Here is a 461,373-nt window from a genome sequence, read left to right as displayed (position 1 = left end):
TGTTTTTTGTTTTCTACTTTAGAAACAGCCTTGATAAATCGCTGAAAAGAAAAGGGTTTTAATAAATAATCCACCACATCAAACTCATAACTCTCTAAGGCATAATCCGGAAATGCCGTCGTAAGAATAACTTGAGGCGGATTAGAGAGTGTTTTTAAAAAGTCAATTCCCGAAATCTTAGGTAAATGTATGTCTAAAAAAATAACATCTACCTTAGTAGACTTCATTAGTTGCATAGCTTCAATAGCATCTGTGAAAGTTCCTATGAGTTTTAGGGACCCCATATCTTCTATATACTTTTTTAGAATACGTTGCGCCGGTAATTGATCTTCTACAATGATACAATTCATGGTTCCTTAGACTTTTTTAGATCGATCATTAATTGAACTTCATACATATCTTTATCGCTATTAATATGTAATTCATGTGCCTTTGGGTATAATATATCTAATCGTTTTTTTACATTTTCTAAACCAATTCCACTATCTAAATTATTAGTATTAGTCTGGTTTTTATATGTATTAGAACAATTAAAATAAAGTATTCCATCATGTGTTACCCTAATATCCATATTTATTATGATCCCATCGGTCTGACTAGAACTACCGTGTTTTAGAGCATTCTCAACAAAAACGATCAATATCAATGGAGCTATCCAAAAATTTGCTCGTTCAATATCTTTAGATAGCGTAACTGTGCCTCGCCCTTCTATTTGTAATCGTCCTAAATTGATAAAGTTTTCTAATTGTTCTACTTCTTTAGAAAGAGAAACATATTTTGCTTTACATTCATAAAGCATATATCGTAGTACGCCTGATAATTCCAAGATCAATTCTGGTGTACGAGGAGATTTTTCAATTGCATATGAGTATAAATTATTCATATTATTAAAAAGGAAGTGAGGATTAATCTGTGATTTCAAAAATTGAAGTTCACTCTCTTTTACAGAATCCTTCAATTCTTTAACTTCTCGCTGCTTGATAAGTGCATCCCATCCAAATTTAAACCCTGCCAATACAGACAACGTAGGCAATGTACTCATTAGATTATATATTACGCCTAAAAACTTAGCTCCACGAGTATCCGGAAAATATATCTTTTCTAATATAGATTCTTCAACAAAAATTACTCCCGTCACAACTAAACTAAAAAACAAAATAAACTTTAAATATGCTCCAGGATATAAAAATCTTGGAAGAAGTACATAATTGATGATAAGACCAGCAGTTACAAAATTCAAAAAAAACACAAATTGATAGAATTGTATTTCTGGATTACGGCGGTCAAAAGAATAGAAAATAAATACTACAATGTGTAATATCACTTGGAACCAAACCTCTTTATGTAATAATATGTTTTTCACAATATCTAAAAACTGTACAACAAATATAGTTTATTGATTTTCTAACTATATAATATTGCACCTAATCCACTAAATCAATACCGCAAACGACAAATCTATTGCTGTTAATAACAATCATGTCGTTTATAGGATTATAATAGTTGTTTACCCAAGTAAATTTTTAAAAAACAACTCATCTTCTTTCCTTTGAAAAATCAAAATATAATAAAGCATACAATGAACAATCGGGTTTTTATAATCTTACTTTTTTTTACGGCTACAATCTGGGCCCAAAATAAGGAAATACTAATTTCTGGCACATTAGTGGAAGCAGAAACAGGCCAGCCTATACCCTATGCTACGATTGTTCTAAATGACACAAATTCTAAAGCCACTATTTCTGGTGCAATTACTAATGACAATGGAACTTTCGAGATAAACACTACAGCAGATAATTTCTATATCGAAATCAGCTTTATAGGATTCAAAACGCTTCAACTGCGAACCTTTGAAACAATAGAAAATAGAGTTAGTCTTGGCAAAGTTAAACTATATCAAGATAGCGAAACATTAGACGAAGTTATTGTTCGAGGCGAAGTATCTAAAACAGAATTTAAACTTGATAAACGTGTATTTAATGTTGGAAAAGATTTAAGTACAGCAGGTGCAAGTGCATTAGAAGTATTAAATAATGTACCCTCTGTGAATGTTAACATCGAGGGAGAGATAAGCCTTCGAGGAACTGGAGGTGTTCAGATCTTAATAAATGGAAAACCATCAGTCCTAGCAGATGAATCTAGCAATGCCTTAGGAACCATTACTGCTGATATGATTCAAAGTATTGAAGTAATAACAAATCCTTCTGCTAAGTATGAAGCCTCTGGTACTTCAGGAATATTAAATATCATACTGAAAAAAGAAGAAAAAAAGGGATGGAATGGCTCCATTTCACTTAATACAGGAATTCCCGACAATCATAATGTAGGAGTTAGTCTTAATCGTAGAACAGAAAAGTTCAATCTATTTACCCAGATCGGTGCAGGCTATCGATCATTACCAAGAGATAATGAAGCAATCAACCGTAATTTAGAAAATAATGAAGTTATTTTTAGTGAAGGTGAAAATTTTAGAAATGAGACTTTCTTCAATATAACTTTAGGAACAGACTATCATCTTAATGAATATAATGTATTAACACTTTCCGGAAATTTTGCTTATGAAATAGAAGATCAGCCTTCTGAAACCAATTTCCGCTTTTTTGATGGTGATAATACATTAGTATCACAATGGGTACGTAACGAGACTACTGATGCAACTAATCCCAAATGGCAGTATGAGTTTAATTGGAAAAAACAGTTTAAAAACAATAAAGATCATACTTTTCAATTAAGCGCTTTGGGAAGTTTCTTTGGAAAAGACCAATCTTCTTTATTTGCGGATACCACAATAGAAGGAGAAAATGTTGACAGTAACCAACGTACTGCTACCGATTATCAACAAGCAGACTTTACGTTTAAGGCGGATTACACAAATCCATTAACTAAGGAATACAGTATCGAAACAGGAGCTCAGTATGTTATAAATGATGTAGGTAATGATTTTGAAGTTGAAGATTTAATTGATGGAGAATATGTTATTAATGAAAGTCTTACCAATGATTTTGAATGGATACAAAAGGTATTAGGTGTTTATGCCACTTTATCATATGAAAATGATATTTGGGGGGTTAAAGGAGGTTTGCGAATAGAGAATACTGATTTAGAAACATTATTAGCAAATACGAATGAGGGCAGCTCACGAAATTTTACTAATTTTTTTCCAAGTTTTCATACATCTTATAAGATAAGCGATAAAATTTCACTTCAGGCTGGTTACTCAAAAAGAATTTTTAGACCTCGATTAAGAGATTTAAATCCTTTCTTTAATATCCGAAATAATTTTAATATTAGAACAGGGAACCCAGAACTACAACCAGAATTCACTAATTCTTATGAACTAACTAGCATATATAAAATAGGAAAAGCTAGTTTGAGTTCTAGCCTTTATCATCGTTATACAACAGACGTTGTAGAAAGAGTATCAACGTTTATTGATAATGTAAATTTTAGTACTCCAGAAAATATAGGAACGAATTCATCCATAGGTTTTGAAACAAATGGGAAATATAGCCCTACGAAATGGTTAACTTTTACAGGAGATTTTAATTTCAACTATTTTGATCGTAAAGGAACTTTTGAAGATCAGGTATTTGATTTTAACGGAAATCAATGGTCCACCAGATTAGGTACAAAACTAGGGTTACCTGCTGATATCGATTTAGAAATCAATGGAAATTATCGTTCAGATTTCGAAACTGTACAAGGAAAACAAAGTGGATTTGCCTTTCTAGATCTTGGAATGCGTAAAAAAATATTAAAAGGGAAAATAGTTGCTAATCTTGGTGTTCGAGATGTTTTTGCTTCTAGAATTCAGGAAAATTTTGTAAATCAACCTACTTTCGAAACCTATAATTTTGGACAACGTGGACGCTTTTTTACATTTGGATTAAGCTACGCTTTTGGTAAAGGTGAAGCAGTAACTTATTCTGGACGCAGAAGATAGAATTGACCAGTTTATAGTTAATCGTCAAAGTGTAACGGGTGTCTCTGCACAGTAAGTAATCACTTACTTGATCTAAGCTCATCTTAAAAAGGATCTGATTACTTAAACATTTCTTAGTATTTTGCTCTATCGTTTAGATCTATTGATTTATATCAATACTACAAATATTATTATAGGCAATACAGTATGAAGTACATTATAACCGAAGAAGATTTAAAAAAAAGAAGCCACGGAGTATTTTTTGATTCTGTTAATGTCGATTTCTTACTTTTCATTAAGAAAGAAAAAGAACTTAATAACCCTTTTTTGAGTGACACTAATATAAAACAACTGGAAAGTAATACACTAAAGAATATAAAATCAAGTATTTATAGTTTTGGCATTCTTGGAATAGTATCGCTTAGTTATGGATTATATGTATTTTTTACATTCGCTCCTCGTGTAGCTATCAATTTATATACACAATTTCCTTTAATAGAAAATGGTTCTATTTCTATAGTACTTGGATTGTCTTTAATAGTTGGTTGTGCGTATAGTTATTCTAAAAGGAAAGATATTTTAACCGCAAAAGTTAAATCAAAGATCATAGAACATTTAAAAAAGATACAAAGAGAAAAATCAACTGTAACTGAAAAAAAGAGAAAAAATACCAATCTACAACCTAAGAAAAAGCGAAAAAAGAGGAGGTAAAAATTATTATAAAAACACCTATTCAATTCTTCTACCAAATTTTTCACTAAACATACCCGTCATTGTCACGTCATTTGTATAATGTCGTGTTTTGGAGTATTAGATAACTATAGTTTTGTCCTTATTGATTTAAACAATAGTTATGAATACAACCAAAAGACGATATGACTTAGATTGGTGGCGTGTAATCTCCATCTTTTTAGTTTTTTTACATCATATAGGAATGCCATTTAACGGTGATGACTTTCACATTATGAATACCGAATCTAGTAAACTGTTAGATGATATTATGGTGTTTTTCGAACAATTTAGACTACCATTATTATTCATTATTTCGGGAACAGGAACGATCTTTGCATTTTCTAAACGTAACTGGATTCAATTTACTAAGGAGCGTACAACCCGACTTATAGTACCATTAATTTTTGGAGTATTAGTAATTGTCCCTCCACAAACTTATATAGAAAATATTGGATCTTATTCTTCATTTATAGATTTCTATAAAAATATTTTAGAACATTTAGAGGTCAATCATCTCTGGTTCATAGAAAATCTATTTTACTTATCTATTGGCTGCATTCCAATTATTATTTGGATGAAATCTTCTTATGCTAAATCATTCAAAACGCTGTTAGATATCTTTTGTGCTAAACCTTTAGGAATATTTCTTTTAGTGTTACCATTAATCATTATTAAAATAGTAACTAAACATTATTTTCCTGAAGATGACAAATCCATAACAAACCTCTCCTCTACACTATTTTACGGATATTTTTTCCTAGCCGGTATTATCATAGCAAGTAAACCTACATTATGGGATTCATTAAAAAAATACCGCAAATACAACGCATTTATAGCACTTATTACTACATTATTATTTTATATATATTATTTTCTTCCCAATAATATAGCTGCAACTTATTGGGATATTTCTACACGTTGGGATATTTGGTATGGTTTAACTGTACTTGTAGGTTGGACGATAATAATTACTATGTTAGGATATGGTCAAATTTGGCTACACAAACCAAGTATTTTAGTAAAGATTCTCAATCAGGGCATCTACCCTTTTTACATACTACATCAAACAGTTATTATCGTTATTGGATATTATATATTACAGGAATCATGGAGTATATCTATCAAACTATTAATTCTAGCAATCACATCCTTTATCATCATTATATCTGTATATAAGTTTCTTGTATATCCTTTTAGGATTCCTAGATTTCTTTTCGGAATGAAAAAAAACAAATAATATCTAAAATAGGTTGTGAACTATAAGTAAGATATCCTTAGTTTGTCTTATAATGATATTAGACAAACTAAGGATTATTGATAAAATTATATTGTTAGTATCCGAAATATTAATTATCCCAACGTACCATTTCTTTTAAATCAATTGAATTAAACCAATGGCCTCTTAGCATCACTCCTTCTGGTTCTTTCAAGATATCGAGATCATCAAGAGGATTTGATGGAAGTAATATCATATGAGCAGTATAACCGTCTTTTATTTTGCCTACATAATAATTGTTATCGATAAAATTATTGATATATACCCCAGCATTAGCCGTTCCGGCTTTTAAAGCTTCGTAATTTGTTAATCCAGCTTTAACCAAATTTTTCATCTCATCAATTGCAGATTCTCCTGGTGCAGCAGCTGGAAATACAGTATCTGTGCCTACAAGAATATTAACTCCAGCATTATGAAAATGTTTTACAATTGGAAAGTAAAATTTATAAACTTTCTCTATATAAGGCCTACTCTTTACATCTCTGGACCCATACCAATCAGCTTTATAAATCCTTTGAATTTTAGGATGTAAACTTTTAGTTTCGGGCAATCGTAAAATCGAATCCATTACTTGTGGTTTCCCCCAAGTAAGTTCTATTTTTTCATAAGCAATAATATTTGCAATTAACCATATGTTCTCTTCTGCAGCTTTTGTAGCAAAATCTTTTACTTCTTGCTCATCAAATTCTGTAAACTGAGTATAAATAAATTCCTCGGTATGAGCCATAGATTTTTGACCAATTCGTAATGCATCATCAGCGGTTAAGTTTCTTGGAATATGTCCCATTGCATGAATACCTTCTCTTTTAGCAATTTTCATCATATGTTCAAATTGTGGTATGGTCATTTTCCCGTATATCTTTATAAAATCATATCCTTTTGCCTTGTCTTCGATAATTCGTTCTTCTATTCTATCTAATGTTACTTCTTTATATTGTGGTCTATTCAACTCTTTTACAACTCCACCTCTACCTGCAGTATAAATATCTGGTCCTGTAATTTGCTTATCCTTAATTTGCGCTCTTAGTTTTAAAACCCTCTTTGAGCCTCCCAAATTTAAAACTGTAGTAACACCATTTACAACATATGAACGCATCCATTCTTCTGATTTTTTGCGATGTAAATGAACATGGGTGTCAGTTAAACCTGGGATGAGATATTTTTTATGTTCACCATCAATTATTTTTGCATTATCTGGTATGTTAATATCGTTACTATTACCTAATGCAATAATTTTATCATTTTCTACAATAACTGTTTGTGACATTTTGGTAATAGAATCTTGCATTGTTAATACGTTTACGTTAACAAATGCTTTAATCTGTTCTTGTTCTTTTACTTTATATGTTTGTGCATCTATTGTGAACACGCATATAAAAATCATTATCAAAATAATATATCTTGTATTCTTCATTAATTGGAATTATAGCTGTTGTTGTAATTAGTAGAGGTTATAGTTTCATGAGCTTTCATCAAGTTTAGTAAACCTGAATCCATATTTTTATTGATCAACCAAAACCCTGAACTTAACAAGGAATTTCCGGTGAAGTTTTGTTCTACTAAAGTCAAATTTTTATTTCTATTAATGATCATAAATCGTTCTCCATAACCATCTGTCCAAATTGTATTTGTATCTGAAGCTGTCCACCACTGATAACCAAACCCATCATATCTTCCATAATTAATATGGTTAGTAGTAAGATCACTATAAGAGGATGTACTTTTTGTAATCCAATCTTCTGATATAATTTGTTTACCATTCCATTTTCCATTATTCGCTACCATAGCACCGATTCTTGCAAAATCACGAGTACTGATATAGATATAATATTGTTTATGCATTGTTTTTTTCTTTGGTATAAACCAAGGGCTTCCAATAATTACATTATTCGAATCAAAATCCTGAAGACCAAGTGGCTTGGCTAAATTATCTTCCATAAATTTTCCAATACTAATACCTGTTTCTTTCATAAAAATGGTGCCTAAAACATTTGCATCAAAATTGTTATTAAAAAAATAAGTTCCTGGTTTATGACTTTCTCTTTTTGGTCGTTGAGTTATTTGATTATCATGCTCACCAGAAGCAGGTAAATAAACACCTGATTTACCCATTAATAAATCCCTTATCGTTGCACTTTTTTCTTGGGTAGTTAAAGGAATAAATTCATCTACTTCAAGTTGAGCAAGTGTTTTATCAAGATTTATTAGTTCTTGATCAACTGCTATTCCATATAACAAACTCAGCATAGCCTTTCTAGTCGAATGTCCATTCATTATTTTGTCAGTAGGCCCATACTCATAAATAACTTTTTCATTCTGCATAACCATTATAGCCCTAGTACGTTTAGGTTTTATGGTAGGAGTTAATATGTTATTTATTTTTTCTGAAACAGGAATGCCATAAGTGAGTGCAGTTTCATAATTTGGTGTGGGATTACTAACTTGTGGAATCAAAAGATATATCACAAGTATTAAAATTATAGTACATACACCTAGTATAATTCGTTTTATTTTTATATTCATTATTTTTTCTTTACTTAATTGATATATTGATTTATACTCATTTTTCTACTTCTGTTATTAGCTTCTTTTACAGATTCTAACATATTATCTAGTGTAGTTCGGTTTAGAAGTTTTCCATTAATAATTACTGACCGAATTGTTTTAGTATTAGTGATATCATCTAAAGGATTCTTTTTTAGTATCACTAAATCTGCATTATAACCAACTTCAATTTTACCAATATTATATTGCATCCATTCGCCAGCATGTACCGTTGTAGACTGTAATACACGAGAATTCGTTAAACCAACTTTATTAAGAGAATGTAATTCTTGATGCAATGAAAAACCAGGAGTAGCGCATGCTACATTAGCATCGGTCCCCGCTACAACTATTACATTATGCTTAATTAATGCTTTGGTCATGATATGATGAGCTTTTACATAGGTTTCCCAATATCCTTTAACCCTTTTTTGAAGTTCAGGGTCGTTTTTTGCATTCAAATTCTCGTAGTAATTATTTCCTGGTGTCCACCCTCTAGTAATACTCGATCCTTCAACAATACCTGGATTAGCATATTCTAACGGAATTGTTTTGATAAAACTATCTAATTCTAATTTTTGTTTAGGAAAACTTTCCACTAACCATATTGTAGAAGATACTACGATATTTTTTTCTTTAATTTTAATCGCTATAGTATCAGCTCTTTCCTTCAAAAACTGAAGATATTCTTCTGTTTTATTATAATAAACTACACCAAATTCATTCATGGTGTTTTTAACAATCTCTTCTACATGAGCAAGTTGAGACTGTCCAGAATTGTACAAGCCATCTAATCCTACTTCTGGACCTAAATGACCTATCGCCGGTATATTTTGTTTTACAGCTTCATCTACAATAGCCTCATATATTTCTGGATTTAAATTAGTAAGTTTAATTGCATCATAACCTTGTTCTTTAAATTTACGAACTGCTTTGCGCGCTTTTCTTTGACTTGTATAGGATTTTGGTGCTCCAAACCAACTTTTAATCTTTGATATCATACCTTTTTCACTACCAAGTTTTCTAGTTGCTACATAAAGGTTTGGACTCAATGTTCCACTTTTTGCCTCTTCCCTCCATTCTAAATGTGACTTGTCACCGAACATCTCTCCTACGGTAGTAACTCCGTTAGCTAGAAATAATAAAAGATCATTCTTACTTTTCTTTAAGTGTACATGTGTGTCAATAAGACCAGGTATTAAATATTGACCTGTCCCATCGATATTTGTATACTCATTAGTAACATTAGTTCGTTTATCTATTGAAACTATTTTACCTTCTTTGATTAATACTGTTAGACTATCCAACATTTTAGTACAATCTTTAGATAACACACTAATATTGGTAATTGCTAATGGAGAATTAATAGAATTAAAAATTGAGGTATTAACAAGCTCTGTTTTTGCTCCTTGGTGTTGATTGATTTTCGAATTAATTCGGATACAAGAACCAATACTAATTACTAATATAGCTAGTACTGTTCCCAAAACCCATTTTTTGATTAATGTTTTTTTCATTTGTTTTGATGAATTTTAAATTGACTATTAAAACAACAAAACAACTGTAAAATGAGTAATGATGGGTCTCTCTGCTTCTAAAGAGACAAGAAAATGAGATTAATTTTGATTTATTTTAAACTCTGATGGAGATTGGCCTGTTTCTTTCTTAAATAACCTATAAAAGCTCGCTTTAGATTTAAATCCACATTCATAAGCAATTCCTTCTATTGTATAATCTTTATATAATGGTAATGCTATTAATTGTTTAAACTCTTTAATCCTATAACTATTCACAAAATTATAGAAGGAAATTTCTAAATACTGATTTAACAAAGCTGATAATTTCTTGTCTGTAATATGAATTCCGGATGCTAACTTACTAAGTGTTAAATCTTCATCTAAATAAGGTTTTTCTTTTTCCATAAATTCTACAAGCAATTTTTCGAAAGAAGAAAACTCAGATTCTAATTTTTCATTGATCATTTTCTTTCTATCCTTGCTACCTATAGAACTATCTAATAAAAAATATGGCACCAATACTTTAGATTGCTTAACACCATAATACAATCCATAACAAACAGAAATAGAGGTTAATAACATAATCAAATTTTGAGTCCTCCATCCCAAATAGCCAAATAGCATTTGATATCCAACAAAAAACAGGTCAATAAAAATGATAATAAATGGAGCTATTAAAAGGTATCGTACCCAAATAAAATTATTATGCTCGATATGAGAATAATTACATTTTAATGCTTTTTTAAACTTATCAAAAGTTCTAAAACTGATATAGATATATATTAAATAAATAATATCTAATAACGGTCGCTTGATAAAAAGATATTGTTGAATAACATCGATATAGTCTACAAAATATTCTCCCGAAACCATTGCTATCTTGTATGGAGCAGAAATTAGAATAACAAAAACAATAAAAGGAGTTAAATGAATAATTCCATTTTTTAACACCTTTTTATCATCTAAAAATAGGGATTGAATATATAAAAGTAACAAAGGTCCAAGTGCCAATTTTACTCCATACACAATTAAAAAACTGATGTCTAGTAATATCTCGATATTATGTATCGAAGCATACGATTCTAACAAAACGAAAACCAATAATGCAAAAAATACAATCAAAATTGATTTATGAAGTCCTTTATCCTTTGATTTATAAAAAATATAGATATAAATGCACGAAAAAAGCATTCCTATGATAAAAAGAAAATCGTAAACTAATTTCACTTATAAAGTTTAGGCCAAATATAAGTAGTAAATATTTTTAAACCCATATAATTTTATCATTAGGTTTATTCGAAATATTGTATTATTAATTAAGAATTTTTCTTTCTATAAGACGACGGTGTTACACCTTCAAATTTTTTAAATGCACTATTAAAAGAAGAAAGACTGCTAAAACCTGTATCAAAAGCTATGGAAGAAATTGTGTACTTATCTCCAACATTTAACAGCTTTTTTTTAGCTTCCTGAATCCTGTAATGGTTGATGTAATCATTAAAGTTTTTATTAGAATATTGATTAATCGCAGATGATGTTTGCTGTACACTTTTTCCGAGCAACTTACTCAATTTTATCAATGAAAGATCTGGTTCTAAATATAATTTTGTGTTCATTAGTTTTGATATTTCATCAAATAATGAATAATCATCATTTACATTAAAAGCATTACCGTTTAAATCTGTAGCCTTTAGTTGAAATGCCTTGTAACTCAAGAAATATATAATTATAGAATATACTACAGGTCCAATAATATAGGGAACTGATTCATCCAATATATTTAATACATATGTTATCCAAATAATTATAAAACCAAATGCCAAAAGGTGCAACCAATCAAATATAGCTTTATGAGATTTAGTTATTTTAACCGATTGATATCGATTCTTTGTTTTTTTAATAACAATCCATCCTAAGAGGATATAAAGTGCAAAATGCAGATAAATAAATACCAAACCACTACCAAATATTAAAATAACAAAATCACTTGTTTCATACCATTCTTTAGTAACTAAGAGACTAGCAAAAAACACTAAAAGGAATGGAATAATTTCTATAAAATAATACTTAGGAAGTTTAAAGCCTGGAACAGTCATTCCCAAAATATACCATCTAAAAAAAGGTCCTATTAATAATAAAAAAGCCAATCCTATAAATATAAAAATAGGCTCCAAGTTATTACCAAAATTAAGCATTACAGATTTACCAATCCGGAAAGCCATAAATACTAAAATCAGTCCAAGTAATAAATTAGTAAGCGTTTTTTTCTTTTTAAAACCTATCAAATAAAAAGCGAACAATATTCCGTGCAAGAGTCCTGCGCTGCTAAGTATAATAAGTAAGATATCGGAAAAATTCAATGGACTTTTTTTTCAAATGTAGGGATATTTCATATTCCAATGAAGTATATCCTATATAGAATAAGTTTCTATATAGGATATATAATAACTAGCTGTTTTCTTTTGATTTCTTTTTTGCATACGAAGTAAGGCTTGTTAAACTAATAAAACGACCTATTTTTCCTTGCATAGCTGCAATAATCCCATGTTTTGCAATTAATACTCTAGACATAGGTTGCTTATCCTTAGTATACATTTGATCAATAAGACCTCTAGCCTTTTCTGAACCTTGTTCATGATACGTTTTTAAAACTTTTACGGCATTTTCTTCTCCTGTAACTTTTCTAAATTTAGGCTTATAGCCCAATTCAGTAATCATTGACTCTGCTAGAACCCAAGTAGACCAAGGATTTTGACCGGTAATCAAATTTTTATCTTTACTTATGTTTTCTAGATACATCGTCCCTTCATTAAAAACACCTCCTTGATCAACTAATTTATCTTGTAAAAGAAATGGGAATATTGTTTTTGCATCCGATATCAATAACAATTCTTCTGCATTAGTGAATCCACTAACTTTTTTATTCTCTAGTAAATGCTTCCCGGTATTAAGCGTAACATTTACTAAAGCGGCTGGACCATGACATACGGCTCCGACTACTTTGTTATTTTCATATAAGTTTCTGACTATAGCTTGTATTGACTCGTTGTCTGGAAAATCAAACATAGCTCCTTTACCTCCTGCAAAAAATACCGCCTCATATAGATCAGGGTCAATCTTATCTACAGGAATTGTATACTTAACTTTAAGTTGAGCAACACTATCATTAAGAAACGCATAATCAAATTCTCCCATATCTTCAGCATCTATGACTACAGGAGGTTCTCCTCCTAATGGACTCGCTATATCAACATCAAAACCATTTGCCTGAAAAACATAATACGCTCTAGATAATTCGGTCAATTCATAACCGGTACTTTTTTCAGTATTCCCCATTACATTCGTACTAGTAACGATTGCTAGAATCTTTCCACGCTTATCAATTTTGTTTTTTGATAAATAAGGTAAATCAGACATCTGAGTTGATGTAATGTCTTTCATATTTTCTGATGACGGTATTAACCCCATAAACCACCATCCAAAAATGAATAGAGAAACAATAATACTCCCAAAGGAGATAAGAATCCATTTAAAAATTTTATACTTTTTGAACATGCTATTTGTTTTAAAATTATAGCACGAAATAATAGTAAATACTAGACAAAATATGTCGAAATTATAATTCCGTCAGAGTATATTATACTTTTAAATGGTATTCAACTTAATCAATAAGCTCCGTAATTACTTACGAAGCTTATCTTACAAAACTAATTAATTACATAAAACTCATAAGAGCATATTTAACACAAATTAATTAGACGTAACATTAAAATTGCAAACACCTTTTTTGAGATTTACTATTGTAGAAAACATCTTTATATAATAACTACGTTTATTCATCCTTTTCTTGGTCCTTTGTCTGGAGGAAAAGGTCTTCTCGATCTTTTCTGTTCTTTAAATTCACCCATTAAACATCTGCTGATATAAGGAAAGTTTTCTGTAACTAAATAAATATAATTTCCATTATGTATAATTCCATTACATTCATCTAAATCTCCATAACCCGCTACATATTCGAAATCTGATCCATAGGTACCATCGTGATGACCACCAATAGAAATATCCATACGAGTCATAGGATTTTCATAGCTACAATCTTCTCCTTCTCTTGTTCCTTTTAAAAGTTTATAACTAGGTTTATATATTCCACTTTTAGAATAATATATTGGGTATCCATCGTGAGCAAATCCAATGTGTACCAAATCTTTTCCTGTATCAAAATCAGTAATAATAGAAGTTGGAGTACCGTGATAATGATACGCTCCAGTAGGTTGTACATGCGCGTGATTAAAATCCAAACCTAAATCAATTACATCTTGTAATGCTTCTACTCTGTAATTTTCTCCACTCTCACATTCTACTACTTCTGCAGTTCCCGGTTCGAATTTAATACCATTTAGAGCCACACCTGGTTCTCTTACCCAAACAGCCTTACCGGTATATATTGGATTTAAGGGAAAACTATATGTTTTTTCTTGCGCTTTAATCTTATTTGGATTTCCAGAGTTTGGAAAATCACCTGTTTTATGGTTCGGAAGCGCATTAGTAACCATAATTCTTTTATTCTTAGATACAGTCACTTTGGTTTTTGTTCCATATTTTTCATTAATCAATGAATATGAATCAAAATAATCTACTGCATCTTGATGAGTATGATTGAAGCCATCATGAGAATGACTTGTTTTTTTGAATTGTATATCACTACAACTAATTATAACAATGTTCATGGTAATTAACAAGGAAGGAATTTTAAACTTTTTCATATTTTGTTTATTCTTCTTTTTAATGATTATCTAAAGCTCTTATGATTATTTGGATATTGTTTTAAACCAAAAATCTATAGCAGGTACGGATTCTGTTTTTCTGCCTTTTGACCTACCTTGATCTCCTCCTCCTGGACCATTCCCAGATCTTCCTTGGGGAGCGCCACCATTAGATCTTCCTCCACCTCTTCTGCCACCTCCTCGAACAGAAGCTTGTTGCGTAGGTCTAGTTCTTTCCGAATTATCTCGAGACATCTCAACTGTTTTTACACCTATAGAAAGCTTATTAAAATTAATACCAGATTTTACGTTGATTTTATTATTAGGAATTTTTAAATAATAAATAAAACTGTTTCTTTCTTCATTAACTGCTAAATTGATCGTAATACCTTCATTGTTAAGAAGTGTATTAAACTCTTTAGTTTTATCATAATATTGATACAATGCTTTTTGTGGTGTATTGTTTTTTAGCCTATATCCTATTTGACGTATTATACTATCATTATCAGGAAATTCTCTAGTTTCATTAGGCGTATCCTTATTTCTTCTTGGAGGTCGTTGATTATTGGCTATTGGATAGGTAATAAATACATTCTTTTTCTTTTTACCTTTCGTATCAAAATATACATTTATTCCTTGACGTAGTATAGATGTTGCAACTTTAGAATCAATCGTTTCAATAGTAAGGTATACGTATGCTTCGTCGGTATATATTTGATAAGTTTCGGTATTATTAATTACTGTAGTTGTGTCTATCACAACATCCGCGTATAAAGAAATTGCGAATAATGATTTCATTATAAAGATACAAATGAGTGCCAAAATTTTATTTTTCATAGTTAATTATTTTGAAGGTGCTAGTGGTTCTATTTTTGGGTATATAGAAATTCTTATTAGTATGGTAAGTAGTGTTATACTTAGAATAATCAATAACCATATGTTTTTTATTGATCGTTTATCTTTTATAAATGATTGTGTGTCCATTTCAAAAGAATCAACAAAAGTGTTTATTGTATTTTTAATCAATTCAAAATTGGTTGATTCACTCTTAAAAGAAGAAAGATTTATAACTAACTCATATGGATTAACTGGATTAGAAAGCGTATGTATACAGATACTCCCTATAAAAGTAATAATACAGATTGTTGTTATTAATATGATTTGTTTCATAATCTGTTGATTTGAAATTACACATTAATGACTAAAAAAAACAAGAGAAGTTTAATCGCAAAATTGCATTTTCTATGAAATGCTATTCATTTTCTGCGAAATGAAGATTATATTAAGTAATTACTTAGTTAGATAAGTTACCTATCTAATGGTTGACACAGTTTTTTATAGAATCAACTTTCATTTTTTAAAGATTCATAATCTTTTTTTATTGAATAATATAATTGGGAGTTTTCTAAGTTTTTGATATAGAAAAAGTAAATGTACTGCCAGTTCCCTTAGAAGAAATAACCGAAATATCACCACCTAAATTCCTAACTATTTTCTTTACAGTAGCCAAGCCAATACCAGTACCAACATTGCCATCTCTATCTTCTACTCCTACTACCGTAAAAAGATCAAATATTTTATCTAAAAAATCTTTTGGGATTCCATCACCATTATCCTTTACAGAGAAAATGTATAAATTTTCTTCTTCCTTAAGTGTTATATCTATTACGATCTCAGATTTTGAATTATACTTAATTGCATTTGTAAGTAAATTAATCAGTACCTGCATCAAAGCTGTTTTATTAGCAAAAATTTGATTTACATCAGAATAAAGATTAAAATCAACTTTATGTTCAGAATCGGTTATTTTCTTTAATTCTTCTAATAAAAGATCAATGTCAATCTCTTCTTCATTATTTTTTACAATATCATCACTTTTATAAAACTTAAGAATACCATCTATATAATCTCTAAGCGAATAGGAAGAAGTCCTTAGGTATTCCAAATATTGTAGTGATTCAGCATTAAGGTTATCTTTATTATCATCTTCTAAAAGTTCCGTAAGAGAAATGATATTAGCCAAGGGAGACTTCAGGTCATGAGAAACTACACTTGCGAACTTTTTAAGATCTTCATTTCTTTTCTCCAATTTATCACGGAGTTGGGTTAGTTTTAGATTCTGATATCGTTGTTCAAATAAACTGACTACTTGCTTAGACATTGCAAGCAATGCATTTTTTTGTTCAAGTGTTAATTCTCGTGGCTTAACATCATAAACACACAAAGTGCCTAATTTAAAACCTTCTGAATCAATTAACGGTGCACCAGCATAAAAAACAGCCTGATGCTCAGTTACAAGAGGATTTCCATCAAAACGTTCGTCTTCTCTAGAATCTTTAATTATTGTAATAGGATCATCCGAATTGATAGCATGTCCACAAAATGAAATTTCCCGAGGTGATTCACTAAAAGGAATTCCATGATGAGACTTTAAAAAATTACGTTCTTTATCTAAAAGTGTTATTAACGAAATGGGTACATCGCAGATATACGACATTATTGAAGTAATATTATCATAGCTCTCTTCTGGTAAAGTATCTAATAAATCATACTTTTCTACAGCAGCTTGTCGAAATTTTTCATTTTTAGGTAATATAGGTGCTATCATTGGGGTAAATCTAAAAAATAATCTGATTCTAATTATTTGTAAAACCAAATAAACTATCTGGTTTAATAGTACAAAAGTCGTAATATTTTTGTTTTTCTTACCATAGATCAATTATTAACCGCATATTTATTTTGAAATTTGTAAAAATAATTTCGAAAAACAAAGTTTAATAAACATATATAACTATAAAAATCATGAGGAATTTTGAATTATACGTACCTACTAAAGTGATTTTTGGTAAAGGAGAGATTAAGAAGTTAAGTAATGAAATACCAAAAGACAAGAAGATTTTATTATTATACGGTGGAGGAAGTATTAAAAAAAACGGTGTCTATGATCAGGTAACTGCTGCTCTTAAAGAACATACAGTAATAGAGTTTTCTGGGATTGAAGCTAATCCAGAATATACAACCTTATTAAAAGCTCTAGAAGTAATTAAAACTAAAGACATCGGGTATATGCTTGCAGTTGGTGGTGGCTCAGTCATAGATGGAACTAAATTTTTATCTTCTGCAGCTCTTTATGAAGGTGATAATCCCTGGGATATATTAGCCAAAAGAATAAGAACTCTAAAAGGATTACCATTTGGAACTGTATTAACACTACCTGCAACCGGAAGTGAAATGAATAGCGGTGCCGTTGTTAGTAGATCAGAAACTAATGAAAAAATGGTTATGGGAGGACCTGGGTTATTTCCTGAATTTTCTATTTGTGACCCAACGGTAGTCCACAGTATACCTAAAAGACAATTGGCTAATGGTATAGCTGACGCATATACACATGTTTTAGAACAATATATGACGTATCCAGCAGACGCACCTCTACAAGATCGTTTCTCGGAAGGAATTTTACAAACATTAATTGAAATAGCGCCTTCTGTAATAAAAGATCCTAGTGACTACACCGCTGCATCTAATTTTATGTGGTGTTGTACAATGGCGTTGAACGGTTATATCCAAAAAGGGGTTCCTACAGATTGGAGTGTTCATATGATAGCACATGAGCTTACAGCTTTTTACGGTATTGATCACGCAAGAACATTAGCTGTCATATTACCTAGTGCATACACTAAAAAATTCGAGCATAAAAAAGAAAAGTTAGCTCAATATGCTGAACGTATTTTTAACGTTACAGAAGGTAGTACGGAAGAAAGAGCTAGAGAAGCTATAAAAAGAACTGAAGGCTTTTATCAATCATTAGGAATAGATACCAGATTAAGAGATTATACTGATGATTACGAAGGTTTTTCTAAAAAAGTGGCAAAAAACCTTACAGATCATGGTATGACTGCTTTGGGAGAACATCAAGATATTACGCCAGAAGTTGCAGCCGAAATAGTGGAAATGGCATATTAAATACATATGTATAGATAAACACAGTTAATTACTTTAAAAGATGTTAACTGTGTTTATTTAAAGTGTTACTTCAAGATTAATTTTGTTTTTCATTGAAATAATTTAATCTTATAATACTGTTCATAAAGCACAATATTGTTATAATAATCATTAAAAAAAACGGAGTCTTCGGAATATTATTGAAAAATGAACCAAACATACTGAAATTATGTTCTGGAAAATTGTGAAGAGATCCTATTGCAATAAATAGTAAAATTGAACAAGCGACAATAACAATTTTAAAAGACCAAAAAGAGGACTTTTTAGTATTTTGCTGAACATCAACTTTCTTCATTAATTTATTGATAAAATCATCCGAAGTTTCTACTGTACTTTTTTCTAATATTTTTTTTACATTTTCTTCTTTCATAATAAGTTATTTAAATCATCTCCTAATAACCTTTTTAGCTGGAAATTCATATTTTCTCTCCCTCTATATAAATCTACCTTAATTTTAGAGGTTTTAAATCCTGTAACCTTTTCAATTTCCTTTATTTTATATTCACATAAATAAAAGAGACGGAGTACTAATGCCTCATCCGGGCGCAATTGCTGTAATGCTAAATTTATAAATCTTTTTTGATCAGCTTCATCCATTGCATTTTTTTCTACCAATGGAATTATAAAACCACTCTCTAATTCATCAATATTTATACTATTCTTTCTCTTCTTTAATTCATTATAACTGGTATTAATCACTATACGATATAACCAAGTAGAAAACGACGATTTGAACCGAAATGTGTGCAACTTATTATATACTTTTAAAAACACTTCTTGTAAAACATCTTCTGCAATAACTTGATTTTTTAGTATTGAAATAGCAAGTGATAGTGATACATCTTTATAGGCATACACGAGTTGTCTAAAAGCTGATGCATCACCATCATTTATTCTACGAATTAGATCGTATTCTTGCTTGTATTGACTATTTCTCAAGTCTTTTTCTTATAAAATGAGCAACAATCAATCCAGTAGCTCCAAAAATTAAAATGGTACCCCAAATCAATAAATCCGCGGCATCTTCAGATAAATTAAATGTTGTAAATAACGAGGATACAAATAATCCAATACCTAAACCAAAAATGATACAGCCAATATCTAAATATTTCAATTTATTATTCTTTTGATCTATATATATTCCTTTTTCTATTAATGTCTTCTTTATTAAATACGTATATCTAGCAAGTATGAATACAATCAATACAATAGCTATTATCATTGTTATGAATACAAATACTTCGTTTAAATCTTTCATTTATCTTATATTAAAAATGTTCTCCTAAAAATTTCTCTATTGTTTCCAGTAAAGGAAATAAATTATCTGAATTTGCAAAAATCACAAAACCATATTTTTGGTCAGGAACAAACATCGCATATGCCTGAAAATCATGATTGTTACCTGTATGCAAATGCATCAGTCCATTGGGAGTAGGTTTTTGAGCAAAACCAAGACCCCAACCAGTTTGACCGGTTTCTTTTAACAACTTATTATCAGGTTTAAAATGATTATGTTCCCGTAGCATTTGATCACGTGTAGTCACCTTAATATTTTTCGGGTTCATCATTTCTATTAAAAACAATGCATAATCTTCTGCATCTGAGTGCAAACTAAAACCAGGACCAACTTTTTTGTATTTATTAATTTCTGGGTTTGTTTTTCCTCTTATATGGCCATTTGCAACATCTTCATTATAGATGTTGTTCCAAGTATATATACTTCTATCCATACCGATGGGATGCGCAACTTCTTTTAAAAATAAAGAATCCAATTTGCTCCCCCATCCTATCCCTAACTTAGTACCAAAAGCTGCGCCCAAATGTTGATAAGCTTCTCCAGAATATGAAAAATCTGTACCCGGTTTGAATTTAATTTCAATTGGCTTTCCTTTTACCCAATTAGGAATACCGGAACCGTGGGATAAAATAGTTCTTGGAGTTAAAATCTTATAATCCTCAAATGAGTCTTTATGAATAACTCCTTCAGGAAATATAGGTTCTAAATATGAATATATTGGTTCATCCAAATCCAGCACTCCTTTTTCTACCATTTTCATTAAAAAATATGCGAAAAGAGGTTTTGAAAGAGATGCCCCTTCAAAAATGGTTCTTTTTGTAACCGGTTTCTTAGTTTTAAGATTTGCAAAACCAAATGTATTATGATATACAATAGTGTTATCATTTATTATGGCTATAGAAAGACCAGGTAAATCAATAGAATCCATAGCTTTTTTAATATGCTTATTTAATAAAGCAACATCAATAACTCTTCCATCCGGTACTCGTATTGTTTTACTACTCTTTTGTCCAAAGGACATTGGTATAGATATTAAATAAAAAATCAATATCCATAGTTTTACTGTTCGTTTTGATAAAATCATTTTGATCAATTTAAAATGTGATTATTTTTTTGATTGTGAATTCACATGTATTGGACAAAATGATTTTAAAAAAGGTTACAAATTTATTTTTAAACTAAAAATAACATAGAAAAAGGCAATAGAATTAATTACATTATTTGGCCATTATTTTTATAGAATATTTGTATAAATTCTCATCCAACTAACTTAATAAATGGTTATTACTCAGCCTTAATATGGTCTTCCCTTTCATTTAAAAAAAACACAAAATAATTTTAAATTACTGTTGAAATTTAAGTTAAATTTAAGTCAATTAACCATTTAAATTAACACAAATGAATTTAAAACTCAAGTTATTAACAGCCTTTCTTGTGGTCTCTTTTATGACTCAAGCTCAACAAACCGGAACGAAAGCATTTTACCATGGAAAAGTATCCTCGGTAGAATACGTATCGTCAATCGCATCAAGGCCTAACGATCTTATTGCACCTGATAATTCTGTCAGGGAAGCTAAGGATAAAAGATCATTAGGAAATCAAATTACCTCGGGTAAAGACCCACAAACTGAAAATGATTATTTCTTCAGAAACAAAAACAAAATGGAGCAAAGTGTTCAACGAGCTCCTGCTAGTCTTGTTTTCGATACGTATTCATCGAATTCTCAACCAACTGACCCTTCTATTGCTGTAGGTCCAAATCATGTTTTTGTCGTTTACAACACTGGTTTTATGATTTATGATAAATCTGGTAATCAGTTAGTAGGACAAACATCTCCTAATCCTGCAATTTTTCCGTCAGGTGGTTGTTGTGACCTTACTGCTTCTTACGACAATGCAGCTGACAGATGGGTTCTTTCATTTTTGGGATCTGGTGCTCAAGTAGCAGTTTCTGATGGTCCAAATCCTGTAACTTCTGGATGGTTTGTATATAACATATCAGGAATACAAGACTATCAAAAGTTATCTGTTTGGAGTGATGGGTATTATATCACTGAAAATACAGGTGGAACTAATAAATTATGGGCACTAGAAAGAGATGCTATGTTAGCAGGAGATCCTAATGCGCAAATTCTAGGTTTTAATCTTCCTGGCATAGTGACTAGTGGTTTTTTTAGTCCACAAGCTTTGAATGTTACCAATGGCAATTTACCGGCGCCCGGAGGTGCCACAATTCTATATTTACAGGATAATGCTTGGAATGGCGTATCGGTAGATCATATAAAGGTATGGACTGCTGATGTAGATTGGAATAATCCTAATAATTCTACAGTTTCTAACCCACAAGAAATTGTTACAACTCCTTTTATTAGTGTTTTTGATGGAGGAAGCTTTGTTAATTTGTCGCAACCAGGAGGAGGTACTTCTATCGATGCTTTACAGGCAACAATAATGAATCAAGCACAATTTAGAAAATTTGCAACTCATAACTCTGCAGTATTCAATTTTGTGGTAGATGCAGATGCTAGTTCTGGAGAATTAGCAGCAATTCGTTGGTATGAATTTAGACAAAGTGGTGATAATCAACCTTGGTCATTATATCAAGAAGGTACTTATACAGCACCTGATGGAAGACATGCTTGGCATGCTAGTTTAGCAATGGATGGTCAAGGAAATATTGGTATGGGATATACTTCTATGTCTGGTCCTACTACTCCTTCGACGGTAAGAGTTAGTTCTTATTTCACAGGTAGATTAAGTTCTGATCCTTTAGGAACTATGACTACAGCAGAAGAACTTATTGCTAATGGATCAGGTAATATTCCTGGAACACGTTATGGTGATTATAGTAAAATTGATGTAGATCCATCAGACGATTCTTCATTTTGGTTTATTAATGAATATGTAAATGGTAGTAGAACTGGTGTAGTAGGAAAATTTCAGATTGAAGCTGGAGTTCCGGATACGCAAGCTCCTACCGACCCTACAAATGTAGTTGCTAGCAATATTACAGCTGGTAGTGCTATTCTTAACTGGACTGCTTCTACTGATAATGTAGGTGTAGCTAGATATACTATTTCGATTGATGGGACTGTAGTAGGAACTTCTACAACTACAGACTTTAATGTTACAGGTCTTTCTCCTCTAACTTCATACGCCGTTTCTGTATCTGCAGAAGATGCTGCTGGTAATGTTTCTGGAAATGGAACTACTACGTTTACCACTATCGATGGTAGTACAACTGTTTATTGTGATTCTGCTAGTACTAACGTAAATGATGAATTTATCAGTAATGTGCAATTGAATACAATTAATAATACTTCTGGAGCTCAGTTTTATTCAGATTTTAGTGGTATTTCTACTGATTTAAATGAAGGTCAAACCTATACGGTTTCTGTAACTCCTACTTGGACTGGAACTGTATATGCAGAGGGATATTCAGTTTGGATAGATTATAATAACAACGGAGATTTTGATGACACAGGAGAACTTGTTTGGTCTAAATCCCCATCTACAGACAGTAGTAATAGTGGGTCTTTTACTGTACCTAGTGGAACTTCTGAAACTTCTGTAAGAATGAGGGTTTCTATGAAATACAATGCGATTCCAACTTCTTGTGAGACTTTTACTTATGGAGAAGTAGAAGATTATACAATTAACCTTAGCGCCGATGGAAGCGGTGGTGGTAATATACCACCAACTGGCTATTGTGATTCTAATGGACAAATAACTAGTGATGAATACATTTCTAACGTACAAATAGGAAGTATCAATAATACAACTACAGCTGAGGCCGGTGGATATGGAGATTATACAGCTATAACAACAAATTTAAGTAATACTAACACTATTACTATTACACCAACTTGGACCGGAACAATTTACAACGAGGGATATGCTGTTTGGATAGATTATAATCGAGATGGTGATTTTGATGATTCGAATGAATTAGTTTGGTCAAAAAGCCCTTCTACAGATGCTGTTAATACTGGTAGTTTTACTGTACCATCTGGAGCATCTACTGGAGCAACCCGTATGCGAGTATCAATGAAATACAATGGGATACCTTCAACATGTGAATCATTTAGATATGGAGAGGTTGAAGATTATGTAGTAGTTATAGGAGCTTCTAGCCGTGATGAATTAGTTTCTTTTACAAGAATAGCAGATAAGAGTATCCAGCTTTATCCTATTCCTGCTACTTCGACATTGAACATTGAGATTAATGAAGGAAAGTATGATGAGATCATAATGATTTCTTCTAATGGTTCTATTGTAAAGAAAATAAATCCAGAAAAATCTTCTTTCGGAATTGATATTTCTCAATTCGCTGATGGACTATATTTTGTGAGATTTACTAATTCTAATGGATTAGCTATTACAAAAAGATTCCTTGTTAAAAAGTAATAAATAATATTTATTAGCCAATAAGTATTAGAAAAGGCCGTCGTCACTATGATCGATGGCCTTTTTGTTATTTAAATAAAATTTATCTCCATTGAAGAAGAGATAAACCTATTCCAAAAGTTGTTTGATTATGATTATAATCTATTAAGCTTTCACCATATCCATGAAAAAATTGCGCATGAACTTGTAGTTGATCTAGAACTTTAATAGCGTAATCAAACCGGATACTCCCTCTGTTTTTATTCCCTCCGCGTAAAGAATGTTTTGCTAAAAAACTAATATCGTGTCTACCTCTTGAGAAAACTGTTAGAAATTCAGTTCTACCAACATAATCCTCTATTCCAGGGTTATTATCTTCTATCCTATCTTCTGGTAATCTCCACCAAGGCCTTAGAACGAAACTCCATGAAGGTGTTTCCCAACCGAACTGCAATACAATTCTATTCCAGCTTCTAGATAAAGGATTCGATCTTCCATTACTTTGATGATTAATTCCTATTCCAGCAAATACACCATTCAAACCAAGAATTTTATACGCTGTAGGAAATACTAACATTACTTCAGGCTCATAATTTGTTTCTCTAAACGGTCTAGAAATATTTGCGCTATATAATTGCCATCTAGAAGATTGTGTATATCCCACCCAAACATCACCTCCTATTCTTTTACCAAAAAGATTTCTTACAGCTCTGGTTTTAAAACTTAATTGAAACTTTAACTCTGTATCCGAAAAATCAGATGACTCTTCTGCTAAATTAAGTGGGTTATCACTGGTCGGAAAATTATTAATATCAGTTGTATAATTAGCTACTAAAAAATAAACCGGTTTATAAGGTTCAATTTTAAAACGTTTAATGCTGTCTCCTTTAATTTGCCATCTTTTAGATAAGCTTCCTTCAGAATCTTTCTTAACTACTTGACCATAATTAAAAGAAAACATAAGAACCGATATTATTGTAGTAGTTATTACTTTCCTAAAGTCCTTATCCATCAATTCTACCACTTTTTTCAAATTTATAAAAAAGCCAATAAGCATTGAGATCTTACTGGCTTTAAATCAATCTTTTTATAAAAATCTATTTCTCTATTCCTTCTAGATCAAGCATAAAAGCATACTCTAACGCCACACTTTTATATCTTTCGAAACGCCCAGAAGCACCTCCGTGTCCAGTTTCCATATCACAATCCATAATCAAAAGATTATCATCTGTTTTAAGTTCTCTAAGCTTAGCTATCCATTTCGCTGGTTCCCAATACTGTACTTGACTATCCCAGTATCCAGTTGTTATTAATATATTAGGATAATCTTTTGCTTCTACATTATCATAAGGCGAATATGATTTCATATAATCATAATATTCTTTGTTCTTAGGATTTCCCCATTCATCAAATTCAAATGTTGTTAAAGGGATTGTTTCATCCATCATAGTAGATACTACATCTACAAATGGTACCGCTGCAACGACACCATTCCAAAGCTCTGGTTTCATATTTAAAACAGCTCCCATAAGTAGACCTCCTGCACTACCGCCTAAGGCATACATATGATCAGAACTGGTATACCCTTCTTTTACTAAATAATCTCCAACATCTATAAAATCAGTAAATGTATTTTTCTTTTTAAGAAGTTTTCCATCTTCATACCAATATCTGCCCATTTCCTGACCTCCTCTAATATGAGCCATGGCAAAAACAAAACCTCGGTCTAACAAACTTAATCTAGTAGAACTAAATCTTGGTTCTGTACTACTTCCATAAGAACCATAAGAATATAATAAAAGTGGTGTACTAGCATTTTTTTGTATTCCTTTTTTATAAACAAGAGATATAGGAACTTTTACACCATCGCTAGCTGTTGCATATAAACGTTCTGATACATAATTGTCCTTAGAAAAATTAGAATCTAATACTTCTTGTTCTTTTAAAACAGTTTGCTCCTTGGTATCCATATTATAATCAATAACGCTACTAGGAGTTGTTAACGATGTATAACTATAACGTACAATATTTGTGTCAAAATCCATATTAACACTAGTTCTGGAAAAATATGCTGGATCATTAAAAGAAATATAATGATCATCATTACCATCCCATTTTCTTACTCTGATAGTACTAAGACCATTTTTTCGTTCACTCAGCACTAGATGATTTTTAAAAGCAGTAAAACCCTGTAACAAAACATCATCTCTATGTGGTATCACATCCACCCAATTCTCTTTTGTTGTAGCATTTACTGGTGTTTTTACTAATTTAAAATTTTTCGCATTCAGGTTAGTATTTATATAAAAATGATCTCCAAAATGAGCCACATCGTACTCGAGGTCTCTTTCTCTTGGTTGGATTACCTTCCAAGTAGCATTAGGGGTATCTGCATCTAAATATCTGTATTCTGTAGACAACGTTTGATAGCTCCCACTAATAATATATTTATCCGATCTAGATTTATAAACAAATGTACTGAAGGTGTCATCTTCTTCATTAAATATTAATACATCTTGAGACTGATCGGTACCCAACACATGTTTATAAATTTTGTTTGCTCTAAGAGTGACTGAATCTTTAGAAGTATAAAAGACTGTTTTATTATCATTAGCCCAAGCTACACTTCCTGTGGTATTTACTAATTTATCAGAAAGCGTTTCGTTAGTCACTAAGTCTTTAAAATAAATAGTATATCTCCTTCTAGAAACGGTGTCAACACCATAAGAAAGCATTTTATTATTAGAACTAATAGATATTCCTCCTAATGCAAAATATGCTAATCCTTCTGCCATTTTCGGAGCATTCAACATAATCTCCTCTGTAGCATTATCCTCCAATTTTTTACGACAGTACAATGCATAATCCATTCCTTTTTCGAATCTAGTGTAATAGGAATATCCATTATCATTATAAGGTACAGAAGAATCATCTTTTTTAATACGTCCAACGATTTCATCGAATAATGTTTTCTGTAGACTATCCGTATGCTTCATAGCAGCATCCTTATAATCATTTTCTGCATTTAAATAATCCAAAACATCTTGTGTCTGAGCATCTGGAGTGTCTGCATTCTTCTGATCATCACTTAAACGCATCCAGAAATAATTATCTACGCGGGTATCACCATGCGCTATTAATTCTTCAGCTACTTTTTTAGCCACAGGAGCCTCTAATGATTGATGTCGTTTTTGTTTTACTTTCGTTTTTTCTTCTTCCGTTTTTTTACAGCCTACAAAAAGCACTGAAACGATAAGAAATAGATTGATGATGTTTGTTTTCATTATAAAAGTTTGATTAAAATGTAAAATGAGTGTTTTTAATTATATAAAAAAATTTTAGTATTTGGATTTAAAAATACTAGTATTCTACAACAATTAGTAATTAATTCAATTTTAAATTAAATAAGCCTTATTTCTATCCCACGATTTTTCCGTAAACAATAAACGAATTCTATATAATTATCTACGTATTCTAAAGGCTAAATGATCCTTTAAGAACATATGTTAAATTTATAATTAAAATTGGTTAACCAATTTATCACTTAAAACACTCATACCTTTTTATACAACTAACCAACAACTGCATTATTTATATTAAAAAAAACAATACCAGTAGATTACGAAAAGGAAACTAACTAATAATAAAACAACAACTATATACCAACAAAATGAAAATTTCAAACTATAGCTTCTCAATAATCTTTGGGATATTCCTACTATTCACGAATACTTCTAAGGCTCAAATTCTTGTATCTCATGATTTTGATAACGGCAATCTTGGCCCATTTAATGTATGTACAACTCAAAACCCTAATTATTCCAAAGTAGTTAATGGACGTCTAAAAACTTGGTGGACATCAGAAGGATATAATGGAACACGGATGGACAAAGGAGCCGAAGCTTGCGGAGACCAATGGACAACATATAAAGAAGGATGGTATGGTATGAATTTAGAGTTAGGTTCTGATTATCCTAAAAACAAAAAAGCAGGTATTGCTCAGATTTTTGGATTTATTCCTGGCTTTTGGTCTTGGGAGTCAATGCTACAGGTTGAAAATGGGGACTTAACAATTATTCATAGATCTAATGGAGGAAGCAGTAGTAATGTCGAGGAAGTAGTATATTCTAATTTCCCTTATGAAACAGAGGTCCCAATCGTGATTCATTTTATTTTATCTAATCAAAATAAAGGTGAATTTGAGATTTGGGTCAATGGAGTTAGTGAATACCGAAAAACGAATATAAATTTTGGATTCGGAAATTTTGATAGTAACGATGTGAAGATAGGAAATGTAGATCAAGATTTTGGGTCCGAAGAAGCTGGTTCATTAACAGTTTTAAAAATGGGACAGTATAATTTTCAAGATTCGGAATATGAGACCAATGAAACAAGAACCGTTTATTATGATAATGTTTCTTGGTATAATGGTCCTAACGGATATGATATTGTTAATCCCAGTGAAGATACAGTGGAGCTTTGTGAAAGTCATGATGCATTTTCGCAGATAGAAGCAGAAGATTTTTGTGAACAATCTGGTATACAAACTGGAACTACTAATTCTTTTGTAGGATGGGTAAATAATGGTGACTGGGTACAATATAAAAATATTGATTTTGGTTCTGGTGCAAATTCAATAGAAATGTCTGTATCAAGTGGGACTTCTGGAGGGACAATTGAAATAAGACAAGGAAGTATTTCCGGAACTTTATTGGGAACAGTAGAAGTTACTAATACTGGATCTTTTACATCATGGGAAACTCTAACAGCAAATATATCTGAAGTAAGTGAAAAGCAAGATATTTATTTGGTCTTTAAGGGAGGAAGTGGATATTTATTAGATGTTGATTGGTTTCAGTTTTCGGAAGATACGACAACTAACCTTTGTAATTCACCGTTAACAGATGTAACACCTCCTTCTAACCTTGCTTCTGGTATTAGTTATGTATATTATGAAGGTAATTGGAATTCGCTTCCTAATTTTAATTCACTATCACCAATATCTACTGGAATAGCATCTGCAATTGATCTTAGTAATACGCAAAGTCAAGATAATTTCGGATTAACATTTGATGGCTATATAAATGTACCAAGTAATGGTAGTTATACATTTTACACAACATCCGACGATGGTTCTACTCTTTGGATTGATGGAATTAAAGTAGTAGATAATGATGGATTACACGGTGCACGTGAAGAATCCGGAACAGTTTGTTTAGAAGCTGGATATCATGAGATAGAAGTTCAATTTTTTGAAAGAACTGGTGGAAATGTATTGTCTGTGGCATATGAAGGTCCAGGTATTTCTAAGCAAAATGTACCTACTTATTATGGAGCTACTAATAATACAATTATCATTCAAGAAGATGAAACTGGATTCTGCTCTGCTGAAGGAACTATTGATAACAATCATACAGGACATACAGGAACAGGTTTTATCAATACTGCAAATGCAAATGGCAATGGGATAGATTGGAAATTAAATGGATCAGCCGGATCTTATACCATTACTTGGAGATATGCTAGCACAAGTAACCGATCTGCAAATTTAATAGTAGATGGATCTACAGTAGCTAGTAATATTTCTTTTAACACTACGGGAAGCTGGACTACTTGGGAAACAGAATCAATAACAGTGAATCTTTCTGATGGAATAAAGGATGTACGTTTGGAAGCAACTAATAACTCAGGACTTGGTAATATTGATTATGTACAAGTTACAGGACCAAATGTCTCAGTATTGTCTTGCACAACCATTGGGGAAGATTGTTCAGATTTCTTTGGAGGACTTTCAATTACACAAACTAATCCTGGTTGTAGCAACAATAATGGTCAAATTATTGTCAATTTCGAAGATTCAAATGTGTACACACAAATTCAATTAAGTATTGATGGAGGAAACTCCTACCCTATTACGGTTAATGACAACATTGGATCTTATAGTTTTACAGGTTTGAGCAATGCAGAATATCAAGTAGCTGCTAGATATGCAGGTGGAGATTGTGAATACAATGTGGCGCATCTAATTCTAATTCAGGATTGTGGAGATATTCCTTTAAATCCTGGAGGAGTTTCTTGGCACGACAGTTATGAGGCTAACGGATTTTGTTGGTGTAGCACTAATTTTGATCACAATTTAGGAAGTAAAAAAGTAATTGTTAATGGAACACAATACAGTGTAGTTGATATTTGTGACGAATTAGAAAAACACCCATTATTTAGGTCTAGAAATAATGGAGACAATATCTATAACGATGTTCAATGTGGAAACGGACCGATCAATGATTCGAATGACGAACCATTATGTCCCGGTAGAGTTGATATGGGTGTTGAAGGATGTTTAGTAAGAGGTGTACATTGGGATATGGAATGGCTAGCAAGTAGAGATCGTTTTAAAACAGATAACAAGTTTCCTGAAGATGTAGCAAAAGAATCGCCTACAGTATACCCAAACCCTTTAAAAGAAAATAGTTTACTAAACATAACTGTTTCTGGTTTAGGTTTAGCTCGAGTAGAAGTTTATAATTTAGCTGGTTTACGAATACATTCAGAAAATATTAATGGAAAATCAGCAGCTTTAGATTTACAACATTTGAATACTGGCGTTTATATCATAAAAATACTTGATAATAAACAATCATACTTCGATAAAATAAGTGTTCAAAAATAAGTGTTTTTAAAACTTAAGATGAATTAAATAAAGATTATATTCTTATATAAAAATCTCTTAAATAAGTAAGCCTTTCATTTTTGAAAGGCTTACTTATTTAATCATTAAACATTACCTTAACAAACAAGTTATTCTACTTTTTCAAATAAATCAGTAATAATATACTGCAAATCTTCTGGTGTAACCTGTCTAAAATATGAGAGTAAATCTTTTGTTGTTGCATATCTACCAGACGCGGTTTTAAGCATCCCATTCTGACTGTGCCAATCTTTTATAAAATCCTCTAATGCTTTGTTAACAGCATTTTCACCTATTTCTTGTTGCAATGTATACATAGCTACGGCTCCTTTGTTATAATAGACATAATCTTGATTCTCTACTAATGCCAGTGAAGGTTCTCGCGCATTGGATTTTTTTCGTTTTTTGTTATATATCTCTTTTTGAAATTCTAAAAACTGTTGCACCTTTTCTTCAGAATAATTATTTTTTAAAACCATCAGAGCTGCATATTGAGACAACGTTTCTAAAATCATATGACGCCCTTGTACGTTTGCAGCTTCTACTTGCATACCAAACCATTGATGTGCAACCTCATGTGCTGTAACAAAAAAGGCCATATCCACATCTTGTTCATCATCAATATCTAATACAAATCCTATAGCTTCAGAAAAAGGAATAGTATTAGGAAAAGACTGAGCAAATACTTCGTATCTAGGAAATTCCATAATACGTAATTGTTCATATTGATAAGGACTGAAATTAGTACTATAATAGTTTAAAGAAGCTTTCATCGAAGCCATCATTCTATCTAAATTATATATATGATTATTGTGATAATATATTTCTAAGGATACAGGTTTAGTAAAATCAGTGATAGACGACTCCCAAACATCTTTTCTTGTTTCATATTCTGCAGAAACAATCGAATAGAAGTTTATCATCGGAGAATTCGTTTTATAATGAAAATAATTTCGGTTATTCTCTTCCCATTGTTTCATTAAAGTACCAGAAGTAATTGCAGTTTGTTTATTATTTGTGCCAATAATAGCTTCAAAATTAATTCCATCAGAATCGCCACCAGAAACTGCATTAACCAATTCACGTTCATCCTCTCTCCTAGCCTTATTTTGTCTAGTACCAAGTTTATATTCCTCCCGCTTATCCTCATCACGAACTTCATATTTTTTATTATAACCTATTGTTGGGAACTCCTGATTATTCAAAAAAGTACCATTATTTACTATTTGTGTACTGGAATTATCATCTTCGAATCCTATGGGGTTATAAGATTGTATAAATTTCATTTTAATAGAATCTCCCGGCAGTAATGTTTCGGATAAAGAATAAATCGAATAATCAAATTGACTATATTTAGTGCCTATAGATACATTATTTCCGACGAAAATAACAGAATCCAATTGTACGTGTGATGCTATTTTTTTTTGAATATGAATATCACGTATTGGTTGATCCAATGTATTCTTTAAAATAAAATATCCATGAACTTCATAAGACCTATTTTCAGGAAACAATTCAATATTTAAATTCACTTTGGTAATCTTAGGTTGCGGTATATACTCATATTGTTTTAGCGCCTTTTCATAATTAGCACGAAATGTTATTTCTTCTGAATTTGTCCAATAATCGTTTAGTATATTAATATTATAAAATATATAAACTCCTATACCTATGAATACAAGACTGGCAGAAATAACAAACCACTTTATTGGTTTAGAAAAACGATATCTAATAGTTTTAAAGCGTTTAACTAGTCCCGTTTCTGTTCCTCTGATAGAGAAAACAGCACTAATGACTAATAACAGACTACCAAACACCAACCAATAGCTTTTAATCCAGAGATATGGTTTTAGAAAATGGCCATAACCATTCATACTCGAATATGTCCCTAAAGTTTTACCTCCAAATTTGTACAAGCTATGTTGAAACCCAAAATATTCTGAACTTATATTGATAATGAAAAACAATAATGTGAGTAATATTCCAACAAATTTATTATTACTTATAACTTGAAACAAAAGTGCAATGACGGTATAAAGAACTAAGAATGGTAATATTTCTAAAAAGAACCCAAAGAAATAAACCTTAAGCTCAAAATTATAATACCCGTTAACAATCTGAAACAGTATCCCTGTTATAATTAAGCTTAACATTAATATGATATAAATACTAACGAGAGCAACAAATTTACTAATCAATGGAATGGTATCAGAAATGGGAGTAGCATCGAATATTAAATTTAGTTTAGCATTTCTTTCTTTCCAAATAAGCTCTCCAGAATAAAAAAGAAGAATGATTATAAAGAAATATAGAGACATTTCCTGTAGCTCTTCTACAATAAAATACGTTGCAGGATAGCTATCCACACCATAAACAGTTCCTAAACTCACGGAATTGATCAAAATAATAATCATTCCACAGATAACGATTGCCCAAAACGAAGTCTCTTTTAATAAGGAAATAATATAAAATTTAGAAAGCGCTATTAATTGAAGACAATATGTTTTGATTGTATATTGTGCGCTTATATTAGGTGTAGAATACCCAAGTACTGATAATTCTTCTTCAATATTTGATTTTTTAACCTTATTTTTTTTAGAAGTTTTTGAACTAATAGTAAAGGAAAATTTACGATAACCTATCATTAGAATAATGATACCTAACACCATCCAAAATAACTTATTATGAAGCATCACACCATTAAATAATATTTCTAGCGAATTACGTTCTGTAACAGACCAATTCTTAGAAACTTGAGTAAGTGTTGTTAATGAAAAAGGATCCAAAATAGCCTGTATATATTCGTTTTTTACAGCTTTAGTAAGTAAAAAAAATACGAATAAGAAAATCCCTTGTGTATAAACCACGAGTAATTTTTTACTTAACATCCCAGTAACAAAAAACAAGGAAGCTCCAAAAAATAATATAGGAAGTACTATAATTACAAACGATTGTAAATAATTTATTGGCATAAATGGTAATAAATCTTGATGCCAAGGCATGAGTTCACCGACAATCATACCAAACAATACTGCACTAAAAATGAATAATAATACTGTAAATGATCCTAAAAATCGTCCAATGATATAATCACTTTTTTTAATAGGATTAATGAATAATAATGACTCTACATTATATTGAAAATCACGAAGTACAGGAACTCCCATAATCATTGATGCCATAATCATAAAAATGCCTGTAATGGCTCCCATAGTTTTGCCAATTACCAATGGTGCATTTTTTTTCACCAATCCCATCTCCACTCCTTGAAAAACAAAATCTACACCAACGAGAGAAAACAAAAAAAGAAACACAAAAAACACATATGTTTCTGGACGTTTTGCTCTATATTTAAGTTCAAATTTGAATATTTCGTACCACATAATTTTTGAATTAATTATTAATTTGTGAAAAATAAACGTCCTCTAAACTGGCATTTATAGGAGCAAAACCATTTTTGGGATCTTCATCACTCAGCACATGAATAACAGGCTTGCCCAAAAACAGTTTTTCATTGATAACCTTATATTTCTTTTTATAGATATCTAATTCATTTTTAGCTATTGTTTTTTGATATACTTTACCTTCAATTTTTTGAATAAGCTCTAAGGGTTTTCCTTGTAGTACTACTTGACCTTGATTAATGATTGCCATATTAGTACATAACTCCTTTATATCATCCACTATATGCGTTGATAAAATGACAATTGTATTTTCGCCTATTTCACTTAATAGATTATAAAATCTGTTACGCTCTGCAGGGTCTAATCCTGCAGTTGGTTCATCTACTATAAGTAGCTTTGGGTTATTCAATAAAGCCTGAGCAATACCAAAACGTTGTTTCATTCCACCGGAATATCCTCCTAAGTTTTGATTTCTTACATCATACAGGTTTGTTTTATGCAATAAACTATTTACAACTTCTTTTCGTTCTTTTTTATTAGTTATACCTTTTAAAACTGCTAAATGATTGAGCAATATGTTTGCAGATATTTTAGGATAAACACCAAATTGTTGTGGTAAATAACCAAGAGTTTTTCTAAGTTCATTTTTCTCTTTCAAAACATTGATGTTTTCGAATTGAATTGAACCTGTATCAGCTTCTTGCAGTGTCGAGATAGTCCTCATTAAAGTGGATTTCCCTGCCCCATTGGGCCCTAATAACCCAAACATCCCTTTAGGAATATGCAGTGTAACATTCTGTAATGCTTTTACACCATTTGCATAGGTTTTTGATAAGTTATCTATGATTAGTTCCATACTGTTCGTTTTTTAAATGATTCTATATTTCCAACAAACCTATGATCAAGTAACAAAAGAGGTAAATAATAGTTACTAACGAATTCAAAATAGGGATACAAACACAAACTAGAAATAGCAAATAAATTCATCCCTAGTTTGATCAGGTTTATATAGAGTTAAATAGTGTTCATCAACTTCTTTGGTGGAGATACATTATTTAATTAATATTGAATATGAGACCTAGAATTCTAAAAATCATTTTCTGGCTATTTGCTATATGTACTCCTTTTGTTTTAATCGTTTTAGTGGCCACGGAAGAAGAATTAATTGCCACTCTTTTATCATTCTTTTACTTCAGTATTCTATTTGTTGTAGGGATTCGTTGGGTGTCCAGACAATTAAAGACAATTATTAAACTAAAAAATGAAAAGTCTAAAACTGAATTATTACATCTAAAAAGTCAAGTGAATCCTCATTTCTTTTTTAATACCCTTAATAACCTATATGGTTTAGTAGAAGAAGATTCAAAAAAAGCTCAAGAACTAATACTAAAACTATCTGATATGATGCGGTATAGTATTTATGAAGGACAACGAGATTTTGTTACGGTCAAAGAAGAAATAGAATATCTTAAAAATTATATTGAGCTTCATAAAATGCGTTATCATAAAAAGACAGAAGTCAATTTTAACCTACATATTCAAAATGAAGAATCTAAGGTTATGCCATTACTGTTTATCATACTCTTAGAAAATGCATTTAAACATGGAGTAGAGAATTTAAGGGATGGAGCTTATATTCATATAAATATGACATCTGGAGCCAATGAAATACATTTTGCAATAGAAAATAACTTTGATGCATCCGAGGTTACAAAAGAACCTGGCATTGGTCTCAATAATTTGAAAAGAAGACTAGAATTAGTGTATCCAAAAAAACATTCTTTATCTTTTGCGATAACAGAAGATGTGTATAAAGTACAACTAACCCTTAAGCAATTATGATTAAGTATTTAATTATAGACGATGAACATGTAGCACACGGTATTATAAAGCGTTACTGTGATTTATTACCAAACATGAAATTGCTTCAACATTGTTATGATGCTTTAGAAGCTTTTGAATATATGAACACTAATGAGGTAGATTTGATTTTCCTAGATCTTAATATGCCAAAATTAAAAGGATTCGATTTTTTGAAAACACTTTCTAATCCTCCTAAAGTTATTGTTACCACAGCTTATAGCGAATTTGCTTTAGAAGGATATGAATTGAATATTCTGGATTACTTGTTAAAACCTTTTAGTTTCGAACGTTTTCTAAAAGCAGTAAATAAGGCTACAGCATCAGAATCAAAATCTATTTCCCCTAATCATCTCCGTACAGAAGCTCCTGAAAAAAGTATTTTTCTAAAAAGTAATAAAAAGTACATACAAGTTTTAATTGAGGATATTAAATACTTGGAATCTGCTGGGAATTATGCTAAGGTTGTTACCACTCAAGAAACCATAACTGTAAGAGAAAAAATAACTGATCTATTAGCTACAATAGCCAGTGATGATTTTTTACAAGTTCATAAATCATTTGCAGTAGCCAAAAAACATATAAAAAGTATCGAAGGAAATAGAATTTTAATTGCGGATCAAGTAATACCTATTGGCACTATGTATAAAATGAACATCACCCAATTATTTAAATAAAACTTAGGTATATATCTAATTGATATCGCTAAATACCATCTATTCTATTTAGAATTAACTTTCTATAAGATTTACTTATAGGTAATTTACTATCATTTTGTAATACTATTTGATTTCCATCAATTAACTTAAGTTTATTAAAATTGACAACATATGACTTATGAATTCTAACGAAGTTATCAGATAATTTTTCTAAAAAATCGGATAATGTTACAGGTGTTAGAATCATTTGATTTGTATATATTTTGATATAGTTACCATAAGCTTCTATATAGTTAATAGTTTCTAAGTCTAATTTAATAATCTTCTTATCACTCTTAACATATACAGATTTTGTACTTTTTTCTTTTTCTACAACAACAGTATCCTGAATAGGACTTGTTTGCTGTTGCACTTTTAAAACAGCTTGTAAAAATCGTTCCAAACTAAAAGGTTTTAGTAAATAATCTGTTACCGATAATTCAAAACCTTCTACTGCATACTCAGGATATGCTGTAGTAATAATCACATGAGGTTTGTGACGAATTGTTTTTAATAAACTAATACCAGATAATTTTGGCATATTGATATCTAGAAACAATAAGTCGACCGTATTATCCTGTAAAAACTCCATTACTTCAAACGCATTTTTACAGGTATTTACTACCTCTAAATATGGGATTTCTTTAATGTAACTCTCTATAATTTGTCGAGCTATTGGTTCATCATCTGCTATTAAACACTGTAGTACTTTCATTTAAAAATTAAGATTTAATGCCACTTGATAACAATCTTTTTCTTGTTTTACTTGTAACTTGTATTTGTCTGTATACATCAAATCTAAACGTTTTTTCGCATTTTGTAAACCAATGCCACTTTTTCCTTTTTCAATATTTGTTGTACGAATGGAATCTATAGTATTCAAGCAATTAAAGTTAAGAGAATCCTTTTCTATCTCAATATTTACTGATACTTTGCTTTTTACTCCTTCTAAAACTCCCAAATGCTTAAAAGCATTTTCTACAAAAACAATAAATAGCATCGGGGCTATAATTTTATCAGAAGGATCATAACCTTTAATGTTTAATTGGATATCTGCTTTATCTTCTAATCTTATTTTCTCTAATGAAATATAGTTTTCAAGGTATTTGATTTCTTTCTCTAAAGGAACAAATGTTTCCTTCGTTTCATACAAGCTATATCTTAACAAATCAGAAAGTTTGAGCATCAAGTCTGGTAATTTTTCGGATTTAATCACAGATAAACCATATAGGTTATTCAAGGTATTAAACAAAAAATGAGGATTTAATTGTGCTTTCAAGAGCTTTAACTCAGCCTCTTTTTCTTCCTGACGTCTGTAAAAACTATCTCTAGCCAACTTCAAAGCGGTTCCAAATAGTATTACCAATAGAACAGCTCCAAATATATTTAATAACATTCTCCATTGAAAGCTTTCAAAAAAACTACTTAACAAAGCAACTCCCAAAAAAGTAAAAAATGTAATATTTAAAGAAAATAAAACAACTCCTAGTACCCTTTTATTTGTAAAAAATAGCGGTAATATTTTCAGATTACTGATATAAACAGGAGGTATTATAAAAGCAATAATGGCAGCTGATGCCAGCAATCTATTTTCGGCTTGGATAACCATCAAAAATATAATCATCAAAAACAACCAAACGAGTATGTTTTGTACAAGTTTATTATCAATCCAAGTATCTAATCTTGACATATTAATTTTTTAAATTTTACATTCAAAAATAAGTTTTGGTTTGTGAAATACCACTTTTTCATGATGTAAGAACTAATTTTTTATTCAAGTTGACCTATTTAAGGTTTAAACTGACATTTGTTATTATATCACGATACACCCACCACTCATCATTCTTTTTTCTTTCTATTGGTATAATATATCACTTTTGATCTCAATCAATTAAATATCACATATATGAAATCGCTAATAGAATTTATCATTGAATTAACCATCCTACTTATAGAAAGTATCGGAATGTATTAAAATCTAGTTATTAATAATTTAATAAATAACAAAACATGAAACTGGAAATCAAAAACGTATCAAAAAAATACAATAGAAATAAATATGGGTTGAAAGACTTTTCAATTACTATAGAAAAAGGAATATTAGGGTTATTAGGTCCTAATGGAGCAGGAAAATCAACACTTCTTAAAATGATAGCTACCATCAGTAAACCAACAGACGGTACAATAATTCTAAACAGAAATAACATTCTGAAGGATGCAAACTATATAAGAAAGCAATTAGGTTTTCTTCCACAAGATTTTGGTGTATACCAAAACCTTAATGCCTTTGAATTTTTAGAATACATAGCAGCTTTAAAAGGTATTGGTGGTCCAAATCTTAAAACAAAAATACAACAGTTACTAGAAGGGCTCAATTTACTAGAGGCAGCTAAAAAACCAATAGGAAGCTATTCTGGAGGTATGAAACAACGCGTAGGAATCGCACAGACACTTTTAAATGATCCTAAAATTATAATATTTGATGAACCTACTGTAGGGCTGGATCCAGAAGAAAGAGTTCGTTTCAGAAATCTTATTTCGGATTTGGCGCAAGATTGTATCGTTATTTTGTCATCACATATCGTATCCGATATCGATACCATAGCAGATCAAGTGGCTGTAATGAAAGACGGTACGCTATTATCCCAAGGAAACCAAGAACAACTCATAAAATTAGTTGATCAAAAAGTTTTTGAAATCATTATCAATAAAGAAGAGTTAAAAGATTTTAAGACAAACCATATTATCGTAAGCACGGCTAGAAAGGAAGGAAACTTATCCGTTAGGTATATCTCCGAAAATCCAATGATTGGATCTAAATCTAAAAAAGCAAATCTAGAAGATGCTTATTTATACTTAACAAAAACAAATTAATATCATGAAAAAATCAACAAATAAAAAAACTATAGCAACTATATCTATTACCACAATACTATTAATAATTGCAATTATAATTTTCCTAAAAAAAGCACATATAGGAGTTTATTATGCCTACTAATACCATCATTATGAAAACATTCTTATCAACTATAAAATTTGATTATCTGCAACGAGTTAGAAGTTACAGTTTTCTAATAACCTTATGTATAAGTCTAGCGGTAGCATATACATTTGTACCAGAACCTAATGCCAATTATTCTACTATTAGAATTGCTGATCATGTTGGATATTATAATGCTGCTTGGTTCGGGTATGTTACTGCTATAATGACTAGTATATTCTTATCACTAATTGGCTTCTATTTAGTTAACGGCAGTATTAATAAAGATTTAACCACTAAAATAGGGCATATAACTGCTTCCACTCCAATTACCAATTTTAAATATCTTTTATCCAAAGTACTCAGTAATTTCTTAGTGTTGATTACAATAGTATTCATTGTATTTTTAATGAGTATTTTACTTTTTTATTTATATAATGATGGTTATTCATTAGAAATATTAGACTTTTTAATTCCATATTTATTAGTTCCAATTCCGGCAATGTTTTTTATAGCTGTATTGGCAATAATTTTTGAAGTGGTATTTAGGAAATATTCAGTACTACAAAATATCGGGTTCTTCTTTTTATTTTCAGCATTAGTATTTTCAGCTAATAATGATAAATCACAATTTGCTCTAGACCCATTTGGTACTAAAATTGTAATGCATCAAATGGAAGAAACGGTTAGAAGCATTATAAAAGTAGATGAAAAAACAGACTTATCCATCGGATATGCTATTGGAAATATAAAAGAGACTAAAAAGTTTGAATTTAATGGAATATCATTTCCCACAGTATTTATTATAAGTCGTTTCATATGGGTATTACTTGGTACGATGATGATAATGGTCGTTACACCATTATTCCACAGGTTTAGTATTAAAGAGAAACTAAGAAGTATTAGTTTGACCCCTAAAATTCTGAAGACACAAAATAATCAAGAGATCATAGTATCTGAATTAAAGAAATCCACCACTAATTATGGAATCATTTCTTTAGTCAAAACAGAACTAATGTTACTCTTTAGAAAAGGAAAAAGATGGTTATGGATTATTAACATAATTGGGGTTATATCCTTGGCAATTGCACCTATCAATATAGCATATCCATTGATCCTTCCAGTCCTATGGTTTTTACAAGTTCATAGACTATCAGAAATATCTTCCAAAGAAATATATAATAATGTACATCATATTACATTTACATCATATAAACCATTAAGTAGATTATTAAGTTCACAACTAATTGCCGGAACAATACTAATGTTATCACTAGCTTCTCCATTAATTATAAGGTTATTTATAAAATTTGATTTATTATCCAACGCTCATATAATTATCGGGTCAATTTTTATTGTTTTGTTGGCATCCACTTTAGGAATACTGACTAAAGGAAAAAAGTTATTCGAAATAATATTCTTTATGATAACGTATGCAAACATGAACAAAATACCATTTATGGATTACTTCGGTGGACTAGACCATAATAACGATTATATCGTATCCTTAACAATAATAACTTTGTTTTTAGGTACGATCGGATTCTTAACAAGAAGGCATCAATTAAAAAATTGAAAACTGATATTATAATATCATAAAGTTTATTTAAAACTATTGTTTCAACTACCCACCTTAGTATTTGGTGGGTATATTTTTATATATTTATAACCATATAAACACACACTTATCATCTCATGAAATTTGCAAAATCCTCTCTTCAGTACGGTATTATTTTTACTTTAGCTTTATCTTTTATGGCAGTATCCTGTGGAAAAGAAAAGACTAAAAAGGACAAAACCCAAAACGATGTAGTTAAAAAGGATACTACTAAAACAGTATTAAAAAAAGCATTAACATTTTACACTTCTTTTGACAATGGTACTGATGCAGATTTTTCATTAGGAGATCCTAAAATATATACCGTTCCATCAAGAAAAGCTAGAGATTCTGCCAAAATGGGTTTACACAAAGAAGGAGTTAGTTTATCAGAAAATCAAGGTTTAAAAGGTGGAGCTCTTCTTTATGAGAAGGATAGTAAAGGTTATATTTATTACACTAGTAAAGATAATATCGCTTACAATCAAAAAGAATGGAATGGAGCTGTATCTTTTTGGCTCAATCTTGATCCTGCTACAGATTTAGAGCCAGGATATTGTGATCCAATCCAAATTACAGATGTAAGTTATAATGATGCATCTATTTGGGTAGATTTTACCAAAGAAAATCCTAGAGATTTTAGACTAGGAGTTATTGGAGATAAAATTTCTTGGAAAAAAGATACTACCATATCTGACAATGATGACCCTGTTTTTAAAAATCAATTAATTCCAGTCTCTCAGCCTCCTTTTGCAAAAGGAACTTGGACACATATTTTTATAAATTTTAAAAATTTAAATTCTGGAAAAGGTGAAACTTCTTTATACATCAACGGTGTATTAAAAGGACAGCGAGATAATATTACAGATCCTTTTTCATGGGAATTAGAAAAATCTAATATTTATTTAGGATTAGGATACATAGGATTGATGGATGAACTGTCTATTTTTAACAGAAATCTAACTCAAAAAGAAATATCTACATTATTTGCTCTAGAAAATGGAGTTCACACAATTTTAAAATAACGTTAGCACTACCATTTATTTATTATATGATTAATCCTATGAAAAGCTCAAAAATCACTCTTTTTTGTATTATCTCTTTCCTATTTTTCTCTTGTAAAATTGAAACAAAAATAGAAATTAGTGATGAAGAAAAACGTTGGAAAGAACATTCAATAAATACCACTATTATAAGAGATGATTTTGGTGTACCTCATATCTATGGAAAAACAGACGCAGATGCTGTTTTTGGACTGTTGTATGCACAATGTGAAGATGATTTTAATCGTGTAGAACAGAATTATATTTGGGCTACAGGTCGATTAGCAGAAGTAGAAGGAGAAAAAGCTCTTTATAGTGATCTTAGAGCTAAATTATTTATGACCAAGGAAGAAGCAATAGCTAATTATGAAAAAAGTCCTCAATGGCTTAAAGAATTGTGCATTGCTTTTGCTGATGGTATTAATTATTATCTAAAAACACATCCTGAAGTAACTCCCAGATTACTAACACATTTCGAGCCGTGGATGCCTATGTATTTTAGCGAAGGTTCCATTGGTGGGGATATAGAACGTGTTTCTACTCGTAAAATTAAAGCGATGTATGAAGGTGGTATGGAACTCCCTATGTCAGAGGAGATAGCTTTAAAAAAGGAAAAGGAAATGATAGAACCGCAAGGTTCTAATGGAATTGCTATTTCTGGATCATTAACAAAATCAGGAAATGCGATGTTATTAATTAATCCACATACTTCATTTTATTTTAGAGGAGAAGTGCATGTGGTAAGCGAAGAAGGGTTAAATGCATATGGAGCTGTTACTTGGGGGCAATTCTTCGTATATCAAGGTTTTAATGAAAAAACTGGATGGATGCATACTTCTACCTATACAGATGTTATAGATGAATTCATTGAAACAACTACTAAGAAAGATGGTAAACCCATGTATAAATATGGAGACGAACTAAAATCTATAAAAGAATACGAAGTTGTTTTAAAATATAAAGAAGATGATACTTTAAAAGAAAAAACATTTCCGGCTTATAGAACGCATCATGGTCCTATTACACATCTTAAAAATGGTAAATGGGTTGCAACCTCATTAATGTGGGAACCTGTAAAAGCATTAGAACAATCCTATATACGTACTAAACAAAATGGTTATAAAGGATTTAGAAATATGATGGATATAAAAACGAATTCATCAAACAATACCGTTTATGCAGATGCAGAAGGAAACATTGCTTATTTCCATGGTAATTTCATCCCAGTTAGGGATCAATCTTTCGATTATACCAAACCCGTTGATGGAAGTAATCCTAAAACCGATTGGAATGGGTTACATCCTGTAAATGAAGCGATAATGCTTTTGAATCCAAAAAATGGTTGGTTACAAAATTGTAATTCTACACCATATACCGCAGCGTTAGAGTTTAGCCCAAAAAAAGAAGAATATCCTGCATATATGTCTATTGACAGAGAAAACTTTAGAGGCGTTCACGCTATTGAATTATTGAAGGACAAGAAGAATTATACAATAGATAGTCTTATATCATTAGCCTATGATCCATATTTACCCGCATTCGAAAAATTAATTCCTGGACTCGTAGAAGCTTATGATAAAATTGATAAAACAAAAGAATTAGGCAGTGCTATCGAAATTTTACGTAATTGGGATTACAAAACTTCCGTAGATTCCAAAGCAATGACGCTAGCACATTTCTATGGGACTAATTATGCAAAAAAAGGGAAAAGACCAGAAGAAAGAATTAGTGATATGGCACTACTCACCTATTTTGGTGAAAAATCTCCGTTAGAAGAAAGACTGTCTATTTTTAAAGAAACTCTAGCTCAAATAGAAGAAGACTTTGGAAGTATCCTTCCATGGGGAGAGGTAAATCGTTTTCAACGTATTAATGGAGATATAAAACAACCATTCGATGATAATAAACCTAGCACTCCGGTTGGATTTGCATCTGGACGCTGGGGAGCACTTGCAGCATATGGAGTTCGCTATACTAATAATACTAAGAAAATTTATGGTACTAGAGGAAATAGTTTTGTTGCAGTTGTGGAATTTGGTGATAAAGTAAAAGCAAAAACTAGTTTAGCTGGTGGACAAAGTGGTAATCCGGATTCTACACATTTCGACGATCAAATAGAACCGTATGTAAATGTTCAATTTAAAGAAGCTGCATTCTACAAGGAAGATGTAGAAAAACGTGCTGAAAAAACATACCACCCAGGAGAAAAATAACCTAAACTAAAACAACAAGTTAAATACCATAAGCTATTTAAAATCAATCATTTAAATACTAAAAAACAATTCATTAGATTAAAAATACATTATTCAGAAAATCAATAACCTTTTGTTTTGGCATTTCGCAAGGTTTTAATAATTCGGAAGTAGAAGTGATGTAATAATTTAAACTTATAAAATCATTTCCTTGTAATTCTTTTGCATATATTTTAAAAGACTTTCCGTGATTAAAAACTTCTTTGGTTATGCTATACTTAACATTGTTATAAATCCCTTCGGAATATCCTTCTTTAATATTATTTATTACATCTAACATAAATTTCACTAATACTTATTATTAGGAACTACAAGATAGCATAGAACAACCTACCTTATCTCTTGCCCAATCAGGACGTTTAGCAAACCATTTATCGTATTCAGGTTGTTCACTATAGGGTTTTTTAAGCATTTTATACAATTCATCGATTAACATATAATCACCTTTATCAGCGTCGTCTATAGCTAACTGAGCCATATAATTACGTAACACATACTTAGGATTAATAGTATCCATTTTTTCTTTGCGTTGCTCATCACTTAAAACCTCTACATTCAACCTATTATCATACATTAAAAACCAATCATTCCAACGCTGTAGAACATCCTCTTTTACATCACTAAGTGTATAAAAAGCTTCTGAAACTATTTGCATCCATTGATTATAACTTCCTTTTTTATAAGTACTTAAATTTCTGAAAAAAATAGTCATATCAGTTTCTACAACCTGAAGTAATTCTTCTAATTGTTCTATAATATGCTGATCTTCCGATTGCTTAGTAAACAATCCTATTTTAGATGTCATCATATCGATATATTCATTCTTATAAGAATTTTGATAAGCGTCCAAAATATTTTCTAATGGATCTGCTTCTTCAATTAACGGGAACAACGCATTTGCTAATTGATAAAGATTCCACAGAACAATTTCTGGTTGTGTACCATATCTATAACGTTTAAACTGACTATCTGTGGTATTAGGAGTCCATCCATGATCATATACTTCTAACCATCCATAAGGTCCATAATCTATTGTTGCACCAAGAATAGACATATTATCAGTATTCATAACTCCATGAACAAAACCTACTCGCTGCCAATCTATAACCATCTTCAAACTTCTTTCACTAACTAATTTAAAGAATGAAATATAGGCCTCCTTGCCTGTGTTTGTTATCTCAGGATAAAAGTATTTGATGGTATAATCTGTCAATAATTTCAACGTTGTATGATCTCCATGAGCGGCTAATACTTCAAAATTACCAAACCGAATGAAAGAAGGTGCAACTCTCGATACAACGGCTCCTTTTTCATATGCTGCATTACCATTATATAATATATCCCTTAATACTTGATCACCGGTAATAGACAAAGATAAAGCTCTAGTTGTAGGAACTCCTAAATGATACATGGCCTCACTACATAAATACTCGCGTATCGAAGAACGAAGAACTGCTAAACCATCAGCATTACGAGAATAAGGCGTCTCTCCTGCTCCTTTTAATTGAACTGCCCAACGCTTAGAATTATGTACAACTTCCAATAAGTTAATAGCACGTCCATCTCCCAATTGTCCTGCCCAGTTTCCGAATTGATGACCTCCATAATGCATTGCATAAGGTTTTGTGTTTTTCATCACCTTATTACCGGTCATTATCTGTAAAAACTCTTCGGATTTAGCATCATCTTGACTTAACCCTAAATCTTGCATTACTTCATCAGAAACATGCAAAATTGTTGGATTACTTGTTTTTCTTGGAGTAACATAAGAGAAGCAAGCATTTCTAACCTGTCTACGAGAGTTTTCAAGTATCGGGTCCGAAGGCAATTCTTCAGAAAATGTATTATTTATATTGAATTTCATTATTACTTCTTTTAAAATTAACTTCTTTATTAACAACAAAATTTAATCTCTAATCTTTAATATAAAAATATAGACACAAAAATAATACCTGTAAAAGCTAATGGTACAATAATCATCATATATACATAACTAACTACAAAACCTTTAAGAATTGCTCCAATCCAACTACCTTTATAGAAGTTCCTAAACGCTAGAATTAAATAAATAATAAAGGATAAAAAGAATAATACCTGTAACCAAATAGGAATCTCAATAAACGAATTAAAACAAATTAAAAAACAAAACGATGTAAAAATAAATGTGAAAAAATAAAAACTAAATACCATATGATGTGCAAAGGTTCCTTTTGTCCAAAAGAATATTTTCAACAAAAAAGCAAATAATGGCAGCATTAAGAACATTGTAATAGGAATCGTATCATAAAAAGTTTTTAATATTCCTCCACCCTGTTGCTCATAAAACTTCAATATTTGAGTAAAAAATTTTTTAGTAATCGCTCCATCATTTTCATCAACCCCCATAATCTTGAGTTTCTCACTCTGGGGAGCACCAATAGTTATCAATGAATCTAACTGTTTGCGTTTAAAATTAAATGAGAGATTTGGATTTTTTTGTTCCGCAGAAATCACAGAATCAAGAGCTTTAAGATCTTCGCTTGCAATATTAGCAAGTGCAGCGTTTTCAGTTATTGCTTTTTTAGCAATTTCGATACCAATTGAATCTTTTTTAAAATCTAAAGAATCTAACTTGATATCCTTACTAAATTCTTGCTTAAACTTCTTATTAAGGGTATTATCGGCCTTCCTCACAGTAAATGAGAAAATAAAAAAGAACACAACAGATATGAATAAGTAAAATTGAGCGGGATGTAAGTATGAAAGACGTTTTCCATCTACAAAACGTCTCGCCAGTACACCAGGTTTTGTCATTAATGGTATGAAACTTTTAAAGAAACGAGCATCAACCGCAAAGTAATTTCCAATAGTATTACTAAATAAAACTCCAAAAGTTAATTTATCAGCTGCCTCTTGTCCGCAATATGGACAATAATCAAAGGACCTATCAAAAGACTGTTCACAATTTTTACATTGGTTAGTACTAGACATTTTTTATCAATTTATTAAATGTATAAACGAAATTACAAATATAATTTGATCTATTTATGTTAACATCTATCCACTTAATCTAGAATTAAAACACCATAAATGATTTGATCAAGTCTATTTTTTCAATCACTTAATAAAATCATATATAAATTCTTGTATTTTTGGCTAAATCAAAAAAAATAATATTCACACATCTTTATGAAAAAAGTATTTTCTGTTTTGGCTATAACGGCTCTTATTACAGCTTGTGGTACTACCAAAACAACAACAAAACCGGCAGAAACAAAAAAAGTTGCTAATGATCCTGTAACATATGCCAAAACAATTACATCCGAAGATTTAAAAACTGCATTATATAAATATGCATCAGATGAGTTTGAAGGAAGAGAAACTGGTAAGCCAGGTCAAAAAATGGCTGTTAATTTCCTAAAAGAACACTACATGAAGTATGGTGTTCCTGCTGCTAAAAGCGATGGGAACTATTTTCAAGAAGTACCTCTTGAAGTTGCTGGAAACCCTGAAATCAAGCTAACTGTTAATGACAAATCATTTGCATACAAAGAAGATTTTATATCCTTAAGTTCTGGTAAAACAGATAAAATTTCTATCAATGAAATTGTATATGTTGGATTTGGAATCGATGATGAAAAGTACTCCAGTTATTCTGATGTTGATGTTAAAGATAAAGTTGTTTTAATTAAATCAGGAGAACCTAAAAACAAAAATGGAACTTTTATGGTAACTGGAACTACAGAAGCATCTAAATGGTCAAACATGAGGCAACAGTTTGCTGCTAAGCGTACTGCGGCAATAGACCAAGGTGCTAAAGCTATTTTGTTTTATTTCCCAGAAGTATATCAGATGGCAGTTGCACAATTTACTAACTCCTCTAGCAGAATGTCACTTGCCGGCAATGACGAAGATCCTTACTTTTTGCTTCTCAATGAAGATTTAGCAAAGGCATTTGTTAATGATATTGCTACAAATGATAAATCTAGTGTTATTAAGACGAATTTTTCAATGGATTACAAAAATGTTTCTGAGAAAATAACTTCAGAGAATGTAGCTGCATTTATCAAAGGATCTGAGAAACCTGATGAGATTATAGTAATATCTGCACATTTAGATCACGAAGGAGTAAAAGACGGAAAAGTATATAATGGTGCTGACGATGATGGATCAGGAACTGTTGCGGTGGTAGAAATTGCAGAAGCTTTTGCCAAAGCTGTAAAAGATGGTAATGGACCGAAAAGGTCAATATTATTTCTAAACGTTACTGGAGAAGAAAAAGGTCTTTTGGGATCACGCTATTATACTGATAAAGATCCAATTTTTCCATTAGAAAACACAGTTGCAGATTTAAACATCGATATGATCGGTCGAATAGATCCAAAACGTAAAAGTGAAAATAGAAATTATGTATATTTAATAGGAAGTGACAAGCTAAGTACGGAACTTCATAATATTTCTGAAGAAGTAAATACAAAATATACAAATGTAGAATTGGATTACACATATAATGATGAGAACGACCCTAATCGTTTCTATTACAGATCTGATCATTATAATTTTGCAAAAAACAACATACCAGTAATATTTTATTTTAATGGTACTCACGATGATTATCACCAACCAAGTGATACACCTGATAAAATTGAATATGATTTACTAGAAAACAGAACTAGACTAGTTTTTCATACAGCATGGGAATTAGCTAATAGAGAGAATCGGATTATTGCAGATAAAGCAGAAAAGAAATAACAAAAAGGTATTTCTACTATAATAAAAAAAGAGACTTAACATGAATTGTTAAGTCTCTTTTTTTATCAGTTATCTATTTGTTTTTATATGTTAAGGTTGTTTTTGCTTTAGATGTAGCGCAAAAGTCGCCGTAAAGCCAAAAGTAAAATTACCATCCTGTAAATTAAAATTATTAGGCGTTTGTGTTATAAATACATCTTCTACAGTACTCCAAGCATTAGTCATGTGAAATTGTAGCATTAAATCACTTAACTCCCAGTTTACTCCTAGCGCAAAGGCTCCATAAGTATCTGCAGATTTTATAGGATTCGCAACATAATAATACTCGGATACGATAGATACATGACCGCCTACTTTATATCTTCCTCCAATACCTATGGCAAAATGATTATTAGGATCTTCATCTGATATTGAAGAACCTCTATGAATAAAAGTTGGAGAAATCTGTGCAGAAAATTGAGGAGTAAATTTACGAGCAATTAATACTTGAGTAGTAAACGCTAAACGATCGCTAAAAGATGTATCCTCGAAACCACCATAAATTGGAGACCTACCTTCACTCTCACTTCTATAAGATGCATTTTGAAAAAGAGTTACACTAACAAATGATTTTTTAGATTTTTTACGCTGACGCAATAAATTATATTTCAAAAAACCATCATACACATCTTCTAAAGTGGTCCAACCGAATCCTGTACTCAGTCTATTAGAAATTCCATATTCTAGAGCAATTCTTGCACTCCATTTATCAGCTATAAAACTCTGCCCTTGATAATTAGGTATATTCCAATACCTATTCATAGCCATTACTTGCAAAACACCTTCTTTCCTATTCTCTATGGAATGGCCTATTGCAATTCTTGTAGATTTAAAAGTAGCTATTTCATACTGAGGGACATCTGGATATTCTTTTTCTAAAGTTTCTAATAAATCCTGAGCGTTTATAGAAATACCAAATCCAATTAGCATAACTATGAATAAAAGAAAAAACTTATTATTTCTCATATGGTTGATATTCAAATCTAAATTTAATTGATATTACTTCTGCGATATTGGGTCTAAGAATAGGTGGAATTTTAATTTCAAAATCCTTCACAACGACCTCAAAATCTCCTGTTATGACATGTTTTCCATCGATATTTTCAATACTCGTTTTAATCTCGACCTCTTTTTCTATATCACGTATCGTAAGTGTTCCTTTTACAAACTTCGTCTGAACACCTTTTATTTCTGGGTCATAATCCAATATTTCTCCTTTAAAAGTAGCTTTAGGGTACAAATCTGATTCAATATAACTTTCATTAAAATGTTCATGCATTAATGACTTTTTAAATACAAATGCATTCATAAGCATACTAATCGCTATTTCATTTTTTGAAAGGTCTATAATACTTAAAACCTGATTGTTTTTGGCCTCTATATTTTCTACAGAAGTGTATGAAAAAAATGAAACCTGTCCCTGCCGAGTTATAATCTGATCAGATTTAATATCAGAGGACCCCATATTAGTAACAAGAAAAAGTAGAGCAATAATTTTATTCATTGGTTTATTGGTTGATAAGCATACAATTTAATAAAATAACATCTTTCAGAAAGCCTTTGCAAACCCCTTTTAATTCTATTTTTTGACCTTTTTTCAGATTTTTTACCATCTTAAATTGATCAGATTGCATATCACATAATACACTAGAGTTTTTATTATCACCCTCTAAAACGATAGTATTTCTATCATTAAGAAAAGTAACTTCTTTTACAACTCCAATTACTTCCACAATTTTATCCTTATAAATTAAATTAGCATCATTTTCATCATTTATAAACGACGCCGTTAATTTTTGGGAATCCGTACTTATTTCTGTAGATACATTATTGATATCAATATGTGATGTATTATAGTATTCAATATAAAAGTATGCCCCTGCTATTAATAGAAGACTAAGAAGAAATATCGTTATTTTATTTTTTCTGTTCATTAATTAAAAGCTGGTTTTCATTTATTTATTATTCGAGTTAATTACGATTGCAAATAAAGAGGAATTAATATACTCTTGAAAAAAAAACAATGATAAAGATGAAAAATATGTATTAAAAAGGAAAAAAAGAGATTGAAATGAATTATTATTGTTCGTTGTTTTAAACACTATAGTAAGAAAATATCTTATTTTCGTTTTTTTTAAAATTCTGAGCGTTTTGCAGCTTTTAATTATCTTAAGTAGATACTAATCAATGAGAAAAGATCGATTATATTTTTTGACTTTTATTTCTATATCAGTTATATTTCTAATTATCGCATCATTTGGCGTAAAATACTTTATTAAAGTAAGTGCTAATCAGCTCATCGAAATCCAGTTAGAATCCAGCAAAAGAGAAGCTAACGAGATTTCTAGGTTATCACATTATCAAATATCGGGAGGTATTGATAAACAAGTTGTAATTAAAAACATCCAAAATACAATTGCAAATACACATAATGAAGCTTCTTTTATTTGTGTATTTGATTGGTCAGGAAAAGAAGTATGTCATCCGGACAGAACCAAAGTTGGTCAGAAAGTAAACTCTGATCAATCTCTTATTAAATCACTAAGTGAAGAAGATAGTTCTGATAAACTTTATGATCTATTACTTAATCAAAGAAAAGAAACTGACAGTGTACCTACTATTGATAGATTATCGGAAATTGTATATATAGCGCCAGTAAAAGATTCTGATCTTATTGTTGCAGCGCACGTTAATTTAAACAAGGTTAGTGGTCAAATTAGAAAACTGAAAACAAGTTTTTATACAATTTTTGCATTAATGGGAGGGTTAATTATTTTATCTTCTTTTATGGCTGTTCGAATAATAGGAAGTTATTATGAAAAACAATTAGAGCAAAAAAATATTAACTTAGAAAGTGAATTACTCAATCTATCTAAATTAAACACTGATCTTATTGCTTATCAACAAAAAGTAGTTGAAAATACAGAGGAGGAATTATTAGACTCAAACATAGAGTCTAATACTGAAAATATGAAAGAATCAAGTAAAAAGAGAATTCTTACTTACATTAGAAATGAGTTGATTCCTGTTCCCATAAATAACATATCATACATTTATACGGAAAATACAATAACATATATTGTATGTTTTAACGGTAAAAAATCGACAAGTAATGATAGTTTAGATGACATGCTTATGAATCTGGATACCTCACTATTCTTTAGAGCAAATCGTCAATTTATAATAAGTATTACTGCTATTGCAAAAATTATCAAATACGGAAATAGTCAGCTTAAAATTTTGATAAAAGATGCAGATGTAGAAATAATTATTAGTAAGAATAAGGCTGCTGAATTTAGACAATGGTTAAATATCTAAAAAGATATTTTTTGACTATTAAATAAATTATTTCTTCTTTTTTCAATACTACTTCTCCACTACCTTTAATTTGTTATTTAAAGCTTAAAATCCACTAATTTGAAATGTGATTTAGGTAGATAATAGGTAAACATAGTACCCTTCTAACATCATTTATTCAATATTTAGGATTTAGTTAAACTCCATTCATTATATAAGTTTAAATAAACTCACAGGAAAAAAGAGGGTTGAATATTTCAAGTCTTTTTTTTCCTTTTTAAGGCTACTTTTTCCTTCTCACATATATTTGTTTGATTCTACCTCCTTCATTGCCGGTTATTTGCATCATAAATCATAAATAATCTAAAAATGAAAAAATCAATTTTCTTATTATTCGCTTTCATATCATTATTAACAAGTTGTAGTAGTGATGACAATGATACTATTATCGAACCAGATCCAACTCCTGATGCTAACGCTGTGCGATTGGTTGCAGATCCTGAATTCGGAAATATCCTTACAGATGCTAACGGAATGTCTCTTTATTTCTTTTCTAGAGATACTAAAACACAATCAGAATGTAATAACGACTGTAAAACAGCTTGGCCAATATTTTATCAAGCAGATTTAACATTAGATGATGGTTTAAACGCTTCGGACTTTGGAGTAATTACAAGAACGGATGGGGATAAACAAAACACTTATAAAGGATGGCCTTTATATTATTTCTTTAATGATAATGTAGCTGGTGATACTAACGGAGATAAAGTGGGCAACAACTGGTATATCGCAAAACCTGATTATTCTCTAATGTATGCGGAAGCGCAATTAATTGGTAGAGATGATGCAGGAAATGATCTAAACTTTACTAGTGGCTATGAAACTGGTGATGAACTTACATTTTACATGACTAGTAGCACTGGTAGAACAATCTATGCTTTTGTCAATGACACCAAGGACGATAATAATTACACACTACAGGATTTTTCTAATGATCCAATTTGGCCAATTTTTCATATCGACATCGACAACCTTCCAAGTATATTGGATGCTAATGACTTTGGTACTATCGATGTATTTGGTAGATCACAATTAACCTATAAAGGAAGACCTCTTTACTATTTCGGACAGGATATAGAAAGAGGAGACAACTACGGAGTTAGCGTTCCATCACCAGGTATATGGCCAGTAGTTAATACGGATACTACACCATTATAAAAATTTAAACTTGATATCGTCATATAAATATTTAAGTAGTTAGTTGGTTATAAGAGGAAGATAAGACTTCTTGCTTTCTTCCTCTTATTTTAAATTTTTAAAAAAAATGAATGACCTGTTAAAAATCAAAAACATACTAATAATTACAATAGGTATCACCTTTCTTTCTTGTGAAAGGAATGTAGAAGAAGAATCTGGTATTATTTCAGAAGAATTATGCGATCCAGCAATATCTTTTTCAACTGATATTAAATCAATTATTGATAATAACTGTATAAGTTGTCATGGAGGAAACCAAGCTCCAGATTTAAGAACTTATGAAAATATAAGCGCTAACTCAGAACGAGTTAGAACGCAAGTAGTAAATAGAACAATGCCATTAGGAGGTTCTTTAAGCAATGATCAGATAGAATTGATCCGTTGTTGGATAGAAAATGGAGCTCTAAATAATTAAATCTAATATTATGAATAGTAAAACAAGAAGCATACTTAGTATTTCCATGCTACTACTGATTCTGACAGGGATATTTATTTATAATAATATATATAATAAACCTTTCGTCGATATATCAGAATCTAAACCTAACATATCGATAGAATCTAATGAATTGGTAGATAGCTTTTCTAACAATGAAAATGAAGCAAATGCTAAATACTTAGAACAAATTATTCAGGTTCAAGGTTCTATTACAGAAATAACTTCTGGGAAAAACGGAAATAGCATCATTACATTAGGTAATGATAATACTATAGGCAATGTAACCTGCTACATCTCTTCTGAAGAAAGCTTAAAAACAAACAATCTAAAAATAGGTCAGCATATCAATATTAAAGGCATCTGCACGGGATACTTAATGGATGTAGTATTGGTTAAATGTGTGATTATTGAATAAACCATAAACTTAAAAAGAAATGAAATCTCTATATATATTATTATTCACAATATTACTTTCCACTGTCTCCTTTGGACAAGGAAAATTTTTAACAAAACAAGGATATACTTCTTTCTTTTCTGCCACACCAATAGAAGATATAAAAGCAGAAAACAATCAGGTATTAAGTATTATAGACACATCAACAGGTACAATAGCAATATCTATTTTGATGAAATCATTTATGTTCGAAAAATCGTTGATGCAAGAACATTTTAATGAAAACTATGTAGAGTCTGACAAATACCCTAAGGCAATATTTAAAGGCCAAATTCTGGATTTTAATGCACTAACTAAAAATGAACAAACTGTATCAATTGTTGGTGATATTACTATCCATGGAGTAACAAAAAAAATTGAAACCAAAGGTATAATTGGCAAAAACAAAGAAAATATATTCTTAAAAGGAACCTTCCCAATAAAGGTGGCTGATTTCGAAATCGAAATACCATCCGTAGTAACTAATAATATAGCAGATAGTATAAAAATAACATTTGAACTAGATCACAAACCTTATAAAAAATAATATGAAGAATTTTTTAATTGTTTTTGCACTTTGGGCATTGAGTTCTAATTCATATGCACAAGATCTACTAGACATTCTAGAAGATGAAACACCACAGACAAAAAGTTATACTACTTCTACTTTTAAAGGAACTAGAATATTAAATGGTCATTCTGTAGAGAACAGAAATAAAGGTACTTTAGAATTTGTTATATCACACCGTTTTGGACGAGTTAATCTTGGAATTGATGAATTATATGGATTGGATCAATCTAATATCCGTTTTGCTTTTGAATATGGACTATCTGATAATATAATGTTAGGAGTAGGTCGAAGTAGTTTTGACAAAACATATGATGGCTTTATTAAATACAAATTCTTAAAGCAAAGTACTGGTGAAGGATCATTCCCATTTACAGCATCACTTTTCTCAAGCATTGCTTATAGAACATTAAAGGATTTTGACCCAGAAAATGAGCCTACCTTTAGTCAAAAATTATCGTATGTTTCACAAATACTAATTGCTAGAAAATTTAGTCCTGCATTTTCATTACAAATTACCCCAACTTATATTCATAGAAATTCTGTGAAAATTAATGATGATCCACACGATATTTTTGCTGTCGGTATAGGTAGTAGATTAAAGCTAACTAAAAGAATATCTATAAACGGAGAATACTTTTATACTGCTAATCCGTTGGAGTCTATCGACGCAACAAACTCTTTAGCGTTTGGGGTAGATATAGAAACAGGAGGACACGTATTTCAAATAATTCTATCCAACTCTATTACTATGATAGAAAAAAGTTTCATCGCAGAATCTACAGACAATTTCTTTGAAGGGGATATACATCTTGGGTTCAATATATCTAGAGCTTTTCAGGTAGGAAACAAGAAAAAACGAAAACTTAACAAAATGAAGAATTCCGGAATATAATATCAAATAAAACAAAATGTTTAGAAGAAATTTTAAAGTTAAAGGAGAGGATGTTGATGATTATATGGTAATGCAAAATTCTGCATACATTGCTTATACATCATCCGTATTACTTGCCTTCTTATTTGACAAAGGGTATACTGACAAAAAAAGAAACAAAACAAAACTTAATGTACAGGAATCTATAGAATCCCTAAGCCAAAGAAAACATTTAATGTTTATGCAAGATTTTTTTATAAACCTGGAACTTATTTGTATTGATAATGACAGTCAAAAATTAGCCATTAGAAATCGTTTTTTTAATGCTAATAATGAACTATGTGCAACTATTAATAGCTATTTATATTGGATTGATAGTGTACATCAAGAAATTATCACACCACCAAAAAAAATAATAAACCGATTATTTAATTAAACTATTGGGTTAACCGAAGCAAGGGGGAAAAAATTGCTATGAACATTAGTTAATATTGGATAATTGGTGGTTAGAAAGGCTGAGTTGATATCAACTCAGCTTTTTTTTAATAATTCTCGTTTATTGATTTTATTTAAAATAATACTTTAACAAAATAACCCCTGCAATCATAGAGACTACAGGGATTCAGATTCAAACACAAAATCTATCTATAAATACAAAAGCAACTAAATCTTCTGTTTCTATATCATTAGTTTTGGGGTAAAAAAATTTAAAATTTTTTCTCTGATTTTAAAGTATTTATATCAGTGATAAGCTGATTAATAGATGCTCTATTTAAACCATTATAAATACCTCTTATATGTTTCTTTTTATCTACCAAAACAAAATTTTCGGTATGAAGAAAATCCTCTTTCGTTTTTGTTTCTCCTAAATTCTCTTCAACGAAGTAGGAATTACGTCCTAGATCATAAATTACATCACGATCTCCAGTTACTAAATGCCACTTAGAATTCAGAACACCTTTTAGTTCTGCATACTCTTGTAATATCGGTATTGAATCTCTTTCTGGAGTTACAGAATGTGATAATAATAAAATATCTTCATCATTTTTAAATTCTTCTTGCAACAACAACATATTGGATGTCATTTTTGGACAGATTCCAGGACATGTTGTAAAGAAAAAATCAGTTATATAAATTTTATCATCGAAGGTTTTACTAGTCACAATCTCTCCCTCTTGATTCACTAAAGAAAAATCAGGAATTTTATGAAAATCATTAAGTTCTTTTGCATAAGGAGTTAGCCAATGCGGCGTAAAACTAGCATCCTGATAATATGGTAGTACTTCTACTCTACTCATATTTTCTTTTTGCTTACAACTGAAAAGCAAGCAACATAAAATAATACTATAACTTTTTAAACTGTACAATTTCATTTTCCAACTTATAACATAAATTAGCTCTTTTTAAGCCAAAAACACGTCCGTTTTTTGCTTCGTAGTTCACATATAGCTTTCCATTCTCTAACCAAGCCTGCTGCATTCCATTTTCTTTTCCATTAATCAAATTAGTTCGTTTAGACAGTTGACCATTTGTAAACCATTTTTTTTGAACTCCATTCCGAGTTCCTTTTATATAATTAGATTCTGAAGCTATATTACCATTTGGCCACCAAATTTTTACAACTCCATCAAGGTGGTTAGCTATATAAAATGATTCTTTTTGCAACAAACCATCAGAAAACCATTTTTGAGCTAACCCTTCTTTTTTACCTTCGTAATAACCTACTTTTTCTTCAAGCATTTTATTAGAATGAAACTTTACAGCATAACCAGAAAAAGGTTTTTGCTCATAGTACCATTTTCCTTCACTTGCATTTAAAATCAACAAGTCCTTAGGCACCAAAACATTATTGATTATTTTTTTATCCATATCAACAATATGATTTTCCCTATCTGTTTTACAAGCCATAAAACAGATAGAAAAAAAACTACTTATAAAAAAACATTTAATTAACCGCATTGGGAGTTCCATTAAATGGTCCAGCAAAAACTATATAACTACCTGTATTAGAATATAATTCATTAATAACATGATAATGATACTCAGCTTCTTCTGAATGTTGTGTTATATGAGTATGACCTCCAGAAGCATCTAAATCCGTAGGATACGTACCTGTAGAATTACACTTTCTACCATAGATAAAAAATCCATCCGATATAATCCCGATCAAATTTTCATCATCATTAGACCATGCTCTTGGTTCTAAATGATAATGATATACTCCAGGTCCTATATGTCCTCCTGTATAATCCAAAGACCCTGCTGCCTGATCTAGCGCACCATTTCCTTCTTGATCATTAAAAAGTGCTGCCCCACTTACAGCTATCCCAATTGTTCCCAAAGATGTTGCTGTAGTGTTATTAGCTAATTGTGGATTTGCAGAAACTACTAAAGTAGCAGAAGCATCAAAATTAGGTATTATACTTGGTGTTGAGGCAACATCAGGTTCTTCAATATATAATGCATTACCTTCACCCCAATAAGATGTTGTATGATTGGGTCTTCCTGTAGTTTCAATAACTACATTAGATCCATCCAAATAAATATCTGTCTCATCTGTATCGAATTCTGCAAAAGCAGCGTGCAATTCTGCAACAGTACCATCATCATCCGTTGTAGATGTTCCATTATCATCACCACTACAAGCTATAAAAACGATGCAAACGGTACAAACTAACAATGCCAGTGGAATAATCTTTTTAGATATAAGTTTCGTATTCATCATATTCTTAGATTTAGTTAATTCTATATTATTTTTATAATCTTATTGCTCTCTTCTTGGTGGTCCTTTTCTTTCAGGTTTAGGAGCTTTTTTCAATTCTTCTTTAGTAATAAACCCATCTTCATCTAAATCAATTTTTGCAAAATCTCTTTCTAAAGGTCCTTTAACTTCTTCCTTTGCTAATTTTCCATCTTCATTCTCATCCATCATTTTAAAAATCTCTTCAACAGTAGGTCTTTCTTTTCCTCTCTTCTTTTCATCTTTTGATTGTGCATTTGATTTACACGAAAACAGTAATAAACAAAGTGTCATTAATAATCCTAAATTCAACAAGTTACTTTTCATTTTTTTTATGTTTATGTTTCTTGTATAGACTATAAATTTCGGTAAAAGTATAATGCAAATGAGGAGTTTTCTGTCGACCACATATAGTTTTAGGCGAATGTTCATTTCCATTCTGTGAACGAACTAAAAGATATAGCTCTTAATCATCTATTTTGAAACTCAACTATTATATTTTCATTTAATTTGTACTATGAATAATTATAAAAGGTTTCTTTTTCAAATAATTTTATGGGGAATTATTTGGTTTTTTTTATCATTTGGACAAAATAATAACGAAAAGTTCCTTATCGAAAACTCCATTCTTTTTGCGTTCCAAATTGGACTTATTGGGTTATTAATTTTTTTTATTGCCAAACATTTTTTATTTAAAAAGAAATACTTGTTTTTCTTTTTAATTTCTTTAAGTATAATTTGTGTGTCGGCATTGTCATCATCTACGATATCTTCTAATTTATCCAGTAGAATACTCCCTCCTCGTAATAATCCTAGAATGGTTGATCCACCTTTTAAAAGACCTCCAAGAAGAATAAAACCTCCATCTATTTTAATGGTTCATTTTTCTAATTTGATGATTGCATATTTGATTGCTACGTTTATAGAAACTTTTTTGTTCGCACAAAAAAAGGAAGAAGAAATGATTAGAAGTAAAAACGAAAACCTTCAAACCGAACTAAAACTATTAAAATCACAAATCAACCCTCATTTTCTATTCAACTCTCTCAACAATATTTATGCACTCTCTGTAATAGATTCTGATAAAACACAGCAAAGTATAAGTTACTTATCAGAAATGCTTAGATATGTTCTTTATGAATGTGACCGCCCCTATGTTTCTATCCAAAAAGAAATAACTTATATTAAAAATTATATCAAATTATTTTCTTTAAAAAACAGTAAACCTTATGAAATTACAACAAAGTTTAATGTAGATGACAATACTGTTCCTATTGCTCCTATGCTTTTTATACCATTCATAGAAAATGCATTTAAACATAGTAATATTGAAAAACCACTATCCTTTATAGAGATTGATATAACATCAAACACATCTAATATCAATTTTGAAATAATTAATAGTATTCCTAAAGAAAAAATAATGAAAGATAAAATTGGAGGAATTGGATTAGAAAATGTTAAAAAACGATTAGATATATTGTATCACGAAAAGCACAAGTTATTAATTACCAATGACAATAATATTTTTAAAGTAAAACTAAATATAAAATTAGACGATAATGCTTAGGTGTTTAATAATTGATGACGAAGAGCTAGCCAGAACACTCTTAAAAACCTATATAGATCGATTGGATTATATAGAAATAATTGCTACACTTGAAAACCCACTCGAAGCAATAAATATTCTAAAAAATGAGCCTATTGATGTCATATTTTTAGACATACAAATGCCTGAATTAAAGGGAACTGATTTAGCAAAAATAATCCCTACTACAACTCAAATAATTTTCACTACTGCTTATTCTGAATATGCGTTGGAAGGGTTCGAATTAAATGCACTAGATTATTTATTAAAACCAATCACCTTTGATCGATTTTTAGCTGCTATACAAAAGATAAAAAAGGATCCTAAAACCAGCAATGTCGAAGGAAAAATTACGGTAAAATCTGGGTATGATCTACATAAAATTAAATACAGTGATGTACAGTACATCGAGAGTGATAGTGAATATGTTGTTTTTCATACTACTAATAAAAAAATAATGAGTCATCAAACGCTAAAATCTCTAGAAGAGACATTACCAGAAATATTTATGCGAGTTCATCGATCATTTATTATTAATAAGAACTATGTTACTGCACTAAAAGGAAAAGATCTTTTTCTTACTGACATTAGAATCCCTGTAAGTTCTAGTTATTATGAACTTGTTAAAAATCAATTATTTTGATTTTAAAATAATTCTTTTGTTTTATCCTAGACAATCAGTATTGGCATTTATTTAACTCTAAACATCTTTCATTTTTATTATTTTGTGATCAAGGATTTATTCATATATCATTTATCATGAAAACACTTATCACTCTAACTGTTACACTTATCTTATCATTTTTCTTTGGTCAAGCTCAGGCTAATTCCATCTTAAAAAAGGGTTTTATAACCGGAAATCCAGGTATTATTTCAATACATAAGATGACTTTTGGACCAGAAGGTATTTTATTTATTGGGGATAGTAATGCAGCACAAGTTGTAGCTATAGATTTTAGTGAACACCCTAAATTGGATAACTCGAAAGTTAAATTAGACAATCTAGATAAATTGGTTGCTGATATGATGGGAACCACTATTGATCAAGTTCAAATTACGGATATGGTAGTTAACCCAAATAACAATAATATTTATCTTTCTATTAATCATAGCTCTGGAATACCCATATTATTAAGAGTTGAGGACAATGTCCTAAAGCAAGTACCTCTTGACAATGTGTCTTACACTAAAACTACATTATTAGATCCTATATCTAAAGAAGCAGAAGACCGAAGAGGAAGAAAATTAAGAAAATGGGCCGTTGCGGATATTAAATATACAGATGGAAAATTATTATTATCTGGACTAAGTAACAAAGAATTTGCCTCTACATTTAGAGCTATTGATTTTCCGTTTTCAGAGACACAAAATTATAGTTCTTTAGAAATTTACCACGCTGCGCATGGTAAGTATGAAACACATGCACCTATTAAAACATTTATTCCAACAAAAATCAATGGAGAATTACAAGTTTTGGCTGGTTATACTTGTACTCCATTAGTTATTTTTCCAATGAATAAAATGAAATCAGGAGAACATCAAAAAGGAAGAACAGTGGCTGAACTTGGAAGTGGCAATTCTCCTATTGATATGATAGAAATTGAAAATGAAGGAAATCGATATTTATTAATTTCTAATAGTAATAGAGCATTAATGAAAATTGATTTTAAAGATTTAGAAGCATATCAAGGTGAGTTAACTAAACCTGTAGTAAAAAAAGGAGCTGCCGAAGGTGTTGATTATGTAAATCTTCCATATGTTAATGTACAACAGTTAGATAAAATCGGTAGTAATGGTTTTGTAATTATCCAAAGAGAATCTAACGGAAATCTAGCTCTTAAAACAGGTAATAGCTGGTGGGTAAAGTAATCTGTCCCATTATAAACCTGAACTATTGACTTTTTATTGTGAAACGATATTATTTTGGAATTTTAGCATTAGTTGTTACTAACTTATCGTTAGGTCAAACATCTGAAAATTACATTTTTAATAAAAATGAAGTTATTATACCCAAGAACATATCCGTAGCCCAGGATGTATTTGTTTTTAAAGGAGAAATTCCTGAAGATAGAATAGCTGTTTCTACCAGGATTCTAGGAAAAATTCAGGAAAATCAGAATACATTAAGCTTTACACCCGCAGTACCATTTGGGTGGAATCAAAAGTATACCGTAGTATACAATCATACCATCAACTATTTTTCCTTGCCAGTTCCTGAAGGTTACGAATCATTAAAAATATTAAAAGTGTATCCTAGTACTTCAAGTATACCAACCAATATTTTAAAATGGTATGTTAAGTTTTCTAGACCAATTAATGAAAATAATATTTATAAATATATTCAATTTGTAGATGACTCTAATAAACCTATAGATCGAACAATATTACCTCTGCAAAACGCTTTAATCTCCAAGGATGGAACTTTATTGACCATTTGGATAGAACCAGGAAGACAAAAACGAAATCTAATTCCAAATAAACAGTTAGGGTCTGTGTTCATCCCTCAAAAAAAATATAGATTGGTGATTTCGGAAGAAATTAAAGATCATAACGGCGTAAATATGGTAAAAAACTTCTCTAAAGAGTTTACTACTACCGTTGCAGATAGAAAGAAACCAAACATAAATAATTGGGAAATTAAAATCCCTAACATTCATTCTGTATCTAATCTACTAATAAATTGTGAAAAACCAATAGACTATGGTAGTAGTATTGGTAATATAAAAATACTAGATAGTGCAGGACAACTTATAGATGGTATCTGGGAGCTAAAGAAGGATGAAACAGTAGTTTCATTTATACCAAAAAGAAACTGGAAAAAAGGGAACTATACTATAATTTTTGGACCTAGTATAGAAGATTTAGCTGGTAATAATCTAAATCGCGTATTTGATAATGAAATACAAAAAACTTCAAAAAATAACCATCCATATAAGACGTATACACTAGAATTTGAATTAAAATAAAAAAAGACAGTAAAATACTGTCTTTTTTATAACTAAGTAGGATTTATGTTCTCAATAGTAGTTTTGAGACGAATTTAGGATTTTTAATTGCCTGCAAGTAAGACAAACGAATTACCTGACACTGGCGATACATTATAACTTTTTACATTTTTAAGTGTCTTCATATATTTTTCTGCTTCTACAAAAGCACTTTCTAAAGGACTAACTGTAGATCTTTCATTCAAAGTAATTGTTTTAGAAATTTGTTCACCATTGGTGTATTCTATTGTGATTTTCCATCTTTTTACAGAATGAAAATTTTTAGAGATTAAAGAATTATTCTCTTTAACACTCTTCTTCTCTTTTTTAGTTTTTTCCTTTTCGTTTACTGGTTCGGTTGTCGCATAACCTATAGATACACAAAGTAAAGCAGTAATAAGTAAGAGTTTCATAGTTGATGATTTTTGGTTTTGACGAATATACATACATAATTTGATTAATCAAATTAATTTTTAATAAAATTTTATTTGAATATTAAAAAAATACATGTATGTTTGAATTATGGTAAATAAGAATTTGAAAAAGCTTCTGAAAAAAAGTAAAGGAGCCAAAACGGTATACGGTATTTCTAAAACTTTGGGAGTAAGTCCGCAAGCAGGAGATTATGTAGTAAAGCGTAAAAACTTAGCTAAAGATTTCGAAAGACTCCAAAAAATTGCAGATTATATGGAAGTAGATATAAAAGATATTATAGACAGAAAATATTAAACAACTCCTCTACACATATTATATTCTATTTGTTTATATATAAGGGTTTTATAATGCTTGTGTATTCATTATTAGCATACAAATCTTTTCAAAAAATTATCCTTTAGTATGTAGTTAATTGGATAAATAGAAATTAAACTCAAACTTTATACCTATATTTCCAAAACAAACAACTTATACAACATACTTTTTAATGAGATTAACCTTCATTATTTTAATTTCTTTTTTATTACATAATTCTTCTATTTCCCCTGAAACATATATAGGCAAATGGCAAATAGAAGGAGGTTCAATTATTGAAATTTACCAAAATAAAGATCTTTTTTTTGGCAAAATAAATAGACGCGCCGAGAATCCCATTTCTAATTTTAATGGCCTAGACAATAAAAATCCTGACCAAAAATTAAGACAACGCCCTTTATTAGGAATGGACATACTTAATAACTTAAGTTTTAAAGACGGAGAGTTAGATGGTGGAACAATTTATAATGCTGATAGCGGAAAAACATATACAGTAAAAGTGTGGATTGATTCAGATAACCAAGATAAATGCTATATAAGAGCCTACAAAGGTATTTTATTCAAAACTTTTGAAGCTGTGCGTGTGAAAAATTAATTATTCTTCTTTATACCTGCTATCATAGAATTGATACAAAAAGACTAAGTACTAAAATATCGTCAAAAGTAACTATCCCTCATGTTAAATAATCCTATCATCTTCGTATAAAGTTATATTATTTCTCAATGCATCAAGTACGAATTAAATAAAAAGAGTAGCAACAAGCATAACAATAAAAAACATCCATTTTATGGATGTTTTTTAGAATTAAATTAATGCAGAATAATAACTGCTCTAAGGGTAAAACACAGATTTTTCTTATAAAAAATCAAACAGATTAAATTAAAATAATACAATCTGTTTGACTAAACATTGTACAAACACTCTTTAAAAATAGTACCTAAAGAGCGATAATGCACACATACTAAAAGGGGATGTTCGAATAAATTGGGGCTATTGATTGGGGCCTGAAATTGTTTTATTTTTCTTCTTCTATTTTCTCTAATGTCTTTTTAAGCCTATCTATTTGTACACTTGTAAAATCAGTTCTAAGGTAAGGTCGTATCTGACTCATAATATTCCCTTCTTCTGGGTAATGATGAAGACCTAAAGCATGTCCTATTTCGTGAGGAGCCGTGGATGTGAACAAAAATTCATCAGTAATTAAAGCTCTTTTATCTTTACCTATCCCAGCAATAGCAATTGTATTTGATCTTTTCATTACAAAAATGTTTATTCTGTCCTCGCGGTAATAATCCTGAGTTTCTTGTAAAAAAACACTAGATTCTCGTCCTCTATTATCTTTTAAATCATATAACTCATCACTATTTAATGTTTTTACATCGCCTTTTTCTAATCCGATTCCATATCTATGGAAGAAACTACCATTTAAATTTGCTATAAAATCATTCTCATTTAAATTGTAAGAAGATTTTCCAGACACACCTGATGGCTGAACATATATAATATCGACTTTTATAGTTTTCTCTAAGTTATCCGAAAATATTTGTTCAATCGCGTACGAATCAGAATCATCTTCTGCGGCACAGGAAACAAAAATCGATAACACAAATAGTAGTTTTAATAATTTCATGGCTTGTTGTCTTTTTTTTTGATTGTTGATGCTATATCTTAACTATCTTAGTAAGTCTATTCTTACTGTTATTTAATAAATTAAAATGAGTCTAATCTTTTTAATTAAATAAGCCTTTAATTAAGTTATTACGAGCGTAAGTAATTATTGCTTGTAATCATTATTATTACTTGTGTGAGAATGAGTGTGATAATCGATCAATTCAAAGATAGAGAATAATATCACTTAAATAAGGGGGTATTTTCCCCCATGTATCAATATTAACTATTTATACTATAACACATTAACTTACATTTTAACAAAATTAAATTGTTAACACTAAAACTAGTCTAGTTAACTATAATCCTTTCGAATAAGGCATACAACAAGGAGTTATGGATTTTAACATTTGAAATGTTAAATTTTATAAATTATGGTTAAACCGTAAGTGTAATACTGCAAAAATAACGCATAACTAAAACATGATTAATTAGTACTTTAACAGTAAAAAATGAAAAGTTTAACAAAATTAACAATGCATTTTAACGACATTATATGTTGTTTCAACGAAAGCAATACGTGTTTCACCTTAGTTTTATCAAAACAAAACACTAAAACACAATATTTTATCCAAAATCAATAAAAGATTACAAACTATAAATCAAAAAAAAATGATTTGAATATTACTATATTTGACTTGATTAAATACCTGTATCAATTGCATCCAAAAAACAAACATTATTCTTCGTATAATTTTGAAGAACTTAAAAACAACCATAAGCAACTATCTGATTATTTAATAATCAATCCGCATAATAACAACATCACCATTGATTTTTCTAATAGTGAAGCTGTTTTGGAACTAAATAAAGCAATTCTAAACTATTATTATGAAATTGAGAATTGGGATATTCCCCAAGGATCATTATGCCCTCCCATTCCAGGAAGAGCTGATTACATACATCACATAACTGATTTACTAGCCGATGATATAAATAAATCAAGTCTTGTTAAAGGGTTGGATATTGGAGTTGGTGCCAACTGTGTATATCCGATTCTAGGAGCAAAGATTAATGGTTGGACAATGGTTGGATCTGATATTAATTTAGACTCAGTTTCTTATGCAAGAAAAAACGTAGCATCTAATTCTAATTTAAAAGATCATATAGAAATAAGGCATCAAGAGAACAATGCTAACATTTTTAAGGGTATAATTAAATCAGAAGATTATTTTCATTTTACTATGTGTAACCCTCCTTTTCATTCTTCTCCTGAAGAAGCAAAAAAAGGAACACAACGAAAATTGAACAATTTGTCTAAATCAGATAAAATGATTAAGCTAGAATTAAATTTTGGTGGACAAGCAAATGAATTATGGTGCAATGGTGGCGAAGCTTTGTTTATCAAAAGAATGATTAAGCAAAGTCCTGATTTCAAAAATCAAGTCGGTTGGTTTACATCATTAGTCTCCAAAAAAGAAAATTTACCAAAGATTTATAAGCAACTTAATAAATTAAAGACCATCCATAAAACTATTGAAATGTCACAAGGAAACAAAAAGAGCCGTTTTGTAGCATGGAAATTCCCTAAAGAATAGTACTTATAACTTATTCTGGTGATCTTCCATGAATCTCTTCAAACTTCTCGTCAAAATTCTCTCTTAAATAAGAATTAAGTTTTTTCCTATAGTCATCCTTCAACCAAGATAAAAAATTGTGAGTACTTCTACTGATACATTTTGCATAGCTCTGAATTCTGTGATCAATATCATCTCCTAACATTTTCGCCAATGCAATAGCATCATATACATCTTCACTATTTTCTATACAAATTTTAGCATGCTGAGCTATTGATCTTTCTAGTACTACTTTAGAAGACTCTCCTTTTCGCACAGAATCTAGATACGTTTCTTTAATATCAAAATAAACTTCCTCGGAATTTGCAAACTCTGCTCTTAATTCTGCAGGCATTTCATGCTTAAATTTACTTTCTATATCCTCATCATTAAGGAGCTTATCCATGTAATAATCAGGAGAATTGAATATTTTTTGCCAATCCAGATCAGCTCCCCAAGGACCAAATCTATGATAGTTATTTCCTAAATCAATAACATTAAATGAAGATTTATTCTTTAAAATTCGAGAGCCCCGACCAATCATTTGATAATATAAAGTCAATGACTTTGTAGCACGATTCAAAATAATTGTATCTACCGTAGGTTCATCAAATCCTGTTGTTAAAATACTTACTGATGTCAAAATAGCATCAGGAGTTTCTTTAAACCACTGAAGTATCTGTTTTCTTTGCTTTTTTGTAGCTGTGTTATCTAAATGCGCGATTGGATATCCAGCGGATCTAAAAGTATCATACACATGCAACGAAGTGTTGATACCATTATTAAAAATTAATGTTTTTTTACCTTTAGAATGCTTTTCATATGCTTGCAATAATTGACTTAGCATATTACTATTAGTATATAAATCTTCGGATGATTTTACGGTATAATCACCATTAGACCCAACTTCTAAAGAAGTTAACCCCATGTTATAAGCAAATACTTCTGCGCGTGCTAGAAATTCATTTTCTATTAATGACTCTATAGTTTCACCTACAATTAGTTCATCATAATTGTCCTTCATTGGTAACTTTATATTAGAACTTAATGGTGTTGCTGTAACTCCTAAAATAAAGGACCTCTCAAAAAACTTAAATAATTTAGTAAAAGAATTATAATGCGCTTCATCAATAATCACCAAACCAATATCGGAAATATCCAATTTATCTTCATTCAACCTATTGTTCAAGGTTTCTACCATAGCTACGAAACAACTATAGTTTTCTTGATCATCTAAGTTTGCTTTACTGTCTACTACTTTATTATCTACACCAAAACCTGTAAGCATATTTGATGTTTGCTTGCATAGTTCTATACGATGTGTCATCACTAATACTTTTCTATTGTGATGTTTTAAGTATTGCCTAACAATTTCAGAAAAAATAACCGTCTTACCTCCTCCAGTTGGTAATTGATATAAAAGATGGTAATCCTCTCTAGCATCCTCAAAGCTTTTAAAAATCCTATTTATAGCCCCTTTTTGATAGCTATATAAGTCTTTTCCTGTTTTCTTTTCTTGTAATTCTGTAGTTGACTCCGACATATTTTCTCATTTCTAGGGCTGCAAAACTAATTCCTTTTATGCATTTTTGCAGAATTTTTATCATAAAATATGTCATTATTTTTTTACAATTGGTTGTTAAACAAATAAAATTGGATATCTCAATTGCATTATTCAGTTAATAATTTGACTTCAAAATGTATTTCATCTGATAATAAATTATTTTTTACATTCCCAAAAATACTACCCGATGCATATGTTATATTCCATCTCGTCCTATCAATTATAAATTTAGAGATAAAAATCAGCTTACTGTTATTATATGTTATGTTCGCTTCAAACTCTATAGGTTGTTTAACATCTTTAATCGTTAAATCTGCTGTTATTAAAGCATTTGAATCATCATTGTAAGTTACATTTACTATAGAAAGTTTAGCTACAGGAAAATTCTCTGTATCAAAGAAATCTGAATTTTTTAAATGATCTACTAACATCTCACTATACCCTCCATCTATATTGGCTATGGTATTCATGTTAATGATAAACTCTCCTCCAGTAACCTTTTCTTTTTCTTTAAAAAATTCACCACTAATAAAATCTACAGTTCCATAATGTCCGCTAGTATGGAGTTTATTAAAGCCTTCCCATCTAATTTCACTGTTTTCCTTATCTATTTTTAGGCTATTGCCGTTTGTAGTTTTTGGAATTGGTTTCTTTTCGAGAATATCAATTAATTCTATATCGTAAAGCAATGTAGAATCAGGGTGAGGAAATGTAACCTTTCCCATTCTTTTACTTAAGGAAGGTGGGACAATTAATTTTCGTACCTCTCCTTTTTTCATTCCTAACAACCCTTCATCAACTCCTTTTATCACTTGATTTCCTCCTACTAAAATCTTTAAAGGTTCTTCTCTATTTCTCGAAGTATATACTATAGAATCATTTGTGTACTTAGTTGTTTCGTGAATAAGGACTTCTTGTCCTTTCTCTACAATGGGTCCTGAACCATCTTTGACTACTTTATATTGAAGTCCAGAATCAGTCACAATAAAATCTGTTTCACCAGAACATCCGTAAAACATTATAAACGCGAACATGCTCATATAGATTTTAACAATATTTACACTCAAATTATTAAGTTGAATTCTTACATTAGTTTTCATTAATTTTTGTTTTTAATTTTACTCAAACGAAAGTAATTCTGGAAATACGCTACTTTGCTAAATCAATTGTAAAAAAGTGTATATCAATTGTAAATTTTCCGTTATTTGTAAATAACTGGTCATTTTATGAAAAATAAAGTCAAAATATTAGCCACTACTCTTGTTATATTAATAGCGCTATTCTCAATACATAGTTTTTCTTCAAAAGAAGTTTCCTTTTATCCTGAGAAAATAAAAATTGCGTTAAGAAGTGTTGGTAATAAACTTTTATTAAAAAACAATGATGCTACATCTCTTGTCCTACCAGTAAAAGAAATATCTGATCAAACTTTCGAAGTATCTTTTCAAAAAGAAATATTTATCAACCCTGAAATATTAGCAGAGACTATAGACGCTGAATTTAAAAAAACAGGAGTTCCTTATGATTATATTACTGAATTAATTAATTGTAAAACAAATGAAGTATCCTATAGTTATGAAATATTGGGGCCTTTTAAGGATAATGAAATTTCATGTTTAGGTAGGAATTTACCCAAAAACTGTTATACTATTAAGGTAATCATACTCAACGAAAATACTTCGGCTTTATATAGTGAGATGGGTAGCACTAATACTCTTTATTTTATTATTATCGTTCTGACACTAATAACCGGATTCACTTTATTTAAAAAGAAGTCTGAAGAAAACATTTCAGATATTTCTTCTAATGAAATCATTTTAGGTAAACATATTTTTTATCCTGATCAACAAAAATTAAATATTGATAAGAATGAAATCTCTTTAACCGCTAAAGAAAGTGAACTTCTCGCTATTTTTGCAAAATATCCAAACAAAATTGTAAAAAGAGAGCAATTGATTAAACAAGTTTGGGAAGACAATGGAGTTATTGTTGGAAGGAGCTTAGATATGTTTATTTCTAAATTACGCAAAAAACTAGGTAAAGATTCTGAGGTAAAGATAACTAATGTTCATGGTGTAGGTTACAAATTAGAAATAATCTCATCTAATTGAACCAATACTGACTTTTTTTGAAGGATTTCTCTACATTCTTAACATACTCTGGAATTAGTACCATTTTTTTTCTAATGCTACTGCTTACCCACACTTGGAAAAAACGTGAAGCAAACAAACTTCTTCTAAATATTCTTTTGAGCTTTTTATTTCTTTTTCTAACCTATGCTTCTTCATATCTAAATTGGAATTTTCTTAGCACCATAGTATCGCCTATCGGTTTTATTGGTCCTTTTGTATTAGGCCCATTAATCTTTCAATACATCAAAACAATTTATACATCCAATATAAATAGAAAAAGTTTTATATATAGTTTACTACCGTTTGGGATCGCTTTTATTTTTTATAGTATTCCCCAATATATTTTTGGATTACCTATAGATGAGGAAATAACCTTGTTAAGAATTGTCTCTATCGTTATTCCTTTTCTAGGTATACTACACCTCTCCTATTATCTATTTTTAAGTAATAAGTTATTAAAACGTTTTAAAAAACTAGTAAAAAATAATTATGCCAATTTAAAGAAATTAGATCTAAAATGGTTATCAATATGGATTCGAGGATTCATTGTCTTTTTAATTATTGACCTTGTTAGTGGGGTACTAATTGTTTCTTATCCTATTATGCCTGTTTTCATATACACCAATCTCTTTTATTTAGTATTACTAATTTGGTATATTGGGTATTTTGGTATCCATCAAACTCAAGTTTTTTTGGTTAATGAAATATCACAAAACCCGATTAATGATTCTGCAAACAGATCTAAGTCATTTTTCAATTGTGAATCAGAAGAACTTTTAAACCTTAAAACTCAATTACAAATCAAGTTTAGTGAAGAGAAGCTTTTTAAAGAACAAGATCTTTCTTTGAAAAAAACTGCCGATATTCTGAATGTTTCTGATAAAAAGTTATCACACTTATTGAATATCTGTATGGATTCTAATTTTTATGAATATGTAAATACCTATCGAGTCTCCTATTTTAAAGAACAACTAGAACTTGGAGTTGCCGAGAAATTAACTCTATTATCTATTGCTTTTGATTCTGGTTTTAACTCTAAAGCTACTTTTAATAGAGTTTTCAAACAACAAGTTGGAATGACACCAATAAAGTTCAAAAAACAATTAGAAAAAAAGTCTCAAAGCTTCCATTGAGTCGATTGAAACATTGTTTATCTATTTATTTGCCAATCAAATTAATCTGATAAATAATATCTTATGAATTCAATCTATAATACTAATGATTCTATAACATCAGTTACAAATCAACATCAAAAATCAAAAAAATATATCTTATTAGTACTTGGTATTTCTTGGATTTTCGGATTTTCTACTACTACGCTTTTAGATTTTTCAGATCCTATTGCATACACTATTATAACTTTTATTTACGCATTTATTCCAGCTATTATTGCAATTATTTTTAACAAAAACGAAAGAGGGTCCTGGAAGGATTTAAAATTTTTTAAACCAGATCTCAAAAGTTCATTATATTCATTTATAATTCCTATTATTTATTTTGCCGTCGTTATTAGCATTCAGATGCTCTTAGATATAAGAATTGCAAAAAAATTAGATCAGATTAATCAAACGCCATTAACCCTTTCTCTTTTATTGATATTGGGATATCCCATTACAGTATTTCTAATACTCGGAGAAGAAATTGGATGGAGAGGATATCTTCAAGAAAAATTAATGAACAGTTTTGGAGCTTTTGCAGGAATTTTTGTTCTTGGATTAGTTTGGGGTATTTGGCATATGCCCATTGCGCTTCAAGGCTATAATTTCCCAAATCACCCTTATATAGAAGCTTTTATAACCTACCCACTAGTTGGCATGGCGCTTTCATTAATTATAGCTTACCTAGGTTTTAATCGTTATTCTATTTTTATAGGAGCATTAGTACATGCTAGCAATAATCATTTCGGAGGTACATTTCTCACCTTAACAGAAACTAATAACGAGTTTGCCCATGCTATGATTTTTAATGGTTTTTATGTAATAATCATATTAATTTTCGGATACTTATGGAGAAGAAAAACATTTAAGAACATAAAGTCTTAAAGCCTAAAAACAGGATATCTTCTCGACACTGAGAAGATATCCTATTAAATAAAGCTACTAATGATGCTCTTTTTGTCCAAAAGGTTTAAGTATGATTCCTGCACTTAGTATAAATCCATCTGTAGGAGCATAGATTTCTGCAAACATAGGATCATTAGAAGGAGGCAAAACTAAAGTAGAAAATCTACTCTGCCTTCTGTCCGTAAAATTTTCGAAGTTGACAAAGATTGTCCCCCAATTAAAATTGCGCATTCCTAGCAATCCCATTAAAACATAATCTGTAGTTTCTGAACCATTAGAAAGTAATTGTTTGCCTGTATAATAGGTTTCAAAACCTATTCGCCATTTTTCATTTTCATACATAAAAACACTTCCTGCGTTATGTCTTGCCGTTAATGGTTTTTGTGGGTTTCCATCCAAATAATTTAGTTGAGTATCTATAAAAGCATAATTAAGAAACCATCTAAAGTCTTTATAACTAAACTTAATATTTGTTTCGGCTCCTTTGCTTACAATATTATCATTCGCATTTTCATATTCAAAAAAACCAGTACCAGTATCACTAAGTAATAATCCATCTTGGATAGCAGTTACATAGAATAACTGATTAATAGAAAAATCTATCTCATCCGTAAGGTAGGTCTCATAATTAAAATCAAGGTTTACTCCGTAAGACCTTTCTGCTTCTATACGAGTATCATCAATAGCTAAAACATTATTGAAATTAATTAGTTCTGCTTCTTCAGTAAAGATATCTGGGATCTTATACCCTAATCCACCTCCAATCCTACTGGAAAAGGAATTATCTGATTTAAATAACAATGATACTTTGGGTAACGGAAAAAATCCCCAACCATCAGCATAATCTGCTCTAAAGCCCGTTTCTAATATCCAATTTTCAGAAAAATCATAAATGTTATTAATAAATAATCCAGCAGTTACATCATTCTGATCTCTTTCTAAAGAACTAGAATCTTCATCAAAATCTATGGTATATAAATTAGCTCCAAAAATCCAATCAGTTCTCTGTCCATCTTTCTTATATGCTATTTCTGTAAAAGAATTAATTTGAGTTCCACTAAAATTAATATCTGGAACGATTAAATCACGATTAAAATAAGCGAAACTATTTTTTATGTTTATGGATCTTAAACTATCAATTTCTGTAGTATAGACGGTTTGTGTACTTACTCTTTTTGAAACATTTTCTTCTGTATATAAATTATTATCGTCATTTTCAATCCCATTAACATCTCCTCCTATTCTATCATCATACGTCCCATTTACGCCAAACCAAAACGTAGTTTTATCTGATGGATAGTAGAATAACTTAGGGTTTATAGAAATAGACTTAGTGCGCGGTAAATTACTAAAACCATCATCCTCAGGATCATATTCTTTTTGATAATGACCAGATCCATAGAGGGTAATCCCAAACTTATTATTACGCTTACTAAAGAAAGTATTAAGTGTAGTTCCTAAAGCGTGTGTTTGCGTAAGCATAATATCTAAATCTGGCTCTTCTTCTGGTGTTTTGGAAATTAAATTCACTAATCCTGCAATAGCTCCACCTCCATAAAGTGTAGAAGAACTTCCTTTTATGATTTCAAATTGTTTTAAATCTAAAGGAGGAATATGCAAAATACTAAGACCACTCGAAAACCCTGAATATAAAGGAAATCCATCCCTTAATAACTGAGTATATCTACCATCTAATCCTTGAATCCTTATATTAGAATTCCCGCTACTTAATGATGTTTGCTGCATCTGTATTCCTGTACTTTCTCTTAACACCATAGAGATATTGGTCGCATTCATAGCATTTTTTTCACTTAATTCTTCGCCACCAATAACTTCTATCCTAGTTGGAATTCTTTTTATAGTTCGGGTACTTCTATTAGACTCCAAAAACACTTCCTCTAAAGATTCTCCATTTTCCTTAAGATACACAATCAATTCTTCCGCATATGGAATTTCTACATTGCGTTCAAAAGAAGTGAATCCTAAAAATGAAATTTTAATACTATAATTTCCTTTAGGAATATCATTAATAATTGCCAAACCATCAAGTCCGGTTATACTACCTTTCTCTATATCTTGGATATAAACGGAAGCACCAACTAAAGGTTCTTGATTTGTCTCATTAAGTACTTTTATATTTAAAACACTATTTTGCGCATGAGTATATGCACATAGTGATATGAAGAGCATTACGCTCCATATTATGTTTTTCATTCTAAAATGATATTATTTATTAGATAAATGTATTCTTCCACTTTTATTCTGTGAAAGCCAATATTATATTCATCAAATAAATTGAGGCGGTTGCCAAATATTAGGAAGATAAAAGAAATTGTACTCTGGTTGATCTGTGAAATCATCTTTTGATATGATTGTACTTTTAACCTCTATGTCAAATGGTTTTATTAATTCATAGGTAATGGAGAGTCCACAACAAGTACAGACACATAGGGAAGCACAAGAATCATCTGTATCATCGGAGTGATTATGATTCTTATCAATTATTGACAATTCATCTTGATGCTCTGCATTAAAAGAATCAGAACACGGTGCTATTGTCATAGCTAGCAAGAAAAAAGATAATATTATGGTTAAAAACCTCATGTGTTCTACAAAGATATATGAAATAGATTGCAATGCATACTTCTCTTTAGCTAAAATCCAAATTTGTTTATTACATATTCATTTTAAGAAAAGTTTGTGCTTTATTTATAAGAAAAAAAGGATATTGAGCTAAAATTCTATGTAACACAATCATTAATTATTCTTCTTATACAATAGATTATAAACTAATAATGAAAAAAGAACTATTTACTATACTTAGAGTGTATATATGTAATTGGATATTAAGTCTAATTCTTTTTGTCATAGGTGCTATCGTAATTGCTGATGTTACTTTTATAGATTCTTTTAAGTATTTTTTTGAAGCATTAGAAAGAACTAATTTTCTTAAAGCCATTCATGTTTTATTTATTATAATTTATTGTTGTTTTTTAATCTTCAGGTACTTCATTAGAGTACAGAGAAAAAAAGGTTTCAAATTAATGGCGAAACAACTGTCACTAAGACTCTTTACTCCTGCTATCGTATTATTTGGTATTTATAAATTTATTGTTATTAAAAACAGCTATGAAAACTTCCAATATAACTGGATTCCTACGGTAGAAAACAATAGTGGTATATCTAAAGATTTATATAAAATAGATGGAAAACATCGTGGAATGAATGTTTTTGGTTGGAATTATGATAATGATCATACTAAAGCAATCGATGATTTAGTTAAATCTAACATAGAATGGGTTGCTATTGTTCCATTCTTAGATCAAGAGAATGAACAAACATTAACAATGCGAGTTCCTAAAGAAATTGGTCAATGGTCGCGAAGAGATAGTTTGCATATTAAAACAATTAAAGAGCTAAAGAAAAAAAACATCCATATCATGCTTAAACCACACCTGTGGTTATCTAATGGATGGAGATCAAATATTACACATACGAATGAATCCGATTGGGATACCTGGTTTGACTCTTATCGTGCCAATATGATACATTATGCGGAAATGGCAGCATTAATGAATGTTGAACTTTTTTGTATTGGAACTGAATTAAAAAGCTCGTTAAAAGCTCAACCAAAAAAATGGAATTTATTGGTTAAAGAAATTAAAGCTATTTATAAAGGAAAATTGACATATGCTGCAAATTGGGATGGAGAATATGAGTTTATTGATTTTTGGAATGATATGGATTATATAGGCATTCAGGCATATTTTCCTTTAACCCAAAAACCAAACCCAGAAATTAATATTGTTAGGAATGGTTGGAAAACACATATTGATATGCTAGAATCATTATCCATAAATCATAATAAACCCATCTTATTTACAGAAGTAGGATATAAAAGTGAAGCTTCAGGAACCATCAGACCTTGGGAATGGGGTTCTGCACTGAGTATATTATCTAAACAGAAATCTGATAAAACCCAGCAAATAGCTTTCGAAGTGTTATATCAAGAATTATGGAATAAAAAATGGTTTGCTGGCACGTACATTTGGCAATGGAACACCCAATCAAAAAAAGAAAATGCCGCCACTGATCTTGATTTCTCTCCAAGATATAAACCTGCAGAAAATACAATAGCCAAATGGTACTCCACTAATAATTGTGATTAAAACTTAGATAAAAAGACCGCTGGATTATCACGTGCAATACTATCAAATTCTTCTACAGTAAGGTTACCAGTTGTAGTAGCCACCAAATTCTTTTCTGCAGAATGATTTCTAACCACATAGAAATCGGTCCCAAATAAAACTTTATCACCTAATTTAGGATTATTAATAGTTTGCCTTAACAATGGAAAAATTTGATCATCATGCAGTATATAACTAATATCAGCATATACATTATCATGTTGCAACATCATACTACAAATGATAGAATACCAGTCAACATATTTCCAGCAATCTTGAAGTTTTCTCCAACTAAATTTTTGATTAGCGGTGTATAAAAAATCTATTCCAAAATCTGGTTCTTTTATTAATTCATTACTGTATCCATATCGATCTAGTTCTAAATACTTATTCCACTGATCTTCTCCACCAAAATGAGCAAAACAAATTTTAAGATGAGATAAATTGTATTTCAATTCTGTATTTAAGTCAGTAAACCCAAATAAATCTCTTATATCCTGTCTACATTGGCTTACCAAAATTCTTAATAATTCTTCTTTAAGTAACACTAAGTAATTCATAGGATGTGTAAAATTTAAAGAGAAATCCTTGTTTTTGCGTTGTGGCAATAGTAAAGGTTCATAAATTTCATTTTTAAGGTTTACAATCTCTTTAAAGATTGGATGCGACTCCCATTCCTTTTTCTTTGCTCCTCTGTAAAAGATTGTTCCCTTAATGCAATGTGTCATAATTGGAAGTTGATTATCTGCTGCATATTTCCAAAGTGGTAATAACTCCTCATCAAAAGGGTAATAGCCCAATGCTGGGTATATTTTAAACCCATCAAATTTTTTATCCTCTATATATTCTTTGATAAAACAATTCTCTAATGTAACTGTGCCGTTATTAAAAGCGTATTTAAAGTGATCTTTTTCGTCTTTTATTCTTCTGGGTTCGACAAATACAAATGGAAGAAAAGCATCTTTATTGGTGCTATTTTCCTTTATATCCGCTAATTCTTGCATCTGATTTCGATAAGAGTTTTCTGGTTTTAGTTTACCAGCACCCATATATTCCATATCCATTGGTAGAACAATAAATTTTGTTCCAGGCGGATATTGTTCTTTCATGGATGAAAAAATTTTACTTTGATTTTTATACAAAGTAAATCTCCCTAATAACAAATATCTTTCTAATAAATCTTTGGTCATCTTTCCTGGTAGAATAGCAAAAAATTTGATAGTCTTACTTAGAACAAACCAAATGAAATTACGGCCACTCTTGAAATAACTAAATAGTATGAAAGAAAGAAGAGCTTGCAGATATACATTTTTTATTGGAACCAACAGGTAATGCTCTGTTAACCAAGTCTGGAGTTTAACAATATACCCAATTATTTCATTTTGTTCAGGATTAAAAACAAGTGATAGCCATTTAAATATTATAAAAAACACATGAATAGTCAGTATCATTCCGATCAATGATAATACTCCTGAAAGTAATTTGTTTCTTCTTAATTTAATAGCTTTTAGTATCCTGTTACGTCTTTTTTCTATATAAGGATCCTGATATTTTTTATTATTACTAGATATACTGTTTTTAAACAGCTTAAGGATTAATGATGTATTTAATAAATAACTAAATGGCCAAGGAACAAAGGTTTTAGCTAAATACGGAGGAACATGTTCTCCTCTAAAAATATGGGTGTGACAATTTATTACAGGTTTCTTAGTACAATCACTCATAATCAATTGATTTAAAAAGTGTTATTTATTGTGGTTTATATTAAAGATCAATCGCTACAATATCATCTTCTGGGGTAGGAAATATTGTAGTGTAATTATATTTACTTTTTAAGTAATTCTCATCCCAAATCTCGTTTATTTTAGATTTATAATTAAATATTAGTCGAGTGTTTTCTCCAGAAGATTTTAATATTCTGGCAATAGTTACCTTTTTTGGATGTTTATAAATTCTACCATTGGTAGAAATCACAAAATTCTTACAATTTACTTTATCTAATAATTCTGGACTTGTGTTATGAGAACTGGCATGATGTGATATTTTAAATAATTCTAAATCAATTTTCTCTTCCGGAGCAATTTTATTTAATGCCTCTAGTAACTGACTCGGAAATGCGTCTCCGCAAAACAATACTTTCTTTCCTTCATATTCAGCTAAAAAGGCAATACTACTTCCGTTCCCAGCTGAAGTATCTTCTTCAAAGTCTTCTTTTACCAATTCATCAACATCCGGAAACCCATCTCCAAAACTTTCAATAGCATCTTCTGTGACATCCTCATCGTTAACTTCTAACCCAAATCCTGGATCTAAATTGGCTGCTCTTACTTCCTCTTCCCATTTACCTTTTAATTCTGATAAATGCTTCTGCGCAGGTGATAGAATAGTTAATTTCATACCTCCTGGAAGTGTTATTTTTGGCAACTCTCCTTGATCAACTTTAATAGTATTTCCATTAAAATCGCCATTCCAAGACAAATTATGCTTTAATATCATCGAAGAAAGGCGTTCCCCTTGGACAGCCCCAAAATGTTCTATTACATCTTGAGTATTAGTATTTATATGGCTCCATCCATTAAACCAAAAATCTCTTATCCGAAAAGGTAATTGATCCTCTTCTAATAATCTAAGAATACCTTCTATATGATCTCGATCAATATGTGTAACCACCAATAATTCCAGTTTTTTTTGATCTTCTGGAAGTTCATTGACTAGTTTTTTAATACTATGTCTTGTGCCGCCAGTACCGCCATCAATGAGAATTCGACTAGGATTATCTTCAGAACCATAGGTTATCCAGATACAATCTCCGAATCTCGCCGGCAAAAATTTTATATTAAACATCGTTTTAAAGTTTTCTTTTTCGTTTTCCCATCCTATACATTCTGATCTCATCATCAAAATCCTTTTTAGGGAATTTAATATGTATACTATCCATTTTTTTTCGTACTTCAGAATTATTTCCTTTTAAACCAAGTTCCTTTGCTGCCTTATAAACGGAGTTAAATTTTATTCCATCATTGGATACGATCTGACCATCAGACTCTATTGATAACTTCTGAGAAATTGTATCATCAGTGAATATTTCAAGATTATCATTTACTGGATCAAAATCAGTATCCTGTAACAATTCATTTAATGGAACATCATATATATAGGCAATATGAGAGGTATCTTTTGGAGTTCCCTTTTTTGTTTTTTTTAACGGATTTTTAGGATCTAATCCGTTAAAAGTAGTTGTAGTTGTTGTCCAGTCTGCAGCTTCTGCATACATCTCTACCAATTCTAACGCCTTTTCTATTTCAAGATCCAAATTTTCTTTATTGGATAACATTTTTAAACCTTTCCACAATAATTTTAGTCCTTCTGTGTATAATGGTATCCCTCTTTTTGTAGCTTCTAAAAATCGGAATCTAATTTCATCGATATTTATTTCTCCACTTTTTCTGCCTTCTTTAATAAGTTGCCATGCCCAAATAATAGAGCCATCAGACATCCACGGCATCCAATTAGCTAAATTTTCTGCCCAATTATGCAATCGATCTAATTCTTCTGTTTTCAATAAATAATACCCGCCTATTGCAGCAGCAGCGGGATCTGTCATTTTTCCGTAAAGCAAATCTTGAGCAGAAGATGATTTAAGACCAGAACTCTCATACAAATCTTGTGCTTTAGACCTTGAATCTTGATTAAGTAAGGTCAAAATAGTCTCTGCATGCCAGTTATCAGTAGTAACTGTAACTTCTAACGGGTGTACAATACCTTCAGGACCTTCATTTGGTCTAATAAGACACATTAAATGACTATTTGGTGGCAATGCAATTAATCGCCACGGAATTTTAGGACCTCCAACTTGCAAAAATTGTTGACTTTGTTCTACATCCAATTCGTAACTTACTCCTTCTTCATTCCAAGAGCTAGATTCTTGTATAGGAATCTCAACTACATTCCAATTTTCATTATCTTTTTTCCATAATCGAATCCAAGCCCCTAAATAAACATTATCCACTAAATCTTTTTCTTCGTCACTATGTGTAGATAAATTTTTAGATAAATAAGCCCATTCTTGTGTTTCACTGGGGCTTAAACCAGATAAATCAAATTTTACGATTCCGGTTGAACCAGCTTTTACCATTACAGCTTTTTCGATTTTATTACCAGAAGCAAGTGTTAATATTACTCCATAAACACCTGGAACTACCTCAAGAGTTGTAGAATTATCATAACTCATCCAAAAAGAATGAAGTTCTTCCAATTTTGCATTCAAAACAGTGATTTTCTTTGGAATACGAGAAGAATCATTCCCGTGTGTTATTATATGTATAGATAGATTACTCATTTCGGGAACAGTTAATTTTTTCGTTTGCTATTGCTCTAACTAAGGCATATGTTTCTCCATTACTAAATTCATCACTTTGTGATTCCGTCTGCAGTTTGTAAATTCCTGCGGTCATATTCAATTTCCAAGAGTCAGATTTAGGCTCTTCGGTAAATTCAGTTCCTCCTTCTAAAGCAGTACAAATTAGTTTTGACACATTAGTAGCTTCCACTGGATCACAGGCCACAGACAAATGTGCGGGTGGTGCTTTACTAAAAGTAATCAAACTAGCAGGATCACTAGCCGCATAAATACATCGTTGTTTATATCCTTCTGTAGATTTAACTGTACGAAGAATATTATGAATTTGCGTAGCAATATCTCCAGTATTCACAACCCATTCGGCACCTCTTTTATCAGCTGCATATCCTTGCAAAGCCTTTATTATTGATTGAGTAAAAAAAGAAGGTTTCTTCTTTGGTCCATAAGCTGCTTCATTGTGTGCGGCCGCTTTCATTGTTAAATCATGTTTACAATCTGGTGTTGTCAACAATGGAATATCTAAAGGTATGTCTGGTAAATCTTGTTGAAGCATTTGTGCATTGATTTTCCTACAAGAATCTATAAAAAAGCACTGAGTAGATGCTTTACAGGAATGAAAGGCGTTTCTTGTTTTATTAAAACTGAAACTACCCATCAACCAAGGGTTATTAGAATTAGCCCCAAAATCTTCAGCTAATAAATAATGATCTTTTTTTTCTACACCATGACCACTAAAAAAGAATATAGCAACATTATTCTCATTAATATCACAGCGTTGTTTCCAATCATTATATGCTCTAGAGATATTTACAAAATTTGCCGCTTCGAATTGTTCATCATTGCTACCAGGATTAGGGTCATCTGGTGATGGTGAGATCAATAACTCAATACTTCCTAAAGGTTTAACTAAATCCTTCTGAACATCATTTTCTATTTCTAACAAATGATCTCGAAAAGCTAATGCAGACTTTGGAGGTGATGATAGCTGCCGTAAAAGACCAATTTTTTCGTAGTTCTGTTCCTTTTCTTCAACTCCTCCAGATAAATAACGATATCCTCCAACCCCTATAATTAATACATGAGTTTTTGGTTCTCCATTTATTTGATCATAAATCAATGCCATACGATAGTCTATGTTAATGTATAATATAATTTAAAACACATGTTATAGGAATTATTTAGCTGTTTTATAATTCAATATAAAATCAACACTACTAATTTCTATAATATCAAGTATATACAACATACCCAATATCGGGTATATTGAAAAAAACATACTTATTTAGAATATCTCCAGAGATATGAATCAATGGATCATTTCTTATACTTTAATACTAAAAAATTGGGGAATATATACTTAGTTATGAGGAGTTTCAATTTAGTAATAAATGTTAATCTAAAAAAATAATATACTACCTTTTTAGTTTATCAAACTTGTTTTCAAACATATAAAGGCAAAAATAATGCAACTAAAAGGTTGCTTTTTTGTTTTATTTTATTAAATTAGCAACCTTTTAGTTGCATCATTAAAATCTTAAAACTTTACAAAATGAAAGACGTAATTAGCAAAGAACAAATTTTCACACACTCAATTGATAAATTATGGAACGCCATATCCATACAAGAGGAAATATCAACTTGGTTTCTTCCAGCAGATTTCAAAGCAGAAGTTGGTTATCAATATACGTTTCACTCTCCTGACAAAGAGAACTGTAAACCTATAGTTGGGACTGTTAAAGAAGCAAAGCCCTATACCTTAATATATACATGGACAATACAAGGCACAGATGTTGAAACAACTGTAGTGTGGCGTTTAGAAGAAATAGCTAGTGGTACTAAACTTTCTTTAGAACATTCCGGCATTTCAAATTATGATGGAGAAACTGCTGTAGAAATGTTTACTAGTTTCGATGGTGGATGGGATAACTGTATTAAAGATTTACTTAACTACATAACACAAGAAGTACATGCAGAATAAGATTACCAAAATACTTAAAGCAATTGCTGATCCCACAAGACGAGAAATATTTCATGCGTTGGTCATAGCGACTACTGCCCTGCCAATTACTGAAATATCAAGTCAATTCGAAATGAGTCGTCAAGGTGTTACAAAACATCTAAAAACTCTTGAAAATGCAGGTTTAGTAACAATCAACTCAAAAGGAAGGGAACGTTATTGTAAAGCAGACACACAACCACTAATAGAGATTAATAAATGGTTAAAATTCTACGAACAATTCTGGGATAATGCTCTCGGGAAATTGGAAAATTATCTTGACCAAAAACCATAATAAATATGATCATTAAAAAATATTAATCTAAAACAATAGTATCATATATCTGCACCTTATTCCATAAGGAAGAAGCTTCTTTAATAAATAATAAATGAGCTTCTTCTTTTTGATAAAGGTCTTGCTCTTCTTTTGATGAAAAAGTAACTATTATAGAATACGTATATGTGTTATCCACTACTTCTCGATCTGTACCTGCTGGAGTACCAACAAAATTAGTTTTGGCATACTTTGAGGTATTGAGGAATTTAATAAGAGATTTTTCAAAAAGTTGTCTTTCTTCAGGGTTATCAGGATTATTAAGCCATATGTAAACAGAGTGAACAAAATTTTTATCAAATACTGGCTCTTTCTTACCACAATATAACACCATAAAAATCAGAACAATAAACATTAAAAAAAAGAAATTTTTACCTATGTTGTTATATCTTTTTTGAAGATTCATAATATTAATAATTAGTTAGATTTCTTAAAAATACAAAACAACTAGCAATCTTTATAATTCTAATATATTGAACAATAATTTACAATTGACAACCTAGTGAGATTTGCGTTTGACTAGGTTTCTGCATACATTGTTAGCTCAAAACAACTTAATAATCAATTAATTATGAGTACTACTAACAAATTACCCGTATGGTTTTGGGTCATCAGTATTATCGCACTTTTATGGAATATTATGGGAGTAATGGCTTACTTAGGTCAAGCATATATGACAGAAGAAATACTAAATGCGATGCCAGAAGCAGATCAACACTTTTACAATAATATCCCGGCTTGGGTAACTTCTGTATTTGCGATAGCAGTTTTTTCTGGACTTTTTGGTTGCATTGCTCTTTTGATAAGAAAAAAAATTGCCATTGTACTTTTTATAGTATCATTATTAGGAATATTAGCTCAACAAACCTATAATTTTTTTATACAAGATTTTGTAGAGCTATCAGGTCAAAGAGTATATATGCCAGTTATAATCTTGGTATTCGCTATATTTTTAATATGGTTTTCTAAATTCTCCAACTCGAAAGGGTGGATTTCATAAACCGAAATAAATAAATTTTAGCAAAAAACAACAAATGGTATCTAATTTTAGATACCATTTACACTATACAAAAATCAATTTATTCATTTGATTGTAAGTCTTTTAATATTTCTTCTGCATCATTAATATTCTTTCCATAGCATTTTTTAACCCATTTAGCAAAGAACACGAAAAAGGTAATTCCCATAGGTATAAAAATTAATAATGGCCAGAGGTTTTTAACACCAGTAAACATATCTTTTCCTCCAAGAATTTTAGAAGTAACTGGTAAAATGAAAAAGATTAGTAAAAAACTGAGGTAATAGGATATTTTTTGAAGTGATTGGAATTGTTTTTTATTTTTAGTGTACTTTACTAAAGTATCTCTATAACTATTTTCATAGAAATTAATCCCACTCATTTTATTAATAGATCTTAACGATAGTATTGGTAATATAATTAGTATGATGGCAGATGAAATACCAAAAAACATATTATACCAAGTTTCCAACGTATTAATATTCAATAAAATTAACAATGCCATACCGAAACAAATAATTGTTCCAAATATTTCTGGGTAAGCAATTCTATTCCATTTTTTTCTATACTGTTCTTGTGTCATCATCATAATCATTTTATCTGTTAGTTTTTTTTGTTTTTCTAATTGCCCGCTTATCTCAGACCATACGTGTTGCATTTCTTCTAATTCCATTTACTACCCTTTTTTAACTATTTGAGTTTTTAATTTTTGTTTTATCCTAGATATTCTAGTTCCCACATTGGTTGGAGTCAATCCAGTAATCAATGCAATTTCTTCATATTTCTTACCTTCTAGTAGTAATAGAATTAGCCCCTTTTCTATATCACTAAGCATTTTAATATGCGCATATAGTATTTTTAATTTTTCTTCGAACTCTGTATTATAGTTTTCCGTTTGTTTAAGTACTATTTGATCAATCCCTACTCTATTTCCTTTTCTCTTTTCTTTTTTTAATCTTGTAATCGCTGTATTTAATGCCACTCGATACATCCAAGTACTTACCTTAGCATCTCCTCTAAAAGAATCATAAGCCTTCCATAATTGATATACTATTTCTTGATATAAATCTTGTTGGTCTTCGGATTGATCTGTATAAACTGTGGTTATTTTAAAAATAACTCCTTCATTTTCTTTAATAATCCGAGTAAACTCTTCTTCTTTACTCATATTGAGTTTCTTTTTATCATTAGTGTTTAGTATTTCAAAAAAATCACAAAAAATTAAAAAAAATTAATAAAGCTATGAATTAAATATGCACAAAGTTTGTAAAAACAAAGTGAAATGTTACGTAGAAAAAATATTCGAGTAAATAAATAATGAAAACCTAAGAAAGGAATTCATAAAGAGAAAAAAAAGAAGATTGAGTTATAAATAGTAGTTGAAAAATCACTCCTTAACAACTATTATAGTTGCTTTTACTCCAGTAGTCAAATTCCATTCGTTAGCTGTAATGAGATTACCTTGATCATCGTGTAGCTGAAACTCTGCCGTATTGGGACCAGAAGTACCTTGATTAAGAGCTTCTATATCAATCTTATTAAAACCTTTAATAAGATCTATCTTAAACCCTTCGAATACACTATTTAAATAAACATTTGATCGGATTACATCATCATTTAAAAAGATACGGACTAAATCACCATCTACTGACTGATGATCTCGATAAATAAGATAAACAAATTCTGATTTACTTTTAAAATCTCCTAGATACTGATCTGACTTATACTCTTCCTTTATTTCTTTATCCTTCTGGAACCATTTAGGAACTACCTTAAAATTTGGTTGTAATAGACCATTATCCCCCGTCATATCAAAAGGTTTTTGAGTTCTATTAAACCTTATAGAATCTTTCGGGCTTTTGTATAAACTAAAATTATTTTTGGGTTTAGTCAAACCTGGAGTAAGTTTATATGTACTTGTTCCTAAAGTGCTACTATTATCATCTATTTTTATAGATGATAAAGGCTTTTCAATTTGTGAACTCATTAAATTCACAAATAATAATAATAACACCGATATAACTGTAGATTTCATCTTCCTCACTCCTTTATCAGATATTGTCGTTAAAGATACTCATTCCCTTACTTTTTTTTATTATTAGTTATCAAAAACTCGACCAAACAATCAATATATTCAGTAAACCAATAAAAAAATCACTTTTATGAAAAAAACTCCTTTTTAAATTTGTAAGATAAATCCGATATCTTTTATTTTGTCATAAAAACAACCAATGATCTCTTATGCCATCTGGACTTTATTATCCATCTTAGTTCTTTTTTTAAGTTACAAATGCTATTTATTAGCTTCTAACCTTAAAAAAAAGGACCAAGAACTAAGCTCTTTACAGACTTCTACAGAAAAGAAAGTACAAAAAAATCAAGAGTTTATATCTTCACTTAGCCAAGAATTAAGAACTCCTCTTTATGGAATTATGGGCTTGACTAATATTTTGTATAATGAACATCCAGAATTGGAACATAATAAGAATCTTAAGTCTTTAAAATTTTCTGGTGATTATTTATTGACTCTTATTAATAATGTTTTACAGGTAAATATTCTGGAGTCTGATACAATTATTACCGATAAAAGACCAATTAATCTACGTGAACTTACTCAGAATATTATACACTCTTTTGGTTATGCTACAGAAAACAGTGGTAATACATTGGATTTAGATTTTGATAATGACATTCCAGAAAAATTACATGGAAATCCAGCTATCTTATCGCAGATATTAATGAATCTAATTAGTAACGCTTTGCGATTTACTAAAAATGGAAACATAGTGTTTTCGGTTCATTTGATCAATAAAAAAGGTAAACTTAATAATATATCCTTTAAGATTAAACATGATGGAAACGAAGTATCTGAAGAAGATGAAAAATCTATCTATCAAGAATTCATAGATATAGAAAAGGTAAAAAAGTCCTATCTAGGAACAGGAATAAATTCGACAATAGTAAAGAGACTTGCTAAATCAATAGGCGGAGAAATCATTTTGCAAAATAATTCTCAAGCCGGTTCCGAGTATGCTTTTGTATTAAATTTGGAAGCAATTAACCAAAATAACAAGGGAGCTAATCCAGACGCAAATAACAATAAGCAAAAAGCATTAATTGTTGATGATAATAAACTTAATCTATTAGTTGCAGATAAAATACTCTCCAAAGAAAATTTTGAGTGTACGACTATTGACAATGGTTTTGATGCTATAGAACTTGCTAAAGATCATACTTATGATATCATTTTGATGGATATAAATATGCCAAAACTAAATGGAATCGGTACTACCAAAAGAATTAGAGAATTTGATAACGAAACGCCTATAATTGCGTTAACTGCGGTTGATGTTACGCAACTAAATAGACAAATTATGCAAGCAGGTTTAAACGATTATATCCTAAAACCTTACGACAAAAGCATCCTATTAGAGATGATAAACAAGTACGTAGAAAATTAATATCTAATAGATTACTATTTCTTGTCCTACATTAAGAACAGAATTATATCTTATTTCATTTATTTTACATATTTCGGAAACATTAGTATCATGTTTTCTGGCTATACCGTGTAGTGTGTCACCCTTTTTTACTATGTAAATACTTTTCGTCGGATTTTTAATTTCATCTAACGTTTCTTCAATGTTAGTTTGAACTACAATCTTACTTTGTCTTGTAGAACGGTGAGATCTTGGAGTTATCCACTTTTTAGTAACCACTATATCATTTGATCTTATTTTTGTATCCGGAGAAAAATCAAATAAATATTCTGGGTGAATACTTTTTCCATGATATCTTACTTCTAAATGTAAATGACTACCTCTAGCATTTCCTGATACTCCACCTTTACCAATCACCTGGCCTTTTTCTACAATATCATTTTCCTTAACCAAATATTTCGAAAGATGCGCATATACTGTCTCTAAACCATTATCATGTCTAATAACTACTGTTTTACCATGACCTCCGTGTCTTCTAGCATATCTAACTTTTCCCCTCAATAATGTTTTTACATTATCACCAGTCCTAAGGTCAATATCTATTCCTTGATGTGGCCTTCCCCTTCTCCATCCATATCTAGAAGTGACAACCATTTTATGATCCACTGGAGAAGAAAAGGTTGAGTCTGCGAAATGTAATAAAAAAGGATGTTTGTTTTGTTTATTCCTCCAGTACGTATTGAATACTGTGGTACTCCAATCTTCTTTATAAATCTTGCTAATATCCTTTTTACTAATCGTATCCACCGTATTGACAATGGGTATAACTTTTTTTCTATTCACCTTATATATAGGTAAATATGTTATACCTCCATCTAATACTATCCTTTTATAATTCTGTAGTACTACGTTATCTTCTATACCCGATTTCTGTGCGACAACCGTTTGCATTGTAACACATAATATTATTAATAAAGTTAGTTTTCCCCTATTCAAAAACATGAAATTCCAAAAATTTAAATTCTAAAGTAAAGTTCATTCTGGGCGTTTCGTTTGTTATAAGACGATTTATTTATGGTCTCGTTACAACTAAAATTATTTATTAACCAAACATTAGATTTATTAGCCAAACAGGCTGAAAAACTAAAGCGTTGTAATTCAATTTATTACAAATAATTCGGTGATAAATTTACCGTAAAAATAATACGGTATACTAATTTTAGCAATTTTTTTTAACAATTTTTAAGAATTCAATGTGAAAAGTTTAGTAGGTAAAATTATAATAAAACTAAGAACAAGTAGTTTTAGGTAAGTATAAAAGATTAATTAAATAACCATGAAAAAAGTATTCACATTAATTGCAATATCGGGGGCTTTAATGACCACATCTTGCGTTTCGAAAAAGAAGTATTTAGCTCTAGAAGAGGATCTAAATAATACTCGTAGTACATTACAGAAAACAACAGTTGAAAAAGAAGAATTAGAATCTAAATTTGCTAAAATAGAAGCAAGAGTAGCTGATTATAATGCAAAAATAAATTCATTAAGAGATTCTAATGATGAGAAAATGGTAATGGTAGATAACCTTGCGGTAATTTCTAACAATACTAAAGAAAAAATGAAACAAACATTATCTCAAGTAGATCCAGAAAAACTTCAAGGAGCAAGAACTCTAGAAGATTCAATGAATTTAGCTGTTTCTCATAACCTAAAAAGTTCTTTAGACGATAGTTTAAAAGAGGATGAGGATATTTCTATCGACATTGATAACACTGTTGTGATGATTTCTATTTCTGACAAAATGCTATTTAATAGCGGAAGCTATCGTGTTAGTAACAAAGCAAATGATATTTTAGAAAAATTAGCTCAAGTTATTAACTCTGAACCAAGTCTTGATGTTATGATCGAAGGGCACACTGATCCAAGAACGATTAGCACACCTGCATTAGAAGATAACTGGGACTTAAGTGTAAAAAGAGCAACTTCTATCACAAGATTATTACAAAAGAAGTATAATGTTGACCCATCTAAGTTAATCGCCTCAGGAAGAAGTAGCTATCAACCTTTAGTAGAAAATGACACAGAAGAGAATATGGCTATTAATAGACGTACTAGAATTGTATTATTACCAAATCTAGACAAGTTCTTTGCAATGCTATCATCAAACTAAGAAGAGAAAATAAATTTTAAAAAAGGGATATGTATATGATACATATCCCTTTTTTCATTTGCATTCGTACAATTACAACCTAAAACATCAATTATCTTCTCAACACACATTGATAAAACAATACTGTTTTATGATAATCTATTTTAATCAATATATGTATTAACACTTGTGGTCAATTTACAAGAGCTATGTAACATCTTTTTAAACTTTAGAGCCAAATGTTCATCATTAAACTTCATTGCTTCACTAATACTATTAGACAAGACCAACTCCCCTATTAGATATTCTACAAAATAGGTTTGCTCATCAGTTAACAAAACATATTCAGTCATATAAAATTCTTATTTTGGAACTCTATCATATTTTACATTAAGAATAAAACAATACAGATACACCATTTTTCTACTTCAAATTTAAGTTTTAAGAACCTTACTTTTATCGGCCTCTCATGTTTGTTATCAAATTCTTATTCACAATCTCTCCTAAAGAAATTATAAAGCCTTTTTAAAACAAAACAAAATCATATTTTTTTTGTAACTTATTGATTTTCAATTCATAAAATCACTCCATCATGAAATCCTTCTTATTAATCATTTTCAGCTTTTTCTCCATAAATTCAATTTACAATACGTCTAACACCTCTGATGTCAATAATTTTAACCTAGAAGGTGTTTGGGATCTAAAGCATCAATTTCTATATGATGATCACAATGAAATCTCTGATACCATATTAAATCCAAATGGATACCGACAGGTAAAAATGTATAGTAAAGGAAAAGTGATGTGGACTAGATATGACCCAGCAGATAGTAATGAATGGTTTGGATATGGAACATATTCAATTAAAGGTAATATCCTTGAAGAAAGATTAGAATATGCATCTGGACCAATGATGAAAATAGTAGACACCACTCAAGTTTTTAGATTTGAACTAGTAATGGATAAAAAATCCTATCAACAAATAACAATTGATGAAACTGGTCATTATTCGCAATCCGAAAATTATACTAAAGTAGAATAATTAGTATTTTTACTTTCCACTTCATTCCTTAACATAATATAAAGGGTATTCACCCAACAACTTGGGTTGTATACCCCTTTTTCATTGTATTACTAAAATGTAGTTTTGAAAAATAAATATTTGCACGATATAAAACCACACAAATATTATACAACTATCCCAACAATATTTTTCATAGAGCACTTGATGTTTAAAGGAACACTTTTGCAAGAACTTATCGTAAAATTCAAACTAATCAACTGAAATTAAAATACACTACGATGAAAAAAATCACATTGTTAATGCTTTGTCTTATGGTTCTTATAACCAACTTCTCCTGTCAGAAAAAAGAAATTAATGAAGAAATCCAAGAAACACATAAGAAACCAACTAAAGAACAGCTCACCAAGTTATTTAATATGGGTGTAAATATCGATGATGTTACTATCCAAAAAATCACCACCTTAGATGGCAAAACCCGCACTTATTTAATATCCGGAGATATTACGATTCCTATAGATAAGCTTACATCTTATTCAGATTTAAAATCTTTAAATGGTGACAATAAACAATATAGAGATACTAATTTGGTCTCTCCTAATTATAGGGATATTGATATATTGGGATATACTGGAGGGAATTTTGCATTGACTTCTAAAATGCAAACTGCACTGCGTTGGGCCGTTAACAATTATAATGCATTATCAAATAGTTTAAATTTCAATCTTACTTTTGGTACTGATTTCAACAACGCCGATATGGTAGTTTATAAAATTAATGTAGCTAGTGGTGGCGGAAATGCTGGTTTTCCGAACACACTTGGAGAACCTTATAAATGGGTTAGAATCAACTCTGGAACAGATGCGTTTACAACCAATGTAAATGAACATGTAATAGGCCATGAAATTGGCCATTGTATTGGTCTTAGACATCAAGATTGGTATAATCGTCAAAGCTGCGGTTACTCTGGTCCTCTACCAGCAGAACCACCTGCTATTTGGATTCCTGGAACACCTACATCCGCTTATGCTGATTCTATCATGCAAGCATGTTTTGGAACTACTGAAGATGGAGAATTTACCGATACGGATAAAACAGCACTAAACATTTTGTATTAGTACATAATATTGTAAAAGATACACCTAGTAGGTTACATATTTGAAGTATGTAACCTATTTTTTTTAAAATTATAATTAAACCTTTATTGATTAGCATGGTCTTACTACTAAACACTAAAACATTAAATTATGAAAAATAAAAAAAGACAAAAACTAATCGTACCATTTTTAATGGTATTATTTTTAGTAGGAAGCAGCTTTACTACCGTTAAAATAAAATGGGAACATTTAGGATCTAGAACAGTAAATTATAAAATTGATAGAGATGTTATTAAAGTAACAGCAAAAGATGGTGCATTTAAAAAACTAAAAGTAAAAGTAACCAATGGTTCTATAAATATGCATCGAATAGTTGTACAATATGGAAATGGAGAAAAGCAAGTAATTCAAGTAAAAAAGAATTTCAAAAAAGGAGGTGCGACTAGAATTATTGATTTAAAAGGTAACAAACGAATTATAAGGGATATCACTTTTTTCTATGACACCAAAAATTTATCTAAAAATCGAGCAAAAGTACATGTTTTTGGAAAGCACTGATAAGAAAACAATAACTGAACCTAAATTTGGTTGAAGCATTTCATACGTAACATTAATATGCTTCAACCTGGTTCAGAAATTGATCATTTACATTAACTCATTTTATAATACACACACTTTAAATACGCTCCTTCTTCAAATGTTATTGGGTGATCTATATCGTGATATGTTTTTTCCAACACACTAAAATTTCTTCCACTTTGAGATATGTTTTCATCACATATATTAAAAAAGTCCTCTGATCTTACCCTAGAAGAACAAGAGGCTAAAACTAAAATTCCCTTTTCACCAACCAACTGAGCTCCTAGCCTAGCTAATCTAGCATAACTATTCTTTGCCTTAGAAATTTCACTTTCTCTCTTAGCAAAAGATGGAGGATCAATAACAACGATATCAAATTTTCTGTTATCGCTTATAAGATTTTGCAACCCTTCGAAAGCATCTATAACCATTATATTATGGTCTCCCGAATGCTTGTTTAAAGAAGCATTATCTTTTGCCATTTCTAGAGCCTGTCTACTTATATCAAGACTCACAACTTCTTTAGCATTCCCAGCCAATGCATGAACAGAAAATCCTCCTGCATAAGAAAACACATCCAATACTGTTTTTCCATTAGCAAGATCACCGACTCTCTTTCTATTATGTCTATGATCTAAAAAATATCCAGTTTTATGACCTTTAATTACATTCGCCGAAAACAAAACTCCATGTTCTTCGAACACCACTACCTCATTCTCCAAATCTCCAAAAATTACATCCCCGTCCTTTAAATTATATGTATCACCTCTAGTTTGTAATGATCTGCTTAGTCTCATTACAACAGTTTTACATTCTGTATTTTCTATTAAACAAGGTAGCACCCAATTAATATATGGAAACCAAATATGAGAATACAATTTTATAACTAAAACGGTATCATACACATCTGCAATAAAACCTGGCATTTGATCATTCTCACCAAATATTAATCGATAACTATTTGTCTTTGTTTCTAATAACTCTTTTCTAATACTATAAGCTTGTAAAATTCTATGACCAAACCATTCTTCATTTATTTGAGCTGCTTTCTTAAACTGAATTATTTTAATTCTAATTGGAGAATATGGATCATACAATCCAATTGCAATAATAGTATTCTTTTTGCTGTCATATATAATAGCTAAATCTCCAGCATTTCCTTTATTACTTTGTTTAATAATACTATTTTCAAAAACCCAAGGGTGTCCTCTTTTCACCATTTTTTCTGCAGAGGGTTTAAGTTTTATTGCTAATCTTTGAGTGTTGATTTGCGGGACAATATTCATCATATGCAAGAATAGTAATATTTTTTAGTATACAGGAACTATAATATATAAAAACGGGATTGTATCTGGAAACAATCCCGTTTTAACCAAAACTTTTCTAGCTAATGAACCTATTGAGGAATCGCCATTTTAGACTATTATAGGTGTGACATTCTAACTTCGGGTTTTAAGAGATTTCCATGTGTAATATATATGTTGGTTGACAAAAACATGAATTAAAAAAATAAAGTCTGGTTTACATATTAAAAGTAAAACATTTATACAACTTACGGTTGCGTGTAAACCTCAAAAAAAGTAAACTAAAATAGTCTTATTTACTTTACAAAATTAGAAAAGCGCTTATCCCAAGGAGTATCAGGATAAACGCTCAAAAAAATATTGTTCGAACTTGTAATTATTTAGTAAAGTAAATCTCGCTTTTTGATTGTAAGTTAAATTTAAATACTTTTTCTAAAAAGCATCAATCCCAAGATGTATCAGGATTAATCCCCTTTAAGTATACATTCAACTTTTTTATCTAATAATAGATCTTGTTGACTTCTCTACTGTTTACATCTATATGACGAGCATGACTAAATTTTGTTACACTTTTTTTTTATTATTTTTATTTTAAACATCTGAAAATTAAAATAATCCAGTAAAATCAATACCTAAAGTCCATATTTTTTTTTACGAAAAAATATGTCTCATTATTAATAAATATTAAAAATTACAATTTTTTAGCATTCTTAACCTTACTCTTGGTTAATGCTAATTCCAAAACTTCACTCATTTCTTTAACGTAATGGAATTTTAATCCTTTGAGATACTCTGCTTTAATTTCATCAATATCTCTTTTATTATCCTCACACAACAATATTTCTTTGATATGAGCTCTTTTTGCTGCCAAGATTTTTTCCTTAATTCCACCAACAGGTAATACCTTACCTCTTAGTGTTATCTCACCTGTCATAGCAATACTCTTTTTGACCTTTCTTTGGGTAAATAATGACACTAATGACGTAAGCATCGTAATTCCAGCACTAGGACCATCTTTAGGAGTAGCTCCTTCCGGAACATGAATATGAACATTGTAGTTGCTAAAAATATCTTGATTAATTCCTAAAACATCCGCATTAGCTTTTATATACTCCATAGCAATAGTTGCAGATTCCTTCATTACTTTTCCTAAATTACCAGTAATTGTTAAGCTTCCTTTTCCTTTGGAAAGAATCGATTCTATAAATAAAATATCACCACCTACACTAGTCCAAGCCAATCCTGTAACAACACCTGCTACTTCATTATTTTCATATTTATCACGTTCTAATCTAGGAACTCCTAAAACCTCTACAACATCATCATTACTTACCTTTATATTATAAGTCTCTTCCATTGCTATATTTTTAGCAGCGAACCGCACCATTTTAGCAATTTGCTTTTCCAATCCACGAACACCAGATTCTCTTGTATATCCTTCTACGATCTTCTCTAATTGTACCTTTCCTATTTTTAAATGAGATTTATCCAATCCGTGTTCAACCAATTGTTTTGGTAATAAATGTTGTTTTGCAATTTCAACTTTTTCTTCTATCGTATATCCTGTAACATTAATGATCTCCATACGATCTCTTAGAGCTGGCTGAATTGTATTAAGGCTATTGGAAGTAGCAATAAACATCACTTTGGAAAGATCAAATCCCATTTCTAAGAAATTATCATGAAATTCAGAGTTTTGCTCAGGATCAAGCACTTCTAATAAAGCAGAAGAAGGATCTCCTTGGTTTCCTACAGAAAGTTTATCTATCTCATCTAAAACAAAAACTGGATTACTTGTTCCTGCTTTTTTAAGGCTTTGAATAATACGACCAGGCATCGCACCTATATATGTCTTTCTATGTCCTCTAATTTCTGCTTCATCTCGCAATCCACCTAGTGATATACGTACATATTCTCTACCTAATGCTTCGGCAATAGACTTCCCTAATGATGTCTTACCAACTCCCGGAGGACCGTACAAACATAGTATCGGTGATTTCATATCATTACGCAGCTTTAGTACTGCTAAATATTCTATGATACGCTTTTTTACTTCGTCTAAACCGTAATGATCACGATCAAGGATTTTCTTGGCGCGTTTTAGATCAAATTTATCTTTACTAAATTCATTCCATGGTAAATCTAAAAATAGATCTAAATAATTACGTTGAATAGAATATTCGGCTACTTGCGGATTCATACGACGCATCTTAGACAATTCTTTGTCAAAATGTTTCTTTACATTTTCATCCCATTTCTTATCCTTACTTCTAACCTGCATTTCCTCTAACTCATCTTCATGAGACACACCACCTAGTTCCTCCTGAATCGTTTTCATCTGTTGATGAAGAAAATACTCTCGTTGTTGCTGGCTCATATCATGCTGAACCTTATTTTGTATATCATTTCTTAGTTCCAATTTCTGAAACTCTAAATTCATATACTTCAACGTTGCTAAAGCTCTATCCTTAATACTATCAATTTCTAATATTTTTTGCTTTTCATCAACTGGTAAATTTAGATTTGAAGAAACAAAATTTATCAAAAATGAATTACTTTCAATATTTTTAATCGCAAAAGATGCTTCCGAAGGAATATTAGGACTTTCCTTTATAATTTCTAAAGCCAATTCTTTTATAGAGTCAATAATCGTATTAAATTCCTGATTTTCTTTAGCAGGTCTAGTTTCTGGAACTTCTAATACTCTTGCTTTAATATATGGTTCTTCTTCTAAGATCTCATCTATCTTAAACCTTTTCTTACCCTGTAAAATAACAGTTGTATTTCCATCAGGCATCTTAAGAACTCTTAAGATTCTAGCTACTACTCCAATCTTATTTATATCCTTAGAAGTAGGGTTTTCTACGTCTTCTTCTTTTTGAGAAACTACTCCAATCGTTTTATTTCCATTATTTGCTTCATTAAGAAGCTTAATTGATTTATCACGACCAGCAGTAATAGGAATCACTACTCCTGGAAATAAAACAGTATTTCTCAATGGTAATATAGGAAGCGTTTCCGGAAGTTCTTCTTTATCGATTTCCTCTTCATCTTCAGGTGTCATTAAAGGTATTAATTCTGCATCTTCATTTATTCCTTGAAATGACAAACTGTCAAGAGTTGTTAATTTGGATTTCGTCATAAGTATATATACAAAGTCATTTTGTCATCTAATCAAAATGACATTCTTTAAAAGTTTATTAAATCTAATTTTAGAATCGATAACAGTTGCAAAATAAGGCATTTGTACCTGATTCTACTTAGATAAGTCAATTGTTATGCCATAAACTTCAAAAAAATATTTTTAAAACTGTAACAAAAAGGATCTATCCATATCTTTATATAAAGTAAACTGAAATTTTTGACACTAACCAAACTAAATACTGAGCAACTGATAGAAAGGTGCCGTAATCAAGATCAGAGTGCGCAGATGGAAATTTATAACAGATACTATAAAGCTATGTATAACACAGCTTATAGAATTATAAAAAATTCTGCAGAAGCTGAAGATGTGATGCAAGAAGCTTTCTTAACAGCATTTACCAAACTGTCAATGTTAGAAGACAACAAGGTATTTGGAGCTTGGTTAAAAAAGATAGTTGTTAATTCTAGTCTTACAATATCTCGTAAGCGAAATATTTATGGTGAGGTCCCTTTAGAAACCATTGAATATGCACTTACAGATGAAACAGAAGGGATTGTAAGAGAAGATTTGACTAGTGTTAAAGCTAATACAGTTTTAAATACTTTAAAAGAATTAAAAGAAAGCTATAGTACCGCATTATCATTGCACTTGATAGAAGGTTATGATTATGAAGAGATTTGTGGAATATTAAATATATCATATTCTAATTGCCGTACACTGATTTCTCGCGCGAAAGAAAGTTTACGTAAAAAATTAATAGTTACATGAAAAAGGAAGATGAAATAGACAAGTTATTTGAACGTTTAGAAAATCAACTTGACGTATTTGAACCATCAGTTGATCATAAAGCACGTTTTTTAGAGAAATTGCAGGAGCAAAATAAAGTTGTTTCTCTTACATCTAAAAAAATAAATTGGATAAAACCATTAGCAATTGCAGCTTCTATAGCAATATTAATAGGTACCATATCAATAGCTCCTATATTTAACACTAATGAGAAAGCCGATTTAGCAAGTGTTTCTCCACAAATGGAGGATACTCAAAATTTCTTTACAGTTGCGATCAAAAACCAACTGGAAGAAATTGACAAAAACTCATCAGCAGAAACAACTGAACTAGTTGCGGATGCTATGAAACAATTAGAAAAATTAGAATCTAGTTATGAACATCTAAAAAAAGATCTAGTAGAAAGTGGTAATGATAAAAGAGTAATCAGCGCGATGATTAAAAACTTTCAGAAAAGAGCAACTTTACTAGAAAAAGTATTAGAAAAAATTGACAACATCAACAAAATAAAATTAAATGAAAATGAAACCAATATACTATAAATTAATATACTTACTACTTCTTATACCGGCCATTTCTCTAGCAAATGGAGATATTAGAAAGAAAGGAAAATATACAAAAGAGAAATCTATGAAGAAAGAATTTTCTGTAAGCAGTAATGCTTTATTAAAAATAAGCAACGATTATGGAAATCTAGATATAACTTCTTGGGATCAGGATAAAATCGTAATGGAAATTAATATAAAAGTTAATGGAAATGATGAAGAAAAAGTAATAGAAAAACTTGAAAGTATTGGCGTAGATTTTGAAGCATCTTCACAAATGGTAAGTGCAAGAACTACATTTAACAAAGATAGTAAATCATGGTGGTCTAAATTCTCAGATAGTTGGGGTGGAAATAACCTAAAGCTAGAAATTAATTATACGGTAAAAGTACCAATTACAAACAGTGTAGATCTAAATAACGATTATGGAAGTATAACTCTTGATAAGACAAAAGGGAATGCTAAAATAAGCTGTGATTATGGTCAGATCATTGTGGGCGAATTACTTGGAAATGAAAACTATATAAGTATAGATTACACTCACAACAGTACAATAAAATATATGAAAAGTGGAAAAATTAATGCTGATTACTCAGATTTTATTTTAGATATGGGAGATGAGGTTCTACTTAATGCAGACTATACCAAATCAAAAATAAAAGCGGTCAAAGAGCTTAATTATAACTGTGATTATGGTAGTTTAAAAGTGGAAAAAGCAGGAATTTTTAAAGGAAATGGTGATTACCTAGATACTAATATTGGAAACATAAGTAACAGTGTAAATATCAACTCTGACTACGGATCTATTGATATTAAAAACTTAGAATCAACAACAAACAATGTCAATATTAGAACCGATTATACTGGTGTAAGTATTGGGTATGACTCTACTCTAAGTTTTGATTTTGTTATAAAAACTTCCTACGGAGGAATTAATCTTGATGATAGCATTAGTACAATGAAAAAAAGTAAAGATAATTCCAGTAAAGATTATAGAGGATATCACGGAGAAAAAAACAGTGGAAATTCTATTGATATTTCTACCAGTTATGGTGGAGTTAAACTAAGAAAAAATTAATTCAAATATTCAATCAATTATGAGAACAGTAACAATCATTTTAGGCTTAGCATTATGCAGTATAACATCCGTAAATGCACAATGGTGGGGAAAAGGAAAAAAAATAGAAGGAAATGGTAATGTAGTAACCAAAACCAGAAATTTATCAAGCTACGATCAAGTAAAACTAAAAGGTAGTTTAGATGTCGCTTTAGTTGCTGGAACCGAAGGTAATATTAAAATTGAAGCGGAAAGTAATCTAATTCCTCACGTAATCACTGAGGTAGAAGGTGATGTTCTAAAAATCTATGTAGAAAAAGAATATTATTTAAAACCAAGTAGAAATAAAATAATACTTATTACGGTACCATTTAAAGATATATCGAAAGTAAGTTTGTCTGGATCAGGAGATATTTATTCCAAAGATACTATAAAGGCCGAATCTTTTGAAACTAGAGTTTCTGGATCAGGAGATGTAGGCTTAGAAGTACAAGCTAAGGAAATAGAAGGATCTGTCTCTGGTAGTGGTGATTTAACGCTAAAAGGTTCTGCAGAAAACCTAGAATTAAATGTAACTGGTTCTGGGGATGTGCGAGCATATGATCTTAAAGCTAAAAATGTAGATGCATCTGTGACAGGTTCTGGAGATATTAAATTAACATCTACTCATTATTTAAAAGCACGTGTAACAGGGTCAGGAGACATTGATTATCAAGGGAATCCTGAAAAAGAAGATAAAAAAGTTTCAGGATCTGGTGATATTACAAGACACTAAAAAGAAGCATATTTCAATAATCCGAAAACTGTTTAAGAAGTTTTACTTCTTAGGCAGTTTTTTTTACGTCTAATAATCTTTACTTTTGTAAGTAACTTGATGTAAGCTATTAAGGGATACTTGCATCACATTAAAGTATAATGCTTTAATTAACCCCAAAACAAGAACGAACACGTTGCATTTTTTATCAAAGAAAGAAATTAATCTTAAAGAAATCATTCCGCAAGGTTATGTAGACATGCACTCCCATTTATTACCTAATATAGATGATGGAGTCAAGACTGTATACCAATCTGCTTATATTATTGAACAATTTAGAAATTTAGGAGTAAAAAAAATTATTACTACACCTCATGTAATGCAAGAGGTATGGCCAAATACTTCTGAGATAATTAAAAGTAAACATCAAGAAATGAAACGAGTATTATCTACATTAGATCTTGATATTATACTAGAAGCTAGTGCAGAATATATGTTAGATGATTTATTTTACCAAAGAATTAAAGCAAATGATATTATACCACTACATGAAAAATATATACTGGTTGAAATGTCAACTTTTAGCGCACCAATTAATTTAAACGAACTTCTTTTCGAAATTAAACTAGCAGGGTTCTCTCCTATTTTAGCACATCCAGAACGTTATTCGTTTTATCAAGACCATATGGATAAATACATTGAATTAAAGGAATCTGGATTTTTATTTCAACTCAATTTACTTTCTATTTCAGGATTTTACGGAGAAAAGGTTAAGAATAAATCGCTAAAACTACTAGCTGAAGGTTTTTATGATTTTGCTGGTTCTGATGTTCATAATTATCATCAATTCGAGATTCTTGAAAAAGGTTTTTTACCAAAAAATGCCGAAAAAATTTCGGCATTGATGAAAAAGAATCTATCTTTTAATTAATCTTTTGCTCCATATCCATAACCGTACCCGTATCCTACTTTATCACCTGCTGCATTTAGTAATACGGCCATATTAGGAAGACGTTTTTCTCTATAGAAATTTTCTGGAACTTGAAGTATTCTCTTATCTGAATAATTTTCTCTTACGATGTAAATGCTTAAATCAGAAAAATGCCCAATCAATAAAGTATCCGTTACCAAACTTACTGGTGCTGTATCTACAACTATATAATCATAATTATCTCCTAAATAATCGAACATTTCTTTCACTCTATCATTCATCAATAATTCCGCTGGATTAGGAGGTATAACACCAGAAGGCACTACAAAAAGAGGATCATTTTCTCCTTGTTCATAAACAACATCTTCTGGTTTAATGTCCAAATTCATAATAAAATTGGTAAATCCAGGAGTATCTTTCCCTTTTTGTAATTCAAAGAAATTATGAAACTTTGGATCACGAAAGTCAGTTCCTAAATATGCCACTTTTTTTCCTGATATTGCCAATGTTTTTGCAAGATTAGAAGAAACTAAGGTCTTCCCTTCTCCAGAAATTGTAGAAGTAACAAAAATAATTTTACCCGTTTCCTTATGCGTACCTGCCATTAAGAAACCTAAATTTGTCCTAAGAATTCTGAAGGCCTCTGCAATAGATGATCGGCTATTTCTAGAAACCACAATCTTACTTTTCTTACTTTTAGTTTTTGGTATAGCTCCTAAAATTGGCATAGATAACGATCTTTCTAAGTCTTCTCTAGAATTTACCTTAGTATTGAATAGATCTAATAAATAGATAGTCAAAAAAGGCAACGCAAAACCAAAAAATATCGCTCCAAAATAAATCATCTTCTTATTTGGTGATACTGGGTAAGAACCTAAAGTAGATGCCTTATCAATTACACGTGCATTCGATAATGTGATATGACTTGTAATCTCGGCTTCTTCTCGTTTTTGTAATAAATATAAATATAATTGTTCTTTTATACCTTGTTCTCTTCCGATAGCAGTCAACTCCTTTTGTCTTAGTGGCGCATTATACAATTGACCACTAAAATACTTGTCTTGAGTTCTTAAACTATTCAAACTTATATTAATAGAGTTTTTTGCACCGTTTAAACTAGCAATTAACCCTTGTCTAAGTGAACCAATTTGCTCATCAATATTAACTACAACGGGATTTTGTACACTAGAAGATTTTAATAATCTTTTTCGTTGACTTATTAATCCATTATAACGAGCTACGGTTGATGTAATCGAAGGATCATCAAAACCAAGTGTTGAAGGTAAAATATCATATTTACCATCTTGACTAAGTACAAAACGTCTGGTTGATTCAATTTTTCTTAATTGAGTTTCAAATCTATTGATTTCTTGTAAATTTCTAGAATCAATATCGGCAACTCTCTGCGTTTGTGCAGACACATCATTAGTCAATCCAAATTTAGATTTATAACCTGCAGCTTCATCATCCACTTCAGACAAGTCACCAGAAATTAGATCTAATCTCTCATTAATAAAACCAGCTGTTCTAGCAGATGTCAATTTCTTATTTTCAATAGTAGATTTGTTATACTCCTCTACCAAATTGTTGATGATATCTTTTGCCTTTTCCTTTACTGGATCATTTAAAGACAATTTTACGATTGAAGATCCTTTGCCTATCGTAATAACAGATAATTTATTTCTATAACTCTGAGCTACAATATTTACCGGAGTTATTTTAATATGTATAACTTTTCCTTTGTTTGATTCGATCCCATCAATGTTTGGAGTTATTACGATATCTCCAATACTAGTATTAATGGTCTTTCCAAAAGAGTGATCACTCAATTTCTGTCCTTCTTTATCTACGAACGAAAAAGAAGTCTGCGAATTAATTAAAACTCTAAAATTCTTTGATTTTGTATGAACTATAGAATCTGCAGATAAAAAATTAATCTCAATTAAAGATTTAGGATAATTTTCCGATTCAAGAACCCTACCTTTGGTAAAATATTGAACATTTAATTTCAAATTATTTACCACATTGGTAAGCAATGTTCTGGATTTTATTATCTGAATCTCATTTTCTATTTTATTCTTAGAATCATCTAGTAAACCAAGATCTTTAAAAGCTGACAGTTCTGATTCACTAACACTCTCCTCCTGAGAAATTAAAATTGTACCAGACACATTATATTGCGGTATGGTATAGCGTATATGTAAATATGCCAAAGTTCCAAAAACAACAACACTTAGTAAAAACCAATACCATTTTTTTACATACTTTAAAATCTCATCTCTAAAATTGAAACTTGACTTAGGAGCATCTATAAAGGTGCTGTTATCAGTAGTATTATCGGAATTATTATTAGAAATCATATATTGCCTATCTTAAAATAAGTGCTAATGCAGCTAAACCTACACTTATTACACTCAAAACAATTCCAACTGTTTTATCTTGTCCTTTAGAACTCTTTATTCTGGCGTCATTAGGTTCGACGTATAACACATCATTTTGAGCCAAATAATAAACTGGAGAATCAAAAATAGATTTAGAAGTAAGATCTACTTTATGATAGGTATTAACTCCGTCATTTTCTCGAATCACCATAATATTACCTCTTTTCCCCATAATAGTTAGGTCTCCTGCTAAACCGATAGCTTCGATAATAGTAATTCTTTCGTTAGGAATTGTAAAAGAACCAGGTCGTCCAACCTCGCCTATAACAGTGATTTTAAAGTTTTTAAGTCTAACATTTACTATAGGATCTTTTATATAGATTTTTAGTTTCTCCTTTATCATATCCTTAATTTCAACTCGAGTTAAGCCAGAAATTTTTAATTTTCCTAATACCGGAAAATCAATATTTCCATCTTCATCGATCAAATATGTAGGTTCTACGCCTCCACTTGCAGCAGATGATCCTGCACTATCACCAGAAGGAGAAGGTAAACTAGCTCCTTGCATTAAATTAAAAGGTCTTGCAGCATCCATATCGGTTGCAGAAACTAAAATACTTACTACGTCATCCACCTTAAAAACTGGTGTAAATGAATTCGTAGATTTAATTTTTTCTAAATCTTTCGATTCTTGAAAATAGACAACATCAGTAGGTGTTTTGCAAGAAAAAACAAATGATGATACTACTAATAAAAGTAAAAACTTGATTGAATGCATATTTTAAATTCTTTAGGGCATTTTGATCTATAAACAAAAGTATAATAATATTCTTGTTTATAGCTACTATTTTAAAAAGAAGACTAAACTAATACCTTTTGTACATTGTTATTAGTTTCGTTGTTTTCGATATCGATACTTTCGAAAGTAGAATTCTTAGAAATGAACTCAGGAACAATTTCTTTAAGTTTTCCTACGATTTTATGATCTTGATTAAATAAATTCATAATACACAAATCATCAATCTTATCCATTATTAAAGGACAATCCTCATCATCGTGCTTACTTATCATTATTTTTTTATGGTATGTAGGTAACGTATTTTCTGTATCTGCTAAAAGTTCTTCGTATAACTTTTCACCTGGTCTTAATCCAGTAATTTCAATGTCAATATCATTTGGATAATTAAGTCCTGATAACCTGATCATTTTTTTAGCTAGATCAAATATTTTAACAGACTCCCCCATGTCAAAGATGAAAATCTCACCTCCATTACCCATAGTACCCGCTTCAATTACCAACTGAGATGCTTCTGGAATTGTCATAAAGAAACGTGTAACATCTTTATGAGTTACTGTAAGTGGTCCTCCTTTATCAATTTGTTTTTTAAACAAAGGAATCACTGAACCGTTAGAACCTAAAACATTTCCAAATCTCGTGGTAATAAATTTAGTTTTACTTGTTCTATGTAAACACTTGATATACATTTCGGCCACTCTTTTTGTAGCACCCATTACATTTGTAGGATTAACAGCTTTATCTGTAGAAACAAAAACAAACTTATCTACTCCATATTCTGAAGAAAGATCAGCTAACTTCCTAGTTCCTAAAACATTAATTTTAATTGCCTCACAGGGATTGTTTTCCATTAAAGGCACATGTTTATATGCAGCTGCATGGAATACCATATTCGGTTTAAACCTGTCAAATATTGTTTCTATACGTTGGTGATCTCTTATGTCAGCTACAATTGGCGTAAAATTAGTAACACCTTTGCTTAATAATTCCTGTTGAAGATCATACAATGGTGATTCTGCTTGATCAACTAATACCAAATGTTTATATGTATAAAATGAAGCCTGTCTAACGATTTCACTACCAATAGATCCTGCCGCACCTGTTATTAAAACAATCTTATTATCAAGCTCTCTTTTAATATTTTGATTTTCTAATGCGATCGGAGCTCTATCCAATAAATCCTCAATTTGTATTTGTTTTATTTGAGAAACATTTAGTTTACCATCAATCCAATCATTTATTGCAGGTATAATCTTAACTTTTACAGATAACTTCAGCAAATTATCTGATATTTTAGATAAACGATGCTTGTCTATATGAGGAATTGAAACAACTATTTCTGTAATATTATGTTTTGTAATATAACTTTGAGTAATTGCTTCAGAACGATATACTTTTATTCCATTAATTGTTTTTCCAACCTTTTGTGGGTTATCATCAATAAATCCAACTACAGTTACAGATTTATGAGAATCATTTGTAATTGCAGCCAATGTTATCAAACCAGAATCACCGGCTCCATAAATCATTACTCTTGAAGAATCTCCTAATTTTGATTTTACATATAAGTAACAATATTTAAATATCAAACGACTCGTTGTAAGCGTAATAATATTTAACAAATAATGCACACATATAATTGATACCGGAATATTTAAAAGCTCTGGCATCAATGATAATCTACTAGAAACCATTAAAGCACCGCTTAACGAAATTAATACGGTAACAGCTAAGAACAGATTATAAGCATCTCTCATCCCAGTATGTCTTACCACACCTTTATACGATCCAATTAATAAGAAACTAATCCCAGCTAACACGGTCATAACCGGAACTTGATATATGAAATTAGTTAGATCAAAATCAAATGTAATACCAAATCTAACTACGTATGCCAAAAAGAAATTAAAAATAGTTATTGCAATATCAATAGATAATACAAGCCATTTAGATGCATGCTTATGCGAGTTATTAATTATGTAATCCTTAATCATCTCAATACTTTTTTAATTACCGATACAATTCTAAATAAATCTTCTTCTTCAAGATTAGACCCGCTGGGTAGGCAAAGTCCTCGATCAAATAGGTCATCAGAAATTCCATTGAGGTAGACATCACAATCTGCAAAAACAGGTTGTAGATGCATGGGTTTCCATAGTGGTCGGGATTCTATATTTTCTTTTGCTAAAGCTAACCTTAACTCTTCTCTCATTTCATAAGAAACAGTCGTTATACATGATAGCCATCTGTTAGAATAAAAACCTGATGGTTCTTCTAGAAATTTAATTTCTTCGAAATCAATTAGGTTTTCTTTATAAAAATTAAAATTACTCCGTCTATTAGTAACGTGTTTGTCCAATACTTCCATCTGTCCCCTTCCAATTCCTGCAATGATATTACTCATTCTATAATTGTGACCGATTTCCGTATGTTCATAATGTGAAGCATTATCTCTTGCTTGTGTAGCAAGAAAAATTGCTTTGTTTTTAAGTTCAGGTTTTTTTGCTATTAATGCACCTCCACCAGAAGTGGTAATTATTTTATTCCCGTTAAATGAAAGAATCGCAATATCTCCAAAGGTTCCACATTTAACATTGTGATAAGAACTTCCTAAAGATTCTGCGCTATCTTCCAAAACAGGAATACTATATTTCGAAGCTATTTTATGTATCGCTTCTACTTTATATGGCATACCATATAAATGTACTGCAATAATAGCTTTTGGCTTTTTACCTTTTTTTGCTATTCTGTCTTTTATAGCTAATTCTAGTTGCTCAGGACAAATATTCCAAGTTTGTTCTTCGCTATCTATAAAAACAGGATTTGCACCAAGATATACTATCGGATTTGCTGAAGCGGCAAATGTCATACTCTGACATAATACTTCATCTCCTAAAGTAACTCCCAAAAGTTTAAGTCCTAAATGTAGAGCTGCTGTCCCCGAACTAAGCGCTGCTACATTACTACTTTCTCCGAGATAATTCTCAATGTCATTTTCAAAACCATCAACATTTGGACCTAAAGGGGCTACCCAATTAGTATCAAACGCTTGTTTTACATAGCTTTGCTCCGTTCCCCCCATATGTGGTGAAGAAAGCCATATCTTCTTGGACTCTACTGCATTCATAATTTTCCCCATTAATTAATGAACAATAATTTATCCTCAACAATTACAACATATATGCCGTAATCATCAATTTCTTTATTAATACTCTAAAAATTTTAGGAAGAAGGGGGTAGTACTTCCAACTTGTATTTTTCTCTTACTTGCTTTAACCAATGCTAAAATAGTTTAGTTACATTAAATATCATTAGAAAAACTCATATTTTAGATGGAATACTTAAAAAATGCGTTTAACAGCATAGCTAGTTTGTAATTACATCTAAAACAAGGGGTTTACCGTAAGAAAATTACTATATATTCCTACGTATAATATCCGTAAAAACTTACAAAAAATAATTCAGTATTCTCTAAACTACCTAACAACAGCACTTTTAACATTTTTTAAACAAATTTTATAAAATAATTTATCAGTAATTTCTTACTTATGCTGTTTTGGATATTCTATGCAATTATACTGGTAAATTTTGACAAACTAATGAGGAAATTGCCTGTTTCTTAACAGGGTTTTTCCCCTACCCTAGTTATTAAATACGAAAGAAATAATCCCATTAAAAATGGAATTATAAAAAAAAGTAGATAATTCTTGATTTATTAAATTAATTAAATAAAATTTACACGCTTCAAAAAAAGAAATCACCAAATTGTAATAAAACAAATCCCCCCGAATTTTATATTAATGATTATTCATGTTATTTAATTCTTTAGATTTTTTCATCTTTTTGCCAGTAGTGTTTATAATTTACTGGTCATTATTTAGTAAAAACTTAAAACTTCAGAATTGTTTTATTCTGATGGCTAGTTATGTGTTCTATGGAATGTGGGACTGGCGTTTCCTGTTTCTAATTTTAGCTAGTACAATTATTGATTATATCGTTGGTCAATTTATTCATAAAAACGAATCTAATTATCTTAGAAAAAGGTGGTTATGGGTTAGTGTTATTTTTAATATTTGCCTTTTAGGTTTTTTTAAATATTATAATTTCTTTATCGATTCTTGGATTGATTTTGTTACTATTTTTGGATACGAAATACAAAGTTCTTGGACTTTAAAAATTATACTTCCGGTAGGAATATCATTCTACACATTCCAAACAATGTCTTATTCATTAGACATTTATTATAAAAGATTAAGTCCAACTAAAGATTTTATTTCATTTGCAACGTTTGTTAGTTTTTTCCCTCAACTTGTGGCTGGTCCAATCGAAAGAGCATCCAATTTACTGTCTCAGATTACGGTAAAAAGAACGTTTAATTACGTACAATGTAAAGAAGGATTAAAATTAATTCTCTGGGGACTCTTTAAAAAAGTAGTTATTGCTGATTCTATCGCTCCGATAGTGGATGATATTTTTGCTAATTATCATGATTATCCAGCCTCAACACTTATACTTGGAGTTACCTTATTTAGTTTCCAGGTATATGGTGATTTTAGTGGATACTCTGATATTGCAATAGGTACTTCAAAATTATTCGGAATTGAATTAATGTCAAATTTCAAGTTTCCAAACTTTTCTAGAAACATGGCCGAATATTGGCAAAGATGGCATGTATCTCTATCCACTTGGTTCAGACATTATGTATATATCCCGCTTGGTGGTAGTAGAGTTAGTAAGTTAAAATCTATAAGAAATATTTGTATAATTTTCTTAGTTAGTGGTTTTTGGCACGGAGCGAATTGGACCTTTATAGTTTGGGGAACCATTCATGCTGTTTTATACATCCCTGTTTTTCTTATGGGACGCAATAGAATATACATGAACAACGTAGTTGCAGAAAACAGATGGTTTCCTTCAATAAAAGAAATATGCCAAATGCTTCTAACCTTCTCTCTTGTAACCTTCTCTAGAGTATTCTTTAGATCGGAATCAATTACGGACGCTTTTGGTTTTCTAAAACAGTTATATACTAATTTTTATTTTGAAATATATGAACACCCTTTAGGCTATCGTATGATAGATTATTTTATACTTTTAGTAATCTTTATTATATACGAATTTAGAATTAGGAGAGATGAAAGATCTCCATTTAAGTTTAAATCAAAAATTATTCGATTTGTAATCTATACAATAGTAATTCTTGGAATGCTACTTTTCTTTGATGATAACATAGATCGATCCTTTATTTATTTTCAATTCTAAAGTCATTAAATAATCTAAGTAAAATGAAAAAACTTGTTCTTAAAAGCACTTTTTATTTTTTTCTGATATTAATATCATTGGAGTTGTTAGTTCGCTGTTTTCATCTAGCGAAGGATACCCCAACTCGATTTTTGGATGAATACAAAGTAGAAAAATGGGTTCCCAATCAAAGTGGGTTTTCAGTTACAGGAAACAGAAAACAAAATTTCTCCGAATACCATATAAATAAATCAGGATATAATTCCTACAGAGAGTTTACCCCAACTAGAAATAAAATTGAAATTGCCCTAGTCGGAGATTCTTTTATTGAAGGGTTTCATCAAAATTATTACAATTCGATTGGAAAAAAAATTGAAAATTCTATACCTAATATTGAAGTTTATGAATACGGCTATGCTGGATATGATTTTGCCGATCAGTTACATCTTATCAATGCCTATAAAGAGCAATTCGATAAAATAGATAAGGTTATTTTGGGAATCAAATTTTCTAATGATCTAACGAGAGGTAAATATGCAGTAGTAACAGGGCGTTTAGCCTTAGAATCACCTATGAATAAACTTCTTAAAAAAAGTAAATTATTGGTTTATTGCAAAAGTATAGGTATCCTGGATCCACCGCAAAGATTGGTATACCGATTAATGAACGTTCTAAAAACCAGCCAAAAAAAACCACCTCTAGATAAAAATGAGTTATTACGAATCAAAAAGGAGAAAGAAGATAAGTATCTAGCAAATTTTAATAGTTTAATTAGTGAATATGGTTACGATAAAGATCGTTTTATATTGCTTTTGGACTCGAGTATAACAAGCCCTATTTTTCTTTCCTATTTAAAAGAAAACAACTTTAAATACGTTGATTTTTCAACATATTTTGAGAAAAGTACGACTTCTACAACTTTAATATATGATAGACATTGGAATAACCAAGGAAGAGGTCTAATTGCTAAGGCTATCAGTGATTATATCAACAAATTGGATGAATAAAAAAACTAACAACTAACCTTTTGCATCTTTGACTGTCCAACTATTAGAAAACTATTTTCTTTTTCAGAAAGTCGTAAAACTTTCACATTTTTAACGTTATCGATACTTGTATACAAAAAATCAAAAACCATTCTTCTTAACCAACTATATTCTTGAGTATTATAGTCGACAACAATTAATTCTTTATTATAATTAACATCTTCTATAGGGGCAATTTGATACTCTCTTGCAAGAACAGCAGGGTTTTTCTTTTTCCTTGCCTTGTATTCTTTATATTTTACATACGCTACTTTGAAAACAAATTCCTTAATTTTTACTTTAGTGTATTCTATGTTTCCTTTAATAAACCCCACAATAGATCTTTTAGGGTATATGATTTGATGCTCAAAATTGTATATGTGATTACACCATTCTCTCTTATAACTCAAGTCTCCCATCCCCATTTCATAGGATTTATGATCATTTTCTATCAACCAATCTAATTTTTTATAAATTTCTACACTTCCTAAACTAAACTTAGAATAATCAATATCATATGATGATATAGCACTAAATAATCTGTTCTGAAAATGATGATTTAAAGAAACTATGATAGGTTGGTTGTTATCAAACGCCACAAATAGAGAAGCTTTTTTTTCATTTATCAATGAAAAATACATTTTCTTGTAATAATCCCACCTTAACAAGGTCTGACTAACATCATTACGTTGTTCAAATCTCCTAATCAACATCTTTTCTAAGCAATCCATAAAAAGATCATAGTCTTCCTTTTCTATCGCTCCATAGTATGTTTTATATTCAATATCAAAACACGTTTCTAATCTCTTAATTCTTCTTCGTATTCCCTTAGCATTACTCCGAAAACGATGCTTAATATATGCATCTGCACTTGCAAAATCATCTAAAAAAATAGCGTATCCTTTAAAAAACTGACTTACTTTTTTAACTATCAAATTCTTAGTATCTAAATCTGGTCTTAGATAATCTGGAACAAAAAAAATAGAATGTATACTATTCGGTTTTTCTATAAGAGTAATATCAAAATCTGGGTTAGCCAAAGACTCCACACCTTTTCCCGAACGTATTCCTGAAAATATCTTTGGTATTGAACATTTTTCGAAAAGCTGGAAAAAATAATCTATACTTTCTTTTTTCATCTATTATTCAATCTATAAAATGGAAAAAAATATTTTTTTAGATCTTCCTTCTTAATATTTTTATATTCTTCATCTGATGACATACATAATTGATCGTATATCTCTTGATTTACAACTTTTCTTCCCGTACAGAATACCACATCTTCATCTTTAGGGAATAAAGATTTCTTATTTTTATATAAACCATCACCATCCTTCATCCCACCTCCTAGAACATAATGTTTTTTTCCATTTTTAACGGCCCATTCTATAACTTTTACTCTTAAAAAATCATTAGGTCTATAACTAAAATATTCTGCATTAGTACCTCCTAAAAAAGCGAAAATTATATCCTTATAGTTTATTATCAATTCTACTGAAATTGGTATTCCTTCGTAATACACTACTACAATAGAGAAATTGTCTAAGTTAGATAATATTAAATCCTCAAAATAAGCACTGGAAAAAAAGTAAATACTATCCGCATTATTTCGCGTCATTGTAGCTACATAAATATCATTGAATATCGCTATTGTTTCTTTAGTAATTTGATCCTTATGAAACACCTTGAAGTCTAGATTATAATTTACCGCTTTTCGATAATTATTTCTCACTTTAGGTAAAAATGCATTCCACTGATCCTCAAAATCATCTAGTAATAATCCTTTTACATTAGATAATGTCTCTATTAATGACCCTGAATAATTCTTATGATTTTCGTTTAAACTAAATCTTATAAACTCTGTTACAACCATATTATCACGATACCAGCCGTCTACTTGCATCCAAAATTCGGCTAGATCTTCTGTAGTAACCTGATCACTATAAAGTGGACCACTATAGCCATAAGGACTAATTACATCCTTGTATGGATATTCCTTTCCTTCAATTTTTATCTTTCTTAAGACAAATGGCATCAATATAATAGGAACATCATTTTTTTCAAACAAAAAACATCTTAACTCATCAGAATCTTTCTCTGAATGACGTAAATGTTCTATAGAATAGTACACATTATTATCCCATTCATTTTTAAGAAGTGATTTATACTTCGAAACTTCTGCGCCATCATCAAGATCTTTTATTAATATTTTGTAATTTTTATCCAATGCTAAAGTTGTTTATTAGTAATTCGTTTATTGATTGATTCTTGTGCTAACTGCTCACTACATTTTGATTAAAATAATTATACAATTTTCCAGCTAACAGGTTTGATAACCATATGATTCTGCCACAATGTTCGACATGCCATACAGCTTTTCCATCAAAAATATTACCTGCTAATAATGGACCTACAATATGTAAATTATCTGAAGCTTCTAAAGCGTCATTAACGTCAAAACCAATCTTAGATTCATTTGGAACACATAATTTATTGGCAATAACTTTGCTTAGTAACGTGGGTATGTCCGAAGCCGTTAAATTTGTACCACCAATACAATTAAAAACAATATGTACCGGATCGCTATCGATTTTATTTGTTTTTGATTTTGTATCTAAATATTCTAAAGAATATTGGTTATTATCACCTTTATTTATATTTATAAATCGTCCAGCAATATGTTCAAAACGATTTTCTTTCTTAAGAATATCAATAGTTTTAGAATAATGATATCCCGCACAACGTTGTCTTCTGCCAATATCATTACCATATAAACAAGCAAACTTTTTAAGCTCTTCTGTACTCAATTTTTGTAATAATGAACCGAAGGCACTTGAGATAATATCTACAGTAGATGCTGCTCCCAGATGAATATCGTCTGCTATATCTAAATCCCTATATGTTGCTTCTGCTATTTCTTTAGCATTTAAATCCTGTTGATCAGCAAGAGAAAGTAAATTTTTAGGCGAATATCTTTTTTTACCCTCTTCATCAACTACAGAATCTGGTGACAATCCCTGAGTTGAAAGCAATGTAAACTTGTTGATTTTAGATTTTAGATTTTCTAAATCATTCAATTTATACAACATTTCTAATCCACTGGCATTTGCACCAACGATTAAAGCATTTATTTTTTCTGTTTCTTGATTTTCTAAAAAAGTATCAAGCTTAGTAAGTACATCCTTTAAACAAGGCTTATAAGGGTTATTGATAAAGATTAAATTATCATCTGTTATTAAGTCCTCATTTTTCCATAATTGCAGCGTAGGTAGTGAACCTACTGAAAGAATTACTTTTTCTGAAACGATTTCTTTATTATCCTGGAGGATTATAGTGTATTCATCTCCATTTTTATCTAAGTCTATTACTTCAGAATTAATATAATCTACAGATATACTATTATTTTCTTGCGCTTCCTTTATGTTACTTTTAATTTTTTGATCAATATAGCTCCCAAAAAAACGTCGAGGAATAAATAAATCTTCCCATTGATTATTTTTAAGCCTGTCTTTATGAGTAGAAAGCCATTCTGCCGATAACGCTCCTCCATCCAATCTAAACTCTTCTAACAACCATTCTTTATTATTATTAAGCCAAGCAATAAACTTAGTTCTTTCTGGTTCCGGCAAAAAATTCTTTAGAGAAGTAATTAATAAGACCGAAAATCCAGATCTTATACCATATGGTATTCCTGTATAAAATTCAGGATATTTATCTATAATTGTTAACGATATTCTCTTATCAATCGGGTTTGTTTTTAATTGATCAAGAAAATGCAAAATAGTAAATGACGATGAGATACCAGATCCTATAAAAGTGATATCCGTGTGGTTAGTTTCAAAATCCATAAACTATGGTTTTTTTGTTTTTATTACGCGAGCTGGATTACCAACTACTGTCGTATATTCTGGAACATCTTTAATTATTACTGTTCCTGCCCCTATTAATGTTTCTTTCCCTATTTCCTTAACACCAGTCATAGCAGTAACTCCCATACCTACATAAGCATTTTTTCTTACGTTGATTAAAGCACCTATATTAACCCCAGAAGACATAAAAACTCCATCTTCTAATGTTACATGATGGGCAATAGTACTATCCATATTAATCATTATATAGTTACCAATAGTTGTATGTGGCATCACAATATTACCTGCTAGCATATATACAGCTTCTCCTATAGTAACATCTGGCGCTATAGATACAGTATGATGTAAAAAACCAGGTATTCCATACCCTTCTTTTTTTAAGGTAGATAAATATTCTACTCTTACCGCATTTACACCAATAGGGCAATATACATCTTGAATTTTATTTTTAAATTCATCTAAAAATAAATCCTTATATCTACCAATAACAGGTATATTAATAACATCTTTACCTACAAGATCAGGATTATCATCGATAAAACCGACAATATTAACTCCTGCTTCTTTAAGGTACGAAGCGTATACCTGACCTTGCGTACCTGCTCCTATTATTACAGCATTTTTCAATTTTTAAAATATAGTTTTTAGTGGTTTTTTAATCCTTTTGGTTAATTGTTACCTGTAAAAGTAGGCATATTTACATTTTCTCCGCTGTTTATATCTTCCTTGAACAGAACTTTCTTTGCTGTCATAAAAATAATCTTTAAATCAAGTTTAAAGCTTCTATTCTCAGTATACCAAACATCTAGCTTAAATTTCTCATCCCATGAAATCGCGTTTCGTCCATTTACTTGTGCCCATCCAGTTATACCTGGTCGTACGTCATGTCTTTTTTTCTGAAAATCGTTATATAGCGGTAAATATTTTACTAAAAGTGGTCTAGGTCCTATTAAACTCATATCACCTTTGATCACATTAAATAATTGAGGTATTTCATCTAAAGAATATTTTCTTATAAACTTACCTGTTTTTGTAATCCTATCTTGAAAAGGCAATAATTCTCCATGTTCATCCTTTTTATCATTCATACTTTTAAACTTAATAATCTTGAAAATTTTTTCATTTTTACCAGGTCTTGATTGAAAAAAGAATGGCTTACCATTATTAGCTATCATTAACAATATAATTAAAACTAATATCAATGGTGATAGTATCAAAACACCTATAAAACAAAGTGTAAAGTCTATAAAACGTTTTATAAATGAATTATACATATTAATTTACGCTTGTAATTCGGACTCGATACTATTAAGTAAATCTCCAACATTATTCATATTCATTAAGTCCATTAACTTAAATTTTATATCAAATGTTTTTTCTACTTCGGTTATGATCATCATATGTGTAATAGATTCCCATCCATCTACATCATTTGCTGTGGTTTCATTAGAAAGTTGGAAATTTTCATGTTCTAATACAGAAACAAATGCTGTTTTTACCTTAGATAAAATCTCTTCTCTACTCATCAATTGTTTGCTTTAATTGTTTAATTTATATTAAAATGTTTTTTTAATTCTTTTCTATCAATCTTTCCATTAATACTATGAGGAAATTCTTTTATAAATCTCACATGCATAGGTATCATATAGGATGGCATTTTTGACTTCATATAATCAAAAATGTATTCAGTATCGAACTCTTCGGACTCAATAGCAATTCCAAGCTCTGCATTACCAAGAGAATTGGTAATATCTAACGCTACCATATTCACTTTTTTCTCTGATTTATACTTCGCATGAAATTCGATTTCTGCAAGTTCTACTCTATAACCTCTTATTTTAACCTGAAAATCTGCTCTTCCCACATATAAAAAGTCTCCATCTTCATCTTTTAAGCACAAGTCACCTGTTTTATAATATCTTATATTATTTCCGTTTTCATCTCTAGTAAAAAAACTTTGCGCATTTCGTTCTTCATTTTTCCAATATCCAGGTGTAATCTGTGGTCCACCCAAACATAGTTCTCCAGTCTCACCTATCGCAACTTGTTCATTTTTTTCATCCACTACAAGATACAATGTATCTTTTTGTGGAGTACCAATGGCTATTATTCCATTATGTGATTTAGTGTCTGTTTCCTTATGGTATGGATAAAATCCACTATACACGGTAAACTCGGTAGGACCATAATAGTTAAATATTTTACAATTCGGAAGACAATTACTCCATTCTTTTGCTATATCACTATGTAAAGCTCCTCCGCCAAAACTACAATACCTAACATCAGGAGCATTTATCTCTCCAAAATATGGTCTCAAATAATTAATTATAGATGGAACCATTGTAAGCACCGTAAGTTTTTGTTCATTAATTAACTTAAAAATATAGAAATATTTAATTGCACCCTTGGGAATTGTATACATGCAAGATCCTGCAAGTAGCGGAAACAAATATGTTACAACTGAAAAATCAAAAGTAAGTTCGAACATCTGCAAACATCTATCCGATGGAACTAAATTAAATGTTGGTTCTGCATCAATTGCTCCCACCAATGCCTGAACATTATTAAACGTTATTGGAACGCCTTTAGGCAAACCTGTAGTTCCAGAAGTAAATAAAATATATGCTAATTCATCACCTGAAAATTGCTTAGGTTCTAAATTAATTTCGGCATCTTTTAATTGATTAGAAGCAATAACCTGATAATCATTATACATCGAACTTTCTGATGAATCTAAAACGAATTTAGTCTCTGTAAGTTCAAAAACTTTTGAATTTCTTTCAAAAGGAACTTCTGGATTAACCGGTACGTAAGCTTTACCTTCTAACCACAATGCTATTATACTCGCATATGTTTGAAGATCATCATTAGTAACTAAACCAATAAGTTTTTCTGAATCCTCAATCTCGCTTGCGACCGTTAATCTAATTTTAGATATTTCTAAAGCAAACTCCTTATACGTATAGAAAACACCATTAATACATAAAACATTGTGATCTGCGTGTTTTTCTATTGATTCTTGTAATTGTTTTACGAATTCCATCTGTAGTCGGTTATACTAATTGGTTTAATAAAAATGTCCATCTCGGTTTAACATCGAAAAATTCTCTGAGTCTATTTTTGTGTCATCATGCGCTAATCCCTTTTTAGTCACTTTATGCGTAAAAATTGTCTTATATCTTTTCGTAATCGTATTGGATAACTTGGTGTCATCCGTGAATATGAATGTTCTTTTTTGTTTTACAAAGTTTTCCATCAATGCGTCTACGCAAGCATCATAATTCTCTTCACCCTTAACAATAAAATACTTTATATTAAACTCATTATAATTAATTACATATGATAAAAAACCAATAATTTCTTCTCCTTTAACAATTTTTAAGTTATGAAGATAAATATTATTACTAATACCTGTTTGTAATGATTTATGAGGATGTCTTTGGGGTACTGGAGTCTGTAAGTATTGATTTGCGTCAATCTGCCAGTTAACATACTCTTTATTTTTATAAATTAAATCATTATCTAACAGAGGTTGTATAAAGCTCCAAGTTTCATCATCTAGTTGATTCACATACTCATAAGAAAGATTTTGTACGTTTTTTTTGAATTTTGATGTATTTAATGACCGAATCACCCATCCAGTGAAACTATCAAATCTGTCTAATATAAATTTAAATGATTTTAAAAACTTAAATCTTCCAATTAACATAGAAGCATCTAAACTAAAAAATATGGTATGCCTTAACCTAGAAGCGATTACTTTAAATGGTTGTTTTTCATAAAATGTAGTAACATTCTCCGCGTATGATTTTATTAAAACCTGTTTGCCTGTTAGGTTCACGGCTTCATTATAGATATAAGTTCCTAATACGGTATCCTTATATGACTTATGAACCCACCAGGAAATCATCCAATATACTTTTTTAGGATCTCCATTCTTTACATTCAATAAATCTGGAAACATAAATATAAAAGAAATCATCTTATCCCCTTCATATCCTATTACACCACAATAATCATCCTCCTGAATTCTATTGTTAGCAACTAACCATAATGCCTTACTTTTGGGTAATGGCGCTAGATCATTTTTCCAATAAGTATTATTATCAATAGCTTCGCTTAACATTTTTTTTGTTAAGCCTATTACTTGTAAATCCTTACTCATTTTTTTATTAGTATAATATAACTAGTTAGTTCCATCAAACCATTCTGACGTTAATTCTTTTGATAAATTAACATCTTCTTTTTTCACTACTTTTTTTAAAGTTAGACCTAATATCCTTAGGTCTAACAAAAAACTACAATTCTCAACATACCAAACATCATATTCGAACTTCTTTTTCCAAGTAATGGAATTTCTACCATTAACCTGTGCCCAACCTGTAATACCAGGTCTTACATTATGTCTTTTTTTCTGTGTTTCATTATAAACTGGTAAATACTCAATAATCAAAGGTCTAGGACCAATTAAGGACATATCACCTTTTAGCACATTAATCAACTGTGGAATTTCATCCAGGGATGTTTTCCTAACAAAAGTACCTACGGTCGTCATTCGTTCATTATCTGGTAATAAGTTACCTTCGGGATCCTTTAGATCATTCATAGTTTTAAACTTAATGATACTAAATATTTTTTCAGATTTACCAGGACGTTTTTGTACAAAAAATGGTTTCCCATTATTTGCTATTGCAAGAAATATTATCAAGACTAAAAATATAGGTCCAATACATATCAATAGCATCAAAGAAATGCTAAAATCAAAAACCCTTTTAAAAAAATACCTATACACCTTTTTTCTAGTTAAAAATGACTACAATAAAAATCATGGAAAAAATTCCATGTCATACTTTTATACTTAAAAAACGGGGGAAATAAAATAGATAAACGATAAATGTCTGTCAAGGGGAATGCAGTGATCATCATATCTATAATTCTATCGTTAGAATCGCTGGCAAATATACAATGTATATTTTACTTTTTTAACTTAAATTAACTACTTTTTATTAAAAAACAATTCGAGATTATATTTAAGTTTTTAAGGTTATTTAAGCACTGAATTCATTGATAATAGCCCTTTGTTTACCAGAGTTTAATAAAGGGATTTCTGAGACGTATTCTAATTTTATCAATGCATCTTCTCCCAGATATTCTTTAAACTCCTTTATAAACTCATTTTCTTTTTCAAAAACATTATTCTCAGTTTTTAATTTTATAAGATATTGATCTGCTGTCTTCTGGATAATTTGTCTTTGCTTAACTTCTTTGTACTTATTAATAACCAAAAGAATACTTGTGGATAATATCTCTCCAGATGTACTACGTATCATATCCATCTTTCTCCCTTCTACTTTAGTCAAAACTAACCTTGTTATATTATCATCTTCTATATAATTCATAATACCAATATCTCCGGTATCATATCGAATCATAGGGGTATCATAATTAAATAAGTCTGTAATTACAATTCTTCCAAATGTACCAGGCGTTACTCTAGTATCATTATTGAAATCTAAAATTTCTACATAATAACTTGCCCAGTTAATGATAAAATATTCTTTCTGGGAAGGTTGTTGCGCAATCATTCCATTTTCTGCATTAGAATATCTAGATACCATATCAACATCAAAATATTTTTTCATTGACTTTTTAGTTAATGGATCTAAACGTTCAGACATTCCTATTACAGATCTTAATTTACAATGAATCGGAGTAGAATTTATAGTATCTAAATACTTACATATTTTATCAAATGATGACGCATACCCTAACATTCCTTTATTTGATTTATCGTTCTTTAAAACATTAACCAAATCCTTAATAGAGTCCGATGATAAATCAAATACATCAATTGGAGTAATATTTTGAAAAAAAGATGCTAGTTTATTTTTCTTTTTAAACATATTCCAAAAACGCAAATAGAACAGTTTATATCCAATATTAAACCCACACAACTCAGAAAAATAAATGATATCAGCGGTATTTCTAGTTTTTTTATTAATATCCTGATATACCGTAAAAGAGGCTCCAGTAGACCCACTAGTAGACACCCCTATTTTCTTACTATTCTTATGTTTTTGGGATTGAATTTTCTGATAAGAAGATCTTACAATTTCTTTATTAACCACAGGAAAATTCTCAAGGTTTTCTGGAATGATATCCTTATAAAACACAGTAGATGTTACAGCATGATTTAATACATCTTGCAAAAACTTTGATTGTTTATCAATTATGGGCTTTTTTGAAGGATTCTCTATACTATCTTTGATATCAAGATAATGTCTTCTAATTTTTCCACCAGAAACAAAATCAACTATCCAAAAAGAAATATTCCTAATCTTTTCGTTAACTCTCATATTCTATACGTACTCTTTATGAATAAAGCCCCGAAATAATCAAAGTCACATATTGATATTGTGTGTACAAAAAATGAAATTAAGATAAAACATATTGTGGGTAATACTATATTTTATCAATCTAAATTATGACGATGTTATTTACTTTTCTTGTTTTGGGTAAAATAAGAAATTGTTTCTAAAAACTAAAGAAAAAACAAACTACAATTGTCGATATTCTTCTAAAATTGCGTTCCAAACATGTTTTCGTTCATATCGTTGGCATATCATGTCCCTTGCTTTCAAGGACAACTCATCAGCATATTTTTTGTCAGATGCAAACTTCTTCATGGAGCCATAAAGCGCTTCAGAACTTTTAACTGGTATAATAGTACCATTTACACCTTCTGAAACAATTTCGTTACAACCGTTGATATTGGTAACAATACTCGGTAACCCCATAGATCCCGCTTGCATGACAACATTAGGAAAACCCTCTCTATAACTAGGAAATGCTAAAGCATCAGATATCGAAAAAAACGGTCTAACATCATTTTGCCAACCAACAGAAATAATATTAGGATTATTATCAATCTCATTTTCTGTTTCTGGTAATAGTGGATCAAGATCTCTCTCATACGTTCCTACAAGCAATAATTTTGTTTGCTTATTTTCGGTATTTAACTTCATAAAAGAAGTAATCAACTCATTAATCCCTTTATCTTTTACAAATCTTCCAACAAATACAAAAACAAAATCCTTATCATCAATACCAAGCTCTTTACGTAATTTTGCGTTATCTTGATCTGTATATTTCGAAGGATCAAAATGAGCTGTATCTATACCATTAGAGCTTCCCTCTCCAATTACCTTTAATTTTTTTGCTCCGGTATATTTATTTTCTAAAATGATATCATTAAGACCAAAAGAATTAGGATATATCATTGTTGCACAGGCGTAGGTCATTTTTTCTACCGTATCTAATAACAATCTTTTAGAACCTGTTGCTTCTAACAATGGTAATCCAGCAATAGTATGTAATCTATGTTTAACTCCAGCCAATCTTGCTGCCAACATAGATAGCGTACCAGCTTTAGGAGTATGACTATGAACAATATCAGGCTTTTCTTTTCTAAAAACTTTGTACAATTTATAAACCGCTTTTAGATCCTGAATAGGAGTGATTTTACGAGTCATTTCAATAGGAATTACCTCTATTCCTTCTTGTTTCGCTACTCTATCTAAAATATTTTCATCCTTGCTAGAAACACCGATCACTTCATAATATTGTGACATAAACTTTAGTTGTCCCTGAAGTAATCCTCCTAGAGACCTAGGAACAGTGGTTACACGAATAATTTTACCCTTATTTTTCACTTGTATATTAAAAATGTATGTTTTCGGTGCAAATATATAGATATAACAGGCTATTAAAGTTTTTATTTATATTCTTTTTTAACATACATATTATATATATATTGGAAAACAATTTAGATTCAAAGATTTAATTCACAACAAAAAAGAAAGAAAAAACTTACAATCAGGGAATAAACCCATTAAATTTATGACTCACACACCCTCCATCAGTAACTACATAACTTTTTCTAATTTCAAATCAGATTTTGATCTTGATTTCGAAATAAATTACGGTAAACCCACAACACTTTAATTGTTTAATTATCAATTATTTAAGATTTGTAAATTTTAACATTTTTTTTCGACATAATGCACAATAGTATCGATGAAACTCCGTTAAAAATGAAATTAAAAACCAGAAACACCCCCCAACCAAAATGAAAAAGTTACCCTATTTTCTATTAATTGTATTCACTATAAGCTTCTTTGCTTGTAGTACGGAAAACATCGAAGATGTAATTTCTGAAGACGAAGAAGTTATTGAAGACGAAGACGATGATCAAGAAGAAGAGGAAGATGACGAGATTATCTCGGACACTCTTTGTGATTTTGATCTATCTGGCTTAGCTACCAACTCTACAGTAACAATTGACTGCTTGTTAGATTTAGAAGGACAAACTATTAATTTACCGCCTAATGTAACGTTTGACTTTGATGGTGGTGATATTTTTAATGGTACTCTAATTTTCTCTGGAGGAACTATTGATGGTAGACTTTTAAATTCTAAATTAGGAACTGAAGGTAATGTAAACCTTAAAGATCCAGTATTTAAGTTTACAGCAACTAGATGGGAAAATATTGTGCAAGGACAGACTACATCTGACATTGCATTAAAAAACACTGCCGAGTTCGAAAATTTAATGATCCGTATCAAGGAAATGGGTGGAACAACTTTTGAAACCAACGTTTTTGATGCATTTTTTGAAACTACTAAAGTAACTAGTACTACAGCAGATCAGAATTTTTATGCTTCTGTAGAAGCTATTAATGTACCATCTGACTTTCATTTAAAAATGTCCAATAGCACCAATTTACGTCAATTTCCTGCAGGATCAAGAATTGCAAACGGTGCGGTTTTAGCTGTTAGAGATTCTGATAACGTTACAATCTCTGGAGGAAATATCATTGGTGATCGAAATGTTCGTGAGTATGCAGCTGATGATGTTGGTTTATATGGAACTCACCTTCTTCATGTTCATTCTGGAAGAAATGTAACTATAGATGGTGTTAATTTTATAGAGGGTTCTAAAGGTGCTCTTGCAATTTATTCTTTAGGTTTTAGATTTAACCCTGATTATGTTCCAACATATGGTATCAAGGTTATCAATTGTTCTTTTACAAATATCAGAAGAATGGGTATTGCTCTTACTGATGGTAGTGATATTCTTATTGAAGGAAACACCTTTACCAATGTAGGTCAGCCAATGTCTGGATCTGATGGTGGCGAAGTTGGGTACGCTATTAATATAGAAGCTTTTAGAACTAGAGATGATAATGGTGTTCTTATGGAAAATGAAAGAGCTTTTGATATTCTTATTACAAGAAATACAGAAATCAATAGTAGAGTTGGTTTTACTGCTGCAACTATTGGCCAAGATATCACAATTGATGATAATGATATAGAAACTAGATGTATTATCTCATTAGCCTCTGGTACTAAAATTACAAATAACAGATTTAATGCCTCTGCTGCTGCTTCAGAAAGGTTTGCAATTTTTGCCGCTGGTAGTCATAGTGAAACAGTTTTTGATAACGAAATAGCTAATAATAGCATTGTAGGGTATGCGATAGGAATTGCAACTGACACCAATGACATTAATGTTCATGACAACACAATAACCAATGGTGAAATTGGAATTCAATTAAAAGATACTTCGGATTCTATGTTTAACAATAATATTATCAATGTTAATGGAACTGGAATTAGTGCTACAAATACTTTTGTAAATAACACTAGTATTAATGAAAATGAAGTTACAGCTGGTGGATTTCACTTGTTCCTTACAGGATTTAATAATACTACAGAATCTAATGGATATACAATTTCTTTTGAAGGAAATAAATTCTTGAATTCTAAAAAGATTACTATCAATAATGCCAATGGTATTACATTTAAGAATAATGAAGTAACAGGTGGTATTGAATTAGGAACTTCTGCCAATATTGATATCTCTTCAAATACTAAAATAGATCCTAACGATAGTGATGGAATAAGATTATATGGATCACATTCTGACGTTTCTATTACTAATAATAATATTTTAGAACCTTCAGGAGCTGAAAGATTCGACTGTATTAATAATAACTCGGATACTCCTAACGCGATAGTTTTAAGTGGTAATACATGTGCTACTAGATAAGAATTAACCTTTTGTATATATAATTAAGAAGGGATGTCATATTTGACATCCCTTTTTTTTAATTATCCATGCTATTTTGTTGATTTATATGTTCAGAAACAAGTTTAGTAAAATACCTTGCTCCTTTATCATTGAGGTGTGATGGATCATGAAACAAATCTAATTGATTATTAAAATTTTTATCCTCAGAGAAGTCTAATACACGTATCTCCTCTTTATCAGCAATTTTATTAATTAATGCTAAAGACTTATTATTAGAACGTATCTTTCTTAATGCTGGAGAAATTACAAAAACTAAATCGACCTTATTAGATTTTGAATTATCGATAAACTCTTTTAAAGCAAAAACAAAGTTCTCATCAATTTCTTTACTCTGATCATCAATGTTATTTAAATCGTTTTTAATCTGATTATTACGCGTTATACCATGAAGAGGTCTATACCCTTTATAATCTAATTGAGGAGATACATAGTATCGAAGTATATGAATGATTGTAGAGTTTAATAAATATGATTTAAAAAACATCTCTACATCAATAAATTTAGAATTTAATCTAAATATTGGTCTTAGTTCGTCCTTAAACTCGCTGTAATAAGGATGTAAGTCATTAAGTCGATCATAAGCAATATCAGAAGAATACAAAAAATCTTCATCTATATTAAGAATAAATAAATCAGGAGTACTACGTTTTAGAAGCATTTCTTGCATTGCTAAATGATATAACAATTGTTGTCCTTCTGCACCAGCGTTATAAGCTGTAGTATGTAATTGTTTCTCCAAAACTTCAGGCACATAATGCCTATGCGCATGCGAACTTCCAAAAATCAATACTTCTGCTTCTGTTTCATAGATTGTGTGATTAGCTCTGGCATATTTACCAGTTTCTTGCAAAAAGAATATTTGATTACTAACAATTCCTAGAAGCACATCTACAATCAAAATAATTATGACAAACTTTATGATTTTTAAAAATATAGAACTGTATTCTTTCATAAATGAATGCTTAAAATTGAAAATAAATAAATTGACTATGTCCGAAAACACCTAAATAAAGAATTAAATATATTAAGGTTGCATATATAAACATCCTACCAAATTCACTTTTTGTAATAACCGCTACGAATGTATTATTGTTCCAATATTCTCTTTTAAGTTCAATTATAACTAATAAAAAGATAGCTAATACAGCATATATAGAGGCTGCTATATCATCACCACTACCAATATATAACTTACCTGGTTTAGTAAAAATTTTATTAATAATATAAAAAGCATCACCAACACTATTAGCTCTAAAAAAAATCCAAGCAAAACTTATAAAACAAAAAGTACTTATTACATTAAAAACTCCTTTTCTCCTTTTACCATTGCAAAGTATTTCTATGATCAAGTAAATTCCATTAATTGCTCCCCAAATAACAAATGTCCACTTAGCTCCATGCCATAGACCACTTATTAAAAATGTAATGAACAAATTAAAAAACCAACGGTATCTACCAACACGATTCCCCCCTAAGGGTATATATAAATAATCACGAAACCAAGTAGATAAAGAAATGTGCCACCTATTCCAAAATTCGTGTATAGATGTAGAAAAATAAGGTCTTTTAAAATTTGTCATTAAATCAAATCCAAAAAGTTTTGCAGTTCCTATTGCTATTAAAGAATACCCTGCAAAATCTCCATAAATTTGAAACGCAAATAAAATAGTTGCAAAAACTAAACTTAAACCATCATGATACTCTACATTATTATAAACAGAGTTTACATAAATAGCGGTTCTATCGGCAACTACTAGTTTTAAGAAAAAACCCCATATAATTAGTTTTATTCCATAAGAAATTGACTCTCTTGTATATTTTCTTTTCTCTAAAAACTGCGGTAACAAATGTGTAGCTCTTTCGATTGGTCCAGCCACTAACTGTGGAAAAAACGAAACAAAAGCCGCAAAGGATATAAAGTCTCTTGTAGGTCCTAGTTTATCTCTATAAATATCAATGGTGTAGGACATTGTTTGAAAAGTATAAAAAGAAATACCAACCGGAAGAATAATACTTAAGGTTGTAACGTCTTGTATATCATACCCTATAGAACTACATAAGTCAATCCAAGAATCAATAAAAAAGTGACAATATTTAAAAAATGATAATACACCTAAATTAAAAATAACACTTACTAAAAGCCACCTTTTTCTTAATTTTTGAGTATCACAGAGACTAATTCTGATACCAACCAAATAATCTACTAAAGTACTTAAAGCAATTAATGCTAAAAATCTATAATCCCACCAACCATAAAAAATATAACTTGAAACAAGTAATATTATATTTTGAAATTGAAGTTTGCCTTTTTGGAAGAGCCAATAAGCAACAAAAACAATTGGAAGAAATATCAAAAAATCAAAAGAATTGAAATACATGATTTAAACAAGTTCTTTTAAATCTCTATTGTAAAATTTCTTTTTACCGCATCAAATTTTCCATTTGGTCCTAGTGGAATATCATTTACAACATGTATTTGATAGTTTATAGTTTCACCTAACCTATCCTTCATATTGTATATAAGTTTTTGCTTCATTTGTTCATCAAATTTTTCATCAGCAATCAAATTAACTATAATCTCATTAGGACTTTCCTGTACAATTTGACTTTTCACTATTCCTTCTAAGCCTTTATACGCTGTATCCATTCTACCAATATATCCTTTTTCTTTTGTCCACAATATATCATCTTCTCTACCAGTCAATTTTTCTATCATAGGCATTAGACATCCACAGTTACACGTCTTCCCTTCTTCAGAAAGTAACACTGTATCTTCTATATTATATCGAATCAAAGGTGTTTTAAGATTTGTAAAACTCGTAACTACTAATTGAGCAACTTCTCCAGCCTTCGCTTTTTCTCCTTTATTATTTATAAACTCAAAAATTCCCGAATCTGTATTTAAATGCAAATTACCTTGCGTACATTCTGTAATAAAAGGACTACCTTCGCTAGATGCGTATTGATTATATACGTGACAATTAAATGCCTTCTCGATTTCCAATCGTTGATAATCATATAATGTTTCTGCTGTAACTGCAATTGCTTTTGGAGTAAAGTTTAATGTCAAATTATTCTTATTAATGAACCTACTAATAATATAAATAGCAGATGGATATCCATCTAATAAAATAGGTTTAAAACGATTTAGTTTTTTTACATAATGACCTAAATTATCATCTGTTAAATGATATGTAGACATTAGTAGTTGATTCTCGAAATAATTATAAACCCAAAATGGTGGTTTTTTAGAATCTGGTTTTACAATTAACCTTCCAGAAAATCTAACTTGTTTCACTCTCTTTGTTTCTAGGCCAATCGCTTTATGAAACCTTCTCCATAAGGCAAATGATCTATTGATTGATTCCTTATCTAAATAGTTAATCGTAGGAGCACCTGATGTTCCACTGGTATAACCAACCCCATCAGTATTTCGACTTTTATTAACCAGAACATCTGGATTCTTTTTACGTTCTGCTTTGGTAAGAATCGGCATTTGCTCAAGAACATTATAAGGATTCTCCTCTATATCCTCAAGCTCTATTCCTAATTCCTTCATTTTTTCGCTATACCAATCAGAGTATTGAAAAGCTTCGGATAATAATAGAACCAATCTACTCTTTTGATATGCATCTATTGTTTTACTATCCGCCTTCCATAAGTCGACATACTCTTTTAAGAATGTATCAAACTCTGTTGTGTATCGCTGTTTAGAATTTTGAAAAGCCTTAATATTGAGCAATATAAACTTAAAAGGATAAGGCAAACTGTTATAAATTTTCTCTTGCAACTTTCCCATAACTACCGTCTTACTTGTTCTTTATAAAATTCATGAATTTTTTTAGTATTCGAAACAATGTCGTAATCTCCTTTTACTATTTTCTCTGTATTATTATTCTTTTTGGAAGCATCCGTTTCGATTATTTTTCCTGCCCAATATTCTGCAGGTTTATCAATAGACAAAAATTCTATATCATCAGTAAGGCTTACTTCTGTAGTAATACTATCCGAAGCAAAAACTTTGATTCCTGCAGCTTGTGCCTCAATCAATGTAACCGGCAATCCTTCATAAAAAGACGGAAAAACGAACACATCAAACATTTGAAATAATTCCGGAACATCTGCTCGCACTCCTAAAAAATGTACATTATTCTTTATCCCTAAATTCTCTGCTTCTTTTTCCATTACTTTTCTTAGAGGACCATCTCCTATCATAACCAAATCACAATCTGGTTTTTCATTCAATAGGGCTGAGAAAATCTTTAACAAAAAAGCATGGTTTTTTTGACTTGCAAAACGCCCTACATGACCAATTACCAAACGATTCTTTAAATTAAAATCTTCCTTATATTTATTCGCTACAGTAGAATTATGGGCAAACTTTTCTGTATCAATAGCATTATTCATGGTAATAAATGAAGTACTATCTCCAAATAACCATCTCCCAGCTTTGTCGCCACAGGAAAATAGATGAGTAGCATCTTTCTTTACCTTCTTTTTTAGCTGAAGTTTGATTAATTTCTTAAAAGTTTCTTTTTTACTTTCCTTATTGGAAAATAATGACATAAAACTAACATCATCAATTGCAATATGTGCATGGGCAATTCTGCAAGGGATATCGAATTCTTTAGCTATTTTAAGAGGAAAACAACTAAAAGTATTTAAGTGAGAATGGACAATATCATACTCTTTATGTTCTTTAAAAAACAATCTAAGCTTTTGGTAATAGTCTCCTGGGAAAAGTGGATTTATAGGATCAAATCTATAAATTTTACCTCCTAGACCCTCAATTTCTTCATCAAAAGCAGCTTTTTCTTTTCTATGTACTAAAAAATCAAACTGTATTTTATCCTTATCAATCTTTCTATAGTAATTCATGATCATGGATTCTGCTCCTCCTCTATTCATGATCGTAAAAACTTGCAAAACACGTATTGCCCCCATTAGAATTCTCCTTTTGTTTTATATCGTATATATAGGTTTAATAGTATTCCAAATGGTATTGCTAAAACGGTAGTCAATTTTTTTGGAGATTCACTAATAAAAGATCCATTTTTTGTAAAAATTGCACTCGATACATAATGAATTGCATTCTTAAATTGATCTTTAAAGTTTTCTGCTAGTTTCATTCTACTCTTTCTAGAAAAAGCAAAACCTTTAGGATGTCTTCTATATTGTTTTAAGATATTCATACTAGATCCATCTTGCATATATTCTACCTCGCATAATACCTCATTAATAGGTAGTAATTTATAATCTTGATCTATTAATTGATATAAGTACCCTAGAGGAACAAAACGTTCTCCTTCGAAAATAGGATACGGCGGATATTTCTTTACAACCTCGGTTCGATACACTAACTTCTTATCTCCAAGCACTTTGTGTACATTATATAAATCATATAGTGTAGTTTCTTTTATATGCTCAGGAATTTTAGTCCCAATTAATTTTCCTGTGTGATCAGCATCTAATCCTACCAATCCAGCAAATTCTGGTTTATCTTTTATCTTTTCCCAAGCAACAAGAATCTTTTCTATAGCTTCCTCACCTATACAATCATCACTATCAACACATACATTTAATGTAGTTTCAGTTAATCTATATGCCGCATTATGACCACCATGCATTCCTTGATTCTCTTGATAATGATATTGTATATCAATTTTTCTTTCCTTGATCCAAGAAGCTACCAAAGTTTCTGTATCGTCAGTTGAACCATCATCAATAATTAACCAAACAAAATCCTGGTTAGATTGCTTGATTAAACTCTCATAGCACTTATGTAAACAGTAAGCTCTGTTATAGGTTGGTGTAAAAACAGTTATAGTTTTCATTAGTTGATTTGTTGTTAGTGATTATCCCCAATATAAATAGTACATCATATATGTAAATGAAAAATAAGCCAGCATTACTTTCCCTATCATAAAATGCTGATCTTTAAAAAATTGTTTCTTCAAAAATGGATATATGATTATTATTGCCATCATAAACCAAGATAGATAAGCAAATCTATTAGAATAGTTTGCTTTTATAACTAAAATCCAAAAGCCATTACAAATCAAATATGTATTAAGCAACTGGAAGTAAAACTTATCTTGAAAATTCTTTTTATATATAAAGTACCATCCTGCAAATACTGCAAAAGCACTATGAAATAAGAAATCCCATCTAAATCCAGTACTAGCAAATGCATTTGCATCCACTTCTGATGTTAAATACCCAGTAAGTCGATCATCTCCAAAACCTAAACTAGCGAAGAGCGTAACCCATAAACTTCCCATTACTAATGACAATGGAATACAAGCTAACCATCCTTTAAAAAACACTTTAGGGTTGTTATAAAAATTAGTGATTATATAAGCGAAAATTGGCAAGAACAATGTTTTATGAAAAAAGGTAGCAGCGAGAAAGAATAACCCCATAACAACCTTATTTCGGTGGTAGCATAATCCCCATAAAAAAAGTGATGTAGCGGCTCCGTTACGCATACCATTTACTCCATATGTCCAAAATGAAAACGAAACAATAAACATCACAAAAGAATAGTACCAATACTGACCAAATAATGTTTTTGATATTTTATATAATGGAAAAATGTATATAAATGCACAAATCGTAAAAAAAGTATGGGCCGATACAATCTGTGCCAATGTTTTCATAAACACATGCCAACCGTAATCATTTACCTCAGGAATATCCCCTCCTAATCTGTATCTATCAAATGTGACTATATAATTGACGGTATCCCCAAAAATCCCACTAATTGGTCGTTGACCAATATATAAAATCAAAAAGATCAATAGAAAATAACCCGAAAAGTTTACAAACACGATATTTTTGTGCTCATTAATTTGTAAGAGTCGGGTATGTAGTAATGTAAAAACAACCAAAAAGAAGCATAAATTAATATACAACGGGTAGTAAAACTCTAAAGGCACAAAAGTGTTCATTCTACTAATTAATTTTAACCGTTATGTTATTACTATTTTGCTTCACTTCTTAAGGTCTTCTCTTTTGTTTTTTTATAAAAATATAAAATTATACTTTTTTACCATCTTGCTTTATGATTCTTGCTGGATTTCCAACTACAACGCAATTGTCCGGAATATCCTTTACAACCACAGAACCGGCACCTATAGAACAATTATTACCAATCTTAATATCTCCGATAATGATAGCTCCTGTATAAATAGATACATTATTACCAATTGTAGGTCTTTTCCCATTTACTTCTCCTACAGTTACCAAATGATTTACATATAGATTTTCTCCAATTGAATCTGCATTTAAGATTGTACTATAAGGGTGTCCAGTTAACACACCGCCTCCTAATTTTGTACTAATATCAATTCTAAAATACTTTTCCTTCTTACAGTAAATGTTGAGTAAAATCGATACAATACCTCTATTTCTGAAATAGAATAATGTTCTAAAATCTGGAGAGTTTGCTAAAAAATTTAAAAGTAATGATATCTTACTTCCTTTTGTTCCTTTAGCAGTTGCCCACCTATCTATATCCATATCGATAACACCTCTATTTTTACTCGTCTTGTAAACGAATACATGAGGCAACAAAAAAATTTTATATATATTTAAAATTAATGATCTCATTTCTTTGGTGTTAAATCATTAAACATTTTTTGCCAAAGAGCCATGACAGCATCTAACTGGTAGTTCTTTGCATTTTCTCTAGCATTCTTACCCATTTCCTGTATACGATCTCGATCACTCATTAATGTATTCAGTTGATCTACAAATGCATTATTATCATATGGAGGAATCAGGATACCTGTATTTTTATCAATAATATTTCTTGGTCCATATGGACAATCAAAAGATACAATTGGTAATCCACAAGCTTGCGCTTCTAATAAAACTAGAGGAAAACATTCGTTGTGTGATGTCATCACAAAAACCGATGATTGCATCATCTCTTCCTTAATCTTATCTGTTGATCCCATTAATTTAATAGAATCCTGTATACCAGCAGCATAAATCTTATCCTGAAGTTTCTTTACATAATTAGCTTCTCCACTACCAAAAATATGAAGCTGACAATCTTTTCGGGTTTTCGAAAACTCTTGCCAGATATCTATCAAAATATCATACCCTTTTACAGCAGCTATTCTTCCCGCTGTAATAATTCTATTATTAGAAAGGTCTGATACATTATCTGGATAAAAAGTTAACGGATTAGAGATAACGATAGTATTGTCACTCTTATAGTAATTGGATTCGTCTTTATTTAGAATAACCAACCTATCGTATTTTGACTCTACGTAATCCGCAAACTTGAAAAAATATTTTTTAAAGAAACTCGGATTTTTACGCTTTTCCTTCTCAATAAATCTGGAATAATGAAACTCTTTTACTTTTGGAATACCCTTCACTATAAATGGCACAAAATACGTATCTACACTATGACTACAAACAACTACGATGTCAGGGTTTATATCTTTTAATGCAGCTTTTGTTTTAGAAATATGTCTAGGTAGTTTTTTAAGATTTTTTGGATGAAAATAAGATTTCCTTCGATTATAATTAATCCCTAGATCTTTAAAAATCACCCTTTTATCAAAACTATAACAAGGTTTTTCTTCTTTTTGTTCTGTTGTAATAATATGAACCTCGTTACCTTCTTTTTCTGCTAAATAATTAGCTTTTATAGAAAGTACTCTTTCTATTCCTCCGTGTAGATATACTTGATCAATAATAAAGATTATTTTCATTTTGATCTTGGGTTCATTAAATTAGAGAATAACTGATTCCATTCTTCTGCAATAGTCTCAGGTAAATATTTCTTCACTGCTTCTTTTGCCTTAAGCCCCATAGATTTCCTTTTCTCTTCATTCTCTATTAAGGTAATTATCCCTTTTGCAAAAGCATCAACATCTCCATTTTCTATTAAAAGTCCATTCTCTGTATCTGTTATAATATCCGAGGGCCCATATGGACAATCAAATGAAATACAAGGAACACCATACGCCATAGCTTCTGTAAGTACCATACCAAAACCTTCAAATCGAGAAGACATTGTATAGATGGAAGCTTGTTCATATTTTTCTGCTATGTTTTTTACAGGAGGATAAAAATTAATTGCCTTTGTTATATCTAAGTTTTCCGCTAATACTGCTAAACCTTCTGATTCACTAATAGTACCATATATATCTAGTGTCCAATCAGGGTATTTTGATACAACTTGTTTCCAACTCTTTAACAATCGATCATATCCCTTTTGAAAACTATGCTTACCCACCGCAAGTACTTTTTTATTTTCTAGCGTACTTTTTGATTCAGGATAAAATGATAAAGGGTTAGGTATTACTTTTAGATTTTTAAAAGACCATTCATTAAGGTTCCCTTTTGTCAATACTATAAAATGATTGTAGTAGGATCCTCCAAAATTCATCAAACCAAACTTAGTAGCGGTTGTGATTCTTTTGATAATAGATCTTTTTCCTTTTTTAATCTCTACACTTCTAGAAACATGTCTTTCATAAATCATAGGACAAGGTTTTCCTAGTATTAAAGGAACGAAAAAACCTTTTAGGCCATCATCACATACAGCAATTATATCTGGGGTTAAACTTTTAATAACACTACGCAAACCAGCAGCATATCTGTACATTCTAGATATAGGATTACCTTTCGCTTGCACATTATGATATGAGATTTTTGGGCTGAAATGGTAGAACAAGTCCTTGGTTTCTTGATTTAATGTAACTATATGTATATCGTAATTATAATCTTCGGCAAGTTTACTAGCTTTAATAGAAAGTACTCTTTCTAGTCCACCAGGACCATCTATACGATTAACAATATATACAAGTTTCATCAAGTTTTACTTTAGAAAATGTCTGATCTTTTTTTATTACTTTTTTATTACAATATCCAAATAAGGATAACAGAATCCACTGGTTAAATTTTTATTCAGTGATTTTAAAAACTTAATATATCGTAACCCCTTAAAACCTACTTTTAAAAAAGCAGACTTTTCAAATTTCATTAAACTACTAACCACGTTTATTTCTTTTAAAGGCGCAATCGCTACTTCGAACTCATGATAACTTGCTCCTCTTCCCCATCTTTTAAATTTCATCATACTTTCATCATCCAATTCTCTATAAGAATCTTTGAAATTTTTTCTACTAGAAAACTTAGAATAATAATATCCTAAATCATCTGGTAGCCAATCGTAAAAAGGCAATGCGGCAGTATGCGAATCATAATACCACAATCTATTAGGCGTTTCAATAACTGCTAGATATCCTCCTTTTGATAACATACCCCAAGCTTGTTTTAAAGATTCTAATCGTTCACTAACAGTCATATGCTCCAATACGGCATAATAGATAATAAAATCAAATTTTTGATTCTTAAAATTCTTTTCTATTTCCTCTCCATTCACATGATGCAATTCTGCTTCATATCCTGCAATCTTCATTCTATCTTTAGCAACTTCCAAAGCTCCAGCATCAACATCGACGCCAACTACTTTGGCTCCCTGCTCGCTTAAAGCTAAAGTGGAAATCCCAGTCCCACATCCAATTTCTAAAATACTTGCCCCATTTAAATCCTTAACACTATGTAACCAAGGAGCTATTCTATTTCTATTATAATATAATCGTTCAAAAAGCTGTCCACTTATTGCTTGGTTATATTCTTCAGTGGATAATCTACTTTTAGTGTTTCCTCTGTCTAAATAATTTTCCTTAAGCGATTTTGTTAGTTCTTCTAATTGCTCTTTGCTAAATGCAGTATGTTTTTGTTGCATTTTTTTCGGAGCTGTAAAGAATCTATCTTTTAACAGTTTTTTGAATACCCTTTTCATCGTTTGTGCGGTTGATTAGATTTTATTAGTAACTTTTTCTTTTAATGCATTGGCAAGTTCGTGGTGTTTTTCGAGGTTTTTTACGGTTGTATTGTTGGTTATTTTTCCTTCTAATCCAAAATTAGAAGTATATGCTCCGGTTTTACTGTCAATATCAATTCTATTAAATAATTCTAGAATACCATCAAATCGACAAGAGTCTACAAAACTATCAAAGCCATTAACAAAAATTACGGGTGTTCCCATTGCTAAACAAGGCAATGCACAATGAATTCTAGAGGTAATAACAAGTTTTGCTCTTGCATATTTATTCAGTAAATCTACGGCCATATCAAACTTCTCTTCATCTGTATAAATATTAGAAGGTGGTTCTTGGTTAATAAAAGTTGCTGTATCTAATACTTCTTTACTGATAAATTTCTTAATATGTTTATTCTTCTTTCCTAATTTAAAAGCTGATCCATTAAGAATGTTTTTTATCGTAATCTTCGTGTTATAAAATACTTTTTCGGCTCTTGGATAACTGTATAAAGGATCTACGATATAAATATCATCTCCTCTTTCTGAATCATCAACTTTATAAGAATCCAATGTTAAAGTAAGGCATCCTGTAAAATGTGCATCAATCCCTTTTGCTTTTAATGTATCTGCAGTAAATTGATCTCTACATCCTATCGGTTCGTGCTTCTTTAAATAAGCAATACCTTTTTTACTTAGCATTGCAGGAGCAGCGGTATTGTTCATATGAAAAGATACAAATACCGGATCTATATCTTCTGAAGGAACCCAATTATGAATATTGTGTGTAAACCATCCATTCATAATTAACTTGATAGGATCTCCCTTGTATTCTCCTAATCGTTCTCTATTTAATAGCGTATCAACTTTTGGTAAAAATTGTTTAGCTGCTAAACTTTGAATATTATCTCCAACATTAAAGAAATTCTTATTCTCATCGTATGTAAGTAGTCCGTATTTCATGAATTCTACAATTTACCTAGTTTTTATCTATTTGAATTTTCTATATATCTTTTGCAACCAAGGGAACTTATTTCTAATAATAAATTTCAATCTGTTTGTTCCTTTATTTGCATTATTTAATTTTTCTTCTAAAAGCCTGTCCACCTTACCGTTTCTAAAATCATTCATATGTTTAGTTTCGGTTTCAAGATCATCAAAAACAAAGAAAGTATCCACATTTTTAGCTTTTTCCATAAGTTCCCACCAGAAGTATTTTACTCCCTTGCTTCCGGAACCTATATGTAATATTTGATAAATTTTATCATAAACACTACTGTCAACATTAAATCCATATTCATTAGGATTTTGATTATTAAGTATCAATCCTAGTATTGTTCTAAAACATTTTTCGCAGTAGCTACAATTAAACTCCGTTCTTTTTTCAGAATAGCAAACACGCAATCGAAATCTTTTATCTTTCTCTGATGCAAATTTGGCAATCAAGTCTACCTTATCTTGCCTTTTTAGTTCATACCCATCATGAAATACCTTAAAACCAGATCCCCAAGTAATCTTCTCATCAATCTCAGGTGTTGATCCCCAGTCAATATCTATATGATCTGTATAAGAAGAAGCAATATGAACTGAACCATATTTATTTACAAATGACAAAGGTGCAATCGAACCTACAAGAGCTAATCCATGTTGTACTTTTCCCCACCATCCAATATCATTTAACAACAGTTCTACTTGATAGGTATAAAAATCTCTAAGATTCGTTTCTATAAACTCCTTATTATTATCATTTAAAAGCTCTTCGTTCTCAATAAAATCCGTAAAATCATTCCATTGCTTTTTATCCTTAATTGTAATATCAGCTCCGTGAAGTGTTATTAAATCCGGTTTTTGGTCATAGATTCTAATATATGTTGCAAACGCATCTACTCCTCCACTAAAAAGCATTGATGACTTAGATTTTTCTATTGAATTTTTTATTAACTTTTTTGCAACCAATGTTCCTTCAAAACTACTAGAAGTATCTCTTTTAGCAAATTCTTGTTTTATTTTTTCCTGCGCCCTATAAAAATCTTCGTCTACTTCATCTATCTCAATAGTAAAACCAGCAAACCAAGCCATTGGTAATACATTGGACAAAAATGGAATTACTGCAATACTTAATGGAGTTTTACTAACATCTATTTGATATTTAACATAAAACAGCTCATTCTCAGTAAATAATTTTTGGATATTAGCGCCCACTGAATATTCATAGTTAATCTTATGACCGTCTTCTGAATATGTAATTGCATGTAGCTTTAATGTATCCATTTTTTAATTTATTTTCGTTTCAATAATGAAACTATAGGTTTTCTAAATAATTCTCTTTCATATTCTAACATACCAACAAAATACATCATAATCGCAAAAACAATGGTATATGAAACTCCTTTAGCTATAAAATTAAACCATCCTTCACCAGGAATATAGTTAATAAAATACCCTACGGCTATTACCAGTAGAACTACCAATAAAACCTTATGAAATAACTCTTTAAAAAATCGTAGAATATTCAATCCAATTTTATTATGATAATAAAAGTTCATCACATTCTGAACAATCATCCATCCACCGACAAGCCCAACTATCATTCCTACTGCACTATACTTCATTGCTAAAAAACCACCAGCAACAACTCCAAAAATCATAAACACTAGATAAAGAATTGCCTTGAACGATAATTTATTTTTGGCTTCTAATATTGAATTCCCAAAAGCTTGTAATAAAGGTAGTGTATACCCTATCATGATAATTAGAGCAATCATATAAATTTCTCTACATTCTTCTATTCCATACCTACCATCTACAGAAGAATCTCCTCCACCAACCCATAGGTTAATAAATTGTTCCCCATATAACATAAAAGCTCCAAAAATATACATCAAAATAATAAAAGATAACCTTCCTAGTTTGATCATCATATTGGTTAACTCTTCTCCACTAGCATTGTTAACCGACATCTGTGTTGCTCTTGGTAAAAAGACACTAGAAATTGCTGTAGAAAAAGCACCATAGTACGTTCCTAACGCGATTCCTATTCCGTAAATACCCAAAACTTTCGGTATACTAATAGCACCTAAAACCCAACTACCTGATTTCCATTGCAACATATTTACAATCGCAAATAGAAAAATCCAACTAGAATATTTGAAAATTTCTCTAATAAAATCTTTAGAAAATTGATGCAGTTTAAATCTTACTTTTAGTTTCACTAATACATAATAGGCAGACACTGAAATCGTCAGAATATTAAACACAGTATCTACAATAACTAAGGCGATAGCTCTTCCTCCAAAAAACAAGACGGCTACAATAGTTAAAGATCTTAGAATGTATCGAATTATCCCAACGGATTCTGGAAAAACAAATTTTTCGTATCCTTTGCAAATCCCAGTAAATATCATCCCCGGAAGCTGAATTGCTAAGTTAAAAACTAGAATAACAAACATCATTTTTGCTATTCTTAGTTCTTCAGGATTAAACTTCGTAAAGTACGTATCTATAAAGAAGTAAAATATAGTTCCAGAAATAACAACCAATGTAGAAACCGCGAAATAAAGTATCCTAACCGTTCCTAAGAAATTCTCTTCCCCTTTTTTATCTTTCTCCGCTCTATATTTAGCTACAAAACGAACTACTGTATTGGTCAATCCAAAATCCAGTAATGCAATTGTACCAATTAAAGCACCGATAGCATTAAATATACCGTACTCATCCTTGCCCAAATAACTAACTATCAATGGAGTTATAATAATTCCAATAACGTTAATCAAAAAGATTTTTAAGTACGTAAGTAAAGCTCCTTTTTTTAATTGGCTCAATGCAGTTGGTTTAAAGTTATTTTTGTCGCTTTATTTAGAAAGATTATTTCCATTATAATCTTCCGTGCACTTCTTCTTCTTTTAATATTCCTTTTACATCATACAAGACACCATTTGGTTTTAACAATGATTTTAAATCAATGTCCAAGTATTCTTTATGTGCAACGGTTAATACAACAGCATCAAATTTCGAATCAGGTAATTCGGTGATCGTTTCAAGACCATATTCGTGAGCTACTTCTGATGGACTAGCCCAAGGGTCATAAATATCTATATTAGTACCAAAATCTTTAAGGTTTTGTATTACATCAACCGCTCTTGTATTCCTTACATCTGGACAATTTTCTTTAAAAGTAATTCCTAACACCAAAATATTAGCGCCTTTGATTTTGATATCATGATTAACCATTAACTTAATCACTTCCGAAGCGACATACTGCCCCATGCTATCATTTAATCTTCTACCCGCTAATATGATTTCTGGATGATATCCAAATTCTTGTGCTCTTTGAGCTAAATAATATGGATCAACTCCAATACAATGTCCTCCTACCAAACCGGGTTTAAAAGGAAGGAAATTCCATTTTGTCCCAGCAGCTTTTAAAACCTCATTAGTATCAATATTCATGAGGTTAAAAATTTTTGCTAGTTCATTAACAAATGCAATGTTAATGTCTCTCTGCGAATTTTCTATAACCTTAGCAGCTTCTGCTACTTTTATTGTTGGCGCTAAATGAGTTCCTGCTGTAATCACAGATGCATAAAGTGCATCCACTTTTTTACCAATTTCTGGTGTAGAACCTGCTGTAACTTTTAGAATTTTTTCTACAGTATGTAATTTATCTCCCGGATTGATTCGTTCTGGAGAATATCCTGCATAAAAATCCTCATTAAACTTTAATCCACTTATTTTCTCTAAAACAGGAATACATTCTTCTTCTGTAACACCTGGATATACTGTAGATTCATATATAACAACATCTCCTTTTTTTAATACTTTCCCAACAGTTTCGCTGGACTTATACAAAGGCGTAAGATCAGGTCTATTATTTTTATCTACGGGTGTTGGAACAGTTACAATATAATAATTACAATCTTTAATATCTCCAAGATCCGCTGAACAATATAATCCCTTATCCATTTGAGAATTATCTTTCAATACAGACTGTAATACCGTATCTTCAACTTCTAAGGTAGTATCCTTTCCGGATCTTAGTTCGCTAATTCGATTTTGATTAATATCAAAACCAATAACAGGAAATTTTGTTGCAAATAATCTAGCTAAAGGAAGTCCTACATATCCTAAACCTATGATTCCTATTTTAATATCTTTCATTTTTGTGCTTATTTCGTTCGTTAATTGGGTGACCTTTATTTATTTTAAATTATCCCAATACCATTTTACAGCTTCTTTTAATCCTGATTTTATATCGAATTTAGGGTCATAATTAAGAAGTGCTTTAGCTTTATCGACAGAAGCTAAAGAATGTGGAACATCTCCTTTACGTTCTGGTCCTTTCTTAACTTCAACATTACTTATTTTGGAATCAAACTCTGACAAATATTCTTTTAGCAAAGTAACTAACTCATTTAAAGTAGTTCTTTCTCCAAAAGCTGTATTATATACGTTATTTAAGGCTTTCTCATTATCGGAAACGATAGCTCTCAAATTCATTTGAATCACATTATCAATATATGTAAAATCTCTTGAAAAAGATCCATCACCATTAATTACCGGCGACTCATACTTCATAAACTGCATTACAAATTTCGGAATTACCGCAGCATATGCGCCATTAGGATCTTGTTTTCTCCCAAAAACATTAAAATATCGTAAACCAACAGTATCTAAGTCATATGTTCTTTTGAAATTATCTGCATACAACTCATTTACATACTTAGTAATTGCATATGGTGATAAGGGTTTTCCTATTTTATCCTCTATTTTTGGTAATGCCTCTGAATCACCATAAGTAGAAGAGCTTGCCGCATAGATAAATCGTTTAACTCCAGCATCTCTAGCCGCTACAAGCATATTTAGAAAACCTCCTACGTTAACATCATTACTCGTTAGTGGATCATTAATAGATCTAGGCACGGATCCCAATGCAGCTTGATGTAATATATAATCTACACCTTTACAAGCTTTATTACAATCTTCTAAATTACGAATATCGCCTTCGATAAATGTAAAATTTGGATTTTCCTTTAATGCTGTTAGGTTTTTCTTATGGCCAGTAGCAAAATTGTCTAGCCCCACAACTGTACTGTTAGCTTCTAATAATGCTTCGCATAGGTTTGACCCTATGAAACCTGCCGCTCCTGTAACTAAAACAGTAGAAGAACTAAGTAGTTCTAATTGGTTAGTGTTCATGTATTTTTATTTACCCCTTGATTTTTAATCCCCTACGCTATGTTTATTCCATAGACAGCGCGAAATTAATATTAAACAATAGAACACACAACTTAAATTCAAGGGGATTTTAACCCTTAATATTCGCTTAATGTTCCGTTATCCTATAAAAAAATCAATTCACCGAATCGAAAAAATTTAATTACCTGAAAATCAAACACATAAATTCCTACTTGATTTTATTAACAAAAACGTTTTCGAAACACAAAACAGGTATTAATACCTATAAAGTTCTATTAATTCTTTTTCGAATCTATTTTTTGCCAAATATTGAGATTCTAAGCCTGTTTCAAAAGGGATTGGAGTTTCTAAACTAGATACCCTTTTTACCGGAGCATCTAAAAATTCAAAACAATTTTCCATAATCATTGCAGAAATATCCGATGCGATACCTCCAAACATAGAATCTTCTTGTAATATAATTACTCTACCTGTTTTCTTTACAGACTCAAAGATAGTATCAATATCTAATGGTTGTAATGTCCTGAGATCAATCAAATCCGCACTTATTTCAACATTACTTTCCAATGTATCTAGTACCCAATGTACACCTGCGCCATAACTAATAATTGTTATTTGATCACCTTCTTTTAACTTAGCAGCTTTTCCAAAAGGAATTGTATAATATCCTTCAGGCACTTGCTCCCTAACACTACGATATAGTGCTTTATGTTCAAAAAACAATACAGGATTTGGATCTTCTAGAGAAGTTAACAACAATCCTTTTGCATCTGCAGGAAATGCAGGATAAACCACCTTTAAACCCGGCGTTTTTGTAAACCAAGCCTCATTCGTTTGGCTATGAAATGGTCCAGCTCCTACTCCACCACCACAAGGCATTCGCACTACTACGTCTGCAGGTTGCCCCCATCTATAATTTGATTTAGCTAATAAATTTACAATTGGATTAAAACCAGAAGAAACAAAATCTGCAAATTGCATCTCAACAACTGCCTTTATATTGTTAACTGACAGTCCATAAGCTGTAGAAATAATTGCTGATTCGCAAATAGGCGTATTACGCACTCTATTCTTACCGAATTCTTCTAAGAAACCTTCGGTAATTTTAAAAACACCTCCATAATCCGCAACATCTTGTCCCATAATCACAAGATCTTGATATTTACGCATTCCTTCTTTTAAACCATCAGAAATTGCATCTACAAGTCGTAATTCTCTAGTTGTATGATTAGGATCTACTTTCTTAAAATCAAATAATTTATAAACATCTTCTAACTCTTTATTCAAATCAACTTGAACCTTTTCTTCTTCATTTGTTCTTTGCCAATGTTCTTCAATTTCTGCTTTAATAGCGGATTTCTTTTGAAGATCATCTGTTACTGAAAGAATATTATTTTCTATAAGATATTCTATATAATTATCGATGGGATCTTTTAAAGCCCAATGTTGCATTAACTCTTCTGGTACATACTTGGTGCCACTAGCCTCTTCATGGCCGCGCATTCTAAAAGTCTTAAACTCCAATAATACAGGTCTTGGGTTTTGTCGTATACTCTCCGAAATTTTACTCACTTTATCATATACTTCTAATACATTATTACCATCAATAATGTGTGACTCCATGCCATATCCCGCTCCACGATCGGCAAGATGCTTACAATTATATTGCTCTCTAGTTGGTGTGGATAATCCGTACCCATTATTCTCAACACAAAAAATCACCGGTAAACTCCAAACAGAAGCCACATTTAATGCTTCATGAAAATCTCCTTCACTGGTTCCTCCTTCTCCCGTAAATACCGCAGTTGCCTTGTTGTTATTTTTCAAAAGGTTGCCCAAAGCAATCCCACAAGCGACACCTAATTGAGGGCCAAGATGTGAAATCATTCCAACCACATTATATTCTTGTGACCCAAAATGAAATGATCGATCACGCCCATTTGTAAAACCATTAGATTTCCCCTGCCATTGACTAAATAATCTATAAAGAGGAATATCACGACTTGTAAACACACCCAAATTACGATGCATCGGCAATACATATTCATTTTTATCTAAAGCAGCAGTAACCCCTACAGAAATAGCTTCTTGACCAATACCACTAAACCATTTAGAAATTTTACCTTGTCGCAATAAAATGAGCATCTTTTCCTCGATCAACCTAGATTTTAGCATTTTAAAATACAAAGAAATTAATAGGTTGTCGCTGTACTCTTTCCTATCATAGTCAAATAACAATTTCTCTTCTGCCATATTGTTAAAAAATCAGTTAATTCTTATACATGATGGTTTTCTAAAGTAGAAAACTCTTAGTAAATGTAATTATTTTTATCTCAGAAAAACAACCAATATCACAATACTATTAAGCACTTGTTAATTTATCATAAACAATTCTAAGAATTAATTAAATTTACTATGTTTTAATAGTTATATGTTAAAATATAATTATTTTGACAGTTCTGGGTTATATTTTAAAAAAAGACATAATTCATAATGTATTTTTAATGAAATACATCTATTTTAGTTAAAGAAAATAATACCACCATGAATAATATACCAAGTGTAGATCTTGCAGATTTTTTATCTGAAGATCCTTCACGAAAACAAAAATTTGTTGATGAAATAGGAAAAGCCTACGAAGAGATAGGTTTTGTAGCTTTAAAAAATCATTTTTTAAGTGATAATTTAGTAGAAGAATTATATAAAGAAGTAAAAGATTTTTTTGCTTTATCAGTAGCTGATAAACAAAAATATGAAATTGAAGGATTAGGAGGACAAAGGGGATATATTTCTTTTGGAAAAGAACATGCAAAAGGAAAAAAAGAAGGTGACTTAAAGGAATTTTGGCATTTCGGACAAGAACCTTCTAAAGACGCTAACTTAATAGAAGAATACCCTCCAAATGTTATTGTTGAAGAATTAAAAGATTTCAACAATACCGGAATGGAAGCATACCGAATGTTAGAAAAAACGGGGATTCACGTCTTAAGAGCCTTAGCTATATATATCGGATTGGATGAACATTATTTTGATCACTGGGCTAGTAACGGAAATAGCATTTTAAGACCTATACACTACCCTCCAATAACAGAGGAGCCAAAAGGTGCCGTTCGTGCCGGTGCACACGGAGATATCAATTTGATTACACTACTAATGGGCGCTTCTACTGGAGGGCTACAAGTACAACGTAAAGACGGTGAATGGATAGATGCAATACCTCAAGAAGATGAGTTGGTAATCAATGTAGGTGATATGCTAGAACGTCATACTAACAATAAATTGCGATCTACGATCCATAGAGTAATTAACCCTCCTAAAGAACAATGGGGTAAACCTAGATATTCTATTCCTTTCTTTATGCATCCTAGAAGTGATATGAAATTAAATTGTTTAGAAGAATGTATTACGAAAGATAACCCTAAACAATACGATGATATTACTGCTGGAGATTTTCTTCATCAGCGCTTAGTAGAAATTGGATTGATTAAGAAATAGCAACTTCTCATGGATTTAAAAGATCAATTAAAAAATTTATTTCCTCATCATGAACCTGTTGAAGAGGAAAAAGTTATAGAAAAAGAAAATGATATTTGGATGCAAGATGATCCTATCATTTGTAAATATGAAAAAAGAAAAGGAAAACCAATTACTATTTTAGAAGGATATACTGGAGCTGACCACGATTTCAAAAAACTAGCCAAGGAAATAAAAACAAAATTAAGTGTTGGAGGTAGTTTTAAAGATGAACGAATTATTATTCAGGGAGATTATCGGGATAAAATTATGGGTATCCTTAAGGAAAAAGGATTTAAAGTGAAAAGAGTTGGTGGATAAAATCATCATATAATATTATAGAAAACTGAAGATAATTGGGGGCTAAGACATTACATATAACTAATGGCGACACTTTAACTGATCGCCTAAAAGAGCTACATCTTGTAGATGGAGAATTAATAACATGGCGTGAAATGCTATGCGAAGGCCCCACTAGTATAAAAATTGAAACAGAAAAAGCAATAGCAAAGCGAAAAGAATTTCTTCAGAAATATTATAGAATTTCACCCGCTGATTATCAAAAAAAATTTGTTTCTCAGCTAGAAAAACTGAATACTCCTGGAAAATATGATGAAATTATATTATGGTTCGAATATGACCTTTTCTGCCACATAAATATGATAGCGGTAATAAGTCTACTACTCCGAAAAAAAATTAAAGACACTCCAATATACCTAGTATGTAGTGGTCGTGTAGAAAACGTAAAAAAATGCCTAGGTCTTTGTGAATTATCTGATGTACAATTAAAAAAACATTTTAAAGACAAGGTCTTATTAAATATAAATGATTTAGAACTTGCATCTCATATATGGACATTATATTGTGAATCAAATCCCAAAAAGATCGTTGGCCAAATTAAAAAACAATCTTCCTTCGAGTACTTATCAATATGCTTAAGAGCACATTTGCAGAGATTCCCCAATATGCTTACTGGACTTAATATATTAGAGCATAATATCTTAGAAATGGTAGACACTTATCAGATTAAAAACATCAAGCAATTGATGGGGTATGCCTTAGAATACCAAGGATTTTATGGATATGGTGATATGCAAATGAAGCGGGTACTTGCTAGACTTTTTCAGTTTTTTGATCAAACTAAAGAGCGTCTTTTATTATCCGATAGAGGAAAATTAGCGCTACAGCAAAAAAAGAATTTTTACAATACGCAAATGTTAGATTGGCACTATGGAGGTGTCAAGAAATATGACTATCTATATAACAACGAAACACATAATTTATTAAAATTATAATATGGCTATAGCCGAATCTGAACTCATTCTTAATAAAGATGGTAGTATATATCATTTAAATATTAAACCAGAACATCTAGCAGAAACAGTAATAACAGTAGGTGATCCGGATCGTGTAACTCTAGTTACTAAGTATTTTGATACTATAGAACACAAAATATCTAAAAGAGAGTTTCATACTCAAACTGGAGTATATAAAGGAAAAAGAATTACAGTACTATCCACAGGAATTGGAACAGATAATATAGACATTGTTTTTAATGAGCTAGATGCCCTTGTAAATATTGATCTAGAAACAAGAAAGGTAAAGTCCAACCATACTTCTCTCAATATTATTCGTATTGGTACTTCTGGAGCTATTCAATCAGAAATTCCAATTGATAGTTTCATAGTTTCTGAACTTGCAATTGGATTTGATAGTTTACTTCATTTTTATGATAGCAAAGACATTCAGTTTCCTCAGATCTCTGAGCCTCTAATGAAACATTTAGATTGGAATAAAGATAAATCAACACCTTATGTAGTTTCTTTTGACAAAAAATTAGGAAGACATATGCAGAGTGATTTAACTAGCAAAGGGTTTACAATAACAAACGTCGGTTTTTATGGACCTCAAGGAAGAGTATTAAGACTGCCACTCTCCGACGCAAATTTGAACAAAAAAATCGCATCTTTTAGTTATTCCGATAAGAAAATCACAAATTTAGAAATGGAAACCGCAGGTATTTATGGAATGGCAAAATTATTAGGCCATCGTGCTGTTTCTATGAATGCTATGATTGCTAATAGAGCAACCGGAAAGTTTAGTGACAATCCAGAAAAAACAGTTAATGAACTTATCAAATACACTTTAGATAAAATTGTTAGTTACCCAGATTAGATTTAACTTTTACTTAAAACTAAACAGTATCTTATAACTTAACTTTAAATATGGATCAGAATAAATACCCTTTTAAAGATAGAGATGTAAATTGGTTGAGTTTTAACGAACGTGTATTACAAGAAGCAGAAGATCAATCTAACCCTCTTTACGAAAGATTAAAATTTTTAGCAATATTTTCGTCGAATCTTGATGAATTTTTTAGGGTAAGAGTTTCACGCTTACGTCAAATAAAAAAAATCGACAAGAAACTCCGGAAAAAACTAGCATTAAAACCCAACAAACAGGTAAAAGAAATTCTACAAAAGGTAAAAAATCAACAAGAACGATTTGGTCAAATTTTTCATCGACAACTAATCCCAGAACTTGCTAAACATAATATTTATTTAATACAAGAAATAAACTTTGACTTTAATCAACATGCATTTGTAACGGAATATTTCATTTCTAAAGTTCTACCTCTAATTAAATCTGAAATAGTTGACTTATCCAAACCCAAAAGCGTATTTCTCGAAAACAACAAATTATATTTTCTTGTAACATTCGAAGAACAAGATAGTTTTGGACTTGTTAATATTCCATCAGATGACTTAAGTCGATTTATATGTCTTCCAACTAAAAATAACAATACCTATATTGCTTTTTTAGATGATATTATACAACTCAACATGGATCAAATATTTGATAATCAAAAGATTAAAAATTGTTTTGAAATCAAATTATCTAGAGACGCCGAATTATATATTGATGATGAGTTTGAAGGTATATTAGCAGAGAAAATAAAAGAATCCTTATCACAGCGAAACGATGGTCAACCAACTCGTTTATTATTCGATTCTTCTATGCCAAAAGAGGTTAAAAAAAGAACTCGAAACTTTTTTGGTCTTGGTAAAATAGATATGATGCCTGGAGGCAAATATCATAACTTTAGTGACTTTTTTAGTTTTCCTGACCCGACTAACAATCCATTTTTGCATTATCCCCCTGCAACAGAAATAAAACATAAATCATTTGATAATAATACTGATTATTTCGATGTGATTTCTAAAGGAGATCAGTTAGTACATTTCCCTTATATGTCTTTTGATTACGTACAAAACCTTATAAATCAAGCAGCAACAGATAAATGGGTTACAGAAATCAAGATTTCATTATATAGAGTAGCAAAACAATCCGAATTGACAACCTCCTTACTAAAAGCCTTAGAAAATGGAAAAAAAGTTACGGTATTTGTAGAAGCCAAAGCACGTTTCGATGAGGAAAACAATTTAAAATGGGGTAAAATTTTTGAAGAAAAAGGAGCTATGGTTTTCTATAGTTATCCTAAAATAAAAGTTCACTCTAAAATATTATTGATCAACAGAAAAAAAGGAAACGACAATATTTCTTATGCTTATATAGGCACTGGTAATTTCAATGCTAAGACATCAAAAATTTATTGTGACCATGGATTGTTCACTTCTAATCCAGAAATCACAAAAGATCTTATAGAAGTCTTTGAAGTACTATCTGCAAAAATGATATTACCCAGACCTAAAAAATTATTAATATCACCCTTTACCACTAGAGATACTTTCGAAAAGTTAATCGATATAGAAATAAACAATGCGAAAAATGGAAAGAAAGCGGGTATCAAGGCAAAACTAAATAGTTTAGAAGATAAATCGATCATTAAAAAACTATATGAAGCTAATGTAGCTGGTGTAAAAATAGAACTATTAGTTAGAGGATTCTCTTGTTTAATACCTGGGTTAGAAGGAATAAGTGAAAATATCACAGTGACCAGTATTATTGATAGGTATTTAGAACATGGTAGAATTTACTATTTCGAAAATAACGGTGACCCCAAATTATATATTGGTAGTGCAGATTGGATGACTCGTAATCTTGACAAACGAATTGAAGTATTAGTCCCTATAATAAATAATAATTGTAAGCAGGAATTAATTGAAATCCTAAATATCCAATTAAACGATAATACTAAGGCAAGAATACTAGATTTTGAAGAAAACAACTATTATAAAAAGAAAATGGACGAAAAACCGTCCATACAATCTCAATATCAAATCAGAGAATACCTTGGGGAAAGACATTCTCCAAAAAGTACCTTATCCAAACAATATCTTTAAACTAATTAAAAAATTAGTAGCTAACAATACAGCAATAAAAACAACAATTCCGTTTTCTAATGTATTACTTTTTAATTTAGCTACTTTAACTTGAGCATTTTTATTCTTTAAAAAATTCTTTTTCATAGCAAATATTGTTTTTATTTGGGGTTAATTATTTCAAATGTAGTCGTAATTATCAGATTTATATTTCAAAAGTAATGATATTATTTATTATTAAACGACAAAAAGCAAATAAAATCGATAAAATACACTTTTTTAACATTTCTTATACTATACAACATGCATACTATAAAAATTGGCGGTGTTCCTGAGCACTTTAACTTACCTTGGCATTTAACAATTGAAGAGGGAGCTTACTTAGAAAAAGATATCCAATTAGAATGGACAGATTTCCCTGGAGGAACTGGAGCTATGTGTGAAGCATTAAGAAAAAAAGATATCGATATCGCTGTTATATTAACTGAAGGAATCATAAAAGATATTATAGGTGGTAACCCTTCAAAAATTGTCCAAACATATATTCAGTCACCTTTAGTTTGGGGGATTCATGTTGGTCATAATTCTAAATACACAAGTCTAAATGAGTTACAAAACACTTCTGCAGCGATAAGCAGATACGGTTCAGGATCTCATTTAATGGCATACATTAACGCGCAAAACACTGGATGGGATACTACTAATCTGCAGTTCGAAGTTGTTAAAAATCTTGATGGAGCTGTAGAAGCTTTGACAGATGGTAGTGCCGATTATTTTATGTGGGAACATTTCACAACTAAACCATTAGTAGATAATAAGACATTTAGACGCATCGCCGACTGCCCTACTCCTTGGCCATGTTTTGTAATAGCTGTTAGAGAAGAAATATTAAATACAAAAAAAGATCAGCTAAAGGATATATTACAAATTATAAATAATACGAGCTTAGATTTTAAACAAATACCTAGTATTGATAAAACGTTAGCACACCGATATGATCAGAAATTAGAAGATATTAGAGAATGGTTACAAATTACCGAATGGAGCCAATCTATAATAGATCAAAAAACATTAAACGAAATTCAGAATCAATTACTTACGTTAGATATAATTGATAAAACAATAAATTCTAAAGATTTAATTTTTGAAGTTTAAGCAACCTTTTAACTATTTGCTCATCTTGTTTACGTAGGAAAACAAATTAATTATCATGAAACAGATATCAACAATCGTTATTATTTTATTTTCATTTCAAATTTCTTTTGCCCAAAATCAAACTGATCTACCAAAAAGAGACATTAAAAAAAATGAAATTAGTATCAATCCGCTTAACTTAATAGCATTCGGAGCATTAGACATAGGTTACGAAAGAGTTCTTAATAACAATAGCACTTTAGGCTTTGACTTATTTTATAGTCTAGTAGATCGTGATAATGATGAAGATTTTATAAGTACAGACGATATATTTGATAAAGAAATAGCATTTACAACAAGTTTTAAATATTTTTTTGGAAATCGAATTGCTAGAGGGTTCTATGTAGAAGGCTTTGGAATGCTATCTTCTGGTGGACACGAGGAATATATAGAAGTTTTTGATAATCAAGGAAACTTTATCAGTGCCAGTGATGTAGAACAAGACTATACCGATTTTGCTATAGGTTTTGCTGTTGGAGGAAAATTTGTTACCAGAAACGGTTTCTTCATTGATATAGGATTTGGTATTGGGCGAAATTTATTTAGTAATAAAAGTCCGGAAATTATTGTAAGACCAAATCTATATCTAGGATACCGCTTTTAAGTAAGGTTATCTAATCCAATAACATACAATTTTCTCCTTTTATTAGTAGGGTATATTTTTATTAGTTTGTTTTAGGAAAGAAATCAAGATGATTTTAGAATAACATTAGTACTTAAATATCTCTTGATTTTTTAAAAACAAAGACAATAAATTAATTTAAAAACAAACGAATGAGATTTTTTACAACAATAGTTGCTATCATTTTCACATTACACCTAACAGCACAAGAACAATCTAATTCTGCACCAAGAGATATCAATAAAAATGAATTTAGTTTAAACCCATTAAGTATTATTGCTTTTGGAGCTTTAGATATTGGTTATGAAAGGGTACTTACTGATAATACTACTTTAGGATTCGACTTTTTTTATAGGTTTAGCGATGAAATAGATCAAGATGATGATATCATAGATAGAGATGGAATTTATGATAAAGAAATTGCATTGACAGTAAATTATAAATATTTTTTTGGAAGTAGAATAGCCAGAGGATTTTATATTGAAGGATTTGGTATGTTATCCAATGGAGAGCACGAAGAATATGTACAATTTACGGATCCATCTGGTGACTTTATAAGAGGTAGTTATGTAGATATGGAATTTACTGATTTTGCAATAGGATTTGGTGTAGGAGGTAAATTTGTAACAAAAAAAGGGTTCTTTTTAGATATTGGAATTGGAATCGGTAGGAATTTATTTAATAATAATAGCCCAGATATCATCGTTAGACCTGATTTATATTTAGGATATAGATTTTAAAAGTAGGGTATTCCATTATAGAAACGTTATATAATAGAGCGGTAAAGATGGTAAATGTTCAAATTTTTAGTATTTTTTCATCATACCTTAAATTAAATAGAATAAATATTTAAGATATGTTTAATACACACATCTTATGGGCTTTCCGTAAGAAAAGATTGAAATATTTTTGTACATTTGCCTCGCCTACCCCAATAAACCAATTATTAAAATGTACGCAACCTTTTTGGAAAATTGCATCTAATAATTAACTAACAAATCAAACCATGGCAACATTTTTATTAATTCTTGGAGGGCTTATAGCATTCAATTTTGTTCTTTTAAAATTCAGTATGCAATCAGTAGATTCCGAAAAAAAGAAGAATAAAGCAGTAAAATCTGTAACAAATTCTAAAATTAAAGAACCTAAGACTTCCGGTATCCCTAAAGCTGCATAATTCATTTACCATTCTATAGGTAATTGATTTGTACTTTTCAGATATTCATTAGTTTTCCCAAAGTGTTTATTTCCAAACCAATAACCTCGGTTAGCACTTAAAGGAGAAGGATGTCCACTATTTAAGATAAAGTGTTTATTATCATCTATTTTAGCACCTTTTTTCTTAGCAAAACCTCCCCACAATAAGAAAACGACATTCTCTTTATTTTTTGATATATATTGAATTACCGCATCTGTAAGTTTTTCCCATCCCTTACCCTGATGAGATCCTGCCTGATGTGCTCTTACAGTTAAAGTCGCATTTAACAACAAAACTCCCTGATCAGCCCAACGTTTTAAGTTCCCATTAGAAGGAAAAGGAATACTTAGATCTGATTCTATTTCTTTAAAAATATTTACTAATGAAGGAGGAATAACAATTCCACTATTTACAGAGAAACAAAGACCATGAGCCTGTCCTATACCATGATATGGATCTTGACCAATGATCACTACCTTAACATTATCAAAACTACAATAATTAAAAGCTGAAAAAATCTCTGATTCAGGAGGAAAACAAGTTTCTTTTTTATATTCTAATTCAATAAAATCAACTAAACTCTTAAAATATGGTTTATCAAATTCACTTTCTAAGTGTGTCCTCCAACTATTCTCAATATTTACATTCATCTTAGTATCAAAAAAAATCGCAATTGTTTACATTTGCTTTCATATAAAATTATAATAAATACTTTTCTAAAAATAAACTTCTATCAAGTTTTATAATAAAGAAATTAACATAAAAGAATACCTCCTAAAAATTAGGATAACAAGATGATCCGAATTTCAGAAAAAACACTTAAAGATCTAGAATTCCATACGGTACTTAGTCATATCCAAGACTTATGCAATACAGATTATGGAAAAATAAAAGCTTTACAAATTGTTCCGTTATCCACGAAAGAAGAATTACACACATCATTACAACAAGTATTTGAATATAAATCTTCATACTTGAATGATGCAAGAATACCCAATCACGGATTTGATAGTATTGATAAGGAACTACAACTATTAGGAATAGAAAATACTTTCTTAGAAACTTTTAATCTAAAAAAGATTATATCAATTAGTATTACTACTAATGATTTGCTAAGTTTTTTTAGAAAATTTAAAGAATTATACCCAATATTATATCAAACATCATCTGAAGTACCTTTTACAAAAGAAGTAATCAACTGTATCGAAATCGTAGTAGATAAATTTGGAGAAATTAAAGATAACGCCTCTCCTACCCTTAGTATACTTAGAAAAGACATACATGAAGTACAAGGTAAATTAAATGGAAGTTTTGGACGTGATCTTACTAGATACAATAGTTTAGGATATTTAGATGATATCAAAGAAAGTGTTGTTGATAATAGACGAGTACTTGCTGTAAAAGCTATGTACAGACGGAAGGTAAAGGGGTCTATCATGGGAAATTCTAAGACCGGAAGTATTGTCTATATAGAACCCGAAGCGACCTTGCAATTTAGTAGAACATTAAGCAATCTTCAATATGAGGAACGAGAAGAGGTTGTTAAAATATTAAAAGATCTTACAAATAGAATAAGGCCTTTTTCTGAACTATTATCACAATACCAAGAATATCTAAGTCATATTGATATTATAGCCGCTAAAACTAAGTATGCAAATAAATTTAATGGGGTATTGCCTAAAATAACCCAAGATCGAGAAATAACCATTAAAGATGCGTACCATCCTCTACTCTATCTAAATAACCAAGAAAAAGGACAGAAAACACATCCTCAAACAATTTCTTTAGATAAAAACAATAGAATTATTGTAATATCTGGTCCCAATGCAGGAGGAAAAAGTATCACTTTAAAAACTGTTGGGCTGTTACAAATTATGCTGCAAAGTGGTATGCTTATACCAGTTCATGAATATAGTAGAATGTGCGTTTTTGATACTATTCTTACCGATATAGGAGATAATCAATCTATAGAAAATCATTTAAGCACCTATAGTTATCGATTAAAGAATATGAACTATTTCCTAAGGAAATGTAATAACAAAACGTTATTTCTTATTGATGAGTTTGGAACAGGAAGTGATCCCGAATTAGGTGGAGCGCTGGCTGAAGCCTTTTTAGAAGTTTTTTATGAACGTGAATCTTTTGGTATAATCACCACACATTATGCTAATCTTAAAATGTTAGCAAATGAACTTCCAAATATGACAAATGCTAACATGCTTTTTGATTCTAGAACATTAGAACCTTTATTTAAATTGTATTTAGGAGAAGCCGGAAGTTCTTTTACATTCGAGGTAGCACAAAAAAACGGAATACCATATAGCTTAATCAATAAAGCTAAGAAAAAAGTAGAACGTGGTAAAATTCGTTTTGATAAGAGTATTGCTAACTTACAAAAAGAGCGATCAAAACTTCAAAAAACTACTTCATCTTTAAAATCTAAAGAGCAAAAAGCAGAAGATGAAAAAGAAAGATTGGATAAAATCAATAAAAGATTACAAAACAAATTAGAAAGCTACCAGGAATTATACGACAGTAATCAACGAATGATTTATTTAGGACAAAAACTAAATGAAATCAGTGAAAAATATTTTCATAATAAGAAGAAAAGAGAGCTTATCGATGAATTTATGAAAATAGTGCAAGTAGAGAATTCAAAGAGAAAAAAGCAATCCACCAAACAAAGAAGAGCAAAAAAAGCTAAAGAAGAAAAAATAGTCAAAGAAGTAGAGAAAAAGGTAGAAATAATTAGAGAGAAGAAAAAAGAGCAGAAGAAAAAAGAAGAAAAAATAGAAAAAGAAAAGCCAAAAGTAGTTCTCAAAATTGGTGACAGAGTAAGAATGATTGATGGAAAATCAATTGGTACGATAGATGTTTTAGAAAAAGGAAAAGCGGTAGTTAACTATGGGATATTTACTACGAATGTAGCGATTGATCAATTAGAATTTGTAGAACGAAAAAAATAAGAATTAAATAAAAAATAGTTTAATAAAATTCAAAAGCCCACTAACCAAATGGATAGTGGGCTTTTTCGTAGGTTAAGTTCAATCGATTATTACTTCCCTCCTGCTAATAATACAAATGAATTAGCTGATACAGGAGATACATGATAGCTTTTTACTTTTTTTAAGGTCTTTATATATTTTTCTGCTTCTACAAATGCCAATTCCATAGCACTAGAGGAGGCCTTCTCACTAATCTCAATAGTCTTAGAAATAATATCTCCATTAGAATATTCTATTGTCATTTTCCACTTCTTAATTGAATGAAAATTTCTTGATACTAGGCTATTCACGTAAGTGCCTTCCTTATTCTCTTTTTTGTTTTTCTCCTTCTCATTTGTTGGGTTTGAATTTAAAGGAGCTGCATATCCAAATGTTACGCAAAATAATGCAATTACTAATGAGAGTTTCATTTTTTCGAGGTTTTGATTTGTATGATTCGAATGTACAATTATTTTTTGATTATACAAATATTTTTTTAATAAAAATTTATTTGTATATTTAATCCATATAACCATATTAATCAATGATTAACAAGAAATTAAAAAGGTTACTTAAAAAAAGTAAAGGAGCTAAAACTGTTTATGGTATATCCAAAATATTAGGTATTAGTCCACAAGCGGGAGACTATATTGTAAAGCGAAAAGATTTAGCAAAAGACTTTGAACGGTTACAAAAGATTGCTGATTATATGGGGGTAGATATTATTGAAATTGTTGACTATAAAAAGAATAAATAGCCTTAAAACTCTAGCTATTGATATAACTCTTTTTACAGCGAATAGAAACTAAGTATTCTAAATGCTTTTCTTTACTTTTGAAGCACAACAATTCATCTTACATGGAAATTTACCTTTACCTAGCTACCTACATTGTTTTAATTATCGGTTTATCGACTTATATATCTCGATCTTCGAATACAGAAGATTTCTTAATTGGTGGTAGAAATCGTAGTGGGTTAACAATTCTATTTTCAAAATTTGCAGGTGCAATTGGTGTAAGTACCTTAATTACATACACTGGCTATGCCTATAAATTTGGTTGGGGTCTTTTTGCAATGTCTATCGGATCTGTAATTGGTTATCTTCTATTTGCCTTTTGGGCAGCACCAAGAATTAAAAAATTTTCCTTAGAAGGAGTCTTTTATACACAAGGTGATTTACCCGTTTTTGTAACAAAAAATAAAACAACCGGAATAGTTACAAATAGCATAACCATTATCGTTCAGTTTTTTTGGATACTACTTTCCTTAGCCGGAGGAGCAAAAGTAATTGCATACTTTGATTTATTCTCTTATGATATTGCACTGTTAATTACAGCCTCAGTTGTACTGTTTTACGTTTTATTATCAGGGTATAAGGCGGTAATAATAACAGATATTATTCAAGGAATTATTATTATAGCCTTTTTATGTCTTTTAATTTCAGGAATACTCGATATGAGAGATTTCGACAGTGTTCTAAGTACATCAACTAGCGAGACCGTTCAATTGGGTAGTATCATTGGTCTTATATTATATGGTGGATTATCCGTATTTGGATTAGCAGACAGATATCAATTATGTTATGCCGCAAAAGATGTCAAATCTTTGAAAAAAGGTTTAGGTTTGGCAATCTTACCCGTACTGTTCGTTGCATTTTTGCTGCTAATCATTGGATTATATGCGTATAACCAAAATCCAGATCTAGATCCAGATACTGTATTCGTATATTCAATGCAACATTTAATTAATCAATCTTGGATTCCAATATTATTGGTACTTTTCTTTGCGGGGTTAATGAGTACAGCAGACACGTCAATATTTGCTGTTTCATCTCATTTAGTATATAAATCTAAAAAAAATAAAAAAGTTAAATTCCTACGATATGCAACTATAATAACGGTACTAATAGCATACATCATCGCTCATTTTTGGAAAAACATCGTAGATATAACCATTGTGGGTGCAGCCTTAAGAATGACCTTATCAATAGCAATGATCTATGTTATTAATAAAAAAAGAAATCCTGGTCGTTTTATTGCAAGTGCACTAGGAGGTATAATTGGTTTAACAATAGGTCTAATGGCCTTTGGACCTAAACCAACAATAGCAATTACTGTGCTTTTAGGTTCCTTGCTTGGATTAATATATAGATCAAAATAGTCCTGTTAAAGTATCCTTAAACGTAAAAACCGAGAATTTTATCTTTTTATATTTGACGAAATACTCAAAACTATTATCAAATCTTTATTATGAGAAAATTACTTTCTGTAATAGTTTTCAGCGCTCTATTTATCAATATTGCTGAAGCACAACAACCTAAAAAACCAAACTCTGTAGAAATTCATGAGGCCATAAAAAAATTAAACTTTTTAGGTTCCGTTTTATATGTTGCTGCACATCCAGATGATGAGAATACCAGATTAATCTCTTACATGGCTAATCAAGTAAAAGCAAGAACCGCTTATTTGTCGCTTACACGTGGTGATGGTGGTCAAAATTTAATTGGTCCAGAAATAAGAGAATTATTAGGTGTTATAAGAACACAAGAATTATTAGCGGCTCGTAATACGGATGGTGGAGAGCAAATCTTTACTCGTGCTAATGACTTTGGATATTCTAAACATCCCGATGAAACTTTAGCAATTTGGGATAAAAAAGAAGTTCTAAATGATGTCGTTTGGGCAATTAGAAAATTTCAACCCGATGTTATCATAAATAGGTTTAACCATAGAACTCCTGGTAGTACTCACGGTCATCATACATCTTCTGCCATGCTAAGCGTTGAGGCTTTTGATTTAGTAGCTGATAAAAACGTTTATCCAGATCAATTAAAATATGTAGATACTTGGCAACCAAAAAGACTTTTCTTTAATACTTCTTGGTGGTTTTATGGAAGTAGAGAAAAATTTGAAAAAGCTGATAAATCAAATCTTCTAGAGTTTGATACTGGAATTTATTATCCTGACTTAGGACTTTCTAATACAGAAATAGCTTCTCTGAGCCGTAGTCAACATAAATCGCAAGGTTTTGGAAGTACTGGAACTAGAGGCGCGCAAACCGAATACGTAGAACTGATCAAAGGAGAATTACCAAAAGATAAAACAAATATTTTTGATGGAATAGATACTTCTTGGAATCGAGTTAAAGGAGGAAAAGCGGTTGGTGATATTTTATATCAGGTAGAAAAAGACTTCGACTTTAAAAACCCTGCTGCCTCGGTTAATGAATTAATCAAAGCGTACCAATTAATTCAAGGATTAGAGAATGATCATTGGAAAGTAATTAAAACCAAAGAAATAAAAGAAATTATAGCAGCTGTAACCGGTCTTTATATAGAAGCAGTTGCAACAGAAGCCTACACCACTCCAAATAGTGATGTAACTATAAAGATTGAAGCTATTAACAGAAGTAATGCTACTATACAATTAAAATCAATTGATATTTCTTCTATTGGAATTATAGAAAACATTGGAACTAGTCTAGAAACCAATAAAAGAAGTAATTATGAATTAAAAGGTAAGATAATCTCGAATACTAAAAATACGACTCCATATTGGTTAAATAGTAAAGGTACTTTAGGAATGTATAGTGTAAATGATCAAAAACTTATTGGGACTCCAGAAACTGAGCATCAAACTAAAGCTATTTTTAATATAGAAATTGGAGGAATTATTGTTCCATATCTTAAAGACATCGTTTACAAAACTAATGATCCTGTAAAAGGAGAAGTTTATAAGCCTTTTGAAATAATCCCAACAGTTTCTGCTAGCATAAAAGATAAAGTGATTATTTATGCCAATAATCCTTCAAAACAAATTCCTGTAACACTAAAAAGTTCTGAACCAAATATTAAAGGAACGATATCCCTAAAACGTCCTGAAGGATGGAAAGTATCACCGGAAAAAATAGATTTCAAACTAGCTCAAAAAGGCGAAGAGAAAACAGTGATTTTTACGCTAACCGCTCCACAAAACCAAAGTGAAGGGTATATTTCTCCACAAGTAAATATAAATGGAAAGACATATTCTGATGAAATTATAAACATCAATTATGATCATATCCCTTATCAAACGGTAGTATTACCTTCTGAAACTAAAGTGGTACGATTGGATATAAAGAAGAAAGGACAAAATATCGGTTATATCGAAGGTGCTGGTGATGTTGTTCCAGAAAGTTTAGAACAAATTGGGTATAAAGTAACTACCATTTCCCCGGAATCAATTGCTCTAGAAACTTTACAAGCATTTGATGCTATTGTTATAGGAATAAGAGCGTACAATACTGTTGAAGAACTAAAGTTTAGACAAAAACATTTGCTTGAATATGTAAAAAACGGTGGGAATTTAGTAATTCAATACAACACTAATAGAAGGTTAAAAGTTGAAGATAATCTTGGCCCTTATCCTTTAAAACTATCTAGGGATCGAGTTACAGATGAAAACGCTACCATAAAACTTTTAGCAAAAGACCATGCTGTACTAAATACTCCAAATAAAATTACCAATAAAGATTTTGAAGGTTGGGTACAGGAAAGAGGTCTATACTTTCCTAATAAATGGTCCGATGAATACGTTCCTATTATCGCTGCAAATGACAAAGGAGAATCCGAAAAAAAAGGAGCTTTGTTAATTGCTAAATATGGAAAAGGATATTACGTATATACGGGTCTTAGCTTCTTTAGAGAGTTTCCCGCGGGAGTATCTGGAGCTTATAGGTTATTTGCAAATATGTTATCTTTAGGAAAATAATATGTAATATGAGAGATTCAAATACCAAGATAGTTTGGAAAAAACTATACTCAATTGTATTAATTGCTAACGTATTCTATTTGCTTTTCTTTTATTGGATAACTACTGCTTTTTCCTAAAAACAGTAAATAGACCCTTAAAAGTTTACCATATACTATTATTTTCTAATACTTACCACATACAACTAACATATGCAACTTATAGATTGGATCGTATTAATAGGAACTCTATTGTTTATAGTACTCTATGGAGTTTGGAAAACTCGAGGAAGCAAAAGTGTACAAGACTATATCCGTGGAGGAAATGAAGCAAAATGGTGGACTATAGGGCTTTCTGTAATGGCAACACAAGCATCTGCTATCACCTTTCTTTCTACTCCTGGTCAAGCGTTTCATAGTGGAATGGGCTTTGTTCAGTTTTATTTTGGTTTGCCTATTGCAATGATCATTATATGTATTGTGTTTATTCCATTATACCATAAGTTAAAAGTGTATACGGCCTATGAATACTTAGAAAGCAGGTTTGATTTAAAAACTAGAACTATTACGGCTTTTTTCTTTTTAATTCAACGAGGATTAGGAGCTGGAATTACAATCTTTGCACCAGCAATTATACTTTCTGCCGTATTAGGTTGGGACTTGACAACATTAAACATAATTATTGGAATATTAGTAATTGCATATACTGTATCTGGAGGTACAAAAGCTGTAAGTGTTACCCAAAAACAGCAAATGGCGATTATTTTTACAGGAATGTTTATTGCTTTTTTCCTTATAATAAGTTACTTACCCGACAATGTAACCTTTTCTAAAGCTCTAGAAATTGCTGGAGCTAGTGGGAAAATGGAAGTATTAGATTTCTCTTTTGACCTAAGTAATAGATACACCGTTTGGACTGGTATTATTGGAGGTACATTTTTGATGCTCTCATATTTTGGTACAGATCAAAGCCAAGTACAACGTTATCTCTCCGGAAAATCTATAAAAGAAAGCCAGTTAGGGTTATTATTTAATGGGTTACTCAAGATTCCGATGCAGTTTTTCATATTACTAGTTGGAGTCATGGTATTTGTATTTTATCAATTTAATTCCGCTCCTCTTAATTTTAATCCTACTGCTTCTGTAGCTGTAGAAAATTCAGAATATGCGCAGGAATACAAAGAATTGGAAAATAAACTATCGGAAATTCAAAATTATAAAGAGACTTCTGTTAAAAACTATATAGAAGCTACTAATGCTAAAGAAAAGCAGGAGGCTAAAGAATTGATTATAGCTTTAGACAATTCTGACAAAAAAACCAGACAAGCTGCTAAAGAACTAATCAAAGAAGCAAATTCTGATGTAGAAACAAATGATAAGGATTATGTTTTCATACATTTTATTTTAAATAATCTCCCAAAAGGATTAATTGGATTATTATTAGCAGTTATATTATCAGCTGCAATGTCCTCAACAGCTTCAGAACTAAATGCATTAGCATCTACTACTGCTATTGACTTATACAAGCGAAATATTGGAGAAGAAAAAAGTGAAAAACATTATGTTAACGCTTCTAAATTCTTTACTTTAATATGGGGATTATTAGCAATTTTAGTAGCCTGTTTTGCTAACTTATTTGATAATCTTATACAGTTAGTAAACATTATTGGCTCTGTTTTCTATGGAAATGTTCTCGGTATCTTTTTATTGGCATTTTTTATAAAATTTGTAAAAAGTAATGCTGTTTTCGTTGCAGCAATTGTAACACAAGTGATTATCATTTATGTATGGTGGCAAGATTGGCTTCCTTTTTTATGGCTTAATGCACTAGGATGCGGAATCGTAATGTTTTTAGCAATTTTGTTAGAGATGTTCATTCCAACTAGCGAAATTGAGCTAGAATCTGAATAGTATTAAAGAATACATATATACTCTACTTTATAAAAAATGGTGCTTACTATTAAATTAAGAGTATTACGTTGTGTAAATTATCACCTATATTATACTAAAAATCCACGAATAAAATTCGTGGATTTTTTAATATTACTACTTTACTTATGATAAGCCAATTATTAAGACATAATCATAATATCTATAAATTACATTTTGACATCCTTGTCGTTTTTCTCATAGTTAAATAGATAATCTATATCCATCTCCTTAACATCTCCTAGTTTATTCAATGCATTCATATCTACATCTTTTTTGTTACCTATCACTAGAACATTGTAATTTTCGCCTTTAATATTTTCATTAAAAAACTTCTTAAGATCTGCTAACTCCATATTCTTTATGGTATTATACATTTCTTCCCTATTATCATTATCAATTCCTCTTTTCTTAAGGTTTTCATAAGTCCAAAAGATATTAGATTTCGTTATACGTTGTGCAGCAATTTTCTTTAATGTAGCTTCTTTAGCTTGATTAAACTGTTCTTCTGCTTCTGGCATATCCGTCATTAACTCCATCATTGCATCTACTGCTTGCGGCATTTTATTAGCCTGTGTACCAACATAAGCCATCACATAATCTGATTGACCAACCTCTCTAGCTTGGCTATAGCTAGAAAATGCAGAATAAGCCAATGATTTAGATTCACGAATTTCCTGAAATACAATAGATGATAATCCACTACCAAAATAAGTATTAAATAATCTAGAAGCCGCCATCTTTTTAGGATCAAACTCTGCTCCTTTTGCTAATAAAAGCATTTCACTCTGCACCATATCATAATCCACAAAATACACATTTCCTCCGGTTTCCTTTTCTAAATATTGAGTCTTTTCTGGATAATCCAATAATTCGGATTTTACAATATGATTTTTATCCAAAGAAGCTATAGCTCCATTAACATCATTACCATAATAAAAAATACGTTGTTTAAAATTACGTAATTCTTTTACCTTATCTACAAGTTCTTGTGGATTCATTGCTTGTAATTCTGAAGCTGTATAAATATTACGTAAACGTGAGTTTTCACCATATTTTCCATAGCTCATAAGTCCATTCCAGAAAATGTTACCCTTTTGAGTTTTATTATCCTTACGCCCTTTTAAAACTTTATCTACATATTTATTATATGTTTCTTGATTAGGCACTGCATTATTCCATAAATCTTCTAATAATGTTAAACCTGCATCAAGGTTTTCTTTTAACCCAGAAATCCCAACATACGTTTTATCATCAGCAGTAAAAACATTGTAGCTCACTCCAACTTTATAGAATTCTTGTTTAAGTTGCTCTGGTGTATACTTGTTCGTACCCAAATAATCTAGGTAACCAGCTGCTAAAGACATTTTTGGATCGTGATCTTTCCCCATATCAAAAATGATATTCAGACTAAATATATCATTATTTGGGTTTTCTATATGTGATACAGTTAACCCATTATTTGTCTTATTCTCTTTAATAGCAGTTTTGTAATCGATAAACTGTGGAGATAAACTAGGCGCTTCTAACTTATTAAACTCTTGTAAAAAATTAGATTCCTTGTCCCTATTAAGTTCAATAGGCGTAATTCCAGGATTCTCTACTTTTACAATACTTTTGTCTTCACCTTTAATCTTATGAACTTCTACATAGTTATTACCATAAAGAGTATTTGCAAACGCTACTACTTGCTCTTTTGTAATTTCCTTCATATTATCCAACATCTCTAGGCGACTTTTCCAGTCCTGGAAACCAATAAATGCATCCAAATAAGAATATGCAGTAGAAGATGCATTTTCATATTGTCTAATTTGTGATAAACGTAAGTCATTCACAACAGCGTCTAACAACCATTCTTCAAATTCACCTTTTTTAACCTTCTCAATTTGAGCTAATAATAGATCTCTAACTTCATCTAATGTTTGATCTTCTTTTGGAGTTCCATATAATAAATGGAATCCATAATCATTATCAAAATTTGTAAATGACGATGCATTTTGAACTAATTGCTTTTGATTTAGATTTAAATCGATCAATCCTGCTTGAGAGTTTGCAAGCATATAATCTATAAGTGTAACTATTACTTCTTGCTCAGTTCCTTTACCTTCTGTTCTAAAAGCTACATAAATAGACTCTGCCGTAGGTCCATATACTTCTTTCTTAACAGGAGTTGCAAGTGGCTCTAATTTTTCGAATGTAGGATGCGAAACGTCTTTCTTTTTATATGATCCAAAAGATTCATTTACCTTTTTTATTGTAGTATCAAAGTCAATATCTCCAACTAATATTACTGCCATATTATTTGGTACATAATATTTATCAAAATATGCATGAATTGCCTCCATCGAAGGGTTTTTAAGATGCTCTGATATTCCTATTGTAGATTGTGTACCATATGGGTGTGTTGGATACAAACCTTCTAATACTGCAAAATACTGCTTACGTCCATCACTATCTTGCCCTCTATTAAATTCTTCATATACCGCTTCTAATTCTGTGTGAAATAAACGTAAAACTAACTTACTAAAACGCTCACTTTCTACAGTTAACCACTTATCTAATTCGTTGGTTGGTATTTTATTTACATATACTGTCTGCTCATTAGATGTAAAAGCATTTGTTCCTTCTGCTCCTAATGAACTTACCATCTTATCATATTCGTTGGCTATAGAAATTTTAGATGCTTCTTGAGAAATCTCATCTATCTTCTTATATATTTCTTTTTTCTTTACAGTATCTGTTTCTTTTTTATGTGCTTCATATAAATCCGAAATTTGCTTTAGAAAAACATTCTCTTTTTCAAAGTCTTGTGTACCTATTTTATCAGTCCCTTTAAAGACCATGTGCTCTAGATAATGAGCCAAACCTGTATTGTCAGAAGGATCATAAGTTGACCCAGCTCGAACTGCAATTAACGTCTGGATTTTTGGTTCTTCTTGATTTTTACCTAAATAGACTTTTAAACCGTTATCTAAGGTATACAGGCGCAATCCTGTTGGATCATTTGAAACTGTCTCGTAAGAAAACCCTGCAGGATCTGTATGTGTTTCTACTTTAAGTTCTTTTTCCGAAGTTTTTTCTTGATTTGATGAATTCTTACAATTACTAAGTAATACTACTAAACATAATAGTAAGAGAGATTTTAATGATTTCATTTAAATAGTTTAAGTTACTGTTTCTTTAACATTCTATTAAACGCAAAATGTTAATACATGTTACGGTTTTTAAGAATACTTTAACACACATACCAAAAGAAAAGTCCAAAAGGAAAAACCTCTTGGACTTTATATATTATTAAAAAAGAATTAAATACTCTTTTCTGTATTTATTAGCCTAATACTTCAGCTACTTTTTTACCAATTTCTGCCGGAGAATCTACTACGTGAATTCCACATTCTCTCATAATCGCTTTTTTAGCAGCTGCAGTATCTTCACTTCCACCAACAATCGCACCAGCATGTCCCATTGTACGACCAGCAGGAGCTGTTTCTCCAGCGATAAAACCAACCACTGGTTTAGAAGTACCACTCGCTTTAATCCATTTAGCTGCATCAGCTTCTAACTGACCTCCAATTTCTCCTATCATTACTACACAACTAGTCTCAGGATCATTAATCAATAATTCTACAGCCTCTTTTGTAGTAGTTCCAATAATAGGATCTCCTCCAATACCAATCGCTGTAGTAATTCCAAGTCCTTGCTTAACAACTTGATCAGCCGCTTCATAAGTTAACGTTCCAGATTTAGAAACAATACCTACATTTCCTTTTTTGAAAACGAAACCTGGCATAATACCAACTTTAGCTTCTCCTGGAGTAATAACACCTGGACAGTTAGGTCCAATCAAACGACATTCCTTATCTTTTATATAATTAGACGCAGTAATCATATCCGCAACAGGAATACCTTCTGTAATAGTTATAATAACTTTAATTCCTGCATCTGCAGCTTCCATAATAGCATCCGCAGCGAATGCTGGTGGAACAAAAATAATAGTGGTGTCAGCTCCCACTTGCTTAACTGCTTCTTCTACAGTATTAAAAACTGGTTTATCAAGATGTGTTTGACCACCTTTACCTGGAGTAACTCCTCCGACAACGTTAGTACCATACTCGATCATCTGACCTGCATGAAAAGTACCTTCACTACCCGTAAAACCTTGAACTATTATTTTAGAATCCTTATTTACTAGAACACTCATTGCGTTATGATTTTTTTATTTTTTTTAGCAGTTTCAAAAGTACGGTTTTGAACATTATAGTTAAAATGAAAAATCAAAAAAAAACATTTTTTTAATTTTTTGATTTTATCGAGCTTTTAATAAATTTTTATAAAAAACCGAACCTATTTTCTTAGATATAAATAATCTATTTCGAAAAAAATGATTTTAAATTCTCTTGAGTATTATCTCCTTGTTGACTAATTTGATATCCTCTATATAATTTATCGTTCTTTAATTCCCAGATCGCGATAAAATGTGCTATTGCTTCTTCCTTATCTGGTCTTTCTATTGTCGTAGCAACATACGTATATCTAATAGTTACCATACCATCTTCTTCCAAAAGATGGCTAATTTCACATTTAAAAGTTTCAAATGAACTAGACATTTCCTTAAACATCATCTTAATATCCTCGAAACCTTTTTTATTATAGCCGAAACTGCTGTTCCAGTTTAACTCAACTTCAGGATGTAAATATTCAGAAAAGGCATCTATATTATGAATCAAATCCGTTTGATAAAAGGACTTCACTACCTCTTTTGCTGTTTTACTCATTGTTCTTCAATTTTTCTATTATTTCAGGTATTTGCCTAATGGCTGCGATTTCCTTATATTTTTTTCTGAAATCATCTGCAGGCGTTCCAAAATAACTTTTATTTCCTTCTAGCGATTTGCTAATACCTGACTGGGCAGAAACAACAGCTTTGGTTCCAATAGTAATACCACTGGTAACCCCAACTTGTCCCCACAAAGTAACTTCATCTTCGATTATAACACATCCTGCAATACCAACTTGGGATGCAATTAAACATTTTTTACCGATTACAGTATCATGACCTATGTGAACTTGATTATCGATTTTAGTACCCTCTTGGATCGTAGTATCTCCCGTAACACCTCTATCTATAGTACATAGAGAACCTAAATCAACATTATCTCCTACCACAACTCTACCTCCAGAAATCAATTTATCAAAACCTTCTGGTCTTTTTTTATAATAGAAAGCATCAGCTCCTAATACTGTTCCGGAATGTATTGTAACATTATTGCCTATAATGGTATTGTCATATAGACTTACATTGGCATGAATCAAACAGTTATCTCCAATAACGACATTATTACCAACAAAAGCGCCTGGTTGGATTACCGTATTATTACCAATTTTTGCGGTGTCTGCAACTATAGAAATAGCTTTCTCGAAAGGCTTAAAATATGTAGTTAACTTATTAAAATCTCTAAAGGGATCATCCGAAATCAACAACGCTTTTCCTTCAGGACAAGATACTTCTTTATTAATCAACACAACAGTTGCATCACTTTCCAACGCTTTGTCGTAATATTTGGGATGATCTACAAAAACGATATCACCTGGTGTTACCACATGAATTTCATTCATGCCGAGAACCGGAAAATCAGGGCTACCAACAAATTCCGAAGATATTATGGTAGCTATTTGTTTTAATGTGTGTTTCTGAGGAAATTTCATTCTATCATTACAAATTCAGAATTAATAATTGACTTCCGAATTATTCTTTAATACGCTCTTTATATGTTCCTTTCTCTGTCTCTACCTTAATTTTATCACCTTCGTTAATAAAAAGAGGAACCATAACTTCTGCTCCTGTTTCTACGGTAGCAGGCTTTGTCGCATTTGTTGCAGTATTCCCTTTTACACCAGGTTCTGTAGCTGTAACTTCTAAAATCACACTTGCCGGCATTTCTACAGAAAGAGGCATTTGATCTTCAGAATTTATAATAACAGTAACTACTTCTCCCTCCTTTAACAATCCAGGAGCATCTAAAGTAGACTTCTCTAAAGTTATTTGATTATAATCTTCTGTATTCATAAAGTGATATGTATCACCTTCTGCATACAAAAACTGAAACTTATGAGTCTCAACTCTAACATCCTCAATCTTATGACCCGCAGAAAATGTATTGTCTATTACTTTTCCTGTAGTAACACTTTTTAATTTAGTTCTTACAAAAGCAGGGCCTTTTCCTGGTTTTACGTGTAAAAATTCAATAATCTTATATATATCGTGATTATATTTTATACATAATCCATTTCTAATATCACTCGTACTTGCCATTGTTATTTCTTGTTACTTAATTGCTATTTTATTTATTAATTAGAGAAATATCCTTTCATAATTCCTCTCTGAGAGTTTTTTATGAACTCTAAAACTTCATCACGCTCTGGAGTAGCTTCCATCTCAGCTTCGATAATTGCTACAGCTTGCGAGTTATTATAATTACTTTGATATAATATTCTATAAATAGATTGTATCTCTCTTATTTTTTCTGTGGAAAAACCTCTTCTACGTAACCCAATTGAATTTATCCCCACATAAGATAATGGCTCACGTGCTGCTTTTGCATATGGAGGAACATCTTTACGCACTAATGAACCACCAGTTACAAAAGCATGATTCCCAATGCTACAAAATTGCTGTACCGCTGCCATACCGGCTAAAACTACATAATCTCCGACATTAATATGACCAGCTAACGTACTATTATTAGAAAAAATACAATTATCTCCCACTATACAATCATGAGCTATATGGCAATACGCCATTATCCAACAGTTTTTACCTATTTTGGTTTTCATTCTATCCGCAGTACCTCTATTGATAGTTACACACTCGCGAATAGTTGTATTATCCCCTATTTCGGTAGTAGTATCTTCATCATTAAATTTTTTATCCTGTGGAGTTGCAGAAATAACCGCTCCAGGAAAAATACTACAGTTTTTACCTATCCGAGCACCTTCCATTATAGTTACATTAGAACCAATCCAGGTTCCTTCTCCTATAACTACATTATTATGAATCGTAGTAAAAGGTTCAATAACTACATTTTTTGCAATTTTTGCTCCTGGGTGAACATATGCTAAAGGCTGATTCATTTATTCTGTTTTAATGTTTTAATATATAATAACTGATATACTAAATAATTATTTTGATTTGACTATTTGTGCCATAAGTTCTGCTTCAGTCACTAACTTTCCGTTAGCGTATGCAAATGCTTGCATATGACAAATTCCCCTTCTAATCGGAGTAAGCAATTCTAACTTAAATATTAACGTATCCCCTGGCAGTACCTGCTGTTTAAATTTAACCTTATCAATTTTCATAAAATAAGTAAGGTAATTTTCTGGATCAGGAACTGTACTCAACGCTAAAATACCACCTGTCTGAGCCATCGCTTCTACTTGCATGACTCCTGGCATAACAGGTGCTCCAGGGAAATGCCCAACAAAAAACGGTTCATTCATAGTCACATTTTTCATCCCAACAACATGTTTGTCCGACATTTCTAAAATCCGATCAATCAACAAAAATGGAGGTCTATGAGGAAGCATAGACATAATTTTATTGATATCCATTAAAGGCTCTTGATTTAAATCAAATTTAGGAACTTTATTACGTTTCTCAATTTTTATAATCTTAGAAAGTTTCTTAGCAAATTGCGTGTTTACGTAATGTCCAGGTTTATTTGCTATGATTTTACCTCTTATTCGTGTTCCAATAAGAGCAAGATCTCCTATAACATCTAATAATTTGTGTCTCGCAGCCTCATTAGGATAATGCAATGTTAAATTATCTAATATCCCATTTGGTTTTATAGCGATAGATTCTTTTCCAAAAGCAACTTTAAGTTTTTCCATGGTACTAGGACTTAATTCCTTATCCACATAAACGATTGCATTATTTAAATCTCCACCTTTTATCAAACCATGTTCTAATAACATCTCAAGTTCATGCAAAAAGCTAAATGTTCTAGCATCTGCTATTTCTTCTTTAAAATCAGAAAGATGCTTTAAAGATGCATTTTGCGTTCCTAAAACCTTAGTGCCAAAATCCACCATTGTGGTTACTTGATACTCATCAGATGGCATTACGATAATTTCACTTCCAGATTCTTCATCTGTATATGATATTACATCTTTAACTATGTATTCATCTCTTTCTACTTCTTGCTCTACAATACCTGCTTGCTCTAAAGCTTGTATAAAAAACTTGCTAGATCCATCCATTATAGGTGGTTCAGAAGCATTAAGTTCTATCAATAAATTATCTATTTCTAGACCAACACAGGCTGCTAAAACATGTTCCGAAGTTTGAATACTTACTCCATTTTTCTCAAGGTTTGTTCCTCTTTGAGTATTTACAACATAGTTAGCATCTGCCTCTATAATTGGATTGCCTTCTAAATCAACACGGCAAAAAGCGTATCCATGGTTCTCAGGTGCAGGTTTAAAAGTAAGTGTAACTTCTTTTCCTGTGTGAAGCCCTACTCCTTTGAGCTCTATTTCTTTCTGAATAGTTCTTTGTTTATTCGCAACGGAATTACTCATTGTCATCTATCTTTTTCTCAAGTTTGTATACTCTATCTACAATTTTGGGTAAATTTTTAAAATGTACATAAGATTTATTATAATCTGAGTACCCTAATGCTGGAGAACCTTGAATAGCTTCTCCATCTTTAATATTTCTTCCTATTCCTGATTGTGCCTGAATTCTGACATTATTGCCTATAACTAAATGTCCGGCAATACCAACCTGGCCTCCTATCAAACAATGTTTTCCTATTTTAGTAGATCCTGCAATACCAGTTTGCGCAGCGATTGCAGTATGCTCTCCGATCTCTACATTATGTGCTATCTGAATCTGATTGTCGAGTTTTACTCCTCTTCTAATAATTGTTGATCCAAGTGTAGCTCTATCAATTGTTGTTCCTGCGCCAACATCTACGCTGGATTCGATAATAACATTTCCTGTCTGAGGAACTTTACTGTACTCCCCCTTTTCATTAGGTGTAAACCCAAATCCATCTGCACCAACAATAGCACCACTATGAATAACACAATCGTCACCTATTATTGATTCAGAATATATTTTTGCTCCTGCGAAAACAACAACATTATTTCCTATAGTAACATTATCGCCTATATATACATTAGGATAAATCTTAGCATTTTCTCCAATACTTACATTATCTCCTAAATAAGAAAACGCACCTAAATATATATTATCTCCATACTTAGCTGTTTCTGAAATAAAACTGGGCTGTTCTATTCCCGTTTTATTCATTTTTACCATATTATAATAATCCAACAATTGAGAAAATGCTTTATACGCATCATCCACTCTAATTAAAGTAGTCTTAATATTAGACTCAGCTTCAAATGTTTTATCTACTATTGTAATTGACGCATCAGTAGAATAAATGTATGGAGTATATTTGGGGTTAGACAAGAATGTTAGCGAACCTTTAGTCCCTTCTTCTATCTTTGCTAGTTTTGATACTTCTACGGTTTCATCTCCTTCGATTTCACCATTTAGAATACCTGCAATTTGTGTGGCTGTAAAAATCATTAGCAACAAAAGTATAAAAAATGTGTTAATCTATGTACTTTGGATAACATATAAAATATTTAGTCACTGGTTTTGATAACGCCTTCAAATTAAATTGATCCGTAGCACTCACAATATCAACTATTTTGCTTGATTTATATAAAATATTTATATTCTGTTTATTTTGATGATAAGCCTGATTAGAAATCATTCCTGTAAATATAAAATAACGTGCTTCCTCTTCAGAAATGTTAGATTTTAATCTAAAATCATTTATACGTTTATCTATTTTATCCGCATTAAATGTTTTCTTTTTAATCTTTATACGCAATAAATCTCTATCGATAATCATATTGCACAAATTTCGTAAAACAAAATCTTCAGAAGTTGCCCATTCCTTCATAGCTGATACTATATCATAATCATCCAACTTCGAAAAAGTTTCTAAAACCTCTTTTGTAAAATTATCTGCAGTTATTTTATTTTCTAGAAAAAACAACAAAGGTTTACTAGCATTTAATTTTTCTCCTTGATCAACTAATTCTTTTGCTCTTTTTAGAACTCTAATCAATAGACTTTCGGCTACTATACTAGTTTTATGTAAGTATACTTGCCAATACATAAGTCTTCTTGCTAATAAAAACTTCTCTACCGAATATATCCCTTTTTCTTCAACTACCAATTCATCCTCTTCAACATTTAGCATGGTGATAAGACGTTCACTATTAATGTTACCTTCTGCGACTCCGGTATAAAAACTATCTCGCTTTAGATAATCTAAACGATCCATATCTAATTGTCCAGAAATCAACTGATGCAGGAATTGACGGTGATACTCTCCTTTAAAAATTTGTATAGCGAGCGTTAAACTCCCGTTAAATTCTTTATTGATTTCCTCCATAAACATCAAGGAAATTGCTTCGTGATTTACTTCATTAACTATACTATGTTCCATCGCATGAGAGAAAGGACCATGTCCTATATCATGTAATAATATAGCTATATATAATGCATCTTCTTCATCCGCAGAAATACTAACTCCTTTAAAACGAAGGACTCGCACTGCATTTTGCATTAAATGCATACATCCTAAAGCATGATGAAATCTAGTATGATGCGCTCCTGGATACACTAAATATGATAAGCCCATCTGAGATATTCTACGTAATCTTTGAAAATATCGATGTTCTAAAAGATCAAAAATTAGTTCATTAGGTATGGTAATAAAACCGTAAATTGGATCGTTTAATATTTTGAGTTTATTTCTTTTTTTCAAGTTTATAGTACTTTTATCAACAAATATATATGTATGGATTCAGAATTACGAATTAACTGATATGAATTATACTATATCCTTATATATTGATAAAGTAAAATTGTAATTATTTAAAATAGAAACAGTCACTAAATAAAATGAAACTAAAGAGTAAAAATTATATAAACTATACTCATTTAGTCGTTTTGTGACATAACCATCCGGTAATAACGAATAAAAAAATAACATAATAATGAGCAACATAAAGATACTTTGGGTAGATGATGAAATTGATTTATTGAAACCACATATATTATTTCTCGAAAAGAAAAATTATCAAGTTACCAAATGCCAAAGTGGTACTGAAGCGATTGAAACACTTGAAGATGAAAATTTTGACATCGTTTTTCTTGACGAAAATATGCCCGGACTATCAGGAATTGACACATTAGCGGAGATCAAAGAAAAGAATGACAGCCTTCCTGTGGTAATGATTACTAAAAGTGAAGAAGAATATATTATGGAAGAAGCAATTGGAAGCAAGATTGCTGACTATCTAATTAAACCCGTAAATCCGAATCAAATTTTACTGAGTCTAAAAAAGAATTTAGATCATTCTAGATTAGTTTCTGAAAAAACGACTTCAAATTATCAGCAGGAATTTAGAAAAATAGCTATGGATATGGCTATGGTAAATTCCTATTCTGAATGGGTTGATTTATACCAAAAACTAGTGTATTGGGAAATTCAATTAGAAGATATTGAAGATACCGGAATGTTTGAGATTTTAGAATCTCAAAAAGTAGAAGCAAATTCTCAATTCTGTAAATTTATTGACAAGAATTATCCGGACTGGTTTAACGGAGATGGAGACGCTCCAATTATGTCTCATACACTTTTTAAAGAGAAAGTAGTTCCAGAGTTAAGTAAAGAACAACCAACACTTTTTGTAGTAATTGATAATCTTAGGTATGATCAATGGAAAGCATTTGAACCCATTGTAAATAACTATTACAAAAAAGAAGAAGAAATATCGTATTGTAGTATTTTACCAACTGCAACACAATATGCCCGTAATGCTATTTTCTCCGGTCTTATGCCTGCCGACATGAAGAAAAGACATCCGGATCTTTGGTTAGACGATGTGGATGAAGGTGGTAAAAACATGAACGAGAATGAGTTTCTTACTGCGCAATTACAAAGACTAGGTCTTGACATTAAGCACGAATATTATAAAATCACAAATGAAAGATCTGGAAAAACCTTGGCAGCTAATTTTAAAGGACTTAAAGACAATGATCTAACAGTTGTTGTTTATAATTTTGTAGATATGTTGTCGCATAGTAAAACTGAAATGGAAGTGATTAAAGAGTTGGCTTCGAACGACAAGTCATACAGGTCATTAACCCAAAGCTGGTTTAAAAACTCTCCTTTGTTAGAGATGATACAACAAGCACAGCAAATGGGATTTAAATTATTAATTACTACAGATCACGGGACCATTAATGTAAAAAACCCTTCTAAGGTGATTGGTGATAAGAATACTAGTTTAAACCTAAGATATAAAACTGGAAAGAGTCTTACTTATGAAGATAAAGAAGTATTAGCAGCTACAAATCCGAAATCTATTCATCTACCATCCATTAATATGAGTAGTTCATTTATCTTTGCAAAAGGAGATTATTTCTTTGCGTATCCAAACAATTACAATCATTATGTTGGATATTATAGAAATACATATCAACACGGAGGAGTTTCTCTTGAAGAAATGATTATTCCGTTTGCGGTGTTAAATCCGCGATAAATAAAACATTTATTATAAAAGCGTATGTACTATTAAAAAATATAATAGTACATACGCTTTATTAACTTTGACAAGTCATTCTAAAAACAAACTGTAGTGAAGATAACGTATACCCTAGACGAACTTTCGCAAACTGCACAACACATTATTACCCACTCCAAACATAAAACATTGCTTTTTGATGCAGAAATGGGAGTTGGTAAAACAACCTTAATTAAAGAGATCTGCAAACAACTAGGTGTACGTGATACCATTTCTAGTCCTACCTACTCTTTAGTAAATGAATACCAAGGTGAAGAAAACACCATTTATCATTTTGATTTTTACCGAATACAAGACGAAGAAGAAGCTTATGATATTGGTTTTGAAGAATACCTAGACACCAATGCTTGGGTATTTATAGAATGGCCAGAAAAAATATCCAATTTATTACCAGAAAATAGTGTTAAAATTAAAATTGAGCTATTAAACGATGGTAAAAGAGTACTTTTTTTAGGGTAAAAAGATGTTAAAAAAGTCATTTTAATAAACTTTAACAGAGTTACGCTTTTTCTTACAGCTAGAATAACCTATTTTTATTGTTGTTTTTTACTAGTACTTAATCGATAAAAATATGTTTTTCAACAGGAATCACGTAAGGAATATACTTTTTTGCAGTAACAAAATAACCTTCTTACAGCTTGCAAAACTACAATTTTTTTGAATTGAGCTACCGATAGATTTTCATCTAAGTTTGGGACCATAACTAATTTAAACCCTATAAAGATGAAAATCACAACAACCATTATTTTTAGTTTTTTATTTTCCCTAACAACCTACATATTCTCCGATGTAGATAATGACAACCAGACAAAACTCAATACCTCAACCACACAAAATGACAACACCCAGCAAGGAAAAACTATCTCAAAATCAATCTTATCCCCCAAGAAAAAAATCAAAGTACCTGGCTCTAAGTAATATTGTAGTTATTTTAATAGCTATAATTCCTTTTTTATTTTACATAAATGATATTTTCCCAGATGGTGCCATCTGGGAAAATTCTTTTTTCACTTATCAAAGTAAATATTATGAAAGTGTTAATGTATTTATATGGGTTGTACTCGGAAAACTTATCCCCTTACTCCTATTCATAATATGGTTTTTCACCTGTAAGCATTGGTGGTACCCTGTTATTCTGATTCCAATTTCTCTTTACTCTTTTCAGCTTGTATTTATCATTCTAGAAGATTCAGAACAAATTGATAGTGATCATTTTTATTATCTAATACCAGTTGTAATAATTATATTATGTACGGTATATTCTATGAGAACAAAAATCTTTGATAAAATACATGGTATTGATCTGTCAGAATTAAACTCTTTAAACAAATCGAATAAAAAATCTTGGTGGAATCGATTTCGCTAGTTGTGAAACATTAATAATTTATGTGTATTTAAATATACAAGGGGTTTATTTATGTAATTCTGCATTACTTATATAAACCTTTGCAAATACGGTAATACTAAATTTGGATGCTATCCTTTTTTATTCGTAATTTGAGATAAAGAATATCACACAGATGAGCAAACCAACCTCTCCTTTTACCAAAGAACAGCTTCTACCTCAAGAAGAAATGATTGAAGTCGCTCGAAAAAAAGGAAAACTTTTTATAGGCATACCTAAAGAAACTAGTTATCAGGAGAAGCGAGTATGTTTAACTCCGGATGCCGTTGCTGCGTTAACAGCTCATGGTCATCGAGTATTATTAGAAACTAATGCAGGATTAGGAGCAAGTTTTACTGATCGCGAATACAGTGAGGCCGGTGCAGAGATCACAAATGATACTAAAAAAGTTTTTGGTTGCCCTATTATCCTAAAAGTTGAACCACCATCAATAGAAGAATTAACGCATATCAATCCACAAACAGTTTTAATTTCTGCGTTACAACTAAAAACACAATCCAAGATATATTTCCAAGAATTGGCAAAAAAAAGGATTACAGCTTTAGGATTCGAATTTATTAGAGATGCAGACGGAGCTTATCCAGCAGTTCGTGCATTGAGCGAAATTGCAGGAACGGCAGCTGTATTAATTGCTTCAGAATTAATGAGTAGTTCTACTCAAGGTTCTGGATTAATGATGGGAAATATAAGTGGTGTTCCTCCCGTAGAAGTAGTTATTATTGGTGCTGGTACGGTAGGAGAATTTGCAGCTCGTTCTGCTATAGGATTAGGTGCTAATGTAAAAGTTTTTGACAACTCTATTACAAAACTTAGATGTATTCAGACTAACATAGGACGACCATTATACACCTCAACAATACAGCCCAAAAATTTATTAAAAGCCTTGAGACGCTGTGATGTAGTTATTGGTGCTGTTAGAGGAAAAAACAGATCGCCAATCATTGTTTCTGAAACCATGGTAGAGCGCATGAAAAATGGTGCTGTAATCATAGATGTTAGTATCGATATGGGTGGTTGTTTTGAAACCAGCGAGGTAACCTCTCATGATCATCCAACTTTTGAAAAACATGGTGTAGTGCATTATTGTGTTCCTAATATCCCATCACGATATGCAAAAACTTCATCTTTATCTATTAGTAATATATTTACCCCATACCTATTACAAATCGGAGATGAAGGTGGTATAGAGAATGCAGTTCGTTTTGATCGAGGTTTAAAAAGTGGATTATACTTTTATCACGGAATTCTCACAAGTAAATCTATAGCTGATTGGTTTGACCTGTCGTATAGAGACATCAACCTTTTAATACTATAATTTTAATACCTGAAAACACTAAGGAAAAGGGTTTTTTTATAATCTTCTTTCCTATTTAGAAAGTTTGTAACTCCAAAACTTTCCTTACTTTTGAAGTTTCATTTTAGAAAGATATGAAACTAGCACATAGACTGGGATTTTACTTTTTTGGATTTATTATCGGATTATTTTTACTCCTGTTTTTCTTAGGAGGAAAAAACGCGTCTTGCGACTATTCTCCCAATGCTCGAGTATTAAAAAACATAAGAATTAAAGAGCGTGTATTCTCCGAAGATATTTTAAGTTCCATGCAAATCCATAACATAGATACTGCAGACATCACGTCTATATTAACTACTGGAAATGTGGATTTTGGAAAAAGCAATACTAAATTAGATTCATGTAACACCTATTTTATAGAAGGGCAGATTAAAGAAAAAAATATTGGACTACATATAGCAAATTGTGATTCTATTGCTAGAATGAATGCTTTAGAGATTTTAAAATAATTAGAGTTTCTTACTAATCATCCAAAAATCAAAATCTTCTTTACCAATACAAAATTTATTGCCTTAGGCTCAGGTATTGTTCTTGCTATTGTTTGAGTTTTTGTAGAACAAAAAACTAGAGAAAAAAGAAAATCTATATCCTAACAAACCTTCCCTATCGCTCTCTAGGGTTAGTACCTCTGAACTTTTCTAGTAATTTCTTGAATTTTTCGAGTTTTACTGGTTTATAAACCACTTTGGTACTTAAAGGATATTTTTCTAATAACTTGGTAGGCCTAGATGGCCTTTTAGTAAAACCTCCTCCACAATTTGGACAAACATTAAACAAAACAGTATCCACACAATCTTTACAAAAAGTACATTCAAAAGTACAAATCATTGCCTCTTTACTATCATTAGGTAATGATACATTACAGTTTTCACAGGTGGGTCTAATTTCTAACATACTAATTAAATTTGATTCTACCTTAACTATTATCATTCACATATTGCGATACAGCATTAGGGATTTTAATTTCAGGGTTTAAATTAGATTCCGAAATAGGCTCATATGCAACTTGTTTAATAGGTACGACACCAGCCCAAATTGGTAAATTATGATCTTCTTTTTCATCCACAACACCTTCTGCCCTTACCTTAGCTGAGGCAGTATCTATTTTAATAGCCATTACTAATGTAGCATTAAATTCTTTAGTATTAGGTTTTCTTATATTATTCCAATGTCCCGGAACCATATGATTTAAAATACATTCTAAAGCACTCATCTTCTCTTTAGGATCTTCCACTTTGCGTACATTTCCAAAAACAGTCACAGATCGATAATTCGCAGAATGATGAAATGCAGATCTTGCCAAAATCAAACCATCGAGATGAGTTACAGAAATACTTGCTTTACCTTCTTCCAACAAATTAACGATCATTCTATTTTTTAACGAACCATGAATATAAATCGTGTCTCCTTCTCTTCCATACGCTGTAGGTATCACTATTGCTTGATTGTTCCAAACATATCCTACATGACATAAAAAGGTATCATCCAAAATCTTATTAATTTCCATCTTATCGTAGGTAGCTCTTTTTGCCCCTCTAATTACTTTATTAAGAGGGGTAACTTTATATTCTGACATTACTTGTTCTTTTTTTGATTTAAATCAAAATTAGTAGTTTTATGGTGTATTAAATTAATCCAGTTTGCATATTATGAGTAGTCCGGTAATATTTCCATTTAAGAGCAACATCGATTTAGATAAAAATTCAAGTCGACACCTCTACTTACAATTATGTGATCAATTGATTGGATTTATCAAATCCGGAAAACTAGCTCCTTCTACAAAGCTACCTGGATCACGTAAATTATCGGAAGATTTAAAAATACATCGCAAAACTGTAATCGCAGCCTATGATGAACTAATATCACAAGGCTGGATAGAAAGTATTCCGGCAAAAGGGACGTTTGTTAATCACAATTTACCAATTATAAACCCGAAAAAACTTGCTAATTCTAATAAACCTGTCTCATCGAAAAACATATCGGGGTTTGATTTTAAAAAACGTAAAAACTTATTTATAAAAGGAATAGAAACCATACAAGCTTCTCTTAAAGTAGATGAAGGAGTTCCTGATCACCGATTGGCGCCTATAGAAGATATTGCAAGAAACTATAGAAACATTACAAATAAAAAACATTACCAAGAATTATTAACCTATGGTGATACACATGGTAATTTCGATCTACGCAAAGCACTAGTATCATATCTAAATAAAACGAGAGGGTTAAAAATAACTACGGATAACATTCTCATAACAAGAGGAAGTCAAATGGGAATTTACCTTGCAAGTGAATTACTGCTTGATGATCAGAAAATTATTGTCACAGGGAACACCAATTATATGACAGCCGATAATACATTTATAGAAGCTAATGGTATTATCAAGCAAGTTTCTGTAGATCAACATGGTATTAATACTATGGAAATTGAAAAAATATGTAAAAAAAACAAGATTAGTGCTGTTTATGTTACATCTCATCACCACCATCCTACAACTGTAACTTTATCTGCAGAAAGACGTATGCATTTACTTAATCTAGCACAAGAGAATAATTTTGCAATTATAGAGGATGACTATGACTATGATTTTCATTATCGCAATGCACCTATTCTACCATTGGCGAGTAATGATACCAAAGGGAATGTGATTTATATTGGAGGGTTTACAAAAATTATTGCTCCTGCTTTACGAATTGGTTATTTTATTGCTGCTAAAGATGTTATAGATGAGGCAGCAAGATTAAGGCGTATTATCGATAGACAAGGCGACACTTTATTAGAACAAACATTAGCAAGAATGATCATCAATGGAGATGTCCAAAGACATAGTAATAAAGTTCGAAAGATTTATAAAGAACGAAGAGACCTATTCTGCGGTTTATTAAGAGAGAAGCTTGTTGATTTTTTTGATTTTGAAACTCCAAATGGAGGAATGGCAGTTTGGGTTAGATTAAAACAACCTTATAATTGGGATGTAGTAATGGCAGAAGCTTTAAAATTAAATGTAGCTTTTAATCCCGAATGGAGGCGTTATGACAACAACAACCTAGGACACAATGGAATACGAATAGGGTTTGCAGCTTTAAACAAAGAAGAAATTATTACTGTTATAAATACATTAGAAACCGTTATGAAATCTATTCGATAATTAGATCAAACTTCTTTAACAACCCTTTCATATTATCTTTAGAAAACGTAGCTTTCTTTAACCTATTATTTGTAGGATCTATATCAAAATTAATTGCTGTTCTAAAATCCACTTTTTCTGCATTTGTTTGATCAAAAATAGCAGTAGACAAATCACAATTATTAAAGACAGAACCAGTAATTGTAGCTTCTGTAAAGTCAACACCTATCAGCTTAGATTTAGCAAATAAGATATTCTTTAATTCAAAACCATAAAAAGAAGCATAATCTAACACACAAGCTTTAAACTCTACCGAAAACATAAATGCATTACAACTACTGAAATTTGCTCCTAAAAGTTTACAATTTTCAAAAACACACGCATCTCTAAAAGAAGCCTGTTTCATCATAACTTGGGTAAAATTACAATCTATAAATGTACACTCTAAAAATAGTACAACGGATAAATTTGCCTCTGTAAAATCGCAATTAACAAATGAACAATTATCATATTCTGTGCCTGGTATTTTTTGATTAGAAAAATCGTGATTAGTAAATGTTTGATCTAATATTATGTTATTCATATATGTGATTGTTAGAAGCTATTTTAACCAATAATTCTCAGTACAATTTATATAACAAATTTGTCTAGTATCGTTACTAACTATTTATTTTCCAGGGAGGGTTTTTCCTATTATCGCCAGCAAAATATAAAATAATATTATTTCCATCGGGATCTTTAAGTCTTGCTTCTCTCCATAACCAACTTTGATCTGTTGGTAATAGATCGAATTCTATTCCTATAGATCTTAGCGTATCCACCTCTTTATCTAGTTGTTCCGTTTCAAAATAAATGTAAACACCTTCTCCTTCTGGCAATTTTTCAACTTCATGAATAGAAAAAGTAGCTTCTCCTTCTTTACACTCGAATCTAGCATAATGTGGTAATGCTTTTACAATTAGCACTAAACCTAATTTCTCATAAAAAGAAATAGATTTTTCCACATTTTTAGATGGAACAGTGACTTGATTCAGATTCATAGTTGTTATAATTTTCTTCTTTTTCTTTCTTTAGATAACAAATCTAACTCTCTAGTTGTTTGACCAGCAACCGAAGTATTTTCTTCTGCTCTTCTTATAAGATAAGGCATAACATCCTTTACAGGACCGAACGGTAAATATTTAGCAACATTATATCCTTCTGAAGCCAAATTAAAACTAATATGATCACTCATACCATACAACTGTCCTAACCAAACTCTAGGATCATTTTTTACAATTTTTTGTTTTCTCATCAATTCAACAGCCTGATAACAACTTATTTCATTGTGAGTACCAATGAACACAGAAATATCATTTAAGTTTTCCAATATATATTCTAAAGTAGTATTAAAATTAAGGTCTGTAGCCTCTTTGCTTTCGCATATTGGAGTTGGGTATCCTTTTTCTGAAGCGCGATCATTTTCTTTTTCCATATAAGCCCCACGAACAATCTTCATTCCGATCTTAAATCCGTATACATTCGCCTCTTCATGCAACCTTTTTAAATAAGCCAATCGATCATGTCTATACAACTGCAATGTATTATATACTATCGCCTTTTCTTTATTGTACTTACGCATCATTTTGGCCACTAACTCATCCGCAGCATCTTGCATCCAACTTTCTTCTCCATCAATTAACAGCGGAACATCACATTCATATGCTTTTTTGCATACCTGATCAAAACGTTCTTCTATCCTTTTCCATTCTTGTTCTTCTTCTTTAGTTAATGGAGTACCTTCTGTTTTCTTTTGCCATACTAGAAATCTACCAAAACCAGTAGGTTTAAACACCGCAAAAGGAATTGCTTCTTTTTGATCTACAAAATCAAGAATTTTCAATATCTTCTTAAGCACATGATCAAACTGCTCTTCTTCTTCTTTACCTTCAACAGAATAATCTAACACGGAAGAAACTCTTCCTTTGGCATACATTTTTTCAACAACTGGCAAACAATCTTCTTCATCCACTCCACCACAAAAATGATCAAAAACCGTTGCTCTAATTAATCCTTTAACGGGTAAATGGGCTTTCAACGCAAAATTGGTTACCGCAGTACCAATACGAACAAGAGGTTCATTAGCAATCATTTTAAAAAGAAAATATGCTCTTTCCAGTTCCGAATCACTTTTTAAAGCAAAAGCAGTTTCGGTATTATCAAACAAAGTATGTTCCTTCATTAAGTCTAAATTTTAAATATTCTTAACAATCAACCTAAATTCATTAAAATAACCATAGTATTATTAACTACTAGCTATTTGTTTTAAGATATCTGCAAATATAGAACTTGGAAGTTTATTTTATTACAAATTCTACTTAATTTCACAGCCTGTTAAAACACCTTTTATGAAGCCCATAGTTTCTAAAGATTCTATCGTATATTTTAACGATGAATGCTACACTGCTCTTAATGCTTATTTAGAAAAAGCAAACCATTCTAAAATTTTCATTCTTGTTGATAGTAATACCTATCAAAACTGTTATGCTCATTTTATGAGTAAGATTGAAAAAGAATATGAAGTAGAAGTTTTAGAAATTGAACCAGGAGAAATCAACAAAAACATCGATACATGTACTAGCATATGGAATGTACTTGCAGAATATGGAGCTGACAGAAAAAGTTTATTAATTAATTTAGGTGGTGGTGTAGTTACTGATCTTGGAGGATTTATCGCTTGCACCTATAAACGAGGTATTAGCTATATTAATGTACCTACTTCTTTATTAGCCATGGTGGATGCCTCTGTTGGAGGAAAAACAGGTGTGGATCTTGGGAATCTTAAAAATATGGTGGGAGTCATTAGCGAATCCGAAATGGTTCTTGTGGATACTGAATTTTTAGGAACTCTGCCTGTTAATCAAATGTGTAGCGGTTTTGCAGAAATGCTAAAACACGGATTAATACAAGACAGAGCATATTGGGATAAAATGAGCGACCTCTCTAAGTTAACCACAGATGATTTAGATCAATTAATCTACGACTCTGTAATTATCAAAAATAAGATTGTTTTTGAAGACCCTACTGAACAGAATATCAGAAAATATTTGAATTTTGGTCATACACTTGGTCATGCGATCGAATCTTTTTATTTAACACATCCAGAAAAACCTGAATTATTACATGGAGAAGCGATCGCCATTGGTATGATTTTGGAAGGTTTTATATCCGCAGCACTGCTATCTGTTACAGAATTAGAACTTATACAAATTACTCAAGTGATCCTAGCTACATTCCCCAAAGTTGATATTGACCCCAAAGATTATCCAACTATTATGAAACTACTGGTTCATGACAAAAAGAATGAAAAAGGGAATATTTATTTTGTTTTATTAAATACAATTGGTGACGCAAAATATAACTGTATTGTTTCTGATGATTTAATAATTGATGCTTTTGAATACTATGCTTCATTATAATTTCGGTTTGATTTAATATCTTTAAAACTGAATAAAATCTTACTATCTTGAAAAAACGTCTTTTTAAACTTTTAAAAATATTTTTCACCAGTTTATTGGTAATTGTAATATTTCTAATTGCTATTCTATATTTCTCTTTACATCAAAAAATGCCCAATGGTATCGCAGGAGAAGAAGCTGATAACTTTGCTTTACAAATGCAGAAAGCAGTAAACCACGATAAATTCATTAATACGGACTATATTCAGTGGTCTTTTAGAGACAAAAATCATTATATCTGGAATAAAAAATCTGGAAAGGTCGAAGTAAAATGGGATACTTATCGAGCAAACCTTGATCTACAAAATTCTGAAAACAGTTCTATTACTGAGAATGGAAACTTGATTGATTCTCCAAAGAAAGATAAGTTATTAAACAAAGCACTAGCTTATTTTAATAATGATTCTTTTTGGGTGGTAGCCCCTCACAAACTTTTTGATAATGGAGTGACTCGAAAATTAGTTGATTTAGAAAATGGTAGTAAAGGCTTATTAGTTACTTATGATTCGGGCGGCACTACACCTGGAGATTCTTATCTATGGAAAGTAGATGAAAACTATATACCAACTACCTATCAAATGTGGGTTTCATTAATTCCTATTGGAGGTATCGAAGCTAGTTGGGAGAACTGGAAAACCACGGAAAGCGGAGCCTATTTAGCACAATATCACAAGGCATTAGGTGTTGGAATTCCAATTAGTAATTTAAGAGCTTGGAATGAGTAAACAAGTATTATTCAGTACTCTTTACTTTGTACTTGATTCCATATCTCAAAACAATAGAGACACGTAAAATTTAAACAATAAGACTAATAATATTACTGATATGATATTTAGAATTAGTCCCGCTTTTACCATTTCAGATACTTTTACAAAACCACTAGCAAATACAATAGCATTTGGTGGTGTTGCCATAGGTAACATAAATGCACAACTTGCTGCCATTGTTACAGGAATTAATAAATGAAGCATTGGTATATCTAACCCTAAAGCAATTCCAGCTACTACAGGAACAAAAATCGCTACCAAAGCTACATTACTCATTAATTCTGTCATAAAGAGCATAAAAACGATCAGTAATAGTGTAACAACCAATAAGCTCAATCCTTTATTGGCTGCAATCATATTAGCTACTAGCTCTATCAAACCCGCATGAGATAGACCACTTGCTAATGCTAATCCTCCACCAAATAAAATTAGAATCCCCCAAGGAAGTTTTTGCGTATCTTTCCAAACCAATGTAAACTCTCCTTTACTTAACTTAAAAGGAATAACAAATAAAGCGAAGGCTCCCATCATACTAATTCCAGTATCTGATAATTTTAAACCAGGAAAAAAACCATTAATTGTAGTTCTAGAAATCCATAAAAATATCACCGCACTAAAAATCATTAACACTCTTCTCTCCGTTTGTTTAATTTTACCAAGCTTTTTTAATTCCTGATCAATAACTTCTTTAGAAGCAGAAAAGTCAACAATACGATTAGGATATATCCATTTTACGATCACTAAGTAAACAATTCCGATCATCAATACAGAAAAAGGAAATGCTAGTAACATCCAATTCAGAAAAGAGATCTCTATTTTATATTCATTTTCTAAAAACCCAACTAATACAGAGTTTGGCGGTGTACCGATAATAGTTGCAACTCCACCTACATTAGCAGAAAATGCAATCCCTAACATAATGCTCAGTGCAAAGTTTCTGTCATTTTTAGTAAAACCATCTTCATCATCTACCAAAAGCTGTATCACGGATAAAGCAATTGGAAGCATCACCACTGTACAAGCCGTATTACTAATCCACATACTCATAAAAGCTGTAGCAATCATAAATCCAAGAATCACACGATCAGGACTGGTTCCTGTTATTTTTATAATAGACAGTGCTATTCGCTTATGGAGATTTACTTTTTCTAAAGCCAACGCCATCACAAAACCACCAAAAAACAAAAATACTATTGGGCTACCATAACTTTGTGAAACTGTTTTAAGGTCCAAAACTCCCACTAATGGAAATAATATTAAAGGAATCAAAGCTGTAACCGATATAGAAACTGCCTCCGTTATCCACCAAACAATCATCCAAACCGCTACCGAAATTACTTTGTCGGCAATTTCTGAAACGATAACAATAGGAAGATTGATCAATAGCAAAAATAATATCGGCCCAGCTATTAATCCAATCTTTTTGATGAGTGGATATGGTGTCATTTATTTTTTGCTACTTCCTGTGAATTGTTGGGACTTATTATTGAACAGTACATTAAACGTAGTTAAACTGCCATACATACGGGTAATATATTGCTGTAAGTCAACCTTATCCTGATCATCTATCGCTTTAGAGCTATTAATCTTTTGTTCCATTACCCGGATACGATCTCGAACCATTACAATTTTATGAAAGAAAGTATCAATAGGAATTTCTTTAGAAGCTAAATTAGAATCACCTGGTTCCAAAATTAATTTTCCGCCTTTCCATTTATCAGCGATTGGAACTATTTCTGAGATATCGCTATAACGTTTTAACAACTCTCTAAATGTTTTTTCTACTTCATAGAAACTAATAGTATCAACTTCATCCTCTACTCCATCGATTATTTCAAAATCTTCATCAACATCAATAGTTTCTAATCCATTTTCTATAAAAGTTACCCAATACATTTTTGCAGTAACATTAGTAACTACACCCAATCCATAGGTTGGATGCTTTATTCTAGAGCCAATTCCTAATATCATTAATCTATGTTTTTAAGCTAAAATAAAAAAGTATGACGGTTTTATACACTGATTTATAAAAAATTATAACAGCTATTTAACAATTGTAAAAGCCAGCCTCATTTTACTAACACATTACAAATAACTACATTTGCAATCTTGGTTAAAAATTTATGGCAGTTTCAGAGGAAAATATTGAAGTTTTAGGTGCAAGAGTTCATAATCTAAAAAATATTGATGTAACCATACCCCGTGAAAAACTTGTTGTTATAACAGGGTTATCCGGATCAGGTAAGTCGTCATTGGCTTTTGACACAATATATGCTGAAGGACAACGCAGGTATATTGAAACTTTTTCTGCATATGCCAGACAATTTTTAGGGAGTTTAGAACGACCTGATGTGGATAAAATTGATGGCCTCTCTCCTGTTATTGCTATTGAACAAAAAACCACAAGTAAGAGTCCGAGAAGTACAGTAGGAACAATTACAGAAATTTATGATTTCCTAAGACTATTGTTTGCACGTGGAAGTGATGCCTATAGCTATAATACCGGCGAGAAAATGGTAAGCTATAGTGATGAGCAAATCAAAGATCTTATTCTCAAAGATTTTAATGGAAAGAGAATAAATATTCTCGCTCCTATTATACGATCTAGAAAAGGACATTACCGAGAACTTTTTGAGCAAATTGCCAAACAAGGTTTTGTTAAGGTAAGAACTGATGGTGAGATTAAAGATATCACCAAAGGCATGAAATTAGATCGATATAAAAATCACGATATCGAGATTGTTATTGACCGTCTTGCTGTTAGTAATGATAAAGACAATTCTAAACGGCTGATGGAAACCATTAATACTGCTATGTATCATGGTGATGATGTCTTAATGGTAATTGAACAAGAATCCCAAGAGGCACGTTTCTTTAGCAGAAATTTAATGTGCCCTTCTAGTGGAATCTCCTATCCTAACCCTGAACCAAATAACTTTTCATTTAACTCTCCAAAAGGAGCATGTCCTAAATGTAACGGTATTGGAAATCTGTACGAGGTAAACGTAAAAAAAATTATCCCTGATGATTCTAAATCAATTAAAAATGGAGGTTTAGTTCCGCAAGGACCTCAAAAAAATAATTGGATTTTTAAGCAACTTGAATTAATTGCCCAGCGTTTTGACTTCAAATTAAGCGACCCGATAAAGAATATTCCAGCAGAGGCTATGGAGATTATTCTTTATGGAGGAAAAGAAAAATTCACTGTAGATAGTAAAACACTTGGTGTTAAAAGAGAATACAAAATTGATTTTGAAGGAATTGCCACATTTATAGACAATACCTACACTAATAATGATTCGACTTCTTTACGTAGATGGGCAAAAGATTTTATGGATAATATTCAATGTCCTGAATGTAATGGCTCTAGATTAAGAAAAGAATCTTTATACTTTAAGGTTGGTGAGAAAAATATTGCTGATTTGGCTAATATGGATATAAGTGAATTGGCTGATTGGTTTAAAAAATTACCAGAACGACTAAGTGAGAAGCAGAAACAAATTTCTGGCGAAATTTTAAAAGAAATCAATGCTAGAATACAATTTTTAATTGATGTCGGATTAACTTATCTATCTTTAAACAGAAGCAGTAAATCACTTTCTGGTGGAGAAGCACAACGTATTCGGTTAGCAACACAAATAGGATCTCAATTAGTAGGAGTATTATATATCTTAGATGAACCAAGTATTGGACTACATCAGCGAGACAATGAGAAGTTGATTAACTCCTTAGTACAATTAAGAGATATAGGTAATTCCGTGATTGTTGTAGAACACGATAAAGATATGATCGAGCGAGCTGATCATGTCATTGATATTGGACCTAGAGCAGGAAAACACGGAGGAGAAATTATTAGTGAGGGTACTCCAAAAAACCTCCTAACTCACAACACTCTTACTGCTGATTATTTAAGTGGTAAAAAAGAAATTAAAGTTCCCGAAAAAAGAAGACAAGGAAACGGTAAGAAAATCTCTTTAACTGGAGCAACCGGGAATAATCTAAAAAATGTTTCTATAGATATTCCTTTAGGAAAGATGGTTGCTGTTACAGGAGTTTCTGGTAGTGGTAAATCTACACTGATAAATGAAACATTATATCCTATACTTAATGCATATTATTTTAATGGAGTTAAGAAACCAATGCCTTATAAAAAGATAAAAGGCTTAGAAAATGCGGATAAAGTAATCGATATTAATCAATCCCCAATTGGAAGAACACCAAGATCTAATCCTGCTACATATACCGGTGTATTTTCGGAGATTAGAAATTTATTTTCCAAAACACCTGAGGCAATGATTCGAGGATATAAACCTGGACGTTTTAGTTTTAATGTAGCTGGAGGTAGATGTGAAACCTGTAAAGGAGGAGGTTTGCGAGTTATAGAAATGAATTTCTTACCAGATGTGTATGTAGAATGCGAAACATGTCAGGGAAAAAGATTTAATAGAGAAACCCTAGAAATAAGATATAAAGGAAAATCCATCTCTGATGTGTTGGAAATGACAATCAATGAAGCTTGTGATTTTTTTGATCAAATTCCTAAAATTTTTAGAAAACTTAAAACTATTAGAAGTGTTGGTTTAGGATATATTACACTTGGGCAACAATCCACAACACTATCAGGTGGAGAAGCACAACGAATAAAACTGGCTACCGAATTGTCCAAAAGAGATACCGGAAATACTTTTTATATCTTAGACGAGCCAACAACAGGGCTTCATTTTGAAGATATTAGAGTATTAATGGACGTATTAAACGAATTAGTTGATAAAGGTAATACGGTACTAATAATTGAACATAACCTTGATGTAGTCAAAATGGCTGATTATATTATTGACATAGGATATGAAGGTGGTAAAAACGGTGGTGAGGTAGTAGCAAAAGGTACTCCTGAACAAATTATTAAAAACAAGAAGAGTTATACTGCGAAGTTTTTAGAAAAAGAACTGCGATAAATAATTTCTTCAATTTTGAAAATAAATAAACAAATAACAACAACTTGTTAAACAAATATCAGTTATCAACTGAGGTAATAAAATAAATTTTATGAGAAAAGAACAACATCACAAAGGTTGGAACGAAATAAAAACAAATGATTCTTGGGCTATTTTTAAGATCATGGGAGAGTTCGTAAATGGATTTGAAAAAATGAGTAAAATAGGACCTTGTGTATCTATATTTGGATCCGCCAGGACTAAAACGGATGACAAATATTATCAACTAGCTGTTGATGTAGCTCATAAAATAGTAGATCACGGATATGGAGTTATTACTGGTGGTGGTCCAGGTATTATGGAAGCTGGTAATAAAGGTGCTCATTTAGGTGGAGGAACCTCTGTAGGTTTAAATATTGATTTACCTTTTGAACAACACGATAATCCATACATTGACAGTGATAAAAGCTTAGATTTTGATTATTTCTTTGTTAGAAAAGTAATGTTTGTTAAATACTCTCAGGGATTTGTGGTTATGCCTGGAGGATTTGGTACGCTCGACGAACTATTTGAAGCAATAACATTGATACAAACAAAAAAAATAGCAACATTTCCTATTATTTTAGTAAGTACTGAGTTCTGGGGAGGACTAATGGATTGGGTAAAGAGTACTCTTTTAGATAAATTTGGAAACATAAGTCCTGGAGATATGGATTTAATTCATATTGTAGATACTCCAGAAGAAGTATTACAGATTCTAGATAAATTCTATGGAAAATACAATTTAAGTCCAAATTTCTAGAGACACCTCTTTTCACACAAACTCAACAAACTCAATAATGAAAGGAATATTCATACCCCTTGTACTACTTTTTGGTGTCCAAATTTCTTTTGGACAAGCCACCATTAAAACCATGTTCTATAATGTTCTTAACTACCCCGCTGCCCCTCCAGAAAATAGAGAAGAAATATTAGAAACTATAATAGATAGTTATGAACCTGATATTTTTATGATTTGTGAATTAGAAACAGAAATTGGAGGTGAGGAAATATTAAATGAATCATTAAACGATGATAACACTAATTATTCTAGCGCTCCTTTTTTAAGTAATTTTTCTAACTCCGATGTAGAGCTACATCAATTATTATATTATAATAACCAAAAGTTTACTTTAATAGATAGCCAAAGACTAACAACTACAATAAGAGATATTAACTGGTATACCTTAGAATTAATATCAGACAATCAAGTCGCAAATCCTATTAGAATTGAAGTTTTCGTATCACACTTAAAAGCAAGCAGAGGTACAGAAAATGAGGTTAAGCGTTTAAATATGGTTAATAAATTCATTGATAATTATGAGAATCTAGATGAAGATGCATATGTCATTTTTGCCGGTGATCTAAACGTATATTCTTCGGATGAACCCGCTTATCAAGAGTTACTAAATAGTAACAATAAGATTACCATGGTTGATCCTATAAATAAGCCAGGAAACTGGACTAGTAATGAGACTTTTACCACAATACATACCCAAAGCACCCGTCTTAGTAGTGAAGACTTTGATAATTTTGGAAGCGGTGGTGGATTAGACGATCGCTTTGATTTTATTTTAATATCAGAAAATATGATAAACAATACAGAATTAAGTTATGTTCCTGATAGTTATCTTGCTTATGGTAATAATGGTGATTGTTATAATCAAAGAATTGATGATACAGATTGTACGGGAATATATGATAGTTCATTGAGAGATGCATTATATACTATGAGTGATCATTTACCTGTAGTGATGGAACTACAATCAAACCAACAGTTTTTAAATACTCCGGAATTTACAGAAACAATAAAAAACATACAATTAACCAATGGTAACATTATCCGTGATGAACTGTCTTTACAAATTGATAATACTTTAGAATCAATAGATTTTGAAATATATAATACTTTAGGACAAAAAATAAAATCGTTTTCTGCAGATAGTAATACTATTACTAATATTTCTGTCTCTGAATTAAATCAAGGAATGTATTATCTTGTCCCAACTAATATAAATAGTAATGCCATCAAATTTTTAAAAGTAAATTGAAACTTATCAGAATATTCCATATAATTCTTACTGTATTTTTATTTCTAGCTAATACTTATGCACAACATAATATCGTTATTGATGGAGTTCTCGATACTGAAAACAAGATAATATCAATACAACAAGAGATTACATTTAGGAATACCTCAAATGACACCTTACAAGAGATTTTTTTACATGATTGGGCTAATAGTTTTTCTAGTAAAACAACTCCATTAGGAAAGCGTTTTTCTGAAGATTTTATTAGAAAGTTTTATTTTGCAAAAGATTACGAGCGAGGATCAACTAGCATTGAATCTATCTCTGATCAAACATCAAAACAGTTAACTTGGTCAATTCAAAAACAAGCTCCTGATATTTTAAAATTAGATATAGATACATTATTATCACCAGGAGAAAGCTTTACCTTTAATTTAAAATATCAAGTAAAATTACCTAGCGAAAAATTCACCAGGTATGGTTATCATAAAAATGGAAATTTCAGTTTAAAACATTGGTATATTCTACCTGCTGTCTATGACACAAAGTGGAATACGTATAGTCATAAAAATCTAGATGATCTGTATGCACCAACAATAGATTACAAAATTAATCTTACGCTACCTTCCATGTATCACCTTACCAGTGAATTTGATCAAGAAATATTAACCGATTCAGATGATCCCATTAAAACGATTCAACTTGTTGGCGAGAAGCGAAATGAAGTTAATTTATATGTAGAAAAAGAGAATAGTTTTTATAATATTGAAACGAAGAATATCGAATTCATAAGTAATATCAGGGATAATGATTTGATGCCTGAAATGAAAAGTGTAGCCGTAGAAAAAATTCTAAAATTTCTAGAAAAACACTTAGGCCCATACCCTTTCGATAAAATTTTAGTTTCAGAAAATGATTATAAAAAAAACCCTGTATATGGTTTAAATCAATTACCTGATATTTTAAGACCATTTCCTGATGGTTTTCAGTACGAGATCAAACAACTTAAGGCAATAACAGAAAGTTATTTGGAAAAAACATTAATCATTAACCCTAGATATGATGCTTGGATAAAAGATGCAATACATATCTATATAATGATGGCATATACTGAGCAGTATTACCCTGAAATGAAAATAATTGGTAATCTAAGTAAAGTTATAGGGTTACGATGGTTTCATGCTGCCGACCTAAAATTTAATGATCAATACTTTTTAGGATATAAAAATATTATACGCAACTTTAGAGATCAGGCTTTAAACACTCCACAAGATAAACTCATTAAGTTTAATAAAAATATTGCCAATGCATATAAAGCTGGTGTAGGTTTCAAGTACTTAGAAGATTATTTAGAAGATGATAATATTCTTGCGGAGGCAATCCAAGAATATTTTACTAATAATATATTGAAACAAACAAATTCTCAAGAATTTGAAAAAATATTAAAACGACTTGCCACAAAGGATGTTGATTGGTTTTTTGAAGATTATGTCAAGACGAATCAGAAACTTGATTTTAAAATTTCATCTGTCAAAAAGAGCAAAGACTCTCTAGAGGTTACAATAAAAAATAAGAGAGACAACAATATGCCGATATCATTGGGCGCAACTAGGGATGATGTACTAGTCTCTAAAACCTGGGTTAAAGATATAAAAGGTAAAAAAAAGGTAACAATCGGTAATGAAGATATTGATAAATTAGTCTTAGATTATGATCAAAATATTCCAGAATTTAATCGAAGGAATAACTATAGAAATCTAAACTGGATTTTTAATAAACCGTTTCATTTCACTTTTATACAAGATGTAGAAGACCCTACTAAAAGTCAAATATTCTATACTCCAGAGTTCGAATTCAATAATGTATATGATGGGTTTACTATTGGGTCTAAATTTTTTAATAAAAACATCATTAGAAAAAACTTTGATTACAGAATCAAACCTAGTTATGGGTTTGCTTCTCAAAAACTGTTAGGTTCTGGTTTTTTTCAAGTACGACAGCAAATTGCTGATGATGATCTTTTTTTAATAAGATATTCTTTTAGCGGTAGTAGTTCTAGTTATGCGCCTGGACTATTGGTAAGACGTTTTTCTCCAACGGTACGATTTTCTTGGAGACCCGAAGATTTACGTTCCAATAAAAGTCAAAACCTTAGTATAAGAAGTGTAAATGTTTTTAGACAACGTGATGAGGTAAATCCTGTTAACACTCCAGATTACAGTGTTTTTAATGTACGATATACATATTCTAACTTTAATCTTATAAACTCTTCTTCTTTTAATTTTGACTATCAACTAAATAAAAATTTTAGTAAATTTTCTACGACTATAAATTATAGAAAATTATTTCTTAATAATAGACAGCTTAATCTTCGTCTTTTTGCAGGAGCTTTTATATTTAATGATACCAGTAGAGACGGTGATTTTTTTAGCTTTGCCTTAGATCGCCCTACAGATTACCTTTTTGATTTTAATTACTTAGGTCGTAGTGAAGATACTGGTTTGGTAAGTCAACAAATTATAATTGCAGAAGGAGGTTTTAAATCTCAATTAGATTTTCCGTTTGCAAATCAATGGATCACCACACTTAATGCCAATACTAACATCTGGAATTGGGTATACGCATATGCCGATGCTGGTTTAGTTAAAAACAGAGGTGTTTCTCCTGAATTTGTATATGATGCAGGTATAAGATTAAGCCTTGTGGCAGATTATTTTGAGCTTTTCTTCCCTATTGCATCCAATAATGGTTTTGAAATAAACCAACCTAATTATGACGAGAAAATTAGGTTTATTGTTACGCTAAGTCCTCAAACTTTAATTGGGCTTTTTACCAGAAGATGGTACTAATTCATTAAATAATTATTTCTATAAATAACGCTCGTTTGCATCAATAGTTTTTTCTGGAGTAGTTTCTAGCAAGAATTTCATAAAAATGTACATACTTAGCACGTGTGCTACATTAATAAGAACAGTGAAAATATTATTAAAATAAAATAATTCGTTAATGGGTAATAAAGAAATTATAAATATGCATAAACAAGAAACTATAATTAATTTCAAACCGTCTCTATATGTATCTTGCATATAAATAAGATATGCCACTAACATATATACTGTAGAGCTGAACAAACAAAAAACTACTTCTGGAATAGCTTCTCTGACCATATCAATTAGTAATTGAGAAATAGAAAAAATCAAATATGCAACTAACGCAGAGCTAATTAAAATTGGTATTGATAAAAACGTACTACGTTGAACAGTTTTAATAAATAGATACTTTCTTATAGCAATTGTACAGAATATAAAATACAAAGATGTTAGAATACATATATACGAGAAATTAAATATAAAATCAGTATAAATAAGAACATCACAGAAGATCATAGAAACCAGACTCAACACATACCATAGATTAATCTTCTTAGTATTACATAAATATATAGCTCCAATAGAGAATATGGTTAAAGGCAAGGCATAGGCTAAATATTTCCTGTCAAAAAATGTAGCAACTATAATAACTACTAAAAAAGCAAGGTAAAATAATATGTCGGTGACTTTTATTTTCTTCAAAAATTCACGATTACATTAATAATGATAATTAATATTTCTTCTAAGTTATATTATTTTTTGGATTTGTAGGAAAAAAAGAAGACAAACCTTAATTCCTACATTTACAAAAAACTATTTCAAAATATCTTCACATAAAAACACATTGATTATCAGATATATAAAAACCATTGTACTATTCAAAAATTATAACAAATAGCTATCCTGCTATGCTTATTTTTATAAATGTGAAAATTTTGAGTATTTGTTAATCAAGTCTTAAAATAATACCCAAAAAAAAGAATTCAACAACAAAAAGCTATTTTATATGAATTATCATCAATAACTTTAATACTTCTTATCTTGGAATTGACCTGAATTTTAGCTAAATTTGCGAACCGTAAAAAATCGTTCACATGCAGTCTGAAACAACTATTACACCTAATATTTCTTTCGAAGAATATAAAGATCAAATACTTAGAGATTATAAAATCGCTTTAACGAGTAGAGAGTGTAGTTTGTTAGGACGTCGAGAAGTACTTACCGGAAAATCTAAGTTCGGAATTTTTGGAGGAGGTAAAGAATTACCACAATTAGCAATGGCTAGAGTGTTTCGTGATGGTGATTTTAGATCGGGATATTATAGAGATCAAACCTTTATGATGGCAATTGATCAATACAATGTAGAACAATTTTTTGCAGGATTGTATGCGCATACAGATATTGAAAAAGAGCCTTTCGCAGCAGGGAGACAGATGGGTGGACACTTTGCTACTCATAGTCTTAATGAAGATGGATCTTGGAAAAATCTTACAAAACAAAAGAACTCAAGTTCAGATATTTCTCCTACAGCTGGGCAAATGCCTCGATTATTAGGGTTAGCGCAAGCATCCAAAGTATATCGCAATGAAAAAAGCGTTTCTGAACACACCAACTTTTCAATCAATGGAAATGAAGTAGCATGGGGTACAATCGGTAACGCAAGTACAAGTGAAGGTCTTTTTTGGGAAACAGTAAATGCTGGAGGTGTTTTACAAGTACCTATGGTAATTAGTATCTGGGATGATGAATATGGTATTTCTGTTCATGCAAAACACCAGACTACTAAAGAAAATATATCTTTAGTTCTAGAGGGTTTCAGACGAGATGAAAAGCACGATGGTTACGAAATCATTGTGGTTAATGGCTGGGATTATCCAGCTTTAGTAGAGGCCTATGAAACTGCAGAAGATCTAGCTAGAGAACAACATATCCCAGTAATTGTACACGTAAAGGAGCTTACACAACCACAAGGTCACTCCACTTCTGGTTCTCACGAGAGGTATAAAAGTGAAGAACGCTTAAACTGGGAGCGTGAGCACGATTGTAACAAGAAATTTAAGGAATGGATTATTGATCACAATATAGCAACTGCTGATGAATTACTAGAACTAGAAAAATCTTGTAAAAAGGCAGTAAGGCAAGGTAAAAACAGTGCTTGGAATGCATATATCTCTGAGATTAAAGAAGAACAAAAAGAAGCTTTAATAAGATTAGAAGCAGTAGAAAACAAAAGTGCTAATAAAAACTTTATCTCCCCTCTTGTAAGAACGTTAGCAGATAAAGATGAACCAATAAGAAAAGATATTCTAGAAGCAACTAGAAGAACATTACGATATTTAATTAAAGAAGATTTTCCTGAAAAAACGGCTCTTCAGAATTGGATCAACAATTACATTGCAGAAATCCAACCAAAATATAGTGATCACCTATATAACGATTTTGACAGTAATGCTACTAAGATAAAAGAGGTAAAACCTGAATATGCTGATAATACTGAGATAGTAGATGCCCGTGTTATATTAAGAGATAATTTTGATCAAATATTTAGTAGAGTACCTGAATCTTTAATTTTTGGAGAAGATAGTGGTAAAATTGGTGATGTTAATCAAGGTCTTGAAGGATTACAACAGAAATTTGGAGAGATCAGAGTTTCTGATGCCGGAATTAGAGAAGCAACTATAATCGGACAAGGAATTGGTATGGCAATGAGAGGTCTTAGACCCATAGCAGAAATACAATATTTAGATTACATACTTTATTGTATTCAGGGGCTAAGTGATGATCTTGCTACTTTAAGATATAGAACTTTTGCTAAGCAAAAAGCACCACTAATTGTTAGAACAAGAGGGCACCGTTTAGAAGGTATATGGCACTCTGGATCTCAAATGGGTGGATTGATTCATTTATTAAGAGGTATTCACATTCTTGTTCCCAGAAACATGACTAAAGCTGCCGGATTTTACAATACATTGCTAGATAGTGATGAACCTGCCGTTGTTGTAGAATGCCTGAATGGATATCGTTTAAAAGAAAAAATGCCTTCTAATTTATCAGAAATAAGAACTCCATTAGGCGTGGTAGAAACTGTAAAAGAAGGAAGTGACATTACATTAATTTCTTATGGCTCTACACTAAGATTAGTTGAGCAAGCAGCAAAAGAATTACTATCCGTAGGGATAAACGCAGAGGTAATCGATGTTCAATCTCTTATACCATTTGATCTAACTCACGATATCGTAAAAAGTATTGCTAAAACAAACAGAGTTTTGGTAATAGATGAGGATGTTCCTGGAGGAGCTACTGGATATATACTTCACAAACTTATTGATGAGCAAAATATATATCAATATTTAGATAGTGAACCGCAAACTTTAAGTGCGCAACCACATCGTCCTGCATTTGGAACAGATGGTGATTACTTTAGTAAACCGTCTACCGAAGATATTTTTGAAAAGGTGTATGAAATAATGAACGAAGTAAATCCATCTAATTTTCCTAGGTTAAGATAATCAACTTAGTTAAAAAGGATTTTCTATTTTAATTCGTTTACCTTCTTTATAAGAAATAACGAAAATATTTTTATCAATAACACCAGATTTAAGTAGTGTTTTCCTGAATTCCTGCGCTTCTATTAGTGTTTCGAAAATACCTAAACTTAACTTATAATAAGAGGTATCACTATACACAAGAGAATTCGTGAATTTTTCTGAAATCAAAGAAACTTTTTTATCTGTAAACGATTGAATTTGAACAGAGTAAACAGTGTCCTTATTTATCAAATCTCTGTACATATAAAGATTTTTCAAGTCATTTAAATCAGATTGATCACTTTTCAATTGATTAAGCTGTGTTTTTAACCCGTTAATTTCTGACTGAAAAGAAGAAAACTCCTTGTTTTCCATTACTACAGTATCACCATTATCTCTATCTACCCAAAATACTACGTAAACAATTAACGCTATTGTAAGTATCAACAATGCAGAACATAACATTTTAAGCATCAATTTTGACGCTCTATTTCTCTTTAGTTCAACAGATTTGTCATTAAGAAGATCTTCTAATTTTCGTTGCTCTACTTCAGCTTTTTCTATTTGATAATGCAATGATAAAAGATCTTCGTTTTTAATATCTGGCATTGGTATGTTGGTTTAATGATACTTTATAGGCTTATGGTAATTTTTGTTTGGTTATTTTATAAACAATTCCATCATTCATCTCTAATAGCATAATAGGATTATCTGAGATAATTTTCTGAAAAGCTTTTAAAGGAAATCCTTTAGAAATTTGATTTAAACTCTGAATACGAACCTTATCATTTAGCTCTAATCTTCTTAGTTTGGTATTTGTATTAGAAACATAGTAATTATCATATAAAAAATATAAGGTATCGCCATTTTTATCAATATCATACTCGGCCTCGTTATTTTCTTTTGCTTTTTCTACAGCCTTTCTACCCTTATAATACTCAATATAATCTACTTCAATAAAAATAACACCATTGGTTCTAAACACATTCTTCACGTAACAATGTTGTTTTTTAAATTTTAGTTTTTTAGAGTCATCTTCTATTGTATCCTTAATACTATATACAACAGTGGAGTCAACACTTATTTCAGAATTACCTTCAACACGTGATCCCAGTTTTTCTTTATAATCAGATATATCAGTTTTTAATTTCATTAACTCTTCTTGCAAAGAATCATTCATTTTTTTTATCTGATCTATATTCTCGGGCGTGTCCTTTGCTTGATCTGAATCTGGGTTAAAACCATCCTGATTTAGATAATACATAGTAAAAGACATTCCTATCACTACCAAAAAGAACAAAATCATAAAAATGATACTATTCCTTTTACTTCTCTTCAATTCTTTGGATATAGAAACAAGACGATCTTCTAGTTTCTGCTGTTTCATACCAGATTTTTCAATCCTATATTGTACAGATAGTAATTCGTCTTCTTTATTTTTCATTTCGCATTCTAAATTTCTATAAAATCATTTACACTACTATGGTATCCATTTAATATCTTTAAAATCAGGCTTCCTTTTTTCTAAAAAGGCATTTCTTCCTTCTTTTGCTTCTTCCGTCATATATGCTAATCTAGTTGCTTCACCAGCAAAAACCTGTTGCCCGACCATACCATCATCAGTAAGGTTCATTGCAAATTTTAGCATTTTAATAGAAGTAGGTGATTTTTCTAATATCTCTTGAGCCCACTGATAAGCGGTGTCTTCTAATTCTTCGTGAGGTATAACGGCATTTACCATACCCATTTCATATGCTTCTTGCGCAGAATAATTCCTGCCTAAAAAGAAAATTTCACGAGCCTTTTTTTGCCCTACCATTTTTGCCAAGTAAGCAGATCCATATCCACCATCAAAACTAGTAACATCCGCATCTGTTTGTTTAAAAATAGCATGCTCTTTACTTGCTAAGGTTAAATCACAAACAACATGCAAACTATGCCCTCCTCCTACTGCCCATCCAGGCACTACTGCGATTACCACTTTTGGCATAAATCTTATTAACCGTTGTACCTCTAGAATATTCAATCTATGCATTCCATCCTGACCCACATAGCCTTGATGTCCTCTAGCTTTTTGATCACCACCGCTACAAAAACTATATACACCATCCTTGGTTGATGGACCTTCTGCAGAAAGTAACACAACTCCTATAGATGTATCTTCTTGAGCATCATAAAAAGCATCGTACAATTCACTTGTAGTATTTGGCCTAAAAGCATTACGAACATTAGGTCTATTAAATGCTATTCTGGCAACACCATTTGATTTTTTATAGGTTATATCTTGATATTCTTTTACAGTTTTCCAGTTTATCGAACTCATTATATTTTTTTTATGCTATCAAAAATAATATAATATATTGTATCCAGCTACATCATTATAGTAGTTAAATCAAGTTAAAAAAGTAATATTTTTACATCTTTCATATAAATTAACACAGGTTTTGCACGATTTTTGATATTTTAGACAAAACAGATAATTAGAAATTACTATGAAGATTTTCCCTATCATATTTTTAAGCTGTATTGGCCTTATCTCTTATGGACAAGAAAAGCCCTCATTAACAATCGATTGGGAAACTTGGAATACACATATTGCGGATAACAGTTCTCAATATACACTTGAACATAAAGAAATAACTCCTTCTTTATCCTATATACGAGAACTAATTTCTACTGGAAATTACGTTTTAATGGAAATCAATTTATCAATTGATTTACGTAAGCAGCATCTTGAAAACGAAACACCAATTCTTTTACTTCCTGAAAATAAGTTTATACAATCAGATTATGCGTTCTCTCTTCCTAATAGCACAAATCAAAATCAAAATAATTTAAGATTTACGATAACAGGGAATGGAGGGTACAACACTAATAATACCGGAAAAGGAAGTGTTAAAAACAATGCTTATAGAGATGCAAGTACTTATACAGGAATATACTGCCCTGTAACCGGTGTTCCTTTAACGTATTAAAAAAAGGCTGTGGATTAATTATTGAAACTAATCTACTAAACGAATACCGTCTTTTTCTATCACTATTTTTTTTGCTTTATATAAAGAACCTATAGCCTTCTTAAAGCTTTTTTTACTTAATTGAAAAACATCTTTTATGTCATTAGGATCAGACTTATCATTAAGATCAATAAATCCTCCACTTGACTTTAATTCATCTAGTATTTGCTGAGCATTAGGTTCTATAGAACGATACCCATGTCGCTGTAATGTAAGATCAATCTTTCCATCAGGGCGCACTTTTTTTACAAATCCTTTTAACTGATCTCCTGGCGTTACTTTCTGAAAGATCTCATCTTCATACACTAAGCCCAAATGCTTTTGATTGACAATCATATTCCATCCATAAGGAGATGGATGTGATGCAATTAAATCTACTTCATCATAAGAAGATAACAAGACTAAAGAGTTATCTAAAAATGCATTCGTCTTACTTGATCCAACTAATCTGTTTGTTTCCTCATCTAGATAAACATAAACAAGATACCAGCTCCCGATTCTCATCTTAGAGGCTTGCTCTCTAAAAGGTATAAACAGTTCTTTTTCTAAACCCCAATCCATAAATGCTCCAATATCCGAAACGGTAGTGCACTTTAAATAGGCAAATGATTTTACAGTGGCATAAGGTTCTAAAGTAGTTGCAACAATCCGTTCTTCATGATCTAAGTAAAGAAATACTTTGATCTCGTCTCTAATCATAAACTGATTCGGAACATATTTATTAGGCAATAACACTTCATTCCCTTCATCATCACTAAGATAAACACCTTGATCTCTCTCTCTTACAAATTCTAACGTGTTATATTCACCAAGCTTAAGCATCGTTTTATATTTTTGCGCAAAGATAATTGTTTAATCTTCCTATATATCATATTAAAACAAAAAAAGGTGCTCAATCAAGAACACCTTTTTTGTTTTCTAATATCTGTTATTCTATTTGTATACAGATTCTTTCTTAAAATGCTTTGCTAATAAATAATAAACAACTGCTCTATATTTATTTCTATTAGATTTTCCATATGCATCCATAACAGAAGCAATTGCCTCATCTAACTTTGGTCCATCAGAAAGACCTAACTTTTTAATTAAGAAATTTTTCTTTACAGTTTCTAATTCTGAAGGATCACTCCCAGATACCGTAGCAGCATCCTTATTATAAATAGAAGGCCCACAACCAATAGTAACTTTAGTTAAAAAGTCCATATCCGGAGTTTGACCAATTTTATCTTTAATATCCGCAGCGTACTTAGTAATCAATTCGTCTCTTTTACTCATAAGGTGATAATGTTTTAGGTTTTAGTTAATTTATTATGTTATCTCAAATATAACTTATTTATAAATGAATAATTCATTTATAAATTATAATAAAACTGTTTTTTTAGACAAAATGCTTAAAATAATCGATTAAAACACCATCATTCATTTTTCTAGGAGTAAAAACCTCTAATATTTGAGGTTTATCATTCTCATTATAAAGATTTCTTATTGCTTGTTCTAGTTCATCCTTTCCTTGGACGGTAGTATACTTAAAATTAAACATAGTAGACAATTGTTCTGCTGTTAAACTATGTTTCGTTTCAAAATAAGTACTAAAATTATGGCTCTCAGATTTACCTGGTAAAATTCTAAAAATCCCTCCTCCACTATTATTAATTAAAATAATCTTGAAATTAGAAGGAATAGAATCATTCCACAACCCGTTACTATCATAAAAAAAACTAAGATCACCTGTTATTAACGTAGTAGGAATGCCTGAAGCTACTGCTGCACCTATCGCAGTAGAAGTACTTCCATCTATTCCACTTGTTCCACGATTACAGTATACTTTAAATGAAGGATTCAATGAAAATAATTGCGCATATCTAACCGTAGAACTATTGCTTAGTTGAATCATCTGATCATTAGGAATAAGATCAAACATCATTTCAAATGCTTTGAGATCAGAAAAATCTATTTCTTGCAGATACTTTTCATGTCTTATTCTTCTTTGATTTCTTTTTGCTATCCAAAAAGATTTATACTCATTATCAACAATCTTAGTATCAGGTAAAAAGTCAGATAAGAACGCATTAGGATGCATTTTTATATGCTCGGTTAAGCAAAAATATGTATCATAAGCTTTCTTTTGATCAATATGCCAATGAACTTTAGGTTGGTAATTTCGTAAAAAAGCCTTTATCCTTTTAGAAACTACCATACCTCCAAAAGTCAATAAAACATCTGGTTGTAAAGCTTTAAATTCATCATCACTTAAGGACGTAATTAATTGATCAATACAATTTACGTGGGTTTCATGATGAATATTAGATGTTGTTTCCGTCAAAATTAAAACCGAAGGATCTTTAGCCAAATAATCAATAAACTCCTTTTCTATACTATTAGGAGGGTTCACTCCTATCAATACTAATTTACGCTTAGATGCATTCCATTGCATCAACATGTTAGACCGCAACGTATTTGAAATACGTTGTTCTATATACTCTACAGGAATATTCTTAGGGACTATTGTTGGTTTTATAATTGTATCATATAGCGGTTCATAAAAAGGAACATTAATATGAACAGGTCCATTTCCTTCTATAGCTTTATTAAGCGCTATATTGATCTCCCGCTCATTATGTTTTTGAGCTTCGTGCTGTTTCTGTTTTATTTTAATATCATCTACTTCAATCTCAGGAACAATTTCTGAATATAAATTGGCTGAATATAAAATATGGTTTTCGAATACATTTTTTTGTCGGATCGTTTGCCCATCACCAATATCAATACGTTCAATAGGTCTATCTGCACTTAATATTACTAACGGTACATCACTATAAAACGCCTCTGAAATTGCAGGGTAATAATTTAATAATGCACTTCCCGAAGTACAAACTAATGCAACAGGTTTTTTTATCTGTTGCGCAATTCCTAAGGCAAAAAAAGCGGCGCATCGTTCATCAACAATACTATAGCATTTCATGTTAGGGTTTTCAGTAAAACCAATTGTCAAAGGAGCATTTCTAGATCCGGGAGAAATAACCACATGGAAAATTCCTTTTGCTTCACATAAAGCAACTATGGTTTGAGATAAAGGAATTTTGGAATATAAACGTTTCTTCATTCGAGTCGCTAAATTACAATATAGAGTCAAGTAAAGCCAGTCTTTTAAGGTATTTTAATACAAAACCTTTTTCATTGTTTCGGTCTTTCGTACAGTTTCTTCCCACTCTTTTTCTGGAACAGAACCTTTAGTAATTCCTCCTCCGACGTAGACAATAGCTTTCTCTTTATCTATTTCCATACACCTAAGATTTACATATAGATTAGACACAACACTACCATGGTGATTGATTAACAATTCTCCTAAAAAACCTGTATAATACTTTCGATTATATGGTTCATTGTTTAAAATAAATAATCTAGCCTGTTCTTTAGGCAAACCACATACGGCGGGTGTAGGATGTATCCCTTCAATAATAGAATCAATATCAGAATTTTTATTTTTTAAAACACCGGTAATATCTGTTTTAAGGTGTAATAAAGAACCTGCCTTATATGTATAAGTTTTAGATTTTTTGATATTATGAATTTTTGATGAGAGCTTATTTAAAACAAAATCTGTAACCATAGCTTGTTCTTCAACCTCTTTCGTTCCCCATGTTACATTTAATGAATCCACATAAGGCTGAGTTCCGGCTAAAGCCATAGTACTAAACTCATTTTCTTTTATCATCATTAGAGTTTCTGGTGTAGCACCAAGCCAAGTTCCTACAGCGGGATGATACCATAAATACACAAACGCATTTGGGTAATAATTAATCAATCTTTTAAAAACTTCTAAAGAACTTTTTTTAGAAAAAGAAACCTCTTCTCTTCTAGAAACAACTACTTTTTTAAAAAGCCCTTCATTAATAGCCTGTACGCTATCTTTTACAAGCTGTACATATTTTGTTTTTGCTTCTAGATCCTGTTCGGTAGATAAGATATCTTTCTGAATATACTGCGGTATTTTATTTGTTGATACAACTAAAGAACTATAATATGTACTTTTGTCTTTAGGAATTAGAACGGTTTGCTCTCTATTATCAAATGGAGAAAAAACAAAACCAGCTGTACTATACGAATCTATTTCATATAAATTATTATCATTCTGCAGAAAACAATTTATAGTTAATTCTTTAGATTTTCGATATACTACGAATGGCAGTTGACTATCCATATGGGATTGGATTTTCAGGTATAATGCCAAAATATCCATATTACCTAGATTTTGCTAATGCTATTGTCGTTAACTTTACAATGGAAATTAATTGCTTTTCTTCATTCCGTATTTTTATATCCCAAAGTTGAGTAGTTCTTCCTTTATGCACGATTTCGGCTCTAGCATATACATAACCTTCTCTTATACTCTTTACATGATTAGCTGAGATCTCTAATCCTCTAATATAATACTCCTTTGTATCTAAAAAAATATGAGAAGCTGCACTACCAACACTTTCTGCAAGCGCAACCATAGCACCACCATGTAAGACACCATCAGGCTGATGAACCTTTGATGTTACAGGCATCTTTGCAACCAAATAATCTTTACCTACTTCACAAAAAGAAATATCCAATGTTTCCATTAGCGTATTCTTACACATTTTAGCACATTGCTCCAATATCTCTTCTTCAGTTAACTTCATAAATTTAATTTTAAGTAAAAATAAACAATGGCATTAAATAATTCTAACTATATTTATGTATTATTTTAACGAACGTTCAATAAAATGCCTAAAACCAAAACATCCAAAGCAGAAGTCTTGAGTAAAGTAATCCCTATACTTAGAGAAAAAGGTATCTGCAAAAGCAGTATGAGTGAATTAGCAAAAGCTTGTGAAATTCAAAAATCTCATTTCTATTATTATTTTAATAACAAAGAACAGTTGATAAAAGAAGTCTTAGCTACAGTGAACAGTTATTTTAAATATAATTTATTTAAGGTGATTGAAAACAACACCCTTACTACTGATCAAAAATTAAAAAAAATTCGCATACTCATTGATAAAATGTTCAAAAACGCCAATAGTGGGTGTATTATGGCAAATACAGCATTAGAAACAGCACATTTAAACCCTATTTACAAGGAAGAGATTAAACACTTTTTTGAAGATTTCATATCTGGTTTACAACTATTACTAGTCCCTAATTACTCTAAAGAAGAATCCTTATCACTTGCAGAACAGATGGTCCAAGATTTGGAAGGTGGAATTTTATTAATGCGTATTTATAATGACCATAAATATGTTAATAACGCTGTTTCTAGAATGGAAAAAATAATACTAAAATCTTAATTATGAACTCATTTACTATTCAATCTAACGATGGATACCCTATTTCGGCTCATGAATTTGTTCCAAAAAATCCTACTAATAAAACTATTGTATTTGCACCAGCAGTTGCAGTACCCCAAAAGTTTTATTTTAATATCGCCAATTACCTTGCAGAAAAAGGATGCAACGTATTTACATTTGACTATCGCAGTATTGGCTCTTCTAATTCTAAAAGCATTAAATCTTTAAAAAATCACGGATTTTTCTCTTGGGCGATGGATTTTAATGCGGTTTCTAAATATGTGAAAACGAAATTTCCAAATAACACTCAATATATGGTTGGGCATAGTTATGGAGGAAACAGTGTAGGTTTTAGCGATGCTTTCCAATACTATGATAAATACATAACCATAGGATCTCAATTTGGTTTTTATAAACATTTTACTCCTAGAATGCGTTTTTTAATATATTTAAATTTCAAATTCTTCGTTCCAATCACTACTTCCGTTTTAGGATATTATCCATCTGGTTGGTTTGGACTAGGAAGACCATTGACCACAAAAGCAGCAAAAGATTGGGCTGTTTTTTTATTACATCCTGATTCTATGTTACATTTTACAAAAGGTAGCTCCAAAACTTATTATAAAAAGATAAAAGAATCTATGTTACTCATTAGTATTGATGATGATCTTTTTGCTCCTAAAAAATCGGTAGATATCCTTGCAGATAGAGTATACAGCAACGCCCTTACTACAAGAAAACATTTAAAACCTTCGGATTACAATTTAAAAACAATTGGACATTTTGATTTTTTTAGAAAGAAAAATCAAGATATCTTGTGGCCGATAATAGATCAATGGTTTGAACTATAAAAGTAACTAATTATGCAAAAAGAGGTTGTCTATCAATCTACTAACACATTTGATACATTGAATGAATTAACCGATCAAACCAAAACAGTTTGGCTTGTTTTTCATGGAATCGGCTATTTAAGTAGATATTTCATCCGTTTGTTTCAAAGTCTTGATGCTAAAGATAATTATATTATTGCTCCGCAAGCTCCTTCTAAATATTACAAAAACAATGATTATAAGAGAGTAGGATCTAGTTGGTTAACTAAAGAAAACACTGGGACAGAAACTAAAAATGTGCTCAATTATGTAGATGCGATTATGGAATTAGAGAAACTACCAGCTTCTGTGAATTTTGTGGTTTTAGGATATTCTCAAGGAGTTAGTATCGCTAGCAGATGGATCGCAAGTAGAAAAATACAACCAAATGCGTTTGTAATGATTTCTGGTGGATTTCCAAAGGAATTGAAAAAAGATGATTTCACTTTTCTAAACCAAACCACTAAAGTGACCCATATTTTAGGTGAAAATGATCCTTATTTTGAAATCAAAAAAGTAGAAGCCGAAAAAATACGTGTAAAAGAGATATTACCGCTAATAGAATTTAGATCACATCCTGGCGGTCATGAATTAGACATAAGAACTGTTAAAAACATTTTTTGAGCAGTAACATTTTCGGTTATTAAGACATATACTTATAGAAGCTTTAATTTAAATAGCTATTATGATGTCTAAATATTCCTTATTGATAATACTCATCTGCCTATTTTCTTTAGAAATAGTATACCCTTATGAAGATTATTATATCGATCGTGTAACAGGACTAGAGCTAGGATTAGATGGTTCCGAAACAAATAATTTAAGAGTTATTGATATTAGAGAATGGAACTACGTAATTGAAGAAAAAGGAGGCGTCAAATCTATTCCTGGTATACAAGAATTACATAAAAATAGTTCTGTAATTACATTTGATGAAGATCAGATACAAATGGAAGTACAAAGAATTGCTGATGACACTATGGAAGAAGGGTTAGAGAATCAGGTTTTCATAGTATTAAATGTTAATAATGGAAAAGTTTCTGCGGTCAGAGACTGGATACCAGAGCTAAAGACCAATTCAGAAATCATGATTAATACATATGGCGTTGGTAGTAATAGTGCTCCACGGGTAGGAGAAGGGTTAATGCTTCTAGGACAATTACACGGACATCCTAAAGAATTGCAAGAAAACAAAAAAAATATTAGAACTGTTTCTGAATTTGATATAAAAGTAGCCCGAGAACTAGGGATTACAATTTTTGCCGTTGATGCTTTTAACGCATTTGATATTTTTGATTCAAAAAACTCTAAAAATGGTTCTAAATCCCTTCACATACACTGCGTTACAAAGAATGGTGAAGTTAAAAATTTTATTGGCAGAACTATTGGAAAGAACAATATAAACACCTTTAACTTTTCTTATTATTTCGATTCAATTTTAAGAAAAAATAATAGCATAAAAGTTCTATAGCATTACATTAATCAAAGAAAAAAGTATATCCTATTTATAAAGTATCTATCAATCTTCTTGAATTCACTGTATCATAGATAATAGTTAATTTTTGAATTTTATTATCTTCTGAAAGATCTAAAATATCAACTACTTTAAAATTCACTTTTTCATTATTCTTAAGTATCCATTCATAATCAAAAAGTAAGGAAAGTCGATTGGTATCCTTCTCTAAAAATATTCCATCTAAATGAAGTTTGGAAGAATTCGTGTCTGCCGATAAATCCTTATAGAATTTAGCTGCTGATAACGTACCATATAAAGGAGATATCACAATACCATCATCGGTGAATAGGTCTACTACTTTGGCTACGTCACCTTTTTCTAATAAAAAAAGATATTTCCTTGCTACTTCTTCTTTTGTCATCTTTAAATTTTACAAATATCTTTCTTTAATGATTTCTACGTGATGGTTTTGATGACCAGAAAGTATATAACCCGCAGCTCTAGCACTCATAGGGCTACCACTCGCCTCTCCTATTTGACTTAACATCTCTGATGTAAATCTTTTATATAAAGTAATTGAGCTATTCCTTACGGATTCAAAGTCTTCAATAAGATCTTCAATACTAAATGTATTTGCATTAGAATTCGGCACATAAGCATCTTGATCAAAACCAATCAAAGGAGTTTCATCTTTTCTCGCGAACCTAAGTGCTCTATATGAAAATATACGCTCCGTATCAATTATATGCTGTATCACCTCTGCTATGGTCCATTTACCATCTTCATAGGCATAAGTCAATTTTTCCTTAGGGATAGCGTTTACAAAATCAATAAACTTCTTCTTTCCTAGCTGTAGCCCTTCTACGATATTATTACTTTCTGCTTTATCTATAAAACTTCCGTAATATGGATTATATTCTTCTTGCGCAAGTAATGATTGCATATATAACTATTTATAAATTTTGTTGAAATTTACTAATTCTAGAAACATTCATTGATTGCATTAACAGTTATTTATAAGATAAGCGGATTATACTAAATAGTAAATTTATTGTTTAGCATCAATAAACTTTATTGCCTCTATAACATTCTTGTCTTTAGTTAAATCTTGAAAGTTAGCCTCTTTAATAATCTCTATTTCCGGTTTAATGGTTTTTGTAAACGTCGCAGATTTATCTGTCGCATAACTTAATGTTATCGCAGCTTTTGTTTTAAATGGCAATTCAAATAAATCATTAGCAGTAGTCAAACCATAACTTTCCTCTCCGATAATCACCGTGTTTTTTCTTCTTCTAATACCTAAGGCTACAAACTCTCCAGCACTAGCCGTCATTACACCAGTTATTAAAGCAACAGGGGTTTCTGTTTTAGGCCTAGTAGTTGTCTTTACTTGCGCTTGTATTTTTTGATCCTCATAATAAATGCCATTATCAAGTCCCGAACGATTTTTTACATTCCTATCCGCATCTAAATATAATGACACTGTATTATCGCCGATTAAATGGTATAATCCAGCAAGCATGACATTGGAGTTCCCTCCTATGTTTAGTCGTAAATCAATGATCCATCCTTTTATTTTGTTAGAAGTATCCACTTTTATGATGGCATCATATATTTCTTGACTTCTTTCATTTAGTTCCTTTTCTGTCGCATTCAATAATAACATTCCTGGAATAAACACATATCCATAATGATCATTAATTACTTTTATATCAAACTTTGGTTCTTCACTGTATTTTGCCAATAAACTACTGTGTAAATCTTCTTTAGTAATTTGTCTTTTGAGACTACTTTGATACATTTTTTTCTCTGAAAAAAGCAATAAATGATCTCCTTTAATAGTATCAAAAAGTTTCGAGCAAACCTCTAATGATTCCTCGAAAGTACTTTTCTTCAAAGCTTCTTTTTTTACATATGGTTTTATTTTACTCCAGTTAACATTTTTTCGATACAGATAATTAGCTTCTAACTGTTCAAAAAAACGATCATAGAATATATTAATACTATCTTGAACGGATTCAACTTTTTCTTGACTGTAGCTCTTTGAATAAAATACTGAAATGGTAATGATTACGACTAAAAAAAATCTTTTCATAACTATGGTTTTTAAATTTCACTTCTTCAAAATTATAGACCATGAAAAGGAAAACACTTCTAAAAAAACACAAGAATGTCCAGAAAAAAAATATTGGACTTATTCGTTTTTATGATTCTTCTTATACTGCGTAGGAGTTAGACCTGTTATCTTTTTGAATACCGCATTAAATGAAGATTTTGAACTAAAACCAGATTTTTCTGCAATTGCTAATAATGTAAACTTTTTTTCTTCAGAAGAAACCAACAATGTTTTTACCTTTTCGATTCTATAAGTATTTATAAAATCATTGAAAGACATATGATACGTATCGTGGATATATAGGGATAGTTCTTTTTCTGATATATATAACAAAGATGCTAGATCAGAAACTTTGAGATTTTGATTTGTAAAAATCTCTTCTGTTTTCATATAATACGCTATACTATTCCTCAACGCAATATCTGTTTCTTCTTCTTTATGATCTTTTAGGCAAAAAGTTTTAAACAGCAGATTAGATTTTGTAAAACCAATAAAACCTATCCAATAGATATAGATAGAATTTAAAACCAATATTACATAGTAAAACTCTCCGCTATCTTCGAGATTAAAAAGAACTGCAATGATTTGATGAAGTAAATTAAGAATAATAAATACAATAAACATCCAGGAAAACGTGGACAACCATTCCCAATTTTTACGTATTGATAAAGAACCTTTGATGATCACTTTATTCTTATTAATAAATCCTAGGACATATATCATGAGAATTAGGTTAAACGTCAGATAAACAAAATCATTATATAGAAAAAAACCTGTTTGATATACTCTATAAAAAATATATTCATCAATACCACTATGGAGCATCACATACCAATAAGCTCTTAAGATTCCATACAAAATTGCGGGAATAAACAATAGATATTCAACAAAGGAAATAACGTAAGCTTTTTTTTCTATTTGGCTTTTTATATAAAAATAAAATCCCACACCAATAAGATACTTATATGGAAATGGAAAAGAAGTCAAAGGAAGAAAACCTATTGAATTGACATTCATATACAGGAATGCATATGTCAAATTATAAAAGGACAAAGAAAATAAAAACAATATGTAATAATTAAATGCTCTTTTATTCTCTCTTCTTTTAGAAAGTAGATATAAACATAGTGTAAAACCCTGTATTGCACCAAAAAGGACTATAATATTTAATACTGTGTAATTTATGGTGTTGTTTTTATTAGTAAAACGATCAATTAATAAATAAGTCTTTGGATGGTTTTAATAAACTTAATTCTTTGTTCTATAAATATTTCTTGGGTAATCAGAGATTCGTACATTTTCTTTTTGCAATTCGTTTAATGCATTTTTTGCTATCCAAATTGCAGAAGAGCTCTTTAATTCTAATAATTGATTAGCAACTTTTATAGCTTTTTTATTTAAATCTATATTTCTCTTTCCAATATTTCTCAAAGCCCAATTTATCGCTTTTTTCACATATAATCTGTCGTCATTTGCTTCTTTTTTAATGATTGGAAAAAATTGTTCAAACAATTCATTATCTGATTTTTTATCAGCCATACAATAAGCAGCCATAATAGCAAAACCAGCTCTTTTTTCGAATTCGGATTTTCTCTTTGTCCAATCAATTATTTTAGCCAGTGCAAATTTACTTTTAGCAAAAAGTCCCATACAGAAGCTATCACAAATTTCCCAGTTTTCAAAGGTTTTTACCCATTTCTCCATCAGTTCTTCTGTAACATCATTAGTATTAAATAATTTACTACACAACAACCTACCTTCATATATATTACTATCAAAAAGCTGCAAAGCAAGATCATTTCTACCCTTTCCAATATCTTTCGCTAATTCTTTTAGATCTTTATGATATATGCCTAAAGAATTGTGAGCTACAATTCCAAATTTCTTTTCTTTGAAAACTATTTTTTCAGGGTCTTTTAGCTCATTAAGGTATACTATTATTTCATCGTAAGTCACACTAAGTTTTTCTGTTCATAGATTATTCATCCCTACTATTTTACAAAATAAGTAAGAGGATCTTTTATTTTGTTTTCCTTTTCACCCAATTTATTATTAAGGTTAACGCCTTAGGAGAAAAAGTCTGTTCTATTTCGGCATATTCACTTAATGAACCACTTTCTGATTCTTGAAAAAGATGATTTAGATTTTCTAAGGTTATAATTTCTACATCTTGGTTACCTCCTTTTGCTAAGGCATTTTTAATTCCGGTTAAATTTTCTTTTACTGAAACCTGCAGATCTTTATCTCCATTTAGAGCTAACACAGGAATATCAATTTCTTCTAAATATGCTGCAGGTTGGGACCTAATAAAACTAGCTACTTCTGAACCAGTAATCTGTTCTACCAACATTTTTCTTTGATTCTCTGGAAATAGTGCCCCATATTTATTAGAGTAATATGAATTAATACTGTCTTTTAATGAAATATTATCTAAGTCGGAATTCACTACTATATCATAAGCTTCCTTTACTACTTTCTGACCTTGTTGAATTTGTAATTCATTGATTCCAAGATTTCTTTCGAATGCAGCTTTTTGCAAAAGCATTAATTTATCTCCATTTATTCCTGGCGCAGCTAATAAAACTAAAAAATCTAAATCACCCTTTTCTACGGCAACTTTAGGAGCGACAATACCACCAATACTATGACCTATTAGTCCTATTTTAGAATTACTAAATTCCTTTCTTTCTTTTAAAAAATCTATTGCATACTTAACATCAGCGGCTGAGACATTTATAGTAACCGTATTAAAATCTCCTTCCGATTCGCCCACACCTCTTTCATCAAAACGAAATACAGCTATCCCGTTCTTTGTTAATTCATTTGCCAACACAAAATATGGTTTATGACCAAACATATCTCCATCTCTATTTTGTGCACCGCTACCACTAACTATAATAGCCAAAGCGTAATTACCCTTCTCTTTCGGCACTGTTAGTGTTCCACTTAACTTCACGTTATCATCTTTATTAACAAATACTACATTTTCAGAATGATAATTGAATGGTGGTTTGGGTTCTTGAGGTCTATTTAATGTAATAGTTCCTTTCTTAAGGTCTAAAGGAATAGGATGACCGCTTTGCGAAAAATTACCAATAATCTCCATCTTATCATTAAGTTTTCCCTTATACTCTAGTTTAAGATCGGGAAATGAAATAGTAATTATTGAGTCTTCAAAAACTGTGGCTGAAGCCTTAGCGCCGCTCAATCCTTGTTTTAAAATGCTAAGTGTTGATACATAATCATTAGCAACTTTTTCTATATTAAAAGCTATTTCTAACTTATTTCCATTAATATTTACTTCTCCAATCCAATCTCCAGAAATATCTTGAGAAAACGAAAAAACCGTAAAAAAGAAAAAAGAGAAGATGATAAATATTCTATCCATTTGTGTGAATGTTTTATAAACTAAAATAGTATATATTTTATACTCAACTAATTTATACTATTTTAGTTAGTAAATGGTATGAACAAAAAAAGAATGAATAAAACTCATTCTTTTCGAAAATCATTTTAAACTATTGTAGCGAATATTACTCTAATGAAAATGTATACACACCTGTATCCTGATCAAATACAAATTCGGAATTTTGTATTTCTAAATTACTAAAATTGATCACATCACAACATTCTCCTTTAATTCGTTCTGTAGTTAATTCTAAAGCAAATAACTCCGAATTAGAAATTTCTATTGAATAAGCAGTTGCTCCCGCAGATATACTTGTCGAGTTTATTACCAAAATAGTAGTGTTATTTTCATTTATTTCGTCGAAATCAATCGTATTTTGATTATTTATATCTAAAATCATAATATTATTAACCTGAAGCGTACCGTTTGATATAACATTTTCTTCATCTGAATTTACTATTTCAAATCTAAATAAAGCATCTGGAGCACATACTACCAATTCACAATCGCTACTATTACAACTACTGAATAAAAGAACCATCATCAAAATAAGAGAAAAAAAACTAACTTTCATTATTTCATTTTTTAGTTATATCTATTAGATACATAACTTACACAATAGTTGCTTCAAGTATATAAATAACAAATACTATTATCAGATACTCCTAAACAAAAAAACCACAATAACGAAGTTATTGTGGTTTATCTTTTACATATAATCTCCCTAAGCAGAATTACGACTTGCATTAATATTTCCAAATAATGAACGCGTCACCATTTTTTCATAAATTTCTAAATCCTCTGCATCTTCTCCAGTTCTATTAATATCTTGGATTTTCTTTAATGCATATTGCTGAATAGTTAGCAATGGAAGTACAATATTTTCTCTAATATCGATAGAAGCCTTCCCTGCTGGTTCATTTTCCATTAACTCAGAATATCCTGTTAGTTTTAACAATAGGCGTTTAGTAAGTGTATATTCATCATGTATAATATTCCAAAAAGCGCCATATTCTTCATCTTCTTTCATATAAGCTGTTAATTGAAAAAACGATTTAGTCAAACTCATCATACTATTCCCTAACAACGCTCTAAAAAAAGCTGATTCCTTATACAGACTTGTTATTTTGTCAAATTCGTCTCTATCTTCAAAAGTTTTTAAGGCTGTTCCAACCCCATAAAACCCAGGAACATTCTGTTTTAACTGACTCCAACTACCAACAAATGGTATTGCTCTTAAGTCTCCAAAATCTAAACTACTACTTTTACTACGTTTAGAAGGACGACTACCTATATTCGCTTTTCCATAATATTTAAGCGTACTCATATGCTCTAAATATGGTAAAAACTTAGGATGGTTTTTAAAATCCACATAGGTTTGATAACTAATATCCGCCAATTCTTGCATTGTCACTTTATTCTCTTTAGAAAAAAGATTGGCTTCGTTTGCTGTTAGTTGATTCTCTACTCCAGCTCCTAACAATTGTTCTAAATTATATTGACAAGAATCTAGTGTTCCGAAATTAGAACTAATGGTTTGTCCTTGGACCGTTATTTGAATTTGTTCATCCTCGACCGTTGGGCCAAGAGATGCATAAAATTGATTAGTATTTCCTCCTCCTCTAGCTGGTGGACCACCTCGACCATCAAAGAATATTACTTTTACATTATATTTTCTAGAAATCTCTGTAAGTGCTTCTTTAGCTTTAAAAATACCCCAGTTTGCCATCAGATATCCACCATCTTTTGTACCGTCAGAGAAACCTAACATAATAGTTTGTTTCATTCCTCGACTCTTTAGATGCTCCATATAAACTGGATTACTATACAATGTCTCCATCACCTGATGAGATACACGAAGATCAGGAACAGTTTCAAACAGTGGTATTACATCAACAGTAGGTTTTTCCCAATCACACAATCTAATCATAGCAAAAGCTTCCATGACATTAAGAACACTACCATTGTTACTAATTATGTAACGATTTGATCCTCGCTCTCCATTATTATTCTGTATGGTTTTAATTGCATAAATAGATTCTATTGTAGCTCTAGCCATATCATTATCTAATACTGAAGGATCTAATTTTCCTGTTACAGTAGACAATACCTTTATCTGTTCTTCTTCTGATAATGTTTCGTAATTTTCTGGAAAAAAACCTAATCCTAAATCATTAGTTTTCTTTACGATCTCAGTAAGCACACCATGATGTACTCTAGAATCTTGCCTGATATCTAAAGTTCCAAAATGGAAACCAAAAATCTTTACCTTATTAATTAAATCCTGTAATTCTTCTAAAAACAGAGACTGATGTTTACTTATTAATTCTTCTCTTACTTCTAAAAGACCATTCATTAAGGTATATATAGATAAAGGTTCAGCCGTTTTAGCATAATAGAAATTATCATATAAAGCAGACTCTAGAACTCCTAATTTATCCTGCAAATTTCCAAAGGTAATTCTACGTTTTAACTTACGCATATCTCTATAATAATTAATCAATATAGTTTTACGTAATCTTTTTGCAACTTTGAGAGTCGTTTCTGTTGTCACAAATGGATTTCCATCTCTATCTCCTCCAGGCCAAAAACCTAGGTTTATTAGATCGTTTTCGAGATCTTCTCCTTTGAATATATTTTGTTGAATATAGTTATAAATAGTCCCTACAGAATGATAGAATACATTTTCTAAATACCATATTAAACTAACAGCTTCATCATACGGAGTAGGCTTTTCTTTTTTAAAAAATGCAGTCTTACCTAATTGTGCTAGTAATCTTTTTATTTTTTGAGAATCATTATCTCTTATTGCTGTATCAAGATCATGAATAATACCTAATACGGTACCTGGATAAAATTGTGTAGGATGCGCTGTTAAAGTTGGTCTAATCTTAAACCTCCTTAAATACTCCTTTAATTCTTCTAGTTGTCCTTTTGCTTGTGCTTCTTCTTTAATGCTTCGTAGCGTACCTCTTCCGTCCATATTATTAACGATCGGAAACGCTGCATCTTCTATAGCATCAAACAATACTACCTGACGTTCTATATACTGAATAAATCTAAACAGCAAATCATGCTTATCCTTGTCTGAAGGATCATCTTGATAAGATGTAAAGAAGTTTTCTACTATTTCTGAAGGGTTCATCTTTTGATCATACCCTTTTTCACAAACTTCTTTAAAAAGAGGTAATAATACACCTGTATTAGTGATTTCATCAAAAGGTAATGTAATAAATATACTATTGTATATCTGATATTTAGTAAGAACGTTGTGGTTAAAACGATCTATTTTTGGTTGTCTTGCCATAATTGTGGTTACGAATATGGTTGATTAATAATTATTTTACATTAAAAAACCCTCTAAGATGATTTCCTAAAGGGTTTATATGTTTTAATACGATTGCCCTTTACAAATCTTGGAAAATAGAATGCATTAAGCGTTTTTTATCATTAATACTTTCCTCTAGTGATATCATAGTTTCCGTACGGTATACCCCATCAATATCATCTAACTGGAAAATAATGTCTTTCGCATGATTAGTATCTTTTGCTCTTACTTTACAAAAGATATTAAACTTTCCAGTAGTAATGTGAGCTACAGTCACAAAAGGAATTTCTTTAATTCTCTGTAATACAAATTTGGTTTGCGAAGTATTCTGAAGATATATCCCTACATAAGCGATAAAAGAATACCCTAATTTTTTATAATCTAATGTTAATGAAGAACCTTCAATAATTCCAGCTTCTTCCATTTTCTTAACACGCACGTGTACGGTTCCTGCAGAAATAAGTAATTTTTTTGCGATATCCGTAAATGGGGTACGAGTATTTTCGATCAACATGTCTAATATTTGGTGATCTACTTCGTCTAATTTAAATTTTGCCATAGTAATTCTAATAAATTTTCCCGATTAATTACATTGCAAAAATAACAGAAAAATTATCTATTCATACATTTTTTTTCAACTTTTTCTTAATTCTGTTGAGAATAATTCATCATTTAACTTGAATTTTAACAACTCATTTTCCGGAAGTACCTCTACTGTAACGTTTTCGTTAAATATCACTCTTTTGTTACCGATAATTTCTCTGTGACCATAAACATTTCGTAAATCATCAATTTTAACAACTTTTGGAATGAATTTAATATCATTTTGGGATAATTCTTCAGTATACTGGATGGCGATATCAACATTCTTATTATCTAGAATAACATCTCTAATGACTATATCGTAAAAACATTTCCCATTTTCTGGAATATCAAAATAAGCCTGATGCTTATTCCCTAGCACATCATTCATTGAAATATATTGAATAGATGTTACCAATGCATAAAAAATATAAACTCTAGTAGTATCCCGTGTATAATCGTTCTTATAATGTCCAGCTTCAAATAAAATAGTAGGAACACCTAAATCTGATAATGTATCTCCAACACAATTTATATTAAAGCCATCATCATATCTACCAATACCATTAGGAATGTACTTTTGTAATACAGAATTCATTTCTGCAATAATCTCCATAGCTATTTTACGAGACTTGGTAATTGTGCGCTCATTATCACCAGCAGGTGATAAAAAAGAAACAGTAGCAGGTATATTTGTTGTTCCTACACTAAAAATAGTACGTTGTCCGTGTAAATTAAATGCGAAATCTGGTTTGATCTTATCAATTACATTTCTCAATATTACACTTTCCTTTTGACTCCTATCTTGAGCGTCTCTATTAAGATCAATCTGATTATGATTAAGCCTAGTATAAGCCTTTGCGCCATCAGGGCTTAATATAGGTATTATATATAAAGTACAAGAAGCTAATATTTGTTTTGAAACTTCGTTAGAGTCATCGGATAGCATATTCAAAAAATCGAACATCGATTTTGTAGTTGTACTTTCATTTCCATGCATCTGTGACCAGAACAACAACTTCTTGGAACCATTACCAACTTTAATAAGATGTATAGGTGCTTCATTTTCTGAGACACCTAACAGCTCCACAGTCATTCTATTAGAAAGATTATCTATTAACGGACCAATATGACCCAGATGTATGTAACGTCCTGATAAACTTGATTCTTTGTATTTAGTAAATGAACGAGATAATTCATTAATATCCATAAGCATATAAAAGAACCAAAATTACTACTGTTTACCGAAGATTCATAACAAATAGCTTAGTTTTTACAGATGTAAACCTAAGCTGTATTTACAATTGTAAATAAGTGTTATTTACAGATGTAAACATTTGAAAAATGATGTTTGTTTAAGATGTTAAACAGAAAGTTAAATCATCGATTTATAATACTACGGAATTAAGTAATATTTCATTGATTATATCATAAATTATTGCTTTTCAAGTATTAAAATATGTCTACTTATAGTTTTTATTTAATATTAGAATTGTTTATTATTCTTAAAGTTACAATTGTAAACTGTTCTTTTGTAGGGTTTGTTTACCTTTGTAACACATTGCTAATTATAAAACGGTTTACAATGGTAAACACTGCAGCTTTTGGAAAAAGAATCCAAGAAATCATGAAATTTTATCACGTCTCGGCCTCAGGGTTTGCCGATGCTATGGGTGTTGGTCGTTCTTCTATCTCTCATATTTTATCTGGTAGAAATAAACCTAGCCTAGATTTTGTTATGAAGATTACTGAAGCCTACCCTGAAGCAGAGTTATATTGGCTTTTATACGGACAAGGATCATTTCCTAAGTCAAAAATCCCTAAACAAGAACAAGAAACACCTGCACAAAAAGAATCCATAACTCCTACTCCAATAATATCACCTACCGAAACGGAATCAGAACAAGACCTATTTTCACATTCTAATAATGATATACCTTTACCCAAGGATGCTCCAGAAGAAACAATAGCACCAATAATTAAAACTAATTCGACAAATAAAAATATTAGCCAGATAGTGTTTTTTTATAAGGATGGTACTTTCGACGTTTATAAGAATTAAATATCTTAACAACTTTTATACTGGTTACTGTAAAATCTGTTGAAATAGATTTATTTTCGTTTCTCGTTATTATACTTTTATGAAACGATTTATTTTTTTATTATTTATCTCTGCTCTGTTTACAGGATGTTACCAACAAAAACGGGACTGTACAGAATTTCAAACAGGAACGTTTGAATTTGAGACATATCTAAACGGAGAACTTGCTAAAACAACGTTTATACGTAATGATTCTATAGAGATTGATTATTTTCAAGGTAGAAGTGACACCGCTAGTATTCGTTGGATTAATGATTGTGAGTATATTGTAAAAAAACTTCACCCAAAAAACATGGCTGAAGAAAAGGCTATACACATGAAAATATTAACTACAGAAAAAGATACTTATACCTTTGAATATGGGCTTGTAGGTGTTAAAAAAAATAAACAAAAAGGAACTGCCAAAAAAATTAAGTAATGTTTGAGATTTTCGCAACAGCAGATGCTTGGATAGCATTGTTAACACTAACCTTTCTAGAAATTGTGCTAGGAATTGATAATATTATATTTATTTCATTAGCTTCTAGTAAATTACCTGATCAAGAACAAAAAAAAGCTACAAACATTGGTTTGTTATTAGCTATGGTAATGAGGATTGTTTTACTATTTGGTATCTCCCTACTTGTAGCAATGGAGGCTCCTTTTTGGCACATCAATCTTCCTTGGATAGAAGCAGGAATTAGTGGTCAATCCCTAATATTATTTGGAGGAGGAATATTCTTATTATACAAAAGTGTCCATGAAATCCATGAAAAAGTAGATGAAAAAGGGGAAGAAGAGAAAGAAATAAAAGAAAAGAGTTCAAGTTCTTTATCTAAAGCTATTATTCAGATTACATTGATTAATGTGGTTTTCTCTTTTGATTCCATACTTACTGCCGTTGGTATGACTAATGGATTGAGTGATAATCCAACAGATGCTTTGATTATCATGATTATTGCGGTAGTTATTTCTGTTTTAATTATGATGTTGTTCGCTACTCCTGTTGGTCGTTTTGTAAACAAACACCCATCTATCCAGATTCTCGGACTATCTTTCTTAATATTAATTGGATTTATGTTGATAGCTGAAGCTGCACATCTAGCGCATTTACAGATATTTGATTCAGAAGTAGGTACGATACCAAAAGGATATTTATATTTTACTATCGCATTTTCGTTATTTGTAGAGTTTATCAACTTTAAACTACGTAAAAAAGGAAAATTAAGCAGCCAAGAGAGCTAGTTTTACAACTTATAAATCAAGAATGAGTAAACTAAAAGAATTACAAGATCGTAGTCATACTACATGCGAATTATGCGGTGCTACTGATAATCTATCAATATATGATATCCCAGAATCTCCAAATGTAGGATTAGACTCTAGTATTCTTATTTGCTCTATTTGTAAAGATCAAATTGAAAATGTTCTTACAATGAACCCTAATCATTGGCGTTGTCTTAATGATAGTATGTGGAGTCAAGCCCCTGGCGTACAAGTCATGGCGTATAGAATGCTTCATAGATTAAAATCTGAAGGGTGGCCACAAGATCTTATAGATATGCTATATCTGGACGATGATACTTTAGCATGGGCTAAAGCTACAGGAGAAGGTGATGATGAAAGTACTAAGATTAAGCATTTAGACTCTAATGGAGCTTTACTTAATGCAGGTGACAATGTGGTTTTAATAAAAGATCTAAATGTTAAAGGAGCTAATTTTACCGCAAAAAGAGGAACTGCTGTTCGCAATATTTCTTTAGTCCACGACAATCCTGAACATATAGAAGGAAAAGTAAGTGGTCAGCATATTGTCATTTTAACCAAATTTGTAAAAAAGTCCTAATTAATATATTCATAATCAAAAAACTGAAAAATTTTTACTTAAAATTTAAGTAAAAAAAACATTCAATATCCTCAATATTTTTTGTTTCTCATAGTTATTAAAGAATTTTATCTTGATTTCACCTAACTAATTAATCACTTTAAGTAAATAGTTACAACTTACTTAAAATCAATTTTTTGAAACATAAAAAATAATTATAATGAACTTATTTTACAAATCAACATTTCGAATTATCCTTTCATTTTTATTTCTAATATTATCTCTTGGAAATACTAAAGCACAGACCTATTGTATACAATCAGGATCAGAACAAATTGCCGGAGAAGAAGATGGGTTTAGATATGAGTTATGGAATCAAAATTCTCAAGGAACTGCTTGCATGACACTGGGAAATGAAGCATTATTTAGTGGAGAATGGGATGGTATATTGAACTATTTAGCGAGAAGAGGATTAGGGTACAATCAAACACAAGAACATCAAGAAATAGGGAACTTTTTCGCTACATATAACTGTAACTACAACCCTTCTACTTCTTCAGGAAACTCCTATCTATCTATTTATGGATGGACTATTGATCCCCTTGTAGAATATTATATTATTGAAGACTGGCGAAATTGGATTCCATCAATGGCTGATGGAGCAGTATTAAAAAAGTCTTTCGAAATAAACGGAAGTATTTACGATATTTATGAAAACACAAGAGTAAATCAACCATCAATTGTTGGAATCGCTACTTTCCAGCAATATTTTAGTATTAGAAGAGACACAAGAAATAGTGGTACAATAGATATTTCTGAACATTTTGAGCAATGGGAATCTATTGATATGAATTTAGGAAAACTACACGAAGTTTCTTTTGTTGTAGAAGGATACCAAAGTAGTGGTAGTTTTGAGTTTAACGAACTTAATATAATTGCAGACAATACGACACTAGGAATAAACGAGATCAATAACCCCAATTCTTATTTTGAGATTTACCCTAATCCAGCGATTGATGAAGCTTATATAAAGTTTAAAAAAACTAACACAACTAAAAAACTTAAAATCTATGATACTTCAGGTAAAATGGTGTTATCAAAAAACTATGACAACACAGAGAACATAACAAAAATTTCTAATTTAACAAAAGGTGTTTACTTTGTTTCATTAAACATCAATAATCAAAAGGTTGTAGATAAATTAATTGTCTACTAAGAATCACTAATACAATTGTTTTAATTTACTAGAATATTCTTTTTAGAACAAACTTGTCTGTTCTCCATCTCCATCATCATCTTCACCGTCTAACGAAACACCATTATCAGATTCTACATCTCCAGATATCTTTGAATCTGGAGTTACAGATTCTTCCTCAACTACTTCTATTTCTTCTGCTGGAATATCATCCGGCTCATCATACGGTAAAGGATCTAATAAATTAATCTGTCTTACTTTTTCTGTAGTTAATTGGTTTCCTTGTGCTTTTATACCTTTTATTGAAATAAAATCCTCAAGACTTATCTCATCATTTGGTCGCTGATCCTTTCCTCTAATTTTATTATATACTATCTCCGCAATTGGTCTATAATCGGTAGAGACAATTTCTAAAAACGATTTCTGATGATCGGAAATAAAAGTCTCTTCTCGATCCGCATTTTCTACTATGAATCGTTTTACATAATATCTTTCCTTATCTCCATCCCAGTAAATAGCAGAAATTGGTTTCATAGGTTTCCACTTCTCTAAAACTATCATATCAGATCCAAAATGCACTGTAATCTCTGGAACAATTGTCTTCAAAACGCCTTTTTGATTGATTATCAACAACCTATCTTCTCCTTTAAACTCACCTAAAAGCTCTCCTCTTCCATCAACATTCAATCTTCTAACTGTATCATCAAACCAAATCTTACGAGGTTTCAATGTAGAAACCCCTAACTCCTTTAACTCAATTTTTTTAATATTATACTTAGTAACAATATTTCCTTTTACTCCTCTACCCTTTATCAATAAGTCAGAAAAATCAAGATCAAATTTCAGCTTCTTAATACTTCCCGCTTGGCGAAGAAAAATAGTAATCACTTCTGCTTCTCCATTAGGATTAGCAGTAAAATAAGTTGCTTTAGAACCTTTCTTACCTTGGGTTAAATCATATTCTTTATCTCTGGTAACACTAGTAACTGCAAAACGCTTAACATATGAGGCTCCTCCTCTACCATCTTGATAAATCATATTATAAATAGTACGTTTATCTTTCTTTTTAAAGACCGCAACATGAATAATGTCTTTCCCAACAAAAGTCTTAGCATCCACCTTTGTTATCATCATTTTACCATCTGCCATAAAACAAATAATATCATCAATATCAGAACAATCAGTTACATATTCATTTTTACGCAATGATGTACCTACAAAACCTTCTTCTCTATTTACATATAGTTTTGTATTTCTTATAACAACTTTCGTAGCTTCAATATCATCAAAAATTCTGATTTCGGTTTTACGCTCTCTTCCTTTACCATAAGTATCTTTTAACCTCTTAAAGTAAGAGATAGCATATTCTACAAGATGTTCTAAATGATATTTTACCTGTGCTATATCATCTTCTAACGCTTCAATTTTTTGTTGCGCTTTATCAATATCAAATTTTGAAATTCTTTTAATTCTAATCTCTGTCAAACGTACAATATCCTCTTCAGTAACTGCACGTTTTAAGTGTTTTATATGAGGCTGTAACCCTTTATCAATTGCTTGTATTACTCCTTCCCAGGTTTCTTCCTCTTCTATCTCACGATAAATACGGTTTTCGATAAAAATTCGTTCTAATGATGCAAAATGCCATTGTTCTTGCAATTCATTTAATTGAATCTCCAACTCTTTTTTAAGCAGCTCTAAGGTATTATCCGTAGAACGTTTTAACATTTCGGAGACTCCTATAAAATTAGGACGACTATTCTCTTCGATAACACATCCCAACGGCGAAATAGATGATTCACAATTAGTAAAGGCATATAATGCATCTATAGTTTTATCAGGAGAAATACCTCCTGGCAAATGCACTAATATCTCCACTTCAGCAGCGGTATTATCTTCTATTTTTTTTATTTTAATCTTACCTTTATCATTAGCTTTAAGGATAGAATCTATTAAACTAGAGGTTGTAGTAGAGAAGGGTATCTCATTTATAACCAATGTGTTCTTGTCTAATTGTGAGATTTTTGCACGCACTCTAACTTTTCCTCCGCGGTTTCCATCATTATAGTTAGTAAAATCAGCAATTCCTGCAGTTGGAAAATCTGGGAGTATTGTAAAACGTTTTCCTTGTAAATGTTTTATTGAAGCTTCTATCAGTTCAATAAAATTATGAGGAAGAATTTTAGTACTTAATCCTACTGCAATACCTTCGGCCCCTTGAGCAAGAAGTAATGGGAATTTTACAGGAAGATTTATTGGTTCCTTTTTCCTACCATCATAAGATAATTGCCAATCGGTAACTTTTGGATTATAAACAACATCTAAAGCAAATTTTGATAAACGCGCTTCAATATATCTAGATGCGGCAGCTCTATCACCTGTAAGAATATTACCCCAGTTACCCTGCATATCGATCAACAGATCTCGTTGTCCAATCTGCACCATAGCATCAGCAATACTTGCATCACCATGCGGGTGATATTGCATTGTATGCCCCACTATATTTGCAACTTTATTATATCTCCCATCATCCAAATCTTTCATAGAATGAAGAATTCTTCGTTGCACAGGTTTTAATCCATCTTCTATTGCTGGGACTGCACGTTCTAAGATTACATAAGATGCGTAATCCAAAAACCAGTCTTTATACATCCCAGTAACTTTGGTAATCACTTCCTGAGGTTGATGATCCTCTGGGGTTAACTCATTATGTAATTCTTCGTTTTCGTTTTCTATATCCATACCTTTTTCTGGGGCACTTTTTTGTATTCCTTTAGTACTACTCTTCTACTGCGTCTAATTCTACCTTTAAATTTTCGATAATAAATTCTTGTCTACTAGGTGTATTTTTTCCCATATAAAAAGATAGTAGCTCTTCTATAGACTTATCTTTATCTAACATTACAGGATCTAAACGAATATCATCTCCAATAAAATGAACAAATTCATCTGGCGATATTTCTCCTAATCCCTTAAATCGAGTGATTTCAGGCTTTCCAGACAATTTTTCAATAGCATCTCTTCTTTCCTGCTCAGAATAACAATAGATGGTTTCTTTTTTATTTCGTACTCTAAAAAGTGGTGTTTGAAGAATATACAAATGACCTTCTTTAATTACTTCTGGAAAAAATTGAAGAAAAAATGTAATTAATAATAACCTTATGTGCATTCCATCGACATCGGCATCAGTAGCAATTACAATATTATTATATCTAAGATCTTCTAAGGACTCTTCTATATTTAATGCTGCTTGTAATAAATTAAACTCTTCATTTTCATACACAATTTTTTTACTCATATTGTAGCTATTTAGCGGTTTCCCACGTAAGCTAAATACGGCTTGTGTATTTACGTCTCTAGATTTTGTTATTGATCCACTTGCAGAATCTCCCTCGGTAATAAATAAAGTACTCTCTAAATTCCTGTCTTTTTTGCTATCAGTAAGATGAACTCGGCAATCTCTTAGTTTTTTATTATGTAAACTTGCTTTTTTTGCTCGTTCACGAGCCAGTTTACGGATACCAGATAAATCTTTTCGTTCTCGTTCTGCTTGTAGTATTTTTCTTTGCAGTGCCTCTGCTACATCTGAGTTCTTATGTAGAAAATTATCTAATTTTGTTTTTACAAAATCATTAATATAAGTTCTAACAGTTGGCAAATCTCCACCCATCTCCGTAGAACCTAACTTCGTTTTTGTTTGACTTTCAAAAACTGGTTCCATTACTTTTATACTAATAGCAGAAACAATTGATTTACGAATATCACTAGCCTCATAATTCTTACCGTAAAACTCCCTAATAGTCTTAACCACAGCTTCTCTAAAAGCAGCTTGATGTGTTCCACCTTGGGTAGTATGTTGTCCATTCACAAAAGAATGATACTCTTCACTATACTGAGTTTTACTGTGCGTAATTGCTATTTCTATATCATTACCTAATAAATGAATAATAGGATACAACCTATCATCTTCATTAATATTATCTGAAAGCAGATCTTTTAGTCCATTTTCTGAAAAATATTTTTCTCCATTAAAAATGATGGTTAACCCAGGATTTAGATACACATAGTTTTTAAGCATCTTCGCCACATACTCCGTTCGATACTTATAATGTTTAAAAATGGTATTATCAGGAACGAAAGAAACTTTTGTTCCTCTTCGTCTAGAGGTTTCGTCTAGAGTATCTTGATTCGTAAGGTTTCCTTTTTCAAATTCTGCAGATGCAGATTTTCCATCTCTAGTAGATTCTACTCTAAAATACGTGGATAAGGCATTAACAGCTTTTGTACCAACACCATTTAACCCTACGGACTTTTTAAATGCTCTTGAATCGTATTTTCCACCAGTATTCATTTTAGAAACTACATCTACAACTTTACCTAAAGGGATTCCACGTCCATAATCTCTAACAATTACTTTATCTCCTTGTATTGAAATCTCAATCGTTTTACCAGCGCCCATAACATATTCATCAATAGAATTGTCAAGCACTTCTTTTAATAAAATATAGATTCCATCATCAGCTGAAGATCCATCACCTAATTTTCCAATATACATTCCAGGTCGCATACGGATATGCTCTTTCCAATCGAGGGATCGTATATTATCTTCGGTATATTTAGTTTCCTTACTCATAAAATTTTAGGTAGAATGCTTGCTAATATAAGATTTCACTTACTAAATTGAAATAGTCCTCTTACAAAGTAATTAACAATTCTAAATAAGTTTTTGTTGATTATTTGAACTACAATGGATTAATTAAAAAATTGATCGATATTATTAGCAAAAACACTTATCATACTTTTCTAAAGTATGATTTAATATTATAAAATACTTATTCTTTAATATCTTATACATCTAAATTAAAAATAGTGTTTCTACTAAACTAAGTTATTAGATTTCTAAATACACGCATCTTGATAAAAATTAAAAAAATACAAGCTTAAATATTTTTACATCGAAAAAACTTACTCTAAAAAAAAATAAAGCAGTTATGATTACTGAAACCAAACGATTAATATTACGTGAACTACAAGTTTCTGATGCAGAAAAGTTCTTTTCATTAAATTCTGATCCTAAGGTTTTAAAATACACAGGTGATTATCCTTTTTTATCGATTGAAGATGCAAAATCCTTTTTAAAAAATTATCAAGAGTATAATATGAATGGGTATGGACGCTGGGCTGTATTACTTAAAGACACAAATGATTTTATTGGCTGGTGTGGTCTTAAACGAAACGAAGATGGAGATATTGATATCGGTTTTCGTTTTTTTAGAAATAAATGGAATAAAGGATATGCGACAGAATCTTCAATAGCCGTATTAGCATATGGATTTACTCAATTAGGTATTAAAGAAATTATTGCAAGAGTGGCATCAGAAAACAAAGCTTCCATTAAAGTTTTGGAAAAAATAGGCATGATATTTTGGAAAAAAAGTGACTGCAAAGGAATCCCTAACGCTATATTTTACAAAATCAATAAATCTGATTTTCAAAATATTGTGTGCAAATAAAAAAGGTGACCTAAAGTATAGATCACCTTTTAAAAAAATCAATTTTTCAATTTCAATATTATTTTAAATCAAAACGATCTAAATTCATAACTTTAGACCAAGCTGATACAAAATCATTAACAAACTTTTCATTAGCATCTTCTGAAGCATATACTTCAGCAACTGCTCTTAATTCTGTATTAGAACCAAAAATAAGATCAGCTCTAGTACCTGTGAATTTAGTTACTCCCGTTCTACGATCACTACCTTCAAACAGTGTATCATCCTTAGATATAGGTTTCCAAGTATAAGTAAAATCTAAAATATTCTTAAAGAAGTCATTCGTTAATGAATCTTCGCTATCTGTAAACACACCATTATTGGAACCGTCATAATTAGCTCCTAACACTCTTAAACCTCCAACAAGAACTGTCATTTCAGGAATAGATAATGTTAGTAACTGAGCACGATCAATCAATAATTCTTCTGCAGCTAATTTTAAATCACCTCTTAAGTAATTTCTAAATCCATCAGCTAAAGGTTCTAAATGTCCAAATGATTCTACATCTGTTTGTTCTTGAGAAGCATCTCCTCTACCACTTGTAAAAGGCACGTTTACATCGAAACCAGCATTTTTAGCTGCTAATTCTACACCTACATTACCACCTAATACAATTAAATCAGCAATAGAAACATCTCCTGAAAAATCTTTTTGAATCCCTTCATAAACACTTAAAACTTCTGATAAAGCTTTAGGATTATTAACTTCCCAGCTTCTTTGTGGTTCTAAACGAAGACGTCCACCATTAGCTCCACCACGATTATCAGAACCTCTAAATGTAGAGGCAGATGCCCAAGCCGTAGTAACTAATTGCGAAACGGTAAGGCCAGAAACCGAAATCATATTTTTTAAAGATGCAATATCCGAATCTTTAAGACTCGTTCCTGTTGGAATTGGATCTTGCCAAATTAGTTCTTCACTAGGAACTTCTGGACCTAAATAACGAGAAACAGGCCCCATATCTCTATGTGTCAATTTATACCACGCTCTAATAAAAGCATCTTCAAACTCTTCTGGGTTATTACGAAAACGCTGAGAAATCTTTAAATAATCAGGATCCATTTTTAATGCCATATCGGCATCAGTCATCATTAAAGCTTGTCTCTTCGAAGCATCACCTGCAGTTGGTGCTGTAGGAGCTCCAGAATCCGCAGTTGGAGTCCATTGATTTGCTCCTGCTGGACTTTTTGTTTGTTCCCAATCATAATCCAATAATACTTTGAAAAAATCATAATCCCATTTATCCGGATTAGGTGTCCAAGCACCTTCTAAACCACTAGTAATAGCATCATCTAATACTCCTGTACCATACGTATTTTTCCAACCTAAACTCATCTCTTGAATAGAAGCTCCATGTGGTTCGGCTCCTACATATTTATCTGGGTCTGCAGCACCATGAGCCTTTCCAAAAGTATGACCTCCAGCTGTAAGCGCAACAGTTTCTTCGTCATTCATCGCCATTCTACCAAACGTTTCTTTCATAAGTTTAGCCGTCCCCAATGGATCAGACGAGCCATTGGGACCTTCTGGATTCACATAAATTAACCCCATATGAGCCGCACCAAGATATCCTTCGAGATCGCCATCTGCGAAACGTTCTTTATTAGCTAACCATTCTGTTTCATCACCCCAATAAACATCTTGTTCTGGTTCCCATACATCTGCTCTTCCTCCAGCAAATCCAAAAGTTTTTAAACCCATAGATTCTATTGCGCAATTCCCTGCAAGAATCATTAAATCTGCCCAAGAAATCTTTTTACCATATTTCTGTTTAATTGGCCATAATAATAATCGTGCTTTGTCCAAGTTTCCATTATCTGGCCAACTATTTAAAGGTGCAAAACGTTGATTACCGGTTCCCGCTCCTCCTCTACCATCACCAACTCTATAAGTACCTGCACTATGCCATGCCATTCGCACCATTAAACCTCCATAATGGCCATAATCTGCAGGCCACCAATCTTGAGAATCTGTCATCAAAGCTACTATATCAGCTTTAAGTTCTTCATAATTAACACTATTAAATGCCTTCGCGTAATCAAAATCATCACCCATAGGATTCGACTTTGATCCATTTTGACGAAGAATATTTAATTTTAATTCATTTGGCCACCAATCTCTATTCGATGTACCCGCGCCCGCGCTTTCTTTTTGAGGTCCACCCATAAATGGGCATTTACTGATGTCTCCTCCGTTTTGTGAATTATCCATAATATCTATTGAGTTTTAAAGTATGTGTTACCAAATTTAATGAATTGCATTTCTATTACATATAGATTAATTATATATTTAAATGAATTCACAATAAATAAAATCTATGATATATAAACCACAACAAAACTTGTGTAACCAAATGATTACATTTATATTTGTAACCAATCAGTTACACTTTAATAATGAGAAGAGATGTTTTTCAAGCTATTGCAGATCCCGTTAGAAGAGATATCATCTCTTTACTAGCAGAACAAACACTATCTATTAATTCGATAGCAGAAAAATTTGATATTAGCCGACCGGCTATCTCCAAACATATAAAGATCCTCGAAGAATGTGGTATCATATCAATAAATAAAAAAGGTAGAGAAAGATACTGCCTGATTCAGCCTAAAAACCTTGTTCCTGCATTCCTATGGATAGATCAATACAAAAATTTGTGGGAAGAAAAATTAGACTCTTTCGAAGAATATTTAAATAAACTACAATCTAAAACCTAAACAATGAATGATTTAAACAAACGCACATTATCATTAAGTAGAACCTTTAATGCACCAATAGAATTAGTTTGGCAAGCTTGGACACAACCTGAACATATAGCTCAATGGTGGGGACCAAAAGGAATGAAAACTAAAGTTATCTCTCATGATTTTAGTGTTGGAGGAACATGGAAATATTCAATGTTAATGCCTGATAGTAATGAATTTATCTCAGAAGGTGTCTACACCGAAATCATAGAGCACAAAAAAATATCGTCATCTGCTAATTTTAAACCAATGACAGAAGGAGTAGAAATACAAGCGCTATTTGAAAAGAATGGAGATAAAACTAATTTTACTTTTAATGTAGTCCACCCTACCGAAGAATATTGTCTACAACAAGAAAAAATGGGCTTTATGAACGGTTGGGGATCTGTCTTTGATAGACTTAAAGAATTTGTTGAAACCATATAATATTAATTATCAAACAGTTTTTATTATTTATATTACAGTAGTAATTTAAATGTAAGATATCCTTATTAGCCATTTCTTCTGTATTCTAAAAAACTATACCTTTAACAAAAATTGCTAAACCTAAGATATAACAACAGGTATTAAAGTGTATGGAAAAAGAAAACTATTCGGAAATATCTTCAAGTGACAATAAAAAATATGACACCATAATTATTGGATCTGGTGCTGGTGGACTTTCTTCTGCAATTTGCCTAGCTCGTTCTGGTCAAAAAGTTTTAGTACTAGAACAACACGATGTTCCTGGAGGATGGTGTCATAGTTTTTATCTTAAAGGATATCGTTATACTCCCGGAGTTCATTATGTAGGTCTACTAAATAAAGGAGAATCGACCAGTACACTTTATGAAGGCTTAGGAATTGCAAATGATATTTCTTTTTTTAGAATGAATCCTGATGCTTATGAACATTGCTGGATTGGTGATAAGCGAATTGATATGCCTGCAGGATACGAGAATATCAAAAAAACACTAAGTGAAAAATTTCCTGAAGAAGAAAAAGGAATCTCTAGTTATTTAAAACTAGTTAGTGATGTTTGTTATGAATTACAATTAATTCCCAAAGTAAAAGGCTTCTGGGCACATCTAACCATACCATTCCGAACTAAAAACATGGGTAAATACAGTGTATTTAGTTTACGAAAAGTGATTAAAAAACATATTAAAAACCCATTACTTAGAGCTGTCTTAAACATACAAATTGGTGATCACGGATTACCACCAGGACAAGCAAGTTTTCCATTACATGCAGCGGTTATGGGACATTATTCTAGTGGTGGTTATTACCCAATTGGTGGTGGCGGTGCTTTGGTAAAAGCAATGACAAAAGCACTAAAAAAACATCAAGGAGAAATCAGAACTAGTCAAAAAGTAAAACAAATCTTATTAGAGGGTAACAAGAAAAAGAAAGCGATTGGGGTACAATTAGAAAATGGAGAACAAGTTTTTGCAAAAAGAATTATTTCTAATGCCGATCCAGGAAAAACATTTATTGATTTAATAGGGAGAGAGCATATTAGTAAAAAGCTTAATAAACGTTTAAATAAAACGAAATACTCTTGTACTTCATTAATGTTATTTCTAACAGTTGATATGGATATGCGCAAAGCAGGTTTAGACTCAGGGAATATTTGGATGATGGCTCACGAGGATCTTGATACTATATTTGAAGAAACTCAAAAAATTAATATTTTAGAAGGTGATACGTTTCCTGGAATGTTTATTAGTTGCACTACACTTAAAGATCCTATAAGTTTTGATGGTAGGTACCATACTATAGAAGCCATTACTTATATTAACCACGAATCCTTTAATCAATTTAAGAATGAAGATAGTAGACGTTCTGAAGCCTATTTAGATTTTAAAGATCAATTAATGTCTAAGATGATTAAAACTCTAGAGGCAGTTATTCCTGGAATAAAAAGCAACATTGTACAAAAGGAATTGGGAACACCGATTACCAATGAATATTATATAAATTCTACCAATGGCTGTGTTTATGGAACAGAAAAAAGTTTTTGGCAAATAGGACCTTTTGCATATAAAGCAAAAAGCGAAATAGAGAATCTCTATTTATGTGGAGCCAGTGTTTTATCTCATGGTGTTGCTGGAGCTGGTTATTCTGGTGTGGAAACTGCTGCAAAAATTCTAAAATGTAGACAAGAAGATCTTATACAGCCTGATGATTCTCAAGAAATTAAAATTTATGAAGCAGAAGATGACACTGAATATCCTGATTGGATGAGGAAAAAGATTAAGGTTAAGAAGGATCGTCTAGCAGCCGGGGTAGATGGATTTCCTAAAACTTAATATTAAAAAGGATCTCAAATTAAATGTAAAATTCTTAGAATAAAAAAACGGATCAAATTGATCCGTTTTTTTATTCTTTTATACTTTTGAACTATCCTTTTAACCAAGAGTTTCGTAATTCTAATTGTGCTTTTGTTGGATTTTCTATATCACTTAAAGCTTTACCTTTAGTATAGGATTTGGTAAGATTTGTTTTTATTATAATTTCTTTTCCTTCTCTATCCAATTTTACCTCTACCTCATCACCAACTTTCCATTGTAGCGTTCCTTGTAAGACAGAATTTGCATTTAACAAAGTTAATTCTGTTCCATTGATCTCCTTTATTACATCAAATGGCTGTACTCCATTATCCACCCAGAAACTATTTTCAGTAACTTCTTCTGTAAAAAATATAGTTTTCTTATCCTGATCTCCTCCAACTATTATAGAACTACCGTTTCTTACATAATCTGTTTCAATATTTTTTTCACCCACTGAAAGGCCTACTTTCCTAAAAAAATCGTTATAATTAATAGGAGTATCTCCAACCACATGTTTGTTTAAGAACTCTCCAATAGATGGATAGGTCATTTCAACAATTTCTTCAATTATTTTATCATCTTCAAAAGGTTTATTCTTACCATATTTTAGGGATAGTTCCTTCATTAGAGATAAAATACCTCGATTTCCTTTGCTTTCTTCTCGTATAAGTATATCAACACACATACCTATCAAAGCTCCTTTTTCATAAACATTTGCATAATTTTTAGCATAAGGTTCGTTTAAAATGTTTTCACTCATTACAGTAAAACTCATCGCATCATCATATAAGTTAGCCGATTCAATTTTACCCATCATCTTAGTATAAAACTCTTCTTCTCCAACTAAATCTTGGTTTATCTGAAAAACACTAGCAAAATACTCTGTAACTCCTTCATACATCCATAAATGTTTAGAAAAAGTAGGATCGTTATAATCGAAATAGTGTACATCTTCTGAGTGAACACTTAAAGGTGTTACGATGTGAAAAAACTCATGAGATACTACATCTATCATTGCAGATGCCAATGCATCCTCTGGTATAGCTTCTGGCAATACGACTACAGTAGATGTGTGATGCTCCAATGCTCCGAAACCGGTAGGAGCAGTCTGCGACTGAGGCGCCAGATATAAATAAATATCATATCTTGGAGTACTATCAATATCTCCCAAATACTTTTTCTGGGCCTTCATCATTTTAAAAACAGTTTCTTTAATTCCAGCTGCAGTGTATGTTTTGTTTGGAGAATATACGCTTAAAACGATTTTAATTCCTCCTACTTCAAACTCTTCTACATCTAATTTACCGTACATCATAGGGTTGTCGGTAATATCAAAATATCTTGCAGCAAAATATTTATCAACTGTAACCGTACCATCCTCGCTTTTTTCAGAGCCAACATTTTGTAAAGCAGAAGTTCGTTGCATTGTCGTCGGAGCTTTTACTTCTAATGCATATTGGTTGTTTTTTAAAACATCAAAATAACCAATAAACCCATGTAAGTTTAACACAAAATTATCTTCTTCAATATTAGTGCCAGAGGGAGAAAAAGGCGTTCCTACCCCTGTATTTTCTATATCATAAGTATCATTAACGTCATACACAATCTTATCCAATTGTTTCGCATTTGCGATCAGCCAAGTATTAGTATCAACCTTTTCCGTTTTCAGTTCAGCTCCATTATAATCTAATGCTCTAAAACCATCTACAAACTTTCCGAAATCACTAACTGCATATGTTCCTTGGACAACCTTTGGAAGATAATATTTAACAGTATCTTGTATAAACCTTCCGGGATTAATAACCACAGGAACTTTATCATCTGTAACCTGAGTTAAATCAACCTCTGTAGTTATTGGAACTTTAGAAGCAATCCCATTTTTTTGATTAACTGATCCACATCCAATTAGCATGACGCTAATGGTCAATGACAATAATACTTTTTTCATTTATTCAATTGTTTATAATGCTAGACGCAAAAAATTAGTGAGCGTTACAACTTTGGTCATGCAAAATATATAAATTGTATAGACTTTAACCTATTTTTGGGCATTATTTACTTATACCTATCACTTTGGATATTAATATTGATACAACCAGAATACGACTTTCTGAAGATCTTAGATCATTTAACCTATCAAAACCTACCATAATATTTTTACACGATTCCTTAGGGTGTATAGAACTTTGGAGAGATTTTCCAAACAAAATAAAACAGTCTACAAACTTTAATGTACTTTCTTATGATCGTCAGGGGTATGGAAAATCAGAAAGGTTTTCAGAAACTAAAAGAAGCAAAGATTATCTTAAAAAGGAAGCTGAAATATTAGCACGATTAATTGATACCCTAGAGTTAAAAAAAGTTATCCTTTTTGGTCATAGTGATGGAGGCACTATTGCATTACTTACGGCTTCTTTATATCCTGAAAAAGTAACTGGTATAATTACCGAAGGAGCACACGTATTTGTAGAAAAAGAAACTTTACAAGGAATTCGCAAAGCCAAAATTGCCTATAAAACAACCAATCTAAAAGATAAGCTGACTAAATATCACCAGAATAATACAGAGGATGTATTTAGAATGTGGACGGAAACTTGGTTATCTCCCTCTTTTCTAGATTGGAATATTGAAAACTATCTTTCAAACATACAGTGTCCATCTTTAATTATTCAAGGAGAAAATGATGAGTATGGAACTTTGGAACAAGTCTACAGTATTGTTCGAAAAACTACTGGAAAATCTAAGTCCTTAATCATCCCTAATATTGGGCACACTCCGCACAAAGAAAATTCTGAAGTAGTAATAGACAAAACGACAAAATTTGTCCTAAATTTATAAATTCGTGGCAATACCCTACTCCTAAAACACCTGAAATCTAATATTTCAGTAATTAAATCTCTATTTTTGAGTTGTCATATCTTATAAAACTCAAAAAATATATTATGAACTTCATCAAATCATTTTTTATTATACTGTTTTTGGGCTCAGTATTAAATGCCCAAGAAAATTTAGAATATCAAAAACCCGTAAAGGAAATCCTAGATTTGGTAGATGTCCCACTCGCACCATCTATACGTATTGATCAGAAAGGAGAACATATGATTTTTCTATATCGAGATGGATATAAAACTATCGCAGAATTATCAGAAAAAGAAATGCGTTTGGCGGGATTAAGAATTAATCCAAAAACAAATATTTCTAGCCGTACTAGTTACTATAATAATATTAAAATAAAGAAAATAGATGGAGAGCCTGTACAAGTGACTGGATTGCCAACTAAGCCTAGAATATCTAATATATCTTGGTCCCCTAATCAAACCAAAGCCGCATTTACAAATACAAGTGGCAATGGAGTTGAATTATGGATTTTAGATATAAAAAATAATAAAGCTAATAAGATAACAGATGCCACATTAAATGCTAATATTGGTTCTCCGTTTAGATGGTTTAAGGACGATTCTTCTTTATTAGTAAAGTTTCTACCTAATAAAAAGAAAGATCTAATTAACGTAGATGAAGCAATTCCTTCCGGACCTACCATTTCTATTAGTGAAGGTACAAAAGCACAGAATAGAACCTATCAAGATCTTTTAAAAAATCCAAATGATGAGTATAATTTTGAGCAATTAGCAACTTCAGAAATATTTAAAGTAAATCTTGATGGTACTAAGAAATCTTGGTCTAAAACAGGAATGATACGTAATTATTCTTTTTCTCCTGATGGAAACTATGTAATGGTCACTGAAATAAAAAAACCATTTTCGTATTTAGTCCCTTATTATCGTTTTCCTCAAGAAACTACTATTTATAAAAGTACTGGTGAAGTTTTTAAAACTGTTAATAAAGTTCCTATTGATGAAGTACGCCCTAAAGGTTTTATGTCTGCTAGAACTGGAAAAAGATCTATTACTTGGAGAACAGATAAACCATCTACTTTAATTTGGGCGGAAGCCTTAGATAAAGGTGATCCAAATATAGAAGTTGAATATAGAGATGAAGTTTTTGAACAAGATGCTCCTTTCGAAAGCACACCAAAATCAATACTAAAAACAATCAATAGATATAGCGGAATTCAATGGAGCTCAGATAATAACATAGCTTTTGCTTATGACTATTGGTGGAATACTAGAAATACGAAAACGTACGTTTTTAATCCAAACGAATCCTCTGAAAAGCCCCAAATAATACACGATAGAAATTATCAAGATCGTTATAATGATCCAGGGAATTTTGTAACTTCTAAAAATGAATTTGGCAGTTTTGTAGTAGACATTAATAAAGGGAATGTATACCTTATGGGAGAGGGATTTAGTAAAGAAGGTCAATTTCCTTTTATAGATGAATTAAACCTAAAAAGTAACGCTAAAAAAAGAGTCTATAAGTCAACTTATACAGATAAAGTAGAAAGTATAAATGGTGCAATTAATCTTACAAAAGGAGAATTTCTTGTTCGTTTAGAATCTCCAAGTGAATATCCTAATTATTATATAAGAAATATAAACGCTAAGGACCAAGTAAAACAAATTACCAATTTTGCTAATCCTTTTGCAGCGCTACAAGGTGTACATAAAGAAGTTATCAAATATAAAAGAGAGGATGGATTAGAATTATCGGGTACATTATATTTACCTATTGGATATGATAAAACAAAAAAGGAAAAAATGCCAATGATTTTATGGGCATATCCTGAAGAATTTAAAGACAAAAAAAGTGCTTCACAATCAACTTCTAACCCCAACGAATTTACTTATCCTTGGTGGGGCTCTATGGTGTATTGGGTTACCAGAGGTTATATTGTTTTAGATGACGCTTCTTTCCCTATTGTAGGAGAAGGTGATGAAGAACCTAATGATTCTTTTAGAAAACAATTAGTCGCTAATGCAAAAGCGGCAATTGACGCAGTAGATAACTTAGGTCTTATTGATCGAAATCGTGTGGCTGTAGGTGGACATTCATATGGAGCTTTTATGACAGCTAACCTATTATCACATTCTAACCTTTTTGCTGCTGGTATTGCTAGAAGTGGTGCGTATAATAGAACACTAACACCTTTTGGATTTCAAAGTGAAGAAAGAAGTTATTGGGAAGCTCCTGAAGTTTATAATACAATGTCGCCGTTTATGCACGCTGATAAGATGAAGACTCCTCTTCTTCTTATACACGGAAAAGCGGATAATAACTCTGGAACGTATCCATTGCAAAGTGAGCGTTATTTTAATGCCCTAAAAGGATTAGGGGCGACGGCAAGACTTATAATGTTACCTAAAGAAAGTCACGGATACAGAGCTAAAGAATCTATTTTACATCTTTTATGGGAACAAGATCAATGGCTTGAAAAATATGTAAAAAATAAAAAATTAGAAATTCCAGAAGGAACCAACTAATTATTTATAATGCTGTCAGAGAAATATCGTTTTTTCTGACAGCATTTATCTTTAAAGACTAAGGGATTAGATTTTTAGAAATGATATCCCTAAGATCATTCTTATTTAATGGCTTATTGATGATATCATTCATTCCTATTGCCAAACACTCTTCTTGTACTTCTCCCAACTCTGCAGCTGTTAGCGCAATTATAGGTGTTGTTTGATCAAACTCTCTAATTCTTTTGGTTGCTTCACTACCATTAAGATATGGCATATTAAGATCCATTAAAATGAGGTCAAAATCCTCCTTTTTAACCATTTGTATAGCATTAAATCCATTCTCTACTATAACACAATCGTATCCTATTAGACTTAATAAGTTCTTAGTAACTATTTGATTAATCTTATTATCCTCTGCTACTAAAATTCTTCGGTATACATTAGTAGCTCCTTTGTTTCGATCACTAGGAGATTGATCCTCTCCATCTTCTAAAATCTCTAGCTGTAAATCAAAATGGAATTTTGTACCTCTACCCTCATTACTTTCTAGATAGACATTACTGTCCATCATTTGTAATAAGTTTTTTACAATAGAAAGTCCTAAACCAGTTCCTTCTAAATTATTTGATTCTCTATCTACTTGAGAAAATTTCTCAAACACAAAGTCCTTTTTATCTTCTGGGATTCCAACACCACTATCCTCTACTTCGTATCTAATCTGTATTGTGTTATTTTCTTTACTTAATATTTTAATTCTAAGCCATATTTTTCCATTCTCCGTAAATTTTGATGCATTTCCTATAAGATTAATCAAAATTTCTGATAACCTAAGCGAATCAACATTAAGCGAACTTGGCAAATCATTCGGCACCTCTAAAATAAGTTGGTTATCTTTACTTTTAGCTTGATACTCAAATGAATTGAGCAAGTTTTGAGAAAGTTTAAATAAATTTGTTGGAGTTTTTGCTAATCTTACCTTATTAGATTCTATTTTACTAATTTGCAACACATTGTTTATCAGGTTTAAAAGATAGTCTCCTGAAAACTTTAATGAACCTAATAGTTGTCGATGTTTTTCCAATACATCTTCATCTTCAAGCAATAAGGAGGTAATTCCTACTACCCCATAAAGTGGTGTTCTTAGTTCATGACTTACTGTAGATATAAACTGAGATTTAACCTGAGTAAGCTTTTCCGCCTCGGCTTTTGCCTCTACAAGCTCTACATTTTTATCTTTTAATACGTCATTTAATTTTTTCTTTGATCTATATCCTATATACAGAAAGAATGCAGTAGCGAATAAAAATATCAATCCCGCAACAGAAATGATATTAATAGTTCTATTGTTTTTAGCCATTTTGGTCTGGTATTCTCTTTCCGTTTTTGCTATTTCTAATTCACGCTCATACTCATCAACACTAAAACTAACTCTTGCGACTTCTATTTGCTTCAAGGTTTCCTTATTATAAACCTTATCTTTATACTCTTGATAACGTTTAATATCTTTATAAGCTTCTCCTAATTTACTCTGCTTTTCATACATTTCTGCTCTAGCTTCATAAATATAAGATAGCTCTAATAACATATTATGTCTTTCAGCTATTCGGAGGGATTCTTGGAAAAACTCTTCAGCTTCTTCCAGATTATCTTGACCTAGCGCTAATTTTCCTTTTAGATAATACACCTCGCAATATCCTTCTACATCTTTATTTTCTACAACTAATTTTTGGGCTTCTTCTAAATAAGGAATTGCTTTATCATATTCTTTTGCATCCACATAGGTCCAAGCTAAATTAATTATAGGAGTCATATACTCTTCAGAATTATTGAGAAGTTTCCCTAATTCTGTAGCATTATTATAATAAATCAATGAGTTTTCTAATTCTTTATAACCATCAGAATACACATTTCCTAAACCATTATTATTCCATAAAATCAATAATGAATCATTTGCTTTTTCAGCATACTTTAGTGACTTTCTGTAATATTGTTCCGCATTCTTATAATCAACTAATATTTGATAATTATATGCCATTAAATAATATGCTTCCGCTTTATAATGATCATCATCTAATTCATGAGCATAATTAACGGCTTTAATAGCATATTCTAATGATTCTTTAACCTTATACTCGAATGTTAAATTATTCGATGTTTCAATTAAATATTGTAAACTATCATTAACAGGGAACCTGGATTCTTGCTGACCATAAATCAGAAGTGGAATAGAGAATATTAGATATACAAATAATAATTTTTTCCTCAAAATATGCAGTTTTGATTAACTAGCAGAGATACTAAATTAAGCTATAATTTACCAACAAAAGTGATTAATATCCTATGTTAATTTACTAAAAAAAGTACAATATGTACTGATTTATTGTTTCAATATTAAAATAAACAAATAAATGACCGATGGTTTTCACTTTTTTCTTGTAGTAATATAAATCCCAAAAATTACAATCCCTGCTCCTATTATTTGAAGTACAGATAAACTTTCTTCTAAAATAAAAAATGCTAATAATATTGTTGATACAGGCCCCAAACTACCTATAATTGCAACATTAGAAGCTCCTAAACGGGCGATTGCCCAAGAAATAAGATATGATGGAATTATTGTAGAAAAAAAAGCCATTAAAACACTAAGCACATATACCTCCAAAGAATAGCTTAAAATATCACTTCTATCAAAAATTAGATATTGAGAAATAATACATAAAGAAGATATAATCATGGCATAAGAGGTAAAAACAACTACTCCAAACTTTGGAATTAACCAGCCACTACCCACCAAATAAATAGCATACGTAAGTGCACTTAAAAAAATTAGAGATACTCCCGAAAGAAGGTTCGGAGTATCTAACTGAAGTTCTTGCCAAAATGTAATTAATACTCCTATATATGTAATTAGTATAGCAACTAATTGTTGTTTCGTTATTTTATGTTTTAGAAATATTCTAGAAATTACTAGCACTAAAGTTGGATATACAAATAAAATTATCCGTTCTAACCCTGCTTTAATATATTGTAATCCAAGAAAATCAAAATAACTAGCTAAATAATATCCAATAAAACCAAAAAACACAATCCACAAATAATCTTTCTTTTTGATCTTTTCTAGAGAAGAGGGTTTATTAAACTGTGCTATAATTATATAAACCGGAAGAGAGAATGACATCCTAAACAACAACAAATGTTCCGAAGTCACCTGATATTTATAAGCCATTTTTACCATGACTGCTTTTGCAGAAAATAACACAACACCAATAATAGCTAGTATTATACCTAATGAGATTTGTTTAGATTTTTGCATTCGGTAAAATTAATCACAATATCTCTTGCAGGTATTACACACATCTAGCAAAATTACGATGTCCAACAAAAAACCTCCTGAAAGTTTTCAAGAGGTTTTTCTATAAAAATAGTATCTAAATATTTTATACATTAAATAAGAAGTGCATTACATCTCCATCATTCACAATATATCCTTTCCCTTCTACTCCTAATTTTCCAGCTTCTTTTACTTTAGATTCACTTCCAAAAGAAACATAATCATCATATTTAATAACTTCTGCTCGAATAAATCCTTTCTCAAAATCTGTATGAATAACACCAGCCGCTTGCGGAGCTGTAGCACCAATTGGAATTGTCCAAGCTCTTACTTCTTTTACACCAGCCGTAAAGTATGTTTGTTGATTTAATAATTTATAAGCAGCTCTTATTAATACTGATGACCCTGGTTCTTCTAACCCCATATCCTGAAGAAACATTTGCCTTTCTTCATAATCGTCAAGCTCCGTGATATCCGCTTCTGTTCCGACAGCAAGAATAATTACTTCAGCATTTTCTGTTGATACAGCTTCCTTTACTCGTTTTACGTGATCATTACCATTAACCGCAGCACTTTCGTCTACATTACATACATATAATACTGGTTTATCAGTTATAAACTGTAATGGTTTTACAAACTCTGCGTGGTCATCTTCAGAAACTTCAATAGCTCTAACAGAAGATCCTGCCTCCAAACCATCTTTTAACTTTAATAATATTGCTTCTTCTTTCTGTGCTTCTTTATTACCAGTTTTAGCGGCTCTCTTTATCTTATCTAATTTCTTTTCGAGAGTTTCTAAATCTTTTAATTGTAATTCTATATCTATAGTTTCCTTATCACGAATAGGGTCTATTGAACCATCAACATGAACAATATTGTCATTATCAAAACAACGTAGTACATGGATAATTGCATCAGTTTCTCTTATATTTCCTAAAAACTGATTTCCTAAACCTTCTCCTTTACTAGCTCCTTTTACTAATCCAGCAATATCAACAATTTCTACAGTAGCAGGTATAACACGCTCAGGGTTTACCAGTTCTTCGAGTTTTTCCAATCTTGGATCAGGCACATTAACAACACCTATATTAGGTTCTATTGTACAAAATGGAAAGTTCGCACTTTGCGCTTTCGCATTGGATAAACAATTAAAAAGTGTTGATTTTCCTACGTTTGGTAATCCAACTATTCCTGCTTTCATATTAATATAACATAATAGCAAATATGATATTTGCTTGAATTTTTGAGAGTGCAAAGATAACGGTATTAACACATAGTATACAAATACTAGTTAAAGAGATTCTATAATTAAAATAAATATTAGTAATCAATGTATATCATTGAATCCTTCATAATATATAACTATACAAAATGTTCTCCTTACATTTTTGTAATTTTACAATACCAAATAGATAAACCTATGAAAACATTTAACAACATTATTGTAATAATTCTATTCCTTTCTGGCTTTATAACATATGGTCAATCTAAAGAAGAAGAAAATAATAATGAAGAAGAAAAATCGACAGAAACTAAACCTAAAGAGAATTCTTCTGAAGAAGTAGTGACAAAAATTATTAGGATTAAAGGTGCTAATGGAGAAGAAAAAGTAATTAAACAACAACAAGTGATTACCAAAAAGAGTGAGGTTACACTTAATCCAGATGAAGAAGATGACGAAACTAATAGAACGGCAGTTTATAAACCTCAAAAAGTTTCTGTGAAAAATGCTGGAACTACCTCTAATGAGAGAATATATAGTAGTGTTCCTGATGGCACTGGTTATATATTAACACTTATTGATGAGCAAGGAGAAAAAATATCCAAAGCGAAACTACTTTCTAATGGATATTATATAATAAACAGTGGTATTAAAGATAATTGTTTAGGACATTTTGATGAGGCAAAAAATCTAGTTCTAGAAACCTATGATACCGTTAAGGATTCTGTTATTACCCTCACCTATAAATTAAAATAGTGTTGTTTTTTTCTTGATTTAGATTAAAAAGATAATTGTTTATACGATTTCAAAAAAAAGCTAAAATTCTAACAGAAAACTAATATATGCTCTTGACTATATTTAAAATAAAAGAACCGCTTAACTAAATTAAGCGGCTCTTTAAAACTATCAAATCAATTTATATTAATTGTCAGGAGATACCTGTAAATCTCTAATCAATACCTGACCGTATACATTAGAATTCTCATGGCTACTACTAGTTGATTGTAAATAACAACCTGCTTTAAAGTAGTTCTCATTAGCATTACCTATATCTACAGATTCAAACAATTCTGCTATTCTATTACCACTATTATTTAAGTTATACAGTCTCACAACCCCATTACTCATAGTTAACTCAAAATAGTATTCAGTATCCATTTGCATATTAAAATTAATGGTTCTTCCACTTCCTTCTATCTCTTCAGTAACATACCCTAATATTCTTAAATCAACAGATCCTGAGTTTTGTCCACTACTTCCTTGCACCTGAACTCTAATAACATCATCGTAAGAATCATCTCTCTCATGGATTTGACCAAATGCTAATTTACCAGAAGGTGGTAAATCTTCAATCTTAAATCTCCATTTCATAGAGTGTTCCGTATTAGTATTACCATTCCAATACCCATCTCCACCATTAATTATTTCTCTTAACTCAGATCTAGGGTTACTAGATCCTCCTGATGTAGGATTTCCTGGGTAACATCTAAAGGCAGCAAACCCATCCTTTTCGAAAAAGAAATGACTTTCATTTTTACTTGCATTATCAGCATAGTTTAACCCATTATCATTACTCCCAACACTTAGATTTCCACTAAAACCATTTAATTTCCAACCACTACCAATAATACTAGATGCAGTTCCACCTGTTGGTGGTGGAGGTGGATTAATAGTACCTCCTACTTCGGTAAAAAACCATTTTTGACTATCCCATCCGCTATAAGCCCATTGATCTGCATTACTTCCATTAGATGTCCCTCCTACTCGTAAACTTTTTCCACTATCTCTATTTTTTAATCTAAAATATCCATTCCCCACAGAAAGTATTTGCCACTGTTGATGTGTTGTTCCTTGATAAGCCCATTGCTGAACATTAGCTCCGTTAGAATTATTGCCTCCAGAAACCTCTAATGATTTACCACTATCTACCCCTTTTAAACGTACGTAACCATTACCAACAGAAAGTATTTGCCACTGTCTATGGGTAGCACTGGTGTTAGCATCTGTTCCCCATACTTGAAGATTTGCACCATTATTGTTACTTCCAGCTGCAATATCTAATGTACGGCCACTTTTTAAGTTTTTAATAGTGTAGATTTTTCCAACAACAGGTGTAGCCTTTGCTTCGAGAGTTTGATCATTAATAATAGAATCCTCAGAATCAATAAATTCTTCATTTTCACAAGAAATTCCAACCAATACTAAAGTAAAGGCCAAGAAAATTTTAGTAAAAAAATGCAAACCAGATGCACTTTTTTTTCTACGAAAAGTTTTCATAATTGTTTGTTTTGAATTATTCATAATATTTGTGTTAAATATTTGGTGCACCAATAATAAAATTGGTCAACCAATTTAGTTATCACAATAGTAAGAATTTAATTACATAACTCAAACGTTTTCGTAAAATATTTATAATTTATTATCAATATTGTTAATATTTTAACCCAAATAAGATTGAATTCACATCTTTTAAAACCAAATATTAACATAAATGTTTTTAAACCAATTCGATAAGCCATGGAAAATTACGAATGAACTATATGATTATAACAGCATCATATATATATAAAAAAGACCGCCTAATTATTAAGCGGTCCTATACACTTTATTTTAAAACAAATTAATTATCTGGAGATACCTCTAAATCTTTAATCAATACCTGACCATAAACATCAGAGCTTTCATGACTACTACTTGTTGATTGTAAATAACAACCAGCTTTAAAGTAATTTTCATTAGCATTACCTATATCTATAGATTGAAACAGCTCCTCTATTCTATTACCATTATTATCAAGATTATATAAAGTAACAACACCATTACTCATGGTTAGTTCAAAAAAGTACTCTGTATCTAATTGCATATCAAAATCAATTGTTCTTCCCTCACGATCTTCAACCTTCTCAGTTACGTACCCTAATATTCTTAAATCTACTTTTCCAGAACTTTGTCCACCATCTCCTTGCACCTGAACTCTGATTACATCATCATAAAAATCATCTCTCTCATGAATTTGACCAAAAGCCAACTTCCCAGAAGGTGGTAAATTTTCTACTTTAAATCTCCATTTCATAGAGTGTTCTGTATTGGTATTACCATTCCAATACCCGTCTCCTCCATTAATAACCTCTCTCAATTCGGATCTAGAGTTACTTGATCCTCCAGATGTAGGATTCCCTGGGTAACATTTAAATGCTGCAAATCCATCCTTTTCGAAAAAGAAATGACTTTCATCTTTACTTGCATTATCTGCATAATCTAATCCGTTATCATTACTACCAATATTCAAAGAGCCTGTAAATCCATTTAACTTCCATCCAGGACCTATAATATTTGCTGCACTTCCTCCCGGTGGCGGAGGTGGACCTTGTGGTGTTGCATTAACAACTCTACTAGCGGAAACATTGCCCGAATTATCCACTGTCACTGTATTAAATGAATAAGAAGTACCATTAACCAAATCATTAATAGTCACACTTTCTCCAAAAGAAGTTACCTCTCCTCCATCATATGTAATTCGCACATTATTAAAATCAGAATCTCCAGGATTATTCCAATTTAAAGCAACAGAACCATTTCCAGGTATTGCACTTAATCCTGAAACTGGTCCTGGAGGCGTTGTATCACTATTATCGTCCTCGTTACCATAAATTTCGGTTTCTATAATACTATTCCAACTGTTTTTAGAATTACCAAAACTAGATATTCTTACAAACCTTGCCTCCACATCGTCAAAATCAAAAATTTCTAATCCTTCTGTCGTTCCGCTACTTCCACTAGTTTTTGCATCAAATACTGTGCTTAATGAAGAAGTAGAGTTACCAACTCTAATTTTAAAATAAGCTTCTCTTTCATCACCTTTAAACCAAGCAATTTTTAAACTTGACACAGTTTTTACCGTACCTAGATCATATGTAATATACTTACCTGTATAGCCATTAGATGACCACCGTGATTCTGTGTTTTCAATTTCACCATCTACTGTATTTTCAGGCCCATATCCAGTTTGATTTCCATTCGCAGAAACACTAATTGGTATTATCTGACCTGGAGCAGTTGGTCCTTCTATCAAAGTACTATTAAGACTGAAGTCATCAAATCTAACATCTCCACTATTTCTGGTTCCTAGTATAGTTACTAAAGAAGCATTACCACTATTAAAGGTGATAGTAATCTCTTCAAAATCATTTGTATCAAAATCATTTGACTGTCCTGCTACAGAAAGTTCTCCATTTCCTTTTACCCAAGCTTTCAGAACATAATCCGTATTTCTACTAACATCAACCGTTTGCTCTATTTTACCAGAAGAATTAGATACTTTACCTGATTTAGACCCCGAATTTTCATCGCTTGAGATCGCATAATAGTCTGGATCTCCCCAATTAACTTCTCCAAGTTCAAATCCAGGGTTTTGAATTGGTATAGAAATCCTAACTTCTGAATCTCCTTTTATAGTTTCTAATAGTTCATCACTAATCTCTTCATTTGTACAGCTTGTCACTGAAATGAATAGTATTAAAATAAAAGCTGAAATAGAAAACAAAAGGGGAGTTTCTTTTCTAATAATTAATGTTTTTTTCATTGTTAATGATTGTTTTTAATGCTTACGCTTGTTAAAAGTTATAGGTTAAATTTAAAATGGTAAACCAATTAAAAAATTGGTCGACCAATTTTTGTGCAATGATAATAATTTACACCAAACGCACAAACGCTTTTATAAATTAAACGGGGAAAAAACACCTAATTATTAAAAGATTAACAAACTCATACATACTTTGTTAAATTTAACAAAATGATCAAGAAGCTATTTTAATTAATTGTAAATGAGGTGTTTAAATTTAAAATCCAATTAAATTTTTCCAGAGTGAATTTAACAAGTACTTAATTAAAGTTTTAACCGTATAACCTAAACGAGTACTAAAAAATAGAATTCGTAGCCAATTAAATAGTATTCGTTTACATCTTATGGTAATCAACTTTGTTCTAATTCTATAATGTTCTGCAGTAGATACCACTTTAAAAAAATATTTAAAATAGAATATTATCAATAAAACTAGATACCAAAACTCAACTTATAATAAATACGATGGCTAGGCATAAAATCTAGATTAATTGAATATCTTTAATTGCTAAACCAATAAATATATTCACATGAAAAAACTCGCACTCATTTTATTCAGCTTATTTACAAGCTTAACTTTTAGTCAACAAATTATTACAGGAACAGTAACTGATACATCAGGATCCCCTATTCCATTTGTTAATATCACTGAAAAAGGTTCGGATAAAGGAACTATAACTGATGACGATGGAAAATATACCATAGCAGTAAATGAAAATGCAATTTTAGTATTTAGTTTTGTAGGTTTTCAAACTCAGGAAATTACTGTAGGCACAACCGATAAAATAGATATTACCTTATTAGAGGGTGAAGCCCTTAATACTATTATCGTTGTAGGTTCTAGAAGCCCGAAACGCACAGCAACGGATACTCCTGTGGCTGTTGATATTATTGATATGCAAGATATTGTAACTAAAAGTGGTAAAATAGAAATTAATGAACTATTACAATACTCTGCTCCTTCTTTTAATGCGAATAAGCAATCTGGTTCTGACGGTGCAGATCACATTGATCCTGCTAGTTTAAGAGGTCTAGGTCCAGATCAAACTTTAGTCTTAATCAATGGAAAAAGAAGACATAGCTCTTCTTTAATCAACATTTTTGGAACTAGAGGTCGTGGAAATTCTGGAACGGACCTTAATACAATTCCTGCTACCTCAATAAAACGAATTGAAATTTTACGTGATGGCGCCGCGGCGCAATATGGTTCTGATGCAATTGCAGGTGTTATAAACATTGTACTAAAGGATAATATTGATAAACTAAGTGGTAGTATTAGTTACGGAGCTTATAACACAAATGCTAAAGGAGATTTTCCTAATGGTACGCCAAATACAGACGGGAATCGTTTGGACACTGAGAATGATGGGAATAGAATCGCCGATGATAAAAGTTTTGATGGTGGTTCTGTTAAAGTAACTGCTAATTACGGTGTTGGTATTGGAGAAAAAGGATACGTCAATTTTACCACAGAATATTTAAGTAAAAATAAAACGCTTAGACCTGGATTTGATTTTAGAAGAGGATTTGGAGAAGCTGCCATTGATGGTTTTAATCTTTTTGTAAATGCTAATGTTCCCCTTTCAGAAAAAACAGAACTATATGCTTTTGGAGGAAGAAACTATCGAGATACAGATGCTTTTGCGTTTACTCGTAATGGAGGCGAACGCGTGGTAACTGAAATTTATCCTAATGGTTTTACTCCAAGAATAACTTCTAACATTATTGATAATTCAATTTCTGCTGGAGTACGAACTGTAACAGACAACGGTTGGAAAATTGATCTAAGTAATACTTGGGGTAAAAACAATTTTCACTATTTCATAGAAGGTACATTAAATGCTTCATTAGAAGAAAATTCGCCTACAGAATTTGATGCAGGAGGGCACAGCTTAAGTCAAAACACTATTAACTTAGACTTTTCTAAGTATTATCCAAAAATGGCTCAAGGTTTAAACCTTGCATTTGGAGCAGAATACAGAACTGAAAACTTCGTCATCTTTGCAGGAGAAGAAGGTTCATATGCTACTTATGACATAAATGGATTAGCAATTACCGATCCGGCAACGCAAACACAACCTATAGATCCTGATAGTGGAGAATTAAGACCAGGAGGCTCACAGGGGTTTCCAGGATATAGTCCTGCTAACGAAGTAGACAGATCCAGATCTAATTTATCTTTATATGCAGACGCAGAATTAGATATTACGGATGTGTTTCTTTTAGCTGGTGCAGCAAGATTCGAAAATTATAGTGATTTTGGAAGCACTATAAATGGAAAATTAGCATTACGAATTAAAGTTTCTGATAATATTAATATTAGAGGTTCTGTAAGTACAGGGTTTAGAGCTCCATCATTAGCACAAATCTATTATAATCTTAGATTTACTGACTTCCAAGGTGGTATTGCTACAGAAACATTGTTAGCTCCTAACAATAGCCAAGTTACCGCTTCTTTCGGTATTGACAGATTAAAAGAAGAAACTTCTTTAAACGCCTCCCTTGGTTTAACAGCTACACTAGGAGATTTTTCTGCTACAGTAGATGGGTATTACATAGACATAAAAGATCGTATTGTTCTTACTGGAACTTTTGAAGCTACAGAAATTGATAATGTTAATGAAGCTCAATTTTTTGCTAATGGAGTCGATACAGAAACTGTAGGTATGGATCTTGTACTCTCCTGGAAAGGGAATTATGATTTTGGAACATTATCTGCGTTATTAGCAGGAAATGTAAACAATATGTATATCACAGCTGTAAATACTAATTTAGATACTGATATTTTCTTTGGGAAAAGAGAACAAGCATTCTTACTTGCTTCTGCCCCGAGAAGCAAATTTGCTTTAAATTTAAATTACAATACGGACAAATTTAATGCTGGTCTTGGTTTGACTCGTTTTAGTGACATTACTCTCGTAGATTTTGTAGATACAGAAGATGAATATGGTGCAAAAATAACAGCTGACCTTACCTTAGGTTATAAATTATCAGACCAATTAAAGTTAACTATTGGAGGTAATAACATCACTAACGAATATCCTGATCAACAAAATGATGGAGAAACTGAAGCTGGTGGATATTGGGATTCCGTACAAATGGGATTTGGTGGAGCTTATTATTATGCTAGATTAGATTTTAGCTTCTAAACAGTTTAAAGTTTATTCTCGATCACAACAAAAGGAGTCGAAAATTATGTGACATCAACGTCATTGTTTTTTGACTCCTTTTTCGTTTCCCCAAATATTTAAACATATTCTTCTTCTATAATCATAGTATTGTAATCAAAATATTCAATACATAAATTTCTTGAAAAGGAATAATCTACGTACCATTAATTTTTATCTGTTTTTATTAACAGATAAAAAAAACCAAAATTAAAAAATAAACCACCCAAAAACTGTCATTTATTCTAAACAAAACTTAAAAAAATAAAGTTTTATCATTTTAGCTTAATTCAGGCAAATATTTAGTGTAAAATTCCCTTTAAAAAAATTACAATAACTGACTCTCTCCCTTTGTTAATATTGATTTATTACTATCTTTATTTTTAAACCAATTTAATTATTATTTACATGAAAAAACTCACACTCATTTTGTTGGGCTTATTTATTTCTATGACCCATGCTCAAAACACAATCACTGGAACTGTTACAGATAGTCAAGGCTCCCCACTACCAGGCGTCAATATTCTCGAAAAAGGTACCAATAATGGTAGCATTACCGATTTCGAAGGAGCCTATAGTATTGAAGCTGATTCTTATGGAACTCTAGTTTTTAGTTTTGTAGGGTTTGAAACTAAGCAAGTCTCAATTAATGCCCAATCGATTATTAACGTTACTCTTTCTAGCGGCTCAGAGCTTGATGAAGTTATTTTAGTTGGAACTAGGTCTTTGCCAAGAAGTAATACTACTTCTTCGTTACCTGTTGATGTATTGCCCGCAAAAGAATTAGCTTCTACTGGTCAGATTACATTTGACAAAGCACTGCAATATAAAATACCATCATTTAATACTGTACAAACTCCTGTAAATGATGCTACTTCCCTATTGGATCCATATGAAATTCGAAATATGGGACCTAGTAGAACATTAATTCTTATTAACGGAAAACGTAAGAACCTCAGTGCATTACTTTATACACAAACTTCTCCTGGTAGAGGTGAAACAGGCTCTGATATTTCAGCTATTCCTACAGATGCTATTAAAAGAGTAGAAATCTTAAGAGATGGAGCCTCTGCTCAATACGGATCTGATGCGATTGCTGGGGTAATGAATATTATTTTAAAAGATAGTTACAAAGATGGTTCGGCGACCTTACGAACTGGTATTACTTCTGAAGGTGATGGAGAAACAATTGGCATAAGTGTTAATAATGGATCTACTATAGGAGAAGACAAAGGTTTCTTTAATTATACAGTAGATTTTTCTAAAGTTAGTTTAGCAAACCGTCCAGGAACAGTAGATGCACAAGGAGAGGCAACAGATTTTGGAGCGGATATCGCAGATGTACAAGCATTTCTAGATCTTTTCCCAGATGCCGGTAACATTAATGGATCTCCTGAAACGGCAGCTGCAAAATTTTTAGTAAATGGAGGGTACGATATTAGTGAAAACACTCAAATATATATGAATGCTGCTTACGTATACAAGAAAGTAAATAGTTTTGCTAACTATAGAACTCCATATTGGCGTACAGAAGCCGATTTTCCTTATTTAGCTGATTTTTTTCCAAATGGTCCTAACGGAGAATATATCGGATATGTTCCTACTTTTGAAGGAGACTTAAATGATTATAACGCTACCATTGGTTTTAAAACCAAAAAAAATGGATGGAATTATGACCTTAGTTACACCACTGGAGGAAACTCTCAGGATTATACCGTAAATAACTCTCACAATCGTAATTCCGTATTATCGCCATCTACTTGGATTGACGCAAATGATAATGGTGTAGTAGACCCGGGAGAACTAACAGAAGGATCAGAATTATATCGTGAAAACAGTCCTATTTCCTTTGATCCTGGAGGTACAAAATTTACACATAGTGTTGGAAACATAGATATAGCAAAACTCATTACCGATGAAATAAGTATTGGTTTTGGAGCTGAATTTAGAACAGAAACTTTTGAAATTATAGAAGGTGATCTTGCTTCTTATGACGGAGGTGGTGCAGATTCTTTTGCTGGTAATAGACCAGAAAACTCTGGAAAATTTAATCGTTATAACTTTGGAGGTTATTTTGATATTTCTGCAGATATTACAGAAGATTTTTTAGTAAATGGTACTATTCGATTAGAAGATTATAGTGATTTTGGTGAAGCTTTTGTATGGAAAATAAGCAGTCGCTATAAATTTTTAGAAGATAAACTGACTGTTAGAGCTTCTTTATCTACAGGATTTAGAGCTCCAACTTTACATCAGATATATACTCAACGAGCTCAATTTTCATTTATTCCTGGTCAAGGTATACAAGTAGGAGGATTAATTAATAACGTTTCTCCTCAGGCACAATTCCTATCAATTCCACAATTAGATGCAGAAAAATCTACAAACTTTACAATAGGTGTTGGTGCTAAGATTAGTAAAGACTTTAATTTCACCTTAGATTATTATAATATTAAAGTAGAAGATAGAATTGTGCTAAGTACAGAAATCGGTGCTACTGCAGCAGGTGATACACCTTTAGATGACGTACTAACAGCTAATAATTTATCAGACGTAAGTTTCTTTGTCAATGCTATTGATACAAGAACATCAGGAATTGATTTGGTAGCCAATTACAGAAACATCGTGCTGGGGCCTGGTAAACTTGGTTTTAGTCTATCTGGTAATTATACAATTCAAAATGAAAGAGATGGAGCTGTAAATAACCCTCAGTTAGTTGCAGATGCAGGACAATCAGTAGTAAATGATACTCAAGAAGCATTATTTTTCACTTCTAGGCCTGAGTTTAAAGCTATTCTGGGTGCCAACTACGATATTGGTAAGTTCGGATTCTCATTAAACAACACATTATTTGGACCTACAAAATTTAGAAATCAAGGATTACAAGATCTAGAAGGACTGGTAGGGGGAGATGCTGCTGATAGCGATGGAGGGTCTGACCTTGGAGTAGAATTTATGACCAAAGTCGTTACTGACCTCGGAATAAACTACAACGCAACCGATAAAATAACATTGGCGTTAAACATTAACAATGTTCTAGATATATTACCAGAATGGGAGTTTAAAGCGCTTACTCCTACTGGTACTGCCGTTCTTAATGATGCCGATGCTACAAAAACTGCATTTAATCTAATAACATTTAATGGTAGATACTCTCAAATGTCATATGATGGTTATCACTTTAGTCAATTGGGAACTATGATAAATCTATCTTTAAATTATAAATTCTAGAACAAATTTTCATTTTAAAATTATGATTCGCTTTATTCTAATTAATTAGAGTAAAGCGAATTTGTTTTTAATACATCGTCTATAGTATTGATATACTTATCAAATTTAATTAGATCATTATGTGAACCACCTTCAATAGTTATCATTTTCTTTTTTGAAGTTAAAATACTTCTAAATAATTTTTGACCTGATGTATAGGGAACTACTCCATCATCGGTACCGTGATAAATTGTAATAGGACACTTTACATTTTCTATAAACGTATTAGATGGGAACTTATATTTCAAAATATTCTTTACTGGAAAAATCGGTAACCAATGTGATGTAACATCTTCCATGGAATTAAATGGAGTCTCTAGTATTAATTTAGAAGGATTATTTAAAGAAGAAACTTTGGTTGCAATACCAGTTCCTAAAGATCTCCCATATACGATCACTTGACTCTCTTTGTATTTACTTAAAACATACTCATAAAATAATTGAGCATCGTCATATAACGAACTTTCTTCTGTTATATTCCCTGTACTTTTACCATAACTTCTATAATCCATTACAACAACATCATATTGTTTATTTACGAAAAAGGAAGCTATTTTTCCCCATCTGGATAAGTTCCCTTTATTACCATGAAAGTATAATATAACTCCTTTGGGATCTTTACATTTAAAATGAAGCGCATTTAACTTTTCTCCATCCGTAGTTTCTAAAAAAAACTCTTCAAAAGAATGATTAAATTGATATATAAAATCTATTGGAAGCTTTTCTGGTTGAAAAATAATTTTATGTTGAAGTAAATATAATAGTCCTAATCCCATAAAATATACAATCAATATCCAAATTATTCCTTTTTTAAGCTTGGACATTTACTTTTTTTGAGGAGTGTTTTACACCGATGCTAGTATTAGATAAATTAATTTTTCTCATTTTAGAATTGATAATTTCTCCTAGCATTTTATGATAGGATTCAAAATTATTGAGATTCTTATGACCTCCTCCAATTACGGTATAAAGACGAGTTAATTTAGGTTTTACTTTTGATAACTTTATACTGGATTTAAAAGGAATTAATTTATCGTGAGTCCCGTGAATTATATGAATAGGGCAATTCACATACTTTAACCATTTATAAGTGGGTATTGGATACCTCATTATTAAGGAAACTGGCATAAACGGAATAAACTTAGCCGCTACCTTACTCAAACTATAATATGGCGCATCCAGTATTAACATTTTAGGATTGTTTATTGATGCTAATTTAGTAGCAAAACCAGATCCCATGGATCGTCCATAGAGTATTATATACTTTTCGTCTACTTTTTCTTTTAATTTATTATAAACGAACTGAAGGTCACGTTTTATCGCTTTAAAAGAACGCCTTCCTGTACTTTTACCAAATCCACGGTAATCTAACATACATACATCATATCCGTGTCTTGTAAAATCAACAGCAAACTTACCCCAACCTTTTATACTTTTAGAATTTCCTTTAAGATAGAGCACCACACCTTTAGGATTCTCTACCTTAAAATGAAGTCCATTTATAATAGCACCATCCCTAGTTTCTAGATTATACTCTTCTACAACTTGGTTGTAATAATAAAATTCAAAATCTTTATCTAATTTCTCTGGTTTGAAAATAAAATATTCTTGCAAATAGTATAAAGCAACGCTAGCAATAATATAAAATGCAAGAATAATAATTGCTGTGTATCCCCAATTTGGCATATTAATATTCTTTAAAAAATGCTTGTAAGTAACTAATTTACAAAAAATTAAAATGAATTGCATAAAAACTCCTGCCGAAGCAGGATCTTAATATTTTATTTTTAATTGACTTATCTTTTATCGTCGAGCATCATATATTCTAAAACGAACACCTACTCGAGCATAGATGTCAAAAAACTTACTATCTACATCGACTAAATTATCCGTAAAATCATTCATTGCACCTACTTCTAGCATAATATCAAACATCTCTCCAATCATCTGAGAAAAACCTACACCATAAACTCCGCCAATTACTAGTTGTTCATACTGATCAGATTCCAAATCTACACCCGCAAATTCTACACTAGTATTTAATCTAAAAGAAGGACCTACATTAATAAAAGGTCTAAAACGATCTTTTCCTCTACCAAATAAATATCTAAATTTAGGATTAAACCCTATCTGAAGAGCTTTTATTTCAGTTTTTGGATCATCAATAAATACTGGATCACCTAGATCAAACTGAGACTGGAAAAGATCTATCTCACTATTTCTTTGTAAAATTTCAACAGAAAAAACAATACTTGTTTTGGCTCGAACACCCATAACATAGCCATAACCAGCGCTAAAAAAGAAACCTGTTCCAAAATCTGAGTCAACATCCTCAAAACTTAACTTGGAAAATGTCGCACCACCAGTTACTTCCCAACGATATTGTCCAAATGAAGTAGTCGAAATAGCAACAAGTAAAATAAAGAATATTAATTTTTTCATAATTTCATGTTTAAATTTGAGGTTAAATTCTTGACGAAAATACTAAAATTTAAAAAACAAGCACAAAAAAACCTGTCGATACTGACAGGTTTATAATATATAAGATCGTTAATCTTTTATTCTTTATGCATAAATGCCTGTTTCTGTAATAAAAACTCTTCTGTTTCTACTATATCTTCGTCTGGAACACAACAATCTACCGGACACACAGCCGCACATTGAGGTTCTTCATGAAAACCTTTGCACTCCGTACATTTATCTGGAACTATATAATATATCTCATCACTCACAGGCTCTTGCGCCTCTTCTGAGTTAACTGCTTTTCCTCCAGGAAGTACGACATCACCTTCTAAATCTGTACCGTCGGCATATCTCCAATCATCTGCTCCTTCATAAATTGCAGTGTTTGGACATTCTGGTTCACACGCACCACAGTTTATACATTCATCCGTTATTATAATTGCCATAGCTCTTTTTTATTCTAAATTTGCAACACAAAAATAACTCGTAAACTAGTGATAAACAAATTAGAAATGTTATTAAATGACCGAATCACCGCATTTTCTGAATTAGGCAAGTTCTTAAGTCAATTCAAAAATACTGGTTATGAGAAGATTAACAACATCAAAAATAACGAAGATTTTTTTGATGGAATGACGCAAAAAATAGAATCTGCCAAACATCATAATGGTTGGTTTACAGAAGAAAACATAGTGTTTTCACTATCGCAATGGAGTAAAACACTTACAAAACATAACCTAGAACAATGGTTATCTTCTTATTCATTAGATCAAATAGAATCGAAAACAATTGGAATAATTATGGCAGGTAATATTCCTTTAGTTGGATTTCACGATTTTATTTCAGTATTAATCAGCGGCCATAACGTATTAGTTAAACAATCTTCTAATGATAATCAATTACTTCCATATTTAGCTTCTTACCTAATCTCCATAGCACCTAAGTTTAAGAATAAAATTTCTTTTACCACCGAAAAACTCACTGGTTTTGACGCCATCATTGCTACAGGAAGCAATAACACTGCACGTTATTTTGAACATTATTTTGGTAATAAACCCAATATAATTCGCAAAAACAGAAATTCTGTAGCTGTTTTAACCGGTAACGAATCCAAAGAACAATTGGCAGCATTAGGAAACGATATATTTAGATATTATGGATTAGGTTGTCGCAGTGTATCCAAACTTATGGTTCCTAAAGGTTATGATTTCGATCTATTTTTTAAATCCATTTATGCTCATAATGATATCATTAACGGTGCTAAGTATGCCAATAATTATGATTATAATAAAGCGGTGTATTTAATGAGCAGTTTTAAGCTACTAGAAAATGGTTTTCTAATGCTAAAGGAAGATACCAGTTATGGTTCTCCTATTGCCACTTTATTCTACGAAACTTATGACACTAAGGATGAGCTAATTCAAAAATTCGAAAAGGATAAAGAAGCTATTCAATGTATTGTAAGTGATGATTTTTCAGAAGAAAGTATTGATTTTGGCACTACTCAACACCCTTCTCTGTCAGATTATGCAGATAACATTGATGTTATTGAATTTTTAACAAAAATTCAATAAATATTTTATCATATTGATAATGATTTTGTTTTAGATTATTAGCACCTTTGTGGTGTTTTTTCTTACTGGTTTAAGGAGCCAGAAAACAATAAGAAAAGTAAATAATAAAAACAATAAAATCACTGATGAAAAAGCACAACTTTAGCGCAGGACCTTGTATTTTACCACAAGAAGTATTCAAAGAAGCATCCCAGGCTGTATTAGACTTTAACGACTCTGGGTTATCCATTTTGGAGATTTCACATCGTAGCAAAGATTTTGTAGATGTAATGGAAGAAGCCCGTAGTTTGGCTTTAGAATTATTAGGATTAGAAGGTAAAGGCTATAAAGTACTTTTTCTTCAAGGTGGAGCGAGTACACAATTCTTAATGGCTGCTTATAATTTATTACAAACTAAAGCAGGATATATCAATACAGGTAGCTGGAGTGATAAAGCCATTAAAGAAGCCAAGATTTTTGGTGAAGTTATTGAAGTTGCTTCCTCTAAAGATGCTAACTATAATTATATCCCTAAAGGGTACAAAGTACCAGAAGGTTTGGATTATTTACATTGCACAAGTAACAATACCATATTTGGAACACAAATTAAAGACTTTCCAACTACCGATGCACCACTTATATGCGATATGAGTAGTGATATTTTCTCAAGACAATTGGATTTTTCTAAGTTTAGTCTAATTTATGCTGGAGCTCAAAAAAACATGGGGCCTGCAGGAACGACGTTGGTTGTTATTAAAGAAGATATTCTTGGCAAAATAGAAAGACAAATCCCATCAATGTTAGACTACAGTGTACATATTAGTAAAAGCAGTATGTTTAATACACCTCCTGTTTTCCCTGTATATACATCTATGCTTACACTTAGATGGCTAAAAAAACTTGGCGGAATAGCTGCCATTGAAGAAGAAAACGAGAAAAAAGCAAAACTTATCTATTCTGAAATAGAGCTAAATCCTCTTTTTAAAGGATTTGCAGAAAAAGAAGATAGATCTACAATGAATGCAACCTTTTCTTTAGTTGATGAAGACCTAAAAGAAACCTTTGATGCAATGTGGAAAGAAGCGGGTATCAATGGTGTTAATGGACATAGAAGTGTTGGAGGATATAGAGCAAGTATGTACAATGCTATGAGTATAGAAAGTGTTGCTGCACTTGTAGACGTAATGAGTGATTTAGAAAGAAAAGCATAACCAACTTACAACAAACCGAAGCTTACTATTCTGGAATAAGAACAAAAAAAATTAAAAATCAAACCTTTAAAATGAAAGTATTAGCAAACGATGGAGTATCACAAAGTGGTATAGATGCCCTAGAAAAAGCTGGATTCGAAGTGCAAACCACCACTGTGGCACAAGATCAATTAGTAAATTATATAAACGATAATGAAATCAATGTACTACTGGTACGAAGTGCTACCAAAGTAAGAACTGATATCATTGACAATTGTAGCTCCTTAAAAATCATTGGTCGTGGTGGTGTTGGTATGGATAATATTGATGTTACTTATGCTAGAGAAAAAGGACTGCATGTAATTAATACGCCTGCCGCTTCTTCTGGTTCTGTTGCCGAATTAGTATTTGCTCATTTATATGGGAGTGTACGTTTCTTACATGATGCGAATAGAAATATGCCGTTAGAAGGAGATAGCAAATTTAAAAACCTTAAAAAAGCATATGCTGGTGGTACAGAATTAAGAGGAAAGACACTTGGTGTAATTGGTATTGGTCGTATTGGACAAGCTACGGCAAAAATAGCAATCGGAGTTGGTATGAATGTAGTAGCATTTGACCCCTTTATTGAAGAAGTAGATATTCCGGTTGAATTTTTTGATGGACAATCCTTAAACTTCAAAATAAAAACTGTTTCAAAAGAAGAAGTTTTGAAACAAGCAGATTTCTTTACATTACACGTTCCAGCACAGAAAGAATATGTGATTGGTAAAACTGAAATAGACCAAATGAAAAATGGTGCTGGATTAATCAATGCAGCCCGTGGTGGTGTTATTGATGAAGTAGCATTAGTAGAAGCGCTAGAAAGTGGTAAACTAAGCTTTGCTGGTCTGGATGTTTTCGAAAACGAACCAAATCCTGCTATAAAAGTATTAATGAATAACAAGATCTCGCTAACACCTCACATTGGTGCAGCAACAGGAGAAGCGCAAGATAGAATTGGACAAGAGCTTGCTGATCAAATTATATCTATACTTAAATAAGAATAGAAAATCTTAAGAGATCATCAAAAATAAAACACCTTTTACGAAAATTCGTAAAAGGTGTTTTTTATTTACCTTATATCGATAAAATTATCGTTTCATCCGGTTTTATTATAAAATAAGGGGAATAAATTCTATAATCTTACCTATAAAAAATGTAAATTTAGATCACATAATAAAAAAATATAAATCATGTCTGGAATTTTAGATCTTTTAAATAGCCCAATGGGGCAACAAATCATTAGCGGAGTAAGTAGTCAAACAGGACAATCCGCAGATAAAACAGGAAATTTACTAAGTATGGCTATGCCAGTGCTTATGGGAGCAATGCAAAAAAATGCTTCTACTCCTGAAGGAGCTTCGGGATTATTAGGAGCGTTATCCGGAAAACATTCTGGTGGTGGAATCTTAGATAATCTTGGTGGTTTGTTCGAAGGTGGAGTTGAAGACAATGTTACTAATGATGGAGCTGGAATTCTTGGACATATTTTAGGAGGTAAACAACCAGCTGTAGAAAATGCATTAAGTCAAAAATCTGGAATGGATGCTGGCTCAGTAAGTCAAATACTTAAAGTAGCTGCACCTATTCTAATGGGAGTTTTAGGTAAGCAAGCTTCTCAAAGTAACGTATCTGATGCCAATGGATTATCTAGTATGTTAGGTGGAATGCTTGGAGGTGGTCAAGGATCTAAACAACAATCTCTTATCGAATCATTTCTAGATGCTGATGGTGACGGAAGTATTCTAGATGATGTTGCAGGTATGGTTCTAGGAGGCGGTCAGAAAAAAGGCGGTATTGGAGGGTTACTTGGTGGACTTTTCGGAAAATAAAATCAAAAAAAGTTTTAATAATTTTGAAAGAGTCTTGATATAAACATCAAGGCTCTTTTTCTATATCGGTACATATGATTATATTTCTATAAAACATTACAAAACGTTAAAAATCAAAAAATATTGATCGACTTTTTGTATTTTAAACGTATGGTAACGAAACAGGTTTTTTTTCTACTTACTCTAGTATTAATCATTTACAGTTGCGGAACAACTAAAGATCGAAAACTAGACACAACATCTACGGCCAATACTTCAGATACATTAAGAATTGCTAATGATGATTTAGAGTACGAAATCATTATCATAGAACCTGGATTTAATAACTGGTTAGTAACACAAAGACCCAGAGGATATTACAATCAACAGTTTTTAGAAATAAGAAATCGTCAATATGTTATAGAATACAATCAAAGAGTAGTTCAACCACAACGTTTTGATCCTAATTTATATATCCAACAAATTAACTATGATCAGCACACTGATTATGGATATGAAGTAAATTATCTACTATATAATTATTTCTTATTTTTTGAAAAACAATACAACCAGCGTTTTTTCGTAAGCAGAGGATAAAGATTTTGACGAGGGAAGTTTATATTGTATTTTTGTTCAATGCAAAAATTCAAAGATCGTTGGGAAATCCAAGCTAATTGGCAACTTATTTTTCCCTTATTAGGACTTACAGGTTTATTGATTTCTTCTTTTTTACTAAGTAAAAGACTTATATCTGGAATTTTTAAATTATCAGAAGACCACGAAGCGTATATTCTCGCTTTATCCTTAATCTCTTTGTTTCTTTTTATTCCCTTATTAGGACTTACTTTAAAAATCTTTAGTGCATTAGAAAAAAAATGGGAAATCAACTATCGATGGGAAATGATAGCTATATTTATTGTTTTTGCAATTACAGGATCTACGGCTGCAAGAGTTTCTGACCCATTACTAACTCTAATTGGATTGAGCAAAGAAACTACGAGTGGCTGGATCTATTGGCCTCTTAGAATATTTTTGATATTCCCTATATACCAAGTTATACTATTAATTGTAGGATGGTTATTCGGTCAATTTAAGTTTTTCTGGTGGTTCGAGAAAAAAATGCTCCGCAGAATGGGCTTCGCTAAATTTCTTGATTAAAAATGTTTTAAAAGACTTATTAGATAAAGTAAGTAGCAATACTTACTATTGAACTATCTCTACCTCAATTGTTTTACCGTCTTTATCAAAAACTTCTTCCTTATTAATTACAAATGTATATAACCACATAATGGTAAAAGATGGAATAATATCAGTACCTGGTATAATCTCTTCTATAAATGTTATTACAGATGCTATTTTTCCTTTTTTTCCAGGATACATATCCAACATTTTTTTTGCAGCATATGGAGCCCAAATGATATCTAAAAAAGGGCCGACAACTGGAATAACCATCGAAGCCATACCAATCAAATCATAAACAATGCCTTTCTTTAGTAATTTATATTTGTTTTTTTTCATAAGTTTCTATTTACTAAAGATATAACAAAAAAAATGCCAAAAAATTGTTATGCCAAATCTGCAGTTATCAATCTTAAAAACTCGGTTCTTGTTTCTATTTTCTCAAATTGACCTCTAAATCCAGAAGTAGTGGTTACAGAGTTCTGTTTTTGCACACCACGCATCATCATACACATATGCGAAGCTTCTATTACAACAGCAACACCTTGCGGTTTAAGTGTTTTATTGATGCACTCTAAAATATCATGAGTTAATCGCTCTTGTACTTGAAGCCGTCTTGCAAAAACATCTACAATTCTAGGCAATTTACTTAACCCAACTATATGCCCATTAGGAATATATGCTATATGGGCTTTCCCAAAAAATGGAAGCATATGATGCTCGCATAGAGAATACAACTCAATATCCTTTACAATTACCATATCGTCATAATCTTCTTTAAACATGGCACTTTTTAATATCTCTTCGGGATCCTGATGATATCCTTGAGTCAAAAACTGCATGGCTTTCGCCGCTCTCTCTGGAGTCTTAACGATCCCTTCTCTACTTACATCTTCTCCTAAATCCGTAATAATCGACTTAAACTTATCTTTTACATCATCAGTAACCTTGATATTATATTCTTCAAATTTATTGTATGGCATTATGCGTATATTAATTCTAAATTTCCTTTTTCAACTTACTCTTAAAAGTATGCTGCAATTTACTTAGTTTTGGGTTAATCACAAACTGACAGTATCCTTGTTTACTATTTTGGTTATAATAATCTTGATGATAATCCTCCGCATTATAAAAAGGTCCTAATGCTGTTACTTCTGTTACAATTGGACTATCAAAAACACCTTCCGTTTGTAGCTTATCAATCATTGAATGAGCCATTTTTTTTTGATTTTCATTTTCATAAAATACAGCGCTTCTATATTGAGTACCTCTGTCCGCTCCTTGCCTATTTAAAGTAGTAGGGTCATGAGTCGCAAAAAAGATTTCTAATAACTCACTATAATTAATAATATTTGCATCGTACACTATCTTTATTGCTTCAGCATGCCCAGTTCTTCCTGTTGTTATTTCTCTATACGCAGGGTTTTTTATAGAACCTCCAGTATATCCAGAAATCACTTGAAATACTCCTTGTAACCTTTGAAAAACTGCTTCTGTACACCAAAAACATCCTCCAGCAAAAACTGCGCTATCTAAGTTATTATTTCCCATAATATTGTTAAAAAATAAATATTGTTTAACGAATGTACATATATAGTAAACAGCCCTAATGCTTTTTAACTTTTCATTAGTACGCCATTCAGATGTAAATCCTAGTTTTGCAGTTGAGTCGAAAAAGTAAGGATTTTTTTACAAAACATGAATAGAAAATTACGCCCTATCCTTAGTGTGCTATTTATACTGCATACTATTCTTTTATTTGGTCAAGAAAAAAAACAAATTACGGCACACAGAATATCTACCTCACCTAAAATTGATGGTATTCTAGATGATCAGGTATGGTTAGATATTAGTCCATCTGGTAATTTTAATATGTGGCAACCTGGTAATGATGGGACTATACCAGAAAGTCTTAGAACAGAAGTAAAAATGGCATATGACGATAAAGCGGTATATTTCGCTGCTTATCTTTATGATGATCAACCGGATAAAATACTACGCCAATTTAGTCAAAGGGATAATGTTTTTGCTCAAGCAGATTTCTTTAATATATCCATGAACACATACAATGATGGAATTAACGAGACACGTTTTTTTATTACTAGTGCCGGAACAATAGGAGATGCCAGAGCTGATCAATTCAATGAAGATTTTAGTTATAATGTAGTATTTGACGCAAAAATATCTTTTGATGAGAAAGGATGGTATGCTGAATTTAAAATTCCATATAATGCTTTACGTTTTCCCGAAATACCAGTTCAAGATTGGAGTATTAACTTTTTTAGACGGTTACAGAACAGGAACGAAACACATTCTTGGAATTTTGTAGATAACGAAGTAGGGCAACGCACACAATATAACGGGCTTGTAAAAGGCGTTAAAGATATAAACCCACCTGTTAGACTTACTTTTTTTCCATTTGTTCAAGGTTTAGCAACTACATCCGACGGAGAAACAGAAACAGATTTTAGTGCAGGACTAGATGTTAAATATGGATTAAGTGATAGCTTTACTTTAGATGCCACTCTAATTCCAGATTTTGGGCAAGCTGCATTTGATGAAGTTAGACTTAACCTAGGACCTTTTGAACAAACTTTTGGAGAAAATAGACAATTTTTCACGGAAGGAACGGAACTTTTTAATAAAGGGCGTATTTTCTTTTCTAGACGTGTAGGTAATGGTCCTACAGGTTCGGTATCCGATGAAGATCTATTAGAAAATGAAATAGCAGAAGATGCTCCTACTAAGGTAAACCTGTTAAATGCACTCAAAATATCGGGAAGAACTAAAGGGAATTTAGGGATTGGTTTTTTTAATGCAATTACTGAAAAAACCGAAGTTCGTATTACCGATACCATTACAGGAAATCAAAGAAAAAAAGTAGTTGAACCTTTAGCTAACTATAATATTTTTGTATTAGATCAACAATTTAATAACAACTCTTCTATTTCATTAATTAATACTAATGTTACCCGAAACGGAAGTGATTTTAGAGATGCCAACGTTACTGGTTTGGTATGGAACTTAGCTAACAAAGCCAATTCTTATCGATTAACTGGGCGCTCTATAGTAAGTCAAGTAAATCTTCCTGGTGACAATATTGGTGGTTTTAGATCAGAACTTGATTTTGATCGTATTAAAGGGAAATGGAGATATGGATTTGGACACGATCTAGCTAATACCACTTTTGATATAAATGATTTAGGAGTAAATTTTAGAAATAATTTCAATAGCTTCCGAGTTAGTACTTCTTACCAGATTTTCGAACCTACTAAACTATTTAATAACTACAGAATTAATCTTTTTGCTAGACATCGTAGATTATATGACCCTAGTGTTCAAACTTCCAATTCCCTTGGTGTCGATTGGTTTTTTGTTACTAGAGAACGTTTTGCTTTTGGAGGTTTTACTATTTATGATTCTGATACTGATGATTACTTCGAACCTAGAGTAGATGGCAGATTTGTAACATTCAGTGAAAACCTTGGTGTAAATCTATGGGTATCTTCAGATTATCGTAAAAAATTTGCTTATGATATTCGACTATTTCATCGTAATTGGTTTGAAGATGATCAACAAACCTACAGCATGAACCTTTCTCCTAGATATCGGTTCTCCGATAAACTTTTAGTTATTTGGACTACGGATTACTCTGTTAGAAAACGTAATTTTGGATATATCGATAATGATGATACTGATGTTTTCTTAGGACAACGAGATATTACTACAGTAGAGAATTCTCTTAGTGCTAGCTATAATTTTGACCCATATAAAGCAATTAATCTTCGTTTCAGAAATTTCTGGAGTACAGCTGATTATTCTGAAAATATTTTTTATACACTTAATGATGATGGTTCACGAACTCAAACAGACTATGACACTACAGAAAATGATCCTAATACAAATTTTAATATCTGGAATTTAGATTTAAGTTTTAGTTGGAGATTTGCTCCAGGAAGTGAAGCTACACTGCTCTATCGTAATCAAATATTTAACCAAGATGAATTATCAACGATTAATTATACGGATAGTTTAGATAATCTTTTTGGTCAACCCATAAAACATACCTTATCATTAAGAGTCGTTTATTTTCTAGATATAAATAATTTAAAAGGTTCTTTTAAAGGATAATCTTGGCGAATTTTAGGATATTAGTTACTTTCACAATCTCTAGAGATATAATTGATGATAAAAGCTAATAATATTCATAAACACTATGGCGATTTACATGTCTTAAAAGGTGTTGATTTACATATAAAAGAAGGAGAAATTGTTTCTATTGTAGGTGCTTCTGGTGCAGGAAAAACTACATTGCTACAAATTTTAGGAACTTTAGATAGAGCATCAAAAGAAAAAGGAAGTGATTTATCAATTAACAATAACATCATAAATTTCCTTTCGGAGAAGCAACTTTCTAAATTCAGAAATGAACAATTAGGATTTATTTTCCAGTTTCATCAACTGCTACCCGAATTTACCGCTTTAGAAAATGTATGCATTCCAGCTTTTATTAAAAAAGTACCAAAAGCGGATGCAGAAAAAAGAGCTAAAGAATTACTTGGTTTTTTAGGATTAGAACATCGAGCTGATCATAAGCCCAATGAGCTTTCCGGAGGAGAACAGCAAAGAGTGGCTGTAGCGAGATCGCTAATAAATAATCCTAAAGTAATTTTTGCTGACGAACCTTCTGGTAATTTAGATAGTGAATCTGCAGAAAATTTACATAAACTATTCTTCAAACTTAGAGATGAGTATGGACAAACTTTTGTTATCGTTACCCATAATGAAGAGTTAGCAAATATGGCAGATCGTAAACTAGTTATGGTAGATGGTAAAATTGTAGACAAGTCATAGATCATTGAACACTTTTTAGAATTTCCGTACAGTACTAAATCCAGTGAAGAAACTTAATAAAACTGAACTCAAAGAATTTCTTGATGAAAAAGCAGCTTTTTATGAGCAGCTGAAATTCATAGAAACTGATCCAGTTCAAATTCCTCATTTATTTACACAAAAAGAAGATATAGAAATAGCAGGTTTTCTTACGGCAACCATTTCTTGGGGAAATCGTAAAAGTATTTTAAAAAATGCTCATAAATTAATGTCTCTTTTAGGTAATTCTCCGCATGATTATGTTATGAACCATTCGGAGACAACACTGGAAAACCTGGAAGGTTTTGTACACAGAACTTTTAATAGCAAAGACCTCTCCTATTTTATAAAAGCATTACAAAACATTTACAATAAGTTTGGTGACTTAGAAAGTTTCTTTTCTCAATATAATGAAGAAGCCTTTTTACAAAATGCAATACATCACTTTAAAAAAGAGTTTTTTACACTACCGCACCTTCCAAGAACTCAAAAACACATTAGTGATCCTCATAAAAATTCTGCTGCTAAAAGGATCAATATGTTCCTTAGATGGATGATAAGAGATGCTGGTCCTGGTGTAGATCTAGGAATTTGGAAAAACATGTCGCCATCTCAATTATCCTGTCCTTTGGATGTACATTCTGGAAATGTTGCTCGTAAATTAAATCTATTAAGTAGAAACCAAAATGATGCCAAAGCATTAAACCAACTGGATGTTAACCTAAGGTTATTAGATCCTCTAGACCCTGTAAAATATGATTATGCTCTATTTGGATTAGGCGTTTTTGAAAAATTCTAGCTTAGAATGGTTCTAAAGAATAACACTGTCTTTACATTATAAACATTAGATTGATGTTTCTTTAATAAACATAAAACCTTTCCATAAAGCTATTAAACTGAATGACAAAGTAAATTTGCTGCAACAAAATTCACATAGTCATGAAAAATTATTTACAGCTTTTTGCGCTAATTTGCGGTTTATTATTAATTTCTTGTAACGACGACGACGATACATCCACACCTCCTATTGGAGATCTTATTGAATTAGAGAGTAGATCTGTTTCGCCTGTTCTTTTAAAGAAAATGTCTGGTTTTACAGATATTGAAATTTACAATTTATTATCTTCTGAAGATACTTACATACCAGACTTTACATATGGATCTATGGCGGATGGAGCCGGTCTACTTCGTAATACAGACGGAACTTATACCCTAATAAACAATATAGAAGCGGATTATGCAATAGCGCGTATTACGCTTGATGAAACATTCAAACCAATAAAAGGAGAACATATACTTAATGCAGTTGCAACTGCTGAAACTGCTCAATGTTCTGGATCTATGATTACTCAAGAAGAGCATGGTTTTGGTCCTATGTATTTATCAGGAGGAGAATGGGGAGGAAACTCTAAGGGAGTTTTTGCAACAGATCCTTACAGAGATCCTTCTATTGCTTCTACTCCAAGAATGTTAACTTCTATGGGGCAATGGTCTACAGAAAATGCCGTTGCTATTGGAAAAGATGCATACCCAGATAAAACTGTAGTATTTATCGGAGATGATAATAGTAATGACGAAGTACCTTCTGGTCAATTAGGTATGTATGTTGGAAACGCTGGTGATCTAAATGGTGGAAAATTATATGGATTAAAAGTAACTTCTGCTGGAATTACATATGAAATGGATATGGAAGAAGGTACAGCATACGATATGGAGTTCGTAGAATTAACAGAAAAAGATATTGATCTATTAGATGCAGAAGCTAAATCTAAAGGAGTTATGGGATTCTCTAGATTAGAGGATATCGACTGGAGAAGAGGTTCTGGGGCTAATAATAGAGAAGTTTATCTTGCTGTAACTGGAAGAGATAAGCCAGATCTTATCGGAAAAGGAACTCGTTCTGGAAGAATATACAAAGTAGTATTAAACGAAAATGATCCAACAGGTGCTGGAAAAATAACTTGTGTATTAGACGGTGATAAAGAAGGTGGTAAAGCAGAAGCTTTTCACAGTCCTGATAACATACTAGTTACAGAAAACTATGCTTACATTCAGGAAGATCCAAATGGTATCCAAGATTTTAAACCTGCAGCTGCTCATTATGCAAGATTATATCAATACAATCTTAATTCTGGTGCGTTACAAGCTGTTTTAGAATGTGATCAAGTAGCTGCTGCAGCTCAAGGATATGGAGCTATAGACAGAAGTTGGGAAATTACAGGAATGATAGATATCTCTGATGTTATTGGAGTTGAAGAAACCTTTATTTTAATTACTCAAAATCATGGTTGGGAAAAAGCTGATGGTACTGCGTTTACAGACCCTAATGCTAATCCTAATGTTGCTGATAGTAGAAAAGAAGGAAGTATGCTATATATCATTAAAGGATTAAAAAGATAATTCATAAATCATATGAATCTTATGCAATTATTGCTAATAAATATAATCAAAAAAGGGGCTTGTCTTATGACGGGCCTCTTTGCTTTTTTTATTCTTTTTTCTTGCGCAAAAGAGGAAAAAAAAGAAGAAACTGCACCGATCTCATTCAATACCAAAATGCAAAAGCAATTTAATAAAGATATTTCTTTAGCAATTGCTCATTTAGATAGTATAAAACAGGATCCTAATAAGATTGAAAAGAATTTTAAAGAATCTAGAAAATACTTTAAAAAGTTAGAACCTGTATTATCTACATTAGATATTGAAAACTATGGTTTTCTCAACCAACCAAATATTTTAAAGGTTGAAGAAGAAGATTTTACAGATATTAAAATAAAGTCTCCTAGTGGGTATCAAGTCTTGGAAGAAGAAATCTTTGTAGATAAAAAAGATACTACAACGATCATAAAACATGTAAATTTAATCGCTAGTAGATTAAAACTTATTCAAAAAAACACAGGATTTGATCACATAAAACAGTATCACTTTCTATGGCTATTTAGAAAAGCAATTGCCCGAATAGCACTTACGGGTATTACTGGTTTTGATTCTCCTGTTTTAGAAAATTCATTAGAAGATTCTAAAATTGTGTATCAAAGCTTACACACTTATTTATATATGTTTAAAGATGAATTTAAAGACCCTAATCTATTTAAGGCGTGGAAAGAAGAAATACAAGTCACTATGGATTCTCTACAAGGTGATTTTAATGAATTTGATCGCTATCATTTTATCAAAAACAGAACCCATAAACAGTTAACTCTTTGGAATCAAACAGTTTCTGATTGGAAAGTCGAGTTTCCTTTTGAACTAGCTATTAAAAATGATGCAACCTCTCTTTTCTCTTCAGATACTTTTAATGTAACCTATTTTGCAGATAGAAATCAAAAAGCGATAACTCAAGATATGGTATCTTTAGGTAAAAAATTGTTCTATGACACCAACCTTTCTACTGATAAAAAAGTCAGTTGTGCTACTTGTCATCAACAAGAAAAAGCTTTTACAGATGGATTAAAGATATCAAAAGGTGTTACTCGTAATAGCCCTACGCTACTGTATGCGGCATTACAGCAAGATTTTTTCTATGACAAAAGAGCTGGCGGATTAGAAGGACAAATTATCAGTGTTGTAGAAAATGCCAATGAATTTCATTCTGATTTAAAAACGTTAGAAAAAGCTGTTATTAGTAATAAAGAATATGTAGAACAATTTGCTAAGGTATATCCTAATCGGGAAATTAATAATAACGATATCAGGAATGCAATAGCCAATTACATTCGTACTTTGATTCCTTTTAATTCTAAATTTGATAGAAATATCAATGGTTTGGAAAACACCTTATCAACAAGTGAAATTAATGGGTACAACCTTTTTAATGGTAAAGCCAAGTGTGCAACTTGCCATTTTGCCCCTTTATTTAATGGAACGGTTCCGCCTGATTATAAAGAATCAGAGATGGAACTTATAGGAGTTCCTAAGCATAATGATACGATTAATGCTACGATAAGTGAAGATTTAGGTAGATATGCGATTTATAAAACTCCAGAGCGAAAGCATTTTTTCAAAACATCTACAGTCAGAAATGCAGCTTTAACAGGACCGTATATGCATAATGGCGTATATACTACTTTAGAAGAGGTTATGGATTTTTATAATCGTGGTGGTGGCGCAGGAATTGGTATAGAGCAAGAATACCAGACATTACCTCCAGACCCCTTAAATCTTACTAATCAAGAAATTGATGATATTATAGCATTCATGAAAAGCCTAAATGATAATATTTCGGAATCAGAGTATTAGAAAACGTTGTTTAGAATAAATCTAAAAAATAACACTCTATTTACATTCTAAACATTAGGGTAATGATATTTTAATAATGATAAAACATACCTATAAAATGTCTGATCTTTTTGTGTCATAAATTTATGAAAAACAAAATCACACCATCATGAAAAAACATTTAGGCTTAGCTATTGTATCAATAGCATCATTATTAGTAACATCCTGTAATTTAGATGATTTCAGTGGAAATCCTGTTGGAGACAGAATTGAATTCGAAAATCATTCGATTTCACCTGTACTTCTTAAAACTACTCCTGAGTTTGAGGATGTCGAAATATATAATATTCTTTCTTCTGAGGATACATACGTTCCAGATTTTACCTACGGATCTATGGCTGACGGAGCTGGTTTATTAAGAAATTTCGATAAAACATTTACGCTTATTAATAATATTGAAGCAGATTACTCTGTTGCAAGAATAACACTTGATCCAACTTTTAAACCAGTTAAAGGAGAACATATTCTTAATGCAGTTGCCACTGCAAATACTGCGCAATGCTCTGGATCTATGATTACAAGGTTAGAGCACGGATTTGGTCCTTTATACCTTTCAGGAGGAGAATGGGGAGGAAATTCTAAAGGTGTATTTGCTACAGATCCTTTTAGAGATCCAAATGCTGCTTCTGTTCCTAATATGCTAACAGCTATGGGGCAATGGTCTACAGAAAACGCAGTTGCTATTGGACAAAGAGCATATTCTAACAAAACTGTTGTTTTTATAGGAGATGATGATAGTGATAACGAAATACCATCTGGCCAATTAGGAATGTACGTTGGTAGAAAAGGAGATTTACAAAGTGGTAAACTATATGGATTAAAAGTAACTTCTCCTGGTGTTACTTATGAAATGGATATGGAAGAAGGTGTTGCTTATGATATGGAATTTGTAGAGCTTACTGAAAAAAATATTGACTTATTAGATGCCGAAGCTAAATCTAAAGGAGTATTAGGATTCTCTAGATTGGAAGATATCGATTGGAGACGTGGTACTCCAGATAACAACAGAGAAGTTTATCTTACTGTAACTGGAAGAGACAGACCTGATCTTATCGGAAAAGGAACCCGTTCTGGAAGAATTTACAAGGTAGAACTAAATGATATAGATCCTGCTGGGGCTGGTAAAATTACATGTGTTTTAGACGGAGATAAAATTGGCGGTGTTGCTGAAGCTTTTCATAGTCCTGATAATATTTTAGTAACAGAAAATTATGCCTATATCCAGGAAGATCCTAATGGTATTCAGGACTTTAAACCTGCTGCTGATCATTTTGCGAGACTATATCAGTATGATCTAAATACTGGTGCACTAAAAACTGTTTTGGAATGTGATCAAGTTGGCGCTGCGGCCCAAGGATATGGAACAATAGACAGAACATGGGAAATTACTGGTATGATAGATATTTCGGAAACCATAGGTGTTAACAATACTTTCTTGTTAATTACTCAGAACCATGGTTGGGAAAGAGCTGATGGAGTTCCATTTACAGACCCTACTGCCAACCCAGATGTTGCTAATAGTAGAAAAGAAGGTAGTATGTTATATGTAATAAAAGGTTTAGAAAGATAGTTTTTCTAATTACTCTATATAAACGAATCATTTTCTTATTAAAATAGATAAATAAACTCTCTATAAATTCATCGTATTAAATGTAGATTCTAAATTAAATGTTGTAGAAATATTAAATCTTTACTAACATTTAATCGAATACAACGCAGGAAATCATAATTTTTAATATTTTTTTGTTAATTTTATTAAGAATTGTTTCACACCAGGCAATTCTTGATGAAGATGATTATTCCTGAACTCCCCATTAACGAAGATTTTAGAATTGAAGCTTTAAAATCTTTAGGCATATTAGATACAGAGCCTGAAAATGAGTTTGATGAAATAACTGCGCTTGCTGCATATCTCTGCGATACAGAAGCTGCTCTTATATCATTAGTGGATGATGATAGAGAATGGTTTAAATCTTCCTATGGCTTTTCTTCAAAAGAAATTCCCAGAAATCAGTCTTTTTGTGCACATGCCATTTTAGACCCAGATACTCCTTTAATCATACATGATGCTAGGACAGACGACAGATTTCATGATAACCCACTTACACTAGATGGTACTGTAATATTTTATGCTAGTATTCCTCTTATTGACAAGAATGGATTCGCACTAGGAACACTTTGTGTTATCGATAGCCAACCAAAGAAACTTAGTGACAAACAACTAGAGGCTCTAAAATCATTAGCGCATCAAGTAGTTATTCTTTTTGAATTGAATAAAAAGAATAAAGACTTAGAAAAAATAGAAGATAAACTTAGAAAACGTAACGAGTCATTAAAAGAGTTTGCCAGAGTGATATCTCATGATTTAAAAATGCCCTTGGCTAATGTAATTACTACCTCTGATCTTTTAAAATTAAAATTAGCAAACGATCTGGATAAAGAAACTTCAGAGTATTTCGAATATATAAAACAATCATCATTTTCTATGAGTGATTACATTAATGATGTATTGGATCATTATGAAAGTGATAGCCTCGTTCAAAACAAACCTGAATCATTTAAGCTAAATCATCTCTTAAAAGAAATAGCAGAATTATTAAGTATTAAACCAGATTGTACTATTAATTTCCCAGAACCTAATCCTTCATTAAAATCTAACAAATCTGCTTTAAAGCAAATATTTTTTAATCTAATCGGAAATAGTATCAAGTATAATGACAAAGAACATATTATCATTGATATTGAACATTCTGAAGATAAAGTTTTCTATTATTTTAAAGTTACTGACAATGGAATGGGAATTCCTGAGGATAAAATTGACTCGATTTTCGAATTATTTACTACCGCAAATGGAACCGATAGAAGCGGAAACAAAGGAAATGGAATAGGTTTATCAACAGTAAAAAAACTAGTAGTAACTCTTGGTGGTTGTATTAAGGTAAAATCTACACTTGGAGTATGTACCTCTTTTGACTTTTCTATAAAGAAATAAATAGATTTTATTTTATTGTTGCTATACAAGCTTCGGCACATTTTTCTCCATCAATAGCTGCAGAAATAATTCCTCCAGCGTAACCAGCACCTTCTCCACAAGGGTACAACCCTTTTATTTGTGTGTGTTCCAATGTTTTTCTATCTCTAGGAACTCGTACCGGCGAAGATGTTCTTGATTCTGGAGCGTGAACAACTGCTTCATTTGTCAGGTACCCTCGCATGCTTTTATCAAATGCCTTAAATCCTTCTTGTAGTGTTTTATGAATGAATTTTGGAAAAACCTCTCCCATATCTATCGAACTTAAACCAGGTTTATAGGAAGTTTCTGGTAAATCTACAGATACTTTTCTATTGGTCAAATCCACTAACCTCTGTGCAGGAACTCTTTGAGTCTCTCCAGCTAAATGCCAAGAGCGTTGCTCAATACTTTTTTGAAAATACATTCCTGATAACGGTCCATACTTCGAAAAATCTTTAAAATCTTCTAAACGAAGCTCCACAACAATACCACTATTAGAAGTTGGTTGATCTCTTTTGGAAGGTGACCATCCATTGGTAACTACTTCTCCTGGGCTTGTTGCACATGGAGCAATAACTCCTCCTGGACACATACAAAAAGAATACATTCCTCTACCATCAACCTGTTTTACTATGCTATATGGTGATGGAGGAAGATAAGGTCCTCTAACCTCACATTTATATTGTATCTGATCAATTAATTGCTGAGAATGTTCTACTCTAACTCCTAAAGCAAAAGGTTTTGCCTCTATTTCAATTTCTTTCTTGTACAATAATTCAAAAATATCTCTAGCAGAATGTCCAGTAGCTAAAATAACTTTATTCGTTTTTATGAGGTCTCCATTTTGTAGAATTACAGAATCAATTTCATTATTTTTAATATCAAGATCGGTTACCCTAGTCTCAAAATGTACTTCGCCCCCATTTTCTCTTATTTTTTGTCTAATGGCCGCAATAATTGCAGGTAATTTATTAGTTCCAATATGAGGGTGTGCTTCTACCAAAATTTGATCTGTAGCTCCAAAACCTACTAATAACTGAAGAATTCGATTTACATCTCCCCTTTTTTTAGAACGTGTATATAATTTACCATCACTATAAGTTCCTGCTCCTCCTTCTCCGAAACAGTAATTAGAATCTTGATTAACAATATGATCTCTATTTATAGCTTTGAGATCTCTTCTTCTTTCGCGAACATCTTTTCCTCTTTCTAATACAATCGGCTTATAACCAAGTTCAACACATCGTAATGCCGCAAATAAACCTGCAGGACCTGCACCAATAATTACTACCTCACTAGCGTTAGAGACATCCGGATAATCGGGTAGTTCAATTGGTATTTCCTCAAAATCCTCTTGTACAAATACTTTTATTTTCAAATTTACTTTGATCGCCTTTTGACGCGCATCAATAGAACGTTTTAAAACTTGTATGTGTCTAATCTCATCAATAGAAATTCCATTCTTTCTAGACACCATGATCTTTAAACGGTCTGGATCTGCAGCTATTTCTGGTGATACTTGTATGCTAAATTCGTATTGCAAAGGATATATATTCTAAAATTTTCGCGAAGATACAATGTTACCTATAAACAACTCTATTTGTTACGAACATAAATCAGTTTAAACTTTCCGCTAGTATGCTCGCGTTCATCTATTTCAAATTGCTTAAGCGAATTAAACAAAGGAGTCAGTTTTGCAAACCCAAAATTTCTAGAATCAAAATTAGGCTGTTTCTTTAGAATTAATGAACCTACGTCTCCCAAAAATGCCCATCCATCTTCACTTGCAGCGTCTTCTACTGAATTCCTCAATAATCTAATAGTTTTTGAAGTGATTTTATCTAGATTAGATTTATCAGATTTTTCTTTACCATCTTTTTTCTCAGTATCTTTTTTCAAAATTTCTAAATAAATAAACTTATCACAAGCTACTATAAAAGGATCCGGAGTTTTCTTTTCTCCAATTCCATACACAACAACACCGGCTTCTCGCAGTCTCATTGCTAATTTAGTAAAATCACTATCCGAAGACACCAAACAAAAACCATTCACTTTTTCTGAATATAAAATATCCATTGCATCTATAATCATGGCAGAATCTGTGGCATTCTTTCCTGTTGTATAACTATATTGCTGTATCGGATTTATTGCATTTTCTAACAAAATATTTTTCCATTTTGCTAGGTATGGTTTTGTCCAATCACCATAAATACGTTTAATAGTAGGAGTTCCATACTTGGTAATCTCCTCCATCATTTCTTTTATATACTTGGCAGGTATATTATCCCCATCGATTAGGACCGCCAATTTTGTATCTTTCATCATGGTTTTAAAGGTACACAAATACAATAGCTAAAAAAAGAATTCAATAGTAATCTAATGTGCATTAAAGAAATACTAAAAAACACACAACATAGACCTTGGGAACTGCCGTCTGATAATTGGAGATTTTATCAAGAATGGAATAGAGCAATATTCTTACATTGGAAAGTTGACTATGACGAATTAAGAAAACTTGTTCCTAAAGAATTGGAGATAGATTTATACAATGGAGAACCATGGGTATCATTAGTTGCATTTTCTATGGAAAAAATCAGACCTAAATTTCTTCCCTACTTTACTCCTATTTCTAATTTTGATGAAATCAACATTCGCACTTACATAAAATCTGGAAAAAAGACCGGAGTTTATTTCTTAAGCATTGAAGGAGGGAAAATAATTTCTTGCAGTATTGCTAAAGCCATCTCGGAACTTCCTTATCGATATTCAAAAATCAAAAGAGACTCCAATAACTATACATCTAAAAATAAAAAGTATAAAGATTCTCTAAAAATTAAATTTACAGTAGGTAAAGAACTAAACAATAAATCTGAACTTGATATTTGGCTAACAGAAAGGTATGCTCTTTTCCAGGATACTAAAAATTCAATCAACGAATATGAAATACATCATCCAGAATGGTGCATAAACGATATTGACATTAACAATTTAGAGGTTAATTATACTCGTTTCAATGATTTATTAAAAGGAAACCCTCACAAGACAAGTTATTCTAAAGGTGTTCGAGTAATCGCTTGGGGAATGAATAAAAAGAAAAAGGTCAATTATCCATAAAATTATCTGAAAAATGTATTTTGCCCAGAAAAACAAATACTTCGTCGATACTATATATTATTGAGGTAAGAGGAATATGATAAGAAAAAACAGCTCTACACCGTTAGTCTCATTAAAAAAACTTTAACTTTTATTAATATTTAAGTTTCTATATTTGATTTAAACAAACAATCAATATACCCATGAAAAAACTATTTTTTTTAGCCATTGCGCTTATCGGTTTTACCACAGTTTCAAATGCCCAAAGCTTAAAATTTGGTGTTAAAGGAGGTGTGAATTTCGCTAATATAGATTCTCGATTTGACACTGATGCCAGAACTGGTTTTCATTTAGGAGCGGTAGCAACTATCGGTTTACCTGGTAATTTTGCTATTCAGCCAGAAGTTTTATATTCTGCTCAAGGTACTGATGATTTAAAAGTTGATTATATCAATGTACCAATTTTAGTAAAATACAAATTCTTAAAGTTTGTTAGTTTCGAGGCGGGACCTCAGTTTGGTGTTGTTGTAAATGATGATTATGAAGTGGGAGAACCTGAAAGCTTTGATGTAAGTATTGCCGCTGGAGCTGGCGTAACCTTTGGGAAATTCTTTGCACAGGCAAGATATAACCATGGTCTTACAGACGTTGATGATGCTGTTAGTAGTCAAAATAGAACTTTTCAACTTTCTGTAGGATATTATATTTTTTAATAAAAAACAGCTATAAACCTAAAAAAAGGCGGAAGTTAAACTTCCGCCTTTTTTTATGATCTATTTTTTCTGCGTCTATTATAGTTTCTATTATTCCGTTTAGGTTTAAAAGAATTTTGATTTTTCTTTGGTGGCGCAGCATTATAATCAAAAACAAAACTAGGTTCAAAACCTTCTATCACTTCTTTATTTAGTGTTAACCCCAGTAATTTTTCTATTCCCTTTACATAACTTACTTCTTCTTGCGATACTAGAGAAATTGCTTCTCCACTTGCTCCTGCTCTACCCGTACGACCAATTCTATGCACATAATCCTCAGCTATATTCGGTAATTCATAATTAATCACATGTGGCAAAAGAGGAATATCTAACCCACGAGCAGCAATATCAGTAGCCACCAATACTCTAATTTTATTTTGTTTAAACCCACTTAATGCTTTAGTTCTTGCTCCCTGACTCTTATTTCCGTGAATTGCTGCAGATGTAATTCCATTTTTAGACAACTTCTCACTCAATCGATTCGCTCCGTGTTTTGTTCTTGTAAAGATGAGTACTTGTTTCCAATTACCATCAGAAATCAATTTAATAACTACGGTACTCTTTTTTGCTTTGTCTACCTTATATATTTTTTGATCTACCATCTCGGCGGTAGAATTTTCTGGTGCAGCTTCTACAGAAACAGGGTGATGTAAAATCCCATTAGCTAGTTTTTTTATTTCTTTGGAGAATGTTGCAGAAAACAATAAGTTTTGTCTTTTCTTGGGTAATAATGCTAGTATTTTATTGATATCTCTCTGAAACCCCATATCCAGCATTCGATCTGCTTCGTCCAAAACTAAAATCTCAACTTTAGAAAGAGATAAAGCTCTTCGTTCATGTAGGTCCAATAAACGACCTGGAGTAGCAACCAAAACATCCACTCCGTTTCTTAACGCCTTTATCTGAGGATTAGCATTTACACCTCCAAAGACTACCATAGATCTAAGATCCATATACGTACTATAGGCTCTTACATTATCTAATATTTGTGCCGCTAATTCCCTTGTGGGAGTTAATATAAGTGTACGAATTGGTCTTTTTCTAAATGGTTTATCCTGAGCTAATAATTGAAGGATTGGTAATGTAAAACCAGCCGTTTTTCCTGTCCCAGTCTGAGCAGATGCTAAAACATCTTTTCCTTCTAAAATTGGTGGTATTGCTTTTTCTTGAATTGGTGAAGGTATTGTATACCCTTTTTTCTCGATTGCTTTTAATAAAGCATCGGATAATCCTAATGATTCAAATGACATATAAATTGTTTAAGAAACAACAATCTACTACATAATGCCATTTCTGAATATAGCCGCAAAGGTACGTTTAATTTTAGTATATTATTTCACTTCGGGTTTTCATATTTTGTAAATCCCTAAAATGCAGTATATTTCCAAAAACAGTATCTAAATTAGTGAAATCTTGCGCTAAAAATTAGTTAATCATAAACCATCCGTAACAAATCTTATAGTATATTTGACAAACAATAATCAAGAATGCAATTTAAACACCCAGAATTTCTTTATGCTTTATTTGCCCTTCTTATTCCTATTATTGTTCATTTATTTCAATTAAGACGTTTTCAAAAAGTACCTTTTACTAATGTACAATTTCTAAAAGCGGTTACCATTCAGACTCGTAAGAGTTCACAAATTAAAAAATGGTTAACCCTATTAGCTAGGTTATTAGCATTTGCAGCACTTATTATTGCTTTTGCTCAACCATTTTTAGCTTCAGAAGAAATCGTTGGAAAAAAAAGTGAAACTGTTATTTATCTAGACAATTCTTTTAGTATGCAAGCCAAAGGTTCTAAAGGCCCATTGCTGCAGAGAGCGATTCAGGAATTGCTTAGCTCTTTACCAGAAGATGAAGTTGTTTCCATATTTACAAATACAGAAACTTTTAAAGAGGTTACCAAAAAGGATATCCGAAATGACTTACTACAACTAGAATATACTTCGAATCAAATAGCATATAGTGCTGCATACTTAAAGGGAAAACAGCTTTTAGGTAATTCTCCTGAAACTATAAAGCGTATCATTATGGTTTCAGATTTTCAACAAAAAGAGGAAGTTTTTGACATACCTACTGACGTAGAAACCAAAACAAATCTTATAAAATTAACACCTGTAACTCGCCAGAATATCGCTATTGATAGTCTTTCTCTAAGTAGAGATGAAAATAATGAAATGGTTCTAAATGTTTTATTAAGTAATACTGATGCACGTGCTGATAATATTTCTGTTGCTTTTTATAATGGAGAAAAACTAGTTGCGAAAACAACAGCTTCTATTCCTAAAAACAGTAAAACCTCTACAGAATTTAGAGTTGATGAGAATACTAAAATTAACGGCCGTATTGTTATAGAAGATCCTTCATTAAACTTTGACAATTATCGATATTTTACCATTAATACTCCCGAAAAAATAAAAGTGGTAGCTATTAATGAAACTAGTGATAATTTTATAAAAAACATTTATACATCCGATGAGTTTTTATTAATTAGCGCCAAAATAGATGAGTTAAACTATAATGATATTGGTAATGCCAATCTTGTATTAATCAACGAGATTAAGCAAATTCCTGTTTCACTAATTAATGCTCTTAAGTCTTTTAAAGATCTGGGAGGTACTATTTGTTTTATTCCAGCAGCGGATGGAAATCTTGCATCATACCAACGGTTTATAAATAGTTTTTCTTCGGAAAGTTTAATAGCAAAAAGTATTCAAGAAAAGAAAATTACAGGAATCAATTTTTCTCATCCCTTATACAAAGGGGTTTTTGATAAAAGAATAACCAATTTTCAGTACCCAAAGGTAAATTCTTACTATCAGACTACTGCAAATAATACAATCTTATCTTTTGAGGATAGTAGTCCCTTTTTATATGTAACAAAATCCATGTACGTATTTACTGCGCCTATTAATAATGAGAACTCTAATTTTAAGAACTCTCCATTAATTGTTCCCACTTTATACAACATTGGAAAACAAAGTCTAAAACTTTCTGATATTTCTTATAACATAGGACAAGTAAACACCTATGATGTTCCCATTTCGTTAGGACAAGATGGAATTTTATCATTAGAATCAAATGAAGAAAGTAGTATTCCATTACAACAGAGTTTTGCTACCAAAGTTCGAATTACAACAGACGAGGTACCTTCTAAAGCCGGTATTTATGCTCTTAAGGACAAAGAAAAATTGATTCAGCATGTGGGTTATAATTACAATACTTTAGAAAGTGATTTACAATACTATAACCTCTCTACAAACAAAGAATATGAGGTAAGCGATTCTGTAACCACTCTGTTCGAGCAAATAAAAGAAGAAACTAGTATTAACGAACTTTGGAAATGGTTTATTATTTTTGCTTTGATTTTCTTATTAATTGAAATCTTATTATTAAAATATCTCAAATGAATTTCTTATTAAAGGCAGCTACTATTTTTGATCCATCATCGCCCTTTCATAATCAAACAGTAGATATTCTTATCGAAAATGGAATCATTAAAGATATCGATTCGTTAATCGAAATAACAGAAAATGTAGAGGAAATTAAATTAGATACATTACACGTTTCTCAAGGATGGTTTGATAGTAGCGTAAGTTTTGGCGAACCTGGGTATGAAGAACGAGAAACAATAACTAATGGACTGGAGGTAGCTGCAAAAAGCGGTTTTACTAGTATTGGATTAAACCCAAACACGCTTCCCATAATTGACACCAGTGCTTCTGTAGGTTTTCTGAAAGGAAAATCTCTACAAAACGCCGTAGATCTATATCCTATCGGTTCTCTTACAACAAAATCCGAAGGTATTGACTTGGCAGAGCTTTATGATATGAAACAAGCTGGAGCCATTGCTTTTGGAGATTATAAAAAACCTATCAAAAATCCAAACCTACTAAAGATTGCTCTTCTATATGCTCAGAATTTTGATGGATTAGTACTTTCTTTTCCTCAGGATACGAGTATTGCTGGAAAAGGTATGGTACACGAAGAAAAACAAAGTACATTACTTGGACTTAAAGGTATTCCTGCATTGGCAGAAGAATTACAGATATGCAGAGACCTTTTCCTTTTAGAATATACCGGAGGAAAGTTACATATTCCGACAATTTCGACTGCAAAATCAGTTCAATTAATTAGAGAAGCAAAATCAAATAAATTAAATGTAACTTGTAGTGTTTCTGTTCATCATCTATCTCTTACTGATGAAGAATTAACAAGTTTTGACACAAATTACAAGATACTACCGCCGTTACGAACAAGAAAAGATGTAAACGCTTTAATTGAAGGAGTTAAAGACGGAACAATAGATATGGTTACAAGTGATCATCAACCAATAGATGTCGAAAATAAAAAAGTAGAATTTGATAACGCTATGTATGGAACAATAGGTTTAGAAAGTGCTTTCGGAATCCTAAATAATATACTAGATATTAATCATACTATATCACTACTTACCAAAGGAAAATCCATATTTGGAATTGAAACGGATTCCATAGATAAGGGAAATAAAGCTAACTTATCATTATTTACCTCAAAAGGAAGTTCCATATTTAAAGAAGAACACATAGGATCTACTTCTAAAAATAGTGCATTTTTAGAAAAAGCTACGAAAGGTAATACGTATGGAATTATTTCTAACGGACAAATAGTACTAAAATAAACACCTATTCTCATGCAATCAGATTACGAAAAACAAGGTAAAACTGCAGCTATAATAGCATATATAACTATTATAGGTACTATTATAGCGCTCTTTATGAATCAAGATAACAAAAACAAATTTGCTACTTTTCATATCAGACAAGCTTTAGGAATTAATATAGGTTTTTATCTGTTAGGAGCATTAGTAAGTATGTTCGATTCTTGGATAATTTCCTCTTCCTTTTACATTTTTATCTTCGTACTTTGGGTTTTTGGTTTAATAACCGCCATTAGAGAAGAACAAAAAACTGTTCCAATTGTAGGACCCTATTTTCAAGAATGGTTTACATTCGTGAAATAAATAACACTATATAATTATTTATTCCATAAGAAATTTAGTGAGTTTCAAATCAGGAGAAAGCGCGATAACTAGTATTACAGAATCACTATCTGATTGTACTAGATACCTATAACCTTCATCTTGATCCATTAAATCAAATTCTGAAAATTTACCTTGACTATCCATATTTTTGGCGACAAACTCCTTTACTTTATCTAAAGTAAATGTAGTCTGTAAGTCCGCAGAAAATTGATCAAAGATTTTCTGAGCATCATTAGCGTTATACGAACTAATTATAGTCTTCATTGTACTTTCATAATCAACATCTGTCTGGGAAACACCAATATGGAAACAGAAAAACAGACTAAAATAGATTACTTTTTTCATCATTAAATTTATTTTAAGGAGCTTAAATTTAGGGAATATTCCACTAATAATTATCGAAATTAAGTATTAACACGTATTTAAGTAATAAGAATTACGTAATTATCAGTATTGTAAATTAAGAATTTCAAAATAATATATAAAAAAACCTGCGAAACTGATTTCGCAGGTTTTGAATTATGGTATTGTTATTATATGCTATTGTTTTGGTTTTGGACTCCATTTTAGGAAGTTTGGTTTTACAACTAGCATTGCCCATCCCCAGTTTTGTAATCCGCTAGGATCAGCAACTCCTTTTAGGATTTCCATACTATCTCCCGCGAACATCTGAGAGTATCCTATTTTTAAGGTAGCATATGGTAGTATTTTTTGAGTAAAAACTAAATCTAGTTCTGTACCTAAGTATGTATCATCAGTTCCTGCTATATCTTCTGCAGCAGAGAAATAGTGAAGTTTTGCTAATAAACTACTGCTTTTACCAGTTTTGATCACAGCTTTAGCATAGATATCTTGTAGTCCTACACTATTAGCATGATTCCCTACATAAAAGTAATCCATATATCCATTAAATTTATGATTCGTTCCAAAGATTGGGAAGAAAGAAGTGATCTCTCCATCTGTTCCTCCATTATCATCACCACTAAGCAGTTCTCCACCTATTCCGAATAAAGTTTTCCCTGGTTTATAGGTAACCTCTAGACCGGCGTTATATGCCGATAAATCAACTGTTTCTGTAAATTTACCGGTTTGTGCATATAAGTTTAAAGCTATTTTTAACCCTTTAGCAGGTTTAGCGACTAAATGTGTACCAAAGGTTTGTCTATTTACAGTTCCATCAATTGGAGTTTGACCATCGGTATCCAAATTCTGATAAGAATTATTTACAAAAAGAAAACTCCCAGAAAATTTAGCCCAGTCTTTATGTAACCAAGCATAAGCCATTCCTTTGTAATCAAATACAGCTCTTACATTACCATCATTATTAGGATCAAATAAGGTGTTTATTCTACTTACTCCATTTTGATTAAAAGAAAAACCAAAATCTAGTTTTAGGCCACTTTCATTTTTATATTTAATCAAAGCTGCATCATGAAACCTTCCTTGCATTGCCCAATCCAATCCACCAAGTATTCTCTGATCATCATAAGACAGTGCTTGTCGACCTATTTTTGTCGACCATCCACTACCAAACTTAAAATTAATCCAAGCCTGAGCTAAGGAAAAACTATTGTTGTTGTCAGCAGCAGCTATCTGGGGTGTATCTCCCCAAACACTAACATCCTGTACACTAAGATATGTAGAAAACTTGTCTGCAGTATATCCAAATTTTAATCGAGAACGTTGTTGTACAAATATAGCAGCATCTACTCCTGATGGAACAAGATTCCCGAAACCACGTAAATATTCTGCTCTGGGTCTTATGTCTGCATCAATACTAAGTTCTTGGGCCTTTATACTACCTATTAGCAATAAAACACACATTAATAATTGTAGTCTTTTTTTCATATGAATTGGTTTTAAAAAATTAAATAAAAAAAAACGTATTAAAAACTTGTTTAAAATACGCTTTTTTCCCCATTTAAATAACAGGTGTTAGTTATAATTTATATTTTCACTTTTTCATATAAACCTGTAACTGTGTTAAAAGCTTTTGTTAAGTCATTACTGATTTTATACATTTCAGAAGGCTTAAACCCTTGATTCATTAGCTTCTTTTTATTGTTTTTAACACTCTCCCACTTGGTCATTGCAAGCCCTAACTTTTCATCAATTTTCTCATTATTAAAATTAGAAATCAATAACATAGTTATAGCACCATCAATTTCATTAAATACATTATTCAACATCTGTTCAGAATTCTTTGTCTTCAATGTGGTTTGATTTGCAAAATAATACAATGCTAATCTTTGAGAAAGCATACGTTGTCTTCCTGCCATATTAATAATTTGCTTAAGCTCTAAATCGGATTCACCAGAACCGTCATCCTCTAAAAGATCTTGATCGTTTTTATTAGCTCCTTTTGATTCCACAATAACAGCAGATACCACATCATTGGTTGCTTTTAGTAAATCTGTATTTAAATCAATAATCTTTTTTGCATTATCATAATTTGGAGTACTCTCTATAAGTTTTTTAAACTCTACCCAAATACCATTTACCTTTGTAATTCTATCTTTAGTTACCTTGTAACTAGAATTCTGATTGATAATACCATTCTGTTTCTCGAAGATAATTTTACTAGTCAAAAGGTCCCTCTTAGCTTTTGCATCACTAGGGTTTTCTACTAAATACAGGTAGGACTTAGCCATTTTTTGACTTAGCATTCTTTGCTTTCCAGAAATATTAACCGCTTTATTAAAGGTTAACATTCCGTATTTTATGTTTTGTTGTGCACTTGTTGTATTTGTGCTCGACGCCACTATTCCAAATAAGAATAGTAACATTATAGACTTAAATGTAAAATTTTTTTTCATTGTTTAATTTTTATAATTGAGATTAATTTTAATATTCCTCTAAGGATAAATGGGTGATTTTATTATCGGATGATAGTCCTAAAACTAGAATTGTAGAAGAATTTTCGAATTCCATTAAATAACGTTTGTTACCATCGTCATCCATTAAAAAAGAAGATTCTCCCATCGTTCCTTTTTTAGCCTGATTATCAGTAATAAAACTCGTTACTTTGTCCAATGTAAAAGAAGACTGTAAATCTGAAGAAAACAGTCCAAAAAGGGAATTAGCATCTTTTGCATTATATGCATCAGAAATTTTTGTGATAGTCATTTGATAACTATCCTCGGTTTGTGTAAAACTAAAACATATAGATAGTAATAGTAAGTAGGTAATTTTTTTCATAAAGTTTGGGATTTGGTATTAAAGATTAATATTTTACTTAATATTCCATTATTGGAAATTTACGGTTTAACCGTAAATTATTTTGAATAACTGAAACAAAACTATTTCAAAATCCGATTAAATACATACATCTTCGATATAATGCACTTTTAATAAGTTTAGTAGCGCTTATTTTAAGTTTATTGGAAAATTTATATAACAACCTGTAATATTCGTTAGATAATATAAAATTGGTTTTTGCCAAAAAACACTGTTTATTTAAAAATTATTATGGCAGTCATAACTTTAAATATTTGATTTACTAAATAGTTCCTAAGAGCATTCATAAAGTTTATTTTACATACAAATCATTTTTAATATTATCTAAAACTAGATCAAGCTTACGGGTAAACCGTAATTTTGATATGTTTTTAACATAATTTTAACTTATGTTTAACACGATCTTGTTAAAAAAACTGATTTAAACGCTTAAAATGAATCTAATTAATCCAAGAAAAATATCTTGTTGTAAAATAAGAAACACAAAAATCTCGTTATCAATTATTTAGAAAAAAAGCATTTGTAAGCTTAATCCTACCAAAACTAACTAACAAAATTACCTTATAGTGTTTATGAAGAGACTATCTAAAACAATTTCAAAAATTTTAATAATCTGTGCTTTAACTATATTCACACAAATTGGTGGACTGCTTTTCTTTATTTCAGAATTTATGATCTCGAAAAACATCAAAAGTTATCGATTAAAAAAAATTAGCTGGTTTATTGGTTTATATATATTTAGTACTTTTTTAATTGTACCATATCTCGCTCCTTTATTTGGGAGAGAAAAAATTAGAGATAATGATCTTATAGCGTCGTGTACTTTTTTTACCAAATTATGCAATAGAAATTATGTAACTCCAGAATTAAATATCGCCTTACAAAACATAGCTAAAACTGTAAGTGAAAATAATAATAAAATTAAGCTCATATATCTAGATGCTAATTTCCCTTTTATTAACGGATTTCCATTACCTCCTCACCTTAGTCATAATGATGGTAAAAAAATTGATCTCTCTTTTATTTATACTAACAGTAGCGATCAGATCACTAATAAAAAACCTGCGCTTTTTGGGTATGGTATCTATGAAGGCCCAAATTCTAAAGAATATGATCAAATTAAAGTATGCAAGAAAAAAGGATACTGGCAATATGATTTTGCTAAATACTTGACTTTTGGAATTTCAAATAATCAACTTAAGTTTTCAAAAAAAGCAACAAAAGATTTACTTTTGACAATTGTAAATCAGAAAGAAGTAGGGAAAGTTTTTATAGAACCTCATCTAAAAAATAGATTAGGGGTGCAACATCCTAAAATTCGATTTCATGGTTGTCAAGCAGTAAGGCACGATGATCATATACATTTACAACTAAAATAACTTCAATAAAATTGAACCTTAGCTAAAAGAAAATGGAAGTCAAAACTTTATCATTACATCATATCATTAAAGAACCAACTATTAAAAAAGATAAAGCACCTGTTTTATTTATGTTTCACGGATATGGAAGTGACGAAAATGATTTGTTTTCTTTTGCTTCAGAATTACAAGAAGAAGTATTTATAATTTCTGTTAGAGCTCCCTATCCAATGCAACCCTATGGTAATGCTTGGTATGCCATCTATTTTGATGCCGCGCAAGGAAAGTTTAGTGATGATGTACAAGCTATTGAGTCACGAGATAAAATAGCAACATTTATAGATGAAGCTGTCGCAACCTATAATTTAGATCCTACCAATGTAACTCTACTTGGTTTTAGTCAAGGTACAATTCTTAGCTATTCTGTAGCACTATCATACCCTAAGAAAGTAAAAAATGTGATAGCATTAAGTGGCTATTTAAATGAAGATATCCTTAAAGAAGGTTATGAAAACAATGATTTTTCAAAACTTAACATATACTGTTCACACGGTAGTGTCGATCAAGTAATTCCTATAGATTGGGCGAAAAAAGCTCCTGTAAAATTAAAAGAGTTAGGAATACATACTTCACTAAACGAATTTCCAGTTGGTCACGGAGTCGATCCTCGCAATTTTTATCAATTTAAAGAATGGTTGACTAATCATATTTAGAAAAGTAATATAAACCATAATAAGCGATAGTTTTTTTCGTTGGAATAAAGACACTTATCTCAAACTCCAAACATGAAAACACTATCCTCACTACTTGTTTTCGTATTCTTAACTATTACCTTTTTAGGTAATGCGCAGATTACGTATGAAACTGCTTTTCCAAATATAAATTTTGAATTTCCTGTTGAAATACAATCCCCCAATGATGGAACAGATCGAATGTATATTGTTGAACAAAGAGGAAGAATTAAAGTTTTTCCGCGGGTTAATAATGTAGGAGCTAATAGTGTAGATACCTTTTTAGACATATCAGATCGTGTACGTTTTAGAGACGGTCAAGAAGTTGGGTTATTAGGATTGGCTTTTCATCCTGATTATGAGACTAATGGATATTTTTACACCTACTACACCACGGATAGCCCAGTGTCAGGCATATCGGTAAGAATGGTACTTTCTCGGTTTACGGTAAGTACTTCAAATTCTAACTTTGTCGATCCAGATAGTGAATTGGTGATTTTTCAGTTCGATAAAAATCAGAATAATAGCAATCACAATGGAGGTAAAATTGCTTTTGGTCTAGATGAATATCTTTATATATCCATTGGTGATGGTGGAGGCGGAAATGATCCTGAAGGGAATGGACAAAATAAAAATACTGTTTTTGGTAGTATTCTTCGTATCGATGTAGACTTAGATGGAAATAATTCAGTAGAAACGAATCCAGATTTACCAAATGGTAATTATGAAATTCCAAGTGATAATCCATTTGTTGGCACCAATGGATTAGATGAAATATATGCCTATGGAATTAGAAACACTTGGAAATTTTCATTTGATAATGAAACTGGAAGATTATGGGGTGCTGATGTAGGTCAGGGTGCTTTTGAAGAGGTAAATATAATTGAAAATGGAAAAAACTATGGTTGGAGTCGATTTGAAGCCAATTCTGTGGCTAATAGTAATGTAACCATCAATGAACCTACTGTTTTTCCGGTTCATTTTTATAACCGAAATCAAGGAGATCGTTCCATAACTGGTGGCTATGTGTATCGAGGCTCAGAGATCACGAGTCTAAATCCTGATATTAACTCTAAATATATTTTTGGAGATTATGTAAGTGGAAGAGTTTGGGTATTGGATTACAATCCTTCTTCTGGAACAGCTAACAGTACATTATTATTTAATACATCTGGTGAGTTTGTTTCTTCTTTTGGAGTAGATAAAAATGGTGAACTATATTTTAGTGATTATGGAAGTAGTGCACAAATCTATAAACTAGTGGATGGAACGACCACAACACCGGGAACTGCTATAAGTGGTATTGGACAATGGCAATCATTAAATCAAGGAGTTCCCAATGGAGTCATTCAAGCTATCGTAACAGATACTAATGGCGATGTATATCACGCTGGAACTTTTAGTGAAGTAGGAAATATAAGCGCTAATAATATCGCCGTTTGGAATGAATCATCTGGATGGAGATCGCTAGGTACTGGATCTAATGGAACTATTAATACACTTAAAATTTCTTCTAATGGCAATTTATATGCTGGAGGAGCTTTTACTGAAATAGGAGGTGTTTCTGCACAAAATATAGCCGTCTGGAATGGGAACAACTGGTCCGCATTAGGATCAGGAATAGATGGAACAATAGCGTCTATTGAAATTGATGATAATAACAACGTATATGCTGGAGGTGTTTTTGAAACAATAAATGGCAATACTGTAAGAAATATTGCAGTATGGAATGGCACAACTTGGTCAGCATTAACTGATGTAACTAGTGGAATAGCAGGAACAAATAATGAAGTAAGATCATTGGCATTAGACACAGACGGAATACTATATGTAGGTGGAAATTTTGACGAAGCTGGAAACGTTACTGCGAATAGAATTGCTACTTGGAATGGAACTAACTGGGGAGCATTAGGTACAGGAACTAGTGGTTTTGTAGAGGCAATCGCAATAACTCCAACAGAAGTGTTTATTGGAGGTAATTTTTCTATAGCAGGTGGTCAAACTGTTAATAGAATAGCAAGATGGAATAAAAGCAATACTACTTGGTCATCTGTTAATAATGGAGTGAATAATATAGTAAACACATTAATTCACGATGGAAATAATTTATACGTCGCTGGTGCTTTTGACACTGCCAATATTGATACTAATAATAGTGTTATTGTTAATAATATCGCAAGATGGAATGAAACAAATGGTTGGGAAGCATTAGGTACTGATATTAATGTTGGAGTAGATATTAAAATAAACACCATGAGTTTTGCATCCGATAATGAAGGTATTAATACTGTTTTTGCTGGCGGTAATTTCTCTGCTGCAGGAGCTATCAATGCTAGCAATACTGCGCAATGGATATCCGAGAATACTTTAACTATTCCTGAAACAAATGAACCAACCACCTTTTTATACCCTAATCCAACTAGTGGCATAGTACAATTACCTAAAGAAAACGAGTGGATACTTACTAATAATATCGGCAAAATAATTAATAAAGGAAAAAGTACTACTATCGATATTTCTGGGTATGCTACCGGTATGTACTTTTTGAAATTAAAAGACAAAAAGACTTTAAAGATCATTAAAAAATAGAAAGCAAATTTTAACGATATTTATCCCCAAGACCAACTCCTCTTAAGATCATAGGTGTTATTTTTTCTAACCTCGTAGCTTTGGTAGTATCTCGTTTTGCATTAGTAATATATTCTGCGTATTCTTTTTGTTTAAACCGAGGCAACTTCTCAAAACTATTTTTTAGATCCTTATTAGCTTCTAAAATTACTTTTAACTCTTCTGGTATATTAATATTGGTTGAAGGTTTTTTAATTGTTATTTCTTTACCATCTTTTTGATTTTGTATCGCTTCAAGAACGTATTGTAACACTAAGTCTTTTTCTATTTCTTCATAAGAAGAAAATCTCCATTGTCGCAAACCTTTTGTCTTTCCTTCTTGTGCATTAATCAATTTACCTTGATCATCTTTTAGAAACACTCCTTGATGAAACCATATCCCCACATAAGATTTAAATGCTGTTAAACCTATTACATTCTTACCACCTATCATATATGTTGGTGTACCCCACTTTATTGTTTCCTCCATTTCTGTAGAAATCATAATAGATCTTAATAATTCTAAGCTTTTTTTCCAGTGTAACTTACTGTTAATAAAAGCATCTACTGTTTTACTATTTTCCAAAACACAAAAAATATAGTTCTATTTTCTCTCTAAAATAAATATTACTCTGCCAAGTACTCTTTTAATCTTTGTCCTAAAAAATAATTCCAACCTGCTATACAACTCTCTCTTGTAAATTCGGGAATATCAGATGGAAAATCTTCTGTTACTACCAGGGATAACTTAAGTCTAGTTCGATTATCTTCCTTATACAACTCAAAAGTCACAAATGCATCACCCGGATACTCTACATAGCTCCAAGTGTATGTGATTTTTTTATTGAGTATTACTTCGGTTATTTCCCAACAATGTGTATAATTTCTATCTTCGACCTGTACTAAGAATTGAGTTTTAAAACCAACTTCTGGTTTAAATGATCTAATAGCATCAAAAAACCAGGATCTCATTTCCTTTACATCAGTTATTGCTCTCCAGACTTTATTTTCAGGAACATTGTAATATTCTTCAATAATTATGTGTTCATCGGTAACTTTCATTATCTTAAATAATTAAATTTCAATTATTTATTAGCTTTACTAAATTAAACAAGTTATATGTATTAACAAAAAATAATATGGCATTGAATTTGATAAACTATCAAAAAAAACAATTAATGAGAACACTACTTTATTTTGTCTTTATCCTATTCTTATTCTCAGCTTGTTTTCCCACTAAAATAGCACCTACAATTAAAGAAGATAAAGTAATGGTTGCTAAAAAGTTTAAGAAAGGGCTTCCCAAAAGAAATTCCTTTATTTTCGAAGATCCCAAAAATGAAAATGAATTTTACGACTATATTAATTACAAATTTAAATTAGATAATAAAGACGTTCAATGGAATGTTCCTTTCATAGTAAATAACATAACATATTACCTCTCTTTTAACGAAGTAGAGAGAACCACAAAAACAATCAACCTAGCACCCTTGGTAATCGATGCAGCATTAGAAAACAATAATTTAGAACCAGTTTTAGAGAATTCTTACACAAGTCGTAGTGGAAAATGGTATCTAGTACTTACCGTTAATGATGAAGAGTTTATGGATTGTCTTAAAGAAAGTTATGTAAAAAGAGATGAGATTGTTGTATTTCTCAGACAACTTAGAAAAGAATATCTCGCAACCAGCGATTACAGATCTCTATTATTTAAAAAATAAAACTAAATCATTTACCATAAACTCGTCATTCATAGAAATTTTAAAAGAATTTAATGAATCGGTATATAAAAATCAACTAAACATTTGTTCTCTGGATGATTTCTGAAATCACTATGATATATTTCAAATGGAGTCACCTCTGATTTCTTATACCCTTGCTCGTTCATCCAAACAAAAAGACTACTCCAGGCTTTTTCAAAATCTTCGGGAGTGATTTCAAAATGACCAACAATATTTCTCCCCTTTTTAATAATAACTGGGCTGATTTCACCTTCAGAAACAAAAGGTTCGTTCATCAATATACAAACACTCATTCTAACTTTATCTGGTGATGTTACCTTGAAACTATCATGAAATATTCTTGCCATTTTAGTATCAGGGGTTTCCATAATTCCTTTAGATCTCCCCCATTTTATTAACTTTTCAAAAACATTTCCTATCCCTTCTATCCCAATATGAGTAATACTTGCAAAATGTAATTCTGGTACTTCTTTTACTTCGATTTTTGCATTCATTTTAATCCAATTTAAATGATTATTAATGTTACAAATGTATTTTTCAAAAATCGATTCCTCTTGTCCAATCTTGCTTTCTACTTTACTAATCTTGCTAAACTTACTAGGAAGTTGTTTTCTAAAATCGGTCGGACTTACTCCATAAAAACTTTTAAAAGCTCTAGTGAATGAAGAATTACTACTAAAACCATATTGAAGCGATAGCTCAGCAATACTAACTTCATTTTTATGCATAAGCTCTAAAGCGATTTTTTCAATACGTCTTCTATTTACATAGGAATTCAGTGTCTCACCTATTACGGCCTTAAAAATTCTATGAAAATGAAATGGAGAATACAGTGCAACCTTCGCAACTGATTCTAAGGATAAATCTTCGTCTAAATGCTCATCAATATAAATAAGAACAAGATTAATTCTATTTATATATTCTTTATTTGATTGTTCTTTTGAATTAAATTTCATTAAAATATTTTCTTAAAATTAATCCAAGTCATCTCGATCAAAATCTTTAATAAAATCAGTGGTGTTTTTAAAACCTAACTTTTCAAGTTTTTCAAAATATGGTATATAATCAGATTCTTCAAATTCATATGTATCAACATTCCACAAAAAATGTATAATCCACTGATACCATCTTGCTGGGGCTGGATATTTTCTTAAATACGTTATACGATCGTCAAAATTTAAAACTTCTTGATCCAACCATTCATTTAAAATCATTATGTGAGTTTCTCCTCCTCCCATTCTCCAACCGATACTATACGGATGAAGATTAGGTCCGTATATCCAAGGCGGAGGAATATCACCATACTTTTTTGTTAGTTCATTACTGGCTTTTATGTACCATTTAGAATTTTTATATTCTCCCATACATTCGATAAACAATACTATCTTTTAATATGACCTACTTTTTGTTATAAGTTCTTTATTACACCAATACCAGATTGCGTCTTCACTATTAGGTTCATAAGGAGCAAATTTATCGAACTCCATTCCAACTTTTTCCATCACTCTGATCGATGCTTTATTATCTTTAAATGCAATTGCAATTATCTTTTTTAGTTTAAGGGAATCAAAGCCATACTCTAAAATTGCACGAGATGCCTCTGTTGCTATACCCAATCCCCAATATTCAGGTAAGAACCTATATCCTAAATCAATTTCATCAAATTCTGGCAAGTATGCAAATCCTGACCATCCTACAAATTTATTTCCTTTTTTTAAAATAGTAGCCCATCTACCATATCCATATTTTTTATAATCAATAATTCTTGTTTCTATGGCTTTTTTTATTTCTTCCCTAGATTTTACTACAGGTTCTCCTGTATACTTTTGTACGGCAGGATTAGAATGCAGATTGTATAGTACTTCTATGTCATCAAGAGTAATTTCTCTTAATAATAATCTTTCTGTTTCTATTAAAACCTTCATTTTATTGATTATAATATTTTAGGCATACCCTATTGAGAATATAAATATACCTAAAATGTTATACTCAATTGTTCTATCACACTAGAGTTCCATTCAAGCGTAACTGTTAATAGGTTTTCTTTCTCGTTCCAATCAGTTTCAACTATCTTATCTCCTACCTTAACAGATGCTGGAGCAGTTTTTATATTATGAATAATTAATGATAGTTTACGACTGATTTTAGCATAATCATTGCCTGTTTCAGACTTTAAATTTATAGAAAGTGTATCATCTACATTCTTACTATTGAAACTTAAAATCTCATACTTACCTTTTTCATAGGCATTTGGCGTATTTCCATCATCATCATATAATTTCCCAAAACTAGAACTCGTTTGAGCATCGTGATAATAATGTAACGTAAGCTCCTTAGTATTATATAATTCTGTATTCTGGATAGTCTCTACCATAGGAATAAATGCACCTGCTTTTACAAATACAGGAATATGATCCTCTTCGGTTTCTATAGTAATATATCTACCTCCTTCATATTTTTCACCTGTATAAAAATCATACCAATTAGATCCCTTAGGAAAATAAACATCCTTAGATGCTACCCCAGATTTTACTATTGGAGAAACTAAGAAACTGTCTCCCCACAAGTAAGTATTAGAAACCGTTTGTAATTCTTTAGCCTCAGAATCTTCAAAAAACAAAGGTCGCATTAACGGAACTCCTGTTTGATTATTTTCAAAAGCTAACGTATAATTATATGGAAGCATTTGATATCTCATTTCTATACTCTTTTTCGCTAAATCTTTTGTTTTTTTATCATGAAAAACTGGTTCTGGTGCAATATGTTCTTGAGCATGTGGTCTATAAATAGGCTGAAAAACTCCATACTGTAACCACCGAGTATATAGTTCTGCGTCAAATTTTTCTCCTCCAGCAAAACCACCTAGATCCGAATGCATATATCCCAATCCTTGAATCCCCATTGATAAGGCTATTTCGGTTTGAGGTTGTAAACCACCCCAACTTCTATTAACATCTCCCGACCAAGGAATCATCCCAAATCGTTGTGATCCAGAATATCCAGCACGCATCAAAATAAAAGGTCGTTGATTAGGGAAATCTTTTTGGTACCCTTCTTGAACTAATCTCGCCCAATCGTGTCCATAGATATTATGAACCTCGTCAGCAGATCCTGTAGCATGTAATAATGATGATGGATGAACTTCAGGTTCACCAAGATCTCCCCACCATCCTGAGACTCCATATTCTTTAGTATATGTTTTATAAATATTCCAAAACCAATCTTTACCTTTTTGATCATAAATATCAATAATTCCAGTGTTTCCAAAATAGAAATCATATCTAAAAGGATTTCCTAATGAATCTTTACCAAGAACTTTTTCAGTTACAGCTTCTTCCCATTTTTTGGATGTTGATAAAACAAAAGGTTCTGTTATTAAAATGGTTTTTACACCTTGGTTTTTGAAATCATTGATCATTTGTTTAGGGTTAGGAAATGAATCTTTCAAAAACTCTAGATTTCCCATATGCCCTTTGATGTCTTTTCCGAACCAATAAATATCTAGAATTACTGCATCTAATGGAATAGAATCACTTTTAAATTTCGCTATAGTTTCCTTAGTTTCCTTTTCTGAATGATATCCAAAACGACTTGCAAAATTACCAAAAGCCCATCGTGGAGGTAATGGTTGTTTTCCTGTTAGATCAGTATACTGATTCATTAAATCTTTCCAATCATCACCAGCTATAACCTGATATGTCTTTCTTCCATTGATCGTTTCGTAACTCAATGTATTATCTTTTTTACTATCAATATCAAGAAAACCGATCGGAGCATTATCAAAATGAACTGCATATTTTTTAGATGATAGTACTAAAGGCATGGCATAATTCATTAGCTCAGCACGAGTTTCATAACCATAATGCGCTCTATTATATAATTGTAAACGATTACCTCTTCTATTCATTCCTACTACTCTTGCTCCTGCACCATAAATAACTTCATCTTTATCTAAATTAAAATTCAATATTTCTGTAGAATCTGTTTTAAGATATCCCTTGTTCTCTGAGATTAATTCTTTTCCTTTATATATGTAAGAAATATGAAATGGTTCTTTTGTTATATGAACACTGATCCCATCAGAATTGCCGTATACAATACTTTTTTCAGTTTCCTCTACGTTAGCAACAATTCCATTTTCCAAAACAACAGCGTGTGATTTGGGATCAAAAACTTCTCCAGTTGGTATAAATGAAGTTTCAATAATTTTATTAGAATATAGCTTTATTAGATATTTACCATTATCTCTGGAAACTTCAATAAAACCATCTTTTTTATAGCTATCGATATTGGTTATAAAATCACTAGCATTAGGTTTACAAGAAAACGCTAAAAACGTTACTATTCCTGAAAGGAAAAAGAAAAAAAATCTTGACTTCATTATATAAGGGATGTTTTCTAATGTTGATAAGATTCAAATATACTAGAATACCTTTAGAATAAGGTTACAACGAAAGGTGACGATACCGAATTATTGAATTTTCATTCAAAACAAAAAAACACAATAAAAATCACAACACTTCACTATAACGTTTTCGTAACTAACTAGAATTAGTTTAATCATATCGTAATCGATTTCATACAGTAAAAGCATTAACATAAAACACCTAACCTTAACCTAAACATTTGTTGAGATAGACTAAACATTTTGGTAATACCGAAAGATTACTTTTAGGGTATTAATAACCAATTTAATCTTAATCGTATCACACATGAAAAATTATCTTTACTCTATGTCTAATCGACATAGAAAATCAATATGCATTTCTGCTTGCTTAGGTTTTCTAATTTCTTTTTCTGCTTTTGCCCAAACAGAAAAAGATAAATCAACACCACAATTTGATCTACCAAATGACAATTATTATGGTCAAGAAATTTATGCAAAAGGAAAAGGAAAATCTTTTAGAAACTTTGGAGACTTACTATTCTCCAGGGCAGTCTTAGATGCAGCTAGTTTCTCTGAAGGTCCTACCTCTGGTCTTTTAATTGGTAATGGACCTATTAATGAGCAAAACCTTCCTTTTGATAACAAGCAACCTATCCAAGGATTTTCTGCTGTCTTAAATAATATGGACGGAACTTTTACTGCAATGTCAGATAATGGTTTCGGAAGTATTGAGAATTCTGCGGATTATAATTTACGTTTATACAAAATCAAACCTAGATTTGAAACATTTTTTAGAAGAGGCGAAGGAGATATTCAAGTATTAGAATATACCGAACTAAAAGATCCAAATGGACTAATTCCATTTGCAATTACGAATCACTTTAGCCAAGATAGAGTTTTAACTGGTGCTGATTTTGACATCGAATCTATCCAAAGAACTACTAATGGTGATTATTGGATCGGCGATGAATTCGGGCCTTTCTTGTTACATTTTGATCAAAATGGGGTATTAATAGACGCCCCTTATCCTCTACCTGATCTTGATAATGAAGGTAAAGAACTACGTTCTCCACAAAACCCATTTAGTGAAGAAGCCAGTGCTATTAGAATCATGAATGCGATGAGAGCACACGCACAAGTTAATGGCAGTAAAGCTCCTGTAATGTCGCCTTGGTTTGTTATGTTAGATGATAATGATGAAACTACGGTAGTAGGAAGTAGAATGACAACTGCCAATGGATTGGTAGAAGCATCAAGTGAATTATTTAATGTTTCTTCTTTAAATCGTGCTGGTCATCCAGTAGTTGTATACACCGTTAACGATACAGAAAACATGAATCGTTTGTTGGACCTAGACTTACAAGGAATTATTTCAGATCGCCCCGACCTTTTATTAGAAGCTGTACAAAATTTTGATAAGAACCAAGACGGTCGCGCTGATTATATGGATGATAATGGACTTATTGATGTTACTCTTTTTGATGCACAAGGACATCGTGGAGCTAGAAATTTACGTCCAGAAAACACCATACCATCTATGGAAGCAGCATTAGATTATTTGATGCCTACATTAGAAACAGACTGTGGAATCACTTTAGACGGAATCCCTGTACTAGATCACGACCCACATATAGAAGCGGCAAAAACAAGAAAAGTAGATGGTACTCCATATGAATATGAAGATGAAGTATTGGTAAAGAATCTTACATTAGACAGTATCCAAAAAACATTTATTGCAGACAAAATCTTAGCCGGTAGACCTGCACAAACCAATGATCTTTCACTCTCTCCTGTTGCTGTAGCTTTTGCAAATGAAAAAGGATTTATTGATCCTTACGTAATGCCATCATTACAACAATTATTTGATTTTGTAGCGTTCTATGAAGATTATTATAAAAATGGAGAAGGGTCTTCTCATCCAGAAGCTACAAAACGTTGGATGAATGCATCCAAAGTTCGCTTTAATATAGAAACCAAAATTAACCCAAGAACTGATTTGGATGATCGCGGAGACGTATTTTCCGAAAGAACTTTTGGTCCAGAAACGTTTACTAAAGCAATTGCTGATATTATTGTTGCGAATGAATTAACGGATCGTGCAGATATACAAAGTTTTGATTTTAGAACATTATTACTTTCCCAAGAACAGTATCCAGAAATTAGAACGGTTTGCTTATTTGGAGATTTCCCTAAAGTTGGAGATGCTGGCGATGGTACCAACTTACAAGATCAAAATGGAGAAAACACTCCTTGGTTAGCGGGAATGTATTGGCCATATCGAGTGACAAAATTAGACACTCCATTTAATGTAAAACAAAGTGGTGGTTTCGAAGGAATGGCTTTAACTACAGATAATACCACATTATTACCATTACTAGAAAAATCGCTAGAAGGTAGCGAAAATAACAATCTATTAATCCACGAATTTAATCTTGCTAGTAAATCTTATACCAATAAAAAATATGAATATCCACTTAACGAAAGAGCTTCTGCAATTGGTGATTTTGTAATGTTTAGTAGACAAAGAGGATTAATAATCGAGAGAGATGGATCTCAAGGAGATCTTGAAGGGTTCAAAGCTATTTATGAAATAGAACTAGACGAAGATTCTACGATGGTTCAAAAAAGACTTAATGTAGACTTATTGAACATTAGAGATCCTAGGAGAATTTCAGAACCTGGATTACCTGGAGATATAGGAATTGGTAGAGAATTTGCTTTTCCTTTTGTTACTATAGAAAGTGTTGTAGTTCTTAATCCGTTTTTGATTGGTGTTCTAAATGATAATAACTATCCATTTAGTGTTGGTCGACATGTTGGTGAAGGGTTACCTGATGACAATGAGTTTATTTTACTGTGGTTAGACCAACGATTAGGATTGCCTTGGTACAACAAGAAAGATACTGTATTAAGATTTAAAGAAGACGATTTTAAAACATATCCTAACACTTTTACCAACAAGGTGACTTTCTCTTCTATAAATGAAAAGATAAGCGTAGTAAGTATTGATATATTTGATTTGGCAGGAAACTTAGTTAAACAAATAAATTCTACTAAAACAAATGAAAATGGTTTTGAATATATATGGGATGGTAAAGCCGATAGTGGTGCTGATGTATCTACAGGAATATATATTGCAATTATCCAAGCTGATGGAGAATTTATAAAGAAAAAGTTAGTAAAAAAATAAAAACTTAAAATTAACCAACTTACTAGCATTAATAACCAAAAAAAAGACCTGCCATATTAAGCAGGTCTTTTTATTTATACTCGTAATATCTCTTAATTTTTAGGGTATAAGAATGATTGTTCAACTTCGAAATCCACTACTCCATCTTTTCTAACATCATAAATAATAAATAATTGCCCCCAATAAACTCCATCTGTAAAATCTGCTATGATCCATTTATGATTTAATAATCTTACTTTATTAATTGCCATATTACCCTCCATTCCCTCAAAAGGAACAATTGGATTATCAGCTCCTGCTTTATTTTGACTTATGATTTGGTCACTAATAGTTAACTCTAACTTTTTTGCATCATATCCTTGCTCTTCAAAATAATTAATAGCTTCTTCATCACTATCTAATGAAAAATAAGTTAGCTCAAGGATTTTATCTATTAATGAATCTTTTTCTATATCTCTAGATTTTAACTCATCTTCTTTCTCTTCTATTTTTGCCATCAGGTTATCTATCTTACCATCATAAGATTCCTTGGCTTTTTTAGCATTCATAAATTGAAACAATATGAATAATACTGAAAAAATAAATAGGTATAGAAATATTCTACTTCTCATATTAGATTGTAATTTTTAAATTATCGTAGGCTAAAAAAACGTTTTCTGGTAATTGTTGTTGTACTTCTTCATGAAACCCAAGCATATGGCTTATATGCGTAAGATATGCCTTTTCAGGCTTCACTTCATCAATAAACTCTAGTGCTTCTTCTAAATTAAAATGAGAGTGATGCGGTTCAATTCTGAGAGCATTTACCACCAATACTTTCACCCCTTTTAATTTTTCGGTTTCCTTCTTCTCAATGGTTTTTACATCAGTTAGATAAGCAAAATCTTTAAATCTAAAGCCAAAAACTTGTAATCGATTGTGCATTAAATCTATCGGGATCACATCCAGGTTGCCCAGTGAAAATGGTTGGTTAGTTAGTTCATTTTCTATAACACTGGGTGCTCCTGGATATTTATTTTCTGATGAAAATATATAACTAAATCTTGTTCTTAAAGCATTTAATACTCTTTTATGCGCATATACAGGAATATCTCCTTGTCTAAAAAAAAATGGCCGTATATCATCCATTCCCATCGTATGATCGGCATGTTCATGAGTAAAAATTATCCCATCAATCCTATCTACTTCATTTGTCAGCATTTGTTGTCTAAAATCAGGACCGCAATCTATTACATACTGATACTCGTCCCATGAGACTAAGACCGACACACGTAATCTCTTATCTTTTTGATCCTTACTAAGGCATACAGGATGGGTACTTCCTATTATCGGAATTCCTTGTGATGTTCCTGTACCAAGAAATGTAACTTCCATATCGCATATTGACTAAAGGCAAATGTAATTATAATTTTTTTGCTCAAAAAGTAATTCATTTCGACACTTTATTATTTATATCTATTATAAAATGCGAAAAATTGCTTTCAGTTTTTTTTAATAATACTTAATCTATTAGTAACTTTACATAAACAAAAAAAGCCCATTTCGCTATGCCTATTACTATCATGGGAGATAAGGAATTCGAGTCCGTCCCTTCGCTTAAGAGTAAAGCCTTACGAATCAATCTAAATGCTAACATCTATGGAACCTTCGCGGAGATAGGTGCCGGTCAGGAAACAGCACGTAATTTTTTTAGAGCTGGAGGTGCATCTGGTACTATTGCAAAAGCTATGAGTGCTTATGATAAAGATTTTAGTGATGCCATCTACGGAATAGAAGATGATAAACGCTATGTAACCGAGGCTCGATTAAAAAAGATGTTGAAGCACGAGGTACGTCTTATAGAAGAGCGAATAAAGAGAGAAAAACATCCAAATAAATTATTTTTCAGTTATGCTAATACAGTAGCTACAATTGATTTTGCTAAGAAATATAAAGGACACGGTTGGGTTGGTATTCGATACCAAACTAAACCAGATGAAGACTATAATGAAATAATACTTCATATCCGTTTTCATGAAAATGATGCTAAACTACAGCAAATGACCTTGGGAGTTTTAGGAGTTAATCTTATTTATGGAGCTTATTATAAATATGATAATCCAAAAAAATTACTTCGTTATCTATATGATCACTTAGATAAAGACCAAATTGAAATTGACACTATTAATTTTTCCGGTCCAAGATTTAAAAAAGTGGATAACCGATTAATGAGTTTGCAATTGGTTAAAAATGGAATGACCGAAGCGGTAATGTTTGGACCTGATGGTAATAATGTTCTACCCGCTGCTGTATTATATAAAAAGAATATCCTAGCTCTAAGAGGAAGTTTTAGACCAGTGACCAAAGTAAATATGGATATTTATAAAAAGTCACTTAATATGTTCCTTAATGAGAATAAGGTACGTAAAGAGAAAACAATTGAGATTTTTGAAATCACCTTATCTAACCTTAGAGCAGAAGGAGAAATCGATGAAGAAGATTTTATGTCTAGAGCAAGATTATTATGCTCCTTAGGGCAGACTGTAATGATTTCTAATTTCCAGGAATATTATAAAGTTGTAGAGTACTTCTCTAATTATACTAAAGAGCGTATGGCGCTTTCTATGGGTGTAAATAATCTAGTAGATATATTTGACGAAAAATACTATCGACATTTAAGCGGAGGTATTCTAGAAGCTTTCGGAAAACTCTTCTTTAAAGATCTTAAAGTATATTTATATCCTTTAAAAGACCCTAAAACTGGAGACTTAACTACAAGTGAAAACCTTAAGGTACATCCTAGAATGAAAGAATTATATAAATTCTTTAAATACAATGGAAAACTTCAAGATATTGTAGATTTTGATCCTTCTATAATGGATATATATTCTAGAGAAGTACTTCGAAAAATTCAGGAAGGTGAATCTGGATGGGAAGAACAATTACCTGAACTTATTCCAGAAATGATTAAAGAAAATAATTTCTTCGGTTATAAAGAAACCGAAAAAGTACAATAAACAAGTACTTAAATTTTTACATCTTAATAACCACTTAGGGACTAGCAGTAAATACTAATATATTAGTATATATTTCGGTTATATTTAATTCCGAAAACTTAAATATTCTAAGCTATAATTTCTATTGTTACATAATATGTGTGATAATAGAAATTATAGTATTTGATTGTTAAGAATTACTTACAGAACTTTATTTTGACAATTAAAGCATATCCCTAATTCTAATTGCAGAGTAAAGTAAGTAATACTCTTTATTCTATAATTAGTAAGGAAATAGAAAAAACAAATCTTTAGAGAATTTAAAACTTTTTTTACTGACCTATGCAACAAGTATCAATCAAAACCAATCCTGAAATTGCATTGGTTTATAAAAAATACCCTGCCCTAGTTATGGGTAAAATAATGAATCTTCGGAATTTAATTATTGAAACAGCTAAAGAAATAGAAGACATAAAGAGTATTGAAGAAACATTAAAATGGGGAGAACCTAGTTTCTTAGTTAAAAAAGGTAGCACAATAAGAATCGACTGGAAAAAGAGTAAACCCAATCAATACGGCATGTATTTTCAATGCACTAGTAAATTAATTACCACATTTAGAGTTTTATACAAAGATATTTTTCAGTTTGAAGGAAACCGTGCTATTATATTTCCAATAGAATTTGATATTCCAGAAAAAGAACTAAAAAATTGTATTACTGTTGCTTTGACCTATCATAAAGTAAAACATCTACCGATGTTAGGAATGTAAAGAAAACAAAAAGCATATGAATTATAAGTACATATGCTTTTCTGTTTTAATATAAAACACACTCTCAAACAATTTGAGCAGCGTTATCTCTAGTTTTTATTTTGAAATAATTAATTTTTAATCAATTTCTTAACTACACTATCACCTGAATCGTTATTAATTTCAACTAAGTAAAAACCACTAGCTAAAGCTGATATATCTATTGGGGCAGATTGAAATACATTATTCATAATTAGCTCACCTTGAACATTATAAATTTTAATAGATGAAACACCTAGCATACTCGCATTAGTAATATCAACATATCTATTTGCTGGATTAGGGTACAATGAAACTGTTTCAGAATTAAAAACTATATCATCAGTGGATAAAATATTAGCCTGAGTAAGTTCTATAATACCCCAACAAGAATCAAAAGTCCCGATATCTAATATCATAGCACCGGTATTATCGGTTTCAAACAATAAATCAACTGAAGCTTTACCAGGCATATGAAGAGTAGCCCCTGTAATAGCTTTAGGAAAAACAGTTGCTGGAATTTTTATCGAAATATTTTCATGAGCTTGAGATGTATCTTCTGCAGCATTGTATTTTCTATTAATTAGGTGAAGTACATATGGTGCCGATGGATCTTCAGAAGACATTCGAGGAAATGTAGAAACCAGGTAATTTACCCACTCACCATTACGTAAAACATTAATTTTCCATGAAAGATTACCATTTATATTACCAGCATTATCCATACTGATAACATTAGAAGAACTTTGATTGAGTATCTGATTCTGTGCATTAGTTAAGTACTGAACATCACTATCATGAACAACTACATCATATTGCCCTAATTCTGAAACAGTAGGAGCTACAGGTTGATCAGGATCACCAAATATTTTTATATCAAACGAAATATTCCTCTCCACTAAATATTCTAAAGTCTGACGAGCTTTCAAACTACCTGCCATTCCACCTTCCAATAATGAAGCATATACTGAATAAGCAAGTGCTACATTCGAAACTGCTTCATAATCATCAAACAATTCATTGTGATCATGAATGAATTCATAAATATCAGCAAAATTCTCCCATCCGGTATCCCAAGTATTGCTTCCACCTATCCATACTTTTCCAGGAATTGTAAAAATGGAACCTGTGGCATATGCTTGGGCTATCCAAGCACGAGCTTGCCTAGGAGAACTTCTATCATACAATGCTTTAAACGCATCAGGATATGGAAAATAAATTAAAGTTTTATCTAGAGCCTCAGCAGCTTTATAATGTAATAATGGCTCAATTGGTGGACTTGTTGCTATATCACTTGGATGACCATACTCTCCAGCAAGATAAGTTAACCTATCAGAATAAATGTATCCTCTAGGTTCCACAACATTTGTTGTGGCTCCAATCTCAATTCCTGGTCTAATAGTATCAATATATTCGAATAATTTTTCCATCACATCATTAAGCGATTGACGCTGGAAATAAACAAAATCCTTATAAAGTGGAATATTTCCATTAATACTATTTGCTCGGTTTCTATACGTTTGTAGCGTCATTCCACTATTTAATAGAAATTGACGATAATTAAAATTATTAATATTATTAATTCCCAAATTTGTTAGCTCTTGAGCTGTATACTTACCTCTCATATACTCTCTAAAGCCATTCATAGAATGAACAGAGAAATCGCCTCCAAGCCAATGTAAAGTTCGAGTTGCAGATGTTTGTGAATCAAACATCATATGTGTTACAGGTGCCAAGGTCATTCGATCCACCTGATACTTCAACCATTCTAAGAAATCAGGGCCTTGATGACTCATCCAACTATGAATCTGACCATTATATGTACCACCATTATCAGCAGCATTTCCCCAGTGAATATCATCACCATCAAGATTCTTAGCCCAGTATGATCCCGGATCATCCATAAAATCGATCATCCACTTCCATCCCCAATCAAACTCTCCCCGACCAAAATAATACTTACTATCAGCTGTATGATTTTCTACTTTTGTAACCCATTGATTAATAGTCGCATCTGATTCAATACTAGCGTTGGGCATAAAACCCCAAAAAACACCATCGGCTTTATATTTATCATAATTAAATGGAGTTGCAACTGATTCTTGGGTAAATAATACTGTTGATTTTTCTATAGAACCATTTGTTTGTCCTAAGAGATTATATGACATATAGTAAAAAGCCATAGCGAGTAATAATAATTTTCTATTCACCTGATTTCTTTAAAAGATTAAGTAACAATTAGATTAAGGGAGTTTTTTAAATTTTTAGTAATGAACGAACACAAATGGTATAGGGACTGTACATAGAACCATTTTACTATATTTAAAAAACTAAACACAGCAAAAATAATTCGACAAAGTTAACTGCAAGAAATGAAATAGAATTCGTAGTGATTTAATTAGTATTTGTTATGGATTTCTCAAACTATTTTTTCCCAATTAATTTTAGTCTTACTAATTCTAACCTCTTTTTTAGGAAAAATTAAACTAATCTTTAGGCAAAACATTTATCTACTTCAGGTATTTTAAAAAAGAAAGGCATAGTACTTTTCAGTAGATATGCCTTTAAAATCTTATGTGGTAAGCTATTAAAGTATTTGAGCAGCGTGATCTTTGGTCTTTACCTTAGTAATAACCTCTGTAAGAACCGAATTTTCATCTATTACAAAAGTCGTTCTATGAATTCCATCATATTCTTTACCCATAAACTTCTTAGGTCCCCAAACATTAAAAGCCTCTATCACCTTCTTATTTTCATCTGCCAATAATGGATAAGGTAACTCATATTTGTTTTTAAAATTTTGTTGACGTTTTGCACTATCTGCGCTTACACCAAGGATTTCATATCCTTGAGATTGAAACGTCTGATAATTATCCTTAAGATTACAAGCCTCTGCCGTGCATCCTGGTGTGCTAGCTTTCGGGTAGAAAAAAACAACTAATTTTTTTCCTTTATAATCTTCTAAACTAATAGTATTTCCATCTTGATCTAATGCCGAGAAATTAGGAGCTTTATCTCCTACTTTTAATGATGTCATTTTATTACAATTAAATTGAAAACTTAAAAATTTAAGTTTGTTTAAAGTTTTTTGATAAAATTAAAACAAAAAAGACAATTCAACGATAATTTTATTAAAAATTTAAGCTTTAATAAGTAAGATATAAGCTCATAAATATTCATATTTTAGCATAAAATAATTCTATTTATATGACTAAAAAGGAAAAGGTAGATTTTACCATCAAAACACTTAAGGAATTATATCCCAGAATACCAATTCCATTAGATCATAAAGATCCTTATACATTATTAATCGCTGTATTGATGAGTGCTCAAAGCACAGATATTAGAGTTAATAAAATCACTCCTCTCCTATTTGAACGTGCGGATAATCCATACAGAATGGTAAAATTATCTGTAGAAGAAATAAGAGAAATTATAAAACCTGTAGGATTAAGTCCTATGAAATCCAAAGGAATTCATGGTCTATCTAAAATATTAATAGAAAAACATAACGGAGAAGTACCTCAAAGTTTTGAGGATTTAGAAGAGTTACCAGCTGTTGGGCATAAAACCGCGAGCGTAGTAATGTCTCAAGCTTTTGGAGTACCTGCATTTCCTGTCGATACACATATACATAGATTAATGTATCGTTGGGGATTTAGCAACGGTAAAAATGTAACTCAAACTGAAAAGGATGCAAAACGTTTATTCCCAAGAGAATTATGGAACGATCTACATTTACAAATTATTTGGTACGGACGAGAATACTCTCCTGCTAGAGGTTGGGATCTAGATAAAGATATAATAACGAAAACTATAGGAAGAAAAACAGTAATCAACGAATATCTAAAAAAATAAAAGACCCGTTATTATCATAACAGGTCTTTTACAAAGTTTAGTTTTAATTTAGAAGCGCTTCAAACTTCATTTTATTGTAATCTATAACACTTAAAGCCTTTGAATAATTTAAAAGAAAATCTACTGTAATTTTCTTTGGTACTAATTGTTGTTGCTCCTCTTTGCGAGAAGACTTAAAGTAAAATTTTGCCATATTAACTTATCTTAAATTAAGGGTTATTTTTTATAAATAACGACGGCAAATCTACTTTATTGCATAAAAAAATGTTAATTCGTTAAAACGATATTGTTTTTCTCAATAACCTTTCTCAGATTTATCAAAGCATATCTCATTCTTCCTAGAGCAGTATTGATACTAACACCAGTCTTATCAGAAATTTCTTTGAAACTCATGTCTCTATACATTCTCATAACCAAAACCTCTTTTTGATCCTCTGGTAATTCTTGTATTAAATTACGTAAGTCCTCTTCTACTTGGTCTTTGATTATTCTTTTTTCTGCATTAAGATCACCATCACTAATAATAGAGAATATACTAAACTCTCCATTATCCTCAAATTTAGGCATACGATTACCTTTTCTAAAATGGTCTATTACCAAGTTATGTGCAATTCTCATCACCCAAGGTAAAAACTTTCCTTCTTCGTTATATTTTCCAAGTTTTAATGTACGGATAACCTTAATAAAAGTATCCTGAAAAATATCTTCCGAGACATCTCTATCAAAAACTTTAGAATAAATAAAACTGTAAATACGTTGTTTGTGACGTTCAATTAACGTAGATAATGCACACTCATCACCTTTGATGTAATTATTTACCAGAACAGCATCTGATATCTTGTAATCTTTCATACCTATCACTTTATTTTAGTACCAACAAGCTTGGGGCTCGGGCTATGTTAAACTTAAAAGTAATGGTATACTATAGGCTGTTCTTTTTAGATTTTGGTTCAATAATTGGGGCTAATATAGTAACAATCATTGAAAATCAAACTATTTTCTGTTAATTTTTTTAACTTAACTTTCAATATCAATACTTTAGAATACTTCTTTAGTAATCATTATATTTGCCGTCACACCGCATAATTGCTATGATTCAAGACATTACTACCTTAGATCCAAAACATAATATATTAATTAAAGGAGCCAAACTGCATAATCTAAAAAATCTAGATGCAGCTATACCTAGAAATAAATTAGTGGTAATCACTGGGTTATCTGGTTCTGGTAAATCTAGTTTAGCGTTTGATACATTATATGCCGAAGGACAACGAAGATATGTAGAAAGTCTTTCTTCTTATGCAAGACAATTCTTAGGACGACTTAACAAACCTAAAGTTGAATATATAAAAGGCATAGCCCCGGCAATTGCTATTGAGCAAAAAGTGAATTCTACCAATCCTAGATCTACAGTAGGTACTACAACAGAGATTTATGATTATCTAAAATTACTTTTTGCAAGAATAGGAAAAACCTACTCTCCTATCTCAGGTAATCAAGTGAAAAAAGATACAGTAACTGATGTAATCGAATATGTAAAAGAATGTAAAGAAGGTGAAAAACTACTTTTACTTGCTCCAATACATGTAGAAAGTGGAAGAACGACAGAAGAAAAACTTAAAGTATTACAACAACAGGGATATGCGCGTGTAAAGATTAATGATACTGTTTGCAGAATTGAAGAAGCTCATATCACAACAAAAGATACAGTTCATCTTGTTATAGATCGAATTATAAAAAGAGATGAAGAGGACTTCTATAATCGTTTAGCAGATGCAATAGCTTCAGCTTTCTTCGAAGGAAAAGGGACTTGTTACATTGAATCTCTAAAAGATAATAATTCTAGACAATTTAGTAATAAGTTTGAGTTGGATGGAATGACTTTTTTAGAGCCTAATGTTCATTTATTTAGTTTCAATAATCCGTATGGAGCATGTCCTGAATGCGAAGGATATGGAGATGTAATTGGTATTGACGAAGACCTTGTGATACCAAACACTTCTCTAAGCATATACGAAGGTGCCGTTTTCCCTTGGAAAGGAGATACAATGAGTTGGTATAAAGATCAGCTTGTAAATAGTGCATATAAGTTTGATTTTCCAATACACAAACCATATTTCGAATTATCTTCAGAACATAAAGAATTACTTTGGAAAGGAAATAAATATTTTGAAGGTATTGATAGTTTTTTTATCGAACTAGAAGCAAAAGCTTACAAAATTCAAAATAGAGTAATGCTATCTCGCTATCGTGGTAAAACAAAATGTGCAACTTGTAAAGGAAAAAGATTACGTGCTGAAACTAACTATGTAAAAATTGGTGATGCTACATTAACAGACCTTGTAGAAAAACCTTTAAATGAACTTTCTGATTTCTTTAAAAATCTAGAACTAAATGAGTATGATTCACAAATTGGCAAAAGATTACTAAAAGAGATAAATAGCAGATTAGAATTTTTAGACAACGTAGGATTACAATATCTAACATTAAATCGTAAATCCAATACATTATCTGGTGGAGAATCCCAAAGAATAAACTTAGCCACTTCTTTAGGAAGTAGTTTAGTAGGATCTATGTATATATTAGATGAACCAAGTATAGGTTTACATCCTAAAGACACCGAAAAACTAATAAAAGTGCTTCAGTCTTTGCGTGATTTAGGAAATACAGTTATTGTTGTTGAACATGATGAAGACATTATGAAAGCAGCAGATGTTATCCTAGATATCGGTCCAGAAGCAGGTACTTTTGGAGGTCATTTAGTTGCTAATGGTACTTTTGATCAAATTCTAGCTTCTGACTCTTTAACAGCAAAATATCTTAATGGAGATCTAGAAATAGAAATTCCAAAAGAAAGAAAAACTTCTAAATATTATTTAGAAATTATTGGAGCAAGAGAAAATAATTTAAAAAATATAGATGTAAAAATTCCACTTGGAGTTTTTACTGCAATCACAGGTGTATCTGGAAGTGGTAAAAGTACGTTAGTTAAAAAAATTGTATACCCATCTGTACTAAAACAATTAGGCGGATACGGAGAAAAAGCTGGGCAGTTTACAGAATTAAAAGGAAATTATAGTAATATAAAACATGTAGAATTTGTTGATCAAAACCCAATTGGTCGTTCCTCGAGATCCAATCCAGTGACCTATATTAAGGCATATGATGATATTAGAGCACTTTTTGCTAGTCAAAAACTTTCGAAAATTCGTAATTATCAATCTAAGCACTTTTCTTTTAATGTAGATGGAGGACGTTGCGAAACCTGTAAAGGTGAAGGTGAAGTAACCATCGAAATGCAGTTTATGGCCGATGTACATTTAGAATGTGAAACATGTGGAGGAAAACGATTTAAGAAAGATGTGCTAGAAGTAACTTTTGAGGATAAAAATATTGATGATATCCTTACCATGACTATTGATAGCGCTATTGATTTTTTCTCAAAACACAGTCAGGCAAAAATCATAAGAAAGCTTCAACCTTTACAAGATGTTGGTTTAGGATATGTACAATTAGGCCAAAGCTCTTCTACTCTTTCTGGAGGAGAGGCGCAACGAATAAAACTTGCGTCATTTCTAGTAAAAGGAAACACAAAAGACAAAGCCTTATTTATTTTTGATGAACCAACAACGGGATTACATTTTCATGATATCAAAAAATTATTAAAATCATTTAATGAGTTAATTGCTAAAGGGCATTCTATTTTAGTTATTGAGCATAACTTGGATTTAGTAAAATGCGCTGATTATGTGATTGATTTAGGACCAGAAGGCGGAAAAAACGGAGGAATTATTATTGCTCAAGGAACTCCGGAAGAAGTTAGTAAAAATAAAAAATCGTATACTGGTCAATATCTAAAAGATAAACTCTAAAAAACATTAACATAATTGTAATAATATATTCTGTAAAGTAATAAGAAGCATTCCGGCTAAGCTATCCAAATAATTAAAATTAAAAGAATGTCACTTACAGAACAATTAAAAGCTAGTGCCGCTCAATCGGCCAATAAATATCCTGAAACTATTCATAAAATAATGAATAATGGTATCTCGGAACTTATAGATAGTCAACTAGTTAATCGATCTCTAAAAACTGGTGATAAAATACCTGAAATAAAGCTACCAAATGCTGCGGACAAAAATATATCTATTCAAGAATTATTAGTTACTAAAAAAGTAGTATTAACTTTTTACCGAGGTGGTTGGTGTCCCTATTGTAATCTAGAGTTACAAGCTTTACAGGCGCATCAAGATCAATTTGAAGAACTAGGAGCTACTTTGGTAGCAATTAGCCCAGAAACACCAGATAACTCTCTTAATACATCCGAAAAAAATAATTTAAGTTTTGAAGTTCTTTCTGATATTGATAACAAAATAGCAAATGAATTCAATTTAATATTTACACTACCTAAAGATTTAATTGAAGTTTATAAAGGATTTGGAATAGATTTAATTAAAAGCAATGGTAACGAAGATCATCAATTACCTATAGCAGCGACGTATGTAATTGATCAAGATGGAACTATTACTTATGATTTTATCAAAGAAGATTATAAAGAAAGAGCAGATCCTGAGGAAATAATTAAACATCTTAAAAACAAATAGTTAACAACTTTTTGAAAGGTATTTTATTGTAACAAGAAAAAATTTGGCACGCGGTTTGGTTACTTAATAATCAAATAGCGGAAACCGAAAAGCTAATGAGTAGGTAAAAACCCAAAACATTTTAGTTATGAAAAAAATGATACTTTTTATCGCAGCAATGTTACTAATTGGAACAACTGCACAAGCGACCGATCAGAAAAATTCGGATCAAGTTGATAGGGTTACAAAACGTTATCGTGGTTCTCAACCAATTGTATTTGTCGAAGGTGGTATAAAATTCTTTGTATATCCAAATGGAGAAATTGATTTTAAAACTCCTAGAAGACGAAACTATAATAATTCGGATTGGAATACCAGAAATTATAACGCTCCAGGACGTACTAGAGCTTATAGGTCTAACAATCGTTTTACTGTAAGGTACGATTACTACGGAAGATTAAAACGAGTTGGTATTACTACTATAGGATATAATCAATTCGATCAAGTTAGAAGAATTGGATCAGTTTTAATTAGATATAACAGAAGAGGAAAATTAGCTAAGATTGGTGGACTGCGTGTATACTACGGAAAAAGAGGAAGAATACGACATATAGAAGGAAGCATACATCATACAGGATGTGGTTTCTGCGGTGTAGATGGATGTAGTATGACTCATGATCCTTATTATAATTTTAATGGAAGATCAAATCATAGAGATTGGAAAAATCATAATGATGATGATCATAACTATAAGAATAGGAAAAGAAAAAAGAAATATAGTGATCACGATGATGATTGATATAAATTAGTTAGTTGGTTAGTTGTTAGAAAGCCTGTTGTCATTTTTGATAGCGGGCTTTCTCTTTTAACTAAAAATGTTAAGCTTTCTTCTAGGCAATACGATTATTTTATATTTAAGGGAGTAAAAAAATAAAATATTTATATGAAATTCTACAAAATCTCACTCTTAACGATTTCAATAGTTTGTATTCAAATGTCAGTTGCTCAAAAAATGCAATTTGAAGATTATGACCCTCCTTCTACTCTTGTAGTTCCAGAAACTATAATAAAAAAAGCGAAATTTCCTTTTATCGATGTGCATAATCATCAATTTAGAATGCCTACACAAGATTTAAGTGAATTAGTAAGCGAAATGGACAAATTAAACATGGCAGTGATGGTTAATTTATCTGGTCGAGGAAGAGGATCTGATGAACATCTAAAAGGAGCGTTAGAAAATGTAAAAACTAATGCAGATAAACGTTTTATAGTATTTACCAATATTAACTTACAAGGTATTGATGAACCCGATTGGACAAAAAGAACTGTTGCACAACTAGAAAATGATATTGCCATGGGTGCCAATGGTTTAAAAATTTATAAAAGCCAAGGAATGGACAATACAGATAGTAACGGCGATAGAATCAAAATAGATGATCCTAGAATTGGACCGGTATGGGAAAAATGTGGTGAATTAGGAATTCCTGTTCTAATACACGCTGCAGATCCAAAATCATTCTGGGATCCACACGACAATCAAAATGAAAGATGGCTGGAGTTAAAATTACGATCTAGAAGAAAAAGAGATGCTAAGGTTACGGGGGCTTGGCAAACCATTATACAAGAACAACACAATATTTTTAAAAAACATAAAAATACCAAATTTATCAATGCACATTTGGGATGGTATGGAAACAACTTAGCCAAACTTGCTGAGTTAATGGATGAAATTCCTAATATGTATTCCGAAATTGGAGCAGTAATTGCCGAACTTGGGAGACAACCTCGTAATGCAAAAGCATTTTTAACTAAATACCAGGATAGAATCATGTTTGGTAAAGATTCTTGGAATCCAGAGGAATACTACACTTATTTTAGGGTTCTCGAATCTAACGATGAGTATTTTCCTTATTACAAAAGATATCATGCTTTCTGGAAAATGTATGGATTAGAACTTGAAGATGAGGTTCTGAAAAAACTATATTATAAAAATGCACTAAAAGTAATTCCTAATATTGATAAAAGTTTATTTCCAAAATAATACAACTTAGTTAAAACATAAAAATAAAAACCTAACAATCAGTATTTTAGCACCTAAAAACCTTTAACAATGAAGAACACTATAAAATAATCTATTTTTTTGGCACGCTGCTTGATACTATATAAACGAGTGATAAAAACTAATTTTTACACTTCTTTTAAAATCACAGATTATGAAAAATATTGTTTTACTATTTACAGGTTTATTATTAGCTTCTTTTACTGCTAATGCTTTTGAAACAAATACAGAAACCGTTTCTAGATATTATAATTATGGAAAATCATTCATTTTTAATGAAAGTGGAGTTGAATTCTCTGTGTATGCAGATGGTCAGTTTGATTTTTATGTAAACAGACCAAGAAGTGGTGTTAGTGTTAATATCAATCGTCCAGGTGTAAATATTAGTTTTAACTCTGGTTATGATTATGATGCATATGTACAGTATGATGATTATGGTGCTGTAGTGCAAATAGAAAATGTACCTATATTCTATGATTACTATGGTAGGATTAGTCAAGCAGGTGATATATTTATCAACTACAACCGTTTTGGTAGAATATCTAGAGTTGGTGGATTATATGTGAATTATAATAACTACGGTAATTTTGTTAACTGTACTGGATTTATTAACAGCTTTAATAGACATTATACATACAGACCTTTTCACGCTTTCTTTACTGTACCAGTGGTAAGTAGATGTATCGTATTCAACAGACCTTATAGAAGGTTTTACAACCCATATAGATTTTCATATAATGTTTACAGAACAAACTATTATAATGGATACTATGCAAAACCTTATAGAAGTCGTAACTATTACAGACCTAATCAGAGAGTAGCAAGCTATAACAGAGGAAATAGAGTTAGCAGAGCTAGAAGTCTTGATTATAGATCTCGTGACAGAAGAACAGCTATGTACAAGAGAAATGATCGTAACTACAGAACTGTAAATCGTAGTAGATCTACCTCAGTAAATAGAACTAGAGCTAGAGTAAATGACAATGCATCTAGAGGTAGAAGTACACAATCTAGAAATAGAACAAAAGCTACTTCGAGAAGTGTACAGAATAAAAATAGAGCACAAAATACGCAAAGAACCAGAAACGCTGTTACAAGTCGTTCTACTAGAAATGCAGAAACAAGAAATCAGGCACGAAGAGCTGATCAAAATAGAGTTCAGGCAAACCAAAGATCACAAAGAAGTAGAAATACCGTTGCTAATGGATCTAGTAGAAATAACAACAAAGTAAGAACTACGACTAGGAGCAATAGAAATAATAGCTCAAGAAATGTAACAAAACGTTCTAATAACAGTCGATATACTAGTAAAGGAACTAATAGTTCTAGAGCTAAAGTACAAAAACAAAGAAGTAATACTTCTAACAGAAAAGCAAGGTCGAGTAATTCAAGATCACGTTCTGCAAGAAGTAGAAGTTAAAAAATATAAAGAATTTATTTTTTTGGTTGGTTAGTTGGAAAATCCCCCAGAGTAGTATGCTTAGGCACCTCGGGGGATTTTCTTTATTACGGTATTAATATCTTCAGATATTTTAAAAAAATACAATAAAGCAATATAACAAACTCCGATAACTATACTCTTTATACTAATATTTACTATTGGATGAAATTTAAAATCCCAAAAATAAAACCCTATTACAAATCCTGAAATAAACAGTATCGTCAATAACATTTTTGAGGAAAATGGATTCATTTTAAATTTTACCTGAACAATCAATAATTTTGCCAAATTGTAACAAAATACAGCGCTAAAAGTAGCAATAGCCGCTCCTGTTACTCCAAAAACTGGAATACAAACCCAATTAAGAATAAATGCCAGAATAGCCATTCCAATTCCTATATATAATATTAATCGATAATAATCCGAATTAAATAATATGGAATTATTATTACCTAATAAATTATCAAACAATTTAGCTCCTCCAATTAAAGCTACTACCCAGATAAACAGTTCATATTCTTCAGGAATCAGTTTAAAAAGTTCATTAACATTACAAAGTATTAACACAAACAATAAACCACTAATAGCAAATAGATTTAAAGAACTTTTTTTATACAAGGTTCGTAACTGATCAAAATTCTTTTCATTAATCAACTTCGCAGTCAACGGGTACGTAATTTGATGCATTGCACGAGAAGGAATTATTATAACACTAGCGATATAAGCACAGATACCATATTTAGCTACATACTCAATAGGAAGATAACGCTCTATCATCGTTTTATCTAAATCTATTAATAAGGTAGCAACGGAACCAGCCAGTAGAATTAAAAGAGAATACTTTAAAACAGAAATATAGTTTCTAGGGAATGAGAAACTAAACTTAAATTCATGCAATCTCAAAGCATAAGTAACCATAACCACCAACCGTACTATATAAACGAACACTAGTGCATAAATGAATTGATGTACCGTAATTACTTTGAAATATACCAGAAATAAAAGAATCATTAGACAAATCCTAACAAACAATTCTTTCATAATATTCCCAAAAACGCTTTTCAATTTCACTTTGGTCCAAGCAAAAAAGATTTCAAAATAAGACAAAGCGATTGCCAAAACATATATTGTCCATACATAGGATTGGACAACAGTATTATCTTCACTAAAATAATTAAGTATATAAGTATATAGAACTAAACCAATAGTTCCTATTAAAATAGCTATACACAATGGTAGAATAAGCATCATACTCATAAACCTATTCCGTTGTTCCTTTTTTAAATAAGAAGAATAAAATTTAACCAAGGTATTATGAGCACCAAAAGCCATTAAAGGCCATATTAAATTAGAAGCTGAAAGTAAATATGAAACAAGCCCATAATATTCTTCTTCTAGAAATTTCGTAAACAAAAAGAGGGTGTTGATAGCACCAATCCCAAAACCAAAGCAGGTAATGATTACATTTTTTATAGATTGATTTACTACTATTCCCACAATATTAAAGAATGATATTAGCTATTCAAATTTTGAAGCAATAAAGACATTTCTTTAGTAAGTTCTCTCCTACTATATTTTTCAATACCTTTAGTTTCTGCCTCCAGTTTTCCGTCCTTAAATTTAACAAAATAGTCAAGTATAATCTTTTTCATCTCGTTATACTCTTTATAATCAAAAAAATGACCAGAGTTCGTTTCTTTTATCAACTTTGATATATCTGCATCGTTTGGCCCCACTGCAAGAATAGGTCTTCTAGAAACCATATATTCAAATAACTTTCCTGGTATAATACACTTTGTTTCTTCACTATCTATTTCTACTAATAGTAGAACTTGAGACCTCCTTTGTATTTCTATTGCTTCTTTATGTGAAACATATCCTTTATTTTCTATAAAAGGAGACAAACCAGCTTGTTTGATAGATGATAACACATCTTCGCTTACCGCTCCTACCAATCGCAATCTAAATTTTTTTGCAAACTCAAGATTTTCTTGAGTAAGATCATATAGTACATTCCACAGTTTTTCTGGATTTCTTCCGGATAATAAAGAACCAATATGAGAAACTGTAAACTCCTCATCTAATTTTACCACGGAAACTTCTTCAGTGTCATATCCATTAGTAATAACAGAAATTGGTTTATTCGTAATTTCCGTAAATTCTTCTCTGGTTGTATAACTTGTTACGGTTATATGATCCACAGCACTTAGTACTCCCTTTTCTAATTTTTTGTGCTTCTTTATAGATCGCTTAGTCAATTTTAATTTATTATGATATCCAATCGTTGTCCAAGGATCTCTAAAATCTGCTACCCAAGTAAGATTTAACTCAGATTTAAGCTTCTTTCCTATCAAATGAACACTATGAGGAGGACCAGTAGTAATAATTGTATTAATATTATTCTCTTCAATAAACTTAGAAAGAAATTTAACTGATGGTTTGATCCAAAATTTACGGGCATCTGGTATAAAAAAGTTCCCTCTTATATACAGTAAAAGTCTTTGAACAAAAGATTGCTTATTATCATTTGCTATAATTCCTTTACTAATGGTTTTGGTTTCATTTTTAGAAAAAATTTCTGCAAAACGATAAGGTTCAAAAATTGGATATTCTATAACCTGTATTCCTTCTGGAATATCATGGGCCAGAGATTTATCAATTAAAGGATACATAGGATTTTTTGGAACATAAACAATAGGCTCAATTCCAAAATCCCTAAAATACTTCACAAATTTAAGCCAACGTTGTACTCCAGGACCTCCTGAAGGTGGCCAATAATATGTTATAAGTAATACCTTCAAAATAATCTACGAGTTGTCTTCAGAAACTATTTCTTTTCTTTTTCTGTATTCAAAAAATAACGCTCCTAAAAATAATAACCCAAAGATAATAGAACTTGCCAAAGTAATAGTACTTCCTGTTTTTACAACCTGAGGTTCGAACTTAAACTCTATAGTATGTTTTCCTGCTGGAACTTTTAAACCTCTAAGCATATAGTTTACAGGATAAATAGTTTCTGATTTTCCATCTATATAAGCATTCCATCCATCTTTATAATATGTTTCTGAAAAAACAAGAAATCCCGGTGTTTCAGTATATGAATTATATGCTAAATGATCTGGATCTGTTTTGGATATAGAAATACTAGAAATACTATCTTTTGCGGGTTTATATCCTGCTAATTCTTCTTTGAAATCATTTCTTATAACCGCAGTATTCTTAGTATTTATAGTATTTAACGCTTCAAATTCTGTTTTATAATCATCTACAAATTTTAATTCTTCTATAAACCAGGCCGGTCCATTTACCGAAGGATTTTCTTGTACATCTAATTGTCTTTTTTCATTCTGTTGAATCACATATTTTATATTCAACATATTAATAACCTGGAGATTCCCCTTTGCTATATGTCCAAAATAAACATCCTCCATTTTTCTTGGTCGAACTGCAGAATATCCATTTACCGTATTAAAGAAATAATTAGTATGAGAATTATTAAAACCTCTGGCTTGATCTAATACCCTATAATAAGATTTATCTTTTTGAATCTCTTTATCTACTGTGGTTGGTTGAAAATATGATTTATACTCTCTCTTAGAAATAAAAGAATCACTATCAACACTACGGCGATCTACTCCAACCAAATCTACAAGAATAAGAATCCCTACGCCTACTAACATTAGATTTTCTGATAGTTTTTTCTTCAATGTAAACCACAACAAACCACCGATTAACAAAATAAAAATTAAAGAACGTAAGCTATCACTTTTCATAATAGTAATACGATCTTCTTTGATAGCATCAAAAATAGCAGGTTGTTCTATTGCTAATTGTACATCTCCAGGAGATTTAAAACTAAATAAGCTTCCTCCAAACAACCAGAATATTAAACATAAACCACCAAAAACACCAAGAGAGATTAAAAACTTCTTTTGTCTTTCTTGAAATGCCGTTTTCTGGTTAAACAATTGATACAAACCAAATACAGCTGCAATTGGCACAACCAACTCTAGGATCACTTGAATACTGGAGACAGCCCTAAACTTATTATATAATGGAACATAATCTACAAAGAATCGAGTTAAGAAATCTAAGTTTTTACCCCAACTTAACACTAAAGATAGAATGATTCCACCTAGTAACCACCATCTTAGTCTACCTTTTACTAATAACAGTCCTAATAATGCTAGAAACACTACCGTTATCCCAAGATATGGAGGTGCTTCTACAAAGGGTTGTGCTCCCCAATACAATCCCGTAACATTAGCATAATAATCCGCTTGTTCTGGTGGTTGACCTAACTCAATCAATTTTTGATAAAAAGCAGAATCTTTACCCAAATCTGAAGCTCTACCTAATCCCATTAATTTAGGAACAAAAAGATTTAAAGACTCTAATTTACCATAACTATATTCAGTAATATACTCATAGTCCAAACCATTTTTTTCTGAAGAAGTAGTCGTCGCATCCGCTAATAAGTTTTTACCACGGATACTAGTTTCTGCATATTCTGATGTTGATAACAAGGTTGTCGCATTTGTCGCTAAACCTAAAATAGCCGCAACAATTAATATCGCCGATGACTTTAAAAAATGTGGTATTTCTTTTCTTTTAAAAGCATCAATGAAATATGTAACTCCAATTACAAATACGAGTAGCCCCAAATAATAGGTCATTTGGTAATGATTTGCTTGGATTTCTAACCCCATTGCCAAAGCTGTTAATATAAAGCCCCAGACATATCGCTTTTGAAAAACTAACAGAATACCAGCAATTACCAACGGGAAATAAGCTATTGCGTGGGCTTTAGAATTATGTCCTACTCCAATTATTATAATGAGATATGCCGAAAAACCAAAGGCCAGAGCTCCAAGAATTGCCATTTTCCATGGAATTCGCATTACCAATAATAAAATATAAAAACTTGTAAGATATAGAAATAAATAATCCGCAGGTCTTGGTAAAAATCGAATTAAACGATCTAACTTATCCATATAATCATGGGGAAACTTAGCTCCTAACTGATAGGTAGGCATACCACCATATGCAGAATTATTCCAAAAAGTTTCTTTGCCCGTCTTTTTCCGATGGTCTTTCTGCTGTTTTGCCATCCCTTCATAGAGTTTAATATCATTCTGAAATATCATTTTTCCACTAAGGACAGGATTAAAAAATGCAAGTGAAGCAATTATAAAACCTATTATAACAAGTAAATGAGGTATGAATCTTTTTAGATAAGCCATCATGTGCGAAACAATTTACGATTGAAGCGCCAAATTAATCAATTTCCTCAAAATCGATGTACTCACCTACATCTTTATTACCAGATTTTTGTTTAGGCTTTTTATCTATAGTAGTATCATTATTCGGGGAAGATTGGGGTTGTTGATATTGCTGAAATTGCTGTTGAAACTTTTCTCCAGCTTTCTTTGTTACATATCTAAGCAATAGAGGACCAAATAAACGCGTTAGTATCTTTAATCCATAATATATTAATAATAGAATGAGAATTACCTTTAACACCCCTGATAAAGAAGCAACTTGCATATTATTTTTTTTCAAAAATAGGGAACTCTCTATACAATTACATGATGTCAGTCCTAAAAAAATGATAAAATCTGCTATATTTGAACCAAATCTATTGAATATGAGCCCTAAATCTATGCTGCTGTTGATTAGCCTATTCCTGCTAGGCTTAACTGCATCTGCACAATACACTGAGAAAATTAATACTAATAGACCTGGAACTTCACAAGGAGCTTTCTCGGTTGGTAATAATGTATTACAATTCGAAGGTGGATTAGGTTTTGGAAAAGAAAAACATAAACTATTTGACACCAAAACGAATACATTTAATTTTGATTATGCAATAAGATATGGATTATTAATCGAACAACTAGAGATTAATATAAATGGTAGCTTTAGAAGTGAAGGAATTAGACAAACGATTGGAGCAAATGAAGAAAAAATAAGAAGAACAGATTTTGAATTTAATACTATTGGTGTTAAGTATCTAATTTATGATCCCTATAAAAAACCTAAAGAAAATGATTCTATTAACTACGATGAATTAAAAAGTTGGAAAGAACGTTATAGATTTAAATGGAAAACTCTAATTCCGGCTGTTTCTGCGTATGTAGGTATGAACTATGTAAATACGGACAATCCTTTTACATTTGCCAATGATCAAACAATTAGTCCAAAAATTGTTGTTATGACTCAGAACAACTGGTGGACCAGTAATGCTGGAAGCTGGGTATTAGTTACCAACTTAATAGTAGATAAAATAACCACCGATAATCCTGCATATGGTTGGATAATTACCAGTACTCATACTCTGAATGATAAATGGGCTGTCTTTGGTGAATATCAAGGACAAAAAAGTGATTTCTATAGTGATAATATAGTTCGGCTAGGAGGAGCTTATTTATTTAATAATGATTTACAAATCGATGCTAATGTTGCTACAAATTTTAAAGACACTCCTTCTATATTTAGAGTTAGTGTAGGAGCTTCTTATCGATTTGATTGGCATAAGAAGGATGAGATTATAGAAAAACCAGGGTTCGAAAGTGGTATAAAGGAAAAAGAAGGAGAAGAAGAATTAAATAAAAAAGAGAGTGATAGTTTAAATATTGATCAGGAGTTTGAAGAAATAGAAAATGATAGCTTAAAACTAGAAAAAACTCCTTTTATAAATGAGTTTGAAGATGGAAGCCATAGAGATGCTATGGAACAAGACCTTGACGAAAGAAGGACTGAACAACGCCTAGAACGTGAGCGCATAGAAAAAGAAAAACAAGATAAAAAAGATGACAAAAAATTCCAGAAAGAAGAGCGTAGAAGATTAAAAAGAGAAGCAAAAGAAGCTAAGCAAGCAGAGAAAGCTAAAATCAAAGCTGAAAAAGAAAAGCAAAAAATGATTGAGGATATAGATGCTGAATTAGATAAAATGGAACAAGATGAAGGTCTCGATGATGAGTTAAAACAAATTGATGATGAGCTCAAAAAGCTAGAAGAAATGGAAAAAGAGCTCGAACCTGAAAAAGCAAAAGAAGAAACTGAAGAAAAGAAAAAAGCTGGCGAAGAGGAAGAAGATATAGATGCTGCTTATGAAAAGCTTCAGAAAGAACAGGAAAAAGCTAAAAAAGAAGAAGAAAAACGAAGAAAGAAAGAAGAAAAGAAGCGTTTAAAAGAAGAAAAGAAAAGAAAGAAGGAAGAAGAAAAACGCAAGAAAGCGGAAGAGAAAAAGAAAAAGAAGGAAGAAAAAGAAAACGAAGATAATGGTGATGGATAATCCTCTATAGTTTTAAATATCTATTCATATAGAAAGGGCTAAGCAAGTTATGTTTAGTCCTTTTTTAATTTTCACTTTTGTTGTAATAAACAATTAACACTTAGTTCTCAATAATGACGATATCGAATAAAAAACATCTATTTTTTAATATTTCTATCATTTTTTAACATTAAAAATACGTAGGTTAAAATAATTCTCTTATATTTGGTTAACCAATTTGGTTGACCAATTTAAAACTATGAGAATTAACTTAGAAACCGACCCATTATCACCAAAAGATGAAGTAGAAAAGGTGATTTCCAAAATAAGAGATCTAATCATCAATAGACAACTCGAACCAGGAGATAAATTACCTTCAGAAAGAACATTATCCGAAAAATTTGGCGCTAGTAGAAGTCAATTAAGACTAGCCATCCAAAAATTAGAATTTTATGGTTTAGTAAAAAGATATCCTAAGAGTGGAACTTTCGTTTCCAAAATTGGAGTAGGCGCATTAAATTCCATGATGGCCAATATTTTACATCTACAAATACCTGATTTCAAATCATTAGTAGAAACAAGATTAATACTTGAAACGAAGGCTGTAAAACTAGCAGCGATAAGAAGAACTGACAAACAGTTATATCAAATAGAACAAGCGCACGAAGCTTACATAAAAAAATCAATTAATGGAGAAAACGCGGTAGATGAAGATTTGCTATTTCATCTAAAGGTAGCGGAAGCAAGTTGTAATAGTGTTATCAATTCTTTAATGCTGGTGATCACGCCAGAAATAATAACAAATTTTGTAAATAATAAAATTTGTGATGAAACTAATTTCTCTACTTTAATACAGGAACATCAAGATATTGTAAATGCAATAAAAGATAATGATCCAGATCAAGCGATTAAAAGCTTAAAAATTCATTTTAACGATTTATATAATTACTGCAATACTAATTAAAACCACCTAGCCTATGTAGAGTAAATCCAATATTAAATTAATAAAAAAAGGACAGGCAATAACCTATCCTCTTCAATTATTCTGTAATCACTTCAAGTTAGAGGGAGAAGTTAATTAACAAGAATAATAGTACACAATTACCTAAGTAAACATGCAGCTGCAAATATAGCAAATCATAATATGGTTGAAATTTTGCCTTTGTTAATGTTTAGTTAAGTAAAACACAAGTCCAAACAGCTTAAAAAGCAGATAGGCTTATATCTGAAATTAAACTAATCATTGAAACAATTACACATGAATCATAAAATAACTATAGCTTTACTACTATCGTTATTGTATCATTTCACCTCATATTCCCAAGAGAATTATGAGTTAACCGGTACGGTAACATCAATAGAAACAAATACACCTATTCCTGGTGTAAGCGTTCTTGTTATTGGAACATCAACAGGATCAGTAACAGATTTTGACGGAAAATATAGCATAAATGTAAAATCAGGAGATGTAGTACAATTCTCTTACATAGGACTTACCACAAAAAATGTCACTATATCTGGACAGACTACGCTAAACGTATCTATGGAAGAAGATTCCGAAGCACTAGAAGAAATCGTTGTTGTCGGTTATGGTTCTCAGCGTAAGAGTGACGTAACAGGTTCTGTATCTTCTGTAAAGACGGAGGAGTTAAATGCTTTTCCTGTATTGAATGCAGCACAGGCGCTTCAGGGTCGTGCAGCAGGTGTAGTAGTTCAATCTAACAATGGTGGAGAACCGGGTGCCCCTATCAATGTAAAGATTAGAGGAAATACTTCTATCAATGCTAGTAGTGCCCCACTTATAGTTGTAGATGGATTTGTAGGAGGTATCTTTCCACAGGCAAATGACATTCAATCTATTGAGATTTTAAAAGATGCATCTGCTACCGCTATTTATGGTTCTAGAGGTTCTAATGGGGTTGTTTTAGTAACCACAAAAAAAGGTAGAAAGGGTAAATTATCTGTAGAGGTAAATACTACATATTCTATTCAAAACACAGCCAATCGTCTAGATTTATTAAATGCGGATCAATTTGCAGCTTATCAGCAAACCATCAATCCTGGATATGTTCAAGGATCTGCCAATACAGATTGGCAAGATTTATTGTATCGTAGTGGTAGTACTGCCAATCATCAATTTTCTTTTTCTGGAGGAAGTGATAAGATAAATTTTTATGCCTCTGCTACTTATTTTAAGCAAGAAGGTGTGATTATAAATTCTGAATTCGAAAGAATTTCTTTTTTATCAAATATCGATGCACAGGTAACTGATAAGTTAAAGTTGGGAGCTAATATATTTGGTAGTCGAGGAAATAAAGATGGAGTTCCTACACAATCAACCGGTGCTACAGTAAATGGTGGTGGAGATGATGTGGTTTCATTATTATTTCGATTTGCACCAGATCTTGGGGTACAGGATGCCAATGGTCTTAATACAATTAACTCTGTTGGAGATAATGTAGATAATCCATTTGCCATTGCTACTGAGGGAATCGATGAGACAAAAACAGATAATTATAGAGCCAATTTATATGCGAATTACGATATTTTTGAAAACCTTACTTTCAAAACTACATTTGGTTTTAGTACCATTAATGGTACTCAAGGGACATTTAGTCCATCGACTTTAATTACTACAGCTGGAGCTGGTACAGGCGGAAGAGCAACCATCACAAATTCTAAGAGTACAAGTATCTTAAGTGAAAACTACTTAACCTATAATGCAGAAATAGGAAGAGGGAATCTTACTTTATTAGCGGGATATTCTTACCAAAAGAATTCTACAGATAGATTCTCTGCAGGAGCTGAAGGGTTTACCTCAGATTCTTTTTCTTACCACGCATTACAAACAGGATCTACTCAATTGATACCTACTTCTTCTTTTTCTGAAATAGAGATTCAATCTCAATTCGGTAGGCTAAACTTTGATTATGATGATAAGTACTTACTAACAGCTACAGTTAGAAGAGATGGATCATCGAATTTTGCTAAAAATGAAAAATATGCAATTTTCCCATCAGGAGCCATTGGTTGGAAAGTATCAAATGAAAACTTCTTAAAGGACAGTCAAACGGTTTCTAATCTAAAGTTAAGAGCCAGTTATGGGGTAACCGGTAATCAAGCAATTGCAGCATATGGATCACTTGCTAGTTTTGCTTCTGTCTTTACTCCTATCAATGGACAGACTGTTATTAATGTAACACCAAACCAAGTAGCCAACCCAGATCTAAAATGGGAATCTTCCTATCAAACCAATCTTGGTCTAGATTTAGGGCTATTTTCTAATAGAGTTTCACTGTCATTGGATTACTATAATATAGATACCAAGGATCTTATCATTGCAGATTCTAGTCAGCCAGAATTTTTAGGTTTTCTAACTGCTGCAAGTTTAAGAAATGTAGGAGAGATTAATAACAAAGGATTTGAGATTACTTTAAATACCAGAAATGTTAGTACCGAAAACTTTAGTTGGACTACAGATCTTAATTGGTCTACAAACAAAAATGAGTTTGTTAGTTTATTAAATGGTGAAGATATATTCCAAGATGCTTCTCCTGGATATTTTAATATAGATCGTACGCATATCCTAAGAGAAGGAGAAGCTGTAGGTGTTTTTTGGGGATATCAATATAGAGGTGTTTACCAAGGTGGAGCTTTACCAGAAGGAACCGCTATTTTTGAAGGAGGCGAAGCAGGAGATCAATTATTTACAGATTTACCAGATGAAGATGGTAATTTAGATGGCGTAATTACCACCGATGATCAACAAATAATAGGAGATCCTAATCCAGATTTTACCATTGGTATCACAAACACATTTACTTACAAAAACATTGATCTAAGCATCTTTTTTCAAGGAGCTTATGGTGGCGATGTTATGAATCTTACCAATGTACAGTTATTTAACGGAGATTCTAATGCCACTACAGATATATTAAATGCTTGGACTCCAACAAACACAAATACAGATATACCCTCTGCTAAACTTAGAGGGAAACAAATTTCTTCTCGTTTTGTAGAAGATGGAAGCTATATAAGACTAAAGAATATTGCCTTAGGCTACAATTTACCATCAGAGATTACTGATAAGTTACGTATGGATAATGTGAGAGTATCTATAAGTGCTCAAAACCTATTAACCTTTACAGATTACTCTGGATTAGATCCTGAGGTGAACTTTTTAGGAAATGGTGGTTCAGGAAGCCAAAATACATTTAATGGATTTGATTTTGGAAATTATCCAACCGTTAGATCTGTGAACTTTAGTCTTGGTGTAAAATTTTAATCAATAATTTAAAGCATATATTATGAAACAATATAAATATTTATTCTTATTGATAGGATTATCAATAATAGGATGTTCTGACCTAGAAGAAGAACCTGTAGGGCTATTAGCTCCAGATGGTTTTTTTAACAATGTAAATGATATACAGACAGCAGCAAATGGTGCATATGGACATATGACTCACGAAGATTTTTGGGGCAGAAAAATGTCTTTAACATTAATGTTACGTGGAGATATGGTTGCTATTGGAGACCCTACCACAGCAACAAGAAGAATCGAACACGATGAATTCAATGTTCCTGCTGATAATGGAATGATTGATGGATATTGGCTTAGAGTATATCAAATGATCGCCGCTGCTAACCAAGCAATAGCTGGTGCAGAACAAGTAAATGTAGCCGATGAAATAAAAAATCCAGTTACCGCCCTAGCCTATTTTGCAAGAGGGTTTGCGTATTTTCATTTAGTAAGACAATTTGGAGATATCCCTTATTTAGATACTCCAGTAACGAATCTAGAAGAAGCAAGTTCTATTAGCAAGACTCCAGCTGCGGATGTGTATGCAAATATCATTGCTGATTTTGAGTTTGCTAAAACCTGGTTACCAGATAATCAAGCTGCACGATCCATACCTGCTAAATCTGCAGCACACTCCTATTTAGCATTAGTATATTTAACGATGGGTGAATACCAACAAGCCTATGACCAAGCAAAAGGAGTGATTGATAATGAAGGAACCTATAACCTAGGATTAGAACCAGATTTTCAGGATCTATTTGACTCTTCACTAATAGATACTTCCTTAGAACCAATTTTTACATTGGATTTTATTGGGGCAAGCAATGGAGATGATGGAAGAGATTATCAAGCAGCATTAACAGGACTTAGAGATGATCAACAATATGGTCTTGGAGGTGGTTGGTCTGTAGGAGTCCCTTCCTTAGAAGTATACAATACTTGGGATGGTAGAGATTACAGAAAACAAGTGAGTTTAGATACCATAGGAGTTTTTAATATCACAGATCCTGTTACAGGAGTTCAGTCGTTAGAAGAGCGACCATTTACTGTTTTTAAAGAAAGTGGTGCTGGTAGAGGTGTGAATCGTCCACATATTGCAAAGTATACTCGTTCTATCGGAACAACTGCTACCGGAAATGGTAGAGGATCAGAAGCAAATTATATGATGATACGCTATGCAGAGGTGCTATTAATTGCAGCCGAAGCATTAAATGAAGTAAATCCTGGATCAAGCGAAGCTCACGAGTATGTAAATAGAGTAAGAGCTAGAGCAAGAAGTGGAAACGGTGCTGCTTTCCCTGAGGATGTTTCTGGATTATCACAAGATGATTTTAGAACCATCGTATTAGAAGAACGTAAATGGGAACTAGCATTTGAGTTTAAAAGATGGTATGATATCGCTAGAAGAAGAATTGGTAGTGAAGTGTTTAGTGCTTCAGGGTTAGAAGGAGAAAAAGCAAACTTTGACCCTAATCAAGATTACTTATTCCCATTACCAGCAGAAGAATTAGCTAGAAACCCAAATTTAGAACCGCAAAACCCAGGGTATTAATAAAAGTCACAATATTATAAATATATAACCACTATGAAGACATATAATCTGATAAATAATGAATTGAATTAGCCTTTTAAAATCATCGTCGAATTAGTTTATAAAGCTTCAATTAGTGAAATAAATGCAATTAATTAAAATTAGTAAAAATCCTGGATACTAAAGTTGTGTGTGTATAAATAATAAGTAAAATTATTGTTTGTTATGTATCCTTTACTCCATTGATCATTAGTTTGATCAGTGGAGTATTTTTTTTAGAAAAACATTACAGTCAACTATTATAATGATCAAGTTATCGATTGATTTATTAAAATGACCTGTTTACGTTAAGATGTTTGACAAAAGGGTTATATATTTGTTACGAACTAGCGAAGTTGTATGATTACGATTAAAGAAATTACCTCTAAAGCAGATTTAACTACATTTGTTAAGTTTCCTTTTGAATTATATAAAGACTCTCCCTATTACGTTCCTTCTATTATTAAAGAAGAGTTAGATGTAATGAATCCGGCTAAAAATCCTGTTTTTAAAAATGCCGTAGCTAAATATTTTCTTGCATATAAAAACAATAAAATTGTTGGAAGAATAGCGGCAATTATCAATTGGATTGAAGTAAAAGAACAACAAAAGCCAAAAATCCGTTTCGGATGGTTTGATGTTATAGATGATCTTGAAGTAACCAAAGCTCTTCTCGAAAAAGTTGTTGATTTTGGTAAACAAAATTATTTGGAGTATATGGAAGGACCTGTTGGTTTTTCCAATATGGATAAAGCAGGTATTTTAATAAAAGGATTTGAAGAACTTAATACCATGATTACTTGGTATAATTATCCATATTACCAAAAACATATGGAACAATTAGGTTTCGAAGATGCAGCTACTTGGGTAGAATATAAAATAAAAGTCCCTACTGAAACTAAAGATAAAGTAATCAAGTTCGCTAAAATAATCAAAGAACGCTATCAACTTCAATTACTTAAGTTCAAAAAAAGTAAAGAACTTTTAAAATATGCTGATGATATGTTTGATTTACTTAATAAAACATATAGTAGTTTACAAACATTTGTACCGATACAACAGTATCAGATTGAAATGTACAAGAAAAAATACTTACCATATTTAAATCCTGAATATATCACATGTATAGCTGATAAAAATGGAAAATTAATTGCTTTTTCTATTGTTATGCCTTCTTTTTCCAAAGCCTTAAAAAAGATGAATGGCAAAATTTATCCTTTAAAATTTTTGCATATTCTTAAAGCACAAAGAAGAAATGACACTGCAGCTTTCTATCTTATCGGAGTAGATCCCGAATATCAAAACAAAGGAGTTACCGCTCTTATTTTCAAGGAAATGAATGAAACATTTATACGTAATGGTATAGAAATGGTAGAAACAAATCCCGAATTAGAAGAAAATAAAGCTATACAAGCTTTATGGAATGATTACGAGCACGAGCAACACAAGATGCGCAGAACTTACCGAAAAAATCTATAGATAAAACAGGCCTAAAATTATATTAAATCTTTTTTAGCAAATTTTTAATATAAAAAAACTATTATTTCCCCGATATACTGTTATTTTTAGACTACTAATTTTTACTCTAAAAACCATAACATTATGATCAAAAAGATTTTAAATTTACAAGGAGTTAGCGAACTTAAGAAACAAGAAAAACTATCTATTAACGGAGGAAGTAGTCCTTTTTGCAGTTTTGGACCATTGACATTAGATTGTTCTACAAATATCGATGGACGATGTACCTGTGTTAATGGTAGATGCGTTAAAGGTCCTGAATATCATTGTAGATAATAAAAATCATAAAAAAACAGCTGCTTTAAAAGAGTAGCTGTTTTTTTATTCTATTTAAAGGTATTTTTATTCTCCCATCGCTTCTGCTAGGGCCGCAGACATCTTTTTATAAGTACCATTTTCCAATGTTTCTCTTATCGCAGAAAAAGCATTTAATGTATCTTCTATATCCTGCATAGTATGAGAAGCCGTGGGAATCAATCTTAATAAAATCATTCCCTTTGGTATTACCGGATATACAACTATCGAGCAAAAAATTCCATGGTTTTCTCTTAGATCTTTAACTAATGCCATTGCCTCAGGAATACTCCCTTTTAAATAAACAGGAGTAACACAGCTCTGAGTTGTTCCTAAATCAAAACCTCTATTACGCAAACCATTTTGTAATGCGTTTACATTTTCCCAAAGTTTCGCTTTTAATTCTGGCATTGTTCGCAACATATCCAAACGCTTAAGCGCTCCTACAACTAATTGCATTTGTAAGGATTTTGCAAACATTTGAGAACGTAAATTGTACTTAAGGTAATCAATTATCTCTTGATCAGCAGCTATAAATGCTCCTGTACTAGCCATTGATTTCGCAAATGTAGCGAAGTAGACATCGATATCATCTTGCACTCCTTGCTCCTCACCTGTTCCAGCACCTGTTGCTCCAAGAGTACCAAAACCGTGAGCGTCATCCACAAATAATCTGAAATTATATTTTTCCTTAAGCGCAACTATTTCTTTCAACCTTCCTTGCTCACCTCGCATACCGAAAACACCTTCGGAGATTAATAAAATTCCTCCTCCAGTTTTTTGAGCCATTCTTGTAGCTCTCATTAAATTTTTCTCTATGCTCTCAATATCATTATGTCGATACGTATATCGTTGTCCTTGGTGTAATCTAACACCATCAATAATACACGCATGTGCATCTACATCATATACTATAATATCATCTTTACTTACTAATGCATCAATAGTAGATACCATTCCTTGGTACCCAAAATTTAACAAATAAGCGGCTTCTTTATCTACAAATTGAGCTAATTCATTTTGTAATTGCTCATGCAAATCTGTATGACCACTCATCATTCTAGCTCCCATTGGATATGCTGATCCATAAGCAGCTGCAGCTTCTGCATCAACCTTACGAACTTCTTCCATATTAGCAAGCCCCAAATAATCATTGATACTCCAGGTAACTACTTCTCTACCCTGAAACTTCATTCTATTTGATATTGGCCCTTCTAACTTAGGAAAAACAAAATATCCTTCTGCCTGATCTGCCCATTTTCCTAAAGGTCCTTTGTCTTCGTATATTTTATCAAATAAATCTCTCATCTACCGCTAATTTGATTTCTTTAAGTTTGCGAAAATACAGAAAATTGATGTGATTGCATAATTATATTCTAAATCACTACCTCTACCTATTTTTTCACAAAAAAAGCACCTGTAAAATATCAGATGCTCATATTTTTACATTAAATAATTTTACTTAATAAACTGAACTTTTGTAGCATCCTCTTCATGAACACTATCAAAAAATCCTTGTTCGGTCATCCATTCATCACTAAAAACCTTGCTCATATAGCGAGATCCGTGATCGGGTAAAATAATAATTATATTACTATTTTCGTCAAATTCTCCTTGTTCAGCTAATTGCTTTACTCCTTGAATAGCTGCTCCACTAGTATATCCTAGAAACATTCCTTCTGTTTTCACCAATTCTCTAGCCGTATGCGCACTATCTTCGTCACTTACCTTTTCAAACTTATCAATAACATCAAAATCTGTAGCAGTTGGTATTAGATTTTTACCTAAACCTTCAATTCGATAAGGATAAATTTCCTCTTCATCAAACTCTCTAGTTTCATGATATTTTTTTAATACCGAACCATAAGCATCGATACCAAGTACTCGAACTTCACTATTCTTTTCCTTTAAGTATTTTGCAGTTCCAGAAATCGTCCCGCCCGTACCACAACATGCCACAAAGTGGGTAATTTTTCCATTTGTCTGGTTCCAAACTTCTGGTCCTGTTGTGTTATAATGAGCATCAATATTCAGTTCATTAAAATATTGATTTATATAAACTGAACCTTGTATTTCTTCGTGAAGCCTTTTGGCTACTTGGTAATAAGATCTTGGATCATCCGCACTAACGTGTGCTGGACACACATAAACCTTAGCTCCCATGTTTTTAAGCATGGCAATCTTATCTTTTGATGATTTTGAACTAACTGCAAGTATGCATTCATAACCTTTAATTACACTTACCATCGCTAAACTAAAACCAGTATTACCACTGGTAGTTTCTATAATGGTATCACCAGGTTTTAGAATACCTTTTTTTTCGGCTTCTTCTATAATATAAAGTGCTATTCTATCTTTAGTGGAATGCCCAGGGTTAAAAGATTCTATTTTAGCATAGAAATTACCTGGATAGCCTTTCATAATTCTGTTTAATTTTACAAGTGGAGTATCACCTATAAGCTCTAAAACATTATCATAAGCCTGTATATCTTCTCTCATAAGGTTGTGTTTTAAACAAATTTATAGAACTGAAAAAGGGGAGTCTACAAACCGTCACAAAAACGCTACGAAGTTACGTTAATTTTTTTAATTAATTCTTTATACCTTCCAAATCTAATAAAAATGCATATTCTTCTGCAACTTCCTTCAGAGCTGCAAACCTTCCAGAGGCTCCTCCATGACCTGCTTCCATATTAGTATGTAATAACAGGAGGTTTTTATCAGTTTTTAACTCTCTTAATTTAGCGACCCATTTAGCTGGTTCCCAGTACTGAACCTGAGAATCATGTAAACCTGTAGTCACCAACATATTTGGATAATTCTGAGCTGTAACATTGTCATAAGGAGAATACGACTTCATATAATCATAATATTCTTTTTTATTTGGATTACCCCATTCATCATACTCGCCTGTGGTTAAAGGAATACTATCATCTAACATCGTGGTTACTACATCAACAAAAGGAACAGCAGCAACTACTCCATTATATAATTCTGGAGCAATATTTACAATAACTCCCATCAATAAACCTCCAGCGGAACCTCCCATAGCATAAAGATGATTTACATTAGTATACCCTTCCGAAATCAAAAATTTAGAGCAATCAACAAAATCTGTAAACGTATTTTTCTTTTTAAAAAGTTTTCCTTCTTCGTACCAAGAACGTCCTAGATATTCTCCTCCTCTTACATGAGAAATTGCATAAATAAATCCTCTATCTAACAAACTTAATCGAACACTTGAAAAATACGGATCTATAGTAGAACCGTAAGATCCATAAGCATATTGGAGCAAAGGATTAGTTCCATCCTTTTTAATTCCTTTTTTATAGACTAAAGATATCGGTATTTTTGTACCATCAGTAGCGGTAGCCCAAACTCTTTCTGACACATAATTACTTTTATCAAACTTACCTCCTAAAACCTCTTGCTCCTTTTTTACCTCTTTTTCTTTAGATTCCATATCAAAATCAATAACCGAATTTGGTGTCGTTAAAGAATTATATGCATATCTAAGAACTTTAGTATCGAAATCTACATTTGTACTTACATAGGAGGTATATGTTTCATTATCAAAAGGAAGGTAATAATCATCTGTGCCATCCCATCTTTTGATATTAATTTTATTCAAACCATTACTTCTTTCACTTATAACAAGATAATCTTTAAAAATATCGACGTCTTCTAATAAAACATCTTTACGATGAGGAATAAGGTCTATCCAATTTTCTTTTAAGGTATTCTTCTCAGAAACCTTCATTAACTTAAAGTTTTTAGCTTCATCGGCATTTGTCAATATATAAAAATCTCCACTGTAATGAGCTATACCATATTCTAACCCTCTAATTCTGGGCTGAAAAACAACAAATTCTCCATTTGGATCGTCAGCTTTTAAAATATGGTATTCTGATGTTAATGTGCTACTAGATCCAATTACTATGTACTGTTTAGATTTTGTTTTATAAACAAAAGTATTAAAGGTATCATCTTTCTCCTCATAGATCTCTACGTCTTCTGATGAATTTGAACCGAGGCTATGTCTAAAAATTTTATGTGATCTTAAAGTAGCTTCATCTTTCTTAGTGTAAAACAAAGTTTTACTGTCGGCAGCCCAAGTACTTCCACCAGAAGTAGTTTCAATTACTTCTGGATATATCTCACCAGTCACTAAATTTTTGATACGAATTGTATACTTTCTTCTACTTAAAGTATCGGTACCAAAAGCAATTAATGTATTATCTGGACTTATATTTAGTCCAACCATTTTAAAATAAGCATGTCCTTTTGCTTCTTCATTACAATCAAATAATATTTCTTCTTTTGCTTCTAAGGTGTTTTTTTTTCTAGAATAGATAGGATAATCCTTTCCTGTCTCATATCTAGTAATATACCAATACCCATTCATTTTATATGGCACTGATGCGTCATCTTCTTTAATACGTCCTTTCATTTCTTCAAAAAGACTTTCTTGAAAATCTTTTGTATGCCCCATCACCCTATCGTTGTAATCGTTCTCACGTTCTAAATAATCAATTACTTCTGGATTTTCCTTATCATTAAGCCAAAAATAATTGTCGACACGGATATCTCCATGTTTTTCGAGATGTGTAGCTTTTATATCTGCAGTTGGGTTTTGAACTTCTATCTCCAAAGTATTTAATTTATAATAGTTACGCAAAGTTGCAAAAGTAATCGTTAGTAACAATATAATTCATAGAGTTTTCACAATAATCTCTTAGTTTATTAACAGTTAAAGCAGTAATTTTGTTCTTAATAAATCATTAAAAAAAATATCAATGTTTGGAGATATGATGGGAATGATGGGTAAACTAAAAGAAACCCAGAAAAAAGTAGAAGAAACAAAAAAAAGACTAGACACTGTTTTAGTAGACGAAAACAGCACTGATAATCTTCTTAAAGTCACAATAACCGCTAACAGAGAAATAAAAAGTATTTCTATTGCCGACGAGCTACTAAAGGATAAGGAGCAGTTAGAAGACTATTTAATTCTTACACTAAATAAAGCTATTGCCAAGGCAACTTCTGTAAACGAAGCTGAATTAGCAGCAGTAGCAAAAGAAGGAATGCCCGATATTCCTGGTCTGGATATGTTTAAATAAAACATAATAAGCACAAAAAAAAGGAAGCAAATTGCTTCCTTTTTTTGTGCTTATTAATAAAGAACCTATTAGTTATTAATTAATCTAAACTCAGTTCTACGGTTAGCTGCATGCTGACGCTCTGTACAAGAAACACCATCTGCACATCTATTTTTTAATCTGTTTTCTCCGTAACCATTAGCTACCAAACGACTTCCATTTATTCCTTTAGATAATAAATAAGTAACTACGGCCTGTGCTCTTCTTTCAGAAAGACTCTTATTACTTGATTTAGATCCTCTAGCATCTGTATGAGAAGCGATTTCCATTTTAGCTCCAGGGTTATTTGCTAATACCGGCATTAACCTAGTATCAATAATACTCTTAGCTTGAGAAGTTAAGGTAGCACTACCTAGATTCCAATTAATTGGTAATGCAGAATACTCAACTAAAGAACACTCTACTTCTTTCCAAGTAGTTAATCCTCCCTTTTGTGTTAACACTTCTTTACTTACCGATTTAAACGTAGCAGGAACTACAACTTCTTCAGAATAAGCATCTTTAACCATAACAGTCTTAGTTATTGTAGCATATTCTGCTGGTATAACTTCTTCAATTGTTCTAGCTGGCTCAGAAACTACTCTTTTTGTATAAGAACTTGATTTTTCAGCTATAGCATTACTAGTTGTAGTAGCATCACTACTTAATGTTTTGATTGGCACTGTAGTAAATTCTGCAGGATATCCTTTATAACACCAGTAACGACAGTCATCTGGATTACTTGATGCGCAATCAGGTGCTGGAGATCCAAGTTCCCATTGAGCATACGCTGGCTTAATTTCTACCGTTTCTGCTCCTGTTCCGAATTTAGCAGGAATTACTTTTAATGCAGATGCTTTTTGCTTTTTGATAAAAGTTACTGTTTCTGTTTTATATTTTGCAGGTATTACAGTTAACTTCTTTGATTCTTCTTTAACTAATACTTTTTCAGTTACTGTCTCAAAAGTAGCAGGATAAGTTTTTAGCTTTCTATACTCTGGTGTAATTTGAACTTGTACATTCTGATTTTCGTAAACATCAGGTGTCGTACAACGTACATAGCACTTTCCTGGTTCAGGGTTAGCAGGCAAATCTTGAGCCTGAGCAGAAATTCCAGCGATTGCAAGAAGTACTAATAAAAAACGATTTTTCATGTTTTGATGATTTAGTGGTTATTATTATGTTACACTTAAAGTTACGAAATTATATATATCAAAAGGAAATGTTAAAATGATCATTTAGAAAAACTATCCGTTTTTCGACGTACTGTTTTTTTTCTCGATAAAAGGCTTAAAAAAACTTATTTGAATTTTAATCTATTTTTCTTTCTGCGTATTATTCTATATTTTTATCAAAATCATTCTAATATTCTTTAAAAAACTCGACAATATGTTTGAACTCAAAAATAAAGAGGGAAATAGTTACCATTTTACTTTAAAAGCTAAAAATGGGCAAGTAATTTTAAGTAGTGAGGTTTACAATAGTAAAGCTGCCGCTGTAAATGGAATTGCATCCGTACAAAAAAATGCTGCTGAAGATGGTAGATATGAAAGAAAAACTGCTAAAGACGGTAGGTTCTTTTTTAATCTTAAAGCAATGAATGGTCAGGTTATAGGAAGTAGTCAGATGTATTCTTCTGAATCTGGAATGGAAAATGGCATCAACTCAGTAAAAGAAAATGCTCCTGGCGCAGATACTAAAGAGGTATAGAGTTTATTAAATAAACATAAAAAAGCCACTCATTTATTATGAGTGGCTTTTTTTATATTGCTTTTAATTCTTCTAAAAAATACTCATGCATTTTCTGAGTATAATCTAAATGGGTAACAAACCTTAACTTACCTTGTCCCATTCCATAGAAATGAATATTTTTTTTCGCCATTTTTGTAATAAATTCTTCTTCATTTCCATCAATAGTAAATATAATAATATTGGTATCTATTGGCTCTACGTTGGTTACAAAAGATAATTTTTCTAGAACTTTACCAATCTCTTGAGCTTTTTTATGATCTTCTTGCAATCGATCTATATGATTATTAATGGCATATAATCCCGCTGCTGCCATATATCCTATTTGACGCATACCACCGCCCAAAACTTTTCTAATCCTAATTGCTTTTTGCATGATTTCTTCATTACCAATCAACACAGATCCCATAGGAGCACCGAGTCCTTTACTTAAGCATACAGAAATAGTATCAAACAATTGTCCATAATCCTTTGGAGTTTCATTTTTAGCTACCAAAGCATTCCATAACCTTGCTCCATCTAAATGATAGCCCAAATTATGATCATCACAAATCTTTTTTATTTTTTTTATTTCTTCAAAATTATAACAAGCTCCTCCTCCTTTATTAGTAGTATTCTCTAAACACACTAAACTGGTCAAAGGGCTGTGGTAAAAATCCGGCGGATTAATTGATTCTAAAACCTGGTTAGTAGTAATCATACCTCTATGCCCATCAATTAATTTACAAGAAACTCCACTATTGAAAGACACTCCTCCCCCCTCATAATTATATACGTGCGCATACTTATCAGCGATTAACTGTTCTCCTGGTTGCGTGTGCATTTTAATTGCTGCTTGGTTAGCCATACTTCCTGTTGGAAAAAACAGTGCATTGTCCATACCAAACATTGTTGCTATCCTTTCTTCTAAAGCATTGACCGTTGGATCTTCCTTATACACATCATCACCAACCTCGGCTTTCATCATTTCATTAAGCATTTCTGGAGTAGGTTTAGTGACTGTATCACTTCTAAGGTCTATTATCATGTACTACTGTAATTATTTTGTTATTTTATTATTAACACCTGTTTTTTTTAGAAACTACATTGAAAACTTCCAATTGGAGATCCGTCTGGGATTTTTGGTGAAGGTAATGCTTTGAATTTTTCAGGTCTAGAAATAAAATCATCAATTTGCTTTATATAATAATCATTATATATTTTATTTATCCCTTTTTGTTTTTCAGAATTAAGCAAAGTTCTTATTTTCTTTAGAGTTCCAAATGCAACCGCATTCACCTGCGGATAAGTATTCTTACTATTTGTAAGATTCATTAAATGTTTAAGTACATTATTTTTTACAACATACCTAATTTCATTGTGATAATTATTTTTGGATGCAGTTTCAAAAACTGTATTAATAATTTTATCGAACATTTCTTCAGCACCTAAACTATTGGATTCTAAGCTTTTTTGTTGAATCAATCTAGAAATTCTTTCTGGATGTAGCAAAAGTGATAAACTCATATCACTTGCAGTCGAAGCTGCACTCAATGCATCGAATCCAACTCCTGTTTTACTTCCGAAGGATTCTCTGGTACGATTATATCCAAAAGCTCTTGGAGGAAACAACTTTAGTTTATCCTCTGGAATAGCTAATACTTCCGGCGACAAAGTTTTTAATATTTGTTCTAGGGCATCTTTCTGTTCTTTTGCAGAAATAGTTTCTACAATTGTTTGTTGATCTCCTTTGATAGCATAATTATAATTTAGTCCTCCTACTAATTTTACTGCCGCTTCTGTTTGATATCTATGAAAAAAATATAGCGGAACGAATACATCTTCTAAAACCGAATATGGTTCACCAGTTCTTATATTATCTTTAGAAAAGTTATCAATTGCTTTTGCTCTTACTGACAAGAGATTCTCTAATTCAGCAGAAGCATTTTTCCCATTATCCCATAAATGAGCTAAACCATGAGCTCCCCCTTGCGGTCTAGCATCACTATCTGATATAAAACGCAATCCAGAAGCATAAGCATTATCCAAAATTCTATTTAATGTTGATTCTTCATCTGCATCTTCTTTAAATTCAGAATAGCTATATGCCACTGTTACCTTATCCCACGAACCAATTTTAGTATCATAAGCTTCGGAGAAAACTATCTCATCATCATTAATTTTTATCAATGGGTGAGGATAATCCATTACAGAAGCTCTATTACTTGAACTAGCCGCAAAATTATGGGCAAACCCAATAGTATGCCCAACCTCATGAGCAGATAACTGTCTAATTCTAGCCAAAGCCATTTCTAACATTGGTTGATAATTATTATCTCCGTTCGCATAAGGTTTATTAGATAGCGCCTGAGCGATCAAAAAATCCTGACGAATTCTTAAACTACCTAAACTTACGTGACCTTTCAATATCTCTCCAGTTCTAGGATCTACTACACTTGCTCCATAACTCCATCCTCTAGTAGACCTATGCACCCATTGAATCACGTTATACCTTAAATCCATTGGGTCGGCATCTTCGGGAAGCATTTTTACCTGAAAAGCATCTTTAAAACCAATCGATTCATACGCTTGATTCCACCATCTAGCACCTTCCAACAAAGCAGATCTTACTGGTTCCGGAGTTCCTGGGTCCAAATAATAAACAATAGGTTCTTTTGCTTCACTAATTGGTAATTCAGGATTTTTTTTCTCTAACCTATGTCTTCTAATATATCTTTTAACTATTGGTTCTTGTATTGGAGTTGCATAATCTAAATAGGATATAGACAATGCACCACTCCTTGGATCAAATTTGCGTTTCTTATAATTATTATCAGGTAATTCTACAAAAGAATGATGTTGTGTTACCGTAAGTAATTTTGAGTCCGGTGCTACTGACCAAATATTACCTCTTTTTGGGGATCCTTTATAAGTTATCAATGCCTCAAACTCTACATTTTTAGGAAAACCTTTAGTTCTTTCTAGACTTAATGCACTTTTGGTTTTATCTATGCTATAAGAGCCTTCATTTTGACTTTTCAATCGATTTACAATCCCATGCGTATCTTGCAATAAAAAAGGTGTTAAATTAATAATATAACTATCCCCTTTTTTTTCTTTTATCGGAAAACCAAACAAAACCGATTTCGCAAATGCTTGCTCAACACTTTTTTTCTCTAACTTATTTTCTGTAATTGCTCGGTATCTTTGATTAGGCTGTACCAATAATAGTTTGTTTCCTGCCTTTTTAAACTTTACTATAACCCCATCTCCTATCTGCCCTCTATCTAAACCAATATCATTAGATCCTAAACCAGTAGCAAGTGAATGAACATACAAAAAATCAGAATCCAATTTATTTACCTCTAAGTATATTTCATCCTTACTTTGATTATAGTAAAAATTAAAATAACCCTTAAACGGTTTCAAATCTTTTTGTTTTTCTAAAAATTGTCCGGAGAGAAAGTGACTAACTACTAAAAACAAGCAGGTGATATTTATTTTCATTGAAAATGATTTATGTGATTTGCAAAAGCATTAAAACTATAAAATAATAGTAAAATTATTTCCTACTGAAGTGTTAAATCCTATTTTTGTCAAAAATAATTAAAATATGATTAATACTGAGACTTTACAGGATCTTAGGGAGCGCCTGGTTGCGTTAAGGAGGTATCTTTGACATTGATGCCAAATTAATAGAAATAGCTAACGAAGAAGAAAAAACATATGCTCCTAATTTTTGGGATAATGCTCAAGAAGCAGAAAAGCTAATGCGAGCATTAAATGCTGAAAAAAAATGGGTCTCTGAGTACGAAAAGAGCGTTACTCTTGTTGACGACTTAGAAATACTATACGAGTTTTATAAAGAAGGGGATGCTACTGAAACAGAAGTTAATGAACGTCATTCCTTAGCTTTAGATCTTATAGAAAATCTTGAGTTTAAGAACATGTTAAGTGAAGAGGGAGACAATATGAGTGCTGTTCTTCAGATTACAGCTGGTGCAGGAGGGACAGAAAGTTGCGATTGGGCTAGCATGCTTATGCGAATGTATATGATGTGGGCAGAAAAGCAGGGTTACAAAATTAGAGAACTTAACTACCAAGGTGGAGATGTTGCTGGAATTAAAACTGTAACATTAGAAATTGAAGGAGAGTATTCTTTTGGTTGGTTAAAAGGTGAAAATGGAGTACATCGTTTAGTACGAATTTCTCCTTTTGATAGTAATGCCAAAAGACATACCTCGTTTGCCTCTATATATGTATATCCATTAGCAGATGACACAATTGAAATTGACATTAACCCTGCCGATTATGAAATCATAACATCTAGATCAAGTGGTGCTGGAGGACAAAATGTAAATAAAGTAGAAACAAAAGTACAGCTTACGCATTTTCCTACCGGAATTCAGATATCCTGTTCAGATACCAGATCACAGCAAGAAAATAGGTTAAAAGCATTACAAATGCTTAAATCACAACTTTTTGAACTTGAACTCAAAAAACAACAAGCACAACGTGATGAAATTGAAGCTTCTAAAATGAAAATTGAATGGGGATCTCAAATTCGTAATTATGTTATGCATCCTTATAAACTAGTTAAAGATGTAAGAACTGCAGAAGAAACTGGGAATGTAGATGCAGTAATGGATGGTAATATTGACGCTTTCTTAAAAGCATATCTTATGATGATGGGGCAAAAAAATGAAGACTAAAAATTAAAATTATGACAACAATTTATCATAATCCAAGATGTAGTAAATCTAGACAATGTCTTGCAATACTTGAGGAAAAAAAAGAAGATCTAGAAATTATCAAATATTTAGAAACTCCAATAACTGAAAAAAAGCTTACCGAAATAATAACCCTTTTGGGAATAAAGCCTATTGATTTAGTAAGAAAAAATGAAGCTATTTGGAAACAGGAGTTTAAAAATAAAGACTTGACAGATTCTGAATTAATTCGAATTATGTGCGAGAATCCTAAACTAATTGAAAGACCAATTGTAATAAAAAATAAAAAAGGGATTATTGGGAGACCACCCGAAAATGTAATCCAGATCTTATAAAATAAAAAAAATGCTGAAAACATATGTTTTCAGCATTTTTTTATTGAATCATTCAACTATATCATTATTGAGGTATTTCATTTCCTGGCCCCATGTTTTCATTAAATGTTTCTCCAGCTACCTGAATACTAAAACTGGTTCCACTATTTATACTTGTTCCATCTGGAGTATGCGATCCTGTGAAATTTGCTATTCCGTCTGTGGGCATTATAAATGTAAATCCACTTGTTTCATCGCTGCCATCTCCATCAGCATCTAAACACTGAGCTCCGCCAGTTAACCCCCAACAAGTAATTCCAATACCCAAATTAGTATTATTTGTACTTCGAGCTTCTATTACAGCGTTACCACTTCCTGTTCCTCCAGAACTCATCGAAACTTCTACCGTTGCTCCTGCCGGCGCAGTAAGAACACCTGTTAATCTATTAAAATTAATATTAGATTCTACTATTATTGTTCTAACTACCTCTGTCGCATTATTTCCTGCTGCATCCTGTACATTATATTCTATTGTATAAGAAGCTGGAATATTTACATTAACATTACCTGTTGTAACTATTTGAGCAGTTATGTTTCCATCAACATTATCCGAAGCAGTTGCTCCAGAATCGGTATAACTACCTCCTTGTAATATTGTAATAGTAGACGCCCCTATCAAAGTAATAACTGGAGGAATATTATCAATAACTCTTACTATTCTTGTAATTGTAGCAGAGTTTCCAGAAAAATCCTCCACACTATAAGTCAATACATAATCTCCCGGTGTATTAACATCTACAATTCCTGAAACGGTAATATCCGCTGTTAAATTACCATCAACATTATCATTTGCATTTGCACCTGGATCATTAAATACATTACCAATATTTACTAGAAAAGGATTAGTACCTTCTAAAGTAATAACTGGACTTGTGTTATCCACAACATTTACGGTTCTCGTTACTTCTGTAGTATTACCAGAAGAATCACTTACACTATATGTGATAACATACCCTCCAAGTGTATTAACATCAACAGTTCCGGAAGTTTGTATCTGATCAGTAATATCACCATCGATATCATCTGAAGCAGTTGCTCCGGGATCACTAAAAACAACTCCAAAACTTAATTCTAAAGGATTATCACCTACAAGAGTAATTACTGGTGGATTATCACTAATAACATTAACCGTTCTTGTTTCCGAAACTTCATTACCAGCAATATCACTAACCGTATAGGTTAACACGTATTCGCCAACAACATTTACGTTAACAGAACCTGTTAAAGTAATACCAGAACTTATATTTCCATCCACATTATCAGTTGCTGTGGCTCCAGGATCGTTAAAAGCATCACCTAACCTAACCACAAAAGGGTTATCCCCAATAATTGTAATTACAGGAGGAATATTATCCACTACATTAACAATACGCTCAACTGAAGTTGTATTTCCTGATGAATCCTCTACACTATATACTAAAGTATATGAACCAGGAACATTTGTATCAACCGAACCAGAAACTGTGATGTTCGCAGAAATATCACCATCAATATCATCACTTGCTGTAGCTCCAGGATCTGTAAACGAATCTCCAATATTAACCGTTATTTCACTAGAACCAATTAATTCTATAACCGGAGGAGTTCCATCAGGGTCTCTGAAATTCAAAATTAAAGATGCTTCTCTTGATACTGTTACAGTATTAGAATTATCAACTCTAAAATCCAAGGTATGCTCACCTTCTGAAGTTCCTATATAAGTTCCAATACTTGCACCAGCTTGAATTGGAATATTATCTCCAGCTTGATAAGTTTCTCCATTATACATTATATTACCTGTATTAGAAGTTCTATAATTCATTACATAACTAGATGTACCTGTAGTTTCTGTAATAACAAAATTTACAACAGCACCTGAGTTTGTTGTATATACCGTATCACTATCTAAAGTTGCGGTAAACGTAAAATCTGGTGTATCTCCAATTTCAATTTGAAGCGTTTTAGTCTTAGAAACACCTAAACTGCTGGTTACAGTAAATTCTATTTCTACCATTCCAACTGTAAGACCCGTAAATTGCCATGAGGTATCACCTACAGGAATTTCTACTAAGGTTTCTGGTTCTATTGATGTACCATCAACACCAATGCTACCTGTCCCCTGTGTACTTATATCTACAGGAGCTTTAAAGACATATTGTACTTCATAAGTAGCTTCGCTAATTTCTGCTATACTTAAATTTAAGTCAATCTCTCCATTTACATATGTACCTTCAGAAGAAGGTACTACATCAAATGTAAAATCAGTATCATTTACATTATATGTTAGTATAAATTCCTCTTCCCTATCTAACCCATCTTTAATTGTAATTGTAACTTTATTCGTACCTATTGATGTTGCAAGATATTCTATGGTATACTCAGGTCCTTCAGGCAAGTCTACAAATTCATTTTCTACTACTTCAATAGTATTTAAAAAATAAGAACCTGTACCCTCTGTTACATTATATTTTATTTGATAATCTCCTGCCTCTATATCTCCAGCACCAACAATTGAAAAACTTGATTCTTCTTTAGTATCAACGAAAGCATCGATATTAGTTTCACTAAACTCAACTTTAAAAAAAACAACTAAATCCTCAGTAATTTCTTTAGTACAAGCAAATACTAAAAATACAAAGGTTAGTCCTGATACTATATATTGTAAAGACTTTTTCATCTCTTATTTATATTATAATTTTAAACAATTTTATTAAAACAAATCTTCTAAATACTTATTTCAATATTAATTTCACTCCAGCACCAAAGTATGGAGTAAGCTCCCCTATTTCACTATTGAAATGATATGTTTCCTGAATTTTTATGTTAATGGCTACCGTAGGAATTAAGAAAATATCCGCATCCAAACCTGCATAAGCTCCGAAAACTACACTACTAGGTTCTATATTTAATTTTTCTCCGGTTTCTAAATCTTCATCACCATTATTAATAACTTCACTACCTACAGTACCTCCTGCTCCTAATGAAAGTGCGAATGTTCTTTTATTATTCCTAAGAACATCAAAAAAGAAACCTGCATTAAATGCGTAAAGGTTTACCGGTATTTCTATCTCATTAAAATCTAAATTTGTAAAGTTGGTTTGGACACCAAATTGTAAATAATCGAATTCATTTACTTTATAATCCAACGTTACTAAACCTCCAAAACCTCCGTCGACATAACCACCTGTTAAAGACAGCGCCATTTTATGACTTTGAGCATACATTGAAATCGAAGAACTAAGAATAAACGCTACTACCAATAGAGACTTATTCGTCAAAAGTTTTTTCATAAACCCTAATTTATTAATTTGTATTACTATCTATTTAGCTTTTTTTTTAGCAAAATTTGTTTACAAAACTAAAAAACCCTAACGTATTTCACACTATAATTATTGCCTCATTATTGTAACTAAATTCGCTCAAATCCCAATAAATATGCAGTATAATCAACTTTTTGTTAAATTAACTTAATTATTATAACTCATAATGCTTTGATTATAAATAATATACATTATTTAACACGTATTTAACCCTTATGCATATAGCCTAATTATATTTTTGGGCACCCAATCAAAACAGAAAGTATGAGAAAATATATTTTAGTGTTATTAGTCGTATTTTTAGGATTTTCGTCTTTTGCGCAACAAAAAGAAGTAAAAGTAACAGGAAAAGTCATTGATAAAGAAACTAATGAACCTTTAGAATATGCAACAATTTCTTTCTTTAGTATTAAAGAGAATAAAATTGTCACAGGTGGAATTACTCAAGCCAATGGTAGTTTTAATATTCAAGTACCAGCAGGAATATACAATATTTCTATAGAATTTATCTCATTCAAAACAGAAACACTACTAAAACAAAGAGTCTTTAAAAACACTGCTCTAGGAACAATTGGTCTAGGACTCGATACTGAAGCTTTAGATGATGTTGTCGTAATCGCAGAGAAAACTACAGTCGAAATAAAACTTGATAAAAAAATATATAATGTTGGTAAAGATCTTACAGTTAGCGGAGGTACTGTAAGTGATGTTTTAGACAACGTTCCCTCTGTTTCCGTTGATGTAGAAGGAAATGTTGCTCTGCGTGGAAATGACAATGTACGGATATTGATTAATGGAAAGCCATCTGGTTTAGTAGGATTAAATAGCACAGATGCTTTAAGACAACTACCCGCAGAATCTATAGAGCGTGTAGAAGTTATAACTTCTCCTTCTGCTCGTTATGATGCCGAAGGGACTGCAGGAATCTTAAACATCATATTAAGACGAAGTAAATTACAAGGATTAAATGGAGCTCTTACATTTAACACTGGCTATCCTTTACAAGCTGGTGTTTCGGGAAATTTAAATTATAGGACAGGAGACTTAAATTTTTTCACGACTTCTGGGTACAATTATCGTGAAGTTCCCGGTAATTCATTATCTGAGACACAATTTTTCAATTTTGATTCTGATACTCAGGTTGATGAACCCGATACTTTTTTAAATGAAAAAAGAGATTTCGACAGAATACGTAAGGGTCTTAACACTAATGTAGGATTAGAATGGTATATAAATGATAGCTCATCCATTACAGGGTCCTTTTTATATCGTTCTAGTGATAATGAAAGTAACACATCTAATTTAATAACAGAACCTGATGCTAATGGTAATATTTTAAGCAGTAACCTGCGTTTTGATCCTGAGGTAGAAGATGACATCACTAAACAATATTCTATTAATTACAACAAAAATTTTAATGACAGTGGTCATAAATTAACTTTTGATTTTCAGATAGAAAACAGTGAAGAAGAGGAAGACTCTAGAATTACTCAACAAAATATTTCTACCATAGAATTGGTAAATACTTTAGAAAAACAAGATCGTATTCTTATCCAATCCGATTACGTATTACCTATAGGAAAGAAAAGTCAATTTGAATTAGGTTATAGAGGAAACTTTAATGAATTAGACACTGAATTCTTGGTTCAATTTGATGATAATGGTATTGTAACAACAGATACTAATTTATCTAACAATCTAATTTTTAAAGAACAAGTAAATGCTGCTTATACTCAATTTGGAAGTAAAGCAGGAAAATTTTCTTACTTACTAGGACTTCGATTAGAAAGCACAAGAATAACTATCGATCAACAAACAAGTGGTGATTTTAATAAAAAAATATATACCGATATATTCCCTACCATAAATTTAGGATATAAATTATCAGAAAAACAGAGTGTAACACTTGGTTATAACCGAAGAATAAGAAGACCTCGATCTAGATTTATCAATCCTTTCCCCTCTAGGTCCAGTGCTACCAACATATTTCAAGGAAATTCGGATCTAAATCCTAGTTATTCCAATGTATTTGATCTTGGGTATTTAAATAGAATGGGAAAACTTACTCTTAATTCATCTATTTATTACAATCGTTCTACCCAAATATTTACTTTTATCGCAGAAGATACTGGTGACACCGCTACTATCGGAGATGGAACTATAGTTCCTATTATTAGAAGAAATCCTATAAATTTATCCAGTTCTGATCGCTATGGATTTGAATTTACCTTAACCTATAATCCTAGCAAGAAATGGAGAATTAATGGTAATTTTAATGCTTTTCAAAACAACATAAAAGGAGATTTTAATGGACAAAATTTTGATGCAGATAATTTTAGTTGGTTTGCACGTTTAAATAATAAGATTACCTTGCCTGCTAAAATAGATTGGCAAACTACTGCCTTTTATGCTGGGCCTAATGAAAATGCTCAAACCAAAAGCGAAGGGTTACTAAGTGTGAATTTGGCATTTAGTAAAGATCTATTTAAAGAAAAAGCTTCCTTAACTTTTAATGTTAGTGATTTATTTAACAGCAGAAAACGCCAAAGTGTATCAACTACCGAAACGTTTGTTACAGATAGCGAATTTCAATGGAGAGAACGAAGCTTTACCATGTCATTTACATATAGATTTAATCAAAAAAAGAAAAGACAACGATCTAGAAATAATTTCAATGGTGGCGGCGAAGAATTCGAAGGAAGGCCATAATCAACTGATCTAAAAACAACTCTAGTATTTATAAATAAAACCAAAATTCAATAAAATTAAAAAGAGGGAAATGATTTAATCATTTCCCTCTTTTTAATATATAACTAAGTCTATTATTATCTAAGCTTCTCCTCTAGCCTTTCTTTTAGCCTCTTGCTTTAATTTAAAGTTTTCAATAGTAGCTCCAAAAATCCAATAAGGAACAACAAATGTTAACAAGAATATCATTAACCAAAATCCAATAGTAAGGATCGTTAAAAATGCTAAGAAACCAAGGTATTGATCAAATTCGAACATAATAGTAATCTAATTTCAATTTTTGCCAAAGATAACAACTCTTCTTTTTATCTCATAGCATTAATATAAATTATTTTTAAAACTAAAACTTAAATCAATTTCCTCTTTAAAAAGTACATTCTTTATTCAGAAAAAGCTCTACAAATTCTTAAATTTGCCGTTCGAAAAACAAATCATCACTGCTATGGAATATAGAATAGAAAAAGATACAATGGGCGAAGTAAAAGTGCCTGCTGATAAACTTTGGGGAGCACAGACGGAACGTTCCAGAAATAATTTTAAAATTGGGGCACCTTCATCAATGCCATTAGAAATTGTATATGGTTTTGCATATCTAAAGAAAGCTGCTGCTTTTACCAATTGTGAATTAGGAGTACTTCCCATAGAAAAAAGGGATCTTATTGCACAAGTATGTGATGAAATTCTAGAAGGAAAACACGATGATCAATTTCCTTTAGTAATATGGCAAACTGGTTCTGGCACGCAGAGTAATATGAATGTCAATGAAGTTATTGCTAATCGTGCGCATCAAATAGCTGGAAAAACAATAGGAGAAGGTGAAAAAACAATTCAGCCAAATGATGACGTAAACAAATCTCAATCTTCTAATGATACTTTTCCAACAGGTATGCATATTGCTGCCTATAAAAAAATTCTAGAAGTTACAATACCTGGTATTACTCAATTAAGAGATACACTTAAAAAGAAATCAGAAATTTATAAAAATGTTGTGAAAATTGGACGTACTCATTTTATGGATGCTACTCCACTTACAATAGGACAAGAATTATCTGGTTATGTTTCTCAATTAGATCATGGACTTAAAGCTCTGGAAAACACATTACCACATTTAGCAGAAATCGCTTTAGGTGGAACTGCTGTTGGTACCGGTTTAAATACTCCTAAGGGTTATGCTAAAAGAGTATCTGAGTTCATTGCTCAGTTTACAGGATTACCATTCATAACTGCAGAAAATAAATTCGAAGCACTAGCAGCTCACGATGCTTTTGTAGAAACACACGGAGCATTAAAACAAATTGCTGTTTCTTTAAATAAAATAGGAAATGATATTCGTATGTTAGCTTCTGGACCAAGAAGTGGAATTGGTGAACTTATCATTCCTGCTAATGAACCTGGAAGCTCTATTATGCCTGGAAAAGTAAATCCTACTCAATGTGAAGCATTAACTATGGTTTGTGCACAGGTTATGGGTAATGATGTAGCTATCAATGTTGGTGGAATGCAAGGGCATTTTGAACTAAATGTTTTTAAACCCGTTATGGCTGCAAACTTATTACAGAGTGCCCAGTTAATAGGTGATTCTTGTGTTTCTTTTGATGTTCATTGTGCGCAAGGAATAGAACCAAATCAAGCGAGGATTACAGAGTTATTGAATAATTCATTAATGTTAGTTACTGCTCTTAACACAAAAATAGGATATTACAAAGCTGCAGAAATTGCTAATACTGCTCACCAAAATGGAACTACTTTAAAACAAGAAGCTGTTGCATTGGGTTATGTTACGGAAGAAGAGTTTGATCAATGGGTTAAACCAGAAGATATGGTTGGTGCACTGAAATAATAAATTTCACATCATAAAATAAAGCCAGATTGTCAATAAAATCTGGCTTTTTTGTTTTTTCTAATTAAAAAAATTAACATCATACTAACTATCGTAAAATATTCGTTATTCTAGAAATCAACTAACTTGTAAATCTAAGTTCACACAAAATCAAAAAATAATATGTTCTCTTTTAAAACCAAAAAAAATAATCTAATTCAAAAAAAAGCCACCAATTTCCTTTTCATATTTGGTTTTTTTATTGGTGGAATTGCTCAACAAACTATAAACAGCACTTTAGAACATGACGGAATAACAAGAGAATACATTTTATATGTTCCCGCATCATATAGTAATGGATCTTCAGCTCCTTTAGTCTTTAATTTTCATGGATACACATCCAACGCTAATGATCAGATGTTTTATGGAGATTTTAGACCTATTGCAGATACAGAAGGTTTCTTAATTGTTCATCCTATGGGTACTGTCGATAACTCCGGAAATACTCATTTTAATGTAGATTGGGGTACTAGTACTATTGATGATGTTGGTTTTACGGAAGCATTAATTGATGAAATATCTTCAAATTACACTATCGATGCTAGTAGAATTTATAGTACCGGAATGTCTAATGGAGGTTTTATGAGTTATAAATTAGCTTGCGAGCTTAGTGAGCGTATTGCAGCTATAGCTTCGGTTACGGGGACAATGAATAAAAACCAACCAAATACTTGTAATCCATCACATCAGATTCCAGTAATGGAAATCCATGGAACATCTGATACAACTGTACCTTATGAAGGAGCAAATTGGATAGAATCTACTCCGGATGTAATGAGTTTCTGGGCAAATTTTAATAATTGCGAAACCTCAGCAGAAATTACTAACCTTCCTGATACTGCTCCCAATGATGGTTCTACTGTAGAATATCAAGTATTTAAAAATGGAGATAATGGAGCACGTGTTGAACATTATAAAATAAATAATGGCGGACACAAATGGCCTGGATCCGTGTTTAATTCTGCTGGAACAAACTATGATATTAACGCTTCTGCGTTAATTTGGGAATTCTTTTCCAGATATGATATAAATGGAGAAATTACTACATTAAGTATTGATGAAGTTAATGGTGATACCAAAACCTTACGTATTCATCCTAATCCTGTAGGCTCTATTATTACAGTAGATCTTAAAATACAGGAACCTTTAGATTATTCTATTTTCACAATTGAAGGAAAACTAACTTCTAAAGGAACTATATCAATTACAAATAATACCATTGATGTTTCTCATCTTGTATCTTCGACGATTTACTTTTTAAATATTGGAAATACTAGTATAAAGATTCAGAAAAAATAAATATCATTTTTTTCTAATCGGCTTACTAAGTACTGTTTAACTGATCTAAATATTCTTTTAGGCTTAAAGATTCTGACACGTTCATTTTCTTCTTAATCCTACTTCGAGAAGTCTTTACTGTATCAGCAGATACGCCAAGAATACTTGCTGTTTCTTTGGTGGTTAAATTAAGTTTTGTGAATATGCAATATTTGATCTCTGTATTTGAAAGCTGAGGATGAGCACTTTTAAGACGAGTAACCATACCTGGGTATCTCGATTCTATTCTATCACTAATAGCAGATAAGTTATCTCCAGACACCATTAAGTCCTTTACTTTCTTTTTTAAAATTTTTGTATTTGGGTCAAATTTATCAAACTTATCAATTTCTTTTTTTATCTCTGCAAACATCTTTTGACGGTTAGCTATTGCGACTAAAGTCATATGCAACTCATTTTCCCTTAATTCAACCTTATCTTCTAAAAGTTGTTTCTCGTTCTTTTTTGTCTCCTTCAATTCTCTATTGACTTTAATATTTTTGAGTAATAAGAAAAAACATAAAACTCCTATTAATGATATAATTGCTACTCCTGTAATTATATTGCTCTGCCTTTTATTTTTTGAAATTAAAAGCTTATTCTCTATATCCAGTTGTTTGTTTAGTAATTCCTCTTCAATAAGTTTAAAACCGATCTCATTATTTTTGATAACAGTTTTATTATTTAATGAAGTTAAACTATCCTTAATAGCATAATATCTATCTTTGTTTTCTTTAGCCTTTTTCCAAAAATTTTCTTTAGAATAAACTTCTGAAAGCTTTAGATAGCTCTCCATGCTTTTCCGGTCATCTTTTTCTCTTTCTATATGCTTTAAAAATAGTATCTCCGATTCTTTCAATCTATTCATACCTAAGTAAATCATACCTAAATAGAAATCTTTGTCCCAATTAAAATCATTATCCACTAAATAATAAACTCTTTCTGCTTCTTCACTTTTATTCATAAGTAAATAAACATCACAAATGCTAATTAAAACATTATTCTTAATAAGATGATGCTGATACGTTTCTGAAATCACCAAACCTTTATTTAACCAGATTAAAGCTTCTTCATATTTTTTTTGTCTCTTTAAATTCAAAGCTATATTTTGATGTAATTGACAATAATGAATAGAACTTTTTTCAAAATCTGGATCCATAAGATTTTGCATATAATAATTGTTAGCTAGCTCATAATCTCCTAACAAACTATAAGTAGAGGCTATATTTATTTGTAATGCACGTAGTATGACATTATGTTTATCATTACCCTGTTTCTTATAATAATTATATGATTTAAGATAAAACTCTAATGATTTTTTATAATTTTTAATTCTACCATATATACTTCCTAATGATAAATAGGAATTGTACAGTTGTTTATCTAAGTTATTTTTTTTGCTGATTCTTATAGAATTATTGATATGGTAAAAAGCACTATCAATTTCATTCAACTTTCTATAATAAAAACTTAGTATTAAATGCATTTTACTAATCCCCCTAGGGTAATCTATTTTAGTACTAGCATCAAGAATATTGTATAACTTTTTTGGTTCATTATAATTTTTATCTAGTACAGATATCAAACTATCAATTTCATTAGTTTTAATGATATTATTTCCTGTTTGTGCAAACGAAAAAGTGGCATAAAAAAACAGAAAGAAAATCACTCTCAATCTTCCACTATCTCCTGTTTTTTTATTTAAATGATATTTCTTTTTGATAGTATGTTAGTTTTCGAATTATCTTTTTATGAAGATATTCCTTGTTCTATATTAATAAAGTAAAAAAGTCATTTTTATTTTCAAAAAAATACCAAAACAAAACTAACAATCAACAATACACTAACGAACAGTATTTTACACACCAAAAAACAATCTTTTGTTTACCTTTTGTCAACCCCAATAAATCATTCTGATTACACAAAATCAACCTTTTAATAATTGATTTTCTTTTAAATACAAATAGTTTTACAATTCAAGTAATTATCTATTATTAAACCCAGAATTAATTTTAGTTAATTTCTTCTACATCATTTAACTATAAAATAATGCCTATGTAAAAAATTTCAAAAGCTTACAAATACAATCTTTTCTCCCTCTAGTATTAAAAAGTATTGAACAATCTGATATAGTTAAACTTAAATAATTGCTATGTTTCTATTCATTTAATATGATTGTTCTTTTCAAAATTCACTAGTCCTTTTCTATAAGGATCTTAACATTAATACTAACGTTTACAAAATCATGAAAAAAACTAATCTCAATAGATATTTCTATCTGTTACTTACCCTAATCTATTTCTCACCTTCAGGATATGCACAAATGATAATGATGTCGGACATTATTCCTGACAATACTGCAACTCATACTTCTATGAAAACTGGAGACTGGAACGACCCAAACACCTGGAATACCGGTTCCGTACCAGGTTTAGCCTCCATTGTAGTTATTAGAATGGGAGATACTATAAATTACAATGTAAATAGTAACGCCCATATATTCGCAATACGTAACGAAGGTACAATGGTTTTTAGAGCCCCAGGAGGCGCTACAAGAAAATTAGTTGTAGACACCTTCTTTTGTGGTATGATGTCTAATTTAGATATTAAAGCAAATCGACCAACAGATGGTACCATTGATATCCATTTTAAAGCGTTTGACATAGAAAAAAAGAAAAGAGGTGAAATCGGAGGAAATGGATGGAATGCACAAGCTAGGAGTCATTATTCTGATGAAAAACGAATGAATGATCATTTTGGAAATCGATTGTTTAGCGATGGTCCAGGTGTATTGGGTAGATATGAATGGGATCCAACACAAGCCACATTAGGTTTGATGACTATGAATGAAGTAACTATTCTTGGACAAGAAAAAACACCATTCCTAAGAACTACAGGACCTACACCTAGAAGAAGAAACAAAACAACTCTTGAAGGCACTCCTACAAATTGGAATATAGGAGATGATGTGGTTTTATCAGGTACTCAAGGTATATTTAGAGTTAGAAATGATGGTATCAGAACACAGGACGAAGAATTCATAATAGAAGCCATCAATGAAGGAACCAATGAAGTAACTTTTAATACACAAACAAGAAATTCGCACCAAGGAATCCCAGAAAAAAATCTTTTTTGTCATTTATCAAACTTAACCCGAAACATTACTTTTAAATCAATAGATTTTACCGATGATAATAATAATGTAAATGATGATATTACTCGCAGAGGCCATACTATGTTTATGCGAACAACAGATGTTAAAATTCATTTTGCAGCCTTCAAGGATCTTGGTAGAAGTAACAAACATAATATACTTGATGATTTTAAATATAGATTAAGAAGAACAGGCAGAGTAGATGAAGATGGAAAACCATTTGTTCAAATAAGAAATTTTGTTGAAGAAAAAGCAGATTCCACAGATATCGAAAATCAAAGGGGACGATATTCGATGCATTTTCATAGAATGAAAGACTCACAAACCAAAATGGCCGAAGCACATGGATTAGCCGTCTGGGGCTCTCCAGGTTGGGGTATGGTACATCATGACAGCCATGCTTCTTTTGCTAATAATGTTGTGTACTTTGTGGATGGATCCGGTATGGTAGCAGAAAGTGGTTCTGAAACGGGAATTTGGGAGAACAATCTGGTTACTACCGCTAGACCAGATGGAAGAAACTATTATTTTGCCGATATGGATAGAGATGCTCCAAGTGCACTTAACTCAATAGTATCAGACCTCCTAGATGATGATTTTAGAATTGGAGAAGCATATGGTTTACAAGGAAGAGCCGTACGAATGATAAATAATGTAGCTGCCTCATCAAGAGAAGCCTACGCTTATGATGGAGGTGGAACGGTTTTAAGCTTAAGAGATAAAGTAAGAACTAATGTGTACCCTGAAGATATATTTCCACTGCAAGAATACATAGATCCTGCAGCTGCACCATTATTAGAATTTAATAACAATGAAGCCTATGGATGTAGTAGTGGATTCAGATCTAAAGATAGAGCTGCTCAAGCATTTCATCACAATTTATCTATCATTGACAACCACACCACTTGGAACACTGGTAGAGCAATGTATATAACCACTAATTTTGGTTATATGGTTCGTAACGCAAATTATTACAATGGGGATAGTGCTGGACTTGTAGGTGGTGATATGGATAATTTATGTTTGGTAAATACTACGTTCCATAATTGGAGAGGTGATGGATTTACAGATGGTCGTGGAACCAATTTTAACCCTGATCATAAATTGAATTTTGTGAATGTACGTATTCCAGGATTCAATAGAAATAGAATTTATGGACAATTGGATCGAAGTAATGAAAATGTATTCAATACTTCTGTATTAGAAGCAAGTGTAGATGTAACCTTTTCACGTGATAGTGATATGGATACTCGAATTGATGTAAATACTAACGACTACACTGTGATAGTGAGCGGAATGATTACAGATAGATTAGGAACATACCCTTTTGGGCATGGATATACAGATAGATTTCCTACTATAAGAAACAGAACATATGACTTTACAAATAAGGAAACTCTAGAAGATTATGTAAGACAATACGGTATTGCAGAAGATTCTAGAGGTACTTACACTACAATCACAGAATTTATATCGGATAGAGCAACCGGAGAAACTTTTGGTATCGATATTAGAATTAACATTATAGGACTTAATGCCGAAGACTATCGAACGGGTGATGAGCCTGAATTAACTGTTCTGCAACCTACGGAAGCAACCACACTATTCGCTGGAGATGATATGATAGTCAGAGCCGAGGCAAATGATCCTGATGGAATAAAAGAAGTCCGATTATATGTTAACGGTGAGCTAATAAGAATAGACACTGAAGCTCCTTATAGTTGGGGAGGTAATTCTTCCTTACAAAATGTTACTGAGGGCCGTTATAGAATTAAGGTAGTTGCCATAGATAATACAGGTCAAAGAACTAAAAAAATTATCGTACTTAATGTATTACCAACAGCATTAAGAGATGCAGGATTTGATAAAGATAATACAGGAGCTATTATGGTTACTCCAAATCCTGCAACTGGATCAAATATTACTATATATCAAAAAGGAAATCTATACCTAAGATTGTATGATATTACTGGAAAAAAAATAATGAAATTAGATGTAAATTCTAATGAATTAAATCTAGATGTATCTGATCTCTCTAGTGGATTGTATATCATAAAGTCTGACAAGATAAGTCGTAAATTTATTGTTAAATAAATTTACCTCTCTTTCCATTAGCTAATTGATAGCGTTTATAATTAGTAATTATAAACGCTATCAATACTTCCCTAAAAAAATATAAATCACATAAAAATATAACAATGAAACTAACTAAAAACAGAGTAGTAAGGATATTACTCTTATTCATAATTCTATTAATAATTTCTAATCAAAAAATTAACTCACAATCTATTGAAAAATCAAGTGTTTTCATTACAAAACCAGAAAATAATAGCATCCGTAATGAATATAATGTCACTAATATAGCTTGGGGATTCTTACCTCTTGCAAATTTAGAAGCACAAATGAGTTCATTTATTAATCTAGCTGAGCAAATCGACAATGAAGGGCGAAAACTTCATGGAAGAATTGAATTTGACGCTGGTTGGTTAAACTTTGCCGAATTCTGTATAAAAAATGAATATCCAGTTCCTAATCAATATTGCTCAACAATAGAAGAAAATTTTTATCAATATCCATGGTTTGAAGGCAAAACACATCTGTTTAGAGGTCGAACATATAAACCTTTTTGGATATCTAGCCATTCACCAGCTTTTATCGCTTTTTTAAAATATCAAATAAGAAATGTTATAAAAGCACCAATAGATGTAATGCTTATGGATGCACAAACATCTTCTGCACATGCCAGTTTAAGTTATAATTTAGGAGATTTCTCAGAGCATAGCTTAAAAGCTTTTAGAAATTACCTTAAGAATAAATATACTATCAGTCAACTTACGGATTTAGGGGTGAATGATATTAACACATTTGATTACAGACAATTTCTAAAGCAAAAAGGAATTAATACTGATCAAAAGTATATCAATAAAGTTAAAAGTCATAGTAATACTCCAGTACCCTTATTTGATGATTTTCAATTGTTTCAAAATGAATCAATTAAACAATTAACTATAGAAATGATTGACTATGCCAAAAACCTGAAACCAACTTTGTTATTTGGAACATCCTCCCCTTTGCAAGAAAATTTAAGAGCTACCAATATAGCAGAAGTAGATTATTTCATGCTCGAACAACCTATGATTACAAAAACGTTTAATAGAGAGCCTGAATTAAGTTATAAACTAGCAGAGATTATGGATAAAAGTGTAATCTTAACTGCTTTACCATCTAACTGGAATGATATCCGAACTAAAAAAATAGGAGAAGAAAATGGATTACAATGGATTGCAGAAGCATATGCTAATGGTGCTAATTTTATCTTACCATATAATCAATATACAGGTAAGGATGCTAACTATATCCCAACTATAGATTATACCGGAATCTCCAAATACATAAGAAATAATGCAACACTATTAAACAAATACAAGGCTGTAAAAGGAAAAGTAGGGGTAGTTCAATTTTGGGAAGGAGGAGCACAATACAATAAAATGACAAATGATATTTGTAATGCTCTAAAACAAGCAAATGTAACCTATGATATTATTCCTGTTGGAAAAGTTTATATTAAAAATAATCCAACTTTTAATCAAATAAATACGTACGAAAAAGTAATTATTGCAAATGATGTATATACAAATGGCTTATCTACTGGATATCCCATCAAAAACACTCTAGACAGACTTAACGACAAATTATTTAAATGGCAACGTAGTTCTTCGATAGAAGATATTACAACAATTAAACAAAGCTTAAGCACTAATATAGAAATACAAAAAAATAATCGCCTCATAAATGATAAACTTACTGTATTACCCCGTATTTCAGAACCAAACAAACCCTATGTTGTTCATTTAGTAAATCAAAGTTTGGATCCTGATTCTGGAAATCTAATCACCTACAGTGATGTAACGTTAACTTTGGATGACGATTTATTCGAAAATAGTATTACATCTGCTAAACTGTTTTTGCCAAATAATACTGTTCAGGAATTAGAAATTACAAAAGAAAATTCTAAAACTAGTATTAAAGGTTTAAATAATATAAAATTCTGGGGTATTTTAGAATTAAAGCACTCAGGAGATTCTGATACAAATGAACCTCCTGAATTAGTGATTTCAAAACCAAAAGATCTAGAAACTATAATAGATCCAGCACAAGAGATAGCCATTGAAACTGGAACTATTTTTGAAGGTGATAATATTGTCATTGAAGCAGAAGCAAATGATCCTGATGGAGAAATCCAAGAAGTAAGTCTATTTCTTAATGGGGAACTAATCAGAACCGATACAGAAGCTCCTTATAGTTGGGGCGGAAATGCAAAATTAAAAAATGTAGAAATAGGAAACTATAGATTTAGAATAGTCGCAATAGATAATCTAGGAAAAAGAACAAAAAAGATAATTAAACTTACCGCTTTACCCCGCTCTCTTAGAGGTTCTGATTTTGACGAAGAGAATACAGGAGCTATTATGGTAACTCCAAACCCTGTTTCGAAAGGATCAGGCATCACTATCTATCAAAAAGGAAATAAGTACCTACGATTGTATGATGTAACTGGAAAAAAAATAATGAAATTAGATGTAAGTTCTTATCAATTAGACTTAAATATCTCAAAATTATCTAGTGGTATGTATATCCTTAAATCTGATACCGTTACTAGCAAATTCATCATTCAATAATATTGTTACTCCGCACACAAAAAAATTTGGTAACGTGTATAACCAATTGTTATACACGTTGTCAATATTTTAATTAATTACAAAATTCTTAAACCCAAAAAATGAAAACTAAAACAAATTACATTGTAAGTTCGAGCTATATCATATTATGTATACTCGGAGTACTTTTCTCATTAAAAGGAAGTGCACAAAACCAAATCAATCTAACGATTGATTATAACCAATCAACATCTTTACAAAAAAAAGTATACGGTTATAATGATGAGCATATACACAAATCATACTACTCTACAAACGCTACTTTTAAAAAGGTATATAATGATCTTGGAAAACCTACACTAAGATATCCAGCTGGTACTGGCTCAAATTACTTAAACCTATATACTGGTTTTGCAGAAGGTTGGTCAGGCATAAGTTCAGAGCAGTTTGATCAACGTGTGAATGGAGTGAACAATGCTCTTTACGCAAATGGTAAAGGGAGAAAAGAAGATGGTGGCAAAGGACAAGATTGGAGAAAATTTGCAAAATTTATAAAGACCGAAAATGCAAAGACCACTTATATAATCAACCTATCTACAATGACCCTAAATGAGAACAGACAAGTTCTACAAGGCATTAAAGATATGGGAGCTACAATAAATTATTTTGAAATAGGAAATGAAGTTTTTTTCTCGGCATATGAACAACCGTATCCAAATGCAACTTCCTATTTAAGGAAGGCCAAGCAAGCCTCGATTATGATTAAGGAGATCTTTACAGAGGCTAAAGTAGCAGTAGTATTACCCGCTAAATTCTATACAGACAAGTCCTTTTTAGACGGTCCTGCTCCTTCTGGTAATAGATTAGAAAATTGGTACGAAGATATAATGTCAGAAGATTGGTATGATGCGTTAGCCGTTCATCTATATGCAGAGACAGGTATGAGCAGTAGTGTAAATCCCGCAAATTACTTATCTTACGAAAAGTCGTACACATACGGTATATCTCATAATGATAATAGGTTACAGAACACTTTTGAAAGATTAAAAAGAGATTTTCCCACCAAAAAAATATGGCTTACAGAGTATCACACAGGAGGTTTTAGCGGAAATCTGAGGCAATATAAACTAAGACTATCGTATTTAGGAGGACTTTTTAACGCTAATTTCATGATGAAACTTTTCAGCAATCCTCAAATCGAAATAAGCAACTGGCACTCATTTCAACAATGGTTAACATTTAGATCAAAAAAAGGAGAATTAATGCCTGAGGATTTTGAATACGATGAACTTGTCAACTATTCTTTTTTCAAAATGTTTAAAGACCCTGTAAAGAAATCAACTAAATATATTAAAACCGAAATTGAAAATTCAAAAAAATACGATGGTCTTGGAAAATTTGAAGGTAAATATGATGAAGTAGATGCCGGTACTTTTTATAATCCAAATACTAAAGAAGGATATACACTCATATTTAACAAAAAAGGAAATAACTACAAATTATCAAAATCTTCTTTTGAAAATAATCTTGATGGAGAAATTTTAGAGTTTAAAGAAATAACACCAGATAAAAGTCAAAATCTTATAACAGCCATTAATGATACCTCAGAAAGTGCGAGACTAAGAAAAAGTATTTCCAATATTAATCCCGTAACAGGAATATATAATTTAAGACCATATTCCATGTATGTCGTACACTTTAAAAGAAAAGAAACGGTTAATACTTCTCCTGAATTAAACTTTATTAGTCCTGTAAATAATGTAACATTAAATACAGGTAGCACCATAAGTGTACATACAGAAGCTTCTGATGATAATGGTATTGATAATGTAGCATTATACATTAATAATATATTAATAAGAAAAGATAATGCTGCACCATATATCTGGGGTGGTCCCGAAGGAAATGAAGCTCTAAAAAACCTGGAAACTGGAATCTACACACTAAAAGCAATTGCTACAGATAATTTAGGAGCTACTACTACAAAATCAATTATAGTTAATATTGAAGATGAAATGATAGATAGTAATATACCTCCCGAATTAATCATCCTACAGCCTACAGAAACTACTACGCTATATCAAGGAGATGATCTAATAGTTAGAGCGGATGCTAATGATCCTGATGGTATAAGAGAAGTCAGATTATATCTTAATGGAGAATTAATTAGAATAGATACTGAAGCTCCATATGGTTGGGGAGGAAACCCTTTGTTACAAAATGTTACAGAAGGTCGTTATAGAATAAAAGTTATCGCAATAGATAATACAGGTCAAAGAACTAAAAAAATTATCGTACTCACTGCATTACCAAAAGCACTAAAAGATGTAGGATTTGACAAAGAAAATACAGGAGCTATTGTGGTTACTCCAAATCCTGCAACTGGATCAAATATTACTATATATCAAAAAGGAAATCTATACCTAAGATTGTATGATATTACAGGAAAAAAAATAATGAAATTAGATGTAAATTCTCAAGAACTAAACATAGACATATCAGAACTATCTAGCGGACTATACATCCTTAAATCGGATAAAACTAGTAGGAAATTTATCATTCAGTGATCTAAGAATTGAAGAAAATAAATAAAAAACCGGATGCATAAACATCCGGTTTTTTGTCCCCATTATTATAACTAAGTATTAGAATTTCCCCCAAAATTCTAATATACTGTTTCTTCCAATTGACAATCACATCCTATCTGTGTATCGCATGGCTACAAGCCTTCGGAAGTTCTTTTAAAAATTTTTTTAAAAATTTGAAATTTATACGAAATGGTTTCATAATATTTTGTGTAAAATTGTTTTATATAATCTGAATTTTTATTTAAAAATAAATTTAAGTGGTCTTTTTAATCATATGAAATAATGATATTATTTATTATTTCATATTTAGCTATTATATTATCTATGAATAGCGTGACTGCTTGCTTTAGGTAGTTCTTGTAAAAAATCTAAAATAAAACGAAAGTTAATGCCCAGTAAGTTCATAATGCTGTATGTGTAAAAATTATTAGTTTATCCTTATTAATTATTTCCGGTACAAATATACTTCAGGAATACAAACAGCGCAATGGGGGAAAACACCCGAAATGCATAGTGAGATATCCCCTAAAAACAATCAAAACACTAAAAACCAGATATTTACGTAGTTTTATTGTATTGAAAAAATATTTAAAATAGCATCATTTTTATAAAATCTATTATAATTTCAGGTGTTTTAATGAAAAACATAAAGCTATTTTTATTTATTATGTAAGTAATTCTAAAATATTATGAAGAAACTATTCTTTATCATTAGCACACTTATTCTTTTGATCAGCTGTAATACTAATAACGAACCTGAGCAAAAGAATAGAAGCCCAATACAATCTAATAATAGTAGTTACATTAGTGATCGTCAATTACAAAATCAGAAATTCGAAAATTATAGCTTTAAAAAAGAATCACAATGGGATAGTTTACATAAAAGAGTACACAAAAAAATAATTCACAAAAAAGGAAAGGTGCATCCAGATATAAAAACATTTGGCTGGCATATATACGCTAACGGCTCTTCCTATAAAAATTATAATTTTTCCATGTTATGGGGGCTCTCCTATTTTTCTTATGAGATACAACCAGAAACAGGCTGCTACAAAAGTATTCATCAATGGAAAACTACACCGCTAATTGATAGTGCTAAAACAAAAGGCTGTAAAGTGTTCTTATCAGTTTCTAATTTTGGTGGTAAAAACAACGGTACATTCTTAAAAAATCCAAAAGCTCAAAAAACACTAATAGATAGTATATCAAGTTTACTCGCTTTTAGATCTGCAGATGGTATAAATATTGATTTTGAAGGAGTATCAAAAGAAGATAAAGAAAACTATACTAATTTTATTATCGAAATTTCTAAAAGCCTAAAACAAGATAATCCTAATTACATGATATCTCTATGTCTTTATGCAATTGACTGGAATGATGTTTTTGACATACAAGCTATTGATACATATATAGATTTTTATACATTAATGGGATATGATTATTATGGTAGTTTTAGTAAAACGACAGGACCTGTAACTCCTTTTAAAACAAGTCAACTATTTGGAAATGGCTTAGAAACATCTGTTGATTATTATAACAAGAAGGGGATACTTCTTAGTAAACTAATTATTGGATTGCCTTACTACGGAGCTGAGTGGTATACTAATAGTTCTGAAATAGGTGCAATAGTTAATAAATTTAAATCCCATCCAAGGTATCATACGATAAAGAATATATATATGGACTCACTAAAAATACCAGTTCAGTTTGATAAAAAAAGTTCTTCAAGTTACCTGATTATTGAAGATAGCAGCAAAAAATACAGACAATTATTTTTCGAAGACACTACATCGCTATCGATTAAATATGATTGGATAAAAAGCAATAAAATAGGAGGCGTTGGTATTTGGGCACTAGGATATGATGATGGTTATACGGAATTATGGGATTTATTAAATGAGAAATTTTCAGAATAACAGTAAAATATAAAAACCCAGACACTTTGTACCTGGGCTTTTTAACTTTGGATAACTATTTTTAAACAGTTTCTACTTCTAAAGCATTGGCTATATCAACCTTTTCCAATGCTTGCTCTAGATCCCATATCAAATCTTTAGCACTTTCTACTCCAATAGACAATCTCACTAATTGATCTGTAATATTCATCTGTTGTTGCTGTTCTTCATTTACACCAGCGTGTGTCATAGTTTTAGGGTGTTCTGATAAACTTTCCGTCCCCCCTAAGCTTACTGCTAGTTTCATTAATTTAAGATTATTAAGAAACATAAATGCTTCATTCTCACCACCGATAATATCAAAAGAAACCATTGCTCCTGGAGCAGAACATTGTTTCGTATAAATACTATGCGCCTCTGTTCCTTCTTTTAACAATCCTAAATAATACACTTTTTCTACTTTAGGATGTTTATCTAAATAATCAGCTACAATCTGAGCATTCTTAGTTTGCTGATCCATACGTACTTTTAGTGTTTCTAAACTCCTTAACAATAGCCAAGCTGTATGCGGACTTACCATATTACCTAAAAAAGTACGTAAAGTTTTAACTCGGATCATTAATTCCGCATTTCCTAAAACCGCTCCAGCAATAAGATCACTATGACCTCCTATATATTTGGTAGCAGAATACAATACCAGATCCGCACCACACTGCAATGGATGTTGCCATAAAGGTCCCATATATGTATTATCAACAGCAACCAGTGCTTTTCGATCCTCTGTACTATATTTAGCAGCAATCTGACTAAATTTTTCTATATCTACAATATCATTGGTTGGGTTTGCCGGGGTTTCTAAATAAATCATAGAAAGTTTATCTGCCTTACCCGAAGCTTCTATCATTTGCTCCACTTCTTCTATACTCTGGTTTGGCATTACCCCAATAGTATCAACTCCTATTTTATCTAAGAAATGATGAATAAAGTGATCCGTTCCTCCATAAACTGGATTACTATATACCAATAAATCACCTGGCTTTAAGAATTCTAATAATACCGTACTAATAGCAGACATTCCACTCTCAAATACAGCACAATCATCTGCTTTATCCCAAAGACATAATCGGTTTTCCAAAATTTCTAGATTAGGGTTATTAATTCTACTGTAGATCAATCCCAATTCTTCCTTTTCTGATTTCTCTCTTAGACCATAAGCTAATTCAAAAAATGCTTTCCCCTCTTCTGCTGTTTTAAAAACAAAAGTTGATGTTTGAAATATTGGACATTTAATGGCTCCTTCAGACAACTCTGGCTTATAACCATATGTCATCATTAAACTCTCTGGATTAAAATTGTGATCTTTCATTTCTTTGGTTTACTGTATTTATTAATTGTTCTAATGAATTTCTATAGAAGAAATAATTAGCGTTTATAACTATATAAAATTAGTTATAAAAGAAATTAAAACTATTTTAATGTCAAATTTTAGAAATAAAACACATTATTATAACTTAAAAAGAATTTTATTCTATTTTTGATTACTTATGACAATTGAAAAAGAAAAATATTATGGATAAAACAGATCGATCTATTCTAAATTTATTACAAAAAGATGGAAAAATAACAATCAAAGAGATTGCAGAAAGATTAAACCTTACCACCACTCCTATTTTTGAAAGAGTAAAAAAATTAGAACGTGAAGGATTTATCAAATCGTATAAAGCGATTCTCGATAGAAAAAAAGCTGGTTTACAACTTATGGTGTTTTGCAATGTAACTTTAAATCTTCACCAAACAGATTATCTTAAAAAATTTGAAAAAGACATTCAGCAATTTCCAGAAGTTGTAGAATGCTACCACGTAGCCGGAATGTTTGATTATCTAATTAAGATATATGCAGAAGATATGGAAAGCTATCAGTATTTTCTTTCTAATAAATTAGCTTCACTAGAAAATATTTCTAAAGTACAAAGCTCGTTTGTGATGACTGAAGTAAAAGATTTTTCGTTTTTACCAATTCCTTAGAAAAAGCATCTATAATACCTCTGCAGTAGGATTCTCTATTGTCTTAGTATTCCTAGTTCGGATATAATTTATAAACAACAAAAGTAGAATCACTAAAAATATCCAAGAACCTATAATAAAAATAATTACTCCTATACTTTCAAACATAATTCCTCCTAGAACAAGTCCGAATATACTTGCTAAACTTCCCATACTATTTCCATATCCCTGAATTGCTCCTTGCATCGTTGGATTCCCTGTTTTTGACAAAAGGGATAAAAAACTTGGCCACATAAGTCCATTTCCAAGTGACAATATCGTATTTGCTATATAAAGCACAATTAAGTTATTAAAGGAGAGAAAGAAAAAGCTTAGAGATAAAAATAGCGCTCCGATAATAATTAATATGATATTAGAAACCTTACCTGACAAGAAAGACAATAATGGACCTTGTACTAGAATCATTATAAAGCTAGAATACGCAAGAAACATTCCTAAATCAATTGCTGTCCATTTTAATGTGGTAGAAGCATATAAAGGCAAACCAGCATAAAATAAACTAAAGGCCAAAAATGTCAAAAAATAAATAGTAAATAATAATGGAATTCCTTTTTGGTTTAATACTCCTTTCAATGTATTATTATCACTACCCTCTTCTGCAGAATTATTTGCAAAACAATCTTTATGCTCTACTTGAAAAAACTTTCTGAAAGATTTAAAGTTTAAACTTCCTGTGTCTACCATACACGGATTGCTTTCTGGCAATCTGATAAAAATAACTAGAATTGCTATTAACGAGATAATAGCGGCTAAACTAATAGGTAATATTTCTCCTAAAACTGTGGAAGCTAAAAGGCCTGCTACAGCAGGTCCTAAAACAAAACCTAAGCTTGTGGAAGCACCCATCATTCCGAAATTCTTATCTCTATCTTCATCTGTTGAGACATCTGATAAATAAGCATTAGCAACAGATACATTACCTCCAGTAAAACCATCAAAAATCCTTGCTAAAAAAAGTAAAACCAATGGCAGTGTCATAATATAATTACCACTAAACCCAGAATCAGAAGACCATAATGGTATTTTTGGAAGAATTAATGCTATTAAAAACAATAACCAAGCTATAAATGTACCTGCTTGGCTAATTACTAAGACTTTTTTTCTTCCTATTTTATCAGAAAGTCTACCTAAAATTGGGGCTCCAATAAATTGAAAAAAAGGATACGTAGCACCTAAAATTCCATAAACAAATCCATTGCCCCCAAGATCCGTAACGATAAATATAAGAATAGGAATGACAATACTATATCCTAATATTCCTATGAAATTAACTAAGAGTATTGGAAAAATTGATTTCCTAAAGAAACGAAACATTTTCATTTATTAAATGTAATTGATTCAATTCCTAATTTAGTTAAAATACCATTAATTAGTATTAATATGTATGTTTCATAAAAGATCAGAAAATAGAATACTAAAAAACATAAAATTGTTTGGGATAATTTTAAAAGTTAAAAAGTACATACTCAAAAAGACTGATTTTTTATTTTTACAGGTAAAAGAATAAAAAGTAAGTCTAAATGAATTCAAAAATTACTATATCTCTATTTTTAATTTCTTTAATAACTATTTCTAACCTATTATCCCAGGCTAAGAAAGAAGCTTTTAAATCAGAATTAAAAGTGATTGTAGACAACGATATTTTTGCAGTTTTTCGTGATTCTGATCGATACTATTCTTATGGTATGGGAATAGAATATAGTTTTAACACTACCAAATTCTTAGGACTACAAAAACTATTTAAAAATAAAAAAGATGTGTTTTATTCGCTGGGTGCAAAAATTGAAGGATACACTCCGTCGCTAGTAAGAATATTTGCTGCTACTCCAGAAATAGAAGATAGAGATGATTTTGATCGTCCATTTGCTGGACTCTTATATGTATCATTAGGAACAACGTATACCTTTGAAAGATCTTTCTTAAAATCTGAAATTTTGACCGGTATCATTGGGCCGTCATCACAAGCTGGAGAGATACAAACTTGGTTTCATGAAAATATTACTGATGATCCCGTGTATGATGGTTGGCAGTTTCAATTAGAAGATCAATTCATATTTAATTTAAAAAGCTCTTTCACCTATGACTTACACCCTAATTCTAAATGGTTTAGTACCTACGTGGGTGGTAATGCTTATCTAGGAAATCTATACATTAGAGCTACTCCTCAGGCTGGTTTTAGAATTGGAGAATTTGAAAGTATTACTAAATCTAGTAGTTTTCAAAACTCATTATTATTACCTAAAAAACATTCCGAATTATTCTTTCAATTTAATGCAGAAACACGTTTTATTGCATATAATGCAACTATACAAGGTAATTTATTCGATGAAAAAGCTTATGGGATAGATGATCTAAATAATATTTCTTGGCATCTACGAAGTGGGTTGTATTATTCCTTGAATAAAATATCAATCAATTTTATTTATCACTGGTCAACAGGAGTATTAAATAGTACAGAAAATCATGGATATGGTACATTTAATATCGCATACCGTTTCTAATAAACGAGCAAAAATTTAATTCATTATTTTTACAAGTAATTCTTTCAGAATATCTCCTGGAGGAAGACCTGTAGCTCCTACTCCTTTACTTTTAACATCTGCTTCTCTTAATAGCGCAATAATTTGACTCACCTTTTTCATAGGATAATTACGACTGGCATCAGAATAATCACTTACAAAATATGGATTGATTCTTAGTGCACTGGCAACACTACGCTGAGATTTATCCGGTAATCCATGATACTGTAAAACCTGAGAAAAAAAACTATAAAGCAATGATATGGTAACTACCAATGGATTATCTTTAGGGTTCTGGGCAAAGTAATTGATAATTCTAAATGCCTTCATAACATCTCTAGTACCTATCGCCTTTCTTAATTCAAAATTGTTAAACTCCTTACTTATTCCAATATTTTCTTCGATTTTATCAGCTGTAATAGGTTGCCCTTTAGGAATAATCAGTTTTAGTTTTTCTAACTCGTTATTGATTTTGTTTAGATCTGTCCCCAAAAACTCCACTAACATCTGAGACGCTTTTGGTTCTATAGTGTATTTTGATCCAGCTAAAACTCTTCTTATCCAATCAGCTACCTGATTTTCATATAGTTTTTTACTTTCATAGATAATACCATTCTTAGCAACTATTTTATATAGTTTTTTTCGTTTATCTATCTTTTTATATTTGTAACAAACTACTAAAACTGTAGTTGGCTGAGGGTTTTCTGCATAATCCGCTAATTTCTCAATGGTTCTAGAAAGATCTTGTGCTTCCTTTACAATAACTACTTGACGTTCTGCCATCATTGGATATCGCTTAGCATTAGAAACGATATCTTCTACGCTAACATCACGACCATATAAAACCATTTGATTAAAACCTTTCTCCTCTTCTGCAAGCACATTTTTATCAATATATTCTGAAATTTTATCAATATAGTATGGTTCTTCGCCCATTAAAAAATAAATAGGCTTAATATTTCCATTCTTAATATCGCTTACTATCTGTTTTACTTCATCCATTCAGAAAAAATCATCAAATTTGTGCTATGCAAAACCTTAACTTTCCAGCATATCAGTTCAGGTTCAAAAGTAGCGAAAATAAAGTTTCTATTTTTGACAGAATACGCAAAAAATTTATCATTCTTACTCCGGAAGAATGGGTAAGACAGCATACAATTCATTATTTAATTGAAGAAAAGAAATATCCAGAAAGCCTTATTAATGTAGAAAAGTTGATCAAAGTTAATGATCTTAACAAGCGTTATGATATTATTGTTTTTAACCCAGATGGCAGTATCTATTTGATTATTGAATGTAAATCACATTCTGTAAGAATTACGCAAGAGGTGTTTGATCAAATAGCCAGATACAACTTAGTCTTGAACTCAGAATATCTTATGATCACTAATGGTCTGGACCATTATTATTGTCAAATGAATTATCAAGAAAAATGTTACACTTTTCTAAAAGATATTCCTGATTATAAATAGCTATTTATTATTATTTGCTTTTTATTTGCATCAGTGAATATAGCTATTGTCATATTAAATTGGAATGGGCGTTCGTTATTAGAACAATTCTTACCATCTGTTGTAAACCATTCAGAAGGAGCATCAGTGTATGTTGCTGATAATGCATCAACTGACGATTCTATAGAATATATTAAAACATCATTTCCTGAAGTACAAATTATCCAAAATGACAGCAATGGAGGATATTCTAAAGGATATAATGATGCTTTAAGCAAGGTCGATGCTGATATTTATTGCCTGCTAAATAGCGATGTAGAGGTTACTAAAAATTGGCTTACCCCTATTGCTGAAGCTTTTAAAAATTCTAAAAAAATTGGTGCAATACAGCCAAAAATTTTAGATTATAAAAAGATGAACTATTTCGAATATGCAGGTGCAGCAGGAGGGTTTATTGATAAATTCGGGTACCCTTATTGTAGAGGAAGAATTTTTGATACACTTGAAGAAGATAAAGGTCAATATGATGATACTTTAGATATATTTTGGGCAAGTGGCGCCTGTTTATTTATTAGGAAATCAGTTTTTGAAGAAGTTGACAAACTAGATGAAGATTTCTTTGCGCATCAAGAAGAAATCGATCTTTGTTGGCGAATACAAAATAATGGCTACCTAATTAAATATATAGGAACATCAAAAGTATACCATCTCGGTGGTGCTACACTAAACGCTATGAATCCAAAAAAAACATTTCTTAACTTCAGAAATAGTTTACTTATGATAGTAAAAAACACTTCTGGAGTTTTTAGTTGGTATATTATTTTAGTTAGATTACTGTTAGATGGAATTGCAGGTGTTAAATTTTTATTAGAAGGAAAACCCTCACATTGTTTAGCAATTCTTAAAGCTCATTTCAGCTTTTACAAAAATTTGCCAACTTTTGTTAAAAAACGTAAAAAATCAAGGGCTACAAGGAAATATTATTCCGTTTCTTCCGTTGTATGGCAGTATTATATTTTAAACAAAAAACTATTTAACCATTTGTAGGGTTATATTCATTAAATTATTGTTAATGGTACGATAATGCGTCACAATTTTAATAATTTTGAGTTATATAACCAGAATAAGACTAAAAACAGATTTTCTAATGAAAAAAGTAATGATTATCGGAGCTTCAATGGCTGTATTATTATCTTCTTGTGTATCACAGAAGAAATTTACAGATCTAGAAGCCAAGCAAAAAGAAACCCAAGATCTTTTAAATACCGCAACAGTTAAATTAAATAATTGTTTAGAAGAGAAAGCAAGTGAAAGTTCTGAATTAAAAGTTTTAAGAGATCAAGTAAGTAATCTTAAAAATCAAAATTCAGCCCTTTTAAATAATGTTGGTAATTTAGCTACATTATCTACCAAAGAGGCTGAGAACCTAGAGAGATCTTTAGAAAGTATTAAAGAAAAAGATCTACAGATAAAAACAATGAATGATGCACTGAATAAAAAAGATTCTGTAACATTAGCATTGGTTACTAGTTTAAAAGGAGCTTTAGGAAACCTTGCTGATGAAGATATTGAAGTAAATGTGGAGAAAGGTGTAGTTTATGTATCTATTTCTGATAAATTATTATTTAAGAGCGGTAGCTACAATGTTTCTACAAGAGCAAAAGAAGTATTAGGTAAAGTTGCTAAAGTAGTAAATGATAAACCTGATATCGAATTCTTAGTAGAAGGACATACAGACAATGTGCCAATTAAGAACAAAGTTTTACTTGATAACTGGGATCTAAGTGTAAAAAGAGCTACTTCTGTAGTCAGAGTTTTACAAAAAGATTTTGGTGTAGATCCAAAACGTATGACTGCTGCAGGAAGAAGTTATTATGTGCCAATAGCTGATAACAATAGTGCAGCTAATAAAGCTAAAAACAGACGTACAAGAATTGTTGTACTTCCTAAATTAGATCAATTCTATAATATGATCGAGGATGGAATGAAAAAAGCAACCGAAGGCGGTAATTAAAAAAATATAAAGTATTTTTGAAAAGGGTTAATGTTACTATTAACCCTTTTTTTATTCTTTATTTTAAGAATGGTATGAAAATTGGATTTTAGTGAATAAAAAAGCCCTTGAGCTTATTAGTTATTAATATTTATAAAAAATAATGAGAAAATTATTTATTGTCGCACTTCTTCTTTGTTTTACAACCATAAAAGCTCAGAAGAACTCGAACACTTCTATCGGTGAAAATGAAAAACTTGTATACACCGCTTCCTATAATATGTCTGGCTTATTAACTAATTTGGCACAAGTAACCATGCAAACCACTCGTGTTAATACAGGAAAAAGCAATTATCTTAGGTTAAAATGTAGCGCTTCTACTTATTCTAAATGGGACTCTTTTTTTAAAATTAGAGATGTATATGAAGCATATGTAAACCCAGCTAATCTTACACCTTATTTATATAAAAGAGATATCAATGAAGGTGGATATATAAAGAAGGAAAAATATGTTTATAGTCATAAAAAAAAGACTATAAAAGCTACTATGCAAAAGAAAAAAGAACCTAATACAAAGGTTTTAAAAATGAGTGGTAGTACGTATGATGTAGTCTCTACTTTATATCATATTCGTAATATGGACATAGAAAAAGCACCGGTAGGTACCAACCAAAAAATAACAATTTTATTTGATAGAAAACCTCAAACTGCATATCTAAAACTATTGGGTAAAGAAACTATTAGCACGAAAACAATGGGAAATAAAGAATGTTATAAAATAGCAGTCAATAATAACTCCCTTAAAGGAACTAATAAAAACATTGTTTACCTTACTGCGGATAATAATAAAGTTCCTGTATTAATTAAATTTAGTATTCCAGCCGGAACCGGACAACTAAGCCTAACTCAAGCCTCTGGATTAAAAAATTAAATCATATGAGAATTGTACTAATATCTATAGCTGCCATAGCTGCTCTTTTAGGAATTATAATGGCAATACTGCCATTTGGAACTATAGGTGTATTGCCTGGTATTGTTTCTTTGTTAGCTGGTATTGGAGCTTTTTATATTTCTAAGAAGAAACAAAAACCACAAAAACTATCACTCCTATTTTTAACTATTGGAGTTTTAGTAATTGTAGCTAGTGGATCTAAATCATTATGGGTAAAAGATGAAATTGCTGTTGATGAAGAATTTGAGCAAAAAGAAGAACAAAGTAAAGAAGAAGCTATAGAAGAACTTAAGGAAATAGAAAATGAACTTGAAGAGATCGAAGGAGATCTAGAAGAAATTGAATCTGAATAATCTATACCTAAAGGTCTTCCATAACTAAAACTTATATTATTTAGCTAAGTCAATAACCATTGCGGTATGCTTAGCTAAATTTATTTGTTCTAAAGTATCAAACTTTTTTCCTGATAAAATATCTTTTCCTTGACTATATCCTTCTAATGATTCTTGAAAACGAGCTAACTTAAAACTCTTATAATCTTTATCACTATTATTAATAATAATCATTGTGTTTTCTGTATCTGTATATCTAAAATATACATATACATTATCAATCGGTTGGTAATGCACTAGTTTTCCGTTATGAATAGATGATGCATTTTTTCTCCAATTAAGAATTGTTTTCACATATTCAAACAGATCATTTTCTTCTGTAGTTCGACCTTCTTTAGTAAAAGCATTTCTATCATCTTCTTTCCATCCACCAGGAAAATCTTGTCTTACTTTACCATCTGGTCTCCTATTTTTCATTAGAATCTCATCTCCATAATATATCTGGGGAATTCCTCTAGTAGTAAGCGTAAACACCATACTTAGCTTCAGTTTATTTACATCATTATCTAATAAAGCCAATAAACGATCTACATCATGATTACCATTAAAAACTTTATTATTTTCAGGGTTTCCGTATACAAAATCTTCTGCTAGTGTTTTATACAACTCAGAAATATCTCCATTCTTTCCAAAAGCTCTTAACATTGAATAATATAAAGCATAGTCGCTAACACTGCTTACATTAGAAACATATCCATCTCTATTAGCTCTATCATTATTCCAATAAGATAAATAAGATGCTCTTTCTGCCCAGGTTTCTGCTACCATATAAAAGTCAGGATATTCTTTTGTAAGCGCTTTCATCCATTTAGACATTGCTTGTTTATTAGGATATGGATATGTATCTAATCGAATTCCATCTATTTTGGAATATGCAACCCACCAAATAGAATTCTGAATCATATAAGTAGCTAGAAATTCATTTTCTAAGTTTAGATCCGGCATATTAATATCAAACCACCCTTTTGTTAGTAAATTAAAATCACTTTCAGAAGCATAAGGATCAGAAGCGGCTATATTTGTAAAATTACTTTTAGTAAACGTATCCCATTGGTTTACCCAATCTTTTGATGGTAAGTCTTGCATCCACCAATGTCCGGAACCACAATGATTAAAAACTTGATCCATAATTACTTTCATACCTTTTTCATGCGCTACATCAACAAAGGTTTTGTATTCTTCATTTGATCCTAGACGAGTATCTGTTTTATAAAAATCAGAAATTGCATATCCGTGATAAGAATATGTTGGCTGATCATTTTCCAAAAATGGATTTAACCATAATGTAGTAACTCCCAGTTCTTCTAAATAATTAAAATTATCAAGTATTCCTTTCAAATCACCTCCATGTCTACCATCTTCATTATTTCTCTTTATCTTTTCCTTGGTGTCTTTTGTAGAATCATTCGAAGTGTTTCCGTTTGCAAAACGATCTGGTGTAATTAAATAAATCACATCAGCAGGTGTAATTTTTTGTCCTACTTTTCTATCTTTTACCTTTTGTTTTAGTTCATAGTTATAACTAAAAAATTGATCTTTATTTTCAAATTTTATGGATATAGTTCCAGGCTGAGTATTCTTAAAAATGCCAAGATCTATAAACAAATAATTTGTGTTTTCTACTTTATTGACTTTTTTTAATTGAACTCCAGGGTATTGAATTGTAACGTTATAAGCACTAATATTCTCGCCATGTAACAATAATTGTAAATCAGGGTTTTCCATTCCTACCCACCAAAATGGCGGTTCTACGTGAGTTAATAATTCCGATTTCTGTGCTTGCCCTAAAAAGGAAACTAGGGTTAAAAGAAATAAACGTAAAAACACTTTTATCAAGTATGTACTCATAAATATCATTTTTTTAATTAATAAACAGCTAATTACCAAGCTTCAAAAAAAATGACAACTTCATTATACAGAAAGCGTGATCTAAAGTATAAACAGTTAAGAATTAAATAAATGATTGAAATATAAATTTTTAGCGTTTTCGAAGAATAATTAATGTTGTACGTAATAAATTGAACGTAATTCGTCCTTAACTTTGTTATTTCATTAAAATTTTTGAGACTTTAGCTCTTCGTAAACAACTTAATGACAAACACATTTTTTAAAAATATATTTTCTCACAGATTATCTAAGCATATACTTTACTGGGTAGGCCTCATCATATTTTTTGGAATTACTTGGGGAACATATGATAATGATTATGTTCGTTCATTTACTATTCAAACTTTTGGTTTACCAGCAAGAATGGTACTTGTCTACATATCTATATACATGCTAATCCCCAAATTTCTATTAAAAAGAAAGTTTATTTCTTTTATAGTTTCTTACCTCATTTTGTTATTAGTAACTAGTATTTGCATCCAAAGACCTATAATTTATTTTTATGTAGAACCTATCTACTTTCCTAGTTGGAACAGTGAAGGCTATTTTACAATAACAGAATTAATGAATACAATTTTAGATGTTAATATTGCCGCTATCATTCCCTTAGGTTTTAGTTTTTTTAAATTCTATTATAACTCACAACAAAGAACCTTAACTCTAGAAAAAGAAAAAATTGAAACCGAACTTATACAATTGCGTAATCAAGTACATCCGCATTTCCTATTTAACACACTTAATACTTTATATGCATTAATCATAAAAAAATCGAATACAGCAGAAACCGCAGTATTAAAATTATCGAAACTCATGCGATATATGTTATACGAGGCCAATACCCCTAAAGTCTCATTAGTAAAAGAAATAGAATATTTAAAAAATTATATCGATCTTGAAAAATTAAGGTTCGAAGATTCTATAGATATTAGTTTTAACTCTGAATCTGACAAAGATTATCAAATATCACCATTTTTATTGATCCCATTTGTAGAAAATGCTTTTAAGCACGGAACTTCTTCTTCAAAAGGATCCTGGATTGTCATTAATATATTTACCAAGAAAAGAGAACTCATATTACAAGTAGAAAATTCTAAATTTAGCGATACCAATACAGATCATGATTCAGTTGGAGGTATCGGTTTTAATAATGTAAAAAAGAGATTACAATTGTTATACCCTGATCAATACTCATTAAAAATAGATGATAACGAATTATCATATGAAGTTATTTTAAAATTAAATCTCACTAAAAATCTCTAGATGAATACCAAAATAAAATGTCTTATCGTCGATGACGAACCATTAGCTAGAGAAATAATTGAAAATTATATCTCTAGAATTAATCATTTAGAACATATAGCTTCTTGCGCTAATGCATTAGAAGCATTTAATATTATTACTAATAAGAATATTGACTTAATTTTTCTAGATATCCAAATGCCCGAAGTAACGGGAATTGATTTCTTAAAAGATCTAACTCCTTCTACTCAAGTTATTTTTACAACAGCATATAGTGATTATGCAGTAGACGCTTTTAATTTAGAAGCTATAGATTACTTATTAAAACCTATAGATTTTTCACGATTCTTAAAATCAATTAATAAAGTATTAAAACGTTTGGACTCTGCTAATAACATTCCTCCAACAATTAACAATACAGAAGAAATTGACTATCAAGATGTTTTTATTTATCTAAAGGTGGAAAAGAAAATGCAAAAAATATTTCTAAAAGATATCTTTTATATAGAAAGTCTAAAAAACTATATCAAAATTAAAACCTCTGAGAGAGAAATAATAGCGTACAAAGGTATTAGTACCATAGAAAATACACTTCCTAGTAAAAAATTTCTAAGAGTACATCGATCTTTTATCATTGCTATTGATAATATCGACGCTTTTTCTACTACTGAAATTGAAATTAAAGGCATCAAAATTCCGGTAGGTCGAAACTACAGAGAATCAGTAAAAGAAACACTTGGATACTTTTAAAAATACTAGGGTTAAATTAGGTATTATCCATTTAAAAATTCATCCGTTTCTAAAGAAAACTCTTCTATTTCAAAAGAAAACTCATTTACTGTATTAGAAAAAGAAACTATAAAAATTGCTGCTACTACTAAATAAACTTCTACTACTTTATTCATAATTATACGTTTTTATCGATTCATTTATCTTTTAAAGGTACTTTATATAGCATAGAATAAAAACATCAAAATTGACCATTATCTATGCGATTTTAACCAAAATATAAAATGAAAAAAGCAGCGTGGTTAGTGCTGCTTTTCAAGTGGTTGAGTTAATAATAAAACAATTAAATACTAACTTTCTTTATAAACGTTCTGTCCTTTAATGCGAAGTAAAACTGATATTCTCCTTTAGGCATTTTAGAAAAATCATATGTTCTTTTTAATACTTCTTCTTCATTTCCTATTACTTCTTCCAATACTCTAAACTCGTTATCATAGATGGTAAGATTAACTGGTGACTTTTCAGTATTATTAAACATTACTTTAATAAATTTACTTTCTGCGCGAACCAATGGTTTAAATACTGTTACTGCTGACGTGTTAATCAATGAAACTCCTTTTTGGTTTTTTAATAAAGGGGTTACTTTTATTTCATATTCAGCTTCTGTTTCTACAAAATACACTCCATCTGGTACATTTCCTAGGTTAAAGTACTTCTGATAACTTGGTGTTGCTTCTAAAGTAACATTGAATAATACTTCACCGTGGTAATCCTTAAGGAATAATTTTTCTCCTTTTATAACTTCTGTCAATGATACATTAACCATCGACGAATTAGTGATCTCAACTGAAACTCTTCCTGCTGCGTTAGCAACACTGCTTGTAATGATTACTAGTGCAATCAAACATAGGTTAATAACTCTCTTCATAACTTAAGGTTTTTGTTGTTGTTAATATTTTACACTGCAAATATATGACAGAGAATATGTCTATAAATACATCTATTTTTGCATATATATGTTCTATATTAACCTATAAAAATCATAAAAACCCCCTTAAAGCTAATTTAACATATGATTTCACATATTTAACAATAAATTAATACTTTAAATATCTTATATTTACAAAAATCTAATATGGAGAAAATTCCCTCAAAATGAAAAAAAGTATTAAACCTTCTTTAGAAAAAATTCTTCCTGAGTTTGGTAGTTCATTTTTTTATGAAAACTTCTCTCAAGAAAAAATGAACAAAGCCCCTATTTGGCATTACCATCCAGAAATTGAAATTGTATATGTCAATGGGGGTACAGGAAAACGTCAAATAGGTAGCCATATGTCCTACTATAGGAATGGAGCTTTAATGCTCATTGGTTCTAATCTACCTCATTGCGGTTTTACAGACAGTCTAACCCTAAATAAGAGCGAAACAATTATACAAATGTTACCCAATTTTTTAGGAAACTCTTTTTTTAATATCCCAGAAATGGCTGGAGTAAATCAATTACTAGAACAGGCAAAAAAAGGTATTGTATTTCATGGAGATACTAAACGTAGAATTGGTGCCCGCATTGAAGCTTTAGAAATGTTAGATCCATTTGATAGGTTATTAGGGATATTGAAGGTATTTAAAGAAATGCAACAAACTAAAGACTATTCTATTCTTAATGCAGAGGGTTTTGTAATTGAAACCTCTTTGCAAGATAATAATCGAATTAATCTAATTTTTAATTTTGTACAAGAAGAATTTACTAGACCAATTCCACTAGAGGAAATTGCCGATAAAGTAAGTATGAGTGTACCAGGATTTTGTAGATATTTCAAAAAAAACACTGGAAAAACTTTTATTCAATTTGTAAATGAATATAGATTAGTACACGCTGCAAAGTTGTTACACGAAAAACAAACTAGTATTACAGATATTTGTTATGAAAGTGGATTTAGTAATTTTTCACACTTTAATAAACTTTTCAAACAATTCTCAGGAAAAACACCTAGTACTTATAGAAATGAGTTAAAATATGTAGTCTCTTAAATAATATCAATTGCTCCTTTTCCTTCTCGCACAAGAACAGGTTCTCCACTAGTAAGATCTATAACGGTAGATGCCATATTACCACCATATCCACCATCTATAACCACATCTACTAGATTATCCCATTTTTCTAAAATCAGTTCTGGATCAGTCGTATATTCTATAACTTCATCTTCGTCATAAATAGATGTAGATACTATAGGATTCCCTAAATTTTCTACTATAGTTTTACAAATATTATTATCTGGAACTCGAATCCCAACGGTTCTTTTCTTTTTAAAAACTGTAGGTAAGTTATTACTTCCGGGAAGTATATATGTATAAGGACCTGGAAGTGTTCTCTTTAACAATTTAAATGTGCTATTATCTATTTGCTTTACATAATCCGATAAATTGCTAAGATCACTACAAATAAATGAAAAGTTCGCTTTAGCCAGCTTAACTCCTTTAATTTTTGCAATACGCTCTAAAGCTCTATTATTCGTAATATCACAACCTAAACCATATACTGTATCCGTAGGATAAATTACTAATCCACCACTTCTTAGGCTATCAACAACCTTTTGCACTTCACGAGGATGAGGATTCTCGTTATATAATTTTATTAGTTCTGCCATATTACCAAAAAGTAGATAAAGATACGGTTTTAAAAGAAATCACTATCTCAAAATACTTGTATATATTAACTGAGTCGTTTATCCTAAGGGCACGAAATACAAAATTTTAAGTCCAATTATAAGATTAAAAATATTATATTATTCGTGTATTGTTATTTATTGATATCAAATAAATTACTTTCGCGTATAAAATTAGTATAATAGTGACTTTTAGAGATCTAAATTTAAGTACACAACTCCTAAATGCATTGGATGACTTGGAGTTTAAAACCCCTACTCCTATTCAGGAGCAAGCATTTTCTGTAGTAATGTCAGGAAAAGACGTTGTAGGAATTGCACAAACGGGAACTGGTAAGACATATGCTTATATGTTACCTATTTTAAGAATGCTAAAATATTCGGTACAACAAAATCCACGAGTTTTAGTATTAGTTCCAACAAGAGAATTGGTAGTTCAGGTAGTTGATGAAATTCAAAAACTTTCTACATATATTAATGTTAGAGTTACCGGAGTATATGGAGGGACAAATATTAATACTCAAAAACAAGTAGTATCAGAAGGTTTAGATATCGTAGTAGCTACGCCTGGACGTTTATATGATCTAGCAGTAAGTAGAGCATTACAGCTAAAATCTATTCAAAAAATAGTGATAGATGAAGTCGATGTAATGTTAGATCTTGGTTTTAGACATCAATTAATGAATATTTTCGATATACTACCTCAACAGCGTCAAAACATCATGTTTTCCGCGACTATGACGGAAGAAGTGGATAAAATGATTTCTGAGATATTCCGAGATCCTAAAAAAATATCAGTTGCCAAAAGTGGTACTCCTTTAGAAAATATTAAACAATTTGGATATAAAGTTCCAAATTTCTATACCAAAGTAAACCTATTAGAACACTTATTAGCTGATAAAGAAACTTACCATAAAACATTAATATTTGTCGGGTATAAAAAGATAGCTGATCGTTTATTCGAAGCATTAGAAAAAAAATACAAAGAAGAAATTTGTATCATACACTCTAATAAAACACAGAACTATCGACTAAGAAGTATTGAGCAATTTAGAAAGGGTGAAAATAGAATTCTTATTGCTACGGATGTAATGGCCCGAGGATTAGATATAGAGAATGTAAGTCAAGTAATCAACTTAGATACGCCTGAATATCCAGAAAACTATATGCATAGAATTGGTAGAACTGGTAGAGCAGAAAAAGAAGGAGTTTCCTTTGTTCTTACTACAGAAAAAGAAGAAGAGTTCTTAGATGCAATTGAAGGGTTAATGGAGATGGAAATAGCACAACTACCTCTGCCTGATTCGATAGAAGTATCCGATCAATTGACACCTGAAGAACAACCTAAAGTTAAAGAAATATACAATCCTCACAAACGTCCTAATGATGATGAAGCTGGTGCTGCATTTCACGAAAAATCTGCAAAAAATAGTAAAGTCAATTTAGGAGGAAAGTATAAAAGAGAAATCAAAAAGAAGTATAAAAAACCGAAAACGAAAGGTGATAAAACTTTTAACCTGAAACATAAAAAAAAGAAAAAATAATTTCTTGAAAGAAAATTAATGAATTCCTATAAACCAATATGATTAAATAAATGATGATTGTATGAATGAAACTAACAGTGAAAATTTGCCTCCTAAAAATCCTAATAATTGGTTACAACGATTAAAAGATGAAAGTTGGGAAGCTGAGCTATTAGTCTCTGCAATAGCAATTTTTGGTACATTCCAATTATTTAAAGTTATTAATTGGGTAACAAATATGTTTATTGATTGGTTAGTCCCAGAACAATATATTGTTGGTTATTTCATATCATTTATGGGACTTTTAGCCGTGAGTATTCTAGTATCCATGTTTGTAATTCATTTTTTACTAAGAGCTTATTGGATTGGATTAGTAGGATTAAACTCAGTATTCCCAGATTATAGTCTAAAAGATAGTGTATATTCAGAAATTTACACTAAAAGAATATTAGCTATTCTACCTAAATTAAAGGATTCTATTCAAAAAATAGATGATTTATGTAGTGTAACCTTTTCTGCTGCTTTTGCAATCTTACTCATCTATACCTATTTGGCAGTACTCACTACTTTTTATTTATTTCTTTATAACTTTCTTGTAAAATTCATACCTCCTAGTATCGCTCTAATTCCAGCAATAGCTTCACTTTTTTTAGCATTATTTCAATCAATATTTGTAATGGTTGCCAATTTAAAAAAATATAAGCAAAATGAAAAAATGCAAATATGGCTTTTCAAAATTGTGAAACTAACTTCTATCATAATATTAGGGCCACTTTATAAGTATCTATTGCAGATCACCATGAGTTTTGCTTCTAATTTCAAACAAAATAAAGCGCTAATTCGCTATGTTATTTTGTTTGTACTATCCGGAATTTTTGTTGCTTCTTATCAAATTTCTAATACTAATATTCTATATCTGGCCAAAACAAGTTATTATTTCGATAGTACAAAAAACTACGCCGGTTATTATGAAACCGAAAATAAAAATATAGACTTTCTATTAACTCCAGAAATTAAATCAGACATCATAGAAAAAAAAGTTTTAAAATTGTTTATTCCAATATTTGAACACGAAAAAACAATAAGAAAAAATACTTGTCCTGACTTTGAGAATAATGATAGTATTTCAAAAAAAGAAAACAGTTTAAACAACAAGATTAATTATCTCAATTGTTATCATTTATACAATGAAGTTTTTCTAAATAACATAAAACTTACTCCGAAATATCGAAAATATTATCACCCTCGAACAAATCAATTTGGTGTTTTGGCTTATATAAAGCTTTCAGATATTGAGGAAGGTGAACAGATAATTACGATTAAAAAAAACTACGAAGACAAAGAACATAACTCCGAATGGAATATCCCTTTTCAATATATAACAAATAATTAATGGCTTCAGTATTTGGACATGCATTAACAGCCTATGCTTTTGGAAAAAGTTTCAATAAAGAATTAGGAACATTTAAGCTTTGGGGATTAGGTATGCTCTGCGCTATACTCCCGGACGCTGATGTAGTTGGTTTTAAATTCGGAATAGCCTATGAAGATTTTTGGGGGCATCGAGGGTTTTCCCATTCGCTTGTATTTGCATTAATCCTTGGCTTTTTAATAACGGTACTATTTTATAATAAAAAACTAAACTCCAGAACTGGAATATTTCTTATACTCTATTTTACTATTTGTACTGCTTCACATGGAGTTTTGGATGCTATGACCTCTGGTGGTTTAGGTATAGCTTTCTTTTCACCTTTTGATAATACAAGATACTTTTTACCATGGAAACCGATACAAGTATCACCCATTGGAGCTAGTAAATTCTTTAGTACTTGGGGCATTAAAGTATTGTTAAGTGAATTAGTATGGATCGGAATTCCATCAGGTATTTATATATTAGCTATGCGTTTTTTAAAAAGAAAAAAGTCCTTTTAAATACATGACTAGACAGCATATAAAATCGATCACTTATATATTACTTGTATTTATTATGTCCTGTAAGCCTAAAGAAGAAGGGGATCTAATAAAAGTTTCTGATAACTTAAAGCTTGCCAAAATAAATGATCATAGCTATGTTCATATTTCTAAAATTTTTCTAGATAATGGCAAGCAATATGATAGCAATGGCTTTATATTCCTAAATGATGACGAAGCATACGTATTTGATACTCCTGCTAATGACGTTGCTTCTAAACAATTAATAAACTGGCTACAAAAAGAAAAAAACACAACAATAAAGGGAGTTGTCTTTAATCACTTTCATAGAGATTGTAATGAAGGGATGGATGTCTTTAAGAAATATGGTATTCCATCTATTGCATCAAAAAAGACAGCTAATTTAATGTTAGAAAAGAAATATAATCAACCGGACGAAGTCTTCGAAAATGAATTGATTTTAAACGTTGGAAACAAAAAAATTGTGAATACTTTTTTTGGAGAAGCTCATAGCAAGGATAATATAGTTTCCTTTTTCCCAGAGGATAAAATTCTTTTTGGAGGATGTATGATAAAAAGTCTGAAAGCTTCAAAAGGAAATTTGGCAGATGCCAATGTTTCAGAATGGTCAAACACTGTTCGTAAAATAAAAAAAGCGTATCCTAATATTGAAGTTGTAATTCCTGGACATGGTTCATATGGAGACCAAAGCCTTTTGGACTATACTATTTCCCTTTTTAATGCCGAAAACTAACTTATGAGAGAATTCCAAAGCAATAACACTTCCAACGATAAAAAGAAACCAAAAGTTACTATTTTACAAGCATTTAAAACTATTATTTGGCCCAGACGTGGTTTAGTTTTTATAGGGTTAATATTAATTTTTTTTAATCGAGTTGCCGGTTTAATATTACCCTGGAAAAGTAAAACTTTATTAGATGACGTCGTTCCAAGTAAAGATATGGGACAATTGTATGAATTACTTATCATTGTGGGTTCTGCAATATTAATCCAGGCAACTACATCATTTTTACTAACTAGAGTTTTAAGTGTACAGGCTCAATATCTGATTTCTGAGCTTAGAGCTCAGGTTCAGAAAAAAGTACTCTCCCTACCAATCAGCTTCTTTGACAATACTAAATCCGGTGCTTTAGTATCTAGAATAATGAGTGATGTAGAAGGGGTTCGTAATTTGATCGGAACTGGTTTGGTTCAACTAGTTGGTGGCATATTTACAGCAATTGTATCTGTAGTCTTACTTGTTGACATCAACGGATGGATGACTCTTTTTGTTCTTATTCCTATAACTTTATTTGGTATTGTAGCTCTAAAAGCCTTTAAATATATCCGCCCTATTTTCAGGAAAAGAGGTGTTATTAATGCCGAAGTGAAAGGAAGATTAACAGAAACACTTGCTGGTGTTAGAGTTATTAAAGGCTTTGGTGCAGAAGAACAAGAAAGTAAGGTTTTCGAAGAAGGTGTTGATCGACTGTTTCAAAATGTAAAAAAGAGTTTGACTGCAACTGCATTAATGACCAGTTCTTCTACTTTTTTGTTAGCTGGTATTGCCTCTACAGGAATTATGGGTATTGGTGGTTATTATATGATGGAAGGAACTATGACTGCTGGTCAATTTCTATCTTTCACTATGTATTTGGCTTTTATGATTGCTCCTATTGTTCAAATGAGCAACATAGGATCACAACTTACAGAAGCATTAGCAGGTTTGGATAGAACAGAAGAGTTAATGAATATGGACCCTGAAGAAGATGAAAAAAATCGAACGATCAAACTCGAAAATATAAAAGGAGATATTATTTTCGATAATGTATCCTTTTCATACGAAGAAGGAAAAGAGGTACTACATAACATTAGTTTTAAAGCATCTTCTGGTTCGGTTACCGCTTTAGTAGGAAGCTCTGGTTCTGGTAAATCTACAATTGCGGGCTTATCTGCTACTTTCCTTAATCCAAAATCTGGTCTTATCACAATAGATAGTCACGATATTTCTAAAGTGAACCTTAGCAGTTATCGTCGTAACCTAGGAGTAGTATTGCAAGACGAATTCTTATTTGAAGGTAGTATTAGAGATAATATTCTTTTTCCGAGACCTAATGCTACTGAAGAGGAATTACAGCAAGCGGTAAAAGCTGCTTATGTAAATGAGTTTACTGATCGATTTGATGACGGGCTGGATACGTTGATAGGCGAACGAGGAGTTAAATTATCTGGTGGTCAAAGACAACGTATAGCTATAGCACGTGCTATTCTTGCAGATCCAAAAATCATTATTTTAGATGAGGCTACATCCAATTTAGACACTGAAAGTGAAGCGCTGATTCAAAAAAGTTTAAACGAATTAATGAAAGGTCGAACGACATTTGTAATAGCTCATAGATTAAGTACTATCAAAAAAGCGGATCAAATTTTGGTTATTGAATCAGGAGGTATTGCAGAAAGAGGAACTCATGAAGAACTTATCCAAGCAGAAGGAAGATATTTTGATTTATACACCTATCAGGCTAGAATCTAAAATATTACATATAAAACGCTAAATATTATTACCTGTATAGACTTACATTATTAGGCACAAACAGAACATTAGATATACTTGCCTCCGATGCATTAAAAAGTGTCTAAATACACCTATTGATAATCTAACATATAATACATAAGAACATAAATACTAAAATTTATCAAAACTTGTCGTGATTAACTAATTCATGCGACTGATTTAGAAAATTGGTCCGATGAAAAATATATTTATAATATTACTTGTTTTATTAAGTCATAACATTCTAATACCTCAACAAAGGACACTAAAGAAAGTTCCCAAAGAGGATCATCAATATTTTTTAGACTTCTTTACATCAACAAACCCCAAAGTACACAAGCTTGCTATAAAACATATTGAAACTAACTGGTCAGAAAGTTTTGAGATTCTAGCTATAGAATCTCTTTATTTCCTTAACCATCAATCAACTACTTTTAAATTATTTAATATTCTAAATAAAAAAACTAGAAAAAATTATGGATATGATTTTAATAAATGGTATCAATATATCTGGAATAAAAAACCTACATATACCAAAGAATACTATTCCTTTAAAGCAGCATTGCACAAATCATTAGATAGTCGATTTAATACTTATTTTTTAAATCGTGAAAATTTATCTACTATTAGATTAGATGAGGTTCGATGGGGAGGTGTTATACAAGACGGAATTCCGCCACTTAGAAACCCTAAAATGATTAGTGCAAATAACGCAAGATATCTTAACAACAATGATATTGTTTTTGGTATTTCTGTTAATGGAGATGTCCGAGCATATCCTAAACGAATTCTAGCTTGGCATGAAATGTTTACGGACACCGTTGGAGATACTCCTGTTGCTGGGGTATATTGTACACTTTGCGGAACTGTTATTCTATACAAAACCGAAAAAGATGGTAGCCAATATCAAATGGGAACCAGTGGTTTTCTCTATAGATCAAACAAACTAATGTATGATCAAAAAACACAATCTCTTTGGAATACTCTTTGGGGAAAGCCTGTTATAGGACCATTAGTCGAAAAAAGGATTGAACTAGAATACTTAAGTGTAGTTACTACAACCTGGGGAGCTTGGAAAAAGCGACATCCTAATACTACCGTTTTATCTTTACAAACTGGCCATAAAAGAGATTATGGCGAAGGTGTTGCTTATAAAAACTATTTTTCAACAGATCAACTAATGTTTTCCGTTCCCAAAAAAGATAAACGATTAAAAAACAAACAAGAAATACTAGCAATAAGATTACCTACTGAAACTGATGAAAACATTGCAATTTCTTCTAAATTTCTTAAGAAAAACAACATATATCAAAATCAAATTAATAATAAAAACATTACTGTATTTACGGATAAAAGTGGATCACATAGAGTATACTTCACAGCAAAAACTAAATTTACCTCCTATAATAAGCAATCTACCGCTACCGATCAAAAGGGAAATACCTGGACCATATATGAAGATCGTTTAGAAAATAATAAAACTAAAGAAATAGCATATCGTTTACCTACACATAATGCGTTTTGGTTTGGATACAAAGCTGCTTTTCCCAATACAAAATTAATTAAATAACAAGGCCTCCTTTTTTAGGAGGCCATTTTTTGATTAAGATTACTTCTGACTAAAAAGAACTAAACCGCTTGTAACGCTTCTTTCCTCAATTGTTTAGCAGCACCTACCATAGTTTTAAGAGCTTTTTCTGTTTCTTCCCAACCACGGGTTTTTAATCCACAATCTGGATTGATCCATAATTGATCCACAGGAAGGTATTTTTGTGCTTTATGCATTAATTCTATAATCTCATCTTTATGAGGAACTCTTGGCGCATGAATATCATAAACGCCTGGTCCTATTTCATTAGGATATTTATAATCTGCGAAAGCATCCAACAACTCCATTTGAGATCTAGAGCATTCAATTGTTATTACGTCTGCATCTAAATTTGCTATTTGATCAATAATATCATTAAATTCAGAATAACACATATGGGTATGTATTTGTGTAGTATTGGATACTATAGATGAGGCAATTTTAAATGATTGAATTGCCCATTCAAAATAATCACTATGATATTTACTCTTTAAAGGAAGACCTTCTCTTAATGCTGGTTCATCAATCTGAATTATATTAATCCCATTATCTTCTAAATCCTTTACCTCATCTCTTATCGCTAAAGCTATCTCATTACAAGTTATAGATTCAGGTTGATCATTTCTTACAAAAGACCATTGCAAAATAGTTACAGGCCCTGTAAGCATGCCTTTTACCGGTTTTGAAGTTAATGATTGTGCGAATAAAGTCCAATCTATCGTCATTGGATTTGGTCTCTTTACACTACCATAAATAATAGGAGGTTTTACACAACGAGATCCATAACTCTGGACCCAACCGAATTTAGTAAAAGTAAAACCATCTAGCTTTTCTCCAAAATATTCTACCATATCATTACGCTCAAACTCCCCGTGAACTAAAACATCCAATCCTATTTCTTCTTGCCAACGAATTACTTTTATGATTTCTTCTTTTATGTATTCTTCGTACTGCATTAAAGAAATATTTCCTTTTTTATATTGATATCTCCAACTTCTTACTTTTTTTGTTTGTGGAAACGATCCAATAGTCGTAGTTGGGAAAACAGGTAGGTTTAAATTTTTATGTTGCACTTCTTTACGAAGGTTAAAAGAATTTTTTCTTACTATATCCTGCTTCGAAATTGCTTTGACTTTTTCATCAACCTCTGAATTATGAATTCTTTCTGAACTACTCCTATTCGCATGAGAAATTATGTTTTTTTCTAATTCTTCAAATACTTTATCTTCTTTTTCTAAAAGAGTAATCTCCTTTAAAGTAACTACTTCTTTTAATTTTTGTTTTGCAAAAGATAACCAGTCTTTAACCTCTAATGATAATTTCTCATTATTTGCTTCTAAATCTAAGTCACATGGTGAATGAAGTAATGAACAAGAAGGTGCTATCAAAATAGTGTTTTCTTCTCTCTTTCCTTTCGCTCTATTTATATATGATAATGACTCTTGATAATTGTTTTTCCATATATTTCTTCCATCTACAACCCCTAATGAAAGATGTATCCGTTCGGGAATACTATCCAATACACTATCTAATTGTTCTGGACACTTGACTAAATCAATATGAATCGCATCAATAAGAAGTTTATTTGCTATTAATTCTAAATTATCTTGGATACTCTCAAAATAGGTTGCTATCATTATTTTTAAATCCGGAAAAGAGCTTTTTAATTTAAGATATGCTTGATTGTATACTTCTTTCTCTTTTTTGGTTAGATCAAGTGCTAAAAAAGGCTCATCGAATTGTATCCATTCCACCCCTAAAGAAACCAATTTCTTTATTAAATCTATATATACTGGTATTAACTTATCCACTAGATCAATTGTTTCAAAACTTTCTCCTTTTGCTTTTCCTAATAACAGATAAGACACAGGACCAATTAATACTGGTTTTGTTTGTATACCAATTTCTTTTGCTTCATAAAACTCATCAATTACTTTCGTAGAAAACAAGGTAAACTCTTGATTTTTATAAAACTCTGGAACAATATAATGATAGTTAGTATCAAACCATTTTGTCATTTCCATCGCTGTAATATCATAGCTATCCTTTTGATATCCTCTAGCCATTGCAAAATACAAGTCTAAATAACTAAGCTTATTAACTAATAGGCTCTGATATCTTTTGGGGATCGCTCCAACCATCAATGACATATCTAAAACTTGATCATAAAATGAAAAATCATTAGACGGTATTAAATCTATACCTGCTTCTTTTTGTAATAACCAATTCTCTTTTCGGATGTTTTTTCCTACTTGTAGTAAATTCTTCCTACTAGTTTTTCCAGACCAATATTGTTCTGAAACTTTTTTTAATTCCCTTTCGCTACCAATACGCGGATAGCCAAGATTGTGTGTAAGCATAACTTTAAACTTTTAAAAATTAATATTAATTTTTAAAGCTCTTTGTATAAATTAGTGTGCTTATAGAAATGAAGAGAATTAAAATAATGCATATAGTTATATCACCAAAAAAGTCAAAAACCCTTTTAGTGTGCATCAAACTTAACCAAAACTTCAATTCGCGAAAGCATAGTCAATTCAATAATAGGCAGGTCTCCTGACTTATAACATTTTTATCATCCTTCCCATTTTTTATAATAAAACAGTGGATATAAATTGATAAAAACTATATGGTTACTTACAGTTGCGCGACAGCTCGTGATTCTCACACGATTCCCTATTAATTCACAATTAAGCAAAACCTATATTGGTTGATATAAAATTTTATCTAAAGAACTTTAATTCTACATAAAAATACTTTAAATAATCTGATGACACTCCTAAAACAGCATTAAAAGAAGATTATTTAAACATTCTTAATTTAAAATCAATCTTAATTTAGGAATTAATAATTTTAATATCAAAATAATTAAGATTATGGAGAATAACATACGAGGTGGTGACTCACCAGTTCCTTGTCAATTAGAAGCTAATAAAAATTACGCCTGGTGTACCTGTGGTCATAGTGAAAACCAACCTTTTTGTAACGGAGCGCATAAAACAACTGGAGGCACTCCTCCAACTATTTTCACTGTGGAAGAAGCAAAGGAAGCATATTTATGTACCTGTAAATTAACTAGTAACCCACCATATTGCGATGGATCACATAAATAATAGAAAAACCTCTGTTTATTATTGTAACTAGAGAAACAGAGGTTTTTTTAATATTATTTATTTTCTTTTAAAAGATACTTTATTTCCATTTAACTCTAATACCATTGTACTTTCATCTGTATTAAAGTTAATAGTCGCTCCTGCTCTATCTGATTTAAATCCATTCTTCTGATATCCAACTAATGGAAATGTAGGACCATCTTTAGCACTGGCAATCAACGTTGTATTTTCTTTTGTAAAAGTAATTTGAAAAGGGAAGGACTTGCTAATATAAACCCCTAAAAAAACATCCAATTCTTCTGTAGCAAACTCTAATGGTGCATTAAACACTGGAAGTTTATAATCCTGATCATAATAGCTTTTTAATACATTTACAATACAATTATTTGGTGACATTACTACTCCATTACCTATATAAGAAACCACTATTTTTTCCTCTGGCAGGTACATTGTAAGGGATTGGAAACCATCAATACCTCCATTATGACCATAGGCTTGTTTTCCAAAAAAGGTCTCTCCTCCTAGACCGATTCCCATTCCTGTAGATGTATCCATCATAATTTCTAAAGAGGCATTTGATACTAGTTTCCCAGAAAATAAACTATTGTAAAAAATATTAACCTCTGTTGGTGTAGATACTATTGCTCCAGCTCCTATCGGCACGCTCATATCTGTATGTTTTTCTATTTTAACCCACTTATTATCATTCTTAACATAAGAAAGAGCTTCATTGTTACTTGTATCAATATTTTTTCCATAAGCAGTTCTTTTTAGACCTAAAGGGTGTATTATTCTCGACTGCAAAATTTCTGAATATGTTTTACCTTCAATTTCTTCGGCGATGTACGAGAGTAACAAATAATTCGTGTTAGAATATGCTGTCTTTTCTCCAGGTTCAAAACTCCCTTCTTTTTTCAACAATCTATCTATCATCTGTTTTCTAGTATTAGGTACAATCATCCATTTCATAAAATCTTCATCCTCTGTTAGATTAAATAAACCGCTACGATGACGCAACATGTGTCCAATTGTTATTTTATCAGCATTAGAAACTTTTGGGAAATAATCACTTAATAAGGTTTCTAACTTCAACTTATTTTCTTCTATTAACTGCATAATTATTGTTGCTGTAAAAGTTTTAGTAATAGATCCTATTCTATATATTGTCTCCGAATTTGCTTTTATTTTATGTTCTAGGTCAATATATCCTATCGAAGTATTATAAACTTCTATTCCTTCTTTGTAGATAGAAACACTTCCCATTCCTTTATCATTAGCATCCAATAATTCAAAAAAACTGTCTAATGTAGATTTATTAAATGTTTGTGCCTGTATGGTCACAATGTTTATCAAAAGAACTGTTATTATTACTTTTCTAATCATATCTATCTTATTTATTTGTTTGAAAAATAACACACGTTAATACCTGATCAAAAAACATTTTGATCTATAATAACATCATGTTTATTAAGTGTTTTTGATATTGATAACCTAGTGAGGTTATACTATTTTTGGTAGGTAAGGTTACTGTTATTTATTCGGATTCTTTGCTAATCCAAGTAAATACTATTGAAGCAGCTCTGGAAATTACAAATACACAAAAGCCAAAAATTGGAGGAAGTGCGGATACTTTTAAACCTCCTGCAAAAACATCAGTAGATATTTCGCTAATTGCCTCCATTTTGTCAAACATCCCCACAATACCGATAAGTTGTCCAAGCATTCCCCATACTACAGAAAAAAGACCAATCGAATTTAGTAATTGAATGTTCTTATTAAGTCCTACGTGATTTTTACGAATAGAAATTACTGCTTTAACAATTAAAAAAAACACTAGTAATAACATGATTAGAATAGGGAACATAAAAAACATTCCTCCTTCTTCTAAACGTTGGAAAAACTGAAAAAAAAGAATTGGATTTTGTGATTGAATAATGGTCAATGATATCATAGTGTATATTTTTTTTTAAATTAAACATACTCAAAACTAGTATCTAAATTCTCTGAAATATTTTTTTTGCGCTTGTTTACCAAATTTGTTGTGTTTTTAACATAATCAATACTTACTAGAGAAATATCCTTTTCTATTATGTTATAACGGTCATTAAAATGGTTATTCGTCCAAAAATACATTATGAAAAGTAAAAAATACTGATATTGTACTCCAATATGATCTCTAAAGATACAATTCTTAAAAAAATTGCTTCCATATTACTACACGCTATTTTTTGGGTAGTAGTGTTGTTTTCTTACACCTATTTTTTTGGCTACAATACTAATGATATCAGTTATGTTTTCTCCTTTTCTTTATTTCTAATGCCAGTAACAATAGGAACTACATACGCCGTAACAGACATCTTAATACCTAAATATTTAATTAATGAAAAATATATTTTATTTATAATTTATTGTATTTATACAATAATCATTTCTACCTTTTTTATAGTAATTTCCTTTTTTTATGGATTGATTTTTTTATCATCACTAAAATATGAAGGAATGGCACCTATGACCAGAAGTCCTTTTTTCTTATTTATTGCGGTCTATTTTGTTGTTTTTATAGCAAGTGCATTAAATCTAGCACAACATAATTATAAGTCCAGAACAGCTAATCAAGAACTTAAAAACAGAATTCTAGAAGCACAACTAAAATTAAAGGAGCAAGAATTGAATTATCTGAAGATGCAGATACATCCTCACTTCTTATTTAACACCTTAAATACCTTGTACGGATTTGCGCTAGAGAAATCCGATGACACTCCAGAAATGATATTAAAATTATCTAATTTATTAGACTATTTATTGTATCAATCTGACAAGCCTTTGGTTTCATTACAAGAAGAAATAAATCATATTGAAGACTATGTAGCCTTAGAGAAAATGCGATTTAGTGATGTTCTAGACATTTCTTTACAAGTTGAAAATATAAAAAACACTATACAAATAGCTCCAATGCTATTAATCCCATTTGTAGAAAACAGTTTTAAGCACGGTCAAATTGTAGATCAAAAATTATCTATCTATATCCATTTAAAATATATCGATAATGAAATTCATTTTTTAATAAAAAATTCTATTCACTCTTTTACAGAAAAAAGTAAAAAAGGAATTGGGTTAAATAATATAAAAAAACGATTATCATTAGTATATCGGGATAATCATGAACTTACCGTTTTAGAAAATCAGAACTGGTATACTGTACAATTAATATTAAAAAACTTAAAAGCACCTACTAATGAGTTCTAAAATATCATGCATCATAGTAGATGATGAACCTACTGCTCGAGATATTATTGCAAGTCATATAGCAAAAATCGATCGTTTAGAAGTTGTTGCCATATGCAATAGCGCTTTAGAAGCATTTAATCACATTAATTCGAAACAAGTAGATCTTATTTTTTTGGATATTAATATGCCTGAAATATCCGGAATTTCATTTGCCAAATCTATCAATAAAGAAATTAAGATTATTTTTACTACTGCTTATAGAGAATATGCCATAGAAGGTTTTGATTTACACGCAGTAGATTATTTACTAAAACCAATTTCTTTCGAACGATTATTAAATGCAGTAAATAATTATTTTGAAACTCATCATAAAGTATCCTCCACAAAAACTCAAGAAACAGTAGTAAACGATTTCATTTTTGTAAGATCGGACCGAAGAATGAAAAAAATAGATTTCTCAGAGATTATTTATATAGAAAGTTATAATGATTATCTAAAAATTCATTGCGATAATGCAACTATTGTTACCAGAGAAACTATTAGTAACATAGAGGCTAAACTGCCCGTAAAACAATTCATGCGAACCCACAGATCATTTATTATTTCCATTAAAAAAATAGATTCTTTCTCTAATGAAGAATTAGTTCTTAATAACAAATCAATTCCTATTAGTAGAAATTATAAAACTGAAGTTCTAAATAGATTAGAGAACATATAAAAAAATCCCACTTCTAATTAAAAGTGGGATGATATATAAGATTTAAAAAAGTTCTTTTTAAACGTGTAATGGTCTATTATCTGTTGCAGCTAATGCTGCTTCTTTAATAGCTTCTGTAAAGGTAGGATGTGCATGAGACATTCTACTAATATCTTCTGCAGATGCTCTAAACTCCATAGCAGTAACAGCTTCGGCAATTAGATCAGCACAACGTGCACCAACCATATGAACTCCTAATACCTCATCTGTATTCTCGTCTGCAAGAATTTTCACAAACCCATCTAAATCGGCGCTTGCTCTTGATCTACCTAATGCTCTAAACGGAAATTGTCCAGATTTATACTTAATTCCAGCTTCTTTAAGTTCTTCTTCAGTTTTACCAACTGCAGCAACCTCTGGCCAAGTATATACTACTCCTGGAATCAGGTTATAATCAATATGTGGTTTTTGTCCAGCTAATATTTCTGCAACAAAAACTCCTTCTTCTTCTGCCTTATGAGCTAACATTGCTCCTTTTATTACATCACCAATGGCATAGATATTACTTACAGAAGTCTGTAAATGATCATTTACTTCTACCTGTCCTCTATCCGTTAACTTTACTCCTGCAGCTTCAGTATTTAATCCATCGGTATATGGTTTTCTACCAACAGATACCAAACAATAATCACCTTTAAACTCTACAGGATTTCCTTTTTTATCATCAGCAGTAATCGTTACTTGTTTTGCTGTAGCCTTTACTCCAGTAACCTTATGCGATGTATAAAACTTCACTCCTTGTTTTTTCATTACCTTTTGTAGTTCTCTGGATAATGCTTTATCCATTCCAGGGATAATTCTATCCATATATTCTACAACAGAAACCTCAGCTCCTAAACGACGATATACTTGTCCTAGCTCCAATCCGATTACACCTCCACCGATAATAACCATATGTTTAGGTACTTCTTTAAGCTTTAAAGCCTCTGTAGAAGTGATCACTCGTTTCTTATCTAACTTGATAAAAGGTAAAGAAGATGGTTTAGAACCAGTAGCTATGATTATATTCTTAGCTTCAATTGTTTCTACAGAATTATCAGATTTCGTAATATTTACGTGTGTAGCGTCCTTAAAAGATCCAACACCTTCATACCTATCAATCTTATTTTTTTTCATTAAGAAATCAACTCCACCTGTGGTTTGATCAACTACAGCTTGCTTACGAGCAATCATTTTTTCAAGATTGATCTTTACATCACCCGGAATTTCAATTCCATGATCAGCAAAGTGCTTTACCGCATGCTCATAATGATGAGAAGAATCTAGTAATGCTTTACTAGGAATACACCCTACATTAAGGCAAGTCCCACCAAGTGTTGAATATTTTTCGATTATTGCAGTTTTCATTCCCAGTTGTGCGCAACGGATAGCTGCAACATACCCACCAGGTCCAGAGCCAATTACGGCTACATCATATGTACTCATAAGAGATTTTTACGTTGGCATATTAAATTCGAATAACAAATGTACAAATGTTTTGCTTCTTACAGAAGCGAAGATCTTGTCAAATTTTTATTAAAAAAGCAATATTAGTAGTGATTAAAAAGTTATACATTTAGTCCATTGATAAACTTATTAGAAATTAGTAATTTCTCTGAGTAGGTTTGTCAATCAAATTTTAATAAAAAACAGCTATTAAATAATGCGCTACTTATCATCTCTTTTTCTTCTTGCTATAATAGTTTTGTGGAGTTCTTGTCGTAAAGATTTTGAATCTGGACCAAGTACTGGAAATCTACAATTCTCTACAGATACTCTATTTCTAGATACTATTTTTACTAATATTGGATCTAGTACATATAGTTTTAAAGTATATAATAGAACTAATGATGATTTTACGATTCCTAGTATTGCTTTAGAACGTGGAGAAACTTCCAATTATAGATTAAATGTAGATGGAATTCCTGGTAAGTCTTTTGAAGACATTCAGGTTTTAGCTAAAGACAGTATTTTTGTTTTTGTAGAAACCACAACAGATATAGCACAACAGACAGGGGATTTAGAGTTTATATATACAGATCGTATTCTTTTTGACCCTAATGGAAGTCAGCAAGACGTAGATCTAGTTACTTTAGTTAAAGACGCTGTATTTCTATTTCCATCTAGAGATGAAAACGGTATTGTAGAGACATTGCTTTTAGGAGAAGATGATAATATGGAAGAAATAAGGATAGAAGGCTTTTTCCTAGAAGATGATCAATTAAATTTTACTAACGAAAAGCCTTATGTGATTTATGGTTTCGCAGCTATACCTCCAGATCGAACCTTAACTATTGATGCAGGAGCAAGAATACATTTTCATGATCAGTCTGGAATTATAGCAGCTAATAACTCAACGTTATTGGTAAATGGTGATGTGAGTAGTGATCTTGATTTATTAGAAAATGAAGTAATTTTCGAAAGTGATCGATTAGAGCCTGGTTTTAGTGATATTCCTGGTCAATGGGCATTTATCTGGCTTACCGCTGGAAGTACTGGGCATCTTATTAATCATGCAACTATAAAAAATGGTTCTGCAGGTATTATTATGGACTCTAATGATGGAGGAGCAGATCCGACACTTACTATCACTAATTCTCAGATTTACAATAATTCCGCGTATGGAATATTAGCACGAACTGCTAATATTTCGGGAGAGAACTTAGTCATCAATAACTCAGGAATAAATTCATTATACGCCTCTTTTGGGGGTACTTATAACTTTAATCACTGTACATTTGCTAACTATTGGAATACTAGTTTTAGGGATACTCCAGCAGTAGCATTTGATAATATATTTGTGGTCACAGATGAAAATGGAACTATAACGGAAATTCTTACAGAAAATCTTTTAGAAGCAAACTTTACTAATTGTATTATTTATGGCAATGAAAATATTGAATTAGGTATCACTAGAGCTGAAGGAACAATTTTTAATTACAACTTTACCAATTCTCTTATTCGTTTTGAAGATCCTACAGGACAATTCTTAGATAACCCGTTGTATGATTTCACAAACAATAGTTTATATGAAAATACTATTTTTAGTGAAAATCCTGACTTTAAAGATCCATTTGATAATCTATTAAATATTGGAGAAGACTCTGCTGCTAATGGGCAAGCTTCTACTCCTACTATGGGTACAGATATCTTAGGAACTATGCGTAGTGCTACCGCTCCGGATATTGGAGCCTATGAAAGTGTTATCTTTGAAATGAATGAGAATTAAACAATATTAAAAAACAAGCATCAAGAAAAAGAATAACATTAAGTGTTTTTGGAGATAATAGATATTCTTCAAAAAATAACTTTAGTATCTGATAATTCATTTTTGATACGTTCTTTTTCCGTTTGGGAAAAGTTATTTTTACTTAATTCTAAAACCTTAAGCGAAGAAAATCCCTTTAAATCTTTTGGCAAAAACTTCAAATTGTTATCTCTAAGTAATACCACTTTAACATTTGGACAGTCTTTTAAAAAAGTAACTAATTTTGAAATAGAAAGATTAGGATTATTGTCTAACATCAAACCTTCAAGACTGCTTAACGAATTTAATTTTTTAGGAATTACAGTAAGATCATTTTCAGATAATGCCAAAACTTTAAGCGAATTAATACCACTTAAAACACTGAATACTTGCTCTAAATCTAGATCAGGATTTTTTTTAAGATGCAATTCTGTAAGTTTATTTAAATGCATAAAATTGCCTGGGATATTCTTTAACTTATTTTCGCTTAAATATAGAAAGTCAAGATTTTTTAGCCCTATTAGAACTTCAGTAGCTTGCGCTATGTCTAAATCCGGATTATTAGCCAAATCAATTTCTCTAAGATTCGATAATTGAATCAAGAATTCAGGCAATTGTTCTAATTTATTTGCTCTTAAATTTAATACTGACAACTGATGTAATTGCCTAAATTCTATGGGTATCGTAGAAAGCTTATTACCTTTTAGGTTTAAGAGTTTTAACGTATTCAATCGTACAATCTGCTTTGGGGTTTGCGTTAGATTACAGTCAGTCAGATATAAGGATTGTATATGTTCTAATTTCTTTATTTTCGTAGAAAAATCCTCCAACTCATTGCAATCGAGATATAAAGAGGTTAGTTGACCTTCCGCACTAATAACTTCTGCAATAGATGTTTTTTTATCAACCTGCGCGAAACATATAATTCGAAATAGAAAGAAGCAAGTAACAAATTGTAATTTTCTCATTAATATATTCTTATTAAATATTTCTTTTCCATAACTGTTAATTATCAAATATAATATCTTTTATTCTCAATTATCGAAATTATATGTACCTTCTCATTCTTTATCTTTAGTGCCCATGAATTCATATTTATTTCAATCAGAGAGACTTGGTTTCCGAAACTGGGATGTTAGTGATGTAGATGTTTTTTTTAGTGAAATCAATAACGATGACGATGTCATGGAATTCTTCCCGTTTAAACCTACACGAGAACAAACAAAAGAATTTATTTTACGTATGCAACATATGTATAGTAAAATCGGTTTTTGTTATTTCGCAGTAGACTTATTAGAAACTAAAGAATTAATTGGTTTTATCGGTCTTAGCGAACAAATTTACATAAAAGAACTAGGAACTTTTGTTGATATTGGTTGGAGGCTTAAAAAATCAGTTTGGAGAAAAGGATATGCTACAGAAGGTGCAGTAGCTTGTTTACAATACGGTTTTAAGCATCTAGGGTTGAATACAATTTATTCGGTAGCTTCTGAGACAAATATAAACTCCATTGCTGTAATGAAGAAAATTGGAATGCAACAAATTAAAACATTTGATCATCCCAAATTAGTTAACTATCCTGATTTAGTATCTTGTGTTTTGTTTTCTGTAACTTCATAAATTATTCTATTATGTCTTCTAAAAACTACTCCTTATTTTTAGTTATTACTTTTCTAACAATTGTTTTTCAATCCTATGGACAAGAAGAATTATTAGATGATAATAGTATTAGTAAGGAATTAGATATTCTTTTCTCTAAGGAATTTCCTACTAACGAACCAGGTGCCGCTGTACTTTTAATAAAAGGAAAACGAAAAATATTTGAGAAAGCATATGGTATTTCCGATATAAAAACAAAGGAAAAAATTACTCCTAATACAGTATTTAATACAGGTTCTATTTCTAAAACATTTGTAGCTAATGGAATTTTGATACTTCAAGAAAGAGGATTATTATCTATTGATGACCCTATTCATAAATATTTTCCTGATTTCGTAAACCCTGAAATTGCAAAAAAAGTAACAATAAAACATTTACTATCACATACTTCAGGATTACCGGACCTAAGAAACGTTAGAGAAAATCCAGAATATTTCATTACCGCTAAAGACACAGCTAATTTTGAACCTATAAAGCAGGCAGATAACCTATTATTTGAACCAGGCGAAAAATTCAAGTATTCCAACCCATCATATAACGGATTAGCATTAATCATAGAAAAGGTAGCAAAACAAAAATGGCAACAATTTATAATTGATAATATCTTTATTCCTTCAGGAATGAATACCAGTAAGATTACGGATGGAGATCATCCAAAAACAGGAGTTGCTCATGCTTATAACAAAGACCAAAAAGGGGTTTACCAAGAATCTGATTATGGTGAAGTACCTACTTTTGCTGCATCTGGTAATGGTGGAATATGGAGTAATATTAATGAATTAGTTAATTATGAAAAAGCACTACAGAATCAAGTTTTTTTATCAGCAGAAACAGTGAAACAATCTAGAACCGTTTTTAATCCTCCAAATTGGAATGATACCACAACTCCTAATGTCGGTTATAGTTGGTTTTTAGGATTAAATGGAATTCTTAGATCTAATATCGATAAAGAAATTACCACTCCTATTGTTTCACATACTGGATCTCAAGGAGGCTTTAGGGCATTCTATATTTCATTTCCAGAAAAAGAAATTACTTATGTAATGTTAGCGAATCGTCCAGTAGATAATTTTAGTAATATTATAAAAGAAAGCTTCATACTATTCCTTAAATATGCTTTAATTGATTAAAAAATAAAGTTATGCCAAAAACGAAACACCTAATAACTTGTCTTACATTTCTATTCCTAACATTTTATTCCTATGGACAAGAAGAATTATTCCACCAAAAGATTAATCAAGATATGTATGGTAATTTTTCTGAAGCCTTTAAAAATTTAGATTATTCTTTATTTGCTTCTATTCATAGTAAGGAAATGATCAGAATATCTGGAAGTGGAGGAGAAATTAAAAAAGTGCAAGATTACCTAAATGGTTATAAAAAAAGATGGAAGAATCCAAAAACAACTGTTTCAATTATAAATTTTAGACTGTTAGAAAGGATAACTTCAGATACTTTAGTTTCTGATCGTGGAATATATAGAGCATCATATACCAATGACAAAAACGAAAAGAAATTTTTCTATGGAAAGTTTCATGTATTACTACGACTAGAAAATAATACTTGGAAGATACTAATCGATTATGACTCTGATGAAAAAGGTACTATAAACAAGCAATCCTACGATGCTGCTTTTTCTCTTTCAGATTATCAAAAATACTGGAAAATCAAGGATTGATATTTTCTTGTTGATACATGTAATAATTTATATCGTTATTTATAGTATGAAAAATATTACTCGAAAAATAAGAATCCTACTTATACTATCATTAGTAATGCTTAACATCGGTTGTGATCAAATTTCTAAAACCGTGGTAAGACAAACCATTGCTTCTGATCAAAAAATTGAAGTGTTTAAAGATAATTTTATTTTGACTAAAGTAGAAAACAGTGGCGCTGCCTATAGTCTTGGATCCGACTTAGCTCCTTTTTTAAAAGTCATTCTATTACAACTATTACCAATACTTGTTTTAGTTTTTTTATTGCGATTAATACTAATCAAGACTACCTATTCTAAAGAGACTATATTAGGCTTCACCTTCATTATTGGTGGTGGTATTGGTAATCTGTACGATCGCATTGTATATGGATCAGTTACCGATTTTATGATTATGGATTTGGGTATTATAAAAACTGAAATATTTAATATGGCAGATGTTTCTATAATGATAGGATCATTTATCATTATTATCGTATCCATTTTTAGTAAACAAAGTTCTTTTTTTAAAGAAGTAAACAATTAATATGAGTTGGATTAAAGAAATCTCATTCGAAAATGCTACTGGTCAGTTAAAACGAATATATGATCGGGTCAAAGGACCTAATAATAATATTGATAATGTACTATCAATACATAGTCTAAGACCTCATACACTAGTTGGACATATGGGATTATACAAAAATGTATTGCACAATGCCAATAATACCTTGCCAAAGTGGTATTTAGAAACACTAGGCGTATATGTAAGTAATTTAAATCAATGCGAGTACTGCGTAGAGCATCATGCTGCAGGTTTAAAACGTTTGTTAAAGGATAACGCTAAATACGATATGGTGATTGATTCTATTAAAAAGAACCAAATGGATCTTGTATTTAGTGATCAGTATTTAGAAGGAATACGATATGCTTACAAATTGACATTATCGCACAGCACTATAACCCAATCTGATATCGAAAATCTTAGGAATCATAAACTAACAGATGGAGAAATATTAGAAATTAATCAAGTAGTAAGTTATTTCAATTATGTAAATAGAACCGTAGTTGGGCTTGGAGTAAATACAACAGGAGATATCATTGGTTTATCTCCTAATGATAATGATGATCCAGAAAACTGGGGACATTCGTAAAAATATATAGCGTTTTGCAAGGTTCCGTTTAACTAGAAAAAATATTTTCCGTCTATCAACTAGATTTACCCTAATTATATATCTATTCGGTCTTTTTTACTAGTTTACTTGAGTTAGGTTCTTTACACCCGCATGGCAATTCGTCGCGATAATCGCAGTATAAGGTGATATACATTTTTTTATCCTTTTTGTGTTTGTTATAAAATTCTTTTAAATTAATAGAATACCTTTTTTCTCCATCAACCTTAAAATATATTTCGTGATGAAAAAGAATATCATTCAAAATTGTCACTTCAAAATCTAAAAAATGTTTCTCTTGATTAGTAATAAAATTATCTTCATAATAAGGCAAAAACAAATTTGTTAATTCAGATATTTGCCTGTTCAAAGAGCCAATCCCAGAAGCATTCCTAGCATCTTCATAAAGTTTTTTATCTAGCCAAGGAAAATCCTTACACGTTACCGTAAAAGGTACAACATCAACATTCCACAAATCAAAAGAAGCATCAAAAACAACAGGAATATATACTATTTTCACAAGTTTTAGAATATTATAATCTAGATATACCTGCTGTACCGGTTTCTCTCCTTCAAAAACAAATTGATCTGGTGTCACAATACCAATGTCGTATTCTGTGTTTTTTGTAGGTTTTCCATTTTCATCTCTATGAAAAACTGGTGGTGAAGCGATGTAATATTTAGAAACATAATAGGGTGCATTTGTTTTTTTATCTATTTGATACCCATAAGGTAAGTTCTTAAATACCTGATCCTTCTTGTTCCACTCTAAACCGCTTGGAGCATCACTCCAGTATTCAATATCTTCATTTGAAATAATAGTATTACATCCTAATAAGGTTACTCCTTGTTGTTTATATTTTTCTTGTGGTATAATTTCCGAAGCACCAACATTAAAATTTACATATGCTGTGGTTTTAGATGGAAGAGTATTCTGAGCAATGATCCTCGAAGAAAATAGTAATATCAATATCATATATAGATTTTGATAATTCATAAAGTCAGTTTTATATTTCACAAATTATGGTAATCAGTAGTTATATTTTTTTAGTGATATCCAAGGTAATAAACAGGTATATGAGAAGCTATGAGTGTTTATACGTGTTTTTCTAACAGGAAATTACAACATAGAGTTAAATGAAGTTATTTAGGCTATTAACATCTATTTCAGTTTACTATTTCATTATAATTTCATTGTTTAGGTAGTCTTCTTAACCCGTATTTATAAACATACGCCATAAATCCAATTATTATCAACATTCCCAGAGCAGATGGAATATACTGACTATGTGGTTGATATTTTTCGAATACTGTTCCGATAAACGCTGATAAAATCCCTGCAAAAGCGCTCGTCATTTTATAAATATGTTCATATACCCAAATTCGATGTTTCTTATATTTTTTCTTAGGAATTAGATATCGTAAGAAATCATAAGTAACGATAAATAATAATGCTCCTACTGTACTATAAATTATGATTGGAGACCAAATCATTCCAATTGACTTAAAATAATATAGAAAATAAGCCAAAACCAAAACACTAACTATGGCAACTATAACATCAATTATTTTAGGAGTATTTGACTTTAATAGCAATATTCTATATCCAGAAAAAGAAACATAGCCGCTTAATATCGTTACAACAAGTAAGAATGTGTTTCTCCCAAAAACGAAGACTCCAATCAAACCAGTAAAAATAACTATAGAAATAAATCCTAAAAAATACTTCCCACTTGTATTGTGCCTCTTACCTCCTTTGATCGTTACTAAAGCGATAATCCCCAGTAACAACGCTATTGAGCCTGCTACGACATGAAGCAGAATGTTTGACCTGTGTAATATATCCATATCTTAAACTTATTTAATTAGACTAATTCGTCTTCAATGTTAAACTGAGTCTAAACAACTAAAATATAAACAGTTGTAAAAGTTAAATATGGTGAATGGTCGAAATTATTGGTGAGTGATAGATAAAGTTGGGTGAACGATTTTAATAAAATTAATAATATCTCACCAAAGAGATTTTTTTTCTTTTAATCTTGTTATTCAATTTTAATTAACTTTCGAATTGTTGTCGAATATCCTTTGCTACTTATAATGGAAGCTAACTTACTCTCAAATATGATCATATACCGACCATTTAAATGAGGTTTTATTTTTCTAATATGACTTTCATTAACAATATATTTTCTATGCACTCTAGAAAAATTTTTACTTAATCTGTTTTCAAGAAAAAGTAACGAATAATCACAAAGCCTTTTTTCTCCTGTTGAGATATACACAAAAGAGTAATTATCAGAGGCTTCAAAATAAACCACATCCTCGATTGGAAATAAAAGAATATTATCTCCTTGTTTTACAGGAATACTAGTAATACAGTTTTCAGAATCTAAAAGTTCAGTTTCCTTGCTTTTCAAAGTATCTAAAGGCACTTGATTTTCAACAAAATTGGAACTTTTATTTTTTACTAAATTATTTTTAAAAAAACTAACACCTAAAACCAAAGAGATAATTCCATTATACAAATACATTTTACCTGAAGAAAAGAGTAGAAATTGTTGACTTTGAAAAACTAATGATCTGATAATATGTTCTATCTCTGTAGCTAAAACACCAATTAGAAAAAAAGTGATAAGTATAAATATATATAATTTACTTTTTGATTTAAAATAATGTTTAAGCCACGATTTATTCAATATGATAACTACTAATGTATATCCTACTATAAAACTTGTCGCTAAAGCCTGAATACTCCATTGAATCCAATTTAAATTACCATTCATGATATAATTAGCTGTCCCAATACCCAAACCGACAAATACAATGTGTAGTAAATATCTGTTCGCTTCTTTAAACTGAAATGGTACAATAATCATTATTAGATAATCTAGTTAGTGTTTATAATTAATTTATGTTAAATATTTATATAACTATCGTGTTTGGTTAAGCTTATCTTATATTTTTAAGTTCGTTAGGTTAGAACCAATCAAATAAGTTTAAATAGACAAAGTAAAAAAAATAAAACTTAGAGAAATTCTAAAAACTACATTAAGTTTAATTATCGTTAAGTAACTTTTATAAATGATCAACAGAAATTTTACTGTTGTTAATATTATTTGAATGCAATACTCTACAATCAATTATATAATTTATAAGCTCAAATATTCCTTTAAGATTAATTATCAATTCATCACCTTTTTTTTCAATTAAATATATACAGTTTTCATTTTTAATTAATTCTGTTAATTTATTCTCTCCACTAGGTTTATTCTTTTCTACAACACATATAATACCTAAGGGTTTTCCACAGTGGCTTGGTTTTATTTTATTGAGCTTGGTAAGTTTTTTTTTAAGATCGTCTAATCCTTTATCATAATCCGTTTTTTTTATTTCAATAATACTAAAAACACTATTTTTAGGTACTAGGGCAAAATCGTATATTTTAAATATTGGAGGTAATGGATTTGAAGAATATATAATAATGTCTAATTGAGGTAATTTATCCTTTTGAAAAGATTCAGGAGAAATAATTCCACCTGTACATAATTTTAAGGGTAATATTGATTTTTCAATGAATTCCATAACAACTTTTTCAGTGTACTGTCCAATTAAGGCAGTGTTTTTGGTAAATTTCATTATAGAATCAACTGAACGAAGGGATTGACCTAAATTTTCAGCATATTCTTCAAAATATTCCTTAGTCATCATAATTTTAACAATAGTATTACAAATGTAATATTACGGATATTTAACCTATATATCTAACCTTATCCATTGGTCATTGTATAATTAGTTTCTTATTAATGGGTAATTCTTCTATCAAAAACCCCCTAAATTGAAAAAATAAAGGGGGATATTCTTATTTAAAAATTTAATTACATCAACAAAATGGAAATAAGTCCAAGTTTTTGAAATGTAAGCAACTATTACTTAATTCTTAATTAATCCTTGGCCTTCTATCCAAGGTGCACCAGCAATTTTTAACTCATTCTCAAGCGCTGGTAACGTAGAATCTATAATGGGTTGTAATTTAGCTTTCACTTTCTTTAACTGACTCTGCACTGTTTTCAAGAAAGTCTTATGTTCTTCTGTTGGACCATATGTATTACCTAAAAATCTTCCTAACGAACCTCCATTACTAGCCGTAGGATTAGATCGTTCTCCAATTTGATCCTTTATTTTATCACCGTTAAGTTCTTTATCAATGTCTAGTAAAGCTATTTTAGTTTCATTTAATCTCTTATACAAATCATCAGATGAAGTAGTTGCTTTGTTGAAAGCTCTTAACATAGCAGCAACTGTTTGTTGGCTCCTTGATAATGAGATATTGGTTGCGGTTAAATCCTGTTGGAATGCAAAGGTAGCTTCTCTAAACTTATCCATTTCTTCATATGGTTGTCTAGGTAATGCCCCTTCAAACAAAGGAGTTACATTAAATGATTCCGGACCTTGTAATACGGTAGTGACACCATCAATTCGCTTTAATAATGTCACCGTATAATTTCCTGGTGTAACCATAATTCCTCCTCTACGAAATCCACCACGAGTATTTCGTGGTGCTCTCAAACGTTCTCCATTTTTACGAGGATAGGTTAAATTCCAGTTAACACGATTAAAACCTTTTTTGTTCGTGCCTTTTACAGTATTTACTATCTTTCCATTTTCATCTTTGATAACCAATTGCAATAAAGGACCATCCTGTCTTTCTTCATCTTCAAGAGCTTTCCATCCAGGAAATTTAGCATTTCCTTTTTTTTCTTTTTGTTTTCTTATCTCTTTTTTAGACTTGATTTTAGCTGGCATATAATACGTAAAATTAGCCCCAAAGGGTGGATTTTTAGCAATCCATTCTGCATCTCCTTGACTGCCAACTCTACTTGCTTGTCGATACCAATCTACTTTCTTAACAGGGAATAAAGTAGCTTCTGTAGTATTCATACTTTTATTAAAATTACGTAATGGCGTAATGTCATCCAAAATAAATATTCCTCTACCAAATGAACCTGCTACCAAATCGTTTTCGCGTCTTTGGATTGTGATATCTCTAATTGGAATTGTTGGCATCCCTCCTTCTAATTTAGTCCAATTAACACCGCCATTAGAAGTAAAGTAAACTCCGAACTCAGTCGCAGCAAACAATAAATCTTTCTTAACATGATCCTGAACTAATCGCCAAATCAGTAATTTATTTGGCAAGTTCCCATTAATTAATGTCCAAGTTTTTCCTTTATCACTACTTTTTATAATATAAGGTTTATAGTCACCATATTTATGATTATCCAACGCAGCATAAACTACATTAGCATCAAAAAGGTCTGCCCGTACATCATTAACAAAAGGAGTCGTAGGTAATCCTTTAATTGTATTTAGTGTAATTTTTCTCCAAGAAGCACCTCCATCTTCTGTTACCTGAATTAAACCATCATCTGTACCTGCATACAACAATCCTTCTTGTTTTGGAGATTCTGCTAATGAGGTAATTGTATTATAATTAGACATTGCATAAACATCCCAGGCATTATCCCAACTCTGTGGTTTATCATAATACGGAAAAGTAACACGTTCTTGATTCAGCGTTAAATCTTTGGATATAGGTTCCCAACCATCTCCTCTATTTTCTGATTTCCAGACACGTTGAGAAGCAAAATAAAGTCTTTTGGGATTATGTGTACTTACTACGATAGGAGCATCCCAATTAAAACGTTCAAATGGATCACCTTCTCTCGCTTGAGGTTGAATAAAGACAGTCTCTCTTGTTTTACTATCTATTCGCCACAGAGCACCCTGTTGGAATTCTCCATACGTTATATCTGGATTTCCAGGTTCCGTAGCAGTCTGCGCCCCATCTGCCCCTAATGTTTTCCACCAATCTGCACTTGCGATACCATTAGAAATAATAGTTCTAGATGGTCCTCCATGAGATCCATTGTCCTGAGTACCTCCATAAACATTATAGAAAGGTAGAGCATCATCTACCGCTATTTTAAAATATTGCGTAATTGGTAAATTTCTAACATATTTCCAACTTTTGGTATGATCAAAACTTTCATATAAACCACCATCAGTTCCGATTAATAAATAATTAGGGTCAGATTTTTTAAAAACCAAAGCATGACTATCACTATGCTGATTAGATCTAGGCATATTCGTGAATGTTTTCCCGTGATCTGTTGAAATCAAAGCACTATTATTCATCATAAAAAGTGTTCCTTCCTGATGAGGAGATGCAATTAATTCTTGATAATAATGAGGTCCAGTACCTCCAGAAACAGCATCTGATTGTTTACGCCAAGTTGTACCTCCATTAGCAGACATATATACACCTCCTTTTCTTCTATCTAATTCGATAGCTGCATAAATAACTTCAGCATTAAATGGAGACATTGCTAATCCTATTTTACCAAGATTTGATTTAGGAATTCCATTCTTGAGTGGTTGCCAAGTTTCTCCTCCATCGGTACTTTTATGAAGCCCCGATCCAGGACCACCTCCTAAATAACCAGCGACTGTTCTATGTCTTTGCCAAGTTGCTGCATACAAAACATCTGGATTATTTTGATCTATAAGCATATCGGTAGCACCAACCCATTCTTGATCTCCAAGTGTACGTTTCCAAGTTTTTCCACCATCACTTGTTTTAAAAACACCTCGATCACCACCCTTACTCCAAAGTGGACCTTGGGAAGCAACCCATATAATATCAGAATTTTCAGGATGAATAATGATCTTAGAAATATGTTCAGAGTTTTCTAAACCCATATTTTTCCATGTTTTACCGTCATTATGACTTACATAAATACCATCACCAAAACCAACATGACGTCCACCAACGTTTTCTCCGGTACCAACCCAGATCGTATTAGGATTATTAGCATCAATAGTGACACATCCTATAGAGTATACCTTTTGTTTATCAAATAAAGGAGTCCAAGTTGTTCCAGAGTTTGAAGTTTTCCATACACCTCCTGATCCTACAGCTACGTACCATATGTTTTCATTTTCTGGATGAATAGCTATATCTGCTATTCTTCCTGAGGTCATTGCTGGACCAATATTTCTAAATGCTAATCCACTAAATGGATTTTTGGATTTCTCCTTAAGTTTTTCTTGAGAATGTACATTAAAAGTTATGCTAAATGTTACTACAAAAAGCATAATGAATTTGAAAAAAAGATTCATTTGTGTGAGTTATTTTGGTTTTATTAGTTGAATAAAATATGCTGCTGAAAAGAAGCGGATCTGAAATTACAAAATAAGTATTAAGGATCTCTTGGACACCTTAAAATTTAAGAATACTTTCACTTCCTATAGTATATGTCTGTTCCTGCAGGAAGAAGAAACTTAAAATCACTCTTACAAAAAAATGCGTGACATCTAGCCACGCATTTTAAAAATACATCTTTTTAAGAATTATATTATACCACAAATAATGGTTTATCAGCCATCATTGCATTTACATCATTTGCTATATTGTGCAATTCTTCTTCGTTCTCTACATTATTTATAACTCTATCAATCAATTCTACGATTGCCAGCATATCATCTTCCTTTAATCCACGTGTAGTAACAGCAGCAACACCAATACGGATACCAGAAGTTACAAATGGTGATTTATCATCAAATGGAACCATATTCTTGTTCACAGTAATCTCTGCAACTCCTAATGCTTCTTCTGCTTGTTTTCCTGTTACATTCTTATTTCTAAGATCAATCAACATCATGTGATTATCAGTACCATCAGAAATTACTTGATATCCTTTCTTAACAAATGCTTCTGCCATTGTAGCAGCATTTTTCTTTACCTGGATAATATAATGTAAAAACTCATCCGTCAATGCTTCTCCAAAAGCAATTGCCTTAGCAGCAATAATATGCTCTAAAGGACCTCCTTGATTTCCTGGGAATACTGCACTATTTAATAAAGAAGACATCATTCTCTTCTTACCACTTTTTAAGGTCAATCCAAATGGGTTTTCAAAATCTTTACCCATTAATATCAATCCTCCTCTTGGTCCTCTTAATGTTTTATGTGTAGTAGTTGTCACAACATGACAGTGAGGTATAGGATCTGCAATTACTCCTTTTGCAATCATACCCGCTGGATGTGCTATATCTGCTAATAGAATTGCACCTACACTATCTGCAATCTCTCTAAATCTTTTATAATCAATCTCTCTAGAGTATGCAGAAGCTCCCGCGATAATTAACTGAGGTTGCTCTGCAGTAGCAATTTCCTGAATTTTATCATAGTTTAATCTTCCTGTCTCCTTCTCTACTCCGTAAAAAACAGGATTGTATAATTTACCAGAAAAGTTTACAGGAGATCCATGAGTAAGATGTCCTCCATGAGAAAGATCAAATCCTAGTATTTTATCTCCAGGTTTTAAACAAGCGTGATACACTGCTGTATTTGCCTGTGATCCAGAATGTGGTTGTACATTTGCATATTCGGCTCCGAACAATTCCTTCGCACGATCGATTGCAATTTGTTCTACTACATCTACTACGGAACATCCTCCATAATATCGTTTTCCAGGGTACCCTTCTGCGTATTTGTTTGTTAATACCGAACCGGCAGCCTCCATAACTTGTTCACTTACAAAATTCTCTGAAGCAATCAATTCTAATCCATTAATCTGACGCTCTTTTTCGTCCTGTATTAAATCAAAAATTTGTTCGTCGCGTTGCATGTTTATTCTTTTATAAAATAGATGCCCAAAAATAGGAACATTCCTTAAAATAAGTTAATGGAATATTAATAAATATGAACATTTTCTTCACAATTAGAAATATCACATTTTTTAATTAACTTTCACATAAATAACATATCTAAAACATTCTAAAATTATATATTTGATCATAAGAAGTACCAACAACTTATTAAAAAAACGACAATGCCCATAACTGCAAATAACCCAAATAGAAAAACCTGGATAAAAACTCCAACGAATACGGATTTTCCTATTCAAAACATACCTTTTGGAGTCTTTCTTACCAGAGATGATGTAATAACTATAGGAACCAGAATCGGAGACACTGCTATTGATCTTGGCGCTCTTCATCAACTTGGTTATTTTGATGAAATTCCATTGACCGATGACATATTTTTACAGGATTCTCTAAACGATTTCATCTCCGATGGAAAAAAAACTTGGAGATTAGTTCGTAATAGAATAGCTGAAATTTTTGATGCTGAAAATGATGCATTAAAAACAAATAAAGAACATTGTAAAATTGTACTTTTTACTTTAGATGAAATAGAAATGCAACTGCCGGTCACTGTAGGTGACTATACAGATTTCTATAGTAGTATTGAACACGCTACTAATGTAGGCACAATGTTTAGAGACCCTGATAATGCTTTACTTCCTAATTGGTTACATATACCTGTTGGATATCACGGTCGTAGTAGTTCTATTATTCCTTCAGGAATTCCGGTACACCGACCACAAGGTCAAAAATTAATCAACGGAACAGAAAAACCAATTTTTGGGCCATCCAGATTAGTTGATTTCGAATTAGAAATGGCGTTTATTACTACAGATGCTAATCATCTTGGAGAACCCATTCCGATTGAAGAAGCTGAAGATTATATTTTTGGTTTAGTTTTATTTAATGACTGGAGTGCTAGAGATATTCAAAAATGGGAATATGTTCCTTTAGGTCCTTTCTTAGCTAAAAACTTTGCTTCGTCTATATCACCTTGGATCGTAACCTTAGATGCTTTAGAACCATATCGTGTTGCAGGACCAAAACCTCTTAAAGAACAACTTCCTTATTTACAATATAAAGGAGATAAAAGTTTTGACATTAATCTAGAAGTTGCGATACAGCCAGAAAAAGCTAAAGAAACAATTGTTTCTAAAAGTAATTTTAAACATATGTATTGGAATATGTCTCAGCAATTAGCACATCACACGATAAACGGATGTCCTGTTAACTCCGGAGATATGATGGGTAGTGGTACAATATCAGGTCCTACTTCAGATTCTTATGGTTCTATGCTCGAGTTAAGCTGGAGAGGAGAAAAACCTGTACAACTAAAAGAAGGTGGTAGCCGTAAGTTTATCGAAGATAATGACACCGTTATTATGAGAGGACATTGCGAAAAAGATGGTGTCCGAATTGGGTTTGGCGAGGTATCTACAAAACTGCTTCCTGTATTCAAGAAATAGAAAAAACTATCATTAGATAAAAGACCTCAAAATTTACTTTGAGGTTTTTTTATTACCTTTTGGCATCAAAATTGAATAGGTGTCCCCCAAACGTATTACATTATGAAAAGAATTCTACTTTTATTTTTAGTTACAGTTTTTACATTTTCTTGCGGAGTTAAGAAAGGTGCTTTTGAAAACCTTGACTCTGGTAATTATGATCAGGCAATTAATACTTCTATAAAAAAACTGAGAGGAAATAAAAATAAAAAAGGAAGACAAGACTACGTTATTATACTAGAAGAAGCATTCGTAAGAGCTGTTGATCGTGATATAAATGCTATTACTTTTCTTGAAAAAGAAGGAAATCCAGCTAATCTAGAAAAAATTTATAATTGTTATAATACATTAAAAAATAGACAAGAAAGAATTCGTCCATTATTACCTCTTTATCACGTAGAACAAGGACGTAACGCTAATTTTACTTTTGATAATTATGATCAAAGAATTTTAGATACTAAAGAAAAATTATCTACCTATTTATATGATAGTGCGAAATCATTGTTATCTAAAGCAAGAAGAAAATCAGACTATCGTAATGTTTATAATGATTTAATATATCTAAATAAGATAAGCCCAAATTATAAAAACACAAATGATTTAATAGAAGAAGCGCACTATAAAGGAACTGATTTTGTTAAAGTAGCTATGAAAAACAACACCAATGTTATTATACCTAGAAGACTAGAAGATGACTTATTAAATTTTAGTACCTACGGATTAAATGACCTTTGGACAGTGTATCATAATGAACCGCAAAATTCTATTCAATATGATTATTTAATGGAAGTTTCTTTTAGAGAAATAAACATTTCACCTGAGCAAATTAGGGAAAGACAATTAGAAAAAGAAAAATTGATAAAAGATGGATGGGAATATCTTTTAGACGAAAATGATGAATTTGTGCGTGATGAAGAAGGTAATAAAATCAAAGTTGACAAAATGGTTACTGTACGATGTGAATACTACGAATTCATACAGTTTAAAGAAGCGCAAGTAGCTGGTAATGTTCAATATAAAAATTTAAAAACAAAACAACTACTAGATGCTTTCCCACTATCTAGCACCTATGTTTTTGAACATGTGTACGCCAATTATAATGGAGATAAGAGAGCTCTAGATGATGATTTAATTCGTTATTTAGGATTACAAGCAGTTCAATTTCCTACCAATGAACAGATGGTTTATGACTCTGGACAGGACCTAAAGAATAAGTTAAAAGGTATTATCACAAGGTATCGTTTTAATTGATCTAAAATAATTATAGCGAATGATATCAAAGGACATCTTACTAGAAGCTGGAGCCACCTTAAAAGAATATATCCGTGGTGAACAGCTTTTTAAAGAAGGTGATAATGCGCGTTATTATTTTCAAGTATTCTCCGGAGAAATCAAAATGAATAATTATAATGATGATGGTAAAGAATACATACAAGGTATTTTTGATACAGGGAAAAGTTTTGGAGAACCTCCATTATTTGCAGATTTCAGCTACCCAGCGAATGCAGAAGCTATTTCAGATGCAAAAGTATGGCTATTGCCGAAAGATACATTTCTTAAAGTTTTAGAAAACAATCCATCTATTCATCATAAATTTACGAGCACACTTGCTTTACGTCTTTATTATAAGGCTATGATGGTGTCCGAAATTTCAACCCAAGAACCGGAACACAGAATTCTAAGAATTTTAGACCATTTCAAAAAAAATAATCAGGATGGTTCTACAAACTCTTCTCTTTACAAAATAGAGCTCACTAGACAACAATTGGCAGATTTAACTGGCCTAAGAGTTGAAACTGTGATTAGAGCTGTTAAAAAATTAGAACAAAAAGAAGAATTGGTAATCATAGAACGAAAAATATATCGATAATCTTCTTCCCTTTATGATTGAGATCATAAATTGGAGCTCCTTTCCTGAAATAACTTTACACATAACTTTAAAACAATACGTTATGTATTCCAAATTATTAAAAGATTTCAGAGAAATGTATATGGCCTATATACCATTAATGATCATTTTATCTAGCTGTTTAGGATCTGTAGCTGCGATGTATATCTTAATGCAAGAACGATCCTCAATGCAAGTAATTGAATTAACCATCTGTGTTATTATTTGCATGACATTTAATGCATCTATTCTTGCTCAAATGAAACCAAAAGTCGTTTTTAATTTACTAATCGCTAGTCTAACAATCAATACACTTTTAGTACTACTAAACTTTGGGTATTATTCTTAATAAGATAATATTATGAAACAAATAGAAAAAAGAGATATTGAAACCAGAGAAGATATTTTTAACCTAGTATCACAGTTCTATGATAAAATAAGAAAGGAAAATATATTAGGCCCAATTTTTAATCAAGTAATAAGTAATTGGGATGAACACCTTAATATATTAACTGATTTCTGGGAAACTAATCTATTATTTGTAGCCAAATATAAAGGAAATCCTATCCGAGTGCATCAAAAAGTTGATGCAACTTTTCATGGGAATATAACAGAAAAACATTTTGGTATCTGGTTAAATTTATGGTTTGCAACAATTGATGAATTGTATTACGGAGAAAAGGCCCAAACTGCTAAAAGAAGAGCAAGGAAAATGTCGACACACCTGTATATAAAAATGTATGAATCCAGAATATTACAAAAAACTAAATGTCCTTTTCTTAACGAAAAGAACAACGGCATTTCTTAAACAAATTGATGTAAAACTTGTGGTGTAATAGCACTATGCGAAGCATGGTGTACTGTTATTCCATTACGAATTATTATGAATTGAGGAGATTCATGAAATACCTGAAACTTAGCCGAAATCTCTGAAGATATATCTCTGTGATTTAATAAATCTAAATAATATAAATCAACCTCATTTTCGGAAAGATCAAAACTACTTTCAAAATTTTTAATAACCATTCTACTAATTCCACATCTAGTAGAATGCTTAAAAATCGCTTGTGTTTTAGTCACAGAGGCTTTAGCAATCGTATCTAACTGCTCTAATGATTTCAACTCTTGCCAAGGTAGTGCTTGCTTTTCTTCTTTAGGTTCTTTGTCCTCTGATCCAAATATTTTACCAAATAATCCCATACATTTCTTTTCTTAATACAGCTACAAACTTAATTAAATGATTTCTATTTAATTGATAATTATGCTTTTTTGTCGAAACAGAATCAGTAACTTTACAATAAGTCAAAAAGTCAGCAAAAACAATAGTTTTAAAGACATTTTGACATCTTTTTTTCATCGGAATACTATTTGATCCTACTGAATCAAAATAAAAAGATTACTCATGAATTTTAATAATTTCACTATAAAATCACAAGAGGCTATCCAGCAAGCTCAGCAGCTTGCTCAAGGTTATGGCCATCAACAAATCGAGAACGAACACATTTTTAAAGGCATATTTAATGTAGATGAAAATGTACTCCCTTTTCTTTTGAAAAAATTGAATGTAAATATCAATATATTACAACAAGTATTAGATAGTACATTAGAAAGCTTTCCTAAAGTAAGTGGCGGAGATATCCAATTATCACGTGAGGCTGGAAAATCTTTAAATGAAGCCAACATTATTGCTAAATCCATGGAAGATGAATATGTATCCATTGAACATTTAGTAATTGCCATTTTTAAATCTAAAAGCAAAATTGGTCAAATTTTAAAGGATCAAGGTGTTACCGAAAAACATTTAAAAGAAGCCATAAATGAAATCAGAAAAGGAGAACGCGTAACTTCGCAAAGCGCTGAAGAAACATATCAGTCTTTAAGTAAATATGCTAAAAACCTTAATGAATTAGCGGAGAATGGTAAATTAGATCCGGTAATTGGAAGAGATGAAGAAATTCGTAGAATTCTGCAAATTTTATCTAGACGAACAAAAAACAACCCCATGCTGGTTGGAGAACCTGGTACGGGTAAAACAGCTATTGCAGAAGGACTAGCACATCGTATTATTGCAGGTGATATTCCAGAAAACCTAAAGGAAAAACAGATTTATTCATTAGATATGGGTGCCTTAATTGCTGGCGCAAAATTTAAAGGAGAGTTTGAAGAACGATTAAAAGCAGTCGTAAAAGAAGTAACTTCTAGTGATGGAAATATCGTATTATTTATTGATGAAATACATACTTTAGTTGGCGCCGGAGGTGGACAAGGAGCAATGGATGCTGCTAATATTTTAAAACCAGCTTTAGCACGCGGAGAATTAAGAGCTATCGGAGCAACCACATTGGATGAATACCAAAAGTACTTCGAAAAAGATAAAGCCTTAGAACGAAGATTCCAAAAAGTAGTTGTCGATGAACCAGATACCGAAAGTGCTATTTCTATCCTTAGAGGAATTAAAGAAAAATACGAAACACATCATAAAGTAAGAATCAAAGACGAAGCAATAATTGCAGCAGTAGAATTATCTCAAAGATATATCACCAACAGATTTTTGCCAGACAAAGCAATTGATCTTATGGATGAAGCTGCCTCTAAACTAAGAATGGAAATTAATTCCAAACCAGAAGAGTTAGATGTATTAGATCGTAAGATTATGCAATTAGAGATTGAGATAGAAGCTATCAAACGTGAAAATGATGAATCAAAATTAAAATCTCTCAACGCTGATCTTGCAAATTTTAAAGAAGAAAGGAATGAAATTTTTTCTAAATGGCAAAGCGAAAAAGAAGTTGTAGATGCTATTCAGAATACTAAAACAAACATAGAAGAATATAAGTTAGAAGCAGAAAGAGCCGAACGAAACGGAGACTATGGACAAGTCGCCGAACTACGTTACGGAAAAATTAAAGATGCTCAGGAAAATTTAGAAATATTACAAGAACAACTAAGTCAACAGCAGAGTAAATCTTCTTTAATCAAAGAAGAGGTTACCAATGATGATATTGCAGAAGTAGTTGCTAAATGGACTGGAATTCCAGTAACTAGAATGTTACAGAGTGATCGTGAAAAGCTTTTAGTTTTAGAAAAAGAATTACAAAAACGAGTTGTAGGACAAATAGAAGCTATACAAGCAGTAAGTGATTCTGTAAGAAGAAGTCGTGCAGGACTTCAAGATCAAAAAAAACCTATTGGATCTTTCTTATTTCTAGGAACAACAGGAGTTGGTAAAACTGAACTAGCAAAAGCACTAGCTGATTATCTTTTTAATGATGAAAGTGCAATGACTAGAATTGATATGAGTGAATATCAAGAACGTCATTCCGTAAGCAGATTAGTGGGTGCTCCTCCAGGATATGTTGGATATGATGAAGGTGGGCAACTAACCGAAGCAGTAAGAAGAAAACCTTATTCTGTAATATTATTAGATGAAATCGAGAAAGCACATCCGGATACTTTTAATATATTATTACAAGTTTTAGACGAAGGCCGATTAACCGATAATAAAGGTAGAACAGCTGATTTTAGAAATACTATCATAATTATGACTAGTAATATGGGGAGCCATATCATTCAACAAAAATTTGAAGCTGTAAAAGATGTCGATATCGCTATGGAAAGTGCTAAAGTAGAGGTCTTAGGATTATTAAAGCAATCAGTACGTCCAGAATTCTTAAATAGAATTGATGATATTATCATGTTTACGCCATTAAATGAGACACACATAAAAGAAATTGTAAAATTACAATTAAGAAATGTATCTCAGATGTTAAAGGAACAAAACATAACTCTTGATGCAACTGATGAAGCTATTAATTTTCTATCTGTAAAAGGTTTTCAACCAGAGTTTGGTGCTCGACCAGTAAAACGTACTATACAAAAAGAAGTGTTGAATTCATTATCCAAAGAAATTCTAGCCGGTAAAATATCCACAGAAAGTATTATACTTCTTGATGAGTTTGACAACAACTTAGTATTTAGAAATCAAACAGATCTTGTACTATAATTGATTGAAATGTTAATTAAATCATAAAGAAAAGAGCTTGTTTTCTGTTGAAAACTGGCTCTTTTCTCTTTTTTTTAAGAAAAAGAACAATAGCATAACCTATCACAGTGTCAATTTATTATGGTTTTACCGTAGTTATTAACAGATGTATTCTTACACGGTTGATAAGTATTTCTTACAAAAAACAAACTTTTAAGTAAATTGCTCCCTAATGAAACCAACTTTTGTATTATACTTTTGTGTACTTTCTTTTACCCTATCGTTTGGTCAAGACCAAAAGCAAATTCTCGCTGATATAAAGAGTAAATATTCTCTTATTAGAGAACTTGTGGATAATAATACGCTTAGACAATATCATACAGATTATACCTGCGAAGAATCCTTAGAAAAAGGTGCCATTACTTTCTATTATAATAGTCGTGAATTAAAGCATATTATTCATCAATATACCCAGGGACACGTTTCTTATAAAGATGAATACTATATTTGGGATGATCAGTTATTCTTTGAATTCTCTATTCATAAAGTAAAATATAAAGATTATGAAAAGAATAGAAAAAAGAGAATAGAAAAAGTGGATGTTGTACTTACATTAGAAGAACGATTTTATTTCGATAATTTCGTTCCTATAAAATGCCAATTCAAGGATTTTGAAACTAGAAGTAATCGAATAAAAAATCCTAAAACCAACTACGTAAGAAATCAAACTACGGATTGTGATCAATCGAGTAGAATAATCGAAAAATATTACATCCTACTAGAATATCAAGATCTCGATATTGTGGACGCTTGTGCATTACCAAGAAGTATTTCGAAAATTGTGTCTGATGATATTATTTATAGCAGTTTAGGTAAGAATTAAGACTATATCACTTCACGATAATTCTTTTGATCACAGAAGTATTATTATAATTAAACTTCATTAAGTAAAACCCCGAAGATATATTTAAATTAACCTTTGTTGTTTCATTAAAAGATTGAGTAACTAACATATTACCTAAAGTATCATATATTTCTAAATCTCCTTGTTTCCCTTTGGCAGACACCATAATATAATCATTAGCTGGATTAGGATATAATAAGAACTCTGACACTTCATTTTCATCTATAGATAAGGTATTAGACCAAACTTCTCCTATATTGTTACCCCATATATATTCTACAAGATCTGGTTGATCGATAAATGGATTACGATTGAACTGCCAATTATAAATAACATTATTACGATTCATTTCAAAATCATCTGGAGGATCGTTTCTATGCCAATCTAACAAGGTAGTCAAATCCCCAAGTTCAGATATCGTACTATCCGTATCGTCCGGAAAACCATTAACAACTTGTAGCGCTTTATACCTAGTTACAAGGAAAAAAATACCTCGAGCTACATCACCTTTCCAACTACCTAGATTACCTGTTGGGCCATTGTATTCTCCATAATGCTGATTTCCTCTAGAACTATTCTCATTAGAATCTGTAGCTCTTAAACCATGTGCATCAGAATTAGCGTGACGTAATGAATCTGCATTTGTTGTAACAAAACCAGAAATACCATCCGCTATATCATCAAACTCTCTAAAATCTTGAAACTCACCTCTAGATCTAGGATACGTATGTTCTCGGTTCCAAGTTTCATTTATATCGGTTAATCCTGCAAAATCTAATTTAGGGCGTTGTTGTTCTGTATATAAAAGCCAAACTTGATTACTGTTTTCTGGACTTTGATCTGCGCTACCTAAAATTTCTACAATATCTGCGTACGAATGTGTTCTTACTGTAGTCGGATCAGCTATAATATCCTGAATAGCCTGAACCAAAGCCGCATCTGCTAAACCTTCTAAAGAATTATAATAATCTAATGGTGCCGTACTGGCTACAATACCAAATGTAGGATTTAAAGGTGTTCCCCAAGAAGCAACAGTGAAATCGTTATCTATAACTCGTAGTTCTTTATTATCATTCAGACGAATAAAACCTGATGGAATGGTACCAAAAGTAATTTTCATAACTTCATCTCCTTCATCATCCACATCATCAATCAGTTGAATTGTATTAGTCACTGTATTCGTTCCTGCAGCAATAGTTACGGAAGTATTACCTGAATAATCTGCCATGGTAAAGCTTTCATTAGTAATAGTAACATCAAAGGTAAGGTCACTCGTTACATTTGTTTCTGTCGTAAATACCATATCAACATTATCTCCTTCATTATATTGATCAAAAGAAGTAGTTATTGAAATACCATTAAATTGAGTACCACTTCCATCATTAAGTGCTCCTGGAGTAGGAGTTTTTACCTCGTATGTGCCATCATCCTTACGTTGGATGGATTCTGTAGTTTTATTATTATTCTCATCCTCATTGATTTGTTCCATAACCCCCAATAAAGTCATAAGGCCTGTATCATCAGCATCATCCGTGTCATGAATTAGTGCATCTAACAAATTAGTAGTCGTTGCAATAGTTCCTTCGGGAAAATCTGTATCATTTCCTATATAAATAGCTACTGCATCTGCCCCATTCTGTATAATATTCTCTGATAACAAAACATCAGGTACCGGAGAAACTTCAGGGCCACCAATTAAAAAAATCCCGTTAGCATCTGTGGTATATCCATCAAGATCCAATGTAAAATAACTTGCATCCCCTCCACTTGTTGAACCATTAAATAAAACAACAACAAACCCATTTAAAGAAAAATTTGGAGCATCGGATTTCAATTCTATAAATTCTTGAGTATCTGTACTAGGTGTATCAGCATCTAGCTCGTTAATTACAACCTGAGCAAAAGAAAGTTGTACGAAAAGCAGTATAACAAAGAAAGCATAAAGATTTTTCATAATCGTAAAAATTAGCATAGCAATATAGGCATAATACTTAGTGTACTAAGTTATCTTTATATTAAAAATTTGATTCTCTAGAAACAATAAAACTAAAATGTAATGTTAAAAGAAAGTTTTAAAATATACCAAATGGTATATTTTAAGTATATTTGACATATTAAACTTCTTTACATGCTTACCAAAGCCGAAAAAACTTCAGAATTTATAGTTCAAACGGTTGCCCCTATTTTTAACAAAAATGGATATGCGGCCACTAGTTTGAGTGATATTACTAAAGCAACTGGTTTAACCAAAGGTGCCATTTACGGAAATTTTAAAAATAAAGAAGAATTAGCTATTGCAGCATTTACGATGACCGTCAAAAACATGCTAAGACGTATAACTGATCATCAGACACTTAGTAATTCCCCTATTGAAAAGCTATTTCTTATTACAGATTTCTACAGAAACTATTATAATTATAGTCAAGAATTAGGAGGATGCCCTGTACTTAATATGGGAGTGGACGCAAAACATCAAAATAGTCCTCTCTTTAAATATGTGCAGTACACAATAGATAAAATTCAAAATAATCTTGCACTACTCATTGACCAAGGAAAACAATCAAAAGAAATTAAATTTGATATAAATTCTATAATCTATTCAAAAAGATTATATACCATGATAATTGGAGCGATATTTATGACACATACCATGGAAGATAATAGTTATTTATTACAAACTATGGACCAAATAGACACTATGATTCTTAATGAATTGAAACTATAAACATTTTTTTTAAATCAAAATATACCAATTGGTATAAAATTAAAAACATTATGACAACATTACCAAAAACCTTAGAAAGTAAAGCAAAAATCAGATTTCAGCATTGCGATCCATTCAACCATCTTAATAATGCAGAATATATTAACTATATGATTAATGCTAGAGAAGACCAAATAATTAACTATTACGATTTAGATCTTTTTAAAATGGCACAAACCCAAGGTGTAAGTTGGGTTGTAGGGAGTAATCAAATCGCATATTTACGCCCCGCATTGTTGATGGAAGATGTTATCATTAACTCTCAACTTATATCATTCTCAGAAAATGAATTACATGTTGAAATACGCATGTGGAATCATAACAAAACTGAACTAAAAGCCGTTATGTGGAGTTCTTTTGTGCATTTTAATTTATTAAAACAAAAGCGTTGGAATCACACTCCAGAGCTGATGGAATTGTTTAATTCTGTATTAAATCCATTAGAGGCTAATACCTTTAATCAAAGAATTTTAGAACTAAAACCACAAAAAGTGTAACATATAGTTAGTTAAGGAGTCTTATATATACATCAATCAACAAAATCTAACCATTATGAAGACTTCCGATGATCTTGGCTCCTCTCACAAGAAGAGAAGTTCATATTTTTTTATTGCATTTTTTGTAATTGCAATATTTTCTATGGCAATAGTAGCGTGGAAATTAGGAGTATTTGAATAACTTTCTAATAATTTAGAAAGTTATTCAAATACTCCTAATATATAATATTAATCAAAAAAAGTAAAGAAATTAAAAATGGCTCTGTTATCATAACAGAGCCATTTTTAATTCTCTTTTATTACATCCCTAAAATAGAAGAAAATTCTCTCCTGCAGGTCTTACATTTAATTTTTAATCCTAATAACTTATTATTTCATCGAAAAGCTAATATTCGCTATACTAAATAATAGTTTCTATCGTTTCGCTAAAATCTGGTTAACCAGCAACAATTAAATATATTCAACTCCTCAAAAACAAATTATGAAACTTAACTTTACACGTCAAAAACAATTATCTACTCTAATTCTCTTTTTAATTTTTAATTCTTTTAGCTATGCTCAAACAGTAGTCGAAAGATATGGTAGGCTGCAAGTTAATGGAAGCCACGTTACTGCAGAAAATGGAGAAAAAATCAGTCTAGCCGGTATGAGTCTATTCTGGAGTAATGCTGGTGATGGTGGCGATTTTTATAATAGTCAAACAATAAACCATTTAGCCGATGATTGGAAAAACCCCATCATTAGAGCAGCTCTTGGTGTTAAAGAAGATTGGGATGGAGGTACTGGTTATATAGATAATACTGCAGCCCAAAAAGCTAAAATTAGAACTGTTATAGATGCTGCTATTGCTAAAGGGGTTTATGTAATCATTGATTGGCATACACACGCTGCGGAAGTGTATAAAGATGAAGCTGTAGCATTTTTTACAGAAATGGCAGAATTATACGGGAATAATGATCACGTTATCTATGAGATTTATAACGAACCTATAAATCAATCTTGGAATGATGTTAAAAATTATGCTAATGATGTAATTGCCGGAATACGCTCTAAAGATCCAGATAACTTAATTATCGTTGGAAGCCCAACTTGGTCGCAGGATGTAGATCAGGCTGCTGCCAACCCTATAACTGGGGATCCTAACCTAGCTTATACTTTACATTTTTACGCTAATACTCATAAACAGTTTTTAAGAGATCGAGCATTAGCTGCAATGAACAGTGGGATTGCACTATTTGTAACAGAATGGGGTACTACCGATGCTAGTGGAAATGGTGGATACAATCCACAAGAGTCCCAGGTCTGGTTAGACTTTATGATTGAAAACCACATAAGTTATGTCAATTGGACAGTTTCTCATAAACCAGAAGATTCTTGCGTTGTAAGTCCTAATATGGGAGTACAAGGATTGATAAATGGAAACCTAACAACATCGGGTATTTTTATTCGAAATCATTTACTAGCACGAGCAGCAACCTTAAGTGTTGATGATTTTACTATTAACAATGAAAAACTATCACTGGATCAAAATCCAGTAAACGAAATTCTCTCTATTAATTCCAATACCGTAATAGATGATCTAACCATTTATGATATGAACGGAAGATCTGTTTTTCATAAGGATACAAATGAGAACAATCCTCAAGTTAATATTAATACTCTAAATTCAGGTAATTACATTTTAAAAGTAAGTTCTAATAGCAATACGACTACCACAAAATTTGTTAAACACTAGTTTTATTAAATAACTTATAAAAATTTTACTTGTAAAGCCTCTAAGAACTATCTTAGGGGCTTTACTAATTTTATAATGAATACTTTTATTTTGCGCTTTATTTTCATAGTTCTAATTACAAAAATTCTAGTTTCTTGTGCTAGTATACCCAACAACACAGTTAGTAACTCTCTAAAAATAAAATATCTGGATGAACACGTAATCTATAATGATTCTATTTTTGAAGGAAGTAAAATTGGAGGGCTTTCTGCTATAGAATATCATAAAGAAGAAGACACCTACTACCTTGTCTGTGATGACGCAAAAAATCCAAGATTTTACAAAGCCAAAATTTCTCTTGATAATAGTATTATTAATAGGATTGATATAAGTCGACTAATCAAAATAAAAGATCAAGAAAATCAATTTCTGGAGAACAATGTAGCTGACTTAGAAGCTATCAGGATATATGATAAAAATAAATTTATATTAAGTAGCGAGGGATCTATAAAAAACAAATATGATCCTACCATTTTTATAACAGATATTGATGGGAATTACAAAAGTAAATTGCAACTTCCCTCCTATTTTTTAACAGGTGATAATTCTAGAAATCAACCAAGACATAATGGAGTTTTTGAAGGACTTGTCAATGATATAAATAACAAAGGATATTGGGCCGCAATGGAACTTCCGTTAGAACTTGATGGCGATGAACCAACTTTTGATAAATCTGGAGCTCCCGTAAGAATTACTCATTTTAATGTAAAAACAAAAACAGCTGACTTTCAATTCACTTATCCACTAGATAAACTAGCGAAAGATCCTAAAGGAAAATTCGGTGTAAATGGAGTTACAGGCTTATTACAACTTAATAAATCTCAATTTATAATTATAGAACGAGGGTACGCCGCAGGTTATGGTACACAAGGTAACACGGTAAGAATATATTTAGCAAATATAAAAGACGCTACTAATACCGTGGCGTTTGAATTTTTAAAGAATAAAAAATATCAATTAGCAACTAAACAACTACTTTTTGATTTCGAAACTATTAGAAATCAACTAACAAATCAGATTGTTGATAATATAGAAGGTATTACTTTTGGCCCTATATTAGCAAATGGAAATCAATCGTTATTGTTAATTTCAGACAATAATTTTAATCCAACTTCGGAACAGATCAATCAATTGATATTACTTGAAGTACTGAAAAACAAATAATCATGAAAACTAAATACATCTCTACAGCTATTTTATTACTAGGTATTGTTTTTTCGAGCTGTGCTCAAAAGAAATCTGAAAATGTTAGTACCACTACTTATATTTTGGTGAGACATTCCGAAAAAGATCTTAGTGATCCAACCAATAGAAACCCAAACTTAACTGAAGAAGGAAAAAAAAGATCTGAGAACCTTGTTAGTATACTAGCCGATTTTAAAATTGATAAAATATACAGTACGGACTATGCCAGAACCTTGCAAACTGCCAATCCTATATCAAAAGACCGAAATATTGAAGTGTCCATCTACGACCCTAGAAAACTGTATAATGATAAATTTCAAAAAGAAACACTAGGAAAGACATCCATAATCGTTGGCCATAGCAATTCAACTCCAACCTTTGTTAATAAAATTATGGGAGTTGAGAAATACAGCGCTATTGATGAAAAGAACTATAGTAAGCTTTTTATTATTAAAGTAACAGGGGATGTAATAACAGATACTGTTCTTAATATTAATTAACAACAATCATTGTCATCATAAACATAAATATCATCTAGTTCTATTTTAGATAACAGTTTTAATTTATCCTTATCAAACATGGAATCTAATTCTGATAAAGGTGTCGATAAATTGCCAGCCTTATAATTATTATAATCAACGAATCTAATTCCATTAACTACCCTAGCATTGTATGCTTCTCTAAAACGAATTCCTCCTCCATCTACTGCATATTTATATGCTAAATAATCAATTGTGAAATTTTCTTTATGAATCCAATACATGAATTCATCTTCATAGTCAGTACCTCCACCTTCTTGATCAAAAGTAACTTTAATTTTATAGTAAGCCGAGCCTTTTAACTTAGATTCGCCTACAAGTTTCTTATGAACAGCTGGGGCATTTAATCCATATGGTAAGTTTGCAAAATAATGCACCGAATTTACACCATCACTAATTTTAGTTACCATCGAATCCACAACTTTAACTTTACAACTTTCAATAGTCCTAGACAAACCTTTATTGCTTAGAATATCATGAGTCATACCATCATTGCTAAACAGTACTCTTTCTAGTTGATACTGTCCATTACTACGTGCGCTCCTGTATTCTTTTCCTCTAAAAGAAAACCTAATCATGACATTATCAAATTTTGCACCTCCTGCATTCTCTATAGCTTTATCCACAATTTGCTGGGCATTATATTGAATCGTAGGTGTTGTAAAAGAAAGTAAAAACAATATCCCGCATAAAAATGAAAATTTCTTCATAATTTTTTTATTAACTTAAAGACTAAAATAGTTGTTACACTATCAATAATTCCAATAATTTTGTTAAACTAAAGACATAATCGTACCATCTATATGTTCATAAATAGTAATGTCGTATTAGGCGAATTCTAAGCACAAAACTTTCATCGAATGCTTCAATTTTAAGTTTATTTTTTTTTAAATATTCAAAAAGATAATTATTTTGCAATCCCTAAATCTTATAAATACTATGAAATATATATTATTGCTTTTGGTTTGTATCGCTTCGCAGCCCTTATTAGCTCAAGATACTGCCACTTATGAGAAGACAACTAAAGCCTTCCAGGAAAATTTTAACGCGCAGAACATAGACGCAGTTTTCGACTTGTATTCTGCTGAAATGCAGGAAGAAATGACCAAAGAAGGTGTCACTCGTTTTATAAAAGGATGTCACTCACAATTTGGTAATTTAAATACGCTAACGTTTATTGAGTCTGCTGAAGGAATCAATAGTTATACAGCAGCTTTTGACAATATTAGTTTAGTGATGGAATTAAAATTAAATTCTGACGGTAAAATTGCTACCATACAATTTCAAGAACCTTAAAACTTTTTACTACAATATAAATAACAAAGCTTTCTTTAGGGAAAGCTTTTTGTATTTTTGTAGTCTTTGCAAACTTTTTGCACATATAGATTATGAATAAGAATAAAATCAATATACTTAATAGGAAAGCTAAATTCGAATACGAATTTTTAGACAAATATACAGCTGGAATTAAATTAGTAGGGACAGAAATAAAAGCTATTAGAGAAGGAAAAGCAGGTATTACAGAAAGCTTCTGTGAGTTTCATAATAATGGGGAACTCTTTGTTATCAATATGAATATTGAAGAATATTCTCACGCCACCTACTTTAACCATAATCCTAAAAGTGAACGAAAATTATTACTAAACAGGCAAGAATTAAAAAAGCTAGAGAAAGAAGTTAAAAATTCTGGTCTTACCATTATACCTACTAGATTATTTGTAAATGATAAAGGTTTAGCCAAATTAGACATCGCCCTTGCTAGAGGTAAAAAACTTTATGACAAGCGTGAAACTATTAAAGATCGAGACAATAAACGTGCTCTAGATCGCATTAAAAAGGATTATAAGTAATCTTTTTAGGTAACAACCTTATTCACTCATCATATCACCATATGCTCTCTGTTCCTCTAACTGCAATTTAAGGTTTTCAGGATCTTGATCTAAACGTTTTACTGCTTCAATATAACCTGGATGATCGCTATACTATAAACTTAAGAAAGCATAAGAAGGTAACGATAAAAACAAATACCCTAGAAGAAGAAAAACGATAACTCTAGGTAATAACCTTTGATAAAAAGGTCTTTTTTCCTTTATAATTTTAATAAACCCTATTATAAAAATAACGTTCAGTAAGTTAACTCCAATAATCAGCATTTCTTTACCAAATGGCCAACGAAACATTTTAAATAACAATCCTATTAATAAAATAGAAATTGAAACTCCAGTTAATATCGCTCCAATTATCCTCCAGATCGAAATACCTTGGTAAGATTCCTTTTTAAAAACTTTTCGAAAAGGTACTTCATTAAAAATAGCAAAACCGAAATAAAAATATAGACAAGAAAATCCTAATAAAGAAATAATTGTGATGGTACTCCCAAAAGGATAATCAAGCAAATAAATTAAAAAACCAATACTAATAGTAATAGGTAAAATATAGAGTTCTAATTTTCTCATTATCCTGTACTAATTCTTATCCTCTAACAAAGGTACAAAGCGAAACTCTCCAAATTCATGTTTTTCAAACTTGGTTTCACTTTTACGTATAAATAAAGTCATTACCTGTGGATCGTTACCAACAGGAATTACTAACCTACCTCCTATTTCTAATTGAGCCAATAATGGTTTAGGGACATAAGGAGCACCAGCTGTTACTATAATACCTTTATAAGGAGCAAACTGTTCCAAACCTTTATATCCATCTCCAAAAGATAAATGTTTAGGGCGATATCCTAGTTTTGGTAAAAACAGTTTCGTTTTTTTAAAAAGCTCTTGTTGTCTTTCTATACTATAAACTTTACAGCCCAATTCACACAAAACAGCAGTCTGATAACCAGACCCTGTACCTATTTCCAATACTTTATCACCTCGCTCGACTTCCAACAATTCTGACTGAAAAGCAACAGTATATGGTTGAGAAATAGTTTGGTCAGCCCCAATAGGAAATGCTTTATCCTGATAAGCGTGATCACCAAAACCTGAATCCATAAATAAATGCCTAGGTATCTTACGTATAGCAGTAAGAACAGATTCATCTTTAATTCCTTTGTCGATTAACACATCGACTAGCTGTTTTCTTTTTCCAGCGTGTTTTAATGTATCTTTAGATTTCATTAGGGTAGATTAACTCCTCAAAGTTACATAAACAAATGGTATCACAATAGATAAATTCTTTGATTATTTACGTATATAATGTTTCTTATTATTTTACCAAAGAAGCAATTTTATTTTCTAACTCAGGAACTGTATTTGGTCCGAAACCTGATTTCCTTAAAACAGTTTTTCCATTTTTGTCAATGACCATATTCGTAGGAAACGAACTTACATCATAACTGGAAATAATTTTCTTACTCTGTGGAATAATCTGATACAAGAAACTGTGTTTTTCTAAGAAAGATTCAATATCAGATTTTCGATCAAAGGAAAAAGCTAAGAAAACTACATCTTGATTATTTTTATACTTTTCGACGATTTTATTCAAACCTGGCATTTCGTAGACACAGGGTTTACATCGTATAAACCAAAAATTCATAACTACCACTTTACCTTTAAGATCGGATAAAACATATGATTCATTATCCATATCTACTGCAGAAAAATCAATAAACTTTTTACTCAGATTCTTCTTTTTCTTAGCTTTTAGAATCCTAATACTCTTAAACTTAGCGCCAGCTGAAGGAGTTTTGTCGGACATTTTTTTAATCATGATCGCAACAACCTCATTATTTTTATCTGTATAAAACTGTGGAAAATAATTATTAGATGCTAAAAATGAATCGGCTTGCTTCATATTTATGAGATTTCCCTGCAAATCATAAAAAGATACATCTTCTATATCTTTCTTAAAATCAATTCCATTTTGAAGATCTTTTTCCCCTACCTCTATTAAATTACTCAATGCATCCTGACCTATTACATGTAAGCAAAAAATCATTGAGAATAAAAAGAAGCATAATACATTTCTATTTTTCATCTCTTTTTTTTAAATAATAACATAATTTTTAATCTTTTCAAAATTTAAATTCATTGATCCTTTTATAGTTTACGATATTTCAAAAAAAGAATACTCTAAATTCATTATCAAAATCTTAACAATTTAAAATTGCGATTTTCAAAATGGATCATCGCTTAATTTATAAATAATACTATTTTTGTGTAAAATCTTGAATTATGCTCAAAGCCGGAGTACTTGGCGCAGGACACCTTGGAAAAATTCATCTACGTCTCCTGAAACAATCTAAAAATTATGAACTGGTTGGTTTTTATGACGCCAGTGAAAAACAAGCAAAAGCTATTGCAGAAGAATTTGGTTATCAATTATTCAATTCTGTAGAAGAGTTGATAGCAGCTGTGGATGTTGTAGATATTGTAACACCAACTTTTGCTCATTTTGAAGTAGCCAAACAAGCCATACAAGCTGGAAAACATGTTTTTATAGAAAAACCAATTACCAATACGGTTGAAGAAGCTGAAAGACTAATTGAGCTTGCTAATATTCATAATGTAAAAGGTCAGGTTGGCCACGTAGAACGTTTTAACCCAGCATACACTTCCGTTTCTAAAAAGATTGATAATCCAATGTTTATCGAAGCACACAGATTGGCTGAGTTTAATCCAAGAGGAACTGATGTTCCTGTTGTTTTGGACTTAATGATTCATGATATCGATGCAATACTAAGTGTTGTGCATTCTGATGTAAAACATATCAGTGCCAGTGGAGTATCTGTAATAAGCGAAACTCCTGATATCGCAAATGCTCGTATCGAATTCGAAAATGGCTGTGTCGCTAACCTTACTGCAAGTCGCATATCTTTAAAAAACATGCGAAAAGCAAGATTTTTTCAGAAAGATGCCTACATCTCTGTTGATTTCTTCGAGAAAAAATGTGAAGTAGTAAAAATGAAAGATGCGCCAGAAAAACCTGGTGATTTTGATATGATCTTGCAAAATGCAGAAGGGATAAAAAAACAAATCTATTTTGATAATCCAGAAGTTCCTTCGAATAATGCAATATTAGATGAACTAGATACTTTTGCCGAAGCTATTAATAACGATACGACTCCTATTGTATCCTTGACTCAAGGTAAAAAAGCACTAGAAGTAGCATTACAGATTATTGGATGTTTTAAAGACGACCAACAATAAAAAGCATAAACAAACAAAAATACACCATAAAGGTGAATCACAACAACTATAATTCATGAAAAACGTAGCAGTAATTGGTGCTGGAACGATGGGTAATGGAATTGCCCATACTTTTGCACAAAAAGGTTTTAAAGTTCAATTAATTGATATTTCTCAGCAGTCATTAGATAAAGGATTGGCAACAATTACGAAAAATCTCGATAGAATGATTGCTAAAGAAAAAATTTCTGAAGCTGATAAAGAAGCTACTCTTGGTAATATTTCGACATATACTAGTATCAAAGAAGGTGTAGAATATGCTGGTCTTGTGGTAGAAGCAGCTACTGAAAATGTTGATTTAAAACTAAAAATTTTTAAAGACCTAAGTGAAGCATGTCCAGAAGACACAATCTTAGCTACAAATACTTCTTCTATATCTATTACTCAGATTGCAGCAGTTACAAAAAGACCAGATATGGTCATAGGGATGCATTTCATGAATCCTGTGCCAATCATGAAATTGGTAGAGATCATAAGAGGTTACAACACATCAGATGAAGTAACTAATACGATCATGGAAATGTCCAAAACGTTGGGCAAAGTTCCTGTAGAGGTTAATGATTATCCTGGTTTTGTTGCGAATAGAATTTTGATGCCTATGATCAATGAATCTATTGAGACTTTATATAATGGCGTTGCTGGAGTATCTGAGATCGATACAGTTATGAAATTAGGAATGGCTCACCCAATGGGACCTTTACAATTAGCTGATTTTATAGGATTAGACGTCTGCCTTTCTATTCTTAATGTAATGTATGATGGTTTTAAAAACCCAAAATATGCTCCTTGTCCATTGTTAGTTAATATGGTAATGGCAGGAAAACTTGGAGTAAAAAGTGGTGAAGGTTTCTATGATTACTCAGAAAGCAGAAAAGCAGAAAATGTAGCAAAGCAGTTTGTATAAATTGGAAGTAAAAGATATGATTGTTTTATGAAAAAATATCTTTCAATTACTTTAATCGTATTGCTATCACTATCGTGTAAAAAAAAACATATAGTAGTTTCTAAAGATACTTCATCTGTAAATAATCTAAAAACTAAGATTCAGGTTCAAAATAAATATGAGATATACGATTCATTATTCAAACAGCATGAAGAATTTATTTCCAAAGACTTTGATTTTCCTGTAGGTAAACCGAATGCTAGAGGATATTACAACGCTCAGAAGTTCACAGAAAATAATCATTTAGGTGACGATTGGAATGGTGTTGGTGGTGGTAATTCTGATCTTGGAGATGCCATCTTTTCTATAGGAAATGGATATATCTCTTTTGCTGATAATATTGGTGGAGGCTGGGGAAATGTAATACGTATTATTCATCAGTACAAAGGCAACTATTACGAATCTGTATATGCCCATTGTCAAACCCTCAAAGTAAAAAAAGGAGACCTTGTTAAAAAAGGAGGATTAATTGCAACTATTGGAAATGCTGATGGTATGTATTACGCGCATTTGCATCTGGAGATAAGAGATGATATCTTTATGGACATTGGTGGTGGATATTCTGAAGATACGAAAGGATATTTGGACCCTACTAAATTTATAAACAATAATTAATGGCAAAAATAAACCCGTTCAAGGCAGTTCGTCCTACAAGAGATAAGGTAAGTTTGATTGCATCGCGATCTTACCAAAGCTATACTCCAGAGGAAAGGGATTCTAGAATGGATTATAACCCTTACTCTTTTTTACACATTGTTAATCCCGGATATAAATATCATAAAGAAATCTCAGGAGAAGAACGATATAAGCTTGTTCGTAACAGGTATTTAGAATTTAAAGAAGATGAGATCTTTATGCAAGATGAAACTCCATGTTTCTATGTATATAAAATTGTGAATCGCGAGCAAGAATCCTTTTGCGGGATTATAGCCGCTGCTGGTGCCGAGGATTATGAAAATGACATCATCAAAAAGCATGAAGATACATTAACAGAAAGAGAAACTACGTTTAAGCAATATCTAAAAACCGTAGGATTTAATGCAGAGCCAGTACTCCTAACCTATCCGGACAACGATACCATTACAGAAATAATCGAAAAAGTCATTCTGGAAAGAGCAGAATACGAATTTACAACCACCTATCGTGACACACATTATTTATGGAAAGTAGAAGATAAAAAAAGTATTGAGCAAATTCAGTCGACTTTTGACAAAATGGAAACCATATATATTGCTGATGGACATCATAGGTCTGCTTCTTCATATTTACTTTCAAAAGATTTAGCATCAACTAACGATAAACATAATGGTGCTGAGCCTTATAACTTCTTTATGAGTTATTTAATACCTGAATCAGATCTAAGAATTTATGAGTTCAATAGATTAATTAAAGATCTTAATGGATTATCCAAAGAAGAGTTTTTAATTCGTTTAGACGAATGGTTTAGGATAGAAAATCGTGGTATTGAAGTATATAAACCATCGAAACCAAATCATTTTAGTATGTATTTAGATGGCGAATTCTATTCACTATACCTTAGAAAAACTATCTATGAATTTACAAATGCACTAGAGGAACTAGATGCACAGATTTTGTTTAAAACAGTATTAGCTCCTATACTTGGTATTCATGATCTTAGGACAGACACCAGAATAGAATACTCTCACGGAAAAAATGATATTGTATATGTAAAAAGTAAAATAGATCAAGGAGAATTCGAAGTAGGTTTTGGGTTATTTCCAGCCACTGTAAATCAAATGAAGAAAATAGCAGATCAAGGTTTAAAGATGCCTCCAAAAAGTACATATATTGAGCCAAAGCTAAGGAGTGGTATTACTATTTATGAATTCTAACCTGCTGTATAAAGTTATAACTAGATAGAGACTAATTGTTATTTAATTTTGTAATTTTAGGTATCTTTGTACCTTATGAATTCTATTGAGGAGAACCTAAAACACATCCAAAAAACACTTCCAGAAGGAGTTACTCTTGTTGCTGTATCTAAAACCAAACCAATATCTGACTTAATGGAGGCTTATGAAGCCGGCCAAAGAGTTTTTGGAGAAAATAAGATTCAGGAAATGACTCAGAAATGGGAAGAGTTACCAAAAGATATTTCTTGGCATATGATCGGTCATGTACAAACCAACAAAGTGAAATACATGGCACCTTATGTTGATACTATCCATGCTGTAGACAGCCTAAAACTTCTAAAAGAAATTAATAAGCAAGCTCTTAAAAACAATAGGAATATTAATTGTTTTTTACAGGTCAAAATAGCGAAAGAAGAAAGTAAATTTGGACTTAGCGAAGCAGATGTAATAACACTATTAAAATCAGATGATATTAAACCATTAACCAATGTTAACATAAAAGGATTAATGGGAATGGCAACTTTTACCGATAACAAAGAACAAATCATAAACGAATTCAAAAAAATTCAATCTCTCTTTAATGACCTTACGACCGACAATCCTACTTTTAAAACATTATCGATTGGTATGAGCGGAGATTATAGACTTGCCATCGACTGTGGTAGTACTATGGTTCGCATCGGAAGTTCTATTTTTGGAGCTAGAAATTATAGTCATTAAAAAATAGTACTTTAGATCAAAAATAAATGAATTTATAAAAACTACCCCACAGAAACCTATGATGTATGCGATTTTAGATATTGAAACTACCGGAGGAAAGTATAATGAAGAAGGAATTACGGAAATTGCAATCTACAAATTTGATGGTTATAAAGTTGTTGATCAATTCATTAGTCTAATCAATCCCGAAAGACCTATTCAACCATTTGTTGTAAATCTTACAGGGATTAATAACAAAATGCTTAGAAATGCTCCTAAATTTTATGAAGTAGCTAAACGAATAGTAGAAATAACAACTGACTGTATTATCGTAGCTCATAATGCATCTTTTGATTATCGTATTCTAAAAACAGAATTCAATAGACTTGGTTTTGATTTTGAACGTCAATCCTTGTGTACAGTAGAATTATCCCAAAAACTTATTCCGGATCAAAAATCTTATAGCCTAGGTAAACTAGTTCGTAGCTTAGGTATTGCCATTTCTGATAGGCATAGAGCTACTGGAGATGCACAAGCTACCGTAAAGCTTTTTAAATTACTATTATCAAAAGATCTAGAAAAAAACATTCTTAAAGAAACAGTAAAGTTAGAAACCAAAAGAAAGGTAGATGATAAACTACTTAAGCTTATAGAAATTGTCCCAGCTTCAACCGGAGTTTACTACATGCATCGAGAGGATGGTACTATTATTTATATAGGAAAAAGTAAAAATATCAAAAAACGAGTTACACAACATTTTACTAACGACAACAGAAAATCCAAAAACATTCAGGATGAAGTAAGTAATGTAACGTATGAAATTACAGGAAGTGAATTACTTGCTCTTTTAAAAGAAAATGAAGAAATAAAACTTAACCGCCCAAAATACAATCGAGCTTTAAAAAGAAATAAATTTGATCAGGCACTATATCAATTTACAGATGAAAAAGGATATAAAAATCTCGTGGTAAAAAAAGTAGATCGGAATAAAAAAAGCATTACCACTTTTACAAACAGACAACAAGCCAAATCATTTATGCATCGTTGGACCGAAGAATTTAAGTTGTGTCTTAAATTAATGGATCTGGACAGCAGTAAAGGGAATTGTTTTAACTATAGTATAGAGAAATGTAATGGTGCTTGTTTATTAGAAGAACCAGCTGATGATTATAATATTAGAGTTCAAGAACTTATAGCTCTCAATTCTTTTGAAGAGAAAAGTATGATGATTATTGATCGTGGTCGAGAGATTGATGAGCAAAGCGTAATTTTAATTGAAGAGGGTAAATTTATAGGAATCGGGTATTTTAATCTAAACCATCAGATTAATAATATCGATATATTAAGATCTATAATCACTCCTATGAACCATAATCGAGATGCTCAACACATTATACAGAGCTATGTAAGACAGCACAAAAGATTAAAAGTTGTATTATTAAATAAAAATAAAATAAATTCTGAGGAGTAACATTTCTTTCCTAAAGCCTAATAACATTCAAAAATCACACGACAACAACAATAAAAAACTAGTTATTTTTTTAGTACTTTAGTTAAAATTATCAATTTTGAATCAGAAAATACAAACCAGAAACTGGAAAGAAAAGTTACACGAAGTCATCTATGAGGCTGATACTCCACTGGGTAAAATATTTGATGTAATACTATTAATCCTAATACTATTAAGCATCATTTTTGTCATGATGGAAAGCGTTAAAGGCTTACCTGAAAAGACTTATGAATTTTTATATTATGCAGAATGGATCATTACGATTTTTTTTACATTCGAATATATCGCGAGAATAATTTCTATAAAAAAACCTTCCAAATATATATTTAGCTTTTATGGAATCATTGATTTTTTATCAACCATACCTCTATATTTATCATTTTTCATAGTTGGATCTAGCGCACTACTTACCGTAAGAGCATTAAGATTACTTCGTATATTCAGAATTCTCAAAGTCTCTAGATACATTGGAGAATCAAATAAATTGGCAAAAGCCATTAAAGATAGTAGAGCGAAAATCTTGGTGTTTTTATTTGCTGTTGTTGTTGTCTGTATCATTACAGGAACTTTGATGTACATCATAGAAGGAGAAGAAAGTGGTTTTAAAAGCATACCGATTAGTGTTTACTGGTGTATTGTAACACTAACAACGGTTGGCTATGGAGATATAGCTCCTGTTACACCCGTTGGTCAACTTCTTGCTGCGCTTATTATGATTATGGGATACGGAATTATTGCGGTGCCTACCGGTATTGTTAGTGCAGAATATTCTGCAAGTCAAAAAGCAGCTATTGTTAATATAAACTCTCAAGTTTGTTCAAATTGTAACACTAGCAAACATCAAGATGGAGCTAAATTCTGTCATAACTGCGGACATACTTTATTCAATGACTAATACCCTGATTGTAGTTGTAGGTCCTACTGCCATAGGAAAAACTAGCTTAAGCATTAAACTAGCTCAAAATCTTGATTGCGAAATTGTTTCTGCAGATAGTAGACAGTTTTATAAAGAAATGTGTATTGGTACAGCAGTTCCTAGTTCCGAAGAACTGCAACAAGCAAAGCATCATTTTATACAACATAAAAGTATACACGAAAATTACTCTGTTGGAGATTTTGAGAAAGAAGCTTTAGAAAAATTAACGGAACTCTTCAAAGAAAATAAATATGCCATTTTAGTAGGAGGTTCTGGATTGTATGTAGATGCAGTTACTAAGGGGCTAGATAGTTTTCCTAAAGTATCGGGAGCTATTAGAGAAGCTTTAAAGGAACAATATCATAAAGAAGGAATCGAAAGTTTACAACAAAAACTAAAGCAGCTAGATCCTTTCTATTATGAAAAGGTTGATATCCATAATACACATCGTGTAATGAGAGCGTTAGAAATTTGTATTAGTAGTGGAAAACCTTATTCTTCTTTCATCACCAAAACACCAAAAAAACGATCTTTTAATATTATTAAAATTGGTATTACTGCAGAAAGGCAAATCATATACAACAGAATAAATGAAAGAGTTGATATAATGATTAATGAAGGTCTACTAGAAGAAGTAAAAAGTTTGTATCCCGATAAATCCTTAAATGCACTAAATACAGTGGGCTATAAAGAAATATTTGAATATATGAATGGTAAATCTGATTTAGATTTTGCTATTTCTGAAATCAAAAAAAATACCAGACGTTTTGCTAAGAGGCAACTTACCTGGTTTAAAAAAGATGAGAAAATAGTATGGTTTGATTATCTATATAATCTTGATAACATATTATCATATATCAAAAAAGTCGCTACTGAGCTTGGCTTGTAGCGACTTTTAATATATTATTACCGTTATCTACGACTCATCACTACGTACAACAAGTCTGAATCCTTCTCCATGGATATTCAAAATTTCCACATTTTCATCCTTCTTTAAATATTTTCTAAGTTTAGCGATATACACATCCATACTTCGAGACGTAAAGTAATTATCATCTCTCCATATCTTTGTAAGGGCTAGTTCTCTAGGCATCAAATCATTAAGATGTAATGCTAGCAAACGTAATAATTCATTCTCTTTAGGAGATAGTTTTATAGGATCTTCTTCTCTAAAAGTCAAAAATCTTAATTTTGAGTTTAGATGAAATCCACCAATTTTAAATTCAAATTGCTTACTATCAGCAACCGACTCAGTGCTTTTGCGCTGCATGATTGCCTGTATCTTCATTAACAAGACTTCGCTATCAAATGGCTTATTTAAATAATCATCTGCTCCAACTTTATATCCTTTTAAAACATCTTCTTTCATAGCTTTTGCTGTTAAGAAAATGATAGGAACTTCTTCATTTTTATCTCTTATCTCTTTTGCTAGTGTAAAACCGTCCTTATAAGGCATCATTACATCCAGGATACACATATCATAATCATCCTTTTTGAATTTTTCGAAGCCTTCCATACCATTTTTAGCATGTACGACATCATAATCATTCATAACAAGGTAATCCTTTAGTACTGTTCCAAAATTAGGATCATCTTCTACAAGCAAAATCTTTTTGTTTTCTGTTTCCATATTTTAAGATATTAACGGTAATTTAGTTATAAATGTGGAGCCTTTTCCCCGTTCGCTCTCCACCCATATTTGACCGTGATGGTCATCTATAATTCGTTTTACATAGGTTAATCCAAGTCCGTGACCCTTTACATTATGCAGATCACCAGTATGCTCTCGAAAGAACTTCTCAAAGATTTTTTTCTGAGCCACTTTACTCATTCCAACTCCTTGATCACGTATCTTAAGCACTATACTATTCTTCACATTTTCTGTATAGATATCAATTTTAGGTGCTCCTTCGGAATACTTAATTGCATTATCTAAAACATTTACTACTACATTAGTCATATGACTATCATTGGCTAAAATAGAAGATTTCAATGCTCCTAAATGTGTTTTTATATACCCTTCTCTATTCTCGACAATTAAAGACACATGTGTTATTCCATCTTCAATAATATCGTGTAATTCGAGTGGTTCTTTCTTTATATTTAATTCATTTTTTTCTAACTGCGATATTCGTAAGACATTCTCAACCTGTGTTAACATTCTCTTATTCTCTTCGCGAATCATCGTCATATATCGCTTACGTTTATCTTCATCATTTGCAATTTTGGGGTTTTTAATTGCATCTAACGCCAGATTAATAGTTGCTATGGGCGTTTTAAGCTCATGAGTCATATTATTTATAAAATCTGTCTTTATCTGCGATATCTGTCTTTGTTGTAATAATTGAGATAAAGCACTCGAATACGCTACCACAATAACCAACGTAAAAATAATTGACAAAATCGCCATCCCTTTTATAGTCGATAATATATATCTATTCTTACCTGTAAAGTTCACATATAACTGATACAAGCTAGAACCATCTTCATTATTTACAAACAAAGGCACTGCAAAAGTGTTCCCATCACTTTCATTCGCACTAAAATCATCAGAACGTACTCTCGTAGCTAATGCATTACTATAAATTGCATATTCGAAATCTACTTTCATATCTCGTTCTGCTAATTCCTTTTTAAGTAATCTTCTTACTTCTTCTTTTTTCACTCTTCGATGAATAGGGATAAAGTTTGCTAACTGATCTATTACAATTTCATAATCTCTTCTCTGTAGATCTGTAAGCGTACTCAACCTATCTAACTTAGACTTGGATCTATATCTTTTCTGATAATTTTCTTTCTCATTATCTATCAATTCAGCATTCCTATTCAATATATCTTTAAGCCTTACCGTATCTATATTAAAGTCTATAAATGACGAAAACAATTTAGAATCTTCTTCTAAAACGCCATCACCAAAAGCAAACGATCCTTTATCAAAACCTATGTTTAAGAGCTGTTGAATTGTTTTGTTATCCGGTTGTTTGATACTATCTAATATCTCTTGTAAGGGATAATACATTTCTTCAAACTCACGATACTCAATTTTATTAGAAACAGAAATCAATATTTGCTTAGCATTAAAAGAAAATTGTTCTCTATTATTCTCTACTGTATTCTGTATCCAATATCCCTGAACAAAAATAATCCCAATTAAAGACAAACTCATCAATAGGATCAGCAATGCGAATAACCTTTTATTCATAGGTCAAAAGTAAGACTTTAACATTTAGCTACTTTAGGGTTTAACCAAATGTTAACAAAATGAAAGATTAGGAAAATAACACAATTAAAGGATAACTTTATTATGGATTTTTTTAACTTGAAGCCATGTTTCTTCTAATTTCGTATTAATTATAACGAAATCTGCCAATGGAATCTTTTTTGAATCCTCCCATTGATTTTTAAGTCGTGTAAGAACCTGCGATTTTGTAGTATTATCCCGCTTTAAAACTCTCTGTATTCTGGTTTCTTTAGGAGCTGTTATCAGAATTGTGTAATCACATTGCTTGTATCCACCATTTTCAAATAATATAGCTGCTTCTTTTATAACATACTCGGATTTCTGCTCATTTTTCCATTTAATAAAATGATCAGCAACAGCTGGATGCACTATACTGTTCAGTTGTTTTAGTAGTTCCTTATCATTAAAAACTTTATCAGCAATAAATGGTCTATTTAATTCCCCATCGATATAAGATTTCTCTCCCAATAATTTTACTATGTGATTCTTAACCCCCAAATCTTCATTCATCAATTTTTTAGCCTCATCATCAGCTATATAAACCGAAACCCCAAGCTCGGCAAACATTTTTGCCACCGTAGATTTCCCACTTCCTATTCCTCCCGTAAGACCAACTACTTTCATACATTAATTTAAAATAACAAATTGTACTTGTTTATCTTGTAAACGAACATCATGAATAGATGTTGGCATATCTACCAATTCTAGAATTAAAAATGGACTATCGGCAGACACCTTATTATAATCAGCTATAACCCTGAAATCTCTTAAACTAATCTCATTGTATTTATCCAAACCAACTCTATAAACTACTTTTACTTCTTTAGGAAAGATCTTCACCTCTTTATCTTCAGGTATATTCATTAATGTTATAGGTATCTCTTGGCTTCCTTCTGTAAACTTACTTACCAAAATATTAGCCTCTATTTCCTTTGGAACAACACCAATTCTAGAAGGTAAACTGTCTGTTTTAATGGACAATGTAGTATTATAATCAGTATTTAAACCTTCTAACTCTAAATTCTCCGTTACAACATAACTTATAGTATCTATTATTCTTTTTGGACCACTAATAGTTATTGAATCAGGAGAAAGAACAACTCCTTTATCACTTCCATATCCTGGTGCATATAAAAGTTTCTTGGATATTCGTATAGGAATTTTCTTTTCTAGGTTAATATCTAGCTTAACTTTTAAAGTATCTTTTTGCACAGAAAGTATTCTTCCTTTAAAATTTAATTTATTCTTTAAAGACTGATTTGCCTTATCTACATAAAAATAATAATCATTACTACTTTCCGTTTCTACTGCACTTGTAATATCTAATTCTAATCTAGGTTTACTCCATGTATGATTAATTAACCTAAAACCATTTCCATTTAAAGTAAGTTTTAATGTTTGGTCACTATCTTCATGTAGAATTCTATCATTTGGAATATTTGTGTATTCGATATCAACCTCTACTTCTTGTGTGTAATTTTTAGAAAATTGTATAAAAAGCCATAAAATAGAGGTAAATGCCAAAAAAAACAGGAATGTTTTGACATTATTTCTTTTTAAAGAAAATCTATTCAATTTGGTCTTAGGCATAGGTGATTACTTTAAAAAAAACAACTTCTTAAATTTTTGTTCAGGATTTTTTTTGAGCAGATGAATATAATAATAAGATTTCAAGAAACCTTTTCCATAACCATAAAATTGAACCCAAACAGCCATAACTGATTGAATTCCTATAGAAAGACTGTGGTAATTAATAGTGGCATTTATAAAAATAATTACAAAATATAGTATCCAGAATGCAATGAAATACCAGAATCCTAACAAAGCTGTAATCATAGCAAATATGGTATACAAAACAAATAACGTAGGAAACCAATAGGTAATTTTAGAAGTCTCAGGATGCCATAAATTTAAAATTGGACGTACTAATCCAAATTTATTGACCTGTATATAAAATTTGTTCCAAGAGATTCTTCTTTTATGAAATACCTTAGCGTCTGGTATCAATGCCGTATCGTACCCCAATTTCCAAAGTCTAATTGTAAGATCTGGGTCTTCTCCAGGATGGATATTACCAAAACCTTCTGAAGCTTCAAAAGCTTCTTTGGATATCCCCATATTAAAACTTCTGGGCTGAAACTTACCCAACGTATTTTTCCTACCTCTTATACCTCCTGTAGTCAGATAAGAAGTCATACTAAAACTTATTGCTTTCTGTAAATTCGAGAAGTTTTTATGGGCATCATCAGGACCACCAAAACAATGCACAAAATTTGTAGACAAAAAATCTTTTACTTTACGTAAATAATTCTTTGGTAAAATCACATCACTATCCAAAATAAGGAAGTAATTTCCTTTAGCTTTTCTCATCCCAAAATTGCGAGAATCACCAGGCCCCGTATTATTTTTTTGGTAATAACTAATTTGCAATTGACTGTCATAAGACTTAATTACCTCCTCTGAAGTCTCTGACGAACCATCTTCTATAATTACTACCTCATAAGCTTGATCGTATTCTAATTCGATCATGCTACTTAACAACTCGTCTATTTCATTAGGCCTATTATATACAGGTATAACAAAAGAAAAAGAAATATTCATTAGGCAAAGGTAAGTAAACAAAACATCCTATGTAATATAGAAATTAGGATTTTGATCTATCAAGGATAATACTAAAATTAAAAAAGCTTAATCCATAATGAATCAAGCTTTTTGTTATATTTAAACGTAAATCAATACTATTCTTCGTCGACAAATTTTTCCATCACCATCTGACTCACTCCCATGTTAGAAAACCCTCCATCGTGATATAGATTTTGTAATGTTACCTTCTTTGTTAAATCAGAAAACAACGTAATTGTATAATCTGCACATTCATCCGCTGATGCGTTACCTAGGGGAGACATTTTATCGGCGTATTCAATAAAACCATCAAATCCTTTTACTCCTTTTCCTGCTGTAGTAGGCGTTGGTGATTGTGAAATTGTATTCACTCTAACCTTTTTATCTCTACCAAAGAAATAACCAAAACTACGAGCTATCGATTCTAGATACGCTTTATTATCAGCCATATCATTATAATCAGGAAAAACTCGCTGAGCAGCCATATACGTAAGAGCTACGATACTACCCCACTCATTCATTGCTTCTTTCTTGTACAATGTTTGCATTGTTTTATGAAACGATAATGCAGATACATCCCATCCTTTTTCACTCCAATCATAATTTAGATCCGTATAGTGACGTCCTTTTCTAACATTAACTGACATCCCGATAGAGTGTAAAACAAAATCCAATTTTCCTCCTAAAATCTCCACTGATTTCTCCACAAGATTTTCTAAATCTTCTAACGATGTTGCATCTGCAGGTATAATTTGAGAATTTGTTTTCTCTGCAAGGTCCTTGATAGCTCCCATACGCATCGCAACTGGAGCATTTGTTAGCACAAAAGTTCCTCCTTCTTCAAAAACACGTTCTGCTGTTTTCCAAGCTATTGAATTTTCATCAAGTGCGCCAAAAATTATCCCTCTTTTACCTTTTAATAAATTGTAAGACATTTAATACTCAATTATAAATGATTTATGAATGGTAAAGATAACAAAACGTCCTAAACCTAAACCATACTCTATAAACTTTAGTTTAATTATTTAACAATGATTTGGCATGTGTTAAAGCAGAATCAGAAATGTCCTTACCACCTATCATTTCTGCAATTTCACGGACTCTATCTTCTTCATTTAGTAATCTAAGTCTAGTGACTGTAGTATCATTTACATCTTCCTTGTAGACTTTATATTGACTCTGTCCATTTGCCGCAATTTGAGGTAAATGAGTAATACTAAACACTTGAAGATTTTTACTCATAGCCATCATCAAATCCGCCATTTTATGTGCAATTTCTCCTGAAACACCAGTATCTATCTCATCAAAAATTATTGTCGGTAATTGCGTATATCTAGAGAGTATTGCTTTAATAGCTATCATAATCCTAGATAATTCTCCTCCAGAAGCAACTTTCTTTAACTCTCCATATACACCTCCTTTATTGGCAGAAAATAGAAACTCTAAAACTTCTTTTCCATTAGAGAAGTATTTTTCTTGTAAGGTTAAAGCTGTTTTAAAAGTGGCATTGGGCATTCCCAAAGCACTTAAAATACCTTCTAATTCAGATATTAGTTTTGGTAACGCTTTTATTCTTTTATTATGAATTCTAACTGCGAGCTCGTCTAACTGTTTTTGTGTAGTTGTTATATCTTTTCTAATATTTTCTATAGTCTCAGAAAGCGATTCTGTTTTAGCTACTTTTTCCTGTAAGTTTTCTTTTATTACAATCAATTCTTCAATGGAGGATACAGTGTGTTTCGTTTGAAGGTTATGAATAATTTGTAATCGTTGACTCAGTTCTTCTAATTGCACAGGATCTGCATCTAAACCTTCAAGTTCATTCTGCAAAGAATCATGTATATCTTCTAATTCGATAGAAACACTTTGAATCCTATCCGATAACTCTTTTAAAGTCCCAGAATACTGGGCCACTTTAGAAAGACTTGCTTTTATTGTATTTAGAAGGTCAGAAACCCCAACTTCTTCCGAAGAAACTAATGAAACAGAAGAAGACAGTCGCTCTTGTATCTCTTCGATATTATTTAACGTCTCATAGCGCTCTTCTAACTCAGCCTGTTCTCCCGTTTTAAGCTTTGCTTCTTCTAATTCGTTCAGTAAAAAAGAATTGTAATCGTGTTCTTTTGTTAGCTCCTGTTGACTCTCTATTAATGCTTTTTCTTCTTTTTCTTTAATTTTTAATAAAGATAAGCCACGTTTATAAGATTCTATTTCTCTACCACAATCTGATAAAGCATCCAGTACTTCAAACTGAAAATCATTGGTAGTAACTTCTAAGGTTTGATGCTGACTATGAATATCAATTAATCGGACCCCTAACTTATTTAAAGAATTTAAAGTAACTGGTGTATCATTAATAAAAGCTCTTGATTTACCAGACGGCAGAATCTCTCTTCTTATAATAGTTTCTGATTCATAATCTAAATCTTCTTCTTCGAAAAACGTTTTAAGTTTATACTTTTCTATATCGAAAACACCTTCGATACTGCATTTTACGGAATTATCTTTGACACTTGATAGATCGGCTCTTTTCCCTAACAAAAGCCCTAAGGCACCTAAAAGTAAAGACTTACCCGCTCCGGTTTCTCCAGTAATTGTAATTAAACCGGCATCAAAAGAAACCTGTAGTTGTTCAATTAAAGCGAAGTTTTTTATTGAAAGACTTCTTAACAAAGGATAGTAATATTTTTATTATTTATTAAAGAAAGTAAAGATACTATAGTTTTAAAAAGATTTCAATTTCAAGAAGAAAAACTTATAATTTTATCTCTGCCCAGTTAGTAGCATAGGTAGGTGCTATTCTACTTAGTATCGACATAGTCTCTGCAATATTCATTGAAGGTCCTCCAGAAAGGATTTTTGAAACCTCATCCGCTTTTGCATCAAAAAACACTCTCATTATATATGAATTAGGTCTGGTTCTATGTAGTCCTTCGAGAGTTTTCATTGATTCTAAAATAGACTCTTTACCTTTTTTAAGATCATTACTCATAATATCCAGTCCTTCTCTGTGATAAGAATATAACGCAGTTCTATATCCGTCAAAAGTACCAGATAATAAATCATCATTTAATCTAAATCTAGTTTGGGGACCATCTTGACCGTTCCAACCAACTGTATTACCTCCTTGAGCGTTCCCTACTATATTTTTAGCTTCTTGATAATATGCAGTTCCAGAATTTAATTCGAAAGAATCCGCATCAACTCCCAATATGGTATACAAGTAAAAAGCAACTACAGAAATAAGGTTTGATTCAAAATTGTTAGGATTATAATTTAAAGGCTGGAACTCTAAGTACTGAAAATTAAACTGTTTATCATTAATATTCAATATAGTAGTCTTATAATTAGAACCATATATAGGTCTAGAAGCTTGAACTTGCACCGTAGCATTAAAACTATCATTGCTATTTCCATTAATGGTAATAAAGAAACTGCAATCTATTCGTTCTTCAGTTCGATAATCTAACTCAGTCCATTTTGTATTATTAATAAACTCTGTAACCGATCTTTCTAATGTCTTATAAACTTGTAAATTTGGATTTCCTGTTTGTTCTGCATTTACCACCACTGTGGCATTAAACTCTTGAGCATTAACTATAATACCAAATAACAGTATAACAAATGGAAAAATTTTACGCATTACGTTGTTCATTAATTTCATTAAAAATATCCTGTGCAACCTCAGTCTTGGTCTTTAATTCAAACGCTTTAATTTCTAATTTATGATTAATAAGTGTTACTTTATTTGTTTGCCCTTTAAAACCAGCACCTTTATCATTAAGAGAATTAAGTACAATTAGATCCAAGTTCTTCTTCTCTAGTTTGCCTTTTGCATTTTGTTCTTCATTCTCTGTTTCTAATGCAAAACCAACTAAAAATTGATCTTTTTTCACAGAACCCATCCATTTAAGGATATCAGTAGTGCGCTCTAATTCAATGGAAAAGCTAGTATCGGATTTTTTTATTTTTTGATCAGAAACATTCTTTGGTCTGTAATCTGCAACCGCCGCAGAAGCTATAGCTATATTGCAATTTTCAAATTCTTTAGTTACCGCTTCATACATAGAAGCTGCACTTACAACAGGTATTACATTTATAAAGTCATGAGAAACCTTAAGTGAAGAAGGCCCCAATATTAATGACACCTCTGCTCCTAGATAAGCCGCTGTTTTTGCTAACTCTATCCCCATACGTCCACTAGAATGATTTCCTATAAAACGAACTGGATCGATAGCCTCATATGTTGGGCCTGCTGTAATTAAAACTTTTTGCCCTTTTAAAGGTAATTTTCCTAAAATATCCTCTTCTATAAAACGAATTATAGTAGCAGGCTCCGCCATTCTACCTTGTCCTACTAATCCACTTGCTAGCTCTCCTGATTCTGCTGGAATCATGATATTACCGAAAGACTGAAGCTTTTTGAAGGTTTCGTGTGTTGATGGATGATTGTACATATCTAAATCCATTGCCGGAGCAAAATACACAGGGCATTTTGCAGATAGATAAGTCGCCAAAAGTAGATTGTTACTACTACCAGTTGACATCTTAGATAAAGTATTAGCTGTGGCTGGTGCTATAAGCATGATATCCGCCCATAACCCCAACTCTACATGGTTATTCCATTCTGCGTTCTCATCTTCTTCATCATAAAAGGATGAATGCACTGGATTCTTAGATAATGTAGAAAGTGTAAGTGGCGTTACGAAATCTTTTGCTGCAGGAGTCATTACAACCTTTACTTGTGCGCCTGATTTAATAAAAAGACGCACCAATGAAGCTGTTTTATATGCAGCAATACCAGCGGTAACACCTATAAGAATTTTTTTACCGCCTAATATTGATGACATACTTATAACGATTCAGAATCTGTCTTTGTATTTCTGAAGTATATTTTACCATCTAACCATTCTTGCGCTGCAAGAGAATGTGGCTTAGGTAATCTTTCATAAAATTTAGAAACTTCTATCTGTTCTTTGTTTTCAAAGATTTCTTCTAAACTGTCATTGTAAGTAGCAAACTCATCTAACTTTTCTAAAAGCTCTTTTTTTATATCAGTATTAATTTGATTGGCTCTTTTAGATATTACAGAAATTGCCTCATAAATATTACCTGTAGGCTGATCTACTAAATTCTTATCAATTGTAGTAGTATTAACAGGCGCATTACTTTTTTTCAAATCCATCTTCTCCTAAATTTTCTATTTATATTGTTCTAATCGTGTCTTGATATCTTCTGATATTTCTTCTGCATCCGCAGTAAACTCTCCTTCTTTATAATACTTTTTATAATTATTATAAAAACCATTAGCAACTTCAAGTCGTTCTTTTACAAGTACATCATAACTCCCAATTGCAAGTAAATATTGAGATTCTAGCTTGTAATATAATGCTTTTTCTCTAAAAGTAGAACCAGGATAATCTATTAAATAGTTATCAAAGGCATTAATAGCTACTTTATAATTCTCTCTATGATGATAGCGTTTTGCTATTTCAAAAGCTTTTTTCTCCTTTTTATTTCTTAATTCTGCAACTAAGCTATTAGCTTCCTCAAGATTTTCACTATCTGGAAAAGCATTAATATATGTTTGTAATTTTTCTAAAGCTTCATCTGTTTCCGTCTGATCCAAACTATATCTTGGAGAAAGGTAATAATAGCTTTTTGCTCCTTTATAAGAAGCCTCTTCTCTTTTATCACTATTAGGATACGACTTAGCAAATCTTTCAAACTGATAACCTGCAAGATAGTAGTCTTCCAAATTATAATACGTATCAGAATAATAATACATCACTCTTTCTGCTTGTGGTTTTCCTCTAAACTGAGGTACAATCTGTTCAAAAAGTCGTAATGCTTTTTTATACTTCCCTTCTTTATATAACTCTTCTGCTAATTTATATTTAGGTCCAACTTCTTCTGCTTTGAGTACTTTTTGATACTCACTACAGGAACCAAAAGCTATCACTAAAATCAGCAAAAACAAAAATTTCTTCATATCTTAAAAAACATCTGGCAAAAATAGATATTTCTGCCGTATTACAAAAACTTTAATTCATCTATTAAAGAACTAAAAAAAGACGGGGTTGTTGCAAAAGAAAAAAGAAAAAAAGAACGTTACTTAATCTATTCATTACAAGGTTTTTGTTTCTCCTATTTTATCATGATCTAAAACAGTAAAGCCCTCTTCATCGTAATGAAAAGCTGGGATAAAAGCTTTGTCAATATTTAAATTGTGTAACATATAAGAATGCACTTGATGTACTTCTTGAGCAAAAGACTCATCATAATACGTAACTAATATTAAAATTTCTCCGTGTAATTGAGGTAATTCTTCTTTTTTAAATTCTGATAAAGGACTCGATTCATTAATTGGATGAACTACTGTCCAAGTTGTTGGTAAATATGTAATTTCATTTCTTTCTAATTTTAAATTGTAAAAGTTATTTACATATTTATCATTTTCGGTTTTTTGAGATAACGCCAATGTAACCTCAACTTTTGGACGAATCATAACATTTGTACTCCTGCTCATTAATCTAAACATAATACTATTGACATTATTATGTTCTCTTAAAACCATAATATCGCTAAACCTAATACTTGATTTAGGCTTAGAAAATCTTCCATACAACAACCCAGTAATAAAAGAAAAACTTAACAACCCTATCAAAGCCTCAATCGAAGAAATAACACCAAAAACTACTCCTTTTGGAGCCATTGCTCCGTACCCTACAGTAGTTACAGTCTGAGCAGAAAAAAAGAAGGCTTTCATAAAATCTCCTATAATACTTCCGGTTGGAACTGTTATCGCAGAGATTCCAACTAATACATATATAATAGCGAATACTGAATTTATAAACACATAGCCTAAAAACACCCAACAAAAGAATTTAAACCAAGATATACTTATCAAGTAATTATAACTCCTAGAAATGGATGTACGTCTATTGAGATGTTTTATATTAAAAGAACCATCTTTATTAATAAATCGTTTCGCTCTTTTATTAGACGAAAGACCAATACCAGGATCTTTTATTTTCTTGGCCATAAAAGCTTATTAATTATTCTTTATATAATCATCTATTCTATCTGCTAAATTTTTAGAGACTGGAATTAAAGGCAGACGCAAATGATCATCACAAACCCCTTTGTTCTTTAAAATATTCTTGATTCCAGCAGGATTGCCTTCTTCAAAAGCATAATCTAACACTGGTAATAATTTATATAAGATTTCAAAAGCTTGTTGTGTATCTCCAGAAAGTCCCAAACGGATCATTTCTGAAAACTCTTCTGGAAACCCTTGACCAATTACGCTAATAACTCCATCTCCACCTGCAGTAACTGCTGGTAATGCTAAAGCATCATCCCCAGAAATAACAAGAAAATCCTTTGGACGATCCTTTAAAATCTTTAACACTTGTGTAAAATCACCCGTTGCTTCTTTAATTCCAACAATTTTATCTAATTGCGCTAATTTCAAAGTCGTTTCGGCAGCCATATTGGTTCCTGTTCGGGATGGAACATTATATAATAAAACTGGCAATGGTGATTGATCATTAATAATTTTAAAATGTTGATATATACCTTCTTGAGTAGGTCTATTATACATAGGAACCACAGATAATATCGCATCAAAAGCTGACAATTCCGTGTCTTTTATTTCTTGGATAATTGACGCAGTATTATTTCCTCCTATACCAATTACTAAAGGTAATCTCTTTTTATTTACAGTAACAATATGATCTACTAAAGCCTTTTTTTCGTCCTTAGAAAGCGTAACTGATTCTGCAGTCGTACCCAATACTACCAGATACTCTACTCCACCATTAACACAAAATTCTACTAAAGATTCAACTCCATCAAAATCAATTGAACCATCATTCTTAAAAGGTGTAGCTAATGCAACACCAGTTCCTTTCAGAAAAGCACTCATATTATATAATCTGTAAAATTTTTAAATATTTTTTTAATTCGGAAATAAAGAGATTTATGTTCTGATCTGCAGAACCAATAACTAAATCATTTATGCGGTTATCAATTTCTGCAAAACCAACTTTAAACTTGGCCTTAGAAGCTGCCGCTACATAATCTAATTCTTGTTTACTTTCTGAATAAAAGTTGATCAAAACATCATATTCCTCATTTATAAAATCTTTTAAAGAATTACTTTTAACAGCTCCACCAACACCAAAACTTTTATCATTATAATAGGCTGCATCTTTATCATCAGAAATTTCTTTCTGATCTTCTTTATATCCCATTACTTTTAACCTATCAGATTTAACGCCTAATTCATTAGCTAACTTAACTAATGACAATACATTAACAGATTGAGAGGCATCAATTAAAACTGCTAAACTTTTAATACTAGAAACCTCTTTTGCTCTAGATTTTCTAGACTTGATATGAGATTCAATGCTTTTTTTTAGTGCATTACGTTTAAGACCCTTTAAAATCATTTATAAAAAAGATTAAGTGACAAATGTAGCTATTTTACATCTTAAATTCATGTAGAAGAGCATAAGAAAATTGAAAAAAACTAAATAATTTAACTTTTAGTTATATAATTAACATTAGTGATAAATCTGTTTTATTCCTCGATTCATCTAAAGGTTTAGACATCCTTTAAATAGTTATCCTCTCTATCTAGCAGTCTTGCTTCTATCAAAAATTGCAAGAAAAAATACAACCCTGCAATCTCTGCAATATTTGCTAATATTGTAAACTCCCTAGCATAATAATAAAAATGATTAATTAATAACAAAGCATTCACAAACAAACAGCAACTCGCTGATATAAAAAGTTTAAAATTTCCTTGATACCTATCTGTAATATAAATAAAGAAACAGACCCCTACAAAAAGAAGAACTGCAAAAAGAATTGCGAAGAAAGTAACAATAGAATCCATAAGAACAGGAAGCACTAATTGAGACACCGAAAAAATCAAATATGATATTAAAATAAAACTTATAATAATAGGAAAAGAAGCTAACTTCTTTAATTTAATATCAGCTAGAGAGATATAACTTCTTAATAAAAATATATTTATCAAATAAAAAGAAATGATCAACATCCCAACTACATTAAAATACTTATCAAAATCAGCATAAACTAATGTATCATTAATAGCAATAGCAATCATACTAAGGATATAAAAAACATTTACAACCTTAGTCTTAATAATATAAATAACTATAAGAGAAACTGGAACTAATGGCTTGACATATATCAAATGTATTCTTTCACAAAAAAAAGCAACCAAAATAACCACAACATAAGAAAAATAAAACAATACATATGACGGGCTAATGGGTCTCAATATTTGCAAATGTTATTTTTAGTGAATATTAATATCATTTCAAAATACTAAATATCAACAATTAAATTAAAAAAATTCTACATCATCTGGTTTCAAGTCCTCTTGCTCCACAAAAAACTTAACCAAAAAATAGTGCCCAAATAATTGTAAAACATTTGTAATAACTACAAACACATCGAGGTATACATACATTTTATTTAATATCGTCAAAATATTTACAATAAGAAAGCAAGATGCCGCTATCATTAAAGATGAACTCACTACAGTTTTACTGTTTAAGTAGATATAATAACAAAAACCAATAAATAATATAAACAAAATTATAAGGATATTGAGATAAAATTGATCATCCCCAACATTTAGAGAAATCATATCTGCTACTGAGTAAACTACATAAGTAATTAAACTCATAGTAATCCCTAATTGAATGGTAAAAATTCTTTTCAGTTGTATTTTCACTTTCTTTAAACTCTTCCATAATAACATCATATTAAAACAATAATAAAATGACATCAGAACATTAATTACTCTAAAATATTTTTTGAAATCTATAACAGACAATACCTCTGATATTAAAACTATCATTAGCGCTATTAAAACTAGATATCTTATTTTTTTTGCAGCAACTAAATAAAAAAAAGACAATGAAATAACGACAAGAGTTTTGGTATAGACTAACCAAGGCTCATGAAAAATAGAAGTCAGTAATAACATAACTCCTGAAATATACAATAATCTATATGCTAATTTTATTTTATCCAACTATACTTCTTTATACTTTCTAAAAGCCTTCAAACTCTTCAGATTTCAAATATTCATATTTTGTAATCATATAATTCACTAAAAAAACAAGAGCTAAAGGCTGACATATTAAGCGAATAACTTTTAGCTCGCTAGATTGAAGATAAAACTCATCAATCAATAAAACAAAATCACTAAATGAAAAGTTTAAAATTGCCAAAAAGAACCATAAAGACTTTTCTGATCTTATATTTATATAATGCATTGCCCCTACGATAAGCAAAACATACAACAATAATAAATGTAGAAAACCGATTAAACTTAAATTCCCCATTGGCTCTCTAACTACCGAATATGTAATAAAAAAAATTACTGTATATAATAGACTTCCTAGAACTAGCGTAAAAACATCTCTGCGATTATACTTAAAAGATTTATGATTATAGTAAAGAAAATAAAACAACATAATGTATCCAATTATACGGACAAGCATCCTGTGTTTTATTGTTCCTATTTCAGTTATTAAGTGCATTAACTCCGAAATGAAAAATAAAAATAGCACAAGAATATGCACCGGTTTTATTTTCTTACTTTCTAGTATATACTTAAATGCTATTGATATAAACAATAAAGATGTACTGGCACTACACAACAAAGAATTCTGAAATAAGAATCCTAAAACCTGTAGCACAACCAAAAAAGAAATTATAAATTTTAGTAGTTTTCCCTCATTCATTCGATTTAGGCGGTATAAAAAAAGGGAGAAATCCCCATCATACACTATATTAAACAATTTTTCCTTTTGTTAATATACTAAATTTCAATTAAATGATTAAAAGCAAACAAAGAGCTATGTTTTAATTTTTAGCGAATCCGAACTAGAAATCTTAAACTTTACCAAAAAGAAAACCGCCAGTAACTGATAGATAGCATTAATTATCTTAAGCTCTAAAGAAGGAACATAAAACTTATCTAATGCGAAGCAAGCATCACTTATAATAAAATTTAAAATAGCAATTGTAAACCAAAGAGACTTAGGAGATCTAATATTAACATATTGAAATACTGCTCCAATTAATAAAAAATATAGAATGATAATATACACAATTCCAAAAGGCCTTATATCCCCCATCGACTGATTAGTGACAGCATAAATTTGATAGACAATAACCGTCCAGACTACTAAAAAAACTCCTAGATAGACCAAGTCTGTTTTATTATAATCTATTTGCTTATGATTTTTAAACAAGAAATAAAAAAGAATGAAATAACTTAAAGTATAGCTCAATAAAACATACCTAAACCCATTCTCTATTCCCGTTAGTAAAAATATATCCCCCATAAAACAAAGAAATAATACCAGTACAAACAGAGCATCAACCTTTTTTACATTAAACCAATACAACATAAAAAACAAAGGCACTGTCATTGGTTTTGAATACAACTCTATGGTTTGATTTTGTAGTATTGTACTCAAAACACATAAACTACCGGTAATTAACAGTAATATTTTTATGAGGGTTCTTATTTTCATTATTCAATTAAGTTGAGAAAATCATCTTCACTTATAATCACAATTCCGAGTTTGTTTGCTTTTTCTAGTTTACTTGGCCCCATATTCGCTCCAGCAACGACATATGTTGTCTTTGAAGAAATTGAGCTAGAAACTTTTCCTCCGTTATCTTCTATTAATTTTTTGAGTTCATTCCGAGATACTTTTTCAAAAACTCCAGATACTACAAAAGTTTGACCTTTTAAAGTCTCTGTTTGATTAGCCAATTTATCTGCAGAAATTTGCAATTGGACTCCGTGACTTAAAAGCTTTTCTACAAGCGTTTTATTAGATTCTGAATTAAAAAATTCTCGCACACTTTGGGCAATTTTAATACCAATTTCATCTACATTAACCAATTCTTCCTCAGTAGCAGCTATAATTGCATCTATAGTTTTATAATGTTTAGCCAACTTTTTTGCTACGGTTTCTCCAACATATCTAATCCCCAAACCAAACAAGACTCTCTCAAATGGAATTTCTTTAGATTTTAAAATTCCTTCTATTAAATTATCCGCACTTTTCTCAGCCATTCTCTCCAAAGGAATGACTTGTTCTTTTGTTAATTCATATAAATCCGCATAATTAGTAATCAGACCTTCTTTTACCAAAAGAGCAACTGTCTCACCTCCTAAACCTTCTATATCAAGAGCCTTACGAGAAATATAATGCTGTATTCTTCCAACAATCTGTGGAGGACAACCATAAATATTAGGACAATAATGCTGTGCTTCTCCTTCTTTCCTTATCAAATCCGTACCACATTCTGGACAAGATGATATATACTGAGTAGGAATAGAATTATGGTCTCTTTTAGTAAAATCAACACTTACAATCTTTGGTATAATCTCACCTCCCTTTTCTACAAAAACAGTATCATTTTCTCTGATATCTAATTTCTGAATTTGATCTGCATTATGCAATGAAGCTCTTCTTACAGTTGTTCCTGCTAATTGAACAGGTTCTAAGTTAGCCACAGGTGTAATTGCTCCTGTTCTACCTACTTGATATGTAATCTCATTAAGTTTAGTAACCGCCTGTTCTGCTTTAAACTTATACGCCATAGCCCATCTCGGAGCTTTAGACGTAAATCCTAACTCTTCTTGTTGTTGTAGATTATTTACTTTAATTACAACGCCATCAGTCTCATAAGGTAAATCTCTTCTTTTCTGATCCCAAAGATTAACAAACTCTAAAACCTCATCTATAGAATTAACTAAACGAGATTCTTGAGGCACCTTAAACCCCCATTGCCTAGCTTTTTCAAGACTTTCATATTGTGAAGAAATACCTAATCGATCTCCAGCAAGATTATACAATAAACAATCTAAAGGACGTTTAGCGGTCTCACTACTATCTTGTAATTTTAAACTTCCTGAAGCTGTATTTCTTGGGTTCGCATAAGGCTCTTCTCCCGCAGCGACACGTTCTTGATTCATCTTTGCAAAACCCTCATAAGGTAATACGATTTCTCCCCGTATATCAAATTTAACCGGATAATCACCTTTAAGTTTTAAAGGAACCGATTTAATCGTTTTTACATTTGTGGTAACATCATCTCCTTGGATCCCATCACCTCTAGTCACTGCCCGAATTAATTCTCCATTTTCATAAGTCAAACTAATCGAAGCACCATCATACTTTAGCTCACACGTATAACTTACATCTCCATCCACCAACTTCTTAATTCTAGTTTCCCAATCCAACAAATCTTCCTTAGAATAAGAATTATCTAACGAATACATCCGTTGTTCATGAACAACTGTATTAAAATTCTTAGTAACTTCTCCACCAACCCTTAATGTTGGTGAATTTGGATCATAAAACTCAGGATGTTTTTCTTCCATCTCCTGAAGCTCTTTCAGCTTCATATCAAATTCATAATCACTTATCGTTGCTGCATCAAGCACATAATAATTATAATTATGTTGCCTTAACTCTTCTCTTATTTTATTGATTTGCTGCTCTATACTCATTACGCTGCTATCCGTATTTTACTTTATTTTTTATGTCCCTTCAGGTTTTAACCATTTAGGTACCTGAATAGGTTTAAACGCTTTCATTTTTTGCAAAAGACGATCAATATCATCTTCTACTATCAATAAATCATAATTACTCTTTTTTAAGAAACCATTATGAACCATATTTTCTAACATTAACAACAGGTGATCATAAAAACCATTGGTATTCAAAAGACCAATCGGTTTTTGATGTAAACCCAATTGAGACCAAGTAATAATCTCAAATAATTCTTCTAATGTTCCAAAACCTCCAGGTAATGTGATAAAACCATCACTAAGCTTATGCATTTTCATTTTACGTTCATGCATATTATCAGTAGTTATCAATTCTGTTAATCCTAAATGGACTACTTCCTTTAGCTTAAGAAAATCAGGAATAACACCAATTACTTTACCATTATGAGCAAGTGCACCTTCGGCTACTTTACCCATAATACCAATCTTTGCAGCACCATATACCAATACTATATTTTCTTGAGCTAGCTGTTGCCCTAATTGCAAAGCTTGCTCCACAACGTCAACATCATTCCCTTCACTACTTCCACAAAAAACACAAATAGAAGTTAAATCATTCATAGATTTTTAATATTTTTTTTAATTAAACCTGCTTGTATCATTCGATCATTTCCGTATAAATCTTTACGAAGATTAACAGCTTGATATCCCTGTTCTTGGATCATTACTTTAGTTTCTTTTCCAAGATATTGATTAATTTCAAAATACAACAAACCACCCAAAGCCAATGAACTCTTAGCTAATTCGGTAATTTTTTTATAAAAAATTAATGGGTTTTCATCTGAAACAAAAAGTGCTAAATGAGGCTCATTATCCAGCACATTAGGCTGTATTTCTTTTTTTTCAAGTTCTCTAACATATGGAGGATTAGAGACTATAACATCATAATCACCATCTAAACTATCCAATTCAAGAGCATTTGCTTTAATAAAATTTACCTCCACATCATTATCAGCAGCATTTAACCTTGCAATCTCCAATGCTTTTTCTGAAACATCTATGGCATATACTTCTGAATTTGGTATGTTTTTAGCAAGAGAAATCGCAATACAACCACTACCGGTACCTATATCTATAATTTTTAGTTTTCGATTTCTTTTTTCACCTTCTTGATTCTTTATAATCCAATCTACCAACTCTTCAGTTTCTGGCCTAGGAATCAATACATTTTTATTAACTTTAAATAACAATCCATAAAATTCTGTATCCCCAATGATATACTGAATAGGATCCTGATTAAACAATCTTTCTTTTGCAGTAGCAAAACAAGATATTTTATCATCATTAACCTCATTACCTAAAGCCAAAGCGATATCAACACGCCTCATATCTAAATACTTTTCGGAAAGCATATAAAAAAAAGATTCTACTTCTTCTCTATTATAAAGCCCTGCCAAAGAATCTATAAAATCTTTTCTAAGATCTTTAATTTTCAAACCTACAAATCTTTAATCATCCAAGCTTGACAACTATAATGTCCTGTATCCCCCATCGGTGCATCTAAAGCTTTAAATCCTACTCTTCCGTACAACTTTCTAGCTTCTTTCATATAAGGCATAGTCTCCAAATAACATTTAACAAACCCTTGTTCTTTTGCAAAATCGAGACATTTACTCATCATTTGCGAACCTAAACCTTTTCCTCT

At 31.2% G+C, this 461,373-nt stretch carries 403 protein-coding genes and 1 riboswitch (2 of these 404 running past the window's edge); of the genes, 189 read left to right on the top strand and 214 right to left on the bottom strand.

Annotation, left to right across the window (positions count from 1 at the left end; all coding sequences use genetic code 11):
• A protein-coding gene (locus D1815_RS05060) for a LytTR family DNA-binding domain-containing protein (RefSeq protein ID WP_027391516.1) crosses the window boundary here: on the bottom strand, nucleotides 1-350 show its 5' portion. Its footprint begins 340 nt before the window's first position; only the first 350 of its 690 coding nucleotides appear in the window; the start codon lies at nucleotides 348-350; its stop codon lies off the left edge, out of view.
• Nucleotides 347-1,363 (bottom strand): sensor histidine kinase, encoded by a 1,017-nt coding sequence (locus tag D1815_RS05055; RefSeq protein WP_233557603.1) that lies wholly within the window; start codon nucleotides 1,361-1,363, stop codon nucleotides 347-349. Before D1815_RS05055 ends, D1815_RS05060 begins: the two co-directional genes overlap by 4 nt.
• A gap of 216 nt (nucleotides 1,364-1,579) precedes the next feature.
• On the opposite strand from D1815_RS05055, the gene D1815_RS05050 reads away from it, so the two are divergent.
• The 3 genes from D1815_RS05050 to D1815_RS05040 all read left to right on the top strand — a co-directional run bounded on the left by D1815_RS05050 (nucleotide 1,580) and on the right by D1815_RS05040 (nucleotide 5,891).
• Nucleotides 1,580-3,943 carry an outer membrane beta-barrel family protein gene (locus tag D1815_RS05050; RefSeq protein WP_118386172.1) on the top strand — a complete coding sequence of 788 codons (2,364 nt, stop codon included), beginning with the start codon at nucleotides 1,580-1,582 and terminating at the stop codon, nucleotides 3,941-3,943.
• 186 nt (nucleotides 3,944-4,129) lie between these two features.
• Complete coding sequence (locus tag D1815_RS05045; protein ID WP_118386171.1) at nucleotides 4,130-4,633, top strand: hypothetical protein; 504 nt, start codon at nucleotides 4,130-4,132, stop codon at nucleotides 4,631-4,633.
• A gap of 142 nt (nucleotides 4,634-4,775) precedes the next feature.
• On the top strand, nucleotides 4,776-5,891 hold the full coding sequence (locus tag D1815_RS05040; protein ID WP_118386170.1) for an acyltransferase: 1,116 nt from the start codon (nucleotides 4,776-4,778) through the stop codon (nucleotides 5,889-5,891).
• A gap of 109 nt (nucleotides 5,892-6,000) precedes the next feature.
• On the opposite strand, the gene D1815_RS05035 is transcribed toward D1815_RS05040, so the two are convergent.
• From D1815_RS05035 to D1815_RS04990, 10 genes are all read right to left on the bottom strand, one after another.
• A complete protein-coding gene (locus tag D1815_RS05035; RefSeq protein WP_118386169.1) occupies nucleotides 6,001-7,344 on the bottom strand; it encodes an amidohydrolase family protein in 1,344 nt (447 codons plus the stop codon).
• Nucleotides 7,344-8,453: a serine hydrolase gene (locus D1815_RS05030; protein ID WP_118386168.1), complete on the bottom strand. Its 1,110-nt coding sequence runs from the start codon at nucleotides 8,451-8,453 to the stop codon at nucleotides 7,344-7,346. The genes D1815_RS05035 and D1815_RS05030 overlap by 1 nt, the downstream gene beginning before the upstream one ends.
• 14 nt (nucleotides 8,454-8,467) lie before the next feature.
• Nucleotides 8,468-9,991, bottom strand: a complete 1,524-nt coding sequence (locus D1815_RS05025; RefSeq protein ID WP_118386167.1) for an amidohydrolase family protein — start codon at nucleotides 9,989-9,991, stop codon at nucleotides 8,468-8,470.
• Nucleotides 9,992-10,090: 99 nt separating this feature from the next.
• Entirely contained in the window at nucleotides 10,091-11,218 is a 1,128-nt protein-coding gene (locus D1815_RS05020; protein WP_035084155.1) for an AraC family transcriptional regulator, read from the bottom strand.
• Nucleotides 11,219-11,307: 89 nt separating this feature from the next.
• Nucleotides 11,308-12,351 (bottom strand): helix-turn-helix domain-containing protein, encoded by a 1,044-nt coding sequence (locus D1815_RS05015; RefSeq protein WP_118386166.1) that lies wholly within the window; start codon nucleotides 12,349-12,351, stop codon nucleotides 11,308-11,310.
• Between the two features lie 88 nt (nucleotides 12,352-12,439).
• Nucleotides 12,440-13,546, bottom strand: a complete 1,107-nt coding sequence (locus D1815_RS05010; RefSeq protein ID WP_118386165.1) for a type 1 glutamine amidotransferase domain-containing protein — start codon at nucleotides 13,544-13,546, stop codon at nucleotides 12,440-12,442.
• Nucleotides 13,547-13,827: 281 nt separating this feature from the next.
• Nucleotides 13,828-14,754, bottom strand: a complete 927-nt coding sequence (locus tag D1815_RS05005; protein ID WP_118386164.1) for a YHYH protein — start codon at nucleotides 14,752-14,754, stop codon at nucleotides 13,828-13,830.
• Between the two features lie 45 nt (nucleotides 14,755-14,799).
• A complete protein-coding gene (locus tag D1815_RS05000) occupies nucleotides 14,800-15,591 on the bottom strand; it encodes a hypothetical protein (protein WP_147404422.1) in 792 nt (263 codons plus the stop codon).
• Between the two features lie 6 nt (nucleotides 15,592-15,597).
• A complete protein-coding gene (locus D1815_RS23560; RefSeq protein WP_162897342.1) occupies nucleotides 15,598-15,924 on the bottom strand; it encodes a hypothetical protein in 327 nt (108 codons plus the stop codon).
• Nucleotides 15,925-16,159: 235 nt separating this feature from the next.
• Complete coding sequence (locus tag D1815_RS04990; protein WP_027391529.1) at nucleotides 16,160-17,362, bottom strand: ATP-binding protein; 1,203 nt, start codon at nucleotides 17,360-17,362, stop codon at nucleotides 16,160-16,162.
• A 194-nt stretch (nucleotides 17,363-17,556) separates the two neighbouring features.
• Between D1815_RS04990 and D1815_RS04985 the strand changes: the two genes are divergently transcribed.
• The gene (locus tag D1815_RS04985) at nucleotides 17,557-18,717 is read left to right on the top strand and encodes an iron-containing alcohol dehydrogenase (protein WP_118386161.1); all 1,161 of its coding nucleotides are present in this window, start codon (nucleotides 17,557-17,559) and stop codon (nucleotides 18,715-18,717) included.
• Nucleotides 18,718-18,793: 76 nt separating this feature from the next.
• Here D1815_RS04985 and D1815_RS04980 read toward each other — a convergent pair whose 3' ends face one another.
• Genes D1815_RS04980 through D1815_RS04965 form a run of 4 tightly spaced genes read right to left on the bottom strand, consistent with a single transcriptional unit; the run spans nucleotide 18,794 to nucleotide 21,137 of the window.
• Entirely contained in the window at nucleotides 18,794-19,126 is a 333-nt protein-coding gene (locus tag D1815_RS04980) for a hypothetical protein (RefSeq protein WP_027391531.1), read from the bottom strand.
• Nucleotides 19,123-19,695: an RNA polymerase sigma factor gene (locus D1815_RS04975; RefSeq protein WP_118386160.1), complete on the bottom strand. Its 573-nt coding sequence runs from the start codon at nucleotides 19,693-19,695 to the stop codon at nucleotides 19,123-19,125. The genes D1815_RS04980 and D1815_RS04975 overlap by 4 nt, the downstream gene beginning before the upstream one ends.
• Nucleotides 19,685-20,014: a hypothetical protein gene (locus D1815_RS04970; protein WP_118386159.1), complete on the bottom strand. Its 330-nt coding sequence runs from the start codon at nucleotides 20,012-20,014 to the stop codon at nucleotides 19,685-19,687. Before D1815_RS04970 ends, D1815_RS04975 begins: the two co-directional genes overlap by 11 nt.
• Before the next feature lie 10 nt (nucleotides 20,015-20,024).
• Nucleotides 20,025-21,137 (bottom strand): serine hydrolase, encoded by a 1,113-nt coding sequence (locus D1815_RS04965; RefSeq protein ID WP_240337544.1) that lies wholly within the window; start codon nucleotides 21,135-21,137, stop codon nucleotides 20,025-20,027.
• A 314-nt stretch (nucleotides 21,138-21,451) separates the two neighbouring features.
• Here D1815_RS04965 and D1815_RS04960 point away from each other — a divergent pair, with 314 nt between their 5' ends.
• A complete protein-coding gene (locus D1815_RS04960) occupies nucleotides 21,452-24,460 on the top strand; it encodes a GEVED domain-containing protein (protein ID WP_118386158.1) in 3,009 nt (1,002 codons plus the stop codon).
• 82 nt (nucleotides 24,461-24,542) lie between these two features.
• On the opposite strand, the gene D1815_RS04955 is transcribed toward D1815_RS04960, so the two are convergent.
• Together D1815_RS04955 and D1815_RS04950 are read right to left on the bottom strand one after the other, a co-directional pair.
• Nucleotides 24,543-25,463 carry a phospholipase A gene (locus tag D1815_RS04955; RefSeq protein WP_233557558.1) on the bottom strand — a complete coding sequence of 307 codons (921 nt, stop codon included), beginning with the start codon at nucleotides 25,461-25,463 and terminating at the stop codon, nucleotides 24,543-24,545.
• 73 nt (nucleotides 25,464-25,536) lie between these two features.
• Nucleotides 25,537-27,723, bottom strand: a complete 2,187-nt coding sequence (locus tag D1815_RS04950; RefSeq protein ID WP_118386156.1) for a S9 family peptidase — start codon at nucleotides 27,721-27,723, stop codon at nucleotides 25,537-25,539.
• Nucleotides 27,724-28,109: 386 nt separating this feature from the next.
• Here D1815_RS04950 and D1815_RS04945 point away from each other — a divergent pair, with 386 nt between their 5' ends.
• The gene (locus tag D1815_RS04945) at nucleotides 28,110-31,109 is read left to right on the top strand and encodes a carbohydrate-binding protein (protein WP_118386155.1); all 3,000 of its coding nucleotides are present in this window, start codon (nucleotides 28,110-28,112) and stop codon (nucleotides 31,107-31,109) included.
• A 128-nt stretch (nucleotides 31,110-31,237) separates the two neighbouring features.
• On the opposite strand, the gene D1815_RS04940 is transcribed toward D1815_RS04945, so the two are convergent.
• Nucleotides 31,238-34,510, bottom strand: a complete 3,273-nt coding sequence (locus tag D1815_RS04940; protein ID WP_118386154.1) for a M1 family aminopeptidase — start codon at nucleotides 34,508-34,510, stop codon at nucleotides 31,238-31,240.
• Between the two features lie 10 nt (nucleotides 34,511-34,520).
• Entirely contained in the window at nucleotides 34,521-35,387 is an 867-nt protein-coding gene (locus D1815_RS04935; protein ID WP_118386153.1) for an ABC transporter ATP-binding protein, read from the bottom strand.
• A 215-nt stretch (nucleotides 35,388-35,602) separates the two neighbouring features.
• Here D1815_RS04935 and D1815_RS04930 point away from each other — a divergent pair, with 215 nt between their 5' ends.
• Together D1815_RS04930 and D1815_RS04925 are read left to right on the top strand one after the other, a co-directional pair.
• On the top strand, nucleotides 35,603-36,373 hold the full coding sequence (locus D1815_RS04930; RefSeq protein ID WP_118386152.1) for a sensor histidine kinase: 771 nt from the start codon (nucleotides 35,603-35,605) through the stop codon (nucleotides 36,371-36,373).
• Entirely contained in the window at nucleotides 36,370-37,068 is a 699-nt protein-coding gene (locus D1815_RS04925; protein ID WP_027391541.1) for a LytTR family DNA-binding domain-containing protein, read from the top strand. Before D1815_RS04930 ends, D1815_RS04925 begins: the two co-directional genes overlap by 4 nt.
• A 28-nt stretch (nucleotides 37,069-37,096) precedes the next feature.
• Here the strand turns inward: D1815_RS04925 and D1815_RS04920 are convergent, their stop codons facing one another.
• Together D1815_RS04920 and D1815_RS04915 are read right to left on the bottom strand one after the other, a co-directional pair.
• Entirely contained in the window at nucleotides 37,097-37,804 is a 708-nt protein-coding gene (locus tag D1815_RS04920; RefSeq protein WP_027391542.1) for a LytTR family DNA-binding domain-containing protein, read from the bottom strand.
• Nucleotides 37,805-38,779 (bottom strand): sensor histidine kinase, encoded by a 975-nt coding sequence (locus tag D1815_RS04915; protein WP_118386151.1) that lies wholly within the window; start codon nucleotides 38,777-38,779, stop codon nucleotides 37,805-37,807.
• 320 nt (nucleotides 38,780-39,099) lie between these two features.
• Between D1815_RS04915 and D1815_RS04910 the strand changes: the two genes are divergently transcribed.
• The 4 genes from D1815_RS04910 (at nucleotide 39,100) to D1815_RS04895 (ending at nucleotide 44,922) form a co-directional block, all read left to right on the top strand.
• A complete protein-coding gene (locus D1815_RS04910; RefSeq protein WP_118386150.1) occupies nucleotides 39,100-39,963 on the top strand; it encodes an ABC transporter ATP-binding protein in 864 nt (287 codons plus the stop codon).
• A 134-nt stretch (nucleotides 39,964-40,097) separates the two neighbouring features.
• Nucleotides 40,098-41,645, top strand: a complete 1,548-nt coding sequence (locus tag D1815_RS04905) for an ABC transporter permease (RefSeq protein ID WP_118389879.1) — start codon at nucleotides 40,098-40,100, stop codon at nucleotides 41,643-41,645.
• Between the two features lie 119 nt (nucleotides 41,646-41,764).
• A complete protein-coding gene (locus D1815_RS04900) occupies nucleotides 41,765-42,691 on the top strand; it encodes a LamG-like jellyroll fold domain-containing protein (RefSeq protein ID WP_118386149.1) in 927 nt (308 codons plus the stop codon).
• A 38-nt stretch (nucleotides 42,692-42,729) separates the two neighbouring features.
• Entirely contained in the window at nucleotides 42,730-44,922 is a 2,193-nt protein-coding gene (locus D1815_RS04895) for an acylase (RefSeq protein ID WP_118389876.1), read from the top strand.
• 73 nt (nucleotides 44,923-44,995) lie between these two features.
• Here the strand turns inward: D1815_RS04895 and D1815_RS04890 are convergent, their stop codons facing one another.
• The 3 genes from D1815_RS04890 to D1815_RS04880 are packed head-to-tail and all read right to left on the bottom strand — an operon-like array spanning nucleotide 44,996 to nucleotide 47,931.
• Entirely contained in the window at nucleotides 44,996-45,241 is a 246-nt protein-coding gene (locus D1815_RS04890; protein ID WP_118386148.1) for a peptide methionine sulfoxide reductase, read from the bottom strand.
• Nucleotides 45,242-45,262: 21 nt separating this feature from the next.
• Nucleotides 45,263-46,825, bottom strand: a complete 1,563-nt coding sequence (locus tag D1815_RS04885) for a YdiU family protein (RefSeq protein WP_118386147.1) — start codon at nucleotides 46,823-46,825, stop codon at nucleotides 45,263-45,265.
• A gap of 56 nt (nucleotides 46,826-46,881) precedes the next feature.
• The gene (locus D1815_RS04880; protein ID WP_118386146.1) at nucleotides 46,882-47,931 is read right to left on the bottom strand and encodes a DUF3667 domain-containing protein; all 1,050 of its coding nucleotides are present in this window, start codon (nucleotides 47,929-47,931) and stop codon (nucleotides 46,882-46,884) included.
• Nucleotides 47,932-48,129: 198 nt separating this feature from the next.
• On the opposite strand from D1815_RS04880, the gene D1815_RS04875 reads away from it, so the two are divergent.
• A complete protein-coding gene (locus D1815_RS04875; RefSeq protein ID WP_118386145.1) occupies nucleotides 48,130-49,692 on the top strand; it encodes a M28 family peptidase in 1,563 nt (520 codons plus the stop codon).
• Between the two features lie 90 nt (nucleotides 49,693-49,782).
• On the opposite strand, the gene D1815_RS04870 is transcribed toward D1815_RS04875, so the two are convergent.
• The 3 genes from D1815_RS04870 to D1815_RS04860 are packed head-to-tail and all read right to left on the bottom strand — an operon-like array spanning nucleotide 49,783 to nucleotide 51,665.
• The gene (locus D1815_RS04870) at nucleotides 49,783-50,697 is read right to left on the bottom strand and encodes a DUF5777 family beta-barrel protein (RefSeq protein WP_118386144.1); all 915 of its coding nucleotides are present in this window, start codon (nucleotides 50,695-50,697) and stop codon (nucleotides 49,783-49,785) included.
• On the bottom strand, nucleotides 50,687-51,235 hold the full coding sequence (locus D1815_RS04865; RefSeq protein WP_108804180.1) for a YceI family protein: 549 nt from the start codon (nucleotides 51,233-51,235) through the stop codon (nucleotides 50,687-50,689). Before D1815_RS04865 ends, D1815_RS04870 begins: the two co-directional genes overlap by 11 nt.
• Before the next feature lie 4 nt (nucleotides 51,236-51,239).
• Complete coding sequence (locus tag D1815_RS04860; RefSeq protein WP_118386143.1) at nucleotides 51,240-51,665, bottom strand: hypothetical protein; 426 nt, start codon at nucleotides 51,663-51,665, stop codon at nucleotides 51,240-51,242.
• Nucleotides 51,666-51,918: 253 nt separating this feature from the next.
• Between D1815_RS04860 and D1815_RS04855 the strand changes: the two genes are divergently transcribed.
• The 7 genes from D1815_RS04855 (at nucleotide 51,919) to D1815_RS04825 (ending at nucleotide 57,035) form a co-directional block, all read left to right on the top strand.
• Entirely contained in the window at nucleotides 51,919-53,049 is a 1,131-nt protein-coding gene (locus D1815_RS04855) for a LytTR family DNA-binding domain-containing protein (protein WP_118386142.1), read from the top strand.
• Between the two features lie 348 nt (nucleotides 53,050-53,397).
• The gene (locus tag D1815_RS04850) at nucleotides 53,398-54,246 is read left to right on the top strand and encodes a hypothetical protein (RefSeq protein ID WP_118386141.1); all 849 of its coding nucleotides are present in this window, start codon (nucleotides 53,398-53,400) and stop codon (nucleotides 54,244-54,246) included.
• Between the two features lie 106 nt (nucleotides 54,247-54,352).
• Nucleotides 54,353-54,700 carry a cytochrome c gene (locus D1815_RS04845; RefSeq protein ID WP_108804176.1) on the top strand — a complete coding sequence of 116 codons (348 nt, stop codon included), beginning with the start codon at nucleotides 54,353-54,355 and terminating at the stop codon, nucleotides 54,698-54,700.
• Nucleotides 54,701-54,710: 10 nt separating this feature from the next.
• Nucleotides 54,711-55,139 (top strand): hypothetical protein, encoded by a 429-nt coding sequence (locus D1815_RS04840; RefSeq protein ID WP_118386140.1) that lies wholly within the window; start codon nucleotides 54,711-54,713, stop codon nucleotides 55,137-55,139.
• 19 nt (nucleotides 55,140-55,158) lie between these two features.
• On the top strand, nucleotides 55,159-55,704 hold the full coding sequence (locus D1815_RS04835) for a YceI family protein (RefSeq protein WP_118386139.1): 546 nt from the start codon (nucleotides 55,159-55,161) through the stop codon (nucleotides 55,702-55,704).
• A 1-nt stretch (nucleotide 55,705) separates the two neighbouring features.
• Nucleotides 55,706-56,620 (top strand): DUF5777 family beta-barrel protein, encoded by a 915-nt coding sequence (locus tag D1815_RS04830; protein WP_118386138.1) that lies wholly within the window; start codon nucleotides 55,706-55,708, stop codon nucleotides 56,618-56,620.
• Between the two features lie 16 nt (nucleotides 56,621-56,636).
• Nucleotides 56,637-57,035, top strand: a complete 399-nt coding sequence (locus D1815_RS04825) for a hypothetical protein (protein ID WP_108804172.1) — start codon at nucleotides 56,637-56,639, stop codon at nucleotides 57,033-57,035.
• Nucleotides 57,036-57,306: 271 nt separating this feature from the next.
• On the opposite strand, the gene D1815_RS04820 is transcribed toward D1815_RS04825, so the two are convergent.
• The 4 genes from D1815_RS04820 to D1815_RS04805 form a co-directional block, all read right to left on the bottom strand.
• Nucleotides 57,307-57,897, bottom strand: a complete 591-nt coding sequence (locus D1815_RS04820) for an SCO family protein (protein WP_234424292.1) — start codon at nucleotides 57,895-57,897, stop codon at nucleotides 57,307-57,309.
• A gap of 46 nt (nucleotides 57,898-57,943) precedes the next feature.
• Nucleotides 57,944-58,468: a toxin-antitoxin system YwqK family antitoxin gene (locus tag D1815_RS04815; RefSeq protein WP_199726762.1), complete on the bottom strand. Its 525-nt coding sequence runs from the start codon at nucleotides 58,466-58,468 to the stop codon at nucleotides 57,944-57,946.
• A gap of 76 nt (nucleotides 58,469-58,544) precedes the next feature.
• A complete protein-coding gene (locus D1815_RS04810) occupies nucleotides 58,545-59,324 on the bottom strand; it encodes a YHYH protein (protein WP_369899383.1) in 780 nt (259 codons plus the stop codon).
• Nucleotides 59,325-59,363: 39 nt separating this feature from the next.
• On the bottom strand, nucleotides 59,364-59,666 hold the full coding sequence (locus tag D1815_RS04805) for an EF-hand domain-containing protein (protein ID WP_118386135.1): 303 nt from the start codon (nucleotides 59,664-59,666) through the stop codon (nucleotides 59,364-59,366).
• 190 nt (nucleotides 59,667-59,856) lie between these two features.
• Between D1815_RS04805 and D1815_RS04800 the strand changes: the two genes are divergently transcribed.
• The 4 genes from D1815_RS04800 to D1815_RS04785 all read left to right on the top strand — a co-directional run bounded on the left by D1815_RS04800 (nucleotide 59,857) and on the right by D1815_RS04785 (nucleotide 63,893).
• On the top strand, nucleotides 59,857-60,909 hold the full coding sequence (locus tag D1815_RS04800; RefSeq protein WP_118386134.1) for a sensor histidine kinase: 1,053 nt from the start codon (nucleotides 59,857-59,859) through the stop codon (nucleotides 60,907-60,909).
• Complete coding sequence (locus tag D1815_RS04795) at nucleotides 60,902-61,570, top strand: LytTR family DNA-binding domain-containing protein (RefSeq protein WP_051335939.1); 669 nt, start codon at nucleotides 60,902-60,904, stop codon at nucleotides 61,568-61,570. The genes D1815_RS04800 and D1815_RS04795 overlap by 8 nt, the downstream gene beginning before the upstream one ends.
• A 116-nt stretch (nucleotides 61,571-61,686) precedes the next feature.
• Nucleotides 61,687-62,796, top strand: coding sequence for a hypothetical protein (locus D1815_RS04790; RefSeq protein ID WP_118386133.1), 1,110 nt, complete (start codon nucleotides 61,687-61,689; stop codon nucleotides 62,794-62,796).
• Between the two features lie 38 nt (nucleotides 62,797-62,834).
• Nucleotides 62,835-63,893, top strand: coding sequence for an Ig-like domain-containing protein (locus tag D1815_RS04785; RefSeq protein ID WP_118386132.1), 1,059 nt, complete (start codon nucleotides 62,835-62,837; stop codon nucleotides 63,891-63,893).
• Nucleotides 63,894-63,976: 83 nt separating this feature from the next.
• Here D1815_RS04785 and D1815_RS04780 read toward each other — a convergent pair whose 3' ends face one another.
• Nucleotides 63,977-64,324, bottom strand: coding sequence for a hypothetical protein (locus D1815_RS04780; RefSeq protein ID WP_147404323.1), 348 nt, complete (start codon nucleotides 64,322-64,324; stop codon nucleotides 63,977-63,979).
• Nucleotides 64,325-64,433: 109 nt separating this feature from the next.
• Here D1815_RS04780 and D1815_RS04775 point away from each other — a divergent pair, with 109 nt between their 5' ends.
• Nucleotides 64,434-64,640: a hypothetical protein gene (locus tag D1815_RS04775; protein ID WP_027391569.1), complete on the top strand. Its 207-nt coding sequence runs from the start codon at nucleotides 64,434-64,436 to the stop codon at nucleotides 64,638-64,640.
• 193 nt (nucleotides 64,641-64,833) lie between these two features.
• Nucleotides 64,834-65,256 carry a DUF2147 domain-containing protein gene (locus D1815_RS04770; protein ID WP_051335940.1) on the top strand — a complete coding sequence of 141 codons (423 nt, stop codon included), beginning with the start codon at nucleotides 64,834-64,836 and terminating at the stop codon, nucleotides 65,254-65,256.
• A gap of 421 nt (nucleotides 65,257-65,677) precedes the next feature.
• On the opposite strand, the gene D1815_RS04765 is transcribed toward D1815_RS04770, so the two are convergent.
• On the bottom strand, nucleotides 65,678-66,292 hold the full coding sequence (locus D1815_RS04765) for a matrixin family metalloprotease (protein ID WP_118386130.1): 615 nt from the start codon (nucleotides 66,290-66,292) through the stop codon (nucleotides 65,678-65,680).
• Nucleotides 66,293-66,989: 697 nt separating this feature from the next.
• Here D1815_RS04765 and rlmF point away from each other — a divergent pair.
• A complete protein-coding gene (gene rlmF, locus D1815_RS04760) occupies nucleotides 66,990-67,868 on the top strand; it encodes a 23S rRNA (adenine(1618)-N(6))-methyltransferase RlmF (RefSeq protein WP_118389874.1) in 879 nt (292 codons plus the stop codon).
• Nucleotides 67,869-67,878: 10 nt separating this feature from the next.
• Here rlmF and D1815_RS04755 read toward each other — a convergent pair whose 3' ends face one another.
• Nucleotides 67,879-69,429, bottom strand: coding sequence for a DEAD/DEAH box helicase (locus tag D1815_RS04755; RefSeq protein ID WP_027391572.1), 1,551 nt, complete (start codon nucleotides 69,427-69,429; stop codon nucleotides 67,879-67,881).
• Nucleotides 69,430-69,557: 128 nt separating this feature from the next.
• Nucleotides 69,558-70,550, bottom strand: a complete 993-nt coding sequence (locus D1815_RS04750; RefSeq protein ID WP_118386129.1) for a YceI family protein — start codon at nucleotides 70,548-70,550, stop codon at nucleotides 69,558-69,560.
• 126 nt (nucleotides 70,551-70,676) lie between these two features.
• Between D1815_RS04750 and D1815_RS04745 the strand changes: the two genes are divergently transcribed.
• The 3 genes from D1815_RS04745 to D1815_RS04735 all read left to right on the top strand — a co-directional run bounded on the left by D1815_RS04745 (nucleotide 70,677) and on the right by D1815_RS04735 (nucleotide 73,624).
• A complete protein-coding gene (locus tag D1815_RS04745) occupies nucleotides 70,677-71,561 on the top strand; it encodes a winged helix-turn-helix domain-containing protein (RefSeq protein ID WP_118386128.1) in 885 nt (294 codons plus the stop codon).
• A 17-nt stretch (nucleotides 71,562-71,578) separates the two neighbouring features.
• Nucleotides 71,579-72,715, top strand: a complete 1,137-nt coding sequence (locus tag D1815_RS04740; protein WP_118386127.1) for an AraC family transcriptional regulator — start codon at nucleotides 71,579-71,581, stop codon at nucleotides 72,713-72,715.
• Between the two features lie 63 nt (nucleotides 72,716-72,778).
• Nucleotides 72,779-73,624, top strand: coding sequence for a CPBP family intramembrane glutamic endopeptidase (locus D1815_RS04735; RefSeq protein ID WP_118386126.1), 846 nt, complete (start codon nucleotides 72,779-72,781; stop codon nucleotides 73,622-73,624).
• 57 nt (nucleotides 73,625-73,681) lie between these two features.
• Here D1815_RS04735 and D1815_RS04730 read toward each other — a convergent pair whose 3' ends face one another.
• Together D1815_RS04730 and D1815_RS04725 are read right to left on the bottom strand one after the other, a co-directional pair.
• Nucleotides 73,682-75,859 (bottom strand): TonB-dependent receptor, encoded by a 2,178-nt coding sequence (locus tag D1815_RS04730; RefSeq protein ID WP_118386125.1) that lies wholly within the window; start codon nucleotides 75,857-75,859, stop codon nucleotides 73,682-73,684.
• 72 nt (nucleotides 75,860-75,931) lie between these two features.
• Nucleotides 75,932-76,249, bottom strand: a complete 318-nt coding sequence (locus D1815_RS04725; protein ID WP_118386124.1) for a DUF6660 family protein — start codon at nucleotides 76,247-76,249, stop codon at nucleotides 75,932-75,934.
• A gap of 191 nt (nucleotides 76,250-76,440) precedes the next feature.
• Here D1815_RS04725 and D1815_RS04720 point away from each other — a divergent pair, with 191 nt between their 5' ends.
• A complete protein-coding gene (locus tag D1815_RS04720) occupies nucleotides 76,441-77,814 on the top strand; it encodes a hypothetical protein (RefSeq protein ID WP_118386123.1) in 1,374 nt (457 codons plus the stop codon).
• Here the strand turns inward: D1815_RS04720 and D1815_RS04715 are convergent.
• From D1815_RS04715 to D1815_RS04700, 4 genes are read right to left on the bottom strand one after another with little or no spacing between them, the layout of a single operon-like run.
• Nucleotides 77,811-79,556 (bottom strand): hypothetical protein, encoded by a 1,746-nt coding sequence (locus D1815_RS04715; protein ID WP_027391579.1) that lies wholly within the window; start codon nucleotides 79,554-79,556, stop codon nucleotides 77,811-77,813. The genes D1815_RS04720 and D1815_RS04715 overlap by 4 nt on opposite strands.
• Before the next feature lie 40 nt (nucleotides 79,557-79,596).
• Nucleotides 79,597-80,730, bottom strand: a complete 1,134-nt coding sequence (locus D1815_RS04710) for a ComEC/Rec2 family competence protein (protein ID WP_147404341.1) — start codon at nucleotides 80,728-80,730, stop codon at nucleotides 79,597-79,599.
• Nucleotides 80,681-82,171 carry a hypothetical protein gene (locus D1815_RS04705; protein ID WP_118386122.1) on the bottom strand — a complete coding sequence of 497 codons (1,491 nt, stop codon included), beginning with the start codon at nucleotides 82,169-82,171 and terminating at the stop codon, nucleotides 80,681-80,683. The genes D1815_RS04710 and D1815_RS04705 overlap by 50 nt, the downstream gene beginning before the upstream one ends.
• Complete coding sequence (locus D1815_RS04700) at nucleotides 82,164-83,315, bottom strand: caspase family protein (protein WP_027391582.1); 1,152 nt, start codon at nucleotides 83,313-83,315, stop codon at nucleotides 82,164-82,166. Before D1815_RS04700 ends, D1815_RS04705 begins: the two co-directional genes overlap by 8 nt.
• A 426-nt stretch (nucleotides 83,316-83,741) precedes the next feature.
• Between D1815_RS04700 and D1815_RS04695 the strand changes: the two genes are divergently transcribed.
• Both D1815_RS04695 and D1815_RS04690 read left to right on the top strand, forming a co-directional pair.
• Nucleotides 83,742-84,170: an SRPBCC domain-containing protein gene (locus D1815_RS04695; RefSeq protein WP_027391583.1), complete on the top strand. Its 429-nt coding sequence runs from the start codon at nucleotides 83,742-83,744 to the stop codon at nucleotides 84,168-84,170.
• A complete protein-coding gene (locus D1815_RS04690) occupies nucleotides 84,160-84,483 on the top strand; it encodes a helix-turn-helix transcriptional regulator (protein ID WP_027391584.1) in 324 nt (107 codons plus the stop codon). Before D1815_RS04695 ends, D1815_RS04690 begins: the two co-directional genes overlap by 11 nt.
• Before the next feature lie 22 nt (nucleotides 84,484-84,505).
• Here D1815_RS04690 and D1815_RS04685 read toward each other — a convergent pair whose 3' ends face one another.
• The gene (locus tag D1815_RS04685) at nucleotides 84,506-84,928 is read right to left on the bottom strand and encodes a Dabb family protein (protein ID WP_233557679.1); all 423 of its coding nucleotides are present in this window, start codon (nucleotides 84,926-84,928) and stop codon (nucleotides 84,506-84,508) included.
• Between the two features lie 165 nt (nucleotides 84,929-85,093).
• On the opposite strand from D1815_RS04685, the gene D1815_RS04680 reads away from it, so the two are divergent.
• A complete protein-coding gene (locus D1815_RS04680) occupies nucleotides 85,094-85,522 on the top strand; it encodes a hypothetical protein (RefSeq protein WP_118386121.1) in 429 nt (142 codons plus the stop codon).
• 79 nt (nucleotides 85,523-85,601) lie between these two features.
• Here D1815_RS04680 and D1815_RS04675 read toward each other — a convergent pair whose 3' ends face one another.
• From D1815_RS04675 to D1815_RS04665, 3 genes are all read right to left on the bottom strand, one after another.
• Nucleotides 85,602-86,213: a hypothetical protein gene (locus D1815_RS04675; RefSeq protein ID WP_027391587.1), complete on the bottom strand. Its 612-nt coding sequence runs from the start codon at nucleotides 86,211-86,213 to the stop codon at nucleotides 85,602-85,604.
• A 3-nt stretch (nucleotides 86,214-86,216) separates the two neighbouring features.
• Nucleotides 86,217-86,708: an RNA polymerase sigma factor gene (locus D1815_RS04670; RefSeq protein ID WP_118386120.1), complete on the bottom strand. Its 492-nt coding sequence runs from the start codon at nucleotides 86,706-86,708 to the stop codon at nucleotides 86,217-86,219.
• Between the two features lie 219 nt (nucleotides 86,709-86,927).
• Nucleotides 86,928-87,527 carry a hypothetical protein gene (locus D1815_RS04665; RefSeq protein WP_120650696.1) on the bottom strand — a complete coding sequence of 200 codons (600 nt, stop codon included), beginning with the start codon at nucleotides 87,525-87,527 and terminating at the stop codon, nucleotides 86,928-86,930.
• Between the two features lie 244 nt (nucleotides 87,528-87,771).
• Between D1815_RS04665 and D1815_RS04660 the strand changes: the two genes are divergently transcribed.
• Nucleotides 87,772-89,001 (top strand): response regulator, encoded by a 1,230-nt coding sequence (locus D1815_RS04660; RefSeq protein WP_118386118.1) that lies wholly within the window; start codon nucleotides 87,772-87,774, stop codon nucleotides 88,999-89,001.
• 3 nt (nucleotides 89,002-89,004) lie between these two features.
• Here D1815_RS04660 and D1815_RS04655 read toward each other — a convergent pair whose 3' ends face one another.
• The gene (locus D1815_RS04655) at nucleotides 89,005-89,931 is read right to left on the bottom strand and encodes a peptidoglycan DD-metalloendopeptidase family protein (RefSeq protein ID WP_158594427.1); all 927 of its coding nucleotides are present in this window, start codon (nucleotides 89,929-89,931) and stop codon (nucleotides 89,005-89,007) included.
• A 385-nt stretch (nucleotides 89,932-90,316) separates the two neighbouring features.
• Between D1815_RS04655 and D1815_RS04650 the strand changes: the two genes are divergently transcribed.
• Nucleotides 90,317-91,150 carry an OmpA family protein gene (locus tag D1815_RS04650; RefSeq protein ID WP_027391590.1) on the top strand — a complete coding sequence of 278 codons (834 nt, stop codon included), beginning with the start codon at nucleotides 90,317-90,319 and terminating at the stop codon, nucleotides 91,148-91,150.
• 143 nt (nucleotides 91,151-91,293) lie between these two features.
• Here D1815_RS04650 and D1815_RS04645 read toward each other — a convergent pair whose 3' ends face one another.
• On the bottom strand, nucleotides 91,294-91,482 hold the full coding sequence (locus D1815_RS04645) for a hypothetical protein (RefSeq protein WP_027391591.1): 189 nt from the start codon (nucleotides 91,480-91,482) through the stop codon (nucleotides 91,294-91,296).
• A 239-nt stretch (nucleotides 91,483-91,721) separates the two neighbouring features.
• Here D1815_RS04645 and D1815_RS04640 point away from each other — a divergent pair, with 239 nt between their 5' ends.
• The 3 genes from D1815_RS04640 to D1815_RS04630 all read left to right on the top strand — a co-directional run bounded on the left by D1815_RS04640 (nucleotide 91,722) and on the right by D1815_RS04630 (nucleotide 93,805).
• Entirely contained in the window at nucleotides 91,722-92,171 is a 450-nt protein-coding gene (locus D1815_RS04640) for a hypothetical protein (RefSeq protein WP_118386115.1), read from the top strand.
• Nucleotides 92,172-92,431: 260 nt separating this feature from the next.
• Nucleotides 92,432-93,268 (top strand): M57 family metalloprotease, encoded by an 837-nt coding sequence (locus D1815_RS04635; RefSeq protein ID WP_027391593.1) that lies wholly within the window; start codon nucleotides 92,432-92,434, stop codon nucleotides 93,266-93,268.
• 129 nt (nucleotides 93,269-93,397) lie between these two features.
• On the top strand, nucleotides 93,398-93,805 hold the full coding sequence (locus tag D1815_RS04630) for a DUF2541 family protein (RefSeq protein WP_051335944.1): 408 nt from the start codon (nucleotides 93,398-93,400) through the stop codon (nucleotides 93,803-93,805).
• Between the two features lie 92 nt (nucleotides 93,806-93,897).
• Here the strand turns inward: D1815_RS04630 and D1815_RS04625 are convergent, their stop codons facing one another.
• Nucleotides 93,898-95,115, bottom strand: a complete 1,218-nt coding sequence (locus D1815_RS04625) for a class I SAM-dependent rRNA methyltransferase (RefSeq protein WP_369899381.1) — start codon at nucleotides 95,113-95,115, stop codon at nucleotides 93,898-93,900.
• Nucleotides 95,116-95,821: 706 nt separating this feature from the next.
• On the bottom strand, nucleotides 95,822-98,272 hold the full coding sequence (gene lon / locus D1815_RS04620; RefSeq protein WP_118386111.1) for an endopeptidase La: 2,451 nt from the start codon (nucleotides 98,270-98,272) through the stop codon (nucleotides 95,822-95,824).
• A 219-nt stretch (nucleotides 98,273-98,491) separates the two neighbouring features.
• Here lon and D1815_RS04615 point away from each other — a divergent pair, with 219 nt between their 5' ends.
• The 5 genes from D1815_RS04615 to D1815_RS04595 all read left to right on the top strand — a co-directional run bounded on the left by D1815_RS04615 (nucleotide 98,492) and on the right by D1815_RS04595 (nucleotide 102,348).
• On the top strand, nucleotides 98,492-99,043 hold the full coding sequence (locus tag D1815_RS04615; protein WP_118386109.1) for an RNA polymerase sigma factor: 552 nt from the start codon (nucleotides 98,492-98,494) through the stop codon (nucleotides 99,041-99,043).
• Complete coding sequence (locus D1815_RS04610; protein WP_118386107.1) at nucleotides 99,040-99,603, top strand: hypothetical protein; 564 nt, start codon at nucleotides 99,040-99,042, stop codon at nucleotides 99,601-99,603. The genes D1815_RS04615 and D1815_RS04610 overlap by 4 nt, the downstream gene beginning before the upstream one ends.
• Nucleotides 99,584-100,684, top strand: a complete 1,101-nt coding sequence (locus tag D1815_RS04605) for a hypothetical protein (RefSeq protein WP_118389870.1) — start codon at nucleotides 99,584-99,586, stop codon at nucleotides 100,682-100,684. Before D1815_RS04610 ends, D1815_RS04605 begins: the two co-directional genes overlap by 20 nt.
• Before the next feature lie 19 nt (nucleotides 100,685-100,703).
• Nucleotides 100,704-101,438, top strand: coding sequence for a head GIN domain-containing protein (locus D1815_RS04600; RefSeq protein ID WP_118386105.1), 735 nt, complete (start codon nucleotides 100,704-100,706; stop codon nucleotides 101,436-101,438).
• Between the two features lie 175 nt (nucleotides 101,439-101,613).
• On the top strand, nucleotides 101,614-102,348 hold the full coding sequence (locus D1815_RS04595; protein WP_118386103.1) for a tyrosine-protein phosphatase: 735 nt from the start codon (nucleotides 101,614-101,616) through the stop codon (nucleotides 102,346-102,348).
• Here the strand turns inward: D1815_RS04595 and D1815_RS04590 are convergent.
• The 4 genes from D1815_RS04590 to D1815_RS04575 form a co-directional block, all read right to left on the bottom strand.
• On the bottom strand, nucleotides 102,345-104,708 hold the full coding sequence (locus D1815_RS04590; protein ID WP_081415533.1) for a tyrosine-protein kinase: 2,364 nt from the start codon (nucleotides 104,706-104,708) through the stop codon (nucleotides 102,345-102,347). The two genes, D1815_RS04595 and D1815_RS04590, sit on opposite strands and share 4 nt — an antisense overlap.
• Nucleotides 104,709-104,715: 7 nt before the next feature.
• Nucleotides 104,716-105,507 (bottom strand): polysaccharide biosynthesis/export family protein, encoded by a 792-nt coding sequence (locus D1815_RS04585; protein WP_118386101.1) that lies wholly within the window; start codon nucleotides 105,505-105,507, stop codon nucleotides 104,716-104,718.
• An 83-nt stretch (nucleotides 105,508-105,590) separates the two neighbouring features.
• Nucleotides 105,591-107,519, bottom strand: coding sequence for a nucleoside-diphosphate sugar epimerase/dehydratase (locus tag D1815_RS04580; protein ID WP_118386099.1), 1,929 nt, complete (start codon nucleotides 107,517-107,519; stop codon nucleotides 105,591-105,593).
• Entirely contained in the window at nucleotides 107,516-108,652 is a 1,137-nt protein-coding gene (locus D1815_RS04575; protein WP_118389868.1) for a DegT/DnrJ/EryC1/StrS aminotransferase family protein, read from the bottom strand. Before D1815_RS04575 ends, D1815_RS04580 begins: the two co-directional genes overlap by 4 nt.
• Before the next feature lie 683 nt (nucleotides 108,653-109,335).
• On the opposite strand from D1815_RS04575, the gene D1815_RS04570 reads away from it, so the two are divergent.
• Nucleotides 109,336-110,787: an MBOAT family protein gene (locus tag D1815_RS04570; protein WP_118386097.1), complete on the top strand. Its 1,452-nt coding sequence runs from the start codon at nucleotides 109,336-109,338 to the stop codon at nucleotides 110,785-110,787.
• A gap of 23 nt (nucleotides 110,788-110,810) precedes the next feature.
• Nucleotides 110,811-111,773, top strand: a complete 963-nt coding sequence (locus tag D1815_RS04565) for a hypothetical protein (protein ID WP_118386095.1) — start codon at nucleotides 110,811-110,813, stop codon at nucleotides 111,771-111,773.
• Nucleotides 111,774-111,778: 5 nt separating this feature from the next.
• Here the strand turns inward: D1815_RS04565 and D1815_RS04560 are convergent, their stop codons facing one another.
• From D1815_RS04560 to D1815_RS04510, 11 genes are all read right to left on the bottom strand, one after another.
• On the bottom strand, nucleotides 111,779-112,930 hold the full coding sequence (locus D1815_RS04560) for a GNAT family N-acetyltransferase (protein ID WP_027391606.1): 1,152 nt from the start codon (nucleotides 112,928-112,930) through the stop codon (nucleotides 111,779-111,781).
• Nucleotides 112,927-114,018 (bottom strand): GNAT family N-acetyltransferase, encoded by a 1,092-nt coding sequence (locus D1815_RS04555; RefSeq protein WP_118386093.1) that lies wholly within the window; start codon nucleotides 114,016-114,018, stop codon nucleotides 112,927-112,929. The genes D1815_RS04560 and D1815_RS04555 overlap by 4 nt, the downstream gene beginning before the upstream one ends.
• A gap of 46 nt (nucleotides 114,019-114,064) precedes the next feature.
• Nucleotides 114,065-115,639, bottom strand: a complete 1,575-nt coding sequence (locus D1815_RS04550) for an FAD/NAD(P)-binding protein (protein ID WP_118386091.1) — start codon at nucleotides 115,637-115,639, stop codon at nucleotides 114,065-114,067.
• A gap of 3 nt (nucleotides 115,640-115,642) precedes the next feature.
• Nucleotides 115,643-116,287, bottom strand: coding sequence for a NeuD/PglB/VioB family sugar acetyltransferase (locus D1815_RS04545; protein WP_027391609.1), 645 nt, complete (start codon nucleotides 116,285-116,287; stop codon nucleotides 115,643-115,645).
• Nucleotides 116,288-116,328: 41 nt separating this feature from the next.
• The gene (locus D1815_RS04540) at nucleotides 116,329-116,934 is read right to left on the bottom strand and encodes a sugar transferase (protein WP_118386089.1); all 606 of its coding nucleotides are present in this window, start codon (nucleotides 116,932-116,934) and stop codon (nucleotides 116,329-116,331) included.
• 6 nt (nucleotides 116,935-116,940) lie between these two features.
• On the bottom strand, nucleotides 116,941-117,186 hold the full coding sequence (locus D1815_RS04535; protein WP_027391611.1) for an acyl carrier protein: 246 nt from the start codon (nucleotides 117,184-117,186) through the stop codon (nucleotides 116,941-116,943).
• A 20-nt stretch (nucleotides 117,187-117,206) separates the two neighbouring features.
• Nucleotides 117,207-118,703, bottom strand: a complete 1,497-nt coding sequence (locus tag D1815_RS04530) for an AMP-binding protein (RefSeq protein ID WP_118386087.1) — start codon at nucleotides 118,701-118,703, stop codon at nucleotides 117,207-117,209.
• A gap of 24 nt (nucleotides 118,704-118,727) precedes the next feature.
• Nucleotides 118,728-119,825: a hypothetical protein gene (locus tag D1815_RS04525; protein ID WP_118386085.1), complete on the bottom strand. Its 1,098-nt coding sequence runs from the start codon at nucleotides 119,823-119,825 to the stop codon at nucleotides 118,728-118,730.
• A 21-nt stretch (nucleotides 119,826-119,846) separates the two neighbouring features.
• Complete coding sequence (locus tag D1815_RS04520) at nucleotides 119,847-120,452, bottom strand: sugar transferase (protein WP_118386084.1); 606 nt, start codon at nucleotides 120,450-120,452, stop codon at nucleotides 119,847-119,849.
• A 256-nt stretch (nucleotides 120,453-120,708) separates the two neighbouring features.
• Nucleotides 120,709-122,016, bottom strand: a complete 1,308-nt coding sequence (locus D1815_RS04515) for a phenylacetate--CoA ligase family protein (RefSeq protein ID WP_118386082.1) — start codon at nucleotides 122,014-122,016, stop codon at nucleotides 120,709-120,711.
• Between the two features lie 201 nt (nucleotides 122,017-122,217).
• The gene (locus tag D1815_RS04510) at nucleotides 122,218-123,372 is read right to left on the bottom strand and encodes a glycosyltransferase family 4 protein (RefSeq protein ID WP_233557680.1); all 1,155 of its coding nucleotides are present in this window, start codon (nucleotides 123,370-123,372) and stop codon (nucleotides 122,218-122,220) included.
• Between the two features lie 416 nt (nucleotides 123,373-123,788).
• On the opposite strand from D1815_RS04510, the gene D1815_RS04505 reads away from it, so the two are divergent.
• The gene (locus tag D1815_RS04505; protein WP_118386080.1) at nucleotides 123,789-125,771 is read left to right on the top strand and encodes a right-handed parallel beta-helix repeat-containing protein; all 1,983 of its coding nucleotides are present in this window, start codon (nucleotides 123,789-123,791) and stop codon (nucleotides 125,769-125,771) included.
• 58 nt (nucleotides 125,772-125,829) lie between these two features.
• Here D1815_RS04505 and D1815_RS04500 read toward each other — a convergent pair whose 3' ends face one another.
• The 16 genes from D1815_RS04500 to D1815_RS04425 all read right to left on the bottom strand — a co-directional run bounded on the left by D1815_RS04500 (nucleotide 125,830) and on the right by D1815_RS04425 (nucleotide 145,110).
• Entirely contained in the window at nucleotides 125,830-126,765 is a 936-nt protein-coding gene (locus D1815_RS04500; protein WP_118386078.1) for a hypothetical protein, read from the bottom strand.
• A 10-nt stretch (nucleotides 126,766-126,775) separates the two neighbouring features.
• The gene (locus D1815_RS04495) at nucleotides 126,776-128,191 is read right to left on the bottom strand and encodes an MBOAT family protein (RefSeq protein WP_118386077.1); all 1,416 of its coding nucleotides are present in this window, start codon (nucleotides 128,189-128,191) and stop codon (nucleotides 126,776-126,778) included.
• A 17-nt stretch (nucleotides 128,192-128,208) separates the two neighbouring features.
• Nucleotides 128,209-129,612, bottom strand: a complete 1,404-nt coding sequence (locus tag D1815_RS04490) for a phenylacetate--CoA ligase family protein (protein ID WP_118386075.1) — start codon at nucleotides 129,610-129,612, stop codon at nucleotides 128,209-128,211.
• Nucleotides 129,613-129,614: 2 nt separating this feature from the next.
• The gene (locus D1815_RS04485; RefSeq protein WP_118386073.1) at nucleotides 129,615-130,757 is read right to left on the bottom strand and encodes a glycosyltransferase family 1 protein; all 1,143 of its coding nucleotides are present in this window, start codon (nucleotides 130,755-130,757) and stop codon (nucleotides 129,615-129,617) included.
• Nucleotides 130,757-131,647 carry a glycosyltransferase family A protein gene (locus tag D1815_RS04480; protein ID WP_118386071.1) on the bottom strand — a complete coding sequence of 297 codons (891 nt, stop codon included), beginning with the start codon at nucleotides 131,645-131,647 and terminating at the stop codon, nucleotides 130,757-130,759. The genes D1815_RS04485 and D1815_RS04480 overlap by 1 nt, the downstream gene beginning before the upstream one ends.
• A 21-nt stretch (nucleotides 131,648-131,668) precedes the next feature.
• The gene (locus tag D1815_RS04475) at nucleotides 131,669-132,763 is read right to left on the bottom strand and encodes an EpsG family protein (protein ID WP_027391623.1); all 1,095 of its coding nucleotides are present in this window, start codon (nucleotides 132,761-132,763) and stop codon (nucleotides 131,669-131,671) included.
• Between the two features lie 88 nt (nucleotides 132,764-132,851).
• The gene (locus tag D1815_RS24045; RefSeq protein WP_118386070.1) at nucleotides 132,852-133,424 is read right to left on the bottom strand and encodes a serine O-acetyltransferase; all 573 of its coding nucleotides are present in this window, start codon (nucleotides 133,422-133,424) and stop codon (nucleotides 132,852-132,854) included.
• Nucleotides 133,421-134,542 (bottom strand): glycosyltransferase family 4 protein, encoded by a 1,122-nt coding sequence (locus tag D1815_RS04465; protein ID WP_118386068.1) that lies wholly within the window; start codon nucleotides 134,540-134,542, stop codon nucleotides 133,421-133,423. The genes D1815_RS24045 and D1815_RS04465 overlap by 4 nt, the downstream gene beginning before the upstream one ends.
• Nucleotides 134,539-135,648, bottom strand: a complete 1,110-nt coding sequence (locus tag D1815_RS04460) for a glycosyltransferase family 4 protein (RefSeq protein WP_118386066.1) — start codon at nucleotides 135,646-135,648, stop codon at nucleotides 134,539-134,541. The genes D1815_RS04465 and D1815_RS04460 overlap by 4 nt, the downstream gene beginning before the upstream one ends.
• A 36-nt stretch (nucleotides 135,649-135,684) precedes the next feature.
• Nucleotides 135,685-136,644, bottom strand: coding sequence for a bifunctional 2-polyprenyl-6-hydroxyphenol methylase/3-demethylubiquinol 3-O-methyltransferase UbiG (locus tag D1815_RS04455; RefSeq protein ID WP_118386064.1), 960 nt, complete (start codon nucleotides 136,642-136,644; stop codon nucleotides 135,685-135,687).
• 15 nt (nucleotides 136,645-136,659) lie between these two features.
• Nucleotides 136,660-137,625 (bottom strand): polysaccharide pyruvyl transferase family protein, encoded by a 966-nt coding sequence (locus tag D1815_RS04450; protein WP_118386062.1) that lies wholly within the window; start codon nucleotides 137,623-137,625, stop codon nucleotides 136,660-136,662.
• A 27-nt stretch (nucleotides 137,626-137,652) separates the two neighbouring features.
• A complete protein-coding gene (locus D1815_RS04445) occupies nucleotides 137,653-138,933 on the bottom strand; it encodes a hypothetical protein (protein ID WP_118386060.1) in 1,281 nt (426 codons plus the stop codon).
• 8 nt (nucleotides 138,934-138,941) lie between these two features.
• On the bottom strand, nucleotides 138,942-140,483 hold the full coding sequence (locus D1815_RS04440) for an oligosaccharide flippase family protein (RefSeq protein ID WP_118386059.1): 1,542 nt from the start codon (nucleotides 140,481-140,483) through the stop codon (nucleotides 138,942-138,944).
• A gap of 52 nt (nucleotides 140,484-140,535) precedes the next feature.
• Nucleotides 140,536-141,819, bottom strand: a complete 1,284-nt coding sequence (locus D1815_RS04435) for a nucleotide sugar dehydrogenase (RefSeq protein WP_027391631.1) — start codon at nucleotides 141,817-141,819, stop codon at nucleotides 140,536-140,538.
• A gap of 39 nt (nucleotides 141,820-141,858) precedes the next feature.
• The gene (locus D1815_RS04430; protein WP_118386057.1) at nucleotides 141,859-142,857 is read right to left on the bottom strand and encodes an SDR family oxidoreductase; all 999 of its coding nucleotides are present in this window, start codon (nucleotides 142,855-142,857) and stop codon (nucleotides 141,859-141,861) included.
• A gap of 255 nt (nucleotides 142,858-143,112) precedes the next feature.
• Nucleotides 143,113-145,110, bottom strand: a complete 1,998-nt coding sequence (locus tag D1815_RS04425) for a thiamine pyrophosphate-dependent enzyme (protein WP_118386055.1) — start codon at nucleotides 145,108-145,110, stop codon at nucleotides 143,113-143,115.
• A 291-nt stretch (nucleotides 145,111-145,401) separates the two neighbouring features.
• Between D1815_RS04425 and D1815_RS04420 the strand changes: the two genes are divergently transcribed.
• From D1815_RS04420 to ppk1, 5 genes are read left to right on the top strand one after another with little or no spacing between them, the layout of a single operon-like run.
• On the top strand, nucleotides 145,402-146,352 hold the full coding sequence (locus D1815_RS04420) for an isopenicillin N synthase family oxygenase (protein ID WP_027391634.1): 951 nt from the start codon (nucleotides 145,402-145,404) through the stop codon (nucleotides 146,350-146,352).
• Nucleotides 146,353-146,361: 9 nt separating this feature from the next.
• Nucleotides 146,362-146,691 (top strand): translation initiation factor, encoded by a 330-nt coding sequence (locus tag D1815_RS04415; protein WP_118386053.1) that lies wholly within the window; start codon nucleotides 146,362-146,364, stop codon nucleotides 146,689-146,691.
• A 35-nt stretch (nucleotides 146,692-146,726) separates the two neighbouring features.
• The gene (locus tag D1815_RS04410; protein WP_027391636.1) at nucleotides 146,727-147,665 is read left to right on the top strand and encodes a DUF1835 domain-containing protein; all 939 of its coding nucleotides are present in this window, start codon (nucleotides 146,727-146,729) and stop codon (nucleotides 147,663-147,665) included.
• A gap of 1 nt (nucleotide 147,666) precedes the next feature.
• Nucleotides 147,667-148,545 (top strand): nucleoside phosphorylase, encoded by an 879-nt coding sequence (locus D1815_RS04405; protein WP_118386051.1) that lies wholly within the window; start codon nucleotides 147,667-147,669, stop codon nucleotides 148,543-148,545.
• A gap of 50 nt (nucleotides 148,546-148,595) precedes the next feature.
• A complete protein-coding gene (gene ppk1 / locus D1815_RS04400; RefSeq protein WP_118386049.1) occupies nucleotides 148,596-150,674 on the top strand; it encodes a polyphosphate kinase 1 in 2,079 nt (692 codons plus the stop codon).
• Here ppk1 and D1815_RS23555 read toward each other — a convergent pair.
• Nucleotides 150,654-150,800 carry a hypothetical protein gene (locus D1815_RS23555; RefSeq protein WP_155839603.1) on the bottom strand — a complete coding sequence of 49 codons (147 nt, stop codon included), beginning with the start codon at nucleotides 150,798-150,800 and terminating at the stop codon, nucleotides 150,654-150,656. The genes ppk1 and D1815_RS23555 overlap by 21 nt on opposite strands.
• A 156-nt stretch (nucleotides 150,801-150,956) precedes the next feature.
• Here D1815_RS23555 and D1815_RS04395 point away from each other — a divergent pair, with 156 nt between their 5' ends.
• The 4 genes from D1815_RS04395 (at nucleotide 150,957) to D1815_RS23550 (ending at nucleotide 153,646) form a co-directional block, all read left to right on the top strand.
• A complete protein-coding gene (locus D1815_RS04395) occupies nucleotides 150,957-151,808 on the top strand; it encodes a substrate-binding domain-containing protein (protein WP_118386047.1) in 852 nt (283 codons plus the stop codon).
• A gap of 55 nt (nucleotides 151,809-151,863) precedes the next feature.
• Nucleotides 151,864-152,451, top strand: coding sequence for a hypothetical protein (locus D1815_RS04390; RefSeq protein ID WP_118386045.1), 588 nt, complete (start codon nucleotides 151,864-151,866; stop codon nucleotides 152,449-152,451).
• 170 nt (nucleotides 152,452-152,621) lie between these two features.
• Entirely contained in the window at nucleotides 152,622-153,209 is a 588-nt protein-coding gene (locus tag D1815_RS04385; RefSeq protein WP_118386043.1) for a hypothetical protein, read from the top strand.
• A gap of 266 nt (nucleotides 153,210-153,475) precedes the next feature.
• Nucleotides 153,476-153,646, top strand: coding sequence for a hypothetical protein (locus D1815_RS23550; RefSeq protein WP_155839604.1), 171 nt, complete (start codon nucleotides 153,476-153,478; stop codon nucleotides 153,644-153,646).
• Between the two features lie 5 nt (nucleotides 153,647-153,651).
• Here D1815_RS23550 and D1815_RS04380 read toward each other — a convergent pair whose 3' ends face one another.
• Nucleotides 153,652-154,317 carry a uracil-DNA glycosylase gene (locus tag D1815_RS04380; protein ID WP_118386041.1) on the bottom strand — a complete coding sequence of 222 codons (666 nt, stop codon included), beginning with the start codon at nucleotides 154,315-154,317 and terminating at the stop codon, nucleotides 153,652-153,654.
• Nucleotides 154,318-154,461: 144 nt separating this feature from the next.
• Here D1815_RS04380 and D1815_RS04375 point away from each other — a divergent pair, with 144 nt between their 5' ends.
• Nucleotides 154,462-156,633 carry an AAA family ATPase gene (locus D1815_RS04375; protein ID WP_118386039.1) on the top strand — a complete coding sequence of 724 codons (2,172 nt, stop codon included), beginning with the start codon at nucleotides 154,462-154,464 and terminating at the stop codon, nucleotides 156,631-156,633.
• Between the two features lie 89 nt (nucleotides 156,634-156,722).
• On the opposite strand, the gene D1815_RS04370 is transcribed toward D1815_RS04375, so the two are convergent.
• Nucleotides 156,723-157,082 (bottom strand): hypothetical protein, encoded by a 360-nt coding sequence (locus tag D1815_RS04370; protein ID WP_147404264.1) that lies wholly within the window; start codon nucleotides 157,080-157,082, stop codon nucleotides 156,723-156,725.
• Nucleotides 157,083-157,195: 113 nt separating this feature from the next.
• Between D1815_RS04370 and D1815_RS04365 the strand changes: the two genes are divergently transcribed.
• The 4 genes from D1815_RS04365 (at nucleotide 157,196) to D1815_RS04350 (ending at nucleotide 163,288) form a co-directional block, all read left to right on the top strand.
• A complete protein-coding gene (locus D1815_RS04365; RefSeq protein ID WP_027391645.1) occupies nucleotides 157,196-157,408 on the top strand; it encodes a hypothetical protein in 213 nt (70 codons plus the stop codon).
• A 101-nt stretch (nucleotides 157,409-157,509) separates the two neighbouring features.
• Entirely contained in the window at nucleotides 157,510-158,811 is a 1,302-nt protein-coding gene (locus D1815_RS04360; RefSeq protein ID WP_118386037.1) for a hypothetical protein, read from the top strand.
• 89 nt (nucleotides 158,812-158,900) lie between these two features.
• Nucleotides 158,901-161,399: a PIG-L family deacetylase gene (locus D1815_RS04355; RefSeq protein ID WP_118386036.1), complete on the top strand. Its 2,499-nt coding sequence runs from the start codon at nucleotides 158,901-158,903 to the stop codon at nucleotides 161,397-161,399.
• A 191-nt stretch (nucleotides 161,400-161,590) separates the two neighbouring features.
• Entirely contained in the window at nucleotides 161,591-163,288 is a 1,698-nt protein-coding gene (locus D1815_RS04350) for a sodium:solute symporter (RefSeq protein WP_118386035.1), read from the top strand.
• Nucleotides 163,289-163,476: 188 nt separating this feature from the next.
• Here the strand turns inward: D1815_RS04350 and D1815_RS04345 are convergent, their stop codons facing one another.
• The 9 genes from D1815_RS04345 to D1815_RS04305 form a co-directional block, all read right to left on the bottom strand.
• The gene (locus tag D1815_RS04345; protein WP_118386034.1) at nucleotides 163,477-166,461 is read right to left on the bottom strand and encodes a pitrilysin family protein; all 2,985 of its coding nucleotides are present in this window, start codon (nucleotides 166,459-166,461) and stop codon (nucleotides 163,477-163,479) included.
• Between the two features lie 173 nt (nucleotides 166,462-166,634).
• Entirely contained in the window at nucleotides 166,635-167,507 is an 873-nt protein-coding gene (gene sucD, locus D1815_RS04340) for a succinate--CoA ligase subunit alpha (RefSeq protein ID WP_108804081.1), read from the bottom strand.
• A gap of 166 nt (nucleotides 167,508-167,673) precedes the next feature.
• Nucleotides 167,674-168,081, bottom strand: a complete 408-nt coding sequence (locus D1815_RS04335; RefSeq protein ID WP_027391651.1) for a nuclear transport factor 2 family protein — start codon at nucleotides 168,079-168,081, stop codon at nucleotides 167,674-167,676.
• Nucleotides 168,074-169,012 (bottom strand): UDP-3-O-(3-hydroxymyristoyl)glucosamine N-acyltransferase, encoded by a 939-nt coding sequence (locus tag D1815_RS04330; RefSeq protein WP_118386033.1) that lies wholly within the window; start codon nucleotides 169,010-169,012, stop codon nucleotides 168,074-168,076. The genes D1815_RS04335 and D1815_RS04330 overlap by 8 nt, the downstream gene beginning before the upstream one ends.
• A 40-nt stretch (nucleotides 169,013-169,052) precedes the next feature.
• Complete coding sequence (gene efp / locus D1815_RS04325) at nucleotides 169,053-169,619, bottom strand: elongation factor P (protein ID WP_108804079.1); 567 nt, start codon at nucleotides 169,617-169,619, stop codon at nucleotides 169,053-169,055.
• Between the two features lie 35 nt (nucleotides 169,620-169,654).
• Nucleotides 169,655-170,437: an acyl-ACP--UDP-N-acetylglucosamine O-acyltransferase gene (lpxA, locus tag D1815_RS04320; protein WP_108804078.1), complete on the bottom strand. Its 783-nt coding sequence runs from the start codon at nucleotides 170,435-170,437 to the stop codon at nucleotides 169,655-169,657.
• A gap of 48 nt (nucleotides 170,438-170,485) precedes the next feature.
• Nucleotides 170,486-171,889 (bottom strand): bifunctional UDP-3-O-[3-hydroxymyristoyl] N-acetylglucosamine deacetylase/3-hydroxyacyl-ACP dehydratase, encoded by a 1,404-nt coding sequence (locus D1815_RS04315; protein ID WP_199726755.1) that lies wholly within the window; start codon nucleotides 171,887-171,889, stop codon nucleotides 170,486-170,488.
• A complete protein-coding gene (gene lpxD / locus D1815_RS04310; RefSeq protein WP_108804076.1) occupies nucleotides 171,882-172,910 on the bottom strand; it encodes a UDP-3-O-(3-hydroxymyristoyl)glucosamine N-acyltransferase in 1,029 nt (342 codons plus the stop codon). The genes D1815_RS04315 and lpxD overlap by 8 nt, the downstream gene beginning before the upstream one ends.
• Before the next feature lie 25 nt (nucleotides 172,911-172,935).
• A complete protein-coding gene (locus D1815_RS04305) occupies nucleotides 172,936-174,165 on the bottom strand; it encodes an HD domain-containing protein (protein ID WP_118386032.1) in 1,230 nt (409 codons plus the stop codon).
• A 232-nt stretch (nucleotides 174,166-174,397) separates the two neighbouring features.
• On the opposite strand from D1815_RS04305, the gene D1815_RS04300 reads away from it, so the two are divergent.
• The 5 genes from D1815_RS04300 (at nucleotide 174,398) to D1815_RS04280 (ending at nucleotide 179,198) form a co-directional block, all read left to right on the top strand.
• The gene (locus D1815_RS04300) at nucleotides 174,398-175,948 is read left to right on the top strand and encodes a PglZ domain-containing protein (protein WP_027391658.1); all 1,551 of its coding nucleotides are present in this window, start codon (nucleotides 174,398-174,400) and stop codon (nucleotides 175,946-175,948) included.
• A gap of 96 nt (nucleotides 175,949-176,044) precedes the next feature.
• Nucleotides 176,045-176,449, top strand: coding sequence for a tRNA (adenosine(37)-N6)-threonylcarbamoyltransferase complex ATPase subunit type 1 TsaE (tsaE, locus tag D1815_RS04295; protein WP_108804074.1), 405 nt, complete (start codon nucleotides 176,045-176,047; stop codon nucleotides 176,447-176,449).
• Nucleotides 176,450-176,825: 376 nt separating this feature from the next.
• Entirely contained in the window at nucleotides 176,826-177,356 is a 531-nt protein-coding gene (locus D1815_RS04290; protein WP_118389864.1) for a hypothetical protein, read from the top strand.
• A gap of 154 nt (nucleotides 177,357-177,510) precedes the next feature.
• Nucleotides 177,511-178,710 carry an alanine dehydrogenase gene (locus D1815_RS04285; RefSeq protein ID WP_118386031.1) on the top strand — a complete coding sequence of 400 codons (1,200 nt, stop codon included), beginning with the start codon at nucleotides 177,511-177,513 and terminating at the stop codon, nucleotides 178,708-178,710.
• 113 nt (nucleotides 178,711-178,823) lie between these two features.
• The gene (locus D1815_RS04280) at nucleotides 178,824-179,198 is read left to right on the top strand and encodes a DUF4258 domain-containing protein (protein ID WP_118386030.1); all 375 of its coding nucleotides are present in this window, start codon (nucleotides 178,824-178,826) and stop codon (nucleotides 179,196-179,198) included.
• Between the two features lie 154 nt (nucleotides 179,199-179,352).
• On the opposite strand, the gene D1815_RS04275 is transcribed toward D1815_RS04280, so the two are convergent.
• Together D1815_RS04275 and D1815_RS04270 are read right to left on the bottom strand one after the other, a co-directional pair.
• Nucleotides 179,353-179,643, bottom strand: a complete 291-nt coding sequence (locus D1815_RS04275) for a DUF1272 domain-containing protein (RefSeq protein WP_118389861.1) — start codon at nucleotides 179,641-179,643, stop codon at nucleotides 179,353-179,355.
• A 22-nt stretch (nucleotides 179,644-179,665) separates the two neighbouring features.
• Nucleotides 179,666-180,325 (bottom strand): pyridoxamine 5'-phosphate oxidase family protein, encoded by a 660-nt coding sequence (locus D1815_RS04270; protein WP_118386029.1) that lies wholly within the window; start codon nucleotides 180,323-180,325, stop codon nucleotides 179,666-179,668.
• 73 nt (nucleotides 180,326-180,398) lie between these two features.
• Here D1815_RS04270 and D1815_RS04265 point away from each other — a divergent pair, with 73 nt between their 5' ends.
• Nucleotides 180,399-181,895, top strand: a complete 1,497-nt coding sequence (locus D1815_RS04265; protein ID WP_118386028.1) for a PLP-dependent aminotransferase family protein — start codon at nucleotides 180,399-180,401, stop codon at nucleotides 181,893-181,895.
• On the opposite strand, the gene D1815_RS04260 is transcribed toward D1815_RS04265, so the two are convergent.
• The 3 genes from D1815_RS04260 to D1815_RS04250 all read right to left on the bottom strand — a co-directional run bounded on the left by D1815_RS04260 (nucleotide 181,885) and on the right by D1815_RS04250 (nucleotide 184,095).
• Nucleotides 181,885-182,457: a pentapeptide repeat-containing protein gene (locus D1815_RS04260; RefSeq protein ID WP_118386027.1), complete on the bottom strand. Its 573-nt coding sequence runs from the start codon at nucleotides 182,455-182,457 to the stop codon at nucleotides 181,885-181,887. The two genes, D1815_RS04265 and D1815_RS04260, sit on opposite strands and share 11 nt — an antisense overlap.
• A gap of 76 nt (nucleotides 182,458-182,533) precedes the next feature.
• Nucleotides 182,534-182,914 carry a VOC family protein gene (locus D1815_RS04255; protein ID WP_118386026.1) on the bottom strand — a complete coding sequence of 127 codons (381 nt, stop codon included), beginning with the start codon at nucleotides 182,912-182,914 and terminating at the stop codon, nucleotides 182,534-182,536.
• A gap of 5 nt (nucleotides 182,915-182,919) precedes the next feature.
• The gene (locus D1815_RS04250; RefSeq protein ID WP_118386025.1) at nucleotides 182,920-184,095 is read right to left on the bottom strand and encodes a proline dehydrogenase family protein; all 1,176 of its coding nucleotides are present in this window, start codon (nucleotides 184,093-184,095) and stop codon (nucleotides 182,920-182,922) included.
• 166 nt (nucleotides 184,096-184,261) lie between these two features.
• Here D1815_RS04250 and aroB point away from each other — a divergent pair, with 166 nt between their 5' ends.
• Entirely contained in the window at nucleotides 184,262-185,332 is a 1,071-nt protein-coding gene (gene aroB, locus D1815_RS04245; RefSeq protein WP_118386024.1) for a 3-dehydroquinate synthase, read from the top strand.
• Nucleotides 185,333-185,379: 47 nt separating this feature from the next.
• Nucleotides 185,380-186,096 (top strand): hypothetical protein, encoded by a 717-nt coding sequence (locus D1815_RS04240; RefSeq protein ID WP_147404203.1) that lies wholly within the window; start codon nucleotides 185,380-185,382, stop codon nucleotides 186,094-186,096.
• A 45-nt stretch (nucleotides 186,097-186,141) separates the two neighbouring features.
• Here the strand turns inward: D1815_RS04240 and D1815_RS04235 are convergent, their stop codons facing one another.
• Nucleotides 186,142-187,584 carry a DASS family sodium-coupled anion symporter gene (locus D1815_RS04235; protein WP_118386022.1) on the bottom strand — a complete coding sequence of 481 codons (1,443 nt, stop codon included), beginning with the start codon at nucleotides 187,582-187,584 and terminating at the stop codon, nucleotides 186,142-186,144.
• Nucleotides 187,585-188,109 carry a hypothetical protein gene (locus D1815_RS04230; protein ID WP_118386021.1) on the bottom strand — a complete coding sequence of 175 codons (525 nt, stop codon included), beginning with the start codon at nucleotides 188,107-188,109 and terminating at the stop codon, nucleotides 187,585-187,587. It lies immediately after the preceding gene.
• A gap of 152 nt (nucleotides 188,110-188,261) precedes the next feature.
• Here D1815_RS04230 and uvrA (D1815_RS04225) point away from each other — a divergent pair, with 152 nt between their 5' ends.
• The 4 genes from uvrA (D1815_RS04225) to D1815_RS04210 all read left to right on the top strand — a co-directional run bounded on the left by uvrA (D1815_RS04225) (nucleotide 188,262) and on the right by D1815_RS04210 (nucleotide 195,990).
• Nucleotides 188,262-191,093 carry an excinuclease ABC subunit UvrA gene (gene uvrA, locus D1815_RS04225; protein WP_118386020.1) on the top strand — a complete coding sequence of 944 codons (2,832 nt, stop codon included), beginning with the start codon at nucleotides 188,262-188,264 and terminating at the stop codon, nucleotides 191,091-191,093.
• A gap of 91 nt (nucleotides 191,094-191,184) precedes the next feature.
• A complete protein-coding gene (locus D1815_RS04220) occupies nucleotides 191,185-191,874 on the top strand; it encodes a TIGR00730 family Rossman fold protein (protein WP_027391673.1) in 690 nt (229 codons plus the stop codon).
• Nucleotides 191,875-191,911: 37 nt separating this feature from the next.
• Nucleotides 191,912-193,162 carry a hypothetical protein gene (locus D1815_RS04215; RefSeq protein WP_108804061.1) on the top strand — a complete coding sequence of 417 codons (1,251 nt, stop codon included), beginning with the start codon at nucleotides 191,912-191,914 and terminating at the stop codon, nucleotides 193,160-193,162.
• Nucleotides 193,159-195,990 (top strand): metalloprotease, encoded by a 2,832-nt coding sequence (locus D1815_RS04210; protein ID WP_240337543.1) that lies wholly within the window; start codon nucleotides 193,159-193,161, stop codon nucleotides 195,988-195,990. The genes D1815_RS04215 and D1815_RS04210 overlap by 4 nt, the downstream gene beginning before the upstream one ends.
• An 18-nt stretch (nucleotides 195,991-196,008) precedes the next feature.
• On the opposite strand, the gene D1815_RS04205 is transcribed toward D1815_RS04210, so the two are convergent.
• The gene (locus tag D1815_RS04205) at nucleotides 196,009-196,713 is read right to left on the bottom strand and encodes a hypothetical protein (protein WP_162897340.1); all 705 of its coding nucleotides are present in this window, start codon (nucleotides 196,711-196,713) and stop codon (nucleotides 196,009-196,011) included.
• Nucleotides 196,714-197,105: 392 nt separating this feature from the next.
• On the opposite strand from D1815_RS04205, the gene D1815_RS04200 reads away from it, so the two are divergent.
• Nucleotides 197,106-199,520, top strand: a complete 2,415-nt coding sequence (locus D1815_RS04200) for a thiamine pyrophosphate-dependent enzyme (protein ID WP_118386018.1) — start codon at nucleotides 197,106-197,108, stop codon at nucleotides 199,518-199,520.
• Nucleotides 199,521-199,529: 9 nt separating this feature from the next.
• Here the strand turns inward: D1815_RS04200 and D1815_RS04195 are convergent, their stop codons facing one another.
• Genes D1815_RS04195 through D1815_RS04185 form a run of 3 tightly spaced genes read right to left on the bottom strand, consistent with a single transcriptional unit; the run spans nucleotide 199,530 to nucleotide 201,861 of the window.
• The gene (locus D1815_RS04195) at nucleotides 199,530-200,147 is read right to left on the bottom strand and encodes a hypothetical protein (RefSeq protein ID WP_118386017.1); all 618 of its coding nucleotides are present in this window, start codon (nucleotides 200,145-200,147) and stop codon (nucleotides 199,530-199,532) included.
• Between the two features lie 31 nt (nucleotides 200,148-200,178).
• Nucleotides 200,179-200,982 carry a hypothetical protein gene (locus tag D1815_RS04190; protein WP_118386016.1) on the bottom strand — a complete coding sequence of 268 codons (804 nt, stop codon included), beginning with the start codon at nucleotides 200,980-200,982 and terminating at the stop codon, nucleotides 200,179-200,181.
• A 36-nt stretch (nucleotides 200,983-201,018) separates the two neighbouring features.
• Nucleotides 201,019-201,861, bottom strand: a complete 843-nt coding sequence (locus D1815_RS04185) for a 1,4-dihydroxy-2-naphthoyl-CoA synthase (RefSeq protein ID WP_108804056.1) — start codon at nucleotides 201,859-201,861, stop codon at nucleotides 201,019-201,021.
• A 169-nt stretch (nucleotides 201,862-202,030) separates the two neighbouring features.
• Here D1815_RS04185 and D1815_RS04180 point away from each other — a divergent pair, with 169 nt between their 5' ends.
• A complete protein-coding gene (locus D1815_RS04180) occupies nucleotides 202,031-202,513 on the top strand; it encodes a hypothetical protein (RefSeq protein WP_108804055.1) in 483 nt (160 codons plus the stop codon).
• Between the two features lie 27 nt (nucleotides 202,514-202,540).
• On the opposite strand, the gene D1815_RS04175 is transcribed toward D1815_RS04180, so the two are convergent.
• The 5 genes from D1815_RS04175 to D1815_RS04155 all read right to left on the bottom strand — a co-directional run bounded on the left by D1815_RS04175 (nucleotide 202,541) and on the right by D1815_RS04155 (nucleotide 207,219).
• Nucleotides 202,541-203,374, bottom strand: coding sequence for a S1 RNA-binding domain-containing protein (locus D1815_RS04175; RefSeq protein ID WP_108804054.1), 834 nt, complete (start codon nucleotides 203,372-203,374; stop codon nucleotides 202,541-202,543).
• 111 nt (nucleotides 203,375-203,485) lie between these two features.
• On the bottom strand, nucleotides 203,486-203,827 hold the full coding sequence (locus tag D1815_RS04170) for a DUF2853 family protein (protein ID WP_027391683.1): 342 nt from the start codon (nucleotides 203,825-203,827) through the stop codon (nucleotides 203,486-203,488).
• A 103-nt stretch (nucleotides 203,828-203,930) separates the two neighbouring features.
• Nucleotides 203,931-205,655, bottom strand: coding sequence for a 2-succinyl-5-enolpyruvyl-6-hydroxy-3-cyclohexene-1-carboxylic-acid synthase (menD, locus tag D1815_RS04165; protein ID WP_118386015.1), 1,725 nt, complete (start codon nucleotides 205,653-205,655; stop codon nucleotides 203,931-203,933).
• Between the two features lie 54 nt (nucleotides 205,656-205,709).
• Nucleotides 205,710-206,792 (bottom strand): isochorismate synthase, encoded by a 1,083-nt coding sequence (locus D1815_RS04160; RefSeq protein ID WP_118386014.1) that lies wholly within the window; start codon nucleotides 206,790-206,792, stop codon nucleotides 205,710-205,712.
• Nucleotide 206,793: 1 nt separating this feature from the next.
• On the bottom strand, nucleotides 206,794-207,219 hold the full coding sequence (locus D1815_RS04155; RefSeq protein ID WP_108804051.1) for a PaaI family thioesterase: 426 nt from the start codon (nucleotides 207,217-207,219) through the stop codon (nucleotides 206,794-206,796).
• A gap of 84 nt (nucleotides 207,220-207,303) precedes the next feature.
• On the opposite strand from D1815_RS04155, the gene D1815_RS04150 reads away from it, so the two are divergent.
• The 4 genes from D1815_RS04150 to D1815_RS04135 all read left to right on the top strand — a co-directional run bounded on the left by D1815_RS04150 (nucleotide 207,304) and on the right by D1815_RS04135 (nucleotide 210,207).
• Complete coding sequence (locus tag D1815_RS04150; protein WP_118386013.1) at nucleotides 207,304-207,867, top strand: TetR/AcrR family transcriptional regulator; 564 nt, start codon at nucleotides 207,304-207,306, stop codon at nucleotides 207,865-207,867.
• Between the two features lie 2 nt (nucleotides 207,868-207,869).
• Entirely contained in the window at nucleotides 207,870-208,718 is an 849-nt protein-coding gene (locus tag D1815_RS04145; RefSeq protein WP_118386012.1) for a serine aminopeptidase domain-containing protein, read from the top strand.
• A 12-nt stretch (nucleotides 208,719-208,730) separates the two neighbouring features.
• Nucleotides 208,731-209,360, top strand: coding sequence for an alpha/beta hydrolase (locus D1815_RS04140; protein WP_118386011.1), 630 nt, complete (start codon nucleotides 208,731-208,733; stop codon nucleotides 209,358-209,360).
• Between the two features lie 61 nt (nucleotides 209,361-209,421).
• Complete coding sequence (locus D1815_RS04135) at nucleotides 209,422-210,207, top strand: hypothetical protein (protein ID WP_162897338.1); 786 nt, start codon at nucleotides 209,422-209,424, stop codon at nucleotides 210,205-210,207.
• Nucleotides 210,208-210,241: 34 nt separating this feature from the next.
• Here D1815_RS04135 and D1815_RS04130 read toward each other — a convergent pair whose 3' ends face one another.
• The 10 genes from D1815_RS04130 to D1815_RS04085 all read right to left on the bottom strand — a co-directional run bounded on the left by D1815_RS04130 (nucleotide 210,242) and on the right by D1815_RS04085 (nucleotide 220,837).
• A complete protein-coding gene (locus tag D1815_RS04130) occupies nucleotides 210,242-210,613 on the bottom strand; it encodes a nuclear transport factor 2 family protein (RefSeq protein ID WP_027391691.1) in 372 nt (123 codons plus the stop codon).
• A gap of 9 nt (nucleotides 210,614-210,622) precedes the next feature.
• Nucleotides 210,623-211,135: a DinB family protein gene (locus tag D1815_RS04125; RefSeq protein WP_027391692.1), complete on the bottom strand. Its 513-nt coding sequence runs from the start codon at nucleotides 211,133-211,135 to the stop codon at nucleotides 210,623-210,625.
• 105 nt (nucleotides 211,136-211,240) lie between these two features.
• A complete protein-coding gene (locus tag D1815_RS04120) occupies nucleotides 211,241-212,287 on the bottom strand; it encodes a S41 family peptidase (RefSeq protein ID WP_118386009.1) in 1,047 nt (348 codons plus the stop codon).
• A gap of 99 nt (nucleotides 212,288-212,386) precedes the next feature.
• Nucleotides 212,387-213,325, bottom strand: coding sequence for an AraC family transcriptional regulator (locus tag D1815_RS04115; RefSeq protein ID WP_118386008.1), 939 nt, complete (start codon nucleotides 213,323-213,325; stop codon nucleotides 212,387-212,389).
• 231 nt (nucleotides 213,326-213,556) lie between these two features.
• On the bottom strand, nucleotides 213,557-214,264 hold the full coding sequence (locus tag D1815_RS04110) for a DNA alkylation repair protein (protein ID WP_118386007.1): 708 nt from the start codon (nucleotides 214,262-214,264) through the stop codon (nucleotides 213,557-213,559).
• A 64-nt stretch (nucleotides 214,265-214,328) separates the two neighbouring features.
• Nucleotides 214,329-215,696, bottom strand: coding sequence for a S9 family peptidase (locus D1815_RS04105; protein WP_118386006.1), 1,368 nt, complete (start codon nucleotides 215,694-215,696; stop codon nucleotides 214,329-214,331).
• 145 nt (nucleotides 215,697-215,841) lie between these two features.
• Nucleotides 215,842-216,291: a hypothetical protein gene (locus tag D1815_RS04100; protein ID WP_118386005.1), complete on the bottom strand. Its 450-nt coding sequence runs from the start codon at nucleotides 216,289-216,291 to the stop codon at nucleotides 215,842-215,844.
• A 150-nt stretch (nucleotides 216,292-216,441) separates the two neighbouring features.
• Nucleotides 216,442-219,024, bottom strand: a complete 2,583-nt coding sequence (locus tag D1815_RS04095) for a phosphoenolpyruvate carboxylase (protein WP_118386004.1) — start codon at nucleotides 219,022-219,024, stop codon at nucleotides 216,442-216,444.
• 100 nt (nucleotides 219,025-219,124) lie between these two features.
• Nucleotides 219,125-219,604, bottom strand: coding sequence for an Lrp/AsnC family transcriptional regulator (locus tag D1815_RS04090; RefSeq protein ID WP_027391699.1), 480 nt, complete (start codon nucleotides 219,602-219,604; stop codon nucleotides 219,125-219,127).
• 75 nt (nucleotides 219,605-219,679) lie between these two features.
• Nucleotides 219,680-220,837, bottom strand: a complete 1,158-nt coding sequence (locus D1815_RS04085; RefSeq protein WP_118389857.1) for a M14 family zinc carboxypeptidase — start codon at nucleotides 220,835-220,837, stop codon at nucleotides 219,680-219,682.
• A 375-nt stretch (nucleotides 220,838-221,212) separates the two neighbouring features.
• On the opposite strand from D1815_RS04085, the gene D1815_RS04080 reads away from it, so the two are divergent.
• The 5 genes from D1815_RS04080 (at nucleotide 221,213) to D1815_RS04060 (ending at nucleotide 224,748) form a co-directional block, all read left to right on the top strand.
• A complete protein-coding gene (locus D1815_RS04080; RefSeq protein WP_118386003.1) occupies nucleotides 221,213-221,689 on the top strand; it encodes a helix-turn-helix domain-containing protein in 477 nt (158 codons plus the stop codon).
• A gap of 79 nt (nucleotides 221,690-221,768) precedes the next feature.
• Nucleotides 221,769-222,146 carry a hypothetical protein gene (locus D1815_RS04075; RefSeq protein ID WP_027391702.1) on the top strand — a complete coding sequence of 126 codons (378 nt, stop codon included), beginning with the start codon at nucleotides 221,769-221,771 and terminating at the stop codon, nucleotides 222,144-222,146.
• Entirely contained in the window at nucleotides 222,146-222,952 is an 807-nt protein-coding gene (locus tag D1815_RS04070) for a TerC family protein (protein ID WP_027391703.1), read from the top strand. The genes D1815_RS04075 and D1815_RS04070 overlap by 1 nt, the downstream gene beginning before the upstream one ends.
• A gap of 22 nt (nucleotides 222,953-222,974) precedes the next feature.
• Nucleotides 222,975-223,553, top strand: a complete 579-nt coding sequence (locus D1815_RS04065) for an alkylphosphonate utilization protein (protein ID WP_118386002.1) — start codon at nucleotides 222,975-222,977, stop codon at nucleotides 223,551-223,553.
• Nucleotides 223,554-223,752: 199 nt separating this feature from the next.
• Nucleotides 223,753-224,748: a glycoside hydrolase family 11 protein gene (locus tag D1815_RS04060; RefSeq protein WP_118386001.1), complete on the top strand. Its 996-nt coding sequence runs from the start codon at nucleotides 223,753-223,755 to the stop codon at nucleotides 224,746-224,748.
• Nucleotides 224,749-224,790: 42 nt separating this feature from the next.
• Here D1815_RS04060 and D1815_RS04055 read toward each other — a convergent pair whose 3' ends face one another.
• Together D1815_RS04055 and D1815_RS04050 are read right to left on the bottom strand one after the other, a co-directional pair.
• Entirely contained in the window at nucleotides 224,791-227,469 is a 2,679-nt protein-coding gene (locus D1815_RS04055) for a DNA gyrase/topoisomerase IV subunit A (protein ID WP_118386000.1), read from the bottom strand.
• Between the two features lie 37 nt (nucleotides 227,470-227,506).
• Nucleotides 227,507-229,360, bottom strand: a complete 1,854-nt coding sequence (locus tag D1815_RS04050) for a DNA topoisomerase IV subunit B (RefSeq protein WP_027391706.1) — start codon at nucleotides 229,358-229,360, stop codon at nucleotides 227,507-227,509.
• 358 nt (nucleotides 229,361-229,718) lie between these two features.
• On the opposite strand from D1815_RS04050, the gene D1815_RS04045 reads away from it, so the two are divergent.
• The gene (locus tag D1815_RS04045) at nucleotides 229,719-230,240 is read left to right on the top strand and encodes a GNAT family N-acetyltransferase (protein WP_118385999.1); all 522 of its coding nucleotides are present in this window, start codon (nucleotides 229,719-229,721) and stop codon (nucleotides 230,238-230,240) included.
• Nucleotides 230,241-230,298: 58 nt separating this feature from the next.
• Here D1815_RS04045 and katG read toward each other — a convergent pair whose 3' ends face one another.
• The gene (gene katG / locus D1815_RS04040; RefSeq protein WP_118385998.1) at nucleotides 230,299-232,491 is read right to left on the bottom strand and encodes a catalase/peroxidase HPI; all 2,193 of its coding nucleotides are present in this window, start codon (nucleotides 232,489-232,491) and stop codon (nucleotides 230,299-230,301) included.
• Between the two features lie 185 nt (nucleotides 232,492-232,676).
• Here katG and D1815_RS04035 point away from each other — a divergent pair, with 185 nt between their 5' ends.
• The 3 genes from D1815_RS04035 (at nucleotide 232,677) to D1815_RS04025 (ending at nucleotide 235,312) form a co-directional block, all read left to right on the top strand.
• Nucleotides 232,677-232,994, top strand: a complete 318-nt coding sequence (locus tag D1815_RS04035; protein WP_118385997.1) for a helix-turn-helix transcriptional regulator — start codon at nucleotides 232,677-232,679, stop codon at nucleotides 232,992-232,994.
• 3 nt (nucleotides 232,995-232,997) lie between these two features.
• Nucleotides 232,998-233,447 carry an SRPBCC domain-containing protein gene (locus D1815_RS04030; RefSeq protein ID WP_118385996.1) on the top strand — a complete coding sequence of 150 codons (450 nt, stop codon included), beginning with the start codon at nucleotides 232,998-233,000 and terminating at the stop codon, nucleotides 233,445-233,447.
• Nucleotides 233,448-233,596: 149 nt separating this feature from the next.
• The gene (locus D1815_RS04025) at nucleotides 233,597-235,312 is read left to right on the top strand and encodes an NAD(P)/FAD-dependent oxidoreductase (protein WP_118385995.1); all 1,716 of its coding nucleotides are present in this window, start codon (nucleotides 233,597-233,599) and stop codon (nucleotides 235,310-235,312) included.
• 91 nt (nucleotides 235,313-235,403) lie between these two features.
• Here D1815_RS04025 and D1815_RS04020 read toward each other — a convergent pair whose 3' ends face one another.
• Nucleotides 235,404-237,281, bottom strand: coding sequence for a peptidase M61 (locus D1815_RS04020; protein WP_118385994.1), 1,878 nt, complete (start codon nucleotides 237,279-237,281; stop codon nucleotides 235,404-235,406).
• A gap of 125 nt (nucleotides 237,282-237,406) precedes the next feature.
• Here D1815_RS04020 and D1815_RS04015 point away from each other — a divergent pair, with 125 nt between their 5' ends.
• Both D1815_RS04015 and D1815_RS04010 read left to right on the top strand, forming a co-directional pair.
• The gene (locus D1815_RS04015; RefSeq protein WP_233557600.1) at nucleotides 237,407-238,171 is read left to right on the top strand and encodes an alpha/beta fold hydrolase; all 765 of its coding nucleotides are present in this window, start codon (nucleotides 237,407-237,409) and stop codon (nucleotides 238,169-238,171) included.
• 104 nt (nucleotides 238,172-238,275) lie between these two features.
• Nucleotides 238,276-240,717, top strand: coding sequence for a S9 family peptidase (locus D1815_RS04010; protein ID WP_118385993.1), 2,442 nt, complete (start codon nucleotides 238,276-238,278; stop codon nucleotides 240,715-240,717).
• Nucleotides 240,718-240,775: 58 nt separating this feature from the next.
• Here D1815_RS04010 and D1815_RS04005 read toward each other — a convergent pair whose 3' ends face one another.
• The 3 genes from D1815_RS04005 to ychF all read right to left on the bottom strand — a co-directional run bounded on the left by D1815_RS04005 (nucleotide 240,776) and on the right by ychF (nucleotide 245,231).
• Nucleotides 240,776-242,965, bottom strand: coding sequence for a response regulator (locus tag D1815_RS04005; protein ID WP_118385992.1), 2,190 nt, complete (start codon nucleotides 242,963-242,965; stop codon nucleotides 240,776-240,778).
• Nucleotides 242,966-243,121: 156 nt separating this feature from the next.
• Entirely contained in the window at nucleotides 243,122-244,012 is an 891-nt protein-coding gene (locus tag D1815_RS04000; RefSeq protein ID WP_027391716.1) for a DMT family transporter, read from the bottom strand.
• A 124-nt stretch (nucleotides 244,013-244,136) separates the two neighbouring features.
• The gene (gene ychF / locus D1815_RS03995; RefSeq protein ID WP_118385991.1) at nucleotides 244,137-245,231 is read right to left on the bottom strand and encodes a redox-regulated ATPase YchF; all 1,095 of its coding nucleotides are present in this window, start codon (nucleotides 245,229-245,231) and stop codon (nucleotides 244,137-244,139) included.
• Between the two features lie 219 nt (nucleotides 245,232-245,450).
• Here ychF and D1815_RS03990 point away from each other — a divergent pair, with 219 nt between their 5' ends.
• A complete protein-coding gene (locus D1815_RS03990; protein WP_027391718.1) occupies nucleotides 245,451-246,008 on the top strand; it encodes a hypothetical protein in 558 nt (185 codons plus the stop codon).
• Nucleotides 246,009-246,173: 165 nt separating this feature from the next.
• Here D1815_RS03990 and D1815_RS03985 read toward each other — a convergent pair whose 3' ends face one another.
• Together D1815_RS03985 and D1815_RS03980 are read right to left on the bottom strand one after the other, a co-directional pair.
• Entirely contained in the window at nucleotides 246,174-247,529 is a 1,356-nt protein-coding gene (locus tag D1815_RS03985) for an RICIN domain-containing protein (protein ID WP_035084223.1), read from the bottom strand.
• A 343-nt stretch (nucleotides 247,530-247,872) separates the two neighbouring features.
• A complete protein-coding gene (locus tag D1815_RS03980; RefSeq protein ID WP_118385990.1) occupies nucleotides 247,873-249,834 on the bottom strand; it encodes a polysaccharide lyase family 7 protein in 1,962 nt (653 codons plus the stop codon).
• A 569-nt stretch (nucleotides 249,835-250,403) separates the two neighbouring features.
• Between D1815_RS03980 and D1815_RS03975 the strand changes: the two genes are divergently transcribed.
• Nucleotides 250,404-253,022, top strand: a complete 2,619-nt coding sequence (locus D1815_RS03975; RefSeq protein ID WP_118385989.1) for a TonB-dependent receptor — start codon at nucleotides 250,404-250,406, stop codon at nucleotides 253,020-253,022.
• 426 nt (nucleotides 253,023-253,448) lie between these two features.
• A complete protein-coding gene (locus D1815_RS03970; RefSeq protein WP_118385988.1) occupies nucleotides 253,449-256,271 on the top strand; it encodes a TonB-dependent receptor in 2,823 nt (940 codons plus the stop codon).
• A 41-nt stretch (nucleotides 256,272-256,312) separates the two neighbouring features.
• Here D1815_RS03970 and D1815_RS03965 read toward each other — a convergent pair whose 3' ends face one another.
• The 4 genes from D1815_RS03965 to D1815_RS03950 form a co-directional block, all read right to left on the bottom strand.
• Nucleotides 256,313-257,134: an alpha/beta hydrolase gene (locus D1815_RS03965; RefSeq protein WP_118385987.1), complete on the bottom strand. Its 822-nt coding sequence runs from the start codon at nucleotides 257,132-257,134 to the stop codon at nucleotides 256,313-256,315.
• Complete coding sequence (locus tag D1815_RS03960) at nucleotides 257,121-257,996, bottom strand: alpha/beta hydrolase (protein ID WP_118385986.1); 876 nt, start codon at nucleotides 257,994-257,996, stop codon at nucleotides 257,121-257,123. The genes D1815_RS03965 and D1815_RS03960 overlap by 14 nt, the downstream gene beginning before the upstream one ends.
• 117 nt (nucleotides 257,997-258,113) lie before the next feature.
• Nucleotides 258,114-258,752: an outer membrane beta-barrel protein gene (locus tag D1815_RS03955; RefSeq protein ID WP_118385985.1), complete on the bottom strand. Its 639-nt coding sequence runs from the start codon at nucleotides 258,750-258,752 to the stop codon at nucleotides 258,114-258,116.
• 116 nt (nucleotides 258,753-258,868) lie between these two features.
• Nucleotides 258,869-259,219, bottom strand: a complete 351-nt coding sequence (locus D1815_RS03950) for a 4Fe-4S dicluster domain-containing protein (protein WP_027391726.1) — start codon at nucleotides 259,217-259,219, stop codon at nucleotides 258,869-258,871.
• 66 nt (nucleotides 259,220-259,285) lie between these two features.
• Between D1815_RS03950 and D1815_RS03945 the strand changes: the two genes are divergently transcribed.
• The 6 genes from D1815_RS03945 (at nucleotide 259,286) to D1815_RS03920 (ending at nucleotide 264,527) form a co-directional block, all read left to right on the top strand.
• Nucleotides 259,286-260,347 (top strand): acyl-CoA reductase, encoded by a 1,062-nt coding sequence (locus tag D1815_RS03945; protein WP_118385984.1) that lies wholly within the window; start codon nucleotides 259,286-259,288, stop codon nucleotides 260,345-260,347.
• Between the two features lie 125 nt (nucleotides 260,348-260,472).
• Complete coding sequence (gene serC, locus D1815_RS03940) at nucleotides 260,473-261,537, top strand: 3-phosphoserine/phosphohydroxythreonine transaminase (protein WP_027391728.1); 1,065 nt, start codon at nucleotides 260,473-260,475, stop codon at nucleotides 261,535-261,537.
• 71 nt (nucleotides 261,538-261,608) lie between these two features.
• Nucleotides 261,609-262,559: a D-2-hydroxyacid dehydrogenase gene (locus D1815_RS03935; RefSeq protein ID WP_027391729.1), complete on the top strand. Its 951-nt coding sequence runs from the start codon at nucleotides 261,609-261,611 to the stop codon at nucleotides 262,557-262,559.
• A 192-nt stretch (nucleotides 262,560-262,751) separates the two neighbouring features.
• Nucleotides 262,752-263,390 carry a DUF937 domain-containing protein gene (locus D1815_RS03930; protein ID WP_027391730.1) on the top strand — a complete coding sequence of 213 codons (639 nt, stop codon included), beginning with the start codon at nucleotides 262,752-262,754 and terminating at the stop codon, nucleotides 263,388-263,390.
• A 150-nt stretch (nucleotides 263,391-263,540) separates the two neighbouring features.
• Nucleotides 263,541-263,966 (top strand): DUF6146 family protein, encoded by a 426-nt coding sequence (locus D1815_RS03925; protein ID WP_118385983.1) that lies wholly within the window; start codon nucleotides 263,541-263,543, stop codon nucleotides 263,964-263,966.
• Nucleotides 263,967-264,005: 39 nt separating this feature from the next.
• The gene (locus D1815_RS03920) at nucleotides 264,006-264,527 is read left to right on the top strand and encodes a DUF6787 family protein (RefSeq protein WP_027391731.1); all 522 of its coding nucleotides are present in this window, start codon (nucleotides 264,006-264,008) and stop codon (nucleotides 264,525-264,527) included.
• A gap of 45 nt (nucleotides 264,528-264,572) precedes the next feature.
• Here the strand turns inward: D1815_RS03920 and D1815_RS03915 are convergent, their stop codons facing one another.
• From D1815_RS03915 to msrA, 3 genes are read right to left on the bottom strand one after another with little or no spacing between them, the layout of a single operon-like run.
• Nucleotides 264,573-264,887: a hypothetical protein gene (locus D1815_RS03915; protein ID WP_027391732.1), complete on the bottom strand. Its 315-nt coding sequence runs from the start codon at nucleotides 264,885-264,887 to the stop codon at nucleotides 264,573-264,575.
• A gap of 47 nt (nucleotides 264,888-264,934) precedes the next feature.
• Nucleotides 264,935-265,531: a GTP cyclohydrolase I FolE gene (gene folE, locus D1815_RS03910; RefSeq protein WP_035084236.1), complete on the bottom strand. Its 597-nt coding sequence runs from the start codon at nucleotides 265,529-265,531 to the stop codon at nucleotides 264,935-264,937.
• A gap of 16 nt (nucleotides 265,532-265,547) precedes the next feature.
• Nucleotides 265,548-266,099 (bottom strand): peptide-methionine (S)-S-oxide reductase MsrA, encoded by a 552-nt coding sequence (gene msrA, locus D1815_RS03905; RefSeq protein ID WP_118385982.1) that lies wholly within the window; start codon nucleotides 266,097-266,099, stop codon nucleotides 265,548-265,550.
• Nucleotides 266,100-266,246: 147 nt separating this feature from the next.
• Here msrA and D1815_RS03900 point away from each other — a divergent pair, with 147 nt between their 5' ends.
• From D1815_RS03900 to D1815_RS03870, 7 genes are all read left to right on the top strand, one after another.
• On the top strand, nucleotides 266,247-268,679 hold the full coding sequence (locus D1815_RS03900; RefSeq protein WP_118385981.1) for a DUF5916 domain-containing protein: 2,433 nt from the start codon (nucleotides 266,247-266,249) through the stop codon (nucleotides 268,677-268,679).
• Nucleotides 268,680-268,733: 54 nt separating this feature from the next.
• Complete coding sequence (locus tag D1815_RS03895) at nucleotides 268,734-269,402, top strand: ABC transporter ATP-binding protein (RefSeq protein ID WP_027391736.1); 669 nt, start codon at nucleotides 268,734-268,736, stop codon at nucleotides 269,400-269,402.
• 43 nt (nucleotides 269,403-269,445) lie between these two features.
• Nucleotides 269,446-270,219, top strand: coding sequence for a TIGR02757 family protein (locus tag D1815_RS03890; RefSeq protein ID WP_118385980.1), 774 nt, complete (start codon nucleotides 269,446-269,448; stop codon nucleotides 270,217-270,219).
• Nucleotides 270,220-270,359: 140 nt separating this feature from the next.
• A complete protein-coding gene (locus D1815_RS03885) occupies nucleotides 270,360-271,820 on the top strand; it encodes an alkaline phosphatase PhoX (protein ID WP_118385979.1) in 1,461 nt (486 codons plus the stop codon).
• Between the two features lie 66 nt (nucleotides 271,821-271,886).
• Nucleotides 271,887-273,659 (top strand): cytochrome-c peroxidase, encoded by a 1,773-nt coding sequence (locus D1815_RS03880; RefSeq protein ID WP_233557494.1) that lies wholly within the window; start codon nucleotides 271,887-271,889, stop codon nucleotides 273,657-273,659.
• A gap of 148 nt (nucleotides 273,660-273,807) precedes the next feature.
• A complete protein-coding gene (locus D1815_RS03875) occupies nucleotides 273,808-275,268 on the top strand; it encodes a phosphatase (protein WP_118385977.1) in 1,461 nt (486 codons plus the stop codon).
• A 222-nt stretch (nucleotides 275,269-275,490) separates the two neighbouring features.
• Entirely contained in the window at nucleotides 275,491-276,690 is a 1,200-nt protein-coding gene (locus tag D1815_RS03870; protein WP_027391741.1) for an ATP-binding protein, read from the top strand.
• Nucleotides 276,691-276,697: 7 nt separating this feature from the next.
• Here D1815_RS03870 and D1815_RS03865 read toward each other — a convergent pair whose 3' ends face one another.
• Complete coding sequence (locus D1815_RS03865; RefSeq protein ID WP_233557492.1) at nucleotides 276,698-278,254, bottom strand: NAD(P)/FAD-dependent oxidoreductase; 1,557 nt, start codon at nucleotides 278,252-278,254, stop codon at nucleotides 276,698-276,700.
• A 53-nt stretch (nucleotides 278,255-278,307) separates the two neighbouring features.
• Nucleotides 278,308-279,036 (bottom strand): NYN domain-containing protein, encoded by a 729-nt coding sequence (locus D1815_RS03860; protein WP_027391743.1) that lies wholly within the window; start codon nucleotides 279,034-279,036, stop codon nucleotides 278,308-278,310.
• 54 nt (nucleotides 279,037-279,090) lie between these two features.
• Here D1815_RS03860 and D1815_RS03855 point away from each other — a divergent pair, with 54 nt between their 5' ends.
• Both D1815_RS03855 and D1815_RS03850 read left to right on the top strand, forming a co-directional pair.
• A complete protein-coding gene (locus D1815_RS03855) occupies nucleotides 279,091-279,825 on the top strand; it encodes a YqjF family protein (protein WP_118385976.1) in 735 nt (244 codons plus the stop codon).
• A gap of 182 nt (nucleotides 279,826-280,007) precedes the next feature.
• Nucleotides 280,008-280,517 carry a porin family protein gene (locus tag D1815_RS03850; protein ID WP_027391745.1) on the top strand — a complete coding sequence of 170 codons (510 nt, stop codon included), beginning with the start codon at nucleotides 280,008-280,010 and terminating at the stop codon, nucleotides 280,515-280,517.
• Between the two features lie 53 nt (nucleotides 280,518-280,570).
• Here the strand turns inward: D1815_RS03850 and D1815_RS03845 are convergent, their stop codons facing one another.
• Nucleotides 280,571-281,806 carry a DEAD/DEAH box helicase gene (locus D1815_RS03845; protein ID WP_118385975.1) on the bottom strand — a complete coding sequence of 412 codons (1,236 nt, stop codon included), beginning with the start codon at nucleotides 281,804-281,806 and terminating at the stop codon, nucleotides 280,571-280,573.
• A gap of 237 nt (nucleotides 281,807-282,043) precedes the next feature.
• Here D1815_RS03845 and D1815_RS03840 point away from each other — a divergent pair, with 237 nt between their 5' ends.
• Genes D1815_RS03840 through D1815_RS03830 form a run of 3 tightly spaced genes read left to right on the top strand, consistent with a single transcriptional unit; the run spans nucleotide 282,044 to nucleotide 285,561 of the window.
• Complete coding sequence (locus D1815_RS03840) at nucleotides 282,044-283,969, top strand: BatA and WFA domain-containing protein (protein WP_118385974.1); 1,926 nt, start codon at nucleotides 282,044-282,046, stop codon at nucleotides 283,967-283,969.
• Complete coding sequence (locus D1815_RS03835) at nucleotides 283,966-285,219, top strand: dihydroorotase family protein (protein WP_027391748.1); 1,254 nt, start codon at nucleotides 283,966-283,968, stop codon at nucleotides 285,217-285,219. Before D1815_RS03840 ends, D1815_RS03835 begins: the two co-directional genes overlap by 4 nt.
• 12 nt (nucleotides 285,220-285,231) lie before the next feature.
• Nucleotides 285,232-285,561, top strand: a complete 330-nt coding sequence (locus D1815_RS03830) for a membrane protein (RefSeq protein ID WP_027391749.1) — start codon at nucleotides 285,232-285,234, stop codon at nucleotides 285,559-285,561.
• Nucleotides 285,562-285,579: 18 nt separating this feature from the next.
• Here D1815_RS03830 and D1815_RS03825 read toward each other — a convergent pair whose 3' ends face one another.
• The 4 genes from D1815_RS03825 to D1815_RS03810 all read right to left on the bottom strand — a co-directional run bounded on the left by D1815_RS03825 (nucleotide 285,580) and on the right by D1815_RS03810 (nucleotide 288,780).
• The gene (locus D1815_RS03825; protein ID WP_035084241.1) at nucleotides 285,580-285,930 is read right to left on the bottom strand and encodes a hypothetical protein; all 351 of its coding nucleotides are present in this window, start codon (nucleotides 285,928-285,930) and stop codon (nucleotides 285,580-285,582) included.
• Between the two features lie 192 nt (nucleotides 285,931-286,122).
• Nucleotides 286,123-287,430, bottom strand: coding sequence for an alginate export family protein (locus D1815_RS03820; RefSeq protein ID WP_118385973.1), 1,308 nt, complete (start codon nucleotides 287,428-287,430; stop codon nucleotides 286,123-286,125).
• Between the two features lie 98 nt (nucleotides 287,431-287,528).
• A complete protein-coding gene (locus D1815_RS03815; RefSeq protein WP_118385972.1) occupies nucleotides 287,529-288,398 on the bottom strand; it encodes a type IV pili methyl-accepting chemotaxis transducer N-terminal domain-containing protein in 870 nt (289 codons plus the stop codon).
• A 28-nt stretch (nucleotides 288,399-288,426) separates the two neighbouring features.
• Nucleotides 288,427-288,780, bottom strand: a complete 354-nt coding sequence (locus tag D1815_RS03810) for a hypothetical protein (RefSeq protein WP_027391753.1) — start codon at nucleotides 288,778-288,780, stop codon at nucleotides 288,427-288,429.
• Nucleotides 288,781-289,391: 611 nt separating this feature from the next.
• On the opposite strand from D1815_RS03810, the gene D1815_RS03805 reads away from it, so the two are divergent.
• From D1815_RS03805 to D1815_RS03795, 3 genes are all read left to right on the top strand, one after another.
• Nucleotides 289,392-290,198, top strand: a complete 807-nt coding sequence (locus tag D1815_RS03805) for a hypothetical protein (protein ID WP_118385971.1) — start codon at nucleotides 289,392-289,394, stop codon at nucleotides 290,196-290,198.
• Between the two features lie 32 nt (nucleotides 290,199-290,230).
• Nucleotides 290,231-290,890: an alpha/beta hydrolase gene (locus D1815_RS03800; protein WP_118385970.1), complete on the top strand. Its 660-nt coding sequence runs from the start codon at nucleotides 290,231-290,233 to the stop codon at nucleotides 290,888-290,890.
• 72 nt (nucleotides 290,891-290,962) lie between these two features.
• Complete coding sequence (locus D1815_RS03795; RefSeq protein WP_118385969.1) at nucleotides 290,963-293,497, top strand: PQQ-dependent sugar dehydrogenase; 2,535 nt, start codon at nucleotides 290,963-290,965, stop codon at nucleotides 293,495-293,497.
• Between the two features lie 10 nt (nucleotides 293,498-293,507).
• On the opposite strand, the gene D1815_RS03790 is transcribed toward D1815_RS03795, so the two are convergent.
• Both D1815_RS03790 and D1815_RS03785 read right to left on the bottom strand, forming a co-directional pair.
• Nucleotides 293,508-294,101, bottom strand: a complete 594-nt coding sequence (locus D1815_RS03790; RefSeq protein WP_118385968.1) for a YdeI family protein — start codon at nucleotides 294,099-294,101, stop codon at nucleotides 293,508-293,510.
• Between the two features lie 41 nt (nucleotides 294,102-294,142).
• Nucleotides 294,143-294,577, bottom strand: a complete 435-nt coding sequence (locus D1815_RS03785) for an SRPBCC domain-containing protein (RefSeq protein ID WP_118385967.1) — start codon at nucleotides 294,575-294,577, stop codon at nucleotides 294,143-294,145.
• 116 nt (nucleotides 294,578-294,693) lie between these two features.
• Between D1815_RS03785 and D1815_RS03780 the strand changes: the two genes are divergently transcribed.
• Nucleotides 294,694-295,236, top strand: a complete 543-nt coding sequence (locus tag D1815_RS03780; protein ID WP_147404223.1) for a hypothetical protein — start codon at nucleotides 294,694-294,696, stop codon at nucleotides 295,234-295,236.
• Nucleotides 295,237-295,286: 50 nt separating this feature from the next.
• Here D1815_RS03780 and D1815_RS03775 read toward each other — a convergent pair whose 3' ends face one another.
• The 4 genes from D1815_RS03775 to D1815_RS03760 are packed head-to-tail and all read right to left on the bottom strand — an operon-like array spanning nucleotide 295,287 to nucleotide 299,638.
• The gene (locus tag D1815_RS03775; protein ID WP_118385965.1) at nucleotides 295,287-296,213 is read right to left on the bottom strand and encodes a GyrI-like domain-containing protein; all 927 of its coding nucleotides are present in this window, start codon (nucleotides 296,211-296,213) and stop codon (nucleotides 295,287-295,289) included.
• An 18-nt stretch (nucleotides 296,214-296,231) separates the two neighbouring features.
• Entirely contained in the window at nucleotides 296,232-296,621 is a 390-nt protein-coding gene (locus D1815_RS03770; RefSeq protein ID WP_027391761.1) for a hypothetical protein, read from the bottom strand.
• A gap of 24 nt (nucleotides 296,622-296,645) precedes the next feature.
• Nucleotides 296,646-297,182, bottom strand: a complete 537-nt coding sequence (locus tag D1815_RS03765) for a GNAT family N-acetyltransferase (protein WP_118385964.1) — start codon at nucleotides 297,180-297,182, stop codon at nucleotides 296,646-296,648.
• 50 nt (nucleotides 297,183-297,232) lie between these two features.
• Nucleotides 297,233-299,638 carry a TIM-barrel domain-containing protein gene (locus D1815_RS03760; protein WP_118385963.1) on the bottom strand — a complete coding sequence of 802 codons (2,406 nt, stop codon included), beginning with the start codon at nucleotides 299,636-299,638 and terminating at the stop codon, nucleotides 297,233-297,235.
• Between the two features lie 331 nt (nucleotides 299,639-299,969).
• On the opposite strand from D1815_RS03760, the gene D1815_RS03755 reads away from it, so the two are divergent.
• Nucleotides 299,970-302,834: an esterase-like activity of phytase family protein gene (locus D1815_RS03755; RefSeq protein WP_118385962.1), complete on the top strand. Its 2,865-nt coding sequence runs from the start codon at nucleotides 299,970-299,972 to the stop codon at nucleotides 302,832-302,834.
• Nucleotides 302,835-302,926: 92 nt separating this feature from the next.
• On the opposite strand, the gene D1815_RS03750 is transcribed toward D1815_RS03755, so the two are convergent.
• Nucleotides 302,927-303,445 (bottom strand): hypothetical protein, encoded by a 519-nt coding sequence (locus D1815_RS03750; RefSeq protein WP_118385961.1) that lies wholly within the window; start codon nucleotides 303,443-303,445, stop codon nucleotides 302,927-302,929.
• Nucleotide 303,446: 1 nt separating this feature from the next.
• Entirely contained in the window at nucleotides 303,447-304,208 is a 762-nt protein-coding gene (locus tag D1815_RS03745) for an MBL fold metallo-hydrolase (RefSeq protein ID WP_118385960.1), read from the bottom strand.
• A gap of 173 nt (nucleotides 304,209-304,381) precedes the next feature.
• Here D1815_RS03745 and D1815_RS03740 point away from each other — a divergent pair, with 173 nt between their 5' ends.
• Both D1815_RS03740 and D1815_RS03735 read left to right on the top strand, forming a co-directional pair.
• The gene (locus tag D1815_RS03740) at nucleotides 304,382-305,830 is read left to right on the top strand and encodes a TonB-dependent receptor (protein WP_027391764.1); all 1,449 of its coding nucleotides are present in this window, start codon (nucleotides 304,382-304,384) and stop codon (nucleotides 305,828-305,830) included.
• Between the two features lie 321 nt (nucleotides 305,831-306,151).
• Nucleotides 306,152-306,580, top strand: coding sequence for a DUF1801 domain-containing protein (locus tag D1815_RS03735; RefSeq protein WP_118385959.1), 429 nt, complete (start codon nucleotides 306,152-306,154; stop codon nucleotides 306,578-306,580).
• Between the two features lie 110 nt (nucleotides 306,581-306,690).
• Here D1815_RS03735 and D1815_RS03730 read toward each other — a convergent pair whose 3' ends face one another.
• Entirely contained in the window at nucleotides 306,691-308,808 is a 2,118-nt protein-coding gene (locus tag D1815_RS03730; RefSeq protein WP_147404403.1) for a T9SS type A sorting domain-containing protein, read from the bottom strand.
• A gap of 377 nt (nucleotides 308,809-309,185) precedes the next feature.
• On the bottom strand, nucleotides 309,186-309,635 hold the full coding sequence (gene bcp / locus D1815_RS03725; RefSeq protein WP_118385957.1) for a thioredoxin-dependent thiol peroxidase: 450 nt from the start codon (nucleotides 309,633-309,635) through the stop codon (nucleotides 309,186-309,188).
• Nucleotides 309,636-309,805: 170 nt separating this feature from the next.
• On the opposite strand from bcp, the gene nth reads away from it, so the two are divergent.
• Nucleotides 309,806-310,456, top strand: coding sequence for an endonuclease III (gene nth / locus D1815_RS03720; RefSeq protein WP_027391768.1), 651 nt, complete (start codon nucleotides 309,806-309,808; stop codon nucleotides 310,454-310,456).
• A gap of 267 nt (nucleotides 310,457-310,723) precedes the next feature.
• On the opposite strand, the gene D1815_RS03715 is transcribed toward nth, so the two are convergent.
• Entirely contained in the window at nucleotides 310,724-311,308 is a 585-nt protein-coding gene (locus D1815_RS03715; protein ID WP_027391769.1) for an RNA polymerase sigma factor, read from the bottom strand.
• A 239-nt stretch (nucleotides 311,309-311,547) separates the two neighbouring features.
• Between D1815_RS03715 and uvrA (D1815_RS03710) the strand changes: the two genes are divergently transcribed.
• The 5 genes from uvrA (D1815_RS03710) (at nucleotide 311,548) to D1815_RS03690 (ending at nucleotide 318,518) form a co-directional block, all read left to right on the top strand.
• Nucleotides 311,548-314,328 (top strand): excinuclease ABC subunit UvrA, encoded by a 2,781-nt coding sequence (uvrA, locus tag D1815_RS03710; protein WP_118385956.1) that lies wholly within the window; start codon nucleotides 311,548-311,550, stop codon nucleotides 314,326-314,328.
• 87 nt (nucleotides 314,329-314,415) lie between these two features.
• A complete protein-coding gene (locus tag D1815_RS03705) occupies nucleotides 314,416-315,060 on the top strand; it encodes a peroxiredoxin-like family protein (RefSeq protein ID WP_118385955.1) in 645 nt (214 codons plus the stop codon).
• A gap of 127 nt (nucleotides 315,061-315,187) precedes the next feature.
• The gene (locus D1815_RS03700; RefSeq protein ID WP_118385954.1) at nucleotides 315,188-315,838 is read left to right on the top strand and encodes a hypothetical protein; all 651 of its coding nucleotides are present in this window, start codon (nucleotides 315,188-315,190) and stop codon (nucleotides 315,836-315,838) included.
• Nucleotides 315,839-315,982: 144 nt separating this feature from the next.
• Nucleotides 315,983-317,080 (top strand): amidohydrolase family protein, encoded by a 1,098-nt coding sequence (locus D1815_RS03695; RefSeq protein ID WP_118385953.1) that lies wholly within the window; start codon nucleotides 315,983-315,985, stop codon nucleotides 317,078-317,080.
• Between the two features lie 172 nt (nucleotides 317,081-317,252).
• Nucleotides 317,253-318,518 (top strand): hypothetical protein, encoded by a 1,266-nt coding sequence (locus D1815_RS03690; protein WP_118385952.1) that lies wholly within the window; start codon nucleotides 317,253-317,255, stop codon nucleotides 318,516-318,518.
• Between the two features lie 60 nt (nucleotides 318,519-318,578).
• Here D1815_RS03690 and D1815_RS03685 read toward each other — a convergent pair whose 3' ends face one another.
• Genes D1815_RS03685 through D1815_RS03670 form a run of 4 tightly spaced genes read right to left on the bottom strand, consistent with a single transcriptional unit; the run spans nucleotide 318,579 to nucleotide 324,086 of the window.
• The gene (locus D1815_RS03685) at nucleotides 318,579-320,036 is read right to left on the bottom strand and encodes a polysaccharide biosynthesis C-terminal domain-containing protein (RefSeq protein WP_118385951.1); all 1,458 of its coding nucleotides are present in this window, start codon (nucleotides 320,034-320,036) and stop codon (nucleotides 318,579-318,581) included.
• Between the two features lie 17 nt (nucleotides 320,037-320,053).
• Complete coding sequence (locus tag D1815_RS03680) at nucleotides 320,054-321,340, bottom strand: glycosyltransferase family 4 protein (RefSeq protein ID WP_369899379.1); 1,287 nt, start codon at nucleotides 321,338-321,340, stop codon at nucleotides 320,054-320,056.
• 6 nt (nucleotides 321,341-321,346) lie between these two features.
• Nucleotides 321,347-323,785 carry a YfhO family protein gene (locus tag D1815_RS03675; protein WP_118385949.1) on the bottom strand — a complete coding sequence of 813 codons (2,439 nt, stop codon included), beginning with the start codon at nucleotides 323,783-323,785 and terminating at the stop codon, nucleotides 321,347-321,349.
• Nucleotides 323,786-323,816: 31 nt separating this feature from the next.
• Complete coding sequence (locus D1815_RS03670) at nucleotides 323,817-324,086, bottom strand: DUF4834 family protein (RefSeq protein WP_027394216.1); 270 nt, start codon at nucleotides 324,084-324,086, stop codon at nucleotides 323,817-323,819.
• A gap of 100 nt (nucleotides 324,087-324,186) precedes the next feature.
• Between D1815_RS03670 and D1815_RS03665 the strand changes: the two genes are divergently transcribed.
• From D1815_RS03665 to D1815_RS03640, 6 genes are all read left to right on the top strand, one after another.
• Nucleotides 324,187-325,836, top strand: coding sequence for a transporter (locus D1815_RS03665; protein ID WP_158594407.1), 1,650 nt, complete (start codon nucleotides 324,187-324,189; stop codon nucleotides 325,834-325,836).
• 238 nt (nucleotides 325,837-326,074) lie between these two features.
• Nucleotides 326,075-326,779: a FadR/GntR family transcriptional regulator gene (locus tag D1815_RS03660; RefSeq protein WP_027394217.1), complete on the top strand. Its 705-nt coding sequence runs from the start codon at nucleotides 326,075-326,077 to the stop codon at nucleotides 326,777-326,779.
• Between the two features lie 294 nt (nucleotides 326,780-327,073).
• The gene (locus tag D1815_RS03655; protein ID WP_118385947.1) at nucleotides 327,074-330,100 is read left to right on the top strand and encodes a TonB-dependent receptor; all 3,027 of its coding nucleotides are present in this window, start codon (nucleotides 327,074-327,076) and stop codon (nucleotides 330,098-330,100) included.
• Between the two features lie 22 nt (nucleotides 330,101-330,122).
• A complete protein-coding gene (locus tag D1815_RS03650) occupies nucleotides 330,123-331,670 on the top strand; it encodes a RagB/SusD family nutrient uptake outer membrane protein (RefSeq protein WP_118385946.1) in 1,548 nt (515 codons plus the stop codon).
• 378 nt (nucleotides 331,671-332,048) lie between these two features.
• On the top strand, nucleotides 332,049-333,167 hold the full coding sequence (locus D1815_RS03645) for a GNAT family N-acetyltransferase (protein ID WP_027393681.1): 1,119 nt from the start codon (nucleotides 332,049-332,051) through the stop codon (nucleotides 333,165-333,167).
• A gap of 123 nt (nucleotides 333,168-333,290) precedes the next feature.
• Nucleotides 333,291-333,482, top strand: coding sequence for a hypothetical protein (locus D1815_RS03640; protein WP_108805420.1), 192 nt, complete (start codon nucleotides 333,291-333,293; stop codon nucleotides 333,480-333,482).
• A gap of 66 nt (nucleotides 333,483-333,548) precedes the next feature.
• On the opposite strand, the gene D1815_RS03635 is transcribed toward D1815_RS03640, so the two are convergent.
• The 3 genes from D1815_RS03635 to D1815_RS03625 form a co-directional block, all read right to left on the bottom strand.
• Nucleotides 333,549-334,808 carry an aminotransferase class I/II-fold pyridoxal phosphate-dependent enzyme gene (locus D1815_RS03635; RefSeq protein ID WP_027393679.1) on the bottom strand — a complete coding sequence of 420 codons (1,260 nt, stop codon included), beginning with the start codon at nucleotides 334,806-334,808 and terminating at the stop codon, nucleotides 333,549-333,551.
• A 150-nt stretch (nucleotides 334,809-334,958) separates the two neighbouring features.
• Nucleotides 334,959-335,999, bottom strand: a complete 1,041-nt coding sequence (locus D1815_RS03630; protein WP_118385945.1) for a PLP-dependent cysteine synthase family protein — start codon at nucleotides 335,997-335,999, stop codon at nucleotides 334,959-334,961.
• Nucleotides 336,000-336,090: 91 nt separating this feature from the next.
• A complete protein-coding gene (locus D1815_RS03625; RefSeq protein WP_233557593.1) occupies nucleotides 336,091-338,151 on the bottom strand; it encodes a S9 family peptidase in 2,061 nt (686 codons plus the stop codon).
• A gap of 145 nt (nucleotides 338,152-338,296) precedes the next feature.
• Here D1815_RS03625 and D1815_RS03620 point away from each other — a divergent pair, with 145 nt between their 5' ends.
• The gene (locus D1815_RS03620; RefSeq protein ID WP_118385943.1) at nucleotides 338,297-338,620 is read left to right on the top strand and encodes a YbaB/EbfC family nucleoid-associated protein; all 324 of its coding nucleotides are present in this window, start codon (nucleotides 338,297-338,299) and stop codon (nucleotides 338,618-338,620) included.
• Between the two features lie 68 nt (nucleotides 338,621-338,688).
• Here the strand turns inward: D1815_RS03620 and D1815_RS03615 are convergent, their stop codons facing one another.
• Complete coding sequence (locus D1815_RS03615) at nucleotides 338,689-339,792, bottom strand: OmpA family protein (RefSeq protein WP_027393675.1); 1,104 nt, start codon at nucleotides 339,790-339,792, stop codon at nucleotides 338,689-338,691.
• A gap of 235 nt (nucleotides 339,793-340,027) precedes the next feature.
• On the opposite strand from D1815_RS03615, the gene D1815_RS03610 reads away from it, so the two are divergent.
• A complete protein-coding gene (locus D1815_RS03610) occupies nucleotides 340,028-340,348 on the top strand; it encodes a YegP family protein (RefSeq protein WP_027393674.1) in 321 nt (106 codons plus the stop codon).
• A 52-nt stretch (nucleotides 340,349-340,400) separates the two neighbouring features.
• On the opposite strand, the gene D1815_RS03605 is transcribed toward D1815_RS03610, so the two are convergent.
• Together D1815_RS03605 and D1815_RS03600 are read right to left on the bottom strand one after the other, a co-directional pair.
• Nucleotides 340,401-341,414, bottom strand: coding sequence for a low specificity L-threonine aldolase (locus D1815_RS03605; protein WP_118385942.1), 1,014 nt, complete (start codon nucleotides 341,412-341,414; stop codon nucleotides 340,401-340,403).
• Between the two features lie 47 nt (nucleotides 341,415-341,461).
• The gene (locus D1815_RS03600) at nucleotides 341,462-343,873 is read right to left on the bottom strand and encodes a zinc-dependent metalloprotease (RefSeq protein ID WP_118385941.1); all 2,412 of its coding nucleotides are present in this window, start codon (nucleotides 343,871-343,873) and stop codon (nucleotides 341,462-341,464) included.
• 106 nt (nucleotides 343,874-343,979) lie between these two features.
• On the opposite strand from D1815_RS03600, the gene prfB reads away from it, so the two are divergent.
• A protein-coding gene (gene prfB / locus D1815_RS03595; protein WP_108805411.1) for a peptide chain release factor 2 occupies nucleotides 343,980-345,078 on the top strand; the annotation gives its coding sequence in 2 pieces (ribosomal slippage) (nucleotides 343,980-344,042 and nucleotides 344,044-345,078; 1,098 coding nt in all).
• A gap of 11 nt (nucleotides 345,079-345,089) precedes the next feature.
• Nucleotides 345,090-345,431: an arsenate reductase (glutaredoxin) gene (arsC, locus tag D1815_RS03590; protein ID WP_118385940.1), complete on the top strand. Its 342-nt coding sequence runs from the start codon at nucleotides 345,090-345,092 to the stop codon at nucleotides 345,429-345,431.
• 64 nt (nucleotides 345,432-345,495) lie between these two features.
• On the opposite strand, the gene D1815_RS03585 is transcribed toward arsC, so the two are convergent.
• Together D1815_RS03585 and D1815_RS03580 are read right to left on the bottom strand one after the other, a co-directional pair.
• Complete coding sequence (locus D1815_RS03585; protein WP_118385939.1) at nucleotides 345,496-348,126, bottom strand: DUF5011 domain-containing protein; 2,631 nt, start codon at nucleotides 348,124-348,126, stop codon at nucleotides 345,496-345,498.
• 55 nt (nucleotides 348,127-348,181) lie between these two features.
• Nucleotides 348,182-348,739, bottom strand: coding sequence for a conjugal transfer protein TraO (locus D1815_RS03580; RefSeq protein ID WP_118385938.1), 558 nt, complete (start codon nucleotides 348,737-348,739; stop codon nucleotides 348,182-348,184).
• 294 nt (nucleotides 348,740-349,033) lie between these two features.
• Here D1815_RS03580 and D1815_RS03575 point away from each other — a divergent pair, with 294 nt between their 5' ends.
• Complete coding sequence (locus D1815_RS03575; protein WP_027393667.1) at nucleotides 349,034-351,478, top strand: TonB-dependent receptor domain-containing protein; 2,445 nt, start codon at nucleotides 349,034-349,036, stop codon at nucleotides 351,476-351,478.
• Between the two features lie 120 nt (nucleotides 351,479-351,598).
• On the opposite strand, the gene D1815_RS23545 is transcribed toward D1815_RS03575, so the two are convergent.
• On the bottom strand, nucleotides 351,599-351,775 hold the full coding sequence (locus D1815_RS23545; protein WP_091412127.1) for a hypothetical protein: 177 nt from the start codon (nucleotides 351,773-351,775) through the stop codon (nucleotides 351,599-351,601).
• Nucleotides 351,776-351,959: 184 nt separating this feature from the next.
• Here D1815_RS23545 and fumC point away from each other — a divergent pair, with 184 nt between their 5' ends.
• Both fumC and D1815_RS03565 read left to right on the top strand, forming a co-directional pair.
• Entirely contained in the window at nucleotides 351,960-353,357 is a 1,398-nt protein-coding gene (fumC, locus tag D1815_RS03570) for a class II fumarate hydratase (RefSeq protein ID WP_118385937.1), read from the top strand.
• Between the two features lie 162 nt (nucleotides 353,358-353,519).
• Nucleotides 353,520-354,695 carry a PHB depolymerase family esterase gene (locus D1815_RS03565; protein WP_118385936.1) on the top strand — a complete coding sequence of 392 codons (1,176 nt, stop codon included), beginning with the start codon at nucleotides 353,520-353,522 and terminating at the stop codon, nucleotides 354,693-354,695.
• A gap of 25 nt (nucleotides 354,696-354,720) precedes the next feature.
• Here D1815_RS03565 and D1815_RS03560 read toward each other — a convergent pair whose 3' ends face one another.
• Nucleotides 354,721-356,166 carry a tetratricopeptide repeat protein gene (locus D1815_RS03560; protein ID WP_162897337.1) on the bottom strand — a complete coding sequence of 482 codons (1,446 nt, stop codon included), beginning with the start codon at nucleotides 356,164-356,166 and terminating at the stop codon, nucleotides 354,721-354,723.
• A gap of 792 nt (nucleotides 356,167-356,958) precedes the next feature.
• Here D1815_RS03560 and D1815_RS03555 point away from each other — a divergent pair.
• The 4 genes from D1815_RS03555 (at nucleotide 356,959) to D1815_RS03540 (ending at nucleotide 367,029) form a co-directional block, all read left to right on the top strand.
• A complete protein-coding gene (locus tag D1815_RS03555; protein ID WP_118385934.1) occupies nucleotides 356,959-359,961 on the top strand; it encodes an Ig-like domain-containing protein in 3,003 nt (1,000 codons plus the stop codon).
• Between the two features lie 104 nt (nucleotides 359,962-360,065).
• Nucleotides 360,066-362,546: an Ig-like domain-containing protein gene (locus D1815_RS03550; RefSeq protein WP_118385933.1), complete on the top strand. Its 2,481-nt coding sequence runs from the start codon at nucleotides 360,066-360,068 to the stop codon at nucleotides 362,544-362,546.
• Between the two features lie 101 nt (nucleotides 362,547-362,647).
• On the top strand, nucleotides 362,648-365,092 hold the full coding sequence (locus tag D1815_RS03545; protein ID WP_118385932.1) for an Ig-like domain-containing protein: 2,445 nt from the start codon (nucleotides 362,648-362,650) through the stop codon (nucleotides 365,090-365,092).
• 710 nt (nucleotides 365,093-365,802) lie between these two features.
• Nucleotides 365,803-367,029 carry a glycosyl hydrolase family 18 protein gene (locus D1815_RS03540; RefSeq protein ID WP_118385931.1) on the top strand — a complete coding sequence of 409 codons (1,227 nt, stop codon included), beginning with the start codon at nucleotides 365,803-365,805 and terminating at the stop codon, nucleotides 367,027-367,029.
• Between the two features lie 61 nt (nucleotides 367,030-367,090).
• Here D1815_RS03540 and D1815_RS03535 read toward each other — a convergent pair whose 3' ends face one another.
• On the bottom strand, nucleotides 367,091-368,374 hold the full coding sequence (locus D1815_RS03535; protein WP_118385930.1) for a cystathionine gamma-synthase family protein: 1,284 nt from the start codon (nucleotides 368,372-368,374) through the stop codon (nucleotides 367,091-367,093).
• A gap of 203 nt (nucleotides 368,375-368,577) precedes the next feature.
• On the opposite strand from D1815_RS03535, the gene D1815_RS03530 reads away from it, so the two are divergent.
• Nucleotides 368,578-369,033, top strand: a complete 456-nt coding sequence (locus D1815_RS03530) for an Lrp/AsnC family transcriptional regulator (protein WP_118385929.1) — start codon at nucleotides 368,578-368,580, stop codon at nucleotides 369,031-369,033.
• Between the two features lie 9 nt (nucleotides 369,034-369,042).
• Here D1815_RS03530 and D1815_RS03525 read toward each other — a convergent pair whose 3' ends face one another.
• Nucleotides 369,043-370,386 carry an MFS transporter gene (locus D1815_RS03525; protein ID WP_158594500.1) on the bottom strand — a complete coding sequence of 448 codons (1,344 nt, stop codon included), beginning with the start codon at nucleotides 370,384-370,386 and terminating at the stop codon, nucleotides 369,043-369,045.
• Nucleotides 370,387-370,592: 206 nt separating this feature from the next.
• Between D1815_RS03525 and D1815_RS03520 the strand changes: the two genes are divergently transcribed.
• Nucleotides 370,593-371,573: a lipid A deacylase LpxR family protein gene (locus D1815_RS03520; RefSeq protein ID WP_118385927.1), complete on the top strand. Its 981-nt coding sequence runs from the start codon at nucleotides 370,593-370,595 to the stop codon at nucleotides 371,571-371,573.
• Nucleotides 371,574-371,588: 15 nt separating this feature from the next.
• Here the strand turns inward: D1815_RS03520 and holA are convergent, their stop codons facing one another.
• Nucleotides 371,589-372,593, bottom strand: coding sequence for a DNA polymerase III subunit delta (gene holA, locus D1815_RS03515; RefSeq protein WP_027393659.1), 1,005 nt, complete (start codon nucleotides 372,591-372,593; stop codon nucleotides 371,589-371,591).
• Nucleotides 372,594-372,619: 26 nt separating this feature from the next.
• On the opposite strand from holA, the gene D1815_RS03510 reads away from it, so the two are divergent.
• The 5 genes from D1815_RS03510 (at nucleotide 372,620) to D1815_RS03490 (ending at nucleotide 376,340) form a co-directional block, all read left to right on the top strand.
• Nucleotides 372,620-373,063: a type I restriction enzyme HsdR N-terminal domain-containing protein gene (locus tag D1815_RS03510; RefSeq protein WP_118385926.1), complete on the top strand. Its 444-nt coding sequence runs from the start codon at nucleotides 372,620-372,622 to the stop codon at nucleotides 373,061-373,063.
• A 33-nt stretch (nucleotides 373,064-373,096) separates the two neighbouring features.
• On the top strand, nucleotides 373,097-374,089 hold the full coding sequence (locus tag D1815_RS03505; protein ID WP_118385925.1) for a glycosyltransferase family 2 protein: 993 nt from the start codon (nucleotides 373,097-373,099) through the stop codon (nucleotides 374,087-374,089).
• A 100-nt stretch (nucleotides 374,090-374,189) separates the two neighbouring features.
• Nucleotides 374,190-375,056: an OmpA family protein gene (locus tag D1815_RS03500; protein ID WP_027393656.1), complete on the top strand. Its 867-nt coding sequence runs from the start codon at nucleotides 374,190-374,192 to the stop codon at nucleotides 375,054-375,056.
• Nucleotides 375,057-375,198: 142 nt separating this feature from the next.
• The gene (locus D1815_RS03495; RefSeq protein ID WP_118385924.1) at nucleotides 375,199-375,966 is read left to right on the top strand and encodes a DUF3108 domain-containing protein; all 768 of its coding nucleotides are present in this window, start codon (nucleotides 375,199-375,201) and stop codon (nucleotides 375,964-375,966) included.
• Nucleotides 375,967-375,971: 5 nt separating this feature from the next.
• On the top strand, nucleotides 375,972-376,340 hold the full coding sequence (locus D1815_RS03490; protein ID WP_027393654.1) for a hypothetical protein: 369 nt from the start codon (nucleotides 375,972-375,974) through the stop codon (nucleotides 376,338-376,340).
• Between the two features lie 36 nt (nucleotides 376,341-376,376).
• Here the strand turns inward: D1815_RS03490 and D1815_RS03485 are convergent, their stop codons facing one another.
• Entirely contained in the window at nucleotides 376,377-378,227 is a 1,851-nt protein-coding gene (locus tag D1815_RS03485; RefSeq protein WP_158594478.1) for a glycoside hydrolase family 13 protein, read from the bottom strand.
• Nucleotides 378,228-378,470: 243 nt separating this feature from the next.
• Here D1815_RS03485 and D1815_RS03480 point away from each other — a divergent pair, with 243 nt between their 5' ends.
• Together D1815_RS03480 and D1815_RS03475 are read left to right on the top strand one after the other, a co-directional pair.
• On the top strand, nucleotides 378,471-379,526 hold the full coding sequence (locus tag D1815_RS03480) for a sensor histidine kinase (protein ID WP_118385922.1): 1,056 nt from the start codon (nucleotides 378,471-378,473) through the stop codon (nucleotides 379,524-379,526).
• The gene (locus tag D1815_RS03475) at nucleotides 379,527-380,255 is read left to right on the top strand and encodes a LytTR family DNA-binding domain-containing protein (protein WP_027393651.1); all 729 of its coding nucleotides are present in this window, start codon (nucleotides 379,527-379,529) and stop codon (nucleotides 380,253-380,255) included. It begins immediately after the preceding gene.
• 23 nt (nucleotides 380,256-380,278) lie between these two features.
• On the opposite strand, the gene D1815_RS24000 is transcribed toward D1815_RS03475, so the two are convergent.
• On the bottom strand, nucleotides 380,279-380,410 hold the full coding sequence (locus D1815_RS24000; protein WP_255420148.1) for a hypothetical protein: 132 nt from the start codon (nucleotides 380,408-380,410) through the stop codon (nucleotides 380,279-380,281).
• 167 nt (nucleotides 380,411-380,577) lie between these two features.
• Nucleotides 380,578-381,162 carry a hypothetical protein gene (locus D1815_RS03470; protein WP_035085634.1) on the bottom strand — a complete coding sequence of 195 codons (585 nt, stop codon included), beginning with the start codon at nucleotides 381,160-381,162 and terminating at the stop codon, nucleotides 380,578-380,580.
• Nucleotides 381,163-381,389: 227 nt separating this feature from the next.
• On the opposite strand from D1815_RS03470, the gene D1815_RS03465 reads away from it, so the two are divergent.
• A complete protein-coding gene (locus D1815_RS03465) occupies nucleotides 381,390-382,265 on the top strand; it encodes an AraC family transcriptional regulator (protein ID WP_118385921.1) in 876 nt (291 codons plus the stop codon).
• Here D1815_RS03465 and D1815_RS03460 read toward each other — a convergent pair.
• Nucleotides 382,262-382,882, bottom strand: a complete 621-nt coding sequence (locus tag D1815_RS03460) for an L-threonylcarbamoyladenylate synthase (RefSeq protein WP_027393648.1) — start codon at nucleotides 382,880-382,882, stop codon at nucleotides 382,262-382,264. The two genes, D1815_RS03465 and D1815_RS03460, sit on opposite strands and share 4 nt — an antisense overlap.
• A 203-nt stretch (nucleotides 382,883-383,085) precedes the next feature.
• Here D1815_RS03460 and D1815_RS03455 point away from each other — a divergent pair, with 203 nt between their 5' ends.
• From D1815_RS03455 to D1815_RS03430, 6 genes are all read left to right on the top strand, one after another.
• Nucleotides 383,086-384,444, top strand: a complete 1,359-nt coding sequence (locus tag D1815_RS03455) for a DEAD/DEAH box helicase (protein ID WP_118385920.1) — start codon at nucleotides 383,086-383,088, stop codon at nucleotides 384,442-384,444.
• 61 nt (nucleotides 384,445-384,505) lie between these two features.
• Nucleotides 384,506-385,816, top strand: coding sequence for a hypothetical protein (locus D1815_RS03450; protein ID WP_118385919.1), 1,311 nt, complete (start codon nucleotides 384,506-384,508; stop codon nucleotides 385,814-385,816).
• Entirely contained in the window at nucleotides 385,816-386,355 is a 540-nt protein-coding gene (locus D1815_RS03445; RefSeq protein WP_118385918.1) for a metal-dependent hydrolase, read from the top strand. The genes D1815_RS03450 and D1815_RS03445 overlap by 1 nt, the downstream gene beginning before the upstream one ends.
• Before the next feature lie 4 nt (nucleotides 386,356-386,359).
• Nucleotides 386,360-387,109, top strand: a complete 750-nt coding sequence (bla, locus tag D1815_RS03440; protein ID WP_118385917.1) for a subclass B1 metallo-beta-lactamase — start codon at nucleotides 386,360-386,362, stop codon at nucleotides 387,107-387,109.
• A gap of 3 nt (nucleotides 387,110-387,112) precedes the next feature.
• A complete protein-coding gene (locus D1815_RS03435) occupies nucleotides 387,113-388,888 on the top strand; it encodes an ABC transporter ATP-binding protein (RefSeq protein WP_118385916.1) in 1,776 nt (591 codons plus the stop codon).
• A gap of 217 nt (nucleotides 388,889-389,105) precedes the next feature.
• Nucleotides 389,106-390,479 (top strand): DUF3179 domain-containing protein, encoded by a 1,374-nt coding sequence (locus tag D1815_RS03430; RefSeq protein WP_118385915.1) that lies wholly within the window; start codon nucleotides 389,106-389,108, stop codon nucleotides 390,477-390,479.
• A 59-nt stretch (nucleotides 390,480-390,538) separates the two neighbouring features.
• On the opposite strand, the gene metE is transcribed toward D1815_RS03430, so the two are convergent.
• Nucleotides 390,539-392,857, bottom strand: coding sequence for a 5-methyltetrahydropteroyltriglutamate--homocysteine S-methyltransferase (gene metE, locus D1815_RS03425; RefSeq protein ID WP_118385914.1), 2,319 nt, complete (start codon nucleotides 392,855-392,857; stop codon nucleotides 390,539-390,541).
• A 168-nt stretch (nucleotides 392,858-393,025) separates the two neighbouring features.
• A riboswitch (cobalamin riboswitch) is annotated at nucleotides 393,026-393,217 on the bottom strand.
• A 156-nt stretch (nucleotides 393,218-393,373) separates the two neighbouring features.
• On the opposite strand from metE, the gene D1815_RS03420 reads away from it, so the two are divergent.
• Nucleotides 393,374-393,610, top strand: a complete 237-nt coding sequence (locus tag D1815_RS03420) for a CDGSH iron-sulfur domain-containing protein (RefSeq protein ID WP_118385913.1) — start codon at nucleotides 393,374-393,376, stop codon at nucleotides 393,608-393,610.
• Between the two features lie 57 nt (nucleotides 393,611-393,667).
• On the opposite strand, the gene D1815_RS03415 is transcribed toward D1815_RS03420, so the two are convergent.
• Both D1815_RS03415 and D1815_RS03410 read right to left on the bottom strand, forming a co-directional pair.
• Complete coding sequence (locus D1815_RS03415) at nucleotides 393,668-394,993, bottom strand: serine hydrolase (protein ID WP_118385912.1); 1,326 nt, start codon at nucleotides 394,991-394,993, stop codon at nucleotides 393,668-393,670.
• A 151-nt stretch (nucleotides 394,994-395,144) separates the two neighbouring features.
• Nucleotides 395,145-395,561, bottom strand: a complete 417-nt coding sequence (locus D1815_RS03410) for a MotA/TolQ/ExbB proton channel family protein (protein WP_118385911.1) — start codon at nucleotides 395,559-395,561, stop codon at nucleotides 395,145-395,147.
• Between the two features lie 218 nt (nucleotides 395,562-395,779).
• Here D1815_RS03410 and D1815_RS03405 point away from each other — a divergent pair, with 218 nt between their 5' ends.
• Nucleotides 395,780-396,856 (top strand): sensor histidine kinase, encoded by a 1,077-nt coding sequence (locus D1815_RS03405; RefSeq protein ID WP_118385910.1) that lies wholly within the window; start codon nucleotides 395,780-395,782, stop codon nucleotides 396,854-396,856.
• Complete coding sequence (locus D1815_RS03400; RefSeq protein ID WP_027393637.1) at nucleotides 396,846-397,556, top strand: LytTR family DNA-binding domain-containing protein; 711 nt, start codon at nucleotides 396,846-396,848, stop codon at nucleotides 397,554-397,556. The genes D1815_RS03405 and D1815_RS03400 overlap by 11 nt, the downstream gene beginning before the upstream one ends.
• Before the next feature lie 57 nt (nucleotides 397,557-397,613).
• On the opposite strand, the gene lpdA is transcribed toward D1815_RS03400, so the two are convergent.
• Entirely contained in the window at nucleotides 397,614-399,020 is a 1,407-nt protein-coding gene (lpdA, locus tag D1815_RS03395) for a dihydrolipoyl dehydrogenase (protein ID WP_118385909.1), read from the bottom strand.
• Nucleotides 399,021-399,237: 217 nt separating this feature from the next.
• Here lpdA and D1815_RS03390 point away from each other — a divergent pair, with 217 nt between their 5' ends.
• Nucleotides 399,238-400,803: a hypothetical protein gene (locus D1815_RS03390; protein WP_118385908.1), complete on the top strand. Its 1,566-nt coding sequence runs from the start codon at nucleotides 399,238-399,240 to the stop codon at nucleotides 400,801-400,803.
• A 68-nt stretch (nucleotides 400,804-400,871) separates the two neighbouring features.
• Here the strand turns inward: D1815_RS03390 and D1815_RS03385 are convergent, their stop codons facing one another.
• Nucleotides 400,872-401,789, bottom strand: a complete 918-nt coding sequence (locus D1815_RS03385) for a leucine-rich repeat domain-containing protein (RefSeq protein ID WP_118385907.1) — start codon at nucleotides 401,787-401,789, stop codon at nucleotides 400,872-400,874.
• Nucleotides 401,790-401,904: 115 nt separating this feature from the next.
• Between D1815_RS03385 and D1815_RS03380 the strand changes: the two genes are divergently transcribed.
• Genes D1815_RS03380 through D1815_RS03360 form a run of 5 tightly spaced genes read left to right on the top strand, consistent with a single transcriptional unit; the run spans nucleotide 401,905 to nucleotide 405,330 of the window.
• Nucleotides 401,905-402,441: a GNAT family N-acetyltransferase gene (locus tag D1815_RS03380; RefSeq protein ID WP_118385906.1), complete on the top strand. Its 537-nt coding sequence runs from the start codon at nucleotides 401,905-401,907 to the stop codon at nucleotides 402,439-402,441.
• An 11-nt stretch (nucleotides 402,442-402,452) separates the two neighbouring features.
• Nucleotides 402,453-403,610 (top strand): serine hydrolase, encoded by a 1,158-nt coding sequence (locus D1815_RS03375; RefSeq protein WP_118385905.1) that lies wholly within the window; start codon nucleotides 402,453-402,455, stop codon nucleotides 403,608-403,610.
• 11 nt (nucleotides 403,611-403,621) lie between these two features.
• Entirely contained in the window at nucleotides 403,622-404,158 is a 537-nt protein-coding gene (locus D1815_RS03370; RefSeq protein ID WP_118385904.1) for a nuclear transport factor 2 family protein, read from the top strand.
• A 46-nt stretch (nucleotides 404,159-404,204) separates the two neighbouring features.
• On the top strand, nucleotides 404,205-404,723 hold the full coding sequence (gene lspA, locus D1815_RS03365) for a signal peptidase II (RefSeq protein ID WP_118385903.1): 519 nt from the start codon (nucleotides 404,205-404,207) through the stop codon (nucleotides 404,721-404,723).
• Between the two features lies 1 nt (nucleotide 404,724).
• Nucleotides 404,725-405,330: a carboxymuconolactone decarboxylase family protein gene (locus D1815_RS03360; protein ID WP_027393630.1), complete on the top strand. Its 606-nt coding sequence runs from the start codon at nucleotides 404,725-404,727 to the stop codon at nucleotides 405,328-405,330.
• A gap of 82 nt (nucleotides 405,331-405,412) precedes the next feature.
• Here the strand turns inward: D1815_RS03360 and D1815_RS03355 are convergent, their stop codons facing one another.
• From D1815_RS03355 to glyA, 6 genes are all read right to left on the bottom strand, one after another.
• Entirely contained in the window at nucleotides 405,413-406,345 is a 933-nt protein-coding gene (locus tag D1815_RS03355) for a hypothetical protein (protein ID WP_118385902.1), read from the bottom strand.
• Nucleotides 406,346-406,539: 194 nt separating this feature from the next.
• Entirely contained in the window at nucleotides 406,540-407,196 is a 657-nt protein-coding gene (locus tag D1815_RS03350; protein WP_118385901.1) for a hypothetical protein, read from the bottom strand.
• Nucleotides 407,197-407,390: 194 nt separating this feature from the next.
• Nucleotides 407,391-408,224, bottom strand: a complete 834-nt coding sequence (locus D1815_RS03345) for a LytTR family DNA-binding domain-containing protein (RefSeq protein ID WP_051336164.1) — start codon at nucleotides 408,222-408,224, stop codon at nucleotides 407,391-407,393.
• A gap of 199 nt (nucleotides 408,225-408,423) precedes the next feature.
• On the bottom strand, nucleotides 408,424-409,056 hold the full coding sequence (locus D1815_RS03340) for a DUF6602 domain-containing protein (RefSeq protein ID WP_155839700.1): 633 nt from the start codon (nucleotides 409,054-409,056) through the stop codon (nucleotides 408,424-408,426).
• A 222-nt stretch (nucleotides 409,057-409,278) separates the two neighbouring features.
• Nucleotides 409,279-412,527, bottom strand: a complete 3,249-nt coding sequence (locus tag D1815_RS03335; RefSeq protein WP_233557639.1) for a sialidase family protein — start codon at nucleotides 412,525-412,527, stop codon at nucleotides 409,279-409,281.
• 236 nt (nucleotides 412,528-412,763) lie between these two features.
• Complete coding sequence (gene glyA / locus D1815_RS03330) at nucleotides 412,764-414,038, bottom strand: serine hydroxymethyltransferase (RefSeq protein WP_118385900.1); 1,275 nt, start codon at nucleotides 414,036-414,038, stop codon at nucleotides 412,764-412,766.
• Nucleotides 414,039-414,242: 204 nt separating this feature from the next.
• On the opposite strand from glyA, the gene fahA reads away from it, so the two are divergent.
• From fahA to D1815_RS03305, 5 genes are all read left to right on the top strand, one after another.
• Nucleotides 414,243-415,523, top strand: a complete 1,281-nt coding sequence (gene fahA / locus D1815_RS03325) for a fumarylacetoacetase (RefSeq protein ID WP_027393625.1) — start codon at nucleotides 414,243-414,245, stop codon at nucleotides 415,521-415,523.
• Between the two features lie 102 nt (nucleotides 415,524-415,625).
• On the top strand, nucleotides 415,626-416,813 hold the full coding sequence (locus D1815_RS03320) for a hypothetical protein (protein WP_118385899.1): 1,188 nt from the start codon (nucleotides 415,626-415,628) through the stop codon (nucleotides 416,811-416,813).
• A gap of 19 nt (nucleotides 416,814-416,832) precedes the next feature.
• Complete coding sequence (locus tag D1815_RS03315; RefSeq protein ID WP_027393623.1) at nucleotides 416,833-417,432, top strand: Crp/Fnr family transcriptional regulator; 600 nt, start codon at nucleotides 416,833-416,835, stop codon at nucleotides 417,430-417,432.
• Between the two features lie 82 nt (nucleotides 417,433-417,514).
• On the top strand, nucleotides 417,515-417,799 hold the full coding sequence (locus D1815_RS03310) for a hypothetical protein (protein WP_118385898.1): 285 nt from the start codon (nucleotides 417,515-417,517) through the stop codon (nucleotides 417,797-417,799).
• Between the two features lie 12 nt (nucleotides 417,800-417,811).
• Nucleotides 417,812-418,258, top strand: coding sequence for a group III truncated hemoglobin (locus tag D1815_RS03305; protein ID WP_118385897.1), 447 nt, complete (start codon nucleotides 417,812-417,814; stop codon nucleotides 418,256-418,258).
• On the opposite strand, the gene ytxJ is transcribed toward D1815_RS03305, so the two are convergent.
• Both ytxJ and D1815_RS23540 read right to left on the bottom strand, forming a co-directional pair.
• On the bottom strand, nucleotides 418,255-418,650 hold the full coding sequence (gene ytxJ / locus D1815_RS03300) for a bacillithiol system redox-active protein YtxJ (RefSeq protein WP_027393621.1): 396 nt from the start codon (nucleotides 418,648-418,650) through the stop codon (nucleotides 418,255-418,257). The genes D1815_RS03305 and ytxJ overlap by 4 nt on opposite strands.
• The gene (locus D1815_RS23540) at nucleotides 418,634-418,807 is read right to left on the bottom strand and encodes a hypothetical protein (RefSeq protein WP_155839699.1); all 174 of its coding nucleotides are present in this window, start codon (nucleotides 418,805-418,807) and stop codon (nucleotides 418,634-418,636) included. Before D1815_RS23540 ends, ytxJ begins: the two co-directional genes overlap by 17 nt.
• A gap of 45 nt (nucleotides 418,808-418,852) precedes the next feature.
• On the opposite strand from D1815_RS23540, the gene clpB reads away from it, so the two are divergent.
• Both clpB and D1815_RS03290 read left to right on the top strand, forming a co-directional pair.
• The gene (gene clpB / locus D1815_RS03295; protein WP_118385896.1) at nucleotides 418,853-421,453 is read left to right on the top strand and encodes an ATP-dependent chaperone ClpB; all 2,601 of its coding nucleotides are present in this window, start codon (nucleotides 418,853-418,855) and stop codon (nucleotides 421,451-421,453) included.
• Between the two features lie 211 nt (nucleotides 421,454-421,664).
• Entirely contained in the window at nucleotides 421,665-422,315 is a 651-nt protein-coding gene (locus tag D1815_RS03290) for a hypothetical protein (RefSeq protein ID WP_027393619.1), read from the top strand.
• 7 nt (nucleotides 422,316-422,322) lie between these two features.
• On the opposite strand, the gene D1815_RS03285 is transcribed toward D1815_RS03290, so the two are convergent.
• Nucleotides 422,323-424,290, bottom strand: a complete 1,968-nt coding sequence (locus D1815_RS03285; RefSeq protein ID WP_118385895.1) for an endonuclease — start codon at nucleotides 424,288-424,290, stop codon at nucleotides 422,323-422,325.
• Between the two features lie 174 nt (nucleotides 424,291-424,464).
• On the opposite strand from D1815_RS03285, the gene D1815_RS03280 reads away from it, so the two are divergent.
• From D1815_RS03280 to D1815_RS03260, 6 genes are all read left to right on the top strand, one after another.
• Nucleotides 424,465-425,061 (top strand): TetR/AcrR family transcriptional regulator, encoded by a 597-nt coding sequence (locus D1815_RS03280; protein WP_027393617.1) that lies wholly within the window; start codon nucleotides 424,465-424,467, stop codon nucleotides 425,059-425,061.
• Between the two features lie 50 nt (nucleotides 425,062-425,111).
• The gene (locus D1815_RS03275) at nucleotides 425,112-425,597 is read left to right on the top strand and encodes a thioesterase family protein (protein ID WP_027393616.1); all 486 of its coding nucleotides are present in this window, start codon (nucleotides 425,112-425,114) and stop codon (nucleotides 425,595-425,597) included.
• A gap of 55 nt (nucleotides 425,598-425,652) precedes the next feature.
• On the top strand, nucleotides 425,653-425,778 hold the full coding sequence (locus tag D1815_RS23995; RefSeq protein ID WP_255411842.1) for a hypothetical protein: 126 nt from the start codon (nucleotides 425,653-425,655) through the stop codon (nucleotides 425,776-425,778).
• Nucleotides 425,779-426,078: 300 nt separating this feature from the next.
• A complete protein-coding gene (locus D1815_RS03270; protein ID WP_118385894.1) occupies nucleotides 426,079-427,332 on the top strand; it encodes a cellulase family glycosylhydrolase in 1,254 nt (417 codons plus the stop codon).
• 75 nt (nucleotides 427,333-427,407) lie between these two features.
• Nucleotides 427,408-428,535 carry an esterase-like activity of phytase family protein gene (locus tag D1815_RS03265; protein ID WP_118385893.1) on the top strand — a complete coding sequence of 376 codons (1,128 nt, stop codon included), beginning with the start codon at nucleotides 427,408-427,410 and terminating at the stop codon, nucleotides 428,533-428,535.
• A gap of 2 nt (nucleotides 428,536-428,537) precedes the next feature.
• The gene (locus D1815_RS03260; RefSeq protein ID WP_118385892.1) at nucleotides 428,538-429,056 is read left to right on the top strand and encodes a histidine phosphatase family protein; all 519 of its coding nucleotides are present in this window, start codon (nucleotides 428,538-428,540) and stop codon (nucleotides 429,054-429,056) included.
• Here D1815_RS03260 and D1815_RS03255 read toward each other — a convergent pair.
• Nucleotides 429,053-429,805 carry a DUF6503 family protein gene (locus tag D1815_RS03255; protein ID WP_118385891.1) on the bottom strand — a complete coding sequence of 251 codons (753 nt, stop codon included), beginning with the start codon at nucleotides 429,803-429,805 and terminating at the stop codon, nucleotides 429,053-429,055. The genes D1815_RS03260 and D1815_RS03255 overlap by 4 nt on opposite strands.
• Before the next feature lie 229 nt (nucleotides 429,806-430,034).
• On the opposite strand from D1815_RS03255, the gene D1815_RS03250 reads away from it, so the two are divergent.
• Both D1815_RS03250 and smpB read left to right on the top strand, forming a co-directional pair.
• A complete protein-coding gene (locus tag D1815_RS03250) occupies nucleotides 430,035-430,391 on the top strand; it encodes a DUF3887 domain-containing protein (protein ID WP_027393612.1) in 357 nt (118 codons plus the stop codon).
• 92 nt (nucleotides 430,392-430,483) lie between these two features.
• Nucleotides 430,484-430,945 carry an SsrA-binding protein SmpB gene (gene smpB / locus D1815_RS03245; protein ID WP_118385890.1) on the top strand — a complete coding sequence of 154 codons (462 nt, stop codon included), beginning with the start codon at nucleotides 430,484-430,486 and terminating at the stop codon, nucleotides 430,943-430,945.
• A gap of 132 nt (nucleotides 430,946-431,077) precedes the next feature.
• Here smpB and D1815_RS03240 read toward each other — a convergent pair whose 3' ends face one another.
• The 3 genes from D1815_RS03240 to D1815_RS03230 form a co-directional block, all read right to left on the bottom strand.
• On the bottom strand, nucleotides 431,078-431,551 hold the full coding sequence (locus tag D1815_RS03240) for a hypothetical protein (protein WP_118385889.1): 474 nt from the start codon (nucleotides 431,549-431,551) through the stop codon (nucleotides 431,078-431,080).
• Nucleotides 431,552-431,560: 9 nt separating this feature from the next.
• The gene (locus D1815_RS03235) at nucleotides 431,561-432,208 is read right to left on the bottom strand and encodes a protein-L-isoaspartate(D-aspartate) O-methyltransferase (protein ID WP_027393609.1); all 648 of its coding nucleotides are present in this window, start codon (nucleotides 432,206-432,208) and stop codon (nucleotides 431,561-431,563) included.
• An 88-nt stretch (nucleotides 432,209-432,296) separates the two neighbouring features.
• Complete coding sequence (locus D1815_RS03230) at nucleotides 432,297-433,067, bottom strand: TlpA disulfide reductase family protein (protein ID WP_118385888.1); 771 nt, start codon at nucleotides 433,065-433,067, stop codon at nucleotides 432,297-432,299.
• A gap of 197 nt (nucleotides 433,068-433,264) precedes the next feature.
• On the opposite strand from D1815_RS03230, the gene D1815_RS03225 reads away from it, so the two are divergent.
• The 8 genes from D1815_RS03225 (at nucleotide 433,265) to miaA (ending at nucleotide 441,109) form a co-directional block, all read left to right on the top strand.
• Nucleotides 433,265-434,239 (top strand): Gfo/Idh/MocA family protein, encoded by a 975-nt coding sequence (locus D1815_RS03225; protein WP_027393608.1) that lies wholly within the window; start codon nucleotides 433,265-433,267, stop codon nucleotides 434,237-434,239.
• Between the two features lie 55 nt (nucleotides 434,240-434,294).
• Nucleotides 434,295-435,182 (top strand): 3-hydroxybutyryl-CoA dehydrogenase, encoded by an 888-nt coding sequence (locus tag D1815_RS03220; protein WP_108805349.1) that lies wholly within the window; start codon nucleotides 434,295-434,297, stop codon nucleotides 435,180-435,182.
• A gap of 27 nt (nucleotides 435,183-435,209) precedes the next feature.
• On the top strand, nucleotides 435,210-435,836 hold the full coding sequence (locus D1815_RS03215) for a M23 family metallopeptidase (protein ID WP_118385887.1): 627 nt from the start codon (nucleotides 435,210-435,212) through the stop codon (nucleotides 435,834-435,836).
• On the top strand, nucleotides 435,836-437,074 hold the full coding sequence (locus tag D1815_RS03210; protein WP_118385886.1) for a DUF1015 domain-containing protein: 1,239 nt from the start codon (nucleotides 435,836-435,838) through the stop codon (nucleotides 437,072-437,074). Before D1815_RS03215 ends, D1815_RS03210 begins: the two co-directional genes overlap by 1 nt.
• Before the next feature lie 75 nt (nucleotides 437,075-437,149).
• Complete coding sequence (locus tag D1815_RS03205; protein WP_118385885.1) at nucleotides 437,150-437,815, top strand: YggS family pyridoxal phosphate-dependent enzyme; 666 nt, start codon at nucleotides 437,150-437,152, stop codon at nucleotides 437,813-437,815.
• 61 nt (nucleotides 437,816-437,876) lie between these two features.
• A complete protein-coding gene (locus D1815_RS03200; protein ID WP_118389849.1) occupies nucleotides 437,877-439,265 on the top strand; it encodes an exonuclease domain-containing protein in 1,389 nt (462 codons plus the stop codon).
• 97 nt (nucleotides 439,266-439,362) lie between these two features.
• The gene (locus D1815_RS03195; RefSeq protein WP_118385884.1) at nucleotides 439,363-440,199 is read left to right on the top strand and encodes an ion transporter; all 837 of its coding nucleotides are present in this window, start codon (nucleotides 439,363-439,365) and stop codon (nucleotides 440,197-440,199) included.
• Nucleotides 440,192-441,109, top strand: coding sequence for a tRNA (adenosine(37)-N6)-dimethylallyltransferase MiaA (miaA, locus tag D1815_RS03190; RefSeq protein WP_027393601.1), 918 nt, complete (start codon nucleotides 440,192-440,194; stop codon nucleotides 441,107-441,109). The genes D1815_RS03195 and miaA overlap by 8 nt, the downstream gene beginning before the upstream one ends.
• A gap of 27 nt (nucleotides 441,110-441,136) precedes the next feature.
• Here the strand turns inward: miaA and D1815_RS03185 are convergent, their stop codons facing one another.
• The 22 genes from D1815_RS03185 to D1815_RS03080 all read right to left on the bottom strand — a co-directional run.
• Nucleotides 441,137-441,850, bottom strand: coding sequence for a response regulator transcription factor (locus D1815_RS03185; protein WP_027393600.1), 714 nt, complete (start codon nucleotides 441,848-441,850; stop codon nucleotides 441,137-441,139).
• A gap of 3 nt (nucleotides 441,851-441,853) precedes the next feature.
• Entirely contained in the window at nucleotides 441,854-443,422 is a 1,569-nt protein-coding gene (locus D1815_RS03180) for a sensor histidine kinase KdpD (RefSeq protein WP_027393599.1), read from the bottom strand.
• Between the two features lie 84 nt (nucleotides 443,423-443,506).
• Entirely contained in the window at nucleotides 443,507-444,085 is a 579-nt protein-coding gene (gene coaE, locus D1815_RS03175; protein WP_118385883.1) for a dephospho-CoA kinase, read from the bottom strand.
• Between the two features lie 3 nt (nucleotides 444,086-444,088).
• Nucleotides 444,089-445,051, bottom strand: a complete 963-nt coding sequence (locus D1815_RS03170; RefSeq protein ID WP_027393597.1) for a CdaR family protein — start codon at nucleotides 445,049-445,051, stop codon at nucleotides 444,089-444,091.
• A gap of 6 nt (nucleotides 445,052-445,057) precedes the next feature.
• The gene (locus D1815_RS03165; protein WP_118385882.1) at nucleotides 445,058-446,062 is read right to left on the bottom strand and encodes a glycosyltransferase family 2 protein; all 1,005 of its coding nucleotides are present in this window, start codon (nucleotides 446,060-446,062) and stop codon (nucleotides 445,058-445,060) included.
• Nucleotides 446,063-446,199: 137 nt separating this feature from the next.
• On the bottom strand, nucleotides 446,200-447,018 hold the full coding sequence (locus tag D1815_RS03160) for an enoyl-ACP reductase (RefSeq protein WP_027393595.1): 819 nt from the start codon (nucleotides 447,016-447,018) through the stop codon (nucleotides 446,200-446,202).
• Nucleotides 447,019-447,100: 82 nt separating this feature from the next.
• A complete protein-coding gene (gene recN, locus D1815_RS03155; protein WP_118385881.1) occupies nucleotides 447,101-448,756 on the bottom strand; it encodes a DNA repair protein RecN in 1,656 nt (551 codons plus the stop codon).
• A gap of 82 nt (nucleotides 448,757-448,838) precedes the next feature.
• The gene (locus D1815_RS03150; RefSeq protein WP_027393593.1) at nucleotides 448,839-449,726 is read right to left on the bottom strand and encodes a DUF4835 family protein; all 888 of its coding nucleotides are present in this window, start codon (nucleotides 449,724-449,726) and stop codon (nucleotides 448,839-448,841) included.
• A complete protein-coding gene (gene coaBC, locus D1815_RS03145) occupies nucleotides 449,719-450,933 on the bottom strand; it encodes a bifunctional phosphopantothenoylcysteine decarboxylase/phosphopantothenate--cysteine ligase CoaBC (RefSeq protein WP_118385880.1) in 1,215 nt (404 codons plus the stop codon). The genes D1815_RS03150 and coaBC overlap by 8 nt, the downstream gene beginning before the upstream one ends.
• A gap of 2 nt (nucleotides 450,934-450,935) precedes the next feature.
• A complete protein-coding gene (locus tag D1815_RS03140; RefSeq protein WP_027393591.1) occupies nucleotides 450,936-451,268 on the bottom strand; it encodes a DNA-directed RNA polymerase subunit omega in 333 nt (110 codons plus the stop codon).
• 15 nt (nucleotides 451,269-451,283) lie between these two features.
• A complete protein-coding gene (locus D1815_RS03135) occupies nucleotides 451,284-452,075 on the bottom strand; it encodes an outer membrane protein assembly factor BamD (protein WP_118385879.1) in 792 nt (263 codons plus the stop codon).
• Between the two features lie 135 nt (nucleotides 452,076-452,210).
• Nucleotides 452,211-453,128, bottom strand: a complete 918-nt coding sequence (locus D1815_RS03130; RefSeq protein WP_027393589.1) for an ion channel — start codon at nucleotides 453,126-453,128, stop codon at nucleotides 452,211-452,213.
• A 9-nt stretch (nucleotides 453,129-453,137) separates the two neighbouring features.
• Entirely contained in the window at nucleotides 453,138-454,013 is an 876-nt protein-coding gene (dapA, locus tag D1815_RS03125; protein WP_027393588.1) for a 4-hydroxy-tetrahydrodipicolinate synthase, read from the bottom strand.
• A 1-nt stretch (nucleotide 454,014) separates the two neighbouring features.
• Nucleotides 454,015-454,539 carry a hypothetical protein gene (locus D1815_RS03120; protein WP_233557616.1) on the bottom strand — a complete coding sequence of 175 codons (525 nt, stop codon included), beginning with the start codon at nucleotides 454,537-454,539 and terminating at the stop codon, nucleotides 454,015-454,017.
• 155 nt (nucleotides 454,540-454,694) lie between these two features.
• A complete protein-coding gene (locus D1815_RS03115) occupies nucleotides 454,695-455,312 on the bottom strand; it encodes a hypothetical protein (protein WP_162897335.1) in 618 nt (205 codons plus the stop codon).
• Between the two features lie 153 nt (nucleotides 455,313-455,465).
• Nucleotides 455,466-456,161, bottom strand: a complete 696-nt coding sequence (locus D1815_RS03110; protein WP_027393585.1) for a hypothetical protein — start codon at nucleotides 456,159-456,161, stop codon at nucleotides 455,466-455,468.
• A gap of 19 nt (nucleotides 456,162-456,180) precedes the next feature.
• Complete coding sequence (locus D1815_RS03105; protein WP_118385877.1) at nucleotides 456,181-456,876, bottom strand: hypothetical protein; 696 nt, start codon at nucleotides 456,874-456,876, stop codon at nucleotides 456,181-456,183.
• A 114-nt stretch (nucleotides 456,877-456,990) separates the two neighbouring features.
• The gene (locus tag D1815_RS03100; protein WP_108805329.1) at nucleotides 456,991-457,674 is read right to left on the bottom strand and encodes a lysoplasmalogenase family protein; all 684 of its coding nucleotides are present in this window, start codon (nucleotides 457,672-457,674) and stop codon (nucleotides 456,991-456,993) included.
• Complete coding sequence (ligA, locus tag D1815_RS03095; RefSeq protein WP_118385876.1) at nucleotides 457,674-459,668, bottom strand: NAD-dependent DNA ligase LigA; 1,995 nt, start codon at nucleotides 459,666-459,668, stop codon at nucleotides 457,674-457,676. Before ligA ends, D1815_RS03100 begins: the two co-directional genes overlap by 1 nt.
• Before the next feature lie 30 nt (nucleotides 459,669-459,698).
• Nucleotides 459,699-460,289 (bottom strand): TIGR00730 family Rossman fold protein, encoded by a 591-nt coding sequence (locus tag D1815_RS03090; protein WP_027393581.1) that lies wholly within the window; start codon nucleotides 460,287-460,289, stop codon nucleotides 459,699-459,701.
• Nucleotides 460,286-461,164, bottom strand: a complete 879-nt coding sequence (gene prmC / locus D1815_RS03085; RefSeq protein ID WP_027393580.1) for a peptide chain release factor N(5)-glutamine methyltransferase — start codon at nucleotides 461,162-461,164, stop codon at nucleotides 460,286-460,288. The genes D1815_RS03090 and prmC overlap by 4 nt, the downstream gene beginning before the upstream one ends.
• 2 nt (nucleotides 461,165-461,166) lie before the next feature.
• Nucleotides 461,167-461,373, bottom strand: partial view of a GNAT family N-acetyltransferase gene (locus D1815_RS03080; protein ID WP_027393579.1) — the final stretch only. Its footprint extends 279 nt past the window's final position; the window shows 207 of its 486 coding nt (coding positions 280-486); its start codon lies off the right edge, out of view; it ends in the stop codon at nucleotides 461,167-461,169.

The organism is Aquimarina sp. AD1, from assembly GCF_003443695.1.
GTDB classification, from domain to species: domain Bacteria; phylum Bacteroidota; class Bacteroidia; order Flavobacteriales; family Flavobacteriaceae; genus Aquimarina; species Aquimarina latercula.
This window is presented reverse-complemented; position numbering and strand designations above follow the sequence as displayed.

What these genes read in the sequence shown, in the direction of transcription:
- D1815_RS05050 (WP_118386172.1), top strand. Translation starts at nt 1,580, where the DNA reads ATGAACAATCGGGTTTTTATAATCTTACTTTTTTTTACGGCTACAATC.
- D1815_RS05045 (WP_118386171.1), top strand. Translation starts at nt 4,130, where the DNA reads ATGAAGTACATTATAACCGAAGAAGATTTAAAAAAAAGAAGCCACGGA.
- D1815_RS05040 (WP_118386170.1), top strand. Translation starts at nt 4,776, where the DNA reads ATGAATACAACCAAAAGACGATATGACTTAGATTGGTGGCGTGTAATC.
- D1815_RS05035 (WP_118386169.1), bottom strand. Translation starts at nt 7,344, where the DNA reads ATGAAGAATACAAGATATATTATTTTGATAATGATTTTTATATGCGTG.
- D1815_RS05030 (WP_118386168.1), bottom strand. Translation starts at nt 8,453, where the DNA reads ATGAATATAAAAATAAAACGAATTATACTAGGTGTATGTACTATAATT.
- D1815_RS05025 (WP_118386167.1), bottom strand. Translation starts at nt 9,991, where the DNA reads ATGAAAAAAACATTAATCAAAAAATGGGTTTTGGGAACAGTACTAGCT.
- D1815_RS05010 (WP_118386165.1), bottom strand. Translation starts at nt 13,546, where the DNA reads ATGTTCAAAAAGTATAAAATTTTTAAATGGATTCTTATCTCCTTTGGG.
- D1815_RS05005 (WP_118386164.1), bottom strand. Translation starts at nt 14,754, where the DNA reads ATGAAAAAGTTTAAAATTCCTTCCTTGTTAATTACCATGAACATTGTT.
- D1815_RS05000 (WP_147404422.1), bottom strand. Translation starts at nt 15,591, where the DNA reads ATGAAAAATAAAATTTTGGCACTCATTTGTATCTTTATAATGAAATCA.
- D1815_RS23560 (WP_162897342.1), bottom strand. Translation starts at nt 15,924, where the DNA reads ATGAAACAAATCATATTAATAACAACAATCTGTATTATTACTTTTATA.
- D1815_RS04990 (WP_027391529.1), bottom strand. Translation starts at nt 17,362, where the DNA reads ATGATAGCACCTATATTACCTAAAAATGAAAAATTTCGACAAGCTGCT.
- D1815_RS04985 (WP_118386161.1), top strand. Translation starts at nt 17,557, where the DNA reads ATGAGGAATTTTGAATTATACGTACCTACTAAAGTGATTTTTGGTAAA.
- D1815_RS04980 (WP_027391531.1), bottom strand. Translation starts at nt 19,126, where the DNA reads ATGAAAGAAGAAAATGTAAAAAAAATATTAGAAAAAAGTACAGTAGAA.
- D1815_RS04970 (WP_118386159.1), bottom strand. Translation starts at nt 20,014, where the DNA reads ATGAAAGATTTAAACGAAGTATTTGTATTCATAACAATGATAATAGCT.
- D1815_RS04965 (WP_240337544.1), bottom strand. Translation starts at nt 21,137, where the DNA reads ATGATTTTATCAAAACGAACAGTAAAACTATGGATATTGATTTTTTAT.
- D1815_RS04960 (WP_118386158.1), top strand. Translation starts at nt 21,452, where the DNA reads ATGAATTTAAAACTCAAGTTATTAACAGCCTTTCTTGTGGTCTCTTTT.
- D1815_RS04950 (WP_118386156.1), bottom strand. Translation starts at nt 27,723, where the DNA reads ATGAAAACAAACATCATCAATCTATTTCTTATCGTTTCAGTGCTTTTT.
- D1815_RS04945 (WP_118386155.1), top strand. Translation starts at nt 28,110, where the DNA reads ATGAAAATTTCAAACTATAGCTTCTCAATAATCTTTGGGATATTCCTA.
- D1815_RS04940 (WP_118386154.1), bottom strand. Translation starts at nt 34,510, where the DNA reads ATGTGGTACGAAATATTCAAATTTGAACTTAAATATAGAGCAAAACGT.
- D1815_RS04935 (WP_118386153.1), bottom strand. Translation starts at nt 35,387, where the DNA reads ATGGAACTAATCATAGATAACTTATCAAAAACCTATGCAAATGGTGTA.
- D1815_RS04930 (WP_118386152.1), top strand. Translation starts at nt 35,603, where the DNA reads ATGAGACCTAGAATTCTAAAAATCATTTTCTGGCTATTTGCTATATGT.
- D1815_RS04925 (WP_027391541.1), top strand. Translation starts at nt 36,370, where the DNA reads ATGATTAAGTATTTAATTATAGACGATGAACATGTAGCACACGGTATT.
- D1815_RS04920 (WP_027391542.1), bottom strand. Translation starts at nt 37,804, where the DNA reads ATGAAAGTACTACAGTGTTTAATAGCAGATGATGAACCAATAGCTCGA.
- D1815_RS04915 (WP_118386151.1), bottom strand. Translation starts at nt 38,779, where the DNA reads ATGTCAAGATTAGATACTTGGATTGATAATAAACTTGTACAAAACATA.
- D1815_RS04910 (WP_118386150.1), top strand. Translation starts at nt 39,100, where the DNA reads ATGAAACTGGAAATCAAAAACGTATCAAAAAAATACAATAGAAATAAA.
- D1815_RS04905 (WP_118389879.1), top strand. Translation starts at nt 40,098, where the DNA reads ATGAAAACATTCTTATCAACTATAAAATTTGATTATCTGCAACGAGTT.
- D1815_RS04900 (WP_118386149.1), top strand. Translation starts at nt 41,765, where the DNA reads ATGAAATTTGCAAAATCCTCTCTTCAGTACGGTATTATTTTTACTTTA.
- D1815_RS04895 (WP_118389876.1), top strand. Translation starts at nt 42,730, where the DNA reads ATGAAAAGCTCAAAAATCACTCTTTTTTGTATTATCTCTTTCCTATTT.
- D1815_RS04890 (WP_118386148.1), bottom strand. Translation starts at nt 45,241, where the DNA reads ATGTTAGATGTAATAAATAATATTAAAGAAGGATATTCCGAAGGGATT.
- D1815_RS04885 (WP_118386147.1), bottom strand. Translation starts at nt 46,825, where the DNA reads ATGAAATTCAATATAAATAATACATTTTCTGAAGAATTGCCTTCGGAC.
- D1815_RS04880 (WP_118386146.1), bottom strand. Translation starts at nt 47,931, where the DNA reads ATGTCTAGTACTAACCAATGTAAAAATTGTGAACAGTCTTTTGATAGG.
- D1815_RS04875 (WP_118386145.1), top strand. Translation starts at nt 48,130, where the DNA reads ATGAAAAAAGTATTTTCTGTTTTGGCTATAACGGCTCTTATTACAGCT.
- D1815_RS04870 (WP_118386144.1), bottom strand. Translation starts at nt 50,697, where the DNA reads ATGAGAAATAATAAGTTTTTTCTTTTATTCATAGTTATGCTAATTGGA.
- D1815_RS04865 (WP_108804180.1), bottom strand. Translation starts at nt 51,235, where the DNA reads ATGAATAAAATTATTGCTCTACTTTTTCTTGTTACTAATATGGGGTCC.
- D1815_RS04860 (WP_118386143.1), bottom strand. Translation starts at nt 51,665, where the DNA reads ATGAACAGAAAAAATAAAATAACGATATTTCTTCTTAGTCTTCTATTA.
- D1815_RS04855 (WP_118386142.1), top strand. Translation starts at nt 51,919, where the DNA reads ATGAGAAAAGATCGATTATATTTTTTGACTTTTATTTCTATATCAGTT.
- D1815_RS04850 (WP_118386141.1), top strand. Translation starts at nt 53,398, where the DNA reads ATGAAAAAATCAATTTTCTTATTATTCGCTTTCATATCATTATTAACA.
- D1815_RS04845 (WP_108804176.1), top strand. Translation starts at nt 54,353, where the DNA reads ATGAATGACCTGTTAAAAATCAAAAACATACTAATAATTACAATAGGT.
- D1815_RS04840 (WP_118386140.1), top strand. Translation starts at nt 54,711, where the DNA reads ATGAATAGTAAAACAAGAAGCATACTTAGTATTTCCATGCTACTACTG.
- D1815_RS04835 (WP_118386139.1), top strand. Translation starts at nt 55,159, where the DNA reads ATGAAATCTCTATATATATTATTATTCACAATATTACTTTCCACTGTC.
- D1815_RS04830 (WP_118386138.1), top strand. Translation starts at nt 55,706, where the DNA reads ATGAAGAATTTTTTAATTGTTTTTGCACTTTGGGCATTGAGTTCTAAT.
- D1815_RS04825 (WP_108804172.1), top strand. Translation starts at nt 56,637, where the DNA reads ATGTTTAGAAGAAATTTTAAAGTTAAAGGAGAGGATGTTGATGATTAT.
- D1815_RS04820 (WP_234424292.1), bottom strand. Translation starts at nt 57,897, where the DNA reads ATGAGTAGAGTAGAAGTACTACCATATTATCAGGATGCTAGTTTTACG.
- D1815_RS04815 (WP_199726762.1), bottom strand. Translation starts at nt 58,468, where the DNA reads ATGGATAAAAAAATAATCAATAATGTTTTGGTGCCTAAGGACTTGTTG.
- D1815_RS04810 (WP_369899383.1), bottom strand. Translation starts at nt 59,324, where the DNA reads ATGATGAATACGAAACTTATATCTAAAAAGATTATTCCACTGGCATTG.
- D1815_RS04805 (WP_118386135.1), bottom strand. Translation starts at nt 59,666, where the DNA reads ATGAAAAGTAACTTGTTGAATTTAGGATTATTAATGACACTTTGTTTA.
- D1815_RS04800 (WP_118386134.1), top strand. Translation starts at nt 59,857, where the DNA reads ATGAATAATTATAAAAGGTTTCTTTTTCAAATAATTTTATGGGGAATT.
- D1815_RS04795 (WP_051335939.1), top strand. Translation starts at nt 60,902, where the DNA reads ATGCTTAGGTGTTTAATAATTGATGACGAAGAGCTAGCCAGAACACTC.
- D1815_RS04790 (WP_118386133.1), top strand. Translation starts at nt 61,687, where the DNA reads ATGAAAACACTTATCACTCTAACTGTTACACTTATCTTATCATTTTTC.
- D1815_RS04780 (WP_147404323.1), bottom strand. Translation starts at nt 64,324, where the DNA reads ATGAAACTCTTACTTATTACTGCTTTACTTTGTGTATCTATAGGTTAT.
- D1815_RS04775 (WP_027391569.1), top strand. Translation starts at nt 64,434, where the DNA reads ATGGTAAATAAGAATTTGAAAAAGCTTCTGAAAAAAAGTAAAGGAGCC.
- D1815_RS04770 (WP_051335940.1), top strand. Translation starts at nt 64,834, where the DNA reads ATGAGATTAACCTTCATTATTTTAATTTCTTTTTTATTACATAATTCT.
- D1815_RS04765 (WP_118386130.1), bottom strand. Translation starts at nt 66,292, where the DNA reads ATGAAATTATTAAAACTACTATTTGTGTTATCGATTTTTGTTTCCTGT.
- D1815_RS04755 (WP_027391572.1), bottom strand. Translation starts at nt 69,429, where the DNA reads ATGTCGGAGTCAACTACAGAATTACAAGAAAAGAAAACAGGAAAAGAC.
- D1815_RS04750 (WP_118386129.1), bottom strand. Translation starts at nt 70,550, where the DNA reads ATGAAAACTAATGTAAGAATTCAACTTAATAATTTGAGTGTAAATATT.
- D1815_RS04745 (WP_118386128.1), top strand. Translation starts at nt 70,677, where the DNA reads ATGAAAAATAAAGTCAAAATATTAGCCACTACTCTTGTTATATTAATA.
- D1815_RS04735 (WP_118386126.1), top strand. Translation starts at nt 72,779, where the DNA reads ATGAATTCAATCTATAATACTAATGATTCTATAACATCAGTTACAAAT.
- D1815_RS04730 (WP_118386125.1), bottom strand. Translation starts at nt 75,859, where the DNA reads ATGAAAAACATAATATGGAGCGTAATGCTCTTCATATCACTATGTGCA.
- D1815_RS04725 (WP_118386124.1), bottom strand. Translation starts at nt 76,249, where the DNA reads ATGAGGTTTTTAACCATAATATTATCTTTTTTCTTGCTAGCTATGACA.
- D1815_RS04720 (WP_118386123.1), top strand. Translation starts at nt 76,441, where the DNA reads ATGAAAAAAGAACTATTTACTATACTTAGAGTGTATATATGTAATTGG.
- D1815_RS04715 (WP_027391579.1), bottom strand. Translation starts at nt 79,556, where the DNA reads ATGAGTGATTGTACTAAGAAACCTGTAATAAATTGTCACACCCATATT.
- D1815_RS04710 (WP_147404341.1), bottom strand. Translation starts at nt 80,730, where the DNA reads ATGATGAGATCAGAATGTATAGGATGGGAAAACGAAAAAGAAAACTTT.
- D1815_RS04705 (WP_118386122.1), bottom strand. Translation starts at nt 82,171, where the DNA reads ATGAGTAATCTATCTATACATATAATAACACACGGGAATGATTCTTCT.
- D1815_RS04700 (WP_027391582.1), bottom strand. Translation starts at nt 83,315, where the DNA reads ATGGCATTGATTTATGATCAAATAAATGGAGAACCAAAAACTCATGTA.
- D1815_RS04695 (WP_027391583.1), top strand. Translation starts at nt 83,742, where the DNA reads ATGAAAGACGTAATTAGCAAAGAACAAATTTTCACACACTCAATTGAT.
- D1815_RS04690 (WP_027391584.1), top strand. Translation starts at nt 84,160, where the DNA reads ATGCAGAATAAGATTACCAAAATACTTAAAGCAATTGCTGATCCCACA.
- D1815_RS04685 (WP_233557679.1), bottom strand. Translation starts at nt 84,928, where the DNA reads ATGAATCTTCAAAAAAGATATAACAACATAGGTAAAAATTTCTTTTTT.
- D1815_RS04680 (WP_118386121.1), top strand. Translation starts at nt 85,094, where the DNA reads ATGAGTACTACTAACAAATTACCCGTATGGTTTTGGGTCATCAGTATT.
- D1815_RS04675 (WP_027391587.1), bottom strand. Translation starts at nt 86,213, where the DNA reads ATGGAATTAGAAGAAATGCAACACGTATGGTCTGAGATAAGCGGGCAA.
- D1815_RS04670 (WP_118386120.1), bottom strand. Translation starts at nt 86,708, where the DNA reads ATGAGTAAAGAAGAAGAGTTTACTCGGATTATTAAAGAAAATGAAGGA.
- D1815_RS04665 (WP_120650696.1), bottom strand. Translation starts at nt 87,527, where the DNA reads ATGAGTTCACAAATTGAAAAGCCTTTATCATCTATAAAAATAGATGAT.
- D1815_RS04660 (WP_118386118.1), top strand. Translation starts at nt 87,772, where the DNA reads ATGATCTCTTATGCCATCTGGACTTTATTATCCATCTTAGTTCTTTTT.
- D1815_RS04655 (WP_158594427.1), bottom strand. Translation starts at nt 89,931, where the DNA reads ATGCAAACGGTTGTCGCACAGAAATCGGGTATAGAAGATAACGTAGTA.
- D1815_RS04650 (WP_027391590.1), top strand. Translation starts at nt 90,317, where the DNA reads ATGAAAAAAGTATTCACATTAATTGCAATATCGGGGGCTTTAATGACC.
- D1815_RS04645 (WP_027391591.1), bottom strand. Translation starts at nt 91,482, where the DNA reads ATGACTGAATATGTTTTGTTAACTGATGAGCAAACCTATTTTGTAGAA.
- D1815_RS04640 (WP_118386115.1), top strand. Translation starts at nt 91,722, where the DNA reads ATGAAATCCTTCTTATTAATCATTTTCAGCTTTTTCTCCATAAATTCA.
- D1815_RS04635 (WP_027391593.1), top strand. Translation starts at nt 92,432, where the DNA reads ATGAAAAAAATCACATTGTTAATGCTTTGTCTTATGGTTCTTATAACC.
- D1815_RS04630 (WP_051335944.1), top strand. Translation starts at nt 93,398, where the DNA reads ATGAAAAATAAAAAAAGACAAAAACTAATCGTACCATTTTTAATGGTA.
- D1815_RS04625 (WP_369899381.1), bottom strand. Translation starts at nt 95,115, where the DNA reads ATGATGAATATTGTCCCGCAAATCAACACTCAAAGATTAGCAATAAAA.
- lon (WP_118386111.1), bottom strand. Translation starts at nt 98,272, where the DNA reads ATGACGAAATCCAAATTAACAACTCTTGACAGTTTGTCATTTCAAGGA.
- D1815_RS04610 (WP_118386107.1), top strand. Translation starts at nt 99,040, where the DNA reads ATGAAAAAGGAAGATGAAATAGACAAGTTATTTGAACGTTTAGAAAAT.
- D1815_RS04605 (WP_118389870.1), top strand. Translation starts at nt 99,584, where the DNA reads ATGAAACCAATATACTATAAATTAATATACTTACTACTTCTTATACCG.
- D1815_RS04600 (WP_118386105.1), top strand. Translation starts at nt 100,704, where the DNA reads ATGAGAACAGTAACAATCATTTTAGGCTTAGCATTATGCAGTATAACA.
- D1815_RS04590 (WP_081415533.1), bottom strand. Translation starts at nt 104,708, where the DNA reads ATGATTTCTAATAATAATTCCGATAATACTACTGATAACAGCACCTTT.
- D1815_RS04585 (WP_118386101.1), bottom strand. Translation starts at nt 105,507, where the DNA reads ATGCATTCAATCAAGTTTTTACTTTTATTAGTAGTATCATCATTTGTT.
- D1815_RS04580 (WP_118386099.1), bottom strand. Translation starts at nt 107,519, where the DNA reads ATGATTAAGGATTACATAATTAATAACTCGCATAAGCATGCATCTAAA.
- D1815_RS04575 (WP_118389868.1), bottom strand. Translation starts at nt 108,652, where the DNA reads ATGAATGCAGTAGAGTCCAAGAAGATATGGCTTTCTTCACCACATATG.
- D1815_RS04570 (WP_118386097.1), top strand. Translation starts at nt 109,336, where the DNA reads ATGTTATTTAATTCTTTAGATTTTTTCATCTTTTTGCCAGTAGTGTTT.
- D1815_RS04565 (WP_118386095.1), top strand. Translation starts at nt 110,811, where the DNA reads ATGAAAAAACTTGTTCTTAAAAGCACTTTTTATTTTTTTCTGATATTA.
- D1815_RS04560 (WP_027391606.1), bottom strand. Translation starts at nt 112,930, where the DNA reads ATGAAAAAAGAAAGTATAGATTATTTTTTCCAGCTTTTCGAAAAATGT.
- D1815_RS04550 (WP_118386091.1), bottom strand. Translation starts at nt 115,639, where the DNA reads ATGGATTTTGAAACTAACCACACGGATATCACTTTTATAGGATCTGGT.
- D1815_RS04540 (WP_118386089.1), bottom strand. Translation starts at nt 116,934, where the DNA reads ATGTATAATTCATTTATAAAACGTTTTATAGACTTTACACTTTGTTTT.
- D1815_RS04535 (WP_027391611.1), bottom strand. Translation starts at nt 117,186, where the DNA reads ATGAGTAGAGAAGAGATTTTATCTAAGGTAAAAACAGCATTTGTTTCT.
- D1815_RS04530 (WP_118386087.1), bottom strand. Translation starts at nt 118,703, where the DNA reads ATGGAATTCGTAAAACAATTACAAGAATCAATAGAAAAACACGCAGAT.
- D1815_RS04525 (WP_118386085.1), bottom strand. Translation starts at nt 119,825, where the DNA reads ATGAGTAAGGATTTACAAGTAATAGGCTTAACAAAAAAAATGTTAAGC.
- D1815_RS04515 (WP_118386082.1), bottom strand. Translation starts at nt 122,016, where the DNA reads ATGAGAGTTAACGAAAAGATTAGGAATATTTCTTTTTGGATAGTTGAT.
- D1815_RS04505 (WP_118386080.1), top strand. Translation starts at nt 123,789, where the DNA reads ATGAAAAAGTTACCCTATTTTCTATTAATTGTATTCACTATAAGCTTC.
- D1815_RS04500 (WP_118386078.1), bottom strand. Translation starts at nt 126,765, where the DNA reads ATGAAAGAATACAGTTCTATATTTTTAAAAATCATAAAGTTTGTCATA.
- D1815_RS04495 (WP_118386077.1), bottom strand. Translation starts at nt 128,191, where the DNA reads ATGTATTTCAATTCTTTTGATTTTTTGATATTTCTTCCAATTGTTTTT.
- D1815_RS04490 (WP_118386075.1), bottom strand. Translation starts at nt 129,612, where the DNA reads ATGGGAAAGTTGCAAGAGAAAATTTATAACAGTTTGCCTTATCCTTTT.
- D1815_RS04485 (WP_118386073.1), bottom strand. Translation starts at nt 130,757, where the DNA reads ATGGGGGCAATACGTGTTTTGCAAGTTTTTACGATCATGAATAGAGGA.
- D1815_RS04480 (WP_118386071.1), bottom strand. Translation starts at nt 131,647, where the DNA reads ATGAAAACTATAACTGTTTTTACACCAACCTATAACAGAGCTTACTGT.
- D1815_RS04475 (WP_027391623.1), bottom strand. Translation starts at nt 132,763, where the DNA reads ATGAACACTTTTGTGCCTTTAGAGTTTTACTACCCGTTGTATATTAAT.
- D1815_RS24045 (WP_118386070.1), bottom strand. Translation starts at nt 133,424, where the DNA reads ATGAGATCATTAATTTTAAATATATATAAAATTTTTTTGTTGCCTCAT.
- D1815_RS04465 (WP_118386068.1), bottom strand. Translation starts at nt 134,542, where the DNA reads ATGAAAATAATCTTTATTATTGATCAAGTATATCTACACGGAGGAATA.
- D1815_RS04460 (WP_118386066.1), bottom strand. Translation starts at nt 135,648, where the DNA reads ATGAAACTTGTATATATTGTTAATCGTATAGATGGTCCTGGTGGACTA.
- D1815_RS04455 (WP_118386064.1), bottom strand. Translation starts at nt 136,644, where the DNA reads ATGAAAAGGGTATTCAAAAAACTGTTAAAAGATAGATTCTTTACAGCT.
- D1815_RS04450 (WP_118386062.1), bottom strand. Translation starts at nt 137,625, where the DNA reads ATGAAATACGGACTACTTACATACGATGAGAATAAGAATTTCTTTAAT.
- D1815_RS04445 (WP_118386060.1), bottom strand. Translation starts at nt 138,933, where the DNA reads ATGGATACATTAAAGCTACATGCAATTACATATTCAGAAGACGGTCAT.
- D1815_RS04435 (WP_027391631.1), bottom strand. Translation starts at nt 141,819, where the DNA reads ATGAAAGATATTAAAATAGGAATCATAGGTTTAGGATATGTAGGACTT.
- D1815_RS04430 (WP_118386057.1), bottom strand. Translation starts at nt 142,857, where the DNA reads ATGAACACTAACCAATTAGAACTACTTAGTTCTTCTACTGTTTTAGTT.
- D1815_RS04425 (WP_118386055.1), bottom strand. Translation starts at nt 145,110, where the DNA reads ATGGCAGAAGAGAAATTGTTATTTGACTATGATAGGAAAGAGTACAGC.
- D1815_RS04420 (WP_027391634.1), top strand. Translation starts at nt 145,402, where the DNA reads ATGAATAATATACCAAGTGTAGATCTTGCAGATTTTTTATCTGAAGAT.
- D1815_RS04415 (WP_118386053.1), top strand. Translation starts at nt 146,362, where the DNA reads ATGGATTTAAAAGATCAATTAAAAAATTTATTTCCTCATCATGAACCT.
- D1815_RS04405 (WP_118386051.1), top strand. Translation starts at nt 147,667, where the DNA reads ATGGCTATAGCCGAATCTGAACTCATTCTTAATAAAGATGGTAGTATA.
- ppk1 (WP_118386049.1), top strand. Translation starts at nt 148,596, where the DNA reads ATGGATCAGAATAAATACCCTTTTAAAGATAGAGATGTAAATTGGTTG.
- D1815_RS23555 (WP_155839603.1), bottom strand. Translation starts at nt 150,800, where the DNA reads ATGAAAAAGAATTTTTTAAAGAATAAAAATGCTCAAGTTAAAGTAGCT.
- D1815_RS04395 (WP_118386047.1), top strand. Translation starts at nt 150,957, where the DNA reads ATGCATACTATAAAAATTGGCGGTGTTCCTGAGCACTTTAACTTACCT.
- D1815_RS04390 (WP_118386045.1), top strand. Translation starts at nt 151,864, where the DNA reads ATGAAACAGATATCAACAATCGTTATTATTTTATTTTCATTTCAAATT.
- D1815_RS04385 (WP_118386043.1), top strand. Translation starts at nt 152,622, where the DNA reads ATGAGATTTTTTACAACAATAGTTGCTATCATTTTCACATTACACCTA.
- D1815_RS23550 (WP_155839604.1), top strand. Translation starts at nt 153,476, where the DNA reads ATGGCAACATTTTTATTAATTCTTGGAGGGCTTATAGCATTCAATTTT.
- D1815_RS04380 (WP_118386041.1), bottom strand. Translation starts at nt 154,317, where the DNA reads ATGAATGTAAATATTGAGAATAGTTGGAGGACACACTTAGAAAGTGAA.
- D1815_RS04375 (WP_118386039.1), top strand. Translation starts at nt 154,462, where the DNA reads ATGATCCGAATTTCAGAAAAAACACTTAAAGATCTAGAATTCCATACG.
- D1815_RS04370 (WP_147404264.1), bottom strand. Translation starts at nt 157,082, where the DNA reads ATGAAACTCTCATTAGTAATTGCATTATTTTGCGTAACATTTGGATAT.
- D1815_RS04365 (WP_027391645.1), top strand. Translation starts at nt 157,196, where the DNA reads ATGATTAACAAGAAATTAAAAAGGTTACTTAAAAAAAGTAAAGGAGCT.
- D1815_RS04360 (WP_118386037.1), top strand. Translation starts at nt 157,510, where the DNA reads ATGGAAATTTACCTTTACCTAGCTACCTACATTGTTTTAATTATCGGT.
- D1815_RS04355 (WP_118386036.1), top strand. Translation starts at nt 158,901, where the DNA reads ATGAGAAAATTACTTTCTGTAATAGTTTTCAGCGCTCTATTTATCAAT.
- D1815_RS04350 (WP_118386035.1), top strand. Translation starts at nt 161,591, where the DNA reads ATGCAACTTATAGATTGGATCGTATTAATAGGAACTCTATTGTTTATA.
- D1815_RS04345 (WP_118386034.1), bottom strand. Translation starts at nt 166,461, where the DNA reads ATGAAATCATTAAAATCTCTCTTACTATTATGTTTAGTAGTATTACTT.
- sucD (WP_108804081.1), bottom strand. Translation starts at nt 167,507, where the DNA reads ATGAGTGTTCTAGTAAATAAGGATTCTAAAATAATAGTTCAAGGTTTT.
- D1815_RS04335 (WP_027391651.1), bottom strand. Translation starts at nt 168,081, where the DNA reads ATGAGTAAAACAGCAAAAGAGGTAGTGAAGTCCTTTTATCAAACGGAT.
- D1815_RS04330 (WP_118386033.1), bottom strand. Translation starts at nt 169,012, where the DNA reads ATGAAATTTCCTCAGAAACACACATTAAAACAAATAGCTACCATAATA.
- efp (WP_108804079.1), bottom strand. Translation starts at nt 169,619, where the DNA reads ATGGCAAGTACGAGTGATATTAGAAATGGATTATGTATAAAATATAAT.
- lpxA (WP_108804078.1), bottom strand. Translation starts at nt 170,437, where the DNA reads ATGAATCAGCCTTTAGCATATGTTCACCCAGGAGCAAAAATTGCAAAA.
- D1815_RS04315 (WP_199726755.1), bottom strand. Translation starts at nt 171,889, where the DNA reads ATGAGTAATTCCGTTGCGAATAAACAAAGAACTATTCAGAAAGAAATA.
- lpxD (WP_108804076.1), bottom strand. Translation starts at nt 172,910, where the DNA reads ATGATTTTTACAGCCACACAAATTGCAGGTATTCTAAATGGTGAAATC.
- D1815_RS04300 (WP_027391658.1), top strand. Translation starts at nt 174,398, where the DNA reads ATGAGCAACATAAAGATACTTTGGGTAGATGATGAAATTGATTTATTG.
- D1815_RS04290 (WP_118389864.1), top strand. Translation starts at nt 176,826, where the DNA reads ATGACAACACCCAGCAAGGAAAAACTATCTCAAAATCAATCTTATCCC.
- D1815_RS04285 (WP_118386031.1), top strand. Translation starts at nt 177,511, where the DNA reads ATGAGCAAACCAACCTCTCCTTTTACCAAAGAACAGCTTCTACCTCAA.
- D1815_RS04280 (WP_118386030.1), top strand. Translation starts at nt 178,824, where the DNA reads ATGAAACTAGCACATAGACTGGGATTTTACTTTTTTGGATTTATTATC.
- D1815_RS04275 (WP_118389861.1), bottom strand. Translation starts at nt 179,643, where the DNA reads ATGTTAGAAATTAGACCCACCTGTGAAAACTGTAATGTATCATTACCT.
- D1815_RS04270 (WP_118386029.1), bottom strand. Translation starts at nt 180,325, where the DNA reads ATGTCAGAATATAAAGTTACCCCTCTTAATAAAGTAATTAGAGGGGCA.
- D1815_RS04265 (WP_118386028.1), top strand. Translation starts at nt 180,399, where the DNA reads ATGAGTAGTCCGGTAATATTTCCATTTAAGAGCAACATCGATTTAGAT.
- D1815_RS04260 (WP_118386027.1), bottom strand. Translation starts at nt 182,457, where the DNA reads ATGAATAACATAATATTAGATCAAACATTTACTAATCACGATTTTTCT.
- D1815_RS04255 (WP_118386026.1), bottom strand. Translation starts at nt 182,914, where the DNA reads ATGAATCTGAATCAAGTCACTGTTCCATCTAAAAATGTGGAAAAATCT.
- D1815_RS04250 (WP_118386025.1), bottom strand. Translation starts at nt 184,095, where the DNA reads ATGAAGGAACATACTTTGTTTGATAATACCGAAACTGCTTTTGCTTTA.
- aroB (WP_118386024.1), top strand. Translation starts at nt 184,262, where the DNA reads ATGAAGCCCATAGTTTCTAAAGATTCTATCGTATATTTTAACGATGAA.
- D1815_RS04235 (WP_118386022.1), bottom strand. Translation starts at nt 187,584, where the DNA reads ATGACACCATATCCACTCATCAAAAAGATTGGATTAATAGCTGGGCCG.
- D1815_RS04230 (WP_118386021.1), bottom strand. Translation starts at nt 188,109, where the DNA reads ATGATATTAGGAATTGGCTCTAGAATAAAGCATCCAACCTATGGATTG.
- uvrA (WP_118386020.1), top strand. Translation starts at nt 188,262, where the DNA reads ATGGCAGTTTCAGAGGAAAATATTGAAGTTTTAGGTGCAAGAGTTCAT.
- D1815_RS04220 (WP_027391673.1), top strand. Translation starts at nt 191,185, where the DNA reads ATGAGAAAAGAACAACATCACAAAGGTTGGAACGAAATAAAAACAAAT.
- D1815_RS04215 (WP_108804061.1), top strand. Translation starts at nt 191,912, where the DNA reads ATGAAAGGAATATTCATACCCCTTGTACTACTTTTTGGTGTCCAAATT.
- D1815_RS04200 (WP_118386018.1), top strand. Translation starts at nt 197,106, where the DNA reads ATGCAGTCTGAAACAACTATTACACCTAATATTTCTTTCGAAGAATAT.
- D1815_RS04195 (WP_118386017.1), bottom strand. Translation starts at nt 200,147, where the DNA reads ATGCCAGATATTAAAAACGAAGATCTTTTATCATTGCATTATCAAATA.
- D1815_RS04190 (WP_118386016.1), bottom strand. Translation starts at nt 200,982, where the DNA reads ATGAAAAATAAAGAAGACGAATTACTATCTGTACAATATAGGATTGAA.
- D1815_RS04185 (WP_108804056.1), bottom strand. Translation starts at nt 201,861, where the DNA reads ATGAGTTCGATAAACTGGAAAACTGTAAAAGAATATCAAGATATAACC.
- D1815_RS04180 (WP_108804055.1), top strand. Translation starts at nt 202,031, where the DNA reads ATGAAGATTTTCCCTATCATATTTTTAAGCTGTATTGGCCTTATCTCT.
- D1815_RS04175 (WP_108804054.1), bottom strand. Translation starts at nt 203,374, where the DNA reads ATGCTTAAGCTTGGTGAATATAACACGTTAGAATTTGTAAGAGAGAGA.
- D1815_RS04170 (WP_027391683.1), bottom strand. Translation starts at nt 203,827, where the DNA reads ATGAGTAAAAGAGACGAATTGATTACTAAGTACGCTGCGGATATTAAA.
- menD (WP_118386015.1), bottom strand. Translation starts at nt 205,655, where the DNA reads ATGAAGAAACGTTTATATTCCAAAATTCCTTTATCTCAAACCATAGTT.
- D1815_RS04160 (WP_118386014.1), bottom strand. Translation starts at nt 206,792, where the DNA reads ATGGATATTTTGGCATTATACCTGAAAATCCAATCCCATATGGATAGT.
- D1815_RS04155 (WP_108804051.1), bottom strand. Translation starts at nt 207,219, where the DNA reads ATGAAGTTAACTGAAGAAGAGATATTGGAGCAATGTGCTAAAATGTGT.
- D1815_RS04150 (WP_118386013.1), top strand. Translation starts at nt 207,304, where the DNA reads ATGCCTAAAACCAAAACATCCAAAGCAGAAGTCTTGAGTAAAGTAATC.
- D1815_RS04145 (WP_118386012.1), top strand. Translation starts at nt 207,870, where the DNA reads ATGAACTCATTTACTATTCAATCTAACGATGGATACCCTATTTCGGCT.
- D1815_RS04140 (WP_118386011.1), top strand. Translation starts at nt 208,731, where the DNA reads ATGCAAAAAGAGGTTGTCTATCAATCTACTAACACATTTGATACATTG.
- D1815_RS04135 (WP_162897338.1), top strand. Translation starts at nt 209,422, where the DNA reads ATGATGTCTAAATATTCCTTATTGATAATACTCATCTGCCTATTTTCT.
- D1815_RS04130 (WP_027391691.1), bottom strand. Translation starts at nt 210,613, where the DNA reads ATGACAAAAGAAGAAGTAGCAAGGAAATATCTTTTTTTATTAGAAAAA.
- D1815_RS04125 (WP_027391692.1), bottom strand. Translation starts at nt 211,135, where the DNA reads ATGCAATCATTACTTGCGCAAGAAGAATATAATCCATATTACGGAAGT.
- D1815_RS04120 (WP_118386009.1), bottom strand. Translation starts at nt 212,287, where the DNA reads ATGAAAAGATTTTTTTTAGTCGTAATCATTACCATTTCAGTATTTTAT.
- D1815_RS04115 (WP_118386008.1), bottom strand. Translation starts at nt 213,325, where the DNA reads ATGAATGTCAATTCAATAGGTTTTCTTCCTTTGACTTCTTTTCCATTT.
- D1815_RS04105 (WP_118386006.1), bottom strand. Translation starts at nt 215,696, where the DNA reads ATGGATAGAATATTTATCATCTTCTCTTTTTTCTTTTTTACGGTTTTT.
- D1815_RS04100 (WP_118386005.1), bottom strand. Translation starts at nt 216,291, where the DNA reads ATGAAAGTTAGTTTTTTTTCTCTTATTTTGATGATGGTTCTTTTATTC.
- D1815_RS04095 (WP_118386004.1), bottom strand. Translation starts at nt 219,024, where the DNA reads ATGGCAAGACAACCAAAAATAGATCGTTTTAACCACAACGTTCTTACT.
- D1815_RS04090 (WP_027391699.1), bottom strand. Translation starts at nt 219,604, where the DNA reads ATGGCAAAATTTAAATTAGACGAAGTAGATCACCAAATATTAGACATG.
- D1815_RS04085 (WP_118389857.1), bottom strand. Translation starts at nt 220,837, where the DNA reads ATGGATATTAATGAATTATCTCGTTCATTTACTAAATACAAAGAATCA.
- D1815_RS04080 (WP_118386003.1), top strand. Translation starts at nt 221,213, where the DNA reads ATGGTAAACACTGCAGCTTTTGGAAAAAGAATCCAAGAAATCATGAAA.
- D1815_RS04075 (WP_027391702.1), top strand. Translation starts at nt 221,769, where the DNA reads ATGAAACGATTTATTTTTTTATTATTTATCTCTGCTCTGTTTACAGGA.
- D1815_RS04070 (WP_027391703.1), top strand. Translation starts at nt 222,146, where the DNA reads ATGTTTGAGATTTTCGCAACAGCAGATGCTTGGATAGCATTGTTAACA.
- D1815_RS04065 (WP_118386002.1), top strand. Translation starts at nt 222,975, where the DNA reads ATGAGTAAACTAAAAGAATTACAAGATCGTAGTCATACTACATGCGAA.
- D1815_RS04060 (WP_118386001.1), top strand. Translation starts at nt 223,753, where the DNA reads ATGAACTTATTTTACAAATCAACATTTCGAATTATCCTTTCATTTTTA.
- D1815_RS04055 (WP_118386000.1), bottom strand. Translation starts at nt 227,469, where the DNA reads ATGGATATAGAAAACGAAAACGAAGAATTACATAATGAGTTAACCCCA.
- D1815_RS04050 (WP_027391706.1), bottom strand. Translation starts at nt 229,360, where the DNA reads ATGAGTAAGGAAACTAAATATACCGAAGATAATATACGATCCCTCGAT.
- D1815_RS04045 (WP_118385999.1), top strand. Translation starts at nt 229,719, where the DNA reads ATGATTACTGAAACCAAACGATTAATATTACGTGAACTACAAGTTTCT.
- katG (WP_118385998.1), bottom strand. Translation starts at nt 232,491, where the DNA reads ATGGATAATTCACAAAACGGAGGAGACATCAGTAAATGCCCATTTATG.
- D1815_RS04035 (WP_118385997.1), top strand. Translation starts at nt 232,677, where the DNA reads ATGAGAAGAGATGTTTTTCAAGCTATTGCAGATCCCGTTAGAAGAGAT.
- D1815_RS04030 (WP_118385996.1), top strand. Translation starts at nt 232,998, where the DNA reads ATGAATGATTTAAACAAACGCACATTATCATTAAGTAGAACCTTTAAT.
- D1815_RS04025 (WP_118385995.1), top strand. Translation starts at nt 233,597, where the DNA reads ATGGAAAAAGAAAACTATTCGGAAATATCTTCAAGTGACAATAAAAAA.
- D1815_RS04020 (WP_118385994.1), bottom strand. Translation starts at nt 237,281, where the DNA reads ATGAAAAAAGTATTATTGTCATTGACCATTAGCGTCATGCTAATTGGA.
- D1815_RS04010 (WP_118385993.1), top strand. Translation starts at nt 238,276, where the DNA reads ATGAACTTCATCAAATCATTTTTTATTATACTGTTTTTGGGCTCAGTA.
- D1815_RS04000 (WP_027391716.1), bottom strand. Translation starts at nt 244,012, where the DNA reads ATGCAAAAATCTAAACAAATCTCATTAGGTATAATACTAGCTATTATT.
- ychF (WP_118385991.1), bottom strand. Translation starts at nt 245,231, where the DNA reads ATGAAAGCAGGAATAGTTGGATTACCAAACGTAGGAAAATCAACACTT.
- D1815_RS03990 (WP_027391718.1), top strand. Translation starts at nt 245,451, where the DNA reads ATGAAAACATTTAACAACATTATTGTAATAATTCTATTCCTTTCTGGC.
- D1815_RS03985 (WP_035084223.1), bottom strand. Translation starts at nt 247,529, where the DNA reads ATGAAAACTTTTCGTAGAAAAAAAAGTGCATCTGGTTTGCATTTTTTT.
- D1815_RS03980 (WP_118385990.1), bottom strand. Translation starts at nt 249,834, where the DNA reads ATGAAAAAAACATTAATTATTAGAAAAGAAACTCCCCTTTTGTTTTCT.
- D1815_RS03975 (WP_118385989.1), top strand. Translation starts at nt 250,404, where the DNA reads ATGAAAAAACTCGCACTCATTTTATTCAGCTTATTTACAAGCTTAACT.
- D1815_RS03970 (WP_118385988.1), top strand. Translation starts at nt 253,449, where the DNA reads ATGAAAAAACTCACACTCATTTTGTTGGGCTTATTTATTTCTATGACC.
- D1815_RS03965 (WP_118385987.1), bottom strand. Translation starts at nt 257,134, where the DNA reads ATGTCCAAGCTTAAAAAAGGAATAATTTGGATATTGATTGTATATTTT.
- D1815_RS03960 (WP_118385986.1), bottom strand. Translation starts at nt 257,996, where the DNA reads ATGCCAAATTGGGGATACACAGCAATTATTATTCTTGCATTTTATATT.
- D1815_RS03955 (WP_118385985.1), bottom strand. Translation starts at nt 258,752, where the DNA reads ATGAAAAAATTAATATTCTTTATTTTACTTGTTGCTATTTCGACTACT.
- D1815_RS03950 (WP_027391726.1), bottom strand. Translation starts at nt 259,219, where the DNA reads ATGGCAATTATAATAACGGATGAATGTATAAACTGTGGTGCGTGTGAA.
- D1815_RS03945 (WP_118385984.1), top strand. Translation starts at nt 259,286, where the DNA reads ATGTTATTAAATGACCGAATCACCGCATTTTCTGAATTAGGCAAGTTC.
- serC (WP_027391728.1), top strand. Translation starts at nt 260,473, where the DNA reads ATGAAAAAGCACAACTTTAGCGCAGGACCTTGTATTTTACCACAAGAA.
- D1815_RS03935 (WP_027391729.1), top strand. Translation starts at nt 261,609, where the DNA reads ATGAAAGTATTAGCAAACGATGGAGTATCACAAAGTGGTATAGATGCC.
- D1815_RS03930 (WP_027391730.1), top strand. Translation starts at nt 262,752, where the DNA reads ATGTCTGGAATTTTAGATCTTTTAAATAGCCCAATGGGGCAACAAATC.
- D1815_RS03925 (WP_118385983.1), top strand. Translation starts at nt 263,541, where the DNA reads ATGGTAACGAAACAGGTTTTTTTTCTACTTACTCTAGTATTAATCATT.
- D1815_RS03920 (WP_027391731.1), top strand. Translation starts at nt 264,006, where the DNA reads ATGCAAAAATTCAAAGATCGTTGGGAAATCCAAGCTAATTGGCAACTT.
- D1815_RS03915 (WP_027391732.1), bottom strand. Translation starts at nt 264,887, where the DNA reads ATGAAAAAAAACAAATATAAATTACTAAAGAAAGGCATTGTTTATGAT.
- folE (WP_035084236.1), bottom strand. Translation starts at nt 265,531, where the DNA reads ATGCCATACAATAAATTTGAAGAATATAATATCAAGGTTACTGATGAT.
- msrA (WP_118385982.1), bottom strand. Translation starts at nt 266,099, where the DNA reads ATGGGAAATAATAACTTAGATAGCGCAGTTTTTGCTGGAGGATGTTTT.
- D1815_RS03900 (WP_118385981.1), top strand. Translation starts at nt 266,247, where the DNA reads ATGAATAGAAAATTACGCCCTATCCTTAGTGTGCTATTTATACTGCAT.
- D1815_RS03895 (WP_027391736.1), top strand. Translation starts at nt 268,734, where the DNA reads ATGATAAAAGCTAATAATATTCATAAACACTATGGCGATTTACATGTC.
- D1815_RS03885 (WP_118385979.1), top strand. Translation starts at nt 270,360, where the DNA reads ATGAAAAATTATTTACAGCTTTTTGCGCTAATTTGCGGTTTATTATTA.
- D1815_RS03880 (WP_233557494.1), top strand. Translation starts at nt 271,887, where the DNA reads ATGACGGGCCTCTTTGCTTTTTTTATTCTTTTTTCTTGCGCAAAAGAG.
- D1815_RS03875 (WP_118385977.1), top strand. Translation starts at nt 273,808, where the DNA reads ATGAAAAAACATTTAGGCTTAGCTATTGTATCAATAGCATCATTATTA.
- D1815_RS03870 (WP_027391741.1), top strand. Translation starts at nt 275,491, where the DNA reads ATGATTATTCCTGAACTCCCCATTAACGAAGATTTTAGAATTGAAGCT.
- D1815_RS03860 (WP_027391743.1), bottom strand. Translation starts at nt 279,036, where the DNA reads ATGATGAAAGATACAAAATTGGCGGTCCTAATCGATGGGGATAATATA.
- D1815_RS03855 (WP_118385976.1), top strand. Translation starts at nt 279,091, where the DNA reads ATGTGCATTAAAGAAATACTAAAAAACACACAACATAGACCTTGGGAA.
- D1815_RS03850 (WP_027391745.1), top strand. Translation starts at nt 280,008, where the DNA reads ATGAAAAAACTATTTTTTTTAGCCATTGCGCTTATCGGTTTTACCACA.
- D1815_RS03845 (WP_118385975.1), bottom strand. Translation starts at nt 281,806, where the DNA reads ATGTCATTTGAATCATTAGGATTATCCGATGCTTTATTAAAAGCAATC.
- D1815_RS03840 (WP_118385974.1), top strand. Translation starts at nt 282,044, where the DNA reads ATGCAATTTAAACACCCAGAATTTCTTTATGCTTTATTTGCCCTTCTT.
- D1815_RS03835 (WP_027391748.1), top strand. Translation starts at nt 283,966, where the DNA reads ATGAATTTCTTATTAAAGGCAGCTACTATTTTTGATCCATCATCGCCC.
- D1815_RS03830 (WP_027391749.1), top strand. Translation starts at nt 285,232, where the DNA reads ATGCAATCAGATTACGAAAAACAAGGTAAAACTGCAGCTATAATAGCA.
- D1815_RS03825 (WP_035084241.1), bottom strand. Translation starts at nt 285,930, where the DNA reads ATGATGAAAAAAGTAATCTATTTTAGTCTGTTTTTCTGTTTCCATATT.
- D1815_RS03820 (WP_118385973.1), bottom strand. Translation starts at nt 287,430, where the DNA reads ATGAAAAAAAGACTACAATTATTAATGTGTGTTTTATTGCTAATAGGT.
- D1815_RS03815 (WP_118385972.1), bottom strand. Translation starts at nt 288,398, where the DNA reads ATGAAAAAAAATTTTACATTTAAGTCTATAATGTTACTATTCTTATTT.
- D1815_RS03810 (WP_027391753.1), bottom strand. Translation starts at nt 288,780, where the DNA reads ATGAAAAAAATTACCTACTTACTATTACTATCTATATGTTTTAGTTTT.
- D1815_RS03805 (WP_118385971.1), top strand. Translation starts at nt 289,392, where the DNA reads ATGAAGAGACTATCTAAAACAATTTCAAAAATTTTAATAATCTGTGCT.
- D1815_RS03800 (WP_118385970.1), top strand. Translation starts at nt 290,231, where the DNA reads ATGGAAGTCAAAACTTTATCATTACATCATATCATTAAAGAACCAACT.
- D1815_RS03795 (WP_118385969.1), top strand. Translation starts at nt 290,963, where the DNA reads ATGAAAACACTATCCTCACTACTTGTTTTCGTATTCTTAACTATTACC.
- D1815_RS03785 (WP_118385967.1), bottom strand. Translation starts at nt 294,577, where the DNA reads ATGAAAGTTACCGATGAACACATAATTATTGAAGAATATTACAATGTT.
- D1815_RS03780 (WP_147404223.1), top strand. Translation starts at nt 294,694, where the DNA reads ATGAGAACACTACTTTATTTTGTCTTTATCCTATTCTTATTCTCAGCT.
- D1815_RS03775 (WP_118385965.1), bottom strand. Translation starts at nt 296,213, where the DNA reads ATGAAATTTAATTCAAAAGAACAATCAAATAAAGAATATATAAATAGA.
- D1815_RS03770 (WP_027391761.1), bottom strand. Translation starts at nt 296,621, where the DNA reads ATGGGAGAATATAAAAATTCTAAATGGTACATAAAAGCCAGTAATGAA.
- D1815_RS03765 (WP_118385964.1), bottom strand. Translation starts at nt 297,182, where the DNA reads ATGAAGGTTTTAATAGAAACAGAAAGATTATTATTAAGAGAAATTACT.
- D1815_RS03760 (WP_118385963.1), bottom strand. Translation starts at nt 299,638, where the DNA reads ATGAAGTCAAGATTTTTTTTCTTTTTCCTTTCAGGAATAGTAACGTTT.
- D1815_RS03755 (WP_118385962.1), top strand. Translation starts at nt 299,970, where the DNA reads ATGAAAAATTATCTTTACTCTATGTCTAATCGACATAGAAAATCAATA.
- D1815_RS03750 (WP_118385961.1), bottom strand. Translation starts at nt 303,445, where the DNA reads ATGAGAAGTAGAATATTTCTATACCTATTTATTTTTTCAGTATTATTC.
- D1815_RS03745 (WP_118385960.1), bottom strand. Translation starts at nt 304,208, where the DNA reads ATGGAAGTTACATTTCTTGGTACAGGAACATCACAAGGAATTCCGATA.
- D1815_RS03740 (WP_027391764.1), top strand. Translation starts at nt 304,382, where the DNA reads ATGCCTATTACTATCATGGGAGATAAGGAATTCGAGTCCGTCCCTTCG.
- D1815_RS03735 (WP_118385959.1), top strand. Translation starts at nt 306,152, where the DNA reads ATGCAACAAGTATCAATCAAAACCAATCCTGAAATTGCATTGGTTTAT.
- bcp (WP_118385957.1), bottom strand. Translation starts at nt 309,635, where the DNA reads ATGACATCATTAAAAGTAGGAGATAAAGCTCCTAATTTCTCGGCATTA.
- nth (WP_027391768.1), top strand. Translation starts at nt 309,806, where the DNA reads ATGACTAAAAAGGAAAAGGTAGATTTTACCATCAAAACACTTAAGGAA.
- D1815_RS03715 (WP_027391769.1), bottom strand. Translation starts at nt 311,308, where the DNA reads ATGAAAGATTACAAGATATCAGATGCTGTTCTGGTAAATAATTACATC.
- uvrA (WP_118385956.1), top strand. Translation starts at nt 311,548, where the DNA reads ATGATTCAAGACATTACTACCTTAGATCCAAAACATAATATATTAATT.
- D1815_RS03705 (WP_118385955.1), top strand. Translation starts at nt 314,416, where the DNA reads ATGTCACTTACAGAACAATTAAAAGCTAGTGCCGCTCAATCGGCCAAT.
- D1815_RS03700 (WP_118385954.1), top strand. Translation starts at nt 315,188, where the DNA reads ATGAAAAAAATGATACTTTTTATCGCAGCAATGTTACTAATTGGAACA.
- D1815_RS03695 (WP_118385953.1), top strand. Translation starts at nt 315,983, where the DNA reads ATGAAATTCTACAAAATCTCACTCTTAACGATTTCAATAGTTTGTATT.
- D1815_RS03690 (WP_118385952.1), top strand. Translation starts at nt 317,253, where the DNA reads ATGAAAAATATTGTTTTACTATTTACAGGTTTATTATTAGCTTCTTTT.
- D1815_RS03675 (WP_118385949.1), bottom strand. Translation starts at nt 323,785, where the DNA reads ATGATGGCTTATCTAAAAAGATTCATACCTCATTTACTTGTTATAATA.
- D1815_RS03670 (WP_027394216.1), bottom strand. Translation starts at nt 324,086, where the DNA reads ATGCAAGTTGCTTCTTTATCAGGGGTGTTAAAGGTAATTCTCATTCTA.
- D1815_RS03665 (WP_158594407.1), top strand. Translation starts at nt 324,187, where the DNA reads ATGAGCCCTAAATCTATGCTGCTGTTGATTAGCCTATTCCTGCTAGGC.
- D1815_RS03660 (WP_027394217.1), top strand. Translation starts at nt 326,075, where the DNA reads ATGAGAATTAACTTAGAAACCGACCCATTATCACCAAAAGATGAAGTA.
- D1815_RS03655 (WP_118385947.1), top strand. Translation starts at nt 327,074, where the DNA reads ATGAATCATAAAATAACTATAGCTTTACTACTATCGTTATTGTATCAT.
- D1815_RS03650 (WP_118385946.1), top strand. Translation starts at nt 330,123, where the DNA reads ATGAAACAATATAAATATTTATTCTTATTGATAGGATTATCAATAATA.
- D1815_RS03645 (WP_027393681.1), top strand. Translation starts at nt 332,049, where the DNA reads ATGATTACGATTAAAGAAATTACCTCTAAAGCAGATTTAACTACATTT.
- D1815_RS03640 (WP_108805420.1), top strand. Translation starts at nt 333,291, where the DNA reads ATGATCAAAAAGATTTTAAATTTACAAGGAGTTAGCGAACTTAAGAAA.
- D1815_RS03635 (WP_027393679.1), bottom strand. Translation starts at nt 334,808, where the DNA reads ATGAGAGATTTATTTGATAAAATATACGAAGACAAAGGACCTTTAGGA.
- D1815_RS03630 (WP_118385945.1), bottom strand. Translation starts at nt 335,999, where the DNA reads ATGAGAGAAGATATACAGGCTTATGATAATGTTTTAGAGCTTATAGGT.
- D1815_RS03620 (WP_118385943.1), top strand. Translation starts at nt 338,297, where the DNA reads ATGTTTGGAGATATGATGGGAATGATGGGTAAACTAAAAGAAACCCAG.
- D1815_RS03615 (WP_027393675.1), bottom strand. Translation starts at nt 339,792, where the DNA reads ATGAAAAATCGTTTTTTATTAGTACTTCTTGCAATCGCTGGAATTTCT.
- D1815_RS03610 (WP_027393674.1), top strand. Translation starts at nt 340,028, where the DNA reads ATGTTTGAACTCAAAAATAAAGAGGGAAATAGTTACCATTTTACTTTA.
- D1815_RS03605 (WP_118385942.1), bottom strand. Translation starts at nt 341,414, where the DNA reads ATGATAATAGACCTTAGAAGTGATACAGTCACTAAACCTACTCCAGAA.
- D1815_RS03600 (WP_118385941.1), bottom strand. Translation starts at nt 343,873, where the DNA reads ATGAAAATAAATATCACCTGCTTGTTTTTAGTAGTTAGTCACTTTCTC.
- arsC (WP_118385940.1), top strand. Translation starts at nt 345,090, where the DNA reads ATGACAACAATTTATCATAATCCAAGATGTAGTAAATCTAGACAATGT.
- D1815_RS03585 (WP_118385939.1), bottom strand. Translation starts at nt 348,126, where the DNA reads ATGAAAAAGTCTTTACAATATATAGTATCAGGACTAACCTTTGTATTT.
- D1815_RS03580 (WP_118385938.1), bottom strand. Translation starts at nt 348,739, where the DNA reads ATGAAAAAACTTTTGACGAATAAGTCTCTATTGGTAGTAGCGTTTATT.
- D1815_RS03575 (WP_027393667.1), top strand. Translation starts at nt 349,034, where the DNA reads ATGAGAAAATATATTTTAGTGTTATTAGTCGTATTTTTAGGATTTTCG.
- D1815_RS23545 (WP_091412127.1), bottom strand. Translation starts at nt 351,775, where the DNA reads ATGTTCGAATTTGATCAATACCTTGGTTTCTTAGCATTTTTAACGATC.
- fumC (WP_118385937.1), top strand. Translation starts at nt 351,960, where the DNA reads ATGGAATATAGAATAGAAAAAGATACAATGGGCGAAGTAAAAGTGCCT.
- D1815_RS03565 (WP_118385936.1), top strand. Translation starts at nt 353,520, where the DNA reads ATGTTCTCTTTTAAAACCAAAAAAAATAATCTAATTCAAAAAAAAGCC.
- D1815_RS03555 (WP_118385934.1), top strand. Translation starts at nt 356,959, where the DNA reads ATGAAAAAAACTAATCTCAATAGATATTTCTATCTGTTACTTACCCTA.
- D1815_RS03550 (WP_118385933.1), top strand. Translation starts at nt 360,066, where the DNA reads ATGAAACTAACTAAAAACAGAGTAGTAAGGATATTACTCTTATTCATA.
- D1815_RS03545 (WP_118385932.1), top strand. Translation starts at nt 362,648, where the DNA reads ATGAAAACTAAAACAAATTACATTGTAAGTTCGAGCTATATCATATTA.
- D1815_RS03540 (WP_118385931.1), top strand. Translation starts at nt 365,803, where the DNA reads ATGAAGAAACTATTCTTTATCATTAGCACACTTATTCTTTTGATCAGC.
- D1815_RS03535 (WP_118385930.1), bottom strand. Translation starts at nt 368,374, where the DNA reads ATGAAAGATCACAATTTTAATCCAGAGAGTTTAATGATGACATATGGT.
- D1815_RS03530 (WP_118385929.1), top strand. Translation starts at nt 368,578, where the DNA reads ATGGATAAAACAGATCGATCTATTCTAAATTTATTACAAAAAGATGGA.
- D1815_RS03525 (WP_158594500.1), bottom strand. Translation starts at nt 370,386, where the DNA reads ATGTTTCGTTTCTTTAGGAAATCAATTTTTCCAATACTCTTAGTTAAT.
- D1815_RS03520 (WP_118385927.1), top strand. Translation starts at nt 370,593, where the DNA reads ATGAATTCAAAAATTACTATATCTCTATTTTTAATTTCTTTAATAACT.
- holA (WP_027393659.1), bottom strand. Translation starts at nt 372,593, where the DNA reads ATGGATGAAGTAAAACAGATAGTAAGCGATATTAAGAATGGAAATATT.
- D1815_RS03510 (WP_118385926.1), top strand. Translation starts at nt 372,620, where the DNA reads ATGCAAAACCTTAACTTTCCAGCATATCAGTTCAGGTTCAAAAGTAGC.
- D1815_RS03500 (WP_027393656.1), top strand. Translation starts at nt 374,190, where the DNA reads ATGAAAAAAGTAATGATTATCGGAGCTTCAATGGCTGTATTATTATCT.
- D1815_RS03495 (WP_118385924.1), top strand. Translation starts at nt 375,199, where the DNA reads ATGAGAAAATTATTTATTGTCGCACTTCTTCTTTGTTTTACAACCATA.
- D1815_RS03490 (WP_027393654.1), top strand. Translation starts at nt 375,972, where the DNA reads ATGAGAATTGTACTAATATCTATAGCTGCCATAGCTGCTCTTTTAGGA.
- D1815_RS03485 (WP_158594478.1), bottom strand. Translation starts at nt 378,227, where the DNA reads ATGAGTACATACTTGATAAAAGTGTTTTTACGTTTATTTCTTTTAACC.
- D1815_RS03480 (WP_118385922.1), top strand. Translation starts at nt 378,471, where the DNA reads ATGACAAACACATTTTTTAAAAATATATTTTCTCACAGATTATCTAAG.
- D1815_RS03475 (WP_027393651.1), top strand. Translation starts at nt 379,527, where the DNA reads ATGAATACCAAAATAAAATGTCTTATCGTCGATGACGAACCATTAGCT.
- D1815_RS24000 (WP_255420148.1), bottom strand. Translation starts at nt 380,410, where the DNA reads ATGAATAAAGTAGTAGAAGTTTATTTAGTAGTAGCAGCAATTTTTATA.
- D1815_RS03470 (WP_035085634.1), bottom strand. Translation starts at nt 381,162, where the DNA reads ATGAAGAGAGTTATTAACCTATGTTTGATTGCACTAGTAATCATTACA.
- D1815_RS03465 (WP_118385921.1), top strand. Translation starts at nt 381,390, where the DNA reads ATGAAAAAAAGTATTAAACCTTCTTTAGAAAAAATTCTTCCTGAGTTT.
- D1815_RS03460 (WP_027393648.1), bottom strand. Translation starts at nt 382,882, where the DNA reads ATGGCAGAACTAATAAAATTATATAACGAGAATCCTCATCCTCGTGAA.
- D1815_RS03450 (WP_118385919.1), top strand. Translation starts at nt 384,506, where the DNA reads ATGAATGAAACTAACAGTGAAAATTTGCCTCCTAAAAATCCTAATAAT.
- D1815_RS03445 (WP_118385918.1), top strand. Translation starts at nt 385,816, where the DNA reads ATGGCTTCAGTATTTGGACATGCATTAACAGCCTATGCTTTTGGAAAA.
- bla (WP_118385917.1), top strand. Translation starts at nt 386,360, where the DNA reads ATGACTAGACAGCATATAAAATCGATCACTTATATATTACTTGTATTT.
- D1815_RS03435 (WP_118385916.1), top strand. Translation starts at nt 387,113, where the DNA reads ATGAGAGAATTCCAAAGCAATAACACTTCCAACGATAAAAAGAAACCA.
- D1815_RS03430 (WP_118385915.1), top strand. Translation starts at nt 389,106, where the DNA reads ATGAAAAATATATTTATAATATTACTTGTTTTATTAAGTCATAACATT.
- metE (WP_118385914.1), bottom strand. Translation starts at nt 392,857, where the DNA reads ATGCTTACACACAATCTTGGCTATCCGCGTATTGGTAGCGAAAGGGAA.
- D1815_RS03420 (WP_118385913.1), top strand. Translation starts at nt 393,374, where the DNA reads ATGGAGAATAACATACGAGGTGGTGACTCACCAGTTCCTTGTCAATTA.
- D1815_RS03415 (WP_118385912.1), bottom strand. Translation starts at nt 394,993, where the DNA reads ATGATTAGAAAAGTAATAATAACAGTTCTTTTGATAAACATTGTGACC.
- D1815_RS03410 (WP_118385911.1), bottom strand. Translation starts at nt 395,561, where the DNA reads ATGATATCATTGACCATTATTCAATCACAAAATCCAATTCTTTTTTTT.
- D1815_RS03405 (WP_118385910.1), top strand. Translation starts at nt 395,780, where the DNA reads ATGATCTCTAAAGATACAATTCTTAAAAAAATTGCTTCCATATTACTA.
- D1815_RS03400 (WP_027393637.1), top strand. Translation starts at nt 396,846, where the DNA reads ATGAGTTCTAAAATATCATGCATCATAGTAGATGATGAACCTACTGCT.
- lpdA (WP_118385909.1), bottom strand. Translation starts at nt 399,020, where the DNA reads ATGAGTACATATGATGTAGCCGTAATTGGCTCTGGACCTGGTGGGTAT.
- D1815_RS03390 (WP_118385908.1), top strand. Translation starts at nt 399,238, where the DNA reads ATGCGCTACTTATCATCTCTTTTTCTTCTTGCTATAATAGTTTTGTGG.
- D1815_RS03385 (WP_118385907.1), bottom strand. Translation starts at nt 401,789, where the DNA reads ATGAGAAAATTACAATTTGTTACTTGCTTCTTTCTATTTCGAATTATA.
- D1815_RS03380 (WP_118385906.1), top strand. Translation starts at nt 401,905, where the DNA reads ATGAATTCATATTTATTTCAATCAGAGAGACTTGGTTTCCGAAACTGG.
- D1815_RS03375 (WP_118385905.1), top strand. Translation starts at nt 402,453, where the DNA reads ATGTCTTCTAAAAACTACTCCTTATTTTTAGTTATTACTTTTCTAACA.
- D1815_RS03370 (WP_118385904.1), top strand. Translation starts at nt 403,622, where the DNA reads ATGCCAAAAACGAAACACCTAATAACTTGTCTTACATTTCTATTCCTA.
- lspA (WP_118385903.1), top strand. Translation starts at nt 404,205, where the DNA reads ATGAAAAATATTACTCGAAAAATAAGAATCCTACTTATACTATCATTA.
- D1815_RS03360 (WP_027393630.1), top strand. Translation starts at nt 404,725, where the DNA reads ATGAGTTGGATTAAAGAAATCTCATTCGAAAATGCTACTGGTCAGTTA.
- D1815_RS03355 (WP_118385902.1), bottom strand. Translation starts at nt 406,345, where the DNA reads ATGAATTATCAAAATCTATATATGATATTGATATTACTATTTTCTTCG.
- D1815_RS03350 (WP_118385901.1), bottom strand. Translation starts at nt 407,196, where the DNA reads ATGGATATATTACACAGGTCAAACATTCTGCTTCATGTCGTAGCAGGC.
- D1815_RS03345 (WP_051336164.1), bottom strand. Translation starts at nt 408,224, where the DNA reads ATGATTATTGTACCATTTCAGTTTAAAGAAGCGAACAGATATTTACTA.
- D1815_RS03340 (WP_155839700.1), bottom strand. Translation starts at nt 409,056, where the DNA reads ATGATGACTAAGGAATATTTTGAAGAATATGCTGAAAATTTAGGTCAA.
- D1815_RS03335 (WP_233557639.1), bottom strand. Translation starts at nt 412,527, where the DNA reads ATGAATCTTTTTTTCAAATTCATTATGCTTTTTGTAGTAACATTTAGC.
- glyA (WP_118385900.1), bottom strand. Translation starts at nt 414,038, where the DNA reads ATGCAACGCGACGAACAAATTTTTGATTTAATACAGGACGAAAAAGAG.
- fahA (WP_027393625.1), top strand. Translation starts at nt 414,243, where the DNA reads ATGCCCATAACTGCAAATAACCCAAATAGAAAAACCTGGATAAAAACT.
- D1815_RS03320 (WP_118385899.1), top strand. Translation starts at nt 415,626, where the DNA reads ATGAAAAGAATTCTACTTTTATTTTTAGTTACAGTTTTTACATTTTCT.
- D1815_RS03315 (WP_027393623.1), top strand. Translation starts at nt 416,833, where the DNA reads ATGATATCAAAGGACATCTTACTAGAAGCTGGAGCCACCTTAAAAGAA.
- D1815_RS03310 (WP_118385898.1), top strand. Translation starts at nt 417,515, where the DNA reads ATGTATTCCAAATTATTAAAAGATTTCAGAGAAATGTATATGGCCTAT.
- D1815_RS03305 (WP_118385897.1), top strand. Translation starts at nt 417,812, where the DNA reads ATGAAACAAATAGAAAAAAGAGATATTGAAACCAGAGAAGATATTTTT.
- ytxJ (WP_027393621.1), bottom strand. Translation starts at nt 418,650, where the DNA reads ATGGGATTATTTGGTAAAATATTTGGATCAGAGGACAAAGAACCTAAA.
- D1815_RS23540 (WP_155839699.1), bottom strand. Translation starts at nt 418,807, where the DNA reads ATGAAAAAAAGATGTCAAAATGTCTTTAAAACTATTGTTTTTGCTGAC.
- clpB (WP_118385896.1), top strand. Translation starts at nt 418,853, where the DNA reads ATGAATTTTAATAATTTCACTATAAAATCACAAGAGGCTATCCAGCAA.
- D1815_RS03290 (WP_027393619.1), top strand. Translation starts at nt 421,665, where the DNA reads ATGAAACCAACTTTTGTATTATACTTTTGTGTACTTTCTTTTACCCTA.
- D1815_RS03285 (WP_118385895.1), bottom strand. Translation starts at nt 424,290, where the DNA reads ATGAAAAATCTTTATGCTTTCTTTGTTATACTGCTTTTCGTACAACTT.
- D1815_RS03280 (WP_027393617.1), top strand. Translation starts at nt 424,465, where the DNA reads ATGCTTACCAAAGCCGAAAAAACTTCAGAATTTATAGTTCAAACGGTT.
- D1815_RS03275 (WP_027393616.1), top strand. Translation starts at nt 425,112, where the DNA reads ATGACAACATTACCAAAAACCTTAGAAAGTAAAGCAAAAATCAGATTT.
- D1815_RS23995 (WP_255411842.1), top strand. Translation starts at nt 425,653, where the DNA reads ATGAAGACTTCCGATGATCTTGGCTCCTCTCACAAGAAGAGAAGTTCA.
- D1815_RS03270 (WP_118385894.1), top strand. Translation starts at nt 426,079, where the DNA reads ATGAAACTTAACTTTACACGTCAAAAACAATTATCTACTCTAATTCTC.
- D1815_RS03265 (WP_118385893.1), top strand. Translation starts at nt 427,408, where the DNA reads ATGAATACTTTTATTTTGCGCTTTATTTTCATAGTTCTAATTACAAAA.
- D1815_RS03260 (WP_118385892.1), top strand. Translation starts at nt 428,538, where the DNA reads ATGAAAACTAAATACATCTCTACAGCTATTTTATTACTAGGTATTGTT.
- D1815_RS03255 (WP_118385891.1), bottom strand. Translation starts at nt 429,805, where the DNA reads ATGAAGAAATTTTCATTTTTATGCGGGATATTGTTTTTACTTTCTTTT.
- D1815_RS03250 (WP_027393612.1), top strand. Translation starts at nt 430,035, where the DNA reads ATGAAATATATATTATTGCTTTTGGTTTGTATCGCTTCGCAGCCCTTA.
- smpB (WP_118385890.1), top strand. Translation starts at nt 430,484, where the DNA reads ATGAATAAGAATAAAATCAATATACTTAATAGGAAAGCTAAATTCGAA.
- D1815_RS03240 (WP_118385889.1), bottom strand. Translation starts at nt 431,551, where the DNA reads ATGAGAAAATTAGAACTCTATATTTTACCTATTACTATTAGTATTGGT.
- D1815_RS03235 (WP_027393609.1), bottom strand. Translation starts at nt 432,208, where the DNA reads ATGAAATCTAAAGATACATTAAAACACGCTGGAAAAAGAAAACAGCTA.
- D1815_RS03230 (WP_118385888.1), bottom strand. Translation starts at nt 433,067, where the DNA reads ATGAAAAATAGAAATGTATTATGCTTCTTTTTATTCTCAATGATTTTT.
- D1815_RS03225 (WP_027393608.1), top strand. Translation starts at nt 433,265, where the DNA reads ATGCTCAAAGCCGGAGTACTTGGCGCAGGACACCTTGGAAAAATTCAT.
- D1815_RS03220 (WP_108805349.1), top strand. Translation starts at nt 434,295, where the DNA reads ATGAAAAACGTAGCAGTAATTGGTGCTGGAACGATGGGTAATGGAATT.
- D1815_RS03215 (WP_118385887.1), top strand. Translation starts at nt 435,210, where the DNA reads ATGAAAAAATATCTTTCAATTACTTTAATCGTATTGCTATCACTATCG.
- D1815_RS03210 (WP_118385886.1), top strand. Translation starts at nt 435,836, where the DNA reads ATGGCAAAAATAAACCCGTTCAAGGCAGTTCGTCCTACAAGAGATAAG.
- D1815_RS03205 (WP_118385885.1), top strand. Translation starts at nt 437,150, where the DNA reads ATGAATTCTATTGAGGAGAACCTAAAACACATCCAAAAAACACTTCCA.
- D1815_RS03200 (WP_118389849.1), top strand. Translation starts at nt 437,877, where the DNA reads ATGTATGCGATTTTAGATATTGAAACTACCGGAGGAAAGTATAATGAA.
- miaA (WP_027393601.1), top strand. Translation starts at nt 440,192, where the DNA reads ATGACTAATACCCTGATTGTAGTTGTAGGTCCTACTGCCATAGGAAAA.
- D1815_RS03185 (WP_027393600.1), bottom strand. Translation starts at nt 441,850, where the DNA reads ATGGAAACAGAAAACAAAAAGATTTTGCTTGTAGAAGATGATCCTAAT.
- D1815_RS03180 (WP_027393599.1), bottom strand. Translation starts at nt 443,422, where the DNA reads ATGAATAAAAGGTTATTCGCATTGCTGATCCTATTGATGAGTTTGTCT.
- coaE (WP_118385883.1), bottom strand. Translation starts at nt 444,085, where the DNA reads ATGAAAGTAGTTGGTCTTACGGGAGGAATAGGAAGTGGGAAATCTACG.
- D1815_RS03170 (WP_027393597.1), bottom strand. Translation starts at nt 445,051, where the DNA reads ATGCCTAAGACCAAATTGAATAGATTTTCTTTAAAAAGAAATAATGTC.
- D1815_RS03165 (WP_118385882.1), bottom strand. Translation starts at nt 446,062, where the DNA reads ATGAATATTTCTTTTTCTTTTGTTATACCTGTATATAATAGGCCTAAT.
- D1815_RS03160 (WP_027393595.1), bottom strand. Translation starts at nt 447,018, where the DNA reads ATGTCTTACAATTTATTAAAAGGTAAAAGAGGGATAATTTTTGGCGCA.
- D1815_RS03150 (WP_027393593.1), bottom strand. Translation starts at nt 449,726, where the DNA reads ATGCGTAAAATTTTTCCATTTGTTATACTGTTATTTGGTATTATAGTT.
- coaBC (WP_118385880.1), bottom strand. Translation starts at nt 450,933, where the DNA reads ATGTCATCAATATTAGGCGGTAAAAAAATTCTTATAGGTGTTACCGCT.
- D1815_RS03140 (WP_027393591.1), bottom strand. Translation starts at nt 451,268, where the DNA reads ATGGATTTGAAAAAAAGTAATGCGCCTGTTAATACTACTACAATTGAT.
- D1815_RS03135 (WP_118385879.1), bottom strand. Translation starts at nt 452,075, where the DNA reads ATGAAGAAATTTTTGTTTTTGCTGATTTTAGTGATAGCTTTTGGTTCC.
- D1815_RS03130 (WP_027393589.1), bottom strand. Translation starts at nt 453,128, where the DNA reads ATGGCCAAGAAAATAAAAGATCCTGGTATTGGTCTTTCGTCTAATAAA.
- dapA (WP_027393588.1), bottom strand. Translation starts at nt 454,013, where the DNA reads ATGAGTGCTTTTCTGAAAGGAACTGGTGTTGCATTAGCTACACCTTTT.
- D1815_RS03120 (WP_233557616.1), bottom strand. Translation starts at nt 454,539, where the DNA reads ATGATTTTAAAGGGTCTTAAACGTAATGCACTAAAAAAAAGCATTGAA.
- D1815_RS03105 (WP_118385877.1), bottom strand. Translation starts at nt 456,876, where the DNA reads ATGAATGAGGGAAAACTACTAAAATTTATAATTTCTTTTTTGGTTGTG.
- D1815_RS03100 (WP_108805329.1), bottom strand. Translation starts at nt 457,674, where the DNA reads ATGAAAATAAGAACCCTCATAAAAATATTACTGTTAATTACCGGTAGT.
- ligA (WP_118385876.1), bottom strand. Translation starts at nt 459,668, where the DNA reads ATGAGTATAGAGCAGCAAATCAATAAAATAAGAGAAGAGTTAAGGCAA.
- D1815_RS03090 (WP_027393581.1), bottom strand. Translation starts at nt 460,289, where the DNA reads ATGAATGATTTAACTTCTATTTGTGTTTTTTGTGGAAGTAGTGAAGGG.